Annotated in this window: 434 protein-coding genes, 2 tRNA genes, 1 other RNA gene, 6 pseudogenes and 1 other annotated feature (1 of these 444 cut by a window edge); of the genes and pseudogenes, 228 read left to right on the plus strand and 215 right to left on the minus strand. The window is 51.0% G+C overall.

What is annotated here, in order from left to right; all coding sequences use genetic code 11:
- The 3 genes from OGY17_RS10880 to fabI form a co-directional block, all read right to left on the minus strand.
- On the minus strand, positions 1-1,235 hold the 5' portion of the coding sequence (locus OGY17_RS10880; RefSeq protein ID WP_234103848.1) for an exoribonuclease II. Its footprint begins 700 nt before the window's first position; the window shows 1,235 of its 1,935 coding nt (coding positions 1-1,235); its start codon is at positions 1,233-1,235; the stop codon falls past the left edge of the window.
- A gap of 89 nt (positions 1,236-1,324) precedes the next feature.
- Positions 1,325-2,470, minus strand: coding sequence for a CMD domain-containing protein (locus OGY17_RS10885; protein WP_057067368.1), 1,146 nt, complete (start codon positions 2,468-2,470; stop codon positions 1,325-1,327).
- Positions 2,471-2,684: 214 nt separating this feature from the next.
- Positions 2,685-3,473, minus strand: a complete 789-nt coding sequence (gene fabI, locus OGY17_RS10890; RefSeq protein ID WP_234103847.1) for an enoyl-ACP reductase FabI — start codon at positions 3,471-3,473, stop codon at positions 2,685-2,687.
- Between the two features lie 442 nt (positions 3,474-3,915).
- On the opposite strand from fabI, the gene OGY17_RS10895 reads away from it, so the two are divergent.
- A complete protein-coding gene (locus OGY17_RS10895) occupies positions 3,916-4,608 on the plus strand; it encodes an EAL domain-containing protein (protein WP_234103846.1) in 693 nt (230 codons plus the stop codon).
- A gap of 38 nt (positions 4,609-4,646) precedes the next feature.
- Here the strand turns inward: OGY17_RS10895 and sapF are convergent, their stop codons facing one another.
- The 6 genes from sapF to OGY17_RS10925 form a co-directional block, all read right to left on the minus strand.
- A complete protein-coding gene (sapF, locus tag OGY17_RS10900; protein ID WP_003020558.1) occupies positions 4,647-5,453 on the minus strand; it encodes a peptide ABC transporter ATP-binding protein SapF in 807 nt (268 codons plus the stop codon).
- A gap of 1 nt (position 5,454) precedes the next feature.
- Entirely contained in the window at positions 5,455-6,447 is a 993-nt protein-coding gene (gene sapD / locus OGY17_RS10905) for a peptide ABC transporter ATP-binding protein SapD (protein ID WP_003020556.1), read from the minus strand.
- The gene (sapC, locus tag OGY17_RS10910) at positions 6,447-7,337 is read right to left on the minus strand and encodes a peptide ABC transporter permease SapC (protein ID WP_003833291.1); all 891 of its coding nucleotides are present in this window, start codon (positions 7,335-7,337) and stop codon (positions 6,447-6,449) included. The genes sapD and sapC overlap by 1 nt, the downstream gene beginning before the upstream one ends.
- Positions 7,324-8,289: a peptide ABC transporter permease SapB gene (gene sapB, locus OGY17_RS10915; RefSeq protein ID WP_003020545.1), complete on the minus strand. Its 966-nt coding sequence runs from the start codon at positions 8,287-8,289 to the stop codon at positions 7,324-7,326. The genes sapC and sapB overlap by 14 nt, the downstream gene beginning before the upstream one ends.
- A complete protein-coding gene (sapA, locus tag OGY17_RS10920; protein ID WP_286607211.1) occupies positions 8,286-9,929 on the minus strand; it encodes an ABC transporter substrate-binding protein SapA in 1,644 nt (547 codons plus the stop codon). The genes sapB and sapA overlap by 4 nt, the downstream gene beginning before the upstream one ends.
- 337 nt (positions 9,930-10,266) lie before the next feature.
- Positions 10,267-10,659, minus strand: a complete 393-nt coding sequence (locus OGY17_RS10925; protein WP_008784920.1) for a YdeI family stress tolerance OB fold protein — start codon at positions 10,657-10,659, stop codon at positions 10,267-10,269.
- 247 nt (positions 10,660-10,906) lie between these two features.
- Between OGY17_RS10925 and OGY17_RS10930 the strand changes: the two genes are divergently transcribed.
- Positions 10,907-11,815 (plus strand): SDR family oxidoreductase, encoded by a 909-nt coding sequence (locus tag OGY17_RS10930; RefSeq protein ID WP_008784919.1) that lies wholly within the window; start codon positions 10,907-10,909, stop codon positions 11,813-11,815.
- A gap of 90 nt (positions 11,816-11,905) precedes the next feature.
- On the opposite strand, the gene OGY17_RS10935 is transcribed toward OGY17_RS10930, so the two are convergent.
- Together OGY17_RS10935 and pspF are read right to left on the minus strand one after the other, a co-directional pair.
- The gene (locus OGY17_RS10935) at positions 11,906-12,550 is read right to left on the minus strand and encodes a quinolone resistance pentapeptide repeat protein QnrB18 (protein WP_032941855.1); all 645 of its coding nucleotides are present in this window, start codon (positions 12,548-12,550) and stop codon (positions 11,906-11,908) included.
- Between the two features lie 94 nt (positions 12,551-12,644).
- On the minus strand, positions 12,645-13,634 hold the full coding sequence (gene pspF / locus OGY17_RS10940; protein ID WP_172111135.1) for a phage shock protein operon transcriptional activator: 990 nt from the start codon (positions 13,632-13,634) through the stop codon (positions 12,645-12,647).
- Between the two features lie 155 nt (positions 13,635-13,789).
- On the opposite strand from pspF, the gene pspA reads away from it, so the two are divergent.
- The 4 genes from pspA to pspD are packed head-to-tail and all read left to right on the plus strand — an operon-like array spanning position 13,790 to position 15,335.
- Positions 13,790-14,458 (plus strand): phage shock protein PspA, encoded by a 669-nt coding sequence (gene pspA / locus OGY17_RS10945; protein WP_008784916.1) that lies wholly within the window; start codon positions 13,790-13,792, stop codon positions 14,456-14,458.
- Positions 14,459-14,512: 54 nt separating this feature from the next.
- On the plus strand, positions 14,513-14,737 hold the full coding sequence (gene pspB, locus OGY17_RS10950) for an envelope stress response membrane protein PspB (RefSeq protein ID WP_003020509.1): 225 nt from the start codon (positions 14,513-14,515) through the stop codon (positions 14,735-14,737).
- Positions 14,737-15,096, plus strand: coding sequence for an envelope stress response membrane protein PspC (gene pspC / locus OGY17_RS10955; protein ID WP_008784915.1), 360 nt, complete (start codon positions 14,737-14,739; stop codon positions 15,094-15,096). The genes pspB and pspC overlap by 1 nt, the downstream gene beginning before the upstream one ends.
- 8 nt (positions 15,097-15,104) lie before the next feature.
- The gene (gene pspD, locus OGY17_RS10960) at positions 15,105-15,335 is read left to right on the plus strand and encodes a phage shock protein PspD (protein WP_003833267.1); all 231 of its coding nucleotides are present in this window, start codon (positions 15,105-15,107) and stop codon (positions 15,333-15,335) included.
- Positions 15,336-15,500: 165 nt separating this feature from the next.
- Here pspD and OGY17_RS10965 read toward each other — a convergent pair.
- Positions 15,501-15,626: pseudogene (locus OGY17_RS10965) on the minus strand (LacI family DNA-binding transcriptional regulator); the annotation flags it as partial.
- A 155-nt stretch (positions 15,627-15,781) separates the two neighbouring features.
- Here OGY17_RS10965 and pspE point away from each other — a divergent pair.
- The 4 genes from pspE (at position 15,782) to tyrR (ending at position 20,389) form a co-directional block, all read left to right on the plus strand.
- Positions 15,782-16,099: a thiosulfate sulfurtransferase PspE gene (gene pspE / locus OGY17_RS10970; protein WP_008784913.1), complete on the plus strand. Its 318-nt coding sequence runs from the start codon at positions 15,782-15,784 to the stop codon at positions 16,097-16,099.
- Positions 16,100-16,241: 142 nt separating this feature from the next.
- The gene (locus OGY17_RS10975; RefSeq protein WP_060683721.1) at positions 16,242-17,639 is read left to right on the plus strand and encodes a YcjX family GTP-binding protein; all 1,398 of its coding nucleotides are present in this window, start codon (positions 16,242-16,244) and stop codon (positions 17,637-17,639) included.
- Positions 17,636-18,697: a YcjF family protein gene (locus OGY17_RS10980; RefSeq protein WP_032943592.1), complete on the plus strand. Its 1,062-nt coding sequence runs from the start codon at positions 17,636-17,638 to the stop codon at positions 18,695-18,697. The genes OGY17_RS10975 and OGY17_RS10980 overlap by 4 nt, the downstream gene beginning before the upstream one ends.
- Before the next feature lie 147 nt (positions 18,698-18,844).
- Positions 18,845-20,389 (plus strand): transcriptional regulator TyrR, encoded by a 1,545-nt coding sequence (tyrR, locus tag OGY17_RS10985; RefSeq protein WP_008784910.1) that lies wholly within the window; start codon positions 18,845-18,847, stop codon positions 20,387-20,389.
- A 53-nt stretch (positions 20,390-20,442) separates the two neighbouring features.
- Here tyrR and tpx read toward each other — a convergent pair whose 3' ends face one another.
- Positions 20,443-20,949 (minus strand): thiol peroxidase, encoded by a 507-nt coding sequence (gene tpx, locus OGY17_RS10990; RefSeq protein ID WP_003020437.1) that lies wholly within the window; start codon positions 20,947-20,949, stop codon positions 20,443-20,445.
- Between the two features lie 115 nt (positions 20,950-21,064).
- Here tpx and ycjG point away from each other — a divergent pair, with 115 nt between their 5' ends.
- Positions 21,065-22,030 carry an L-Ala-D/L-Glu epimerase gene (ycjG, locus tag OGY17_RS10995; RefSeq protein WP_008784909.1) on the plus strand — a complete coding sequence of 322 codons (966 nt, stop codon included), beginning with the start codon at positions 21,065-21,067 and terminating at the stop codon, positions 22,028-22,030.
- Here the strand turns inward: ycjG and mpaA are convergent.
- Positions 22,005-22,733, minus strand: a complete 729-nt coding sequence (mpaA, locus tag OGY17_RS11000) for a murein tripeptide amidase MpaA (protein WP_048216283.1) — start codon at positions 22,731-22,733, stop codon at positions 22,005-22,007. The two genes, ycjG and mpaA, sit on opposite strands and share 26 nt — an antisense overlap.
- Positions 22,734-22,917: 184 nt before the next feature.
- Between mpaA and mppA the strand changes: the two genes are divergently transcribed.
- Positions 22,918-24,531 (plus strand): murein tripeptide ABC transporter substrate-binding protein MppA, encoded by a 1,614-nt coding sequence (mppA, locus tag OGY17_RS11005; protein WP_008784907.1) that lies wholly within the window; start codon positions 22,918-22,920, stop codon positions 24,529-24,531.
- A gap of 37 nt (positions 24,532-24,568) precedes the next feature.
- Here the strand turns inward: mppA and OGY17_RS11010 are convergent, their stop codons facing one another.
- Positions 24,569-25,132 carry a MarR family winged helix-turn-helix transcriptional regulator gene (locus OGY17_RS11010; protein WP_286607216.1) on the minus strand — a complete coding sequence of 188 codons (564 nt, stop codon included), beginning with the start codon at positions 25,130-25,132 and terminating at the stop codon, positions 24,569-24,571.
- 114 nt (positions 25,133-25,246) lie between these two features.
- On the opposite strand from OGY17_RS11010, the gene OGY17_RS11015 reads away from it, so the two are divergent.
- Entirely contained in the window at positions 25,247-25,477 is a 231-nt protein-coding gene (locus OGY17_RS11015; RefSeq protein ID WP_008784905.1) for a glutaredoxin family protein, read from the plus strand.
- 66 nt (positions 25,478-25,543) lie between these two features.
- Positions 25,544-25,828 carry a Rho-binding antiterminator gene (locus OGY17_RS11020; RefSeq protein WP_071446297.1) on the plus strand — a complete coding sequence of 95 codons (285 nt, stop codon included), beginning with the start codon at positions 25,544-25,546 and terminating at the stop codon, positions 25,826-25,828.
- Here the strand turns inward: OGY17_RS11020 and OGY17_RS11025 are convergent.
- Positions 25,825-26,595, minus strand: a complete 771-nt coding sequence (locus tag OGY17_RS11025; RefSeq protein ID WP_008784903.1) for a DeoR/GlpR family DNA-binding transcription regulator — start codon at positions 26,593-26,595, stop codon at positions 25,825-25,827. The two genes, OGY17_RS11020 and OGY17_RS11025, sit on opposite strands and share 4 nt — an antisense overlap.
- A 120-nt stretch (positions 26,596-26,715) precedes the next feature.
- On the opposite strand from OGY17_RS11025, the gene OGY17_RS11030 reads away from it, so the two are divergent.
- From OGY17_RS11030 to OGY17_RS11045, 4 genes are all read left to right on the plus strand, one after another.
- The gene (locus tag OGY17_RS11030; RefSeq protein WP_008784902.1) at positions 26,716-27,099 is read left to right on the plus strand and encodes a VOC family protein; all 384 of its coding nucleotides are present in this window, start codon (positions 26,716-26,718) and stop codon (positions 27,097-27,099) included.
- 172 nt (positions 27,100-27,271) lie between these two features.
- Positions 27,272-27,901, plus strand: a complete 630-nt coding sequence (locus tag OGY17_RS11035) for a carboxymuconolactone decarboxylase family protein (RefSeq protein WP_071446299.1) — start codon at positions 27,272-27,274, stop codon at positions 27,899-27,901.
- A 32-nt stretch (positions 27,902-27,933) separates the two neighbouring features.
- Positions 27,934-28,341: a cupin domain-containing protein gene (locus tag OGY17_RS11040; RefSeq protein WP_071446300.1), complete on the plus strand. Its 408-nt coding sequence runs from the start codon at positions 27,934-27,936 to the stop codon at positions 28,339-28,341.
- A gap of 43 nt (positions 28,342-28,384) precedes the next feature.
- Complete coding sequence (locus OGY17_RS11045) at positions 28,385-29,437, plus strand: NAD(P)-dependent alcohol dehydrogenase (protein ID WP_032943579.1); 1,053 nt, start codon at positions 28,385-28,387, stop codon at positions 29,435-29,437.
- A 38-nt stretch (positions 29,438-29,475) separates the two neighbouring features.
- On the opposite strand, the gene OGY17_RS11050 is transcribed toward OGY17_RS11045, so the two are convergent.
- Positions 29,476-30,507 carry a mechanosensitive ion channel family protein gene (locus OGY17_RS11050; protein WP_071446301.1) on the minus strand — a complete coding sequence of 344 codons (1,032 nt, stop codon included), beginning with the start codon at positions 30,505-30,507 and terminating at the stop codon, positions 29,476-29,478.
- Between the two features lie 245 nt (positions 30,508-30,752).
- On the opposite strand from OGY17_RS11050, the gene OGY17_RS11055 reads away from it, so the two are divergent.
- Entirely contained in the window at positions 30,753-31,013 is a 261-nt protein-coding gene (locus OGY17_RS11055) for a DUF2534 family protein (protein ID WP_003020403.1), read from the plus strand.
- A gap of 48 nt (positions 31,014-31,061) precedes the next feature.
- Here OGY17_RS11055 and uspE read toward each other — a convergent pair whose 3' ends face one another.
- The 3 genes from uspE to ogt form a co-directional block, all read right to left on the minus strand.
- On the minus strand, positions 31,062-32,012 hold the full coding sequence (gene uspE, locus OGY17_RS11060; protein WP_003833229.1) for a universal stress protein UspE: 951 nt from the start codon (positions 32,010-32,012) through the stop codon (positions 31,062-31,064).
- Positions 32,013-32,163: 151 nt separating this feature from the next.
- Positions 32,164-32,916 (minus strand): fumarate/nitrate reduction transcriptional regulator Fnr, encoded by a 753-nt coding sequence (fnr, locus tag OGY17_RS11065; RefSeq protein WP_003020397.1) that lies wholly within the window; start codon positions 32,914-32,916, stop codon positions 32,164-32,166.
- Between the two features lie 194 nt (positions 32,917-33,110).
- Positions 33,111-33,626, minus strand: coding sequence for a methylated-DNA--[protein]-cysteine S-methyltransferase (gene ogt / locus OGY17_RS11070; RefSeq protein ID WP_048235291.1), 516 nt, complete (start codon positions 33,624-33,626; stop codon positions 33,111-33,113).
- Positions 33,627-33,851: 225 nt separating this feature from the next.
- Here ogt and smrA point away from each other — a divergent pair, with 225 nt between their 5' ends.
- Positions 33,852-34,415 (plus strand): DNA endonuclease SmrA, encoded by a 564-nt coding sequence (gene smrA / locus OGY17_RS11075; protein ID WP_286607220.1) that lies wholly within the window; start codon positions 33,852-33,854, stop codon positions 34,413-34,415.
- A gap of 12 nt (positions 34,416-34,427) precedes the next feature.
- Here smrA and OGY17_RS11080 read toward each other — a convergent pair whose 3' ends face one another.
- Complete coding sequence (locus OGY17_RS11080) at positions 34,428-35,660, minus strand: GGDEF domain-containing protein (protein WP_008784893.1); 1,233 nt, start codon at positions 35,658-35,660, stop codon at positions 34,428-34,430.
- 67 nt (positions 35,661-35,727) lie between these two features.
- Positions 35,728-37,842, minus strand: a complete 2,115-nt coding sequence (locus OGY17_RS11085; protein ID WP_111465508.1) for a putative bifunctional diguanylate cyclase/phosphodiesterase — start codon at positions 37,840-37,842, stop codon at positions 35,728-35,730.
- A gap of 411 nt (positions 37,843-38,253) precedes the next feature.
- Here OGY17_RS11085 and OGY17_RS11090 point away from each other — a divergent pair, with 411 nt between their 5' ends.
- From OGY17_RS11090 to dbpA, 4 genes are all read left to right on the plus strand, one after another.
- Positions 38,254-39,363: a methyl-accepting chemotaxis protein gene (locus tag OGY17_RS11090; RefSeq protein ID WP_103285283.1), complete on the plus strand. Its 1,110-nt coding sequence runs from the start codon at positions 38,254-38,256 to the stop codon at positions 39,361-39,363.
- 154 nt (positions 39,364-39,517) lie between these two features.
- On the plus strand, positions 39,518-40,501 hold the full coding sequence (gene zntB, locus OGY17_RS11095) for a zinc transporter ZntB (RefSeq protein ID WP_003833215.1): 984 nt from the start codon (positions 39,518-39,520) through the stop codon (positions 40,499-40,501).
- A 275-nt stretch (positions 40,502-40,776) separates the two neighbouring features.
- Complete coding sequence (gene ynaL, locus OGY17_RS11100) at positions 40,777-40,944, plus strand: proline-rich small protein YnaL (RefSeq protein ID WP_095533097.1); 168 nt, start codon at positions 40,777-40,779, stop codon at positions 40,942-40,944.
- A gap of 28 nt (positions 40,945-40,972) precedes the next feature.
- Positions 40,973-42,346: an ATP-dependent RNA helicase DbpA gene (gene dbpA / locus OGY17_RS11105; protein ID WP_234103839.1), complete on the plus strand. Its 1,374-nt coding sequence runs from the start codon at positions 40,973-40,975 to the stop codon at positions 42,344-42,346.
- 78 nt (positions 42,347-42,424) lie between these two features.
- On the opposite strand, the gene ttcA is transcribed toward dbpA, so the two are convergent.
- From ttcA to nifJ, 8 genes and pseudogenes are all read right to left on the minus strand, one after another.
- A complete protein-coding gene (gene ttcA / locus OGY17_RS11110) occupies positions 42,425-43,360 on the minus strand; it encodes a tRNA 2-thiocytidine(32) synthetase TtcA (protein WP_048223931.1) in 936 nt (311 codons plus the stop codon).
- Between the two features lie 49 nt (positions 43,361-43,409).
- A pseudogene (locus OGY17_RS11115) lies at positions 43,410-43,679 on the minus strand (tyrosine-type recombinase/integrase); the annotation flags it as partial.
- Between the two features lie 315 nt (positions 43,680-43,994).
- The gene (locus OGY17_RS11120) at positions 43,995-44,237 is read right to left on the minus strand and encodes a DinI family protein (protein ID WP_100272395.1); all 243 of its coding nucleotides are present in this window, start codon (positions 44,235-44,237) and stop codon (positions 43,995-43,997) included.
- 321 nt (positions 44,238-44,558) lie between these two features.
- Entirely contained in the window at positions 44,559-44,816 is a 258-nt protein-coding gene (locus OGY17_RS11125) for a hypothetical protein (RefSeq protein ID WP_186413346.1), read from the minus strand.
- Positions 44,817-44,979: 163 nt separating this feature from the next.
- Complete coding sequence (gene uspF / locus OGY17_RS11130) at positions 44,980-45,414, minus strand: universal stress protein UspF (RefSeq protein ID WP_003833207.1); 435 nt, start codon at positions 45,412-45,414, stop codon at positions 44,980-44,982.
- 81 nt (positions 45,415-45,495) lie between these two features.
- Positions 45,496-45,708 carry a KTSC domain-containing protein gene (locus OGY17_RS11135; RefSeq protein ID WP_003833205.1) on the minus strand — a complete coding sequence of 71 codons (213 nt, stop codon included), beginning with the start codon at positions 45,706-45,708 and terminating at the stop codon, positions 45,496-45,498.
- A 147-nt stretch (positions 45,709-45,855) separates the two neighbouring features.
- Positions 45,856-46,998: a porin OmpC gene (ompC, locus tag OGY17_RS11140; protein ID WP_118263001.1), complete on the minus strand. Its 1,143-nt coding sequence runs from the start codon at positions 46,996-46,998 to the stop codon at positions 45,856-45,858.
- 367 nt (positions 46,999-47,365) lie between these two features.
- Complete coding sequence (nifJ, locus tag OGY17_RS11145) at positions 47,366-50,890, minus strand: pyruvate:ferredoxin (flavodoxin) oxidoreductase (protein ID WP_235127544.1); 3,525 nt, start codon at positions 50,888-50,890, stop codon at positions 47,366-47,368.
- A gap of 275 nt (positions 50,891-51,165) precedes the next feature.
- On the opposite strand from nifJ, the gene OGY17_RS11150 reads away from it, so the two are divergent.
- Positions 51,166-51,432, plus strand: coding sequence for a putative hemolysin (locus OGY17_RS11150; protein WP_003833199.1), 267 nt, complete (start codon positions 51,166-51,168; stop codon positions 51,430-51,432).
- A gap of 13 nt (positions 51,433-51,445) precedes the next feature.
- On the opposite strand, the gene hslJ is transcribed toward OGY17_RS11150, so the two are convergent.
- Together hslJ and OGY17_RS11160 are read right to left on the minus strand one after the other, a co-directional pair.
- On the minus strand, positions 51,446-51,865 hold the full coding sequence (gene hslJ, locus OGY17_RS11155; RefSeq protein WP_100272398.1) for a heat shock protein HslJ: 420 nt from the start codon (positions 51,863-51,865) through the stop codon (positions 51,446-51,448).
- 112 nt (positions 51,866-51,977) lie between these two features.
- Positions 51,978-52,967 carry a 2-hydroxyacid dehydrogenase gene (locus OGY17_RS11160; RefSeq protein WP_094169345.1) on the minus strand — a complete coding sequence of 330 codons (990 nt, stop codon included), beginning with the start codon at positions 52,965-52,967 and terminating at the stop codon, positions 51,978-51,980.
- A 616-nt stretch (positions 52,968-53,583) separates the two neighbouring features.
- Here OGY17_RS11160 and OGY17_RS11165 point away from each other — a divergent pair.
- From OGY17_RS11165 to OGY17_RS11180, 4 genes are all read left to right on the plus strand, one after another.
- Positions 53,584-56,223, plus strand: a complete 2,640-nt coding sequence (locus tag OGY17_RS11165) for a YdbH family protein (protein WP_286592059.1) — start codon at positions 53,584-53,586, stop codon at positions 56,221-56,223.
- Positions 56,220-56,411, plus strand: coding sequence for a YnbE family lipoprotein (locus tag OGY17_RS11170; RefSeq protein ID WP_008784882.1), 192 nt, complete (start codon positions 56,220-56,222; stop codon positions 56,409-56,411). Before OGY17_RS11165 ends, OGY17_RS11170 begins: the two co-directional genes overlap by 4 nt.
- Positions 56,412-56,418: 7 nt before the next feature.
- The gene (locus OGY17_RS11175) at positions 56,419-56,745 is read left to right on the plus strand and encodes a YdbL family probable chaperone protein (protein WP_032943562.1); all 327 of its coding nucleotides are present in this window, start codon (positions 56,419-56,421) and stop codon (positions 56,743-56,745) included.
- 124 nt (positions 56,746-56,869) lie between these two features.
- Entirely contained in the window at positions 56,870-57,061 is a 192-nt protein-coding gene (locus OGY17_RS11180; protein ID WP_032943560.1) for a hypothetical protein, read from the plus strand.
- A gap of 44 nt (positions 57,062-57,105) precedes the next feature.
- Here OGY17_RS11180 and azoR read toward each other — a convergent pair whose 3' ends face one another.
- Positions 57,106-57,711, minus strand: a complete 606-nt coding sequence (azoR, locus tag OGY17_RS11185; RefSeq protein ID WP_003020341.1) for an FMN-dependent NADH-azoreductase — start codon at positions 57,709-57,711, stop codon at positions 57,106-57,108.
- Between the two features lie 201 nt (positions 57,712-57,912).
- Between azoR and hrpA the strand changes: the two genes are divergently transcribed.
- The 3 genes from hrpA (at position 57,913) to aldA (ending at position 64,331) form a co-directional block, all read left to right on the plus strand.
- Positions 57,913-61,815, plus strand: a complete 3,903-nt coding sequence (gene hrpA, locus OGY17_RS11190) for an ATP-dependent RNA helicase HrpA (RefSeq protein WP_032943558.1) — start codon at positions 57,913-57,915, stop codon at positions 61,813-61,815.
- Between the two features lie 85 nt (positions 61,816-61,900).
- Complete coding sequence (locus OGY17_RS11195) at positions 61,901-62,692, plus strand: YdcF family protein (protein ID WP_071446313.1); 792 nt, start codon at positions 61,901-61,903, stop codon at positions 62,690-62,692.
- 199 nt (positions 62,693-62,891) lie between these two features.
- Positions 62,892-64,331, plus strand: coding sequence for an aldehyde dehydrogenase (gene aldA, locus OGY17_RS11200; protein WP_286607225.1), 1,440 nt, complete (start codon positions 62,892-62,894; stop codon positions 64,329-64,331).
- Positions 64,332-64,372: 41 nt separating this feature from the next.
- On the opposite strand, the gene OGY17_RS11205 is transcribed toward aldA, so the two are convergent.
- Both OGY17_RS11205 and gap read right to left on the minus strand, forming a co-directional pair.
- The gene (locus OGY17_RS11205) at positions 64,373-65,299 is read right to left on the minus strand and encodes an alpha/beta hydrolase (RefSeq protein ID WP_234102894.1); all 927 of its coding nucleotides are present in this window, start codon (positions 65,297-65,299) and stop codon (positions 64,373-64,375) included.
- A gap of 126 nt (positions 65,300-65,425) precedes the next feature.
- Positions 65,426-66,427, minus strand: coding sequence for a type I glyceraldehyde-3-phosphate dehydrogenase (gap, locus tag OGY17_RS11210; RefSeq protein WP_008784871.1), 1,002 nt, complete (start codon positions 66,425-66,427; stop codon positions 65,426-65,428).
- A gap of 189 nt (positions 66,428-66,616) precedes the next feature.
- Here gap and cybB point away from each other — a divergent pair, with 189 nt between their 5' ends.
- Positions 66,617-67,147 (plus strand): cytochrome b561, encoded by a 531-nt coding sequence (cybB, locus tag OGY17_RS11215; protein WP_008784870.1) that lies wholly within the window; start codon positions 66,617-66,619, stop codon positions 67,145-67,147.
- 75 nt (positions 67,148-67,222) lie between these two features.
- Here cybB and OGY17_RS11220 read toward each other — a convergent pair whose 3' ends face one another.
- Positions 67,223-68,149: a DMT family transporter gene (locus tag OGY17_RS11220; protein ID WP_057068151.1), complete on the minus strand. Its 927-nt coding sequence runs from the start codon at positions 68,147-68,149 to the stop codon at positions 67,223-67,225.
- A gap of 260 nt (positions 68,150-68,409) precedes the next feature.
- Between OGY17_RS11220 and OGY17_RS11225 the strand changes: the two genes are divergently transcribed.
- From OGY17_RS11225 to OGY17_RS11240, 4 genes are all read left to right on the plus strand, one after another.
- Positions 68,410-68,829: a translesion error-prone DNA polymerase V autoproteolytic subunit gene (locus OGY17_RS11225; protein ID WP_003833182.1), complete on the plus strand. Its 420-nt coding sequence runs from the start codon at positions 68,410-68,412 to the stop codon at positions 68,827-68,829.
- Positions 68,830-68,831: 2 nt separating this feature from the next.
- On the plus strand, positions 68,832-70,100 hold the full coding sequence (locus tag OGY17_RS11230) for a Y-family DNA polymerase (RefSeq protein ID WP_063940790.1): 1,269 nt from the start codon (positions 68,832-68,834) through the stop codon (positions 70,098-70,100).
- 149 nt (positions 70,101-70,249) lie between these two features.
- On the plus strand, positions 70,250-71,296 hold the full coding sequence (gene ompA, locus OGY17_RS11235; RefSeq protein ID WP_286607227.1) for a porin OmpA: 1,047 nt from the start codon (positions 70,250-70,252) through the stop codon (positions 71,294-71,296).
- Positions 71,297-71,481: 185 nt separating this feature from the next.
- Positions 71,482-72,270: a hypothetical protein gene (locus tag OGY17_RS11240; RefSeq protein ID WP_286607229.1), complete on the plus strand. Its 789-nt coding sequence runs from the start codon at positions 71,482-71,484 to the stop codon at positions 72,268-72,270.
- Between the two features lie 113 nt (positions 72,271-72,383).
- On the opposite strand, the gene OGY17_RS11245 is transcribed toward OGY17_RS11240, so the two are convergent.
- On the minus strand, positions 72,384-72,713 hold the full coding sequence (locus OGY17_RS11245) for an ion channel (RefSeq protein WP_286607231.1): 330 nt from the start codon (positions 72,711-72,713) through the stop codon (positions 72,384-72,386).
- Positions 72,714-73,239: 526 nt separating this feature from the next.
- Between OGY17_RS11245 and OGY17_RS11250 the strand changes: the two genes are divergently transcribed.
- The 3 genes from OGY17_RS11250 to OGY17_RS11260 all read left to right on the plus strand — a co-directional run bounded on the left by OGY17_RS11250 (position 73,240) and on the right by OGY17_RS11260 (position 76,524).
- Positions 73,240-73,515 (plus strand): metal/formaldehyde-sensitive transcriptional repressor, encoded by a 276-nt coding sequence (locus OGY17_RS11250; RefSeq protein ID WP_003833178.1) that lies wholly within the window; start codon positions 73,240-73,242, stop codon positions 73,513-73,515.
- Between the two features lie 32 nt (positions 73,516-73,547).
- Positions 73,548-74,666 carry an S-(hydroxymethyl)glutathione dehydrogenase/class III alcohol dehydrogenase gene (locus tag OGY17_RS11255; RefSeq protein ID WP_286607233.1) on the plus strand — a complete coding sequence of 373 codons (1,119 nt, stop codon included), beginning with the start codon at positions 73,548-73,550 and terminating at the stop codon, positions 74,664-74,666.
- A 169-nt stretch (positions 74,667-74,835) separates the two neighbouring features.
- Positions 74,836-76,524, plus strand: a complete 1,689-nt coding sequence (locus OGY17_RS11260) for a methyl-accepting chemotaxis protein (RefSeq protein WP_286607235.1) — start codon at positions 74,836-74,838, stop codon at positions 76,522-76,524.
- Between the two features lie 40 nt (positions 76,525-76,564).
- Here the strand turns inward: OGY17_RS11260 and pcaQ are convergent, their stop codons facing one another.
- A complete protein-coding gene (gene pcaQ, locus OGY17_RS11265; RefSeq protein ID WP_003020288.1) occupies positions 76,565-77,488 on the minus strand; it encodes a pca operon transcription factor PcaQ in 924 nt (307 codons plus the stop codon).
- A gap of 231 nt (positions 77,489-77,719) precedes the next feature.
- On the opposite strand from pcaQ, the gene OGY17_RS11270 reads away from it, so the two are divergent.
- The 4 genes from OGY17_RS11270 to OGY17_RS11285 all read left to right on the plus strand — a co-directional run bounded on the left by OGY17_RS11270 (position 77,720) and on the right by OGY17_RS11285 (position 82,327).
- Positions 77,720-78,622 carry a manganese-dependent inorganic pyrophosphatase gene (locus tag OGY17_RS11270; protein ID WP_286607239.1) on the plus strand — a complete coding sequence of 301 codons (903 nt, stop codon included), beginning with the start codon at positions 77,720-77,722 and terminating at the stop codon, positions 78,620-78,622.
- Positions 78,623-78,742: 120 nt separating this feature from the next.
- Positions 78,743-80,086 carry a 2-oxoadipate dioxygenase/decarboxylase HglS gene (gene hglS / locus OGY17_RS11275; RefSeq protein ID WP_003020282.1) on the plus strand — a complete coding sequence of 448 codons (1,344 nt, stop codon included), beginning with the start codon at positions 78,743-78,745 and terminating at the stop codon, positions 80,084-80,086.
- A 193-nt stretch (positions 80,087-80,279) separates the two neighbouring features.
- Positions 80,280-81,935, plus strand: coding sequence for a glucan biosynthesis protein D (locus OGY17_RS11280; RefSeq protein ID WP_103015377.1), 1,656 nt, complete (start codon positions 80,280-80,282; stop codon positions 81,933-81,935).
- A 167-nt stretch (positions 81,936-82,102) separates the two neighbouring features.
- A complete protein-coding gene (locus OGY17_RS11285) occupies positions 82,103-82,327 on the plus strand; it encodes an HP1242/YdcH family protein (protein WP_003833168.1) in 225 nt (74 codons plus the stop codon).
- Positions 82,328-82,394: 67 nt separating this feature from the next.
- On the opposite strand, the gene alr is transcribed toward OGY17_RS11285, so the two are convergent.
- Positions 82,395-83,621, minus strand: a complete 1,227-nt coding sequence (alr, locus tag OGY17_RS11290) for an alanine racemase (protein WP_003833167.1) — start codon at positions 83,619-83,621, stop codon at positions 82,395-82,397.
- Between the two features lie 218 nt (positions 83,622-83,839).
- Between alr and rimL the strand changes: the two genes are divergently transcribed.
- A complete protein-coding gene (gene rimL, locus OGY17_RS11295) occupies positions 83,840-84,385 on the plus strand; it encodes a 50S ribosomal protein L7/L12-serine acetyltransferase (RefSeq protein WP_286607241.1) in 546 nt (181 codons plus the stop codon).
- Here the strand turns inward: rimL and ydcK are convergent.
- On the minus strand, positions 84,377-85,357 hold the full coding sequence (gene ydcK, locus OGY17_RS11300) for a YdcK family protein (protein WP_032943537.1): 981 nt from the start codon (positions 85,355-85,357) through the stop codon (positions 84,377-84,379). The two genes, rimL and ydcK, sit on opposite strands and share 9 nt — an antisense overlap.
- A gap of 113 nt (positions 85,358-85,470) precedes the next feature.
- Between ydcK and tehA the strand changes: the two genes are divergently transcribed.
- The 3 genes from tehA to OGY17_RS11315 all read left to right on the plus strand — a co-directional run bounded on the left by tehA (position 85,471) and on the right by OGY17_RS11315 (position 87,898).
- Positions 85,471-86,472 carry a dicarboxylate transporter/tellurite-resistance protein TehA gene (gene tehA, locus OGY17_RS11305; protein WP_008784854.1) on the plus strand — a complete coding sequence of 334 codons (1,002 nt, stop codon included), beginning with the start codon at positions 85,471-85,473 and terminating at the stop codon, positions 86,470-86,472.
- On the plus strand, positions 86,472-87,068 hold the full coding sequence (tehB, locus tag OGY17_RS11310; RefSeq protein ID WP_071446324.1) for a tellurite resistance methyltransferase TehB: 597 nt from the start codon (positions 86,472-86,474) through the stop codon (positions 87,066-87,068). The genes tehA and tehB overlap by 1 nt, the downstream gene beginning before the upstream one ends.
- A 155-nt stretch (positions 87,069-87,223) precedes the next feature.
- A complete protein-coding gene (locus OGY17_RS11315) occupies positions 87,224-87,898 on the plus strand; it encodes a DUF3313 domain-containing protein (RefSeq protein ID WP_008784852.1) in 675 nt (224 codons plus the stop codon).
- 37 nt (positions 87,899-87,935) lie between these two features.
- Here the strand turns inward: OGY17_RS11315 and OGY17_RS11320 are convergent, their stop codons facing one another.
- Positions 87,936-88,844, minus strand: a complete 909-nt coding sequence (locus OGY17_RS11320) for a DMT family transporter (RefSeq protein WP_008784851.1) — start codon at positions 88,842-88,844, stop codon at positions 87,936-87,938.
- Between the two features lie 184 nt (positions 88,845-89,028).
- Here OGY17_RS11320 and OGY17_RS11325 point away from each other — a divergent pair, with 184 nt between their 5' ends.
- Complete coding sequence (locus OGY17_RS11325) at positions 89,029-89,898, plus strand: AraC family transcriptional regulator (protein WP_048214144.1); 870 nt, start codon at positions 89,029-89,031, stop codon at positions 89,896-89,898.
- Here OGY17_RS11325 and OGY17_RS11330 read toward each other — a convergent pair.
- The gene (locus OGY17_RS11330) at positions 89,881-91,047 is read right to left on the minus strand and encodes a benzoate/H(+) symporter BenE family transporter (RefSeq protein ID WP_128316889.1); all 1,167 of its coding nucleotides are present in this window, start codon (positions 91,045-91,047) and stop codon (positions 89,881-89,883) included. The two genes, OGY17_RS11325 and OGY17_RS11330, sit on opposite strands and share 18 nt — an antisense overlap.
- Before the next feature lie 105 nt (positions 91,048-91,152).
- On the opposite strand from OGY17_RS11330, the gene OGY17_RS11335 reads away from it, so the two are divergent.
- Entirely contained in the window at positions 91,153-91,689 is a 537-nt protein-coding gene (locus OGY17_RS11335) for a helix-turn-helix domain-containing protein (RefSeq protein ID WP_032943531.1), read from the plus strand.
- Positions 91,690-91,768: 79 nt separating this feature from the next.
- Positions 91,769-93,730, plus strand: a complete 1,962-nt coding sequence (rlhA, locus tag OGY17_RS11340) for a 23S rRNA 5-hydroxycytidine C2501 synthase (protein WP_032943529.1) — start codon at positions 91,769-91,771, stop codon at positions 93,728-93,730.
- Between the two features lie 3 nt (positions 93,731-93,733).
- On the opposite strand, the gene OGY17_RS11345 is transcribed toward rlhA, so the two are convergent.
- The 4 genes from OGY17_RS11345 to OGY17_RS11360 form a co-directional block, all read right to left on the minus strand.
- Entirely contained in the window at positions 93,734-93,964 is a 231-nt protein-coding gene (locus tag OGY17_RS11345) for a DUF2554 family protein (protein WP_003020233.1), read from the minus strand.
- A 191-nt stretch (positions 93,965-94,155) separates the two neighbouring features.
- On the minus strand, positions 94,156-94,281 hold the full coding sequence (locus OGY17_RS11350; protein WP_003020230.1) for a DUF2474 domain-containing protein: 126 nt from the start codon (positions 94,279-94,281) through the stop codon (positions 94,156-94,158).
- Complete coding sequence (gene cydB / locus OGY17_RS11355) at positions 94,281-95,291, minus strand: cytochrome d ubiquinol oxidase subunit II (RefSeq protein ID WP_048214147.1); 1,011 nt, start codon at positions 95,289-95,291, stop codon at positions 94,281-94,283. The genes OGY17_RS11350 and cydB overlap by 1 nt, the downstream gene beginning before the upstream one ends.
- Entirely contained in the window at positions 95,291-96,694 is a 1,404-nt protein-coding gene (locus OGY17_RS11360; RefSeq protein WP_186413356.1) for a cytochrome ubiquinol oxidase subunit I, read from the minus strand. Before OGY17_RS11360 ends, cydB begins: the two co-directional genes overlap by 1 nt.
- A gap of 310 nt (positions 96,695-97,004) precedes the next feature.
- Here OGY17_RS11360 and OGY17_RS11365 point away from each other — a divergent pair, with 310 nt between their 5' ends.
- The 6 genes from OGY17_RS11365 (at position 97,005) to patD (ending at position 104,110) form a co-directional block, all read left to right on the plus strand.
- On the plus strand, positions 97,005-98,414 hold the full coding sequence (locus OGY17_RS11365; RefSeq protein ID WP_186413357.1) for an aminotransferase-like domain-containing protein: 1,410 nt from the start codon (positions 97,005-97,007) through the stop codon (positions 98,412-98,414).
- A 327-nt stretch (positions 98,415-98,741) separates the two neighbouring features.
- The gene (gene ydcS, locus OGY17_RS11370; RefSeq protein WP_008784842.1) at positions 98,742-99,887 is read left to right on the plus strand and encodes a putative ABC transporter substrate-binding protein YdcS; all 1,146 of its coding nucleotides are present in this window, start codon (positions 98,742-98,744) and stop codon (positions 99,885-99,887) included.
- 16 nt (positions 99,888-99,903) lie between these two features.
- Positions 99,904-100,920 (plus strand): ABC transporter ATP-binding protein, encoded by a 1,017-nt coding sequence (locus tag OGY17_RS11375; RefSeq protein WP_032943523.1) that lies wholly within the window; start codon positions 99,904-99,906, stop codon positions 100,918-100,920.
- Complete coding sequence (locus OGY17_RS11380; protein ID WP_008784840.1) at positions 100,921-101,865, plus strand: ABC transporter permease; 945 nt, start codon at positions 100,921-100,923, stop codon at positions 101,863-101,865.
- Positions 101,855-102,661 carry an ABC transporter permease gene (locus tag OGY17_RS11385; RefSeq protein ID WP_003020204.1) on the plus strand — a complete coding sequence of 269 codons (807 nt, stop codon included), beginning with the start codon at positions 101,855-101,857 and terminating at the stop codon, positions 102,659-102,661. Before OGY17_RS11380 ends, OGY17_RS11385 begins: the two co-directional genes overlap by 11 nt.
- 21 nt (positions 102,662-102,682) lie before the next feature.
- Positions 102,683-104,110, plus strand: a complete 1,428-nt coding sequence (patD, locus tag OGY17_RS11390) for an aminobutyraldehyde dehydrogenase (protein ID WP_003833127.1) — start codon at positions 102,683-102,685, stop codon at positions 104,108-104,110.
- A 193-nt stretch (positions 104,111-104,303) separates the two neighbouring features.
- Here patD and OGY17_RS11395 read toward each other — a convergent pair whose 3' ends face one another.
- Positions 104,304-105,431 carry a multidrug effflux MFS transporter gene (locus OGY17_RS11395; RefSeq protein WP_032943519.1) on the minus strand — a complete coding sequence of 376 codons (1,128 nt, stop codon included), beginning with the start codon at positions 105,429-105,431 and terminating at the stop codon, positions 104,304-104,306.
- Between the two features lie 101 nt (positions 105,432-105,532).
- On the opposite strand from OGY17_RS11395, the gene OGY17_RS11400 reads away from it, so the two are divergent.
- A complete protein-coding gene (locus OGY17_RS11400; RefSeq protein ID WP_032943518.1) occupies positions 105,533-106,312 on the plus strand; it encodes an AraC family transcriptional regulator in 780 nt (259 codons plus the stop codon).
- 119 nt (positions 106,313-106,431) lie between these two features.
- On the opposite strand, the gene yncL is transcribed toward OGY17_RS11400, so the two are convergent.
- On the minus strand, positions 106,432-106,527 hold the full coding sequence (gene yncL, locus OGY17_RS11405) for a stress response membrane protein YncL (RefSeq protein WP_071524268.1): 96 nt from the start codon (positions 106,525-106,527) through the stop codon (positions 106,432-106,434).
- A 192-nt stretch (positions 106,528-106,719) separates the two neighbouring features.
- Here yncL and OGY17_RS11410 point away from each other — a divergent pair, with 192 nt between their 5' ends.
- A complete protein-coding gene (locus OGY17_RS11410; protein ID WP_003020198.1) occupies positions 106,720-106,893 on the plus strand; it encodes a GhoT/OrtT family toxin in 174 nt (57 codons plus the stop codon).
- 19 nt (positions 106,894-106,912) lie between these two features.
- Here OGY17_RS11410 and OGY17_RS11415 read toward each other — a convergent pair whose 3' ends face one another.
- Genes OGY17_RS11415 through OGY17_RS11425 form a run of 3 tightly spaced genes read right to left on the minus strand, consistent with a single transcriptional unit; the run spans position 106,913 to position 113,365 of the window.
- A complete protein-coding gene (locus tag OGY17_RS11415) occupies positions 106,913-109,075 on the minus strand; it encodes a virulence factor SrfC family protein (RefSeq protein WP_032943516.1) in 2,163 nt (720 codons plus the stop codon).
- On the minus strand, positions 109,072-112,053 hold the full coding sequence (locus OGY17_RS11420; RefSeq protein WP_032944414.1) for a virulence factor SrfB: 2,982 nt from the start codon (positions 112,051-112,053) through the stop codon (positions 109,072-109,074). Before OGY17_RS11420 ends, OGY17_RS11415 begins: the two co-directional genes overlap by 4 nt.
- Before the next feature lie 4 nt (positions 112,054-112,057).
- The gene (locus OGY17_RS11425) at positions 112,058-113,365 is read right to left on the minus strand and encodes an SrfA family protein (protein ID WP_286607247.1); all 1,308 of its coding nucleotides are present in this window, start codon (positions 113,363-113,365) and stop codon (positions 112,058-112,060) included.
- Positions 113,366-113,647: 282 nt separating this feature from the next.
- On the opposite strand from OGY17_RS11425, the gene OGY17_RS11430 reads away from it, so the two are divergent.
- On the plus strand, positions 113,648-115,246 hold the full coding sequence (locus tag OGY17_RS11430; RefSeq protein ID WP_032943514.1) for an ABC transporter substrate-binding protein: 1,599 nt from the start codon (positions 113,648-113,650) through the stop codon (positions 115,244-115,246).
- A gap of 17 nt (positions 115,247-115,263) precedes the next feature.
- A complete protein-coding gene (locus tag OGY17_RS11435; protein WP_286607249.1) occupies positions 115,264-115,497 on the plus strand; it encodes a YdcY family protein in 234 nt (77 codons plus the stop codon).
- Between the two features lie 64 nt (positions 115,498-115,561).
- On the opposite strand, the gene OGY17_RS11440 is transcribed toward OGY17_RS11435, so the two are convergent.
- Positions 115,562-116,011 (minus strand): DMT family transporter, encoded by a 450-nt coding sequence (locus OGY17_RS11440; RefSeq protein WP_286607251.1) that lies wholly within the window; start codon positions 116,009-116,011, stop codon positions 115,562-115,564.
- Complete coding sequence (locus tag OGY17_RS11445) at positions 116,008-116,526, minus strand: GNAT family N-acetyltransferase (RefSeq protein WP_032935690.1); 519 nt, start codon at positions 116,524-116,526, stop codon at positions 116,008-116,010. The genes OGY17_RS11440 and OGY17_RS11445 overlap by 4 nt, the downstream gene beginning before the upstream one ends.
- 37 nt (positions 116,527-116,563) lie before the next feature.
- Here OGY17_RS11445 and OGY17_RS11450 point away from each other — a divergent pair, with 37 nt between their 5' ends.
- The 4 genes from OGY17_RS11450 to OGY17_RS11465 all read left to right on the plus strand — a co-directional run bounded on the left by OGY17_RS11450 (position 116,564) and on the right by OGY17_RS11465 (position 119,905).
- The gene (locus OGY17_RS11450) at positions 116,564-117,139 is read left to right on the plus strand and encodes a helix-turn-helix domain-containing protein (RefSeq protein WP_060682179.1); all 576 of its coding nucleotides are present in this window, start codon (positions 116,564-116,566) and stop codon (positions 117,137-117,139) included.
- 58 nt (positions 117,140-117,197) lie between these two features.
- On the plus strand, positions 117,198-118,232 hold the full coding sequence (gene curA / locus OGY17_RS11455) for an NADPH-dependent curcumin/dihydrocurcumin reductase (RefSeq protein ID WP_048214160.1): 1,035 nt from the start codon (positions 117,198-117,200) through the stop codon (positions 118,230-118,232).
- 252 nt (positions 118,233-118,484) lie between these two features.
- Positions 118,485-119,546 (plus strand): 7-bladed beta-propeller protein YncE, encoded by a 1,062-nt coding sequence (gene yncE / locus OGY17_RS11460; protein WP_003833093.1) that lies wholly within the window; start codon positions 118,485-118,487, stop codon positions 119,544-119,546.
- Positions 119,547-119,683: 137 nt separating this feature from the next.
- On the plus strand, positions 119,684-119,905 hold the full coding sequence (locus OGY17_RS11465; RefSeq protein ID WP_003020157.1) for a YgdI/YgdR family lipoprotein: 222 nt from the start codon (positions 119,684-119,686) through the stop codon (positions 119,903-119,905).
- Positions 119,906-119,946: 41 nt separating this feature from the next.
- Here OGY17_RS11465 and ansP read toward each other — a convergent pair whose 3' ends face one another.
- Both ansP and OGY17_RS11475 read right to left on the minus strand, forming a co-directional pair.
- Positions 119,947-121,389, minus strand: a complete 1,443-nt coding sequence (ansP, locus tag OGY17_RS11470; RefSeq protein ID WP_048235338.1) for an L-asparagine permease — start codon at positions 121,387-121,389, stop codon at positions 119,947-119,949.
- A gap of 280 nt (positions 121,390-121,669) precedes the next feature.
- Positions 121,670-123,211 carry a methyl-accepting chemotaxis protein gene (locus tag OGY17_RS11475; protein ID WP_267439399.1) on the minus strand — a complete coding sequence of 514 codons (1,542 nt, stop codon included), beginning with the start codon at positions 123,209-123,211 and terminating at the stop codon, positions 121,670-121,672.
- Positions 123,212-123,726: 515 nt separating this feature from the next.
- On the opposite strand from OGY17_RS11475, the gene OGY17_RS11480 reads away from it, so the two are divergent.
- From OGY17_RS11480 to OGY17_RS11505, 7 genes are read left to right on the plus strand one after another with little or no spacing between them, the layout of a single operon-like run.
- On the plus strand, positions 123,727-124,725 hold the full coding sequence (locus tag OGY17_RS11480) for an LLM class flavin-dependent oxidoreductase (RefSeq protein WP_100272439.1): 999 nt from the start codon (positions 123,727-123,729) through the stop codon (positions 124,723-124,725).
- On the plus strand, positions 124,725-125,846 hold the full coding sequence (locus OGY17_RS11485) for an amidohydrolase (protein ID WP_032943504.1): 1,122 nt from the start codon (positions 124,725-124,727) through the stop codon (positions 125,844-125,846). The genes OGY17_RS11480 and OGY17_RS11485 overlap by 1 nt, the downstream gene beginning before the upstream one ends.
- A gap of 25 nt (positions 125,847-125,871) precedes the next feature.
- Positions 125,872-127,185, plus strand: a complete 1,314-nt coding sequence (locus tag OGY17_RS23340) for an LLM class flavin-dependent oxidoreductase (RefSeq protein ID WP_032943503.1) — start codon at positions 125,872-125,874, stop codon at positions 127,183-127,185.
- A 12-nt stretch (positions 127,186-127,197) separates the two neighbouring features.
- Complete coding sequence (locus OGY17_RS23345) at positions 127,198-128,130, plus strand: ABC transporter substrate-binding protein (protein WP_502872497.1); 933 nt, start codon at positions 127,198-127,200, stop codon at positions 128,128-128,130.
- Between the two features lie 10 nt (positions 128,131-128,140).
- On the plus strand, positions 128,141-128,650 hold the full coding sequence (locus tag OGY17_RS11495; RefSeq protein ID WP_003833076.1) for a GNAT family N-acetyltransferase: 510 nt from the start codon (positions 128,141-128,143) through the stop codon (positions 128,648-128,650).
- Positions 128,651-128,659: 9 nt separating this feature from the next.
- On the plus strand, positions 128,660-129,586 hold the full coding sequence (locus OGY17_RS11500; protein WP_286607254.1) for an amino acid ABC transporter permease: 927 nt from the start codon (positions 128,660-128,662) through the stop codon (positions 129,584-129,586).
- Positions 129,570-130,343, plus strand: a complete 774-nt coding sequence (locus OGY17_RS11505) for an amino acid ABC transporter ATP-binding protein (RefSeq protein ID WP_008784819.1) — start codon at positions 129,570-129,572, stop codon at positions 130,341-130,343. Before OGY17_RS11500 ends, OGY17_RS11505 begins: the two co-directional genes overlap by 17 nt.
- A 35-nt stretch (positions 130,344-130,378) precedes the next feature.
- On the opposite strand, the gene OGY17_RS11510 is transcribed toward OGY17_RS11505, so the two are convergent.
- Positions 130,379-131,368: a zinc-dependent alcohol dehydrogenase family protein gene (locus tag OGY17_RS11510; protein ID WP_198802244.1), complete on the minus strand. Its 990-nt coding sequence runs from the start codon at positions 131,366-131,368 to the stop codon at positions 130,379-130,381.
- An 89-nt stretch (positions 131,369-131,457) separates the two neighbouring features.
- Positions 131,458-132,387 (minus strand): LysR family transcriptional regulator, encoded by a 930-nt coding sequence (locus OGY17_RS11515; RefSeq protein ID WP_020996394.1) that lies wholly within the window; start codon positions 132,385-132,387, stop codon positions 131,458-131,460.
- A gap of 112 nt (positions 132,388-132,499) precedes the next feature.
- Here OGY17_RS11515 and OGY17_RS11520 point away from each other — a divergent pair, with 112 nt between their 5' ends.
- The gene (locus OGY17_RS11520; RefSeq protein WP_008784816.1) at positions 132,500-133,117 is read left to right on the plus strand and encodes a glutathione S-transferase family protein; all 618 of its coding nucleotides are present in this window, start codon (positions 132,500-132,502) and stop codon (positions 133,115-133,117) included.
- A gap of 70 nt (positions 133,118-133,187) precedes the next feature.
- On the opposite strand, the gene OGY17_RS11525 is transcribed toward OGY17_RS11520, so the two are convergent.
- Positions 133,188-134,498: an MFS transporter gene (locus OGY17_RS11525; protein WP_008784815.1), complete on the minus strand. Its 1,311-nt coding sequence runs from the start codon at positions 134,496-134,498 to the stop codon at positions 133,188-133,190.
- 74 nt (positions 134,499-134,572) lie between these two features.
- On the minus strand, positions 134,573-135,769 hold the full coding sequence (locus OGY17_RS11530; protein ID WP_032943493.1) for an L-talarate/galactarate dehydratase: 1,197 nt from the start codon (positions 135,767-135,769) through the stop codon (positions 134,573-134,575).
- Between the two features lie 319 nt (positions 135,770-136,088).
- On the opposite strand from OGY17_RS11530, the gene OGY17_RS11535 reads away from it, so the two are divergent.
- Complete coding sequence (locus OGY17_RS11535; RefSeq protein WP_267439404.1) at positions 136,089-137,093, plus strand: LacI family DNA-binding transcriptional regulator; 1,005 nt, start codon at positions 136,089-136,091, stop codon at positions 137,091-137,093.
- A gap of 34 nt (positions 137,094-137,127) precedes the next feature.
- On the plus strand, positions 137,128-137,355 hold the full coding sequence (pptA, locus tag OGY17_RS11540; RefSeq protein ID WP_100272447.1) for a tautomerase PptA: 228 nt from the start codon (positions 137,128-137,130) through the stop codon (positions 137,353-137,355).
- A 38-nt stretch (positions 137,356-137,393) separates the two neighbouring features.
- Here pptA and OGY17_RS11545 read toward each other — a convergent pair whose 3' ends face one another.
- Both OGY17_RS11545 and OGY17_RS11550 read right to left on the minus strand, forming a co-directional pair.
- On the minus strand, positions 137,394-139,370 hold the full coding sequence (locus OGY17_RS11545; protein ID WP_008784811.1) for an alkyl/aryl-sulfatase: 1,977 nt from the start codon (positions 139,368-139,370) through the stop codon (positions 137,394-137,396).
- Between the two features lie 213 nt (positions 139,371-139,583).
- On the minus strand, positions 139,584-140,156 hold the full coding sequence (locus OGY17_RS11550) for a flavin reductase family protein (RefSeq protein WP_003833054.1): 573 nt from the start codon (positions 140,154-140,156) through the stop codon (positions 139,584-139,586).
- Positions 140,157-140,313: 157 nt separating this feature from the next.
- On the opposite strand from OGY17_RS11550, the gene nhoA reads away from it, so the two are divergent.
- Entirely contained in the window at positions 140,314-141,159 is an 846-nt protein-coding gene (gene nhoA / locus OGY17_RS11555; protein WP_126318064.1) for an N-hydroxyarylamine O-acetyltransferase, read from the plus strand.
- 58 nt (positions 141,160-141,217) lie between these two features.
- Here nhoA and OGY17_RS11560 read toward each other — a convergent pair whose 3' ends face one another.
- From OGY17_RS11560 to OGY17_RS11590, 7 genes are all read right to left on the minus strand, one after another.
- Positions 141,218-142,111 carry a PhzF family isomerase gene (locus OGY17_RS11560; protein WP_267439407.1) on the minus strand — a complete coding sequence of 298 codons (894 nt, stop codon included), beginning with the start codon at positions 142,109-142,111 and terminating at the stop codon, positions 141,218-141,220.
- Between the two features lie 99 nt (positions 142,112-142,210).
- Positions 142,211-142,891 (minus strand): respiratory nitrate reductase subunit gamma, encoded by a 681-nt coding sequence (gene narI / locus OGY17_RS11565; protein WP_003833047.1) that lies wholly within the window; start codon positions 142,889-142,891, stop codon positions 142,211-142,213.
- Positions 142,888-143,583, minus strand: a complete 696-nt coding sequence (gene narW, locus OGY17_RS11570) for a nitrate reductase molybdenum cofactor assembly chaperone (protein WP_079937278.1) — start codon at positions 143,581-143,583, stop codon at positions 142,888-142,890. The genes narI and narW overlap by 4 nt, the downstream gene beginning before the upstream one ends.
- Positions 143,583-145,127, minus strand: coding sequence for a nitrate reductase subunit beta (gene narH / locus OGY17_RS11575; protein WP_008784807.1), 1,545 nt, complete (start codon positions 145,125-145,127; stop codon positions 143,583-143,585). The genes narW and narH overlap by 1 nt, the downstream gene beginning before the upstream one ends.
- On the minus strand, positions 145,124-148,864 hold the full coding sequence (locus OGY17_RS11580) for a nitrate reductase subunit alpha (protein ID WP_060682192.1): 3,741 nt from the start codon (positions 148,862-148,864) through the stop codon (positions 145,124-145,126). The genes narH and OGY17_RS11580 overlap by 4 nt, the downstream gene beginning before the upstream one ends.
- A gap of 96 nt (positions 148,865-148,960) precedes the next feature.
- Entirely contained in the window at positions 148,961-150,346 is a 1,386-nt protein-coding gene (locus OGY17_RS11585; RefSeq protein ID WP_008784805.1) for a NarK family nitrate/nitrite MFS transporter, read from the minus strand.
- 212 nt (positions 150,347-150,558) lie between these two features.
- On the minus strand, positions 150,559-151,137 hold the full coding sequence (locus OGY17_RS11590) for a TetR family transcriptional regulator (RefSeq protein ID WP_057068227.1): 579 nt from the start codon (positions 151,135-151,137) through the stop codon (positions 150,559-150,561).
- 117 nt (positions 151,138-151,254) lie between these two features.
- Here OGY17_RS11590 and OGY17_RS11595 point away from each other — a divergent pair, with 117 nt between their 5' ends.
- Complete coding sequence (locus OGY17_RS11595; protein WP_008784803.1) at positions 151,255-152,739, plus strand: MFS transporter; 1,485 nt, start codon at positions 151,255-151,257, stop codon at positions 152,737-152,739.
- 3 nt (positions 152,740-152,742) lie between these two features.
- Here the strand turns inward: OGY17_RS11595 and OGY17_RS11600 are convergent, their stop codons facing one another.
- The 3 genes from OGY17_RS11600 to yddG form a co-directional block, all read right to left on the minus strand.
- Positions 152,743-153,183 (minus strand): GFA family protein, encoded by a 441-nt coding sequence (locus OGY17_RS11600; RefSeq protein WP_008784802.1) that lies wholly within the window; start codon positions 153,181-153,183, stop codon positions 152,743-152,745.
- Positions 153,184-153,266: 83 nt separating this feature from the next.
- Positions 153,267-154,349 carry a porin OmpD gene (gene ompD / locus OGY17_RS11605; protein WP_286607259.1) on the minus strand — a complete coding sequence of 361 codons (1,083 nt, stop codon included), beginning with the start codon at positions 154,347-154,349 and terminating at the stop codon, positions 153,267-153,269.
- A 461-nt stretch (positions 154,350-154,810) separates the two neighbouring features.
- A complete protein-coding gene (gene yddG, locus OGY17_RS11610) occupies positions 154,811-155,692 on the minus strand; it encodes an aromatic amino acid efflux DMT transporter YddG (protein ID WP_048214181.1) in 882 nt (293 codons plus the stop codon).
- Positions 155,693-155,980: 288 nt separating this feature from the next.
- Between yddG and fdnG the strand changes: the two genes are divergently transcribed.
- The 4 genes and pseudogenes from fdnG to OGY17_RS11630 all read left to right on the plus strand — a co-directional run.
- Positions 155,981-159,028: a formate dehydrogenase-N subunit alpha gene (gene fdnG, locus OGY17_RS11615; protein ID WP_095533095.1), complete on the plus strand. Its 3,048-nt coding sequence runs from the start codon at positions 155,981-155,983 to the stop codon at positions 159,026-159,028.
- Between the two features lie 13 nt (positions 159,029-159,041).
- On the plus strand, positions 159,042-159,926 hold the full coding sequence (gene fdnH / locus OGY17_RS11620; protein ID WP_003833024.1) for a formate dehydrogenase N subunit beta: 885 nt from the start codon (positions 159,042-159,044) through the stop codon (positions 159,924-159,926).
- On the plus strand, positions 159,919-160,575 hold the full coding sequence (fdnI, locus tag OGY17_RS11625) for a formate dehydrogenase-N subunit gamma (RefSeq protein WP_003020054.1): 657 nt from the start codon (positions 159,919-159,921) through the stop codon (positions 160,573-160,575). The genes fdnH and fdnI overlap by 8 nt, the downstream gene beginning before the upstream one ends.
- A gap of 132 nt (positions 160,576-160,707) precedes the next feature.
- Positions 160,708-161,308, plus strand: a pseudogene (locus OGY17_RS11630) (inorganic diphosphatase); the annotation flags it as partial.
- 80 nt (positions 161,309-161,388) lie between these two features.
- Here the strand turns inward: OGY17_RS11630 and OGY17_RS11635 are convergent.
- The 3 genes from OGY17_RS11635 to sra form a co-directional block, all read right to left on the minus strand.
- The gene (locus tag OGY17_RS11635) at positions 161,389-163,104 is read right to left on the minus strand and encodes an ABC-F family ATP-binding cassette domain-containing protein (RefSeq protein ID WP_286607261.1); all 1,716 of its coding nucleotides are present in this window, start codon (positions 163,102-163,104) and stop codon (positions 161,389-161,391) included.
- 309 nt (positions 163,105-163,413) lie between these two features.
- Entirely contained in the window at positions 163,414-165,111 is a 1,698-nt protein-coding gene (gene maeA, locus OGY17_RS11640; RefSeq protein WP_003833011.1) for a malate dehydrogenase, read from the minus strand.
- 179 nt (positions 165,112-165,290) lie between these two features.
- A complete protein-coding gene (gene sra, locus OGY17_RS11645; RefSeq protein ID WP_003833009.1) occupies positions 165,291-165,431 on the minus strand; it encodes a stationary-phase-induced ribosome-associated protein in 141 nt (46 codons plus the stop codon).
- Between the two features lie 227 nt (positions 165,432-165,658).
- On the opposite strand from sra, the gene OGY17_RS11650 reads away from it, so the two are divergent.
- Entirely contained in the window at positions 165,659-166,090 is a 432-nt protein-coding gene (locus OGY17_RS11650; RefSeq protein ID WP_005126807.1) for an OsmC family protein, read from the plus strand.
- An 84-nt stretch (positions 166,091-166,174) separates the two neighbouring features.
- Here OGY17_RS11650 and OGY17_RS11655 read toward each other — a convergent pair whose 3' ends face one another.
- The 6 genes from OGY17_RS11655 to OGY17_RS11680 are packed head-to-tail and all read right to left on the minus strand — an operon-like array spanning position 166,175 to position 171,884.
- Positions 166,175-166,945, minus strand: coding sequence for a 3-hydroxybutyrate dehydrogenase (locus OGY17_RS11655; protein WP_008784792.1), 771 nt, complete (start codon positions 166,943-166,945; stop codon positions 166,175-166,177).
- An 11-nt stretch (positions 166,946-166,956) separates the two neighbouring features.
- Positions 166,957-168,351, minus strand: a complete 1,395-nt coding sequence (locus OGY17_RS11660; RefSeq protein WP_196776256.1) for a GntP family permease — start codon at positions 168,349-168,351, stop codon at positions 166,957-166,959.
- 37 nt (positions 168,352-168,388) lie between these two features.
- Complete coding sequence (locus OGY17_RS11665) at positions 168,389-169,312, minus strand: 3-hydroxyacyl-CoA dehydrogenase family protein (RefSeq protein WP_191214658.1); 924 nt, start codon at positions 169,310-169,312, stop codon at positions 168,389-168,391.
- On the minus strand, positions 169,302-170,507 hold the full coding sequence (locus OGY17_RS11670; RefSeq protein WP_286607265.1) for an acetyl-CoA C-acetyltransferase: 1,206 nt from the start codon (positions 170,505-170,507) through the stop codon (positions 169,302-169,304). The genes OGY17_RS11665 and OGY17_RS11670 overlap by 11 nt, the downstream gene beginning before the upstream one ends.
- A 10-nt stretch (positions 170,508-170,517) precedes the next feature.
- Positions 170,518-171,174, minus strand: coding sequence for a CoA transferase subunit B (locus tag OGY17_RS11675; RefSeq protein ID WP_191214660.1), 657 nt, complete (start codon positions 171,172-171,174; stop codon positions 170,518-170,520).
- A gap of 2 nt (positions 171,175-171,176) precedes the next feature.
- Positions 171,177-171,884, minus strand: a complete 708-nt coding sequence (locus OGY17_RS11680; RefSeq protein ID WP_008784788.1) for a CoA transferase subunit A — start codon at positions 171,882-171,884, stop codon at positions 171,177-171,179.
- 142 nt (positions 171,885-172,026) lie between these two features.
- Between OGY17_RS11680 and OGY17_RS11685 the strand changes: the two genes are divergently transcribed.
- Complete coding sequence (locus tag OGY17_RS11685) at positions 172,027-172,917, plus strand: LysR family transcriptional regulator (protein WP_003020016.1); 891 nt, start codon at positions 172,027-172,029, stop codon at positions 172,915-172,917.
- A gap of 19 nt (positions 172,918-172,936) precedes the next feature.
- On the opposite strand, the gene OGY17_RS11690 is transcribed toward OGY17_RS11685, so the two are convergent.
- From OGY17_RS11690 to OGY17_RS11720, 7 genes are read right to left on the minus strand one after another with little or no spacing between them, the layout of a single operon-like run.
- Positions 172,937-173,872 carry an ABC transporter ATP-binding protein gene (locus OGY17_RS11690; protein ID WP_008784787.1) on the minus strand — a complete coding sequence of 312 codons (936 nt, stop codon included), beginning with the start codon at positions 173,870-173,872 and terminating at the stop codon, positions 172,937-172,939.
- A complete protein-coding gene (locus OGY17_RS11695) occupies positions 173,865-174,851 on the minus strand; it encodes an ABC transporter ATP-binding protein (protein ID WP_191214661.1) in 987 nt (328 codons plus the stop codon). Before OGY17_RS11695 ends, OGY17_RS11690 begins: the two co-directional genes overlap by 8 nt.
- Positions 174,848-175,744, minus strand: coding sequence for a D,D-dipeptide ABC transporter permease (gene ddpC, locus OGY17_RS11700; RefSeq protein WP_286607269.1), 897 nt, complete (start codon positions 175,742-175,744; stop codon positions 174,848-174,850). The genes OGY17_RS11695 and ddpC overlap by 4 nt, the downstream gene beginning before the upstream one ends.
- Positions 175,741-176,763, minus strand: coding sequence for an ABC transporter permease (locus OGY17_RS11705; RefSeq protein ID WP_008784784.1), 1,023 nt, complete (start codon positions 176,761-176,763; stop codon positions 175,741-175,743). The genes ddpC and OGY17_RS11705 overlap by 4 nt, the downstream gene beginning before the upstream one ends.
- A gap of 44 nt (positions 176,764-176,807) precedes the next feature.
- Positions 176,808-178,370, minus strand: a complete 1,563-nt coding sequence (locus tag OGY17_RS11710; RefSeq protein ID WP_057067750.1) for an ABC transporter substrate-binding protein — start codon at positions 178,368-178,370, stop codon at positions 176,808-176,810.
- 15 nt (positions 178,371-178,385) lie between these two features.
- A complete protein-coding gene (gene ddpX / locus OGY17_RS11715) occupies positions 178,386-178,973 on the minus strand; it encodes a D-alanyl-D-alanine dipeptidase (protein ID WP_191214662.1) in 588 nt (195 codons plus the stop codon).
- Positions 178,974-178,987: 14 nt separating this feature from the next.
- Positions 178,988-179,854 carry a MurR/RpiR family transcriptional regulator gene (locus OGY17_RS11720; protein ID WP_003832990.1) on the minus strand — a complete coding sequence of 289 codons (867 nt, stop codon included), beginning with the start codon at positions 179,852-179,854 and terminating at the stop codon, positions 178,988-178,990.
- 401 nt (positions 179,855-180,255) lie between these two features.
- Here OGY17_RS11720 and hdeB point away from each other — a divergent pair, with 401 nt between their 5' ends.
- The 5 genes from hdeB (at position 180,256) to OGY17_RS11745 (ending at position 185,015) form a co-directional block, all read left to right on the plus strand.
- Positions 180,256-180,585, plus strand: coding sequence for an acid-activated periplasmic chaperone HdeB (gene hdeB / locus OGY17_RS11725; protein WP_003019999.1), 330 nt, complete (start codon positions 180,256-180,258; stop codon positions 180,583-180,585).
- A gap of 155 nt (positions 180,586-180,740) precedes the next feature.
- Complete coding sequence (locus tag OGY17_RS11730) at positions 180,741-182,684, plus strand: methyl-accepting chemotaxis protein (protein WP_153687241.1); 1,944 nt, start codon at positions 180,741-180,743, stop codon at positions 182,682-182,684.
- A 179-nt stretch (positions 182,685-182,863) separates the two neighbouring features.
- Positions 182,864-183,178: a helix-turn-helix domain-containing protein gene (locus tag OGY17_RS11735; RefSeq protein ID WP_032943458.1), complete on the plus strand. Its 315-nt coding sequence runs from the start codon at positions 182,864-182,866 to the stop codon at positions 183,176-183,178.
- Positions 183,171-184,442 carry a type II toxin-antitoxin system HipA family toxin gene (locus tag OGY17_RS11740; protein WP_286607275.1) on the plus strand — a complete coding sequence of 424 codons (1,272 nt, stop codon included), beginning with the start codon at positions 183,171-183,173 and terminating at the stop codon, positions 184,440-184,442. The genes OGY17_RS11735 and OGY17_RS11740 overlap by 8 nt, the downstream gene beginning before the upstream one ends.
- A gap of 54 nt (positions 184,443-184,496) precedes the next feature.
- The gene (locus OGY17_RS11745) at positions 184,497-185,015 is read left to right on the plus strand and encodes a hypothetical protein (RefSeq protein ID WP_213752249.1); all 519 of its coding nucleotides are present in this window, start codon (positions 184,497-184,499) and stop codon (positions 185,013-185,015) included.
- Here the strand turns inward: OGY17_RS11745 and OGY17_RS11750 are convergent.
- The 5 genes from OGY17_RS11750 to OGY17_RS11770 form a co-directional block, all read right to left on the minus strand.
- Positions 185,012-186,379, minus strand: coding sequence for a glycoside hydrolase family 10-like protein (locus OGY17_RS11750; protein WP_020996398.1), 1,368 nt, complete (start codon positions 186,377-186,379; stop codon positions 185,012-185,014). The two genes, OGY17_RS11745 and OGY17_RS11750, sit on opposite strands and share 4 nt — an antisense overlap.
- A 12-nt stretch (positions 186,380-186,391) precedes the next feature.
- Complete coding sequence (locus tag OGY17_RS11755) at positions 186,392-186,679, minus strand: VF530 family protein (RefSeq protein ID WP_032943454.1); 288 nt, start codon at positions 186,677-186,679, stop codon at positions 186,392-186,394.
- 134 nt (positions 186,680-186,813) lie between these two features.
- Complete coding sequence (locus OGY17_RS11760; protein ID WP_185757633.1) at positions 186,814-188,142, minus strand: HlyD family type I secretion periplasmic adaptor subunit; 1,329 nt, start codon at positions 188,140-188,142, stop codon at positions 186,814-186,816.
- Entirely contained in the window at positions 188,142-189,881 is a 1,740-nt protein-coding gene (locus OGY17_RS11765) for a type I secretion system permease/ATPase (RefSeq protein WP_286607282.1), read from the minus strand. The genes OGY17_RS11760 and OGY17_RS11765 overlap by 1 nt, the downstream gene beginning before the upstream one ends.
- Before the next feature lie 10 nt (positions 189,882-189,891).
- Positions 189,892-195,225: a peroxidase family protein gene (locus OGY17_RS11770; RefSeq protein ID WP_286607284.1), complete on the minus strand. Its 5,334-nt coding sequence runs from the start codon at positions 195,223-195,225 to the stop codon at positions 189,892-189,894.
- Positions 195,226-195,857: 632 nt separating this feature from the next.
- On the opposite strand from OGY17_RS11770, the gene OGY17_RS11775 reads away from it, so the two are divergent.
- Both OGY17_RS11775 and OGY17_RS11780 read left to right on the plus strand, forming a co-directional pair.
- Complete coding sequence (locus OGY17_RS11775; protein ID WP_286607286.1) at positions 195,858-197,045, plus strand: OmpP1/FadL family transporter; 1,188 nt, start codon at positions 195,858-195,860, stop codon at positions 197,043-197,045.
- Between the two features lie 237 nt (positions 197,046-197,282).
- The gene (locus OGY17_RS11780; RefSeq protein WP_008784772.1) at positions 197,283-197,912 is read left to right on the plus strand and encodes a winged helix-turn-helix transcriptional regulator; all 630 of its coding nucleotides are present in this window, start codon (positions 197,283-197,285) and stop codon (positions 197,910-197,912) included.
- 116 nt (positions 197,913-198,028) lie between these two features.
- On the opposite strand, the gene OGY17_RS11785 is transcribed toward OGY17_RS11780, so the two are convergent.
- A complete protein-coding gene (locus OGY17_RS11785; protein WP_286607288.1) occupies positions 198,029-198,415 on the minus strand; it encodes a KPN_03583 family lipoprotein in 387 nt (128 codons plus the stop codon).
- Positions 198,416-198,658: 243 nt separating this feature from the next.
- Here OGY17_RS11785 and OGY17_RS11790 point away from each other — a divergent pair, with 243 nt between their 5' ends.
- The 3 genes from OGY17_RS11790 (at position 198,659) to OGY17_RS11800 (ending at position 201,531) form a co-directional block, all read left to right on the plus strand.
- Positions 198,659-200,641, plus strand: coding sequence for an alkyl/aryl-sulfatase (locus OGY17_RS11790; protein WP_071692396.1), 1,983 nt, complete (start codon positions 198,659-198,661; stop codon positions 200,639-200,641).
- A 153-nt stretch (positions 200,642-200,794) separates the two neighbouring features.
- Positions 200,795-201,061, plus strand: a complete 267-nt coding sequence (locus OGY17_RS11795) for a type II toxin-antitoxin system TacA family antitoxin (RefSeq protein WP_008784769.1) — start codon at positions 200,795-200,797, stop codon at positions 201,059-201,061.
- The gene (locus OGY17_RS11800) at positions 201,049-201,531 is read left to right on the plus strand and encodes a GNAT family N-acetyltransferase (RefSeq protein ID WP_063941970.1); all 483 of its coding nucleotides are present in this window, start codon (positions 201,049-201,051) and stop codon (positions 201,529-201,531) included. The genes OGY17_RS11795 and OGY17_RS11800 overlap by 13 nt, the downstream gene beginning before the upstream one ends.
- Before the next feature lie 1,362 nt (positions 201,532-202,893).
- On the opposite strand, the gene OGY17_RS11805 is transcribed toward OGY17_RS11800, so the two are convergent.
- The gene (locus OGY17_RS11805; protein ID WP_286607290.1) at positions 202,894-203,343 is read right to left on the minus strand and encodes a hypothetical protein; all 450 of its coding nucleotides are present in this window, start codon (positions 203,341-203,343) and stop codon (positions 202,894-202,896) included.
- 750 nt (positions 203,344-204,093) lie between these two features.
- On the opposite strand from OGY17_RS11805, the gene OGY17_RS11810 reads away from it, so the two are divergent.
- The 4 genes from OGY17_RS11810 to OGY17_RS11825 all read left to right on the plus strand — a co-directional run bounded on the left by OGY17_RS11810 (position 204,094) and on the right by OGY17_RS11825 (position 206,403).
- Positions 204,094-204,498 carry a hypothetical protein gene (locus OGY17_RS11810; protein ID WP_286607293.1) on the plus strand — a complete coding sequence of 135 codons (405 nt, stop codon included), beginning with the start codon at positions 204,094-204,096 and terminating at the stop codon, positions 204,496-204,498.
- Positions 204,495-204,830, plus strand: a complete 336-nt coding sequence (locus tag OGY17_RS11815; protein ID WP_286607295.1) for a hypothetical protein — start codon at positions 204,495-204,497, stop codon at positions 204,828-204,830. The genes OGY17_RS11810 and OGY17_RS11815 overlap by 4 nt, the downstream gene beginning before the upstream one ends.
- Positions 204,831-204,949: 119 nt before the next feature.
- Positions 204,950-205,207 (plus strand): hypothetical protein, encoded by a 258-nt coding sequence (locus OGY17_RS11820; protein ID WP_286607297.1) that lies wholly within the window; start codon positions 204,950-204,952, stop codon positions 205,205-205,207.
- A 266-nt stretch (positions 205,208-205,473) separates the two neighbouring features.
- Positions 205,474-206,403 carry a hypothetical protein gene (locus OGY17_RS11825; RefSeq protein WP_286607300.1) on the plus strand — a complete coding sequence of 310 codons (930 nt, stop codon included), beginning with the start codon at positions 205,474-205,476 and terminating at the stop codon, positions 206,401-206,403.
- Between the two features lie 515 nt (positions 206,404-206,918).
- On the opposite strand, the gene OGY17_RS11830 is transcribed toward OGY17_RS11825, so the two are convergent.
- The 4 genes and pseudogenes from OGY17_RS11830 to OGY17_RS11845 form a co-directional block, all read right to left on the minus strand.
- Positions 206,919-208,106: an OmpP1/FadL family transporter gene (locus tag OGY17_RS11830; RefSeq protein WP_060682211.1), complete on the minus strand. Its 1,188-nt coding sequence runs from the start codon at positions 208,104-208,106 to the stop codon at positions 206,919-206,921.
- Between the two features lie 92 nt (positions 208,107-208,198).
- On the minus strand, positions 208,199-209,299 hold the full coding sequence (locus tag OGY17_RS11835; RefSeq protein WP_286607462.1) for a DUF4056 domain-containing protein: 1,101 nt from the start codon (positions 209,297-209,299) through the stop codon (positions 208,199-208,201).
- Between the two features lie 8 nt (positions 209,300-209,307).
- Positions 209,308-209,583 (minus strand): annotated as a pseudogene (locus OGY17_RS11840) (BamA/TamA family outer membrane protein); the annotation flags it as partial.
- Positions 209,583-211,196 (minus strand): mechanosensitive ion channel family protein, encoded by a 1,614-nt coding sequence (locus tag OGY17_RS11845; protein ID WP_286607304.1) that lies wholly within the window; start codon positions 211,194-211,196, stop codon positions 209,583-209,585. The pseudogene OGY17_RS11840 and the gene OGY17_RS11845, both read right to left, overlap by 1 nt.
- A 369-nt stretch (positions 211,197-211,565) precedes the next feature.
- On the opposite strand from OGY17_RS11845, the gene OGY17_RS11850 reads away from it, so the two are divergent.
- Complete coding sequence (locus tag OGY17_RS11850) at positions 211,566-211,943, plus strand: hypothetical protein (RefSeq protein ID WP_167819934.1); 378 nt, start codon at positions 211,566-211,568, stop codon at positions 211,941-211,943.
- Between the two features lie 52 nt (positions 211,944-211,995).
- Positions 211,996-212,832: a DMT family transporter gene (locus OGY17_RS11855; protein WP_079934022.1), complete on the plus strand. Its 837-nt coding sequence runs from the start codon at positions 211,996-211,998 to the stop codon at positions 212,830-212,832.
- Between the two features lie 9 nt (positions 212,833-212,841).
- Here OGY17_RS11855 and OGY17_RS11860 read toward each other — a convergent pair whose 3' ends face one another.
- Positions 212,842-213,363: a GNAT family N-acetyltransferase gene (locus OGY17_RS11860; RefSeq protein ID WP_286607464.1), complete on the minus strand. Its 522-nt coding sequence runs from the start codon at positions 213,361-213,363 to the stop codon at positions 212,842-212,844.
- A 110-nt stretch (positions 213,364-213,473) separates the two neighbouring features.
- On the opposite strand from OGY17_RS11860, the gene tam reads away from it, so the two are divergent.
- Both tam and OGY17_RS11870 read left to right on the plus strand, forming a co-directional pair.
- Positions 213,474-214,232 carry a trans-aconitate 2-methyltransferase gene (gene tam / locus OGY17_RS11865; protein ID WP_057067518.1) on the plus strand — a complete coding sequence of 253 codons (759 nt, stop codon included), beginning with the start codon at positions 213,474-213,476 and terminating at the stop codon, positions 214,230-214,232.
- 131 nt (positions 214,233-214,363) lie between these two features.
- Positions 214,364-214,741: a GFA family protein gene (locus OGY17_RS11870; RefSeq protein WP_003832953.1), complete on the plus strand. Its 378-nt coding sequence runs from the start codon at positions 214,364-214,366 to the stop codon at positions 214,739-214,741.
- Here the strand turns inward: OGY17_RS11870 and OGY17_RS11875 are convergent.
- The 7 genes from OGY17_RS11875 to sad all read right to left on the minus strand — a co-directional run bounded on the left by OGY17_RS11875 (position 214,738) and on the right by sad (position 222,451).
- The gene (locus tag OGY17_RS11875) at positions 214,738-215,652 is read right to left on the minus strand and encodes a bestrophin family protein (RefSeq protein WP_125363451.1); all 915 of its coding nucleotides are present in this window, start codon (positions 215,650-215,652) and stop codon (positions 214,738-214,740) included. The genes OGY17_RS11870 and OGY17_RS11875 overlap by 4 nt on opposite strands.
- A 215-nt stretch (positions 215,653-215,867) precedes the next feature.
- Positions 215,868-217,319, minus strand: coding sequence for a tagaturonate reductase (locus tag OGY17_RS11880; RefSeq protein WP_204557923.1), 1,452 nt, complete (start codon positions 217,317-217,319; stop codon positions 215,868-215,870).
- A 106-nt stretch (positions 217,320-217,425) separates the two neighbouring features.
- A complete protein-coding gene (locus OGY17_RS11885) occupies positions 217,426-217,953 on the minus strand; it encodes a GNAT family N-acetyltransferase (protein ID WP_286607307.1) in 528 nt (175 codons plus the stop codon).
- 80 nt (positions 217,954-218,033) lie between these two features.
- A complete protein-coding gene (locus OGY17_RS11890) occupies positions 218,034-218,393 on the minus strand; it encodes a DUF4186 domain-containing protein (RefSeq protein WP_008784753.1) in 360 nt (119 codons plus the stop codon).
- Positions 218,393-219,319: a glutaminase B gene (gene glsB / locus OGY17_RS11895; RefSeq protein ID WP_003832944.1), complete on the minus strand. Its 927-nt coding sequence runs from the start codon at positions 219,317-219,319 to the stop codon at positions 218,393-218,395. The genes OGY17_RS11890 and glsB overlap by 1 nt, the downstream gene beginning before the upstream one ends.
- Before the next feature lie 62 nt (positions 219,320-219,381).
- Positions 219,382-220,959 carry a methyl-accepting chemotaxis protein gene (locus OGY17_RS11900; protein WP_286607309.1) on the minus strand — a complete coding sequence of 526 codons (1,578 nt, stop codon included), beginning with the start codon at positions 220,957-220,959 and terminating at the stop codon, positions 219,382-219,384.
- A 103-nt stretch (positions 220,960-221,062) separates the two neighbouring features.
- Complete coding sequence (gene sad, locus OGY17_RS11905; protein WP_286607311.1) at positions 221,063-222,451, minus strand: succinate-semialdehyde dehydrogenase; 1,389 nt, start codon at positions 222,449-222,451, stop codon at positions 221,063-221,065.
- Between the two features lie 102 nt (positions 222,452-222,553).
- Here sad and ptrR point away from each other — a divergent pair, with 102 nt between their 5' ends.
- Both ptrR and OGY17_RS11915 read left to right on the plus strand, forming a co-directional pair.
- The gene (gene ptrR / locus OGY17_RS11910; protein ID WP_048214206.1) at positions 222,554-223,429 is read left to right on the plus strand and encodes a putrescine utilization regulator PtrR; all 876 of its coding nucleotides are present in this window, start codon (positions 222,554-222,556) and stop codon (positions 223,427-223,429) included.
- 222 nt (positions 223,430-223,651) lie between these two features.
- Positions 223,652-224,848: a sugar transporter gene (locus OGY17_RS11915; protein WP_032943422.1), complete on the plus strand. Its 1,197-nt coding sequence runs from the start codon at positions 223,652-223,654 to the stop codon at positions 224,846-224,848.
- 43 nt (positions 224,849-224,891) lie between these two features.
- Here OGY17_RS11915 and OGY17_RS11920 read toward each other — a convergent pair whose 3' ends face one another.
- Complete coding sequence (locus OGY17_RS11920) at positions 224,892-225,557, minus strand: MarC family NAAT transporter (protein WP_003832936.1); 666 nt, start codon at positions 225,555-225,557, stop codon at positions 224,892-224,894.
- 257 nt (positions 225,558-225,814) lie between these two features.
- Here OGY17_RS11920 and marR point away from each other — a divergent pair, with 257 nt between their 5' ends.
- Genes marR through marB form a run of 3 tightly spaced genes read left to right on the plus strand, consistent with a single transcriptional unit; the run spans position 225,815 to position 226,900 of the window.
- The gene (gene marR / locus OGY17_RS11925; RefSeq protein WP_042308445.1) at positions 225,815-226,249 is read left to right on the plus strand and encodes a multiple antibiotic resistance transcriptional regulator MarR; all 435 of its coding nucleotides are present in this window, start codon (positions 225,815-225,817) and stop codon (positions 226,247-226,249) included.
- A gap of 18 nt (positions 226,250-226,267) precedes the next feature.
- Positions 226,268-226,651: an MDR efflux pump AcrAB transcriptional activator MarA gene (gene marA, locus OGY17_RS11930; protein WP_003032424.1), complete on the plus strand. Its 384-nt coding sequence runs from the start codon at positions 226,268-226,270 to the stop codon at positions 226,649-226,651.
- A gap of 30 nt (positions 226,652-226,681) precedes the next feature.
- Entirely contained in the window at positions 226,682-226,900 is a 219-nt protein-coding gene (gene marB / locus OGY17_RS11935) for a multiple antibiotic resistance protein MarB (RefSeq protein WP_003832934.1), read from the plus strand.
- 843 nt (positions 226,901-227,743) lie between these two features.
- On the opposite strand, the gene eamA is transcribed toward marB, so the two are convergent.
- Positions 227,744-228,643, minus strand: coding sequence for an O-acetylserine/cysteine exporter (gene eamA / locus OGY17_RS11940; protein ID WP_100272486.1), 900 nt, complete (start codon positions 228,641-228,643; stop codon positions 227,744-227,746).
- Between the two features lie 198 nt (positions 228,644-228,841).
- Here eamA and ydeE point away from each other — a divergent pair, with 198 nt between their 5' ends.
- On the plus strand, positions 228,842-230,029 hold the full coding sequence (gene ydeE, locus OGY17_RS11945) for an efflux MFS transporter YdeE (RefSeq protein ID WP_286607313.1): 1,188 nt from the start codon (positions 228,842-228,844) through the stop codon (positions 230,027-230,029).
- A gap of 40 nt (positions 230,030-230,069) precedes the next feature.
- Here the strand turns inward: ydeE and urtE are convergent, their stop codons facing one another.
- The 5 genes from urtE to urtA are packed head-to-tail and all read right to left on the minus strand — an operon-like array spanning position 230,070 to position 235,537.
- Complete coding sequence (gene urtE, locus OGY17_RS11950) at positions 230,070-230,768, minus strand: urea ABC transporter ATP-binding subunit UrtE (protein ID WP_286607315.1); 699 nt, start codon at positions 230,766-230,768, stop codon at positions 230,070-230,072.
- A 9-nt stretch (positions 230,769-230,777) separates the two neighbouring features.
- Complete coding sequence (gene urtD, locus OGY17_RS11955; RefSeq protein ID WP_008784743.1) at positions 230,778-231,575, minus strand: urea ABC transporter ATP-binding protein UrtD; 798 nt, start codon at positions 231,573-231,575, stop codon at positions 230,778-230,780.
- Positions 231,575-232,648, minus strand: coding sequence for an urea ABC transporter permease subunit UrtC (gene urtC / locus OGY17_RS11960; RefSeq protein ID WP_286607317.1), 1,074 nt, complete (start codon positions 232,646-232,648; stop codon positions 231,575-231,577). The genes urtD and urtC overlap by 1 nt, the downstream gene beginning before the upstream one ends.
- The gene (urtB, locus tag OGY17_RS11965; protein ID WP_270423423.1) at positions 232,648-234,222 is read right to left on the minus strand and encodes an urea ABC transporter permease subunit UrtB; all 1,575 of its coding nucleotides are present in this window, start codon (positions 234,220-234,222) and stop codon (positions 232,648-232,650) included. Before urtB ends, urtC begins: the two co-directional genes overlap by 1 nt.
- Positions 234,223-234,265: 43 nt before the next feature.
- The gene (urtA, locus tag OGY17_RS11970; RefSeq protein ID WP_003832925.1) at positions 234,266-235,537 is read right to left on the minus strand and encodes an urea ABC transporter substrate-binding protein; all 1,272 of its coding nucleotides are present in this window, start codon (positions 235,535-235,537) and stop codon (positions 234,266-234,268) included.
- A 486-nt stretch (positions 235,538-236,023) separates the two neighbouring features.
- On the opposite strand from urtA, the gene mgtS reads away from it, so the two are divergent.
- A complete protein-coding gene (mgtS, locus tag OGY17_RS11975; protein ID WP_003032406.1) occupies positions 236,024-236,119 on the plus strand; it encodes a protein MgtS in 96 nt (31 codons plus the stop codon).
- Positions 236,120-236,403: 284 nt separating this feature from the next.
- Here mgtS and OGY17_RS11980 read toward each other — a convergent pair whose 3' ends face one another.
- From OGY17_RS11980 to dcp, 3 genes are all read right to left on the minus strand, one after another.
- Complete coding sequence (locus OGY17_RS11980) at positions 236,404-237,330, minus strand: diguanylate cyclase (RefSeq protein WP_008784739.1); 927 nt, start codon at positions 237,328-237,330, stop codon at positions 236,404-236,406.
- Between the two features lie 155 nt (positions 237,331-237,485).
- Complete coding sequence (locus tag OGY17_RS11985; protein ID WP_286607319.1) at positions 237,486-237,746, minus strand: hypothetical protein; 261 nt, start codon at positions 237,744-237,746, stop codon at positions 237,486-237,488.
- Between the two features lie 218 nt (positions 237,747-237,964).
- Positions 237,965-240,010, minus strand: coding sequence for a peptidyl-dipeptidase Dcp (gene dcp, locus OGY17_RS11990; protein WP_286607320.1), 2,046 nt, complete (start codon positions 240,008-240,010; stop codon positions 237,965-237,967).
- Positions 240,011-240,147: 137 nt separating this feature from the next.
- Here dcp and ydfG point away from each other — a divergent pair, with 137 nt between their 5' ends.
- The 3 genes from ydfG (at position 240,148) to ydfZ (ending at position 242,062) form a co-directional block, all read left to right on the plus strand.
- Complete coding sequence (ydfG, locus tag OGY17_RS11995; RefSeq protein WP_020996406.1) at positions 240,148-240,894, plus strand: bifunctional NADP-dependent 3-hydroxy acid dehydrogenase/3-hydroxypropionate dehydrogenase YdfG; 747 nt, start codon at positions 240,148-240,150, stop codon at positions 240,892-240,894.
- Between the two features lie 86 nt (positions 240,895-240,980).
- Entirely contained in the window at positions 240,981-241,667 is a 687-nt protein-coding gene (locus tag OGY17_RS12000) for a GntR family transcriptional regulator (protein WP_003032396.1), read from the plus strand.
- A gap of 191 nt (positions 241,668-241,858) precedes the next feature.
- On the plus strand, positions 241,859-242,062 hold the full coding sequence (ydfZ, locus tag OGY17_RS12005; protein ID WP_003032393.1) for a putative selenium delivery protein YdfZ: 204 nt from the start codon (positions 241,859-241,861) through the stop codon (positions 242,060-242,062).
- Between the two features lie 74 nt (positions 242,063-242,136).
- On the opposite strand, the gene OGY17_RS12010 is transcribed toward ydfZ, so the two are convergent.
- From OGY17_RS12010 to OGY17_RS12025, 4 genes are all read right to left on the minus strand, one after another.
- On the minus strand, positions 242,137-243,603 hold the full coding sequence (locus tag OGY17_RS12010) for a mannitol dehydrogenase family protein (RefSeq protein WP_286607322.1): 1,467 nt from the start codon (positions 243,601-243,603) through the stop codon (positions 242,137-242,139).
- A gap of 161 nt (positions 243,604-243,764) precedes the next feature.
- Positions 243,765-245,099 carry an MFS transporter gene (locus OGY17_RS12015; RefSeq protein ID WP_051642672.1) on the minus strand — a complete coding sequence of 445 codons (1,335 nt, stop codon included), beginning with the start codon at positions 245,097-245,099 and terminating at the stop codon, positions 243,765-243,767.
- Between the two features lie 60 nt (positions 245,100-245,159).
- Positions 245,160-246,374, minus strand: a complete 1,215-nt coding sequence (rspA, locus tag OGY17_RS12020; RefSeq protein ID WP_043016367.1) for a starvation-sensing protein RspA — start codon at positions 246,372-246,374, stop codon at positions 245,160-245,162.
- A 107-nt stretch (positions 246,375-246,481) separates the two neighbouring features.
- Positions 246,482-246,808 carry a YnfA family protein gene (locus tag OGY17_RS12025; protein ID WP_008784733.1) on the minus strand — a complete coding sequence of 109 codons (327 nt, stop codon included), beginning with the start codon at positions 246,806-246,808 and terminating at the stop codon, positions 246,482-246,484.
- 153 nt (positions 246,809-246,961) lie between these two features.
- On the opposite strand from OGY17_RS12025, the gene OGY17_RS12030 reads away from it, so the two are divergent.
- Positions 246,962-247,303 carry a DUF1283 family protein gene (locus tag OGY17_RS12030; RefSeq protein ID WP_003032382.1) on the plus strand — a complete coding sequence of 114 codons (342 nt, stop codon included), beginning with the start codon at positions 246,962-246,964 and terminating at the stop codon, positions 247,301-247,303.
- Positions 247,304-247,338: 35 nt separating this feature from the next.
- The gene (gene speG / locus OGY17_RS12035; RefSeq protein WP_008784731.1) at positions 247,339-247,899 is read left to right on the plus strand and encodes a spermidine N1-acetyltransferase; all 561 of its coding nucleotides are present in this window, start codon (positions 247,339-247,341) and stop codon (positions 247,897-247,899) included.
- A gap of 6 nt (positions 247,900-247,905) precedes the next feature.
- On the opposite strand, the gene OGY17_RS12040 is transcribed toward speG, so the two are convergent.
- Entirely contained in the window at positions 247,906-248,616 is a 711-nt protein-coding gene (locus OGY17_RS12040; protein WP_081003631.1) for a YnfC family lipoprotein, read from the minus strand.
- A 102-nt stretch (positions 248,617-248,718) separates the two neighbouring features.
- Here OGY17_RS12040 and OGY17_RS12045 point away from each other — a divergent pair, with 102 nt between their 5' ends.
- The 6 genes from OGY17_RS12045 to clcB all read left to right on the plus strand — a co-directional run bounded on the left by OGY17_RS12045 (position 248,719) and on the right by clcB (position 255,164).
- Positions 248,719-249,027, plus strand: a complete 309-nt coding sequence (locus OGY17_RS12045; protein ID WP_008784729.1) for a DUF1161 domain-containing protein — start codon at positions 248,719-248,721, stop codon at positions 249,025-249,027.
- Positions 249,028-249,175: 148 nt separating this feature from the next.
- A complete protein-coding gene (gene ynfE / locus OGY17_RS12050; protein WP_071446475.1) occupies positions 249,176-251,614 on the plus strand; it encodes a selenate/tellurate reductase subunit YnfE in 2,439 nt (812 codons plus the stop codon).
- Between the two features lie 10 nt (positions 251,615-251,624).
- Positions 251,625-252,242 carry a dimethylsulfoxide reductase iron-sulfur subunit DmsB gene (gene dmsB / locus OGY17_RS12055; RefSeq protein ID WP_008784727.1) on the plus strand — a complete coding sequence of 206 codons (618 nt, stop codon included), beginning with the start codon at positions 251,625-251,627 and terminating at the stop codon, positions 252,240-252,242.
- 1 nt (position 252,243) lies between these two features.
- The gene (locus OGY17_RS12060) at positions 252,244-253,098 is read left to right on the plus strand and encodes a dimethyl sulfoxide reductase anchor subunit family protein (RefSeq protein ID WP_008784726.1); all 855 of its coding nucleotides are present in this window, start codon (positions 252,244-252,246) and stop codon (positions 253,096-253,098) included.
- 42 nt (positions 253,099-253,140) lie between these two features.
- Complete coding sequence (gene dmsD, locus OGY17_RS12065; RefSeq protein WP_008784725.1) at positions 253,141-253,755, plus strand: Tat proofreading chaperone DmsD; 615 nt, start codon at positions 253,141-253,143, stop codon at positions 253,753-253,755.
- A 119-nt stretch (positions 253,756-253,874) separates the two neighbouring features.
- Positions 253,875-255,164 (plus strand): voltage-gated ClC-type chloride channel ClcB, encoded by a 1,290-nt coding sequence (gene clcB, locus OGY17_RS12070; RefSeq protein ID WP_032944412.1) that lies wholly within the window; start codon positions 253,875-253,877, stop codon positions 255,162-255,164.
- Here clcB and bioD read toward each other — a convergent pair.
- The 3 genes from bioD to ynfL all read right to left on the minus strand — a co-directional run bounded on the left by bioD (position 255,120) and on the right by ynfL (position 258,189).
- A complete protein-coding gene (bioD, locus tag OGY17_RS12075) occupies positions 255,120-255,815 on the minus strand; it encodes a dethiobiotin synthase (RefSeq protein WP_020996409.1) in 696 nt (231 codons plus the stop codon). The two genes, clcB and bioD, sit on opposite strands and share 45 nt — an antisense overlap.
- Positions 255,816-255,940: 125 nt before the next feature.
- Positions 255,941-257,161, minus strand: coding sequence for a sugar metabolism global transcriptional regulator Mlc (mlc, locus tag OGY17_RS12080; protein ID WP_003832888.1), 1,221 nt, complete (start codon positions 257,159-257,161; stop codon positions 255,941-255,943).
- A 128-nt stretch (positions 257,162-257,289) separates the two neighbouring features.
- Positions 257,290-258,189, minus strand: coding sequence for a multidrug efflux transcriptional activator YnfL/SxtR(Kp) (gene ynfL, locus OGY17_RS12085; RefSeq protein WP_032943386.1), 900 nt, complete (start codon positions 258,187-258,189; stop codon positions 257,290-257,292).
- A 107-nt stretch (positions 258,190-258,296) separates the two neighbouring features.
- On the opposite strand from ynfL, the gene ynfM reads away from it, so the two are divergent.
- Positions 258,297-259,550: a multidrug efflux MFS transporter YnfM/SxtP(Kp) gene (gene ynfM, locus OGY17_RS12090; RefSeq protein WP_003832886.1), complete on the plus strand. Its 1,254-nt coding sequence runs from the start codon at positions 258,297-258,299 to the stop codon at positions 259,548-259,550.
- 33 nt (positions 259,551-259,583) lie between these two features.
- Here the strand turns inward: ynfM and OGY17_RS12095 are convergent, their stop codons facing one another.
- From OGY17_RS12095 to OGY17_RS12105, 3 genes are all read right to left on the minus strand, one after another.
- Positions 259,584-260,270: a CPBP family intramembrane glutamic endopeptidase gene (locus tag OGY17_RS12095; RefSeq protein ID WP_071446478.1), complete on the minus strand. Its 687-nt coding sequence runs from the start codon at positions 260,268-260,270 to the stop codon at positions 259,584-259,586.
- A 143-nt stretch (positions 260,271-260,413) separates the two neighbouring features.
- Positions 260,414-261,904, minus strand: coding sequence for a sensor histidine kinase (locus tag OGY17_RS12100; protein ID WP_286607325.1), 1,491 nt, complete (start codon positions 261,902-261,904; stop codon positions 260,414-260,416).
- Positions 261,901-262,623 (minus strand): winged helix-turn-helix domain-containing protein, encoded by a 723-nt coding sequence (locus OGY17_RS12105; protein WP_008784719.1) that lies wholly within the window; start codon positions 262,621-262,623, stop codon positions 261,901-261,903. The genes OGY17_RS12100 and OGY17_RS12105 overlap by 4 nt, the downstream gene beginning before the upstream one ends.
- Before the next feature lie 188 nt (positions 262,624-262,811).
- Between OGY17_RS12105 and msrP the strand changes: the two genes are divergently transcribed.
- The 6 genes from msrP (at position 262,812) to OGY17_RS12130 (ending at position 267,603) form a co-directional block, all read left to right on the plus strand.
- Positions 262,812-263,816, plus strand: a complete 1,005-nt coding sequence (gene msrP, locus OGY17_RS12110; RefSeq protein ID WP_286607327.1) for a protein-methionine-sulfoxide reductase catalytic subunit MsrP — start codon at positions 262,812-262,814, stop codon at positions 263,814-263,816.
- Positions 263,817-264,443, plus strand: a complete 627-nt coding sequence (gene msrQ / locus OGY17_RS12115) for a protein-methionine-sulfoxide reductase heme-binding subunit MsrQ (protein ID WP_286607329.1) — start codon at positions 263,817-263,819, stop codon at positions 264,441-264,443.
- Positions 264,444-264,490: 47 nt separating this feature from the next.
- A complete protein-coding gene (locus OGY17_RS12120; protein ID WP_286607331.1) occupies positions 264,491-265,978 on the plus strand; it encodes a carboxypeptidase M32 in 1,488 nt (495 codons plus the stop codon).
- Between the two features lie 137 nt (positions 265,979-266,115).
- Positions 266,116-266,511 carry an acid resistance repetitive basic protein Asr gene (gene asr, locus OGY17_RS12125; protein WP_048214236.1) on the plus strand — a complete coding sequence of 132 codons (396 nt, stop codon included), beginning with the start codon at positions 266,116-266,118 and terminating at the stop codon, positions 266,509-266,511.
- Between the two features lie 86 nt (positions 266,512-266,597).
- On the plus strand, positions 266,598-266,681 hold the full coding sequence (ydgU, locus tag OGY17_RS23350) for a small membrane protein YdgU (RefSeq protein WP_049259791.1): 84 nt from the start codon (positions 266,598-266,600) through the stop codon (positions 266,679-266,681).
- Between the two features lie 100 nt (positions 266,682-266,781).
- On the plus strand, positions 266,782-267,603 hold the full coding sequence (locus OGY17_RS12130) for a trypsin-like serine peptidase (protein WP_008784714.1): 822 nt from the start codon (positions 266,782-266,784) through the stop codon (positions 267,601-267,603).
- A gap of 34 nt (positions 267,604-267,637) precedes the next feature.
- On the opposite strand, the gene mdtI is transcribed toward OGY17_RS12130, so the two are convergent.
- The 3 genes from mdtI to OGY17_RS23355 form a co-directional block, all read right to left on the minus strand.
- Positions 267,638-267,967: a multidrug/spermidine efflux SMR transporter subunit MdtI gene (gene mdtI / locus OGY17_RS12135; RefSeq protein ID WP_286607333.1), complete on the minus strand. Its 330-nt coding sequence runs from the start codon at positions 267,965-267,967 to the stop codon at positions 267,638-267,640.
- Entirely contained in the window at positions 267,954-268,319 is a 366-nt protein-coding gene (mdtJ, locus tag OGY17_RS12140) for a multidrug/spermidine efflux SMR transporter subunit MdtJ (protein ID WP_162623449.1), read from the minus strand. The genes mdtI and mdtJ overlap by 14 nt, the downstream gene beginning before the upstream one ends.
- Positions 268,320-268,426: 107 nt before the next feature.
- Entirely contained in the window at positions 268,427-268,597 is a 171-nt protein-coding gene (locus OGY17_RS23355) for a protein YdgV (RefSeq protein ID WP_087050578.1), read from the minus strand.
- Between the two features lie 138 nt (positions 268,598-268,735).
- Between OGY17_RS23355 and OGY17_RS12145 the strand changes: the two genes are divergently transcribed.
- A complete protein-coding gene (locus tag OGY17_RS12145; RefSeq protein ID WP_286607335.1) occupies positions 268,736-269,770 on the plus strand; it encodes an AI-2E family transporter in 1,035 nt (344 codons plus the stop codon).
- 31 nt (positions 269,771-269,801) lie between these two features.
- Here the strand turns inward: OGY17_RS12145 and OGY17_RS12150 are convergent, their stop codons facing one another.
- Positions 269,802-270,998 carry a multidrug effflux MFS transporter gene (locus tag OGY17_RS12150; protein WP_048235417.1) on the minus strand — a complete coding sequence of 399 codons (1,197 nt, stop codon included), beginning with the start codon at positions 270,996-270,998 and terminating at the stop codon, positions 269,802-269,804.
- A 262-nt stretch (positions 270,999-271,260) separates the two neighbouring features.
- On the opposite strand from OGY17_RS12150, the gene OGY17_RS12155 reads away from it, so the two are divergent.
- Positions 271,261-272,112, plus strand: a complete 852-nt coding sequence (locus OGY17_RS12155) for an aldo/keto reductase (RefSeq protein WP_286607337.1) — start codon at positions 271,261-271,263, stop codon at positions 272,110-272,112.
- A 41-nt stretch (positions 272,113-272,153) separates the two neighbouring features.
- Here the strand turns inward: OGY17_RS12155 and pntB are convergent, their stop codons facing one another.
- A complete protein-coding gene (pntB, locus tag OGY17_RS12160; RefSeq protein WP_003832859.1) occupies positions 272,154-273,542 on the minus strand; it encodes a Re/Si-specific NAD(P)(+) transhydrogenase subunit beta in 1,389 nt (462 codons plus the stop codon).
- 10 nt (positions 273,543-273,552) lie between these two features.
- Entirely contained in the window at positions 273,553-275,082 is a 1,530-nt protein-coding gene (gene pntA, locus OGY17_RS12165; protein WP_003028945.1) for a Re/Si-specific NAD(P)(+) transhydrogenase subunit alpha, read from the minus strand.
- Between the two features lie 525 nt (positions 275,083-275,607).
- On the opposite strand from pntA, the gene ydgH reads away from it, so the two are divergent.
- The 6 genes from ydgH to folM all read left to right on the plus strand — a co-directional run bounded on the left by ydgH (position 275,608) and on the right by folM (position 282,073).
- Positions 275,608-276,552, plus strand: coding sequence for a DUF1471 family protein YdgH (gene ydgH / locus OGY17_RS12170; protein ID WP_003832856.1), 945 nt, complete (start codon positions 275,608-275,610; stop codon positions 276,550-276,552).
- Between the two features lie 245 nt (positions 276,553-276,797).
- On the plus strand, positions 276,798-278,180 hold the full coding sequence (locus OGY17_RS12175) for an amino acid permease (RefSeq protein WP_103285168.1): 1,383 nt from the start codon (positions 276,798-276,800) through the stop codon (positions 278,178-278,180).
- Positions 278,181-278,833: 653 nt separating this feature from the next.
- A complete protein-coding gene (locus tag OGY17_RS12180) occupies positions 278,834-279,979 on the plus strand; it encodes a hypothetical protein (RefSeq protein WP_286607341.1) in 1,146 nt (381 codons plus the stop codon).
- Positions 279,980-280,024: 45 nt separating this feature from the next.
- Positions 280,025-280,552 carry a hypothetical protein gene (locus OGY17_RS12185; protein ID WP_153687214.1) on the plus strand — a complete coding sequence of 176 codons (528 nt, stop codon included), beginning with the start codon at positions 280,025-280,027 and terminating at the stop codon, positions 280,550-280,552.
- Between the two features lie 53 nt (positions 280,553-280,605).
- A complete protein-coding gene (locus tag OGY17_RS12190; RefSeq protein ID WP_048235422.1) occupies positions 280,606-281,085 on the plus strand; it encodes a hypothetical protein in 480 nt (159 codons plus the stop codon).
- Positions 281,086-281,350: 265 nt separating this feature from the next.
- Positions 281,351-282,073 carry a dihydromonapterin reductase gene (gene folM / locus OGY17_RS12195; RefSeq protein WP_048214244.1) on the plus strand — a complete coding sequence of 241 codons (723 nt, stop codon included), beginning with the start codon at positions 281,351-281,353 and terminating at the stop codon, positions 282,071-282,073.
- On the opposite strand, the gene OGY17_RS12200 is transcribed toward folM, so the two are convergent.
- A complete protein-coding gene (locus tag OGY17_RS12200; RefSeq protein WP_008784705.1) occupies positions 282,070-282,405 on the minus strand; it encodes a GlpM family protein in 336 nt (111 codons plus the stop codon). The two genes, folM and OGY17_RS12200, sit on opposite strands and share 4 nt — an antisense overlap.
- A gap of 117 nt (positions 282,406-282,522) precedes the next feature.
- Between OGY17_RS12200 and rstA the strand changes: the two genes are divergently transcribed.
- Entirely contained in the window at positions 282,523-283,266 is a 744-nt protein-coding gene (gene rstA / locus OGY17_RS12205; protein WP_057095100.1) for a two-component system response regulator RstA, read from the plus strand.
- 246 nt (positions 283,267-283,512) lie between these two features.
- Complete coding sequence (locus tag OGY17_RS12210) at positions 283,513-284,853, plus strand: L-cystine transporter (protein WP_167819909.1); 1,341 nt, start codon at positions 283,513-283,515, stop codon at positions 284,851-284,853.
- A gap of 52 nt (positions 284,854-284,905) precedes the next feature.
- Here the strand turns inward: OGY17_RS12210 and OGY17_RS12215 are convergent, their stop codons facing one another.
- Both OGY17_RS12215 and OGY17_RS12220 read right to left on the minus strand, forming a co-directional pair.
- Entirely contained in the window at positions 284,906-285,934 is a 1,029-nt protein-coding gene (locus OGY17_RS12215; RefSeq protein WP_032943366.1) for a HoxN/HupN/NixA family nickel/cobalt transporter, read from the minus strand.
- A gap of 120 nt (positions 285,935-286,054) precedes the next feature.
- On the minus strand, positions 286,055-286,897 hold the full coding sequence (locus OGY17_RS12220; protein ID WP_234610597.1) for an aminoglycoside phosphotransferase family protein: 843 nt from the start codon (positions 286,895-286,897) through the stop codon (positions 286,055-286,057).
- 189 nt (positions 286,898-287,086) lie between these two features.
- On the opposite strand from OGY17_RS12220, the gene OGY17_RS12225 reads away from it, so the two are divergent.
- The gene (locus OGY17_RS12225) at positions 287,087-287,878 is read left to right on the plus strand and encodes an MBL fold metallo-hydrolase (protein ID WP_250670954.1); all 792 of its coding nucleotides are present in this window, start codon (positions 287,087-287,089) and stop codon (positions 287,876-287,878) included.
- A gap of 13 nt (positions 287,879-287,891) precedes the next feature.
- Here the strand turns inward: OGY17_RS12225 and OGY17_RS12230 are convergent, their stop codons facing one another.
- The gene (locus OGY17_RS12230; protein WP_057068958.1) at positions 287,892-288,248 is read right to left on the minus strand and encodes a DUF1294 domain-containing protein; all 357 of its coding nucleotides are present in this window, start codon (positions 288,246-288,248) and stop codon (positions 287,892-287,894) included.
- Between the two features lie 234 nt (positions 288,249-288,482).
- Between OGY17_RS12230 and OGY17_RS23285 the strand changes: the two genes are divergently transcribed.
- From OGY17_RS23285 to tus, 3 genes are all read left to right on the plus strand, one after another.
- On the plus strand, positions 288,483-289,001 hold the full coding sequence (locus tag OGY17_RS23285) for a hypothetical protein (protein ID WP_111465674.1): 519 nt from the start codon (positions 288,483-288,485) through the stop codon (positions 288,999-289,001).
- A gap of 230 nt (positions 289,002-289,231) precedes the next feature.
- The gene (gene rstB, locus OGY17_RS12240) at positions 289,232-290,533 is read left to right on the plus strand and encodes a two-component system sensor histidine kinase RstB (RefSeq protein WP_060682245.1); all 1,302 of its coding nucleotides are present in this window, start codon (positions 289,232-289,234) and stop codon (positions 290,531-290,533) included.
- Positions 290,534-290,606: 73 nt separating this feature from the next.
- Positions 290,607-291,536 carry a DNA replication terminus site-binding protein gene (gene tus / locus OGY17_RS12245; protein ID WP_048235429.1) on the plus strand — a complete coding sequence of 310 codons (930 nt, stop codon included), beginning with the start codon at positions 290,607-290,609 and terminating at the stop codon, positions 291,534-291,536.
- Here the strand turns inward: tus and fumC are convergent.
- Both fumC and fumB read right to left on the minus strand, forming a co-directional pair.
- Entirely contained in the window at positions 291,533-292,936 is a 1,404-nt protein-coding gene (gene fumC, locus OGY17_RS12250) for a class II fumarate hydratase (RefSeq protein ID WP_048235430.1), read from the minus strand. The genes tus and fumC overlap by 4 nt on opposite strands.
- 141 nt (positions 292,937-293,077) lie before the next feature.
- Entirely contained in the window at positions 293,078-294,724 is a 1,647-nt protein-coding gene (gene fumB, locus OGY17_RS12255) for a class I fumarate hydratase (protein WP_008784695.1), read from the minus strand.
- Positions 294,725-294,986: 262 nt separating this feature from the next.
- Here fumB and manA point away from each other — a divergent pair, with 262 nt between their 5' ends.
- Positions 294,987-296,162: a mannose-6-phosphate isomerase gene (gene manA, locus OGY17_RS12260; protein WP_286607348.1), complete on the plus strand. Its 1,176-nt coding sequence runs from the start codon at positions 294,987-294,989 to the stop codon at positions 296,160-296,162.
- A gap of 106 nt (positions 296,163-296,268) precedes the next feature.
- On the plus strand, positions 296,269-297,777 hold the full coding sequence (locus tag OGY17_RS12265; protein WP_111466340.1) for a YdgA family protein: 1,509 nt from the start codon (positions 296,269-296,271) through the stop codon (positions 297,775-297,777).
- A gap of 47 nt (positions 297,778-297,824) precedes the next feature.
- Here the strand turns inward: OGY17_RS12265 and OGY17_RS12270 are convergent, their stop codons facing one another.
- The gene (locus tag OGY17_RS12270; RefSeq protein WP_048226587.1) at positions 297,825-298,853 is read right to left on the minus strand and encodes a Mal regulon transcriptional regulator MalI; all 1,029 of its coding nucleotides are present in this window, start codon (positions 298,851-298,853) and stop codon (positions 297,825-297,827) included.
- A 169-nt stretch (positions 298,854-299,022) separates the two neighbouring features.
- On the opposite strand from OGY17_RS12270, the gene malX reads away from it, so the two are divergent.
- The 3 genes from malX (at position 299,023) to OGY17_RS12285 (ending at position 303,345) form a co-directional block, all read left to right on the plus strand.
- The gene (gene malX / locus OGY17_RS12275) at positions 299,023-300,615 is read left to right on the plus strand and encodes a maltose/glucose-specific PTS transporter subunit IIBC (protein ID WP_111465678.1); all 1,593 of its coding nucleotides are present in this window, start codon (positions 299,023-299,025) and stop codon (positions 300,613-300,615) included.
- Between the two features lie 10 nt (positions 300,616-300,625).
- Positions 300,626-301,798 (plus strand): MalY/PatB family protein, encoded by a 1,173-nt coding sequence (locus OGY17_RS12280; protein ID WP_286607352.1) that lies wholly within the window; start codon positions 300,626-300,628, stop codon positions 301,796-301,798.
- A gap of 197 nt (positions 301,799-301,995) precedes the next feature.
- A complete protein-coding gene (locus OGY17_RS12285; protein ID WP_008784689.1) occupies positions 301,996-303,345 on the plus strand; it encodes a sensor domain-containing diguanylate cyclase in 1,350 nt (449 codons plus the stop codon).
- Between the two features lie 44 nt (positions 303,346-303,389).
- Here OGY17_RS12285 and OGY17_RS12290 read toward each other — a convergent pair whose 3' ends face one another.
- A complete protein-coding gene (locus tag OGY17_RS12290) occupies positions 303,390-303,806 on the minus strand; it encodes a hypothetical protein (protein WP_020996420.1) in 417 nt (138 codons plus the stop codon).
- A 442-nt stretch (positions 303,807-304,248) separates the two neighbouring features.
- On the opposite strand from OGY17_RS12290, the gene add reads away from it, so the two are divergent.
- Entirely contained in the window at positions 304,249-305,250 is a 1,002-nt protein-coding gene (add, locus tag OGY17_RS12295; RefSeq protein WP_153687206.1) for an adenosine deaminase, read from the plus strand.
- 104 nt (positions 305,251-305,354) lie between these two features.
- Here add and OGY17_RS12300 read toward each other — a convergent pair whose 3' ends face one another.
- Positions 305,355-306,395, minus strand: coding sequence for an oxidoreductase (locus tag OGY17_RS12300; protein ID WP_071446495.1), 1,041 nt, complete (start codon positions 306,393-306,395; stop codon positions 305,355-305,357).
- Positions 306,396-306,636: 241 nt separating this feature from the next.
- Between OGY17_RS12300 and blr the strand changes: the two genes are divergently transcribed.
- The 12 genes from blr (at position 306,637) to gstA (ending at position 316,988) form a co-directional block, all read left to right on the plus strand.
- Positions 306,637-306,762 (plus strand): division septum protein Blr, encoded by a 126-nt coding sequence (blr, locus tag OGY17_RS12305; protein WP_003029134.1) that lies wholly within the window; start codon positions 306,637-306,639, stop codon positions 306,760-306,762.
- Positions 306,763-307,053: 291 nt separating this feature from the next.
- Positions 307,054-307,269 (plus strand): transcription modulator YdgT, encoded by a 216-nt coding sequence (gene ydgT, locus OGY17_RS12310; RefSeq protein ID WP_008784684.1) that lies wholly within the window; start codon positions 307,054-307,056, stop codon positions 307,267-307,269.
- A 91-nt stretch (positions 307,270-307,360) separates the two neighbouring features.
- The gene (locus OGY17_RS12315) at positions 307,361-307,801 is read left to right on the plus strand and encodes a DUF2569 domain-containing protein (protein WP_003832803.1); all 441 of its coding nucleotides are present in this window, start codon (positions 307,361-307,363) and stop codon (positions 307,799-307,801) included.
- A gap of 75 nt (positions 307,802-307,876) precedes the next feature.
- Complete coding sequence (rsxA, locus tag OGY17_RS12320; protein WP_003029144.1) at positions 307,877-308,458, plus strand: electron transport complex subunit RsxA; 582 nt, start codon at positions 307,877-307,879, stop codon at positions 308,456-308,458.
- The gene (rsxB, locus tag OGY17_RS12325; RefSeq protein WP_032943340.1) at positions 308,458-309,036 is read left to right on the plus strand and encodes an electron transport complex subunit RsxB; all 579 of its coding nucleotides are present in this window, start codon (positions 308,458-308,460) and stop codon (positions 309,034-309,036) included. Before rsxA ends, rsxB begins: the two co-directional genes overlap by 1 nt.
- Complete coding sequence (rsxC, locus tag OGY17_RS12330; protein ID WP_286607355.1) at positions 309,029-311,146, plus strand: electron transport complex subunit RsxC; 2,118 nt, start codon at positions 309,029-309,031, stop codon at positions 311,144-311,146. Before rsxB ends, rsxC begins: the two co-directional genes overlap by 8 nt.
- Positions 311,147-312,199 carry an electron transport complex subunit RsxD gene (rsxD, locus tag OGY17_RS12335; RefSeq protein WP_286607358.1) on the plus strand — a complete coding sequence of 351 codons (1,053 nt, stop codon included), beginning with the start codon at positions 311,147-311,149 and terminating at the stop codon, positions 312,197-312,199. It begins immediately after the preceding gene.
- 9 nt (positions 312,200-312,208) lie between these two features.
- Positions 312,209-312,829 carry an electron transport complex subunit RsxG gene (gene rsxG, locus OGY17_RS12340; protein ID WP_286607359.1) on the plus strand — a complete coding sequence of 207 codons (621 nt, stop codon included), beginning with the start codon at positions 312,209-312,211 and terminating at the stop codon, positions 312,827-312,829.
- Between the two features lie 2 nt (positions 312,830-312,831).
- Complete coding sequence (locus OGY17_RS12345) at positions 312,832-313,524, plus strand: electron transport complex subunit E (RefSeq protein ID WP_008784678.1); 693 nt, start codon at positions 312,832-312,834, stop codon at positions 313,522-313,524.
- Positions 313,524-314,159 (plus strand): endonuclease III, encoded by a 636-nt coding sequence (gene nth / locus OGY17_RS12350; RefSeq protein ID WP_003029161.1) that lies wholly within the window; start codon positions 313,524-313,526, stop codon positions 314,157-314,159. Before OGY17_RS12345 ends, nth begins: the two co-directional genes overlap by 1 nt.
- A 613-nt stretch (positions 314,160-314,772) precedes the next feature.
- The gene (gene dtpA, locus OGY17_RS12355) at positions 314,773-316,278 is read left to right on the plus strand and encodes a dipeptide/tripeptide permease DtpA (protein WP_020996425.1); all 1,506 of its coding nucleotides are present in this window, start codon (positions 314,773-314,775) and stop codon (positions 316,276-316,278) included.
- 104 nt (positions 316,279-316,382) lie between these two features.
- The gene (gene gstA / locus OGY17_RS12360; protein WP_003832787.1) at positions 316,383-316,988 is read left to right on the plus strand and encodes a glutathione transferase GstA; all 606 of its coding nucleotides are present in this window, start codon (positions 316,383-316,385) and stop codon (positions 316,986-316,988) included.
- 83 nt (positions 316,989-317,071) lie between these two features.
- Here gstA and pdxY read toward each other — a convergent pair whose 3' ends face one another.
- The 5 genes from pdxY to anmK all read right to left on the minus strand — a co-directional run bounded on the left by pdxY (position 317,072) and on the right by anmK (position 321,652).
- Positions 317,072-317,932, minus strand: coding sequence for a pyridoxal kinase PdxY (pdxY, locus tag OGY17_RS12365; protein ID WP_286607361.1), 861 nt, complete (start codon positions 317,930-317,932; stop codon positions 317,072-317,074).
- 64 nt (positions 317,933-317,996) lie between these two features.
- Positions 317,997-319,271 carry a tyrosine--tRNA ligase gene (tyrS, locus tag OGY17_RS12370; RefSeq protein WP_100272513.1) on the minus strand — a complete coding sequence of 425 codons (1,275 nt, stop codon included), beginning with the start codon at positions 319,269-319,271 and terminating at the stop codon, positions 317,997-317,999.
- Between the two features lie 126 nt (positions 319,272-319,397).
- Positions 319,398-320,054 (minus strand): pyridoxamine 5'-phosphate oxidase, encoded by a 657-nt coding sequence (pdxH, locus tag OGY17_RS12375; protein ID WP_003029169.1) that lies wholly within the window; start codon positions 320,052-320,054, stop codon positions 319,398-319,400.
- A gap of 59 nt (positions 320,055-320,113) precedes the next feature.
- Positions 320,114-320,443 carry a C-type lysozyme inhibitor gene (gene mliC / locus OGY17_RS12380; RefSeq protein ID WP_122984223.1) on the minus strand — a complete coding sequence of 110 codons (330 nt, stop codon included), beginning with the start codon at positions 320,441-320,443 and terminating at the stop codon, positions 320,114-320,116.
- An 87-nt stretch (positions 320,444-320,530) separates the two neighbouring features.
- Entirely contained in the window at positions 320,531-321,652 is a 1,122-nt protein-coding gene (anmK, locus tag OGY17_RS12385) for an anhydro-N-acetylmuramic acid kinase (protein ID WP_008784673.1), read from the minus strand.
- A gap of 274 nt (positions 321,653-321,926) precedes the next feature.
- Between anmK and slyB the strand changes: the two genes are divergently transcribed.
- On the plus strand, positions 321,927-322,394 hold the full coding sequence (gene slyB, locus OGY17_RS12390; RefSeq protein WP_003029175.1) for an outer membrane lipoprotein SlyB: 468 nt from the start codon (positions 321,927-321,929) through the stop codon (positions 322,392-322,394).
- Between the two features lie 46 nt (positions 322,395-322,440).
- Here the strand turns inward: slyB and slyA are convergent, their stop codons facing one another.
- Positions 322,441-322,881: a transcriptional regulator SlyA gene (gene slyA / locus OGY17_RS12395; RefSeq protein ID WP_008784672.1), complete on the minus strand. Its 441-nt coding sequence runs from the start codon at positions 322,879-322,881 to the stop codon at positions 322,441-322,443.
- Between the two features lie 192 nt (positions 322,882-323,073).
- On the opposite strand from slyA, the gene OGY17_RS12400 reads away from it, so the two are divergent.
- From OGY17_RS12400 to OGY17_RS12410, 3 genes and pseudogenes are all read left to right on the plus strand, one after another.
- A complete protein-coding gene (locus tag OGY17_RS12400) occupies positions 323,074-323,310 on the plus strand; it encodes a DUF1656 domain-containing protein (protein ID WP_003029180.1) in 237 nt (78 codons plus the stop codon).
- Between the two features lie 2 nt (positions 323,311-323,312).
- A complete protein-coding gene (locus OGY17_RS12405; RefSeq protein WP_286607364.1) occupies positions 323,313-324,176 on the plus strand; it encodes an efflux RND transporter periplasmic adaptor subunit in 864 nt (287 codons plus the stop codon).
- A pseudogene (locus OGY17_RS12410) lies at positions 324,173-326,213 on the plus strand (FUSC family protein). The gene OGY17_RS12405 and the pseudogene OGY17_RS12410 overlap by 4 nt, the downstream one beginning before the upstream one ends.
- Here OGY17_RS12410 and sodC read toward each other — a convergent pair.
- The 3 genes from sodC to OGY17_RS12425 all read right to left on the minus strand — a co-directional run bounded on the left by sodC (position 326,189) and on the right by OGY17_RS12425 (position 327,980).
- Positions 326,189-326,713, minus strand: coding sequence for a superoxide dismutase [Cu-Zn] SodC (sodC, locus tag OGY17_RS12415; protein ID WP_286607366.1), 525 nt, complete (start codon positions 326,711-326,713; stop codon positions 326,189-326,191). The pseudogene OGY17_RS12410 and the gene sodC overlap by 25 nt on opposite strands.
- An 81-nt stretch (positions 326,714-326,794) precedes the next feature.
- Entirely contained in the window at positions 326,795-327,691 is an 897-nt protein-coding gene (locus OGY17_RS12420; RefSeq protein WP_048214269.1) for an aldo/keto reductase, read from the minus strand.
- Between the two features lie 49 nt (positions 327,692-327,740).
- A complete protein-coding gene (locus OGY17_RS12425; protein ID WP_003832768.1) occupies positions 327,741-327,980 on the minus strand; it encodes a DUF1289 domain-containing protein in 240 nt (79 codons plus the stop codon).
- A gap of 101 nt (positions 327,981-328,081) precedes the next feature.
- On the opposite strand from OGY17_RS12425, the gene OGY17_RS12430 reads away from it, so the two are divergent.
- The 4 genes from OGY17_RS12430 to rnt all read left to right on the plus strand — a co-directional run bounded on the left by OGY17_RS12430 (position 328,082) and on the right by rnt (position 331,081).
- Positions 328,082-328,681 carry a TetR/AcrR family transcriptional regulator gene (locus OGY17_RS12430; RefSeq protein ID WP_003832766.1) on the plus strand — a complete coding sequence of 200 codons (600 nt, stop codon included), beginning with the start codon at positions 328,082-328,084 and terminating at the stop codon, positions 328,679-328,681.
- 54 nt (positions 328,682-328,735) lie between these two features.
- Positions 328,736-329,833, plus strand: a complete 1,098-nt coding sequence (locus tag OGY17_RS12435) for an alkene reductase (protein ID WP_008784667.1) — start codon at positions 328,736-328,738, stop codon at positions 329,831-329,833.
- A gap of 97 nt (positions 329,834-329,930) precedes the next feature.
- Positions 329,931-330,338 (plus strand): lactoylglutathione lyase, encoded by a 408-nt coding sequence (gene gloA / locus OGY17_RS12440; RefSeq protein ID WP_003832762.1) that lies wholly within the window; start codon positions 329,931-329,933, stop codon positions 330,336-330,338.
- Between the two features lie 95 nt (positions 330,339-330,433).
- On the plus strand, positions 330,434-331,081 hold the full coding sequence (rnt, locus tag OGY17_RS12445) for a ribonuclease T (protein WP_003029200.1): 648 nt from the start codon (positions 330,434-330,436) through the stop codon (positions 331,079-331,081).
- Between the two features lie 53 nt (positions 331,082-331,134).
- On the opposite strand, the gene grxD is transcribed toward rnt, so the two are convergent.
- Positions 331,135-331,482: a monothiol glutaredoxin 4 gene (gene grxD / locus OGY17_RS12450; protein ID WP_003832760.1), complete on the minus strand. Its 348-nt coding sequence runs from the start codon at positions 331,480-331,482 to the stop codon at positions 331,135-331,137.
- 334 nt (positions 331,483-331,816) lie between these two features.
- On the opposite strand from grxD, the gene OGY17_RS12455 reads away from it, so the two are divergent.
- Together OGY17_RS12455 and sodB are read left to right on the plus strand one after the other, a co-directional pair.
- Positions 331,817-332,647, plus strand: coding sequence for a C40 family peptidase (locus OGY17_RS12455; protein WP_008784666.1), 831 nt, complete (start codon positions 331,817-331,819; stop codon positions 332,645-332,647).
- 127 nt (positions 332,648-332,774) lie between these two features.
- Positions 332,775-333,356 (plus strand): superoxide dismutase [Fe], encoded by a 582-nt coding sequence (gene sodB, locus OGY17_RS12460; protein WP_003029205.1) that lies wholly within the window; start codon positions 332,775-332,777, stop codon positions 333,354-333,356.
- 39 nt (positions 333,357-333,395) lie between these two features.
- On the opposite strand, the gene OGY17_RS12465 is transcribed toward sodB, so the two are convergent.
- Both OGY17_RS12465 and cydH read right to left on the minus strand, forming a co-directional pair.
- Positions 333,396-334,565, minus strand: a complete 1,170-nt coding sequence (locus OGY17_RS12465; protein ID WP_286607369.1) for an MFS transporter — start codon at positions 334,563-334,565, stop codon at positions 333,396-333,398.
- Between the two features lie 175 nt (positions 334,566-334,740).
- Entirely contained in the window at positions 334,741-334,830 is a 90-nt protein-coding gene (gene cydH, locus OGY17_RS12470; RefSeq protein ID WP_003029209.1) for a cytochrome bd-I accessory subunit CydH, read from the minus strand.
- 297 nt (positions 334,831-335,127) lie between these two features.
- Between cydH and purR the strand changes: the two genes are divergently transcribed.
- On the plus strand, positions 335,128-336,153 hold the full coding sequence (purR, locus tag OGY17_RS12475; protein ID WP_003832757.1) for an HTH-type transcriptional repressor PurR: 1,026 nt from the start codon (positions 335,128-335,130) through the stop codon (positions 336,151-336,153).
- Here the strand turns inward: purR and punR are convergent.
- Complete coding sequence (gene punR / locus OGY17_RS12480) at positions 336,150-337,082, minus strand: DNA-binding transcriptional activator PunR (RefSeq protein ID WP_003029215.1); 933 nt, start codon at positions 337,080-337,082, stop codon at positions 336,150-336,152. The genes purR and punR overlap by 4 nt on opposite strands.
- A gap of 112 nt (positions 337,083-337,194) precedes the next feature.
- On the opposite strand from punR, the gene punC reads away from it, so the two are divergent.
- Positions 337,195-338,400, plus strand: coding sequence for a purine nucleoside transporter PunC (punC, locus tag OGY17_RS12485; protein ID WP_032943314.1), 1,206 nt, complete (start codon positions 337,195-337,197; stop codon positions 338,398-338,400).
- A gap of 290 nt (positions 338,401-338,690) precedes the next feature.
- On the plus strand, positions 338,691-339,839 hold the full coding sequence (gene cfa / locus OGY17_RS12490; protein ID WP_008784662.1) for a cyclopropane fatty acyl phospholipid synthase: 1,149 nt from the start codon (positions 338,691-338,693) through the stop codon (positions 339,837-339,839).
- Positions 339,840-339,880: 41 nt separating this feature from the next.
- Here cfa and OGY17_RS12495 read toward each other — a convergent pair whose 3' ends face one another.
- Positions 339,881-340,528 (minus strand): riboflavin synthase, encoded by a 648-nt coding sequence (locus OGY17_RS12495; RefSeq protein WP_003832752.1) that lies wholly within the window; start codon positions 340,526-340,528, stop codon positions 339,881-339,883.
- Positions 340,529-340,745: 217 nt separating this feature from the next.
- On the opposite strand from OGY17_RS12495, the gene mdtK reads away from it, so the two are divergent.
- Positions 340,746-342,119: a multidrug efflux MATE transporter MdtK gene (mdtK, locus tag OGY17_RS12500; protein ID WP_008784661.1), complete on the plus strand. Its 1,374-nt coding sequence runs from the start codon at positions 340,746-340,748 to the stop codon at positions 342,117-342,119.
- 37 nt (positions 342,120-342,156) lie between these two features.
- On the opposite strand, the gene OGY17_RS12505 is transcribed toward mdtK, so the two are convergent.
- Positions 342,157-342,855, minus strand: coding sequence for an RluA family pseudouridine synthase (locus OGY17_RS12505; protein WP_008784660.1), 699 nt, complete (start codon positions 342,853-342,855; stop codon positions 342,157-342,159).
- Positions 342,856-342,984: 129 nt separating this feature from the next.
- Here OGY17_RS12505 and OGY17_RS12510 point away from each other — a divergent pair, with 129 nt between their 5' ends.
- The 7 genes from OGY17_RS12510 (at position 342,985) to OGY17_RS12540 (ending at position 349,381) form a co-directional block, all read left to right on the plus strand.
- Complete coding sequence (locus OGY17_RS12510) at positions 342,985-343,776, plus strand: PhzF family phenazine biosynthesis protein (RefSeq protein ID WP_191214723.1); 792 nt, start codon at positions 342,985-342,987, stop codon at positions 343,774-343,776.
- A gap of 36 nt (positions 343,777-343,812) precedes the next feature.
- Positions 343,813-344,121, plus strand: coding sequence for a monooxygenase (locus tag OGY17_RS12515; RefSeq protein ID WP_057067232.1), 309 nt, complete (start codon positions 343,813-343,815; stop codon positions 344,119-344,121).
- A 247-nt stretch (positions 344,122-344,368) separates the two neighbouring features.
- The gene (locus OGY17_RS12520) at positions 344,369-344,764 is read left to right on the plus strand and encodes a RidA family protein (RefSeq protein ID WP_003832744.1); all 396 of its coding nucleotides are present in this window, start codon (positions 344,369-344,371) and stop codon (positions 344,762-344,764) included.
- Between the two features lie 27 nt (positions 344,765-344,791).
- Entirely contained in the window at positions 344,792-345,760 is a 969-nt protein-coding gene (locus OGY17_RS12525) for a threo-3-hydroxy-L-aspartate ammonia-lyase (protein WP_191214725.1), read from the plus strand.
- Positions 345,761-345,887: 127 nt separating this feature from the next.
- Positions 345,888-346,529 carry a helix-turn-helix transcriptional regulator gene (locus OGY17_RS12530; RefSeq protein WP_191214726.1) on the plus strand — a complete coding sequence of 214 codons (642 nt, stop codon included), beginning with the start codon at positions 345,888-345,890 and terminating at the stop codon, positions 346,527-346,529.
- Positions 346,530-346,940: 411 nt separating this feature from the next.
- On the plus strand, positions 346,941-347,435 hold the full coding sequence (locus OGY17_RS12535) for a putative pterin-binding protein (protein WP_003832739.1): 495 nt from the start codon (positions 346,941-346,943) through the stop codon (positions 347,433-347,435).
- A gap of 17 nt (positions 347,436-347,452) precedes the next feature.
- A complete protein-coding gene (locus OGY17_RS12540) occupies positions 347,453-349,381 on the plus strand; it encodes a putative bifunctional diguanylate cyclase/phosphodiesterase (protein WP_286607375.1) in 1,929 nt (642 codons plus the stop codon).
- Positions 349,382-349,393: 12 nt separating this feature from the next.
- Here OGY17_RS12540 and OGY17_RS12545 read toward each other — a convergent pair whose 3' ends face one another.
- From OGY17_RS12545 to OGY17_RS12555, 3 genes are all read right to left on the minus strand, one after another.
- The gene (locus OGY17_RS12545) at positions 349,394-350,353 is read right to left on the minus strand and encodes a YbgA family protein (protein WP_234102823.1); all 960 of its coding nucleotides are present in this window, start codon (positions 350,351-350,353) and stop codon (positions 349,394-349,396) included.
- Positions 350,354-350,501: 148 nt separating this feature from the next.
- Positions 350,502-351,452, minus strand: a complete 951-nt coding sequence (locus OGY17_RS12550) for a bifunctional helix-turn-helix transcriptional regulator/GNAT family N-acetyltransferase (RefSeq protein WP_174770311.1) — start codon at positions 351,450-351,452, stop codon at positions 350,502-350,504.
- Between the two features lie 149 nt (positions 351,453-351,601).
- Positions 351,602-352,749 (minus strand): IS3 family transposase gene (locus tag OGY17_RS12555; protein ID WP_234610400.1). Its coding sequence is split into 2 segments (ribosomal slippage): positions 351,602-352,512 and positions 352,512-352,749, totalling 1,149 coding nucleotides; the frame shifts between segments, so codons are not numbered across the junction.
- Between the two features lie 89 nt (positions 352,750-352,838).
- On the opposite strand from OGY17_RS12555, the pseudogene OGY17_RS12560 reads away from it, so the two are divergent.
- From OGY17_RS12560 to trpS, 5 genes and pseudogenes are all read left to right on the plus strand, one after another.
- A pseudogene (locus tag OGY17_RS12560) lies at positions 352,839-353,030 on the plus strand (DsbA family protein); the annotation flags it as partial.
- A gap of 304 nt (positions 353,031-353,334) precedes the next feature.
- Positions 353,335-353,700 carry a VOC family protein gene (locus tag OGY17_RS12565; RefSeq protein ID WP_008784652.1) on the plus strand — a complete coding sequence of 122 codons (366 nt, stop codon included), beginning with the start codon at positions 353,335-353,337 and terminating at the stop codon, positions 353,698-353,700.
- A gap of 299 nt (positions 353,701-353,999) precedes the next feature.
- Entirely contained in the window at positions 354,000-355,109 is a 1,110-nt protein-coding gene (locus OGY17_RS12570) for an AI-2E family transporter (protein ID WP_003832733.1), read from the plus strand.
- A 119-nt stretch (positions 355,110-355,228) separates the two neighbouring features.
- Positions 355,229-357,013, plus strand: coding sequence for a diguanylate cyclase (locus tag OGY17_RS12575; protein WP_286607378.1), 1,785 nt, complete (start codon positions 355,229-355,231; stop codon positions 357,011-357,013).
- Positions 357,014-357,227: 214 nt separating this feature from the next.
- Positions 357,228-358,232 carry a tryptophan--tRNA ligase gene (gene trpS / locus OGY17_RS12580; RefSeq protein ID WP_234102900.1) on the plus strand — a complete coding sequence of 335 codons (1,005 nt, stop codon included), beginning with the start codon at positions 357,228-357,230 and terminating at the stop codon, positions 358,230-358,232.
- A 109-nt stretch (positions 358,233-358,341) separates the two neighbouring features.
- On the opposite strand, the gene OGY17_RS12585 is transcribed toward trpS, so the two are convergent.
- The 4 genes from OGY17_RS12585 to OGY17_RS12600 form a co-directional block, all read right to left on the minus strand.
- Complete coding sequence (locus tag OGY17_RS12585; protein ID WP_286607379.1) at positions 358,342-359,385, minus strand: ParB/Srx family N-terminal domain-containing protein; 1,044 nt, start codon at positions 359,383-359,385, stop codon at positions 358,342-358,344.
- A gap of 155 nt (positions 359,386-359,540) precedes the next feature.
- Entirely contained in the window at positions 359,541-361,235 is a 1,695-nt protein-coding gene (locus tag OGY17_RS12590; RefSeq protein ID WP_286607381.1) for an NAD-dependent malic enzyme, read from the minus strand.
- Between the two features lie 40 nt (positions 361,236-361,275).
- The gene (gene dcuC, locus OGY17_RS12595; protein WP_204191744.1) at positions 361,276-362,658 is read right to left on the minus strand and encodes a C4-dicarboxylate transporter DcuC; all 1,383 of its coding nucleotides are present in this window, start codon (positions 362,656-362,658) and stop codon (positions 361,276-361,278) included.
- 113 nt (positions 362,659-362,771) lie between these two features.
- Positions 362,772-363,914, minus strand: a complete 1,143-nt coding sequence (locus OGY17_RS12600; RefSeq protein ID WP_286607383.1) for a M20 family metallopeptidase — start codon at positions 363,912-363,914, stop codon at positions 362,772-362,774.
- A 114-nt stretch (positions 363,915-364,028) separates the two neighbouring features.
- On the opposite strand from OGY17_RS12600, the gene OGY17_RS12605 reads away from it, so the two are divergent.
- On the plus strand, positions 364,029-364,943 hold the full coding sequence (locus tag OGY17_RS12605; RefSeq protein WP_204191745.1) for a LysR family transcriptional regulator: 915 nt from the start codon (positions 364,029-364,031) through the stop codon (positions 364,941-364,943).
- A gap of 392 nt (positions 364,944-365,335) precedes the next feature.
- Here the strand turns inward: OGY17_RS12605 and OGY17_RS12610 are convergent, their stop codons facing one another.
- Both OGY17_RS12610 and OGY17_RS12615 read right to left on the minus strand, forming a co-directional pair.
- Positions 365,336-365,677 (minus strand): DHCW motif cupin fold protein, encoded by a 342-nt coding sequence (locus OGY17_RS12610; RefSeq protein WP_048226653.1) that lies wholly within the window; start codon positions 365,675-365,677, stop codon positions 365,336-365,338.
- Positions 365,678-365,903: 226 nt separating this feature from the next.
- On the minus strand, positions 365,904-366,494 hold the full coding sequence (locus OGY17_RS12615; protein WP_286607386.1) for a GNAT family N-acetyltransferase: 591 nt from the start codon (positions 366,492-366,494) through the stop codon (positions 365,904-365,906).
- 558 nt (positions 366,495-367,052) lie between these two features.
- Here OGY17_RS12615 and OGY17_RS12620 point away from each other — a divergent pair.
- The 6 genes from OGY17_RS12620 to OGY17_RS12645 all read left to right on the plus strand — a co-directional run bounded on the left by OGY17_RS12620 (position 367,053) and on the right by OGY17_RS12645 (position 369,884).
- Entirely contained in the window at positions 367,053-367,385 is a 333-nt protein-coding gene (locus OGY17_RS12620) for an EmrE family multidrug efflux SMR transporter (RefSeq protein WP_137377854.1), read from the plus strand.
- Between the two features lie 33 nt (positions 367,386-367,418).
- Positions 367,419-367,967 carry a GNAT family N-acetyltransferase gene (locus tag OGY17_RS12625; RefSeq protein ID WP_103285133.1) on the plus strand — a complete coding sequence of 183 codons (549 nt, stop codon included), beginning with the start codon at positions 367,419-367,421 and terminating at the stop codon, positions 367,965-367,967.
- Positions 367,968-368,135: 168 nt separating this feature from the next.
- A complete protein-coding gene (locus OGY17_RS12630; RefSeq protein ID WP_167819880.1) occupies positions 368,136-368,618 on the plus strand; it encodes a glutathione peroxidase in 483 nt (160 codons plus the stop codon).
- Between the two features lie 199 nt (positions 368,619-368,817).
- A tRNA-Val gene (locus OGY17_RS12635) sits at positions 368,818-368,894 on the plus strand.
- Positions 368,895-368,898: 4 nt separating this feature from the next.
- Positions 368,899-368,975: transfer RNA gene (locus OGY17_RS12640), tRNA-Val, on the plus strand.
- A 186-nt stretch (positions 368,976-369,161) separates the two neighbouring features.
- Positions 369,162-369,884, plus strand: a complete 723-nt coding sequence (locus OGY17_RS12645; protein ID WP_234102903.1) for a substrate-binding domain-containing protein — start codon at positions 369,162-369,164, stop codon at positions 369,882-369,884.
- On the opposite strand, the gene OGY17_RS12650 is transcribed toward OGY17_RS12645, so the two are convergent.
- From OGY17_RS12650 to puuE, 6 genes are all read right to left on the minus strand, one after another.
- On the minus strand, positions 369,871-370,623 hold the full coding sequence (locus OGY17_RS12650) for an ABC transporter ATP-binding protein (RefSeq protein WP_071446922.1): 753 nt from the start codon (positions 370,621-370,623) through the stop codon (positions 369,871-369,873). The genes OGY17_RS12645 and OGY17_RS12650 overlap by 14 nt on opposite strands.
- Positions 370,620-371,624: a FecCD family ABC transporter permease gene (locus OGY17_RS12655; RefSeq protein ID WP_286607390.1), complete on the minus strand. Its 1,005-nt coding sequence runs from the start codon at positions 371,622-371,624 to the stop codon at positions 370,620-370,622. Before OGY17_RS12655 ends, OGY17_RS12650 begins: the two co-directional genes overlap by 4 nt.
- Positions 371,611-372,666 (minus strand): ABC transporter substrate-binding protein, encoded by a 1,056-nt coding sequence (locus OGY17_RS12660; RefSeq protein ID WP_286607392.1) that lies wholly within the window; start codon positions 372,664-372,666, stop codon positions 371,611-371,613. The genes OGY17_RS12655 and OGY17_RS12660 overlap by 14 nt, the downstream gene beginning before the upstream one ends.
- Positions 372,667-372,823: 157 nt before the next feature.
- Positions 372,824-373,834 carry an ABC transporter substrate-binding protein gene (locus OGY17_RS12665; protein WP_286607394.1) on the minus strand — a complete coding sequence of 337 codons (1,011 nt, stop codon included), beginning with the start codon at positions 373,832-373,834 and terminating at the stop codon, positions 372,824-372,826.
- A gap of 9 nt (positions 373,835-373,843) precedes the next feature.
- Positions 373,844-375,976 carry a TonB-dependent receptor gene (locus OGY17_RS12670; protein WP_286607396.1) on the minus strand — a complete coding sequence of 711 codons (2,133 nt, stop codon included), beginning with the start codon at positions 375,974-375,976 and terminating at the stop codon, positions 373,844-373,846.
- 213 nt (positions 375,977-376,189) lie between these two features.
- Entirely contained in the window at positions 376,190-377,452 is a 1,263-nt protein-coding gene (puuE, locus tag OGY17_RS12675; RefSeq protein ID WP_008784636.1) for a 4-aminobutyrate transaminase, read from the minus strand.
- A gap of 106 nt (positions 377,453-377,558) precedes the next feature.
- On the opposite strand from puuE, the gene pdxR reads away from it, so the two are divergent.
- The gene (gene pdxR / locus OGY17_RS12680) at positions 377,559-379,034 is read left to right on the plus strand and encodes a MocR-like pyridoxine biosynthesis transcription factor PdxR (RefSeq protein WP_008784635.1); all 1,476 of its coding nucleotides are present in this window, start codon (positions 377,559-377,561) and stop codon (positions 379,032-379,034) included.
- Positions 379,035-379,077: 43 nt separating this feature from the next.
- Here the strand turns inward: pdxR and OGY17_RS12685 are convergent, their stop codons facing one another.
- The 4 genes from OGY17_RS12685 to OGY17_RS12700 all read right to left on the minus strand — a co-directional run bounded on the left by OGY17_RS12685 (position 379,078) and on the right by OGY17_RS12700 (position 384,183).
- Positions 379,078-380,286: a c-type cytochrome gene (locus tag OGY17_RS12685; RefSeq protein WP_008784634.1), complete on the minus strand. Its 1,209-nt coding sequence runs from the start codon at positions 380,284-380,286 to the stop codon at positions 379,078-379,080.
- Between the two features lie 3 nt (positions 380,287-380,289).
- Complete coding sequence (locus OGY17_RS12690; protein WP_008784633.1) at positions 380,290-382,182, minus strand: NAD(P)-binding protein; 1,893 nt, start codon at positions 382,180-382,182, stop codon at positions 380,290-380,292.
- Positions 382,183-382,270: 88 nt separating this feature from the next.
- Entirely contained in the window at positions 382,271-382,744 is a 474-nt protein-coding gene (locus tag OGY17_RS12695; protein ID WP_191214741.1) for an ester cyclase, read from the minus strand.
- 11 nt (positions 382,745-382,755) lie between these two features.
- On the minus strand, positions 382,756-384,183 hold the full coding sequence (locus OGY17_RS12700) for a gamma-aminobutyraldehyde dehydrogenase (protein WP_008784631.1): 1,428 nt from the start codon (positions 384,181-384,183) through the stop codon (positions 382,756-382,758).
- A gap of 315 nt (positions 384,184-384,498) precedes the next feature.
- On the opposite strand from OGY17_RS12700, the gene OGY17_RS12705 reads away from it, so the two are divergent.
- Both OGY17_RS12705 and OGY17_RS12710 read left to right on the plus strand, forming a co-directional pair.
- Entirely contained in the window at positions 384,499-385,224 is a 726-nt protein-coding gene (locus tag OGY17_RS12705; RefSeq protein ID WP_008784630.1) for a FadR/GntR family transcriptional regulator, read from the plus strand.
- Between the two features lie 24 nt (positions 385,225-385,248).
- Complete coding sequence (locus tag OGY17_RS12710) at positions 385,249-385,947, plus strand: cache domain-containing protein (RefSeq protein WP_020996432.1); 699 nt, start codon at positions 385,249-385,251, stop codon at positions 385,945-385,947.
- Positions 385,948-385,968: 21 nt separating this feature from the next.
- Here OGY17_RS12710 and OGY17_RS12715 read toward each other — a convergent pair whose 3' ends face one another.
- A complete protein-coding gene (locus OGY17_RS12715; RefSeq protein WP_003832697.1) occupies positions 385,969-387,450 on the minus strand; it encodes an APC family permease in 1,482 nt (493 codons plus the stop codon).
- Positions 387,451-387,782: 332 nt separating this feature from the next.
- Here OGY17_RS12715 and OGY17_RS12720 point away from each other — a divergent pair, with 332 nt between their 5' ends.
- Positions 387,783-387,923, plus strand: coding sequence for a hypothetical protein (locus OGY17_RS12720; RefSeq protein WP_003832695.1), 141 nt, complete (start codon positions 387,783-387,785; stop codon positions 387,921-387,923).
- A 52-nt stretch (positions 387,924-387,975) separates the two neighbouring features.
- Here OGY17_RS12720 and OGY17_RS12725 read toward each other — a convergent pair whose 3' ends face one another.
- Positions 387,976-388,869 carry a LysR family transcriptional regulator gene (locus OGY17_RS12725; RefSeq protein ID WP_008784627.1) on the minus strand — a complete coding sequence of 298 codons (894 nt, stop codon included), beginning with the start codon at positions 388,867-388,869 and terminating at the stop codon, positions 387,976-387,978.
- Between the two features lie 305 nt (positions 388,870-389,174).
- On the opposite strand from OGY17_RS12725, the gene OGY17_RS12730 reads away from it, so the two are divergent.
- The 4 genes from OGY17_RS12730 to OGY17_RS12745 are packed head-to-tail and all read left to right on the plus strand — an operon-like array spanning position 389,175 to position 392,280.
- Entirely contained in the window at positions 389,175-390,008 is an 834-nt protein-coding gene (locus OGY17_RS12730; protein ID WP_020996433.1) for an ABC transporter substrate-binding protein, read from the plus strand.
- Between the two features lies 1 nt (position 390,009).
- A complete protein-coding gene (locus OGY17_RS12735) occupies positions 390,010-390,828 on the plus strand; it encodes an amino acid ABC transporter ATP-binding protein (RefSeq protein WP_191214747.1) in 819 nt (272 codons plus the stop codon).
- The gene (locus OGY17_RS12740) at positions 390,828-391,613 is read left to right on the plus strand and encodes an amino acid ABC transporter permease (RefSeq protein WP_286607400.1); all 786 of its coding nucleotides are present in this window, start codon (positions 390,828-390,830) and stop codon (positions 391,611-391,613) included. Before OGY17_RS12735 ends, OGY17_RS12740 begins: the two co-directional genes overlap by 1 nt.
- Positions 391,603-392,280 (plus strand): amino acid ABC transporter permease, encoded by a 678-nt coding sequence (locus tag OGY17_RS12745; protein WP_008784623.1) that lies wholly within the window; start codon positions 391,603-391,605, stop codon positions 392,278-392,280. Before OGY17_RS12740 ends, OGY17_RS12745 begins: the two co-directional genes overlap by 11 nt.
- Before the next feature lie 9 nt (positions 392,281-392,289).
- Here the strand turns inward: OGY17_RS12745 and ydhT are convergent, their stop codons facing one another.
- The 9 genes from ydhT to ttrS form a co-directional block, all read right to left on the minus strand.
- Positions 392,290-393,102: a protein YdhT gene (gene ydhT, locus OGY17_RS12750; RefSeq protein WP_079933950.1), complete on the minus strand. Its 813-nt coding sequence runs from the start codon at positions 393,100-393,102 to the stop codon at positions 392,290-392,292.
- A gap of 3 nt (positions 393,103-393,105) precedes the next feature.
- Entirely contained in the window at positions 393,106-393,891 is a 786-nt protein-coding gene (gene phsC / locus OGY17_RS12755; RefSeq protein ID WP_048235471.1) for a thiosulfate reductase cytochrome B subunit, read from the minus strand.
- Positions 393,888-394,556, minus strand: a complete 669-nt coding sequence (locus OGY17_RS12760) for a 4Fe-4S dicluster domain-containing protein (protein ID WP_286607401.1) — start codon at positions 394,554-394,556, stop codon at positions 393,888-393,890. Before OGY17_RS12760 ends, phsC begins: the two co-directional genes overlap by 4 nt.
- A gap of 64 nt (positions 394,557-394,620) precedes the next feature.
- Positions 394,621-395,286 (minus strand): YdhW family putative oxidoreductase system protein, encoded by a 666-nt coding sequence (locus OGY17_RS12765; RefSeq protein WP_286607403.1) that lies wholly within the window; start codon positions 395,284-395,286, stop codon positions 394,621-394,623.
- A 10-nt stretch (positions 395,287-395,296) separates the two neighbouring features.
- Complete coding sequence (locus OGY17_RS12770; RefSeq protein ID WP_003832676.1) at positions 395,297-397,399, minus strand: aldehyde ferredoxin oxidoreductase; 2,103 nt, start codon at positions 397,397-397,399, stop codon at positions 395,297-395,299.
- Positions 397,400-397,518: 119 nt separating this feature from the next.
- Positions 397,519-398,145: a ferredoxin-like protein gene (locus OGY17_RS12775; RefSeq protein WP_003029338.1), complete on the minus strand. Its 627-nt coding sequence runs from the start codon at positions 398,143-398,145 to the stop codon at positions 397,519-397,521.
- A gap of 494 nt (positions 398,146-398,639) precedes the next feature.
- Positions 398,640-398,849, minus strand: coding sequence for a fumarate hydratase FumD (gene fumD, locus OGY17_RS12780; protein WP_003029345.1), 210 nt, complete (start codon positions 398,847-398,849; stop codon positions 398,640-398,642).
- A gap of 92 nt (positions 398,850-398,941) precedes the next feature.
- Positions 398,942-399,526, minus strand: a complete 585-nt coding sequence (ttrR, locus tag OGY17_RS12785) for a tetrathionate respiration response regulator TtrR (RefSeq protein WP_000974596.1) — start codon at positions 399,524-399,526, stop codon at positions 398,942-398,944.
- Complete coding sequence (ttrS, locus tag OGY17_RS12790; protein WP_103014617.1) at positions 399,501-401,234, minus strand: tetrathionate respiration histidine kinase TtrS; 1,734 nt, start codon at positions 401,232-401,234, stop codon at positions 399,501-399,503. The genes ttrR and ttrS overlap by 26 nt, the downstream gene beginning before the upstream one ends.
- 227 nt (positions 401,235-401,461) lie before the next feature.
- Between ttrS and ttrB the strand changes: the two genes are divergently transcribed.
- From ttrB to ttrA, 3 genes are read left to right on the plus strand one after another with little or no spacing between them, the layout of a single operon-like run.
- Positions 401,462-402,196 (plus strand): tetrathionate reductase subunit TtrB, encoded by a 735-nt coding sequence (gene ttrB / locus OGY17_RS12795; protein ID WP_353622324.1) that lies wholly within the window; start codon positions 401,462-401,464, stop codon positions 402,194-402,196.
- Positions 402,197-403,219, plus strand: a complete 1,023-nt coding sequence (ttrC, locus tag OGY17_RS12800; RefSeq protein WP_286607405.1) for a tetrathionate reductase subunit TtrC — start codon at positions 402,197-402,199, stop codon at positions 403,217-403,219.
- Positions 403,212-406,277, plus strand: a complete 3,066-nt coding sequence (gene ttrA / locus OGY17_RS12805) for a tetrathionate reductase subunit TtrA (RefSeq protein WP_191214750.1) — start codon at positions 403,212-403,214, stop codon at positions 406,275-406,277. Before ttrC ends, ttrA begins: the two co-directional genes overlap by 8 nt.
- 94 nt (positions 406,278-406,371) lie before the next feature.
- On the opposite strand, the gene OGY17_RS12810 is transcribed toward ttrA, so the two are convergent.
- Genes OGY17_RS12810 through OGY17_RS12820 form a run of 3 tightly spaced genes read right to left on the minus strand, consistent with a single transcriptional unit; the run spans position 406,372 to position 408,889 of the window.
- Entirely contained in the window at positions 406,372-407,184 is an 813-nt protein-coding gene (locus OGY17_RS12810) for a MetQ/NlpA family ABC transporter substrate-binding protein (RefSeq protein ID WP_191214752.1), read from the minus strand.
- Between the two features lie 21 nt (positions 407,185-407,205).
- The gene (locus OGY17_RS12815) at positions 407,206-407,874 is read right to left on the minus strand and encodes a methionine ABC transporter permease (RefSeq protein ID WP_003029361.1); all 669 of its coding nucleotides are present in this window, start codon (positions 407,872-407,874) and stop codon (positions 407,206-407,208) included.
- Positions 407,867-408,889: a methionine ABC transporter ATP-binding protein gene (locus OGY17_RS12820; protein WP_191214753.1), complete on the minus strand. Its 1,023-nt coding sequence runs from the start codon at positions 408,887-408,889 to the stop codon at positions 407,867-407,869. Before OGY17_RS12820 ends, OGY17_RS12815 begins: the two co-directional genes overlap by 8 nt.
- Positions 408,890-409,264: 375 nt before the next feature.
- On the opposite strand from OGY17_RS12820, the gene ynhH reads away from it, so the two are divergent.
- From ynhH to lpp, 3 genes are all read left to right on the plus strand, one after another.
- A complete protein-coding gene (gene ynhH / locus OGY17_RS12825) occupies positions 409,265-409,459 on the plus strand; it encodes a protein YnhH (protein ID WP_244293978.1) in 195 nt (64 codons plus the stop codon).
- A gap of 7 nt (positions 409,460-409,466) precedes the next feature.
- On the plus strand, positions 409,467-410,879 hold the full coding sequence (gene pykF, locus OGY17_RS12830) for a pyruvate kinase PykF (RefSeq protein ID WP_003029366.1): 1,413 nt from the start codon (positions 409,467-409,469) through the stop codon (positions 410,877-410,879).
- A gap of 309 nt (positions 410,880-411,188) precedes the next feature.
- Complete coding sequence (gene lpp / locus OGY17_RS12835) at positions 411,189-411,425, plus strand: murein lipoprotein Lpp (RefSeq protein WP_003029373.1); 237 nt, start codon at positions 411,189-411,191, stop codon at positions 411,423-411,425.
- Between the two features lie 68 nt (positions 411,426-411,493).
- Here lpp and ldtE read toward each other — a convergent pair whose 3' ends face one another.
- The 8 genes from ldtE to OGY17_RS12875 all read right to left on the minus strand — a co-directional run bounded on the left by ldtE (position 411,494) and on the right by OGY17_RS12875 (position 419,505).
- Positions 411,494-412,498 carry a L,D-transpeptidase LdtE gene (gene ldtE, locus OGY17_RS12840; protein WP_032943210.1) on the minus strand — a complete coding sequence of 335 codons (1,005 nt, stop codon included), beginning with the start codon at positions 412,496-412,498 and terminating at the stop codon, positions 411,494-411,496.
- A 123-nt stretch (positions 412,499-412,621) separates the two neighbouring features.
- On the minus strand, positions 412,622-413,038 hold the full coding sequence (gene sufE / locus OGY17_RS12845) for a cysteine desulfuration protein SufE (protein WP_003832654.1): 417 nt from the start codon (positions 413,036-413,038) through the stop codon (positions 412,622-412,624).
- Positions 413,039-413,050: 12 nt separating this feature from the next.
- Positions 413,051-414,271: a cysteine desulfurase SufS gene (gene sufS / locus OGY17_RS12850; RefSeq protein ID WP_008784609.1), complete on the minus strand. Its 1,221-nt coding sequence runs from the start codon at positions 414,269-414,271 to the stop codon at positions 413,051-413,053.
- Positions 414,268-415,539, minus strand: coding sequence for a Fe-S cluster assembly protein SufD (sufD, locus tag OGY17_RS12855; protein ID WP_032943209.1), 1,272 nt, complete (start codon positions 415,537-415,539; stop codon positions 414,268-414,270). Before sufD ends, sufS begins: the two co-directional genes overlap by 4 nt.
- Positions 415,514-416,260 carry a Fe-S cluster assembly ATPase SufC gene (gene sufC / locus OGY17_RS12860; RefSeq protein ID WP_003832649.1) on the minus strand — a complete coding sequence of 249 codons (747 nt, stop codon included), beginning with the start codon at positions 416,258-416,260 and terminating at the stop codon, positions 415,514-415,516. Before sufC ends, sufD begins: the two co-directional genes overlap by 26 nt.
- Before the next feature lie 16 nt (positions 416,261-416,276).
- A complete protein-coding gene (sufB, locus tag OGY17_RS12865; RefSeq protein WP_286607409.1) occupies positions 416,277-417,764 on the minus strand; it encodes a Fe-S cluster assembly protein SufB in 1,488 nt (495 codons plus the stop codon).
- An 8-nt stretch (positions 417,765-417,772) separates the two neighbouring features.
- Entirely contained in the window at positions 417,773-418,141 is a 369-nt protein-coding gene (gene sufA, locus OGY17_RS12870) for a Fe-S cluster assembly scaffold SufA (protein ID WP_003832645.1), read from the minus strand.
- A 488-nt stretch (positions 418,142-418,629) separates the two neighbouring features.
- Positions 418,630-419,505, minus strand: coding sequence for a LysR family transcriptional regulator (locus tag OGY17_RS12875; RefSeq protein WP_020996441.1), 876 nt, complete (start codon positions 419,503-419,505; stop codon positions 418,630-418,632).
- A 121-nt stretch (positions 419,506-419,626) separates the two neighbouring features.
- On the opposite strand from OGY17_RS12875, the gene OGY17_RS12880 reads away from it, so the two are divergent.
- Positions 419,627-420,478 (plus strand): Vmh family MBL fold metallo-hydrolase, encoded by an 852-nt coding sequence (locus OGY17_RS12880; RefSeq protein WP_153753224.1) that lies wholly within the window; start codon positions 419,627-419,629, stop codon positions 420,476-420,478.
- A gap of 66 nt (positions 420,479-420,544) precedes the next feature.
- On the opposite strand, the gene OGY17_RS12885 is transcribed toward OGY17_RS12880, so the two are convergent.
- The 3 genes from OGY17_RS12885 to ydiJ all read right to left on the minus strand — a co-directional run bounded on the left by OGY17_RS12885 (position 420,545) and on the right by ydiJ (position 424,274).
- Complete coding sequence (locus OGY17_RS12885) at positions 420,545-420,733, minus strand: YdiH family protein (RefSeq protein WP_003030540.1); 189 nt, start codon at positions 420,731-420,733, stop codon at positions 420,545-420,547.
- A 77-nt stretch (positions 420,734-420,810) separates the two neighbouring features.
- Positions 420,811-421,221, minus strand: a complete 411-nt coding sequence (gene menI, locus OGY17_RS12890; protein WP_008784603.1) for a 1,4-dihydroxy-2-naphthoyl-CoA hydrolase — start codon at positions 421,219-421,221, stop codon at positions 420,811-420,813.
- Positions 421,218-424,274, minus strand: a complete 3,057-nt coding sequence (gene ydiJ, locus OGY17_RS12895) for a D-2-hydroxyglutarate dehydrogenase YdiJ (RefSeq protein WP_208744365.1) — start codon at positions 424,272-424,274, stop codon at positions 421,218-421,220. The genes menI and ydiJ overlap by 4 nt, the downstream gene beginning before the upstream one ends.
- A gap of 213 nt (positions 424,275-424,487) precedes the next feature.
- On the opposite strand from ydiJ, the gene ydiK reads away from it, so the two are divergent.
- The 9 genes from ydiK (at position 424,488) to OGY17_RS12940 (ending at position 433,746) form a co-directional block, all read left to right on the plus strand.
- Positions 424,488-425,597, plus strand: coding sequence for an AI-2E family transporter YdiK (gene ydiK, locus OGY17_RS12900; RefSeq protein ID WP_048226713.1), 1,110 nt, complete (start codon positions 424,488-424,490; stop codon positions 425,595-425,597).
- Positions 425,598-425,780: 183 nt separating this feature from the next.
- Positions 425,781-425,888, plus strand: an RNA gene (gene rprA / locus OGY17_RS12905) — antisense sRNA RprA.
- A gap of 157 nt (positions 425,889-426,045) precedes the next feature.
- On the plus strand, positions 426,046-426,402 hold the full coding sequence (locus tag OGY17_RS12910; protein WP_008784601.1) for a YdiL family protein: 357 nt from the start codon (positions 426,046-426,048) through the stop codon (positions 426,400-426,402).
- Between the two features lie 48 nt (positions 426,403-426,450).
- On the plus strand, positions 426,451-427,671 hold the full coding sequence (locus OGY17_RS12915; protein ID WP_286607414.1) for an MFS transporter: 1,221 nt from the start codon (positions 426,451-426,453) through the stop codon (positions 427,669-427,671).
- A 240-nt stretch (positions 427,672-427,911) separates the two neighbouring features.
- The gene (locus OGY17_RS12920) at positions 427,912-429,147 is read left to right on the plus strand and encodes an MFS transporter (RefSeq protein WP_286607416.1); all 1,236 of its coding nucleotides are present in this window, start codon (positions 427,912-427,914) and stop codon (positions 429,145-429,147) included.
- A gap of 21 nt (positions 429,148-429,168) precedes the next feature.
- On the plus strand, positions 429,169-430,035 hold the full coding sequence (gene ydiB, locus OGY17_RS12925; protein ID WP_003836604.1) for a quinate/shikimate dehydrogenase: 867 nt from the start codon (positions 429,169-429,171) through the stop codon (positions 430,033-430,035).
- 36 nt (positions 430,036-430,071) lie between these two features.
- Positions 430,072-430,830: a type I 3-dehydroquinate dehydratase gene (gene aroD, locus OGY17_RS12930; RefSeq protein ID WP_048235496.1), complete on the plus strand. Its 759-nt coding sequence runs from the start codon at positions 430,072-430,074 to the stop codon at positions 430,828-430,830.
- A 155-nt stretch (positions 430,831-430,985) separates the two neighbouring features.
- A complete protein-coding gene (locus OGY17_RS12935; RefSeq protein ID WP_286607418.1) occupies positions 430,986-432,581 on the plus strand; it encodes an acyl CoA:acetate/3-ketoacid CoA transferase in 1,596 nt (531 codons plus the stop codon).
- A 13-nt stretch (positions 432,582-432,594) separates the two neighbouring features.
- On the plus strand, positions 432,595-433,746 hold the full coding sequence (locus tag OGY17_RS12940) for an acyl-CoA dehydrogenase (RefSeq protein WP_003832619.1): 1,152 nt from the start codon (positions 432,595-432,597) through the stop codon (positions 433,744-433,746).
- 54 nt (positions 433,747-433,800) lie between these two features.
- Here OGY17_RS12940 and OGY17_RS12945 read toward each other — a convergent pair whose 3' ends face one another.
- Entirely contained in the window at positions 433,801-434,691 is an 891-nt protein-coding gene (locus tag OGY17_RS12945; RefSeq protein ID WP_008784594.1) for an AraC family transcriptional regulator, read from the minus strand.
- Between the two features lie 506 nt (positions 434,692-435,197).
- Here OGY17_RS12945 and OGY17_RS12950 point away from each other — a divergent pair.
- The 5 genes from OGY17_RS12950 to fadK all read left to right on the plus strand — a co-directional run bounded on the left by OGY17_RS12950 (position 435,198) and on the right by fadK (position 440,276).
- Positions 435,198-435,962, plus strand: a complete 765-nt coding sequence (locus OGY17_RS12950) for an electron transfer flavoprotein (RefSeq protein ID WP_048235498.1) — start codon at positions 435,198-435,200, stop codon at positions 435,960-435,962.
- 21 nt (positions 435,963-435,983) lie between these two features.
- Entirely contained in the window at positions 435,984-436,919 is a 936-nt protein-coding gene (locus OGY17_RS12955; RefSeq protein WP_032943175.1) for an electron transfer flavoprotein subunit alpha, read from the plus strand.
- A 57-nt stretch (positions 436,920-436,976) separates the two neighbouring features.
- Positions 436,977-438,266 (plus strand): FAD-dependent oxidoreductase, encoded by a 1,290-nt coding sequence (locus tag OGY17_RS12960; RefSeq protein ID WP_267456330.1) that lies wholly within the window; start codon positions 436,977-436,979, stop codon positions 438,264-438,266.
- Positions 438,263-438,556 carry a ferredoxin family protein gene (locus OGY17_RS12965; RefSeq protein ID WP_003832609.1) on the plus strand — a complete coding sequence of 98 codons (294 nt, stop codon included), beginning with the start codon at positions 438,263-438,265 and terminating at the stop codon, positions 438,554-438,556. The genes OGY17_RS12960 and OGY17_RS12965 overlap by 4 nt, the downstream gene beginning before the upstream one ends.
- 82 nt (positions 438,557-438,638) lie before the next feature.
- On the plus strand, positions 438,639-440,276 hold the full coding sequence (gene fadK, locus OGY17_RS12970; protein WP_286607423.1) for a medium-chain fatty-acid--CoA ligase: 1,638 nt from the start codon (positions 438,639-438,641) through the stop codon (positions 440,274-440,276).
- Between the two features lie 67 nt (positions 440,277-440,343).
- On the opposite strand, the gene ppsA is transcribed toward fadK, so the two are convergent.
- Positions 440,344-442,722 carry a phosphoenolpyruvate synthase gene (ppsA, locus tag OGY17_RS12975; RefSeq protein ID WP_003832604.1) on the minus strand — a complete coding sequence of 793 codons (2,379 nt, stop codon included), beginning with the start codon at positions 442,720-442,722 and terminating at the stop codon, positions 440,344-440,346.
- A gap of 328 nt (positions 442,723-443,050) precedes the next feature.
- On the opposite strand from ppsA, the gene ppsR reads away from it, so the two are divergent.
- From ppsR to OGY17_RS13015, 8 genes are all read left to right on the plus strand, one after another.
- Positions 443,051-443,884 (plus strand): posphoenolpyruvate synthetase regulatory kinase/phosphorylase PpsR, encoded by an 834-nt coding sequence (ppsR, locus tag OGY17_RS12980; protein WP_003832602.1) that lies wholly within the window; start codon positions 443,051-443,053, stop codon positions 443,882-443,884.
- Between the two features lie 126 nt (positions 443,885-444,010).
- A complete protein-coding gene (aroH, locus tag OGY17_RS12985; protein WP_003030555.1) occupies positions 444,011-445,057 on the plus strand; it encodes a 3-deoxy-7-phosphoheptulonate synthase AroH in 1,047 nt (348 codons plus the stop codon).
- Positions 445,058-445,227: 170 nt separating this feature from the next.
- Positions 445,228-445,416 (plus strand): hemin uptake protein HemP, encoded by a 189-nt coding sequence (hemP, locus tag OGY17_RS12990; RefSeq protein WP_032943171.1) that lies wholly within the window; start codon positions 445,228-445,230, stop codon positions 445,414-445,416.
- A gap of 74 nt (positions 445,417-445,490) precedes the next feature.
- On the plus strand, positions 445,491-447,473 hold the full coding sequence (locus tag OGY17_RS12995) for a TonB-dependent hemoglobin/transferrin/lactoferrin family receptor (protein WP_079933934.1): 1,983 nt from the start codon (positions 445,491-445,493) through the stop codon (positions 447,471-447,473).
- Between the two features lie 47 nt (positions 447,474-447,520).
- Positions 447,521-448,552, plus strand: coding sequence for a hematinate-forming heme oxygenase ChuS (gene chuS, locus OGY17_RS13000; protein ID WP_125363163.1), 1,032 nt, complete (start codon positions 447,521-447,523; stop codon positions 448,550-448,552).
- On the plus strand, positions 448,549-449,370 hold the full coding sequence (locus OGY17_RS13005) for a heme/hemin ABC transporter substrate-binding protein (protein ID WP_191214763.1): 822 nt from the start codon (positions 448,549-448,551) through the stop codon (positions 449,368-449,370). The genes chuS and OGY17_RS13005 overlap by 4 nt, the downstream gene beginning before the upstream one ends.
- A complete protein-coding gene (locus OGY17_RS13010; protein ID WP_008784583.1) occupies positions 449,370-450,362 on the plus strand; it encodes a FecCD family ABC transporter permease in 993 nt (330 codons plus the stop codon). Before OGY17_RS13005 ends, OGY17_RS13010 begins: the two co-directional genes overlap by 1 nt.
- Complete coding sequence (locus OGY17_RS13015; protein ID WP_191214765.1) at positions 450,355-451,134, plus strand: heme ABC transporter ATP-binding protein; 780 nt, start codon at positions 450,355-450,357, stop codon at positions 451,132-451,134. The genes OGY17_RS13010 and OGY17_RS13015 overlap by 8 nt, the downstream gene beginning before the upstream one ends.
- Here OGY17_RS13015 and selO read toward each other — a convergent pair.
- The 12 genes from selO to rpmI all read right to left on the minus strand — a co-directional run bounded on the left by selO (position 451,131) and on the right by rpmI (position 461,341).
- Positions 451,131-452,573, minus strand: coding sequence for a protein adenylyltransferase SelO (gene selO, locus OGY17_RS13020; RefSeq protein ID WP_286607428.1), 1,443 nt, complete (start codon positions 452,571-452,573; stop codon positions 451,131-451,133). The genes OGY17_RS13015 and selO overlap by 4 nt on opposite strands.
- A 61-nt stretch (positions 452,574-452,634) precedes the next feature.
- Positions 452,635-453,348 (minus strand): EAL domain-containing protein, encoded by a 714-nt coding sequence (locus tag OGY17_RS13025; RefSeq protein WP_057066974.1) that lies wholly within the window; start codon positions 453,346-453,348, stop codon positions 452,635-452,637.
- A gap of 318 nt (positions 453,349-453,666) precedes the next feature.
- On the minus strand, positions 453,667-454,131 hold the full coding sequence (locus tag OGY17_RS13030; protein WP_003832591.1) for an NlpC/P60 family protein: 465 nt from the start codon (positions 454,129-454,131) through the stop codon (positions 453,667-453,669).
- 77 nt (positions 454,132-454,208) lie between these two features.
- On the minus strand, positions 454,209-454,958 hold the full coding sequence (gene btuD, locus OGY17_RS13035) for a vitamin B12 ABC transporter ATP-binding protein BtuD (protein WP_008784579.1): 750 nt from the start codon (positions 454,956-454,958) through the stop codon (positions 454,209-454,211).
- Positions 454,958-455,509: a glutathione peroxidase gene (locus OGY17_RS13040; protein ID WP_003832585.1), complete on the minus strand. Its 552-nt coding sequence runs from the start codon at positions 455,507-455,509 to the stop codon at positions 454,958-454,960. Before OGY17_RS13040 ends, btuD begins: the two co-directional genes overlap by 1 nt.
- Positions 455,510-455,569: 60 nt before the next feature.
- Complete coding sequence (gene btuC, locus OGY17_RS13045; RefSeq protein ID WP_003832584.1) at positions 455,570-456,550, minus strand: vitamin B12 ABC transporter permease BtuC; 981 nt, start codon at positions 456,548-456,550, stop codon at positions 455,570-455,572.
- A 121-nt stretch (positions 456,551-456,671) separates the two neighbouring features.
- A complete protein-coding gene (gene ihfA / locus OGY17_RS13050; protein ID WP_003030571.1) occupies positions 456,672-456,971 on the minus strand; it encodes an integration host factor subunit alpha in 300 nt (99 codons plus the stop codon).
- A gap of 4 nt (positions 456,972-456,975) precedes the next feature.
- Positions 456,976-459,363, minus strand: a complete 2,388-nt coding sequence (gene pheT / locus OGY17_RS13055; RefSeq protein WP_032943162.1) for a phenylalanine--tRNA ligase subunit beta — start codon at positions 459,361-459,363, stop codon at positions 456,976-456,978.
- A gap of 15 nt (positions 459,364-459,378) precedes the next feature.
- Positions 459,379-460,362, minus strand: a complete 984-nt coding sequence (pheS, locus tag OGY17_RS13060; protein ID WP_003832580.1) for a phenylalanine--tRNA ligase subunit alpha — start codon at positions 460,360-460,362, stop codon at positions 459,379-459,381.
- 124 nt (positions 460,363-460,486) lie between these two features.
- Positions 460,487-460,611, minus strand: a sequence feature (Phe leader region).
- Positions 460,562-460,606, minus strand: a complete 45-nt coding sequence (pheM, locus tag OGY17_RS13065) for a pheST operon leader peptide PheM (RefSeq protein ID WP_001386830.1) — start codon at positions 460,604-460,606, stop codon at positions 460,562-460,564. It overlaps the preceding feature by 45 nt.
- A gap of 120 nt (positions 460,612-460,731) precedes the next feature.
- Positions 460,732-461,088 carry a 50S ribosomal protein L20 gene (gene rplT, locus OGY17_RS13070; protein WP_003030578.1) on the minus strand — a complete coding sequence of 119 codons (357 nt, stop codon included), beginning with the start codon at positions 461,086-461,088 and terminating at the stop codon, positions 460,732-460,734.
- 55 nt (positions 461,089-461,143) lie between these two features.
- Entirely contained in the window at positions 461,144-461,341 is a 198-nt protein-coding gene (gene rpmI, locus OGY17_RS13075) for a 50S ribosomal protein L35 (protein WP_003030583.1), read from the minus strand.
- Positions 461,342-461,373 lie beyond the last annotated feature (32 nt).

The following is a 461,373-nucleotide window of genomic DNA, read 5'->3' on the forward strand; positions in this document are numbered from 1 at the left end:
ATACCGAAGCCAAGCTTGTCGCGAAGCACACGGGCGGCGCAAATATTTGCCGCAATCATGGATTCTTCCACGATACGGTTTGCGATGCGGCGCGGCTCAGCGACGATGTCCAGTACTTCACCTTTTTCACCGAGAACGAAACGGTAATCCGGGCGATCTTTAAAGACCAGCGCGTGGTTATGACGCCACTCTCCTCGGCTCAGGCAAATACGATGCAGCAGACGGATTTGTTCCGCAATCGCGTCGTTTTCTGGTTGCCACTCGCCAGTACCTTCCAGCCAGTCGGAAACATTGTCATAGGCCAGCTTCGCTTTAGACTCGATGGCTGCGGCGAAGAAGGTGATGTTGTCTTCAATCGTGCCATCGGCGGTAATGCTCATACGACAAGCTAAAACCGGGCGCACTTCGTTCGCGCGCAGAGAGCAGAGATCGTCAGACAATTCACGTGGTAACATCGGGATATTGAACCCCGGTAAATAATTGGTGAACGCGCGAATTCTAGCCGTTTTATCCAGCTTGCTGCCTTCTGCAATCCAGGCTGTTGGGTCGGCAATGGCGACGGTTAATTGTAGCGTGCCGTCAGCTTGTTCTTCAGCATACAGCGCATCGTCCATATCTTCGGTGCTGGCGCTGTCGATGGTGACGAAATTGAGGGCGGTTAAATCTTCACGAACAAGGCCTTCGTCCAGCATTTCGGTTGCTACACCGTCTGGTGCTTCTTTTTCCAGATTATGGCGTGCCAGTGTGACCCACCACGGGACAAAGTGGTCATCAGCAAAAGTGATAAATTGGGTTAACTCGGCGTAGAAGGTGCGATCGCCTTTCAGCGGATGGCGGCGCATTTCTGCAACAGCCCAGTCGCCTTCTTTAAATTCATGTTCAACGCCGCGGGCTGCACGACAAGGAATAGCATCTTTCAGTAACGGATGATCCGGCACAATGGACAGACGGTCATTTTTGCCCTGAACTTTACCCACGAAGCGCGTCAGGAAGGGTTCGATCAGTTCTTCCGGCTCAGCAGACTCACGATCTTTTTCTGTATGGATAACCGCAACAATACGGTCGCCATGCATCACTTTTTTCATCTGCGGCGGTGGAATGAAATAGCTTTTTTGTGCATCGACTTCCAGGAAGCCAAAGCCTTTTTCCGTGGCTTTTACCACCCCTTCAGCACGTGGCGTCTGGGAATGTAGTTGCTGTTTAAGCTGCGCTAGCAGCGGGTTGTCCTGAAGCATAATTGTCTATTTTCGTGGCTAAAAGAGCGGCTGACAGTTTTACGCGATTCTGCCAGTGGCAGCAAGCGCTCTTTCAGTAAGTGGATCGGTTAATCAGTGTCGCCCAGCGCGATTTTCAAGCGATTCAACCATCCGCACAATCCACTCCAGGCTAGCAGGTTAATGGCCTGCTCTGAAGAGATTCCCTGATCGAACAAAGGCGTTAACAGTGCGGTGCTAAAGCGGTCGGGCGCCCGGGTCAGCCATTGTACCGCCTGTAGGGTGACGCGCTCAACCGGATGTCGTTGTTCCCAACGTTGTAATTCACGTTCATCCTGACGAAGAACGGTAATGGCCTCGGTTAATTCATGAGCTGAATACGCATGTTCATTAAAACAGGCCACGCTGCCATTAATCCGCGAAGTCATCAGCGCCGCCAATGAAAATGCCTGTACCGGTATCCCGCTACGTTGCGTGCTGGAAATGAGCGACCCGAGTAAATCCAAAATGACGGGGGAATGTATCAGTAATGGCAGTAACGCTTGCAGTTCCTCGGGATAACGTCTGTCTATCGACTCATCATGATTAAGATGTTTTTCAATCGGAAATGGCGAAGCGTGCCAGGTAGCGTTTGCTGCACTAAATGGTGAAGCGTGAGCGAATTGTTGTATATCGAGACCCGGAATTCGGCGCACCGGATGTCCACACCAGGCCTGAAACAGGGCCACGATACGGGCCTGAAAACCGACGAATCCGATAATTTGATTCATCAGAATGCTATCGCTGGTGGTCAGCCCGACTGCATCCAGATGCTGGCGATCGCGCGCGCCTATCACGGCAGGAGAGCTGGCAAGTTGACGAGCATATTGGGTGATTTGCGCCAGTCGATGGTTACTTTCCCGCGAGGAGTCCGGCCCAGGAAGCGGTGTTAGACGCGCAGCATAGTGATTACATAATCGCTGGACGCCATATACCTGAGCGACGGTTAACGCCGTACTCATCCGTTCATAGGCGCTGAATGTGTGCATCTGACTCAGGTTTACGTGGGTCGGGAAGAGGATCTGTGCAAGTTTACGGGCAGGGATTAACCAGGATTGAAAAGGTAAAAGGGCGTCATCAGATATCGCCAGATCCAGTAAAAAGCAGTCGTCGACATGAGCGGCTTCCGGCACCAGCGGCAGAACATCTTGTGGATACATGCTGGATTGCGTCTCATGATACCAGTGGCTTTTGCCTTCAATTCGGCGTTGTTCCATGGGCGGTCCTTGGTCTAAAAAGTGGCGACCCGGACACGTCGTCATACCACTACGCCGGATCGTTTGCGCTGCAATATCCTGACGTAAGCAGAAGAGGGGATGAAAGATTGTTACGTGATAATAAATATCAGAAAAGCATATATGGGACAGGGTAGAGGGGAATTAAAAACGAGCATCACGGGCGACGGTGGGCCGCCCAGAGAAGAGTGGATGATTATTTCAGTTCTAGTTCATTCATTGCAGCGATGCTGAAACCACCGTCAACGTGTACAACTTCACCTGAGATACCGGCAGAAAGATCGGAACACAGGAATGCCGCAGAGTTGCCCACATCTTCAATGGTAACAGTGCGGCGAATCGGCGTAACAGCTTCGCAATGGGCCAGCATTTTACGGAAATCTTTGATACCGGAAGCGGCGAGGGTGCGGATTGGACCTGCGGAAATTGCGTTTACGCGTACGCCTTCAGGCCCCATTGCGTTAGCCATATAACGGACGTTTGCTTCCAATGAGGCTTTCGCCAGGCCCATCACGTTATAGTTAGGGATTGCACGCTCTGCGCCCAGATAGGACAACGTCAATAGCGCAGAGCCAGGGTTTAGCATAGAACGACATGCTTTTGCCATCGCAACAAAGCTATAAGCGCTAATGTCATGCGCAATTTTAAATCCTTCGCGGGTAACTGCATTCACATAATCACCATCCAGTTGGTCAGCAGGTGCGAAGCCGATGGAGTGTACGAAACCGTCGAATTTCGGCCAGGATTTGCTCAGTTCAGCAAACATGGCGTCAATGCTGGCATCTTCAGCTACATCACACTGCAAAACAATGTTGGAGCCTAATTGCGCTGCAAATTCTTCCACACGACCTTTCAGCTTGTCGTTCTGGTAGGTGAACGCCAGTTCGGCACCTTCGCGATGCATCGCCTGAGCGATTCCCCATGCGATAGACAATTTACTGGCAAGGCCTGTCACCAGAATGCGCTTACCTGATAAAAAACCCATGGCTTTAATCCTTTTGGTTAACACTTATCTTTTATCAATCAATGAGTTATAATTGACGCATTAAGCTTACTCGAAATTGGCCTGAAATTATATCCCACGCTTTTTCCCTGGAGAATGGTTATCCGCCTCACGTGACCTGTCACGTCATTACATGTGAGGAGTATAACATCCCCCTCCGCTTATGCTTCGTTCAGGCATCTAACGTCGGTGAATCAGAGAAAATACGAGGTTTCAAAGGCATTGAAATGGTATTATTTCATTGCTAGCTGATGTTAATAAACATAGCAAGGTAGGAACTTTCTTAAAACAAAAAATATGACAATATTCAGCTTGTTATGATATATTGTTTTTATCGATCAATATCGATTCATTGATCGATATTATTGATTGATTGTGATTAGAAGTGCATTATCAGGATGTTATGATCAATTGGAGTGGTCTTATGCACTATCATTTCATCGCGGAACCGATGAGAGACCCAACAGATAAATTACTGGGTGTAGAGATTAACGTCCGGTTTACTTCAGATACGGTTCACCCGTTGCATCCAGATTTCATCATTTCAGCGTGGGATAGCGAACAAAAGCGTAATTTCATGCTCGAGCAAATTCGACTAATTGCCGAAAAGCGTGACTGGTTTGAGCGCAACAGCCTTATTTGCACCCTGAACCTCATTGACGAAATGGCACTGCTGGCGATTGGTGATCCAGCCATCAAGTCGGCCTTACATGCTCTACCATTTATTGCACTGGAACTTTCAGAACGTTTTCTGTCGAATACCGTGTGCCTGAATAATCTGCTGATTAATTCACTTCGCGACGGCCCAAACGCATTGTGGTTGGGCGATCTTGGCTCCGGCAGCGTAGGGGCCAGTCCGCTGGTTTGCGGTCATTTTGACGTTGTGAAACTGGATCGCGGTTTCTTCCTGGAACAGGTAGAAAAACCGATGTTCCCGGTGCTGATCAAAAATATCAGGGAATATTGCGACCGTGTTGTGGTGAAGGGAGTAGAAACAGTACGACTTATCGACGAGGCCAGTACCGCAGGTGTCTGGGCAATGCAGGGTGGTGCCCTTTACCCGTCAGTCGCGTTTACTGAAGTTGATACGCTGCTCTTACCCACGTTGTGTCACTGATGACAGATTGCCCCCCGGTTGAGGAGGGCTGCCGTTTGCTAACGATCTTTTCGCCAGGCATCAGCGGTAAGCGCTTCGCCGAAATGACCTGCAATCAGGCGGCGGGTAAGCTCATGAAGCGGGGACGCCAGAACATCCGCTGTACTGCCGCGTTCTACCACTTCGCCCTGGTGCATGACTAATACCTGATCGCTGATGTGCTTCATCATGCCAATATGTTGGGTCACATAGATATACGAAATCCCCTGTTTTTCCTGCAATTCCAGCATCAGATTGATGAGCTGCGAACGCATCGACATGTCCAGAGAGGCCAGGGCTTCGTCGGCGATAATGACTTTGGGGCGTAAAATGAGCGCACGGGCAAGGCCCAGACGCTGTTTTTGCCCTGGGGCCAACATATGTGGGTAATAGCTTACGTGATCGGGCAGCAGCCCGACCATGCGCATGGTCTCCACGATCTGTTTACGACGCTGCTCAGGCTCGAGGTCGGTATTCAGACGTAGCGGAAAATCAAGGATCTGCGAGATACGTTGCCGCGGATTAAGCGATGTTGACGGATCCTGGAAAATCATACGGATCCGCTGACTACGAAATGAATAATCGCCATATTTTAACGGATGATCGTCAATCAGCAGCTCACCGCTGGTGGGTTCAATCATACCCGCCAACATTTTAGCCAGCGTAGATTTCCCCGAACCGTTTTCACCAATGACGGCGAGCGTCTGACGTTCACGCAGGGTGAAACTCAGGGGCTTAACGGCCTCAACGGTCTGGCGGCGAAATAAACCTGTCCGGTAGCGAAAGGTTTTGCTCAGATTACGAACTTCGAGCAGGGTTTCTACCATCTCACTCTCTCTCCATGTTCAGCGGGAAATGACAGGCGTAGAGATGATTCTTTGCTCCGGTCAGTCTTGGGGTTTCAATACATTCGCGTTGTGCATAAGGGCAGCGTGGCCCCAGACGACAGCCGATGGGTAATTGTTCCAGCAATGGAATAGCTCCTGGCATGGTATTCAGGCGGCTTTTGTGCGGCATTGCGCTACCAAAATCAGGAATAGCGCGAATCAACGCTTGAGTATAAGGATGATGAGGAATGGTCACCAAATCTTTACTTGGCGCGGTTTCGACCGTTTGCCCGCAGTACATCACGTTGATTTTGTCAGCCCACTGGCTGAGCATTTGCAGGTCATGGCTTATCAACAAAATGGTGGTATTGCTGTTTTGATTCAGACGGGTTAGCAGACGGAAAATTTGCGCCTGGGTGGTTGGCTCCATCGCGTTCGTTGGTTCATCGGCAATCAGCAAACGCGGCTGATTCGCTAATGCGATAGCGATCATGACCTTCTGGCATTCGCCATCGGTCAGCTCATATGGAAAGCTGCGCATGGCGTCTTTATGGTCTTTTATCCCGACGCGGTGCAAGAGTTCAATCGCACGGCGTTTGCGCCAACCGATGCGCTGCCACCAGCGACCTTTGTAGGTCCATGCCGGAATATTTTGCATCAGTTGACGTCCGATACGCTCGGACGGATCGAGACATGACTGCGGCTCCTGAAAGATCATGGAGACGTTATGACCGACCAATTTGCGTCGTTCACGCGCCGAAAGGCGTAGCAGATCGATATCATCAAAACGCATACGGTCTGCGGTTACGCGCCAGTTATCTTTAGCAACCCCGCAAATGGCCTTAGCGATCAGACTTTTGCCGGAGCCAGATTCGCCGACCAGCCCGCGGATTTCACCCTCATTCAAGGTCATGCTGACACGATCAACAGCCTTTACCCAGTCGTCACCGGTCCTGAATTCAATGGTCAGGTTGCGGATATCCAGTAATGGCATTACTCCACCCCCGCAATAATTGCGCGGCGCACGCCGTCACCCAGTAGGTTAACCAGCAACACGCTTATCATAATTGCCGCGCCTGGCAGCATCACCGTCCACGGTGCGACATAAATCAGCTCCAGCGCGTCGCCGAGCATGGCTCCCCATTCCGGGGACGGCAGCTGTGCGCCAAGATCGAGAAAACCCAGCGCGGCGATATCCAGAATCGCCATCGACAGTGCGCGTGTGATTTCAGTAATAAGGCCAGCGGTAATATTGGGCAGAACGGCGAACCACAGAATATTCAGTGTAGTTGCACCGTCCAGGCGAGCAGCAATGACGTACTCTTTCTCCAGCTCGTCATGCACCATGCTGTAAACGGAGCGCACCATGCGCGGCAGCAGTGCCAGCCAGACGGCAAACATGGCGTGTGTCAGATGCGGCCCGGCAAAGGCCACCACAATAATCGCCAGCAGCAGAGAAGGGATCGACAGCAGGGTGTCCAGAATGTGGTTCAGCACCGCAGAGCGCAAGCCGTGCGTCGCACCGGCAACTACGCCCAATACCAGGCCACACAGCGTGGCGGCAAGAGTAACGACAAACGCGCCGCCAACGGTCGGGGCCGCGCCGCTGAGCAGACGACTTAAAACGTCACGTCCCAGATCGTCAGTCCCGAGGAAGAATGAGACTTCGCCATAGCGCGACCATGACGGCGGTAAAAGCTGATAGCCGAGAAATTGCTGATCGATGCCGTAAGGGGCAAACCAACCACCAAAAATACACAGAATAGCCAGTCCCGCACAGCCGTACAGGCCGATCATCGCAGTCGCATCGCCATAGAAATTGCGCCATGCGGTGCGCAACGTACCTGGCGGGCGTTTTTCGCTGTAGACGCTATCGTAAGGCATACCATTCCTTATGTTTCAGAGGGTTAGCCATAGCACCCAAAATATCAGAGATGACGTTAACGATAATAACCAGTGAGCCAATCACCATCACGCCCGCTGAAATCGCCGCGTAATCCTGCTGGCGAATCGCGTTAATCAGCCAACGACCAAGACCTGGCCAGCTAAAGACCATCTCGGTGATCATCGCCAATGTCAGCATGGTGGAAAACTGTAAGCCCAGACGCGGGATCACCGGCGGAAGAGCGTTGTGCAGGACGTGACGACGCAGAATCGTTAATCGTGACAGACCGCGCGTGGCCGCCGCTTTGACGTAGTTCTGGTCAAAGACCTCAATGGTGCTGATACGCATCAGGCGGATAACTTCTGTGGTGGGCGCAACGGAGAGCGTCAGCACCGGGAGCACCATATGACGGATAGCGCTGACCAGCATTTCATCGCGCCAGGGCGAGTCGGAGATCCACGCATCAATAATGGCAAAACCGGTAACAGGTTTCACCTCGTAGAGAAGATCAAAACGCCCGGAAACGGGTAACCAGCCGAGGGTCAGTGAGAAGAGCAATGTCAGCAGCAGCGCCAGCCAAAAAACGGGGATAGAAAACCCCATCAGAGCCAATGCGCTGATGCAGCGGTCCTGCCATTTGTTCCGCGTGATACCGGCCAGCATACCAACGGGGATCCCAACCATTAGTGCAAAACCAAAGGCAAGAATGCACAGTTCCATTGTGGCCGGGAACACCTCTTTCAGCTGCTCTGAGATCAACTGACCGTTGATACTGGATACGCCGAAATCCCAGTGAATGAGACCATTGAACCAGAATACCCATGCGTTCCACAGCGATGCACCCTGTAACGGCGCATGAGGCGTGAAGTAGCTCAGGCTGAAGCCAATAAAGGTCAGGAAGAACAGGGTTACCAGTAGCAATAAAAATCGACGCAAGGTGAAGATAATCATGGTTTTTTCACCTCATCTTTCTTTTCCCTGGACACGCCGGCAAAAGAGGCATTACCGAATGGACTGAGCACCAACCCTTTGATGTCGTAACGATAAGCCTGCAGACGCAGTGAAGAGGCCAGTGGCAGGATCGGTAACTCTTGTGCAAGAATATTTTGCGCTTCGTCATAGGCATCAATTCGCGATGATAGCTGCTGCGAAGAGAGGGCCTTGCGCAGAATGCTGTCAAACTGTGGATTACACCAGTGGGCAAAGTTGGTCTGCGAATTGATGGCGGCACAGCTGAGCAACGGCCGGAAAAAACTGTCAGGATCGTTACTGTCCGTCGCCCAGCCGGATAACGTCAGATCATGGTTCATATCCATTAATCTCGCCTCCTGAAAACGACCTTCTACCGGGATGATCTTCACTTTCACACCCACCTGAGCCATATCTGCCTGAATCAGCTCGGCGGTTTTCAGCGGACTGGGGTTCCAGGCCTGAGAGCTGGTAGGGACCCAAAGTTGTAACGTCAGACTCTCCAGCCCCAGCGCTTTTAGCTGCTCGCGCGATTTTGCCGGGTTGTATTCTGTAATTTTAGCTTCGTTATCATAAGCCCACGAGGCGCGAGGCAAAATAGATGCCGCGGTTTCTGCCGTCCCGTAGTAGATAGACTGCATTAAGCGCTGGTTGTTGATCGCTAGCGCCAGCGCATGCCGCACGGCAGGGTTATTCAACGGCGGTTTATTGGTGTTGAACGCCAGATAGGCAATGTTCATCCCCGGGCGCAGCGTCAAACGCAGGCGAGGGTCATCACGCAATATGCTGAGCTGGCTGGCGGCAGGCCAGGCAAGGACGTCACATTCGCCAGTGAGTAATTTCGATAAGCGTCCGGTTCCACCAGAACCGAGATCCACTACGACCTGCGGCATCAGAGGAGTGCCACGCCAGAATTTTTCATGTCGCTGCAACCGAATATATTGGCCGGCACGATTCTCCGAAAGCTGGTACGGGCCTGTGCCGACGGGTTGTCTGTCGAGCAACTCCTGGCGATCCTGTTTTGCCAGATTAGCGGCATATTCCGCCGACATTACGGAGGCATAGTGTGTGGCAAGGTGCCACATAAAGGAGGCATCCGGTTGCGTTAAGCGGAATTCAACGGTGTTGTTGTCCAGTTTGCGCACGCTTTGGACGTTATCGGCAAACTGCAGGCTGTCGAAGTAGGGGAAACTGCTGCCGTTCACATTATGCCACGGATGGTGGCGATCAAAGATGCGCTCGAAGGTAAACACCACATCGTCTGCATTCAGTTTGCGGGTGGGGGTGAACCAGGCCGTCTTCTGAAACTGAACGTCACGACGCAGATGGAAGCGGTAGGTTGCGCCGTTATCCAGCACCTCCCAGCTTTCAGCAAGCTCAGGCACCAGCCGATAGGTGTAGGGATCTACATCAAGCAGTCGGTCATACAATTGGGCCGCTAACGTATCGACGATGAGACCGCTGCTCGTTTTTTGTGGGTTGAACGTATTGACTTGCCCGCTGACGCAATAGACAAACCCACTGTCACGGATATCAGCGTGCGGAGCTTGCTCAGGCGCAGCAGCAGCCTGACCACTCAGAAATCCAGCCATCACGATCAGAGATGATAAAACCAGGCGCATAATTTTAATGGATTATATAAAGAGGCTATCTTACTAATACTTAATGACATTTGCCATTACCGTTTGTTTTTGGGAGTAACAGGCTCAATAAGCGCGAGTTCAACACCGCGACATGGTCAAAATTCATACCTGCTATCCACTTTGAATCTACTCTGTTAACTATCTTAGCATTTTCATGGCCCATCTGACTTGCTATAAACGTGTGATTCGCGGGTAGAAAGAAAAATGTGAGGGGAAAGAGGGGGAAATGACCATGACGGGCAGAAGAGAGCATTCGCAAAATCGTGGGAATAAAGAAAATCAACCGGGAAGAGCGGCTTTCTTCCCGGTTATTGCGTTACTTCTGGATCTTATTTACGCGTACTACTGGTGGTTGCATTTTAGCGTCGAGGCTACCGTTAATACTGATCATTTGATCGGGTTTAACCGTTCGACCATCGAAAACCGCGTGTGGAATTAAAGTCAGGATACTGCCGGTTTTATCACGAAAGACAAATTTGTCTCCGTCTTGATCCTCGATGAGATTACCTCGCAGAGAAATGGTCGCACCGTCATGCATCGTTTTGGCCTGTTCGACAGTCATGATTCTTGCATCTTCAGTCCCACGATAACCTTCATCCAGAGCGTGGGCTGGCGGTGGAGCTGTATCATTTTTCAACCCGCCGTTATCATCAGCAAGCGCTGGCGACAATAAAAAACAACATAATAATGGCGTTATGGATAATTTCATATGTTCTCCTTTTGCCAAGGTTGAGATGTTAAGTGTGGTTGCTATTTATTAATACTGCGAACTGGATAAGTCTCAAATAATATTGTTTAAATTAAATCTAACGTTGGTGGGGATATAAGCGTAACGGTAGAGGAAAGTAGGGGGGTAATATTCCGAGAAAATTAAGTGCAGCTGGATAATATAGGTCATGCCATTCATTTTGGTCTACGATTATTAGTCTTTGTGATAAATAATGAGAGGTAATTGAATGGCTGGCTTAAACAAGGAAAAAAAGACCATCAATAAAACCAATTCTGCGCGTTTTCCGGCGCCGCCTTTTCAACAGCAGCAGCAGCCCTTTCCCGGGCTGGCGGGGAAAATGCAACCGCGCCCCGATCATGGAGAAGACAGCTATCAGGGAAGCGGTCGCCTGAATGGGCGCAAGGTATTAATTACCGGTGGGGATTCAGGGATTGGTCGTGCTGTTGCTATTGCCTATGCTCGTGAAGGCGCTGATGTTGCGATTAACTATTTACCTGAAGAAGAAGATGATGCGCGTGAAGTGGTCGACCTGATAAAAAAAGCAGGCAGAAATGTTTTGGCCATCCCCGGAGATATCCGTGATGAAACTTTTTGCGGCCATCTGGTAAAACAGGCGGTAAAAGGGCTGGGAGGGTTGGATATCCTCGTCAATAATGCAGGTCGTCAGCAATTTTGTGAGTCAATTGAGGAACTCACCACAGAAGATTTCGACGCAACATTCAAAACCAATGTTTACGCTATGTTTTGGATCACCAAAGCGGCCATACCCCATCTTTCACCAGACAGCGTGATAATTAATACCTCCTCCGTACAGGCTTATGAGCCAAGTGAAATCTTGCTTGATTATGCTCAGACTAAAGCAGCTATCGTGGCATTTACTAAATCGCTGGCGAAACAGCTGGCCCCGAAAGGGATCCGTGTCAATGCCGTCGCGCCGGGTCCATACTGGACTGTACTGCAGTGCTGTGGTGGTCAACCGCAGGAAAAGGTGGAGAAATTTGGGGCAAATGCGCCGCTGGGACGCCCTGGTCAACCGGTGGAAATCGCGCCGCTTTATGTCACCCTGGCCGCTGGGGAGAACAGCTATACGTCTGGTCAGGTTTGGTGTTCTGATGGGGGGACCGGAACCCTCTAACGTTTATGCTCTGTGCGTCGAAAGTGACTTTAAGGCAAGAGCGGACACTATTGTATAAGGGCGGGAGCGGTACTTACCGCTCCGTGAATGCTAACCAATCACCGCGATGCCAAGACGTTCCATGAGCAACGATGCCTGGTAGTTGTCCAACTTAACGCCTTGTAAATCAACGCCCCGAATATCTAAGTCCCCCAACTCCGAATTGGTCAGATCGCAATGTGTGAAGTTTGCTGCTCGCCAGTCGAAAGTCGAAAACTCGCCGCCGGAGAGATCTGAACCACTGAACGTCGCGCCCAGTACCTGGGCACCCATCCAACGGTTTTCCCACAGCTCACACTTTTCCAGCACGACTTTCGAAAAATTGGCGTAGCTTAGATTTGTGTTAGTGATATATGCACTACAAAACCAGGTGCGAGTAGTGATCATATTCATAAAACTTGCGCCGCGGAAATCTGCGCCTTGTGCGCGGCAGTGGCGAATTTCAATGCCCAGCGCACTGGCATTGCGAAAATCCGCCATGGATAAATCACAGCTTTTAAAAATGGCATCTTTCAGCATCGCACGACTAAAATTGCACCCTTTCTGGCTTTCACGATCATAGAACTGACAGCCGATAAATTCAGTGCCGCTCAGGTCGGCACCTGAAAAATCACAGTTAAAAAATGTACTATTATCAATTTTCTCACCGGTGAAACGGTTTCTGTCAATTTTTTCGCCAACGAGTGCCAGAGCCATATTTGTACCTGTTTTTTTATACAGTAATGGCGTCATGGTAAACCCTGATGAGGTTCTGCGTCAAATCCGCCAATATGACATCTGCAAATGTGCGTTAAATCTGGTGTTTTTTCAGCAAAGCGCGAAGCTGATGGTAAGTCAGACCCAGTAATTCAGCGGCTTTTTTCTGGTTAAATTTTGCCTGCTGTAAGCTGGTTTGTAGAAAGTCTTTCTCTTGCTGCTGCTGGAATTCACGCAGATCCAGCGGTAACCCTACAGACATCGGTTTAGTTTCCGGCGCCTGCGGCTGTGTAGTGTGGCGGCGGAAGGGGTCAATGATTATCTCATTCAGCGGGTAATCACTGGTTCCATGCCGGTAAACGGATCGCTCCACGACGTTTTTCAGTTCACGAATATTGCCCGGCCAACGGTAGTGGAGGAGCGTTTCTCTGGCCTCGGCACTAAAACCCGGAAACAGAGGTAATCCGATCTCGCGGCACATCTGAATGGCAAAATGTTCGGCCATTAACATAATGTCACTTTGACGCTCGCGTAACGGTGGGAGTTGCACCACGTCAAAGGCCAGGCGATCCAGCAGGTCCGCGCGGAAAGTGCCTTCGCTAACCATGCGAGGTAAGTCGGCATTGGTCGCGCAAACAAGTCGTACGTTAACCTGTAATGGCTGGCTGCCACCAACGCGCTCCAGCTCGCCATATTCAATAACGCGCAGCAATTTTTCCTGTACCAACATCGGGGCGGTTGCCAGTTCATCGAGAAACAGCGTACCGCCGTCGGCGCGTTCGAAACGTCCCGGATGGCGTTTTTGCGCGCCGGTAAAGGCACCCGCTTCGTGACCAAACAGTTCGGAATCAAGCAAATTTTCGTTTAGCGCCGCGCAGTTAAGCGAAATAAACGGGCCTTGCCAGCGGGTGGAGAGGTAGTGCAGGCGGTTGGCAATAAGTTCTTTCCCGGTCCCGCGCTCACCTATAACCAGTACAGGTTTATCCAGCGGCGCGAGATGAGAAACCTGCTCCAGCACTTCAATAAAGCTGTTCGCTTCACCCAGAAGATTATCTTTGTATCCAGCCATGATGAAATTCACCATTTGTTAGTGTTATTCACCAATTTACGCTAATTAGCCTGGCAGGTAAAATTATATAATTACAATAAAATCAATTATATAAAAAGTTGGCACGCCAAGTGCATTACGAAGACAGCAGGGCATAGCCTGATATCAGAACAGTAAGTGAGGATTACATTATGGGTATTTTTTCTCGTTTTGCCGACATCGTGAACGCCAACATTAATGCGTTGCTGGAAAAGGCTGAAGATCCGCAGAAACTGGTGCGGTTGATGATCCAGGAAATGGAAGACACGCTGGTTGAGGTACGTTCTAACTCAGCGCGTGCGCTGGCTGAAAAGAAACAATTATCTCGCCGTATCGAACAGGCCAGTGCCCAACAGGCAGAGTGGCAGGAAAAAGCAGAACTTGCGCTGCGTAAAGAGAAAGAAGATTTGGCGCGTTCTGCGTTAATTGAAAAGCAGAAACTGACCGATTTAATTGCCTCTCTGGAGCATGAGGTGACGCTGGTTGACGATACGCTGGCGCGTATGAAAAAAGAGATCGCTGAGCTGGAAAATAAACTCAGTGAAACCCGTGCACGTCAGCAGGCGTTGATGCTGCGTCATCAGGCAGCGAGTTCTTCGCGTGATGTTCGTCGTCAACTGGACAGCGGTAAACTCGATGAAGCGATGGCGCGCTTTGAATCTTTCGAGCGTCGTATCGATCAGATGGAAGCCGAGGCTGAAAGCCATAACTTCGGTAAACAGAAGTCTCTGGATCAGCAATTTGCTGACCTGAAAGCAGATGATGAAATCAGCGAGCAGCTGGCGCAACTTAAAGCCAAAATGCAGCAAGACAAGCAATAATAACATCTGGCGGCGTCCGAACGCGCCGCCGCTCATCACCTGTAAGGAGTACTCATGAGCGCGCTATTTCTGGCCATCCCGTTAACCATCTTTGTGTTGTTCGTTTTACCGATTTGGCTCTGGCTACATTACAGCAACCGTTCCAGCCGTGGCGAACTGTCGCAAAGTGAACAGCAACGCCTGGTTGAACTCAACGATGACGCACAGCGGATGCGCGAGCGCATTCAGGCGCTGGAAGACATCCTCGATGCTGAACATCCAAACTGGAGGGACCGCTAATGGGAGGCGTTAACCTGAACAAAAAACTGTGGCGTATTCCGCAGCAGGGCATGGTGAAGGGAGTTTGCGCAGGTATTGCGCATTATCTCGATGTGCCTGTGAAGCTGGTACGGATCCTGGTGGTGTTGTCAGTCTTTTTTGGCCTGGCCTTTTTCACCTTCGCCGCCTACATCGTGCTAACGTTTGTGTTAGACCCGATGCCGGACAATGTGGTTTCCGGCGAGCAGCAGCCATCAAGCGGTGAGCTGTTGGATGCCGTCGATCGCGAGCTGGCGGCAAGTGAAAAGCGTTTACGTGAAATGGAGCGTTATGTGACGTCCGATACTTTTTCCTTACGTAGTCGATTCCGTCAATTGTGAGGACAGAAATGAACAATCGCTGGCAACGTGCCGGGCAAAGGGTTAAGCCGGGCTTTAAAATAGCAGGTAAGCTGGTGCTTCTGACCGCGCTGCGCTACGGCCCGGCGGGTGTAGCAGGGTGGGCGGTGAAGTCCGTCGCCCGACGCCCGCTAAAAATGCTGCTGGCGTTGGTTCTGGAACCGGTGTTGAGTCGGGCTGCGGCAAAATTGTCGAAACGCTATTCAGGTAATCAACCCTGATATTTGAATCAGCAAAAGCAAGCAACAATTAATCAACATTCCCTCAGTTAATTTGCGGCAGCTCACAAATATAATTTTGGGGCTGTCAGAATTCTTTTGGATCGTTACCACGGGTATTGAGGGTGAACTAAAAAATCTATTTCGCAGAGCATTAATACCCAAGTTTTATATCAGGAAGTCGGTCAGCAATATTTGTGTTCCTATCGTGATATTCTGTAATCCTTTCTCACCTGCAATCAGATTAAATAATAAATTACAGCTTTGCTCACCTAATTGTTGGGTAGGAACATCAAATGTGGGTAGAAAAATCAACAGGCTAACTGCAGCATGGGTAACCTGAGGAACAATCGTCCGCGCCTGCAGACGGTGATAATGCGGTCGCAATATTTTCTTAAGAACTGGCGTATAGTGTAGAGGTAAATCCAACTATCAGTCAGGAAGATATTATGTTGAAAAAAGGTGTATTAGCGTTGGCTCTGGTCATCGGCATGCCGGTTTACGCAGCCGAACACTGGATCGATGTTCGCGTTCCTGAACAGTACCAACAGCAGCATATTCAGGGGGCCGTCAATATTCCGTTAAAAGAAATGAAGGCACGTATTGCAGCTGAAGTTCCTGATAAGAACGACACTGTGAAGCTGTACTGCAACTCCGGGCGTCAATCGGGACAAGCGAAGGATATGTTGACTGAAATGGGCTATACGCAGGTGACGAATGAAGGTGGCATCAACCAGATCTCGCTTCCTAAAGTAGAGAATAAATAAGCCGTACGCAGTTCTTCTGCTCCTGGCGGTAAGAATAATGCCGCCAGGTACCGCCCAGGTAGTTGATAAGTAAGAATTGACCCCTATCTTTACTTCCTGTTTGTTATAATTTCTTCGGTTCCTTCAGCAAAACGGGATGGCGATGAAGCGACTTAAAAATGAACTCAATTCGCTGGTTAATCGCGGCGTAGACCGGCATTTACGCCTGGCTGTCACCGGACTTAGCCGCAGCGGTAAGACGGCGTTTATCACCGCGATGGTAAATCAGTTACTCAATGTTCATGCCGGTGCGCGTCTGCCGTTGCTCAGCTGCGTGCGCGAAGAGCGTTTGCTCGGCGTGAAACGGGTTCCTCAACGCGATTTTGGCATTCCGCGCTTTACCTATGATGAGGGACTGGCGCAACTGTACGGCTCTCCGCCAACCTGGCCGACCCCTACGCGCGGCGTGAGTGAAATACGTCTGGCGCTGCGCTATAAATCCAATGACTCTTTACTGCGCCACTTTAAAGACACCTCCACGTTGTACCTGGAGATCGTCGATTATCCGGGGGAGTGGCTGCTCGATTTACCGATGCTTGCCCAGGATTATCTGAGCTGGTCGCGGCAAATGACCGGATTATTGCAGGGGCTGCGGGGCGAATGGTCGGCAAAATGGCGGCAGTTATGCCAGGGGCTGGATCCGTTGGCGCCTGCTGATGAAAACCGTCTGGCGGAAATTGCTGCCGCCTGGACGGAGTATCTGCATCAGTGTAAACAGCAGGGCCTGCATTTTATTCAACCGGGCCGTTTTGTCCTGCCCGGAGATATGGCGGGCGCGCCTGCGCTGCAATTCTTCCCGTGGCCGGATGTCGATGCCTGGGGGGAATCAAAGCTGGCGCAGGCTGACAAACACACCAACGCGGGCATGTTGCGCGAAAGATTCAATTATTACTGCGAAAAGGTCGTCAAAGGGTTTTATAAGAATCACTTCCTGCGCTTTGACCGCCAGATTGTGCTGGTCGATTGCCTGCAGCCGCTCAACAGCGGGCCACAGGCGTTCAACGACATGCGCCTGGCGCTTACCCAGTTGATGCAAAGCTTCCATTACGGGCAGCGTACGCTGTTTCGTCGGCTATTTTCTCCGGTGATCGACAAGCTGCTGTTTGCCGCCACCAAAGCCGACCACGTCACAGTCGATCAGCACGCCAATATGGTGTCGTTATTGCAGCAGCTGATCCAGGACGCATGGCAAAACGCGGCGTTCGAAGGTATCAGCATGGATTGTCTGGGGCTGGCATCGGTGCAGGCAACCACCAGCGGCTTGATCGATGTGAAAGGTGAAAAGATCCCGGCGCTGCGAGGTAATCGTCTGAGCGATGGCGAACCGCTGACAGTTTATCCGGGCGAGGTTCCCGCGCGACTGCCCGGACAGGCATTTTGGGACCGCCAGGGCTTTCAGTTTGAGGCGTTTCGCCCGCAGGTTATGGATGTCGATAAACCCTTACCGCATATCCGCCTTGATGCCGCGCTGGAGTTTTTAATAGGAGATAAATTGCGATGAGCGAGCCGTTAAAACCGCGTATCGATTTCTCAGGTCCGCTGGACGTGGAACAAAACACGGCGTTTAAAGCGCAGCAAATGTTCAACGAAACGGAGGCGCAGACTTTTTCTCCGGCGAAAGTGGATGAACCCCTGGAAGACGAAGGTCAGGCGGAGGCCGTCATTGATGCGGCCTTACGCCCCAAACGCAGTCTGTGGCGCAAGATGGTGATGGGCGGGCTGGCGCTGTTTGGCGTAAGCGTTGTTGCTCAGGGTGTGCAGTGGACCATGAACGCCTGGCAGACTCAGGACTGGGTCGCGCTGGGAGGATGTGCCGCAGGCGCATTGATTATCGGCGCAGGTGTCGGATCGGTGGCGACCGAGTGGCGCAGATTGTGGCGATTGCGTCAGCGCGCGCACGAACGTGATGAAGCGCGAGACTTGCTCCACAGCCATGGAACCGGAAAAGGTCGTGCATTTTGTGAAAAACTGGCGCAGCAGGCGGGTATCGATCAGTCGCATCCGGCGCTACAGCGTTGGTATGCCTCAATTCATGAAACGCAGAACGATCGCGAAGTGGTCAGTCTGTATGCCCATCTTGTGCAGCCGGTACTGGATGCGCAAGCCCGGCGTGAGATTAGCCGTTCAGCGGCAGAGTCCACGCTGATGATTGCCGTCAGCCCGCTGGCGCTGGTGGATATGGCGTTTATTGCCTGGCGAAATCTGCGGCTGATTAATCGCATTGCATCGCTGTATGGCATTGAACTTGGTTATTACAGCCGTCTGCGCCTGTTCCGCCTGGTGTTGTTGAATATCGCTTTTGCCGGGGCCAGTGAGCTGGTGCGGGAAGTAGGGATGGACTGGATGTCGCAGGATTTAGCCGCCCGCTTATCAACGCGTGCCGCACAGGGCATTGGCGCGGGGTTATTAACGGCGCGTCTGGGCATTAAAGCTATGGAGCTTTGCCGACCGCTGCCGTGGATCGATGATGATAAGCCACGACTGGGCGATTTTCGCCGTCAACTGATTGGTCAGGTGAAAGAGACCCTACAAAAGAACAAATCTCCGCGCGAAAGTTAGCTATAAAACAGGCGCCGATCGTATAACTTTACGCCCCGGCGCCTAATTTTCCAGCGCGCTGTCAATATTTGTTGACAGAGTTCTTCCTGCAAACCAAATACTGTCTTATCATTTAACACATAATCCCTTGTCCAGGTGAAGGTTCCTATGCGTTTGGAAGTCTTTTGTGAAGACCGTCTTGGTCTGACCCGCGAATTGCTCGATTTACTGGTGCTGAGAAGCATTGATTTACGCGGTATCGAGATTGACCCCATCGGGCGAATTTACCTTAATTTTGCGGAGCTGGAGTTCACCAACTTCAGCAGTCTGATGGCTGAAATCCGCCGTATTTCAGGGGTTACGGATGTGCGTACCGTACCCTGGATGCCTTCCGAACGTGAACATCTGGCGCTGAGTGCTCTGCTTGAAGCGTTGCCAGAACCGGTCCTTTCTCTTGATATGAAAAGCAAAGTTGAGATGGCGAACCCTGCGAGCTGTCAACTTTTTGCGCACACCCAGGAGCGGATGCGCAATCATACCGCCGCCCAGTTAATTAATGGGTTTAACTTCCAGCGCTGGCTGGAAAGCAATCCGCAGGATTCCCATAGCGAACATGTCGTGATTAACGGGCAGAATTTCCTGATGGAAATTACGCCTGTCCATTTGCAGGGCGAAAATCAGGAGCAGATGCTGACCGGCGCGGTGGTGATGTTGCGCTCCACCATCCGAATGGGACGTCAGCTGCAAAATATGACTACGCAGGATCTCAGCGCGTTTAGCCAGATTATTGCCGTCAGCGCCAAAATGAAACATGTGGTGGAACAGGCGCGCAAGCTGGCGACGCTGAGCGCGCCGCTGCTGATTACTGGTAATACCGGCACCGGCAAAGATCTCTTTGCTCACGCCTGCCATCTGGCAAGCCCGCGTGCGTCGAAACCGTATCTGGCGCTGAACTGTGCGTCAATCCCTGAAGATGCGGTTGAAAGCGAGCTGTTTGGCCATGCGCCGGAAGGCAAAAAAGGGTTCTTTGAGCAGGCGAATGGCGGTTCGGTTCTGTTAGATGAAATTGGCGAAATGTCGCCGCGTATGCAGACCAAATTGCTGCGTTTTCTCAATGACGGCACGTTCCGTCGCGTGGGAGAAGATCACGAAGTTCATGTTGATGTCCGTGTTATTTGCGCGACGCAAAAGAACCTTGTGGAGCTGGTGCAGAAAGGACTTTTCCGTGAGGACCTCTATTATCGTCTGAATGTACTGACGCTAAACCTGCCGCCGCTGCGCGATTGCCCACAAGATATTATGCCGCTTACCGAACTGTTTGTGGCGCGTTTTGCCGATGAACAGGGCGTGCCACGTCCGAAGCTGTCCGCCGATCTCAGCACGGTGTTAACCCGTTACGGTTGGCCGGGCAACGTGCGTCAGCTTAAAAACGCTATCTACCGGGCGCTGACCCAGCTTGAAGGTTATGAGCTGCGGCCGCAGGATATTTTACTGCCGGATTATGATGCGGCAACGGTTGCGGTCGGAGAAGAGGTAATGGAAGGGTCGCTGGATGAAATTACCAGCCGCTTTGAACGCTCCGTGCTGACGCAGCTGTATATGAATTATCCCAGCACACGCAAGCTGGCCAAGCGCCTCGGCGTTTCGCATACCGCGATTGCCAATAAATTGCGCGAGTACGGCCTGAGCCAACAGAAAAAAAGCGAAGAGTAATGCCGTAAATGAAAATGCCTCCATCCGGAGGCATTTTTGTATGCAAACGCAGCTTACGCTTTCAGTACGTCCAGCGCCGCTGTGTAGTCTGGTTCGTTGGTGATTTCATTGACCAGTTGGCTGAAAACAACATTGTCATTTTCATCGATAACAACTACGGCACGTGCGGCCAGACCTTTCAGCGGGCCTTCAGCGATTTCAACACCGTAGTTTTTCAGGAATTCTGCGTTGCGCAGGGTGGACAGCGTGATAACGTTGCTCAGACCTTCCGCGCCGCAAAAACGAGAGTGGGCGAATGGCAGGTCGGCCGAAATACACAGTACGACGGTATTGTCGATTTCTGTCGCCAGTTGGTTAAACTTACGTACCGATGCCGCGCAAACGCCAGTATCGATGCTTGGGAAAATATTCAGCACTTTGCGCTTGCCTGCAAACTGGCCCAGCGTAACGTCAGACAGGTCTTTAGCCACAAGGGTAAAAGCCTGAGCTTTGCTTCCAGCCTGAGGAATGGAGCCGGCAACTGCAACCGGGTTGCCCTGGAAATGAACGGTTTGTGACATGGTTATCTTCCTGTTTACATATAGTTAACGTCGAGGCTAGTTTATGCCATCAACAGTTAACACGGCAAACGCTATTTGCGGATATCCGCTTCAGGGACTGCATTAAGGAAAACAAATGAGAACAGTTAAGGTATATGAGGAAGCCTGGCCGCTGCACACTCCCTTTGTCATCGCCCGTGGGAGCAGGACCGAAGCGCATGTGGTTGTCGTCGAATTGACAGAAAATGGCGTCACAGGTATTGGCGAGTGCACACCGTACCCGCGCTACGGTGAAAGCGATGCCTCTGTCCTGGCGCAAATAATGAGCATTGCGCCACAACTGGAAAACGGGCTGACGCGTGAAGAGCTGCAAAAGCTGCTGCCAGCAGGGGCTGCACGAAATGCCGTAGACTGCGCGTTGTGGGATCTAAGTGCGCGTCAACAGCAGAAGTCGCTGGCGGAATTGGTGGGAAGTGAACTGGCGGAAGTGGTGACGACGGCGCAAACCGTAGTGATTGGCTCGCCGGAACAAATGGCTGCGAGCGCGGCTGCGCTGTGGGGAAATGGCGCAAAACTGCTGAAAGTTAAACTGGATGCTCGCTTGATTAGTGAGCGGATGGTTGCCATTCGTGCGGCTGTTCCTGACGCTACGATTATTGTCGACGCCAATGAATCCTGGCGGGCAGAAGGCCTTGCGGCACGCTGTCAGCTGTTGGCTGATTTAGGGGTGGCAATGCTGGAGCAGCCGCTGCCGGCTCAGGATGATGCCGCGCTGGAGAATTTTGTGCATCCGCTGCCCATCTGCGCAGATGAAAGTTGCCACACTCGCAGCAGCCTGAAAGCGCTGCACGGACGCTATGAAATGGTCAATATCAAACTGGACAAAACAGGCGGTCTGACGGAAGCACTGGCGCTGGCAACGGAAGCCCGCGAGCAGGGATTTGCGCTGATGCTGGGCTGCATGCTGTGTACCTCCCGGGCTATTGGTGCGGCGTTACCGCTTACGCCGCAGGTTAACTTTGCCGATCTTGATGGTCCTACGTGGCTGGCCAGCGATGCGGAGCCAGCCCTACATTTTACGACCGGGCAGCTCCATCTCTAGGGTGCCAGCGCAGCAGATTGGACATGGCCAGCAGGTATTTTTCGCTCGCTTCATCCGATGAAATGGGCGGAAATTCGGCGGTTATGCAGTGTAAATTCAGGTCTGCGCACCAGCTCCCAAAAGAGCCGGGCGTTTCATAACCTACGCTGGTGACCAGAGGCAATTCAAACGACTGTGCCAGCCACGAACCCAGCTCGCTGCTTCTGGGATCTTCAATACAGGCCAGTGGATCGTGAAAAGAGACTACCCAGGCGGGATGAATTCGGTGAATAAGCTGACACAACGCCTGGGTTTCTGGTTCCGAACCCGGACTTTCGCCGGTCAACAACACCACATCACGCTCTTCTGCGCTACTGTTCCAGCGATACACCGTTTCTCCCGCTTTCCAGTTTGCGGCGGGAAAATTACGGTTCAGATCGACGCCGTTCGCATTTGCGCGCAGTCCAAGCTGGCAACCGTCAGGGTTTACGGCCAGCACTACATGGTGGCGACGCAAGGAAGGGTTAAGCGTACGCAATGCGCAAGAAAGGGTAACGATCGAGGAGTTTTCGTCGCCGTGCGTTCCCGCCAGTATCAGGCCGCTTTCACGATCGGCTGCCAGTGCAGGAAACCAGATTAGCGGTGCGCCTAACAATGAACGTCCGTAATGTTCGGTTCCAGGTGGGAATGCGCCGCGCTCGGCACGGGGACGGGTAACGGTCATAGTCATCTCTGAATGCTTGGATTGTTACTCGCAGTGTTGTGCAAAATGTATGGATAATCAAATCGTTTTCACACACTTATCTTTTCAGGTGTAATATCACTTTCTTGTCGGAAGTTAATTGCATTTCCTGCTGGCGATACAAATAATTACACATTCACTTAGTAGCCGGAATTGAGGGTATCTTATGCAGCATTCTGTTTCAGTAACCTGTTGTGCGTTGTTGGTTAGCAGCATTTCTTTATCCTGGGCTGCTGATGTTCCCAGCGGAACGGTACTGGCAGAGAAACAAGAACTGGTGCGTCATATAAAAGACGAACCGGCGTCGCTTGATCCGGCAAAAGCCGTAGGGCTGCCTGAAATACAGGTTATTCGTGATCTATTTGAAGGGCTGGTCAACCAGAATGAGAAGGGTGAGATCGTGCCTGGCGTCGCTACCCAGTGGAAGAGTAACGATAACCGCATCTGGACGTTTACGCTGCGTGACAATGCGCAATGGGCGGATGGTACGCCGGTAACGGCGCAGGATTTTGTCTATAGCTGGCAGCGTCTGGTTGACCCAAAAACGCTGTCGCCGTTTGCCTGGTTTGCTGCGCTGGCGGGTATTAATAATGCTCAGGCTATTATCGATGGCAAAGCCACGCCTGATAAACTTGGCGTTAGTGCTGTCGATGCACGAACATTGAAAGTTCAACTGGATAAACCGCTGCCCTGGTTTGCCAATCTGACAGCGAGTTTTGCATTCTATCCGGTACAAAAAGCTAACGTTGAGAGCGGCAAAGAGTGGACCAAACCAGGCAATCTTATTGGTAACGGCGCCTATGTGCTCAAAGATCGCGTCGTGAACGAAAAACTGGAAGTGGTACCAAACACACATTATTGGGACAACGCCAAAACGGTGCTGCAAAAAGTCACCTTCCTGCCGATCAACCAGGAATCAGCTGCCACCAAGCGCTATCTTGCTGGTGATATTGATATCACGGAATCCTTCCCGAAAAATATGTACCAGAAACTGTTGAAGGATATCCCGGGTCAGGTTTACACCCCGCCGCAGCTTGGTACTTATTATTATGCTTTCAATACCCAGAAGGGACCGACCGCCGATTCACGCGTGCGGCTGGCACTCAGCATGACTATCGATCGTCGTCTGATGGCGGAGAAGGTATTGGGTACAGGTGAGAAGCCGGCATGGCATTTTACGCCGGATGTAACGGCAGGATTTGTGCCGGAACCTTCACCGTTTGAGCAAATGAGTCAGGAAGAACTGAACGCGCAGGCAAAAACGCTGCTGCGTGCGGCGGGCTATGGCCCACAGAAACCGCTTAAACTGACGCTGCTGTACAACACCTCAGAAAATCATCAGAAGATTGCTATCGCAGTGGCTTCTATGTGGAAGAAGAACCTCGGTGTTGACGTAAAACTGCAGAATCAGGAATGGAAAACGTATATCGACAGCCGTAATACCGGTAATTTTGATGTGATCCGCGCCTCATGGGTGGGTGACTACAATGAGCCTTCTACGTTCTTGTCGCTATTAACATCGACCCATACGGGCAATATCTCCCGCTTTAATGATCCGGCGTACGACAAAGTGTTGACCCAGGCAACTCTGGAGAATACAGAGAAAGCGCGCAATGCCGATTATAACGCCGCGGAGAAAATTCTGATGGAACAGGCACCTATTGCACCGATTTATCAGTATACCAACGGGCGTTTAATTAAACCGTGGCTGAAAGGGTATCCGATTACTAACCCTGAAGATGTCGCATACAGCCGCACAATGTATATCGTTAAGCACTAACAGAGATAATGGCTGGTGTGATTTTGCACCAGCCATTTTATGTTTCCGGCGGCTGATGCTCTCGGCAAATCAGCAATGAATCGTCTTCACTCAATCTCTCTTTCGTCAGATTACAAAATCCCTGACCACCCGTTTTTTGGTGGAAGCGACAGCTATGGCAAAGACCAAAGCCAGGTACATTGTTGGTCCTCTGGATCCCACGTAAAAGTTCAAACAGTAGCTCCTTAAGTACAGTCGCGCGTTCACCCATCGCCGTTTCACCCGCCACCAAAAACGTTGGCGGGAGCAGGGCGTCCAGTAACGTACCGGCTGATTCAGTTAACTGTAAATGTACGCTGCGTTTATCGCGGGCATCCTGCTTACGAACAATCAGTCCTTTGCTTTCTAGCAGCTTCAGCGATTGCGATACGGTGCCTTTGGTGAGGCCAAGGTAGTCCGTTACGCCAAGCGGCGTATTGGAATAACGGTTGCAACGGGCCAGATACATTAACGCGCTGAGTTGTACTGGCTGTAGATCCGCCAGTAAAGGGTGCTGGCGAAACCACATCCTTGTCAGGCTGGAAAGCCGGTCAAGTACGTCGAAAAGTGACATGTCGGGCATAACAAATCCTCCTCGGTATATAGTATCGATTAAAAACTATATTGACAAAGGGGAAAAGCAGCGTAGCATGAATTATAGTATCGAATCGATACTATAATTTAAAGGAGATGTATCATGACTAAAGCTCGTTTCTATCATGCAGGTTGCCCGGTTTGTGTTTCCGCAGAACAGACACTTTTGCAGCATTTGTCTGCGGATGTTGAAATCGATGTGGTTCATCTGGGAGAGCAACCTGATCGGGTTGCTGAGGCTGAAGTGGCTGGCGTGAAATCTGTTCCGGCGCTGGTGATTGACGGCAATGTGCTGCATATTAATTTTGGCGCTCCCATTGAAGCGTTGAAATAGCTGGAAAGTTCGGGAAGTTGCGTTGGCGATTTCCCGAATATACAAGACGTTGGGGAAGGTAGCATGATGAAAACGACCGAAGAGTATCACCCGATAGATTGCGATCTTCATGATTATCTGGAAATCGCCTGCATGTACCACTATTGGTTGCGCATTGAACTAACGGATGGCACATGTTTTGATGCTAAAGCGCTGACGACGTGTACCACCGTGGAAAAAGAAGAATTTCTGGTAGTGGAGCAATCTGAAAACCAGCAAAAAATCCGTCTGGATTGTCTGTCAGCGATCACCGCGCTGACGCCCGGAGCGACGTTTAGCACAGTTAGTTTTCAGCGAGCCTACCGCGGTTAGACTGTATAAATTCGAATGTCGTGCGCCTGGAACGCTGTGGCGTACTCTTTGCTGATGTTGTCCTCTACAACAATCACATCGATATTGCTGCTTTCGGTAACGACATATCGGGCGACGGCTGGGATTTTTTCAGCCGTTAGCGCGACGATAGTTTCATTACATTGTTTAATCACCGCTTTTTTGAACTCACAATCCGCATAATCAAATCCCGTTAAGCCGGATTCAGGCGACATCGCGCAGCCGCCAATAAATCCCTGATCGAATAAAATGTCCTGCACTTGCGCGATGGCGGAAGCTCCCACGCACCCACCTGAAGATCTCTGCACCACGCCACCCAGCATAATGACTTCAAACAGCGGTTTTTTTAGCAAAACGGCGGCAATCTCCGGTGAATTTGTCACCACGGTTAACGCCAGTTCGGCGGGCAGAGCTTCTGCCATTGCCAGATTGGTGCTACCCGTGTCGATAAAAATACAGCTTCCAGATTTGACCAGTCGGGCACATCTCTGCGCGATGTTGCTCTTTTTGGCTACATTAATACTCTTGCGTACGTCGATGTCTTCGGATTCAGGGAGTGTAATGACCGCGCCACCATAGACTTTTTTACACACGCCATCTTTGCTCAATTCATGCAAATCACGACGAATTGTATGTTCAGAAACGCCTAATCGGTTAGCGAGTTCAGAACAAATGACCCTGCCGTTTTCTTGCAGGATCTGAAAGATAAGCGCCTGGCGCTGTTCCGGGAATGCGGCGTAATCGAGCATAGATACTCCAGGTGAAATAAACATCGAGCAATAGAGTGCATGATCGTGCATTATGATTAACGATGTCAACATCCCTTACAGGGGCCGTACTATTCTGGATACAACGGGAAGAGGTTCGCTATGAAGATTGCGCATATGGCGTTATGGACACAGGATCTCGAGCAGCAAGCTCGCTTCTGGGTCTCGTTTTTTGACGGCAAGATCAACGAGAAATACCGCAGTAAAACCAATCCTGGGTTTGAATCTTATTTTGTCAAAATTGGCGAGGAAATTGCGATTGAGTTAATGACCAAACCGGGTCTTATCGGGCAGCAACCTGACAATAATCGTTGCGGATGGGTACACCTCGCCATTTCTGTTGGCGGCAATGAAAATGTTGATGCCATTGCAATGCAAGCGCAGGAACAGGGGATATTAGTCTCAGGTCCGCGCACTACTGGCGATGGTTATTACGAAGCGGTGATAAAAGATCCTGACGGCAATTTAATCGAGATTGTGGCGTAAGTCTTCAATCAATTACCTGCAAATAAAGAGTACCTGCTGCTCATTATTGATGAGCACAGCTCATAAGTTTGTCCTTCTTTTCCTCTCTAATCACCGACACGTCGAGTCTCTATAATTTTACTGTTTTCAGCCCCCGGTGGTGCAATGTTGCCACCGTTTTGGAGAGTCGAATATGCAATACCAACTGGATGCCAGACAACAGGCAATCATCCCCATTGCGGCATTCACTGCCACAGGACAGATGGAAAAGCTGGACGTCGCGCTCAACGCCGGACTGGATGCGGGACTCACGCTCAATGAAGTAAAAGAGATCCTGCTACAGCTCTACGCATACTGCGGTTTCCCTCGCAGCCTGAACGGTCTGTCCTGCTTTATGTCGGTGGTGAAAAGTCGAAGCGAGAAAGGGCTTTCAGACGACGAAGGTAGAACGGCCACGCCGCCACCTGCAGACTGGAACAGTGTTCAGGCTGGGAGCCTAACTCAGACGCAACTGGTTGGACATCCTGTAAGCGGTCCGCTGTTTGACTTTGCACCCGCTATTGATGTCTGGCTTAAAGCACATCTGTTTGGCGATATTTTTCAGCGAGATGTACTTGACTGGCAGGACCGTGAATGGGCGACCGTTTCGGCGTTGGCCGTTCTGGGCGGCGTTAACAGCCAGTTGAAAAGCCATTTTGCGATATGCCTTAACATCGGGATCCTCCCTGAGCAACTCAGTGAGTTTATTACGATACTCGAACAGCACTGTGGAGCCGGGATTGGGGAAAATGCCCGTACGGTTCTTGATGAATGTCTGGTATGAACACCGCGGACATTATCCATACTGGAGTCACTATGAACGAACAATTTGAGGGTAACAGCGTCTTTCCACGTGGAGAGAAAAATGAAGCGTATGCGAAGTATTTCACTGGCGACAGCTATCTGACCATGCTCTCCATGGAAGGGGTGGTAATTGGCAATGTCGCATTTGAACCGGGTTGTCGTAACTTCTGGCATGTTCATCATGAGGGTGGACAAATATTGCTGGTGACCGGTGGCAGAGGCTGGTATCAGGAGTGGAATAAACCGGCACGTGAGCTGAAAACCGGCGATGTCGTGCACATTCCGGCGGGAATGAAACACTGGCACGGCGCCGCGCGTGATAGTTGGTTTGCCCATATCGCCGTGGAAATCCCGGCCCCTGGCGCGTCGAACGAATGGCTGGAACCGGTTAGCGACGCTGAGTACAACCTGCTGCCCTGAACTATGCTGGTTCTGGTAACACCTAATCCCTGAGGAGATCTCAATGGTCATGAATGTGAAGGGTTATGCTGCTCTGGCGGTGAAAGAAGATTTAGTCCCCCATAATTTTGTTCGTCGCGATCCGCGTGAAGATGATGTGGTTATCGATATTTTATACAGCGGTGTATGCCACTCGGATATTCACAACGCCTACAACGATTGGGGCGGTGCTAAATATCCGATGGTACCAGGGCATGAGATCATTGGCCGCGTGGTGCATGTTGGTAAGTCGGTAACAAAATTCAAAGTGGGCGATCTCGCAGGGGTCGGCTGCATGGTTGATTCGTGTCAACACTGTAGCGCCTGCGAGCAGGGGCTAGAGCAGTATTGCGAAGAAGGTAACACGCTAACGTATAACGATATCGACCGTCATGACGGTCTGCCTACTTTCGGCGGCTATTCTGACAAAATTGTCGTTACCGAAAAGTTTGTGGTGAAGGTCCCTGAAGGGATCGATTTACGCGGTGCGGCGCCGCTGCTTTGCGCCGGGATCACAACATGGTCGCCTCTGCGCCACTGGCAGGTAGGTGAGGGCAGTAAAGTCGCGGTTGTCGGTCTGGGTGGACTCGGACATATGGCAATCAAACTTGCAAATGCGCTGGGCGCGGAAGTTACGCTGTTTACGCGTTCACCGGGCAAAGAAGCTGATGCCAGACGTTTGGGTGCCAGTCACGTTGTGCTTTCCACAGACAGTGAACAGATGAAAGCGACAGCGAATCAGTTTGATCTGATTATCGATACTGTGCCCTACGTTCATGACCTGAACCCTTATATCCCAACCCTGGCGCTAAGCGGTACGCTGGTGCTGGTTGGTTATCTTGGTGCGTTGGATCCGTTCTTGAATACGGTTCCCCTGATCCTTGGGCGTAGGTCTGTGGCGGGTTCAGTTATCGGCGGCATTGCCGAAACGCAGGAGATGATGGATTTTTGCGGTCAGCATGGTATTACCGCTGATGTCGAAGTGATCGATATTCAGGATATTAATCGTGCCTGGCAGCGGATGTTGAAAAGCGATGTGAAATACCGCTTTGTAATTGATATTTCCTCATTGAAATAAGTACAAAAAAGACGCGGATTTCCGCGTCTTTTCTTTTGTTAGTGTGTCAATGGCGATGATTCAGGATTATCCATATACAGCGTCTGGCTGGGGAATGCAAAGTCGGCGCCGTTTGCCTGGACTATCGTGATAATCTTTAAATAAACGTCTTGCTGTACCGCGAGCCATTCCTTCCAGACGGTGGTTTTCGTGAAGCAATACACCATGATATTCAACGATGAATCGGCAAATTCATTAAAATAGACCAACAGAGTTTGTTTCTGGTCTATTCCAGGATGGTTTTGCAGCATTTCTCTGACCGACTCGACAACGGCACCGACTTTATCGGCATCCTCATATCGTAACCCGATCACCGTTTTAATTCGCCGGTTGGTCATGCGCCCTGGGTTTTCTACGCTGATGGAGGAGAAAATCGAGTTTGGCACATACAACGGACGATGGTCGAAGGTGTTTATTTTAGTCATTCGCCAGCCAATTTCTGCTACCGTGCCTTCAATATTGCGGTCCGGGGAGCGGATCCAATCGCCTATGCTAAACGGTCTGTCGAAATAGAGCATAATGCCTGAGAAAAAGTTGCTCAGAATATCTTTCCCCGCCATACCCACTGCGATACCGCCAATACCGCCAAAGGTTAACAGGCCGGATAAGCTCATACCGAAGTGTTCGCCATACAGTAAAATGATGGCAACCACGATGGTAATCTTGATGATACGCGACAGGATCCTCGCGCTGGTGATATCTCTGCCTTTATTAATCTGCGTCTTTTCAAACTGATTAATCACCAGAAAAAGTTTGATGGTCAGGATCAACGCAATCAACGAGGTGCAGATAAAGTCGACCACGCTGGGGGAGATAAATTTCAGGCTGTAACTTTCGATAACGTTATTAGCAATGCTGCCAAACGTCCCAATGATAATGGCATAGACGAAAAATTGTGCGGCATGAAATATGAATCCTTTGCAGCGACGCTCTCCACGATGATACCAGACGCTCATCAGGACCAGCGCGGCACAGCAGCTAAGAATTACCGTCAAATTAAACGCATTATTCATAAACAGTTCAGCGATCATGATTCTTCCTGGCAACTCCGTGTTAGCTAAATATCATCTGACATCCTAATCCCCAGATATTTTACTCAGTTAAGGCGGTCAGATCATTAATCAAAAGGAGAGATAAATAATGCAATCAGCGCTATTTTCAGCGAAATAACGTTGACGTCAACCCTGCATGCGGTTTATGTAGCAGACAGTCAGTTGATGTCATGGTATTGTTAGCGCAAAGTAACAAGGTTTTTCATTTGCAAAAGGACAGTACTATGATCATGGCTAAGCTGAAAACAGCGAAGGGACGGAAGTTTCTGTTGTGCCTGCTTGGAGTGTTTATTATCGCAGCGTCGGTCGTGACGCGAGCGACGATCGGTGGCGTTATTGAACAATATGACATTCCGCTATCCGACTGGACCGCTTCAATGTACGCCATTCAATCTGCAATGATTTGTGTCTACAGCATGGTGTTTACGATTCTGTTGGCTATCCCGCTTGGTATCTATTTCCTCGGCGGTGAGGAGCAACACTAGGCGTTTAAAATGCCGGATGATATCGCCATCCGGCATTTCATTGTGTGGTTAATCGTCTTCTTCGTCGTCCAGTTCAACTGGCGTTTGATATTCATCCGGCTTGATGACCAGCAGGTCACAGCGTAGATGATCGATAACCTGTTCCGCGGTATTACCAAGAAACGCAGCAGAAATACCGGTACGTCCGACGGTCCCCAATACCACAATACCCGCCTGCAAGTGCTCGGCTAAATCAGGAATGACCTCTTCAGGTAAGCCTTTTTCAACGTGCGTCACTTTCTCATCAATACTGAATTTCTGGCGTAGCGCCTTCATGGCCAGCAGATGCTGTCCACGGATTGCGTCGTTATAAACGCTGGGATCAAATTCAGGCAGTTCAATCGCGATGTTGATTGGTGTGACAGGGTAGGCGCCAACCAGATGCACTTCGGTATGGTTAACCTGTTCTGCAAGCTGTAGCGTCTCTTTGACCAGTTTTTCATTGAGCGCGTTGTGATAAGCCTCTTCACTGGCGAGGTTTACGGCAACCAGTGCTTTACCCCCTTCAGGCCATGGCTGGTCTTTCACCATCCATACCGGACTTGGACATTTACGCAATAAATGCCAGTCGGTTGGCGTAAATATTACGGCTTCGAGGCGGTCGTGTTGGTGCGCCATCTTGAGGACCAGATCATGCCTGGCACTGATGACTTCCTGGATGATGGCTTCAAAGGGTCGGTTATGCCAGACCACTTTAATCTCCAGAGGGATCCCTGCTTCGATGTAGTATTTCGCTTGTTCACGTATCCATGCAGTTCGCTGGCTGATGACCCCCTGACGCATTGCCGTACGCTCATCAGGCGACAGCAGGGTAGTCATCTCATAGGAAAAGTCATAGATCGGCAAAAAGGCTTTAATTTTGCCACCAATCCGTTGATGCAAATAAACAGCTCGCCGTAATGCTGGTTGATCGTCCTGGTTAGGGTCGATGACGACCAGCATATTTTTATACATAGCCATACAGGGTCTCCTTACAACTGTCATCGCAGTTTGTAACTAAAAGAGTAACCCAATAATGTGGTTTGAAACAGGGAATAACCTCCTGCCAGATCAATAAATCGGGAAAATTTAGCGATTTGACAGAAGGATAACAGAGAGGCTTGCGGAAAGATTACGCAACGTTACGCGTGTGGCCGGCAAGAACTGCCAGCGCGTCGCTGTTCTCAATAGTGATATATTTGCCTTTCACCGCCAGCATGCCGCTTTTCTGGAAACGACCCAGCAGGCGGCTGATGGTTTCAACCGTCAGACCGAGGTAGTTACCAATGTCGCCACGGGTCATGGTCAGGCGGAATTCACGAGGCGAGAACCCACGCTGGGCGAAGCGACGAGACAGATTGTAGATAAAGGCCGCCAGGCGCTCTTCAGCGTTTTTCTTCGACAGCAACAGGATCATATCCTGGTCGCCTTTGATTTCGCCACTCATCAGACGCATCATCTGCTGACGCAGGTTCGGCATCTTACCGGACAGGTCATCAAGGGTTTCGAAAGGAATTTCGCATACCATTGAGGTTTCCAACGCCTGAGCAAAGCTCGGGTGATGGCCGCTGCCAATGGCGTCAAAACCTACCAGGTCACCCGCCAGATGGAAACCGGTAATTTGCTCATCGCCTTGTTCGGTAATGGTATAGCTTTTTATCGTTCCGGAGCGGATAGCGTAGAGTGATTTAAGCTCATCACCTGCTTTAAAGAGCGTCTGCCCTTTTTGGATAGGCTTTTTGCGCTCGATGATGTTATCGAGCTGGTCAAGCTCATGCTCGTTAAGTGTGAACGGGATGCAAAGCTGGCTGATGCTGCAATCCTGGCAATGGATAGCACAACCGCCAGACTGAATGCGCCGTATAATTCGCTTTTCCGGGATCATAGGTCTGCTCAAGCCGTAATTGATATTTGTCAATTTTAACATCTTTTTGGTGAGCACGTAAGCCTGAGCTACTCCCAATAGAGAATAATTCAGGCATAACTGGAGCGAATGTTTGTATCTGCTTGATTAACCACACTTAATTTGGGGTCGCATTATGCGGAAGTGTGATGAATAAGGCATTAATTGCCTGGAATCTAGAGTAGCAAATAACCTTCGTGGCGCAATAACCACTCTTTTCGTTGTACACCGCCAGCATATCCGGTCATGGTGCCGTTACGTCCAATGACGCGATGACAGGGGACCACAATGCTTACTGGATTGGAGCCATTAGCTGCGCCGACGGCTCTTGCAGCGCCGGGGCGCCCCAACTGTTCGGCCAACTGACCATAATGCATGATCTGCCCGCAGGGGATAGTGCGTAATGCTTGCCAGACTTCACGCTGGAAAGGCGTCCCAGCGGTTGCCGTTTCCAGCGTGTCAATGATGCTGAGGTTTCCGGCAAAATATTCAGAGAGTTTGTCGCTTAATCCACCAGGATTTTTGGCGGCAATGCGCTGATAACCTTCAGTACGGTAATGAATATCAAGCAATTGTTCCATGCGATCGCTGTGCTGATCCCATTCCACTGCGCGCAGGCGAAATTGCTCATCACAAATAACCCACAGCGGGCCCAGCGGCGTGTCGATGGTGTCTTCCAGTAAGTTAAGCATCCGTTTCTCTCATTACAGCATTCAAGCGAGGCTACACATTATCACGCCAGTGACCGTCGCAGCTATACCCCTAAAAACGGATATCAACTTGTCGTGGGTAGATCGGTTCAGCGCGGAGGATCCGGTTAATTATTGGAAATAATCGTAAACCGTTACCGGTACAGTTGTCGGTATAATAGTGCGCGGTTATGATAATGCCCGTCGCAATACGCTGGAGGATGAAACATGAACCTTGATGATGCATCGCTGTTTCTTGACGCAATGGGGGATGTTCAACCGCTGAAACACCATGCAGATGTGCACTGGCAGCCCATGCGCAATCTTCGCACTCCGGCGCGTATCGATACGCTACAACTGGATAATTATCTCTCGACGGGATTTCTCGATATTGTCCCGTTGAATGTGCCGCTCGAGTTTCGTCGCGAAGGTTTACAGAACGGCGTGACTGACAAGCTGCGAAACGGAAAATACCCGCAGCAGGCGAGCCTTAATCTTATTCGCCAACCTGTTGAAACATGTCGCCAGATGCTCTTTAGCTTTATTCTGCAGGCGCAGCAGGAAGGGTTGCGTAACGTGCTGGTGATACACGGCAAGGGACGTGACGATAACTCCCATGCCAATATTGTTCGCAGCTACGTGGCGCGCTGGTTGATGGAATTTGACGACGTGCAAGCATACTGCGCCGCACTGCCGCATCACGGCGGCAGCGGGGCATGTTATGTGGCATTGCGTAAAACCGCACAGGCAAAACAGGACAACTGGGAGCGTCACGCTAAACGCAGTCGCTGAACGACGTAAACATCAGGCGGCCAGCACTCTGTTCCTGCCTTCGTTCTTGGCTTTGTACAACGCGTCGTCAACGCGTTTGAATAACTCATCGATGCTTTCATTTGTTTCGTGCCGAGCTACGCCAATGCTGACGGTAAAGCGGGGAAGGCCCGGGAGAGTCACTTTGGCCACCGTCGCCCGTATCACTTCTGCGAGATTGAGGGCAATATCTAACGAGGTTCGCGGCAGCAGCAGCACAAATTCTTCACCTCCCCAGCGAAAAATCAGATCATCCTTTCTTGCACAGGATTCAAGTGTGCGTGCCAGAGCGCAAAGTACCTCATCACCTTTTAAATGACCAAAAAGATCGTTAATGCTTTTAAAGCGATCGGTGTCGATCAACAGCAGGCTGTAATCCTGTGTCAATGACATCGCGTGGGTCTGTTCCGGCTCGGTTACCTGATAAAAATGTCGGCGGTTAAGCAATCCCGTTAAGGCGTCACGCAGGGCCGCACGCTCAAGCTCCTGTTCCAGCCGTTTTTGCTCGGTAATATCATGAATAATGCACAGCATGAGCTTATTACCGTAGATTTCGATTGGCCCGGCGTAGGTTTGTACGTGACGGGATGTGCCGTCTGCCAGTTTATGCACAAAATGCAAAGGTTTATGGCCACCGGGAAGATGGGCGATTTCATGCATCACCGGGAGTATATGACGGCCCAGCGTATTGATTTCCCATGTATGTTTCTGACACATCGTATCATGGCTATAGCCATAAAAATTTAGTGCACTGAGATTTGCATCAACGATAAGCCCATCACGGGACGGATCGATAAGCAACATTGGGGCCGAGTTAGTCTGGAAAAAACGCGCGTAAAATCCCTGTTTTTTTCGCTGATAATTCGCTGAACGGCTCGCTTTCAGACCTTGTGAAGTCGGTGTTTCAATGCCTTCGAAAAGAATAACGTCACCTGATTCCGGCAGAGAGCGGATGGACAGGCGGCTGGCCATCGCGACGTCTTCACCTTCGCGGCAAACCGTAAGGATTTCTACAATGTCGTGATGATTTCTCAAATCGCTGAGATACATGGTTAAATCATTTTGGGCATGAGTTGAAAATATGCCCTTGCGGAGTAGAGAAAAGCAGGGGGCCTGCATCAGTTCCCGTGCAACGGTATTAGCGAACACCAGTTCTTCGGTATGCGGCGAAACAATCCACACCGGCAGGGTTAATAAATCCAGTGAATGCAGCTCGGTTGTGCTCATCGATAATCCCGTTATCTTTATCTGCTGTGTTGCCCGTTTAATGGCATCTGTTTTTTATATTACAGTCTCATAATGTTATTGATTGTTGAGGAGACAAAGACTGTACGATTCGCTGCTGCTTAATGTTACTTTCCGTTGGAATCAATTCATGGATCTGATGCGCAGGCAACGGTTTTGCAAACAAGAAACCTTGCAGCACGCCACATCCCATCTGGGTCAGGAGTATTTCCTGCTCCTGGGTCTCTATTCCTTCAGCCACCACTTGCATATTCATGGAGTGGGCTATGTCAATAATAGTAGACACAATCTTTGTATTTTTGCTGTTCTCGCTGATGTCTTTGACAAATACTCTGTCAATTTTTAATTCCCGTGCCGGAAGAGACTTCAACATCAATATATTTGAATAACCGGTACCGAAATCATCAATAGAAACGGTGATCCCTAAAGCTGAAAATGCATTTAAGACTTCAGCGCTACGTTTTAAATTTTTAAGTGCTGTACTTTCAGTCAATTCCAGCGTGAGATATGCAGGTGATAGTTGATATTGTGCAAGGGCGCTGCAAACCACATCAACGATGTCATGTTGTTCAAACTGGGAAGGGGAAAGATTAACGGCGAGGGTCCATTCCGCATGGCCCTGTAACTTCCATTGATGTAACTGCTGGCATGCCTGCTGGATAACCCATTTCCCGACCGGAATGATAAGGCCTGTCTCTTCTAGCGCAGGCAGAAACTCTGCGGGTAACAGCATGCCGCGTTCCGGGTGATGCCAGCGTAATAACGCTTCAAAACCGGTCAGGGAATGATCCCCGGCGGTGTATTTGGGTTGGTACCAAAGCTCAAATTGATCGTGTTCCAGTGCTTGTGACAGTTCCTGTAAAAATGTCGGCGGTGTATCGGCGATAGCTTCCATTTCCGGGCTATAAATAGCCCAACCGTTTCTGCCAGCCTGTTTGACATGATACATCGCCATATCAGCCTTTACTTTTAACTCATGCAACGTGGAACCATGCTCAGGATAAATACTGCTTCCCGCACTTAACGAAACCCGAATGGTGTACCCAAACAGCGTGAAAGGATCACCAATCGCAGCCGCAATCCGGGTCAGCAGAGCGGTGATATCCTCTTTATTACAGTCAGGAACCAGAAGAATAAACTCATCTCCCCCCAGCCTCGCCAGCGTCATGGTGTCATCAAGGCAGCTGTAGATTCGCTGCGTACTGGCGATCAGCAACTGATCGCCGATGTGATGTCCCCAGGTATCGTTAACGACTTTGAAGCGATCGAGATCGATGAATACCAGAGCAAATTGATGCTGATGCAGTTTGGAATGCTGCAGACAGGCCTGTAAGCAGGCATCTATCTGTGTGCGATTGGCAAGTCCGGTAAGTGCGTCGAAGTGGACCTGATGCTCAAGCTGGCAGTTAAGTTGATGTAAGTTGTCTGCCAGTCGGGAGGTACGCAGTTGCGAATCCACCATCGACACCACCAGCATGATACCCAAAATAACCAGCGTGACGGCGCAGACCCAGACAGAGAGTTCCAGTGTGCTGAGTCCATTGTGTACCGTGTGTCCAAAATGGGTGAATGTTGCCGCTCCCATCCCGGTGTAATGCATAGAGGCAATCGCCAGCGCCATAATAAGGGCGGCGACAAGCCGATTGATCAGGGCTCGACGGGTATTTTGGCGTAAATGAAACGCCAGCCACAAACCCACACCAGATGCAACGATGGCAATCATCACTGAGAGCAGTATCAGCGAATGACTCCATAGGATGGCAACATGCTCAATGATGGCATACATGCCAACGTAGTGCATGGTGACGACACCGGCGCTTAATATTCCTGTGGCTACGACTAATCGTTTTGTTGAAAGCGTATTACCGGAAATGGCGATATTAATGGCGAGAGTTGCAGAAATGAGCGCAATAAAGAAAGAAAATGCCGTGAGCGAAAAATGGTAATTGATCGGCATACTCATTTTCATGGCCAGCATACCGATAAAATGCATTGACCAAATACCCATCCCTAGCGTAGCCCCGCCAGACAGGCGCCAGAAGGTTGATTCACGTCGATTGGAGATTGCCACCTTGCCCGCACTATCGAGAGCAATAAAAGAGGCAATAAACGCGACAACAAAGGAAATCCCAATCAATACAGGGTCCCACGACACGTTCAACATCATACTACCTATCGAAAAAAAGCCGTGGTAATAAATCTAGCAGGTTTTGTCCAGTTAACATGATAAAACCGGGAATGTTCTTATGTTTTTACACTGGTATTAGAGGAAACAGGAAGATAGTGAAAATAACGAGCCATTACTTATATAAACATTCACCAAATTTATAGTTCTGTGTGTTTTATGCTCTCCATGTGCTTGTCATCACAATAACCTGATGACTGGCGCCATCACAGCCATTTGATGGAATAAAACACTGAGCTAACAGGAATGAAGGGTGTAATTTCTTGCCTTAAGTAAAAGGATTGCAGGTTCTCATTGAAAGTGCAGCTTTCGTCGCAGAGCAATGGCATTCTGCATTGCAGGTGCTATAAAAAATAATATCTACATGATTTCTTTGTGCACAGGACTAAAATGTTAAATGATATTAGCGTCAGAACCTTTATTATTTTATTTCTGCTCATTTCGGCAGTTGCTCTCAATATTGTTGAGATGATTTTCTCGGCCGCGCCGGAAATTATAATTGGTACAAATGTGGTAAGCGTTATTTCTATATTATGCTTATGGTGGTATATGACGAAATACCTGGTCATGCCGATCAATACGGTAAAAAGGAGCATTGAGGAAGTGACGTCTGGGAATCTGGCGATCAGTATTCCAGAGTTTGGTAATAATTGTGCAGGTAGACTAATACCGGGCATCAATAGTTTATCGAGTAATATTTCAACACTCGTTAATGAGATCCGAACATCCTCACAAACGGCGATGGCGCTCTCTGAACAGCTTGCGGAACGCAGCGCCGAGCTTTCAGTGAAAACGGAACAACAATCCGGAGCATTGATGCAGACGGCTGCTAATATGGATGAAATAGCCGTTAATACGCGAAATAATGCTGACAACACGCAGATCGCCAGCGTCCAGGCAACAGTTGCCACGCAATGTGCCATTCAGGGTGGCGAATTAATGGTGCAGGTTGCGACAAATATGCGTTCAATCACCGAATGTGCACAGCAGATGACGGAAATTATTACGCTAATTGATGGTATCGCATTCCAGACAAATATTCTGGCATTGAATGCTGCCGTGGAAGCGGCGAGGGCCGGTGAACATGGCAAAGGTTTTTCCGTGGTGGCCGGTGAGGTCAGAATGCTTGCACACCGTAGTGCGGATGCTGCTAAGAATATTAAGCAGCTGATTGCGCAAACCCATCAAAATGTTCAGCAAGGTGCAGCTATTGTGCGTGAAGCAGAAAAAAATATGCATGATATTGTCGGTGGTGCCGGTCAATTAAACCAACTGATGGGCGAGATATTAACCACTACACAGGAACAGGAGAAAGGAATTATCAGAATTACTCATGCACTGGCCGAACTGGAGAATGTAACCCAAAGTAATGCCATTATGGTTGATGAGCTTTCTGATTCCTCGGGTATCCTGAAAAACCAGGTGATTGATCTCCAGTCGCGGACACATAAATTTCGCTTAAGTAACACTCTTGAGTCAGCGAGATGGCAGCGGGCTTAACCGGGTATCTCGAAGCAAGCGTCGTATTCGTCAGAGCTTTTCCTGTTATCAGAGACTTTTATGAATCATTTCAGCACAATGGGACAATGAGATATTGCTTAACATATTCTGACAGCTAGACTAACGAAAAAAGCTGAATGTTTGTGGAGGCGCTGTGGAAGCCATTAAGGGAACGGATGTTAATGTGCCGGATGCCGTGTTTGCCTGGCTGCTGGATGGTCGAGGTGGAGTAAAACCGCTGAGCGATAATGATGTAATTGATAGTCAGCATCCCTGCTGGCTACACCTTAATTACACTCATCCTGAAAGTGCCCAATGGTTGGCGACAACACCTCTTCTTCCCAACAATGTGCGTGATGCGCTGGCAGGCGAAAGTACACGCCCACGCGTCAGTAGAGTCGGGGAAGGTACGCTGATTACACTACGCTGTATTAACGGCAGCACCGACGAACGTCCTGACCAACTTGTGGCGATGCGTTTATATATGGATGAACGTCTGATTGTCTCAACCCGCCAGCGCAAAGTGCTGGCGCTGGATGATGTGGTCAGCGATCTCCAGGAAGGGACGGGACCGGCTGATTGTGGCAGTTGGCTGGTGGATGTTTGTGATGCGCTAACCGACCATGCCAGCGAATTTATCGAACAGCTGCACGACAAGATTATTGATCTGGAAGATAACCTGCTCGATCAGCAGATCCCACCGCGTGGTTTTTTGGCTTTACTGCGTAAGCAGCTAATTGTGATGCGCCGTTATATGGCTCCACAGCGTGATGTCTATGCCCGTCTGGCGAGTGAACGTTTACCCTGGATGACCGACGACCATCGGAGACGGATGCAGGATATCGCTGACAGGCTGGGGAGAGGGCTGGATGAAATAGACGCCTGTATTGCCCGGACCGGTATTATGGCGGATGAAATTGCGCAGGTGATGCAGGAGTCTCTGGCTCGCCGAACGTATACAATGTCATTGATGGCAATGGTTTTTCTTCCCAGCACATTTTTAACCGGGCTTTTCGGCGTTAACCTCGGCGGTATCCCCGGCGGTGGTTGGCAGTTTGGTTTCTCACTTTTTTGTATTCTGTTAGTGGTCCTGATTGGTGGTGTTACTTTATGGTTGCACCGTAGTAAATGGTTGTAACAACAACGTTTTTTAGTGGCTTTTGCGCATGAAAACGTCCTGATTTTTGAGCGAAGTCAATAAACCATCTACCTATTCGGGGCAATATCTCTCTCGCAGGTGAATGCAACGTCAAGCGATGGGCGTTGCGCTCCATATTGTCTTACTTCCTTTTTTGAATTACTGCATAGCACAATTGATTCGTACGACGCCGACTTAGATTAGTCGGCTTTTTTTTGCCTGCAGGAAATCAGCGTCTACCCTAAAAGAGTCAACCTGAATGACTGGAGGGGTATATGACCTGTCTGATTGCAACGTCGAACACTGATTCGCTACCGACCGATCCGGTTCCCATTCCCGATCCCATACCTCGTCCGCAGCCCATGCCGGATCCGCCGCCGGATGAAGAACCGATTAAATTGTCGCATCACGGGCACAGATCTGCGAGGATACGCGCCTGCTGAATGTGAGTTTTTACCGCGAGATTAAATTGTGACCGCTTTTTCAACCCTGAATGTTTTACCTGCTGCTCAACTCGAGAATCTTAACGAGCTGGGCTATCTTGAAATGACGCCTGTTCAGGCTGCTGCGTTACCGGCAATCCTGGCGGGTAAAGATGTTCGCGTGCAGGCTAAAACCGGCAGTGGCAAAACGGCTGCTTTTGGTCTTGGGCTATTACAGCATATTGATGCCGCGCTGTTTCAGACGCAGTCTCTGGTGCTGTGCCCAACGCGCGAGCTTGCCGACCAGGTGGCGGGTGAACTGCGTCGTTTAGCGCGCTTCCTGCCAAACACCAAGATCTTAACGCTGTGCGGTGGGCAACCCTTTGGCGCACAGCGTGACTCCCTGCAACATGCACCACATATTATTGTTGCCACACCGGGTCGTTTACTTGACCACCTGCAAAAAGGCACCGTTTCTCTGGATGCCCTGAATACGCTGGTTATGGATGAAGCCGACCGCATGCTGGATATGGGCTTTAGCGATGCGATTGATGATGTCATTCGCTTTGCGCCTGCGTCACGTCAGACTTTGCTGTTTTCCGCAACCTGGCCGGAAGCCATTGCTGCTATCAGTGGCCGGGTACAGCAAAATCCATTAACGATTGAAATTGATACGGTCGATGCGTTACCGGCGATTGAACAGCAGTTTTTCGAAACCTCCAGCCACGGAAAAATTCCGCTGCTGCAAAAGCTACTCAGCCAGCATCAACCCGCATCGTGCGTGGTTTTTTGTAACACCAAAAAAGATTGTCAGGCCGTTTGCGATGCACTGAATGCGGCAGGGCAAAGCGCACTGTCATTACATGGCGACCTGGAACAGCGCGATCGCGATCAGACGCTGGTTCGTTTTGCCAACGGTAGCGCGCGCGTCCTGGTCGCAACCGATGTGGCCGCACGTGGCCTGGATATCAAATCACTTGAGCTGGTAGTTAACTTCGAACTGGCGTGGGATCCGGAAGTCCACGTCCATCGTATCGGACGTACCGCGCGTGCCGGCAACAGCGGTCTGGCGATTAGCTTCTGTGCGCCGGAAGAAGCGCAGCGTGCCAACATCCTTTCTGAAATGCTGCAACTGAAGCTGAATTGGCTAACTGCGCCAGTTAACGGCTCAATCCTGCCGCTGGAAGCAGAGATGGCGACGTTATGCATTGATGGTGGTAAAAAAGCGAAAATGCGTCCTGGTGATGTTCTGGGGGCTCTGACCGGTGATATTGGTCTGGATGGCGCAGATATCGGCAAAATTGCTGTTCATCCGGCACACGTCTATGTCGCCGTCCGCCAGACTGTAGCGCACAAGGCGTGGAAGCAATTACAAAACGGTAAGATTAAAGGCAAGACTTGCCGGGTCCGGTTATTGAAATAACTACCCGTTGGGGCGCCTGATGGCGCTCCGCTTATCAGGCCTACAGGCGCTTATGCACGTTGTAGGCCTGACAGACGCTTACTTCACTTCCACCACGTTCAGGCGTAATTCATCCAGTTGAGCATCATCTTCTTCTGGCTGCCAGCCCGCAGGCTGCAGCGGGATCTCTTCACGATCGAACGCTAAATCACCGCCGTTCACAACCTCTGAGCCGTGCTTAATGCCTTTAAAATCGAACAGATTGATATCGCTCAGATGTGAAGGTACAACGTTTTGCATTGCGCTGAACATGGTTTCAATGCGGCCTGGATAGCGTTTGTCCCAGTCACGCAGCATGTCGGCAATGACCTGACGCTGCAGGTTAGGCTGTGAGCCGCACAGATTGCACGGAATAATCGGGAAACCTTTCGCCTCGGAGAAACGCTCGATATCTTTCTCACGGCAGTATGCCAGCGGGCGGATCACGATGTGCTTACCGTCATCACTCATCAGCTTCGGCGGCATGCCTTTCATTTTCCCGCCGTAGAACATGTTTAAAAACAGCGTTTGCAGGATGTCGTCGCGATGGTGGCCGAGCGCAATCTTGGTGGCACCTAACTCGGTTGCCGTACGGTACAGAATGCCGCGACGCAGGCGAGAGCAGAGCGAGCAGGTCGTTTTGCCTTCAGGGATTTTGTCTTTGACGATCCCGTAGGTGTTTTCTTCAACAATTTTATACTCAACGCCCAGCTGTTCAAGATACTCTGGCAGAATGTGCTCCGGGAAACCGGGTTGTTTTTGATCGAGATTAACCGCAACTAAGGAAAAACTGATCGGGGCGCTTTGCTGCAAATTACGCAGGATCTCCAGCATGGTATAGCTGTCTTTCCCGCCGGAAAGGCACACCATAATGCGATCGCCGTCTTCGATCATATTGAAATCGGCAATGGCCTCGCCCACGTTACGACGCAGACGTTTTTGCAGTTTGTTCAGGTTGTATTGTTCTTTCTTTGTAACTTGTTGATTATCTTGCATTCTTACCGTTCTCAAAAACCAAAAGGGGCATATAATGGGCAAACTTCAATCACAGGGCTAGTTGGTTATTCAACATTGCAACCCGATCGTCATTCATTTCTTCAATCCATGTACTGTAGACGTCGTACACTATTTGCGCGTTTTCATGCCCCATCTGATTAGCTATAAATGATGGGTTCGCTCCAGCCGATTACAGCCAGCAGGCAAAAGTATGCCGCGTATGGTACGGATTACGGCGACGAATACCAGCACGTTTTACAGCTGCGTTCTATCTGGCACCGATGCTACTCATAGAGTAGTAAGATTTTTGCTCTCCGTGACCAGACCAGAATAAACTGTGAACCGAACGATTGAATAAAGGTACATGGTCCCGGACAGGAAGAAATTAATCAGCTGAAAGCAGATATTGAAGCGTTGAAGAAAATTGTGGAGTAGTTCACCGCCAGATAATTCAGTTCTGAACTATCAACGAGCAATGTCAGGGAGCGATAAACGCAGGGTGTGGCGAACTGCCGCAACCATGCCGTATGCAAGAGCATGGCTGCGGCCGACCGGCAAACGTCCGATAGTGCGAGTATTGAATGATTGCCAGTCACAGCGGATGGTACTTAAGCAATATGACGGTTCAAGGTGCTTAATCTGAAACCAGCCACATCTCAGCCTCTTCAAACATTTCTTGAACCGTTCGGCTTATCTGTTCTTTTTCATGCTTGCTGGCGTCAGTGTTGATCGCCGGAAGTGTCATCATCGGTTTAACCCGAACTTCAGCATCGGGGAAGATCCGATGAACCCTCTTGGTCAATTCGCCGAGAATAATATCTTTTGCGCCGGGCAGACCATCAAAATTCCTTTTGTCATAAACGAGTTCCACGAACATTGCTTATCGCTCTTATGCTGGATGTATATACAGTATATATACTCTGTTTTTACCAGGGTTTCAAGAGAGGACGTAATGTTGTCGCGATGTAGCGATACATCAACGCAGGAAAGCGGGAACCTTACCATCGATATTATCTGTGCATCGAACTGTCATTTAGGGTAGTCATGTAGGATAGATGCGTAGAAATATAGGGTCCATTATGTAATATATCTTTTTGCGGGCCGATTTATTCTTTTTGAATGTCCTCATTTAAAAAATAGTAATGATACTCTCATTGCTTAACGGGTTGTTTAAATGGCTCCTTGCCAGGATTCTTCCTTATTGGCTAAATATTCCCCTATCTCTCGCCTGTTGGCAGGAGATATAGCCAAAATGTTTTTTATTCCCATTCTTATCGAATGCCACATAAAAAGGCATTGTCTCTGCATCTTTTCTTAAGGTGTAGTTGATGCAAGTCCCATTAATTTCCGGAATATTTATCTCACTATCTGGTTTTCCACCTGCGGCAAAAACTGTAGATTTTGTCGCATTAGGGGCGTAGGTTGCTTGCACAAGTGGATCATTATCAAATTTCATAAAACTGAAACTACAGGCGCTTGATAAAGGAACAAGTAAGTTTGCCTTTTGCGGCAACGTGCTGAATGTTCTGGCGGGAAAAATGTCAGCACGTTTAAGACAGTAATCGTGGGGGATAAGGCGTAGAAACAAAAAGCCCGCAACGATGTGCGGGCCAGACAGCTTAGCGGACTACCAGTACCGAACACTCCGCGTGACGCACTACAGCCGCGGCGTTAGAGCCCAGCAGGTAGGTGGTGATGTCAGGTCGGTGTGAGGCAATAATGACCATATCAGCCGGTAATTTTTTAGCGATCTCCAGAATCTTGTCTTTCGGCGCACCTTCTGCGACATGAACGTGCACTCTGTCCGTTGGGATATTGAACTTCTTGATAATCTCTTCCAGTTGAGATTTCGCTTCGGCTTTCAGATCGTCCATGGCCGGTAACTCTGCCGAGTAGGCCAGTCCCAGGGAAGCGTAATAGGGCAATGACGGAATGACGGTCAAAAAATGAACCTGTGCATCGTCGATCTTTGCTTCTGCTTCAACATGGGCAATAACGCGTTGAGTTAATTCTGAGTCTGAAATATCGATGGGTACAAGAATCGTTCTGTTCATAAAACCTCCTGTTTAAGTATCCACCTAAAGCTTACCGCGTAATGGCACTTTATGTACAATGACAACGATCACATTTTGGCATCACTTTATTTTGATTTCAGGAAATTTGCCTTTTATTACCCCATCGTAAAATCGGCCTTTAGAGACCACGATCAGGAAATCACGAAAAATACGGGCAGGGACCTGCTGATATTGCAGGGTAGCCAACTGGTGAAAGCGAATTTCTAGCGTGCAAGAGGATTCGTCATAGCCGACGGATGCAATACGGGATGATTTTACAGGATGATGATTCATTGCAGGTATCCTCTACTACAGACCTTAATGCAAGATATCATCTATCAGAGATGTGTTTTAACGCAACAGATATAATGTTTTGAATGAGATAAAACAGAGTTACACAGAAAATAAGGATAGCCCGCCGTTGCCAGCGGGCTGACGAACTTAGAACTGGTAAACCAGGCCTACAGCAACTACGTCATCAGTAGAGATGTTTTTGCTGGTGTAGAAGCTATCGTCTTCATCCAGCAGGTTGATTTTGTAATCAACGTAGGTAGACATGTTTTTGTTGAAGTAGTAAGTCGCACCGATGTCTGCGTATTTAACCAGATCTTTGTCGCCGTCAGATCCGTTAGCGCCCAGGTCCTGACCTTTAGACATCAGGAAGGAAACGGACGGACGCAGACCAAAGTCGAACTGGTACTGTGCAGTTACTTCGAAGTTCTGAGTTTTGTTGGCTACGCCGCTATCACCGTATGGAGTCATGTTGCGAGTTTCTGCATACATGGTTGCCAGGTAGATGTTGTTCGCGTCGTATTTCATACCGACAGTCCAGGAATCAGCTTTGTCACCGCCAGCAACGTCGCCGCCCTTAGTGGTCTGCTCGTTAGTACGGTCAGACGTGGTGTATGCCGCACCGAAGCTTACGCCCATACCCAGGTCGTAGGTAGAGGAGAGACCGAAGCCGTCGCCGTTAGAGTTCTGGACGTTACGAGAGCTATCAGGGGCGGAACCACCATTGCCGGTACCTTCCTGGCCGTACTCGTCGCTTTTCTGCTCGTTCGCACCCTGGTACTGCAGCGCGAAGTTCAGACCGTTCACCATACCGAAGAAGTCGGTGTTGCGGTAAGTTGCCACACCGTTCGCACGACCGGTCATGAAGTTGTCTGCTTTGGTGTAAGAGTCGCCACCGAATTCTGGCAGCATATCGGTCCAACCTTCTACGTCGTACATAACGCCGTAGTTACGACCGTAGTCGAATGAACCGTAGTCGCCGAATTTCAGACCAGCAAAGGCCAGACGAGTAAAGTTGTTGCTGCGGTTGCTTTCAGTAGTGTTGGCATTTACCTGATATTCCCACTGGCCATAGCCGGTGAGCATATCGTTAATCTGAGTTTCGCCTTTGAAGCCGCCACGGAAATAAGTCTGATCGCCATCATTGCTGGCATCGTCAGAGAAGTAACGCAGACCATCAATTTTTCCGTAGAGATCTAATTTGTTACCGTCTTTATTATAAACTTCAGCAGCGTGAGCAGCGCCTGCAGCCAGCAGGGCAGGAATTACGAGAGCCAGTACTTTTCTGTTCATTGAAATAATCCTTTAGTTTTTTTATTAACCTGTGACCACCCATGTAGGGAGTAAAAGCATGCTAAAGGAGAAGTTCCGTAAAGAGATAAATATGAATTGTTACGTCTTAAGTAAAACCTTAAACAAATAATTCTACGGAAATAGTGATAATTGCCGTGAATGAGTTTGTAAAATATATATAAAATAAAAATTATACAATTGAATTTTGTTGGGATATTCTGCGCGTGTTATATGCCTTTATTGTCACGTTTTATTTTTCGTTGGTATATTGATGACACTTATTAATTAGCCAGCGAATAAATTGACAAGCCCGAACAACTGTTCGGGCTTTTTTTTTGGGGTTCCGGCTAATACTGAGAAAAACGTATTATTCGGTACCGTTCTTTTCCGCTTTGCCTGCCAGTTGGGCCAGGAAGTCGTAGCGTTTTTGCAAATCAGCCGTTGCATCCTTCCACAGCTGTTCTGCAACTTCTGGCTGTTGGGCGTTCAGGCGGCGGAAACGCTGCTCGTTAAGCAATGTTTCGGCCAGCGCATCTGACGGTGGGCGCGAGTCGAGCGCCAGCGGCAGCTTACCTTCGTCTGCTCGGCGTGGGTCAAAGCGGTACAGCGGCCAGAATCCGGTAGCCGTGAGCTGACGCATCTGATCGTGGCTTAGCGCGAGGTCATAGCCATGCTCCTCACATGGGCTATACGCGATAATCAGCGACGGGCCGGGGTAGGATTCAGCTTCCTGGATAGCTTTGACCGTCTGATTCAACTGGGCGCCCAGAGAAATCTGTGCGACATAAACATGCCCGTACATCATCATGCTGACGCCAAGATCTTTGCGAGCCTTGCGCTTGCCGTGCTCACCAAACTTGGTAACCGCTCCAAGCGGCGTGGCTTTCGACGCTTGTCCACCCGTGTTGGAGTAACACTGGGTATCCAGCACCAGAATATTGACGTTCTCGGTGAGACTCAGGACGTGATCCAACCCGCCAAAACCAATATCGTAAGCCCAGCCGTCGCCGCCAATCAGCCAGATGGACTTCTCGACCAGCGCGTCGGCATCGGTTAACAGTTGCTGTGCACCTTCGACATCTTTCAGATGCTGGCGCAGCGCAGCAACTTGCTCACGGCGTACTTCTGGCGTCGCTTCAGCATGCAGGGCGTCATTCAGTTCAGCCGGAATATTATCCGCAAACTGCTCCAGCAAACGCATGACGCGCACACGGTGTTGATCCACCGTCAGGCGGAAGCCCAGACCAAACTCAGCGTTATCTTCGAACAGAGAGTTTGCCCACGCAGGTCCACGACCATTGGCATCGGTCGTATACGGCGTTGAAGGGAGGTTACCGCCATAAATCGATGAACAGCCGGTCGCGTTAGCGATCAGCATGCGGTCGCCATACAGCTGCGTAAGCAGTTTGATATACGGCGTTTCACCACAACCAGAACAGGCGCCGGAATATTCAAACAGCGGAGTGATTAACTGCGAGGTACGGATATCAATGCGTTCAAGCTTGCTGCGGTCGATCTCCGGCAGATTGAGGAAGAAGTCATAGTTAACTTTTTCTTCTTCAACATGCTCAAGGCGCGACATCATATTGATGGCCTTGATTTCCGGGTTTTGGCGATCTTTTGCCGGGCAAACTTCGACACACAGATTACAGCCAGTGCAATCTTCTGGTGCAACCTGCAGGACATACTTCTGACCGCGCATATCGCGTGATTTCACATCCAAAGAATGCAGACTGGCAGGGGCGTTTTCCATCGCTTCAGGTGAAACCACTTTGGCGCGGATTGCCGAGTGCGGGCACGCGGCAACGCAGTGGTTACACTGGGTACACAATTCTTCCTTCCAGATGGGGATCTCTTCGGCGATATTACGTTTTTCCCAACGCGTGGTGCCCATTGGCCAGGTGCCGTCTGGTGGCAACGCTGATACGGGGAGGGCATCACCCAGACCGGCGAGCATTGCCGCGGTGACGGTTTTCACGAAATCAGGTGCGGCATCAGAAACCACCGGTGGTCGGTTTGCGCTGTGCGGATCAACCGGCTGGAGTGCTACTTCGGCGACGGATTCGCGCGCCAGGGCCAGAGCCTGCCAGTTACGTTCAACAAGGTCCTGTCCTTTACTGCTGTAACTTTTCGCAATCGCCCCCTGCAATTCAGCCAACGCGCTGTCGCCGGGTAAGATTTGCGTCAAATGGAAGAAGGCCATTTGCATAACGGTGTTAATACGCGCTGCCAGACCGCATTCGCGGGCGATTTTGGCCGCATTAATCACGTAGAAACGGGCTTTCTTCTGATTCAGTACCGCCTGAACTTCCTGTGGCAGACGACCCCAGACTTCATCCACACTGTATGGGGTATTAAGCAGGAAGATACCGCCTGGTTTCAGGCGCTCGGCCATCTGATACTTATCGATAAATTGCAGCTGGTGACAGCCAACAAAATCGGCTTGTGAAACCAGATACGCTGATCGAATAGGCTGCTCGCTAACGCGCAGGTGGGAAACCGTCAGACCGCCTGCTTTTTTCGAGTCGTAGACGAAATAACCCTGCGCATACCATGGCGTCGAGTTACCAATAATTTTGATGTTGTTTTTGGTGGCTGACACGCTACCGTCGCTGCCCAGCCCGTAAAACAGCGCTTCGAGCTTAGCCGTACCGGGCAGGGTGTTTTCCGGTAACGGTAGCGACAAGTTGGTGACATCATCATAGATGCCGACCGTAAAGCGAGGTTTCGGCTTCGCGCTGCTCAGCTCATTAAAGACTGCCATCACGCAGTCTGGACCGAACTCTTTGGAAGAAAGGCCATAACGTCCGCCAATCACGCGCGGTAGCGTTTCTCGCTCGCCACAGTTAAAGGCTTCTGCTAACGCGGTCATTACGTCCAGATACAACGGTTCTGCCTGTGCGCCGGGTTCTTTGGTGCGATCAAGAACGGCGATGCTGCGTACGGTTTCCGGAAGCGCGCGCAGTAAATGTCCGGCAGAGAATGGACGGAACAGACGCACTTTCAGAACGCCGACTTTCTCGCCATGCGCCAGCAGTTCTTCAACGACTTCTTCGCAGGTTCCAATCGCCGAGCCCATTAAGATAATGACGCGCTCAGCCTGAGGATGGCCGTAATATTCAAATGGCTGGTACTGGCGACCTGTCGCCGCGGCGAAATCGTTCATCGCCTGTTCTACATGATCGTAAACCGCGTTGTACCACGGGTTTGTTGCCTCGCGTGACTGGAAATAGGTGTCCGGGTTCGCAGACGTACCGCGAATAACCGGATGCTCAGGATTAAGCGCCCGAGCGCGATGAGCATCGATTTCCGCCTGCGGCATCAGTCCGAGGATCGTGTCGTCGGCCAGTGGCACAATTTTATTGATTTCATGGGATGTACGGAAACCATCAAAGAAATGAATAAACGGAACCCGGCTTTTCAGGGTGGCTATTTGCGAAATCAGCGCAAAGTCCTGTGCCTCCTGAACGCTGCTGGCACACAGCATTGCACATCCTGTCTGGCGCACCGCCATCACGTCGGAATGATCGCCAAAGATTGATAATGCGTGAGTAGCAATTGTGCGAGCCGCAACGTGCAGTACAAACGGGGTCAACTGACCGGCCAGTTTGTACAGCGTTGGGATCATCAGCAACAGGCCCTGCGATGAGGTAAACGACGTAGAGAGCGCACCGGTCTGCAACGCGCCATGAACGGTTGCGATCGCGCCACCTTCTGACTGCATTTCTACGACGCGAGGGGTATCCCCCCACACGTTCTTAAGCCCGTTCCCGGCCCAGGCATCTGCCTGTTCAGCCATCGTCGAACTGGGCGTAATCGGGTAGATGGCGATAACCTCGCTGGTACGAAATGCGACTGAAGCAACCGCACCATTACCGTCAATTGTGATCATACTGACACCCTTACATTGCGCAAAAAGAGGGACACGCGTAACAGCGGCGAGTCCTGGTTGTTATCCTTCTATTTTAGCAAAAGCGCTAAAGACAGATTTTCGCTTTTGTGTCCCTGGAATAAACAGAATGAATGGTTTGATCAAAGGAGCAGGCAAAAAATTGCCAGAAAATGTAAACAGTACGCATAAATGCGTATTTTTCCTCTCGACGGCGGTGTTTCCGCTGCCTATTATTTATGGCTGTGTCGTTTGGTTAATATTCAGAGGGGAGTAAGATGCGCGCAGCGTTTTGGGTAGGATGTGCCGCGTTATTATTATCGGCTTGTAGCAGCGAACCTGTTCAGCAGGCAACCGCCGCGCATGTCGCACCGGGCATGAAGGCAGCAATGTCCAGTTCAGGAGAAGCTAATTGCGCCATGATTGGCGGTTCGCTCTCTGTTGCTCGTCAACTGGATGGTTCTGCTATCGGGATGTGTGCGCTACCCAACGGCAAACGCTGTAGTGAGCAGTCGCTTGCCGCCGGAAGTTGTGGGAGCTATTAAGCCACCACGTTTCCTACATTAAATCCGCGAGTTTATACGTCAGTGTTTGTTCTGCTGTCGCCAGCGTTAACTGGTCAGCAGTTAGATCGACCTGTGCGCCTTGCTTAAACATTTCGCTGACGATCCCGTCGAGCGCGTTAAGCTGTGGATCGGCGCACATCATACGCGTCATCGCCATATCTTTTACCTTCAACTCACCGTCGGACAGCTTGCCCTGGCCGTGGAATTGATTACACATCTTTCCTGATACCGTCATGTTTTCGCCAAAACTTAACTCAGGTGGGTTGTTGGTGGCGGTGACGGCTTTACCATTCACGCTTTGCAAAACGAAGCGGTGATGCTGCAACTGTTCGCGATTGACGGAAACTTTTCCATTGCTCACACAGCCAGCCATCAGCAGGCTGAGCGCAATCAACGTGACAACTTTCTTCATTAAATTTCTCTACGTTTGTGACGGGAATACATTCAATATAATAATGATACTGAATGTTTTATCATCGGTGATTGTCTGAAAATGCTCCCCTGACGCCAGGGGAGCACAGGTATTAGAAGAGGGCGTTTGGACAGGTCTCGCTTTTGGAGATTTGGGCCAGATTCTGTAGCGTAGTCTCAGAAATACTGGTCAACGCTTCAGCTGTCAGGAATGCCTGATGTCCGGTGAACAACACGTTATGACAGGCTGACAGACGACGGAACACATCATCCTGAATGACGTCATTGGATTTATCTTCAAAGAACAGATCGCGTTCGTTCTCGTACACGTCCATACCCAGAGAGCCAATTTTCTGGTTTTTCAGCGCATCGATAGCGGCTTGTGAGTCGATCAATGCACCACGACTGGTATTAATGACCATCACGCCGTTTTTCATTTGCTCAAAGGCTTCGTGATTGAGCAAATGATAATTCTCCGGTGTTAACGGACAGTGCAGAGAGATGACATCGGACTCTGCAAACAGCGTTTTAAGATCGACATATTCAACGCCTAACTCCAGCGCAGCAGCGCTCGGGTAAGGATCGAACGCCAGCAGACGCATACCAAAACCTTTCAGGATCCGCAACGCAGCGATACCGATTTTACCGGTACCGATCACCCCAGCGGTTTTGCCATACATAGTAAAACCGGTCAGCCCCTCAAGAGAGAAGTTGGCATCACGGGTACGCTGATAAGCGCGGTGAATACGGCGATTCAGCGTCATCATCATGCCAATCGCATGCTCAGCGACGGCCTCTGGTGAATAAGCTGGAACACGAACCACCTGCAGACCCAGCTCTTTTGCTGCGTCGAGATCGACGTTATTGAACCCGGCACAACGCAGCGCAATGTATTTCACGCCATGCTTTTTCAGTTCTTCCAGAACGGGGCGGCTGCCATCGTCGTTGACGAAAATGCACACAGCTTCACAGCCATGGGCGGTTTTCGCTGTTTTTTCCGTCAACAGAAAGTCAAAGAATTCAAGTTCAAAACCAAAAGCCTCGTTAACCTGCTGTAGATACTTCTTGTCGTACTGTTTTGTACTATAGATGGCGAGTTTCATAAGACTTTCTCCAGTGATTTTGACGTCACATTAATCCAATTCAAATTATTTTACAAAATCTAAAAAGTTATTGATAGTCATAGGCGTAATGAATAATTTCAGCGTATCTGTTGTTAGTGTGGGCAGGTTACACAATTTCAACAACTGGATATTTTTCTATCCAACTCAACACCCGAATATCGCGGCAGGTAAAAAGCCAGCCGAATCACATCCGGGCAGCTACGCTTATACAGGTAGCAATTATCGGGAGGGGTTATGCTGACTCACTCTGAAGCAAAACGATGGGCCACCCTAATGCTCAAGGCGGCATTATGCGATGGTATGAAACCTGATGAGATTTCCCGGCAGGTACATCTGGTCTGCGATCATCATGGTAGGGAGTGCCTCGAAGAACTCATTGAGGAAATTCTGATAGAAGCAGGTCGTATCGGACCTAAACATAGCGATGGACAACTTAGGCCTCATTGAGTCTGAATCTTAATATCCCAGACGGCACGTGTAACAGCGTGCCTGGAAATCGGTTATCTATCCTTAATGTGGGCATATCCAGTTAAACATGCCACAATACAGGCCTAAACCGGCTTAAATTTTTGCTAAATCAGGATATTAACTACCCATGAAGGGTAAATATAAAGCCGTTCTGGCACTCCTCTTATTATTGATTCTCGTGCCGCTGACGCTAGTGATGACGCTTGGCCTGTGGGTGCCTACGTTGGTGGGTATCTGGTTACCCGTTGGAACACGCATCGCGCTGGATGAGAGCCCGCGGTTGACACGGCATGGGTTGCATATACCTGAACTCCGCTATCTGGTTGAAGATTGCCCGCTAGCACGCATCACTCAGGCGGATCTGTCTCACCCCAGCCGCTGGTCACTGAATGTCGGGACCATTGAGTTGGATTCAGCTTGCCTGGCCAAATTGCCCCAGGCAGAGCCATCGCCGGTAGCGCCTAAAACGCTGGCTGAATGGCAGTCAATGCTGCCCAATACCTGGATTAACATCGACAAACTTATTCTTTCTCCATGGCAGGAATGGCAGGGAAAACTGTCACTCTCGCTCACTCCCTCTAATCAACAGCTGCGTTACCAGGGTGAAAAAGTTAAATTTCAGGGGCGTTTGCACGGGCAAAACCTCACGGTAACGGAGCTGGATGTTGCGGCATTTGAAGGCCAGCCGCCGGTAAAACTGGTCGGTGAATTTACTATGCCACTGGTTCCCGATGGGCTACCGGTAAGCGGTCATGCGGTTGCGACGTTAAGTCTGCCGCAAGAGCCTACGCTTGTGGATGCCGAACTGGAGTGGCAAGAAAACAGCGGACAACTGATCGTCATGGCGCGTGATAATGCCGATCCGCTGCTTGACCTTCCGTGGGAAATAACACGCCAGCAACTGACCATCAGCGACGGACGCTGGAACTGGCCTTATCAGGGATTCCCGTTAAGCGGGCGGTTGGGCATAAAAGTTGAAAACTGGCAGGCCGGACTGGAAAACGCGGTGGTGAGCGGGCGTCTGAACGTTCTGACGCATGGCGACGCCGGTAAAGGAAATGCCGTATTAACGCTGGGGCCGGGTAAGCTTGGCATGGATAGTAGCGAGATGCCGCTACAGTTGACCGGTGAAGCGAAACAGGGCGATCTGATCTTCTACGCGAAATTGCCCGCCAGACTTAGCGGAAGTCTGAACGATCCACAATTGGCTTTTGAGCCAGGAGCGCTGCTGCGCTCACGTGGGCGGGTGATTGATTCGCTGGATATTGACGAGATTCGCTGGCCGCTGGCAGGCGTAAAAGTCACGCAACGTGGTGTGGATGGGCGTCTGCAGGCTATTTTACGTGCGCATGAAAACCAGATGGGGGGCTTTGAACTGCACCTGGATGGCCTGGCAAATGATTTTCTTCCTGATGCCGGTCGTTGGCAGTGGCGATATTGGGGGGAAGGCAGCTTTACGCCGATGCATGCCCGTTGGGACGTAGCGGGTAAGGGAGAATGGCATGACAACACCCTGAAGCTATTTGATCTTTCTACCGGATTTGATCATCTGCAATACGGCACGATGAAGGTGGAAAATCCGCGTCTGGTGATGGACGAACCGATAGTTTGGGTGCGGGATGCAACCAAACCGACATTTAGCGGCGCGCTGTCGCTGGACGCAGGGAACACCACCTTCACCGGGGGAAGCGTGTTACCACCATCGACGCTGAAGTTCAGCGTGGAAGGTAGCGATCCGACAATTTTCCAGTTCAAAGGCCAGCTTCACGCAGGGGCGATTGGGCCCGTACAGCTGAATGGTCGTTGGGACGGTATCCGCCTGCGCGGACAGGCATGGTGGCCAAAACAATCGCTCACCGTATTCCAACCTCTGGTTCCACCTGACTGGAAAATGAAGCTACGTGAAGGTGAACTGTATGCGCAGGTCGCGTTTTCGGCAGCCCCGGAGCAGGGCTTTGAAGCAGGCGGTCATGGGGTGTTAAAAGGCGGTAGCGGCTGGATGCCCGATAACCAAATCAACGGTGTCGATTTTGTATTGCCTTTCCGGTTCAGTGAAGGCGCATGGCAACTGGGTACGCGTGGACCTATTTCACTGCGTATTGCGGAAGTGGTGAATCAGGTGACGGTGAAGAATATCGCCGCCGATTTGCAGGGGGCGTACCCCTGGAGTGAGAACAACCCGTTACTGTTGAGCGATGTCAGTGCCGACCTGCTGGGTGGCAAAATCATCATGCAGCAACTGCGGATGCCGCAGCACGACCCGGCCTTATTGCGGGTGCAGAATATCTCTTCCAGCGAGCTTATCAGTGCGGTTAACCCCAAACAGTTCGCCATGTCTGGCCCGGTCAGTGGCGCGTTGCCATTATGGCTGGATAACGAAAAATGGATCATAAAAGACGGCTGGTTGACTAATCCAGGGCCGATGACGTTGCGTATTGATAAGGACACAGCGGATGCGGTCGTCAAAGATAACATGGCGGCGGGGGCGGCCATTAACTGGCTGCGTTATATGGAAATAAGCCATTCGTGGACGAAAATAAATCTGGATAACCTCGGTGTTTTAACCATGCAGTCAACCGTGACTGGCAATAGTCGGGTAGATGGCAAAGTAGGTACGGTTAATTTGAATTATACCCACGAGGAAAACGTCTTTACGCTATGGCGCAGTTTGCGTTTTGGCGACAATTTACAGGCATGGCTTGAACAAAATGCAGCGCTGCCGGAAACCCATTGCCCGGAAGGCAAGGAATGTGAGGAACAACAATGAAAACGATAGCTGCCATGCTGGGTCTGCTGACTTCATCTCTGCTGGTAGGGTGTACTCCCAGAATCGAAGTGGCTGCGCCAAAAGAGCCCATCACCATTAATATGAACGTCAAAATCGAGCATGAGATCCATATCAAAGTTGATAAAGACGTCGAAAGTTTATTGAAATCGCGCAGCGATTTGTTCTGAGGTCATGATGAGAAAACAGTTTGCAGTGGCGCTGGTCGTCCTAAGTTTACTCAGCAGCAATACGTGGGCATTGACCCTGAATGAAGCCAGAACTCAGGGGCGAGTAGGGGAAACGCTCAATGGCTATCTGGTCGCATTGCAAACCGATGCCGAAACGCAGGCGCTGGTGAGTGAGATTAATAAAGCGCGCAACGCCAGCTATCAGCAACTGGCAGAGAGCAATAATATTCCGCCAGATGAAGTGGCAAAAATGGCCGGGCAAAAGCTGGTTGCTCGCGCTAAACCGGGAGAGTATGTGCAGGGTATAAATGGTAAGTGGTTGAGAAAAGAGTAAATCGCTTTTTCACACTGCCAGAGGGACACGACGCTGGATTATTCATCGACATCGCAATAGTTGCCACACGGCATAAAATGGATGCTGGTATAGTCCAACACCGGTCGCGTCGTAGGGTGAAATCATGTGGCTTCTCAAGTGGTACGTCTGGAATCGTTGGGTATTCAAGCTGTTAAGCCGGGATGTCGCGGAGCCTGAACAGTTTTTGCTTCATTGTTGGGAAGAGAATCTGGCGAAATGCAGGGATTATGCACCTATCTGGCGTGATATTAATCGCATTCACGGCAAACAGATACAGATGCAGGGAAAGAAGTAAGTGTCGGAGAAACCCTCCCACCGGATGGTGAGAGGGGGGAATTATCAGGCAGCTACCACGCTGTCGATAGCGGCTTTCGCGTCGGACTGTGCTTTAGACGCCACTTCCGGGCCGTAAGCAATACCTTCAGCAAAGACAACATTCACGTCGGTGATGCCGATAAAGCCCAGGAATACGTTCAGGTACGGCGTGATCAGGTCGGTTGGTGTGTCTTTATGAATACCACCACGGCTGGTCAGCACCACCGCGCGTTTACCTGTCACCAGACCTTCCGGGCCTTTCTCGGTATAACGGAAAGTCACACCTGCACGGGCAATCAGGTCAAAGTAGTTTTTCAGCTGCGTTGGGATGTTGAAGTTGTACATCGGCGCGGCGATAACAATCACATCATGCGCTTTCAGCTCAGCAATCAGCTCATCGGACAGCGCCAACGCTTCTTGCTGACGCGGCGTCAGCGGTGTATCGCTCGGGCGCATCGCACCCACCAGTTCGCCATCCAGTACCGGTACAGGATTTGCAGCCAGGTCACGGACAGTGATTTCATCAGCAGAGTGCTTTTCACGCCACTGTTCAACAAAATAATCAGACAACTGACCAGACTGAGAGTACCCTGCCAGAATACTGGATTTAAGAACTAATACCTTGCTCATGGGTGTTTCCTTTTATGTGTTTGAAGGGGTAGTGCCCCGTTGCTTGTTGACACTTTATTCACAATCCTGTCGCAGTGATAGCGCAATATATCGAATCCTATGTTCGAAATTATTGAACAACACATGAAAAGCGCCGATGTGGTACTCTATACCCATCATCTAAAAGAGATTTAACCCGGCAGAGCACTGCCTTTTAACGCTATGACAGAACAACAAAAATTAACCTTCAACATGTTGCAGCAACAGCTGGACTCACTGATGCTGCGTGACAGACAGCGTTTTGCCCGCCGCCTGCACGGTGTGAAGAAGGTTAAAAATCCTGATGCACAACAGGCCATTTACCAGGAGATGGCGAAAGAGATTGAGCTGGCAGCCGGTAAAGTTGTGCTGCGTGAAGCTGCGCGTCCGGAAATCCGCTACCCGGAAAACCTGCCCGTCAGCCAGAAAAAACAGGATATTCTGGAGGCTATTCGCGACCATCAGGTGGTGATTGTCGCCGGTGAGACCGGTTCGGGGAAAACCACCCAGTTACCCAAAATATGTATGGAACTGGGGCGCGGGGTAAAAGGGCTGATAGGCCATACCCAGCCGCGTCGTCTGGCGGCGCGCACCGTGGCGAACCGTATTGCGGAAGAGCTGCAGACCGAGCCGGGCGGCTGTATCGGTTATAAGGTACGTTTCAGCGATCATGTCAGTGATAACACCATGGTCAAGCTGATGACGGACGGTATCCTGCTGGCAGAAATCCAACAGGATCGGCTGCTAATGCAGTACGACACCATCATCATCGATGAAGCGCATGAACGCAGTCTGAATATCGATTTTCTGCTCGGCTATCTGAAAGAACTTCTGCCGCGTCGTCCGGATCTAAAGATTATCATCACTTCGGCGACCATTGACCCGGAACGCTTTTCTAAGCATTTCAACAATGCGCCGATTATCGAAGTCTCCGGCCGAACGTATCCGGTGGAAGTGCGCTATCGTCCAATTGTTGAAGATGCAGATGACACTGAGCGTGACCAGCTGCAGGCAATTTTTGATGCCGTAGATGAACTGGGGCGTGAAGGGCCAGGCGACATTCTGATCTTCATGAGCGGCGAACGTGAAATTCGCGATACCGCCGATGCGCTGAATAAGCTGGATTTGCGCCATACCGAAGTGCTACCGCTGTATGCGCGTCTTTCAAACAGCGAACAGAACCGCGTGTTCCAGTCGCACAGCGGTCGCCGTATCGTGCTGGCGACCAACGTGGCGGAAACGTCGCTGACCGTTCCGGGAATCAAATACGTAATTGACCCGGGCACCGCGCGTATCAGCCGTTACAGTTACCGCACCAAAGTTCAGCGCTTGCCGATTGAACCGGTGTCGCAGGCCTCTGCTAACCAGCGTAAAGGTCGCTGCGGTCGTGTTTCAGAGGGGATCTGTATTCGTCTGTATTCTGAGGACGATTTCCTGTCGCGCCCGGAGTTTACCGATCCGGAGATCCTGCGTACCAACCTGGCATCCGTTATTTTGCAGATGACCGCGCTGGGGTTGGGGGATATCGCGGCGTTCCCGTTTGTTGAAGCGCCGGATAAACGCAATATTCAGGACGGGGTGCGCCTGCTCGAAGAGCTGGGGGCGATAACCACCGACGAACAGGCAACCGCTTATAAGTTAACGCCGTTGGGCCGTCAGCTGTCGCAACTTCCGGTGGACCCACGGCTGGCGCGAATGGTGCTGGAAGCACAAAAACATGGTTGTGTGCGCGAAGCGATGATCATTACCTCAGCGCTGTCCATTCAGGATCCGCGCGAGCGTCCAATGGACAAGCAGCAGGCATCCGATGAGAAGCATCGCCGTTTCCACGACAAAGAGTCTGATTTTCTTGCATTTGTGAACCTGTGGAACTATCTCGGCGAGCAGCAAAAAGCGCTGTCGTCAAACCAGTTCCGTCGCCAGTGCAAACTTGATTTTCTGAACTACCTGCGCGTGCGTGAGTGGCAGGATATCTACACGCAACTGCGCCAGGTGGTGAAAGAGTTGGGTATTCCGGTCAACAGCGAACCCGCTGAATATCGGGAGATCCACGTCGCGTTGCTGACCGGTTTACTGTCGCACATCGGGATGAAAGATACCGATAAACAGGAGTTTACCGGGGCGCGTAACGCTCGCTTCTCGATCTTCCCGGGTTCAGGTTTATTCAAAAAACCGCCGAAGTGGACGATGGTCGCCGAGCTGGTGGAAACCAGCCGCCTGTGGGGACGTATTGCCGCGCGTATCGATCCCGAATGGGTGGAACCGGTAGCCCAGCATCTGATCAAACGTTCATACAGTGAACCGCACTGGGAACGCGCGCAGGGTGCTGTGATGGCGACAGAAAAAGTCACTGTCTACGGCTTACCGATTGTTGCGGCCCGTAAGGTAAATTACAGCCAGATCGATCCCGCGTTGTCGCGTGAACTGTTCATTCGTCATGCGCTGGTGGAAGGTGACTGGCAAACGCGCCATGCGTTTTTCCGTGACAATCTGAAGTTACGGGCTGAAGTGGAAGAGTTAGAGCACAAATCACGCCGTCGCGACATTCTGGTCGATGATGAGACGCTGTTTGAGTTTTACGACCAACGCATCAGCCATGACGTGGTTTCTGCTCGTCACTTTGATAGCTGGTGGAAAAAGGTCAGCCGTGAAACACCGGATCTGCTCAACTTTGAAAAGAGCATGCTCATCAAAGAGGGTGCGGAGAAAATCAGTAAGCTGGATTATCCGAACTTCTGGCATCAGGGTAACCTTAAGCTGCGCCTGAGCTACCAGTTCGAACCTGGAGCCGATGCGGACGGTGTGACCGTACATATTCCACTCCCGCTGCTTAATCAGATCGAAGAGAGCGGTTTTGAATGGCAAATCCCGGGGCTGCGCCGCGAATTGGTGATCGCCCTGATTAAGTCGTTGCCAAAACCGGTACGACGCAACTTTGTGCCCGCGCCGAACTATGCGGAAGCGTTTTTAGGCCGCGTCACACCGCTGGAACTGCCGCTGCTGGACTCGCTGGAGCGTGAACTGCGCCGCATGACCGGCGTTACCGTTGACCGTGAAGACTGGCACTGGGATCAGGTGCCCGATCACCTAAAAATCACCTTCCGGGTGGTGGATGATAAAAATAAGAAGCTACAGGAAGGGCGTTCGCTGCAAGATTTGAAGGATGCGCTGAAGGGTAAAGTTCAGGAAACATTGTCTGCGGTGGCCGATGACGGCATCGAACAGAGTGGGTTGCACATTTGGAGCTTCGGTCAACTTCCGGAAAGTTACGAACAAAAACGCGGTAACTATAAGGTGAAAGCGTGGCCGGCGCTGGTCGATGAGCGTGACAGCGTTGCCATCAAACTGTTTGATAATCCGTTGGAACAACAGCAGGCGATGTGGTGCGGTTTACGCCGCCTGTTGCTGCTGAATATTCCTTCGCCAATCAAATATTTGCACGAGAAGCTGCCCAATAAAGCCAAGCTGGGGCTGTACTTTAACCCATACGGTAAAGTTCTGGATTTGATTGACGACTGTATCTCCTGCGGTGTGGATCAGTTAATTGACGCCAACGGTGGCCCGGTGTGGACTGAAGAAGGCTTTACCGCGCTGCATGAAAAAGTGCGGGCTGAACTGAACGATACGGTGGTGGAGATTGCGAAGCAGGTCGAACAGATCCTGACCGCAGTGTTTAATATCAATAAACGTCTGAAAGGGCGCGTGGATATGACCATGGCGCTGGGTCTCGCGGATATCAAATCGCAAATGGGCGGACTGGTGTATCGCGGGTTTGTTACCGGCAATGGTTTCAAACGCTTGGGCGATACGTTGCGTTATTTGCAGGCTATTGAAAAACGTCTGGAAAAACTGGCTATCGACCCGCACCGTGACCGTGCACAGATGCTGAAAGTGGACAGTGTGCAGCAGGCCTGGCAGCAGTGGTTCAATAAACTGCCTCCCGCGCGCCGTCAAGATGCCGATGTCAAAGAGATCCGCTGGATGATAGAAGAGCTGCGCGTCAGCTATTTTGCCCAGCAGCTTGGTACGCCGTATCCGATCTCCGATAAACGTATTCTGCAGGCGATGGAGCAGATTTCGGGATAAATCGGTACAGGGCCGTAGGCCGGATGAAGCGTAGCCGCCATCCGGCATCTGTACCCGGTAAAGATAAACACCAGGAGTCATCAATATGAGTCAGTTTCCGACACTTTCCGCAACCACCCTTGCGGCTATCAATACCGTAGGGCGATGGCTGGCGCAGAATGATTTTACGGGGAATATCACCGTTCAGTCAGATTGCGTGATTCTGGCAGGAAACGCGGTTATTCCTACCATCGACGCCGCCTGTCGGATCGCGAAAGAGCAACAGGTTCCCTTGCTGATTAGCGGTGGTATCGGTCATTCCACGCGCTTTCTGTATGATGCGATTGCCCAGCATCCGCGTTATAGCATCATTCGTACTACCGGACGCGCGGAAGCGGCGATCCTTGCCGATATTGCTCACCAGTTCTGGCAAATTCCGGGTGAGAAAATTTGGGTGGAAGATCAGTCGACAAACTGCGGTGAGAATGCCCGGTTTAGCTGTGCATTACTGAATCAGGCGGCAGAAAGTATTCATACCGTCATTGTGGTGCAGGATCCCACTATGCAACGCCGCACAATGGCCACGTTTCAGCGCGTCACCCGCGATGAGCCGCATGCGCCGCGCTGGTTGAGTTTCCCTGGTTTCATCCCTGAACTGGCCCAACAGCACAACGGCGTGGATTTTGTGCCCGCCGCAGAAGGTCTGTGGCCGGTAGAACGCTATCTTTCTCTCATTACCGGTGAACTTCCGCGCCTGCGTGATGATGCAACCGGCTACGGGCCCTGTGGACACGATTTTATCGTACATGTCGATATTCCTCAGGACGTCGAGCAAGCCTGGCAGCAGCTAAAAAATGATACCGCGCTGACCGACTTACTGGAGAGCCGTTCTCTGTAATTCTTGCTGCCCGTTTGTCGGCGTTTTACGGCAAACGGGCAGAAAGCCCACCCGTTTTTTCTCTTCATCATCACTTTTCCAGACGCTTTTATGAAGCAGTTCACAGAACCGCCACTCCAGCGATAATGCGTCATGCATGATTGATATTAATTAACAATAGTTTTACTTGTTAAAAACAAATCAATCACAGGAGAGCCGCATGTCAGTACCCGTACAACATCCTATGTATATCGATGGGCAGTTTGTGACCTGGCACGATGACGCCTGGATTGATGTCGTCAATCCGGCCACGGAAGAGATTATCTCGCGTATTCCCGATGGGCGTGCCGAAGATGCGCGTAAAGCGATCGATGCCGCGGATCGCGCTCAGCCGCAATGGGAAGCGTTGCCTGCCATTGAACGGGCAAACTGGTTACGCAAAATTTCTGCAGGTATCCGCCAGCGAGCCGATGAAATCAGCGCGTTGATTGTGGCGGAAGGTGGAAAAATTCAACAACTGGCTGACGTTGAAGTCGCGTTTACCGCTGACTATATCGATTACATGGCGGAGTGGGCGCGTCGCTATGAAGGCGAGATCCTGCAAAGCGATCGCCCTGGTGAGAATATATTGCTGTTTAAGCGTGCACTGGGCGTGACGACGGGCATTCTGCCGTGGAACTTCCCGTTTTTCCTGATTGCCCGCAAACTGGCTCCCGCCTTGCTGACGGGAAATACCATCGTCATTAAGCCGAGTGAATTCACACCGAATAACGCCATCGCCTTTGCCAAAATTGTTGATGACATTGGTTTACCGCGCGGAGTCTTTAACCTGGTGCTGGGACGCGGTGAAACGGTCGGGCAGGAGCTGGCCGGAAACCCGAAGGTCGCCATGGTGAGCATGACCGGTAGCGTCGGTGCGGGTGAGAAAATTATGGACGCAGCGGCCAAAAACATCACCAAAGTTTGTCTGGAGTTGGGTGGCAAGGCCCCGGCTATCGTGATGGACGATGCTGACCTTGAGCTGGCGGTGAAGGCTATTGTTGACTCGCGGGTGATCAATACCGGACAGGTATGCAACTGTGCCGAGCGCGTATACGTTCAGAAAGGTATCTATGACCAGTTCGTTAATCGTCTGGGTGAGGCGATGAAAGCCGTGCAGTTTGGCAATCCGGCCGAACGCAATGACATTGCGATGGGGCCGCTGATTAATGCCGCTGCGCTGGCGCGTGTAGAGCAAAAAGTCGAGCGAGCGGTTCAGGAAGGCGCCCGTGTGGTGCTGGGTGGTAAAGCCGTTGCCGGTAAAGGTTATTACTATCCGCCGACGTTACTGTTAGACGTGCGCCAGGATATGGCGATTATGCACGAGGAGACGTTTGGTCCGGTGCTGCCGGTGGTGGCATTTGATACGCTGGAACAGGCGCTGACGATGGCCAATGACAGCGACTACGGACTGACCTCATCGATCTATACGCAGAATCTGAATACGGCAATGAAGGCGATTAAGGGGCTGAAGTTTGGCGAAACCTATATTAATCGCGAAAACTTCGAGGCGATGCAGGGCTTCCACGCTGGCTGGCGCAAGTCCGGGATTGGCGGGGCAGATGGTAAATACGGTCTGAATGAATACCTGCAAACACAGGTAGTGTATTTGCAGTCTTAAGTTTTTCGCCGGGTGAGCCTGTACGCCACCCGGCGCAATTCTCACACTTTGGTGGCGATCCAGTTCATCATCATTTCCGGCCAGATGGCCAGCGGTAACCCTTGCGCATCGCGAATACCAAATCCGTGCTTACCGCGTTCAAACAGATGCATTTCGACCGGAACGCCCAGCCCACGTAGCGCATTAAAGAAAACCAGGCTGTTTTCTACTTTCACCGCCGGATCGTCGATGGCGTGTAGCAGGAATGTCGACGGTGTCGTGTTATCCACTCGCTCTTCCAGAGAATAGTGGCGCAGATCTTCCTTTTCTGGCGTAGCGCCAACCAGCTCAAGACGAGAGCCCGGGTGACCGATGTCTTCGCGCAGAGTAATCACCGGGTAGACCAACGCCATGAACGCAGGACGCGCAGGTTGCTCGTCTATGCTATCAATCGGTGTATAAACCGGTTCGGCAAACCGGGTTCCCAGGCTGGCGGCTACGTGACCACCGGAAGAGAAGCCCAACACACCGATACGGTCAGGGTTAATTTTCCATTCATGGGCGTTGGCGCGAATGTAGCGCATGGCGCGCTGGGCATCGGCCAGCGGCGCGTTTGCACCTTCCTCATGGCCATCACCCGGCATGCGGTAGGTCATCACAAACAGGGTATAACCGCGGGCGTTAAAGAACGGTGCCAGTGCGCTGCCTTCTTTATCCATCACCACGCGACGATAAGAGCCGCCAGGAGTAACAAGGATCCCTGTGCCGTTAGGTTTGGCAGGGGCGTAAACGGTAATTTCCGGGGCGCGAATGCCGGTGACCGCGCGATCGTAATCAGACGTTCCGGTATGTCGGGGTTCAGGCGTAAATACCGCATCGCTGTTTTTTGCTCCGGGGGCTTCACCCTGTGGCCAGATGGTAAACGTGGAAGAAAGGCTAACGGCGTGCGCCATCATGTTTTCTAACGTTTCACGACTCAGTGCTTCCATTACAATGCTCCCTCTGTGGCAAAGGTTAGCTATAGCACAGTTCATATATTGAAAACGGGGAGAGACTCACAACGTATTGAATTCGCGGGAAATGAAAGAGGGCGGAGGGGGACCTCCGCCGGAAGATCAGAGCTTGATAAATTTATCCAGCGTACGAATAAGCTGGGTGACAAAACCGTATTCGTTATCGTACCAGGCGACGGTTTTTACCAGTTGCAGATCGCCCACTTCGGTAATTTCGGTTTGCGTTGCATCAAATACCGAACCGAAATGCGAGCCAATGACATCGGACGAGACGATTTCCTCGTCGGTATAACCAAACGACTCATTATTTTGCGTGGCTTTTTTCAGCGCGTTGTTGACCTCTTCAGCAGTGACTTTTTTCCCCAATATCGATACCAGTTCCGTGACAGATCCTGTTTTCACCGGAACACGCTGGGCATGGCCTTTTAATTTTCCGCTCAACGCCGGAATAACCAGACCAATGGCCTTGGCGGCACCAGTGGTATGGGGAATGATGTTCTCTGCTGCTGCCCGCGAGGCGCGCAGATCTTTCCCGCGTGGACCATCAACCAGCGACTGCGTTCCCGTGTAGGCGTGGATGGTGGTCATAGTGCCAAGCTGAATACCGAAGCTATCGTGCAGCGCTTTCGCCATCGGTGCCAGGCAGTTGGTGGTGCACGATGCGACCGAGATAATCCGATCGTTCGCATCCATTGTGTCGTCGTTGACGTTAAAGACAATGGTCTTCATGTCGCCAGCTGGGGCGGATATCAGTACTTTTTTGGCACCTGCATCCAGGTGCGCGTTGGCTTTTTCTGTCGAGGTATAAAAACCGGTGCATTCGATGATTATCTCAGCGCCAGTGGTTTTCCACGGAATATTTTTGGCCTCTTTTTCTGCGTAAACCGCGATTTTTTTACCGTCGACAATCAGCGCGTCTTCGGTAAAGTCGATGCTCCAGGGAAACGGGCCGTAGTTTGAATCGTGCTTTAACAGATAGGCGAGAATTTTGGGCGAGGTGAGGTCATTTATGGCCACAACCTCCACGTTGCTTTTGACTTCCAGTAGCCGACGCAATACCAGACGACCGATACGACCAAAACCGTTAATGCCAATTTTACTCATGGTTTTCTCCTGTCAGGATGAGGCGGTACGACATATTTTCCTTACCAGGCTTAGTCCAGACAGGCATCCTCGGCAATAGCGGTTCTTGCGGTTAAGCGTAAGCGACTGAAAATGGGTGAACAAAAGTTAATGAATTTTTAACAAAAGCCCGTTATGTTGACGCATTATTGTTTTTATTCAGGAAGTGTTATGGGGAATAAGTATTCTGGCCTGCAAATCGGTATTCACTGGCTGGTCTTTTTGTTAGTTATTGTGGCCTATAGCGCCATGGAGTTTCGCGGATTTTTCCCGCGCAGCTATCGTCCCTTATTCAACATGGTGCACGTATCCTGTGGTATCACGATATTAACGCTGATGGTGGCGCGTCTGCTGGTCAGGCTGAAATATCCGGCACCGCCGATTGTGCCAAAACCAAAGCCAATGATGACCGGCATGGCGCATCTGGGGCATCTGGTTATCTATCTGTTGTTTATTGTGCTGCCTATTATTGGGCTGGTGATGATGTACAACCGGGGTAATCCGTGGATTGCATTCGGCATCGTTATGCCGCATGCGGCAGAGGCTAACTTTGATTTAGTGGATATGCTGAAGTCCTGGCACGTGACGCTGGCAAACCTGGGTTATTTTGTTATTGGTCTGCATGCCGTTGCCGCCCTGATGCATCACTATTTCTGGAAGGATAATACGCTGTTGCGCATGATGCCGCGTAAACGCTCCTGATATAACGCCCCGCAAAATTGGACTGCACCCCAAAAGTTGGACATCCAACTGAGTAAGGTGCATTTTTTTAGCCGATTAATTTTCGCAGGGTGGTGCTTTTCGTACGCTTTGAACCTGGGAGACGCGTTTTTTCAGGCTGACGATAGCCAGCGCAACAACAATCAGCATAATACCGCAGCCTTCAACAACGCCAGGCTCTTCACCCAGCAACCACCAGGAAAACAGAACGCCACAGACAGGTACCGCCAGCGTACTTAAGCTGGCAATACTGGCTGGTAAGTTACGCAACACAAACAGCCATAAACTCCATGCCAGCGCCGTCGCCAGCACGGCGCTATAAGCTAATGCCCAGAAAACGACAGGTTGCCAGTCTGGATCTCGCTGTGGAACCAGCCAGGCCACCAGGCTCATCACCAGCGCGGCATACAGCATCTGCCATGCGGTCAACGCTAACAGATCGATATTCGGATGGCGGGTATACATTCGCTTGGCGACAATCGCGCTGGCCCCCCAACTGATCCCAGAAAGGATCGCCAGTAGCGCGCTCTGCATTGAGGCAAAGTTCAGTTGCCATGGCTGTAAAACCAGCAATAATCCCGCAGCTGCCACGGCAATGGCGAAATACTGTAAACGCCGCATGCGTTCACCGAGGAAAATGGCGGCCATAATCACCACCCAGAATGGCATGGTATAACTCAGTATGGCTACTTTACCTGCACCGCCGCTGACTAGCGCCCATTGTGATAATCCAACCATGCCGCATGTTTGTAGCAAGGCGATCGCTAACGTATAGCCGAAAGGTGTCGGGCGCATTCCTCGGCCACGCAGTAACAGAACGATGAATAACAATAATGCGCCAAAAGAACAGCGTAGTGCGGTGAAGTCGAACGCGCCGATGTAGTGCGTGACCTGTTTCATCGCGATCCAGCTGTAACTCCAGATGAGCGTTAAGGTGATGAGGCCGCCAATGGCCAGCGGATGACTTTTCCCTGCGGTGGTCATAATGTGTCCGTTTTAATGATTTTAGTACGCCACTATACGCGCTTTCAGGGCGCCGTAGTCGTTATCATTCCGGCTGAGTACATGTAGCGAAAATTTGTACTTTCTTCTGTGGAATAAAACCGAAAATTATTTTTCCAGATAGCATAAACGCTTACCGGCAAGATGGTTAAACAACGCTCAGTTCGCCACGTCTGTCACTTGATCACTGTTCTCATTAAAACTACTGTATATAAATACAGTTACATGAGAGGCAGATTATTATGTTGTTTTTCCAGCCAGTTGAACACCCCGAAATCAAACACTTCCCGCTATTTAGCGATCTCGTGCCCTGCGGTTTTCCTTCTCCGGCGCAGGATTACGTTGAGAAACGTATCGATCTTAACGACCTGTTGGTGCAGCATCCCAGCGCAACCTATTTTGTAAAATCGTCTGGCGACTCCATGATGGGGGCAGGGATCGGTGCTGGCGACTTGCTGGTAGTCGACAGTGCCAGAAAAGCGGCCCACGGAGACATTGTGATTGCTGCTATTGAAGGCGAATTCACCGTTAAGCGCCTGCAATTGCATCCGGTGGTGATGCTGAAGCCAGAGAACAGCGCCTACGCGCCGATCATGATCGGCAGCGAGGACACGCTGGATATATTTGGCGTGGTGACATTTATCATTAAATCCGCGGGCTGATTATGTTTGCGCTGGTGGATGTTAATTCGTTTTATGCCAGTTGTGAATCGGCATTCCGACCGGACCTGAAAGGTAAACCCGTTGTTGTTCTTTCAAATAATGATGGTTGTGTCATTGCCAGCAGCGCGGAAGCGAAGGCGCTTGGCGTCAATATGGGAGCACCATACTTCAAACAGAAAGATCTGTTCAGGCGCTGCGGCGTGTTCTGCTTTAGTTCGAACTACGAGCTGTATGCGGATATGAGCAGCAGGGTAATGTCGATTCTGGAGGAGCTGTCTCCGCGCGTGGAAATGTACAGTATCGATGAAGCCTTTTGTGATTTAACTGGCGTGCGAAACTGCAGGGATCTTACAGATTTTGGTCGTGAAATCAGAGAAACCATTTTACAGAAAACGCGCCTCACGGTTGGGGTCGGTATCGCCCAGACCAAAACCCTGGCCAAGCTGGCGAACCATGCTGCCAAAAAGTGGCAGGAACAGACTGGCGGGGTGGTGGATCTCTCGAATATTGAGCGTCAGCGTAAGCTGATGGCTGCGCTCCCGGTTGATGAAGTCTGGGGTGTCGGACGCCGTATCAGTAAAAAACTGGACGCCATGGGTATTAAAACGGTCTGCGACCTGGCGGATACCGATATTCGCTTTATCCGCAAACATTTCAACGTTGTGCTTGAGCGCACTGTGCGGGAATTGCGCGGTGAACCGTGCCTGGCGTTGGAAGAGTTTGCGCCAGTTAAGCAGGAGATCATTTGTTCAAGATCGTTTGGTGAAAAACTCACGGATTACAATGCGATGAGAGAGGCTATTTGTACCTATGCTGCACGTGCTGCGGAAAAATTACGCAGAGAGCACCAGTTCTGCCGGTTTATCTCTACGTTTATCAAAACCAGCCCATTTTCCCTGAATGAACCGTATTACGGTAACAGCGCATCGATAAAACTGCTGACACCAACCCAGGATAGTCGGGAAATTATCAGGGCGGCCACACGTAGTCTGGACGCAATATGGCGGGAGGGGCTGCGTTATCAAAAAGCAGGGGTCATGCTGGGCGATTTTTTTAGTTCTGGCGTTGCGCAGTTGAATCTGTTTGATGACAACGCCCCACGGCATAACAGCGATAAGCTGATGGCCGTTCTGGATACGCTCAATGCTGAAAAAGGTAAAGGAACGCTCTATTTTGCCGGACAAGGTATACAACAACCGTGGGCAATGAAGCGAGATATGCTTTCACCGCGTTATACAACGAGATATAGCGATTTACTGCGGGTTGGGTAGGGTGGTTATCGTAAATAAGTCTTAAGAGCGATTCTAAAACTGTCCAGAAATAAATAAAAAAACGATTATCAGCCTTCATTAAAAATCTTATTGTAGCGCCGACTAACAGATAACTAACTGACAAACGGCAAGTCTATAATAGGAAATTTATGAAAAAGACGCTTATTACACTCATTATTGCAAATGCGCTGACCGCGACTACGGCATTTGCCGCAGCGGATGCGGGAACCTGGTATGCTGGTGGGAAATTTGGTTGGTCGCATTACTTTGATACCAGCGCAAGCCAGCAAACGGGGGCTAATGGTAATAAATATGGTGATGTTGGTTTTGATAGCGATAACGTCGGTGGTGGTGTATTTACAGGCTATCAGATTACTCCATGGCTGGCAGTTGAAGGCGGTTATGACTATTTAGGCAATATGCAATTCAACGGTAAAAATGGTTCTTCTGGTTCTCAAATGAAAAGTCAGGGCCTGCAATTATCTCTGAAGGCAAGTTATGGTCTGACAGATAATTGGGATCTCTACGGCCGTGCAGGGGCAATGGGATATCGCGCGGAGTCAGATATTAAAGGCAATAACCGCTTTGATACCGGTGTGCGTCCGGTTGTGGCTGTTGGTACGGAATATGCCTTTAACAAGAACTGGGCTGGCCGCGTGGAATATCAATGGGTGAGCAATGTGGGTAATGAAAACCAGATTGGCGTATCAAGCGATGTTAGTTCCGTTACCGCTGGGTTGTCATATCGCTTTGGCCAGCATGACGACGCGGAGGTTACGCCTGCACCGGCAGTTGCCGCAACTCCTGCGCCTGAACCTCAGCGTTTTAACTTAAAATCTGATGTGATGTTTGGTTATGATTCAGCAGCATTAACCCCAGAAGGGAAAGCGGCGATTGCGCAGTTATACCGAAATCCCGGTCTGCAACCGGCCAAAGACAAAGCGACCGTTGTTATTGGCTATAGCGATCGCACCGGAGCCGCAGATTATAACCAGCAACTGTCAGCCCAGCGCGCGCAGGCTGTTGCCGATGAATTAGTCGCGTTAGGCATGCCAGCTGCAAATATTACTGCACAAGGACATGGTTCGAGTGATTCTGTCACGGGATCCAGTTGTGATGGGCAGACCGGACAGCAGCTGATTAATTGCCTTGCTCCAGATCGCCATGTCGTTGTTGAGATCACTGATAAGTACTAAATCGGTGTACAAAAGCCCTCCACATTATCGAATGGGGAGGGCTTTTTTATTCGCACAGTGGACTATCATTAACTGTGACAAATTAAAGATGTTAGAGCGTAATTATGTTCATAGAATCCTTAGTTTCGAGAGCTAAAGGTAGATTATGGCGTTATTTTCTGCCACGGTTTACTCTGAAAAATCATGTGGATGATCAAGTATATAATTACTATGGTGTTTATTTTTCGGATGTAAAACAAGAAAAATATCAGCTTGTGAGTCTAAGAGGCAAAAATGTTGTGCTTGAAAAATGGCATGCTGATCAGCACACATATGCGGAAAAAATAAATCTTTCACTCAATGATATTGAAAAAATGAATGTTGAGATTATTCATTGGAGAAAGCAAGGTCCGTTAAGGTTTGATTCGATTTTTCTTTTTGCAATAAATTATTTTACGCGTATTGCTTATGCAAAAAATGCTCTGACGAGAGCAAAAAGCAATCTCTTTTCTTCATTCGCCAGTAACAAGGCGTTGAATGGACTTGATCGTATAATGTTGCTACAGATGCTGGTGAACGAATATGTACATCAATCGCCAGAGAAAACTCACACTGGAGTGACATGTGATGAGGTTATTGATCTATTGTACGGGACGCTTTGGTATAAACATATCAAGAATGAAGATTTCAGGAGGAAGGTCTTTCTGCTGCTCCAGTCACTTGTAATTACAGAAGATGTCAGATTTAGTGATAAAAAATATTATATACAAGGCAAGGCTATTTCAACAATTGTTTCATGGGAATCTGAAGATAAACGGGAAAAGCAGCAGATCAGGATCCAGAAAAATATTAGTCGTTTGATGCTTGTGATTACCGCGTCCACATTGATGATCACCCTGGCAATACTGGCTCAGGCAGGTCTTATTAATCTACATAATCTTTGGGAGCATCTTACACAATTAAAACCCATCCGTGTGTTGTTCAAACTAATATGATAATAATCATCAATAGTCGTTTTGTTTCTGGCGATCCGACAGGGGCTTCACGAGATGCTACGCCACCGTGTTTCTGTCAGATCGCCGAACCGCACATTCAAATTGTCACTTTATTATTTTTTAAACATGAATTTTAATTGCTGAAGAAACACCACCAGTACGGCTACGGACCAGCCTACCATGAGGGCACCGACAAACCCTTCAGCTGCGCCAATCAATCGCCATTCTGCCGGTAATGTCACATCACCATAGCCAAGAGTTGCATAGCTTACGAGAGAGAAGTAACTGGCCGACTCCCAGTTTTCCAGCGCACCAGAAATTATGTAAAAAATTGCAAAAACGCCTGCTTCTGCGAGGTGTGCCATAAGAGCAGTTGCAACAACAATTACATTTCTGAATATGAAGTGAAATGTTGACGTTTTGTTTATACGTAGTTTTTCCATTACCCATAACATCCAAAACGTATGAATTATAACGGTAATAGTTAATAGTGCGAAAACAAATAAAATTATCATACTGGCTCTTTGGACGGTTAAGGGTATAGGGTTGAGTTGATATTTCTGGAATGTACACGGAAGGAAATATAAAGCCAAATACTATTCATGCAGACAATTATTAATGAATATTGTTATTTAATTATTTATTGTATAAAAATTAAATTGGCTAGTTAAACGTGTTAAGAATCTGATAGCGATACTTTCATTGCAGAAAAAATAAAGCAAGGCCATTTTTAAATCCTGTCTCGTCTTGCACATAAGTTGGTATCGGCTTTGAAAATGTTGGAATAAAAAGAGCATTGTATTCATCGAGCAGCACCCTTGAGGGCACGTATGGAGCACCGAAAGGCTGCATATGTTCACACATGACTGAAAGTGACTTAATCTAAGCTACTGATATTAAATAAGTCTTATATTTTACAATGAAATAACAAATCTGATAGTATACCCCCCTATAGTATCCGGAGGGCGTATGCCGCATTCACCTGAAGACAAGAAACGCATTCTCACCCGTGTACGCCGTATTCGCGGTCAAGTTGATGCGCTTGAGCGTGCACTGGAATCTGGCGAACCGTGTCTGGCAATCCTGCAGCAAATTGCCGCTGTGCGCGGCGCATCCAATGGCCTGATGGGCGAAATGGTTGAGATCCATCTGAAAGACGAGCTGGTCAGCGGGGAAACTACGCCAGACCAGCGTGCCGTGCGCATGGCTGAAATCGGCCATCTTCTGCGTGCTTATCTAAAATAACATCATCACCTCGCAATAATGGGAAGAGACAAATGAAATCACGTGCAGCAGTTGCATTCGGCCCCGGCCAACCGTTAAAAATTGTCGAAATCGACGTCGCACCGCCAAAGAAAGGTGAAGTGCTGGTTAAAATTACCCATACCGGCGTGTGCCACACCGACGCCTTTACGCTCTCTGGCGGCGATCCGGAAGGCGTATTCCCGGCGGTACTTGGCCATGAAGGTGGCGGTATTGTGGTTGAAGTAGGCGAAGGCGTCACCAGTCTGAAGCCGGGCGATCATGTGATCCCGCTGTACACCGCAGAGTGCGGCGAGTGTAAGTTCTGTAAATCGGGTAAAACCAACTTGTGTCAGGCCGTACGTGCGACCCAGGGCAAAGGTCTGATGCCGGATGGCACAACGCGCTTCTCGTATAACGGTGAGCCGATTTATCACTATATGGGCACCAGCACCTTCAGCGAATACACCGTTTGCGCGGAGATCTCTCTGGCGAAGGTTAACCCGCAGGCCCCGCTGGACAAAGTGTGTCTGCTGGGTTGTGGCGTGACCACCGGTATCGGAGCAGTCCATAACACCGCAAAAGTGAAAGAAGGCGACACCGTCGCCGTATTTGGTCTGGGCGGTATTGGTCTGGCGGTAATTCAGGGCGCGGTGCAGGCGAAAGCCGGGCGTATTCTGGCCGTTGATACCAATCCGGAAAAATTTAAGCTGGCAGGTGAAATGGGCGCGACTGATTTCATCAACCCGAAGGATTACGACAAACCGATTCAGGATGTGATCGTTGAACTGACCGACGGCGGCGTGGATTTTAGCTTTGAATGTATCGGCAACGTTAACGTGATGCGCGCGGCACTGGAATGTTGCCATAAAGGATGGGGCGAAAGCATCATCATTGGCGTGGCAGGAGCAGGGCAAGAGATCAAAACGCGTCCGTTCCAGCTGGTTACCGGGCGCGTCTGGCGCGGTTCCGCATTTGGCGGCGTGAAAGGGCGTACTCAACTTCCTGGCATGGTTGAAGAAGCAATGAGTGGGAAAATTCAGTTGGATCCCTTTATTACCCACCGTTTACCGCTGGAGCAGATTAACGAAGCGTTCGATTTAATGCATCAGGGTAAGTCCATCCGTACCGTTATCCACTTTGGCGATAACTGATTCATTGGCCAGCGGATTTAACCGCTGGCACTTTCCTGAATTTTTTAGAATTATGTTGTGAAAGTGTGACGAATCCGGCGCTTTTCACGGTAAGTAAACTTCCCGGATTGCCGATGACTATCTAACGGGCGTGTTTTCACGCATAAACCCTACAAGAGAGTCGACGGTCATGGACAACACTACATCGATGCAAGCCCAGCATAAACTGGGCTTTCTGCATCAAATCCGGCTGGTTCCGCTGTTTTCCTCCATTCTCGGTGGCATCCTTCTGCTGTTCGCCTTAAGTTCCGGACTGGCAAGCTATTTTCTTATGCAGGCCGATCGCGATCAGCGCGACGTGACCGATGAGATTCAGGTCAGGATGGGGTTATCTAACAGCTCTAACCACTTACGCACCGCGCGTATCAATATGATCCACGCCGGCGCGGCGAGCCGTATTGCCGAAATGGATGACATGAAGGCCAATATTGCCGAGGCAGAAAAACGCATCAAGCAGTCGCAGGACGGTTTTAACGCTTATATGTCGCGTGCGGTAAAAACGTCTGCTGATGAAGCGCTAGATGCTGAACTGAGCGCCAGCTTCAAAGCCTATACCGACGGTTTACAGCCCATGCTGAAGTACGCTAAAAACGGCATGTTTGAAGCGATCATCAACCATGAAAATGAACAGGCCCGACCGCTGGACTCTGCTTACAATAAGGTATTGTTAAAAGCGATCGACATTCGTACCGCAAGGGCGAACCAGTTAAGCGAACAGGCGCATCAGCGTACACAACTCGGCATGGCTTTTATGCTGGGTGCATTCGTTCTTGCGCTGGTGCTAACCGTGATGACGTTCATTGTTCTGCGTCGTACCGTCATTCACCCTCTGCTACGCGCGGCCCAGCGTATTGAGCGAATTTCATCAGGCGATCTGACGATGCACGATGAACCGACCGGGCGTAGCGAAATTGGCCGTCTGAGCCGTCACCTACAGACAATGCAACGATCGTTGGGGAAAACGGTGGGCACGGTACGTCAGGGCGCGGAAGAAATCTACCGCGGTACCAGCGAGATTTCGGCGGGTAATACCGATCTGTCTTCACGTACTGAACAACAGGCCGCAGCGATTGAACAAACGGCAGCCAGCATGGAAGAGCTGACCGCCACGGTGAAGCAAAACGCCGACAATGCGCATCACGCAAGCAAACTGGCGGAAGATGCGTCCGGTAAGGCCAGTCGGGGCGGTCAGATGGTTTCTGGCGTGGTGAAAACCATGGGTAATATCTCAACGAGTTCGAAGAAAATCTCCGAAATCACAGCCGTGATTAATAGCATTGCTTTCCAGACCAATATCCTGGCACTGAACGCTGCGGTTGAGGCGGCGCGGGCAGGAGAGCAGGGGCGTGGATTTGCCGTGGTCGCCAGTGAAGTCCGTACGTTGGCAAGCCGCAGCGCTCAGGCGGCAAAAGAGATTGAAGGATTGATCAGCGAATCGGTCCGACTGATTGACCAGGGCTCCGGAGAAGTCGTCGCGGCGGGCAATACGATGACGGATATTGTCGATGCGGTAAAACGCGTCACCGATATCATGCTGGAAATCGCGGCGGCCTCTGATGAGCAGAGCCGGGGTATCGTACAGGTGAGCCAGGCTATATCAGAAATGGATAAGGTTACGCAGCAAAATGCCTTGTTGGTTGAAGAAGCATCGGCTGCGGCGGCCTCTCTCGAAGAGCAGGCGGCGCGCTTAACGGAAGCCGTAGGTACATTTCGCTTAACGGGAACGAGTGCAATTAAACGCCCTCCCGTAAGCACTACGCCTGACCAATCGCGTCCGCAGACGGCAACGGCCAGTGGCGATAACTGGGAAACGTTTTAACAATAAATTAAGGGACATGATGGTCCCTTAATATTTGGCATCAAAACGGTACGGTTTTGCGTATTGCGGCGATAAGGATCTGCGCGGCCTGAGAGAGTTGCACATCGACACGGGTAAGAATACCGATGGGTTCACCCGCACCGTGGGTAGGTATCGGCAACGACACCAGCGTCGCCTGGCGTAAATCCTCTCTAACCGCGCCTGAAGGGACAAACCACACATAGTCGTAATCAACCGTCAGCTGGCGGGAAAGCGATGCTGACAGCGTTTCAATGCAGCCTGGCGGCATTTTACAACCCTGACTTTGCAACAATGCTTCTGCGTGCTGGCGAGGCGCGGTTCCTTTTGGCGAAACCACCACCGGCCACTCCATTACCCGACTTAACGTGATGGTTTCCTGCAACAGCGGATGGTTAGGGCGCACGACCAGTTTAAGTGATTCCAGAAACAACAATTCATAGTTCAGACCGACCATTAATTCCGGATCGGCCATGCGACCAATGCCAAGATCGATTTCCCCGGATTTTAAACCTGCCAGAATCATCGGATTGCTCATGGTGGCGACCTGTAGCGTGGTCTCCATTTGCTGCTTGTGGAAAGGACCAATTACCGCAGGCAGAATGCCCAGTGCCGCGGTGGGTAAGGCCCCGATCCGTACGACATCAGTCTGCGATTCTTCGCGCTGATTTAACGCTTGTCCGGCGGTGTTGAGCGCATCCAGCACTCTTACCGCGTGGGTAAGAAACTGTTCTCCGGGCAGCGTTAACTGCGCGCCAAGGCGGCCACGCTCAAAGAGCCGGGTCCCGGTCAGTTGCTCCAGTTCATTTAGCGTTTTGGAGAGAGCCGGTTGGCTCAGGTTAAGGGTCTCAGCCGCGCGCCCCAACGTTCCCTGCTGTGCAACGGCGACAAAAGTATGAAGGTGGCGCAAGCGAATGCGCTGATTGAACAGAACATTTTTTTCCATAAGCGATGTTAAAAACAGAGCCGTATCGGTGACAAGTAAAGTTGTTTGTTTTTGATAACCTGATTGCAAAATATTATTAACATTTATCATGTTTTACTTACAACTGATTTATTTTGCTTATGTTTTGTACAGCATTGCTGGGTGGTGGGATCATGGAAGGGAGTGTGGCCAGTCGTTATACTTTGGTGATTGTTTACTTTTGAACGATTTCTCTTCACAAGGCACTGATGAATGATACATGTAATAGGGCACCTTAATCCCGATAGCGATGCCATCTGCACCGCCGCAATGACGGCGCGTTGGCTTAGTTTACGTGGCCAGCAGGCGACGGCATGGCGTTTGGGCGAGCCTAACCGCGAAACGCAGTTTATCTTTGAGCATGCGGGGCTGACGATGCCTGAACGGTTGACGTTTGAACTGACCGATCGTGATGTCTGGCTGGTCGATTTCACCGAGCCGGCCCAGGGACCGGAATCGTTAACAGAAAGTAACGTGGTGGGAATTATCGATCATCACCGACTTGGTGGGTTAGTCACCCGTCTGCCACCGGAAGTGTGGGTGAAGCCTGTCGGCAGTAGCGCAACCCTGCTGTGGCAACTGATGATGGAGGATGAACGCAATCAATTATCTTCCGCTGAGGCTGTTTTACTGCTCGGCGCCGTATTGAGTGACACTGTCACGCTTCGTTCACCAACGACGACCACTGACGATCGCCTGGCGGTTGATGCGCTGGCCCAAAAAACCGGAGTGGATCTTGACGCTTTCAGTCGCGACCTGCTGTCAGCTAAAACAAGTGTGGAAGGGATGAGTGCCCGGGAACTTTTGCAGAAAGACATTAAAACCTTCACCATCCATGGACATTCAGTCTGTGTCGCGCAGCTCGAACTCTATGCGCTGCAACAGGTGGATGCGGTGCTGGACGATCTCCGTCAGGAAATGGCGCGCTATGCAGAAGAAAAGAACGCTGCGTTAGTCGTGCTGATGCTCACTGACATCAATCTGGGTGACACCAGCCTATGGTTTGCTGGATCAGAACTTTCAGACATCCCGCAGCCTTGCAAGGTCGAAGGTATGCTTAGCCGTAAAAAACAGATGCTGCCCTGGCTGGAAAGTCATTTGAAACCACGCCAGTAAGTACTGTTCATCTTTTGTATGGGTGGGAAGTTTACGCGGGGTCACACTTTGTAAATTCTTCCCACCGGAGTCAGCGGTGTTTTCTACACTCCAGGTAATATTCACTGGAGGCATGACATTATGGCGAACACCATCACGGCAGATGAGATTCGGGAACAATTTTCGCAGGCAATGTCAGCAATGTACCAGCAGGAAGTCCCGCAGTATGGCACGTTGCTGGAACTTGTCGCTGATGTGAATCTGGCGGTACTGGAAAATAATCCGACGCTGCATGAAAAACTGGCGAATGCGGATGAACTGGCCCGGCTAAACGTTGAGCGTCATGGCGCCATTCGAGTGGGTACCGCGCAGGAGCTTTCTACGCTGCGCCGGATGTTTGCCGTTATGGGCATGTATCCGGTGAGTTATTACGATCTCTCCCAGGCGGGCGTCCCCGTACATTCTACAGCCTTTCGTCCCATAGACGATGCCTCGCTATCGCGCAACCCGTTTCGGGTATTCACCTCGTTATTACGGCTCGAACTAATCGAAAACGCCGCGCTGCGGCAAAAGGCCGCTGAGATCCTCGCGAAACGCGATATTTTCACTCGCCGTTGCCACGAACTACTGGATGAATTTGATGCGCAGGGCAGTTTTACATCTGAACAGGCGCAAGAATTTGTGCATGAAGCGCTGGAAACATTCCGCTGGCATCAGCACGCCACGGTCGATGAAGAGACCTATCACGCATTACATAACGAACACCGGCTGATTGCTGATGTAGTGTGCTTCCCCGGTTGTCATATCAACCATCTGACACCGCGAACGCTGGATATTGACCGGGTGCAGTCGATGATGCCGGAATGCGGCATTGAGCCCAAAATACTGATTGAAGGGCCGCCGCGCCGCGAGGTGCCGATTTTATTACGTCAGACCAGTTTCAAAGCGCTGGAAGAGCCGGTGTTGTTTGCCGGTGAAATGCGTGGCACTCACACGGCACGTTTTGGTGAAATCGAACAGCGCGGCGTGGCCCTGACGCCGAAAGGCAGAGCGTTGTACGACGAATTGCTGAATAAAGCGGGAACGGGGAAAGACAATCTGACGCACCAGCTACACCTTCAGGAAGTATTCAAGGCCTTTCCGGACAGCGAATTCCTGCTGCGCCAGCAGGGGCTAGCCTGGTTCCGCTATCGTCTGACGCCATCGGGTGAAGCGCATCGGCAGGCGATTCGCCCGGATGACGATCCACAGCCGCTTATTGAACGGGGCTGGCTGGTTGCGCAACCCATCACCTACGAAGATTTTTTACCGGTGAGCGCCGCAGGAATTTTCCAGTCCAATTTGGGTAATGAAACACAGGCTCGCAGCCACGGAAATTCCAGCCGCGACGCGTTTGAACAGGCGCTGGGTTGCGCGGTTTATGATGAGTTTGCGCTGTATCAGGAGGCTCAAGAGCGAAGTAAACGTCGGTGTGGTTTACTTTAATGGAATTTACATGGGATTCGGTCTGTTCCCATCGACATAAAATATTTTCGATTTTGTACAGATAATCGGCGACCAACAATTGGATTATTAATGAATTTTGTCTAGAGTGAGCGGTCAGAAATGTGCACTCTCTTGCCGCTGATTTTGACCGGCGCGGGACCATTTACACGACCAGAAGGACTCACTTTCAGGCATGAATCGCAGACGATTTATTAAAGGTTCAATGGCAATGGCCGCCGTGTGCGGAACCAGTGGTATTGCATCACTCTTTTCCCGCGCCGCCTTTGCGGCAGAGTCTGACATTGCAGACGGAAAAACCGTACGTTTTGATTTTTCCGTTCTGCAATCGATGGCCCATGACTTAGCACAGAAGCCCTGGGGCGGCGCACCGCGCGCGTTACCGGAAACGCTGGCGAAACTGACGCCGCAGGCCTACAACAGCATTCAATATGACGCAGAGCAGTCTCTGTGGAACAATGTTGAAAATCGTCAGCTTGATGCGCAGTTCTTCCACGTGGGAATGGGCTTCCGTCGCCGTGTACGCATGTTCTCGGTTGATGGTAGTACGCATATGGCGCGTGAAATTCACTTCCGTCCGGAACTGTTTAAATACAACGACGCGGGTGTGGATACCAAACAATTGGAAGGGCAGACTGACCTCGGATTCGCTGGATTCCGCGTGTTTAAAGCGCCAGAACTGGCCCGCCGCGATGTCGTTTCTTTCCTGGGCGCCAGCTATTTCCGCGCCGTGGATGATACCTATCAGTACGGTTTATCGGCCCGTGGTCTGGCGGTAGATACCTACACCGACAGCAAAGAAGAGTTTCCTGATTTCACCTCTTTCTGGTTTGAAACGGTTAAACCGGGCGCAACCTCTTTTACCGTGTATGCGCTTCTCGACAGCCCAAGCGTAACCGGCGCATTCAAGTTCGTGATCCACTGCGAGAAAACGCAGGTGATTATGGATGTACAAAACCACATCTATGCGCGCAAAGACATCAAGCAGCTTGGCATTGCGCCGATGACCAGCATGTTCAGCTGCGGCAACAATGAGCGTCGGATGTGCGACACTATTCACCCGCAAATCCATGACTCCGATCGTCTGGCGATGTGGCGGGGCAATGGCGAGTGGATCTGCCGTCCGCTGAATAACCCGCAAAAGCTGCAGTTCAACGCCTATACCGATAACAACCCGAAAGGGTTTGGCTTACTGCAACTCGATCGCGACTTCTCCCATTATCAGGACATCATGGGCTGGTATAACAAGCGTCCAAGCCTGTGGGTCGAACCGCGCAACCAGTGGGGCAAGGGGACCATCGGTCTGATGGAGATCCCGACGACCGGCGAAACGCTGGATAACGTTGTCTGCTTCTGGCAGCCGGACAAGAAGATCAAAGCTGGCGATGAGCTGGAATTCAAATATCGCCTGTACTGGAGCGCTCAGCCGCCGGTGCGTTCACCGCTGGCTCGCGTGATGGCGACCCGGACAGGCATGGGCGGTTTCCCGGAAGGATGGGCACCGGGCGAGCATTACCCAGAAAAATGGGCGCGTCGTTTTGCCGTTGACTTCGTTGGTGGCGATCTAAAAGCGGCTGCGCCGAAAGGCATTGAACCGGTGATTACGCTCTCCAGCGGTGAAGCGAAACAGATTGAGATCCTCTACGTGGAGCCTATCGACGGTTATCGCATTCAGTTTGACTGGTATCCGACCTCTGACTCAACCGATCCGGTAGATATGCGTATGTTCCTGCGTTGTCAGGGTGACGCCATCAGCGAAACCTGGCTGTATCAGTACTTCCCGCCAGCGCCGGATAAACGTCAGTACGTTGACGACCGCGAGATGCGTTAATCATGCCCTTTACGGCTCTCCTGATGGGGAGCCGTATCTGCAATCATCCTCATAACGACTCTGTACACTATTTACTCGATCCTGTTCGCATTTTTCTGTATGGCAAATGGGTACTCTGTGGGTGTGTATTTCTTATACACGTTCTTGTCCACTAACAGGGAGAAAGTATGTTTCCAGAATACAGAGACCTTATTTCCCGACTGAAATCCGAGAACCCTCGCTTTCTGTCCTTATTCGAAAAACACAACAGCCTTGATCATGAGATCTCCAGACTGGAAGGTTCGGATGGTCGGGGGTATAGTTTGGACATTGTTCGTCTTAAGAAACAGAAACTCCACCTGAAGGAAGATCTGCTCAAAATATTGCAAAAAGAGAGTGTCAGTGAGAGCTAAGTAGAACGGCGCTTGCTGTGTAAAAGGGCTTCCTGCGAGAAACGGAAGCCCTTCCTGTTTTTAGGTGTTAATCGACCATCACGCGTTTGTTCGTCGCCCCCCAGAGGATCGACATTTCAGTGAACAACGCGCCGCTAATTTCTTCGACTTCTTCTGCACTAACCTGCGCATTTCCCTGTTTACCGAACAGCACCACTTCATCACCGGATGCAACCTGCGGCAAATCGGTTACATCGACGATCACGGTATTCATGGATGTTTTACCCAGTACCGGAACCCGCTGGCCGCGGATCAGCACGTGTCCCGCGTTACTGAACACACGGCGATAACCATCGGCATAACCTGTCGGGATATTGGCCAGAACGGAATCACGTTTAAGGGTATAGGTTCTGTCATATCCGACGGTGTTTCCTTTGGGGTAATGGTTTACCGACGCGATGGCAGATTTAAACGTCATGACGCGTTTGTATTCGGTGCTGGCGATGGTATCGCCATAGAAAATACCGCCAACACGCACCATGTCGAGCCAGGATTCTGGAACGGTCAGGGTAGCGAACGTATTCGCGACATGCAGGGTGACATCTTCACGCTTAAGCCCGGTAATTTTCAGTACCTGGGCTGATTGCGTATTGAAACGGGCCAGATCGCGTTTTACCACTGCCGCATCTTCTTCCGGGAAATGCGACATGATGCCGACAATTTTCAGGCCAGGTAATGCGGAAATAGCGCGTGCTTCTTCCAGACCTGCAGCGGTACTGACTTCCAGACCGTTACGCGACATACCGCCAGAGTTCAGCGCCAGATGGATACGAATAGTTTTACCTTTCTCCTGAGCGATTGCACTTAGACGCTTAGCCATATCCAGATTACCGATAAGCTCTTCGGTATCGAAATCCGCCGCCTGGCGCATCTCTTTTTCCGTCGCGTTACGCACGCGCATGAGCTGCGATGTATAGCCTGACTGGCGAACGGTACTAATCTCCTCGTTGCTGGCGATGCCAATACATTGCACGCCGTTTTGCATCATCACTGGCGTTACCAGTGAGAGATCGTGGCCATACGCGTCGCCTTTAAGAATGGCGCACATCCGGGTTTTATCTCCCAGCAGTTGCTGAACTTTATGAATGTTATATTCCAGCGCGCTACGGGAAATTTCCAGCGTGGTATTATCCACGACCTGTTGCTTATTGACGGCAAAGGGAACGGGGCCCGCTTGCGTGGTGGAAACAGGTTGGTGACAGGCGGTAATCAGTAAAAGCGGAATAAGTGCTAAACGACCCAAAGGTGCTGCCATGCTTGCTCCTTAGCAATAGAATGAAAGTGTTATTGTCATCATTACGGTCTATCCATGAGGGGATACCCGGATCACCAGAGTAACGGGTTCCACGCCAGAGATTCTTTCTAAGTGATTGCTGTTACAGCATAAAAATAAGACATCCCCGGCGCTAAACAGAGTAATATCGGCTACTGCCAGTCAGAAATGCCCCGTTTACGATCGCAAAGGAAATAAACATGTCAGAAATAATTATCGTTAGTGACGCGCTGGAACTGCGGGCGGTAGAAGAACAACACGTCACCCCTCTGCATCAGTTGGTGCTTAAAAATAAAACCTGGCTCCAACAGTCACTGAACTGGCCGCAGTTTGTCGAATCTGAGGACGACACGCGTAAGAACGTGCAGGGGAATATGATGTTGCACCAGCGCGGCTACGCCAAAATGTTCCTTATTTTCGAACAAGGGGAGGTGGCTGGCGTTATCTCGTTTAACCAGATAGAGCCGCTGAACAAAGCCGCTTATATTGGTTATTGGCTGGATGAAGAGCACCAGGGCAAAGGCATTCTGTCTCAGGCGCTACAGGCAATGATTCATCATTATGCGCAGCGCCAGGAGATTCGCCGCTTCGTGATTAAATGTCGTGTAGATAACGTTGAGAGCAACCAGGTTGCACTGCGCAATGGTTTCCGACTGGAAGGATGTATGCAACAGGCGGAGTTCCTTAATGACGATTACCATGACGTGAATCTCTACGCCCGCATCATTGATGGCTCTTCAGAATAAACCGGCGATAGGGGTGCGCGTGATACGTTGTTCGCCGTTGATCACTTTTGGCCCGCGCAGATGGATTGCATCGCCATCAAAGGCTTCAACTTGGGCCTGATCGGTTATCTCAATATGATGCTCGATCAGCACTTCACCCAGAATACAGGCATAGCCTTCAATCAGGATGTGACCGTCAAGCTGGAGCGGTCCGCCACGTAATTGCGCATGCCCCCCAACCAACACGTGGTGTTTCAGCACGCAGTTACCTTCAACCACCGCGTGTTCCGCCACCTGCGAGCTGTAGCGCAGGGTAGGAATGGCGTCTTCATCCGTTCCGGCGATGACGCGTGCATGCCCATAGACTTTGGCGCAATCGCAGATCCAGACATTATTCTCTTCGTTGCCTTCTATCCGTGCAAAATCAAAAACTTCAGCCCGATGTTCTATAAAGGCATAATTGATCATCGCATCGCCATAGATTTGCGCCTGATGCACCACGCGTGAATTGCTGACTGCCGCCCGCTCGTAAATTTGCAGGAGCTGGTCGCTTTCACGGGTTAACCCTCTGGCCGCAATGATTTCAGAGTCACACACAATGCGTGCATCACCGCAGATGAGGCACTCACCGCGAACAACAGAATCCTGAATGGTGACGTTGTCACGTATTTGCGCGTTATGGCTGATTTCTGCTCGGTCAATCCAGACGGCATCACCAATCTGCGCTCCATCTCTGACCACGCTTGCCTGTGTAATACGGGCGTCTCCGGTTATCGTCGCGCCGCAAAACGCGAGCGCATTCTCATCGTATATCCAGCAATTACCGCTTTGCGACAGAACGCTTTCATCATCAATCCAGCCACCGAGCGTACCGGATCTAACATCATTAAAATCAATGAGTGCGATGATTTGGCGTAGTAATACACTTTTTTTATTGCCATTATCCAGGTAACTAAAGGAGCGAGATTCATCGCTTAGACGGTATTTGGTCATAGCTCATTTCCATGTTGCGCACCTTATTTAAACGTAGCAAAGTTTTCTGTACTGGCTAAACCGGCAGATATTCCATAAAATGCATTTCAAATATACTTTAAAAAATAAACAAAATGAGTAAGAACAAACAGAGTGAACGGGTCCTCAATCTTCCGGCCGGTTATTTTGGCATGGTACTGGGTACAATTGGGATGGGATTTGCGTGGCGTTACGCCAGCCAGGTGTGGCCGGTGAGCCACTGGATTGGTGATGGCTTAGTCATCCTTGCAATGGTCATCTGGGGATTGCTGACGCTGGCCTTTCTGAGCCGTTTACTGCGTTTTCCGCATAGCGTACTGGCGGAAATTCGTCATCCGGTGATGAGTAGCTTTGTCAGTCTGTTTCCGGCCACCACGATGCTGGTCGCGATTGGATTTGTTCCGTGGTATCGACCGCTGGCGATTGGGTTATTCAGTATTGGCGTGGTCATACAGCTGGCATACGCAGCCTGGCAAACGGCAGGGCTGTGGCGTGGGGAGCATCCGGAAGAGGCCACCACGCCGGGTCTGTATCTGCCAACCGTTGCCAATAACTTTATCAGCGCCATGGCCTGTGGTGCACTTGGGTTCAACGATGCCGGATTGGTGTTTTTGGGCGCCGGGGTATTTTCATGGCTCAGCCTGGAGCCAGTGATTCTGCAGCGTTTACGAAGCTGCGGCGAGCTGCCGACGGTTTTACGGACTTCACTTGGTATTCAGTTGGCACCCGCGCTGGTCGCCTGTAGCGCCTGGCTTAGCGTCAACGGTGGCGAGGGGGATACGTTAGCCAAAATGTTGTTCGGCTATGGTCTGCTGCAACTTCTGTTCATGCTACGCCTTATGCCGTGGTATTTGTCACAGCCATTTAATGCGTCATTCTGGAGCTTCTCGTTTGGCGTGTCTGCGTTGGCGACAACGGGATTGCATCTTGGACACGGCAGTGAATCAGGATTTTTTCATACGCTGTCTATCCCACTGTTTATTTTTACCAATTTTATCATTGCATTATTACTGATACGTACGTTTGCATTGCTGATGCAGGGGAAACTGCTCATCCGCACGGAGCGTGCTGCATTACTGAAATCTGAGGATAAATAATGACCCTTTGCGACGAAAACTACTTTACTGAAAAATATGATTTAACCCGTACGCATTCCGATGTCGTTGAAGCGGCAAAAGTGGTTGCACCAGGTAAAACGTTAGATCTGGGCTGCGGTAACGGCCGAAACAGCCTGTACCTGGCGGCAAACGGCTATGACGTTACCGCATGGGATAAAAACCCCATGAGCATCGCTAACCTTGAGCGCATCAAAGCGGCTGAGGGGCTGACCAACCTGAACGCGAAGGTCGCTGACCTTAATGCGTTACGTTTTGAGGGTGAATACGATTTTATTCTATCTACCGTTGTGCTGATGTTCCTTGAAGCCAAAACAATCCCTGGCCTTATTGAGAATATGCAACGTTGTACTAAACCGGGTGGATACAACTTAATCGTCGCGGCGATGGATACCGAAGATTTTCCGTGCACCGTTGGTTTTCCGTTCGCGTTTAAAACCGGAGAATTACGCAACTATTACAGTGGGTGGGATCTGCTGAAATATAACGAAGACGTAGGTGAACTTCATCGTACAGATGAAAACGGTAATCGAATTAAACTGCGCTTTGCCACCATGCTGGCACGCAAAACTTCCTGAGCCTCCCGTTTGGGTTAACTCTTTCTGCGTTCAGCATTTTTTGTGCTGAGCGCAGAGATAAAATTGTGCGGTGCTTACCATTTTTAGTACATCCAAAATGAAACTGTTTTGCTATCCTTTTTAGGCATCATTGCGAAAACTAAAGGGATCGTTTCATGCGTACTCAAACTTTATTTAAAGTTGCAGTGCTTACTGGCTTGTTGGCATTATCCGGCTGTGCGTCAAAAGTGACCGAGCCGGATAAATATTCTGGGTTTTTAAAAAATTACTCTGATCTGAAGGAAACAAAATCAGCATCGGGACAAACAGTACTCCGTTGGGTTGATCCGAGCTACAACGAATCCAAATATGACAACATCGTGTATAACCCGGTAACGTATTATCCGGTTCCTAAACCTACTACACAGGTAGGGCAGCAGGTTCTTGATCAATTACTGACCTATACCAATACGAAGTTGAAAACGGCGATCGGTCAGCGTAAACCTCTGGTTACAACCCCAGGGCCACGTAGCCTGATTTTCCGCGGAGCGATTACCGGTGTTGCGACCAGCAAAGAAGGACTGCAGTTCTATGAAGTGGTCCCGGTTGCACTGCTGGTTGCGGGAACGCAAATGGCGACGGGTCACCGTACCATGGATACCAACCTCTATTTCGAGGGTGAGTTGATTGATGCAGCGACCAATAAACCGGTGATTAAAGTTGTACGTAAGGGTGAAGGTAAAGACCTGAACAACGAAAGTACGCCGATGGCGTTCGAAACGTTGAAGAAAGTTGTTGATGACATGGCAACCGATGCTTCCATGTTTGATGTGAACCAAAAACCACAATAAAAATGATGAACGCACCATCTCAGGATGGTGCGTTATTTTATGCCACGCGACGACGATAGAATAGTTTACCCATCAGCGCTTCCGGTCGGGCAAACATCACCAGGTTACCCAGTAAAATCAACACGAGTCCAGCAATCGCGTTAACTTGCCAGATGTATCCTTCATACAATGTTGACAGCGTCAGCGCCACCAGCGGGAACAGCAGCGTGCTGTATGCCGCCTTACTGGGACCAATGCGACCTACCAGCGTGAAATAAGCGCCAAAGGCAATCACTGAGCCGAAAATAGCAAGATATAACAGCGCGCTAAGATAGCTGAATGTCCACTGTGGCGTGAAGTTGTCGCCGCGCACCAGAGCAATGGCCGCGATCAGCAATGTGCCGTACAGCATGGCCCAACTGTTGGTGGTCAGTACTTCCAACCCTTTTTTCTGGTGACGCAGACTGATCATATTACCCAGTGAGAAGCCGAAGGTTCCCAGAGCGCTCAAACCGATGCCCAGCAGCAGTGAATGATTAAACCCGCTGTTGAGCAAATCCTGCCAGAACAGAGTCACGATGCCCGTCAGTCCCAGACCCGCTGCAATATAGAAGCGCAGCGGTGGTTTTTGACCAAAAAAGATGAAGCTATTGACTGCATTGAACAGGACGGCCATTGAGAAAATCACCGACTCCAGGCCGGTATTAATCCACGCCGCAGCCGTATAAAAACACCAGAAGTTAAAGCAAAAAACGCATCCGCCCTGTAACAGACAAAACAGATGATCGCGACCAGACAGTTTGCGTAATTTACCGCTTAGCAACAGGATCACTATCATCACCGAGCTGGCAACGGCGAAGCGCCAAAAGATAGAAACCGGTGCAGAAACCGGACCTTGCTGCAAATAAATCGCAATCCATGTCGTTCCCCAAATAACCACCACCAGGCAGTACAACAGTGCGTTCATACGACTCTCTCTTTATGCTTTCAGACTTACACTGTGTCACGACGGAATGCAGGAGACTTTCATCGGCTTGCGGTGGACTTGCAAAATCTTGCGCTTTTTTTAGCGTAATAGTGAAAAGGCAGCTGTTAACGATATGTAGCTGATATAGACTGAAAGCCTGCTAACTTATTTTGAATGTGATGGTATGTCTCAGCCCTACGGTGCCTTTGAAAACTTGCGCAAACATAATGCCGTGCTGCATGAATCGGTTGCGTTACATTCAGGGATCCAACTGGCGGCCTGGTCGAACAAACGCGATACCATCACCCAGTATTGCGATCATCATACGCTCAGTTTATACATCGCAGATGGTTACGAGAGTTACCACAAGACGGCGGGAGGCTGGAAGAATGGCGGGGGACCAGACCGTTTTTGCCTGATGCCGAAGGAGAGTGAGTCCAGTTGGGATATTCGTGACGATCTTTCCTTTGTTCATCTCTATTGTACAGACGCCCATTTGCGCGAAGTGGGTGAAAAAGTTTGGGACAAAAGCCCCTATAGTTTCACGCTGGACGAGCATACGTTTGGCAGTGACCCGGGGATCACGGCGGTTTACCGTCAGTTTTTGCTTGGTAACGACTGGCAGCAACCGGCCAATCACCTCACGCTTAGCGCGGCATCTTCACTACTGTTAACGCATCTGATCCAGCATTACAGCAATGTGCAATGGCGACTTCCCGTTGTCACCGGAGGGCTTGCGCCTGCCACATTGCGCAACGTGCTGGCCTATATTGAGGCACATCTGGCGTATCCCATAACGTTGAGCGATCTGGCAGGTGAAGCAGCGCTAAGTGAATTCCATTTTGCCAGAATGTTTCGCCAGTCGATGAATATGGCGCCTCATCAGTACGTCATGCAACGCCGTATGGCGCTGGCGCAGCAACTGGTCTGTTGTTCATCACGCAGCCTGTCGGATATTGCAATGGCCTGTGGGTTCAGTTCGGCGAGCCATTTCAGTAACCGGTTTAAACAAGTGACGGGTAAAACGCCAACGCAGCTACGCGCGGCGAAATAACGTCAACACTGAGTAGCAGATACCGCCGACGACCAGCCCCCAGAATGCAGACCCAACACCAAATACCGTCAGACCACTGGCCGTAACCAGAAAAGTCACGATGGCCGCATCGCGTTCTGCTTCATTATGTAAGGCTTGATATAAACTACCGCTAATCGTGCCAAGCAATGCCAGACCAGCAAGCATCTGGATCCAGCTTACGGGCAGGGCTGCCATCAGTCCTGTGACCGAACCGCCAAACACCCCAGCCAGAATGTAAAAGACACCCGCTGCCGCTGCGGCGAGCCAGCGTCGATTTGCATCTGGATGGGCTTCGGGGCTTTGGCAAATTGCGGCGGTTATGGCGGCGATGCAGATGGAATAGACGCCAAACGGCGAAAATAGCAGTGCCAGCAGACCCGTAAAAACAATCAAGGGTGAAACGGGTAACGAATATCCCGATGCTTTCATGGTCGCAATACCGGGGGCATTTTGCGAAGCCATAGTGACCAGAAACAGCGGTAGCGCAATACTGATACTGTGGGCTAATGAAAAGTGCGGGGCAATAAACGCTGGCAATACCGGTGACAGATTAACACTATCGGTGACAATGTCACCTTTAACCAGGGCGATGGCTATACCTACCAACATTGCGGCGATTACGGCATACCGTGGGGCAATCACTTTTAGTACTAACCACGCCAGCAGCATGCTGCCGCACAAGATAAGCTCACTGTTCAGGCTATTGAACGCCTGCAAACCAAAACGCAGCAAGATCCCGGCCAGCATGGCCGATGCCAGCGAGTGGGGAATAATTTTCATCAGGCGGGCAAACAGCCCGGTTATACCGCACAGCACAATCAATGCATTAGCTACGATAAAAACACCGATAGCATCCTGAATCGATACCCCGTGCAGGCCCGTCACCAGCAGCGCGGCACCGGGCGTTGACCATGCGGTGAGTACAGGGGCGCGATACCACAATGTCAGCGCCAGCGTACTGACCCCCATTGCTAGCCCCAGTGCGGTCATCCAGCCTGCGATTTGTCCGGTCGTCGCACCTGCGGCGAGCGCCGCTTGCCAGATAATGGCCGCTGAACTGGCGTAGCCGACCAGGACAGCCACAAAACCCGACAAAACTGTAGGCAAGGGGATGGAAAATGTGCGCATAGCAACTCCGCGTGCGTTATAACGGTCAGTTACTGTAACACTGTGCGTTATAGCGTACAAGTGCTAAGCTGTAGCCCCGAGAAAGGAGAGCGACGAAGGAGAAAAATGGACAACTTAACCCACTATCTGGCCACAACGCTCAAGACGCTACGTCACCAGCGTGAATGGAGCCTTTCGCGTCTGGCGGAGGAAACTGGCGTCTCAAAAGCGATGCTGGGGCAGATTGAGCGCAACGAATCCAGTCCAACGGTGGCGACATTGTGGAAAATTGCCACTGGACTGAACGTCCCGTTTTCAACGTTTATTTCACCACCAGAGTCAGAAGGCACGCTAACATTCGATCCCCAGCAGCAGGCGATGGTCGTCACGCCGTTGTTCCCGTGGGATCCGCAATTGTGCTTCGATCATTTTTCGATACTGCTGGCACCCGGCGCGCTCAGTGAATCTACTCCGCATGAAACCGGCGTAATTGAGCACGTGGTGGTGATTAGTGGTCTGCTGGATATGTGTATTGAGGGGCAGTGGCGCACCCTTAAATCCGGTGAAGGTGTCCGTTTCGCCGGAGATACGGCACATAGCTACCGTAACAGTAGCGAGCAAACGGTTCATTTTCACTCGCTGATCCATTACCCACGCGGTTAATCGGGAAAACTATTTCGAAACGCCGCGCTTGTGACTACAATAACCGCCATTTTTACCGCTTGTGGATGGTAACAACTGTATGCGCCAGCAGCCTCATCACCTTGAATTGTTAAGCCCGGCTCGGGATACCGCCATTGCGCGCGAAGCCATTTTGCACGGCGCAGACGCCGTTTACATTGGTGGACCAGGTTTTGGCGCGCGTCATAACGCCAGTAATAGCCTGAAAGATATTGCTGAATTAGTGCCTTTTGCCCATCGTTACGGGGCAAAAATCTTTGTGACGCTAAACACGATCTTGCATGATGATGAGCTGGAGCCCGCACAACGGTTAATTACCGATCTGTATCAGACCGGCGTTGATGCCCTGATCGTGCAGGATATGGGGATTCTTGAACTGGATATTCCCCCGATTGAACTGCACGCCAGCACCCAGTGCGATATTCGCAGCGTTGAGAAGGCGAAATTTCTATCCGATGTGGGATTCACCCAGATTGTGCTGGCGCGTGAACTGAGCCTTGAGCAGATTAACGCTATCCATCAGGCTACCGATGCGACCATTGAGTTTTTCATTCACGGTGCGCTGTGCGTTGCCTATTCAGGGCAGTGTTATATTTCACATGCGCAAACCGGACGCAGCGCTAACCGCGGCGACTGTTCCCAGGCTTGCCGTCTGCCGTATACCCTGAAAGACGATCAGGGGCGCGTGGTATCCTATGAAAAACATCTGCTGTCGATGAAAGATAACGATCAGACCGCCAACCTGGGTGCGTTGATTGACGCAGGTGTGCGTTCCTTCAAAATTGAAGGGCGCTATAAGGACATGAGTTATGTGAAGAATATTACCGCGCATTATCGCCAGATGCTCGACGCCATCATTGAAGAACGCGGCGATCTGGCCCGTTCATCAGCGGGACGTACTGAACATTTCTTTACCCCATCCACAGAGAAAACCTTCCATCGCGGCAGCACCGATTATTTTGTGAATGCCCGTAAAGGGGATATCGGCGCATTCGACTCACCAAAGTTTATCGGTTTGCCGGTCGGCGAAGTCCTGAAGGTGGCGAAAGATCATCTCGATGTTGAGGTGACTGAACCGCTGGCAAACGGGGATGGCCTGAACGTGTTAATCAAACGTGAGGTTGTTGGATTTCGCGCCAACACCGTGGAAAAAACGGGGAACAATCGTTATCGGGTATGGCCGAATGAAATGCCTGCCGACCTGCACAAAGTGCGTCCGCATCATCCGCTGAATCGCAACCTCGATCATAACTGGCAGCAAGCGTTAACAAAAACTTCCAGCGAACGCCGTGTTGCGATCGATATTGAGCTCGGCGGCTGGCAGGAGCAGTTGATTCTGACGCTCACCAGTGAAGAGGGCGTGAGTATCACCCATACGTTGGACGGCCAGTTTGAGGAAGCGAACAATGCGGAAAAAGCGTTGAGTAACCTACAGGACGGACTGGCAAAACTTGGTCAGACGATGTACTACGCCCGCAATATTCAGGTGAATCTGCCGGGCGCGCTGTTCGTGCCAAACGGTCAACTAAATCAGTTCCGGCGTGAAGCCGTTGATATGTTGGATGCAGCGCGCTTGCAAAGCTATCAGCGCGGTAGCCGCAAACCGGTATCTCAGCCAGCGCCGGTTTATCCACAAACGCACTTGAGTTTTCTGGCTAACGTCTACAACCAAAAAGCGCGTGAGTTTTATCACCGTTATGGCGTTCAGTTGATTGATGCAGCCTATGAAGCACATGAAGAAAAGGGCGAAGTGCCTGTGATGATCACCAAACATTGCCTGCGTTTCGCCTTTAATCTGTGTCCGAAACAGGCGAAAGGTAACATCAAAAGCTGGAAAGCAACACCGATGCAACTGGTTAACGGCGATGAAGTCCTGACGCTGAAATTTGATTGCCGACCGTGCGAAATGCACGTAATCGGCAAGATGAAGCATCACATTCTGAAGATGCCGTTGCCGGGCAGCGTCGTGGCTTCGGTCAGTCCAGAAGAACTGATGAAGACACTGCCGAAGCGCAAAGGTTAATCGTTAGCTCAGATGTGTATCGGGTTTGCGTGATTTTTGCCAGTGATGGTGCTCACGAAGATCGGCGGCGGATTCTTCCGCCGTCACTCGAAGTTCATCGCTGTCGGCCGTGTGTCGTAGTAAATGATCGGCATCCTGCACCTGAAGATATTCATGTCCCTGATTAGTAGCGAAAAGTTGACCGGAAAAAAGCGCGCTGGCCAGCAATAACACCGTTAACCCTTTCTTAAACATCATGCACCCTCTGGTACGTTAGCTGCGGAATTGGCGATAATTTCGCCAGGTGACTATTCAATATTTTAATCGGGTTAATGACAATCTCTGTTTTGCCATTTCGATGTTTTTTACATTTTTGTTTAGTCGATGTTGGGATTTGTAACACCCGGGCAGTGCAGCGCGCTGACCGGGTGTTATCAGGGCGAGATTCAGGACTTAAATCCGGCGGCCGTCATCAGGAGACGAAAGAACATACCAACGGCGGCCAGGGCCAGCACGCTGCCGCCCCAGAGGATCACCAGCCACATCAGGCGTTTCCAGATTGTTTGTTGCATCAATGATACCCCTCACCATGTTGAACTTTGCCGCGGAAAACGTAGTAGCTCCAGAAGGTGTACACCAGGATTATCGGGATAATCAGCAGTGCGCCAACCAACATAAAGCCCTGACTTTGTGCCGGAGCCGCCGCCTGCCAGAGCGTAATAGACGGTGGAATGATATGTGGCCAGATACTGATCCCCAGCCCGCTAAACCCGAGAAAAATCAGCCCCAGCGTTAATACAAAAGGCAGCGTATGGCAGTTATGTTGCCCCAGCGAACGCCACAGCCAGAGACTGATAAGCGCAACCAGCAGCGGAACAGGCATCAGGAACCACAGGTTGGGCAGGCTAAACCAACGCTCGGCAATCGCGCTATGTGCCAGTGGTGTCCACAGGCTGATAATGGCAATCACAACCAACATTGCCAGCAGCAGTTGTTTGGCCACACTGCGCATTTTATCCTGCAACGGATTTTCGCTTTTCATCACCAGCCATGTCGCCCCCAGCAGGGCGTAAGCCACGACCAGACCAACACCGCAGAACAACGTGAACGGGGTCAACCAGTCGAAAGGACCGCCGCTGTAGCTGCGTCCGGTAACGGAAAATCCGTTGAGTACGGCACCCACCACGACACCTTGCGTGAATGTCGCGAGGATTGAACCGCCGAGAAAGGCTTTATCCCAGAATGGTCGGTGAGCCGGTGTGGCTTTGAAGCGAAACTCGAACGCGACGCCGCGAAAAATCAGGCCGATTAGCATCAGGGTCAACGGGATCGTCAGCGCATCGACAATCACCGCATAGGCCAGGGGGAAAGCGCCGAATAATCCGGCTCCGCCCAACACCAGCCAGGTTTCATTGCCGTCCCATACCGGGGCGACGCTGTTGACCATAACATCGCGGTCGTCAGCGTCCTGAATCGCTGGGAATAAAATGCCAATCCCGAGATCAAAACCGTCCATCACGATATACATCAGCGTGGCGAAGACGATAATCACAAACCAGATAACTGATAAATCGATACCCATTAGCGATGTACCTCCGGTTGAGAATCGAGGACGGCGGCTGAAAGCGGCCGGGCAGGCGTGCCTGTCGGCGGAATGGTCGGGTCATCTTCCTGCGGCCCTTTACGGATCAGGCGGATCATGTAGCTGTAACCCACGCCAAACACTGAGCTGTACACCACAAAGAAGGACAGCAGGCTGATGCTCATATGTAAATCGCCATGTGCAGAAACCGCATCCGCCGTACGTTGCAGACCGTAAACCACCCACGGCTGACGGCCAACTTCAGTGGTCACCCAACCGGCAAGGATGGCAATCAGACCGGAAGGACCCATCCATAAGGCAAAGCGCAGAAAAGGGCGCGAGGTGTATAAACGCTGCTTATAGCGCAGCCACAGGGCAAACGCGCCCAACAGGATCATCAGCATGCCTAGCCCGGCCATTATGCGAAACGACCAGAACACCATAGTGGAGTTGGGCCTGTCTTCTTTAGGAAACTCTTTTAGGGCCGGGACCTGTTTGTCCAGACTATGGGTCAGGATCAGACTGCCCAGCGCCGGGATTTCCAGCCCATAGCGGGTGCGTTCCTGCTCCATATCCGGCCAGCCGAACAGCAGCAGCGGAGTCGGTTCACCGGGGCGATTTTCCCAGTGTCCTTCAATCGCAGCAATTTTTGCCGGCTGATGCTTCAGCGTATTCAAACCGTGCATATCGCCAATCAAGGCCTGCAGTGGAGCGACGATTAATGTCATCCACAGCGCCATCGAAAACATCGCTCGAATTGCTGGTGTGTTATTCCCGCGCAGCAAATGCCATGCCCCAGAGGCAGCAACAAACAACGCGCTGCTCAGGAAGGCGGCAACCGACATATGCAGCAGACGATAGGGGAATGAGGGATTGAAAATAACGGCGAACCAGTCGACGGGAACGACCTGGCCGTTAACTATGTCATAGCCTTGCGGTGTCTGCATCCAGCTGTTGGAGGCGAGGATCCAGAAGGTTGAAATAATGGTACCCAGTGCGACCATGCAGGTGGCAAAGAAATGAAGTCCTGGACCAACCCGATTCCAGCCAAACAACATCACCCCAAGGAAACCAGCTTCGAGGAAGAAGGCGGTTAATACTTCATAGGTCAGTAACGGCCCAGTGATACTCCCGGCGAACTCGGAAAAACCACTCCAGTTGGTGCCGAACTGATAAGCCATCACCAGTCCGGAAACTACACCCATACCAAAATTTACGGCGAATATTTTCGACCAGAAATGGTAAAGCGATCGCCAGGTGGGATATTTCGTTTTTAGCCATAGCCCTTCCAGCACAGCCAGATAACTGGCGAGCCCGATAGTAATAGCCGGAAAGATGATGTGAAAGGATACCGTAAACGCGAACTGGATCCTTGCCAGGTGAAACGCGTCAAGACCGAACATGCTTAACTCCGCAGGCAAAATTGATTTAGCGCAATTCTAAGTCTGAGGAGCAATGGAAGGCAGAAACAGAACAGTTCTTTTTAACCATAACAGTTGCAGCGCTGTTATAAGTTGCACTCGCTGATATGAAATCCGGAAGCTTGATTCCTGTTATTGAATAGCGTTCTCTTCTTGAAATACGCGCCGTAGGCAAAGAACTGTCATTACCGATGTTGTAAAACTGTTAACTATAACAGTTAAATAAAATACCCTGATTATGTAAACTGATATACACAGTGGTTGTCACCGACACCGGTAATCAGGACGAAAAATGAAAAAGTACCAGCGACTGGCAGAGCAAATTCGCGATCAAATTGCGTCTGGCGTATGGCAGCCAGGCGATCGCTTGCCATCCTTGCGTGAGCAGGTGGTCAGCAGCGGACTGAGTTTTATGACCGTCGGACACGCATACCAGTTGCTGGAAAGCCAGGGGCGGATTATTGCCCGACCGCAGTCTGGCTATTATGTCGCCGCGCGCCCCGAACGTGAATTTGCTGCGCCGCAGGTGCAGGTCATGCGCGATGAAGCGGTGGATATCAATACCTACATTTTTGATATGTTGCAGGCCAGCCGGGATGCGTCAGTGATGCCCTTTGCCTCCGCATTCCCCGACCCGCGGCTGTTTCCACTTCAGCAGTTGAATCGCTCGTTGGCGCAGGTGAGTAAAACTGCCACCGCCATGAGCGTGATTGAAAACCTGCCGCCGGGGAATGCTGAGCTGCGTCATGCCATTGCCCGTCGCTATGCTCAACAGGGGATGACCATTTCACCGGACGAAATCGTCATCACCACCGGCGCGATGGAAGCCCTCAACCTGAGCCTGCAAGCAGTCACCGAACCGGGTGATTGGGTAATTGTCGAAAACCCCTGTTTTTACGGGGCGTTGCAGGCCCTGGAGCGATTACGTCTGAAGGCGCTTTCGATTGCCACCGACGTAAAAGAGGGGATCGATCTCACCGCGCTGGAGCAGGCGTTGCAGGAGTACCCGGTAAAAGCTTGCTGGCTAATGACAAACAGCCAAAATCCACTGGGTTTTACGCTCAGCGCAGAGAAAAAGGCGCGTCTGGTCGCCTTGCTGGAAAAATACCACGTAATACTGATTGAAGATGATGTTTACAGCGAACTGTACTTTGGCCGCGAAAAACCGTTGCCCGCCAAAGCCTGGGATCGCGCCGACAGCGTTCTGCATTGTTCGTCCTTCTCGAAGTGTCTGGTACCAGGATTTCGTATTGGCTGGGTGGCAGCAGGGAAACATGCCCGGCGTATTCAGCGACTCCAGCTAATGAGCACCTTATCTACCAGTTCGCCCATGCAGCTTGCCCTTGTTGATTATCTTTCAACCCGGCGCTATGACGCACATCTGCGGCGCTTGCGTCGGCAACTGGCGGAACGTAAACAACAGGCCTGGCAAACGCTGCTGCGTCATCTTCCGGCGGAGGTCAAAATTCACCACAACGACAGCGGTTATTTTCTGTGGCTGGAGCTGCCGGAACCGCTTGATGCCGGTGTGCTCAGTACCCATGCGCTGGCACACCACATCAGTATTGCGCCGGGGAAAATGTTCTCGACCTCGGGAAGCTGGACACGTTTTTTTCGTTTTAATACGGCATGGCACTGGGGAGATCGCGAAGAGCAGGCCGTAAAACAGCTTGGTAAATTAATTCGTGAAATGATGAAATAAACCATAACGCGCTATTCAATATAAATGAATAGCGTGTTCTTATTTTCGAAATAGTGAATGCTGAACCACGGTATTATTTATATCGGGTGCGTCCATACAAAATATCAATAGTTAATACTATTGCCACCTCTGCGTCTAACTCCTTGTCTATACTCCAGAAGATTACCCCCAGGTCAGAGTCTGTAGCGTAATGAGCGTTAGCTCACAACCTGATTAAATTTCCTTGCGCCAACAGGAACGCTTACAACACCCCGACTATTTTTAGAAAAGGACATATATTTACGGCAAGGCTGCCGCTCAATATTTTTTAGACAGGAGTAAGACGTTATGAGCAAGCAGTTTGCCCTCAGTAGCCTGTGCGCACTCAGTATGACGCTGATGACTGCGCAGGCAGCCGAACCCCCCACATCATTAGATAAACCGGAAGGCCGCCTGGATATTATTGCCTGGCCGGGTTATATCGAACGTGGGCAAACCGATAAACAATATGACTGGGTCTCACAGTTTGAGAAAGATACCGGCTGCGCGGTTAATGTAAAAACGGCAGCCACATCTGATGAAATGGTCAGCCTGATGGCAAAAGGCGGCTACGACCTGGTTACCGCTTCTGGTGATGCCTCACTGCGCCTGATTATGGGAAAACGCGTTCAGCCAATTAATACCGCGCTGATCCCTAACTGGAAAACCATCGATCCACGCGTGGTAAAAGGCGAATGGTTTAACGTTGGCGGAAAAGTTTACGGCACACCGTACCAGTGGGGACCAAACCTGCTGATGTATAACACCAAAATTTTCCCAACGCCGCCGGATAGCTGGAGCGTGGTGTTTGTTGAGCAAAAACTTGAGGATGGGAAAAGCAATAAAGGGCGCGTTCAGGCCTACGATGGCCCGATCTATATTGCCGATGCCGCGTTATTCGTTAAAGCCACTCAGCCGCAGTTGGGTATTACCGATCCCTATCAGCTCACTGAAAAACAGTATCAGGCGGTGATCAAAGTCTTGAGCGATCAGCACGCGCTGATCCATCGCTATTGGCACGATACCACCGTGCAAATGAGCGATTTCAAAAACGAAGGCGTGGTGGCGTCAAGCGCCTGGCCTTATCAGGCTAACGCCTTGAAAGGCGAAGGTCAGCCAATTGCCACGGTTTTCCCAAAAGAAGGGGTTACCGGATGGGCTGATACCACTATGCTGCACAGTGAAGCGAAACACCCGGTTTGTGCTTACAAATGGATGAACTGGTCATTAACCCCGAAAGTACAGGGTGACGTAGCGGCCTGGTTTGGTTCTCTGCCAGTGGTACCTGAAGGTTGTAAAGCCAGCCCTCTGTTGGGTGAAAAGGGTTGTGAAACCAACGGCTATAGCTACTTTGACAAAATTGCCTTCTGGAAAACGCCGATTGCCGAAGGTGGAAAATTCGTTCCTTACAGTCGCTGGACGCAGGATTACATCGCCATTATGGGCGGTCGTTAATTCCGCTGGGGGTTTTATGACGTACGCAGTGGAGTTTCATAACGTCTCGCGTTTGTATGGGGATGTTCGTGCAGTTGATGGGGTAAGTATTGCGATTAACGACGGTGAGTTTTTCTCTATGCTGGGGCCATCCGGCTCCGGCAAGACCACTTGTCTGCGCCTGATTGCCGGGTTTGAGCAGCTGTCAGGCGGCGCAATTACCATTTTTGGTAAGCAGGCCAGCGAATTGCCGCCCTGGGAACGGGACGTCAATACGGTATTTCAGGATTACGCGTTGTTCCCGCACATGTCGATTCTCGACAACGTCGCCTACGGGCTGATGGTCAAAGGCATCGATAAAAAACAGCGCCACGCGAAAGCACGTGAAGCGCTGGATAAGGTTGCACTTGGTTTTGTGCATGAGCGTAAACCGTCGCAGCTTTCCGGTGGGCAACGTCAGCGCGTGGCGATTGCCCGGGCGCTGGTCAATGAGCCGCGCGTCCTGCTGTTGGATGAGCCGCTCGGGGCATTGGATCTTAAATTGCGTGAACAGATGCAGCTGGAACTGAAAAAATTACAGCAATCTCTTGGCATCACGTTCATTTTTGTTACCCACGATCAGGGGGAAGCCCTGTCGATGTCCGATCGTGTGGCGGTGTTTAATAACGGTCGCATTGAACAGGTAGATTCTCCGCGTGAACTGTATATGCGTCCACGTACGCCGTTTGTGGCAAGTTTCGTCGGGACGTCCAATGTCTTCGATGCGACGATGTCGGCGAACGTTTGCGGGTTACAGGGGATGTTCTCCCTGCGCCCGGAACATATTCGTTTGAATGATGCCGGGGGAGAAGTCCAGGCTACGGGAGTTATCCAGGCGGTGCAGTACCAGGGCGCGGCGACGCGGTTTGAGCTAAAACTCGCCGGAGGGGAAAAATTGCTGGTTAGCCAGGCGAACCTGACGGGAGAAATGCTACCGTCAACGTTGTCGCCAGGTCAGCAGGTGATAGCATCCTGGTCACGCGACGTGATGGTACCGCTGGTTGAGGAGAGGTGAATGGCTATGAACGTCTTACATTCGCCTCCACAGTCGACAAGCCTGAACCGGATCTCAGGTTACTTCTGGCGTAATCCGGGGCTGGGGTTGTTTTTGCTGCTCCTCGGACCGCTGATGTGGTTTGGCATCGTCTACTTTGGCTCATTACTGACGCTGTTGTGGCAAGGTTTTTATACCTTCGACGATTTCACCATGTCGGTCACACCAGACCTGACGCTGGCGAATTTGCAGGCGCTGTTTAATCCCGCTAACTACGACATCATTTTGCGCACTCTGACGATGGCGGTAGCAGTCACCATCGCCAGCGCGATTCTGGCGTTTCCGATGGCGTGGTATATGGCTCGCTATACCAGCGGCAAAATGAAGGCTTTTTTTTACATTGCCGTAATGTTGCCAATGTGGGCCAGTTACATCGTTAAAGCCTATGCGTGGACGCTGCTGTTGGCTAAAGACGGCGTGGCGCAGTGGTTTTTAACCCACCTTGGGCTGGAGCCGTTGCTGCTTTCGTTCCTGACATTGCCTGCGGTAGGCGGCAATACGCTGTCAACTTCAGGGTTAGGGCGTTTCCTGGTGTTCGTCTATATCTGGCTGCCGTTTATGATTCTGCCGGTACAGGCCGCCCTGGAGAGACTTCCGCCGTCGCTGTTACAGGCTTCTGCTGATTTGGGCGCGCGTCCGCGTCAAACCTTCCGCTATGTGGTGCTTCCATTGGCGATACCGGGTATTGCAGCGGGTTCGATCTTTACCTTCTCTCTGACGTTGGGTGACTTTATTGTGCCGCAACTGGTGGGACCGCCGGGCTATTTCATCGGCAACATGGTGTATTCGCAACAAGGGGCGATCGGCAATATGCCGATGGCGGCGGCATTTACTCTGGTGCCGATTGTGTTAATCGCACTGTATCTGGCGTTCGTGAAGCGTCTGGGAGCTTTCGATGCACTCTGAACGCGCACCCTGGCTACTCAAACTGGCGGCATGGGGCGGGGTTATTTTCCTGCACTTTCCCATCCTCATCATCGCCACCTATGCTTTTAATACTGAGGAGGCTGCTTTTAGTTTTCCACCCCAGGGATTAACGCTGAAGTGGTTTAGCGTTGCTGCGCAGCGTAGCGATATTCTGGAGTCTGTGACGTTGTCACTTAAAATCGCTGCGTTGTCGACAGCTATTGCCCTTGTTCTGGGGACGCTGGCCGCGGCCGCGCTGTGGCGTAGGGACTTTTTTGGCAAAAGTGCAATATCGCTGTTGCTACTATTGCCGATCGCGCTGCCAGGCATTATTACCGGCCTTGCGCTGTTGACCGCGTTTAAAACCATCAACCTGGAACCGGGTTTTCTCACGATCGTGGTGGGCCATGCGACATTTTGCGTGGTGGTGGTGTTTAACAACGTTGTGGCGCGTTTTCGCCGTACCTCATGGAGTCTGGTCGAAGCGTCTATGGATCTTGGCGCCAATGGCTGGCAAACCTTTCGTTATGTCGTGCTGCCAAACCTGGCATCGGCACTTCTGGCGGGGGGGATGCTGGCGTTTGCCTTGTCGTTTGATGAAATCATCGTGACAACGTTCACCGCCGGACATGAAAGAACACTTCCTCTGTGGCTGCTCAATCAATTGGGCCGTCCACGGGATGTGCCTGTCACCAACGTTGTGGCATTGCTGGTAATGCTGGTGACAACACTGCCAATTTTAGGGGCCTGGTGGCTAACGCGTGAAGGCGACACTCTCGCCGGAAACGGTAAATAAACGACGATATGGGAAATTGCTATGCAACATCAATTACTGATTAATGGCGAGCTGGTCAACGGTGAAGGTGAAAAGCAGCCAGTCTATAACCCTGCCACTGGTGAACTCATTCTGGAGATTGCTGAGGCGTCAGCCATGCAGGTTGATGCCGCTGTACGTGCGGCAGACGCCGCGTTTGCCACCTGGGGGCAAACCACGCCGAAAGTCCGCTCTGAACTGCTGCTGAAACTGGCGGATGCTATTGCTGATAACGCGCAAACCTTCGCTGAGCTGGAATCACTTAACTGCGGTAAACCGCTGCACTGTGTTCTCAACGATGAAATTCCCGCTATTGTCGATGTTTTCCGCTTCTTTGCCGGTGCGGCGCGTACCCTGCAAGGACAGGCGGCCGGTGAATATCTGGAAGGGCATACCTCGATGATTCGCCGTGATCCGCTGGGTGTGGTGGCTTCTATTGCGCCGTGGAACTATCCGCTGATGATGGCTGCGTGGAAGCTGGCTCCAGCGTTGGCGGCGGGGAACTGCGTGGTGATTAAACCGTCAGAAATTACTCCGCTGACAGCGCTTAAATTAGCCGAATTCGCCAAAGACATTTATCCGGCTGGCGTGATTAACGTGCTGTTTGGTCGCGGTAAAACGGTGGGCGATCCGCTGACCGGTCATGAAAAAGTGCGTATGGTTTCGCTGACCGGCTCCATTGCAACCGGTGAACACATTATTCAGCACACCGCGCCGTCAATTAAGCGTACGCATATGGAACTGGGCGGAAAAGCTCCGGTGATCATTTTTGATGATGCCGATCTGGATGCAGTGGTGAGCGGCGTGCGGACCTTTGGTTATTACAACGCCGGGCAAGACTGTACCGCCGCTTGCCGAATTTATGCCCAGAAAGGCATTTATGATGCACTGGTCGAAAAACTTGGCGCCGCCGTTGCCAGCCTGAAAATCGGTCCGCCGAATGATGAATCGACCGAGCTGGGACCAGTGAGCTCGCAGGCACATCTCGATCGCGTGACTAAAGCGGTCGATGAGGCTAAAGCGTTGGGCCATATTAAGGTCATCACCGGCGGTAAAAAAGTGGATGGTTCAGGCTACTATTTTGCCCCGACGCTGCTTGCTGGGGCGAAGCAGGACGATGCCATCGTGCAGCGGGAAGTTTTCGGTCCGGTGGTCAGCGTGACCGTATTTGATGATGAAGATCAGGTGCTGGCATGGGCCAACGATTCGAAATACGGCCTGGCATCCTCCGTCTGGACCCGGGATGTTGGGCGAGCGCATCGCTTTAGCGCTCGCCTGCAATATGGTTGTACCTGGGTCAATACCCATTTCACGCTGGTTAGCGAGATGCCGCACGGTGGGCAAAAACAGTCCGGCTATGGCAAGGATATGTCGGTTTATGGGCTGGAGGATTACACGGTTATTCGCCATGTTATGATCAAGCATGAGTAATATCTTAAGCGCGATCGGCGAATGGGGCACGGATAGCTAAATATTGGCATACGTGTGTCTATACTATTCGCGCCACTGGCCTCGTCGCCATCGGACGGCGGTAAGTTGGAAATATCCGCGAGGTCAGGCTAATTGATACAACAAAGCCCCAGCATATAGCCGGGGCTTTGTGCTTTCAGGATCGCCATCGGGTTTATCTGCGGCCCAGGCTGCAAAGCCAGGCGAGTAGGGCACAGATGCTCAGAACCAGCCCCAGTTGCTGCACCATGCCTGCTAAACCCAGCATCATCCCAAGTAACAGGTAATAGCTTAATCCGAACAAAGCACCTGCGGCACCGGCCTGTTCACGGTAGTGACGCAGCGCCTGACTCAGCACATTGGGAATGGCGATACCATAGGCAATCACCACGCCGAACACCGGAATCAGGATCCACGCAGAGTGCTGTAAACACCACGCGACGAGACCTGACAACGCTGCCAGCACACAGGCATAACGTACAAGTCGCTCCGGCGTCAGACCTGTCGTTAACAGTCCTCGGTTCAGCAGGCTACCTGACAGAGAAGCAAACGCAAGTAGCAACCCCGTCCAGCCAAAGGCTCTGGAGCTCCATCCTAATTGCCCAAAAAGAAACGGCGCCAGGCTGTAATAGCTAAACAACATGGTGTTCAGCAGGGCAACCAGCAAGGCGTTTTTCCGCAACTCACTGTCCCGCATCATGCGGGAAAACAGCGCGACAAGCCTCGGGCTGAGCGTATGTTCGGGCCGGGTTTCTGGCAGCATAGTCGCTGTCAGTATTAGCAGTAGCAACGCCAACAGCACAAGGGCAACAAAGACACCGGTATGGCCATACAGACTCACTAACCAACCTCCGCTTAGCAGGCCAAAAACTGGACTCAATGCCAGCGCGGCCCCCATCACGGAAAAGACGCGGGATAGCGCAGTTGATTCATAACTGTCCCTTAGCATGGTCTGTACTACGACCGACCCCGCAGCCGCACCGACGGCGGAGATCATCCGCGCCAGCAGCAAAACGCTGAAGTCGGTGGCAACAACGGCCAATGCGCAACCTGTTCCATAGCAGATAAGCCCTGCCAGCATCGCCCAACGTCGTCCGATGCAGTCACTTAGCCAACCCCACATCGCTACGCCGACGGCAAAGGCAACAAAATAAACGGAGAGTGTTTGAGCCGCGCGCTCACTGCTTACGTGAAAAGAGGTAGCGATACCCGGCAATGCCGGGCTGTAAATGGTTTCCACCAGTTGTGGAAACATAATCAGTAGCGTAAGAAGCCACAGCGGTGGGCGACGAAGTGTGTTCATAGCAATATCCAGAGAGACAGAAAACAGGCGGGCATTATTGCTGAAAGGAATATGTCGTATTACCATTATCAGGACTTTAAATATCAAATATCAGACAGATAATGAAAATTGCCCCTGATGATGCTTTTGATGCGGATAGTTTTGATAAACCGGTAATCGGTATTGCTGCCGATATGGGCGTACATGATTCCGGGCGGCATAGTCATCTTCGTCATCAGCTACTTTTTTCGGCAGCGGGAAGTATTACGATTGAACTGGAGCAGGCCCTGTGTCTGCTACCGCCACGCCGTGCGGTTTGGATCCCGGCAGGCACGGTACATCGCGCCATAATGCGTGGTGTGATGGCTTATCGCTCTTTGTACTTTTCTACCGCATTGCCGTTATCTGAGTTACCGCTGCAGATAGTCGAAGTTAATCCGCTTTTTTATGAAGTGATAGAACGTATGGCCTTCTGGCCATGGGAAATGCCTGCCGCACAGCAGTCCAGCCTCATTACCGTTTTTTGTGAGGAAATGCGTGCCGCCCGCAGTGAAAACTGGACATTGCAGTATCCCTCAGATCCGCGGCTTTACGTGTGGCTCAAGGGATTACGCATGGGGGAATTGCCACCACGACTGAATCAATTGTCCCGACAGGTTGGGGCATGCGAGAGGACGATCAGCCGAATATTTATCAGGGATACCGGGATGAATTATCAGGACTGGCGGCAGCAATTTAGGTTGTTAAAAGCCATGGAAATGTTGGCTGATGGATGCCATATCAGCCAGGTCGCGCAATATCTGGAGTTTGTCAGCGACAGTGCTTTTATTGCTTTCTTCCATCAACATACCGGCACAACACCAGGCCGTTATTCGGGCAATATAATGCCGCAGAAGGATTAGGGGTATTACATATTAAGGATAATTTACCCAGTGATAGCAGAGTGGGAAGATCGTTTACTGATGGCAGAGAGAAGATCCTCTCTGCCAGCGGACGCTGCAATTAATCAAGAAGCGTTACATCAAGCAAACCAGCCGAACCTTGCGGATATCAGACTGAAAAGTCCTACAGCAGCAAATATATTTATCAGCACCACAGTTTTACTGGAAACATTCATTTTTGCCACCTTTCGTTTTAACCCTTATGGGTATAGTACGGCTTATAACTATCCGCAATAGTACGAATTCTGAACATAATGAAAATGGGTTGTTTTACAGCCGTTTTTCTTAAATTAATTAATAAAACTTGATGTGAGTCATGAAAAAGAGCATATTGCGCGCGATTTTCCCTTCTGGCCAGGATGCCTTAAATGTCCCTATACCAAAAAATGTTGGTTTTTTATGCGGTGATGGCCGTCATCACGGCAATCATCACCTGGTTTCTTTCCCGCGATAAAAAGCGGATCCGCTTTCTTAGCGCGGTATTAGTCGGGGCGACCTGGCCGATGAGTTTTCCCGTTGCGCTGATGTTTTCTCTTTTCTGATGACGGCGTATTCGCCGTTTCAGGAGAAAAGCAGGGCATCTAATCGTTTTTTGTCGGTTTCAGAGACATCCTGTGGGTGCTGATATCCCGCATTCTCATTCGCACGGGTGTACAAGGCAACCAGCCAGTCGTAAACGTAACGGCTTGCACCATGCGAGGGTTGTTCATCCAGCTTCGTCAGGCGTAACATCGGCGATTGCTTCGGCGCGCTAAAAATAGCCGATCCTTTTTGGATCCTGCTGGCAGGGCGCTGTTCCTCAGCAACGTCGGCAAATCCAAGCCAGGTAATAAAATCACCAATATCGGCGTGTAACTGCGCGGCACAGACATTTTCGCGCTGCATAATGCGCTGTAAGCGTTGTGGCATCTCCAGGCGATAGCTGGTGGTGACGAGAATGTCGGCAACCTGCCTTAACGTACGGGAATCGAGTCGTAAACGGCGGGCATTATTTTCATCGCGACACCACTGGCGCACGTGGTTAATCCACATTTTGTGTGCCTGATATCCGGTCTCCTGACTTTCCGGCGAGTGTAGTGTGTCACGCACTTCGGCAAACAGGTCAATCTCTTCATTAAATAAACCGCTTACCTGCTCCTCGCGTGGTTGCTGAATACGCAGCAGCGACTCAAAAATGCGCATCGGCGGGAGCAAACCATCCAGCAGTTCGCCATGTTTTGCCGCTTGCGCCTGTAACTGGCGGATCACCGACTCGTGGCTATCCGATTCAGCTTGAGCGGGATTAATCCAGCTTATCAGCGTTTCGCGGATGCGCTGTTGATGCTGCTCGCGTAGAGAAGTCAACCTGGCCTGGCGCTGCTGTGGTGAGGTTGCCTGAGTCAGCCATTCGACAAGACGTTGTAAGCTATGTTTATCCAGCGCCTGCAACGTACCCCAATGCAGCCCGGGCTTGCCCATCAATTGCTGCACGGATTCATCAAGGTTTTGCTGGGTACTAAAACGCGCATCCTGCGGGGTAATGGCCCAAACCACGCCCGGTAATGCGGCATCATGAACAGGTTGGGTATCGTTGACCCAGCCCAACAGCTTGCGGGTGATGGCGGGCGTCTGGGCGCGGGCAGAGACCGCGTTGCAGATTAAGAGCACATCCGGTTGCAGGTGCTGGCGATAATGTTCCAGCATCCAGCCTAATTTTGCCTGCCACAGTGGGTTAGGATGAGCATCCGGGGCGAGGGGAATATCGAGCAGATCGACATTCTCCAGCACCGAGTCTTCAACCGTCAGGACCAGCTCGCGCGTGAGCAGCGCCAGTGACGACAAAGAAAGACTGACCGCATTGAGCAACTGATGATTTTCAATCGGATGAACCACCACATCGCTTTGCGTCTCATTATTGCTGGTCAATGCCACCTGGGTCAGGAAACTTTCGGCAGGTAAACCAAAATGATCAACCAGCAGGCTCAGCGGGGCCGCTAATTCTTGCGCGTGTCCGGTTTGTTGCAACGTGTGCGCCAGCGCCAGCCACTGCTGCGTCAGCTCTGGTTGTTCTCCCCACAGTAACGCCCAGGCGTTTGCCCGGGTAGTCAGGTCCAGTGCGGGCAGCAACGTGGCAAACTGATACCATAGTGCATCGTCAATTTGCTGCTGGTTTGCCGGTACGCAGGAGCGCCAGAAACGACCAATTGCCGCAACATCATGTGTGGTAATGCCCGGCACCGGGTGACGCTGACGCAGCGTTTGCCATTTTTCCAGGCGCGCCTCAATAATCGATTTCTCGACCTGTCGGTTGCCCGGGAGCGCGCTGAACTGGGCGATAAATAGCTGTACCAGTTCGGCTTCACTGAGTAATCGCAGACGCAACGGCCATTCGCTATCATGCGGATTTTCATCGCGCGTAAAGCGGATCGCCATATTGGTTGGTGCATGGCCCGGATTAATATGCGAGAAATAATCAAAGCTGCGATCCGGGGTAACAATATTCACTTTGCCAGTGGCATTGCAGCACAATGCCGCCAGCAGATGTGCTTTTGCCGATTGTGAGTGTCCGTATAACCCTATACATCCTTGCGATGAAAAGGTCTCCTTCAACGCAGATTCACTCACTGCGGCTAGCGTAAGCTGTGCCAGCAGGGCATCCGCTTCATCATCAAGACGCGCCGCACGTTGACGGGTATCTACCACCCACTCGATGGCGGCCTGCGCGGTATTTAACATCTTACTCATTTCAGGTACACGCTCCCGCTATCAATCCAGTAATGGCTTCCGCTATGGCGACGGTCTGCCAGCGTATTCAGTTTTAACGTTAAGGCATTGGCGGCAACGGGGGTGCCATCCTGTAACCAGGCATCACTCAGGATGAAGAATTCCGGGCCACTTTCTTTGCTGCCGCCGCGTAGCTGCAGCCGAACATTCAACACGCCATCTCCGGCGATAGTTTTTGCCAGTTCGGCAGAGTTTATGCTGAGCGTATACAGCGGCGTGGCAGGCCAGCGGCTGTTTGCCAGTTGCCGAAATCCTAACGTCACGTTGCCACGTAACGGGAAATGCAACCGGGCATCCAGCTTCGCCCCAGGTTTATCCAGATCAATATCGTGATACCAGATGTTCTCATCGCGCAGGGTATTGACCGTATTATCCAGTACACCGAGAAAGCGTACGGTCGAGTAAGCGCCGATATCGGCAGCTTTAAAGTTAAAACGTGGCAAACGCAAATCCAGCGCCAGGCTGCACAGCATAGCGCCTACAGCAGCGGTGGATTTAGGGTTACCAATCCGCCCCTGTTGGCTGAACGGATACCACTCATGCACGCGGTAGTTATCCATCCAGATCATACGGTTAACCGGAACAGGTTGCAGATGGCGGATCAACGCCTGTACACCCGGTAAACAGGCGGGCCTGCCGGTCACTAATAAGATATCGCAGCGATAATGTGAAATGGCCTCACAAACCGCGTGCAGTGGGGAAGTCAGGGTAAATTGCCCCGTCAATAGTGCTTCTTGTAACTGCCTGAACTGTACCTGTAACGGCACGCTCAGAACATCAAACGCTGGCGACCCTGCTGGCAACGCATGATCGATAGCCTGTTGGATGTAGTTCATCACGTTGCGCGTGGGTTGTTGACTCAGGAGTTCCCCAAAGGTGGCATGTAGTCCGGCGACCGGATCGTTAATATCGCTTTGTTCCCAGGCAGAGAGGACCGCATGACCAAGCGGCATAAAGAGCTGCAATGCCGTTTGTTGACGCAGAATTGCTTGAGTATCGATGCGACCAGAATCGCCAAATAGCGTGGCCAGCAATGCGGCGGCGTCGGTCACGCCAGCCTGTTGTAAGCGGGTTTGCAGTGCAGGCAACACGCAGCGCTGAATCACGTCCAGCAGCATGTCATCGCCCGCAACTTTAAAACCTTCACGGAACAGCAGATGCGGGGTAATTTTGACGTTCGCGCCAACGCCGTCATCAAGTTGGTAATGAACGACGGCCATGTCCGTTGTCCCGCCGCCAATGTCGATCGATGCCACGCGCAGTGCACGGCCTTTCGTCTCACCAGGCTCTGGCAAACGGTCCGGGCGGGCAAGGGCGTTAAAGAACGATTCGGTGTGGCCATCGTAGTGAGAGATAGCCTCGTTATACAGCCACACCAGTTGCCCGCAACTGGCTTCATCCCATTCCATCTGAATTTCAGGTACGGGAACCACACTTTTTTCCTGCTGCTTACGGGTGGTGAAGTCTTCATCCTGCGGGTGCCAGCCCATCGCTTTCCAGACCAGGGCAATAGCTTCAAACATGCGCAGGCGGAAAATCTCGCGCTCCTGTTTGGGCATCGCCGACGGTAGGGTCAGGATCAGCGTCCGCAACTGACGAGGAGACGCCGGGAATCCGAGGCGCAAACGCGTTGCTACGCTGTTAATTTGCCCCAGCGCCTGGGCCAGTATTTCGCACAGCATATGCGTCATCAGCGTGCTGCGGCTGTATTGTGGTGAGAACACTGGCAGACGATCGTCCTGCGGCAGGCTGAACAGCGGCTGCCCGTCATCGTTCATCAGGTTCATCAGCGGGAAGGCGGTAGCCAGCGGTTCGCGCTGGGTTTTGCCATTCATCTGGCTAAAGCGCCAGTCATGTAACACCGGCGTTTCATCCCACAGATAGCGGCGCGGGCTTGAGATCCCACTGTTGCCCTCGGTGCCCATACGCTGCATCGCCAGCTTACGGGCTTCATCACCCACACGCACAATCGACGGCCAGATAAAGGCGTCATCACGTCCGCTCTCAACGGAAAAGTGCTGCTTACCAAAGCGCGCTTCGGAAAACTCCAGCCGACTGGTGAATAGCGGATCGTTGAGGAACTGCGGCTCGCTTAACGAACGGACCTGCAATTCAGCGGTCTGACGCAGCCCGTCATTGGCATCCCCGTGATCTTCAATCAGGACACCACAGGTATGGGTATTACCGATATCCAAAATAAGATCGACGGGAATGGCGGGTGTGCTAAGGGTGTGCGTAACCAGTTTCACTTCCGGGACGGAAAGCTGCTCACCTAACAGGGTCAGCACATTCAGCCAGTGCGCCTGGTATTCAAAGTTACGCAGAGCCTGCTGGATCTCTTGTTCTGAGCGGTTCTCATGTTGGGTGACATGGTGCATAAAAGATTCGCGCAACCAGCCGTCAATCCAGGTCTGGTCAAGGAAATCAGCAATTTCGTTGTCATGCCAGGCCAGCCCAAACCGTGTACCGTTAAGCAGATCATTTTCGTTGGGGGTTAACGCCGCAGGGGCATTTTCAGTAAGCTGGCTGTCCAGCGCTACGGTAACACGGTGGGTGTTGCCTGCGCTGTCCGGCTGCGGTAGCTTTCGCACCTGCACGCGTGCCCAGTTATCCGGACCTTCAACAAACGTACGCGGCGGGTTAAAGCGCAAAAACGGCAGCGGCAGCCAGACGCCGTCGAGCACGTCCAGCGAATAGTGCAGCGTCTGAGTACTTTCCGGCTTCACCACTTCGGGTTGCGCGCCGGTGCTGCCCGGTAGGGTATAGCGTCCTGACGTCAGATCGAAGTCTAGTCTCAGTAGCGGACCGTTTGCCGTTTTGCGCACAAAGCGTCCATGGTGCGCAGATTCCTGCGGCGTGAGGCCGAAATCCAGAAATTGCACACCGCTATTGGCGATGAGCGTCACGCTCTGTTTGTAATCACACAGATTCACCAACATAAAATCAGGCACCTATCTTTTTGATCGTCAGAGGGATTTCCGCGTGATCGTCATAACGCGCGGTACAGGCGGCGACGTCATTGATTCCCGCTTTGCAGGTAATTTCAGGCATCGGATAACGTGAACCGTCGGTACAACGGGCATTGCCGCGACTCTTAATCATTAATTCACCCGACTGGTGCAAACCAGAGAAAATCTCGGCACGACAAACAATGTTGTCACCATGAACCACGCGCGCAGTGCCTTTATTGGCCTGGATCTGATAGCGCAGAGACGGCGCTTTGCCGCTCACCGGATCTTTAACATCGACCATGACGCGCCAGTTACCGTTGAGAAAACGCGTCGTTCCTGCCTTCATCTGGTTGGCATCCATCACCAGCGCATCTTTTGGAATCGCGGCGATCACCACCGGTCCTTCGACAGGTTTCTCTTTCTTCGGAGCTGGAGTCACTTCAGCACGATGCAGGGGCAGTACAGATGTCAGTGCTGGCAGCGGTGCCATATCAACCTTAGCGACTTCAATAGCGGCTACTGCGGGTACGGGCTGGGTGGTCTGTTGCTTCCACAGCCGCGGCCCAACGATGGCTGCAATAATCACTGCGGCAACGGGGAGGCTCCACAGCGGTATGCGGCGTATGGGCTTTTCATGTACCGGCGGGGCAGTGACTTCAGGTTCGTTAACAATAACCGGGGGGTGAGGTTCAGGTTCAACCGGTTTTGGCAGATCAACGACCGGCGTCAGTAAGGGGACATCGGCCTCGGCAAAGGTAATTTCCGGTGCGATTTCTTCTTCCTGTTCTGGCTCTGCTACGGTAACCACAGGAGGCACATCGGCAATGCGCAGGCAGTCGAGCACATCGTCGCGGGGATTTTCATTCAGATTGACGAAGCCCCAGAACGTAATAACGGGTTTGCCATCAACCAGAAACACGTGATTTTCACCGGGAAATTGGATGGCTTTTTCGAGCAGTGAGCCAAACAGCTGTAGGGAAGTTTTCCCCGATTGCAGGCTTTTACGGCTCAGGGTCGCCGCATTTTCCAGCGTGCTCCCCAGATAGCGCAGCGCACGAAAACGTGCTTCTTCATCAGCGGCTTTCCACGCCACGGCTTTCCCTTCTATCGGGGAATACCAGTCAACCCGATCGCCGTTGTCGTTAATTTGTGGGATCGCCAGACAATCCACCATCGCCTGCTGTTTACGCAGACGAAGCGTTTCACGAATTTGCAATGCTGAATCAAACACGGCCTGACCACCGCCGCCCACGGCCTGATAGTCATCCAAATTGCCGCTGCGCAAGAGAGTTTTTGCCACGTTGTTACCCCTTAGACTTCTTCACGTATCTACTTTACGTTTTATAAAAACGAGCAAACGGCGAAAGAGAGGCAAAAAGGGGCTAATTTTCATGGCATAGAGTGCCGGGAAAAATCTTGACGTTTTGAAAAAGACTTAAGGGAAATTAATTCGCTTGGAGTGATGAATTATTCAGCGAAATACACCGGATTAGAATAACCTGATAGTGATTTGTTATTGGTCAGTTTTTGTCAGCTATGCTCTGATATCCCTGTTAATAATAAAATAAGAAGGCTTATAACCATGATTGCAAGGAAAACGTTACTCGCGCTGGCTCTCAGCGCCGTCTTACCGTCAGGCGCTGCGTTCGCGGCCAATACTGACACCATCATCTATTGCTCTGAAGCATCTCCGGAGTCATTTAACCCGCAAATCGCCAGTTCAGGTCCTTCATTTGTGGCCAGTTCACAGGTGCTCTACAACCGACTCATCAACTTTGATCCAGTAAAGAATACCCCGATACCGTCTCTGGCAACGGACTGGACGATTTCCCCGGACGGTAAGACTTATACGTTTACCCTGCGTCAGGGCGTGAAATTCAACAGTAATAAATTCTTTAAACCGACCCGCGACTTCAACGCAGATGACGTGATTTTCTCGGTATTACGGCAGAAAGATGCCGATCATCCGTATCACAAGGTTTCTCAGGGAAGCTACGAATACTTTAACGATGTTGGTCTGGATAAACTGATTAAAGAAGTGAAGAAGGTCGATGATTATCATGTTCAGTTTGTCCTCAATGAACCTAATGCTGCGTTTCTTGCCGACTGGGGTATGGATTTTGCCTCTATCCTTTCTGCGGAATATGCCGACGCGATGCTGAAAAAAGGCACCCCGGAAAACGTCGATAACTGGCCGATTGGCACCGGGCCTTACGTGTTGCAACAGTACAAGCAGGACTCGCAAATCCGCTATCTTGCCAACCCGAACTACTGGGATGGCGCCGTTCCAACGAAGCACCTGATCTTCTCAATCACTCCAAACGTCCAGACGCGGCTGGCAAAACTGCAAACCAATGAGTGCCAGATAATCCCGGCACCAGCCCCCGTACAGTTTGACGAAATTAAAAAGAATAAAGATTTGACGCTGCATGCGGTTGAAGCGCTGAACGTCGGATATCTGGCGTTTAATACCGAGAAAAAACCGTTTGATAACGTACTGGTGCGTCAGGCGCTAAACTACGCGACCGATAAAAAGGCCATTATTAACGCCGTCTTTTTAGGTTCCGGTACGGTGGCAAAATCGCCGATTCCGCCGAATATGATGGGCTTCAATAAAGATCTGCAGGATTACGCTTACGACCCGCAAAAGGCAAAAGATCTGCTGAAGCAGGCGGGGCTGGAAAACGGCTTTGAAGCGACGCTGTGGTCAATGCCGGTTCAGCGCCCTTACAACCCGAACTCCCGACGGATTGCTGAGATGATCCAGAGCGACTGGGCAAAGGTGGGCGTGAAGGCGAAAATTGTGTCGTACGAGTGGGGGGAATATCTCTCCGGAATGCGTAAAGGTGAGCATGACACCGCATTGTTTGGCTGGATGTCAGACAACGGCGATCCGGATAACTTCGCCGATGTGCTGCTGGGCTGCGACAGCATAAAAACCGGATCTAACGCCGCGCGCTGGTGCGATAAAGAGTATAATTCGTTGGTTCAAAAGGCGAAGCTGGTGAGTAAACCGGAAGAGCGCGCCGCGCTTTACCAGCAATCGCAAGAGATTTTCTACCAGCAGGCTCCGTGGATAGCTCTGGCAAACGGTAAAACGTTCTACGCTACGCGCAGCAACGTCAGCGGATACAGCGTCAGCCTGATGGGCAGTGATTTTTCAAAAGCAAAATTAAATTAATGAGTTAAGGAGAGGTTATGTCGCATCTGGATGAGGTCAGCGCACGTGTTGATGCCGCCATTAAAGAGAGCGTCATTACGCATATGAATGAATTGCTGATTGAGCTCAGCGATGATGTCGCGTTGAGCCGGGAAGATCGCTATACCCAGCAACAGCGTTTGCGTACGGCTATCGCACATCATGGCCGTCAGCATAAAGAAGATATGGAAGCCCGTCGCGAACAGTTGACCAAAGGCGGCACAATCCTCTGATATTTCACTTATCCGACCTACAGACACGTTCTGTAGGTCTGATAAGCGAAGCGCCGTCAGGCAATTAAAATGAACGTCTCGCCACCAGCCACGCCCCGATGACCAACAGCACCGCGCCACAGATCGGACCTACCAGCGCCCGCAGCGGCACGCCGTGACTACGTAGAATATCCAGCACCAGCCCGCCGATTAACTGGCTAGCCACCAGCACCGCGATAGTGGTAGCGGCCCCCACATTTTGGTACCCACTAATACTGGCGAAAACAAAGAACGATCCCAACAAGCCGGGGATGAGCGTCCACCAGCGCACGCTGGATACCAGTTCACCAAACCCTGCCAAACCTTGCTTAAACCACAATATGCTGACAAACAGCACGATCCCAACCAGCGAGTTAAGCAACATGGCGATGAGGATCGTCGAGGATGTCTGGGTGATGCGTACCATCAAGGTATTTTGCACCACCAGACCAATACCCGCGGCAATCAGAAAGGAGAGGGTCAGCGTCTGGTTCATCTAAGGGCATCCGGTTCGCGGCGATCGTCTAACTGTAACTGCATGAAGGTCAGATCCAGCCACCGCCCAAATTTAGTGCCAACCTGCGGCATTTGCGCGGTGGTTTTAAAGCCCAGCAAGCTGTGCAGATGCAGTGATGCCTGATTTTGAGACTCAATACCTGCCACCATTACATGCTTGCCGCATGCGCGGGCTTCGTCTATCAGTCTGCTGAGCAGTGCCCGTCCTAGCCCTTTTCCCTGATGTTCAGGATGAACATACACCGAATGTTCAACGGTATGACGGAAGCCATCAAAGTTACGCCAGTCGCCAAAGGAGGCGTATCCTGTAACAACGCCATTCTCTTCACTCACCAGCACCGGATACCCCATCAATTGGCGGGCTTCATACCAGGAAATACGGTTTTCGGCATCGACCGTTTGATCGTTCCAGATAGCCGCCGTATGCAGTACCGCATGGTTGTAGATTTCTGCAATGGCGGCGCAGTCTTCTTTGCTGGCAAATCGAATTGACATGTTGAACCTCAGGGCTTGTTCACTATAGTATTACAATATGAATACTATTGAAGACAGCATAAATCAACGGATCAGTGCAAGAATTCGCATCGAGCGGGAATCTCGCGGTTGGTCACTCACGGAACTTGCCGAGCGCGCGGGTGTGTCGCGGGCCATGATCCATAAAATAGAACGCGGCGAGAGTAGTCCAACGGCTACGCTGCTGGGCAGGCTTTCCGGCGCGTTTGGCATTAGCATGTCTACCCTGATTGCGCGGGCTGAAATGCAAGAGGGCAAGCTGCTGCGCTTCGTCGATCAGCCTGTTTGGCACGATCCACAAAGTCACTATCTGCGCCGCCATGTTTCACCGCGCAGCGATCTGCCTATCGATCTGGTGCAGATCGAATTACCCGCCGGAAGTGATATCCCGATGCCAGCCTCTTCCTATGTGCAGGCCAGACAACTTATCTGGTTACAGCAGGGAGAATTAGTCTTTGTCGAAGGGGACGTACGCCATGAAATGCAGGCAGGTGATTGCCTGGAACTTGGCCCGCCGAATGACTGTCGGTTTATCAATGAAGCCGCGCAACCCTGCGTTTACCTGGTTGTGCGGTTAAATCACATCGTCAGCTAAATAGCAGGAACGGGCTGCTACTATTGATGGATTCATGCCAAAAGCAGAGGAGCACATCATGGGTCAACAGACTAATCGTAACCGTCGTTGGGTACTGGCTTCCCGTCCACATGGCGCGCCAGTCCCAGAGAACTTCCGTCTTGAAGAAGATGAAGTCGCAACACCGGGCGAAGGCCAGATGTTGTTGCGCACCGTTTATCTTTCCCTTGATCCCTACATGCGTGGCCGCATGAGCGATGAGCCATCTTACTCACCACCAGTAGAGATTGGTGGTGTTATGGTGGGGGGTACCGTAAGTCGCGTGGTGTCATCCCACCATCCGGACTACCAGCCAGGCGAATGGGTATTGAGCTACAGCGGTTGGCAGGACTATGACATCTCCGACGGTAACGGGCTGGTGAAGCTTGGCGATCATCCCGAGCATCCCTCCTGGGCGCTGGGAGTTATGGGTATGCCGGGGTTTACCGCTTATATGGGCCTGCTGGATATCGGTCAGCCAAAAGCCGGGGAAACGCTGGTGGTAGCTGCCGCAACCGGGCCGGTTGGCGCAACGGTCGGGCAGATCGGTAAGCTTAAGGGTTGTCGGGTGATAGGTGTGGCGGGTGGGGCAGAGAAATGCCGACATGCCACCGAGGTCTTGGGTTTTGATGTCTGTCTCGATCACCACGCACAAGATTTTGCGCAACAACTGGCAAAAGCCTGCCCGCAGGGTATTGATATTTATTACGAAAACGTCGGTGGAAAAGTATTTGATGCCGTTCTGCCATTGCTCAATACCTCAGCGCGGATTCCGCTTTGTGGCCTGGTCAGCGGTTATAACGCAACGTCGCTTCCGGCCGGACCTGACAGATTACCGCTGTTAATGGCAACGCTGCTGAAAAAGCGTATCCGCATGCAGGGTTTTATCATTGGTCAGGATTATGGACACCGTATTCATGAGTTTCAGCGGGAGATGGGGCGCTGGGTTAAAGAGGGCAAAATCCACTACCGCGAGCAGGTGACCGACGGTCTGGAAAATGCGCCACAAACCTTTATCGGTCTGCTGACCGGCAAAAACTTCGGCAAGGTAGTGATTCGTCTTGCTGAGGATTGATGCGTAAAGGTGGAAGACGGTGAATGCCTGTAACCAGGCCTGCTTCGTACAAAATGTAGGCCTGGTAAAATGCCAATGTCGTTATCTGGTATTCATGGAGAAAATAAGAAGGTTACTACCCGAAAGCGAATAAACACTCCACATTGAGATAAATAATGATTACTATTCTCATTCTTAAAAAGGCAAAACCATGATTTTGCTCATTGAAGCTATGTGAAGCAGTAACAAACGAATTTATCAAAGGGAGTCGTCATGTCTTTACGTCATCTGTTTTCGCCGCGTCTGCGTGGTTCTTTACTGTTAGGTTCACTGCTCGTTGCATCATCTTTTACTACGCAGGCTGCAGAAGAACTGCTGCGCAAAGCCGTCGGCAAAGGCGCCTATGAAATGGCGTACAGCCAGCAAGAGAACGCGCTGTGGCTGGCGACCTCACAGAGCCGCAAACTGGATACCGGCGGGGTGGTTTATCGTCTTGACCCGGTCACCCTCGAAGTGACCCAGGTGATTCATAACGATCTCAAACCATTTGGTGCCACCATCAACAACGCCACGCAAACGCTGTGGTTCGGCAACACGGTAAACAGCGCGGTTACGGCGATGGATGCCAAAACCGGTGCGGTGAAAGGACGTCTGGTGCTGGATGCGCGTAAGCGTTCTGAAGACGTTCGCCCGCTGCAGCCGCGTGAGCTGGTCGCCGATGATGCCACCAACACGGTATACATTAGCGGTATTGGTAAAGAGAGCGTGATTTGGGTGGTGGACGGTGAGACGATCAAGCTGAAGGACACCATCCAGAATACCGGCAAAATGAGCACCGCTCTGGCTGTCGACAGCAAGGCTAAACGCCTGTACACCGCCAATGCCGACGGTGAATTCATTACCATTGACACCGCCACTAACAAAATTCTCAGCCGCAAAAAACTGCTGGATGACGGGAAAGAGCATTTCTTTATCAACCTGAGCCTGGACACAGCGGGCAACCGCGCATTTGTCACCGACTCTAAAGCGGCGGAAGTGCTGGTAATCGATACCCGTAATGGCAATGTACTGGCAAAAGTAGCCGCGCCGGAATCCCTGGCCGTGTTGTTCAACCCAACGCGTAATGAAGCCTACGTGACTCATCGCCAGGCCGGTAAAGTGAGTGTGATCGACGCGAAAAGCTATAAAGTCGTCAAAACATTCGAGACCCCAACGTTCCCGAATAGCCTGGCGCTCTCCGCCGATGGTAAAACCCTGTACGTCAGCGTGAAACAGAAATCTACCCGCGAGCAGGAAGCCACCCAGCCGGACGATGTTATTCGTATTGCGCTATAAAACATCCGGAGGGGGAAACCCCTCCTGTCATTTCTCTAAACCCCACGATACGCCTCGTTACACCCCGCCAGTAGCCCGAGCCACTTCAGGGACTTACACTACGCCCTCAACGGCTAACTGAATAACACGGGAATACCATGAAAAAGCCATTTATCTGTCTTTGTGCAGGCGTAATGCTGTTTACCCTTGCAGGATGTACCACCGATTACGTCATGACGACCAAAAGCGGACAAACCATCACCACCCAGGGTAAGCCAAAACTGGATAAAGATACGGGAATGACCAGCTATACCGATCAGGATGGAAATGCGCGGGAAATTAACAGCAACGATGTAGCGCAGTTGATTGAAGCGAACTAAAAATGAAGGCCTGAAGGGTTAACCAGTCAGGCCTTCAGCCATTACGGCGCGGTGCGGTGGATTTCCGCGACGCGTTTACGTACGCCGTACCAGCCTGCAACCAGCAGGATGGCAATCAATGGTAATGACGCGATGGTGTAGGTGCCGTTTGGATAGTCAAACGCCATCAGCACTAGCACGCTCAGCAGGAACAGTAGGGTTAGCCACGAGGTAAACGGAGCGCCCGGCAGTTTAAAGCTGACGTCTGCCGTTTTACCTTCTTTTATGGCCCGGCGCAGACGCATCTGACAGACCATGATAAAGCCCCACGACGCAATAATGCCCAACGACGCGAAGTTCAACACGATCTCAAACACCTGCGACGGTACCAGATAGTTCAGAAATACCCCGACGACATAGACGACCAACGTGGCGAGGATCCCAGCCCAGGGTACTTGTTGACGGCTCATTTTAGCCATGAATTTAGGCGCCGATCCGCCCATCGACATGGAACGTAAAATACGCCCGGTGCAGTACAGCCCAGAGTTAAGGCTGGAAAGCGCCGCGGTGAGCACCACAATATTCATGATACTGCCGATATACGGCACGCCCAGTTTGGAGAAGAAGGTAACAAACGGGCTTTGCCCCGCCTGATAGGCATTCCACGGCAGTAACAGAACCAGCAGAACGACAGAACCCACATAGAACAGACCAATACGCCAGATAACGCTATTGATCGCTTTTGGCACCATGGTTTGCGGATCTTTGCATTCTCCAGCAGCGGTGCCCACCAGTTCAATGGAGGCAAACGCAAAAACTACCCCCTGAACCAGTACCAGCGCTGGAAGCAGACCATGTGGGAAGAATCCACCGTTGTCGGTGATTAGGTGAAAACCGGTGGCGTTACCATCCAGCGGCTTTCCAGTGCCTAAAAAGACGGTACCCACCACCAGGAAAATCACAATCGCCAGCACTTTGACCAGCGCAAACCAAAACTCCATCTCCGCGAACCACTTCACGCCGATCATGTTCATGGTGCCGACAATGGCCAGCGCGCCGAGGGCGAACACCCACTGCGGTACATCACCAAATGCGCCCCAGTAATGCATATACAACGCCACCGCGGTGATATCGACAATGCCGGTCATCGCCCAGTTGATGAAGTACATCCAGCCAGCCACATAGGCGGCTTTCTCACCTAAAAATTCGCGAGCATAGGAGACAAAGCTGCCGCTGGAAGGGCGATGTAAAACCAGTTCACCAAGCGCACGCAGTATAAAGAACGAAAAAATACCGCACACCAGATAAACCAGCGCCAAAGCAGGACCCGCCATTTGCAAGCGTGCGCCAGCCCCTAAAAACAACCCGGTACCGATTGCGCCGCCAATGGCGATCATTTGTACCTGTCGATTACCCATCGCTTTGTGATACCCCTCTTCGTGGGCATTCAACCAGCGTCGTTTCGCCGCATGTTGTTCCGCGGCTTGCGTGTTGTTTGTGTTCATTACTTTTCCTGTTGACCTGACAAAAATACAAAATCCTTTTTGCCGCACCTGCTGCGGCGAAAACAGCCTTACCCTTCATTGTGTTACGGGGGAAAACTGCCGGCCGAGCATCCTACATTCAATTGTTCGGTTCCGCAAAGCCCCGATAACAAGAATTCAGCATTTTTGTACAGCCAGCACTGGCGCGGTGTGGCCTCGATTCAGCCAATAAAAGAGAAGGGCGTAAATACGTGGAGAGGTGTGCGCTTATCGAGACATTCACCCGATAAGCGCCGTAAGGTTATGCTGATACGCCAAAGACCTGAACGGCCTGCTGTAAGCGCGATGAACGTTGAGTCAGATCGGCGGTAGCATCGGTGACACGCTCCACCATCTCGGCGTTATTGTGTGTCATGGTGCCAACGCGTGAAATCGAATCGTTAATCAGATCCAGCGCCTGGGTTTGCTCACGCGTCGCCAGACTAATATCTTTGATCATCATCGACATCTGCAGGACATCGCCAATCATCCCAGTGAGATGCGTTTCCGTTTGCTCCACCATTTTGACGCCGCTATTGACGTTGGCGACGTTCTTCTCAATCAGCTGTTTGATCTCTTTTGCTGCAGACGCCGAGTGCTGCGCCAGATTACGGACCTCTGCCGCCACAACGGCAAAACCACGCCCGGACTCCCCGGCTCGCGCGGCCTCAACCGCGGCATTGAGCGCCAGAATATTAGTCTGGAAAGCAATGCTGTCGATAACGCCAATGATGTCGACTATTTGCCCGTTGTCACGCGATATCGCCTGCATCATGGCGATAGTTTGTTTCATAATATCGCCGCCTTCTGCCGCATTGGCGCTGGTTTTATCGGCCATGGTCATAGTATGAGCCGCAGTCTCAGCAGTTTGCTGTACCGCGCTACCAATTTCTTCAATGGCGGCAGCGGTTTGTTGCAGGTCGGCGGAGGTTTCTTCTGAACGCTTGTGCAGCGCCGTACCTTCTTTTGATACCCGCTGACTGATGGCGCGAATACCGGATATTTGCGTACTGACATCATCGACCAGGGAATTCAGATTAAGCCCGGACTGATTAACCAGACGCATCAGCATTCCGATCTCATCCACCCGATTTAAATGACAGTTATCAGGTTTTCTCCCGGATACCACTTTCTTCATTTGCGTCAGTAGCGTATTAACTGGCTGACAAATTTGATACTTAAGGTAAATAGCAAGCATCAGAAATAAGAACAATAACCCTCCCGCCTGAATAAATGGATTAACAGGAACGAAGAGAAATAGCACAGCGAGCAGGGCGATTACCCCTAAAGAATAATTGACGCGCTGGCTAATACTCAGCCATTTAAACATTGATGCCCATGACAATATTCCGCGACGAATGATAATGCCTTTAAAAAGACGAAACCCTTTAAGCTGCTGATTATTAATTTTTTGATATAAGTTTTCGCTTTGAGTTATTTCATCGCGCGAAGGAACGGTACGCACCGAGATGTAGCCGGTGAGTTTTTCATTGTGCCAGACTGGCGTAACGTTGGCGCGAACCCAGTAATGGTCGCCATTCTGTCGACGGTTTTTCACCATCCCCGTCCAGCTGTCTCCCTGCTGTAGCGTGTACCACATATCGGCGAACGCCGCGGGAGGCATATCGGGATGGCGAATAATATTATGTGGTTCGCCCATTAACTGGTGTTCGTTAAATCCGCTGGCATCAATAAACGCGGAGTTGGCGTAGGTAATATGACTTTCTTTATCCGTCGTAGAAAGCAGCGTCGCTTTATCGTTAAGTGCGTGCTCAATTTGTGTAACGGGTATGTTACTTTTCATAGAGGTCCCATGGTGCTATGTATAATCCATACAAAAATCCCCGCAATAAAATCGGGGGATATTAAAATCTGTTTTAAACCGTTTTAATAAGAAACGTTGCATTCTCTACTAATCATCAATTCTGTGGAAGTAGTTAAAATAAAAATTTCTATGTAAATCATTCATCCTGCGTCATAAAAGTGAAACAATTAATACAAGCGTATAACGTGACAAGTCGTTTAAACTGACTTAACGTAAATCGCGTTAAAAAACCTTTTCGTAAAAAGAAAACTGGCATGAAATGATTTTGATGTTATTACCGTGATGCCAACGACCCTATTATATTTTGTAGGCTATTAATTGCGGGTATTTTTCAGTTGAGCGTTACGACCTGTACTGGGCGATCCAAATTTTAACCCTGGCAGCGACAGGGGTTGTTATCTACTTTTTAGCTGAGCAAATGTGAATTAAATGTTTCAGTTTGGCTATTTGATAAATTAATAATAAAGACATGTTAACAAACATAGGCTCGTAACATGTCATATCGCCTGAGTATTCTGGATAAAAGCCCCATCGGGGAAGGTGAAACTGCCGCGACCGCGCTTTCCCGTACGTTGCGCCTGGCGCAACTGGCAGAAGAGTGGGGGTACCATCGTTTCTGGATCGCGGAACACCATAATACGGCACAGCTGGCCAGCCCATCGCCGGAGCTGGTGATCGCCTGGATCCTCGGGCAAACCCAGCATATCCGCGTAGGTTCCGGCGGCGTAATGCTGCAACATTACAGCCCGTACAAAGTGGCGGAAAACTTCAATCTTCTGGCATCGCTGGCTCCTGGACGTGTCGATCTCGGCGTAGGGAAAGCCCCTGGCGGCTTACCGCTGTCGACCCAGGCGTTACAGCATGGGCTGCATCAGGAAGAAAAAGGCAGTTTTGCCGACCAGCTTTCTTTGCTTAACGATTGGCTGGCGCTGAGCGGAACGGAAAGCGGGGAAACGGTATTCCCGACGCCAATTCCACCGATTTCACCGGAAAAGTTTGTACTGGGAGCCAGTGTGCAAAGCGCGCAGTTAGCAGCGCAATCCGACTGGGATTTCATCTTCGCAGCGCACCTCAATGGTGACAAAGCGTTATTGCATGACGTTTTGTCCTTCTGGCAGACCCACAGTGCACGCCCGACGATAGTCGCCGTGCAGGTAATTGTGGCTGACAGTTACGACACCGCTGCGCAACTGGCGGAAAACGTACAAATCTGGGGCGTGGAGCTGGAAGATGGTCAACGTGTCACGGTAGCCAGCGAAGAACAGGCGCTGGCGTTTGCCGCTCAGTCTGGCAGCCCACCACGCAAAATCGCGCGTCGTGAGCAGGCGTTGCTACACGGCACCGCTCAGGAGGTGATGGCAAAGCTGAATGCTCTGCATACGCAATTTGGCATTGACGAGTTCATTATCGACACGCCAGTGGCGCAAGGGCATGCGCGTCTGACATCGCTGCGTTTGTTAGCGCAAGCCCATAACGCCGTGGAGGTGCTCTGATGACTCTCGGCTCAACGCTTATCGACTGGCGTCGTGAACTACATCAGCATCCGGAGCTTTCCCTGCAGGAGGAAGCAACCACGGCGCGCATTCACGCCTGGTTGCACGCTGCGGACGTCGACATTCTGCCGTTCGAGCTGAAAACCGGTCTGGTCGTGGAAATTGGTCAGGGAGAAGATGTCATCGCGCTGCGGGCGGATATCGACGCGCTACCGATAGAAGAAAGCGCCGATGTTCCGTTTCGTTCACTCACGCCGGGCGTGATGCATGCCTGCGGGCATGACGTCCATACCAGCGTCATGCTTGGTGCAGCACTGCTGCTAAAACAGCAGGAAATAACCTTACCGGGGCGAGTACGTATTTTGTTTCAGCCAGCTGAAGAGAGTTTCGGCGGCGCAAAAACGTTGATCCGCGCCGGTGCGCTGCAAAACGTAGCGGCTATTTTCGGTATGCACAATGAGCCCGGTTTGCCGGTGGGCGAATTTGCCACACGCGGCGGCGCATTTTATGCCAATGTCGATCGCTTCGTGCTACGCATTAATGGCAAGGGCGCACATGCGGCGCGTCCGCATGAAGGTAAGGATGCCATCCTGCTCGCCAGCCAGTTGGTAACGGTGCTGCAAAGCGTTGCCAGCCGCGACATAAACACGCTGGATTCGGTGGTGCTCAGCGTGACCCGTATTCAGGGGGGAAACACATGGAACGTACTGCCGGAGTCCGTTGAGCTGGAAGGGACACTCAGAACGCACCGAACCCAGGTGCAGCAGCAGGTTAAGGCCCGGGTTAATGACATTGCCGCCGGATTTGCCCACGCCTTTGGCGCACAAATCGACGTAATCTGGCATGCGGGACCAACCGCATTGGTAAATGATGATCGTTGGGCCGATATTGCCACCGCGGTGGCGAAACAGTCAGGCTATACCACCCACCATGCCGACCTGCATATGGGCGGGGAGGATTTTGCCGTCTACCTGCAAAATACACCTGGCGCATTTGTCAGTATTGGCAGCGCCAGTGAATACGGATTACATCACCCGGGATTTAATCCGGACGAGCGTTTAATTGAACCTGCCGCGCACTACTTTGCGCAGTTAGCAAAAACGGCATTCGCACACCTTTAAGTTTACCTGTTGGGTAGGGGTTATTATGGCTGAAAATCGGCAACTACGGCTCGGCACTATTCTGCATGGCGCATCGGGAAATATGTCCGCATGGCGCCATCCGGCGGCTCAGGCTGATGCCAGTATTAATTTTGATTTTGTCAAAGAGACGGCGCTTATTGCGGAAAAAGGGAAGCTGGATTTTATTTTTGTCGCCGATGGTCTGTATATTAATGAAAAATCAATCCCGCACTTTTTAAATCGTTTTGAGCCGCTGACAGTATTATCCGCTTTGGCCAGTATCACCCAGAATCTGGGGCTGGTTGGCACGGTGTCCACATCATACAGCGAGCCGTTTACGACCGCACGGCAGTTCGCTAGCCTGGACCATCTCAGCCAGGGGCGCGCCGGATGGAACGTGGTTACGTCGCCTCTGGAAGGATCGGCAAAAAACTACTCTCGCGCTCAGCATCCAGAGCATGCCCAGCGTTATCGTATTGCTGATGAATATTTACAGGTAGTGAAAGGACTGTGGGATTCCTGGGAAGAAGATGCTTTCACCCGTAATAAAACAAGTGGAGAATTTTTTAATCCGCAAAAGCTGCATACGCTTAACCATCATGGAGATTATTTCCAGGTCGCTGGGCCATTAAATATTGGGCGTACACCACAAGGCCGTCCGATTATATTTCAGGCGGGAGCTTCAGCAGATGGCAAGAAATTAGCGGCGCAGCACGCTGATGCCATTTTTACCCATCAGGAGTCGCTGGCAGAGGCTAAAGCGTTCTATCAGGATGTAAAAAGCCAGCTGGAAGTCGCCGGACGACATCCCGATCAACTGCATATATTCCAGGGCGTCAGCGTTATTGTTGGCGACAGCGCAGAGGACGTTGAGCAGCAGTATCAGACTACCGCTGCGCTGGTCTCCGTTACTGACGCGCTGAACTATCTTGGCCGCTACTTTGAACATCATGATTTTGCCCAATATCCGCTGGACGCACCATTCCCGGATCTGGGCTCTCTCGGACAAAACAGCTTTCGCAGTACGACTGATGAGATCAAACGCAACGCACGCGAGCGAGGTTTAACACTTCGTCAGGTTGCTCTGGAAGCGGCCAGTCCACGTCCGCGTTTCAGCGGCACGCCACAACAGGTTGCCGACGGCTTGCAGCAGTGGTTCGACGAAAAAGCCGCAGACGGTTTTATCATCCAGGGCGGAACGCCGGATACCTTCCCGCGTTTTGTCGAACAGGTTGTCCCCGTGCTTCAGGCGCGCGGCCTGTTCCGCCATGAATATCCCGGTACGACCCTGCGCGCAAGCCTGGGATTAGCGACACCTGCAAATCAATTCACACAATAAGAGAAAAACGCTATGCAGAAAAAATCAGTATTTCTCGCGCTGTCACTGGCTTTCAGCGCGACCGTTTGGGCAAATGAGGTGACGATTAACGGCACCGGCGTAAGCCTGGAAGCCAATAAAGCGCCAATCAATACAGCAAAAAACCCGCAGGCGATCGCGCAGTTGCCCGCAAACCTGCACCTGGCCGTACCGGGCAAATTCACCGTGGCGATCGCCGGGCTCAGCCAGCCACCGCTGACCGTTTTTGCCGATGACAATAAGACGTTGATCGGCAGCGAGGCGGACATCGCGCGTCTGGTGGCTGACAGTCTGGGACTGGAACTCAACGTTGTACCTACGTCATGGGAAGACTGGCCGCTGGGCGTCACTTCCGGCAAATACGATGCCGCGATCAGCAATATTACCGTCACCAAAGCACGCAAAGAAAAATTCGATTTCGCGACGTATCGGAAGGACTCTCTTGGCTTTTATGTCAAAACCGGTAGCAAGCTGAAGAAAATCGAGCAGGCGGAAGATATCGCAGGACTACGCATTATTGTCGGTTCGGGGACTAACCAGGAAGCCATTCTGTTGGCCTGGAACGATGAGAACGTGAAGAAAGGGTTACAGCCGTTTACGCCGGTGTATACCAAAGATGATGCCGCGCAAACCCTGGCCCTACAGTCGGGCCGCGCCGATGCGTACTTCGGTCCTAATGTAATCGGCGCGTGGAAAGCTGCACTCAACGGTAAAACGCAATTAGTGGGTAGCGTTGATGGCGGTTGGCCAAAAGCGGCACATATCGCTGTGACGCTGAAAAAAGACAGCGGTCTGGTTCTGCCGGTACAAACCGCCCTCAACGGCGTGATAGGCAACGGCGACTATGACAAGGTGCTGAATCGCTGGGGAGAAGGGGGGGAACGAATTCCACAATCTGAAATCAACCCGGCCGGTTTAGGCGACTAAGGAGGTCATCGTGAGCGATCAATTTCGCGTGCTCTCACCGGAAGCCAGCGAGCTGCAGCCCATTTTGAACGGTCTGTTCGGTGAATATGCCGCCCGCTATGGCGATTACTTTTCTCGCGACGCTGAAGTGGAACTGACCGAATGGTATCTGGCGCCGCAGGGACTTTTTGTGGTACTGGAGCGCCGCGGCGAAATTATCGCCACCGGGGCTTACAAACCTTACGATAAAGATACCGCCGAGATTAAGCGCATCTGGACAAAAAGCAGCCTGCGTCAGCAGGGGCTGGCGGCGCGCGTGGTGCAGGAACTGGAACGTAGAGCGCTGCTCGCAGGCTACAGCCGGATTTATCTGACCACGGGATTTCGCCAGCCGGAGGCCGTCAGACTTTATTTAAGCCAGGGCTACGATCCGCAATTTGATACGACGCGCGATCCCGAAGAGTACAGCCTGCCGCCGTTTGATGGACGGCTGCGCTTTACCAAACTGCTGACTATTGCCGGTCAGGCCAGAATCGCCTGAGGAGAGAAAATGAAAACGACAGATAGCATTAGAGTCGTACCGGCACGTTATCCCATGCGTACCGTAGGCGCGGTCATTGCCTTATTTGCCCTTGCGGTAATTCTCCAGTCCGTGGCGTTTAATCCGCGCTGGGAATGGAGCGTGTTTGCCCGCTGGTTCTTTGATCCGGTTATCTTGTCCGGCCTCGGGCAAACGCTGTTACTGACGCTGATCGGGACGCTGTTGAGTATTGTCATCGGCGGTCTGCTGGCGTTGGCGCGGCTTTCATCTTCCTGGCTGTTGAACGGTCTGGCATGGGGATACATCTGGCTGTTTCGTTCGTTACCGCTGATTGTGGTGCTGATCGTTTTGTACAACTTCTCCTATCTGTACGACACGTTGACGATTGGTATTCCGTTCACTCCCATTCAGTGGGGAAGTTTTGAGACCATCAATGTACTCGGTCAGTTTTCCACTGCGTTGGTTGGCCTGACGCTGGTGCAAAGCGCCTATACCGCTGAAATTATTCGGGGTGGATTTTTAGGGGTCGATCACGGTCAGTACGAGGCAGCGGCAGCACTGGGCTTACCAGCAGGGCGACGTACGCTGCGGATTATTCTGCCGCAGGCGCTGCGCACCATTTTGCCTGCTGGATTCAATGAAATCATCAGCCTGGCGAAAGGGACGGCGATGGTATATGTGCTGGCAATGCCGGAGCTGTTCTACACCATCCAGATGATATATAACCGCACGCAGGAAGTGATCCCGCTGCTGATGGTGGGTGCGGTGTGGTATCTGGTGATCACCAGCGTCCTGTCGTTAATTCAGCACCTGGTTGAACGTGCGTTGGCACGCAGCGAACGACGTTCAGCGATCAACACAGCCCGGGTGAGTCGTGCAGAAAAACGCAGTCGTCAACGTCCACAGCAGGAGGCCGTCCATGTCCCGCTCGCCTGAAGGCCATATTTCTATTACCGGCGTTAGCAAATACTTTGGTCGCCACAAAGCGCTGGATAATGTGTCGCTGGAGATCCCTCCCGGTACGGTAACGGTTATTCTTGGCCCGTCCGGTTCAGGGAAATCCACACTCTTGCGGACCATCAACCATCTGGAACGCGTTGATGAGGGGTTTATTCAAATCGATGGCGATTACATTGGCTATCGTCGGCAGGGAGACAAGCTATATGAGCTGAAAGAGGCGGAAATTTTGCGCCAGCGTGTTAACGTCGGCTATGTGTTCCAGAACTTTAATCTGTTCCCCCACTTAACGGTTCTGGAGAATCTGATTGAAGCGCCCATTGCGCACGGACTGGCAACGCGTAAAACCGCCACCGAGCGGGCATTAACTCTGCTTGATGCGGTAGGGTTACGGAATAAAGCCGATGCCTGGTCGCGTCACTTATCCGGAGGTCAGCAGCAGCGTATCGCTATTGCCCGTGCGCTGGCGTTAAATCCGCGTGTCATGCTGTTTGATGAGCCTACATCTGCACTGGATCCTGAACTGGTCGGTGAAGTACTGGATGTCATTAAAGCGCTGGCGAAGTCGGGAACCACGCTGGTTGTGGTAACGCATGAGATTGGCTTCGCCCGGGAAGTGGCGGATCAGGTGGTGTTTATGGTCGATGGCAAAATCATCGAGCAGGGCAGCAGCGAGCAAGTGCTGAATCATCCACGCCACACGCGCACTCAGCAGTTTTTGTCGAAAGTGCTTTGAGACACATTGCGGCACAAGGCTGTGCCGCACAGAGGTTACAGAGTGACGACGATTTTGCCTACCTGGCCGTTGGCTTCCATGTATTGATGTGCTTCGACGATATCATCAAAGGCAAAGGTTTTATCAATCAGCGGCTTGAGCTGGCCAGACTGCAATCCTTCAAAGATAAACCGTTTCGCCCGCGCAAGTTTTTCTGCGTCCGTGGTGATTTCGAAAATCTCATAGCCGCGGAAGGTCAGATGGCGACCGAGTATCTCAATGACCGGGATAGAAAGGTCACGTGAATCAAGCGAACCATACTGGAAAAAGAGCCCACCGGCTGGCATCACTTGGGCAATTCTTGCCACCGCTGGGCCACCGACCGGATCGAACACCACGCGGGTTCCTTTACCCTCAGTAATCCGCTGAATCTCGGTCACCAGATCCTGCTCCTGGCTTGCAATAACCTCTGCCGCGCCCAGTTGCAGCAGCTGATCACGTTTCTCACTGGTCCGTGTCATCGCAATCGGTTTTGCTCCCCGCATGTTAGCAATCTGAATTGCCGCCAGTCCGACGCTGCTGGAAGCAGCATTGATCAGCACGTTATCACCGGGCTTAATATCCGCATATTCAACCAGCGCACCGAAAGCGGTCACATACATCATCCAGCTGGCAGCAGCCTCGGTAAAGCTCAGGTTTTGTGGATGCTTTACGACCGCGTGAGCGGGGGCATTAACGACTTCACCATACATTCCATATTGATGAAAGCTGAATGCCGGGATGACGCTAACGTAATCGCCAGGTGCAAACTCACGTACGTTGTCTCCCACTGATTCAATGACTCCGGCTGCTTCATAACCCAGTCGCGCCGGGAAATTAGGTTGGTAAATATACTGTCCGGTGCGGTACATAACTTCCGCACGGTTGATACCAATAGCCCGCACGCGGATCTGAACCTCATTTGCATCAGGCGCGGGAACCTGCATCTCCTGAATCTTCAGGACTTCAGCGCCACCAATTTGATTAAAAACTACGACCTTAGACATAGCAGACCTCAGTAAATTGTTCTGTATTGGGTCTGCACAATTTAACGACTCAGATGAGAGTGAAAAACCGCTGTTGCGGAACTTCACTATTACTTATTTTGTAATAATCCCTGAAGTCGCGGTTTTTGTTGGCTAAAAAGTTCGCATAACCAGTCAATGAATACCCGAACCCGAGGGGCGAGATGACGTCTGTCCGGGTAAAGCACCGAAACTGGTTTTGATTCTCCGGTATAATCGGCCAGCACCTCAACAAGCTGGCCTGACTGAAGATAGGGCGCAAGGACAGCATGAACGCCACGTATAATGCCGAGTCCAGATAAGCAGCCGGTCAACAGAATATCGGAGTTATCAACGCTTATCCGCCCTGCGGGGGTGAACGATTCGGTTTTACCTCTATTGACGAAGGTCCATTCCAGCGCTTCGCGATGACGCTCGCTAAAAAAGTTAAGCGCCTGGTGTCGGGATAAATCCTCTGGTACCTGCGGCACCCCCTGTTTTTGCAGATAATCCGGTGAAGCACAGGTCACCATTTTGACCTCACCAAGCCGCCTGGAGATCAAGGTCGAATCTTGTAGCTCGCCAATACGGATCATGCAGTCGATGCCTTCGGCAAGCATATCGATTCTACGGTCGGTGGAGGTGAGTACCATCTCGATGTCAGGATATCGCGACTGGAAATCTTTCAGCGCAGGAACTAACACGGAGTGCGCCAGCGACAGAGGTGCATTAACCCTGAGTTTTCCGCGCGGCGGGCGGGCAGGTGAAAAAGAAGCCATGATGTCATCAACGTCACTGAGCAGGATTTTTGTGCGTTGGTAAAAGGCATCACCTTCTTCTGTCAGACTCACTTTACGAGTCGTGCGGTTAAGCAACTTTGCCCCCAGATCGTCTTCAAGATGTTGGATAGCTTTGGTCACCGCAGGGCGGTGCAGGTGTAACACATCTGCGGCTCTGGCAAATCCACCTTGCTCAACAACCTGTACAAAAATGTTCATGTATTCAAACATACTGGAACGCATTGCTTATTCTCCCCCGGTATTCGACCATTGTTATTATGAAAGTAATAATCATGTCTGCATAGGTTGCCGAATGCTGCTCTACACTTAGGGTTTTAACGTTGGGGGTTGCAGCATGATTAAGGTCTATGGGGTACCGGGCTGGGGATCGGCCATCAGTGAAGTGATGCTCACACTGGCGGAGATCCCTTACAGCTTTATTGATGTGGACGGTTTTGACAGCGATGGTCCTTCGCGGGAGTTGCTTAAAACAATGAATCCACTATGCCAGGTGCCCACGCTGGTACTGGAAAATGGCAGCGTGATGACGGAAACGGCGGCGATCGCGCTGATGATCCTCGATCGTCGCCCCGAACTTTCACCACCCGTTGGACACGCCGAACGCCAGCAGTTTCAGCGTTTGCTGATATGGTTGGTGGCAAATGTCTATCCCACGTTTACCTATGCCGATTATCCTGACCGATGGGTACCGGACGCCCCGGCGCAGTTGAAAAAGAACTGCATTGAGTACCGTAAATCCCTCTATATGTGGCTGAACAACCAGCTAAGCGCCGAGCCGTACGCATTTGGGGATCAGCTAACACTGCTGGACATTTACATTGCCGTTATGCGCTCCTGGGGACCAGGACATGACTGGTTTCAGGACAACACGCCGAATATTAGCGCCATCGCCGATGCGGTTTGTCAGCATCCGAGGCTGCGTACCGTACTGAAAAGCAATAAGATTATTTGAATAAAAAAACGCTGTTCCGCAGGAGTGCAAATCCCGGAACAGCGGGCGAACTATCGCCATAAGTTTTAAATTACGCGACAGAAGGGGTCAGCGTAATACGATCCAATGGACCCACGATAAACAGATAAGAAATCAGGCCAATCAGCCCCATCGAACCGACGTACAGAATGGCGTAATCAAAAGACTGGGTATTCGCCAGAATGATGCCGATCACCAGTGGCGTGATGATACTGGCCATATTGCCGCACATATTGAAAACGCCACCTGCAATACCGAGCACTTCTTTTGGCGAGGTATCGCTAAGTACGCACCATCCCAGATTGCCAAAGCCCTTAGCGAAAAACGCCAGGCTCATCGCCGCGATCACCACAAATTCTGACGAGGTGTAGTTGGCGATAACGATGACGCAGGAAAGTAACATCCCGCAGATAACCGGCAGCTTACGGGCAATCGTCAGGCTGTAGCCGCGCTTTAATAGCCAGTCGGAGAAAACGCCGCCCAGTAACCCACCGATAAAACCGGCAATGGCAGGGATACTGGCGACAAACCCCACTTTGAGGATCGACATGCCTTTCGCCTGATACAGATAAGTAGGGAACCAGGTCAGGAAGAACCAGGTAATGGATGTCACGCAGAACTGTCCGATATATACGCCAATCATCATGCGGTTGACGCAGACGCTTTTAATTTGCGCAAAGGTAATCTTCTGTGGTTCTTTTTTATTACCCAGCGACGGTTCACCACCGCCTTCCCGAATATAGTCAATTTCCTGCTGGTTCACCTTTGGATGATGCATAGGGTCTCTGACTTTGACCAACCAGAAGATGCCAAGAATAACGCCTATTGCCCCAATGTAATAAAACACAAAGTGCCAACTGAGATTATGCAAAATAATCGTCATTAGCGGCGTAATAATCCCTAACGAGATATATTGCGCGGCCTGATAGACAGAGGTAACAAAGCCCCGTTCGTTATTAGGAAACCACTGCACGCTTAATCGGCTATTGGCCGGAAAGGCCGGAGCTTCAATCGCACCCATCAGTAATCGTAAGATAATCAATACGACAAGCGGGCTGGCGTACAGATAAATGGTGCCCTGAAACATAGTGACCAGCGACCAGCCAATCAGTGCGCAGCCGTATACCAGACGCGAGCCATAGCGATCCAGCAGCCAGCCGCCGGGTAGTTGCATAATGACATAAGAAATACCGAAGGCAGAAAAGGCCAGCCCCATTGCTTCAGGATCAAAACCTAATTCTTTGCTCATAATCGGCGCCACGACGGATAACGTCGCGCGATCGGCGTAATTAAATACGGTCGCAAGAAACAGAAATATCAGAATGCCGTAACGCACTTTTGTACGCTTTATTATTGTGTTCATCACCCACTCCTTTCATAAGGTTGAGAGCGTTTTTGTAGGGGAGGAGGGCGGGTATTGCTTACCCGCCAAATTAATTAAGGACGTTTGCCAAACTCGCAGGTTAATTGCGTCCAGCGGCGCGCCTGCTCGCTGATGCTGAAGCCCAGACCGTGACGATCGGAAACCCACATCCGGCCATCGCGCAGCTCAAGTTGTTCGTTAAATAACGGGTTCAGCCATTCAAAATGCTCCAGCCATGGCTCAAGCGGATAAGCGGCGGACAGATGCAGGTGAACTTCCATAGCGAAGTGTGGAGCCAACTTGCGACCATGTTTAGCCGCCAGGTCCATAATTTTCAGGAACGGTGAAATCCCTCCCACACGCGGTGCATCGGGCTGCACAAAATCGCTGGCATTGCCGAGGATCAGCTGTTCATGCTCGCGGAAGCTGGTCAGCATTTCACCGGTGGCAATCGGGGTATCAAGCGCGGCGGCCAGTTGGGCGTGGCCCTCAACATCGTAGGCGTCCAGCGGCTCTTCAATCCAGATTAGATTAAACTGCTCCATTTTACGTCCCATACGGATGGCGGTTTCCCGATCCCACTGCTGATTGGCATCGACCATTAGCGGGAAGTCATCCCCCAGCGCTTCACGCACCGCGGTTAAGCGGCGAATATCCTCGGCGCAGTTTGGCTGACCAACCTTGAGTTTGATACCACCAATGCCGTTTTCACGGGAAATAACCACGTTTTTTAGCACCTGATCCAGCGGCGTATGCAGGAATCCGCCGGAGGTGTTGTAGCACTGCACGGAGTCCCGATGCGCGCCAAGCAGTTTTGCCAGCGGCAATCCTGCACGCTTGGCTTTCATATCCCATAATGCGATATCGATAGGGGAGATGGCTTGTACCGCCATGCCGCTGCGCCCCACGGAAGCGCCAGCCCACAGCAGCTTGGTGTAGATCTTGTCAATATCGTTTGGATCTTCGCCTAACAGGTTATCGGCAATTTCTTTGGCATGCGCATAGATTCCCTGGCCGCCAGCCCGCTTGGAGTAACTAAATCCCACGCCTTCAAACCCGTCGCGGCTGCGGATCTCGGCGATGATTATGGCGACTTCAGTTAGCGGTTTCTGGCGACCGGTGAGCACTTTGGCATCGCTCACGGGTGTTGCCAGAGGAAGGAAAGCCAGAGACAGTTTTACCCATTCAATACGGTCACCGGTTTCTGCTGCGGTTTTAGCGTTAGCCGATTTGGCATAGGTCACGGCATCGGAATTGGCACTTAAAGACATATTGTTCTCTCCTGGTGATAACAAATGATTGCGCTATCATTTTTAATGTTAGCGCAATCACTGTGCCAGCGAATTGACTGCGATTTGAACAATTGCTCACAAATTCAGAGAGAGAAGGGTGGTAAATTATAAACGACGTCACATTCCAGTACTTTATGGAGAAATGCACAAATCATTGTGATTGCGCTATCATTTTGAGTGGCGATAATTAACTAAGCTGCTGTTTTCCCTGCGTTATCACTGAGCAACGCTGGCAATAGCCAAAATCATGATGAATAATGCCAGGATAAATCAGCGATTTTTGACAAGGGCATCGACAGTGAAAAATCCCAAACCACCGCGCGCTCCCACGCTGGAAGATGTTGCCCGTACCGCGGGATTGTCACCCATGACGGTGAGCAGGGCGTTGAATACCCCGCAGCTGGTGCGCCCGAAAACGGTTGAAAAAGTGATGCAGGCGGTGCGCGCCACCGGCTATATTCCCAACGCACTGGCTGGGGGACTGGCGTCGCGTCGCAGCAAGCTTATCGCCGTGGTTATTCCGCAAATTAACAACAATATGTTTGTCGATACCATCCAGTCATTAAGTGATGAACTGGCAGAACGCGGATACCACATTTTGCTTTGCGTGTCGGGTTATACACCGCAAACTGAGGCAGATCTGGTGGCGACGCTGCTTTCTCGTCGCCCGGATGGTGTAGTACTCACCGGTATTCATCATACCGCTGAGCTGAAAAAAGTGATTCTTAATGCGGCCATCCCGGTCGTGGAAATCTGGGATTTAACCCCAACACCCATCGATATGCTGGTCGGTTTTTCGCATGAAAAGGTCGGGCAAGCGGTGGCAGACTATCTGCTGAATAAAGGCTATCGACGTCCGGGGTTGTTATGGACTGCCGATCGCCGGGCAGGCCAGCGTAAACAAGGACTGTGCGATGCGCTGAGACGTCATGGTGTTGCGGCTGACGCACAGGTGGATGTTCCGCTTCCGGCCTCTCTGGCATTGGGACGCTCTGGATTAACGCAGCTATTGGCGGATCGCGAGTTTGATGTCATTGTCTGTAGCTCTGATACGCTAGCCCAGGGGGCGATCATGGAAGCCGAAAGCCGTGGTCTACGCGTGCCGCAGGAGTTAGCGATTATCGGTTTTGGCGATCTCGATTTTGCCGCCAGTAACCGACCTGCGATCACCACCGTCAGCGTCGACCGACGGGCCATTGGACAACGTGCCGCTTCACTGCTTGCCGATCGTATCGAACAAATTCCGCGTGAAGACGATATTATTGATGTCGGCTTTCATCTGGTAGAACGAGAGTCCGCATAAGTTACCTGCATCCCAAAACAATAAGGAATCTGCTATGCCGCACGTTGATATTAAATGTTTTCCTCGCGCTCTTACCGACGAACAGAAAACCGCCCTGGCGGCGGATATTACCGAGGTTATTATTCGTCATTTGCAAAGCAAAGACAGTTCAGTCAGCGTGGCGCTCAATGAAGTTGAGCCAGAGGCGTGGCAGGGCGTGTGGGATGCGGAAATAGCGCCGCAGATGGCAAAGTTGATTAAAAAACCCGGCTACAATATGTAAGAAAAAACGGGCGGAAAATCCGCCCATTTTCGTTGTGCTTACGGCGTAACGATGTTGAACCAGAATTCGAATTTATCCATATAGCCGAGCATGGCATCAAGCTTGGCGCCGTCACCGGTTATCTTCACGTCACCGCTGTCTTGTGCCTGTTTCAGCGTCACTTCCTTGAGGATGATTTTGTTCAGCGTATCGCGATTAAGCGTGATCGTAGCATCGGCATCTTTCGCTTCGGCATTGGCGGTATGGTTCAGGACGCCATTCTCCAGCTCAAGCTTATATTTACCGCCATCACTGCCAAGATCGATGTTAAACACCGACTTCGCATCACCCGCTTTTTGTCCGTTAATATGCACTGCCAGATAATCGAAGAACATTTCCGGCGTCATAGCACGAACGGTATCCGGGCTGGCGGTATTCGGGGTTGGGCCTTTGACCACGCCGTTACGCAGCTCTTGCGCGCCGGTCAGGTAGAAGTTACGCCACGGGCCGGATTCAGCCTGATAACCCAGTTGCTCAAGCGCATCTGCTTCCAGATTACGTGCGGCCTGGTTATTTGGATCGGCAAACACGACTTTGCTTACCACCTGTGCCACCCAGCGGTAGTTGCCCTGGTCATAGTCGGCTTTTGCTTTCTGCAAAATGGCGTCCGCACCACCCATGTAGTCGACAAATTTCTTCGCAGACTCTTCCGGCGGCAGCTCATCCAGCGTTGCCGGGTTGCCGTCAAACCAGCCGAGATAGAGCACATAGGTCGCTTTAACGTCATGGCTCACGGAGCCATAGTAACCGCGGTTAGCCCAGGTATGTGCCAGTGAGTCCGGTAGCTTAAAGTTGGCAGCGATTTCATCGCGGGTCAGACCTTCGTTAGCCATGCGTAGCGTCTGGTCGTTGATGTAGCGATACAGATCGCGCTGACTTTTCAGCAGGCTGACCACCTTGTCATTACCCCAGGTTGGCCAGTGGTGCTGCGCCATCAGCACTTCGGCTTTATCACCCCAGCGCACAATCGCTTCGTTGATGTATTTGGACCACGGCAGCGGCTCACGAATTTTGGCTCCGCGCAGGGAGTAGGTGTTGTGCAGGGTATGGGTAACATCTTCTGCGGATTCAATCAGTTTCTTCTCTTCGATGTACCACAGCATTTCCGATGGTGCTTCGGAACCCGGAGCCAGCATGAAGTCATAGGTCAGGCCGTCGATGACCTCTTTTTGTCCATCTTTCTCAATGATATTTGTTGGCGCAATCAGGGTAACGGTTCCCGCGGAGGTCGTGGTTCCCAGTCCCGCGCCGACCTGGCCTTTGGCATCAGGTTTTAACAGGTTGCCGTACATGTAGCTCGCGCGGCGGCTCATGACGTTACCGGCCATGATATTCTCAGCGACCGCGGCTTCCATAAAGCCGGCTGGCGCATAAACTTTCACTTTGCCCGCTTTAACGTCGGCTTCATCGACAACGCCGCGTACGCCGCCGTAATGGTCAACGTGGCTGTGGGTATAAATCACCGCAACAACCGGTTTTTGACCGCGGTTTTTAAAGTAAAGATCCATCCCGACTTTGGCCGTTTCTGCCGAGACCAGCGGGTCAACAACGGTGATGCCTTCTTTACCTTCAATAATGGTCATGTTTGACAGATCGAGGTTACGAATCTGGTAAACGCCATCCGTTACTTCAAACAGCCCGCTGATGTTGATCAACTGAGATTGACGCCACAGGCTCGGGTTTACCGTATCCGGGGCTTTATCGCCTTCTTTGATGAACGCGTACTGCTGCGGATTCCAGATAACATTTCCCTGCTCGCCCTTGATCACGTCCTGCGGGAGTGGGGCGATAAAGCCTTTGTGGGCGTCGGTAAAGTCGGTGTTATCGGAGAAGGGCAGTTGATTGTAAAGCGCGTTGTTGGCTTGTTGCGTGGCGGCTGTAGCGTCTTTGGGGGCTTCAGCGGCCATAAGGGGAACAGAAAACGATGTGAGTAACCCAGCAAGTATAAAACTTTGTGCGATTCTATTAAGTTGCATCGTAAAACCTCTCTGACACTTCAAAAGTACAGTTGGGGATGCTGCTTTGACGGATAGCGTTTTGATTAGGTATTTGAGTTAGTGCAAGATTAACTATAATTCACATGAATGATTAGGCAAGGAAGGCAGAGTAATTTATCTAACTGGTTTTTCAGAAGTTTTAAGAAAACAGTTGCGGATGACAGAGCAGAACTGCCATCCGTTAGCATACTATCATTCACCTGCGATAATGCGTTTCCCGCTGGAGATAAACGTTCCGGCCCCAAGGTGATGCAGAGTATTGAGCTTGCCATCATCAAACTGCCAGCGTCCTTCCACGAAGGCTCGCTCATCAGCAGCAGCGGAGACTACTTCCCCAAACAGAGTGTCATATTTTTCCTGTGCCGCCGTGGCTGGCAACAGGCGACACTCCATCCAGGCCAGACATTTCGCTTCTATCAGCGGTAAACCTAGCACGGGTCCTTGCACCACGGGAATGCCGTAACAGTTGAATTTATCTTCCACGCGACCGGAAACGCTGCCTACGGCCCAGGTCCAGTTGACGGCGGCGATACCCGGAATAACGATGCCGAATTTACCGCTACGTTCAATGAGATCTCGCGACCAGGCGGTCTTATCAACAACAATTGCTACCCGCGGCGGCTCAAATTCCACGGGCATTGACCACGCCGCAGCCATCACATTTCGCCGCTCAGTATGCTCATCCCGGCTGGTTATCAATATCGTTGGGCCATGATTGAGTAGCCGACTGGCATGTTTTAATTCGATCGGACGAAAATGGCTCATGGATGCTCCTTGGCTGAGAGATAACACACCACAATAAACATAGATATTAACGGTATTAGCGATTTTGTCGCCTCACAGGAATTAACAACGCACAAAATCGACAGCGTAAAACGAAAAATACGTTATAAGTACTGCATTAATCGAACAGGAACTCCGTATGACGCCTTTTTTAACCGCTTACTTTGCCCGTATTGGCTGGTCAGATTCGGCCAACGTCAACATTGAAACCTTGCAAGCGCTGCATTTACTGCATAACGCCGCGATTCCATTTGAAAACCTGGACGTATTACTGCCAAGAGAGATGCAGCTTGACGATTTGTCGCTGGAAGAGAAGCTGGTAACGGCGCGTCGTGGCGGTTATTGCTTTGAACAGAACGGCGTGTTTGAACGCGCGCTACGCGAAATCGGTTTTAACGTACGTAGCCTTCTCGGTCGCGTGGTACTGGCAAATCCGTCAAGCCTGCCGCCGCGCACGCATCGTCTGTTGCTGGTTGAATTGCAGGGAGAGCAGTGGATCGCCGACGTTGGTTTCGGCGGACAAACGCTGACGGCGCCGATTCGTCTGCAGGCTAACACTGAGCAGAAGACGCCACACGGCGAATATCGGCTGATTCAGGAAGGTGAAGATTGGATCCTCCAGTTCCGTCATCACGAACACTGGCAGTCAATGTATCGTTTCGATCTGGTCGTGCAGCATCAGAGCGATTATCTGATGGGCAACTTCTGGTCCGCACACTGGCCGCAATCACATTTTCGCCATCATCTGCTGATGTGCCGTCATCTGCCCGACGGCGGGAAATTAACGTTAACCAATTTTCACTTTACCCATTATCAGGATGGACATGCGGTAGAGCAGATTAATTTGCCTGACGTCGCCAGTTTGTATGCATTGTTGCAAGAACGATTTGGACTGGGTGTGGATGACGTGAAGCATGGATTTACCGAAGATGAGCTGGCGACGGTCATGGCGGCGTTTGATACGCATCCGGAGGCGGGGAAATAGGGGCATCGGAATTAATGCCGGATGCGGCGTCATCGCCTTATCCGGCCTACGGGAACAATTAAAAATCTATCGCCCATTCTGCGTGAAACAGGATCACCGCCGAACCGGTAATGGTGACTTTTTCCGGCTGGTTTTCACGGATAGTCACCGTCACATCAACAATCCCGTCGCGCCCGAGCGCACGGCCCTGATGCCCCTGAACACGTAACGTTTTCCCATCATGCGCCATCAGCCCATGGTGGACCAGCCACGCGCCCATTGGACCGTTGGCATTGCCGGTAACCGGGTCTTCCACAATACCAATAGCAGGTGAAAACATGCGGCCATCAGTGGCGTTTTCGCCCTCGCGGATTTGAAAAGGGAAAAAGCCGTTACAGCCAATTTGCTGGCTGATGGCGGTCAAAGCCGGTAAATCAGGGGAAATGGCGTCAAGGTCCACCTCGGGTTTCAGTGGAATCATCACTTTCGAATGTCCGGTCGTGGCAACCTGAATGGGTAAGCCTGCCAGCTTATCGTCTTCGCTCAGGTGCAGCGCATCGAGAATCGCAGTACGAACAGCGCCCTCCAGCGGAGGTTCAAAACCCGGTTCACCTTGCTCAAGGCTAATGCGATAGTCGTTCCCGGTAGCGTCAATATCCACCCGATGACGTCCGGCCAGCGAGGTTTGCCAGACCGTGCAGTTGCCCAGACCCAGCACCTTGGCCCGCACATAATGCGCGGCGACGGTAGCATGCCCACAGATAGGAACTTCGACCGTCGGGGTGAAATAGCGGATGCGAACATCGCTGTCGTCACTGGTCAGCAGAAATGCGGTTTCTGAATGACGCAGCTCGCGAGCGATGAGCTGCATCTGCGCGTCACTCAGTCCATCAGCATGTAAAACCACACCTGCTGAGTTGCCGCGAAAAGGGACCGAGGTAAAGGCATCGACGTGGTAAACCTGTGGTTTCATTAGCGTTCTCCCTGAAATGGAGAAGCATCATAACGTACAAAAAGCGGGATAGCGATGCAGGCCCGGTAAGCGCAAGCGCTACCGGGCATCAGAGTTCAATTATCGGCGGGAACGCACTATTTGATAGCGGCGAGTGAAGTACTCAAACGGCGCACTCCATACGTGGACCAGACGGGTGAACGGGAATAGCAGGAAGATAGTCATCCCCAGAACCAGGTGCACACGGAAAATCAACGCCACGCCATCCAGATGTGCAGATGCGCCGCCCTGGAAGGTCACCACTGACTGCGCCCAACCAACCAGTTTCAGCATTTCACTGCCGTCAGGATGCTGTGCGGAGAACGGGATGGTGGTTAAGCCGAGGATACACTGAATCAGCAGAACGCAAAGGATCAGAATATCAGCGGTGGAAGACGTTGCACGAATGCGCGGGTTGGTCAGACGCCGCACCAGCAAACCTGCGCCACCAACCAGCGTCAGTACGCCACAAAGCCCACCGGCAATCATCGCCATCTGTTGTTTCACCGCAATCGGCAGGAACCAGGCATACATCCAGTGCGGCGTTAGCATGCCGAACAGGTGACCGAAAAAGATCCCCAGAATGCCGATGTGGAACAGGTTTGACCACAGCACCATGCCGCGTTTGTCCAGCATCTGGCTGGAAGAGGCGCGCCAGGTGTATTGCCCGTAGTCATAGCGTAGCCAACTGCCGAGGATAAACACCGTACCGCACAGGTACGGGTAGATATCGTAAAAAAAGACGTTCAGGTACTGTATCATTTCGGGCCTCCCGCGCTGACGTCGACATACTGCGGCGCCACGTCCTGGCTAAAGCGTCGTTGATAGTTTTGTAACGGTGAACTGTCGCAGGCGGTGGCGTTATCCTCGATAAACTTCACCTGTTCCTCTTCCCACACCGCATCCAACGCCTGACGGGTATCATCGCGGGTTTCAGCACCAACCTGCTTAGTGACACTGTCACTTGAAAGAGGGCTTCCGGCAAGCAGCAGCAGGGCATCAAACAACTGATACCACGGCGTATCGCGCTGTTTTAAACGACCGCCAAGCAGCGCCAGAATGGGGGCAACGTTCTGCAGTCCTTCTTTGGCCTGGGCCTCCGGCAACACGCTCAAATACTCCAGATACAACGGCAGATGATCCGGTAGTTCGCGGCAGTCGAGCTGTAGCCCGACCTTTTCGTACTGCGCCAACAGATCAACCATCGCCTGACCACGGTCACGGGACTCGGCGTGCACATGCTCAAACAGCAGCAGAGAGGTGGCCCGGCCCCGGTCAAAGATTTCGCACCATTCCGCTTGTTTATCCAGCAGTGGCGCATTGAGCAATCCCTGGCTAAATTCGGTAAGCATGGGGGCATCGCTGGCCACAAGCGCCAGCGCGTCGTCTTTACACTCCCACAGTAGTTCGTCGGGATATTCCATCAGCAGGCCGATAACCTTCAGGATTTGCATTATTCACCCTCCGCTTTATCGCGAACTTCGGTGATGTCGATGGCATCAATACGGCTACTGTTAAACAGGTTGAATTTGGTATCTGAGCCATGGCAGCCGTCACCGAAGGTAAATCCGCAGCCGTTTTTCTCCGGGAAGGCATCGCGCGCCATTTCACGGTGGCTGGTCGGGATCACAAAGCGGTCCTCATAGTTGGCGATGGCCAGATAGCGATACATCTCTTCAACCTGCTCAACGGTCAGACCCACTTCCTCAATCGCGCGGGTGTCCGTCACGCCTTCGACGGTTTGCGCACGCATATAGTGGCGCATGGCCATCATCCGTTTGAGCGCGCGCAGCACCGGACCGGTATCGCCTGCGCTTAACATGTTAGCGAGGTACTGAACCGGAATTCGCAGCGACTCAACCGCAGGCAAAATGTTGCCATTGTGCGGCAGTCCGCCCGCGTCGGCGACCGACTGAATCGGTGACAATGGCGGTACATACCAGACCATCGGCAGGGTGCGATATTCCGGGTGCAGCGGCAGCGCCAGCTTCCAGTCCATCGCCATTTTGTAGACTGGCGAACGTTGGGCCGCTTCGATGACGTTGTGCGGAATACCTTGTTTTAACGCCTCTTCAATAACCGCCGGATCGTGCGGATTGAGGAATACATCGCACTGACGCTCATAGAGATCGGTCTCATGCTCGGTGCTGGCCGCTTCTTCGATGCGGTCGGCGTCGTACAGCAATACGCCGAGATAACGGATACGTCCAACGCAGGTTTCCGAACATACCGTCGGCTGGCCAGACTCAATACGCGGATAGCAGAAAATGCACTTCTCTGACTTACCGCTCTTCCAGTTAAAGTAGATTTTTTTGTACGGACAGCCGCTGATGCACAAGCGCCAGCCGCGACATTTGTCCTGGTCGATCAGCACAATGCCGTCTTCTTCACGCTTGTAGATAGCACCGCTTGGGCAGGTGGCGACACAGCTTGGGTTCAGGCAGTGCTCGCACAGGCGCGGTAAATACATCATGAAGGTGTTTTCGAACTGGCCGTACATCTCCTTTTGCATCTTCTCGAAGTTACGGTCGCGGGCACGTTTTGAAAATTCGCCGCCAAGCAGTTCTTCCCAGTTTGGACCCCAGATAATCTTGTCCATCCGCTTACCATCGATCAGCGAACGCGGACGCGCTGTGGGCTGATTCTTGCTTTCCGGCGCGCTATGCAGATGTTGATAATCGTAGGTAAACGGCTCATAGTAATCATCGATTTGCGGGATTACCGGGTTGGCGAAAATTTTGGTGATGACGCCCATCTTACCGCCCAGACGCGGTCTTATCTTGCCGTTAACATCGCGAACCCAGCCGCCTTGCCACTCTTCCTGATCTTCCCAGTTCTTCGGATAACCAATACCCGGTTTGGTCTCGACGTTATTAAACCACGCGTATTCCATCCCTTCACGTCCGGTCCAGACGTTTTTGCAGGTAACGGAGCAGGTGTGGCAGCCGATGCACTTATCCAGATTAAGAACCATGCCTACCTGTGAGCGTATTTTCATTTTTTCGCCTCCTGTACCTGATCGCGACCTTCATCATCCAGCCAGTTAATATTTTTCATTTTTCTAATCATGATGAACTCATCGCGGTTAGAGCCGACCGTACCGTAATAGTTGAAGCTGTATGCCAGCTGCGCATAGCCACCTATCATGTGCGTGGGTTTCGGGCAGACGCGGGTCACCGAGTTATGGATCCCGCCGCGCATCCCGGTCACTTCTGAGCCAGGGATATTCATGATTCGCTCCTGAGCGTGATACATCATGGTCATTCCCGGTGGCACGCGTTGACTCACCACTGCACGCGCGGTGAGCGCACCGTTGGCGTTGAAGGCTTCGATCCAGTCGTTATCCTCAATGCCCAGCTCTTTGGCATCGGTCTCGCTGATCCAGACAATAGGTCCGCCGCGCGACAGCGTCAGCATCAGCAGGTTTTCACTATAGGTGGAGTGGATCCCCCATTTCTGGTGCGGCGTCAGGAAGTTGAGCGCTTTTTCCGGGAAGCCGTTAGGCGGAACCTCGCGCATTTCACTGACGCTGCGGGTATCGATAGGTGGACGATACGCCACCAGACTTTCACCGAACGCACGCATCCACGCATGATCCTGATACAGCTGTTGGCGACCGGACAGGGTACGCCATGGGATCAGCTCGTGGACGTTGGTATAGCCTGCGTTATAGGAAACATGTTCACTTTCCAACCCGGACCAGGTGGGGCTGGAGATGATTTTGCGCGGCTGTGCCTGGATATCGCGAAAACGGATCTTCTCGTCTTCTTTGTTCAACGCCAGGTGCGTATGGTCGCGTCCGGTCATCGCCCCCAGCGCTTCCCAGGCTTTCACCGCCACCTGACCGTTTGTTTCCGGTGCCAGGGCAAGGATCACCTCAGAGGCATCCAGCGCGGTGTCAATCAGCGGGCGGCCTTTTGCCGGGCCTTCGCGCTTGGTGTAGTTCAGCTTGCCGAGGAAATCGACTTCTGCCTGGGTATTCCACGCAATGCCTTTCCCGCCGTTTCCGAGTTTGTCCATGAGCGGGCCAAGTGAAGTAAAGCGTTCGTAGGTGGCGGGGTAGTCACGCTCCACAACGGCGATATTCGGTGCCGTTTTGCCCGGGAGGAGATCGCATTCGCCTTTGCGCCAGTCCTGAATGTCAAACGGCTGCGCCAGCTCTGCCGGAGAGTCGTGTTGCAGCGGTTGCAATACCACATCCGTTTCTTGTCCAAGGTGTCCGACGCAAACCTCAGAAAATACTTTGGCGATGCCTTTATAAATTTCCCAGTCGCTCTTCGATTCCCATGCCGGGTCGACCGCCGCAGACAACGGGTGAATAAACGGATGCATATCCGAGGTATTCATATCGTCTTTTTCATACCAGGTAGCGGTTGGCAGAACGATATCGGAGAACAAACAGGTGCTGGACATACGGAAATCGAGCGTGACCAGCAGATCGAGCTTGCCCTCTATCGCCGCCGACTGCCATTCAACCTCTTCAGGTTTAATACCCTCGCTTGAACCGAGCGCTTCCCCCTGGATCCCGCTTTCGGTACCCAGCAAATATTTGAGCATGTATTCATGCCCTTTACCGGAGGAGCCGAGCAGGTTAGAGCGCCAGACGAAGAGGTTGCGCGGATGGTTTTTGCCGTTATCTGGCTGTTCGCAGGCAAAACGAATATCACCTGACTTCAGCGCCTGTGCGGTGTATTGCGCAGGAGATAGCCCTGCTTGTTCGGCTTTTGCTTTAACGGTCAAAGGGTTGAGGTTAAGCTGCGGCGCAGACGGCAGCCAGCCCATCCTTTCAGCCCGTACGTTAAAGTCAATCAAATGTCCGCTAAACTTCGACGCATCGGCCAGCGGAGAGAGGAGTTCCTGCGCGGTGAGTTTTTCATAACGCCACTGGCTGGAGTGGTTATAGAAAAACGAAGTGCTGTTCATCTGACGCGGTGGTCGGTTCCAGTCCAGCGCAAAGGCCAGCGGCAACCAACCGGTTTGCGGACGCAGTTTCTCCTGACCCACATAGTGCGCCCAGCCGCCGCCGCTTTGTCCCACGCAGCCACAGAACACGAGGATGTTAATCATGCCACGGTAGTTCATATCCATGTGATACCAGTGGTTCACGCCAGCCCCGAGAATGATCATCGAACGGCCATGCGTTTTGTGCGCAGTATCAGCAAACTCACGGGCGATCTGTTCGATATGACGGCGTGGCACCCCCGTAATTTGCTCGCCCCAGGCCGGGGTGTAGGCTTTCACTTCGCTGTAATCTTGCGCGCTATGAACGTCATCCAGACCACGATCGAGGCCATAATTCGCCAGCACCAGATCATAGACGCTCACCACCGGGCAACGGCTACCGTCAGCGAGGGTAAGATGTTTTACCGGCAGTTGACGGATCAGCACCGGTTCTTGTTTTACACTGCGAAAATGTGGGTTTTCGTTGCCGCCAAAATAGGGGAATGCCACGCCGGTCACTTCATCATGCTGACCAAGCAGCGAAAGAGAAAGTTCAGTTTCAGCGCCAGCCGCCAGTGGTTCCAGGTTCCATTTGCCTTTTTCCCCCCAGCGAAAACCGATAGATCCGTTCGGGACAACCAGTTCGCCAGCGCTGTTAAAGGCTACCGTTTTCCACTCTGGATTGTTGCTTTCACCCAGGCCATCGACAAGGTCTGAAGCACGCATCATGCGTCCAGGCACGTAGCTGCCATCTTCGCGGGCATCCAGCAAAACCAGCATCGGCATGTCGGTATAGCGACGACAGTAATTGAGGAAATAATCGCTGGGATTGTCGAGGTGGAACTCTTTCAGGATGACGTGGCCCATCGCCATTGCCAGCGCGCTGTCTGTCCCTTGTTTGGGTGCCAGCCACTGATCGCACAGTTTGGCGACTTCCGAGTAGTCCGGCGTAATGGCAATCGTCTTGGTGCCTTTGTAGCGTACTTCTGTGAAAAAGTGCGCATCCGGGGTACGGGTCTGCGGCACGTTAGAGCCCCAGGCGATGATATAGCTGGAGTTATACCAGTCGGCGGACTCAGGAACGTCGGTCTGCTCGCCCCAGGTCATCGGTGACGCGGGCGGTAAGTCGCAGTACCAGTCATAGAAACTCAGACATGTTCCGCCGATTAGCGAGAGATAGCGAGTGCCGGCGGCATAGGAAACCATCGACATCGCCGGGATCGGGGAGAAGCCGACCACGCGATCCGGGCCGTAGGTTTTCACCGTCCAGACGTTGGCGGCAGCAATCAGCTGATTAAGCTCTTTCCAGTTCGAACGGATAAACCCACCGCGCCCGCGTACCTGCTTGTAGCTCTGGCATTTTTGCGGGTCGTTCATAATGGATTCCCAGGCCAGCACCGGATCGGGCTGGTGGGAGAGGGCGTCGCGCCACAATTCGATTAAGCGTTTACGCACCAGGGGATATTTCAGGCGGTTAGCGCTATAGAGATACCACGAATAACTGGCGCCGCGTGGACAGCCACGGGGCTCATGATTTGGCAGGTCAGGACGGGTACGCGGGTAGTCGGTTTGCTGCGTTTCCCAGGTCACCAACCCGTTTTTAACGTAGATCTTCCAGCTGCATGAGCCGGTACAGTTAACGCCGTGGGTAGAACGCACAATTTTGTCGAACTGCCAGCGCTGACGATAGCTGTCTTCCCAGTCCCGGTTGGTGTGCATCACTTGCCCGTGCCCCTCGGCAAACGTATCACCCTTTTGTTTAAAGTAGCGAAAGCGGTCTAACAGTTTACTCATGACATAACTCCTGCTTCGATAATATTGCCGACGGTGAATCGAACTCCAGGCCTGATCCGACCTACCTGAATGTCCGATCCTGCGGTATCCATTTTGTTATTTTTTTTGTGATTTACGGCCATAGACCAACCAGGTCACCAGCACGCAGACGATGTAAAACACGAGGAATATTTTCATGGCACCCACCGGAGAGCCGGTCAACGCCAGCGATGAGCCGAACGCTTTAGGAATGAAGAAGCCCCCCACTGCGCCAATAGCGGAAATAAATCCCAGGGCGGCTGCGGTATCGGTTACCGCTTCCCGCTGAGCCTGTTCTTCGGTACCACCATGCAGCTTCACCCGATAAATTGTGATTTTGCGAAAGATCACCGCAATCATCTGGAAGGTTGAACCGCTGCCCAGACCCGCGGTCAGGAACAAGCCCATAAACACCAGGTAAAACGCGATAAAGCTACCTTCGCCCGAGCCGGGCAAAGTGAGAAACAGCAGGGCGCTGAACAGTGCCATAAAGATGAAGTTAATTAGGGTGACACGCACACCACCAAACTTGTCAGAGATAACACCACCCGCCGATCGTGCAAGCGCGCCGATGAAGGGGCCGAAGAACGCCAGTTGCAGGATATTCACGTCGGGGAACTGGGTTTTCGCCAGCATGGCAAAGCCTGCCGAAAAACCGATAAATGAACCGAAGGTGGCGAGATACAGCAGACTTAATAACCACAGATGAAAACGCTTGAGGACCGGTAACTGAGAGGCAATTGAGGCCTTCGAGCTGGCAATGTCGTTCATTCCCATGCCCGCTGCCACGGTGGCTATCAGCAGTAACGGCACCCATATCCATGCTGCATTGGCCAGCGACAATAACGAGCCGTCAGCTTGCGGTACGCCCTGTACGCCCAAAAAGGTAAATATGGGCAGAAAGATCACCAGTGGCGCGATCAACTGCATCACGCTGACGCCGAGGTTGCCGAGACCACCGTTAACGCCTAATGCGCTACCTTGCTTCGCTTTGGGGAAGAAAAAGCTGATATTGCCCATGCTGGAGGCAAAGTTAGCGCCAGCAAAACCACACATCAGCGCAATGATTATAAATACTCCAAACGGAGTAGCGGTATTTTGCACGGCAAATCCGAGCCAGACGCAGGGAATAACCAGAATAATCGTGCTAAAAATGGTCCAGCGACGACCACCAAATATAGGTACCATAAAGGAGTAGGGCACGCGTAATATTGCACCAGAAAGAGATGGCAATGCCGTTAATAAAAACAGTTGGTCGGTGGTGAAATTAAAACCAATTTTATTCAGATTGACGGCTACGGCGCTGAACAACATCCAGACACAGAACGCAAGCAGCAGACAACTTACTGATATCCAGAGGTTTCTGCGCGCAATGTGCTTGCCTTTATTTTCCCAAAAGCCGGGGTTCTCTGGTTTCCAGTCAGTCAAAAGATAACGATTATTTTTCTCATTTGATGATGACATATTATTCTCCATGCACATGCCGTTCATGAAAAAGAAATAAACGCATGCAGCGCCGCGCGGCTTCTTTTTAGAAACTATTGAAAAGTTTTAGGAATATTGACTGAAAGAATAGATAAAAAAGCGCAATAACGCGGCGTGATGGGAGAATTACACGTTGCTTAAGTGTTACTAATTGTAAACATAAAAGATGTATTGTTAATCCATCTATTACATCAAATAAATAACTCCTGCGTTATCATACGATCAAGGTGACGATCGAATGCAGGATCGGCCATTTCCTCAATACCTAATATGTACATACCATCCAGGCCGCAGACTAATGCGATTAAGCGCCATGCGACGTCGGCGGCATCAGGCGCGGATGAGAACTCACCGGCTTTCTGTCCTTGTGTAATGATGTTGGCGGTTTCTTCGTGCCACATTCGCATGGTCAACAGGTAGGCGCTTTTAATTTCCGGATCTTTACCCGCAACAACCTGTGCTTCACGCCATAGCTTAATATAGGGTTCCAGACCACCATCTTCACTGCCTAGCATCGCATGCAGTCGCTCACGGAAACTGGCGTCTTCGCTGACCAGTTCGGCATCAAGTAGGGTGCGGATAAGGCGCACAAATGCCTGGGATTTGAGTTCGCCGGCAGAGGCGAAATGGTGATGTACCTGGCCCGTCGCGACGTGAGCTTCTGCAGCAATGCGTCGAACCGTCATGGCGGAAAATCCTTCTTCAAGTGCGACACGCATTGCTGCTTGCAGAATCACTTCCCGACGTTCATCCCGATTTAGATAGCTCATCATTCCTCCTGTACCCGTATAGATCGCAGTCTAACAAAAAGTTGGACATATGTTCAATTTTCCGTAGGATCGCTAAAACTGGACATGTGTCCAGTTTTGGTTTCGTTAGGGAGTTTTATGTTTCGTCAGTGGTTAACGTTAGTCATTATTGTGCTGGTCTACATCCCTGTTGCGATTGATGCAACGGTGCTGCACGTTGCCGCGCCCACGCTGAGTATGACGCTGGGTGCCAGTGGTAACGAGCTGCTGTGGATCATTGATATTTATTCCCTGGTAATGGCCGGAATGGTATTGCCAATGGGTGCGTTGGGGGATCGCATCGGCTTTAAACGTCTGCTGCTGTTAGGCGGTGGATTATTTGGTCTCGCATCGCTGGCGGCCGCTTTTGCTCATAGCGCAAGCTGGCTGATTGCCACCCGGGCGGTATTGGCGATTGGCGCGGCGATGATTGTTCCGGCAACGCTGGCGGGTATTCGCGCCACGTTCTCTGAGCAACGGCATCGAAATATGGCTCTCGGCGTCTGGGCGGCGGTCGGTTCCGGCGGTGCGGCGTTTGGCCCACTGGTTGGCGGGATGCTGCTGGAGCACTTCTACTGGGGGTCCGTATTCTTAATTAATGTGCCGATTGTCCTGGTGGTAATGGCTTTAACCGCACGCTTAGTGCCGCGCCAGGCTGGACGTCGCGATCAATCGTTAAATTTTGGTCATGCGATCATGCTGATTGTTGCCATTCTGCTGTTGGTTTACAGCGCTAAAACCGCGCTGAAAGGGCATACGGCGACCGTTGCCATCGCCCTTACGCTGTTAACCGGCGCTTTGCTGTTGTGGCAGTTTGTCCGCATCCAGCTTGCGGCAGCCCGCCCGATGATTGATATGCGGTTGTTCACGCATCGCATCATTTTAAGCGGCGTAGTGATGGCCATGACCGCGATGATAACGCTGGTGGGTTTTGAGTTGCTGATGGCGCAGGAGCTACAGTTTGTCCACGGCTTAACACCGTATCAGGCAGGGTTGTTCATGCTGCCTGTGATGCTGGCCAGTGGTTTCAGCGGACCGATTGCCGGTATGTTGGTTTCACGTCTGGGATTACGTTGTGTGGCAACGGCGGGCATGGCGCTGAGCGCTGTTAGCTTTTACGGCCTGGCGATGACGGATTTCAGTAGCCAACAGGTACAAGCCTGGATTTTGATGGCTTTGCTCGGCTTCAGCGCCGCCAGTGCGCTTCTGGCTTCAACGGCGGCTATCATGGCAGCAGCGCCGGCAGAAAAAGCCGCCGCCGCGGGTGCCATCGAGACAATGGCTTATGAACTGGGGGCAGGACTTGGGATCGCTATCTTTGGTTTACTGTTGAGCCGCAGCTTTTCTGCATCGATTCTGCCGCCAGCCGGACTTAATCCGCAGGAAGTAGAACGAGCCACATCGTCAATGGGGGAGGCGGTACAACTGGCGCACTCGCTCCCGTCGTCACTGAGTGAGGCATTGCTGACGGCTGCCAGAGAAGCGTTCACCTGGTCACATAGCGTGGCCTTAAGCAGCGCCGGCAGCATGCTTATCATATTAGCGATAGGAATGTGGTTCAGTCTGGCAAAGGTACAACGTTAATAACTAGTGAGCTAAATGACAGGGGTAATCCATCTCTTCGACTTCTTTCCCACTCAGTCGAGCGTATTGCCCCGTCAATCTCCAGAACGCAGGCTGTGTTTCCGTATAGATTTCTGCCGCTAATATCAGGCGGCGGCGATCTACCTCATTAAGTTCCAGAAGTGTCCATGGAATAAAGTAGCGATCGCTGTCCGTCAACGTAAACCACAGTGGGCATCCGCAGCCGGAACAGAAGAACCGTTCACCACGATTTGAAGAAGGAAAGTGCGAAGGTTCTGCCGATTCTGGCGACATCAGCGGGTGAGTGCTGGCTTCCAGATACATGGCGATGCCGCCTGACCATTTCTGACACAGCGTACAGTGGCAGGCATAGACATCCAGCATTTCGACGTCAACGGTAAAATGACTCTGTCCGCAAAGACAACGACCAGTGAATGTCTGCACGGCATACTCCTTATGACCGAGTCTACATTAAGAGAAAAAGCCAGCCCTTGAAGGACTGGCTTTGTATTCAGACTACAACAAAATTAGAACTGGTAGTTCAGACCAACAGCCACGATGTTGTCAGTGCTGATCTGCGCAACATTTTTAGTGAAGTTAGTGTCATCCAGCAGGTTGATTTTGTAATCAACGAAGGTGGACATGTTTTTGTTGAAGTAGTAGGTAGCACCCAAGTCTACGTATTCAACCAGATCCTGGTCGCCGTATGCACCCAGATCTTTACCTTTGGATTTCAGGTAAGCGATGGACGGACGCAGGCCGAAGTCGAACTGGTACTGTGCAACAGCTTCAAAGTTCTGAGTTTTGTTAGCAATACCGTCGATTTTACCGAATGTGGTCATATTGCGGGTTTCGGAGTAGGTGGTCGCCAGGTAGATGTTGTTCGCATCATACTTCAGACCAGCAGCCCACACTTCCGCATTCTGACCTGAAGCGTAAAGACCGTTGGTGCCGTTGCGCACTTGACGATCGGTACGGTCAGATTTCGCATAGGTAGCACCAACGCCGAAACCTTCGTATTCATAGGTAGTAGACAGACCGAAACCATCACCGTTCGCTTCAACTTCATCGGTACGATCGTTTTTGCCCTGGTACTGAGCGGCAAAGTTCAGACCTTCAACCAGACCGAAGAAATCGGTGTTGCGGTAGGTAGCAACGCCGGTAGCACGCTGGGTCATGAATACGTCGGTCTGGGTCCAGGTATCACCACCGAACTCAGGCAGGACGTCGGTCCATGCGCCGATGTCGTAAGCTACGCCGTAGTTACGACCGTAGTCGAAAGAACCGTATTCAGCGAATTTCAGGCCAGCGAATGCCAGACGGGTTTTGTCTGCTTCGGAACCCTGGCTTTCGGAACGGTTGCCTTTGAATTCGTATTCCCACTGACCAAAACCAACCAGCTGGTCATTGATCTGAGTTTCGCCTTTGAAGCCCAGACGCGCGTAGGTTTTGTCGCCATCGCTGCTGGTGTCGTCAGAGAAGTAATGCTGAGCGTGAACTTTACCGTAGATATCCAGTTTGTTTGCGTCTTTGTTATATAGCTCAGCTGCGTTTACCGCACCTGCCGCCAACAGGCTAGTCACTGCCACTGCAACTAATTTAAGTTTCATTCTAAATAATCCTTATAATTTTTTCTTGGTGTGTTTCCTAAACCATTGCTAAACGAAGGGGTTCGTCAATGGCAAACTATTTTTAAATGACGCAGTGGTATAAGTTCAATAATAAGTTTCATAATATTGCGAAATATTTGAATTTGTGTGATCCAGATCTACATAATATAGCTGATTGTATTAATCTTTATATGTGACAAATCTGAATGGGTATATTTACGTAGGGGACTATTGTGCTGTCTATGGTTTAAATGGCGTTAGTCACGCAGGTATAATATATACATACCGAGGAATATAGATAAGCATGCAATATTTTCGGGAGTTGATTAACCACCAATTATTTAACATTAAATTAAACAAAAATAAACATAAACCACAAGTGGAATGAACATTTATTATTCATTAATTTGATTACAGTGTAGCCGGGTTTTAGATTTGCGCGATAAAACCCGGATTTTTTTTCAGGCGCGGCGTGTTGCCAACCAGCAAAGTAGCGAACCCGCACAAACCATCAATGCACCCTGCCAGAAAGATAGCGACAACGGGGCGCTGAGTAACACAGCAGCCAGGGCGGAGGAGAGCACTGGGGTAAAATAGGAACCTACGGCCATGATGGTCACGTTGCCATGCAAAATGCCAATATTCCACGCCGCATAGGCAAATCCTAACGTTAATGCCGCTGAGAACATTTTAATAGTCACCGAAGTGCTGAAATTCATTTCTGGTTGCGGAGTCATAAAATAGTAAACCCACAAACTTGCAGCCGTTAGTAACACGAATACGGTAATACCGTTAAAGCCTTTTGCGTATTTATTGGTCACCGTGCAATACGTTGCCCAGATAAATGCGCCAAGAAAGGCGAGGAAATAGCTCAGCGGGCTGCTGGCAACGTTGTTTATAATTTCACCAGGATTAAGGCCATTTTCGCCACCCAATACCCAACAAACCCCGGTCAATGCGATAATTAATCCTGGGATTACCAGCCAGGTTGTTTTTTGACCATTAAATAAAATAGCAAACAATATCGTCAGACTCGGCCAGAGATAATTAACCATACCGACTTCAATAGCCTGGTGACGAGTAGCCGCATAACCGAGAGCCAGCGCTAAACATATTTCATAAGTAACAAAAAGCACGCTACCCGCGATTAAATAACGCACAGGAATTTTTCTGATATTCGGAAAGCCGACGGTAAAAATCAGCAACAGGCCACTTAACGAAAAAATCATTGCTGCGCCACCTGCAGGACCCAGTCCTTCACTTACCCCACGCATTAGCCCGACCATCGTGCTCCAGAGCACGATGGCAATGAGCCCAATTAACGTCGCTTTTTGTTTTGTCATTCTGATTGTCTGTCCATGGTGCTGGCAAAAATTTAAGCTGAAATTTATAGCACTTTTACACCGTAGCGCGCTAACTAATTACCTTTCACCTACCCCCTTATGGGTACAAAGGTTAAACAAAGTGCACTATTTAGTAGCGGAACCGTTTCGTTATTGATTTGACGCAAAAAAAATATGGATATAGCTGATAGTTTCGTCGCGAAGTTGTACATGTCATCTTTCAATTATGCCGCGCTGGCGCGATCTGAGAGATGTCCTGTACGAATCCCTGCAAAAAAGAGGAAAGCAATGGACGTCAGCCGCAGACAATTTTTTAAAATCTGCGCGGGCGGTATGGCGGGAACAACAGTAGCTGCTCTGGGTTTTGCACCCAAAATGGCACTGGCTCAGGCGCGAAACTATAAGCTGTTACGCGCCAAAGAGATCCGAAACACCTGCACATACTGTTCCGTAGGTTGCGGGCTATTAATGTATAGCCTGGGAGATGGAGCAAAAAACGCCAAAGAGTCGATTTACCATATTGAAGGGGATCCGGATCATCCGGTGAGCCGTGGGGCATTATGTCCTAAGGGCGCAGGATTACTGGATTACGTGCACAGTGAAAACCGTCTGCGTTACCCGGAATACCGTGCACCAGGTTCCGACAAATGGCAGCGTATCAGCTGGGATGAAGCATTCACCCGTATCGCGAAGCTGATGAAAACTGACCGTGACGCCAACTTTATTGAGAAGAATGAGCAGGGCGTAACGGTAAACCGCTGGCTTTCAACCGGGATGCTGTGTGCATCTGCGGCAAGTAATGAAACCGGTATGCTGACGCAAAAATTTGTGCGCTCACTCGGCATGCTGGCAGTAGACAACCAGGCGCGCGTCTGACACGGACCAACGGTAGCAAGTCTTGCTCCAACATTTGGTCGCGGTGCGATGACCAACCACTGGGTTGATATTAAAAACGCTAACGTCGTGATGGTGATGGGCGGTAACGCCGCTGAAGCACATCCAGTGGGATTCCGCTGGGCGATGGAAGCCAAAAACAACAATGATGCCACGCTGATTGTTGTTGACCCTCGTTTTACACGTACAGCTTCGGTGGCGGATATCTATGCGCCAATTCGTTCCGGCACGGACATTACGTTCCTGTCCGGCGTCTTGCTGTACCTGATTGAAAACAACAAAATTAACGCTGAATACGTTAAGCATTACACCAACGCCAGCCTGCTGGTGCGGGATGACTATGCTTTTGAAGACGGTCTGTTCAGCGGGTATGACGCGAAAAAACGCCAATACGATAAATCGTCCTGGAACTACCAGTTCGATGAAAACGGCTACGCGAAACGCGATGAAACGTTAAGCCATCCTCGCTGTGTCTGGAACCTGCTAAAACAGCACGTTTCCCGCTACACGCCGGATGTGGTGGAAAATATTTGTGGTACGCCGAAAGAAGACTTCCTGAAAGTCTGCGAAGTGCTGGCTTCCACCAGCGCAGCCGATCGCACCACCACGTTCCTGTACGCGCTGGGTTGGACTCAGCATACCGTCGGGGCACAGAACATCCGCACCATGGCGATGATCCAGTTGCTGCTCGGCAACATGGGTATGGCAGGTGGCGGTGTCAACGCCTTGCGCGGCCACTCCAACATTCAAGGGTTAACCGACTTAGGTCTGCTCTCTACCAGCCTGCCAGGCTACCTGACGCTGCCGTCAGAGAAACAGACAGACCTGCAAACCTATCTGGCCGCAAACACGCCAAAAGCGACATTGGCCGATCAGGTTAACTACTGGGGCAACTATCCGAAGTTCTTCGTCAGCCTGATGAAATCTTTCTACGGCAATGCAGCGCAGAAAGAAAATGACTGGGGCTTTGAGTGGCTGCCGAAGTGGGATCAGTCCTACGACGTCATTAAATACTTCAACATGATGGATAGCGGGAAAGTCACCGGCTACATCTGTCAGGGCTTTAACCCTGTTGCGTCCTTCCCGGACAAAAACAAAGTGGTGCAGAGCCTCAGCAAACTGAAGTATCTGGTGGTTATCGATCCGCTGGTGACCGAAACTTCAACGTTCTGGCAGAACCACGGTGAATCAAACGACGTTGATCCGGCGTCGATTCAGACCGAAGTTTTCCGTTTGCCTTCTACCTGCTTTGCGGAAGAAGACGGCTCCATCGCCAACTCCGGCCGCTGGCTGCAGTGGCACTGGAAAGGTCAGGACGCACCGGGTGAAGCCCGCAACGACGGCGAGATCCTTGCCGGTATTTACCACCGCCTGCGCGACATGTATCGCACTGAAGGCGGTAAAGCTGTAGAACCCGTTCTGAAAATGAGCTGGAACTATAAGCAGCCGGACGAACCGCACTCCGAAGAAGTGGCGAAAGAGAACAACGGCTATGCGCTGGAAGATCTCTATGATGCCAACGGCGTGCTGGTTGCGAAGAAAGGTCAGTTGCTCAACAGCTTTGCGCTGCTGCGCGATGATGGTTCTACGTCATCATCCTGCTGGATTTATACCGGCAGCTGGACCGAGCAGGGCAACCAGATGGCCAATCGCGATAACGCCGACCCGTCAGGCCTCGGTAATACGTTGGGCTGGGCCTGGGCATGGCCGCTGAACCGTCGCGTGCTGTATAACCGCGCTTCGGCGGATCCGCAGGGTAAACCGTGGGATCCAAAACGCATGCTTATCCAGTGGAACGGTACGAAGTGGACGGGGAACGATATCCCTGACTTCAATACCGCAGCACCGGGCAGTGGCACCAATCCGTTTATCATGCAGCCGGAAGGGCTGGGGCGTCTGTTTGCTATCGATAAGATGGCGGAAGGTCCGTTCCCGGAACACTACGAGCCGATGGAAACGCCGCTTGGCACTAACCCGCTGCACCCGAATGTGATCTCCAACCCGGCAGCGCGTCTGTACGAAGCGGATAAACTCCGTATGGGCACGAAACAGGACTTCCCGTACGTCGGGACGACCTATCGTCTGACCGAACATTTCCATACCTGGACCAAGCACGCATTATTGAATGCGATTGCCCAGCCGGAGCAGTTTGTGGAAATCAGCGAAACGCTGGCGGCAGCGAAGGGGATCAACAACGGCGATCACGTGAAAGTCAGCAGCAAACGTGGATTTATTCGCGCAGTTGCCGTGGTCACTCGTCGTCTGCGTACCCTGAACGTCAACGGTCAGCAGGTAGAAACGGTTGGGATCCCAATCCACTGGGGCTTTGAAGGAGTCGCGCGTAAAGGCTTTATCGCCAACACCCTGACGCCGAACGTCGGTGATGCAAACTCGCAAACGCCGGAATACAAAGCGTTTTTAGTTAACATCGAGAAGGCGTAAGGGAGGCGAACATATGTCTATGGAAACGCAGGACATCATCAAACGGTCCGCAACAAACTCCATCACGCCGCCGCCTCAGGCTCGTGATTACAAAGCAGAGGTCGCGAAGCTGATCGACGTTTCCACCTGCATAGGCTGTAAAGCCTGTCAGGTGGCATGCTCAGAGTGGAACGATATCCGCGATGAGGTAGGCCACTGCGTCGGGGTTTATGACAACCCTGCCGATCTCAGCGCCAAGTCCTGGACGGTGATGCGATTTACCGAAACCGAACAGAACGGCAAGCTGGAGTGGTTGATTCGTAAAGACGGCTGTATGCACTGTGAAGATCCGGGCTGCCTGAAGGCGTGCCCGTCTGCCGGGGCCATCATCCAGTACGCCAACGGGATTGTCGATTTCCAGTCAGAGCACTGCATTGGCTGCGGCTACTGTATTGCCGGGTGTCCATTTAATATTCCGCGCCTCAATAAAGAGGATAACCGGGTGTATAAATGTACGTTGTGTGTGGACCGCGTCAGCGTCGGGCAGGAACCTGCCTGCGTGAAAACGTGTCCTACCGGGGCAATACATTTCGGCACCAAGCAGGAAATGCTGGAAATGGGTGAACAGCGTGTGGCCAAACTGAAGGCACGCGGTTTTGAACATGCCGGTCTTTACAACCCGGAAGGTGTGGGCGGCACGCACGTCATGTACGTTCTGCATCATGCCAACCAGCCTGAACTGTATCACGGCCTGCCAAAAGACCCGCAGATAGATACCTCTATCAATCTGTGGAAAGGGGCGCTGAAGCCGCTGGCCGCTGCCGGATTTATCGCCACTTTCGCCGGACTGATTTACCACTACATTGGTATTGGTCCGAATAAGGAAGTGGACGACGACGAGGAGGATCATCATGAGTAAATCGAAAATGATTGTGCGCACGAAATTTATCGACCGCGCCTGTCACTGGACGGTGGTGATCTGCTTCTTCCTGGTGGCTCTGTCGGGGATTTCATTTTTCTTCCCGACTCTGCAATGGCTGACGCAAACCTTCGGTACGCCGCAGATGGGCCGCATTTTGCACCCGTTCTTCGGCATACTGATCTTCGTGGCGCTGATGTTCATGTTTGTACGCTTTGTGCACCACAATATCCCGGATAAGAAAGATATTCCGTGGCTGAAAAACATTGTGGAAGTACTGAAAGGCAATGAACACAAAGTGGCGGATGTGGGCAAATACAACGCTGGGCAGAAAATGATGTTCTGGTCGATTATGAGCATGATTTTCGTGCTGCTGATTACCGGTATCATTATCTGGCGTCCGTACTTCGCGCAGTTCTTCCCGATGCAGGTCGTGCGCTATAGCCTGCTGATCCATGCGGCGGCGGGGATTATCCTGATGCACGCCATCCTCATCCATATGTATATGGCATTCTGGGTGAAAGGATCGATTAAAGGTATGGTCGAAGGGAAAGTGAGCCGTCGCTGGGCGAAGAAACATCACCCACGTTGGTATCGCGAAGTTGAAAGACAAGAGGCGAAAAAAGAGAGCGAGGAGGGGGTTAACTAATCCCTGATGTTCCCTCTACGCAATGGCGCTACATCGGTAGCGCCATTTTTTTTTTGCCAAAAAAACGTCATGTTTCTGTCATCTGCTGAACGTAAGGTGTTGTCTTTCCGATAATAGAAGAGTTAAAAGACAATGCATCTGGTGAAAAAATTACTCGCAGTCAGCGTGTTTCTTTGTGCTTCAGCACAGGCGCAGAACATCCTCGAATTTCCTCAGCCGGAGAACAACCCGGAAGAGTTTTATGCCGTAACCGAAATTCCGGCAGGTGGAATGATTAAATATGAAACCGACGCCAAAACCGGTTTTATCGTTGCCGATCGCTTCCAGTCAATGCCGGTTGCCTATCCCGCCAACTACGGTTCACTCACCCAGTCTTTAGCCGGTGACGGTGACCCGCTGGATGTCATTTTTTATACCCGTGCGCCGCTGGCTCCGGGAACGTTGATTAAGCTGCGTGCTATTGGCGTACTGAAGATGATCGACGGCGGTGAAAAGGACGACAAAATTGTCGCCGTTCCGGCCAGTAAAATTGACCCCACTTATGACGACATCAAAGAGTTGAGCGATCTGCCCAAGATTGAAGTTCAACGTCTGGAATCTTTCTTCCGCGTGTACAAAGATCTGCCGGAAGGGCGCAAGAAGGTCGAATTAAACGGTTTCAATGACGCCGCTACGGCAAAGCAAGAGATCAAACAGGCCTGGGATGCCTGGAAAGAGAAAAAACCGCAGCAATAACGCATTGCCGGATGGCTGGCCTACACGCGCATTTTGCTGATGTAGGCCGGATAAGCTTGCGCCATCCGGCAATAAAGATTACTCCAGTTGTGCGTTCAGACGTTCAATCTCCTTGCGCCATTGCGCCTGTAACAACGGTTTTTGATGTTTCGGCTTGCGAGCGAGATCGTCGGCCAGACGCTGCTCAAGATCGAGAAGTTGTTCCAGCAATCTATCGCTGTCACCGCTTATTTCAGTTTTCGCTTCAGTCACCGTTTTGGGAACGGTTATCTCCGCGGACGTTTCCCGAATACGCGCATTGACCGCATCAAGATCGTGCCATTCACTGAGTTCGCCATTGTCGATTAACCAGAACCGGTTGCAGCTTTGGCTGATAAGCTGCCGGTCGTGACTGACCAGCAACACGCCGCCGTTATAGCTTTGTAGCGTTTCTGCCAGCGCCTCTTTGCCTTCCATATCCAGATGGTTGGTCGGTTCATCGAGCATCAGCAGACTGTAGCGCGCAAGCGTCAACCCAACAAACAGTAACCGGGAGCGCTCACCGCCGCTTAACGTGCTGACTCGCTGCGCATGACGAACCCACGGAAATCCCGCGCTAATCAACGCCATCTTGCGAATATCAGGCTGCGGGGCAAACGCTTCCAGCGCGTCAAACAATGAATCGTTATCGGCAAGCTGATGCAGCGTCTGGTCGTAATAACCCAGGGTAACGCGCGGGTGTAACACCAGTGAAGGTGATGCCAGCTGTGACTGAAACTGTTGCCAGATAAGCCTTAACAGCGATGATTTCCCGCAACCGTTACGCCCGACAATCGCCACGCGATCGCCGCTTTTTAACCGGATACCGGCAATGGAAAACAGTGTATCTGAACCGGGAGCAGGGGCTACAGACAGATTGGTCATCTCCAGCAAACGATCTGCACGCAGGGCATCACCCTGCAATGTTAGTGTCCACTGACTTCCTGACGTTAGTTCTGTTTGCACCTCTTTCAGGCGCTGTACCTGTTTTTCCATCTGCTTGGCCTTGCGGGAGAGATCTTCGTTGTCGTAGACCTGCCCCCAGGTTGCCAGCCGTTTGGCGCTGGCAGTCACCCGGTCTATCTCTTTTTGCTCAGCCTTGTGGCGCAGAGCATCACTGACATCTCTTTCTGCCAGAGCCTGACGCGCCGCGCTACAGGGTAGATCAAACGCATGGAGAGTGCGATCGCGCAAGATCCAGGTTCCATGAGTCACCGCGTCCAGCAGTTGCGGGTCGTGGGAGACCACCACAAAACTGCCAGACCAGTTCTGTAAGAACTGCTCAAGCCACAGTAATGTAGGCAAATCCAGGTGGTTACCCGGTTCATCCAGCAGCAGCAGGTCAGGATTACGCATCAGTGCCCGCGCTAATAGCAAGCGCGTGTGCTGGCCACCGCTCAATGTTTGCGCAGTCAGAGATAAATTCTCTGGCGTAAAACCCATTTCGGCAAGCAGTGCTTCAACCCGCCACTGCTGAGCTGCGCGTTCATGCTCGGGAAGTTGAGCGAGAACGGCTTCCTGCAGCGTAAGCGGCAGTATATCGTCAGGTAGATGTTGTTCTACACGCGCGAGATGGCAGTGATTCGCCTGCGCGATTGCCCCACTGGTGGGCGAGATCGTGCCATCGAGCAGTTTTAACAGCGTGCTTTTGCCGCAGCCGTTGTAACCGATAAGCCCGATGCGGTCGCCTTTTTTCAGGGTAAAGGAAAGATCGTCGAATAGCGTGCCGAATGCCGTATCAACGTGTAAGGATTGTGCGGTTAGTAATGTGCTCATTGTTGCTTACTCAAGAGTTACAGGCGTGAAAACGCCTCGTCAAACATCGCTGACGATAACCCGGTAAGCCCGAGAGAAGGGGATTTAGAAGTTAGCTTCGCTCAAGCAGAAGTTATCGCAGCACGATACCGATAACGCTTGAGCACTGGCGATCGCCAAAAGCATGTGAAACGATAAAACGTTCACAGTACAGCATAAGTATCCTCCTTTTATTTTTCAGAATGTTAATCGGTGGTGAAAGTGTAATCGTAAGTTACGCAAAAGCGCAAGTGTTGAACGCCCGGCAGCAGTGTGCCGCCGGGCAAACCGTCAAATAGAGGTACGACGGTAGTCGCGATATTCTGCCTGCCAGAAATTATCGTCAATTGCCTGTTGCAGCGCTTCGGCGGAGGTTTTCACTGCCACACCTTGCTGCTGAGCCATTTTACCGACGGCAAAGGCAATGGCGCGAGAAACGGTCTGAATATCTTTCAGTTCCGGTAGCACCAGACCTTCACCGTTGAGCACCAGCGGTGAATACTGCGCCAGCGTTTCACTCGCCGACATCAGCATTTCATCAGTGATGCGCGACGCGCCAGACGCAATCACACCCAGGCCGATACCCGGGAAGATATAGGCGTTGTTACACTGGGCGATTGGGTAAATTTTATCTTTCCACAGTACCGGTGCGAATGGACTACCGGTCGCAACCAGCGCGTTACCTTCGGTCCAGGCGATAATATCCTGTGGTGTAGCTTCAACACGGGAAGTGGGGTTAGACAACGGCATGACGATCGGACGCGGACAATGCTTGTGCATTTCGCGGATGATCTCTTCGGTAAACAGGCCGGTTTGTCCGGAAACGCCGATCAGGATATCCGGCTTAACGTTGCGGACCACATCGAGCAACGACAGCACATCTTCTTGGGTATCCCAATGCTGGAGATTTTCGCGTTTTTGCACCAGTTTGGTCTGGAAGGAGAGCAGGTTCGGCATTTTGTCTGTTAACAGGCCGAAGCGGTCGACCATGAATACGCGTTGACGTGCCGCTTCTTCGCTTAAACCTTCACGCTGGATCTGCGCAATGATCTGCTCGGCGATCCCGCAACCGGCTGAACCCGCACCGAGGAAGACGATGTTCTGTTCGCTCAACTGGCTACCGGCCGCGCGGCTAGCCGCAATCAGCGTACCGACAGTAACCGCCGCGGTGCCCTGAATATCGTCGTTAAACGAGCAAATTTCATCACGATAACGGGTCAGCAGTGGCATAGCGTTTTTCTGGGCGAAATCTTCAAACTGCAACAGCACGTCCGGCCAGCGATGCTTCACGGCCTGGATGAATTCATCAACGAATTCGTAGTATTCATCATCAGTGATACGCGGATTGCGCCAGCCCATATACAGCGGATCGTTCAGCAGTTGCTGGTTGTTGGTCCCCACGTCCAGTACCACCGGAAGAGTATAGGCCGGGCTAATTCCGCCACATGCGGTATATAGCGACAGTTTACCGATTGGAATACCCATCCCGCCGATCCCCTGATCGCCAAGACCTAAAATACGTTCGCCATCGGTGACAACGATGACCTTGATATTGTGGTTAGGGACGTTTTGCAGGATATCGTCCATATTGTGGCGGTTCTGATAAGAGATAAACACGCCGCGCGCACGACGATAAATCTCAGAGAAACGCTCACAGGCCGCGCCGACCGTTGGGGTATAGATAACTGGCATCATCTCATCCAGGTGATTATGCACCAGTCGGTAAAACAGGGTTTCGTTGGTGTCCTGGATGTTGCGCAGGTAAATATGTTTGTCGATTTCGGTTTTGAATCCCTGATATTGGATCCAGGCGCGTTCAGCCTGTTCCTCAATCGTCTCGACCACTTCCGGCAGTAACCCCAGCAGGTTGAAGTTACGGCGTTCTTCCACACTGAAGGCGCTCCCTTTATTCAGTAAAGGGAATTCCAGCAGTACCGGGCCAGCGTAGGGGATGTAAAGGGAACGCAGTTTTTTGGTTTCGTTTTCCATGTCACTCACTCTTTTTTGAATAACCGTCCCTGGCGCTCTTTATGATCGTATGTGGCCTGTCCGCCAGGGAAACGGGCGAAGTATAAAGCATTGTGAATGGGTTAAGGGGTTTTATAAGCAAAAACACCACTGCGGTTGCAATGGTGTTTATCTCGTTACTCAGTCAGACGTGCGAAAGGCTACTTGCCGTCAGTGCGGCGCTTTCTTCCAGTAGGATTATTGACCACGTTGGTTTTGTCACCTTCGGTCACGATTTTACGTTGATTTGAGATTTTGTGGTCCAGTCCGAGAATATGACGGGCCTGACGGTTCGATTTCATTCTAACTCCTTAATCCTGTTACTGGTTTCAAGGGCGAGCCCGTATGAGAACGGACGAAATACAACCTGATATAAAGCCGATGTTCAACATAACGGCTTTCTGGATGGTCGGTCATTTTATCTGAAAGGTCAATGCTTAAGCGGCAAATGAGAACTATCCCGTATGTAACATGCTTTTTCTCAGCCGTCCTATACTAGTAACTCCGACGACAATACAGGAGAGCGGTAATGACTATCCATAAGAAAGGTCAGGCACACTGGGAAGGCGACATTAAGCGCGGCAAAGGCACTGTGTCGACCGAAAGTGGCGTGTTGAATCAGCAACCGTATGGGTTTAATACACGATTTGAAGGTGTGAAAGGCACCAATCCTGAAGAATTGATTGGCGCGGCCCATGCAGCCTGCTTCTCGATGGCACTTTCGCTGATGCTGGGCGAAGCAGGGTTTACACCAGATGCCATTGATACCACTGCCGATGTTTCTCTGGATAAAGTAGATGCCGGGTTTGCGATCACTAAAGTCGCGTTGCATAGCCAGGTGAGCGTGCCGGGGATAGACGCCGCCACGTTTGACGGCATCATCCAGAAAGCAAAAGCCGGATGCCCGGTATCGCAGGTACTGAACGCGGAAATTACGCTGGATTATCAGCTGAAGTCTTAATCGTGGCGTGCCGGATGCGACTGCGTTTTATCCGGCCTACGATTGTGCCGGATGTAAGTCAGTCTTATCCGGCACCTGATGATGTTATTGCGCTACCCAACCGCCATCCATATTCCACGCCACGCCGCGCACCTGCGCCGCACCGTCTGAACACAGAAATAGTGCCAGCTCACCTAACTGTTCCGGCGTGACGAATTCGCGCGACGGCTGCTTTTCCGCCAGCAGGGCGTCACGCGCAGCCTCAGGCTCTGCGCCTTCGGCAATACGCTTATCGATCTGCTGCTGAACCAACGGCGTGAGCACCCAACCGGGACACAGCGCATTGCAGGTGACACCCGTCTGCGCGGTTTCCAGTGCGATGGTCTTGGTGAATCCCACCACGCCGTGCTTCGCCGCTACGTAGGCAGATTTCTCTTTTGAGGCCACCAGGCCGTGAACAGAAGCGATATTAATGATGCGCCCCCAGTTTCGCGCGCGCATACCAGGAAGCGCCAGACGCGTGGTGTGAAAAACGGAAGAGAGATTAATAGCGATAATTGCGTTCCATTTATCAACCGGGAAGGTTTCCACCGGGGATACATGCTGGATCCCCGCATTGTTGACCAGAATATCAACACCGCCGAATTCGCTCTCGGCATAGCGCATCATGTCGGCAATTTGCGCTTCATCGCTCAGATCCGCTCCATGATAACCTGGCGTTTTGCCATATTGCGCAACAGCGTCTTTGGCGGTATCCACATCACCAAACCCGTTGAGGATCAGGGTGGCGCCCGATTGCGCCAGCACCTGTGCGATACCTAATCCGATACCGCTGGTCGAGCCGGTAACCAGGGCGGTTTTTCCCGTTAAGTTCATGATGATTCTCCTTAAACAATTCCGGTGGTGTAGAAGACGCCGATGACAAACAGTACGGCCAGACTTTTAATGACGGTAATAGCAAAAATTCCGCCATACGCCTGACGGTGGCTGAGACCGGTGATAGCTAATAAGGTAATGACTGCGCCGTTATGCGGCAGGGTGTCCATACCGCCGCTGGCCATAGACGCCACGCGGTGAAAGACTTCAAGTGGGATATTGGCAGCGTGAGCGGCCGCGATAAAGGTGTCAGACATGGCGGCAAGGGCAATACTCATCCCGCCAGACGCCGAACCGGTGATCCCGGCGAGCGTAGTGATACTGATAGCTTCATTGAGCAGCGGGTCAGGAATAGCCGCCAGTGCTTTTGACAGTACAAGGAAACCTGGCAGGGCGGCGATCACTGCGCCAAAACCGTACTCTGACGCGGTGTTCATCGCCGCGAGGATCGCGCCGCCAACCGCCGTTCTGCTGCCTTCCGCCAGGCGACCTTTAATGTTGCGATAGCCGAAGAGCACCACCAACAGGATCCCAGAAATCAGCGCCGCTTCCACTGCCCAGATAGCAGTGATTTTACCGACTTCGGTGGTAATCGGTTTGGCGAGACCTGGAAGCTCCAGTTGATGCGTGGCGCCATACCATTGCGGGATCCAGCGGGTAAACAGCAGGTTAAATACCCCAACCAGGATCAGCGGAGAGATCGCGATGATCGGGTTCGGCAGATTAATGTTATCCGGCGTTTCCGGCTCGTTTAACAGTTCAGTCCCATAGCCTTCATTCTTTGCCTGCGCTTTACGACGCTGACGTTCGAGATAAACCAGACCAACAACGATGATAAACACGGAACCTATCAGACCCAGCCACGGCGCGGCCCAGGCGTTGGTACCGAAGAAACTGGTCGGAATAATGTTCTGGATCTGCGGTGTGCCTGGCAGGGCATCCATGGTGAAGGAGAACGCGCCCAGCGCAACGGTTGCCGGGATCAGCCGCTTCGGGATATTGCTCTGACGGAACAGTTCGGCCGCGAACGGATACACCGCAAACGCCACGACGAACAGCGATACGCCGCCGTAGGTCAACAGCGCACATACCAGCACAATAACCGGAATGGCATGGCGACGGCCGAGAATGTTGATAGCGGCGGCAACAATGGAACGTGAAAACCCAGATAACTCGATTAACTTGCCAAACACTGCCCCCAGCAAGAACACCGGGAAGTAAAGCTTCACAAAACCGACCATTTTTTCCATAAACAGGCCGGTGAAAGCAGGGCCGACGGCGCTGGGTTCAGTGAGTAATACAGCACCTAATGCCGCGATGGGGGCAAACAGGATAACGCTGTATCCGCGATAGGCTGCCAGCATCAGCAGGCCCAGCGCTGCCAGGGCGATTAATACACTCATCATGACTCCTTATTATTATATTGGGGTACAGAAAGAGACGTTATGGTTTCAGGGCAAAACGCAGCTGATGCTCCCTGCGTTGCTGGATGTATTCCTTGCGCGAATCATCCCAGTGATAAAAACCCTGACCACTGCGTACACCGGTATTACCGTTGGCGACCTTGCCAGCGACCAGCGTCATCATGTCGCTGCCGGTTGCCAGTTCCGGGAGCAGATGCCGACAAATGTCCTGCACCGTAGAAAGTCCGGTCATATCAGCAGCCTCCAGCGGACCGACCATTGCATAGCGACGTCCGAGCGAGGCGCGCATCACCTGATCAACCACTTCTGCGCTGGCGATGCCGCTTTTAACGATATGTAGCGCTTCACGCAGCAGAGCAAACTGCAGTCGATTGCCAACAAACCCTGGAGCGGCGCGGTCGAGCACCACGGCCTCAAGTTGCATCGCGATCAGTTGTTGTTGCAATTCATGGAGATACTCTGGCTTCGTTGCGGTGCCAGGTACAATTTCGACCAGCGGAATAAAATGTGGCGGGTGCCAGAAATGGGCGATCAGCAACCGTTCAGGATGGGCGAGTTTTTCTGCCAGCGCATCCGGCGGCAGGCCGCTGGTATTACTGGCAATAACGGCCTCCGGCGCGATCAGCTCTTCCAGTTGCGCATACAGTGCGTGTTTGAGTTCGAGCCGCTCCGGGATCGCTTCAATCAGTAACCGGCATGCGGCAATATCCTGTAGTGAGGTTGTGCCGTGCAGGCGAGCCACGACCGACGTTTTTTCACCAATTGCAAATTGATCAGTGACAATCAGCTCATCCAGGATACCGCCAGCAACTCCGCTTATTTCTGCAATTCGGCTGCTATCGGTATCGTATAACCAGACATCGTAACCAAAACGGGCGAAGTGGGTAGCAATGCCGACACCCATTAACCCCGCACCCAGAATGCAGATAGGCTTACTTTGCATGAGCTACCCCCTGCGGACGTTCTACCGCCAGCGCCACACCTTGACCGCCACCTACGCACAGCGTAGCCAATCCTTTGGCTGCGTTGCTACGCGCCATTTCATGCAGCAGAGTCACCAGAATTCGGCAACCTGATGTGCCAATCGGGTGCCCCAGCGCAATCGCACCGCCGTTCACGTTTACTCGGTTGCTGTCCCAGTTCAGGGATTCACCAACCGCCAGCGCTTGCGCGGCAAAGGCTTCGTTGGCTTCGATAAGATCCACGTCATTTAGCGTCCAGCCAGCACGCTTCAGGCACTGGAGTGACGCTTCTACCGGCCCAATCCCCATAATGGCGGGATCGACGCCAGAAATCGCGTAGCCTGCCACCCGGGCAAGCACCGGCAAATTGAGTTCTGCGGCTTTGGCGGCGCTCATCAACATCACCGCGGCGGCACCATCATTGATGGATGATGCATTTCCGGCGGTCACCGTGCCGTTACCCGGACGAAACGCCGGTTTAAGTTGCGCCAGCTTTTCGGCCTGAGTATCCGGACGAGGTTGTTCGTCACGATCCACCACACGTGGCGGCTTTTTGCCCCGCGGGACGTTAACCGGCGTGATTTCCGCGTTAAAACGACCCGCTTCAATGGCGGCGGCGGCTTTTTGCTGGGAGTGCAGGGCAAAAGCATCCTGCTGCTCACGACTGATTACGAACTTATCCGCCAGATTTTCGGCAGTAATACCCATGTGATAGTCGTTGAACGCATCCCACAGGCCGTCCTGCACCACGCTGTCTTTCATACTGGCATGACCCAACCGCAAACCGGCCCGCGCGCCGTCGAGAAAATAGGGCGCATTGCTCATGCTCTCCTGGCCTCCGGCGATCACGATTTGCGCATCGCCACAGCGAATCGCCTGTACAGCCTGATGCACCGCCTTCAAACCTGAGCCACACAGCAGGTTGATGGTTAACGCGGGCGTGGTGACCGGCAGTCCTGCCCGTAACGCCGTTTGTCTGGCTGGATTCTGGCCGCAGCCCGCAGTCAAAACCTGACCTAAGATCACCTCATCGATTTGCTCAGGTGCCACAGCCGTTTTTTCCAGCAGCGAACGGACTACCGCCGTGCCTAACTCCACGGCGGAAAGTGGTGCCAGCACGCCATGAAAACTGCCAATCGGGGTGCGCGTTGCCGCGACAATGACAACATCCTGCATGGTCAGCTCCTCAGCTAAAGTGCATTTCGGGGACAGTTTCGGGAACGATCAGCTTGCCGGCGGTTCTGGCGACAATTTCATCCACGCTGATGCCCGGTGCACGCTCACGCAGAATGAACGCACCGTCGGCAATTTCCAGCAGAGCCAGGTCGGTAAGCACACGTTTGATGCAGGCCACGCCGGTCAGCGGCAAGGTGCAGGCGGGAAGCAGTTTGGACTCACCGTTTTTGGAAGCATGGGTCATTACCACAATGATATTGTCAGCTCCGGCAACCAGGTCCATCGCGCCGCCCATGCCTTTCACCATTTTTCCGGGGATCATCCATGAGGCGATATTGCCGTTAACATCGACTTCAAACGCACCGAGCACCGTCAGATCAACGTGGCCGCCGCGGATCATGGCGAAGGATTGCGCCGAGTCGAAAATCGCCGCGCCTTTGCGCGCCGTCACTGTCTGTTTCCCGGCGTTGATCATGTCGGCATCAATTTCGTCTTCTGTGGGAAACGGGCCCATACCCAGCAAACCGTTTTCTGATTGCAGCATCACGTCCATGCCATCAGGGATGTAATTTGCCACCAGCGTGGGAATGCCGATCCCAAGGTTGACGTAATATCCGTCGCGCAGCTCGCGGGCGACGCGCATCGCCATTTGTTCACGCGTTAACATGGTCAGGCTCCTTTCTGGCGCAGGGTGCGTTGTTCAATACGTTTTTCAAACTGCCCCTGAATGATGCGGTTAACGAAAATTCCGGGAGTGTGAATCGCAGCAGGGTCCAGTTCTCCGGGAGGGACAATCTCTTCGACTTCCACGACGGTAATGCGCCCGGCGGCGGCCATCAGCGGATTAAAATTCTGTGCGGTGTGGCGATAGATGATGTTGCCGTACCAGTCGGCTTTCCAGCCTTTAACCAACGCAAAATCACCGGTTATCGCCTGCTCAAGGATGTAAGGGCGTCCGGCAAACTCGCGAACCTCTTTCCCTTCCGCCACGGGGGTTCCATATCCGGTCGCGGTAAAAAATGCCGGGATCCCCGCGCCGCCCGCGCGCAACTGCTCTGCCAGCGTACCCTGTGGCGTCAGGATGGCTTCCAGTTCGCCGCTAAGCACCTGTTTCTCAAACAGGGCGTTTTCCCCCACATAGGACGCGACCACTTTGCGCACCTGACGCGTTTCCAGCAGCACGCCAAGGCCAAAGCCATCCACGCCGCAGTTGTTTGATACAACGGTAAGTCCCTGAACCTCCCGACGGCGTACTTCGGTAATCAGGTTTTCAGGGATCCCACATAGACCAAAACCACCTGCCAGCAGCGTCATGTTGTCGGTCAGTCCTTCCAGCGCCTCTTGATAAGTGGCAACACGTTTATCCAGTCCAGCCATACACTTGCCTCCCCAGTTGTCCTTGCCGACATCATTGGGGGTGAAAAATGATTTGTTAATTTTAAATTTGTGACTCACTCATTGGGTTTTTTTATCAATTTAATGTTAATTAAAGGTATTCAACAAGTTAAAGGAATGCGAAATGGGAATGAGCATCAAACAGTTACGCGCGTTTTTAGCGGTAGCTCACACTCTGAATTTTGCTCATGCCAGCGAAAGACTGAATATGTCGCAACCCGCGTTAAGCCTAGCGATTAAAGGACTGGAAGATTCGCTGGGCGGGGCGTTACTGTTAAGAACAACTCGCAAAGTGACCCTGACGCAGGAGGGAGAAACGCTGCTGAATATGGGGCGACAGCTGCTGGCGGACTGGGAGAATACGGAAGAAGCCATGCGCCAGCGCTTTACGCTGCAGCGCGGTAAAATATCGATCGCCGCCATGCCCTCATTTGCCGCTAACGTCCTGCCATCGGTACTGAAAACATTTCGTGATTCTTATTCCGGTATCAACGTAACGGTTCACGATGTAATTAATGAACACGTGATTGAAATGGTCAGTGAAGGGCGGGTCGAGATGGGCATAGCCTTCGAGCCGGACTATTCGGGACATCTGCATTTCACGCCGCTCGGCGTGGATCGTTTTATCGCGATTGTGCCGCCAACCTGTCGACTGGCGGACAGGGATCGTATTGCGTGGCGCGAACTGCTGACGCTGGATTTTATCACCCTGCAACGCCCGTCCGCCGTGCGGCTGATGCTGGAAGAACAACTGGTGCAAAGCGGACATACGCTGGAAGTAGCGCTGGAGAGCCACCAGTTGGTGACCGTTGGCCGTCTGGTGGCTAACGGTCTGGGCGGTAGCGCCGTACCTGCACTATGCCGCACGCAAATGACAGAGTTAGGCGCAACCTGTATCGATCTGGATACGCCGGTGATTCAGCGTCGGATCGGGGTTTTGCGTTCGGCGCATCATAAATTATCTACCGCTTCCGAAGTGCTGGTGGACTCACTGAAAAAGGCGTATCGCACCTGACTTTTCTCAACGGCTCAGGTCATGTAACCGCCCGCCAGCAGCGAACGTCACATCCGGTATCACTCTTCAGCAATGCCTGTTTCTTCTCACAACCGTGGGTTGCCAATGGACATCTGTCACGGAAAAAGCAGCCCTGGGGCAACGTTCGGTTTCCCGGTAGCTCAGTCTTACGTAACACCAAATCTTCCGCCAGCGGTGCGCCCGTTTTAGGTACCGAGTCCAGTAATAATCGTGTGTACGGATGGGCGGGATGAGTGAGAACCTGTTGGGCATCACCCAGCTCAACAATTTGCCCGAGGTACATCACCGCCACACGGTCGCTCATATGGCGGACCACCGACACGTTATGCGATATCAATACGTAGGTCAGGTTTCTGCGCGCCTGTAGCGACACCAGCAGGTTGAGAATTTGCGCCTGCACGGAGATATCCAGCGCTGAAGTGGGCTCATCGAGGACGATAACATCCGGCTCTGACGATAGCGCCCGGGCAATAGCAATACGTTGGCGCTGTCCACCGGAAAACGCGTGCGGCAATCGGTCGAGATATTCAGGACGAATGCCTACCTGCCGTGCCAAATCCTCGGCAAGCATGCGTCGTTCACGCTCCGGGCTCCGTTTTTGGATCCACACCGGTTCGGTAATTATCCGCCACACCGGTAAGCGCGGGTCCAGTGATGAAAGAGGGTCCTGAAAGACCATTTGCATACCGTTATGCTGCTTATCACCACGGCGAGAATAGCTTCCCTGACTGGGTTTCAACATGCCCATCAACAGTTGCGCCAGCGTACTTTTTCCACAGCCGGATTCGCCAACAATCCCCAGCGTTTCACCCTGGCGAATATGTAAATCCAGACCGTTGAGCGCATGCACCCGTTCCGTAACCTTGCCAAGCCAGTTTTTACGCGCAGGAAAGTTGACATGAACATCCTGCAGCGCCAGTAAAAAATCAGACATGTGTTGTCTCCAGTTGCGGATACCAGCAGGCAGATTGTTGATCTGCACCTCCCTGACTACTTAACACCGGCGTTTCTTCACAACGAGGACCAGCTGCAAAGCAGCGCTCGCGAAACGTGCATCCGGCAGGTAAGCAGGTTAGGTTCGGCACGGTGCCGGGAATGGCGGGCAGCAATGTGCGCGGTTCGCCGTGTTCCGGCGCACATTTCAGCAAGCCGATGGAATAGGGGTGCGTCGGACGTTGAATAACGGTTTGCGTCGGGCCACTCTCAATCACGCTCCCGGCATACATGACGTACAACCGGTCGCATAACTGTGAAACCACCGCCATATCATGGCTGATAAATAATACGGCTGTTCCGCTGGCGCGTGCTTTTAGCTTCAGTAAACGCAGCACCTGCAGCTGCACCGTGACGTCCAGTGCGGTGGTCGGTTCATCGGCAATGATAAGCTCCGGCTCGCACGAAAAGGCCAGCGCAATCATCACGCGTTGGCGCATACCGCCGGAAAGCTCAAACGGAAATCGTTTCATGACCTCCGGCGCGTCCGGGATTTGCATCTCTTCGAGTAGAGCGACGGCTTTCTGGCGGGCATCCGTGCGGCTTAACGCCTGATGATGGCGGATCACCTCCACCATTTGCTGGCCGATACGGCGGGTCGGATTCAGTGCCGTCATGGGCTCCTGAAAGATCATTGCGACACGTGCGCCGCGCCATTGGCGCATTTGTTTCTCACTGGCGTTGAGCACATCTTCACCCAGCAGCGAAACGCGTCCCTGGTGAATACGATAGCTCCCCTCCGGTAGCAGACGCATGGTGAGCATGGCGGTCACGGACTTACCGGAACCGGATTCACCCACCACACCAACGATTTCTCCGCGGTTGATGTGCAGTGATACATGGTTCAGCGCATGCACGTCAGCTTTATAGCCGGGGAAACTCAGATGCAAATCTTCGATTTCCAGTACGGGTTGTGTCATGACTGTTTTCCTCCGGCTTTCGGATCCAGCAGATCGCGAATACCATCGCCAAAGAGATTAAAGCCCACGGCGGTAATCAGAATGGCGGCGCCGGGAAAAGCACAATACCACCACTGATCAAGCACGTAATTGCGGCCAATTGCGACCATCGCCCCCCATTCAGCGCTGGGCTGCTGGGCGCCCAGACCGATAAACCCGAGCGTGGCAGCCATCAGGATCGCACTGCCGATATCCAGCGACGCCTGAACAATGAGCGGCGGCAGAGAATTGCGTAAAATGTGCCAGCTAATCAGATGCCAGCGTGAAGCGCCGTAGGTCCGGGCAGCCTGTACAAAAGTAAACTGGCGTACCACTAACGTCTGACCACGGGCGAGGCGTACATAGAAAGGGATACGGACGATTGCAATCGCCAGCATGGCGTTAAACAGGCTTGGACCCAGCGCGGCGGCTAACGCCATCGTCAGCACCAGCGAAGGAATGGACAGCATAATGTCCATCATCCGCATAATTATCGCGTCGGCACGCCCGCCCATGACACCCGACAAGCAACCCAGCAGTGAACCCAATCCCCCGGCGATACCCACTACCACCAGACCCGCAACGACAGATTGCTGACTTCCTACCAGAACGCGGCTGAACAGATCGCGACCGACTTCATCGGTTCCAAACCAGTGAGCGGCTGACGGGGGCAGCAGGCGCGCACTCAAATTGATGGCATTCGGATCGTGGGGTGTTATCCACGGCGACAGCACCATCAGCAGCAGTATCAATACGATGATGACCCCGCCAACCAGCGTCAGCGGGCTACTTTTCATCATCCAGAACAGTTTAGCCCAGTCCGTGCGGCGACGTGCTGACTGAGGGTGGGTCGGTGTTTCTTGTGTGAGCATCATTCAGCACCTCCACGTCCAATTCGAGGGTCTACCCACAGATAAAGTAAATCCACCACCAAGTTGACCAGCACATAGGCGAACGAGACCACCACCGCAAATCCCATTACCGCCGGGAAGTCGAGTGCCTGAATTGAGGTCACCACCCAGGCACCCATGCCAGGCCAGGCAAAGACCGTTTCGGTCAAAACCGCACCGTAGAGCAGATCGCCCAGCGCCAGGCCGAGGACGGTGATTGATGGGATAAGTGCGTTAGGCAATGCATAGCACAGCACGATGTACCAGCCCGGGAGCCCGCTGGCGCGGGCGGTACGTATGTAATCTTCACTCAGTTGCTCCAGCATGGCGGAACGAATCTGACGAGCAACGATCCCAAGATGTACAAAAGCCAATGTCAGCGATGGCAAAATCAGGTGCTGAAGCGCATTGAAAAAGACTTCGCCGTTGCCTTCCAGCAGAGCATCAATCAGGTAGAAACCGGTGACGTGAGCAGGTGGATCCAGCCAGTCGTCTAAACGCCCACCGCCGGGTAAAATTTGCAGATGACCGTAAAACAGCACGATAACCCCCAGCCCCAGCCAGAATGCAGGCGTGGAGATACCGGTAATTGCCATTAGCCGAACAAGGTGATCAAGCCAGCGGTTACGCCAGACCGCAGACAAAATACCCAGCGGGATACCTATCACCAGCGCCAGCAACAAAGAGCAGAAAGCCAATTCAAGGGTCGCGGGGAAGAAAATGCGCAGCTCATCCAGTACCGGACGCCCGGTGCGAATGGATATGCCTAAATCGCCGTGAAAAATATCGCTGACATAGCGAAAAAACTGGACATACAGCGGCTGATTCAGCCCCAACTGTTGGCGAATATTTTCGACAATTTCATCACTGGCGCGATCGCCCGCCAGCAGCCGCGCGGGGTCGCCAGGTATCAGGTGTGAAATAATAAAGGTGATTACGCAAACACCGATAACCACCAGAATAAGTCCCCAGCATCGCTGGCGTAAAATACTCCAGAACGTCATTAGCTTCCCCTTGCGGAGCCAGAGCGGCTCCGCATAAACGTGGCTTATTTACTCATGGTGGAGATATTGAAGACCTGTTCCAGCATGGGGTTGAATACAAATCCTTTGACGTCTTTATTCATCGCCAGCTGATAGTTTTTCTGGAATAAATAGACGTAGGCCGCTTCATCAATCACGATGGTTTGCGCCTGCTGGTAGTCATTGGTTCTGGCCACCTGATCGGTTGTGGCCAGCGCGCTGCGCAGCAGCTTATCGACCTCACCGTTTTCATAGAACGAACGGTTACCGGGCAAACCCTTCTTATCTGACTCAAACCAGTAGTTCATAAACATGTACGGGTCGGCAAAATCCGGACTCCAGTTGCCAATGGCAATGTCGTAATCGCCTTTGCCCACGCGGTCGCGCATGGTGGCGTTTGCCAGTTTTTCCAGTTTCACCTTAATACCCAGTTTGCCAAGGCTTGCCTGGGTGGCGAGCGCGATAGGTTCCCAGTTAGGGTCATTATCAGAGTACAGGAAGCTCAGGCTTTCAGGTTTGCTAGCAACTTTGTCCCACGCGGCTTTGGCTTTGGCTTCATCGAAGCTGTACTGCATGGCCTTATCGTCAAAACCCCACATGCCTTCAGGGATCGGGCCACGCATTTGCTTTCCATTGCCGCTCAGGATCCCGTTAACCATGCCTTTATAATCAGTGGCCCACGAGATGGCACGGCGTAAATCCACCTGATTGAGCGGGGCTTTACTGTTGTTGAGATACAGATAGGTCACGCGCAGCGAGGGATAATCCGCCACGTTCACTTTGCCTTCCTGTTTCAAAGCGGCAAGCTGGTCAACAGGCAGCGCATCGGCAATGTCGATATCGCCACGCGACAATTGCAGGCGACGGGAGGCGCTTTCACCAATGATTTTGACTGAGACACGCTTAAATGTCGGTTTTGTACCGGGATAATGCGGGTTAGGCACCAGCACCAGTTGTTGTCCCTTTTGCCAGCTCTTCAGCATGAAGGGACCAGATCCAGCCGTGTTCTGCGCCAGGAATCCGCGGGCATCGTCTGCGGCATGCTCTTTTAAGATGGCCGGGTTAATGATTGAGGCACCGTCATTTGCCAGCGTATACAGAAACGGGGCAAACGGCTGGCTGAGGGTAAATTTCACCGTGTTGTTATCAATGACGTCGACCTTCAGATCTTTTGGGAAAGCCTCCGCAGGTCCCTGACCAATCTTGAGCAAACGTTCAAAGGACTGCTTTACCGCATCTGCCGTTACCGGCGTTCCGTCGGCGAATTTGGCATCGTTTTTCAGGGTAAACGTCCACTCTTTCTGATCGTCAGAGGCTTTCCAGCCGCTGGCTAAATCACCTTCAACTTCCGTGGAGCCTTTGCCTCCGTCGGTTTTGTATTGAACCAACCGCTGGTAGGAGGGATAGGTGACCGTCCAGTCATTGTTATCGATGGTCACGGCGGGGTCGAGCGTCTGCGGATCGGCGGCTTTACCAATCACCAACATATCTTTGGGAACGGCAGCCTGTGCGGCGGGCAGGGCAAACGCTAACGCAACGGCTATCAGAGCGGGGCGGAAAAAAGCGTTTAACGCAGGTGTAGTCTTCATAACCAGGCTCCAGAATTAAAGGGGATGTTGTGTTGTTATGGACGTGACAGTGTAACAACCTATTTGATCGTCAAGCAGCGGATAGCGAGCGGCATCAGGTAATTCAAAATGCCACCATTCACTGTTAATACCGACAAAACCACCGCCAAACATAATGGCATTGAGCAGTAGGCGGTTACGCTGCGCGGCCGGAGGTACAGACGGGTGCCAGGCATGGGAACGGTCGTGCATTTCATCAAAACCGGCTCCCATATCAAGGAGATGGCCGCGATCGTCCATCAACGTAACGTCAATGGCTGTGCCCCGGCTGTGATTGGAACCAATTGCGACATCGACAACATACTGCGGGTCGGGACAGGCATTCCACAGTATCGCCTGCGCCTGCTGGGGGCGATACGCGTCGTACACCACAAGCTGCAGGCCGGCCAGTTGCGCAATGCTGATGCTTTTAGCCAGCGCGGTTACCGCCTCAGTGTGCAACAGACAACGCGCTTCCCGGTAGATAGGTGCGCCGGTAATGTTGTCGGCAGTAGCGTATTTAAGATCGATATGCAGCGACGGAAATATCACCGACAGATCGACCAGTTCTGGGAGTTCTGACATAGCACGTTTCCTGTTTATTGTTCGAATTGACCAAATTGTTGTTGTAACTGGCGATTGGTTTGCAGGCGTCCTGCGAGGGCGTCACCCAGTTGCGCTACCACCGCAGAAAGTAATAAGTTGAACAGACAGCTCACCGGTGCCAGTGAGTCCCAGAAATGCCCGGTGTCAGTTTTTACCTGAAGTAAATCAATGGAATAATCCCTGGCCCATGGGCACCACACATCGGTAATGAGCGCCAGCGGAATACAGCGTTCTGTGGCGACGCGGCAATATTGTCGCGAAATAGCGGAGTAGGCGCGCATATCGGTAATAACCACGTAAGGCTGGCTGAATCCCGAGTTCAGCGACTCTACCCAACTGCCGGAAAGGCCTTCGGAGTAGCTGACTTTAGGTCGCAGGTATTCCAGGTGACTAAAAAAGGCGTTGGCGATCCCGCGGGTGGACTGGATCCCGAGGATGTATACGGCTTCCGCATGCGCCAGCTGCTGCGCAATGCGTTGAAACGTCTCACCCTGGGCAAGTTGATAGACGTGGGTAATGGCGTCGATCTCCAGTAACAGCGACTGCTGTGCCCGATCCGGCAGGCTTTGTTGCTGGTGCCAGGAATCCAGTCGTTCATTCATTCCCCAGGGCTGATACGGAACAACGGGCAGCTCACGCAGACTGGCTTTTGCATCCTCCAGGTTACGAAAACCCAGTTTACGCAGATAACGTCCGACGGTAATGCCGCTGGTTCCGGTTGCTTTGGCGATGCCATCTGCGGTTTCAAATGGGATCTGCACAGCATGGGCTAACAGCCACCCGGCCACGCGCTTTTCGCTGGGCGTCAGCTGGCTAAAGGTTTGCTCTATGCGGGTAAATAACTCTGGTTTGGCTGTCATTACCTTCTCGCTGTTAGTTGCCTGTCAGATACCGTATTTCTGTTAGCGAATTAACAATGCAGGACGCGTGCCATGTGCGTAACAGCGGCACGCCGGCTGTTTTTGTTAAAAACCAACCGATATTCATTAACCAATGATCAACATTTGTGCAGCGTAGTTCAGTTTTGGTGCAACGGTAGAGGAAGAGGGGTATGAATCTGCTGATTTCGTCGGAACGATCACATTGTGGGCAACATTTATCCCTCAGACATAAGAATCAGTAATAGGAAATATAAATTTCAGCCATATCAATAACAGCAATCTTTATTCTTATGACGGTAGGGGTATTATTTTTCGCGAGCTACATTAACGGTGTTAAGCGCAAGTGTAGATATTATTTATATTATAAATGGAGTACTACAATGAATAAATTCTCCCTTTCTACAGCAGGTATTCTGGTCGCAGCGCTGTTAACCAGTGTCAGCGTCAATGCAGCAACAGATAACGCTAAAACTGAAGTGACTCCGAAAGGTATGAACTGCCAGGAGTTTATTGATTTGAACCCACAAACTATGGCTCCGGTGGCCTTCTGGGTGCTCAATGAAGACGAAGACTTCAAAGGTGGTGACTACGTCGACTATAACGAAACCGTTACGACTGCAGTTCCTCTGACCGTTGAACTTTGTAAGAAACATCCGCAGAGTGAATTAAGTAAAATAAAAGACGAAATCAAAAAAGAATTATCTAAATAAGATTAAGATGTTATTAAAACCCAGCCAAAGTGCTGGGTTTTGCTATTTGTGACGCTGTCACTTATTTGTTTTGCAATACTTAAGAAAACTTTATAAAGATATAAACGCCTGTGCCGATACTGGATAAAAGTTAGCCTTTTGCAGAAGGAGTTTGTATGGCCTGGTATCCTACTCGTATTTCAACGCGTTTAACCATCGGCGGCATTCTGCTGCTTGCAGTAACGACCCTTGTTATCGTGGTGATTATGCTCTGGCGCGGTCAGCCGCGCGTCGTTGAAATCAACACCGCCCTGATCGAAGAAACAGGGCAAGGTTTAACCCGTCAGTTGAGTACCGTATTGTCCCGAATTGAAGGTGAGACCGTCAGCCTGTCGCGACTGGCTGAAGTGTTGCCTAACGATGAATCACTGTATCAAAGCGTCGTTCCGCATCTTATTGGTGAAGGTAAAGACTCGATTATTACCGGCGGCGGCATCTGGCCAGAACCAGACGCCTTCACCGCAGGTGTGGAGAAAAGAAGCTTTTTCTGGGCGCGTAATGCTGAAGGAAAGCTGGTGTATTCCAATGATTATAACGTCGAAGGATCGAGTGGATACCACAATGAAAGCTGGTATCAACTGGCCAAAGGCCATTCACAAAACAGCTGTTTATGGTCTGACGTTTACCAGGATGCCAGTTCAGGCGTCAACATGGTGACATGCAGCGTGCCTTATCAACAGGCGGGCAAGTTTGCCGGTGTCGCTACCACTGATATCCGTCTGGATAACGTCGCTACCTTCATGCAGCAGCAGGGAAACAGCACCGGTGGTTACGCATTTGTGGTAGACAAGCAGGGACAAATTCTCTATTTCCCGCAGGCCGACCTGGCAAAATATAAAACCATTAACGATTTGGCGCAAAGCGCGCAGTGGCTTATCCCGGTGCAAAACGGTCTGAAATCTTTGCGCCCGACAGATGGGGTGAAGACTATCACGCTGGCAAACGACAACGTCCTGAATACCGCGTCACAGGTAATGCTGTTCCCGATGCCAGATACCGGCTGGGTCGTAGGACTTGCAACCCCGGAATCTCGTATTGTCGGTCTTGCCAAAGTGATGATGCAGGACGTTCTGGAAGTATTGATCCCTATCATGACGCTGTTGCTGGTGGGATCATGGCTGGTGGTTCGTCGACTGATTTCGCGTCTCGATGATACCCGTCAGGCACTTGATGACATCGCGCAGGGAGAAGGCGATCTTACCCGTCGTCTGGATGTTCGTGGCAAAGACGAGATTTCGGCTATCGCCGAGGCGTTTAACCTGTTCGTCGATAAAATCTCAGCCATCCTGATCACCGTCAGAAGCAGTAGCACAGTGGTAGCGAATAACGCCGTTAGCCTGGCTGACAGTAATATGGAGCTTTCATCTCGCGTAACGCAGCAGGCCGCTGCGCTGGAAGAGAGTTCGGCGGCTATGGAACAGTTAAATGCGACCGTTCATCAAAACGCCAGTAATACACAACTGGCGGATGAGCTATCCGATAGCACCGCGCAAACGGCCAACCGCTGCGGCGATGTGATGCAGGGCGTGATCTCAACAATGGATAACGTCAGCGCCTCATCCGGCAGAATGGTGGAAATTGTCGCGGTCATCGACAGCATTGCGTTCCAGACCAATATTCTCGCCCTGAATGCCGCGGTTGAAGCCGCCAGAGCGGGCGATGCAGGCAGAGGGTTTGCTGTCGTGGCCTCCGAAGTGCGCACGCTGGCTCAGCGCAGTGCCACCGCCGCCCAGGAAATTAAAACGTTGATTGATGAATCCGTTTCTCATGTTGGTAGCGGAAGTCAGCAAATTCACAATGCCGGTGAGCGTCTGGGAGAACTGGTCAACAATGTGCGTCAGGTGCGCCAGTTGATGGGGGAAATACGCGTTGCGGGTGAAGAACAACGTAAGGGCGTTTCCGAAGTTACGCTGGCCGTTACCGAAATGGACAGCACCGTTCAGCAAAACGCCTCATTAATTGATGATGCCGCAGCACGGACGCAGGCGCTGAAAGAGGAGGCGGAACAACTGGCATTGCTGGTCTCATCCTTCAGATTACCTGAACCTTCCGTTGCCTGATAACAACACCATATCCGGGTACAGACAATGCGCCCGGATAACTCCAGTATAATGGCCCTTAAGCAAGATTTTCCGGTTTAACTCCTTTTTATTGTGCCTTATAAGGCTTTGAATCATTCCCCACTTAACTCTATAATATTGGGTGTAAAGTCGTTTTTATCCCAATAAGAGCCAATATTATGGATTTAACGCTAAATACTGCAGCCGATATCGTCAAACTACTTTGCGACAGATTGCGTAAAGAACGACTCGCCCGGCAAATGACGCAGGCTGATGTTGCCGCGCGTTCAGGGGTCGGTGTGAATACCGTGTCGAATCTGGAAGCGGGGAAAAATGTAGGATTTGAGAATCTGGTCAAAGTCGCGATGGTGTTAGGCTATGGCGATGCACTGGAGGGGTTATTCAAACCCAGGATTGATAGTCTCGATGATATTTTGCGTTACGAAAAGAGCGCGGCACGTCAGCGGATCAAAAGGAAAAATTCTGATGCCTGAGCAAGTTGATGTCTTCTATGAAGGCTGGGGTGAGAAATGGCTGTGGGGCAAACTGGTGTCTTCCACAGCCCTGACCGGACGTCCGTTGATCGCCTTTGAATACAGTGAAGAGGCCTTACGTAAGGGGCTGGAACTGTCCCGACTGATGTTACCGCTGAACGGTCCCCGTTTACGCAGGGATTTCCCGGCTCATCAGCTGGGATTACCTGGGCCAGTCTATGATTCGCTACCTGACGGCTGGGGTATGCTGTTGATGGACCGACTATTTAAACGCCGCGGGCTCAACGCAGCACGCATAGGTCCATTGGAGCGCTTAACCTGGGTCGGCAACAACGCGATGGGCGCCATGACATTTCAGCCCGTTCAGTCAGATTCCGAGACGCTGTCAAAAGAGGATGTTCCTCTCGCACAACTGGCCGCTGAGGTTCAGGAAGTCCTGAGCGGCGAAGGCGGGGAATTCTTGCAAAAATTACTCCAGATGGGCGGTTCGCCACAGGGAGCAAGGCCTAAGGCGTTACTTTATCGTGACACTGTCACGTCTAAATTCACCACGGCGCCGCTACCCGGGAGCGAAAGCTGGCTGATTAAATTTCCCGCCAGGCATGAGCATGCTGAGGTATGTGCCATCGAAGCGGTTTATGCTGAATGCTTGCGCCAATGTGGGATCACCACGCCCGATACTGCGTATTTCAATCTGCCCGGCGGACAGGCGGCATTTGCCACTCGCCGTTTCGACCGTGACCAGTCGATACGTATTCCTATGCAGAGCCTGGCGGCACTTACCGGGGCAAATTACCAGATACCCGGCGCTTTAGACTACCGGGATTTTCTGCGCGCCACGCAGATTTGTACCAATGATGTCAGAGAAAAGGGAAAAGCGTTCGAACGCGTGGTTTTCAACGTGGCATTTAACAACCGCGACGATCATCCGAAGAATTTTGCCTATTTAATGTCAGCCGATGGAGACTGGACTCTGGCTCCGGCTTACGATGTCACCTGGTGCGAAGGGCCTGGCGGGTATCACCAAATGGACGTGCTGGGAGAGGCGCTGGATATCGAAAGAAAGCACCTTCAGTCGCTTGGCGTTCAGGAAGCTGAGTTATCTGCTGACCATGTGAACGGCATAATCGAAAAAGTCTGTCACTTTGCCACGGCATTGAGCGCCATCGCCAGGGACAAATACCCCGATCAGATAACGCAATCCACGCTGAAGACGATTCAGAAACAAATTGATGATAATGTCCGTCGGTTAATGTCCCGGTAACGCAGATACAGCCGCTACACTTAGCGAAGAATTAAATCTGAGCGGGGCAATGTTATGGCTGAATTTGTCTTGGGTATGCTGGAACACACGCCAGTTTGGGTGTATCTGCTGTTTGCCTTTCTACTTTACAGAGGGATTAAAGCCAGAACACCCGCCACCGTCACGCTGGAAAAGCTGGCGCTGATCCCGGCTATTTTTCTGTTCTGGGATATCTACGATTTAATCACTTATCGCGACCCGACCCTCATTACCTATATCCAGTGGGCGATAGGTATTATCAGCGGCGCGATAATTGGCTACATATTAATTAACCCAGACCGTTTGAGCCGCAGTAGCGCACCGCGGAGTATTCATCGTCCGGCAGATTATTCCGCATTGCCATTTATGTTGCTGGCATTTGGCGTTAAGTACGTTCTTGGCGTACTTAACGCCACTGCTCCCGACGTTTTACGTCAACCCGCAATGAGCGCTCTGGCTATCATTACAGGCGGCATGTTCGCCGGCGTTTTTGTGGGGAAATTTACCCGCTACGTGAGCGTCTGGCTCAGACTTCCCACTCAGGACAACTATTAACGTCCCCAACGATTACGAATATAGGTCACGGCTTCCTGCGTTTGCGGTTGATTAAGATAATCTTCGCGAAACAGGATCGTGCCGTTGATGTACGGTTCGGATTCGTTTAAATCGAGCTGCTTTTTCAGTTCCGGCACACCGCCTTTTACCGTCCAGTCTGGCTCTTTTCTCGATGGTTCACCAACTTTATACAGCGCTACACCAATGTAGAGGCGGGTGTTGGTTGATTTCACGACATCTGCCCACCATTTTGCCAGTACATCGTAACGCGCTGCGTCGCGGGCAAAAGGCCAGTAGAGTTGCGGTGCAATGTAATCCAGCAAACCTAGTTGCACCCAACGGCGGGTGTCTGCATACGACTCATCATACGCTGCCGCGCCGCGCGTGTCGGAGCCCGCTGGATCGTGCGAACGGTTGCGCCACACGCCCGCAGGACTGACGCCGAATTCAACCTCAGGCTTGAGTTTCTTGATGGTCCGCGAAACCTGGGCAATCAGCCGTTGCGTGTTATCGCGACGCCAGTCAGCCTTGGAAGCGAATCCCTGGCCGTATCTTCTGAAGGTCTGGCTGTCGTTGAGCGCAGAGCCGGGAGATTCGGTATAGAAGTAATCATCAAACTGCACGCCATCAACCGGGTAATTCTCAACCACTTCCGCCACGATGCTGGTGATCCAGTCGCGCACGTCGGGAATACCGGGGTCTAACACAAAACGCTCGCCCGCAGTGCGGATCCAGTCCCGATGCAGGACGTATACGCTGGACGGCGTCTGTGAAAGCGTGCTGTTTAATTCAGAGACCGTCGAAGGTTTGGTGTTTACGGACACGCGGTAGGGGTTAAGCCAGGCATGAACTTTCATTCCGCGTTTATGCGCTTCATCGAGCATAAACTGCAGCGGATCGTAACCCGGATCCTGGCCAATCGTACCGGTCAGGGTATCTGACCACGGTAGGATCTTTGACTTCCACAATGCGGTCCCATCGGGTTTAACCTGGAAAAAAACGGTGTTAATACCAAGCCGTTTCAGGTTGTCCAGCTTATCCGTCAGCGCTTTTTGCTGCTGGCTGATGCGTACGGCAGGCGAACTGATGTTCACGGATGAGATCGGCGGCCAGTCAAGACGAGAAACCGTGGCCAGCCAGATCCCGCGCACTGGCTCCTTGCTCTGCTGTGGTTTGCTCACCGGAGGTAGCGGAGTGGTTTTGGGGCCGGGCGGTTGTGAAGAACAGCTGCCCAGTAACAACATACTGCCCACAAGTACAGCAAACCATTTCATGTTGGTCAGCGGTAGTCTGGCACGAGAACGGGCGAGAATCTTCGCCAGTTTTTTCTGATAATTTCCTGAAAAGAAACCGGATGCTGCCATCTGATTTTGCTCTTATTTCTTTTTATTGCGGCTGTTAGCCCAGGGATCGAAGGCCGGTTCGGGGGTGTTGTTTGAGGCCAGGTCATGCAGCGAATCAAGGTACAGCGCTTCAACTTCTGCCCGCGCCCACGGCGTGCGGCGCAGAAACTTCAGACTGGATTTAACGCTCGGTTCATTTTTAAAGCAGTTGATATTAATGCGTTGCGCCAGTTCAGCCCAACCATAACGTTCAACCAGGGCATTGACCTGCATTTCAAGCGTTACGCCATGTAAAGGGTCTTTAGAAATATGAGCATTCATATGAAGTCCAGTTCAGTGGTTCCAGATTTTGTCAGTAGTGAGACGGAAAGAAGGTTACAAGAAAGCAAAGCTGCCAGCAACGGCAGAAAGCGGTATGGCGCGACAAGCCGTACGCCATACCGGCAATGGATGGCTCAATACTCTTTAAAAGCCAGTTCCAGACGGGCAATCAACGGTTTAAACAGGTAACTCATCAGGGTTCGTTCACCGGTCTTGATCGTCACGCTGGCAGGCATTCCCGCTTTAATTTTGTAATCGCCCAGCAAACGCGCGCCCTCTGCTGAAACCTGTACTTCCGCAAGGTAGTAAGGCTGCTGAGTGGTTTCATCAATTAAGCGGTCCGCCGAGATAGTCAGAACCCGGGCCGGAACCGACGGCAACAGGGCATGGTTAAGGGCAGGGAAAAGCACATCAACGGTTAAGCCGGGGACCAGTTTATCAATGGCATGCACCGGTATTTTGGCATCGATTTGCATCGGTTGTCCGGCGGCAACGATATCCATTAAATGTTCTCCAGGCTGAATGACGCCGCCCACGGTACTGACTTTAACATCCAGCACGATACCGTTAATCGGTGAGCGGATCTCGGTGTTATCCAGCTCGTGACGGGTGGACACCAGTTCATCCTCCAGCATTGCCACTTCTTTTTGGTTTTCCGTCAGTTCAGACTCAACTTCACGTAAATATTGATGACGCACCTGGTAGGCTTTAATTTTTAATTCGTTTTGCTGCGATTTCAGTTTGGCAATGTTAAGAATATCTTCTGAAACGCTGCCAGATATTTCAGCCGCTTCGCGCTCCAGCACCAGTAATTGCGCTTTGGGGTAATAGTTCTTTTCGCTCAGCGCGCGAATAGCCCCCAACTCCCGGTTAATCAGGGAAAACTGGTGGTCGCGATAGCCTTTTATTTTATTGAGATTATCCGTTTGCCCAACCAGACCATCGAGCGTCTCCTCAATCATCGACAGTTCGTCCTGAATCGTTTTGCGACGCGTATCGAAAAGCTTGGCCTGCAGATTTCTGACTTCTGTCAGCCGTTTATTGCCAGAGAATTGCTGCGTCAGCGTCGTATTAAAGACGATCGCTTCCAGGCCATCGCGTTCTGCCAACAGGCGATCTTCGATACTTTTTGCAGAAATATACTGGGCATTTAACGCGCTGAAACGCATTTCGAGCTGCATTTTATCCAACCGGACGAGAACCTGATTTTTCTTCACGAAGTCGCCTTCTTTGATAAAGATATCCGTTACCCGACCGCCGCTCAGATGCTGAATAGTTTTGCGGTTACTCGATACGGTTACCGTACCATCAGCGACCACGCCCGCATCTAATGGAGCTTGCACTGCCCAGAATATAAAACTACCGACACCAAGCACAATGACGATCACGCCCCGGATAATCGGCGACCAGATATTGGTATCTACGCCAGCAGATGCCGTATTGTGGGGATTCTTTTTCATCATCAGGCCTCACGTTGCTGTTCAGTAGTGGATGGAGAAGGCGTAGCCACCGGTTTCAGTACGTTGGCCTGACGCAAATGGGCAAAAACCTGATCGCGGGTACCAAACTCCTGTATGGCGCCATCGTTAAGCAGCAAAACCTTATTGACCACGCCGAGCAGCGTCGGGCGGTGTGAGATAATGACGGTAGTTTGTCCCTGTGTACGCAGGGTATTGATGGCTTTAACGAGTGCAAATTCGCCCGCGTCGTCAAGATTGGCATTCGGTTCATCAAGCACGATGAACGCAGGATTGTTATACACGGCGCGTGCCAGCCCGATACGCTGCCGCTGCCCGCCGGAGAGCTGGTATCCGCCTGCGCCCAACAGCGTGTCATAACCTTGTGGCAAGCGCAGGATCATCTCATGAACGCCTGCCAGTAATGCGGCGGCGACGATAAGCTCACTGTCATTCTGCGAGAAGCGGGCAATGTTTTGCGCGATGGTACCGTCAAACAGTTCTACATCCTGCGGCAGATAGCCAATAGACGGACCTAGCAGCGCTTTATCCCACTGACAAATATCTGCGCCGTCTAATCTGACTTTCCCTGATAACGGTTTCCAGACACCAACCAGAACCTTTGCCAGCGAGGTTTTCCCTGAGGCTGAGGGGCCGATAATCCCCAGGACTTCACCTTGCTCCAGCTGGAATGCGATATTACGCAGTAGCGGGGAAGGCTGGCCGGGGGCAGCGGCGAAGACGCTTTCGACGCTGATGTTGCCGTTAGGACGCGGCAGGGTCAGTACCTCTTTCGGTGCCGGATACTCCTTCAGCAAGGTTGAGAGCTGATGCCACGCGCTACGAAACTGCACGAACTGCTTCCAGCTGCCAATAACTTGTTCTACCGGGTTGAGGACGCGGCCAAGAATAATCGAGGCGGCGATCATCAAGCCCGGAGTAATATGGCCGCCGATCACCAGTAAAGCCCCGGCGCCCAGCGCAATAGATTGCAGCAACACCCGCACAAAGCGGCTGAGGCTGCTTAACCCGGCCGTTTTGTCGGCAATCTGCGTTTGTAGTGCCAGCACTTTGTTATGTTGCTCCTGCCAGTTGGACTTCAGGGTCGAAAGCATCCCCATCGCCTCAATGGCATCGGCGTTTTGCAGCTGTTTATTCAGTTTGCTGGCATTGTTAATGGTTAAGGCGTGCGCTTGCTGAATCGGGCGTTTGGTAGAGATTTCGGATACCAGCGTCAGAATAAATAATAACGTTATTCCGCCGAGAGAAAGGTATCCCAGCAGGGGATGGACCAAAAAGGCGATGAACAGATATATCGGCGTCCAGGGAATATCCAGTAAGGCGAATAGACTATTCCCGGAAAGAAACTGACGAACCTGATCCAGTTCGGCTAAAGATTGCGCCGGGTTGTTATCGCCGGTAACCATCTTTCTTTTAAAGGCTGCGTTAAAAACCAACTGGCTTAGCTTTATATCCAGCCTGTTGCCAAGCCTGACCATAACCTGCGCGCGGGCAGATTCAATCATGGCTATAACGATGTACAAGCCGACAATCAATAAGGTCAACATTAACAGCGTGGTGGTATTTTTACTGACCAGCACACGGTCGTAAACCTGTAGCATATAAATTGCCGGCGCCAGCATAAGCATATTAATCACACAACTAAAAAACAACAGCATCAGAAAAGTGGGTTTCGTTCCCTTTAATGCATCATTCAGTTCTGTTGGCGTATGCTGGCGCGACATAGTCTTCTCCTTATACGATCAATGAACTATTGCCGTTGTTGCTGGCAAGGGTAGTGGGCATTTCCAGATAAAAGTCACCAATATTCACGGTGGTTGAGTTGACGCCCACCAATGTGATGGTATCTGTACCGATAGTCACAATGGTGTTACCATTGTTTCCGGTGATAGACACGCTGCTGGCAAAATTACCCGCGTTGATACCTAACAAGACGAGATCAAGGAAGTCCTGCCCGCCGTTGGGGTTACTGTCAAAACCGGTAATTCGGTCCTGCCCAAAGTTGGCGCCAAAGGCAAAGATATCGCTACCGGCACCACCGTCCAGAATGTCGTTACCTTCCTGACCATTAAGAATATCGTCCCCGCTACCGCCAGAAAGGGTATCCGCGCCCGCACCGCCAATCATGACGTCGTTGCCAACTCCACCTTGCAGGTTATCAGCGCCATCTCCGCCATCGAGGAAGTCATTCCCGATACCACCAAACAACTGGTCGTTACCGCCCATGCCGAACAGATAGTCGTTACCGGTCCCTCCCGTAATGGTGTTCGCAATGGCATTACCGGTACCGATAAAACTACCACTGCCGGTAAATACCAGCTCTTCCACGTTATCGGTGAGGTCGTAGCTGCTGAGGTTGGTTCGGACAACGTCCGTGCCACCATTCACACCTTCAATAACTACATCACCGAAATCATCAACGATGTAGGTATCATCGCCCGTGCCGCCGGTCATACTGTCGGCACCAAGCCCGCCATCAAGCGTGTCATTACCGGCATCACCTTGCAGAATATCTTGCCCCGCCTGACCAGAGAGGTTGTCGTTTCCCGCACCGCCAATGAGCAGATCGTCACCTGCACCGCCGAGTAAGGTGTCATTACCGCCTTCACCGCGTAGGATATCGCTCCAGGCAGTACCGACGAGGGTGTTAGCCCCGTTGGTACCCACAATCAGATCGCCCACGGGCTGGGTGGTGGTCGACGTCAGGACAACAGGGGGGTTGCCTTCATCGTCGACGACGGTAACGACCACCTGCAACGTTCTGCCGACCATAGCCTGACCCGGCGTATAGGTGGCGGAAGTCGCACCGTTGATGTTGACGAATCCGGTTGGCGAACTCATTCTCCATTGATAAGTGAAATTACCGCCGCTCAGACCATCGGCGTCAGCAATGCCTGAAACCACTGCGGTCAGCGTCAGGCTTTCAGTTGGGGTGAGGTCGTTAATTACCGGCACACCGGTCGTGGCCTGATTTCGCGGTAGGATCGCCTGAGTTTGTGCCGACACCAGGGTTTCAGCGTCACCCATGCGGTCGTTAAAGCTGGCTACCACACGCAGCGGTGCGCCCTGAATAGTGCCAGGCACTCTGAACTCAACGCCGGTTGCCTGATCTCGCCATTGGCCGTTGACGAATGCCTGCCAGGTCATGGTGATGGCCACATCCGCCGCCAGCCCGTTACCATCCAGCAAGTTCGCCACGTTGACGCGCAGCAGGTCGCCCACCGAAGGGTTAGGGTTACTGATGGTAAGATCGCCCGTCGCTTGTTGCCCCGTCACCCACAGCTGCTTCCCATCGCCAAACTCGAGCTTTTCGATGTTCAACAGGCGATCGATGCCATCATTCAGGTTCAGCGCGGCATCCGGCGTGGCGTGATCGACGCGCAGGCTACCGTCCGCCATACGGGTAAAGACATAGTTGCTGCTGACATCACGGTACACCGCGACGTCAGTTTCCGTGCCGTTACCTTCATGCAGGATTTCTCGCACAATCGACAGCTGATTCGGTTTCAGCGTGCCGGCCAGCATGTACGATTTCAGTTCGGCCATTCCTTCGGCGCTGGTGAGTCCTGCCATACCCGTAACGGCAATACGCACGTTGAGCCATGCATCACCATCAATGATATCGTTACCGGCTTTACCCATAATGCGGTCGCTACCGCCACCGCCGAGTAAAATATCGCTACCATCATCAGGATTCAGGAGCACCGCGTCCGGATTTGTAGAACGCTCTACGCCGAGAATAGCCTGTAAACCGGTGATCCGATCCGCACCTTCCTGGGTCAGGTTGTTAGAGAGGGGAACGCCCTGAACAGGCGCAGTACCTATCGGCTGTTCTGTCCCGGTCAGGATATCGTCGTATTTCCAGCCCGACAGCCCTTCAACAAGATCAAAACGGTCGCGTAGAATAAACTCCTGCTGGTTGACGAAAATAGGGATCCCAAGGTCAGAGTTAGCGCCATTTGGGTCGCCTTTATGGATAGCCCAGTCGAAACCGGCCATGCCATTATTGCGCTGGATCCCCGCGCCCTGAACCATGATGTCGTCACCGGCTTCGCCATCGTAGTCGGTGTCGTTACCCTGACCGTTGAGGACATCGTGACCGATAATGGTACTGTTGAAGAACAACTCGGAGTTGTCACCCGCCAGCGTGTCAAACCCGTCGCCGCCTTCCAGCCAGTCATCGCCTTCGTTGCCCATCAGGAAATCACCACCCGAGCCGCCAAGCGCAAAGTCGTTATCCTGACCCGAGAAGACCTCCTGCGCATCTTCGCCGACCACCACGAAGTCGCTACCGCTGCCACCAAAGACCAGATCGTTTCCGTTACCGGAGAAGATAACGTCATGTCCGGCATCACCGTGCAGGAAGTCCGCATCACCAACGGGCGTACCGGTATCGGTAATAATGTCATCACCATCACCGCCATGGACCACGTCTGCTTCGTCGCCGCCATCCAGTCGGTCATCTCCGCCATCACCCCACAGACTGTCGATCCCTTTACCGCCGATTAACGTATCATTGCCTGCCGTCCCTCCAAGCACCACATGCCCATCGCCGGTATATTTCAGATACCCGCCATCGGCAAAACTATCGCCGTCAACATCCACACCTGGGTCGCGACGCACCAACAACGGCGAGAGCAGATCCTTCAGCGGATTACCCCATTTCGGGTCGATTTCCGTTTGCAGCACGCGGTTCACTTCAAAAATATGGTCCGGTGTCTGGAACAGATTTGCGGGCAGGTGGGAGGATCCCTCATCACCAAGATCGCTGTTACGCATTACTAGTGCGGAAAACGAGTTGGCCTCCAGTTCATTGAGTAAGTTCAATCCCTGAACGCGGCTCAGATAGTAGAAACGATCGCCGTCCTGAAGCATTTCCATTTGTGTTTCAAAGACGAAGTTGAAGGTTGAGCCGAGCATGCCGCCAAATTCATTTTTGCGCTCTGCCAGCCCGCCAATCCAGAAATCGACCATATTCAGGCCGGTCTCTTTGGTTGCCCACGCTCCGGTACTGTTAAAGAAATCCATCGCATCCGCAGGCGGGGCATTGTTAGCATCACCAAACAATAGGAAGTTTACCGCTGCACGCTTACCTTCAAGGCTGGTGGCATTGAGGATCAGCTCATGCTGACCATAGGCGGCCATAAAGTTAATGATTGAAGCGGGATTTTTCAGGTAGGTAGTGAAGTCAGCCCAACTGGTATAAGGCTTCAGTTGACTATCACCGCTTAATGCAAAAAACTGCTCGCGGGCCTGGTTCAGCGTCGGCATTGCGGTGTCACGGCCACGGGCTATATTAAGCGCGCCTAAATCGAGGGGCAGGCCGATGAGATTATTACGCAGAGCATTGGTAATAAATTCATCAATTTCGTTACCCACCTGACGCGTCATACCACGCACAATTGCGCCAATAGCCTGATCGTCCGTGACGGTGGCCCCGTTGATTTGATTAAATGCTACCGGATTCAGGAATGCTGAAATCAGGTCAATATCACCGCTTTGCATATCAATGTCGGTGCGCGCCACGGTTTCTGTCAGCATTGAATGCCCGAAACGGTAAACCACATGCGCAAACTCGGCAAAGATCATCGGGTTTATATCCGCCGTGTTGGAGAAAACAAACGGATCGACGGCGGGTTGTACGGTACGGGCAAACTCCTCGAAGACGAGGTGCTGATATTGCATTTCCGTGGAGAAACGACCTGCCTGGAATAGGTACTCACCGTTCCATACCAGCGTACTGGTATCGGCAGGTAATTCCGTGATTTGATGATTGGGCATCAACCACTGATTAATGAGGTCGATATCACCGGTTTCCAGCAGTGTTGTTTTATATTGCTCAACCAGACGGTTATGCTCGCTGTGAAAAACGGCGTGCACCGCGGTTAAACCTATATTTTCGTTCCCACGCCCGTCACCGGTAATAAAGTGACGATCGAGCAGTTCGTTATCATAGGTTCCTGCCGGTTGCGCTCCTTCGCCCCCAATCGCAGTGTCATCATCTGCCAGCAGACCCGCTTTTGGCGCGGCAGCATGCGCAATATCATCAAGAAACGCATGGCCGGTGCGGAATGTTCCCTCAGGCAACAGACCGCCGTTGGCTTCAACCAGTCCCCCGGTGGTAACAATCTGTACCTTTCCATTTTCACTTAAAATCAAATTACCATAGCGATCCGTAGCCAGCAGGGGAACATTAAACACATCCTGATCGGTGAGTTTAATGCCAAGCAGGGTTTCAGCCTGGTTTTTAACGTCGGCCCAGGTCGCCAGTCCACCGTTCGCACCGCCTAATAAATTCCCGGTAGGCTCAGGTTTCCCATCAATAATGACGTATTCGCGGATGAAAATCTGATGTGAAGGATGGGAGGTGTAGGTTTGGTTTTGGTCGATGAAGGGGGTCGTCAGGTTTACTGTCTCTCGATTTTCATCCACCGTTGCCCGGGTTAATAGCATAAAGTTTGTTGACGACCCTTCCACATATAAAGGGTCATCCGGCTGTAGCGGAATGAAAACGATACCGTTGCCTCCTTTGGGAATCAAATCCAGACCGTGGTCAAAAAACTGGCCAAAGAAGGTCATCCAACCGTTAAAAGCAGGGGAGAGACCGATATCGGGAGACTGGTTAGGAATGGATAACGTTTCTCCGTCTCCTGTAATAGTCCCCCCGCCGGGAGCATCTTTTAATGCGTTAAATACCTCCAGTGCGGCTGGGTTAGATGCCGTTTGATCGGAAATTAAGTTACTAATAATACGTGGGTCGGCATCAATAACGGTGCCACCAATTTGGATATAACTGGTCATTTGGTCCGCATCTTGCCAGTTTAACGCGGTTAATCTCGGCATTGTCTGGTCGGCAGAGCCATATAACTCCTGACCCGGTAGAAGATTATTCCATGAACCATCTACCGTGCGAAGTCCATAAGGTAATAGCGGGCTGGAAACTAATTCTCTAAGCAATTCAGCATTAACGCTACCATCTGGGTTAGTTGCCGCTTCGGATATTTTGATCTGCTTAAGAATAAAAGCAAGATCGTGCAGGGTGACAGTAAAGTCATATTGTGAGGCCATAAGTCATTACCCCTATCTTTACCTGTATTAGCTATCATCACTCTTTTCTTCCGCTTACAAAAAATGACAGAAGAATGAGTCGTATCAGATACCTGATTGTTATTGCATGATTAAAAGTCCATATTTTAAAAATGATGTATCCATGACCAGATTAGCGTTATTCTCCTGAAGATTAGTTAGCACAATAAGATATTCACCTCACTTATATATTAGGTTTTAGAGGTTAATAATCATCGTGCCCCATTGAAATCACAGACATATTTGAGGCGCGAAGTTTTGAGAAGACAAGGTCTCCTCAAGGCTGTAAAGGTTTTACTTTTTAAAACGCATATTACAGTTATGTGATGATCATAACTATGGTTTTTCCGTTGACGACTTCACTCATACTTTTTTATGAAAAGATTAAATTTTCATTTCTTTACATTAGAATTTATGTCAAATCACTTATTAAGAAGAGTTCTCATTAAGTCGACTTTTAAGATGTCATTGTGTTGAATTATAAAATTTAATATTGGATGAAATTTAACACGACATCATTCCTGATGCCTGATTATGCTATTAGCATAAATCAATACCGTGTGATAGCTGACCCTACGTTTAGTAAAGAACGCCCCCTCCAAACAGGTAATACAATGAAAAAAAATATAATTTTTCTCTCCGGGATGATCTTTTCATCGGTCGGTCACGCCAGTGCGCTCTATTTCTATGAAATCGGAACGGAAGATACCGCACTGGCTGGTGCAGGGCAGGCCGCTCGTGCTCAGGATGCCTCTACGCTGTTAACGAACCCTGCGGGGATGACTCGTTTACCTGACCATATGGTCACCGGAGGATTACAGGCGATGGGCGGAGATATTCCCTATACGCTGAATAATACGACAGATGGCAGACAAAGCCCCGGTAATGTAATGACGCTTTTCCCTAATGCCAGCATGTTTTATACGCAACGGCTGAGTGATACCGTTTCTGCCGGTTTGGGTTTGTACGGCAACTATGGGTTAGGTATCGACTTCGGCAACTGGGCAGGGGATCGGTTAATTAAACAAAGTACCATGGTTGCGATGACGCTGAGTCCCGCTGTTGCATGGAAACTAAGTGATAAGGTGTCGGTTGGCGCAGCTGCAGGGCTAAACTATGGTTTTCTGTCGCTAAGCAGAGATGTCGATGGCCACGATGAGAAACAAAGCGATCATGACTGGGCGATGAATTACCACCTTGGGTTATTAATGGACTTAACTGACAATACACGGGCGGGTGTAACCTGGACCAGCAAGACCGATTATCATTTCAATATTGACGGGACAGCGCGTTTTCCCAATATACCTAATATTGGATATGATCTGCCGATCTCCACACAGGTCCGTGCTCCGCAGCAGGTGATGTTTAGTCTGGTTCACGATATCAACAGGCAGTGGTCAGTGATGGGCGATCTTGGCTGGCAGGACTGGAGTCAGTTTGGCAGCCCGCAGATTACAATAAATGGTCAGCAAAGCGATCGTGATATTCGTCTGAAAGATACATGGCATACAGCGCTTGGCGTGCAATATCATCCCGATGAGCAGTGGCGCATTAATGCCGGTATTGCATATGACAGTTCACCGTACAAATCGCAAAGTGATGTAGCGCTTTCGATGCCAACCGGCGAGGAATGGCGACTTGCCACCGGTGCACAGTACCAGATTACGCCAGCCAGCAATATTGGCGTTGCCGTTGAGTATTTGCACATGCAGTCGTCCAACGTCAAATCTGATATCTTTGCAGGCCAGTATAAGAACCCGTGGCTATGGTTTGCCAGTGTCAACTACAGCTATCAATTCTAGCGCCGTTATTCCCGATTAAATATCTCACGCATTGTTAATAGTCACCATGGCGGATTATCTATCCGGCGGTGTCTGGTGACCATCTGCTGGTGGTCTTATCACTCACGCTTGTTTAAATAAAAATAAATTTGTACTTTTATTATTGAGCAATTTATGGTTTTAATATGAATCTGTACTACCTTCATGGAATATAGGTAAAAGCATATTGTTTTCAATATAAATAATACAGGTTTGATTATGCAAATTTCACCTCCGGTACGCCCAGAACAAAGCATACAACGTTTAATGCAAGCACTTGAACCGATTGCAGAAAAGATGAAGGTTGTGCCGCGGCGGCGTATCATGTGGAAATACAAGAATAAGCCTCAACTCTACCTTTTTTTGCAAGGGGAGCTGTCCATTTTACGTTCTTCTGATGGTCTGTTAATCGTGACCGTCTATGAACCCCATCTGTTCGGTATTGCCGAAATGATCCAACCGGTACACGGCCATTTATTGCGCGCTGAAGCTGAATCAACCTTATTACGCGTCGATGCTGATAAAGCACGAGAACTCTTTCATCAACAAGGCTTGTGGGAAGATGCGGCGGCAGTGCTTTCATATCATACGGGTTATCTCTTTTATCGTGATGATTTAGTCGTACAGCAGCGTACTTATTCAGTGATACGTAACCACCTCGAAGAGATGATTTTGTTGCCGGAAGAGACGCGCAAGCGAGTTTCTATTTTGGATTATATTCAGGATCGGACCCACTTATCGCGCAGCAGTGTTTTAAATGTTGTATCTGCGTTAAAAAAAGGAGGGTATATTGATTTTGAACGCGGAGGGTATCTTACTTCCATCAATAAATTACCTGAGCGCTTTTAAATAAACCCACAAACAAGTTACAAATCGATTTTCTAAATTTAATATTCTATTGTAGTGGCATGCTATATATCAATCGCAAAAAATCCTCCTCATCATTCTCTGAGGAGGGTTTCTTGTTATTCAATAAGAGAGTTCACGGACTGATTAATGCTTAACAGTCCTGTTTGATCATGCTCCTTATAATAAAAATTGTTCATTTGCTGCATTTGTTCGAGCTTGGTTAAAGAAGCATAAACCTGGTATGCCTGGCTATGAACGTCAAACATCTCTCTTGGCTTAACCTCATGAAGATACTCATTTTTTAACGAACTCACGACGTTTTCAATTTGCTGTTTATTATCCTGGTATAAGGACAGGGATGCCGAGTCACTACTTGATTTTGACTCGGGTTGTGCCTGAACAACAGGGATCACCATTTTATTGATTTTAACAACTTTCTCTGGGGGAGAAGTATTACAGCCAGAAAGTATCCCAGTGATGAGAAGTAGATAGAGAGTGCGCATATATAGTGTTCTAAAGACAATGGATGCCAGCCATTATCTTTTTATACAGTCAGGTGTCTACAGCTATTTTGTTTAAATAAAAACAAAATGAAATTTAAAATTAAATGTCATTGCATTATATTGTTTCATAAGATCATGTTAGCCTACGAGCATTAGATCATAGAAACCTGATGAACACAGTATTACGGAAGCTTCTCAACAATCAGAGCAGCAGGGTTTCTAATATATTATTAGTGAGGATTTATGAAACTTAATAAACTAGTGAGTTATCTGGCATTAGCTGGCGTGTGTTCAACATCATTAATATCACTACCTGTATTGGCACAGGAAGGGGCAAAAGATGCGACTGCTCAGACCAAAAGTGCGAATGACGCCTTATATGGTCAATTGCCATTCACTGATAAAACCGATTTTATGAACGCTCATAAAGGTTTTATTGCTCCGCTTCCCAGTGAATTGATTAAAGGTAAGCAGGGAAATGTTGTTTGGGACCCTCAGCAATATGCCTTTATCAAAGAGGGTGAAAAAGCCCCCGACACGGTTAATCCAAGCCTGTGGCGTCAGTCGCAGTTGATCAATATTGGCGGCTTGTTCCAGGTCACTGATGGCGTGTATCAAATCCGTAATCTTGATCTCTCGAATATGACAATTATGGAAGGGAAAGAGGGCATTACGGTCATTGATCCGCTTGTCTCGGCAGAAACCGCGAAAGTAGGAATGGACCTTTATTATAAGAATCGCGGTAAAAGACCCGTTGTTGCCGTCATTTATACACACAGCCATGTTGATCACTACGGTGGCGTCCGCGGCGTGATTGATGACGCTGATGTGAAATCCGGGAAAGTGAAGGTATATGCACCGGCTGGTTTTATGAAGGAAGCTGTATCTGAAAATATTATGGCAGGTAACGCCATGAGTCGCCGAGCCAGTTACATGTACGGCAATCTGCTGAAACCGGATGCAAAAGGTCAGGTCGGTGCGGGTCTGGGGACGACAACCTCCGCCGGTACGGTGACGCTGATTGAACCCACTAACTATATTACCCACACCGGGCAGAAAGAAGTTATCGACGGTCTAACCTATGACTTCATGATGGCACCGGGATCGGAAGCACCTTCTGAAATGCTGTGGTATGTAGAAGAGAAGGGAATGATCGAAGCTGCAGAGGATGTCACCCATACGCTACATAACACTTATTCATTACGTGGCGCGAAGATCCGCGATCCGCTGGCATGGTCAAAATATATCAATGACGTTATTGGCCGCTGGGGTGGAAAGGCAAACATTATTATTGCTCAGCATCACTGGCCGACCTGGGGTAATGAAAATGTGGTGAAGTTAATGAAAAGTCAGCGTGATATGTACCGTTACATCAACGATCAGACGCTGCGTATGGCTAACCAGGGGCTGACCCGTGACGAAATCGCCGCTAACTTCAAACTGCCGTCTGGTCTGGAAAAATCATGGGCCAGCCGTGGATACTATGGTTCTGTCAGCCATGATGTGAAAGCAACGTATGTCTTTTACCTCGGCTGGTTCAACGGTAATCCGGCAACACTGAATGAATTACCGCCCGTTGATGCCGCGAAGAAATATGTCGATTATATGGGCGGCGCTGATGCAATCATGCAAAAAGCGAAAACGGATTACGCCCAGGGCAATTACCGTTGGGTGGCGCAAGTCACTAACAATATCGTCTTTGCTGATCCGAGCAATAAAGAAGCCCGTAATCTGGAAGCCGATGCCCTTGAACAAATGGGTTACCAGGCTGAGTCCGGTCCATGGCGTAATTTTTATCTGACAGGTGCACAAGAATTACGCAACGGTGTGGTAAAAGGCGCGACGCCAAATACCGCCAGCCCGGATACCGTTAAGGCCATGTCGCCGGAGATGTTCTTTGATTATCTCGCGGTACATATTAACGGAGAAAAAGCGGCAAATGCGCAGGCAGTCTTCAACGTCGATTTAGGTGCTGACGGCGGTAAATACAAACTGGAACTGGAAAACGGTGTTCTTAACCATAGCGCTGATGCACAGGCCAGCAACGCTGATGCCTCCATTACACTTAACCGTGCAACATTGAACAAAATCATTCTCAAGGAAGAATCGCTGAAACAGGCAGAAGAGAAGGGTGATGTACAAATTTCCGGCAATCATGCCAAGCTTGATGAGTTCCTCGGGTATTTAGATAGCTTTGATTTCTGGTTTAACATGGTAACGCCTTAACTTCAGAGACAAACTATGCCATAACCCGCCAGCACTGGCGGGTTTTTTATTGTTGCTTATCAGAGTATTGAGTTGTACGAGACTGTATAGCAGTTGCTATACATAAGCTTTATGATATGCTTGTAAAGCAATTGCTATACAAGAGGCTTAATAATGAAATCAGATGTCCAGCTCAACCTTAGAGCTAAAGAATCCCAACGCGCGCTTATTGATGCGGCCGCAGAGATTCTACATAAATCGCGTACAGACTTTATTCTGGAAATGGCCTGCCAGGCGGCAGAGAACGTCATTCTCGATCGCCGAGTGTTTAATTTTAATGATGAACAATACGCTGAGTTTATCGAGATGCTTGATGCTCCGGTTGCCGAAGATCCCGCTATCAGGAAGCTACTGGCAAGGAAACCACAGTGGGATTTGTAACCGCACCAGAACCGCTAACTCACATTCATCAATTGGCGGAATTTGTCAGCGGAGAAATTGTTCTCGATGATTGGTTAAAGCAAAAAGGGCTAAAAAATCAGGCTCTCGGCGCAGCCAGGACGTTTGTTGTCTGCAAAACAGACACGCGACAAGTCGCTGGCTTTTATTCACTGGCCACTGGTAGCGTCAACCACACAGAAGCAACAGGCAATCTTCGGCGTAACATGCCAGATCCAATCCCCGTAATTATCCTTGCCAGATTGGCCGTAGATCTTTCTGTTCGTGGAAAAGGGTTAGGGGCCGATCTGCTTCACGATGCGGTACTGCGGTGTTACAAAGTGGCAGAAAATATTGGCGTGCGTGCCGTTATGGTGCATGCGCTCACAGACGAAGCTAAACGTTTTTATCTTCACCACGGATTCAAAGCATCTCAACTGCAAGAACGAACTCTGTTTCTCAGGCTTTCATGATTGTAATGAGCAGAGGAGGTCAATGGCCAAACGTGGGCCACATGGGGACTTAACTGAGTACGTATCAAATCGCATTTAACATAATATACATTATGCGCACTAACGTCAGGTAACAAGAATTGTAGCTAGATTGGTGCAGTAGTTAGTTCGCATAACAGTTGGATTGTCTTGCGCCCTCTGGTTCGGATTGTGGACTTCTATGGCCAAGCTCTCACTACGTTCGAGGGATTGTGCTCGTTGTGATGTCTTCATTCACCTGACCGACATCATCAAAACCTGTTTCGTCTTTTAGCTTGTGCAAGCCTCTGCATTAGCTGGATGTGATTCTGGTTACTGCAAACTGGAACGCTTCTTCTCTGTTTCGGCTATGTGCTTCTCTGAGGCATTAGCTGTTTTTGAATTCTTCTGATGTGTCAGTCTGAATTTATCATCTTGGGTAAATGATGGATTCCTTCAAGGACTAATGCACAGAGAATGCGTTGTACTGCCCAACGTTAAACTTCGTAGTGCTGGTGAGATTCCAGCAAATCTTGTTTACAATTCGAGGATTCTAGATACTGACAATTGTTATACAATTCCTCTCGTCTTAGACCAGACGCTAAATCTGTCCATGAAAGTGAAAAGCTTTAATGAGTTATGTGCGGAGGATTCCATACCTCGTGTTGACCGACACTTGCAGCTTGTCTGCATTTGCATAACCAACAATGTAGCACCAGACATTCATACAGGGACTCCATACCTTGTGCTTACCGCGTTTGTTATTCGATGAATACACACTCGTGAATGCTGTCGAACTTGAAATAGCTTCTTCGAAGCAGGTGGCGAAATGCCATTATTAATTGTTTTAACTGGCGTGGAACACGCTAGCTTTATCCCATTGATTCAGAATCTGTCAGCCTTAAGCAAGCCGATGGATGATGAGTGTTAGCAATCACCAGTGCACTGGACATGGTTGCTGACTTGCTCCGCTTAAAGCAGATGGGATGGAAGATAAGGGATTAGCTACCCTACTCTTTCATGGCTCCAAAGCAATTATCATGACATTTTCTTGTTATGAGAAATAGTTATGTGACTTAATCGTGAAATGTATCGTGCCCAAAATCGTGCCTTAATCTAGTAACAAGACACTTACCTTTGTATATGTGAAAGCTATTGGGACAACCGAACCTCCAGTCTTGTGCTGGGTGGCAGAGGCCAATAGTATTCATGCCCAAGAAAGCAGATATCAGTTAATCGCAGTACCCTATGCCGAAAATGGGTTGCTGATATCTGGCGTATGAAACAGAATGAGGTGGTCAGTACCCTATGCCGAAAACGCATCTCTGCCTGATTCATGTATACAAAATTAATGTGCCTTATCGCTTAGAACTGCCTTACTTCATACACATCGTTGTTGAAGTTTCCTTGAAGAATTATTGTCACTGGTGCATTAGCTCCATAAGATTGCGGAGCTAAGTATTGAATGGTACAAACCACAAGCTGCTTATTGCCGTGAACTGAAAGAAGCTTTGGATGATTCACATCATACTTACTTTGAAAATCCCTCATGAGCACAGCACACCTCTTGTCTGCCCGTTGTTTTAGTTGCTCAATTTCTTTCTTTTGTTCTGGAGTTAATTCTTTCGGTGCTGGAACTGGTACAGGCTTTGGTTGGGTATTTGTATGGGAAGTAACTTCGGGTGTTTTCTTTTCAATCTTATTACTACTGTCTGGACAATAAAAAATTCCACCTGAAATGTATTTACAACCAGTACACCCTGTAAGCGAGAGGATTGCCAAAGCAACAACTCCTCTGTTAATGACAGATTTCATTAATTGCAAGTTCCTTGTTAAATTGAAGTTCAACTCATATCGACTAAGGAGTTATGTGCATACACTCAACAACTGAGCTGTTCTGAGACATTAGTTGTTTATGAGATAAAAGAACAACTGCATTATACAAAATCACCTTTTTCGGTGTAAGTAGTAAGAAGTGCTATCTTATTGTTTGTTCATTCTTCTAATCTTATCTGCCTTCCGGCAAGGACTCCTGCGGAGGGCTATGATACTTCATGAAGAAATTCAGTCTATCCTAAGTCCTCCTTACTGTTTCTTTATTATTCTTTTATTAATCTTGTAGCTCTTCATTAAGTAATTCAGTCTTCATAAGTACAGATTACGGATAATAGATAAGATAATAACAATAGAGATAATCCTAATACTATTCGCTCGCTGGCAGCAGAGCGAGCCTAAGGCATAAATCGAATTCTGTCAAACGATATAATAAGCAATTAGTGCTATGATCATTTATTGAACTCATTGTACCAGCTAGATAGTACGTGCGTTATTTAGCCAAAATCGGGAGCGGTGGATAATACAGAATACAATCCCTTCACTTCCAACTAATGCCCCATTTAGCACGCCTGCATGGCAATCTCAGGGCTTTCTCTGCCCTACCCTCATAATCACCTTATTTCATTCCAGAGCCTCTCCTTGTGGCATTGAGAGGCATTGCTATCTGGTCTAACCACTAATAATGTCACATTTCTTTAAACCTTAATAATCATCTAATAAGGAATACACATGAACAATTTCATGCCTTCATCTCCTGCTTCACAAGCAACCTCTTCTGTCCCTTCCACTGCATTCACTCCACCTGATGAAATAATTAATGAGACACTTATCTCGTTATTCTATCTCACCAGTGAAGGTGGCTTTATGGGTAAAGATACTCGTATCGTTAATCATCGCGAACAAGATGGGAAAGTTCAGATTGAATTAGTTATTAATGGCTATTCATTTTGGATGGATGCGAAGGAAATCTCACTCCGACTTAATCAAATGCAGCAGCGTCGCCTTATGTCTGACCGCACTATTTATTTCATTTCTGATTCTAATGGGAAATTCCGTTGTAATCATCGAATTAAATCATGGTCTGACATGCGACTTGAACAGTATCAGGAAATGTCCGGGAGATATGCCCAATGAAAACACTCCACAGTTTTTCAGCTAAAGGCTTGAATGATGAAATCTTTGCTCGTCTTTTAAAAGATGATGACAGATGCAAAATCAGCAAGTGCTTTAGCGGTGATAATCATTGTGGCTGGAATGTAAGTGCCCCTCGTTATCTATGGATAAAAGCTGGAGTTCATCCTATATGGCTAAGCCATACAAAAGGGTATTCCTTGCAGACGCGAGTTGGCACTAAGCGAATGAAACGCTCAAGAGAACTACTTCTTGCATCCTTAGAAGCGAATGAATCTATTTCATTTACTCAGCCAATTCCTGTCCAGGTGTTCCACTCCACTCTACGCGCATAAGAAGATATCCATGAATAAGAAACTATCCAAAATAGTTAGAATACAGAATACAACTATTCGTAGACTGGCAAAGAAGAACAGACTGTATTCAAAACAACTTTCACACAAGGAGGCTGACAATGGCATTATCCAGAGCGCAGCATGAAGCAAACAAAGCTAATGGTGCATATCACATTGACCGTCATGGGAATCGTGTTACTCCTGCATTAGCTCGTTCTGCACGTTCCACAGATGTAGTAACAGGCGTTCGTCATACTGCTGCAAATTCAGCTATTGATAAAGATGTATTCAATGACCCATTAAAGCTACAGATTATGTCTCTGCGGGCTTGTGGCCGTCATGCAGAGGCTGACCGTTTAGAGGGTGTGAAACGTTAAAAATAATGCGCTATATAGGGCTACAGCACGTCGTGAGACGTTAAGCCCTGTCATTGCATTGTCCATTATTAAAAGCTCTCAAAATGGCATACAGAGCGTTTAATAATGGCTGATTGTTATTTGATCATTATTGCCACAATTTTATTTATGAATTTTTTTTTAGCTCCATGCAGTGAATGCCTGAATTGAAGGTGTTGATGAAAGTAGGACCCATTCCAACTTCATTCTTCCTTCTGTTGATTCTCATTCATTCTATGGAGCATCCGATGAAATACAATTACACTACAGATTACAATCATCCTCATTATTATTCAGGCAATGTCTTCACCTCTAATCGTTACGGTCGATATCGCATTCTTGGCAAGCTTCTCAATCATAACCGCCGTGGTTATTATGTCGTTCAGTTTGAAGAAACTGGGCACACAACCAAAGCTTATTGCTCAGCTATCAAATCTGGAAAGGTTGCCGACCGTTCATATGACTTCGGCAATGAAGAAGAAAGACGAGAAGCGTTAATGCGTCCCGTTATTCATGGTGTTGGCTATATCGGAATTGGACAGTATCGGACATATGTCCCCTACACTCCCGATACATATGGACAGAGAACAAAGGAGTATGTGCTCTGGCAAAATATGATTGCTCGTTGCTACTACACCAGAAATGGAAAGCAGGTTCACAAGGGATACAAAGGTGTGGTTGTGTGTGAACGCTGGCATTGCTTCCAGAACTTCTGTTCAGACCTTCCAGCAATTCCCGGATATAGCAACTGGAAGGATAATCCAGTGAGATATGAGTTTGACAAAGACTATTCCCATCGTCGTCATTACTCACCAGATACAATGTGTTTCATTCCAACCAGTGATAATGCAAAAGAAGCTGGCTTGAGAAATCAGGCGATGAAGATAGCCAAGTCAGATTATTACTCCATAAACAAGAATCGAGAATCCATTGTTGATGAAGCCAAAGAGGCTTTGATAATTGATTATGAGATTGTGATGAATGGAAACACTCACACCATTATCACTGATACACCCTATGGAACAACAGTCTTCTTCCCATTAACAAAGAAGATAATGCGTCATTGCTTCCTCATTGATGGTGACGTTCATGTCTTCATTCAGTATCTCGACTGGCTGAAACAACGGTGGATAGATAGAAATCCATCCATTGATATGCATTGCTATGAAGTGATGTGATTGAACAAAGGGCATTGTTAATTCAGTGTCCTTGATTGAATCACAAACGATTAATTATAAAGATTCAGCATTCTCTAACTGACGAGTTATGGAATACAACTTGTGGGGGTAGTCTTGTTACTACGTGAACGGGCAAATCAACAACAACGCATTCACTCATGTCATGCCAATTGCAAAAGACAATTGTCACGCCATTCGTTCAGCTCTCTATCGCTCAAGCTTCCAGCTTGTCGCTTATTGGTGCAGCCATCTAGTTATGAGTCTTGAGGGGAAATAGCGTGTTCCACGCCATTTCACAATCCAATACATTATGCGCACTAACGTAGATAAAGGCTGAATCTGATGTTTTATGGTCATCCTTGTGCTGCTCAATAATGACGCCTCAAAACCCTTTCAAGCACAGTTGCCTCAACAGCGCTAACAGTTCTGGATGATGGCTCTCGACTACAGCTGGTTATGCAAATAGCTGTTTTATGTCTTCTACAATTCCACCGCGACTCTCACTTCACTGAACATTAAAACTGATAACTGTAGTTCACACTGGCAAACCACAGATACGGATTATCGTAACTCCCCTGATAAATTGATGGTGACTGTACGTGGGACGACTGCATATGCAGATACGACACAGCAGCACCGATATTGCTTTGTGGTGTAATTTGATATTGCGCTCCGGTAGCAAATCGCCATTCATCACCGGTCGGCAACGTCAGCGCCACATCGCTTTGCGAATTATAGACCGTACTATCAAAAGCTACGCCCGCATTCAAACGCCATTGTTCCGTAGGTCGAAATTGCACACCTAAAGCCGTATGCCACGAATCCTTAAGACGACTGGACTTATCAACTTCTTGCCCGACCACCGTTATTTGCGGCGCGCCGAACTGACTCCAGTCCTGCCAGCCAAGATCGCCCATCACTGACCACTGTTTATTAATGTCATGAACCAGACTTAACATAATCTGCTGTGGAGCACGTACCTGCGCAGAAATAGGTAAATCGTATTCCACGTTCGGTAAGTTCGGGAAACGCGCTTTGCCGTCAATATCAAAATCGTACTCAGTTTTGCTGGTCCAGGCGATACCGGCCCGGGTTTGATCGGTCAGTTCCATCAATAATCCCAGACGATAGCTCATCGCCCAGTCATGATCCTTTTCTTTTTCATCGTTGCCATCAACATTTCGAGTAAGTGACAGAAAACCGTAATTGACGTTAACAGAGCCCCCAACGGAAACCCTGTCACTAAGCTTATAAGCCAGCGATGGACTGAGCGTCATCGCAACCATGGTGCTTTTCTTAATCAGCCGGTCGCCGGACCAATTGCCAAAATCGATCCCCAGACCGTAATTTCCGTATAGCCCAATACCAGCATAAAGATCGTCATTCACCTTCTGGGCATAGAATGCGCTGGCATTTGGAAAGAAGCGCATGATGTCACCGGGGCTTTTACGCCCCGTCTCGTCTTCAAGGGTGTAGGACACATCACCATCCATTGCCTGTAATCCACCGGTGAACATATGATCCGGAAGTCGCGTCATTCCTGCGGGGTTAGTCACGATGGTGGAGGCATCCTGCGCACGCGCTGCCTGCCCCGCCCCTGCCAAAGCCGTATCTTCGGTGCCTATTTCATAAAAATAGAGTGCGCTAGCTTGTGCTAACGGCGAACAAAAAAGACTAAGATAAATCAAGGTCAATTTTTTCATATGCCACCTGCAGAATTTCTTCATTATTGAAGTAGTTAGCGTCTGTAAAAGCGTAGCTCGCAGCATTTAAATTGTCAGGCAAAAGCACCGGATTAAAAGCGTGACTTGTGCATACGTTCGAGCTGAATTTTGTCTGCTTCACTCGCTGTGTCAGCCAGGGACTGAAAACTATCTGGTGCGTAATAAGTTTTCGGTCGCGGAAGCGATTGCATGGAAGTGCCCGGGTAAATTTGTAACTCGCCCAGGCGCGCAAGCCGATATCCTTCGATCACGGCGGGAAAAGTCAGTTGCAGTGGTGTGGCGTTCTCGTACGAAACTGGGGTTGGTAACCGGTTATGCTCAAGATTATAGTTACGCTTTAACACCAGGAATTTATCTGGAACCCTACGTTTACTGTTCCACCAGTCACCGTCCAATTCGCGAAACTTACGCTCAGTTTCAGTCCGGGTTGCGACGCCAAGTTGCAGTAAAACCCGCTGCAGTTCGCGATCCACCGCCGCGTTGTAGGCCGCAATGGATTCCACCCTGCCCTGTAAAATCACGTTGATGGCGATACGAGCACCCAGTAGATTTGAATAGAGATCTTCCGGGGAAAATGCAGAAATCTGCTCAGAAAAACCGGGAACAGACTCGAATCCATACCACTGTGCAATTTCGTGCCATTGAGCCAGTTCAAAGGCCAGATTCCCCGCCAACCAGGCGGCCAATGTGTAACGCTGCGCCATTGCTGCAGGAGGTGTGAAACCGTGTAGCTGTATCCGTCTGACGCCCAATTCTTCGCTGTAAAAAAAACGCCACTGTTGACCAAGTTTTGGATAAATACGAGAAAAGAGGTAAAAGGTGTTATCCGCCGTATCGCGAACGTGCGCTATGTCGATAAAACCCCCACGGTGGGTATAAAGCAGTCCGTCTTTTTCCTCACTCAGTCCAACGATATTTTTCACGGCCCCCAACGCACTATCGTTATAGTGATGACGCCCCAGTGAATCTAACGTTAATACATTGCCAATCTGGTAGACAGGGATCGGCACACCTATCGCCCTGACATGAAGATCATAGCCAAACGCGCAGCATGGGCGTAGTGACTCCGGCGGTGCTAAATGGCCGACAACGGGATATGCCTTATGCGCTTGTTTAAGAGTGAGGCCAGGAACTTCCGCGCAGGCAAATCCGGCTACCAGCAGTAAAAACAGAAATCCTTGGTACCGTTTTGCGTTCCGCCACCGCCAAACGCGCTCATGGCCGGAGGAATAAACTGCCCATCAACCTGTCGTCCCTTGCCATGCAGAAACAGACCGAACAGGCCGCCGCCATAACCAACGGCCGGCTCGGTAATAACCAGCGGAATCGGTAGAAAACCGTACGGGTTTTCTTGTAAATAACGGCTCATGTCCACCATGCCGTCTTCAGGATCAATAAGCCCTGTCGCCATAGCGCGCCAGCACAGCAGAGGAATTAGCAGAAAAAGCCAACGCATTATTTCCCGCCTTCTGGCGGTGTTGCGGGTGCGGTATACCAATTCTCTTTGGCCACCATCACGCTGTTTTCTGGCTGTAGCACAAAATTCGGAGACATAATCTGCACGTTAAATTCGTTGAAGACGTCCTGAATATTGCTATGCAGTTCATTACGGGCATCTGCCAGAGATACATCCGGCAGCAGGCGCACCTGCAATTCATAGGAAATATACCAGTCCATCAGACTCAGCTGACGCACCAACGGCGGCTGTGAAAGATCGATTCCTTTGGCACGCTTGGCTGCCAACTCCAGCATTGCGTGGACCTGGCGCCAGGGCGTGTCGTAGCCAATGGTAACGCCGACCGTCAGGTTGACGCCGCCGTTGGTGCTTTGCGCGCTAAGGTTAGTAATTTTTCCACTAACCACTACCGCATTTGGCACGGTGACCACGTAATTTTCACGAGTGATAATTTTGGTCGCGAGCATACCAATTTCGCTTACCAATCCCTCGTTGTCCGCTACCCGAATCATGTCGCCTTTGCGTAGCGCGCGCGAATAGATCAAAACCAGTCCACTCATTGCGTGGTTCATCACCCCGGCCGACCCCAGCGTGAGCATCAGGCCAAAGAAAACGCTGATACCTTTAAACGCCAGTGAATTGGCACCAGGCAAAAAGGGATAGGCTGCAGATAGCGCAAAGAGCCACACCACCACAGAGATCAACTTCCGGGTTGCGCCCACGGTTTCAGGATGAATTCCAGGCAACTGCAAACGCCCTGCCTCCACCTGGTTGAGAACCACTTTAAGCAACTTCAGGATGAAGGCCGTGATGAGAAAAATGATCAGGACGATCATCAAGCCAGGTAACGCTGAGACAATCGACAATGCAATATCACGCACTACGCGTACAGACCAGTCACCAAGGGACTCTCCCCAGACGCGCGTCCAGGGAAACAGGCTAAAGACCCAACTCAGCCAAACGTAAAGTGCAACGATACCCAGCAGGATCATCAACAGTGCGTACAGGCGTGTCTCGATAGCGCCGATAAAATGCCGCCAACTCTGGGGGATCCAGCTTTTGTTCTCAAAAATGCGACGACGATAAACGCGTCTGACCCAACGCCAGGAACGGTATGCACCGAACCAAAACAGCACCAGTCCCACCAGACCAGCCACCGTTTTCACCGCCGACAGCGCCAGCCAGGCGCTGTTATACTGATCGCTCAATGCAGACCGCTGCGCCTCCATGCGCGCCAGTACGCGCTGCGCCGCCTGGTCGAGCGTAAGATCGTCTCCTTCGTCGAGATCGCCTTGTGTCAGCAACATCACCGGTTTACCGTTCATCACGATAAGCCTTCCCGGCTGGTTATAACGCGTGACCGATACAACCTGTAGCGGTTCGCGAACATCGGCTTCAGTGAAATTTCGTAGCGTATTGCGGATGCGCAGCACCCGCTCTTCTGGCGTGGTAAGGCCGAATTTCGCCTGGAGCATGACAATCGGTTGATGAAAAATATAAACCGTTCGCGCGCGTTCCTTTTCGGTGGGCTCCTGACGAGGTTCCGCCGCATATGTGTTAACAACCAAAGAGGAAAGAAAGCACATTAAAAAAGCGATCACAATCCTGTTCATATTCGCCACCGAAAACACGATAATTATCGTTATTATTCAAAAAGCCAACGCAAATTTGATTGCTTTTTTTAGCATAGACCAGCCTTTCACTTACGCAATGTTAGTCAGAATGAGATCTTCATTTGATGTGAACTCTGGGAAGGCTCTTATCTTTATCGTCGCTAATTTGAAACGCATACCTCTGACCCAAAGTACATAGTCTCAATTATTACGTCATGAGATTCTGGCTTTGGTAGCTTTCATTTAAAAATATAAAACCGCACATCTTTGATTTTTAAGCAATGGTATGTAATCGTTCGTTATATACTGAACTAGGTGACTTCACTTACTTTCAGAAATACGATAATAAAATTGAGTACATATCGGACAATGCGAAACAAAAAAAGCAAAACCATCCTACGCTTCATGCTCTTGCTGCTATTTACCTCTACGCTGTCGAGCTGCACATTAACCCGTGTTTCCGACAGCACACATGCCAAAGAGGTCGATGAGCTGAATGTTATTGGTCTGAGCCTGGAGGCAGCAAGGCAAAGAGCAACTGAAAAAGGTTTTGTGTGCAGCGAATACGGAAACGTGAACACGGTTGTAACCGAACAGGGTGAGCATCGATGGCTACAAACTGAATGCAGCAAGAAAAGTGCAGAGCTGTTCTGCCCGCAAATGCGTTTTGTCGTTCTTAATGTCGATCCCAACACGAATAGAGTCGTTGATGTTGGCAATTATGTTAATCAACACACCTGTTTTTAAAGACAACACCTGCATCTTGTGCTAATTATCGTATCGACTAAAGGACGTTATCTTGCTCATCAGAATCATCATCGCAATGGTCGCATTTGCCGGCAACTCCGTACTTTGCCGACTCGCGTTGAAGGGGATGCATGCTGATGCTATTTCATTCAGCAGCCTCCGGTTGATAAGTGGCGCAATTGCCCTTTTTTTATTTATTGCGATAACATCTGACAGCAGAAAATTTGAGTTCAAGTGGTTAAATGCCCTGCTCCTTTGCATCTATGTTTTTTCATTCTCCATTGCCTATGTTTCTCTCAGCACCGGCGCTGGTGCCCTGCTGCTCTTTGGTACCGTTCAGCTCGTCATGACAGTATGGGGGATAGCTCAGGGAGAAAAGCTCGTAATTTTAAAAATAACAGGAATACTCGGAGCATTGGCTGGAATAGCCATATTGCTGCTTCCTGGTGCAGAACGCCCTTCCTTGTATGCTGCAATAATGATGGTTATTGCTGGGTTAGCCTGGGCGTTCTACAGTATCACAGGGAAAAAAATCACGGATGCTGCTGCTTCTACCGGGGGGAATTTCATCCTGTCAATCCCGGTCGCATTGATTATTCCTCTGTTCTTCCATTCTCATCTTCATATCGATATATATGGATTAGTTCTGGGCGTGCTTTCTGGTGCAATTACATCGGGAGGTGCATATCTGCTGTGGTATTCATTGCTCCCCTTACTCAGGTCCACAACGGCCAGTACTATTCAACTCAGCGTACCTTGTCTGGCCACTCTCGGTGGGATCATATTTTTGGGCGAAACGCTCACCGTCAGAATCCTTCTCGCAAGCGTCATTATTTTGGCTGGAATTGGCTTAGTTATTTTCTCTGATATGAGAAAAGGAGCAAAATAGACTGATTAATTATCGGCAAAGACGATACAGAACATGTTGTGCCAATCGATGATCTGGCGGCAACGCGGGATGCGTAAACTCTTCTGTTTTATTCATACCAAGTCGTATCATCAGATTCTCTGACGGTTTATTCAGCACAGAAGTAAATGAAACGACTTCATTTAGCGCCAGTACGTCAAAAGCAAATGCAAGACTCGCTTGTGCGGCTTCTAACGCCAGACCCTGGCGCCAGTATGCTTTAGCAAGCCGCCAGCCAATTTCGGTACAGGGTGAAAAATGAAATTTATCAGGTTGTGGATGCAACCCCACACAGCCCACAAACTGGTGTGTTTCTTTTAGCTCTACGGCCCAAAATCCCCAGCCGCGTTCTGCAATACCTTCACTAAATCTATCGGCCAGGTTATCGCTTTCAGCTTTCTGTAGCGGCGCGGGGAAAAAACGCATCACGTCAGAATCGGCATTGAGTGCAGCAAAAGGGGCTCGGTCTTTAGCCTCCCACTGTCGTAATATCAACCTTGATGTTTCCAGCATATTCCTGCCCTTATCATTCATTTTCATATAATCTTCTAAAATAAGTGGCTCATCGGCAAGGTCTTATACCGTCCTTTTCCGACTTTTCCTCTCATACTGGAGATTTATACATGGCCGACTGGAACCCTTCGCTTTATCTGCAATATGCAACTGAACGTTCAAGACCCGCAGCAGAATTACTCAGCCGTGTGGCGTTAGAAAATGTCCGCTCAGTTGTTGATCTTGGTTGTGGTCCGGGAAACAGTACGGCATTGCTGCATCAGCGCTGGCCCACGGCAAAGACAACAGGTGTCGATTCTTCACCTGCTATGCTGAATGAAGCACGCAACGCATTACCTGACTGCCATTTTATCGAAGCGGATATTAGCCAGTTTAAGCCCGAGCATCCCGTGGATCTGCTTTATGCAAATGCGTCGTTACAGTGGGTGCCCGATCACTATGAATTATTCCCACATTTGGTCTCACAGCTGAGTCACAACGGCGTTCTGGCCGTGCAAATGCCGGATAACTGGCTGGAGCCCACGCATGTACTGATGCGCGAAGTGGCTTATGAACAAGATTACCCCGACCGGGGGCGTGCTCCGCTTCCTGGCGTTCACGCCTACTATGATATTTTGACCGAAGCGGGTTGTGATGTAGATATCTGGCGTACAACGTATTATCACATTATGGATTCGCATCAGGCGATTATCGACTGGGTAAGCTCAACGGGACTACGCCCCTGGTTGCAGGATTTGAGCGAAAGCGAGCAGCGTCATTACCTGGCTCGCTACCATGAACTGCTTCAGGATCAATATCCGTTGCAGGAAAACGGCAATATTTTGCTGGCATTTCCGCGGTTGTTTATTGTTGCCAGACGCAATAGTTAAGCGTTTATCACCAGACAGATCACAGGACTGGGCTACCGAGTATGCGCGCCCTCGCCTTTTTATCATAAGGATCTAGTGGCTATGTCTGGCATCTGCTAGTGTCTTGCCACATGTTTCTGACGGGAGTTGTTATGTCTAAAGTCTACATTGGTGGGTGTCTGTGTGGCTCGATCCGCTTCACTGCCAGCAGTCCTAATAATTCCCATACCTGCTCATGCGATATATGCCGGAAACATACGGGGGCCCCGACCGTCGTCTGGATTGAGTTTGATGCAGAAAATGTAGAATGGACGGGAAAAGCCGGAAAACCGACAACCTGGCGCTCATCTGAAACCACCAGTCGGGCTTTTTGCCCTCAGTGCGGTAGTTCCGTGGGCGCCATCGATGACGCTCCGGTCATTGCGCTTTTAGCCGGCGCTTTTGACGATCCTAATGATGAAGATCTGGCGCCGGAGTTTCATTCGTTTTCTGATATGCGGCCAGCATGGTGGGAAACAGAACGAAACTAAGTTAGTTGGTAATGTTTATCCGGCATATGTTTTGCTGGCACATTGGTTTCATCGTTCATTTGCAGTAAATCGATTTCGATTGCATTGCAAATCGCATCCAGCGGCAGGTCATTGTTCTCAGTACCAAACGGATCTTCGAGCTCTTCCGCAAGCGCATCAAGCGAGATAAAAGTATAGGAAATCAGCACCGAAATAAACGGCGTCATGTAGTGAAGATCCACCACCAACGCGAATGGCAGCATGATACAAAACAGATAAACAGTGCGATGAAGGATCAAAGTATAAGCAAACGGAACGGGTGTATTCGCGATTCGCTCACAACCTGCCAGTACTGCCGACATATCATTTAATCTGTTGTTTAAACTATGAAATAATATATCGGACAGCTGCCTATCACGTCTGCGCACGGCCAACCACTCCCCCATCAGCAACAAAATTCGGTTTGCTGGCGATTGTGCGGCAAATACCGTCTGCAGATCTTTCTCGCTGAGATATTTCGCCAACGGCTCTGCCTGTGGGTTTCGACGTAATGTCATGCGTAAACAGTGGGCAAATGCGATTTGCAGACGAACAAACTGCCCCAGTTCGGCGTCATCCGGTAAGGTGGTTTTCACCTCGCGAAGTAGTGACCGGGAAGCAATCATCAACTGCCCCCACAGGTGTCGGGCTTCGACATAACGTGAATAGCAGGCGTTATTGCGAAAACCTAAAAAGATAGCAATCGCCACGCCCAGAATACTGAACGGTGCCAGGGTAAATTTGATACCCAACATCGTATACCAGGGCAACATGATGATAACGGCGATGGAGAGCAGGAAGTTCAGCAGCAGTCGTGAAAATATTTTAGATAATACGGAACCATGCCAGACGAATATCAGGCGCAGCCAGTGTTGTTGGGGACGAACGATCATGGTTATCTTCGGGAAAATGTGAAATCCGTCACATTAGACGCGATAGCGATCAATGTTGCAAGTTAATCGCAACATTATCCCAACAACTTTGGCCCTGCTTAAAATGAAGCCGCACCTAAGTCACAGACCGGGTTTATGATATAAACCACATAGTATGTTGTAACTAATGTATATCCAGAAAAAACCCGGCCTGAGCCGGGTTATCGGTAGTCGTCTTAGCACAGTGGCTTAACGGCTTCACGCATACCTTTTGCCAGAATGGTATCCAGATCGGCAGAGACCTGTTCCACCAGTCCAGAAACCTGCGTCAGATCTTGTTCCCAGTGTTCTTTGACACCCAGTACAGATTTGACCAACGCTTCGGTACTTATCTGGCGATCGCGATGCTGGGACCACAGCTGTTGAAAACGTTCTATCCAGTGCGCATCATCCTGAACCGGATAAGACTCACCGTTGCGCTCTCCACGATAAAAAGCAATTAACGCGGCAAGTGCAAACGTCAAACGCGCCGGCAGCTTACCGCTGGCCTGTTGCCCTGCCAGCAGTTGCGGCAATATACGGGTGCGGAACTTGGTCATGCCATTCAGGGCAATCGACAGCAGCTGATGTTTTATATACGGGTTGCAGAATCGACCGGTTACCGCGCTGGCGAAAGAAGCTAACTCATCACGTGGTAAATCCAGTACCGGAATGATCTCTTCATAGATCGCTTTCTCCACGAAAGCACAAATCTCAGCGTCATTCATCGCCTCGCCCACGGTGTCCAACCCTGCCTGCCAGGCAACAGGGACCAGCGCGGTGTGAGCACCGTTGAGAATCGCCACTTTGCGCTCTTTGTACGGTTTGATGTCATCCACGATCAGGACATTCAGCGGATACTTATCCAGACCTAGTTCGGCGGCTAATGACTTTGGCCCCTGAATGACAAACAGATAGAAATGTTCTGCGGTATCGAGGAAAGCATCATGATAGCCCAGTTCAGCTTCGAGCTTAGCTACCTCATCACGCGGATATCCGGTAACAATACGGTCCACCAGCGTGGAGCAAAATGCATTGGCCTGATCCAGCCACTGGATAAACGCTTCCGGCAGCGCCCATTCCTGAGCGTAGCGCAGAACCAGTTCACGCAGTGCATCACCGTTATAATCAATCAGTTCGCAAGGGATGATAATCCAGCCTTTATCTAATGCGCCGTTAAAATAGCTGAAGCGTTCGAACAGCAGACGCGTCAGTTTAGCCGGATAACTAACCGCAGGCGCGTCGTCAAACTTATCGCCTGCGTGGTAACTGATCCCTGCTTCCGTGGTGTTAGAGAACACAAAACGCATATCAGGATTATGCGCCAGCTTCAGGAACTCATCGTATTCGCTATAGACGCTGATTTCACGGTTAACTGAACGAATTAGACGGGCATCACTGACGGCCTCGCCCTTCTCATTCAAACCACGAATGATAGTGGTATAGAGGCCATCCTGCGTACTCAGCGATGGCGGGAAGGAACTTTCGATAGGACGAACAATGACCACACCAGCGTTCAGATCGGTATGTTCGTTCAGCAGATCTACCTGCCAGTCTACAAAGGCGCGCAGGAAGTTTCCTTCACCAAACTGAATAATGCGTTCAGGATACTGAGCACCGGGGAAATCGCGACGATTTAGTGTTTGCACAATGGGTTCCCTTTATGATTAGTCATACAACCTGATTGAATTGGTCCAATAGGTTAGCAAACTTTAATACATTGAAACCCTGTTTTGATCAATCCCCGGCGACAAATTAGAGCGTTTTATAGAAAAGTGTGGTTCCGGTCAGCGTCCCGTCGGGCATTTGGGCATAGTCAGGTATCACCCCTACCTTTTTCCACCCACAATTGTGGTAGAACAACTCCGCACCACTGCCCGTCGCCGTATCAAGCACCAGCAGCGTTTTACCTTGTTGACGCGCGCAACTTTCCAGTTCATTCATCAATTCACGGGCCAGGCCACCGCGTTGCGCTGAAGGGTGAACCAGCAGTTTGGCGACATCAGCACGATGAGGTTGATTTTCGGGTTGCTCGATAATGAGTTGGACGGTACCGACAAGAACCCCCTGCGCATTCTGAGTACCAAGAACGATCCGTTCACCGCAAGAAACACTTTGCGCGACCTTCATCCAGAAAGGCTCTGATTTTTCGCGATTAAAGGGCAGCATAAAACTGATGGAGGCGCCGTCATTGACGCACTGTTCAAGAACATCGCTGAGCTCGTCGATTCTCGACAGAATCTGTGCCGCGCTCAGCACAAAGCAGGGTTTGCCGGAAGCCATGGTTTCTCCTTAGATTGACCCCTTCATACTGCTTTTAACAATTACACAACACAAGGGGGCATATCATAGGATAATGTTATCTATGGCTTGTTCATTTGGAGCACTAACCAGTGGTAAATAACCGTGACAACGTAACGTTGCTGTTCATCGTTTAGCGCTACACCCTGAGGTATATCATGCCATTTCGCCAGACACCCTCGACAGCACGTCGCCGTAGCATGTTGAGCAATAAATACCGGGTGACCACGCATAGGAGTCTGTTTTCCATCATTTGCGGGAAACGCAGGTGCCAGTCGTTTAGCTATAAAATCCGCAGCATGTTGTTCGATAACTGGCGCCCCTTTATCCAGACAATACTGCCTTTCTTTCTGACCAAGACGAAACCGCGAGCGAAACGTTGATTTCGCCAGCCGGGCAAAAAGAGGATCGAGCGTTTTCATCAGTAAACCGAGCGCCCCAGCTGTTGTGTTAATTGCTCCAGCACGGCGATACCGGCCAGTGAGTTTCCCGCCGGATCCAGTTCCGGACTCCAGACAGCAATCGCCATCTCGTGTGGCACGATCGCCACGATGCCGCCACCCACGCCAGATTTCGCCGGAAGCCCGACCCGCCAGGCAAATTCCCCTGCGTTCTGATACATGCCGCTGGTCGCCATCAGCGCATTGATCTGCCGGGCCTGCATCGGAGTGACCACAGGCTCAGCAAGATGAAAGGCATGCCCTTGATTTGCCAAAAAGACAAAAGTCCGCGCCAGTTCCACACAGCTCATTTTCAGCGCGCAGTAGTGAAAATAGTTCTGCAAAACGGTGGGCACGTCATGGTGAAAATTGCCGAAGGATTTCATCAGCCAGGCAATAGCGGCGTTACGCGCCGAGTGCTCAAACTCCGATCGCGCGACCGTCGCATCATAGGCGATATCCGAAACGCCGCTTAATGCCCGCACCACTTCCAGCATCCGTTGACGCGGTGCGCTTAGACGCCCTTGCAGCATATCGCAAACCACCAGCGCCCCGGCATTAATAAAGGGGTTGCGAGGGATACCCTGCTCCATTTCCAGCTGCACCAGGGAGTTAAAAGGATGACCGGAAGGATCTTTGCCGACGCGCTGCCAGATCTCCTCTTCCTGATAGTGACGCATCGCCACGACCAGACTGAGCACCTTTGAAATCGACTGAATAGAAAAACGTTCTTGCGCATCTCCCGCCTGATAGTGCTGTCCATCAACGGTACAGATAGCAATACCCAGTTTTGAACCGTCGACGGATGCTAATGCCGGAATGTAATCAGCGACTTTACCCTGACCAATCAGCGGACGAACCTGCTGCACAATGGTCTCTAAAATTGAATTGTCCATGGCCCTGGCCACAACATGCTCCTTGCTCGCAGGTATGAAAGGCCTGCGAGTATAACAGAGCTGAATACGCAGCGTCAGGCCGGAAGGCGGAATCTGGCCACGGCCTGCATAAGCTGGTTAGATTCATGGTGAAGCTGTAAGGAAGAATCAGATGCAGCATTCACCAGATCACTGGTTTGTCGGGCTTCGCCGTTCAGGACATGGAGCTGACGGGTTAACTGGTGAATACTGTTCCCCTGATTTAACGTTGCAGTCGAAATGTCGTTCAGTAACGCACCGAGGTTTTCCACCAGTGCGATAACCTGCTGCAAATTCTTATCCAGTCCGTTAACCGCGTGAAAGCCCTCTTCAATGCCCTGTAACGAGTGTTTAATCAGTGTCTGAATGTTTTGCGTAGACTGACCACTTTTTCGCGCCAGCAGCCCAACTTCTTTCGCAACCACGGCAAACCCGCGCCCTTGCTCCCCGGCATGTGCTGCCTCGATTGCCGCGTTAAGAGCCAGGATATTTGTCTGAAATGCAATGTTGTCGATAAGCGTTGTAATCCCTCGCATTTCAGACGAGCGAGTCACAATCGCCTGCATTGACGCATTTACCGTCGCCATCATTCGGTCTCCACCTGCCGCAATATCACGCGCCTGCACTGCGCGTTGATTCGCCAGTTCAGCAAAGCCACTGTTATCCTCAACATGCGTTTCAAGAACCGAAATATGCGATGTCACAGTGCTCAACTCTTCACTTTGTTTTGCCGACTGCTGGTATAGCTGTTTATTGTTCTGCGCAAGTTCGTTGATATTTCCTACCATTGCGGTGGTGGCATCATTCACCTGCCGCACCAGCGCGCAGAGCCCCTGCTGCATTGCAGCAATACGCGAACTTAATTGCGTCACTTCCCGATTAAACTGACTCACCTGCGGGGCTGGCCGAGAAAGATCACCCGCCGCTAAAATATCGATATGATCGATCAGCCGTCGCAGCGGCATAATCACCCAACGGAACATACTACGCCAGACCAGAAAGGCGATAACCACCAGCACCAGAGGAATAAACAAAAATAGATTCTGTAAACGCTCAAGACTGGTCAACAGCTGCTGACGCCCAGCTTCCACATGTCGCCCACTGTCCTGCTGAAAGCGCGCGTAATTACCGTTAAAGTCTGTCTGAAAGGCCTGTACGGGTACGGCAAAAAACGCATCAATGGAACCTGACTGCATCAGCCCGTCCGCCTGCTCCAGAATACCGCTATAAAAACGCTGATAGCTCTCCGTTAGACCCGGGTCCGACTGCGGTTTCATATCCCGCCATGCATCCCATGCACTTTTTGACTGCGCCAGCGCCCGGTACGCCTCTTCCATTAACGGCCGCCAACTCCCGTCCGAACCGGTGGCGGCATCCTGCATAAAATAAATCCCCGCACGGTTAAGTAAATCGCTGGCAGATAATAACGCCACCCGCGCTTCATCGACCTTTTCCTGCTGCAAAAGCGCGAGTTGATTACGCCCTTCATTATGCTGTGCGTCGCTGACTGAGGCCGAGAGCATCAAGGAGGACACGACCTGCAAAACAGAGAACAGCGCAATAATGCAAAAAATGCCGGTTAACAGACCGAACTGACGGGGTATTAGACGATGGAAAATTTGCGTTATGTTCATATTACTCTTCTGTATCAAAGCGTTAGCCGCGAGTGTACGGAGAGTAAATGACAGAAAAATTGCAGAAATAAGACAGGTGCCCCCAGCGGAGGCACCCACACCATCAAAGGCGGTTTTTCCAGACGGTCTGCACGTTACAAAACTCATGCAGGCCAAAGTGCGAAAGTTCGCGGCCAAAGCCACTTTTCTTCACACCACCAAACGCAACGCGGGCATCGCTGGCGCTGTAGCCATTGATAAATACGCCACCACACTCCAGGCGTGACGCCATCTCCTGCGCCAGCGCTTCATCCGCAGTAAACACCGTGGCGGATAAGCCGAAATCACTGTCATTCGCCAGCGCTAAGGCATGCTCAGCATTCTTCGCCACGGTAATTGCCGCAACCGGACCAAACAGCTCCTGGCGGAACGCCGTCATCTCTGGAGTGACATCGCCCAGTACCGTCACGGCATAGTAATTGCCCTGACCAGCAATTTTTTCCCCGCCGAGAAGTAACCGTGCCCCTTCGGCAAGGGTAGCTTCTACCTGCTGGTGCAGCTCATCACGCAGATCAAATCGCGCCATCGGCCCCAGATCGTTTTCTTCGTTCAGCGGATCACCCATTTTGAGCGCGCTCGCAGCGGCCACAAAGCGTGAAGTAAACTCTGCCGCAATCCCTTCTTCGATAATAAAGCGCTTGGCTGCCGCACAAACCTGCCCGGTGTTCTGATAACGCCCAGCGACCGCCGCCTTAACGGCCAGATCGAGGTCAGCATCATTGAGGACAATAAACGGATCGGAGCCGCCCAGTTCAAGCACACATTTTTTCAGAGCGGCCCCAGCCTGAGCGCCAATCGCCGCACCGGCACGTACACTGCCTGTCACCGTTACCGCCGTAATACGCGGGTCATTGATCATCTGACTGACCCCGGCGTTATCGGCATTCACCCAACCGTAAACCCCCGCGGGTACACCAGCATCAGCGAAAACCTGCGCAATAATTGCAGCACAGCCTGTTACGTTAGGCGCATGCTTTAACAGGTAGCCATTTCCGGCCAACAGAATCGGGACGGCACCTCGCATTACCTGCCAGAGCGGGAAGTTCCACGGCATGATCGCCAGAATGGTTCCTACCGGACGATATTCAATCACTGCCTGGTTATTCTCCACCAGCGTAGGTTCCGGATTGAGCATCGCCGGTCCATGCTCGGCGTACCAGTCACACAATGCAGCCGACTTGGCGACTTCAGCACGCGCCTGCTTAATGGGTTTACCCATTTCACGTGAGATACACTGCGCCATCTCTTCCGCACGATGGCGCAGAGATTGCCCGATCTGGCGCAGCGTTTGCGCACGGTGCTCAACGGAAGTATGTTTCCATTCGCTATAGCCATTCGCGGCAAGGTTCAGCGCATGATCAATCTCTTCCGCGCTGGCCCACGGCGTCGCCGTCAGCCTTTCACCGCTGGCAGGGTCAATGGAAATCGCATGTGTTGCTGCTGTTATAGTCATAAGTGCCTCTCTTTATCGCAGGGTATGGTTGTATCATGAGCATATTTACTCTTTCTGAAAAATGAATAATATTAACCATGCCATTCACGAATAGAGAAGATTATGGATCTGACGCAGCTGGAAATGTTCAATGCCGTCGCGGAGACTGGCAGTATTACACAGGCCGCCGCGAAAGTGCATCGCGTGCCATCCAATCTCACCACCCGTATACGTCAGCTTGAAGCCGACCTGGGCGTTGATCTGTTTATTCGTGAAAACCAGCGCCTGCGGCTTTCCCCATCCGGGCACAACTTTTTGCGCTACAGCCAGCGGATCCTGGCACTGGTTGAGGAAGCCAGGATGGTCGTCGCCGGGGATGAGCCACAAGGACTCTTCTCTCTCGGCTCGCTTGAAAGTACAGCAGCAGTACGCATCCCCGCCACGCTGGCTGAATATAACCAGCGTTACCCCAAAATTCAGTTCGCGCTGGCGACAGGTCCTTCAGGCACAATGCTGGACGGCGTACTCGACGGTACATTAAACGCGGCCTTTGTCGATGGCCCAATTACCCATCCGGGACTTGAAGGAATGCCGGTCTACCGTGAAGAGATGATGATCGTGACGCCGCACGGCCATCCCCCCATTCAGCGGGCCAGCGACGTCAACGGTTGCAGTATTTACGCCTTTCGCGCCAACTGTTCCTATCGCCGCCATTTTGAAAGCTGGTTTCATGCCGATCGCGCCATGCCCGGCACCATTCATGAAATGGAGTCATATCATGGCATGCTGGCCTGCGTCATTGCCGGCGCGGGTATCGCACTGATCCCGCGATCGATGCTGGAGAGCATGCCAGGGCATCATCAGGTCAACGCCTGGCCGCTAAGCGAGAACTGGCGCTGGCTGAATACATGGCTGGTCTGGCGCAGAGGTGCAATGACACGTCAGCTGGAAGCGTTTATTGAGGTGTTGAACCCTCAGTTATCACAGAGCCCGGAGTAACTGGCAATCCTCAAAGAACATGAATACCTGTAAATCCGGGTGAAGTCATACGCCCGGAATTTCATTATTATTGAAATACTTAAAAATACGAGGAATGTTCGGCAGCATATTGTGGCCCCCTGCCAATGAAATGAGATCCACATCACAAAATGATTGTATTTTCGCCAGCAAACGTTTTAAGATCGTGGCCTTACCTTTTCGCAGCTAATCCTCTTATTTGATATGACAACAGACACTGTTTCCCGCAAGGTCGCGTGGCTACGGGTAGTTACGCTTGCCATTGCCGGTTTTATTTTCAATACCACCGAGTTTGTTCCTGTCGGCTTGCTGTCCGACATCGCACAAAGCTTCAATATGCAGACCGCTCAGGTCGGGATCATGCTGACGATCTACGCCTGGGTTGTCGCACTGATGTCGCTCCCTTTTATGTTACTTACCAGTCAGGTGGAGCGCCGAAAACTGCTGATCTGTCTGTTTGTTGTGTTTATCGCCAGCCATGTGCTCTCTTTCCTGGCATGGAATTTTACCGTGCTGGTAATTAGCCGTATTGGTATTGCTTTTGCGCACGCTATTTTCTGGTCGATTACCGCATCGCTGGCGATCCGCCTGGCCCCTGCCGGTAAACGTGCACAGGCTCTCAGCCTGATTGCCACTGGCACCGCACTGGCGATGGTGTTGGGGCTGCCAATCGGGCGTATCGTCGGTCAGTATTTTGGCTGGCGCACGACCTTCTTCGCCATCGGTATGGGGGCGTTAGTTACCTTGCTTTGCCTGATAAAGCTCCTGCCCAAACTACCCAGTGAGCACTCCGGCTCTTTAAAAAGCCTGCCGGTGTTATTCCATCGTCCGGCATTGATGAGTCTGTATCTACTGACGGTGATTGTGGTCACCGCACATTACACGGCCTACAGCTATATCGAGCCGTTTGTGCAGACCGTCGCGGGCCTGAGCGCAAACTTTGCTACCGTGCTATTGCTGGTTCTGGGTGGCGCGGGAATTGTCGGTAGCGTCATTTTCGGTAAGCTGGGGAATCTGCATGCGTCAGTGCTGATTAGCAGTGCCATCGCCCTGTTGACGGTATGCCTGGTGTTGTTACTTCCGGCTGCTGACAGCGAAATGCACCTTGCTGTCCTGAGTATTTTCTGGGGCGTCGCCATCATGCTGATAGGTCTCGGAATGCAGGTAAAAGTGCTGGCGCTTGCTCCGGATGCGACTGACGTCGCAATGGCGCTGTTCTCAGGCATCTTTAATATCGGTATTGGCGCTGGTGCGCTGGTAGGCAATCAGGTGAGTTTGCACTGGTCGATGTCTACGATTGGTTACGTCGGCGCAGTGCCTGCCGTTGCCGCGTTGATATGGTCGGTGATTATCTTTCGTAAATGGCCGGTATCGCTGGAAGAACAGCCTCAGCATTCGTAAAAAATGTGCCCGGTAAACATTAACGATTACCGGGCACAGCGTTCTAAGCGTAGGTTTTAATAATTTCCAGCACGCCGTTAATAATAAACTGCACGCCCATACACACCAGTAAGAAGCCCATCAAACGAGAAATCGCTTCGATACCACCTTTGCCGACGAGGCGCATGATCCCCCCGGAACTGCGCAAACAGCCCCACAGGATAATCCCAACAACCGCAAAAATAATCGGCGGTGCAACCATGATCACCCAGTCCGGAAATTCGGAACCATGACGCACGGTTGACGCGGAACTGATGATCATCGCAATCGTTCCCGGACCGGCAGTGCTTGGCATAGCCAGCGGTACAAAGGCGATATTGGCAGTCGGCTCGTCTTCCAGCTCTTCTGACTTGCTTCTCGCTTCCGGAGAATCATGCGCCTTCTGCTGCGGAAACAGCATCCGGAAGCCGATAAACGCAACGATTAACCCACCCGCAATACGTAGTCCGGGAATCGAAATCCCGAAGGTATTCATCACAAGTTGCCCGGCATAGTACGCCACCATCATGATGGCAAACACGTAAACGGACGCCATGAGTGACTGACGGTTACGCTCTGCGCTGTTCATATTGCCGGCAAGGCCAAGGAACAACGCTACGGTGGTTAACGGGTTTGCCAACGGTAACAGGACTACCAGCCCAAGTCCTATCGCTTTAAACAAGTCCATCATAATGTCATCTTTCCTGTGCGTTAATCGTCAACGGCAAGTATACGGTGAAATCCGCGAGATAAGCCATTTTCGCGATGTAAGGATTCATTTTTCATCCACGCGTATAAACCATAATTATCAGATCGTTAAAATTTCACTCATCGGATGTTGAGTCTGATGATTTAACAAAACGTGGCATTTGCTGACTCATTCATTTGACTTATATTTGCCTAAGCAATAATATCAGCCGTGACTAACTACTTGCCAGGGCAACCATTGTGAAAAGCACCAGTGATCTGTTTAACGAAATCATCCCACTGGGTCGTTTGATCTATATGGTTAATCAGAAAAAAGATCGTTTGCTAAACGACTATCTGTCACCGCTGGATATCACGGCATCGCAGTTCAAGGTGCTCTGCTCCATCCGTTGCGCGGTGTGCATCACCCCTGTCGAATTGAAAAAAGTGCTGTCTGTCGACCTTGGCGCCCTGACGCGAATGCTGGACAGACTGGCCTGTAAAGGCTGGATCGAAAGGCTTCCGAATCCACATGACAAGCGTGGCGTGCTGGTGAAACTCACTGAGCATGGCGCAGCAATTTGCGAGCAGTGTCATCAATTAGTAGGGCAAGACCTGCACCAGGAACTAACAAAAAACTTAACGGCGGATGAAGTAGCCACACTTGAGCACTTGCTTAAGAGAATCCTGCCGTAAACAGAAAGAGGTATGACGATGTCCAGACGCAATACTGACACAATCACTATTCATAGCATTTTGGACTGGATCGAAAATAACCTTGAATCGCCGCTCTCGCTGGAAAAAGTGTCTGAGCGTTCAGGTTACTCCAAATGGCACCTGCAACGGATGTTTAAAAAAGAAACCGGTCATTCACTGGGTCAATACATTCGCAGCCGTAAAATGACTGAAATAGCGCAAAAATTAAAAGAGAGTAACGAGCCCATTCTTTATCTGGCAGAGCGTTACGGTTTTGAGTCTCAGCAGACGCTGACCCGGACATTCAAAAACTATTTTGATGTTCCGCCGCATAAGTACCGTATGACGAATATGCACGGCGAATCACGCTATTTGCTTCCACTCAATCAATGTAATTGCTAATCGCCAGTTAACGACGTAACCGAGGAAATCATGAAACTTCTGTCTTATGCAATGCTGGCCCTGCTGTTTGTTGTTTCGGGCCAGAGCATGGCGGAACAGACCGCGCAACCTGCCACCCAGAACAGTCGCGACGCGATGATTATGCCCCCTGCGCACGATCAGTCCCCGTTCGATTTTAATCATATGGGTGCAGGCAGCGACAAGTCCGACGAATTAGGTGTGCCTTATTACAATATGCGCAACCTGTAATTATATTGCCCAGCAACTGCGGTAATGCCTGTCAGTTAGCGCCTCAGTTTAAGTAAGCATCAACCTGTGCTGGCGGAGGTAAATAACATGCTATCTAGGAGAAAGAGTTCCGTTCACCTCATGTGCATTGCTTCTCTAAAACACTGACTCCTGTGAACGTGTAAAGGGCGTTCTCCGCCACGCCCTTTACAATCCCGGCTCCCGGCAGGAAAATTGTTGCTGCGCAATACCCTCCGCTTATTCCTCCAGGCTACCGGGCCGGGCGCGAGGAAGCGTCCTTGCAAAGCGCGCCCTGAGCCAGCATCCATGCTGGCTCTCCCGGCCTTACGGAAACACGTCGGCAATTTTCAGCCGGACCAGTCCACACCTCACCACCTACGCTTTTATTTGAATATCTCTGAACAGCAATACGGATATAACTGGAAGTCAGTGCGTTGAAGCGATGACCCCGGTCCGGCTGAAATCGATGAGTGTTGACGGCTGACCGGGTCTGTCCGCAGGGATGCGGACAGAGGGGACGGCCCGCAGGGACGCAGGCTCGGCCCCGACCCGACAGGCAGACGACATAAGACGAATAACAAAATTGCCGGGAGCAATTTTGAACAGCGCTTGTGCTGGCCCCGAAGGGGTAAGCCCCAGGGATGGGGCGAATAATCGCGCAGCGACGATTTTCCCGCCGGGAGCCTGGGATGCAAGGGAGACGGCGGTGAGTCTCCCTTGCACGTTCACGGGTATCTACGCTTCAGAGAAATGACACCGCTGAGGTGAACGGAACCATGAGCAATAATCACATGTTCACCATACATGCTTAACTGACGAGCATTACTCCACTGCGGGGCTTTTTTAGCCCCTCACCGACGCAACCTTACGCAACCGAAAGCCAAACACATTGATATACAACCCTGCCATGATCAGTAGCGCACCGAGCAGTTGCAATCCGGTCAGCGTTTCATCCAGCAGCACGACCGCACTCGCCAGTCCAACGACCGGCACCAGCAGCGACAACGGCGCGACACGCCAGGTTTCATAACGTCCGAGTAACGAACCCCAGATACCGTAACCCACAATGGTCGCCACAAACGCCAGATAAACCAGTGAAAGAATGGTGGTCATATCTATCTCCACCAGACTGTGGGTCATTTGCGTTGGACCATCCAGAAGCCATGATGCCAGGAAGAACGGAACAATGGGAATTAACGCGCTCCATACCACCAACGACATAACGGCCGGACGCGATGTATGCTGCATGATTTTTTTGTTAAAGATATTGCCGCAGGCCCAGCTTAGCGCCGCCGCCAGCGTCAGCATAAAACCGAGCATGCCAACATGCTGACCATTCAGACTGGCCTCAATCAGTACCAGCACGCCAAATACCGCCAGCGCAATCCCAACCAATTGTTTACCCTGCAGACGCTCACCGAAAGCAAATGCGCCCAGAACAATGGTAAAAAACGCCTGAGCCTGCAATACCAGAGAAGCTAACCCTGCAGGCATACCGAATTTGATAGCGCTAAAGAGAAATGCGAACTGCCCAAAACTGATGGTCAGGCCATAGCCGAGCAATAACGAAAGTGGGATTTTCGGCCTGGCAACAAAGAGTATTGCCGGAAACGCCACCAGTAAAAAACGTAATCCCGCCAACATTAGCGGTGGCATATTGTGCAGACCCACTTTAATAACGACAAAGTTCAGTCCCCAAACCACGACAACCAGTAACGCTAACAACCCGTCTTTACGCGACATACCACCGCCCCTGCAAATATTAAATTTTTGTAAACAAGTTAAAGTAACGGAAATCGTTGTGCCGTAACAGATCATTATTTCAGGTAGGCCACGCAAGGCATTTTCGGACAACTTATTGAGTGTACATCACAGTTTTGACATGCTATTTGTTTCTTATATCTAAAAAAAACATAACAACATGCATTGTCGGGCAGGCAAATGAATATCTCCTTGAGAAGGTCCACTCTCGCGTTACTCGCGTCATCTTTGTTATTAACAATTGGCCGTGGCGCCACTCTGCCATTTATGACGATTTACCTCAGTCGGCAGTATCATCTGAGCGTTGACCTGATCGGCTATGCGATGACGGTCGCGCTGACCATTGGCGTGGTGTTCAGCCTTGGCTTTGGTATTCTGGCCGACAAGTTCGATAAAAAACGCTATATGCTGCTGGCAATTTGTGGCTTTGCTTCCGGCTTTATTGCAATCCCACTGGTGCATAACGTGGTGGTAGTGGTTTTGCTTTTTGCCCTGATCAACTGTGCCTACTCCGTCTTCGCCACGGTGCTGAAGGCCTGGTTTGCCGATAATCTGTCTGCCACCAACAAGACTAAAATTTTCTCGCTCAACTATACCGTGCTGAATATTGGCTGGACCGTTGGTCCACCGCTGGGCACGCTGCTGGTGATGCAAAGCATTAACCTGCCTTTCTGGCTGGCTGCCACCTGTTCAGCATTACCACTGGTGTTTATCCAGACCTGGGTAAAATGTTCGACTGCACCATCAGAAGGTTTAAACGCCGCGGTATGGTCCCCTTCGGTACTCCTGCGCGACCGGGCATTATTTTGGTTTACGTTATCGGCCTTTCTGGCATCGTTTGTTGGCGGTGCTTTTGCGTCCTGTATTTCGCAATACGTTATGGTGGTCGCCGATGGCGATTTTGCCGAGAAAGTGGTAGCAGTCGTCCTGCCCGTTAACGCCGCCATCGTAGTATCACTGCAATACGCGCTTGGCCGCAGGCTCACCGCCACGAATATCCGCCCGCTGATGACAGTGGGTACAGTCTTCTTTGTCGTTGGCCTGGTCGGTTTCGCTTTCTCCGGCAACAGCTTGTTGTTATGGGGAATTTCTGCTGCCTTTTTCACTATCGGCGAAGTCATTTACGCGCCGGGTGAATACATGCTTATCGACAACATCGCGCCAGCAGGCATGAAAGCCAGCTATTTTTCCGCCCAGTCGTTGGGCTGGCTTGGCGCAGCGGTTAACCCATTAGTCAGCGGCGTCATTTTAACCACATTGCCGCCATGGTCGCTGTTTGTCGCGCTGATAGTGGCGATCGTTCTTGCCTGGGCGCTCATGATAAAAGGCATGCGCGCCAGGCCCTGGGGGCAGACGGTGGTCTGCTGATGAGTATAGCGACAGAGCCGAAGCCGCTCTGTCGCATACCTCAGATTGCAACCAGTCCCCGAACGCCCTCGGCCTCCATATTTTTACCATCGCCGCTTTGAATAATGCTGCCCCGCGACATGAGCAGGTATTTGTCGGCCAGCTGCTGCGCAAAATCGTAGAACTGCTCCACCAGCAAAATAGCCATATCCCCCCGGTGCGCCAGTTGAGAAATCACCTGACCAATCTCTTTAATCACCGACGGCTGGATCCCTTCCGTTGGCTCATCAAGAATCAACAACTGTGGGCGACTTGCCAGCGCTCGTCCAATGGCCAGTTGCTGCTGTTGCCCGCCGGACAAATCTCCGCCACGCCGATGCTTCATCTCCTGTAAAACCGGAAAGAGCGCGTAAATATCATCCGGCACATGCCTGGCCTCCGGTGCTGAAAAACGGGAAAGACCGAGCAGCAGATTCTCTTCGACCGTCAAACGCGGAAAAATATCACGCCCCTGTGGGACATATGCCACACCGGCCCTGACCCGCTGATGCGGCTTCCAGTGAGTGACATTTTTATCCTGCCAGAGCACGCTTCCGCTACGGGCCGGAATAAGTCCCATCAGACAGTTTAGTAGTGTTGTTTTCCCCACGCCGTTACGCCCCAGCAGGCATGTCACCTCACCGATACGCGCTTCAAAGCTCACCCCGCGCAGAATATGGCTGCCACCATAATATTGATTCAGTTCTTTCACCTGCAGCATATGAACTCCTTAACGCCCGAGATAGACTTCAATAACCTGCTCGTTGGCCTGCACATCGCGAAGACTCCCCTGAGCGAGAACACGTCCCTGATGTAATACTGTGACACGATCGGCAATGGTTTCAACAAATCCCATATCGTGCTCAACAACCATCAGAGAGTGCTTTCCGGCAAGCTGGCGAAACAGCTCCGCCGTGTATTCCGTTTCCGCATCCGTCATCCCCGCCGCGGGTTCATCCAGTAGCAGTAAATGCGGCTCCTGCACCAGCAGCATGCCAATTTCGAGAAACTGTTTTTGCCCATGCGAAAGCAGACCGGCGCGGCGGGCCCGCTCATTACCCAGCCGCAACAGCGCCAATACTTCATCAATACGATCCCGTTGTTCGCCTGAGAGTCGTGCCCGTAGAGCCCCCCAGACAGATTTATCATTTTTCAGCGCCAGCTCCAGGTTCTCTTCCACCGTTAATGCTTCAAATACCGTGGGCTTTTGAAATTTCCGTCCAATCCCCTGACGCGCGATGGCAATGGGATCGAGCGTTGTTAAATCGGTCGACTGATCGTATATCGCACGACCACTTTGCGGTCTGGTTTTACCGGTTATGACATCCATTAACGTCGTCTTCCCGGCGCCGTTGGGGCCAATAATACAGCGCAGCTCCCCGACGCCAATATTGAGCGAGAGATCCGTTAACGCCTGGAATCCGTCGAAATTAACGTTAATTTTTTCCAGTTGGAGTACCGGGTCCGTTTGTTCGCGAAACCGATCGCCAGGCATCTGGCGAGTAAAAAGTCCTTCATCCGGCTGCATTATTTGTCTCCTTTGCGAAACAGGCCAATCACACCACGGGGTAAAAAAAGCGTAACGCCAATAAAGATCAGGCCAAGAAACAGCTGCCAGTATTCCGGCATAATGACGGTAAACAGGCTTTTAGCACCGTTCACCAGTACAGCGCCAAATACCGGGCCGATCAGGGTTCCACGTCCGCCGAGAGCAACCCAAATCGCCGCTTCAATCGAGTTGGTCGGCGACATTTCGCTGGGGTTGATAATCCCTACCTGCGGGACATAAAGCGCCCCGGCCAGGCCGCACAGTACAGCGGAAAGCGTCCACACCAGTAACTTGAAACCTTTCGGATCGTAACCACAGAACATCAAACGGTTCTCGGCATCGCGTACGGCGGTCAGAATACGCCCAAACTTACTGCGTGCCAGCGCAAATCCCAGCCATATTGCCAGCACCAGCAGCATAACCGTCGCCAGAAACAGCGCGATCCTGGTGGACGTCGCGGTCACCGGAAACCCCAGAATGGTGGTAAAACCGGTAAAACCGTTATTTCCACCAAAGCCGGTTTCATTGCGGAAAAACAGCAGCATTCCGGCGAAAGTCAGGGCCTGGGTCATGATGGAGAAATAGACCCCTTTGATTTTTGAACGGAAGGCAAACCAACCAAATACCAGCGCCAGCAGGCCCGGCACCAGAACAACCAGCAGCATCGCCCAGAGAAAATGTTGCGTCCCCCACCAAAACCAGGGCAGCTCGCTCCACGACAGGAACGACATAAAGGCCGGTAATCCTTCGCCGGAAGCCTGGCGCATCAGGTACATTCCCATCGCATAGCCCCCCAGCGCGAAGAAGATACCGTGTCCCAGCGAGAGCATTCCGGCATAACCCCACACCAGATCCAGCGCAACGGCCACAATGGCATAGCAGAGAATTTTCCCGGCCAGCGTCAACGTCCACACCGATATGGCCAGCGGATGCTCCGCAGGTAACAGCGCAAGAAACGGCAGAATAATCAACGCCAGCAGTAAGCCCAGACCCAGCACGCGTGTTGTACGCGGCGCTTTACGCGCCAGCGTTATTGTCATTGGCATCGTCATCAGTCAATAACCCTCCCTTTCAGCGCGAACAGTCCCTGAGGTCGTTTCTGAATAAACAGAATGATCAACACCAGGATCATGATTTTGCCAAGAACCGCCCCCACCTGAGGCTCCAGAATTTTATTGAATATCCCCAGCCCAAATGCCGCAGCCACGCTCCCGGCAAGCTGTCCAACGCCGCCCAGTACCACCACCAAAAACGAATCGATAATGTAGCTTTGCCCCAGCTCCGGTCCTACGTTACCTAGTTGCGAGAGCGCCACGCCTCCCAGTCCGGCAATTCCTGAACCAAGGCCAAAGGCCAGCATATCGACTCGTCCGGTAGGTACGCCGCAGCAGGCCGCCATATTGCGATTTTGCGTCACGGCACGCACGCGCAGCCCGAGGCGCGTTTTATTCAACAGCAGCCAGGTGAAGAACAGCACCAGCATGGCAAAGCCAAGCACCACTATTCGGTTCCACGGCAATATCAGATTGGCATAAACCTGAATGCCGCCGGAAAGCCATGCCGGATTGGCGACTTCCAGGTTTTGCGCGCCAAAAGTCATACGCACCAACTGGATGAGCATCAGGCTGATACCCCAGGTCGCCAGTAGCGTTTCAAGCGGACGGCCATATAAATGGCGTATCACCCCACGCTCGAGCAGCATTCCTACTGCCGCAGTCAGCAAAAAGGCGACCGGAAGTGCAATAACCGGATACCAGGCTAACCCGTGCGGGAAAAACTGCCCCATCAACTGTTGCACCATCCAGGTACAGTACGCCCCGAGCATCAACATCTCGCCATGCGCCATATTGATGACGCCGAGTAATCCATAGGTTATCGCCAGACCCAATGCCGCAAGCAGCAAAATAGAACCCAGTGACAGTCCCATGAAAGCCTGCCCAAGAAGATCCCCAACCTTCATGCGATGCGAGATGGAATTCAGACTTTCGTCAGCGGCAGCACGCACTCGGGCATCGGGTTCATGTTCAGCCCTGGTGAATGGCTGCAGGCGCGCCTGAGTTTCAGGATCATTTGACGCCCCTAATAGTTCGATTGCCTGAAGCCTGACTTCCGGCGAGGTGCTACCCAATTGCAGATTTGCCAGTACAATAGCGAGTGCGGATTTCACATCACCATCTGACTCCTGAGCCAGTCGTTGTTGTAAAAACGGCAGCATGTCCGGCTGCGCCTCACGCTGTAATGTACGAGCTGCCTCCTCCCTTACCGTGACACTGTCACTTAAAAGCTGATGGACAGCCAACGCTCCGGCTACCAGATTACGCAGGCGGTTAGTCAGGCGAATTTTTTTTAGCTCGCCGTTTGGGGCTATCGCTGTTCCTAACGGCTGTACGTGCGAGCCGTTCATGATGAAGGCATTTTTCGTGTTATCGGTCAGCAGGTTCTCATCTCGCAGTGCGCTGAGCAGCGGGATGCGCTGAACGTCGGGATTCACCGCCCATTGTTCAAGCAAGGCGGCCTGCTGAGCACGGTTGGCGGCGGTAAAGGTATCAGCATCTGCGGCCTGGGCTATCCACGGCAAAAACCACATCAGCAACAACACACCACGAATAAAGCGCATAGCTTTCATGAGCGTTCTCCAAAGCATTACCCTCCCGCAGGAGGGCGTTAGATCAGTTGCTGGCGGTTTTCACAGGCTGTTCAGATTTTTTATCATTACCAGCGATGTACGGACTCCACGGCTGGGCGCGGACCGGCTCATCGGTTTGCCACACCACGTTAAACTGGCCGTTGCCTTCAATCTCGCCAATCATGACGGGTTTATGCAGGTGATGGTTGGTCGCATCCATGGTCAGGGTAAAACCTGATGGCGCAGCGAAGGATTGCCCCGCCATAGCAGCACGAACTTTATCCACATCGGTAGTTCCGGCTTTTTCTACCGCCTGCGCCCACATATGCAGGCCAACATATGTGGCTTCCATTGGGTCGTTCGTCACCACCGAATCAGCATTCGGTAATTTGTGCGCTTTGGCATACGCCCGGTAATCAGCGACAAACTTTTTGTTGGCCGCATTATCGACGGACTCAAAGTAGTTCCAGGCGGCAAGGTTGCCCACCAGCGGTTTGGTATCAATACCGCGTAGCTCCTCCTCACCCACGGAAAAAGCCACCACCGGCACATCGGTGGCTTTCAGCCCCTGATTCGCTAACTCTTTATAGAACGGTACGTTAGAATCCCCATTGATGGTTGATACCACCGCCGTTTTTCCCCCTGCGGCGAATTTTTTAATGCTGGCGACAATGGTCTGGTAATCGCTGTGTCCGAATGGGGTGTACACCTCTTCGATGTCTTTATCGGCGACCCCTTTTGAGTGCAAAAAGGCGCGTAAAATTTTGTTGGTCGTGCGCGGATAAACATAATCTGTGCCCAGCAGGAAGAAGCGTTTCGCGCTACCGCCGTCCTCACTCATCAGATACTCAACCGCAGGGATCGCCTGCTGATTGGGGGCTGCGCCGGTATAGAAGACGTTAGGCGACATCTCCTCTCCTTCATATTGCACCGGGTAAAACAGCAGACCGTTTAACTCTTCAAATACCGGTAGAACCGATTTACGCGAAACCGATGTCCAGCAGCCGAAAACTGCCGCCACCTTGTCCTGACTCAGCAGTTGTCTTGCTTTTTCAGCAAATAACGGCCAGTTCGAGGCCGGGTCAACCACCACCGGTTCCAGCTTTTTACCCAACACACCGCCCTGAGCATTTATTTCATCGATGGTCATCAACGCCACATCTTTTAGCGGCGTTTCGGATATGGCCATCGTGCCGGACAACGAATGCATGATGCCAACCTTAATGGTGTCGGCTGCCTGAACGCTAAAACTCACGCCCATTGCGACAACAGAGGCAGAAAGTGCAAAAGCTTTTAAAAATGTACGACGCTGCATAGTTTCACTCCTGAAATTAGACTTGCTGAAAGCTCCGGTGCAGCCGGGCAGACAAAACGGTGCAAATTAAGGGTGTTCAGAAGTGATAAGGCAAAAACGATGCCAGATATTAAAACCTCATATAAAATCAATAAATTAGCATCTCACGCACATAAATCAGTATTACATTTTCCCGCCAAAAGGATTAATCAAACGAAAAATTGAACCACCATGAGACAACTCTGCATTATAAACGTGCAACAATCTGTATCAGCAGCACACCGTCATAACAGCGTCTCAGGGTTTAAAAACAGGGTTATTTGTGCGCAGATAAATGTGTCTCGTCACTATTATTTATTTTATTCGACGTGATCATGTCAAAAATTTACTTTTCAGTCGAAATAATCACACAGTTCAGCCTTTGTTTAAGATTGAATAGCTACTATAGTCATAAGCGAGGTGAACTTAAGGTAAGAGAGGAAACTCACAGATAAAGGAGCATTTACTATGCTGGGTAATATGAATATTTTTATGGCTGTTCTGGGAATTATTTTATTTTCCGGTTTCCTGGCCGCGTATTTTAGCCACAGATGGGATGATTGATGAACGGAGATAGTCCTGCACCGACCCGGCCCCTTGTAGCGTAACTGCACAAGGGGCCATTTTTTTACCTGAATCGCACCCGCTGTGCCTTTTTCCTGATTTACAGATAAAAAAAACCGCCGGATAAACCAGCGGTAAATGCTTGCATGGATAGATTTGTGTTTTGCTTTTATACGCTATCTGGCAATTCCCTGCGAAGATAACGGATAGTCAGCTAACCTATCATCGACAACCCCAATGAAAGTTAAACGAAACGCAACTACCTCAAAGCGTTTTTCGAAAACTCACGCACTGAGGGGATACGAGGTTCCGTCATTGGTGTCCACCAACGCAATTTGCTCATTTTCATCCATAAACATGCAGCGATTCCTGCCGGTCTGTTTCCCCTGATACATCGCCCTGTCGGCCCGACCAAGCGCGGTATCCAGCGTTTCACCCTGTTGAACCCGGGTTATGCCTGCCGTCACCGTGATACCGATCTCTCCCTCAGCGTAGGGAATTTTTTTCTGACCAATCAGACGACAAAGTCGCAAACCCGCCTGGCATGCCTGCTCGTCTGTTTTTGTTCTGATGATGATAATGAACTCTTCTCCACCGTAGCGGTACGCCGCCTCATCATATCGCGTCCATGACAATAAATTTGATGCCAGAGCCCGCAATACCACGTCACCAACCAAATGGCCGTAGGTATCGTTAACGTATTTAAAACGATCGATATCTAACAACAATATATAAAGATTAAGCGGTTCGGCATCGAGCAACTGCCGATCAAAAGACTCATCAAGCATTCTTCTGCCAGGTAAACCTGTTAATGCGTCGATATTACTGCGGATACTCAATAAATATATTTTGTAGTCCATTACAGATGAGGTAAATGCCAGCAGCGCATCCTGGAAGCTGTCGAAATGCCATGAATGGCTACGATTCTCCACGATAGCCATTAGCAATTTCTTGCCTGATAAATGCATCTTTTCGTGGGTGGCGCTTATCTTGCTTACGTAACTACAATCATCCTCATTGTACCGTGATTGATTATTAAGCCACTGTCCAAATCGACAAGCAAAATGCGAGTTTTCACCCATAATATCTGGCTGCGTAACATCTGAAGACACCACGCAGCGGAACATGGTCACTAACCATTTGTAGTGGGCATCAATGGACTTGTTCAACTCAATCAAAATTGCATCTATTTCCTTCGTATTTCTCATCATCACGTTCTCCCTCCCTGTTCGAGCGTTTCTGATGGAATTATCTTAACGATAAAAAAGAAAATTTATGTAAATTTTTTAATAGTAATTAATAAATCATAATTAACAGGATATTACGCTATACCATCTGTTGTGGCATAGCGTTGTCACTAAAGTGGTCAAACCAATAACGGTTCATTCAGCATTTCATTAAGCCCAATCACCTCTAATTGATCGGATCTGTATGTTTTGTCGCCTCTGGCATATTGATACGCAGAACCATGGGAAAACCCGGATTCACGCGCTTCTTTATACCGTGCGATGATTTCAGCATTTGAGCGTGAAACATGTGGCGTAAACGGAGTGACGCTGGATTGTACAATTGTACTATCTGCACATCCGGACATAACAAGCACAGCTATTAGAACCCCTATTTTCATTAACAATTACCTGAGAAACCTGCCCGTACATGAACGCTAATCTTATCAAACATCCAAAGGCATCATCATTATTAAACCAGCATTCCTGAATATATTTCATCATCATTTGTTGATAACCATTATTGTCAACTTTCATATAAAACCCTAAAAATTGCCATCTTTAAAAATAATAAAAAACCGGGCATCACGCCCGGCTCAATATTCTGGCTAATAATCTCTTAGACGCTCAAACCACGATGTTCCAGCATTGGCTCCATTTTTGGATCTCGCCCGCTCCATTGGCGATAAAGTTCAGTTAAATCAGTACCGTTACCGCGGGACAAAATCGCTTCACGGAACTTTTGCCCGTTTTCACGAGTTAATCCGCCCTGCTCTACAAACCACTGATAGCCGTCATCGGCCAGCATTTGCGTCCACAAATAGGCGTAATAACCTGCGGCATAACCGCCGCCGAAGATATGGGCAAAATAGCTGCTGCGATAACGAGGCGGCACAGCCTTGAGATCCAAACCTTCAGCCGCCAGCGCCTGCTGTTCAAATTGTTCGACCGAAAGAGATAACGCGCTCTTTTCCAGACTGTGCCAACGCATATCCAACAATGCGGCACTGAGCAGTTCGGTCATGTCGTAACCTTTGTTAAACAGGCTGGCCCGCTGCATCTTATTCCGCAACGCCTGCGGCATTTGCTCCCCGGTATCAACATGACGAGCAAAACGAGCAAAGACCTGCGGATGACTCGCCCAGTGTTCGTTGATCTGCGAAGGAAACTCAACAAAATCACGCGGAGTGTTGGTCCCTGAAAGCGTGGCATAACGCTGAGTGGCGAACAGGCCATGCAACGTGTGCCCAAACTCATGAAATAACGTAATAACATCATCCCACAATAACAATGCAGGCTGACCTTTTGCCGGTTTTTGATAATTACACACGTTGTAAATAACCGGCCGGGTTTCATTGAGTTGCGATTGCTCAACAAAATTGCCCATCCAGGCACCACCGCTTTTCGATTCCCGGGCAAAGAAATCGCCGTAAAATAACGCCAGCCCTACGCCATCGTGATCGAATATTTCCCATACCCGAACATCCGGGTGATAAACAGGAATGTCGAACCGTTCTATAAATTTTATGCCAAAGAGTTGATTAGCTGTCCAGAAAACGCCCTCGTTCAGCACCGTATCAAGGGCAAAGTAAGGTTTGAGCTGCGCCTCATCAAGAGCATATTTCTCACGACGAACCTGCTCGGCATAAAATGCCCAGTCCCAGGCCTCGACGTTAAATTGCCCCTGTTCGTGATTGATAACATTCTGGATTTCGGCCTGTTCATCCCATGCCCTGGCTCGCGCAGCGGGAACAATCGCCCGCATGAAATTGAGTGCCGCTTCCGGTGTTTTTGCCATCTGATCGGCAATTTTCCATGCAGCGTAATTGGCAAAACCGAGTAGTTTCGCCTGCTGCATCCGGATCTCGACCAGTCGCTGAATAATCGCCCGAGTATCGTTAGCGTCATTGTTTTCTGCTCTCGTCCATGCGCGGTTGAACAGATTCTCACGGGTCTGGCGATCGCGTAACGCCGCAAGCGCCGGTTGCTGAGTCGTGTTCAATAGCGGGATAACCCAACGCGCTTCAAGCCCTTTCTCCTTTGCAGCTTCGGCGGCAACAGCAATTTCCTCTGCGCTGAGTCCGTCCAGGTAACGTGCATCATCCACCACCAGAGCACCGGACTTGTTCGCCGCCAGCAGACGTTGATTAAACTGGCTGGTCAACGTGGCGGACTCTGTATTGAGCGCTTTAAGGTTCGCTTTATCGACCTCATTTAAACGCGCGCCGGCTAATACAAAACGCTGGTGGATGACTTCCAGCAAGCGTAATGATTCGCTATCCAGCCCCAGCGAACCTCGCTGTTGCCAGACCGCTTCAACGCGCGAAAAAAGCGCGCCATTGAGATAAATATCATTGGCAAGGCTCGCCAGTTCTGCGGAAAACTCTTCGTCAAGGCGCTGTAGTTCATCGTTTGTGTGCGCCGCCGTCATCGCGAAGAAAACGCTGGTTACGCGTGTCAGCAAAGCGCCGCTTTGTTCAAGCGCCAGCAACGTATTGGCAAAATCAGGGGCCTGCGGGTTTTGCACAATCGCCTCGATCTCTGCACGTTTTTGCCGCACGCCTTCATCGAACGCTGGGCGATAGTGCTGCACCTCTATCTGATCAAACTGCGGTGCCTGGTACGGCAACGTGCTGTGACGTAAAAAAGGATTCGTTAACGACATCTTTCACTCCTGAAAACGATTTGTTTACCAGAGTAGACTTCCCAGGAATCAACCGCAATCGCGTTACGCAGGAATAGCTCTGAACGGAAATGACGTGCTATGGTAGTACGACATAAAAAGCGTTGAGGAACAGTGAGATGATCGTTTTAGTAACCGGAGCAACCGCAGGTTTTGGTGAGTGCATTACGCGTCGTTTTATTGAGAATGGGCATAAAGTTATTGCCACCGGACGCCGCCAGGAGCGCCTGCAGGAACTGAAAGAGGAATTGGGTGACCGCCTCTATACCGCGCAACTGGACGTACGTAATCGTGCATCAATTGAAGAGATGATGGACGCCCTTCCTGCTGAATGGCGCAATATTGATGTTCTGGTCAACAACGCGGGTCTGGCGCTGGGCCTTGAGCCTGCTCACAAGGCCAGCATTGAAGACTGGGAGAATATGATCGACACCAACAACAAGGGGCTGGTTTATATGACCCGTGCCGTTCTGCCTGGCATGGTTGAACGCAACCGCGGTCATATTATCAATATCGGTTCTACCGCGGGCAGTTGGCCATACGCTGGCGGTAACGTCTACGGTGCGACCAAAGCGTTTGTTCGCCAGTTTAGCCTGAATTTACGTACTGATTTACACGGCACTGCAATTCGCGTTACCGACATCGAGCCGGGTCTGGTTGGCGGTACGGAGTTCTCTAATGTCCGTTTTAAAGGTGATGACGCCAAAGCTGAAAAAGCCTACGAAAATACCACGGCGCTGACTCCGCAAGATGTTACAGAAGCGGTATGGTGGGTGGCTTCTTTACCGGCTCATGTCAATATCAACACCCTTGAAATGATGCCTGTCACACAGTCTTTTGCCGGGCTGAGTATCCACCGGAGCTAATTTCTCTGCCCGGCCTTGCGCCGGGTATAGATAGCCTGAAAGAAGTGATAAAATATCCGGGTTAACTCTCTAAAAAGTAAGAATGAATGACCGTAGAAACGCAGCTCAACCCTACACAGCCAGTAAATCAACAGATTTACCGTATTCTTCGCCGTGATATCGTGCATTGTCTGATTGCACCCGGTACACCGCTGTCGGAGAAAGAGGTTTCCGTACGTTTTAATGTGTCACGCCAGCCGGTACGAGAAGCATTCATCAAACTGGCCGAGAACGGTCTGATTCAGATCCGCCCGCAGCGTGGCAGCTACGTGAATAAAATTTCGCTGTCGCAGGTGCAAAACGGCTGTTTTGTTCGCCAGGCAATTGAATGTGCCGTGGTACGCCGCGCCGCATCGCTGATCAACGATCAACAGTGCTATCAGCTTGAACAGAATTTGCATCAGCAGCGCATCGCAATTGACCGAAAACAGATTAATGATTTCTTCCAGCTTGATGATGAGTTTCATCAGAAACTGGCTTTAATCGCCGAGTGCCAACTCGCCTGGGATACCGTTGAGAATATAAAGGCTACAATTGACCGCGTTCGTTATATGAGCCTGGATCATATTTCCCCGCCTGAAATGCTGCTACGCCAGCATCACGATATCTTTGCCGCCCTTGAGAAGCATGACGGCGATGCGGTCGAGCGCGCAATGATGCTCCATCTTCAGGAAATTGGTGAGTCCGTTCAGCTTATTCGTCAGGAAAATAGCGACTGGTTCAGCGAAGATTAATACTACGCTCACCTCACTCCGGGGTGAGTTTCTCCTGCATTTTCCCCTCTCCTGCATAACTGCATAAAAAAAGCTGTGATTTTGATCGAAAACAAAAAAAATCATTAACGAGAAGCGTATTTATATTGCGCCCGTTACGTGGGACTAAAAGCCCACGGGCTTTGACGGTAAGTTGGAAAGGAGAAAACACCATGAAAACATACGATCGTAACCGTAACGCAATCACCACTGGCAGCCGCGTCATGATCAGCGACACCGGACTCACAGGCCGCATTACAGCAATAGATACCGATGGCCTGACCGCTGAGCAGATTCGCCGCGGGAAAACAGTGGAAATCGAAGGATGTGAAGGCAAATACGCCCCCCTCGAGCTGATTCGTTTAGGCATGAACTAATTGGTGTGAATGCCAGAAAACACAGCGCCATCTGGCCGTTGCAAGCCAGATGGCGGCATAAAGCATAATCTTCGTTACTTCAGTTTTGCTGCATACTTCGCAACCGTCGCCTTCGCCCCTTCAGCCAGTAAAGTAAGATACGCTTGTGTGACCTGACGGTTGAACAGTTCAACCTGTGGCAGTTCACGGCCAAAAATAGCATCGATTGCCAGTAGCGCCTGAACGCGCTCTTCGCCTTCGTTGCTGCTACGCACCGCATTCTGGATCACCGGCAACAGTGGATCGCTAATTTCAATCGCCTGGCCCTGTTCATCCACACCACCTACGTAACGCATCCAACCAGCGACACCCAGTGCCAGCAGCGCAAAGTCACTACCGTGCACAATGTGCCAACGAATGGAATCAAGCATACGCTGCGGCAGTTTTTGGCTACCGTCCATGGCGATCTGCCAGGTACGATGACGCAGCGCCGGATTGCTGTAGCGTTCAATTAACAGATCGGCGTAGCGCTGTAGGTCAACACCTTTTACTTTCAGCGTAGGTGCTTGTTCCTGCAACATCAGCGCACGTGCAGCAAGACGATAGTTTTCATCGCCCATGCAATCGTTAATATGTTGATATCCCGCCAGATACCCAAGATACGCAAGGAAAGAGTGGCTGCCGTTGAGCATACGCAGTTTCATCTCTTCAAACGGAATGACATCGGCTACCAGTTCCGCCCCGGCCTTTTCCCATTCAGGACGGCCGGCAACAAAGTTATCTTCAATTACCCACTGGCGGAACGGTTCGCATGCCACGCCTGCCGGGTCGCGTACACCGGTGATATGTTCAATTTTGTCCAGCGTCTCCTGCGTAACTGCAGGGACAATGCGGTCAACCATTGTTGATGGGAATGTCACATGTTGTTCGATCCACGCGGCCAGTTCCATATCTACCGCTCGGGCATATGCAATGACAACATTGCGCATCACATGACCGTTTTCTGGCATGTTATCGCAGGACATCACGGTAAAGGCGGCTAAACCGGCAGCTTTGCGACGCGCCAGGGCTTCAACCACCACGCCCGGCGCAGTTTTTGGTTGTTTAGGGTTTTGCAGATCGGCTGCAATCATCGGGTTGTCTAACATCAGTTGGCCGGTCGCCGGTGAATGGCAGTATCCTTTCTCGGTGATGGTCAGTGAAACGATCGCGACCTGCGGTTCACACATCGCTGACAGTACGCTTTCCAGACCATCAACCTGCGCATGCAATGCATTTTTCACCACGCCCACGACTCTCGCAGTCCAGGCATCAGCAGACATCTCTGCAACGGTATACAGATTATCTTGCTGTTTCAGATCGAAAATCTGCTGCTCGCCGCCAATCAGGTTCACCTCGTAGTAGCCCCAGTCACTGCCGTGATCGGCGGCCAGAATGTCAGCGTAAACACCCTGATGTGCGCGGTGAAACGCGCCAAACCCCAGATGAACAATACGCGGAACCAGTTTTGTACGATCGTAGTCAGGAAGTGCAGCCTTTGCCGCTAAGAGCTTGTTTTGCATGGTATGGCCTACTTATAAATGAAATCAGGACTGTTCCAGAGTAACGCCTGTATGGTTGTATGTTTTGATTTGCATTAAGCTTTTTATGATTGGTATGACATCATTTGTTGAGTTATATACCAAAGTCAGTGAATTTGGCGGCATACTGCCGCCAAAGGATATTAATGTTTCTGCCACTGCTGGTATTCACGCTTAAGTCTTTGCGGAGCGGTTTCCGGCATCATCAACAAACCAATAATTGAGATAACTCCAAGTACAATCACATAGGTTGCAAGTCCATAGTAATGTCCACCTGTTACTTGCAGAATTTTTACTGCTACCAGTCCAAGAATGCCACTGCCTATTAGCGACCCCAGTTGCCAAATTAAAGCTATTCCGCTACAGCGAATATGAGTTGGGAAAAGCTCCGGAAAATAAGAAGCCTGAGGTGCATAACACATACTATGCCCAACACTCAGTACCAGGATCATTACTATTTGTGTAAGCCAAAAACTATCCTGATTAATCGCAAGAAAGAAAGGAATAATCATAACGACCTGCAGCAGCGCACCGATAATATAGACTGGTTTACGTCCAATTTTATCGCATAGCGACCCCATCAACGGTATTGCAATTATTTCTATTATGACCGCAACGATCATTGTCTCCATCAAAATATTAGCATCAAGATTGTTTGCCTTACCGTAAGCCAAAACAATCACTGTGAACATTGCAAATGTGCAAGCTTCAATCAGTTTCGCGCAGACCCCCTTGACAACAATGCCAGGAAAATCGCGGATAACTTCAACTAATGGACGTGATTCTTCTGCTTTTGTCTCCCTAATCTGAGCAAAGACAGGTGATTCATCAATTTTTAAGCGGATAAACAGTCCAACAATAACCAGTAACAGACTCAACAGAAACGGTATACGCCACCCGTAATCCATCATTGCCTCTGGAGAAAGTGTGGCATTTAACAGCGCAAAGAGCGCTAACGGCAGGAGGAAACCAACCGGCGCACCGATTTGAACCCAACTGGAAAAAAATCCACGATGTTTGGGTTCAGAATATTCAGCCGTCATCAGTACTGCACCGGCTTGCTCACCTCCAACACCAAATCCCTGTAATACACGAATAAAAATAAGTAAAGCTGGAGCCCAGACACCTATTTTCTCATATGTAGGTAATAACCCTATACAGAACGTCCCCAAACCAACAATTAATATAGTAATAACCAGTGCTTTTTTACGCCCAACCTTATCGCCAATATGCCCAAAGACGATTCCTCCTAATGGTCTTGCGAGGAAACCAACAGCATAGGTTGCAAAAGCAGCGAGAGTACTTATTAACGGATCGTCACTCGGGAAAAATAGATGACCAAAAAAGAGTACAGCTGCTGTCCCGTATGCAAAAAAATCATAATACTCAGCAGCAGTACCAATTGCGGATGCTGAAGCCACTCGACGAATAATAGGCTTATTATCTACGTTATTTTTAATATCGACTGAACTAACCATAAGTTTAACCTTCTGTAGGGTATTGGGTTAATCAACATCTTTCGTACGTAAAATTTATATTTACCAGTTCCACAGCGTGCCATCTTCCAGGCGAGCAACGGGCAGATATGCAGGGTCATACGGATATTTCGCTGCCAGTTTTTCGTCAAACTCGATCCCAAGACCAGGTTTGTCTCCTGGGTGCATATAGCCGTTATCAAAGGTCCAGTTATGTGGGAACACTTCCAGCATTTGCTCGGAATAGCCCATATATTCCTGTACGCCGAAGTTCGGCACCCACAGATCAAAATGCAGCGCTGCGGCCATGCACACAGGCGACAGATCGGAAGGTCCATGTGAACCGGTACGAACCTGATACAGCGACGCGAAATCAGCAATCCGGCGCATACCGGTGATACCACCCGCATGGGTGATGGTGGTGCGGATATAGTCGATCAGTTGTTCTTCAATAAGCTGTTTACAGTCCCAGATGCTGTTGAACACTTCCCCTACCGCAATCGGCGTGACTGTATGCTGGCGGATCAGGCGGAAGCACTCCTGGTTTTCAGCTGGTGTTGGATCTTCCATCCAGAACAAACGGTACTGTTCAATGCTTTTGCCGAAACGGGCGGCTTCAATGGGCGTCAGGCGATGGTGCATGTCATGTAGCAGATGTTCGTTAAAACCAAACTTGTCACGCACGGCGGCAAACAATTTTGGTGTGAAATCCAGGTATTTCTCCGTTGACCACAACTGCTCTTCCGGCCATTGCCCTTTGGTGGCGGGTTCGTAGGCCTGTCCTTTGCCTTTAGACATACCGTAAGTGGTTTTCATCCCCGGCACGCCGCACTGTACGCGAATCGCTTTAAAGCCCATTTCTTTATGACGCGCATAATCTTCGAGTACGTCATCAACGGTATGGCCTGTGGTGTGGCAGTAGACCATAACCCCTTCACGAGAAGCACCGCCGAGCAACTGGTACAACGGCATATTCGCCGCTTTCGCTTTGATATCCCAGAGAGCCATATCCACCGCAGAAATCGCCGACATGGTGACCGGACCACGACGCCAGTACGCGCCTTTGTAGAAAAACTGCCAGATGTCCTCAATACGATGCGCATCGCGACCAATAAGCTGCGGACACACGTGATCTTTCAGATAGGACGCCACGGACAGCTCGCGTCCATTTAACGTGGCATCTCCCAGCCCGGTGATCCCATCTTCTGTCGTAATTTTCAACGTTACAAAATTACGCCCAGGACAGGTGACAAACACTTCAGCCCCAACAATCTTCATTTCTTATTCCCTACATCTGTTCTTGTGATGCAGGAAATTTACTCAACTGAGCTACTACCATACAAGTATAAAGATCAAAAAAACGCTGTTTGATCACAAAAAAGGCGCTATGCGCGCCCCCATCCAGCCACAATAATCAGCATGCCGCACAACGCCACCAGCGCGCCAGACCAGTCATATAAACTGAGTTTTACACCATCGACAATACGTAGCCATAGCAGCGCGGTCACCACGTAAACACCGCCATAGGCTGCGTATACACGCCCGCTGGCTGCCGGATGCAGTGTCAGCAACCAGACGAATAAAGCCAGTGACACCCCGGCGGGTATCAGCAACCAGGCTGTAGCTCCTCGCTTAAGCCAAAGCCAGGGTAAAAAGCAGCCAATGATTTCGCATAACGCGGTGATGAAAAAAAGAAATGTGGTCTTAAGCATTGATGTTATTCAGTTACCTTCGGTTTAACCATGATACGACAGAATCTCGTTAGCGTATCCATATCCACCGGGTGGGTATGCCCGCAAACTGGAATAGTGTAGAATTTAACCCTGTTTTATCGTTTTTACCCTTTCCCATAAAAGGAATTCACCATGAAAATTACACTGACCAAACGCCTGTGCCTGACGGCTATGCTGACGCTGGCTGCGGCTGTGTACACCTCTTCGGCATTTGCTGAAACCAGTAAACTGGTCATTGAATCCGGAGACAGTGCGCAAAGTCGTCAACAAGCCGCAATGGAAAAGGAACAATGGAACGATACGCGTCAGCTTCGCCAGAAAGTCAATAAACGTGCAGAGAAAGAGTGGGACAAAGCCGATACGGCCTTTGATAGCCGTGATAAGTGCGAGCAGAGCGCTAATATTAATGCATACTGGGAACCTAACACCCTGCGCTGCCTCGACCGCCGTACTGGCCGCACCGTTGCCCCATAATCATTGCACTTTGAAGGATATTGAAAGGATACGATATGACTAGCGCCCTCAGTGTTAAGTTGCGCCCGCTGGAGCGTGAAGATTTACGATTCGTCCATCAGCTTGATAATAATGCCAGCGTAATGCGCTACTGGTTCGAAGAGCCTTACGAAGCGTTTGTTGAGCTGTCAGACCTGTATGACAAACACATCCACGACCAAAGCGAACGTCGCTTCGTGGTGGAGTGCGACGGTGAAAAAGCCGGGCTGGTGGAATTGGTTGAAATTAACCATGTACACCGCCGGGCCGAATTCCAGATTATTATTTCGCCGGAATATCAGGGGAAGGGTCTGGCCTCACGGGCAGCAAAGCTGGCAATGGACTATGGCTTTACCGTGCTCAACCTCTATAAGCTGTATCTGATCGTCGATAAAGAGAACGAAAAGGCTATCCACATTTACCGTAAACTCGGTTTTATGGTGGAAGGCGAGCTGATCCATGAGTTCTTTATCAACGGCCAATACCGCAACACGATTCGTATGTGTATCTTCCAGCAGCAGTATCTGGCAGAGCACAAAACGGCAGGCCCTAATCTGCTGCCGCCTACCGCTCAGTAAACACGACTAGTAGTAGTCGATCGTGTTTTCAATCGAGTAATGATGTTCAACTGCCGGCTTCACGCTCTCATCAACGATAACAAGCTGGCAGTTGATCGGATTTGCGTATTCATCGTATTTGCACGTTTGTTTGACATTGCCTAACGGATGATTGTTGAGCATGCTCACCGCGGTGTAATCTAACTTCTTCAATGGGTCAACCGACGGTTTAGCATCAACCTGCAAAGTGCTGTCCTTACTGACGGTTGTTTTGCCCAGCGGGTAGCCTTCGGCATCATATCGATACTGCACCTTCATCTCTTTCCCCGTGGCGGAAACGACAAAGCCGTTATCGTCGGTATCCCACACCACACCGGCAGCAGGCAGTTCCGCCAGTTGGCATTTGCCCTGTAAACGGATCCGTTTTTCCAGCGTTTCGGCATCCCGATAGTAGTTAGCATCCAGGACCAGCGCCATACCGGTATTGTTTTCGATATCGTGCAGTTCAAGTGTATCGAAACACCCTTCCTGTGACAGGGTACCAGCAACGCGCTTAGTGACCTCACCTTTGTCGTTGAGCAGCGTCTGACTGAAATCTTTCACCGGCCCGCGCAGCGGATCGAAATCAAACTCATTGGAAAAACTGGCCATTTCCGGCGTAAAGGAAACCAGCCCTTTGGCGTTATCACACCCGACCAGCACGACACACAGGAAACCTAACAGGGTCTGTTTCTTCACATTTTTCACCGGGATAAGAAGATAATTCTCAATCATATTAGCAAATACAGTTATTTACACCAGAAATGCTAATCTTAGTCTATGTCGATCATAAAGGAGCTGATGATGAAATACGTAACAGGAATTGCCGCGATCTTACTGGCAGTTGCATCCCCACAGGTTCTGGCCGCACCTGCGTCATGTGAACGCGTGAAAAGCGATATCGAGCAGCGCATCATCAATAATGGCGTCGCAGAGTCCAGTTTTACGCTGAACATTGTCCCCAACGATCAGGCCGATCAACCTGATTCGCTGGTGGTAGGACATTGTGCAAACGATACGCACAAAATTCTCTACACCCGGACTAACAGTGGAAACGCCCCTGCCAACAGCTCGCCTGCACAGGACGGGCACGTCGCCGAACCGCAATAAATCATACCCTCCGTACGCGGAGGGTTACTCCAGTTTGATATGCATTAAGATGCCATACTCATAAATGGGTAAACTCACTCCATTATTAGCATGCTATTAATTTCTCTGTAGAGATTAATATATAGCGATAACTATAATGGAGTGAGTTATGTCTGATACTGAGCAATATGGAGGCATTAGCCGCAGGATGTTAGTGAAATCCTCGGCTATAGGTTCGTTGGCGCTTGCCGCTGGCGGGTTATCGTTACCTTTTGGGATGCGCACCGCTGCTGCTGCGGTACAACAGGCGATACAACCGGCTGAAGAGAAAGTGGTTTGGGGCGCTTGTTCCGTGAACTGCGGCAGTCGTTGTGCCCTGCAACTCCACGTCAAAGATGACGAGGTCGTATGGGTAGAGTCTGATACGACCGGAGACGATATTTATGGTCAGCACCAGGTGCGTGCCTGTTTACGTGGACGCTCAATCCGTCGACGGATCAATCATCCGGATCGCCTCAATTATCCTATGAAGCGCGTGGGCAAACGCGGTGAGGGTAAATTCGAACGCATAACCTGGCAGGAAGCGCTGGATACCATCAGCACCAGTTTAAAAAATACCGTACAGAAATACGGTAATGAGGCCGTGTATATCAACTACACCTCTGGCATTGTCGGCGGCAATATTACTCGCTCCTCCCCTTATGCCTCGCTGGTCGCTCGATTGATGAACTGCTATGGCGGATTCCTGAGCCATTACGGCACATACAGTACCGCACAAATCGCGGCGGCAATGCCTTACACCTACGGCTCAAATGACGGCAACAGTACCTCCGACATTGAAAACACGAAGCTGGTGGTGATGTTCGGCAATAACCCTGCCGAAACGCGTATGAGCGGCGGTGGCATAACATACTTCCTTGAGCAGGCCCGGGAGCGTTCTAACGCCCGCATGATCGTCATCGACCCGCGTTATACCGATACCGCTGCGGGTCGTGAAGATGAGTGGATCCCTATCCGTCCGGGAACCGATGCCGCACTGGTGGCGGGAATCGCCTGGGTCCTGATTAACGAAGATCTCGTCGACCAGGCATTCCTTGACACATATTGCGTCGGTTATGACGAGAAAACCCTACCCGCTGACGCCCCCGCTAACGGACATTACAAGGCCTATATACTTGGCAATGGCGATGACGGTGTCGCTAAAACGCCCCAATGGGCCTCGCATGTCACAGGGATCCCGGCCGAGCGCATCATTAAACTGGCACGAGAAATCGGTAGTACAAAACCGGCGTATATTTGTCAGGGTTGGGGTCCACAACGTCAGGCTAACGGCGAACTGACTTCGCGCGCGATCGCAATGCTGCCAATCCTGACTGGCAACGTTGGCATCAACGGCGGCAATAGCGGTGCACGAGAATCAACCTACACCATCACGATTGAACGCATGCCGCTGCCGGATAATCCCATCAAAACCCAAATATCCTGCTTTAGCTGGACCGACGCCATCGCCCGGGGTCCGGAAATGACCGCAACCCGCGATGGCGTGCGCGGTAAAGATAAGCTCGATGTACCGATTAAATTTATCTGGAACTACGCGGGTAACACCATTACTAATCAGCACTCAGATATCAATAAAACACATGAGATCCTTCAGGATGATACGAAATGCGAAATGATAGTGGTCATCGAAAATTTCATGACATCTTCGGCGAAATACGCCGATATCCTGCTGCCGGACCTAATGACCGTCGAACAGGAAGACATCATTCCTAACGACTATGCGGGCAACATGGGATACCTCATTTTTATTCAACCCGCGACGTCACCGAAGTTCGAGCGCAAACCGATCTACTGGATAATGAGCGAAGTCGCCAAACGCCTTGGCAATGATATCTATCAACGGTTTACGGAAGGCCGTACTCAGGAACAATGGCTCCAGTATCTGTATGCAAAAATGCTGGCCAAGGACCCCGCGCTCCCTTCTTATGACGAGCTGAAAAAAATGGGGATCTATAAACGCAAAGATCCTAACGGGCATTTTGTCGCTTATAAAAAATTCCGCGACGATCCGCAGGCCAATCCGCTCAAAACACCGTCTGGAAAGATTGAAATTTACTCCAGCCGGCTGGCGAAAATTGCCAACACATGGGAGTTGCAGAAGGATGAAGTAATTAGCCCGCTTCCCGTCTACGCCTCCACGTTTGAAGGGTGGGACGATCCCAAACGCAGCGCATTTCCGCTGCAGTTGTTTGGCTTCCATTACAAATCCCGTACGCACTCCAGCTACGGCAATATCGATGTTCTGCAGGCGTCCTGTCGTCAGGAAGTGTGGATCAATCCCGTCGATGCCCAAAAGCGTGGTATTGCAAATGGCGATATGGTGCGGGTCTTTAACGACCGCGGGGAAGTACGTATTCCGGCCAAAGTGACGCCACGGATCCTGCCTGGCGTCAGCGCAATGGGCCAGGGTGCATGGCACGATGCGGATATGGCCGGCGACAAAATTGACCATGGCGCCTGCGTCAATACGCTGACAACACAGCGCCCTTCACCGCTGGCAAAAGGCAACCCACAGCACACTAATCTGGTCGAGATCGAGAAGGTTTAAGGACTAACCCATGACAACTCAGTATGGATTTTTTATTGATTCCAGTCGTTGCACCGGGTGCAAAACCTGCGAGCTGGCCTGCAAAGACTACAAAGACCTCACCCCTGACGTCAGTTTCCGGCGGATTTACGAATACGCAGGTGGTGACTGGCAGGAAGACAACGGCGTCTGGCACCAGAACGTTTTTGCCTACTATCTTTCAATCTCCTGTAACCACTGCGAGGATCCGGCCTGCACCAAGGTTTGTCCAAGTGGTGCGATGCATAAGCGTGAGGATGGTTTTGTGGTGGTCGATGAAGACGTGTGCATTGGCTGTCGCTATTGTCATATGGCCTGCCCGTACGGTGCGCCACAGTACAATGCTGCAAAAGGACATATGACCAAGTGTGATGGCTGCCATGATCGTGTTGCAGACGGCAAAAAGCCCATCTGCGTCGAGTCCTGTCCGCTGCGTGCGCTGGATTTTGGCCCCATCGACGAACTGCGCAAAAAACATGGTGAACTGGCTGCCGTCGCCCCGCTGCCGGGTGCGCACTTCACCAAACCAAATATTGTGATCAAACCAAACGCCAATTGCCGCCCGACCGGGGATACCACGGGTTTTCTGGCTAATCCAAAGGAGGTGTAAAATGGGAAATGGATGGCATGAATGGCCGCTGGTACTGTTTACGGTGCTGGGCCAGTGCGTAGCCGGGGCGCTGATCGTCAGTGGTTACGGCTGGCTGACCGCTAAAGACGAGCTGGTAAAACAACGTATCCTTCGCAGTATGTTTTTTCTCTGGCTGGTAATGGGCATCGCCTTTCTCGCCTCGATCATGCATTTAGGTTCGCCGCTGCGCGCGTTTAACTCGCTGAACAGAATTGGCGCATCGGCGCTAAGTAACGAAATCGCCAGCGGTTCGCTGTTTTTCGCCGTCGGTGGCCTGTGGTGGCTGGTGGCGTTTCTCGGTAAAATGCCCGCAGCGTTAGGTAAAATCTGGATGCTGTTGAGCATGTTGCTGGGCCTGGTATTTGTCTTTGCGATGACCAACGTCTACCAGATAGACACCGTCCCAACCTGGTATAACGGTTATACTACACTGGCGTTTTTCATGACGATGCTGCTCAGTGGACCGCTATTTGCCGCTCTGCTGCTGCGTGCTGCAGGTGTTTCTTTTAACACCGCCAGATTCGCCGGTATCAGCGTATTGGCTCTGCTGGTTACGGTGGCCGTTATTGTGCTGCAGGGACTGTCACTCGGCGAGATCCACAGTTCGGTACAATCCGCCAGCGCACTGGTTCCCGACTACGGCAGTTTACAGGTCTGGCGAGTCCTGCTGCTGGCCGCGGGTCTGGGTTGCTGGATATGTCCGTTGATCCGTCGCAAAGGACCGTCAGTTGGCGGGTTGGCGCTCGGGTTAATTCTGGTGCTTGTCGGTGAAATCATTGGCCGCGGTTTGTTTTACGGTTTACATATGACAGTCGGAATGGCTGTCGCAGGTTAACTTTCGGGTGCGGGGCAACCCGCACTGTTCAGGATTGTTTGCATGACCCATTTTTCACAACGTGACAACTTTTCTACCGCAGCGCGCGTGCTTGGCGCGCTGTTTTACTATGCCCCAGACAGTGCGGAAGCTTCGGCATTGGTCAGTGCGTTAAGAACCGATGGCTGGCAGGCGCAGTGGCCGCTTGAAAAGACAACGCTTTCGCCGTTAGTCGCTCAGTTTCAGGCTGAGGCCGATGAGTCTCTCCCGCAGGCCTGGCAACGTCTGTTTGTTGGCCCCTATGCGCTCCCTTCTCCGCCATGGGGATCCGTCTGGCTGGATCGTGAAAACGTGTTGTTTGGCGACTCCACGCTGGCATTACGCCAGTGGATGCGGGACAACGGCATCCAGTTTGCCATGCAGCAAAATGAGCCAGAAGATCACTTTGGTTCGCTGCTGTTGCTGACGGCCTGGCTTGCCGAGAACGAACGCCACACCGAGTGCGAGCAACTGCTGGCCTGGCATCTGTTCCCATGGTCATCACGCTTTCTTAATGTGTTTATCGAAAAAGCCGATCACCCGTTCTACCAGGCGCTTGGTGAGCTGGCGCGCCTGACGCTGGCACAGTGGCAATCACAGTTACTGATCCCGGTAGCCGATAAGCCTTTGTTCCGTTAATTTCGTCACAGGCAGGAATTGTCCTGCCTGTGGTGCATCCTGTTGCGCACGCTGAGCTTTTGCTTCTGTTGCCTAATAGCCGCAAAATAGAGCGTCTGAATTTTCCAGTCTGGCCACTCATGCATCATTTACATGCTTACCCTGACCTGCGTGCCATGTTCCGCCGCCTGCTGATCGCCGCGTTGATTGGCGTCCTTGCTGCGCTGGCCGTCGCAGGATTTCGTCATGCCATGCTGCTTCTCGAATGGTTGTTTCTGAGCAACAACACGGGAAGTCTGGTCAACGCAGCGACAAACCTTTCGCCCTTAAGGCGTATGCTGACACCTGCACTCGGCGGTCTGGCGGCTGGATTACTACTGTGGGGCTGGCAAAAATTTAACCGTTTACGTCCGCAGGCTCCCACTGATTATATGGAAGCCCTGCAAACCGACGGACAATTTGACGTCAGTGCAAGCCTGGTGAAATCGCTGGCATCGTTACTGGTCGTTGCCAGCGGGAGCGCCATCGGACGTGAAGGTGCCATGATTTTACTGGCGGCGCTGGCGGCCTCCTGCTTTGCTCAACGCTTTACCCCGCGTACAGAATGGAAGTTATGGATTGCCTGCGGCGCCGCTGCAGGTATGGCTGGAGCCTATCATGCCCCGCTAGCGGGCAGTTTATTTATTGCCGAAGTATTGTTTGGCACGCTGATCCTCGCCTCACTGGGGCCGGTAGTGGTGTCCGCCGTAGTCGCATTACTCACCACCAATCTGCTTAGCGGCAGCAATGCGCTGCTGTATACCGTGCACCTGTCGCGGGAATTACATGCTCTGGAATACGTTATGATTGTCAGCACCGGTCTGGCTGCTGGCATCTGCGGACCGCTCTTCATGTGGTTGATGACCGCCAGCCATAATGTATTTTTGCGCTTAAAACTCTCGCCACCGTGGCAACTGGCGCTTGGCGGGTTGATCGTTGGCCTGCTTTCATTGCTCACGCCTACGGTCTGGGGTAATGGCTACAGCGTGGTGCAGTCATATTTACTTTCACCACCGCTGCTGGCCGTGGTTAGCGGGATTTTTATCTGCAAATTACTGGCGGTGCTTGCCAGCAGTGGATCCGGTGCTCCGGGTGGCGTGTTTACGCCAACGCTGTTTGTCGGCTTGTCGGTGGGCATGTTGCTGGGTCAGGTATGGGGATTATGGCTTCCGGGCTCGGATGAAATTGCCATTTTGCTGGGATTAACGGGGATGGCCACGCTGCTGGCGGCTACCACGCATGCACCAATAATGTCGACGTTGATGGTTTGTGAAATGACCGGGGAGTATCGCCTGCTCCCCGGATTACTGATTGCCTGTGTCCTGGCGTCGGTACTGTCGCGTACGTTACGCCACGACTCTATCTACCGACAGCACGCTGCCGAGCATTGACAGGCGGATGTACTGCGACAACTCACGCTGCTCTGCACGTGGCAGATAAGGCAGTTCACCGATCAGCGGTGCAGGTAATTTTTTACCCAGCACATCAATGATTTCCGCATAATGCGCCAGCCCCGGGTTAATGCGATTCGCAACCCAGCCAATCAACGGCAGTCCGTCGCTGGCTATCGCCTGCGCGGTGAGGATCGCATGATTAATACAGCCTTCCTGGATACCCACTACCATCAGCACCGGCAGTTGTTCCTGCACCACCCACTCCGATAACGGACGCAGATCGTTCATCAAGCTCCGCCAGCCTCCGGTGCCTTCCACGACGACGTGATCGACTTTTTCGCTAAGGCTTGCGAGACCGTTGGATAACAGGGTGTAATTGACCGGACCACTATGCGCCACGCTACTTTCATCTTCGCTTAACGCAATTGGGTTAATTGCCTCATAGGGCAGCTCGATAGATGACACACTTTGCAGCACCAGTGCATCTTTGTTGCGCAGACCTTCGGGCGTCTCTTTGCTGCCTTTGGCTACTGGTTTGTAACCTGCTACGCTTTTACCCCCTGACGCTAACGCTTGTAGTAATGCGCGGGAAACCACGGTCTTCCCAACAGAAGTGTCTGTACCTGTAATAAAGAAACGCTTCAGCATCACTAACTCCACCGTTATGCTTTGAAAATATAAGTCAGGAAAATAAAACAGTGGAGAAAGTCTAAGGTATGACGACCAGGATCAGCTTGAGATAGCGCAATTTTTCGTACAACAGTTAAAAAATGTTAACCCTGTAATAGACGAATCAACAAAGAACCGTTATACATCGCGTCCTTCACGAGTGCCGCCCCCGCCATCGTCCCCTGATTGGTAAACTGGGTACTTTCAACGACTATATGCTGACTGTAAGCCGGAAGCGCCTGCTGACGAATGCTGTCAGCGATGGTTGGGAACAAGATATCTGCCGCTTTACTGAGCGGAGAGCCAATCAATATCTTTTGCGGGTTGAACAAATTCACCATGATGGCAAGAATTCGACCGACGTGGGTCCCAACGCCGCTAATGATATCTTTCGCCAATAAATCACCCTGCATGGCCGCCAGACACAGCGCGTCTACCGTTAACGGTTGCCCATGTAGAGAAGAACTCATTGACTGCTTCAGGCGCACCTGCGCCAATTCGAGCACGCTATCGACGCTGGCGATTGTTTCCAGACAACCATGGTTGCCGCAATAGCAGCGTTTACCGTAGGGATCGACCTGCGTATGACCAATCTCCACCAGGCTACTGCTGCCTGCATGCAGCAAATGGCCGTCAGTGATCACCCCTGCACCCACGTTATGATCGATCACCACCTGAATGACGTCGCGCGCACCGCGCGATGCGCCAAAAAGCGCCTCGGCCATCGTCCAGGCGCTGATATCGTGCTGAATATACACCGGCACGCCGGTATGGTTCTCAAGCGCTTCGCCCAACGGCATCTCTTTGACATCTTCGTAAAATGGCATGCGATGAACGATACCGTTTTCAGTATCAATAATGCCGGGTAAGGTGATGGCGATGGAGGTTAAGCGCTCCAGCTTTTGCTGGTGGCGGATGAAAAACTGATCGACCTGGGTTATCACGCGATCCAGCAACGGTGTTTCGCTGACCAGCGCCATTTCAAGACAATCTTCAACCACCAGCTTGCTGCTCAGATCGCGTAGCGCCAGAAAAATCTCGCCACGACTGATACGAATGGATAAGTAGTGCCAGGCCTCCGTTTCGACAACCAGCCCAACGGCCGGACGACCACGGCTACCCGCTTCCTTGATTTCCAGCTCTTGCACCAGATGCGCTTCGAGCATTTCGCGGACAATTTTGGTAATGCTGGCAGGCGCCAATTGTGCCAGGCGGGAGAGATCAATACGCGATACCGGACCCAGCTGATCAATCAGGCGATAAACCGCACCCGCATTGGTCTGCTTAATTTGATCGATATGCCCAGGCTGACTATCAGCAACCACCACTTACTCCCTTTATTTTCGCGCTCCGAAATAATCTGCGGGCTATGGTGAAGCACTTCAATGGCTTCCGTCAACTTTTTACTTAGCCTTGTGATTTACTGCACATTTTCGCCCATTTTTAAACTAAATTAACCGCTCTGAACGGCCGCCAGAAGCTGCTCGCGAAAGCGTTGCGCGGCGTGACTTTGCTCATGATGCTTTGGCCACACTAACCACATTTCCGAGACAGCATCTTCTTCCGCTATCGGGATCCAACACATTTCATACAGTTGCACCCGTTTAAAAGAAGCAGGAAGTATAGAAACCCCTAATCCTGCGGCCACCAGCCCAATGATAGTCATCGCCTCGCCAACCTCCTGCGCAATCGTCGGTTTCAGTCCATAGCGACGCATCAGGCCCAGAATATCGTCATACAACCCTGTCCCCACATGGGGGTCAAAAAAGACAAATGGCTCATTCGCCAGTTCGGCCAACGTGACCACGGGTTTTTGCGCCAACGGATGCGCACGTGGGATCATTGCCATCAGTGGTTCATGCAGAATGATTTCACGCTCCAGCGTTTCCGGAAGCTGCGTATTACGCAGAAGTCCCAAATCCAGCGTTCCTTCATTGAGCGGGGCAATTTGCTCACGCGTGTTCATTTCACGGGTTTGCATATGCACTGCCGGGTAGCTTTGGCGAAACAGCGATAACGTATCTGAAACCGCTTTGATAAACGGCGCGGACGACGTAAAGCCGATACGTAATTCCCCTGCTTCTCCCAGATGCAAACGCTCAGCCCTGGCGGCGGCTTCATTAACCAGCCCGAGGATCTGTCGACTGTCCGCCAGAAACTGCTTTCCGGCAGAGGTCAGCGCCACGCTACGGTTAGTTCGGGCAAGTAACCGGGCGCCAACCTGCTGTTCAAGGATCTGGATCTGCTGACTTAGCGGCGGTTGCGAAATGTTTAACCGCGCCGCCGCCCGACCAAAATGCAACTCTTCGGCAACGGCCACAAAGTAACGTAAATGACGCAGTTCGATATTCATATTTTTAACATATTATTTGAGATTATTAATATATTAGACAGAATATTGTGATTTTCATACTCTTAAGGCTGGTCCTGTAGACGTAATTGAATGAGCAAGGATTTCAAGTGAGCCGTACAACAACTGTCGATACCGCGCCAACAAGCGATGTTGATGAACAGATAGTTACCCCGCCGGATGGATTTATCAAACGCGGAACATCCCCATTTATGCGCGTCACGCTGGCGCTGTTTTCCGCCGGACTGGCGACTTTTGCCCTCCTCTATTGCGTTCAACCCATACTGCCAGTGCTCTCGCACGAGTTTGGGGTTTCTCCCGCAAGCAGCAGTATCTCGCTTTCCATCTCGACGGCGATGCTGGCGATAGGGTTACTGTTTACCGGCCCACTTTCAGATGCTATTGGCCGCAAGCCGGTGATGGTTACCGCGCTGCTGCTCGCCTCTTGTTGTACGCTGCTTTCAACAATGATGACCAGCTGGCACGGTATTTTAATCATGCGTGCTCTGATAGGACTTTCACTGAGCGGCGTCGCGGCGGTAGGGATGACCTATCTGAGTGAAGAAATTCATCCCAGTTTCGTCGCCTTCTCAATGGGCCTGTATATCAGCGGTAACTCAATTGGCGGAATGAGTGGTCGCTTGATCAGCGGCGTGTTTACCGACTTTTTTAACTGGCGTATCGCGCTGGCGGCGATCGGCTGTTTTGCCCTTGCCTCTGCGCTGATGTTCTGGAAAATCTTACCGGAATCCCGTCATTTCAGACCCACATCGCTGCGCCCGAAAACGTTGTTTATCAACTTCCGTTTGCACTGGCGCGACAAAGGTTTGCCGCTGCTGTTTGCGGAAGGTTTTTTACTGATGGGATCGTTTGTCACGCTGTTTAATTATATCGGCTACCGCCTGATGCTCTCCCCGTGGGAGCTCAGCCAGGCGGTTGTAGGTTTGTTATCTGTGGCGTATCTGACCGGGACATGGAGTTCGCCAAAGGCGGGTTCTATGACCACTCGTTATGGTCGTGGCCCGGTAATGCTCTTTTCAACAGGCGTGATGCTGGTTGGACTTTTGATGACCCTGTTCACATCGCTATGGCTGATCTTCGCCGGGATGCTGCTCTTTTCAGCCGGGTTCTTTGCCGCGCACTCCGTAGCAAGCAGTTGGATTGGACCACGAGCAAAACGCGCTAAAGGCCAGGCTTCTTCCCTGTATCTGTTCAGCTATTATCTGGGATCCAGTATTGCCGGTACGCTGGGCGGTGTGTTCTGGCACAGCTATGGCTGGAACGGCGTGGGCGGATTTATCGCCCTGATGCTGGTGTTGGCGTTGCTGGTCGGTGCGCGTTTGCACCATCGTCTGCACGTATAATCCGCGATGCCCGGGTTCCGGGCATCACCTTCATCACCCTGGCTGTAACGTCTGAGCCGCCATCTGCAGAGCAACAACTGTCCCGTTCATCACTATATGCAGCAAAATTGGCATCAACAGACCGTTGCTTTTCAGTCTGGCCAGGATCAACACCTGCGACACAAGAAACAACATCAGCAACGTGCGTAGATCCACATACTGCGTATGCATGATGGCAAAAATGACCGATACCACCACTGACGACAGCCAGGTTTTATTATTGAACCAGTACTGGAACGCGTTGAATAAACAGCCTCTGAAAACAATTTCTTCATAAACTGGCGCGATAAATATCAGGGTCAACGTAGATAACCACAACGCATAACTACTTAAGGATATTTGGCTGGTCACCCACGCTTCGGTTTGTCTGAGCCCCAAAATCAATGGCAGGATAAGCTGAATAAACAGCAGCCCCGCGAACAAAATGGCAAACCACCTGGCGTTGAAAATGCCTTTGCCCAGTCCCTCTCTTTTTCTAAAGAAGAAATAATACAGCGGAACCAGCACAACAAATTCCAACGCAAACAGCAGCGGAAAAAGTAATCCTTTAGCAAGCAGGTCCTGACTCGCGGGGAAAAACAACGGGGTAAACGTGAGGCCAAACATCAGTAAAAACATTGAAAAGCAGCCAGCAACTGCTTTAGTCCTGGCGATATACAGGTTGTCGGCATCCTGTGACATACGATCTCCTTGCGCTCATCGAAGATAAGTTGATGAATTACCTATGCATGATAAAAATTCTCATTATCACTGACAACCTACCAACTTTTACGCAATGCCCATGAGTACAATGCCAAAACCCTCTTTACTCCGGAACTTCACCGTCAACTACTCAGAGGAGAATCCGCCAGCGGCAACGAGAAACGGAAGCAGGCCCCTGCAGTTGAGCTAACCAGATGTATATCTCCTCCATGCAGTTCGAGCATTCTACGCACGATCAGTAAGCCCAGACCGCCGCGCTCGGCCCGCTGCTCACGGGGAATTAACGCGGTCGGGCGCTGAAACAATACTTCTCGCACAGCTTCTTCTACCCCTGGCCCGCTGTCCTGCACTTCGGCTAACAAACGGTCTTCATCACGCCAGACTTTTAGCCGCACTTCGCCTCCGTCAGGCGTATGACGGATAGCGTTATCCAGCAAATTCGTCACGACTCTTTCTATCATCGATAAATCGGCATTCACCAGCGGTAACGGCCCCGTTACGTCAAGGTGCAACTGCAAATGACGCGTGGCAACAGGGAGATCAAATTTCTGTGCCACGTCCTGGATCAATTCACCAATAGCAAAACGTTCACGCTGCGGTTTTATACCGCCATGCTCCAGCCTTGCCAGCTCAAACAGCTGTTGTGACAGATGGCGAACTTTATGCCCCTGGCGCAGCGCGATGCTAAGATAATGCCGGTTTTCCTCCGGCGTCATCGTATCGGCTTTCAGCGACAGCATTTCCAGATACCCCAACAGTGAAGTCAACGGTGTGCGTAAATCGTGCGAAATATTGGCAATAAACTCTCTGCGCTGACGATCGCTGTCTGCTAATAAATCCCACTGCTGGGCAATTTTCTGCGCTAACTCGATAAACGCATTGTTCAGCAGCGCTATTTCATTCTCCGGTACCGGTTCGGGATTTTTTTGTGCCAATTGTTTGATGACGGTAATGCTGTCCTTCTCCAGTTTTACCACCTGTCCGGTTAGCCTTTTCACTGGATTCGTCACCCATCGCCACACCAGAAAACCTGCAATTCCACCGGCGAATAAAACCAGTATTAACGTCCAGGCCACGGTATTCCAGAGCGTTTTTTGCCAGGCGGTATTCGCCAGCATATTCAGATCTTCGCCCTGCAGAATAATGTACAAATAGCCATGTAGCTCACCGTTATATAAAACTGGCGCGGCGCTGAATACCTTTTGCTGGCTGCTGCGCGGATCGTTGCCATAGACGGGCAACGCATCTGAGTTAAGGAAATCCTGTATCGGCTGTACGCTAATTTTCTGCCGCTGGATATGCCCCGGCGGTGCGGCATCAGCAAGTATTTCACCTGACGGTGAAATCAGATACAGCTCCACGCTGGGGTTGAGCGTCATCAGGTGATTAAACAATCCTTTTAAGGTCTGGCGATTAATCTGCCCGCTGGTATCAATAAGCGACTCACTTTTGACAATCTTGCTCGCCAGCTCCAGCGAGAGCCTTTGCACCATGGCGTCGCCATACTGTTTACTGCTGCGGATCTGGACAACACTGACGGTAACCGCACAAATCAGCATAATGGCGGTAAAGACGAGGGTCAGACGCTGGCTCAGCGACAGGCGATAAATCATGGCTGATGCTCCGCGTTAACCGCAGCAAGCTTATAGCCTCGTCCCCAAACCGTGAGAATAATTTCCGGCTCGGCAGCATCCTTTTCAATTTTGGTCCGCAGGCGATTAATATGACTGTTCACCGTATGCTCATACCCTTCATGCTGGTAGCCCCACACCTGATCTAACAGCGCCTGACGCGAAAAGACCTCGCCTGGATGACGGGCGAAAAAATAGAGCAGATCGAATTCGCGCGGCGTTAAATCGAGGGATTTACCATGCAGCCGGACTTCCCGGGCTAATGGGTCAATCTCTACGCCATGAACGGTGATAATCCCCGCCTCCATACGCAGGTTCTGACTCATCGCTTCCTGACGACGAAACAATGCCTTTACCCGGGCCATCAACTCCAGCACCGAGAAAGGTTTGGCCAGATAATCATCGGCACCCATTTCCAGCCCCAATACACGGTGCGTTTCACTGGTGCGGGCGCTGATGATAATGACGGGCAAATAAAAACTCATTTGGCGAATGCGACGACAAATCTCCAGCCCGTCGACACCCGGCAGCATCAGATCGAGGATAACGGCATCCCAGACGTGTTTCTCCAGTTGTTCAAGCGCACGAGCTCCGTCTGCCTCATGAACAATCTCGTAACCCTCATCCTTCAGGCTAAGCTGCAAAAGTGAGGCAATATCGCTGTCATCTTCCACCAAAAATATCTTTTTCGCGCCTGCCATCAGTGTCATCCCCCTCTCGTCGTGCTGAAAGCTTACCTCAGGCAAGGGGCGGAAGTTATCACAAAATTTTTAACTTTTCGTGAGGATCCAGGGATACGCATGCGAGCAGTATGTCGTTATAGACACGTCAGACATCAACAGGGAAACGTCGCTTGTTTTCCTTAACATGAAAATAAGAAGGAAAAGTCATGCTAAAAAAACGTCCACTTCGGGAAGCAGATGTTACAGCCGAGTCAGTATTTTTTATGCAACGACGACAGATCCTCAAAGCACTTGGGATAGGTGCTGCTGCGGCCACGCTGTCCTCTCCTACACAGGCTAATTTGCTGGATTGGTTTAAAGGCAACGATCGTCCACCCGCCCCCGCAGGCAAAGCGCTTGAGTTCACAAAGCCCGAACGCTGGCAAAACAGCCTGTCTCTGACGCCAGAAGACAAGGTGACAGGCTACAACAATTTCTACGAATTTGGTCTGGATAAAGCCGATCCTGCCGCCAATGCCGGTAGCCTGAAAACCGATCCCTGGACGTTAACCATCAGCGGTGAGGTCAACAAACCTTTAACCTTGGATCATGATGCGCTGACCACACGCTTTCCATTAGAAGAACGTATTTATCGGATGCGTTGCGTTGAGGCCTGGTCGATGGTTGTGCCGTGGGTGGGTTTTCCGTTGCATAAATTACTGGCGCTGGTTGAGCCAACCAGTCACGCCAAATATGTTGCCTTTGAAACACGCTACGCCCCTGATGAAATGCCGGGTCAGAAAGACCGTTTTATTGGCGGTGGGTTGAAATATCCCTATGTCGAAGGTCTTCGTTTGGATGAGGCTATGCACCCGCTCACATTTCTCACCGTAGGCGTATATGGCAAAGCATTGCCGCCGCAAAACGGGGCGCCGATACGCCTGACCGTACCCTGGAAATACGGCTTCAAGGGCATTAAATCGATTGTCAGTATCAAGCTGACGCGTGAGCAGCCACCGACGACCTGGAATATGTCTGCACCGAATGAATACGGTTTTTACGCCAACGTAAATCCGCAGGTTGATCACCCTCGCTGGTCTCAGGCTACTGAGCGTTTTATCGGTTCGGGTGGCATTCTCGATGTACAGCGACAGCCCACGTTACCTTTTAATGGTTATGCCGATGAGGTGGCATCGTTATATCAGGGCATGGATCTTCGGGAGTATTTTTAAGTGAGGTTGACTGCAAAACAGATAACCGGCCTGAAAGTGCTGCTGCATTTCGCCGGTTTTTTACCCCTGCTATGGCTCTTCTGGGCCGCGCAGCATGGCGGGTTGGGTGCCGCCCCGGGAAAAGATATCCAGCACTTTACGGGCATTACCGCGCTGAAGTTTTTGCTGGTTACCCTGCTGGTATCGCCGCTTGCGCGCTATGCAAAGCAGCCTTTGTTGTTTCGTACCCGGCGGTTGTTAGGTTTATGGTGCTTTGCATGGGCCACACTGCATATAACCAGCTATGCTCTGCTGGAACTGGGTATACAAAACTTGGGATTGTTGGGTCGTGAACTGGTTTCACGCCCATGGCTAATGCTGGGTATGGCCGGTTGGATTATCTTATTCCTGTTGACGTTGACCTCGACACAAGCCGCTCAGCGTAAAATGGGCAAACGCTGGCAAACATTGCACAACTACGTCTACCTGGCCGCCATTTTGCTACCGCTGCATTATCTGTGGTCGGTAAAAGTGTTATCACCGCTCCCTATTATCTACGCCATCTGTTTTGTGGTTCTGCTGGCTTTTCGCTATAAAAAGCTGTTACGGAAAACCGGGTACAAAGGTGTGTTTATGAAAAGTGAGTGAATCACGGTAAACTTCTTAACCACACCTAAACAGAACGAGAACAAAAAATGAGTAACAATGATAATTACCATCAGCTCACCCGCACGTTCCAGCGGCTCTCTCGCTTCTCCCACCTCTCGGCAATCGCCAGTTGGGACATGTTTACCATGATGCCGCCAGGAGGCAGTAAAGCCCGAGGCGAAGCGTTGGCCGAGCTGAGCGTGCTTGAACACCAACTGTTAACTGACCCGAAAGTGGCAACGTGGATTGCCGCAGCGCAACAGGAAGATCTCAACGATGTAGAACAGGCGAATCTGCGCGAAATGTCGCGATTGCATCACCAGGCATCCTTGTTGCCCGAATCGTTGGTAGAAGCAAAATCACTTGCGGGAAGCCGCTGTGAGCATGCCTGGCGTAGCCAGCGACCAGCTAATGACTGGGAAGGATTTTCCGAAAACCTGAAAGAGGTTGTGAAGTATAGCCGCGAAGAAGCCCGACTGCGCGCAGAAGCAAAAGGTTGTTCGCCGTATGACGCGCTACTGGACATCTTTGAACCAGGAATGACCAGCGCTCAGTTGGATGTCCTTTTCGCAGACGTTAAAAGTTGGCTGCCCGATCTGCTAAACAAGGTGGTGGCAAAGCAGTCTCAGCAGTCGCTCATCGCCCCGGTAGGTCCCTTCCCAACAGCTGTACAGCGAGAGCTGGGTCTTGAAACAATGGCACAGCTAGGTTTCGACTTTACCGCTGGTCGGCTGGATATCAGTGCACATCCTTTCTGTGGCGGCGTACCAGAAGATGTTCGCATTACCACCCGCTATGATGAAAACGAATTACTCAGCGCGCTGTTTGGCGTGATCCATGAAACCGGTCATGCGCGCTATGAGCAAAACCTGCCACGCAGCTGGTCTGGGCAACCTATTGCTCTGGCACGCTCAACCGCCATTCATGAGTCCCAGAGTCTGTTCTTTGAGATGCAACTGGGACGCAGTAAAGCCTTTCTGATGCGGTTGATTCCGGCTGTAACGCGCCACTTTGGCGATCAGGCAGCGTTTGAAGAAAGCAATTTCATCGCCTGGAACCAGCAGGTCAAACCCGGGTTTATCCGTGTTGATGCCGACGAGGTAAGCTATCCCGCTCACGTGATCCTGCGTTATGAAATCGAACGTGCGCTTATTAATGGCGATATTGAAGTGGATGATATCCCGGCATTGTGGAACGAGAAAATGCAGGCCTGGCTGGGGCTGTCAACGATCGGAAACTACCGTAACGGTTGTATGCAGGATATTCACTGGACTGACGGCGGCTTTGGCTACTTCCCTTCCTATACCTTAGGCGCCATGTATGCAGCGCAGTTGTTCAGTGCCGCTAACCGCGCATTGCCTGATTTGAATCAGTCTATTGCCCAAGGTGAGTTTGGTGCCCTGTTTGACTGGTTACGTCAGAACATCTGGCAGCATGGCAGCCGCTTTACTACTGAACAGCTTATTACCCAGGCGACCGGAGAGCCGCTCAGCAGCCGTTATTTCCGTTCTCATCTGGAAGCCCGCTATTTGTAATCTCATACCGTGAGTCATTGTACATATCGTTACACGCCGAAACCAATGACTCACGGAAGCCCTGTGTTTACAGCGATATAGTTATTTCAACGGCCCCGCAGTGGGGTTGAATGAAAAACCAAATCGAGGGTATGAGAATGAAAAAAGTATTAGCTCTGGTTGTTGCCGCTGCTATGGGTCTGTCTTCTGCTGCTTTTGCCGCTGAAACAACTGCTACTACCGCTCCGACTGCTGCTGCAACCACCAAAGCAGCGCCGGCAAAAACCACGCATCATAAAAAACAGCACAAAGCAGCGCCGCAGAAAGCGCAGGCTGCCAAGAAACACGCTAAAAAATCCACCACTAAACCGGCTGTAGAACAAAAAGCGCCAGAGCAGAAAGCTCAGGCTGCTAAAAAACACACCAAAAAAGCAGCAACCAAGCCAGCAGCAGAACAAAAAGCACCAGAGCAGAAAGCTCAGGCCGCTAAAAAACACACTAAAAAAGCCGTAAAACACGACACCGCTAAACCAGCAGCTCAACCTGCAGCATAACGCATTTGTAGTCACTATGGCGTCCCCCACGCCATAGCATACGGCGCTAAATCAACCTGATGTAGCGCCGCCTTTCGGAGGGTAAAATGGTGTCACATTACCGCTTTGAGTTCATTCTTATTACTCTGATAATTTGCGCCCTCATTGCCATGCATTTTTATCTTTCCTGAGTGTAGTTATCTGATTTTACTCCCACTTTCTCGCCGTCCCGTCTATAGTATTAACTGAGGGTTTGCTGTTTATAATCATAATTCCCCACCAGAGTGTGATATGCATAAAACCATTGCTGTATTACTGGGCTCAATTTGTTTTTTTCCTGTTGTTGCGCATGCAGATCAGCCAGCAACGACCACCGCTGAAGCAGAAAGCATAAAAACGCTGTTTTTTGGTCATGACGATCGCACGAAAGTAACGGATCCAACGCAATCACCGTGGGATGCTATCGGACAACTGGAAACCGCCAGTGGTAATCTGTGTACCGCCACGCTCATTTCACCGCATCTGGCCCTGACTGCCGGACACTGCTTGCTCGCCCCACCGAAAGGCAAACCGGATAAAGCCGTCGCGTTACGCTTTGTGTCGAAAAAGGGTGTCTGGCGCTATGAAATCCATGGAATCGAAGGACGGGTTGATCCCTCACTCGGTAAGCGTTTGAAAGCAGATGGCGATGGCTGGATTGTGCCGCCATCCGCAGCCCCGTGGGATTTTGGTCTGGTGGTGCTGCGTTACCCGCCTTCCGGAATCACGCCCCTACCATTATTTGAAGGTGATAAAGCGGCGTTAACCGCGGCGTTGAAAACCGCCGATCGCAAAGTCACACAGTCGGGCTATCCGGAAGATCATCTGGACGATTTGTACACCCATCAGGATTGCGTGGTGACCGGCTGGGCGCAGAATACCGTCTTGTCGCACCAGTGCGACACGCTCCCGGGCGACAGCGGTTCACCGTTGATGCTGAAGACAGATTCAGGCTGGCAGTTGATTGGCGTACAAAGCTCCGCTCCGGCGGCGAAAGATCGCTGGCGAGCCGATAATCGCGCCATATCCGTGACCGGTTTTCGCGATAAGCTGGAAGAGTTGGCGCAGGAGTAACATATGCTGCCCGCATTAATGGGCAGCACGGATATCAGGCAAGTTTAATCATCACCATTCCGGCCAGCAGCAGCGCCACACCGATCCAGCCTTTATTATTCAGGCGCTGACCAAACAACACCCAACCAGCCGCTAACGTCGCGGCAATCCCAAACCCGCCCCACAAAGCGTAGGCAACAGAAAGGTCAATACCTTTTACCGCCTGCGACAGCGCGCTAAAGGCCGCTAACACGGCAGCCAGCGACAGCACGCCATAAACCTTGCGGTGAAATCCATCAGAAAATTTCAAAAAGACGTTAGCGACTATTTCCAGCACGATGGCCATGCCAAGCCAGGCACCATGAACCCACTCAAACTGCTGCATGGGTCACCTCTTTGCTCGTTTTGGCAGGTTTTCGAGTACCAGACTTGATCAGCACAATGCCTAATACCAGCGAGACCAGTCCAGCCACTTTCATCGTGGACAAGGTTTCATCAAATAACAACACACTAAACAGCGTAATAAATAAAATACCGATACCTTCCCACAAGGCATAGGCCACACCAAGGGCAATTTTTTTAACAGCGAAACTAAGAAAAATATATGATAAGGCGATCATTACCAGCATTAAAATAAAGCCTGAATTACCATGGCCAACGCTTGCCCATTTCATTGACAGCGTACCAGTAATTTCAGCCGCGATGGCCAGACCTAATAATATCCAGTAAAACATGATGCTTCTCCTGCTTGAGAATATAGTCCTTTAGGCCTACTGCATGCAGTAAACCAAAAAATAAAATTAGTTAGCTCAGCGCACAGCGCCAGCTCAGGCAGAAGAAGGGACTAAAGCGCGTTGCGCCAGTGTTGCTCACCCGCAAGCAAGAAAGTGGAGGAGGTACGAAGAAGTGTAGGTAAACGCAAAAACATCCTGAACATATTGTCCATAATATTACAATTATCCGCAGTGTTGCTTCTCATCATCGCGGATGATAATTGTCCTCGGTAGTTAAACACAGATGATTTGTATCATAGCTTCAAGACGAACTCAAAGTCTTTTCACTTCTTTACCTGCCCCGTTTGATTTTTGTTATAACGGCTCGACGCAAATCACATTATTATGCAGATTCAAAAATGAAAAATGCGGGAATACACATGGCGAAACCGATCATCACGCTTAACGGTCTAAAAATAGTCATTATGCTGGGCATGCTGGTTATCATCCTGAGCGGTATTCGCTTTGCCGCAGATATCATCGTCCCCTTTATTCTGGCGTTATTTATAGCCGTTGTGCTCAATCCCGTGGTGCAGCGGATGGTCAAGCTTCGCATACCGCGCGTAATTGCGGTGTCATTGCTTATCGTTATTATTGTAATGTTAATGGTGCTGCTGTTGGCGTATTTAGGTACATCCTTAAATGAACTTGCGCGAACGCTACCGCAATATCGCTCTTCACTGGTTATCCCACTGAAAAATCTTGAACCATGGTTACAACGCGCAGGGATCGGCGTTTCCGTGGACGAGCTCGTCAAATATATCGATCCGAACGCGGCAATGACGCTGGTGACCAATTTACTGGCGCAGCTTTCAAATGCTATGTCATCGATATTTTTACTGCTACTGACGGTAGTTTTTATGCTGCTGGAAGTACCGCAACTGCCCAACAAACTCAAACAAATGATGAGTCGCCCCATTGAAGGTATGGCGGCGATTCAACGTGCCATCGACAGCGTCTCCCACTACCTGGTGCTTAAAACGGCAATCAGCATTGTGACCGGGTTGGTCGCCTGGGGCATGCTTGCTGCATTGGATGTGCGCTTTGCCTTTGTCTGGGGATTACTGGCCTTCGCCCTGAACTACATCCCTAATATCGGTTCTGTATTGGCGGCCATTCCCCCTATTGCTCAGGTGCTGGCATTCAGCGGTCTTTACGATGCGCTGGTGGTTCTGGCAGGCTATCTGGTCATCAACCTGGTATTCGGGAATATCCTCGAGCCGCGGATCATGGGCCGCGGGCTGGGGCTGTCTACGCTGGTGGTATTTCTGTCGTTAATCTTCTGGGGCTGGTTGCTCGGTCCCGTGGGGATGCTGCTTTCTGTGCCGCTGACCATCATCGTGAAAATCGCGCTTGAGCAAACCAACGGCGGTCAAAGCATTGCCGTGATGCTTAGCGATCTGAACAAAGAATGAGTTTTCGCCCCGCCATTACGGGGCATTTCCTTTATCGTTTCACGCGGAAAGCCAAAACGGCGCTTAACAGCGTAAATAGCGCTATTATCCACGCCATGGTCCAGGGCGTGCCATCACTGAAGGCGGCCAGCAGCAACGATGAGATAATACCGCTGCCATATTGCAACGCGCCAATCAGCGCCGAAGCTGAACCCGCAATGTTCGGTACCGCGTCCAACGCCGCGGCAGTCGACGTCGCGGCAATAATGCCATTCATCGAGAACAGCAGAAAAATGGAAACGATAATGGCAACAATTCCGCCTGACTCCAGCTTAACCAGCAGTGCAAGCGCCACTGCGGCCAGCGCCGCCAGCATCGTCGCATATTTCAGCAGTTGTTCCAGAGCATGTCGTTGAACCAGACGACGGTTGACCACGCTCATCGCCATAACACCGATAATGTTTAGCGCAAACAACCAGCCGTAATGCTGTGGATCAACATGGTAATAGCTAATATAAACAAACGGTGACCCGGTAATAAACGCGTACGCACCGACGTAATAAAACGTCAGGCTCAGGGTATAGCGCATGAAACGCCCATTGGTTAACAACGAGCGGTAATTACGAAATGCGCCAGCCAAAGAGGCTTTCACCCGTTTATCTTCCGGCAATGTTTCGGGCAGCCAGTTTAGGGAGATAAACATCAGCGCACCAATCACCACCAGCAGCCAAAAAATAGAGTGCCAGGTGCTCAGGCGAATAATTTGCCCGCCAATCAACGGTCCGGCGATTGGCGCAATCGCCATCACCAACACCAGGGTCGAGAGCATTTGCGCCGCACGAGTACGTGCAAAGAGATCGCGGATCATCGCTCGCGCCAGCATAGGTCCGGTACAGGCTCCAAGCGCCTGAAATACCCGCCAGAAAACAATTTGCGTGATACTTGTAGACAGCGCACACCCTGCGGAACCAATGATAAATAGCACCATGCCGATAAACAGCGGCTTGCGCCTCCCCATATGATCGCTAATCGGCCCCCAAATCAACTGTGCGATAGTAAAACCAATTAAGAAACCAGTAATCGTCAGCTCAACATTGCCATGTAAATCCTCGGCCATCGTCGGCATTGCTGGAAGATAAATATCGGTAGAAAGCGATGTAAAGGCCATCAGGCCACTGAGGATCAGAATAAAAGTAAGACCGGTCTGGCTTGCGGTAGTTACCGGTGAGGCATGTTCACGTGTACGCATAGTGCCCTGTCATGTTCTAAAAAGTCAGGTCGCAGTATATAGACAACGTATTGCCGTGATTATACGGTTAAAACCGCATGAGTTTATGAACTGAAATCATGAATGGTGAAATCATAGGCGTCATATTTTGTGACTGACTTCCAATAATTACCTTTCAGAAATGAATTCTACTCATAGGTCCATGCGAATTTCACAGACTAATCGTATCAACACAGATTTGCTAATCTGCAGCCAATGCAACGATGATGCTCAGGAGAACCCAATGAATACAACAGTTCTGAATAACGGTGTTGAGATGCCCCTGCTCGGATTTGGCGTTTATCAAATGACCGATGCCAGCGAATGTGAGCAAGCCGTACGGGATGCCATTGATACAGGATATCGCCTGATTGATACCGCTGCCTCCTACCAGAATGAAACTCAGGTCGGCAATGCACTTAAGCAAAGCGGAGTCCCCCGCGAGGCGCTTTTTGTGACTACCAAACTGTGGTTACAAGATACCAACTATGCAGGCGCAAAGGCGCAATTCGCACGTTCTCTGCAACGGCTTCAACTGGATTATATTGACCTTTATTTGATTCATCAGCCCTATGGCGATGTGCACGGTGCCTGGCGCGCGATGGAAGAATTATATGAAGAAGGGAAAATCCGCGCGATTGGCGTGAGTAACTTTCATCCGGATCGTCTGGCGGATTTAATCGCTTTCAATCGCGTAATCCCGGCCGTTAACCAGATTGAGGTGAATCCTTTTCATCAGCAACCGCATGCCGTAGCCTGGATGCAGAGCCGGAATATTCAACCGCAAGCCTGGGCGCCGTTCGCTGAAGGACGCAATGACCTGTTTCAGAACCCAGTCTTAGCGGCTATTGGTGAAAAATATGGCAAAAGCGTTGGTCAAGTCGTGCTGCGTTGGATTTATCAACGTGGGATAATTTCGCTGGCGAAAACCGTGCGTAAAACGCGGATGGCCGAGAATATTCAGGTGCTGGACTTTGCCCTAACGGCGGAAGAGATGACGCAAATTGCCGCGATGGACAGCGGAACCAGCGCGTTCTTCTCGCATCGCGATCCTGCTCGTGTGGAATGGATCACCCAGCGTAAACTGGATGTTTAAAAAAACGGCCTCCGCAGAGGCCGTCTAACTTTTACTGGCAATTACAGCGCTTTCAGGATCGCATCCACGCTGGCTTTGGCATCGCCAAACAGCATATGGGTGTTATCTTTAAAGAACAGCGGGTTCTGCACACCTGCATAGCCGGTGTTCATTGAACGTTTGAACACAATTACGTTCTGCGCTTTCCACACTTCCAGCACCGGCATGCCGGCGATCGGGCTGCGCGGGTCATCCTGCGCCGCCGGGTTTACCGTGTCGTTGGCACCAATGACCAGCACGGTATCGGTATCGGCGAAATCATCGTTGATCTCATCCATTTCCAGCACGATGTCATAAGGTACTTTGGCTTCCGCCAGCAGCACGTTCATATGACCTGGCAAGCGCCCTGCTACCGGGTGAATACCAAAACGCACTTTGATGCCGCGCGCGCGCAGTTTCTCAGTAATTTCCGCGACCGGATACTGTGCCTGAGCCACTGCCATGCCGTAGCCCGGGGTGATGATCACGGAGTGCGAGTTCTTCAGCATTTCTGCTGTGTCTTCCGCAGTAATCTCGCGATGTTCACCAACTTCTTCATCAGACCCGGTAGAAGAACCGTCAGAACCAAAGCCGCCCGCAATAACGCTGAAAAATGAACGGTTCATCGCCTTACACATAATGTAAGACAGGATCGCACCAGAAGAACCGACCAGCGCACCGGTAACGATCAGCAGATCGTTGCTCAGCATAAAGCCCGCCGCCGCTGCCGCCCATCCTGAATAGGAGTTAAGCATTGAAACAACAACCGGCATATCCGCACCGCCGATGGAGGCCACCAGATGCCAGCCAAAGGCCAGTGCAATAATGGTCATCACCAGCAGTGCCAGAACCTGCAGGCCCACGCTTTCGGTACGAACAAACACCACCAGCAGCAGGAAAGAAACAACCAGCGCCGCCAGGTTCATTTTGTGACGATTCGGCAGCATCAGCGGTTTAGAGGAGATCTTGCCGCGCAGTTTGCCAAAGGCCACCACAGAACCGGTAAAGGTCACCGCACCGATGAAGATACCCAGGAACACTTCCGTCAGGTGAATGTTCACCAGAATCGGCTCCAGGCCCGTATCGTGATACAGGTAGCTGTTGAAACCCACCAGTACCGCAGCCAGACCGACGAAGCTGTGCAGAATTGCCACCAGCTCCGGCATCTCGGTCATTTCGACTTTCTTCGCCAGACGAATACCAATCGCGCCGCCGATGATCATCGCTACCAGGATCCACGCAACGTTGCCGGTATCCGGACCAAAAATCGTGGCAATCAGCGCAATCGCCATCCCGGCGATGCCGTAGTTGTTACCCTGCTGAGAGGTTTCGTGTTTCGAAAGCCCCGCCAGACTAAAAATAAACAGGATCGCGGCAACAATGTATGCAGCTGTAACTAATCCTCCAGACATATGTTACCCCTTAGTTTTTCCGGAACATTTTCAGCATGCGCTGAGTCACGGTGAAGCCACCGAAAATATTAATGCTGGCAATAAGCACCGCGATAAAGCTCAGGAAACTCACCCAGCCACCCTGGCCAATTTGCAATAACGCCCCAACCACGATAATCCCCGAGATGGCGTTAGTCACAGACATCAGCGGAGTATGCAACGCATGTGACACATTCCAGACCACGTAGTAACCCACCACGCAGGAAAGCGCGAACACCGTAAAGTGACCAAGGAACTCTTTCGGCGCGACGTCGGCGAGCCAGCCAAACAAAATCACTACCAGCGCCATCAGCGCATATTTGCGCCACGGAGAGACAGGCTTTTTCTCTTCTTTCGGCGCTGGTGCGGCTTTTGGCGCAGCCTGCGGCTGAGCAGAAACCTGGATCGGCGGCGCAGGCCAGGTGATTTCACCCTCGCGAACCACCGTGACACCACGTACAACCACGTCGTCAAAATCGACAGTGATATTGCCGTCTTTCTCTTTGCACAACAGTTTGAGCAGGTTGACGAGGTTCGTGCCGTACAATTGGGAAGACTGCGTTGGCAAACGGCCAGGCAGATCGGTATAGCCGATAACCTTCACCCCGTTCTCGGTGGTGGTCACCTGATTAGGCACGGTATATTCGCAGTTACCGCCGTTTTGCGCGGCAAGATCGACAATTACGCTGCCCGCTTTCATCGAATCGACCATTTCACGAGTGATCAGTTTCGGGGCCGGTTTGCCCGGAATCAGCGCTGTGGTAACGATAATGTCGACGTCTTTCGCCTGCGCAGCGAAGAGTTCCATTTCAGCTTTGATGAACGCTTCGGACATCACTTTGGCATAGCCATCGCCGCTGCCCGCTTCTTCTTTAAAGTCCAGTTCAAGGAACTCTGCGCCCATACTCTGCACTTGTTCCTTCACTTCCGGACGGGTATCAAAAGCACGCACAATAGCACCCAGGCTGTTTGCCGCACCGATCGCCGCAAGACCTGCCACACCCGCACCAATCACCATGACCTTGGCAGGTGGAACCTTGCCTGCGGCGGTGATCTGGCCGGTGAAGAAGCGACCGAATTCATGTGCAGCTTCAACAATAGCGCGATACCCGGCGATGTTCGCCATCGAGCTTAAGGCATCCAGCGACTGTGCGCGCGAAATACGCGGCACGGAGTCCATCGCCATGACCGTCACGTTGCGCTCTGCAAGTTTTTGCAGCAGCTCAGGGTTTTGCGCGGGCCAAAGAAAACTCACCAGCGTCGTGCCCGGATTGAGTAACGGAATTTCCGCCTCCTCCGGCGCATTGACCTTCAGGATGATCTCTGACTGCCAGACTGCATTTCCATCAACAATTTCTGCGCCTGCTTGTACAAACGCCTTATCGTCAAAACTCGCCAGTTGACCTGCACCGCTTTCAACCGCGACGCTGAAACCCAGTTTAAGCAGCTGCTCAACCGTCTTCGGCGTGGCTGCAACGCGGGTTTCATTGGTTAACCGTTCTCTTGGTATGCCAATTCGCATAATGTTCCCTTCCATCTGTAATTATGATGATGGTTTATCAATGTTCGCACGAGGCATGCGCGCACTCTCGAGAGAGGTCAGTGTTACCTCAATAAAATAAAACAGTAACAAACTCTGTATAACCTACTGAAAATGACGCCTGTGATCTAGCGCCAAAAAACAGTATTTATTATGAAATTCGCAAAATAGAGATGAATCGAACCTCAGACAGATAAAATGCCCTAAAAATAGCCCACAAAGGCTGATAATTCGCTCAAGCGAAGCGGCAAAACATGATTACGTACCTGCCAAAAACAATTAATTAACATTAAATTAACTTATGAAATTCAACTGCTTTATCAGTTTTGGTCACCAAACGCCGAAATTTTCGGCATATCACAAAATGTTATCGCTGTTGTTACCTAACGTGACACGATGAGTGAAAAATGACGCAGACACTGACACAATTTAAATGCAATAATCAGCGACGTTTCTAGTCAATAACAATACCAGTACCTGGTTTGCGCAAGGCGAAGGATTATTTTTATGAAGCTTAAGAACACTCTCCTGGCGTCCGCACTAATTTCTGCGACTGCTTTTTCTGTAAATGCAGCGACAGAATTGACGCCGGAGCAAGCGGCTGCCCTGAAACCCTATGACCGCATTGTGGTCACCGGTCGTTTTAATGCTATCGGTGATGCGGTTGCTGCCGTTTCACGCCGTGCAGATAAAGACGGTGCAGCCTCCTTTTATGTTGTTGATACCTCAGATTTTGGCAGCGGCGGTAACTGGCGCGTTGTTGCCGACGTCTATAAAGCCGACGCTGAAAAAGCGGAAGCGTCAAAAAACCGTGTCATTAACGGCGTAATGGAATTGCCAAAAGATCAGGCCGTTCTGATAGAACCTTACGACACCGTTACAGTGCAAGGTTTCTACCGTAGCCAGCCTGAAGTAAACGATGCCATCACCAAAGCAGCGAAAGAGAAAGGTGCTTACTCCTTCTATATCGTGCGTCAGGTCGATGCTAACCAGGGCGGCAACCAGCGTATTACTGCATTCATCTATAAAGCTGATGCGAAAAAACGCATTGTACAAAGCCCTGATGCGATCCCAGCAGATTCAGATGCTGGTCGTGCCGCATTAGCAGCAGGTGGCGAAGCCGCGAAGAAAGTTGAGATCCCGGGCGTAGCAACTACCGCTTCTCCGAGTGCTGAAGTCGGCCGCTTCTTCGAAACGCAATCCACCAAAGGCGGACGTTACACTGTCACGCTACCGGATGGAACCAAAGTTGAGGAGCTGAACAAAGCGACCGCCGCCATGATGGTACCGTTCGACAGCATCAAGTTCACCGGTAACTACGGCAACATGACGGAAGTCTCTTATCAGGTAGCAAAACGCGCAGCGAAGAAAGGCGCGAAGTACTATCACATTACCCGCCAGTGGTCAGAACGTGGTAACAACGTGACGATCAGCGCCGATCTGTATAAGTAATACCCAATGCCTTATCAGGTCTACAGTCCTTGTAGACCTGATAATTTCGCGCAGTTCTGTTTCCAGATAAAACAAAAACAGCAGTATTAAGACAACTTTTCACACTATTAGTCACAAATCTCTCTATCCCCATTGCATGCGTTCTCTTCTCTCCGTAAAATCCCGCGCCTTAGTGGCTTTCACCATTTTTATGCGGTTTGCCAAAATAATTATTCTCTCACTCTCGTTTTTGTAACTGGATACAAATGGAAAAGAAATTGGGTCTGAGCGCACTGACCGCGCTGGTTTTAAGCTCAATGCTCGGCGCTGGCGTTTTCAGCCTGCCACAAAATATGGCGGCAGTAGCCAGCCCGGCTGCATTACTAATTGGTTGGGCGATTACCGGTGCGGGTATTCTTTTGCTCGCCTTTGCCATGCTGATCCTGACGCGTATCCGTCCTGAACTGGACGGCGGTATCTTCACCTATGCACGTGAAGGTTTCGGCGAGTTGATTGGCTTCTGCTCTGCGTGGGGATACTGGCTGTGCGCTGTTATCGCTAACGTTTCGTATCTGGTCATCGTCTTCTCTGCGCTCAGTTTCTTTACCGACACACCGGAATTACGTCTGTTCGGCGACGGTAATACCTGGCAGTCGATTGTCGGCGCATCGGTACTGTTATGGATAGTCCATTTTCTGGTGTTGCGGGGAGTACAAACCGCAGCCAGCATTAACCTTGCCGCGACTCTGGCAAAACTACTGCCGCTAGGCCTCTTTATCGTGCTGGCATTCATGCTGTTTAAGCTCGACACCTTTACTCTCGATTTTACCGGCGTCGCGTTGGGCGTGCCTGTCTGGGAGCAGGTCAAAAACACCATGCTCATCACCCTGTGGGTTTTCATTGGTGTGGAAGGCGCGGTGGTGGTATCTGCCCGCGCCAGAAATAAACGCGATGTTGGTCGCGCCACGCTGTTAGCTGTACTCGCCGCATTGGGCGTTTACCTGTTAGTCACCCTGCTATCTCTAGGCGTTGTCGCGCGGCCAGAACTGGCAGAGATCCGCAATCCATCAATGGCCGGTCTGATGGTTAAAATGATGGGGCCATGGGGCGAAATTATTATTGCCGCGGGTCTGATTGTTTCCGTGTGCGGTGCCTATTTAAGCTGGACGATTATGGCGGCGGAAGTGCCGTTCCTCGCCTCCACGCACAAAGCGTTTCCGCGTATTTTTGCGCGACAGAATGCACAGGGTGCGCCATCGGCATCGCTGTGGCTAACCAACATCTGTGTACAAATCTGTCTTGTGCTAATCTGGCTCACAGGCTCCGACTACAATACGTTACTGACAATCGCCTCAGAGATGATTCTGGTGCCCTATTTGCTGGTCGGCGCATTTCTGTTAAAAATTGCCACCCGTCCGATTCATAAGGCTGTCGGTATCGGCGCGAGTATTTATGGCATCTGGTTATTGTATGCGTCAGGTCCGATGCATCTGCTGCTGTCTGTAGTGTTGTATGCGCCAGGGCTGTTGGTTTTCCTTTATGCCCGTAAAACGCACACGCATGAAAACGTATTAAAACGCCAGGAGATGGCGCTGATCGGCCTGCTGCTTGTTGCTGCTGTGCCAGCTACCTGGATGCTGATAGGCTAACGTTATACCCATCGCTGGCTTCGGAAAATATCAGACTATGAATATCCTGATAAAGGATTATCGGGATATCATGGTTAACGCTGATTAATCGAAAATAATCGCTCTCGCTCTCCCTTCATGCTTGCCCCCCACACTATTTGTTGCTGCGTGTGAAGCGCTTATCACGGCTCTCCAGATGATGACTCATCACAAGGTGTGATCCCCCTATTGAGTTCGAGTTACTCTTTCTACACTTCACAATCGCAAACTGCTTTACGGCGCAACAGTCAGTCACGATCACCTGCTTTATCTTCTTATGAATCACAACATAACATACAGAAACACATCATAACCTTCTCAATTCTTTGTTCACTTTTCATATTGATAAAAGATAAAAAAGAAACACTTAACGAACACATACACATCATAATATATGGATAAATAAAAGAACAATTAATCATCACACAATTAACTATTTGTGCTTTATCTTGTGTTGAGTTTATCATGCAGTTGTGTTGGTATTTGTGTTTGATGATAATGCAACCCGTGCGCTGGTCCCACCAGCTACACTCCCCTCGTCAATTATGTCGGAAATAAAAAAGGTTTATTAATAGCTGCTACTGCATCGATTAATTATGTAATCGGCAGTATTTAGTCATTGAGGGACAAACAAAATGAGAAATAAAGAATTAATGATGACACCCCCTATTAATCCTAAATGGAGTATTAAAATGTTTAAGAAATCAGTGGTTGCAGTATTAATAGTTCTTCCAATGTCTGCTTTTGCTCATGGTCACGGTGGCCATGGAGGTATGGGCGGTCACAATTTTGGTGGCCATGGCCATGGTGGTAACATTGGTCATGCTTTTAGTGGTCATTCGTTTGGTGGTCACATTGCGGAGCGCATGAATGCAGGTGGTGGCTTCACAGGATTCTCTAAAGGCTCCATCAATATGAGCGATCACCCCATTGCAGATAACACGACACGTTCCATCAGTGTGAAAGATGGTGTCGTTACTAAAAACATTGCCTACAACGGTGTTAATGAACAATATTCTGCGACAACCACAATCAGTCAAGAAACAGGTGTGGTTCGTACCTCAACAGTTACTCGTGATGGTGTGACCAAAACAGCATCAACTGTTGTGTCGCCTGAAATGCGTTCCCACACCGTTGACGTGACGAACGGTGATGTAACGCATTTCTCCGACCATAGCTATGTTGAAGGCGTTGGCGGCCTGTCGATTCACGGCACTAAAGAAGGTGATGAAGCTATTGGTACAGTCACTGCATACAACGATGTATCCAACGCAGTGAAAACTACCCACGCGCTCAAAAACGCTGACCTGACTCGTGTAGCATCAACAGTGATTGCACCAACCATGCGTACTCATAATGTTATGGTGAAAGAAGGTGATCTCACAATCACTCACCTTCGTGGTTATGTTGGAAATGAGACTGTTGGGTATGGTTTCTCTAAGGGCGTAGCTAAAGAAGATGGTTATGCAATCGAAACTTCAGTCAACTCACTTGGCATAGCAACTGTTGGGGCATATGGCCCTAGTCACTATGCAGAGAAGGCAGAAAATCTGAAAACGGGTGAAGTGAAAACAATCACCGATATCACTCCGCCACAACCACAACCAACTCCAGTTGTCGTACACGTTGTACCCGTAACTCCTCTGACTCCTGCGACGCCTGTGAATCCTCCTGTCGTGGTTCACGTTGTTCCAGCATCAACGATTACCCCAGCCACACCAGCGACTACCGTGTATAACGATAAACTCGGTGATAGTGTCATCTTGTATTGGAATATCTAAACTAAATGAGGCTGGAGCAATCCAGCCTTTTTAGAGGAAATAATTATGTCAGTTTTAACAGCAGCAGATTTTCTAAAACTTATTGATCTTGAACCATTCAAGAAGCTAAACAATGAAGCAGGTGTCTCTGTTCAGCGTGGTATTGAATTAGAAAAGCTACGCCTTGCTGTAAAAGAAGGTCATGTAAATCTCCGCTTTTTCCTCAAATGGTTAAATGCATCTGCTGGTTGCCGTTTACAAGAACGATGGTTAAACAAGTTTTTCGCCGATGATCTCGGAGAAATTCCCGCACGATTTCAGCAGTCCCCCAGTAAGAGCACAGAAGAAAAGCTAAAGGAAGAAGTTGCCCGTCTCACAGCGGAACTGAGAGCGTCACAACAACAAAATCAGGTTATTGCTTCTATCGCTTCTGAGGACAATCAGAAAGCCATTTTTGCGGGTATCGTCGAACGTATCGAAGAAGAATCACAAGCTGAACTAAAAGCTTTTGCAGAGAAGGCAGCAACACGGGCAAAACAGAAAGCAATAGAGATGATGATAGCTATCTTTCCTAATTGGAAGCCATCAGATTGAACACAAGAGGCTGTGTGTATTATCATGCTCCCTTAATCATTTAAGGGTAGACAATGAAGAACGTAAATCTGATCTTACTCGGAGACAGCACACAGCCACAAGAACGCCGAATGAAAGAAGCGTTAAAGATAAGCAAGGACGTAAAACCTGCCGCTGTGTTAGATGCTGTGAAAGAGGCGTATGAAGGCACAGGCAAGAAACCTAAGCTGAACTATGCACAACTATCACGATGGAGAAAAGGTTTAACCTTCTATCGTTCACCACCGCCAGAAGACGCTGTAGATCAGTATTCAGATTTATTTTCCCCACTCTACCAACTCTTAGAGAATCCGGTGATTGTTGCTTCTATCGACATATCAGAATTTGAACAGAGATTGAAGATTCAGATTAAAGAACGAGAACAAAGATTGATTGAAGCAAGAAGGCTTGAAGCCGCTCGTATTATGCAAGAAGCAGAAGAAAGAGATCACAGAAAGTTCACAGAAGAATTCAATAAAATAATGGATAAACTGAGAGAGCTTAGGAAAACATAGCTACAATGGGGAGCCTGTTTTCTGGTTCCCTTTTTTAATGACTAATCATTCTATTACGTTAATCCCCCTCTCTCTATTACTCCTTCGACTATAGCCCGACTAAAATGTGCTCGCCGCTAAATCAGGATGCTGTAACAAACCCCAACAACTTTATTCCTGTGTGCTACTGTGTACACATGAGTTTGTACTGATCACCAATGTTTCATACACCACTTACACCCTTTCTCTTGTAAGATGCTGTTTTTAACGGAGCCTGAGTATAACAATGGGTAAAAAACCTCCTTTGCCAATTCTTATCACCGGAGGTGGTCGTCGTATCGGCCTCGCCGTCGCATGGCACTTTCTGAACCAAAAACAGCCAGTTATCGTCAGCTACCGAACTCACTATCCTGCCATTGACGGCCTGCGAGAAGCGGGCGCGATTTGTATCCCGGCTGACTTTTCCACGGATGAAGGCGTACTGGCCTTTGCTGATGAGGTCAAAGCGCAGACGGATGGCTTGCGCGCCATTGTGCATAATGCCAGCGCCTGGGTCGCCGAAAAACCCGGCACACCGCTTAGCGAAGTACTGTCACGTATGATGCAGATCCACGTCAATACGCCCTACCTGCTCAACCACGCGCTGGAAGGATTGCTACGCGGTCATGGGCACGCAGCCAGCGACATCATTCATTTTACGGATTATGTTGTGGAGCGTGGCAGCGACAAACACATTGCTTATGCTGCCAGCAAAGCGGCGCTGGATAATATGACCCGCTCGTTCGCGCGCAAACTGGCACCGGAAGTGAAAGTGAACGCGATTGCCCCCTCACTTATCCTGTTTAACGAGGGCGACGATGCAGAGTATCGCCAGCAGGCACTAAACAAATCACTGATGAAAACCGCGCCTGGTGAAAAAGAGGTCATTGATTTAATTGACTACCTACTAACCAGTTGTTTTGTCACCGGACGTAGTTTTGCCCTTGATGGCGGGCGCCATCTGCGTTAGTGCAGTTTGATCCAACAAAAGATCAGCAACCACGCGCTCAGGCTCCAGCACACTACTGCACCGCCGAGCGCGATAGGTAAGCGCATAAACCCGGTGAAATACCACAGTGAAACAAGGTAGACAAAATAGGGAATAATCGACCACATACTGAATACAATGGTTGTACGTAACGCCTCGATCCCACGCTCACTGGCCACGATGTAGTGGGCAATCAACGCAAACGTCGGGAACAGTGGAATTAATCCAGCAATATAGTAATTCTTTGTTTTCGCCAGCAAACCTATCAACACCACCACCAGCGCACCGAGCGCCGCTTTTATAACGAGTCCCATCACTCTGCCTTAACACATCAATAACATCAGCCTCTAGCATAACGGAAGCGTTCTTGTTTAGAAAAGATTAATGGAAGGAAAAACCGGGGCGGTGTATGTTGGCGTTTTATATTCAAAATGAATGATATGAACACCATCGTATTTGTTGAAGATGATCCCGAAGTTGGCTCACTGATTGCAGCCTATCTGGCCCGGCATGATATTGAGGTTATCCTTGAACCTCGTGGTGATTTGGCTGAGGAGAAAATCCTGCACGTTCAACCCGATCTGGTGTTATTAGATATCATGCTGCCGGGCAAAGACGGGATGACTATCTGCCGCGATTTACGCGGACGCTGGCAAGGCCCGATTGTTCTGCTCACCTCGCTGGACAGCGACATGAACCATATCCTGGCGCTGGAAATGGGCGCCTGTGACTATATCCTGAAGACAACGCCGCCAGCTGTGCTGCTGGCTCGCCTGCGCCTGCACCTGCGCCAGAATGAACACTCAGCACAGTCTAAAGGCATTCAAGCGGCAACCATCACACCGCACACAACGCTGCGCTTTGGCACACTCACTATCGATCCCACCAACCGCTCCGTGCTGCTCGGCGGCGAGCAAATCTCTCTTTCCACCGCTGATTTTGAATTACTGTGGGAGTTGGCAACCCATGCCGGGCAGATTATGGACCGTGATGCGTTGCTAAAAAACCTGCGTGGCGTAAGTTATGACGGCATGGATCGCAGCGTCGATGTCGCGATTTCCCGCTTACGCAAAAAACTGCTCGATAACGCGACTGAACCCTATCGAATCAAAACGGTACGCAACAAAGGTTATCTGTTCGCACCGCACGCCTGGGACGACGAGCCTCATAAGTAATCCAACCGGGCCGATCTCATTGGTCGGCGGGATTGCTCACAATACGTTACACTGTCACGTAAAATCGTCTACAGAACAGGCATATAAACGCCATCCGACGCCGTTCCACACTTTTTGTGTGGCTGTTACCCTCCCCCCTCCCTATAATCCGTCGCGGTCCTGAACCCTTATGGTTCATAGGTTTTTTTCGCACTAACAAATCTCTTTCCGGCATTTCAGGTGCTGAATGAGGCAAGAGGCTACAATATGTTCGTAACGCTCGCGTATATCGCGTTCTTTTTGGTTTGTTCATGGGCAATTTTTAGAATCAACCAAAAAAGTCACTCTCTTTCAAAAAGCGTCTTCATCGCTATTTTTATGGGGGCCGTTATCGGCTTATCCCTGCATCTCATTGCTGCTGACGAAAGTAAAACAGTTATCGACTGGTATAATGTTATCGGCAACGGTTATGTTAATTTACTGAAGCTGGTTGCGGTTCCGCTGATTTTCATCTCTATTCTCTCAGCCATTAATAAGCTCGAAAACAGCGCTGGCATTGGGAAAATGTCGTTAACCATTGTCGGATGCATGCTCTGTCTGGTAATGATTGCCGGTTTTATTGGGCTGTTGACTGCACATGTATTAGGTCTGGACGCCAGTGCGTTTGTTCATATGCAGTCCACACTGACGGCAGACGATGTGAGTAAAACTGCCGCTATTTCACTGCCTAAACTGGTTACATCTCTGATCCCAACGAATATCTTCCTTGATCTAACAGGAGCCAGAAGCGTTTCCGTCATTGGCATTGTTATCTTCACCCTGCTTGCCGGCGTGGCATTATTAAAGGTCAAACAAGACGCCCCGCAAGAAGGTAAAAAATTAAGTGCTGGCATTAACGCTATCCAGATTTGGGTGATGAAAATGGTGCGTATCGTTATTGCCCTCACCCCTTATGGTGTGATGGCATTAATGGCAGGCGTATTTTCCGCGTATCGATTTGAACAATTTGCCAGTCTGTTAGGCTTTATTGCTGCCTGTTACCTTGCGATTCTGATGATGTTTATCGTCCACGCACTGATACTGGTTCTGAGCGGTAATAATCCCGTTCACTATTTTAAAACTGTCTGGCCAGTTTTAACCTTTGCATTTGTTTCACGCAGCAGTGCAGCATCTATTCCACTGGCTATTTCCGCACAAGAAAAATTTGGCGTGCAAAACACCATAGCTAATATTGCAGCTTCATTCGGCTCCAGCATGGGTCAAAACGGCTGTGCCGGGATCTATCCGGCTATTATGGTGGCGATGATTGCTCCAACAATTGGGATTGATCCGCTATCAGTACATTTTTTGCTCGCCATGCTGCCTGCGATTGCGCTGGGTTCTATTGGGGTGGCGGGTGTCGGCGGTGGCGGAACATTTGCTGCGCTGATCGTCCTTTCAACGCTGAACTTCCCGGTCGCGCTGGTGGGGATTTTCATTGCTATCGAGCCTGTCGTCGATATGGCCAGAACGGCATTAAACGTGAACGGTTCGATGATGTCTGGCGTGCTGGCTAACAGGCTCCTGAAAAAGAGTGCTGAAAAACCACAACCCGAGAACGCGAATTAGTCAGTCCTAAAAAGATCAAAGCCTTCCTGTTCCTGGAAGGCTTTCTTTTGTGTCAACTAAACGTCAGTCCGTCGTATTTTTTCCAACGGTAGTTTACGGCGGAGATAATCCAGCAGCCGATAAAGACGCCAATAATCGCAAAACCGACATTCCCCATATGGTCACTCAAATTGCTGACGGTATCCCACAAACCACCCTGAAGCGAAAACGCGTCAGAGAGAAGTCCCAGCGCCTCCAGCCCGCCAATAAATAGCGCAACAATCACGGAAGTCCCGGTAATGGTCATATTGTAATAGAGCTTACGTTGCGGCTTATTGAACGCCCATCCATAGGCCTCAACCATCAGAATACTGTCGAGACAATCAATTAACGCCATACCGCAGGTAAACAGCGCCGGGAACACGAGAATTGACCAAATCGACATGCCGCTGGACGCGCTTGAAGCAGAAATTCCCAGCAGAGAAATTTCAGTGGCGGTATCAAAACCCAGACCAAACAGAAAGCCGACAAAATACATATGCCAGTCTTTACCTACCAGCCGAAACGCTGAGCGGAAAAGCCAGTTCAGAGGGCCTGAAACTGTAATGTCTTCCGTAGTGCCATCGTAAGTACCGGTGCGTTTAAGATGGCGGAATGCCTTCCAGACCTGGCAGAAAATAATGAGATTGATGGTAGCCAGAATCAGCAAAAATACGGCAGAAACCGTAGTTCCTATCAGACCACCGACATTCTGAAACCATGCCATATGTTGCTTAAACACGCTGGTAGTTAACGCAATGCCAATGCTGGCCAGCACCACAATGGTAGAGTGTCCCAGAGAAAACCAGGCCCCCGTTGTCAGGGCACGTTTTTTCTGCTGCATGAGTTTACGCGTCGCGCTGTCTATCGCGGCGATATGATCGGCATCAACGGCATGGCGCAAACCATAGCACCACGCAATCAGACTCAGTGCCAGTAAGGAAGTATTGTTGCTAAACGCGGTGAAAGCCCACAGCCACGCTACGATGTTTGCCCCGATGAGTAAGACCATCAACAAAAGAATATTCGGGCGTTTTTTTAATAATGAAAACAATGCGTTCATTGTTTCCGGCCTGTCAAATTTTCGCTCAACAACACACCACACCGCCGTTCATTAATTGATTAATACAACGTTTACCAGGCTAATGATAACTCTTAAGAATTACTAACCCAGTGTCGTAGATCAAAATTGATTACCACCTGAAGCAAGTTCTGCCATCGCTAGCTCCGCAATACGCAGAGGTACCGTTGCGCTGTCACCCTCTTGCAGAAACCAGACGGACGACAACCCACACCAGGCAACAATCCACATCAGTAAACGCTGCCGTTCAATTCTGGCGATTTCAGACACAATGTTGACTCGTTGCGTGAATCTTTCCGGCTCAATGGCGACAGGTCCGGTAGGTTCGGCAAGATCGGGGTTAGTAAAGATATTGGCATAATCAAAGCCACGCTCGCCCACCAGCCCTTTGGGATCGATAGCCAGCCATCCTCTCGTTCCGAAATCAAGAATATTGCCGTGGTGTAGATCGCCATGTAATACGACTGCATCATGGGGTGAAGATAGCAGTACGTTTGCCACCGCAGCACAACACGTCAGGATACCGCCATGCTTTTTCGCGGCAGGAGCCAGATCGCGAAACCAATGGTGCAGAGGTGTTAACGCAGGCGTAGACGCATTTCGGGAGAGATGGAGTCTACTGGCAGCATGGCAAATAATGCGACAGGCCTGCGCATCGTTGCCAGTCCAGGACATGTCCGCTAAAGACTCTGTCCCTGTCGCACGTTCCAGCAGAATCGCCCCTGCTGCATGAGCAAGTACTTTCGCTGCGCCATTTCCGTTCCACCAGACCATGAGTTCACAGCCGATCCGTTCACTGTCATCATCGGTGATCTTTAGTATGGCTTTCTGCCCGTCCTTGACCACCACCACAGGCAAAAGCTGCGATGTGTGCGTTTCAAACGGTTCACCATCTGGAGTGAGCCCCCAACGGTTGAGCCAGGTGTTGAACAGACGATTTTCCAAACAATATCCTCATTTTTCTCTGGAAGATGGTAATCAAAAGGATCCGTGTCGGCATTATTCCTGTTTTCTTTTGGTTGAGCCACAACCCCCACTTCCATCATCACTGACTTATCGGGTAGAGCACTAACAGGCACATCCTTGTGTATCTGTGTGCCATGCTGACTGTGTTCGGTATATGAGGAGGGCACGATGATCACGTTATGCAAAACCTGTGGAACATCCTATGAGGTAACTGGCGCCCATCCGGAACATTGCGATATCTGCCTGGATGAACGTCAATATGTCCCCACAAGCGGGCAGAAATGGATCGATTTTGACACCCTGTGTGCATCGCATACAAATAAGTGGAAGCAACACGACAGTACCCTCCTCAGCATCCGCACCGTTCCTGATTTTGCAATTGATCAGCGCGCGTTTCTTGTGCGTACCCCAGAAGGAAATATTCTGTGGGACTGCATTGCCACGCTCGACGATGCCACAAAAACGCTAATAACGTCCCTTGGCGGCCTTAAGGCTATCGCGATTTCGCATCCTCATTACTACACCACCATGCAGGACTGGGCTGCGGAATTTAACGCGCCGATTTACCTTCATACCAGCGACAGAAGGTGGGTAATGCGTGACAGCCCGTGGATTAGATTCTGGGATGGCGACACCATTGAGTTAACCCGTGACGTCACGATGATACGTCTCGGCGGGCACTTTGCTGGCGGCTGCGTCCTGCACTGGGCGCGTGACGAAGGCGTGGTGCTTTCTGGCGACATCGTTCAAGTTACACCAGGTGCCCATGCAGTCTCATTTATGTGGAGCTACCCCAATATGCTACCGTTGCCAGCCGCCACCGTCAGCGACATCATCCAACGCCTGAGAACAGTGAAATTTAAGCAACTTTACGGCGCATTTGAAGGTAAAGATATTACGCAAAATGCCGATGAAATTGTGCGCCGTTCAGGTGAAAAATATATTTCCTGCCTCAAATAAACCGGCAGTTTATTCACCAACCATGCTCAGGAAGGAAAAATGGATAGAACTTATAAATCATGCCCATCACAGAAACACTCACTATCACACTGATAATAAAGTAGGTTTTGAAAGGTTGCTTTTGTGTTTTATGGCGAAAGATTTGTTGACCCGCTATCGCGCCGCCCCACCCGCCCACAACGCCAAACACCAGCAATGTGGATTCCGGCACTCTGCGCCAGTCCTTGCGTGCCGCCATTTTGTCCACGCCGTATAACAGCAGCGTCAAAACGTTGGCGAGTAGAAACCATATAACAAGAGGATAAGCGGTGAAAATGCAGCCGACCGCTGCGAAAATGAGAAGCGAATAACAACAGCGATTGAGATTCATATTTTCAGTCACAGCACTTTTCAGGAAGTATCGGCACACATTATACGCAAGGTCAGTCATCCCTGCCACGGGTGAGAATATCCCTTTTATTATTATGCCTATATCCCCAAAGATAGCGCAAATTCTCTGGTCTGCGGCGTACCTAACAATTCAAACAAGAGAGCCGTTTTCATTATTCAAAACAAATGGTAATTTATTAAACCCAAATGGAGAAATTGTTCTGGAGTCACAAGGATGAGAAAATACTCATATCCATATTTGTTTTTTGTTACCGTCTCATCTCTCGGCGCAATATTTCTCTTTTACTGGTGGAAGGTAACGATATACAGAGCGACATTTCTCTACCCGCTCACATCCAAATACCTCATGCTTATTTCTCTGGCAGTGTCATTGTTAATTACCTTATTTCTGGTAGGTAATGGGATAATGAAAAAAAGTCCCTTCCAAACCTATCTGAAATTATTTGGTGGCATCAGCATTGCCATAGTGCTGTTTTCAGTGATCATGGTTATGGCGATAACCTGGTTCATTCCGGGTGTCCCCTCGTCCTATACCGCCACATACGTCTATGCTACAGGAAGTTCTAAAAGCTGTTCGGGGGCTGATGTTGACGATCCGGATCTCGGGACTAACATCAGAATTTGCTATCCCGAAGGTAACTACGAATATAACAACACCATCTACGTTGAGAAACGAAGTAACCTTTTAGGTGCGGTCGTGACATACGCCAGAACAACCCCATCCCGATTTTGATTAACTTACAGCGTAGAAAGCAATGCGTGATCCAGCGAAAGGTCATTCCGCGCCCGTAGGAGCCATAAGAATGCAGAAAAGAGATATACAGTGTACTCTGCGTGGACAAGCACGCCGGATGGTGATCGGAGAACCTTTCTGAACCCACGCATCGGCGGATACCGCTGTGCCCACTTTTCCCTTGAGGGACACGTGCACTCGCTAACTTATTGAGCGTTCGGTGATTTTTTATGAAGAAACTGTTTGTGCAGTTTTACCTCCTGCTGTTTGTCTGCTTTTTGGTGATGACCCTGTTGGTCGGTCTGGTATACAAATTCACCGCAGAACGCGCAGGCAGACAGTCGCTCGACGATTTGATGAAAAGCTCGTTGTACCTGATGCGCAGTGAACTACGCGAAATCCCGCCACGTGACTGGGGTAAGACGCTGAAGGAGATGGATTTAAACCTCTCATTTGACCTGCGCGTTGAACCGCTGAATAAGTACACACTGGATGCCCCAACCATGCAGCGTTTGCGCGAAGGCGATATTGTGGCACTTGACGATCAATACACCTTCATTCAACGCATTCCTCGCAGCCATTATGTGCTGGCCGTCGGTCCGGTTCCCTACCTCTATTTTCTCCATCAAATGCGCTTGCTGGACATCGCGCTGATGGCGTTTATTGCTATCTCACTGGCCTTCCCGGTACTGATCTGGATGCGCCCGCACTGGCAGGAAATGCTCAGACTCGAATCCGCCGCACAACGTTTTGGTGAAGGACATCTGAGTGAACGCCTTCATTTTGACAGCGGTTCCAGCTTTGAGCGCCTGGGCGTAGCGTTTAACCAAATGGCCGACAATATCAATGCGCTGATCGCCAGTAAAAAACAGCTCATCGATGGTATTGCCCATGAGCTTCGTACCCCGCTGGTACGTTTACGTTACCGGCTGGAAATGAGTGATAACCTCACCGAGCAGGAATCTCAGGCGCTGAATCGTGATATCGGCCAACTGGAAGCGTTGATCGAAGAGTTACTGACCTACGCCCGCCTGGATCGCCCGCAAAATGAACTGAAACTCAGCGTACCGGACCTGCCTGCTTGGTTGACAACCCATCTGGAGGATGTGCAAAGCGTAAATCCGGACCGTGCGGTGCAATTACGTCATCTCGAAACTGGCGACTACGGCGCGTTGGATATGCGCCTGATGGAGCGGGTCCTGGATAATTTGCTGAATAATGCCCTGCGCTATTGCCAGTCAACGGTGCAAGCCAGTCTGCTGCTGAACGGCAATCAAGCCACGCTGGTAGTGGAAGACGACGGTCCCGGTATTGCACCAGACGCTCGCGAACAGGTTTTTGAACCGTTTGTACGCCTTGACCCCAGCCGTGACCGGGCGACCGGGGGTTGTGGGCTTGGGTTAGCCATCGTCCACTCAATAGCGTTGGCTATGGGAGGGACGGTCGTCTGTGATGAAAGTGAACTTGGCGGCGCCCGGTTTACTTTCCGTTGGCCCGTCTGGCATAACATTCCTGAAATTTCGGCTGCCTGACCTATTCTGCTCGGTGGCCAGGCGGTGGATGTTGTGCTATAAAAAGGTATGTTGTAACTAAAATGGTAAATCTATGGCCCGTTACGATCTCGTTGACCGCCTGAACGGCACCTTTCGCCAGATGGAACAAGAACTGGCGCTTCTGAACGAAAACCTGTTGCAGCAGACGCTGCTTATTGCCCGCGTGTTCTCGTTACCGGAAGTGGTCAAAGAGGCAGAGCATGCCCCTCTGCAGAGCATTGATGTTAAGCAGCATTTAGGCAAAGAGGCTGAAGCGCTGGCACTGCGCCATTACCGTCACCTGTTTATTCAGCAGCAGTCCGAAAACCGCAGCAGCAAAGCGGCCGTCCGCCTACCGGGTGTATTGTGCTACCAGGTTGATAATGCGGGGCAATGTGCTCTGGAAGAACAAATCCAGCGTATAAACCAGTTGAAAACCACCTTCGAGCGCATTGTTACAGTAGAATCAGGGCTGGCGCCGGCAGCACGTTTCGAATGGGTGCATCGCCACCTGCCGGGGCTGATTACACTGAATGCCTATCGCACGCTCACCGTTGTCAGAGATCCTGCCACCCTGCGATTCGGCTGGGCTAACAAGCACATTATTAAAAACCTGAAACGCGATGAAGTACTGCAGCAACTGGAAAAAAGCCTGACCTCACCGCGCAGCGTACATCCCTGGACACGTGAAGAATGGCAGGCGAAGCTTGAACGCGAATATCAGGATATCGCCGACTTACCGCAGCAGGCCCGCCTGAAAATTAAAAGGCCGGTAAAAGTGCAGCCTATTGCCCGAGTCTGGTACAAAGGAGAGCAAAAACAGGTGCAATATGCCTGCCCGACGCCACTGATTGCTTTGCTTAATAACGACAACGGTATGACCGTACCGGATATTGGCGAGTTACTGAATTACGATGCCGATAACGTTCAGCATCGCTTTAAACCTCAGGCGCAGCCGTTGAGATTGATTATTCCCCGGCTGCACCTGTACGTTGCGGATTAACTGCCTGGCCGCATGCTGCCAACCATCAGCTCCGGACGTACCCAGCTGTCGAACTCCGCTTCGGTTAGATATCCCAGCGCCAGAGCGGAGGCTTTTAGCGTCAGCCCTTCTTTATGCGCTTTTTTGGCAATTTCAGCCGCTTTATCGTAACCGATATGGGTGTTGAGCGCGGTCACCAGCATCAGCGACTCATTGAGCAGTTGATCTATTCGTTCACGGTTGGGCTCGATTCCCGTCGCGCAATGTTCATTGAAGCTTTCCATACCGTCCGCCAGCAGGCGTACCGACTGCAGGAAGTTGTGGATGACCATCGGTCGATAGACGTTGAGCTCAAAGTTACCTGACGCCCCGCCCATATTGATGGCGACATCGTTACCCATCACCTGGCAGCACAACATGGTCAGCGCTTCACACTGGGTAGGATTGACTTTACCCGGCATGATCGAGCTGCCCGGTTCGTTTTCCGGAATTGAAATTTCGCCAATACCACAGCGCGGGCCAGATGCCAGCCAGCGTACATCGTTGGCGATTTTCATCAGCGCCGCTGCCAGCCCTTTTAGCGCTCCGTGGGCATGAACCAGGGCATCGCAGGTGGCCAGCGCTTCAAATTTATTCGGAGCGGTAACGAACGGCGCGCAGGTAATGACCCGCAGTTCATCCGCGACCCGGCGGGCGTATTCGGGATGAGTGTTCAGTCCGGTACCTACCGCGGTTCCCCCCAACGCCAGTTCTGCTACATGCGGTAAACTGTTTTCAATGTGTCTGAGGTTATGTTCAAGCATTGCTACCCAGCCGGAAATCTCCTGGCCAAGCGTAAGTGGAGTTGCATCTTGCAGATGTGTACGACCAATTTTAACGATATCGGCGAAAGCGTGGGACTTATCACTGAGCGTTTTGGTCAACACATTTAATTGTGGGATCAAAGATTTACGCAGTGCCAGCAGTGCGGCAACGTGCATTGCGGTCGGGAAGACATCGTTCGAGCTTTGGCTTTTATTGACATCATCGTTGGGGTGTACTTTTCGCTCCATCCCCCGCACGCCGCCCAGCAATTCGCTTGCCCGGTTTGCCAGCACCTCGTTCATGTTCATATTGCTTTGCGTGCCTGAGCCGGTTTGCCAGATGGCCAGCGGAAACTCATCGCGGTGTTTATCTGCCAACACCTCATCTGCAGCCTGCATAATAGCCCTGGCTTTATCCTCCGCCAGCAGCCCCAGATCCTGGTTAACCTTTGCCGCGGCGCGTTTCGTCAGCGCCAGCGCATGGATCAGCGAGACCGGCATTTTCTCCGTAGAGATACGAAAATGCTCCAGCGAACGTTGGGTTTGCGCGCCCCAAAGCTTATCGGCAGGAACATCAATCGCCCCCATTGAATCATTCTCGCGGCGTACCGTTACCATTACCTGCTCCTTACATTAACAGTTGATTAGGTTATGTTTCGACATTGCCCATTTGCATTGGTCTTATGAGTATTAACGAGGATAAAGCTGTCGTTTGGTGGTTCGTGCGGTAAAAAAAACCGCCCCGAAGGGCGGCTGACGTTACTTAACGCAGCGTGCGCACTGCGACGTCTGAATTTGCTTGAAGAAATCGTTGCCTTTGTCATCTACCAGGATAAATGCCGGGAAATCTTCTACTTCAATTTTCCAGATGGCTTCCATCCCGAGTTCCGGGTATTCCACGCACTCCAGGCTCTTGATACTGCCCTGAGCCAGCACCGCGGCGGGGCCGCCAATACTGCCCAAATAGAAGCCGCCATGTTTATGGCAAGCATCGGTCACCTGCTGGCTGCGATTGCCTTTCGCCAGCATAATCATGCTCCCACCAGCGGCCTGAAGCTGGTCAACATACGAGTCCATACGTCCGGCAGTGGTTGGCCCCAGCGAACCAGAGGCATAGCCTTCCGGCGTTTTTGCCGGACCTGCGTAATAGATCGGGTGATCTTTAACATACTGCGGCAAACTTTCGCCGTTATCCAGACGTTCTTTCAGTTTCGCATGCGCAATATCACGGCCAACGATAATTGTACCGTTGAGCGACAGACGCGTGGAAACCGGATACTGGGAAAGCTGAGCCAGAATCTCTTTCATCGGACGATTGAGGTCAACGCGCACCGCTTCCCCCTCTCCCGCCTGGCGCAGTTCTTCCGGTATAAATTTCCCAGGATTATGTTCCAGTTTTTCGATCCAGATACCTTCGCGGTTGATCTTGGCTTTGATATTTCGATCGGCTGAGCAAGAAACGCCCATACCAACCGGACACGACGCGCCGTGACGCGGCAGGCGGATCACGCGGATATCATGCGCGAAGTACTTCCCGCCAAACTGCGCGCCAAGCCCCAAATTCTGCGCCTCAATCAGCAGCTCTTTTTCCAGCTCAACATCGCGGAATGCCTGACCATGTTCGTTACCTTCTGTCGGCAATTCGTCGTAGTATTTTGCAGAAGCCAGTTTGACCGTTTTCAGCGTGGCTTCTGCCGATGTTCCACCGATTACGAACGCGATGTGATACGGCGGACAAGCCGCAGTGCCCAACGTACGCATTTTCTCAACCAGGTAATCTTTTAATTTGCCCGGCGTTAGCAGCGCTTTGGTTTCCTGGTACAGATAGGTTTTGTTCGCCGAACCACCACCTTTGGCAATACACAGGAATTTGTATTCATCTCCGTCGACGGTATACAAATCGATTTGTGCTGGCAGGTTGGTACCGGTGTTCACCTCTTTATACATATCCAGCGCTGCGTTTTGTGAATAGCGCAGGTTGTCTTCGATGTAGGTGTTATAGACGCCTCGTGCCAGCGCCTCCTCATCGCCCCCACCGGTCCAGACACGCTGACCTTTTTTACCCACGATAATCGCAGTTCCGGTGTCCTGACAGGTCGGCAAAATGCCTTTTGCCGCGATGTCAGAGTTACGCAGGAATTGCAGGGCCACATATTTGTCGTTTTCGCTGGCCTCCGGGTCGCGCAGAATATCAGCTACCTGCTGTTGATGTGCGGGACGCAGCATAAACGACGCATCATGAAAGGCCTGACGAGCCAGCAGGGTTAAGGCTTGCGGTGCAACTTTAACAATCTCCTGCCCTTCAAATTCGGCAACAGAGACATAGTCGCTGGTCAGCAGATAGTATTCGGTATCATCCTTTTTGAGGGGGAAAGGATGCTGATAATGAAAGGGTTTGTTTGACATTGTGCTCTCACTTACTGCTCGGTCTGGTTATTCTCTGGGCAGATGTTCCATTGCCCTGCTTCCCTGCCGCAGATCCGGTTGTAGAAGGAAGAGCTTTCTGCAACCGGAATTACTCAGGGTATTAAAAGCGAGTCACCATATCCTACACATTTTTTTAACAAAAACTGAGACAAGTACGACTTTTTACATGTGCAGGTTACTTCCCTCAGGGTTTCTTGGTTTAATAGCCGTAGAAAATTCAACATTGAAACAGGGCTTGATAATGCAAAAACTCATCAACTCAGTGCAGAACTACGCCTGGGGAAGTAAAACGGCGTTAACGGAACTCTATGGCATTTCCAACCCCACTCAGCAACCGATGGCTGAGTTGTGGATGGGCGCGCATCCGAAAAGCAGTTCGCAGGTTCTGGGCGCTGACGGTCAGACGGTTGCTCTGCGCGACGTTATCGAGCACGATAAATCCGCACTGCTAGGCGAAGCCGTAGCGCAACGTTTTGGTGAACTGCCCTTCCTGTTTAAAGTACTCTGCGCTGCTCAACCGCTTTCGATTCAGGTTCATCCTAACAAACACAATTCTGAAATTGGATTCGCCAAAGAAAACGCCGCGGGGATCCCGATGGATGCCGCCGAGCGCAACTACAAAGATCCTAACCACAAACCAGAACTGGTATTTGCTTTGACGCCTTTCCTGGCGATGAACGCATTCCGCGAGTTCTCTGACATTGTTGCATTGTTACAACCCGTTTCCGCCGCACATCCAGCTATTGCACATTTCCTGGAAGAACCGAGTGCGGAACGTCTGAGCTATCTTTTCGCCAGCTTGCTGAATATGCAGGATGAGGAGAAATCCCATGCGTTGGCGATCCTGAAATCAGCGCTGAACAGCCAGCAGGGTGAACCCTGGCAAACCATCCGTCTGATCGCTGACGTCTACCCGAACGACAGTGGGCTTTTCTCCCCGCTGCTGCTCAATGTGGTGAAACTCAATCCAGGCGAGGCTATGTTCTTATTTGCCGAAACCCCGCACGCTTACCTGCAAGGTGTGGCGCTTGAGGTGATGGCTAACTCGGACAACGTGCTGCGTGCCGGACTGACGCCAAAATATATTGATATCCCGGAACTGGTCGCCAACGTGAAGTTTGTCGCCAAGCCAGCAAACCAGTTACTGACCACGCCGGTTGAATCTGATGGTGAACTGGACTTCCCAATCCCGGTTGATGATTTTGCGTTCTCCCTGCATGAGCTTACTACCAGTGGCGCAGATATCAGCCAGCAAAGTGCGGCTATTTTGTTCTGCATCGAGGGTGAAGCCGTGCTGAGCAAAGGCGAGCAACGTCTGGTTCTGCGACCGGGTGAATCGGCCTTTATTGGCGCGAATGAATCGCCGGTTAACATCAGTGGCGCAGGTCGTTTAGCCCGGGTTTATAACAAGCTATAGCAAGATACTGATATTTTTAACAACTCTTGCTAAGCTGTAGTGTGTTAAAGACATGTCACTCCTCCAGGCGTCTTCAAACGCCTGGTTTTATTTTATGGATATCGAAATGAAAAAATCGCTGGTAGCTGCGGGTGTGGTGGTTGCGCTGGGTATCGTCTGGACGGGCGGCGCCTGGTACACAGGTAAGAAACTTGAAACGCATCTCGCCGAGATGGTGACACAGGCAAACGATCAGTTAAAACGTTTCTCCCCTGAGGCGGGCATTGAACTGAGTTATCAAAACTACCAGCGCGGGGTGTTCAATAGCCAACTGCAATTGGTGGTGAAACCAATCGCCGGGCAGGCAGATTCCTGGCTAAAACCGGGGCAAAGTATCGTCCTGAATGAAACCGTCGATCACGGTCCATTCCCGCTGGCGCAACTGAAGTCATTGAATCTGGTCCCGGCTATGGCCTCCGTGAAAACGACGCTGGTCAATAACGACGTTACCAAACCGCTGTTTGATATTGCCAAAGGTGAGTCGCCATTTGTCATTAACTCCCGTATCAGCTACAGCGGCGATACCCGTTCCGATCTCTCCCTCAAACCACTGAACTATGAGAAAGGCGACGAAAAAGTAGCCTTCAGCGGCGGGGAATTCCAGTTTACAGCAGACAAAGAAGGTAATGCTGTCTCGCTGACAGGCAATGCGCAAAGCGGTGTGGTCAATGCGGTCAACGAGTATGACCAGAAAGTACAAATGACTTTCAATAACCTGAAAACTGAGGGTTCCAGCAGTATTGCCAGCTTTGGTGAGCGCATCGGCGACCAGAAATTGTCACTCGATAAACTGTCGATTTCCGTCGAAGGTAAAGAGTTGGCGGTTCTGGAAGGCATGGGTATTGATGGTAAATCCGATCTGATCAACGACGGTAAAACTGTCAACAGCCAGCTGGATTACACGCTGAACAGTCTGAAATTACAGGGTCAGGATATGGGTAGCGGTAAACTGACGCTGAAAGTTGGCCAGATTGACGGTGAAGCACTACACCAGTTCAGTCAGCAATATAGTGCCCAAACCAAGGCACTGATGGCGCAGATTGATGTGGTACAAAATCCTGAGCTTTATCAGCAAAAAGTCACTGAAGCCTTCTTCAATGCGCTGCCGATTCTGATGAAAGGCGAGCCGGCTATCACCATTGCCCCGCTGAGCTGGAAAAATGCAAAAGGTGAAACTGCATTTAATCTGTCACTGCTGCTAAAAGATCCGACAGCAAATACTGAGGAACCACAAACGCTGGCTCAGGAAGTGGATCGTTCGGTCAAATCACTGGATGCTAAGCTGACGATTCCGGTTGATATGGCGACTGAGTTCATGACGCAGATTGCCAAAATTGAAGGCTATCAGCAGGAGCAAGCGGCCGATCTGGCGAAGCAACAGGTGAATGGCCTGGCGGCAATGGGTCAGATGTTCCGTATTACAACGATGCAGGACAACGTCATCGGCTCCAGCCTGCAATACGCAAACGGCCAGGTTACGTTAAACGGACAAAAAATGCCGCTGGATGAGTTTGTTGGCATGTTCGGTATGCCTTCTCTCGGCGAACCGGATGCCCCGGCTATTCCGCAACAGTAAATACACGTGACAACAGGCCCGATAACCGTGTGTTTATCGGGCCTTTTTTATTTTGCCACCACCAGACGGGCGGAAAGCGTTAAGTTACGCGAATGACCATCATCGTGCCCAATGCGCTGTAGCATGCGCTCAGCAAGGGTATAACCCATTTCACGCGCGGGCGTGCAGGCCCAAATAATGGGGATATCGTCCAGTGCATTTTCCGCTACATCGGCAAATCCGGCTAACGAGATCTGCTGTTCGAAGTAGCGATCTACGCCAATTTCACCACTCTGACGCCCTGCTCTCATCAGGCCAAACCAGGCGCCAACGGCTATGGTTTCGTTGTAGCACACCACTGCGCTGATCGTTGGGTTACGACGTAACAGCGCGGTCACCTCCTCTGCGGCCTGCTTTTGGCTGGATGAGCACTCCAGCACCCAGTCGCTATGAAACGGTAAACCATACTTTAGCAACGTCGTACAATAGCCGCCGACACGCTCTGCGCGGGTCAATGAAGAACTCTGCCCCCCCAACCACGCGATGCGCTGATGCCCATGGCGTATCAGATGTTCAACCAGCAATTGCGCTGCCTGCATGTTGTCAGGTCTGACGGTGTCAACGTCATCCAGGTAGCTGGCCCGAGACGCAAACACTACCGGAATCCCCTTATCGGCGGCCAGTTGTTGTAGGTCGTCGCTACTGCCGGCAGCCCCGGCGATCACCACACCATCAACCCCTTGATTAAGCAGCATAGCGAAACGCTGCGCCAGCTGTTCGCCATCTCTGCCACCATGTAATAAAAAAACCATGCGCCCCTGCGCTTCTAATGCTTCCGTCAGACCCGCTGTCAACTCGGCGTAAAACGGGGTGGAAAGGTCGCGCACGATCAAACCAATTACCCCGCTCTGGCCGCCACGCAGTGCTGATGCCTGGCGATTACGCACAAACCCCAGTTGCTCAATAGCGGCATTCACCCGTTCGCCGGTCGCGGATGAAATACGGCCTTTTCCACTGAGCACCAATGAGACGGTACTAACCGAAACGCCCGCGGCCAGCGCAACATCATGGATGGTTATTTTTTTGGCTATAGCCATAAAAACGGAAAACTCCCTGATAACGTGACGGATAAAACGTTTTATCAATCACTTATATTTATACGCCCTATTATCGTTCGATAATGTGATTTATACCGCACTAAAATTAGGTAAAACGTTTTATCTTCTCGCCATCATTAGTCAGCTAGCTTTTACGAGGAGTCGTTTGATGACGACGAGAACCACACCAAAAATTACGTTATGGGAATTTTTCCAGCAGTTGGGCAAAACCTTTATGCTGCCCGTGGCTCTGCTCTCATTCTGCGGGATCATGTTAGGGATCGGCAGCTCGTTAAGTAGTCATGATGTCTTAACGCTGATTCCAGCATTGGGTAATCCGGTACTGCAGGCTATTTTTACCTGGATGAGCAAAGTAGGCTCATTTGCGTTTAGCTTCTTACCGGTGATGTTCTGTATTGCCATACCTCTCGGCCTGGCCCGCGAGAACAAAGGCGTAGCGGCATTTGCCGGTTTTGTTGGTTATGCGGTGATGAACCTTGCCGTCAACTTCTGGTTAACCGCGAAAGGTATCTTGCCTACCACCGATGCCGCGATCCTGAAGGCCAACAACGTGCAGAATATCCTGGGGATCCAGTCGATCGACACCGGGATCCTCGGCGCTGTTATTGCCGGGATCATCGTCTGGATGCTGCATGAACGTTTCCACAACATTCGCCTGCCGGATGCACTGGCCTTCTTCGGCGGTACCCGTTTTGTACCAATTATCTCTTCGGTGGTGATGGGACTGGTCGGCCTGGTCATTCCCCTGGTTTGGCCGGTTTTCGCCATGGGCATTAATGGGCTCGGCCACATCATCAACAGCGCGGGCGAATTTGGTCCAATGCTGTTTGGTACCGGTGAACGTCTGCTGCTACCGTTTGGTCTGCATCATATTCTGGTGGCGCTCATTCGCTTCACCGAAGCTGGCGGCACGCAGGAAGTCTGCGGTCACAGCGTGAGCGGCGCACTAACTATTTTCCAGGCTCAACTGAGCTGCCCGACAACACAAGGTTTCTCTGAAAGCGCAACCCGCTTCCTGTCGCAGGGTAAAATGCCGGCGTTCCTCGGTGGTTTGCCGGGGGCAGCGCTCGCTATGTACCACTGTGCTCGCCCTGAAAATCGTCATAAAATTAAAGGGCTGTTAATTTCTGGTCTCATTGCCTGCGTGATCGGCGGTACAACCGAACCACTCGAGTTCTTATTCCTGTTCGTTGCCCCTGTTTTGTATGTAATCCACGCCCTGCTGACCGGTCTTGGTTTCACCGTGATGGCGGTGTTAGGCGTCACCATCGGCAACACGGACGGTAACCTGATTGACTTTGTTGTATTCGGCATCCTGCACGGACTCTCTACCAAGTGGTATTTGGTTCCTGTCGTGGCTGCGATCTGGTTCGCGGTGTACTACGTGATCTTCCGTTTCGCCATCACACGCTTCAATCTGAAGACCCCGGGTCGGGACGTCGAAATTGCCAGCAATATCGATAAAGTCATGGCGGGAGCACCGGGTAAATCCGGTTACAACGTCCCTGCCATTCTGGCGGCGCTGGGCGGTGCGGAAAACATTGTCAGCCTTGATAACTGCATTACCCGTCTGCGCTTGTCAGTAAAGGATATGTCGCTTGTGAACGTACAGGCACTGAAGGACAATCGCGCCATTGGCGTAGTGCAACTCAATCAGCATAATCTTCAGGTTGTTATTGGTCCGCAGGTCCAGTCAGTGAAAGATGAGATCGCAGTTCTGATGAACACCGTACAGGCTTAAGGACAACAATATGTTTGATTTTTCAAAGGTTGTGGACAGGCATGGTACCTGGTGTACTCAGTGGGATTACGTTGCCGACCGTTTTGGTTCAGCCGACCTTCTGCCGTTCACCATCTCCGATATGGATTTTGCCACCGCCCCCTGCATTCTGGAGGCGCTGACTCAGCGCCTGTCACATGGCGTGTTGGGTTACAGTCGCTGGAAAAATGATGAATTTCTGGCGGCGATTAGCCACTGGTTTCTATCGCGTCATAATACCCAAATCGATCCTGAGTCGCTGGTTTATGGCCCCTCGGTCATCTATATGGTATCGGAGCTAATCCGCCAGTGGTCTTCTGCGGGTGATGCGGTGGTTATTCATACGCCGGCTTACGACGCGTTTTACAAAGCGATTGAAGGTAATCAGCGCCAGGTATGCGCTGTCGGACTTGAAAAACGCGCTGACGGCTGGTTTTGCGACATGGTTGCACTAGAGAAAGCCCTGTCCCGGCCTGAAAGCAAAATTCTCCTGCTTTGCAGCCCGCACAACCCAACCGGTAAGGTGTGGACGCGCGATGAACTGGAAACCATGGCGGAGCTGTGTCAGCGCCACGGTGTAAAAGTCATCTCTGATGAGATCCATATGGATATGGTATGGGCAGACCAGCCACACATCCCGTGGAGTAACGTCGCGCGCGACAGTTGGGCGCTGTTCACCTCCGGTTCAAAGAGCTTCAATATTCCGGCATTAACCGGGGCTTACGGGATTATTGAGGATGAGCAGAGTCGCAACGATTACCTCAGTGCGTTAAAGGGTCGGGATGGTCTTTCCTCACCTGCAGTGCTCGCGCTTAGCGCACATATCGCAGCCTACCAACAGGGCGCTAGCTGGCTTGATGCGCTGCGGGATTATCTTGCCAGTAACCTGGATTACATCGCGCACGAGCTGAATAACGCATTCCCCGAACTGAACTGGCAGGTTCCGCAATCCACCTATCTGGCATGGATTGACTTGCGTCCACTCAACCTTGATGACCACGCACTGCAGGAAGCACTCATCCATCAGCAGAAAGTCGCCATCATGCCCGGATACACATACGGAGAAGAAGGACGCGGTTTTGTGCGCCTCAATGCCGGATGTCCACGTTCCAAACTTGAAAAAGGCGTTAAGGGGTTGATTAACGCCATCCGCACAATACGTTAAATAGTCTTGCGCAATGAAGAACTCATTGCGCAACTCCTTATATAAAAAAACAAATCTGTTTTTTATCGTTTTTTTAATACCAATTCCTCCCTGACTTTTCCTGCCAGTCAAAATCAACAGCAATAAAAATCAAAAAGACAAAATACAAAGCTGAGAAGATAGCCGAAATATAGCGCTGTTTTATATACATAAAAATCATGAATACAACACAAATAAACATTCACAAAAAGAATTTAACTTTTTTTTTACTCCTGTCCCTAACGACATCCATTTTTCTTTGGTATATCCCTTTTAGTAATCAGCGTTATAGCCTCTCTTTTTACCCGGTTATTGCAACCTTTGCTGGTGTATTGCACATTCAGACGGGGTGCTTTATGACGATGAATTACATGAGTTATCGGCGCAAAAAATATCTTTTACCCCTGGCCTGCGCGTTTTATTTCTCGGGGGTTTTCTTATTTCTTGCGCTCTATATTTATTTTTATAAAAACGGCCTTCCTGGTGTCATCTACAATGACATTGCTGTTTTATACTTTATGAGGAACATGTTAATTACGGGGTTGTTTTTTGCAACATACTATTTATATACGTTTAAAAATAAAAAAGAAAAACATGGTAAAACAGTTATTTACGCCACTTATTTATGGTGCATGTTGCATCTGGTAATGGCTATCCTCTACTCCATCCGTATTACGCCAATATCGTTTCAGTTGGTTGACACAGAAACGTTTGAATGGCTTAGACCCTGGCGTGGTAGCTTTATTTATGTCCTCATTATCTTGTGGACCTGTATTGTTTTATTAGGGGCAAAATTAACCCGGCTAAAAACACAGTTTTGGGTAAGTATGTCACTGGTTGCTCTGAGCAATCTGTTAAGTGTCATCATTATGCTGAAGTACACACATATAGACTCCGCTGGATGGTATCTCGCCAGAGGCCTGGAGTGCCTTAGCGCAATGGCCGTGATGATCGTGCTCATGTCTGATATTTTCAAGCGCTACAAAGCCTCACGTCAGGCCTATGAATTATCCTATGAAAATTCAGTCCGCGACCCGATGACCCGACTTTTCAACCGTGGCTATTTTTATAACGCACTCAGCAATGAGATTAAAATGACAGCGCCCCATAAACCCCTGAGCATTGTCTTTTGCGACATTGATTTCTTTAAGTCGGTCAATGACACCTGGGGACATTTACAGGGTGACAGAGTGATAATTAAACTGTCAGAAATTATGCAGCGACTGAGTCGGCGTAACGACATCGTAGCACGCATTGGCGGAGAAGAGTTTGCTATTTTGCTACCTGAAACTAACGCTGATGCAGCATTTGACATCGCAGAGCGAATCAGAAAACACGTAGAACAACAAACTCAGGCGACGACTAAAGGTGATTTTCCACGCATCATCACCATCAGCCTGGGTATCGTAACCTCGGTTGATAACCGTTCAGCCCCCGAACAACTTGCTGATTGCGCAGACCGCGCCCTGTATATGGCAAAAAACCGAGGCCGTAATTGCGTTGTGGCTTATTCTGGCGAAGAAGTTTAATAGCAAAGGAAAAGATCACCACCAGGGCGATCTTTTCCTCATGATCAGTTGGTAATTTTCATGTGCAGCTGGAATGCGTTGGTTTTCCCCTCATCCTTCGCCGCGCCTTTTTGATATATTTTGATGGTATACTTACCGCTGGCAGGCAGCGTATTTTTATAAGTGTCACCACTCATCATGCCATCAAAAATGAATTGTTCGCCCGGTGCAATAATACTCATGAAAGGATGAGGCCAGGCGCTTTTCAGAACTGCTTGCATGGTCTGCCCTTTTTTGGCGACAAACGTATAATCTTTTGTTTTATCACCCGTAATTGTCCCCTTGATATCTGCGCCACTGGTACCTTTCTTAAACTGGATTACATGCGTTTCATCCGCTTTATACGCCGCATGCGCAGGCACAGTTGCCAGCAGCAAACTTCCACAGAACATTGTACTGACAATTAACTTTACACTTTTCACTTTATTAATACCCTCAGTCGTTATTGTGTTTTTATAACATACCTTGCAGCACATTCATAAACTGGAAAGTGTCCATTTTTCGCTATTAGCAATGTTATTCAATAAATATCCGAATGAAATAACACTGACAGACAGTAATTAAATAAAAACGAGGTAAATAATCTTAAATTAAAATCATTTTATTACACACATGCTGCAGGAAATGCGTTATTGCTTACTTTACGCCCGTCTTACCACCGCAAGGCAAAAGCATCGTGATACGGTCTCAAGGATCAGGGAGTCGGAACACCACTCTGTTGGTACGCTAACAGCATGGTCAACAATTTGGCGATGCTTGCTTCCCCATAACCCCGAACTCTGCACTGCTTTTTTTAAAGTTTTTAGAGGAACATTTTTCTGTTGTATAATGGCCTGCACTTTACCTAAATACACGAGTGCGACCATGATTGATACTTCCCTCCCCCTGACCGACGTCCATCGCCACCTTGATGGTAACATCCGTGCACAAACGATCCTGGATCTGGGCCGTCAGTTCAACTTAACGCTTCCGGCACAAACGTTGGAAACGCTGATCCCTCATGTGCAAGTCACATCAACTGAGCCAGATTTAGTGAGTTTTTTATCCAAGCTCGACTGGGGCGTGAAGGTACTGGCCTCGCTGGATGCGTGTCGTCGCGTGGCATTTGAAAATATTGAGGATGCAGCACGTAACGGCCTGCACTATGTTGAACTGCGTTTTTCCCCAGGTTACATGGCGATGGCGCATCAGCTCCCGGTTGCAGGTGTGGTTGAAGCCGTCATCGCAGGCGTACGCGAGGGCTGCAAGACCTTTGGCGTCGAAGCACGCTTAATTGGCATTATGAGCCGTACTTTCGGCGAAGCCGCCTGTCTGCAGGAACTGGATGCGCTGTTAGCCCACCGAGACCATATTACGGCGCTGGATCTGGCCGGTGACGAACTGGGGTTCCCGGGCAGCCTGTTCCTGTCTCACTTCAACCAGGCACGCGATGCCGGCTGGCATATCACCGTACATGCGGGCGAAGCCGCGGGACCAGAAAGCATCTGGCAGGCCATTAAAGAGCTAGGCGCTGAGCGTATTGGTCACGGCGTTAAAGCCATTGAAGATCGTGCGTTGATGGATTACCTCGCCGAGCACCGTATCGGCATCGAATCCTGCCTGACATCAAACATACAGACCAGCACCGTTGCCTCACTAGCGAACCATCCGCTGAAAACGTTCCTTGAGCATGGCGTTATCGCCAGTTTGAATACGGACGACCCGGCTGTTCAGGGTGTGGATATTATTCACGAGTACACCATTGCCGCACCAGCTGCAGGCCTAACGCGCGAACAGATCCGTCAGGCCCAAATCAACGGTCTGGAAATGGCATTCCTGAGTAACGAGGAAAAACGAGCCTTGCGCGAGAAAGTCGCCGCAGCGTAACAGGTAAAGTGCCGGATGGCGCTAACGCTTGTCCGGCCTACGTTGGTTTTCATTGTAGGCCGGATACGATGCCAGGAAAGTATCGCCTTGCGCCATTTACCTAATCAGGCAAGGCACAGCGTCGAACGATGTTTCGCAGATTCTATACCCAGCTCAATCAGCTCCATAATTTGGATAGCCTGTCTCGCCGGTACCGGGTTTTCACCGTTGCCGTTTAGCGCATCCCGAATGCCAGCATAGTACGCCGGATAGTTGCCCGGTACGGTCAGCCAGGTTTCTTCAACCTGCTCTTCGCCTTCGACTCGCGTCAATACGCCATCGCGCATATCATAACCCCAGTCTTCCTGAGGCAGGCGCTCGCCATTTTTCAGGCGCTCTTCCTGCGGGTCAAGACCATACTTCACATAGCTGCCACGCGATCCATGCACAATATAACGGGCCGATTCTGCGGCAGCAAGCATGGTGCCATGCAGGATCACACGACGCTGCGGATACGTCAGGATGGCATGGAAGTAATCCGTCGCCTGCGCGCCCGGACGCAGCTGGGCCAGGTCTACCGTCAGGCTGACGGGCAAACCAAACAGATTAATCGCCTGATCCAAAAGATGCGGTGCTAAATCGTACCAGATACCGCTTCCCGGACCGCCCTGTTCACGCCAACGGTCACGAACCTGTGGGCGGAAACGATCGAAATGGGATTCGAAATACGCTACCTCACCTAAAACACCATCCGCCAGCAGAGCTTTCAGCGTCAGAAAATCACTGTCCCAGCGACGGTTATGGAATACAGACAACACACGCCCCAGGCTACGTGCCAGCGCATCCAACTCACGAGCTTGTGACAGTGTCACGGTAAAGGGCTTATCAACAACCACATGTTTGCCCGCTTCCAACGCTGCTTTCGCTAACGGAAAGTGCGTGTCGTTTGGCGTGGGGATCACAATCAGGTCGATATTTGGATCGTTAAAAAGATGCTTAGGCTCAGCAACAACCGCCACCGTCGGCCAGTCTGCTTTCACTTTTGCTTCATCACTACTGGACACTGCAGCCAGTTCCAGACCCGGCGTGCCCACAATCAGTGGGGCATGGAAGGTTTTGCTGGCATAACCGTAGCCAATTAGCCCAACGCGGATGTTGTCACTCATGTTATTGCCTCTCAATTCAGGACTGACCTATTTCACACCATACCTTGCAACGTCTCAATAGTTTAATAACCTTTGCGCTACAAAGGTTGTTTTTTAACTTAAGTCAAACATATGCCACTTATGCTTAACTTGCAGCGAAAAAGAGGTAGAAATCGTTCCCAATCATCTTGCTGTATTAATGAGAGATTAGTAACATTTGCAGCCTGTGTTTATGGATAAATCAAAGCAAATGTCATCAGTAATGAATCGTCTTATTGAATTAACAGGTTGGATTGTTCTCGCCGTCTCCGTGATCCTGCTGGGTGTTGCCAATCATATTGACAATTACCAGCCACCAGAGCCCGTTGCGGCAGTGCAGAAGAAATAAGCATCCGCAGCCTTTTATTGCCCGGCAATTAACATTGGTAGTTGCAGGGTCTGCCGGTAAAAGATCGCTTTCTGTCAAAAAAAGCGAATTATGCCGCGTCCCGCTCCGCTGCATATTGCCAGCGATCGCTAAGCGCGTTACCCTTGCTCAAGACGCGCATAGCGCCTGATTTTTCACAGGTATGAACACTCTTCTTACATTTGCACGTAAATGCGCTTTTACCTGTGCTCGTTGTTTATTTTTATATTTTCTACTCCGTTGGTATTATTTTATTAATATGGATCTGCATTTATGACCGTTCAGGATTACTTATTAAAATTCCGCAAAATCAGTTCGCTCGAAAGTCTGGAAAAACTGTTCGACCATCTTAACTACACGCTCACCGATGATAACGACATTATCAATATGTACCGTGCCGCAGACCATCGCCGTGCGGAGCTTATCTCCGGAGGTCGTCTGTTTGATGTTGGTCAGGTACCTAAATCAGTCTGGCATTACGTGCAATAAAGAAGAAAGTAGCGCTCAACGTTAAAAGCTTTATAATAATTGCCCCAAAATGAATGGCATGATTGATTGCGCGCGTAAACCTGGAGAAGAGATGACTACGACACCGGCACAACGTATCGGAGGCTGGCTACTTGGGCCACTGGCCTGGCTGTTAGTCGCGTTGTTGAGCGCTTCGCTGGCGTTATTACTTTATGTCACTGCGCTGGCTACACCGCAAACCTTCAAAACGCTGGGTGAGCAAAGTACGGCAAATTTGCTGTTATGGGGTGTCTCCTTTGTTACCGCGATCGCCATGTGGTATTACACACTGTGGCTGACGATTGCGTTTTTCAAACGCAGAGCCTGTGTACCTAAGCATTATATTCTGTGGCTGCTGATCTCCGTGTTGCTGGCGATTAAAGCGTTTGCGTTTTCACCCGTCCCAGACGCTTTTGCCGTGCGCCAACTGCTGTTCCCATTACTGGCTGCAGCACTGTTGGTGCCCTACTTCAAACGATCGCAGCGCGTTAAATCAACGTTTGTGAACCCGTAATAACCCTACAGTTAACCTGTTGTCGCCTGTTGAAGATTGTCAGATAATAGGCGGCTTTTTATTTCAGGCCGAAAAATGACTGATTACCTGCTGCTGTTTGTCGGAACTGTACTGGTCAATAACTTTGTACTGGTGAAGTTTCTGGGCCTTTGCCCGTTTATGGGCGTTTCCAAAAAACTGGAAACCGCAATGGGTATGGGCCTTGCCACGACGTTTGTCATGACACTGGCATCCATCTGCGCTTGGCTGATTGATACCTGGATCCTAATTCCGCTCAATCTCATCTATCTGCGCACGCTGGCTTTTATTCTGGTTATCGCCGTCGTCGTGCAGTTTACCGAAATGGTTGTGCGCAAAACCAGCCCTGCGCTGTACCGCCTGCTGGGGATCTTTCTACCGCTGATCACCACTAACTGCGCAGTGTTAGGTGTGGCGCTACTGAACATCAACCTCGGCCATAACTTTTTACAGTCGGCGCTATACGGTTTTTCCGCCGCCGTCGGCTTCTCGCTGGTGATGGTACTGTTCGCCGCGATCCGCGAACGCCTCGCCGTGGCGGACGTCCCAGCGCCGTTTCGCGGCAATGCAATTGCGCTGATTACCGCTGGTTTAATGTCATTGGCCTTTATGGGCTTTAGTGGTTTGGTGAAGTTGTAATGAATGCTATCTGGATTGCCGTTGCCGCAGTGAGTCTACTGGGTCTGGCGTTCGGCGCTATTTTGGGGTACGCCTCACGACGTTTTGCCGTTGAAGATGATCCGGTCGTGGAGAAAATTGATGAAATTCTCCCGCAAAGCCAGTGTGGCCAGTGCGGCTATCCGGGCTGTCATCCTTATGCTGAAGCGATCGGGTCTCAGGGTGAAAAAATTAACCGTTGCGCCCCCGGCGGCGAAGCGGTGATGTTAAAAATTGCCGCCCTGCTGAATGTCGATCCGCAGCCTATTGATGGCGATGAACAAGACGTTACGCCGGTGCGAATGCTGGCGGTCATTGATGAAAATAACTGTATTGGGTGCACTAAGTGTATTCAGGCCTGCCCGGTCGATGCCATCGTGGGCGCGACCCGCGCCATGCACACGGTAATGAGCGATCTCTGCACCGGGTGCAACCTGTGCGTTGACCCGTGCCCGACGCAATGTATTGAATTACGCCCGGTAGCCGAGACACCCGATAGCTGGAAATGGGATTTAAACACCATCCCTGTGCGCATCATTCCCGTGGAACAACATGTTTAAGTTATTCTCTGCATTCAGAAAAAATAAAATCTGGGACTTTGATGGCGGCATTCATCCACCAGAAATGAAAACCCAGTCAAACGGAACGCCGTTGCGACAGGTTCCGCTGGCGCCGCGTTTCGTTATTCCGCTGAAACAACATATTGGTGCGGAGGGTGAGCTGTGCGTAAACGTGGGTGACACCGTGCTGCGTGGTCAGGCCTTAACCCGCGGACGTGGCAAAATGCTTCCAGTCCATGCGCCAACATCAGGCACCGTTGTTGCCATTGCCCCGCACTCCACCGCGCATCCTTCAGCACTGGCTGAGTTGAGCGTCATCATAGACGCCGATGGCGAAGATCGCTGGATTGAGCGAGACGGCTGGACCGATTATCGCTCCCACAGCCGGGAAGAGCTGATTGCGCGTATTCATCAGTACGGCGTCGCCGGGCTGGGTGGCGCAGGTTTTCCCACCGGCGTTAAACTGCAGGGCGGCGGAGATAAAATTGAAACGCTGATCATTAACGCCGCCGAATGCGAGCCGTACATTACGGCAGATGACCGCCTGATGCAGGACTGTGCCGCTCAGGTCGTCGAAGGTATCCGCATCCTGGCGCACATTCTTCAGCCACGCGAGATCCTCCTTGGTATCGAAGATAACAAACCGCAGGCAATATCTATGCTGCGCGCGGTGCTGGCTGATTCACACGACATTAGCCTACGCGTGATCCCCACCAAGTACCCGTCCGGCGGGGCCAAGCAGTTAACACAAATCCTGACCGGCAAGCAGGTTCCCCACGGTGGACGCTCCTCTGATATCGGCGTATTGATGCAAAACGTCGGAACCGCCTATGCAATTAAACGTGCAGTAATCGACGGAGAGCCGATCACCGAGCGTGTCGTGACGCTAACCGGTGAAGCAGTCAGTCGTCCGGGCAACGTTTGGGCGCGTTTAGGTACGCCTGTTCGTCATCTGCTCAACGACGCGGGTTTCTGCCCTTCCGCCGACCAGATGGTGATTATGGGCGGGCCGCTTATGGGCTTTACGCTGCCGTGGCTGGATGTCCCGGTGGTGAAGATAACCAACTGTCTTCTGGCCCCCTCTGCCAGTGAAATGGGTGAAACGCCAGAAGAGAAAGGCTGCATTCGCTGTAGCGCATGCGCCGATGCCTGTCCGGCCGATCTCCTGCCACAACAGCTTTACTGGTTCAGTAAAGGGCAACAGCACGACAAAGCGACGGCCCACAATATCGCCGACTGTATTGAATGCGGTGCCTGCGCCTGGGTATGCCCAAGCAATATTCCACTGGTACAGTATTTCCGTCAGGAAAAAGCCGAGATTTACGCCATTAGTCAGGAAGAAAAGCGCGCCGCAGAAGCAAAAGCTCGGTTTGAAGCCCGACAGGCGCGCCTTGAACGTGAAAAAGCGGCACGTCTTGAACGCCATAAGAGCGCCGCTGCTCAGCCGGCGGCCAAAGATCATGATGCCATTGCCGCCGCGCTGGCTCGCGTAAAAGAAAAGCAGGCTCAGGCGCTGCAACCGGTGGTCATTCAGGCAGGTGAAAAACCTGACAATAGCGCCGTGATTGCCGCACGCGAGGCGCGTAAGGCGCAAGCTCGTGCTTCCCGTAAGGAAAATCCGCCGCAAAGTGAAGGCAGCAGCACGGGTACAGACCCGCGTAAAGCTGCCGTGGAAGCGGCAATTGCCCGCGCCAAAGCCCGCAAGCTTGAGCAAGAAGCGGTAACGGAAACGGCCGAACCGGTTGATCCGCGTAAAGCTGCCGTGGAAGCGGCAATCGCCCGCGCCAAGGCCCGCAAGCTTGAGCAAGAAGCGGTAACGGAAACGGCCGAACCAGTTGATCCGCGCAAAGCTGCCGTGGAAGCGGCAATCGCCCGCGCCAAAGCCCGCAAGCTCGAGCAGCAGGCGGTAACAGAAACAACCGAACCGGTTGATCCGCGTAAAGCTGCCGTGGAAGCGGCAATCGCCCGCGCCAAAGCCCGCAAGCTAGAGCAGCAGGCGGTAGCCGAAACAGCCGAGCCGGTTGATCCACGTAAAGCCGCCGTCGCGGCCGCCATCGCACGCGCTCAGGCAAAGAAAGCCGCACAGCAGCAGGTTGTAAACGAGGAATAAATGGTATTCAGAATAGCAAGCTCCCCTTATACCCATAACCAGCGCCAGACATCGCGTATCATGATGCTGGTGTTACTTGCTGCATTGCCGGGGATCGCCGCTCAGCTGTGGTTCTTCGGCTGGGGCACGTTGTTCCAGATCGTTCTCGCTGCCATCAGCGCTATTGCTGCCGAAGCGGGTGTGCTTAAACTGCGTAAACAACCCATTGTTGCAATTTTAAAAGACAACTCGGCGTTACTTACCGGGTTGCTTTTGGCCGTCAGTATTCCGCCCCTCGCCCCCTGGTGGATGGTGGTATTAGGCACGGTATTTGCGGTTATCATTGCGAAACAGCTGTATGGCGGGCTCGGGCAGAACCCGTTTAACCCTGCCATGATTGGCTATGTCGTGCTGCTCATCTCATTTCCGGTACAGATGACCAGTTGGCTGCCGCCGCATGAAATTGCGGCCACGGTGCCTGGTTTCTTTGACGCCCTTAACGTTATCTTTAGCGGGCATACCGCCAGCGGCGGGGATATGAATTCGCTGCGTATGGGTATCGATGGTATCAGTCAGGCAACGCCTCTTGATACCTTTAAGACATCCCTGCATGCCGGACGTACCATTGAGCAGGTGATGCAATACCCGATCTACAGCGGCATGCTGGCAGGCGCTGGCTGGCAGTGGGTGAACCTTGCCTGGCTTGTTGGTGGTATCGTGCTGTTATGGCAAAAAGCGATTCGCTGGCATATCCCGGTTAGCTTCCTGCTGTCGCTCGCTGTTTGCGCCACTTTAGGTTGGATTTTTTCGCCAGACTCACTGGCATCGCCTCAGTTGCACTTGCTTTCCGGCGCGACGATGTTAGGTGCGTTCTTTATTCTTACCGATCCCGTTACGGCATCAACAACCAACCGTGGTCGTCTGATTTTTGGCGCACTTGCGGGCCTGTTAGTGTGGTTAATACGCAGTTTTGGTGGTTATCCTGATGGCGTGGCTTTTGCCGTGTTGCTGGCAAATATCACGGTTCCCCTGATTGATTATTACACCCGCCCTCGCGTGTACGGACATCGCTAAGGACTAGATATGCTGAAAACGATTCGTAAACACGGTATTACACTGGCGCTGTTTGCTGCGGGCTCAACGGGGTTAACCGCAGCAATCAATCAATTAACCAAGTCAACCATTGATGAACAGGCCGCGATACAGCAAAAAACGCTGTTCGATCAGGTTCTGCCTGGCGATCGCTACAATAATAACTTGTCTGAAAGTTGTTATCTGGTCAATGCGCCAGCGTTAGGCAAAGGTACGCACCGTGTATATATTGCCCGCCAGGACGATCGTCCTGTTGCTGCGATTCTTGAAGCTACGGCGCCAGATGGTTATTCCGGGGCGATTCAACTGCTGGTGGGTGTCGATTTCACGGGTACCGTGTTGGGTACGCGGGTTACCGAACACCATGAAACGCCTGGGCTGGGCGATAAAATCGAACTGCGACTGTCCGACTGGATCACCCATTTTAGCGGTAAAACAATTTCTGCGGATAACACCTCTCACTGGGCAGTGAAAAAAGATGGCGGCGACTTTGACCAGTTTACTGGCGCAACCATTACACCACGTGCGGTGGTTAACGCGGTTAAACGTGCCGGCCTGTATGCGCAGACGCTGCCTGCGCAACCCCCTCAACTTAGCGCCTGTGGAGAATAACCATGAGCGAAATTAAAGACGTGATTGTCCAGGGGTTATGGAAAAATAACTCCGCGCTTGTGCAACTACTCGGGATGTGTCCGCTGTTGGCCGTCACTTCTACCGCCACTAACGCGCTGGGTCTTGGACTTGCGACTACGCTCGTCCTGACGCTGACCAACCTGACGATTTCAGCCCTTCGCCGCTGGACACCGCCAGAAATTCGTATTCCGATTTATGTCATGATTATCGCCTCCGTGGTGAGTGCGGTACAGATGTTGATCAATGCCTACGCCTTCGGCCTGTATCAGTCTCTGGGCATCTTCATCCCGCTGATTGTAACCAACTGCATTGTTGTTGGTCGTGCAGAAGCCTTCGCCGCCAAAAAGGGCCCTGCGTTATCCGCACTTGATGGTTTCTCCATCGGCATGGGCGCAACAGGTGCCATGTTTGTTCTGGGCTCGCTGCGTGAAATAATTGGTAACGGTACACTGTTTGATGGTGCAGACGGTTTGTTGGGTAGCTGGGCCAAAGTCTTGCGCGTTGAGATCTTCCATACTGATACGCCGTTTCTGCTGGCCATGCTGCCACCGGGCGCGTTTATTGGCCTGGGTCTGATGCTGGCAGTGAAGTATCTGATTGATGAGAAAATGAAGAAACGTCGTGCCGAGGCGGCTGTCGTGGACAGTCCCGCGGGTGAAACAGGGAATGCGTAATGAACAAAGCAAAACGTCTGGAAATACTGACGCGTCTGCGGGATAACAACCCGCATCCGACAACCGAGCTCAATTTTACATCGCCGTTTGAACTGTTGATTTCGGTCTTGCTCTCCGCACAAGCGACCGATGTCAGCGTCAATAAAGCGACAGCTAAGCTATACCCCGTCGCCAATACGCCGGCTGCGATGCTGGAGCTCGGTGTTGAAGGTGTTAAGTCCTACATCAAGACAATCGGATTGTTTAACAGCAAAGCAGAAAACGTAATTAAAACCTGCCGCATTCTGCTGGAACAACATAATGGTGAAGTGCCAGAAGACCGTGCGGCGTTAGAAGCTCTCCCCGGCGTTGGGCGAAAGACGGCTAATGTGGTGTTAAATACCGCCTTTGGTTGGCCCACTATCGCTGTAGATACCCACATTTTTCGTGTCTGTAATCGCACGCAATTCGCCCCGGGTAAAAACGTCGAGCAGGTTGAAGAGAAGCTGCTGAAAGTCGTACCCAGTGAATTTAAAGTCGATTGCCATCACTGGTTAATTCTTCATGGCCGCTACACCTGCATCGCCAGAAAGCCGCGCTGTGGTTCCTGTATTATTGAAGATCTCTGCGAATTCAAAGAGAAAGTCGATATCTAATGCTGCCGGGGCATCCTCCTCGCCCCTTACATACATAACGATTAGTTATGCACTCCCCAGCGTTTATTTTCCCGACAATGATGCCATCCAATTGCTCATATCTAATGCAATATTCTTGTTAATTAACACCTGAGCAGGTTAATCGTTTTTTTAGCAAAAGAAATTTCTATCTATACGTGATCCAGATCATCCAGCCAACACAATGTTAATAAATTTTTATTTTTTAGTTAAGGTGACAATTAGATGACCCAACCGCACAGTTTCTAAACAAAACATTACACTGCCTATTTTTCAGATAATGGCCTATATCACTGGATTCAACCTTAAATAGCAGAACATATCGCCACATTGCGGTTCTGGCAGTGATTAAACAGTGTAAAAATCTGCCATTTTAGAAATGAAGAAATTTAACGCTAGATAACATTTCACAGCCCCGACGATTTCACCAGTCATGATATATGTAACAGATTATTACAAACCACTTGTCTGAAGGGTCAAGATAGTGAACATTACTTGCCGTTTCCCCTCCCACTATAACAATCGGACGGATGAACTTGACTCATCACGTACCTGAACACCCCCGTTGATATGGGATGTAAAAAAAGAGGTAAAAGTGTCTACTGCAAACAATAAACCAACAGAAAGCGTAAGTTTAAACGCCTTCAAACAACCAAAAGCGTTCTATCTCATTTTCTCTATTGAGCTGTGGGAACGTTTTGGTTATTACGGCCTGCAAGGGATTATGGCCGTCTACCTGGTTAAACAGCTGGGTATGTCAGAAGCGGATTCCATCACCCTTTTCTCGTCCTTTAGCGCCCTGGTGTACGGTCTGGTTGCCATTGGCGGCTGGTTAGGTGATAAAGTTCTGGGAACAAAACGTGTCATTATGCTGGGTGCCGTTGTGCTGGCCATCGGTTATGCGTTGGTAGCATGGTCCGGTCACGATGCGGGTATCGTTTATATGGGCATGGCGGCCATCGCGGTCGGTAACGGCCTGTTTAAAGCAAACCCATCCTCCCTGCTCTCTACCTGCTATGCCAAAGATGACCCGCGTCTTGATGGTGCATTTACCATGTACTACATGTCCGTCAACATCGGTTCATTCTTCTCTATGCTGGCAACGCCATGGTTAGCTGCGCGTTACGGCTGGAGCACCGCGTTCGCTCTGAGCGTCGTGGGTATGCTGATTACCGTTGTTAACTTCGCATTCTGCCAGCGTTGGGTTAAACAGTACGGTTCTAAACCGGACTTTGAACCGATCAACTTCCGTAACCTGCTGCTGACCATTGCTGGCGTTGTAGTACTGATCGCGATTGCAACCTGGTTGCTGCACAACCAGCAGATCGCACGTATGGTTCTGGGCGTCATTGCGCTGGGTATCGTGTTCATCTTCGGTAAAGAAGCCTTCACCATGCACGGTGCTGCGCGTCGTAAAATGATCGTCGCCTTCATCCTGATGCTGGAAGCGATTATCTTCTTCGTGCTGTACAGCCAGATGCCGACTTCGCTGAACTTCTTTGCGATTCGTAACGTTGAGCACTCTATTCTTGGCATTGCTTTTGAACCTGAACAGTACCAGGCGCTGAACCCGTTCTGGATCATCATTGGTAGCCCAATCCTCGCTGCTATCTATAACAAGATGGGCGATACCCTGCCAATGCCGACCAAGTTTGCGATTGGTATGGTGCTGTGTTCCGGTGCGTTCCTGATCCTGCCACTGGGCGCGAAATTCGCTACCGATGCGGGCATCGTTTCCGTTAACTGGCTGATTATCTGCTACGGTCTGCAAAGTATCGGTGAGCTGATGATCTCCGGTCTGGGTCTGGCAATGGTGGCACAGTTAGTTCCACAACGCCTGATGGGCTTCATCATGGGTAGCTGGTTCCTGACCACTGCCGGTGCAAACATCATCGGTGGCTACGTCGCTAACATGATGGCTGTACCAGAGAACGTGACTGACCCGCTGATGTCCCTTGAAGTCTACGGTCGTGTGTTCCTGCAGATTGGTGTCGCAACGGCTGTTATCGCTGTTCTGATGCTGCTGACGGCTCCGAAACTGAACCGTATGACTCAGGACGATGACGTCAATGAGAAAGCCTCTAAGGCCGCGACAGCGTAATTCTCAGGGAAACTCATTTTCAGGCCGCTAACTGTTGTTAGCGGCTTTTTTTTTGCCTGAGGTAGCACTACCATACGATATACCTCAGCCAAAAGGAGTTACCGATGAAACTGTTCTACAAACCGGGCGCTTGTTCTCTCGCTTCCCACATCACACTTCGTGAGAGCGGTAAAGATTTCACGCTGGATGGTGTTGATCTGATGAAGAAACGTCTGGAAAATGGCGATGATTTTTTCGCGGTAAACCCAAAAGGGCAAGTTCCTGCACTGCTGCTGGATGACGGTACGCTACTTACCGAAGGTGTCGCCATCATGCAATACCTGGCGGACAGCGTGCCAGACCGCCAGCTCCTTGCCCCTACCAGCAGCCTCTCCCGTTACAAAACCATCGAATGGCTTAACTACATTGCGACTGAACTGCATAAAGGCTTTACGCCACTGTTCCGTCCCGATACGCCGGAAGACTTTAAGCCAACCGTTCGTGCGCTGCTGGAGAAAAAAATGCAGTATGTGAACGACTCGCTGAAAGATAACCAATGGATCTGCGGCCCGCGCTTCAGCATCGCCGATGCCTATCTGTTTACCGTACTGCGTTGGGCCTATGCGGTTAAGCTGAATATGGCAGGATTAAGTAATATTGATGCCTATATGGCGCGAATGGCTGAACGCCCGGCGGTTGCCGCCGCGCTGAAAGCAGAAGGCTTAAATTAATTGTTGTTGCCGGGTGGCACTTGCACATACCCGGCCTACAGCTAAAAATATGCCCGATAAGCGTGAGCGCCATCGGGCATCGATTACAGCTGAGTTGCGCTAAAGTAGTGTTCAGGCTTGGCGATACGGTCCTGCGCGGCCACGACCTGCAGCTCATACTCGTGCATCTCTTTGGTAGTGATCATCACTTCGTACACCGCCGCAGTCACATGCTCAAGCGCCTGTTGTAAAGATGCGCCCTGCAGCAGTTTCACCAGCAACAAGCCACTCGTCACATCACCCACACCAACCGGTTGACGTGCGCCAAAATCGACTAACGGACGACTGATATGCCACGCCTGTTCAGCGGTGACCAGCAGCATTTCGAAACGGTCGGTGCTGATGCCTGCGCGTGCCAGATGCTTCACCAGTACAATTTCAGGTCCCTGAGCGATCAGTTCACGCGCTGCTGCAACGGCCTCGTCGACATTGTTCACCTCATGCTCGCACAGAATTTCGAGTTCAACCAGATTCGGGGCAATAATGTCACTAGCCGGGAGCGCATGGCGTACATGAAATTCCGCCACTCCGGGTGCGACAATACACCCCTTTTCAGGGTGTCCCATCACCGGATCGCAAAAGTATTTTGCCTGCGGGTTTGCCGCTTTTACCTTGCGAACAATACCCAGAATATGCTCGCCCTGTTCTGCTGAACCAAGATAGCCGCTCAGTACTGCGTCACAGGTCTGGAGTTTATCAATATCAGCAATGCCCTGAACAATTTCAGTCAGGTGGCTCGGCGGCATAACGCAACCGGTCCATTTGCCATACTGCGTGTGGTTTGAAAACTGAACGGTATTCAGCGGCCAGACATTTGCGCCAAGACGACGCATCGGAAATTCTGCTGCACTGTTGCCCGCATGACCAAAAACAACGTGGGACTGGATGGCGAGGATATTCTTCATTTTACTTACCACAACCCTGAAAAAATAAAGGGGCGTAGTTTCCCACGCCCCTGCTAACTCAATCTTACTTCCAGCAAATCAGACAATAGTTCTTCTTGCCACGACGCAGTAAGGTATAGCGCCCGAACAGGATATCATTATCCTGGAAGAAATATTCCGGATCGGACTGCTTCTCACCGTTGATGGTTACCGCGTTTGACGCAATAGTCTTACGTGCCTGACCGCGAGAAGGTTGCAGCTCGGAGTCCACCAGCGCCTGCATCAAATCGGCACCTTTGTCCATCTCGATCATCGGCACGCCATCCTGCGCCAGCTGTTCGAAATCTGCTTCACTCAAATCGCTGAGATTGCCGTTGAACAAGCTTTCGGTAATGCGTTTTGCCGCGACCAGACCTTCTTCACCGTGAACCAGACGCGTAACCTGTTCGGCCAGAACATACTGGGCACGCGGCGCTTTACCGCTGTTTTTATCTTCTTCTTCCAGCGCATTGATTTCTTCAATGTCCATGAAAGTGAAGAATTTCAGGAAGCGATAAACGTCCGCATCGGCGGTGTTGATCCAGAACTGGTAGAATTTGTACGGACTGGTTTTCTTCGGATCCAGCCACACTGCGCCGCCTTCCGTCTTACCGAATTTGGTGCCATCAGCTTTAGTGATCAGCGGAACGGTCAGACCAAACACCTGATTCTGGTGCAAACGACGGGTTAAATCGATACCCGAAGTAATGTTACCCCACTGGTCAGAACCACCAATCTGCAGTGCCACGCCGTGCAGTTTGTTCAGGCAGGCAAAGTCATAACCCTGCAGCAGGTTGTAAGAAAACTCGGTAAAGGAGATCCCCTGATCGTCACGGTTCAGACGCTGCTTAACCGCTTCTTTGTTGATCATCTGGTTAACGGAGAAGTGTTTGCCGATATCACGCAGGAAAGTCAGTACGTTCATACCGCCAAACCAGTCGTAGTTGTTCGCAGCAATCGCCGAGTTGTCGCCACAGTCGAAATCGAGGAACGGTGCAACCTGTTTGCGGATTTTATCCACCCACTCCTGCACGGTGTCCTCGGTATTCAGTTTACGCTCGGCGGCTTTAAAGCTCGGGTCACCAATCAGACCGGTTGCGCCACCTACCAGTGCAACAGGCTTATGGCCTGCCTGCTGGAAGCGTTTCAGGCATAACAATGGAACCAGATGCCCCAAATGCAAGCTGTCAGCGGTAGGATCGAAGCCGCAATAGAGCGCGATCGGGCCTTGCGCCAGTCGCTCTGCTAACGCTTCCTCGTCCGTCACCTGGGCCACCAGCCCCCGCTCTTGCAATTGTTTAATCAAGTTACTGCTTGCCATCAAAATCTCCATGTATAAAACGACTGCACCTTTGCCGGTACACGACTTTTCGCCTGATGCGAAAGAAACATAGAATAAAGCGCCGGATTGATCAGCACCAGCGCTTAAAACAAGAAATTTGCATCTTTAGGGGGCCAGGCGATCAATTTTCCACGCGTTATCTTCGCGTTGGTATAAAAAACGATCGTGCAGACGGTTTTCACCGCCCTGCCAGAACTCCATTTGTTCAATACTCACGCGAAAGCCGCCCCAGAAACTGGGCAGAGGAACTTCCCCTTGCTGAAACTTCTGCTTCAGTTCGAGGAATTTGCTTTCGAGAATACCGCGCGCGGAGATTCGACTGGATTGTTTTGAGACCCAGGCGCCAATCTGACTGTCGCGCGGGCGACTGTGGAAGTATTTAACCACTTCGAGTGTGGAAAGACGCTCTGCCTTGCCGATCACCATCACCTGCCGTTCCAGCGTATGCCAGGGAAATAAAAGGCTGATGCGTGGATTTTTCTCGATCTGATGCGCCTTACGGCTACCAAGGTTAGTATAGAACACCAGCCCTTTGTCATCATAATGTTTGAGTAACACGATGCGCTGATACGGCTGGCCATTTTCATCAACAGTCGCAACGACCATTGCGGTGGGATCGGCCAGTTTGGCATCACAGGCTTGCCCCAGCCAGCGCTCAAACAGCGCAAGGGGTTCGGCGGGAAGATCGCGGCGGCGAAGACCGCCTTTCGTGTATTCACGGCGCAGATGCGCGATTTGCTGCAATTCGTCGTTATCAGACATGATGTTGGGCTACGGATTGTCAGTGGGTGACGCTATTGTGCGCCGCCCAGGTGAAAATCTCAACGCTTCGGGTTCTGTAACTGACAGTTATTTAGCACAATTCTGTCTCGTTTATAGACCGTTGCCTCTTCGCCTTTAGACCAAAATACGTAGATACCATCGGTATAACGAGCACCTGATGCCGACACGCCCTGTTTGAGGTTCAATAGCTGATTATCATAAACAAAGCTTGCCGTCTGGCGGGTATTGTTCAGCTTCACGGTCAGCGGTTTTTCGTCGCAGCGGTATTCAAGCGTATCCGTTTGCATACGCTCGACAAATTGGTTGTACACACTACAACCGCTAAGCAGTACGGGCAGACACACTAACAACAGTTTTTTCATAGCCATATCCTGAAGACTTTCCTGGTCCTGGAGGGTAATGGCACCCTCCCTAATATCCTTAGTTTACCGGCACACCGCGCTGAATAATTTCAGTTAACTCTGAGTTCGTGGATTGGCAGGATAAATTGCCCCTAAAACACTCGGCTCTGACGCCCCCGTCACAGAAGGTAAATTTCCCGGTAATCCGGCCAGCGTTCGCCACGCCAACCAGGCAAAGGCTAACGCTTCCATATCATCACCGCTGATCCCGGCTTCATCGGTAGAGGTAACCTCTGTACCCGGTAATAATGCCGCCAGACGCATCATCAGCAGCGGATTACGACTGCCACCACCACATACCATGAGTCGATCACAGCCGCCGCTTAATAAGACCTGCTCTGAAATGGTTACTGCCGTCAGTTCGGCAAGCGTCGCCTGTACATCTCGTGGGCTAATTCCCGGAAACTGCGCCAGATGACGCTCTATCCAGCCGTAATTAAAATACTCACGGCCGGTGCTTTTCGGCGCAGGCGCGGAAAAATAAGGGTCGTTAAGCATATTCTGCAGCAACGGCAGGATCACCGTTCCTGAAATGGCCCACTGCGCATCTTTGTCGTAGGGCTGGCCACATTGCCGCCAGATCCATGCATCCATCAGCATATTGCCCGGCCCGGTGTCGTATCCGCGAACGGGTTGTTGCGGAATAAGCAGAGACAGATTGGCAATCCCGCCGATGTTTAACACCATTCGCCGTTCCGTTGGATGTGCCAGCAGTGCCTGATGAAATGCGGGAACGAGCGGTGCACCCTGCCCGCCGAGGGCGATATCACGTCGACGAAAATCGCCGACTACGGTTATCCCGGTACGCGCGACAATCTGGTTATTATCACCAATTTGCAGCGTGTGCGGCGCAGCACCGTTCGGTTCATGCCACACGGTTTGCCCGTGGCAACCAATCGCAACGATATCCTGCGGTTTCAATTTTTCTTGCGCCAACAGCGCATTCACCGCCTCAGCAAATAGATAACCGAGCTGTGCATCTAACTGACCAAACTGAGAAAGTGTAAGCTGCTGCCCCTGGCAGATATCCAGAATCGCTTGTTTAACATGAATGGGGATGGGCCAGGTCAGACTCGCCTGCTGCGCAACCATCGTTTCATCTATTGTCGCCAGCACAACATCGACGCCATCAAGGCTGGTTCCAGACATTACACCGATAAAACGGCCCGATTTCATAGGTCATCCTTTTAAGCAAATTAGCCTTGACACTCAACCATAAAGTGTCGACTAATGCCATGCTTCCTTAATGATTTTTGGTGGCTAATCATTACAATGGTCGTTTAATTACATCAATTACATGAATGATTCGTTTATACTCGGTTGATCCGATTTCGGTTAAGATTTTCATATTGTTCCAGTAGAACATGTGACCTTAGGCTCACAAATGCCATATAATTTAGCCATGAAGGGTGCTTTATTAGCGTTTCGTGGTGACAAAGGAGATTTGTAAATGATTAAACGTGTGCTGATTGTTTCATTAATGGGCGTATCTTTAGCGGGTTGCGTTAACAATGACAGCCTTTCAGGCGACGTATATACCGCATCCGAAGCGAAACAAGTTCAGAACGTTACCTACGGTACGATTGTTCATGTTCGTCCGGTGCAAATCCAGGGTGGCGATGACGCAAACGTGATTGGTGCTATTGGTGGTGCGGTACTTGGCGGGTTCCTTGGTAACACCGTCGGCGGCGGTACGGGTCGTTCATTAGCGACGGCTGCAGGTGCAGTTGCCGGTGGCGTAGCGGGTCAAGGCGTACAAGGTGCGATGAATAAAACCCAGGGTGTGGAACTGGAAATCCGTAAGGATGATGGTAATACCATCATGGTGGTTCAGAAACAGGGTGCGACCAAGTTTTCAGCCGGCCAGCGCGTTGTTATGGCTAACAACGGCAGCCAGGTTACCGTATCTCCACGCTAATCGAATTCACGTGTGGTCAGGCTCTGGCCACACGTAACTTATCGTTTCAACCTTGTGACTGCAGTTCAATAATATTGTGTTCGAGTTTGGCAACCAGCTTAATCAGCAGATCAATTTCCTCAGCTGAAATCCCTTCCAGAATTTCTCCACGTGTTTTGTTGATCACCGCTTCCATATCAGCGATCAGCGGCTCAGCCTTCTCTGTCAGTTTAATTCTCTTAGCTCGACGATCGCTGGCGCAAGTCTGTCGTGAAATGAGTCCCTTTTCTTCCAACTGGTCAAGCGTACGTACCAACGAAGGCTGCTCGATGCCAATCGCTTTAGCCAACTGAATCTGCGATTGATCCGGCGGCAACTGATGAATGTTGTGCAGCGTAACCCAATGCGTCTGCGTCAACTCCAGAGGTTTCAGGCGATGGTCAATCAGAGCACGCCAAATGCGCACCAACCGTGCCAGATCAGAACCTAATGGCGATTCCAATTTCATCTCCTTATAATTAGCTTGCTAAGTTATTGTGCTGATTTTAGAATAGTGTGCAGCATTTGTATTCCCAAAACAAATGTATTGCCAAATTTGCTTACCGGCTGACATTTTTTCAGACATTATGCGTTACGGAGACTCATTGTCTCTTTTTTGCTAAACCTATAGCAATGCTCTCTTCCGTCAAGGATTTTGCCCGTGAAGTTTATGTTTAATGCAACAGGATTGCCCCTACAAGATTTAATGATCGGCGCATCTGTCTACTTCCCTCCTGTTTTCAAGGCGATTGTAGCAGGATTTATTCTCTGGCTGGTTGTTCATCGCCTGCTGCGCGACTGGATTTACTCCGGCGAAATCTGGCATCCCCTGCTAATGGATCTGTCACTCTTTACGCTTTGCGTATGTCTGGCCTTTGTTATGCTGATAGCGTGGTGATTATGTCGCTTAAAACCATTAAATACTTCTCAACTATTATAGTCGCTGCAATCGCAGTTTTCGCCGGATGGTGGATGTGGAATTACTATATGCAATCGCCCTGGACACGTGATGGCAAAGTACGTGCTGAGCAGGTCAGCATCACGCCGCAGGTGTCAGGTAGCATTAGCGAACTCTATATAAAAGATAACCAGTTTGTGAATAAAGGCGATGTCCTTTTTATTATCGACAAGACGCCATTTCACATTGCTGAACTGAATGCGCAAGCGCAACTGGCAAAAGCGCAGTCTGACCTGGCGAAAGCCAACAACGAAGCCAACCGCCGCCGTCATTTATCGCAAAATTACATCTCAGCCGAGGATCTGGATACCGCAAATCTCAACGTGAAAGCCATGCAGGCAAGCGTTGAAGCGGCTGAGGCCAGTTTGCGCCAGGCCCAGTGGCAACTGACGCAAACGGTGGTCAAATCCCCCGTGGCGGGCTGGGTCACAAACCTGTCTACCCGTACCGGTGATTACGCCTTAACCGGTAAGCCCCTGTTTGCCCTTGTCGACAGTCACTCTTTTTATGTGATGGGATATTTTGAAGAAACCAAATTGCGCCATATTCGAGAAGGCGCACCTGCGACGATTACACTCTACAGCGGCAATGTAAAGTTACAGGGTCACGTTTCCAGTATTGGCCGTGCCATCTACGATCAAAGTGTGGAAAGTGATTCCGGCCTGATTCCCGACATCAAACCCAACGTGCCGTGGGTGCGTCTGGCGCAGCGTGTCCCGGTACGCATCGAATTCGACGCCCTGCCGCGGGAGGTCACGCTGGTGTCAGGTACAACCTGCAGCGTATCCATCGGCCAGCGTAAATGAAACTGCCCCGCCTGACACCAGGCAATTTGCCGTGGTTTAAAGCCACGGCGGCACAGTGGCGTTATGCGCTGCGTAACACCATTGCGATGTGCCTGGCGTTAACTTTTGCTTATTATCTGAATCTGGATGAGCCCTACTGGGCGATGACCTCGGCGGCGGTGGTTAGTTTTCCCACCGTTGGCGGGGTTATCAGCAAAAGTCTGGGTCGCGTGGCGGGTAGCCTACTGGGAGCCACCGCCGCACTGATTATTGCCGGTCATACTCTCAATGAGCCGTGGCTGTTTTTGCTGAGCATGTCAGTGTGGATCGGATTTTGTACCTGGGCATGCGCGCACTTCACCAATAACGTTGCCTACGCCTTTCAACTGGCGGGTTATACGGCGGCGATCATTGCGTTTCCCATGGTCAATACCGTGGAAATTACGCAATTATGGGATATCGCGCAGGCACGCGTGTGTGAAGTCATCGTCGGTATCCTGTGTGGCGGCGTGATGATGATGATCCTGCCCAGCACCTCCGATGGCACCACGTTACTGACTGCATTGAAAAACATGCATTCACGTTTACTGGAACATGCCAGCCTACTCTGGCAACCAGAAACCACGGATGCCATTCGCACAGCCCATGAAGGTGTTATCGGGCAGATTCTGACCATGAACCTGCTGCGTATTCAGGCTTTCTGGAGTCATTACCGCTTTCGTCGCCAGAATGCTTTGCTCAATTCGCTGTTGCACCAGCAGTTACGGATGACCAGCGTGATTTCCAGTCTGCGCAGGATGCTGCTGAACTGGCCTAATCCCCCGTCCAACACCCGGGAAATCATCGAGCAGTTGCTCAGCGAACTAATAAAATCCAATGCGAATAGCTACACCGTCGCACGTATAATTGCCCCACTGCGGCCCGTCGATGCCCGCGACTATCGACACGTCGCCTTCTGGCAACGACTGCGTTATTTTTGTCGGCTCTACCTGCGCAGCAGTCATTATCTGCATTTACTGGAAAATGGTGTTACCGCCGAGCGTATTAATATCGCCCGCACGCCGGGACTTGCCCGTCATACCGATAATGCGGAAGCTATCTGGAGCGGGTTGCGTACGTTCTGCACTTTGATGCTTATCGGCGCATGGAGCATTGGTGCACAATGGGAATCAGGCTCTGGCGCACTCACGCTCGCCGCGATCAGCAGTGTGCTGTATTCCGCCGTTGCCACACCGTTCAAGTCGCTTTCTTTGCTGATGCGTACGCTGGTTCTACTGTCGCTATTTAGCTTTGTGGTTAAGTTTGGCCTGATGGTGCAAATTTCCGACCTCTGGCAGTTTATTCTCTTTCTCTTCCCACTACTCGCCACCATGCAACTGTTGAAGCTACAAATGCCTGCCCTGGCAGGTCTTTGGGGGCAGCTGATTGTATTTATGGGTTCGTTTATCGCGGTGACCAATCCGCCGGTATATGATTTTGCTGATTTCCTGAATGACAATATGGCGAAAATCACCGGCGTGGCGCTGTCATGGCTGGCCTTCGCCATTCTGCGCCCCGGATCGGATGCACGGAAAAGTCGCCGCCATATTCGCGCCCTGCGCCGGGATTTTGTCGATCAGCTCAGCCGACATCCATCGCTCAGTGAAAACGAATTTGAATCGCTGACCTATCATCACGTCAGCCAGCTCAGCAACAGTCAGGATGCGCTGGCGCGACGCTGGTTATTACGTTGGGGGGTCGTTTTACTGAACTGCTCGCATGTGGTGTGGCAACTGCGCACCTGGGAGGCGCGTTCCGATCCGCTGGCCCGCGTCAGGGACGTGTGTATCTCGCTGCTACGCGATGTAATGAGCGAACGTGGCGTCCAGCAACGACCACTTAATGCCACGCTGAATGAGCTACAGCGCATCTGCGATACGCTTGCCCACCATCATCAACCCGCTGCGCAGGAACTGTCGGCACTGGTCTGGCGGCTACACTGCTCGCTTTCACAACTCGAACAGGCGCCGCCGCCGGGCACTCTCAGTCGTTGATTATTTGATAACACCACAGGCGTAGCGCGCTCCGCCACCGCCAAGCGGTTTCGGTTGATCGGACATATTATCGCCGCCCACATGGATCATCAGCGCTTTGCCTTTGACCTCATCGATCGTTTTCAGCCGCGGTGCAACGACCGACGTTGTGGCGTTACCGTCGTTATTCACCACCAATAGCGGCAGGTCGCCCATATGACCTGCGCCTTCCGGGCCTTCATGTTTACCGGTTTGATGCGGATCGTAATGGCCACCAGCCGATTCTGCGGCTGAGGCTTTCCCTTCTTTAATCGCGGGTTGGCAACTGCCGTTCATATGCACATGGAAGCCATGTTCACCTGGCGGCAACGCTTTCAGATCGGGCGTAAACTCCAGCCCCTTTGCGGTTTCAGCAATAGTGACCGTACCAATCGCCTGGCCGACGCCTTGCGACGTGACCAGATTCATCGTCACTTTTTCTTCACTGGCAGCCTGCGCACCTGCACAGACAAGTAGAGTGATAATGGCCAAACTCAAACGCTTCATAAGACCTCCGTCCAAAAGGTGTCTGATTGTTAAGTGTAAACCAGTGACACAATTTTGAACGGAGATGCGCCAAAAACGAGATTAGGGTACGTCGTAACCCAGCGCCGCTTTACGAATGCGGAACCATTGCTGGCGAGACATGTTCAGCGACTCAGACTCAATGGCAGCACGTACACGCTCTATTTTTCCTGAGCCAATAATCGGCAGCGGCTGAGACGGCAGACGTAAAATCCAGGCGTATACCACCTGTTCAATAGACTGCGCATTCAACTCTTCTGCGATCACGGCAAGCTCATTACGTAAAGGCTGGAAAGCATCATCATTAAACAGGCGACCACCGCCGAGACAGGACCAGGCCATCGGGCGAATGCGCAGCTGTTGCAGTTGATCTAAAGTACCATCCAACAGGAGCGGCTGATGTACTGGTGAAATTTCTACCTGGTTGGTCGCCAGAGTAAACGGCAGACGCGATTGCAGCAATGAGAACTGTGCCGGGGTGAAGTTGGAGACGCCAAAGTGACGCACTTTGCCACTATGGTGCAATTTTTTAAAAGCGTCGGCGACATCGTCAGCATCCATAAGCGGATCGGGACGGTGGATCAGCAGCAGATCAATATGATCGGTCGCCAGCAGCTTCAGCGACTCTTCCGCACTGGCAATAATATGTGCACTGTCGGTGATGTAGTGGCCCAGCGCATTTTCCGCGCGCGCCGTCGTCGCGATCCCGCATTTGGTCACAATCTGCATTTTTTCACGCAAATGCGGAGCCAGTTTCATTGCCTCACCAAACGCCGCTTCACACTGGTAGCCACCGTAAATATCGGCGTGATCGACGGTGGTCACGCCAAGATCCAGATGCTCTTCAATAAAGCTGACTAGCTGGCGCGCGGACATATTCCAGTCCATCAGGCGCCAGTACCCCATCACAAAGCGAGAAAATTCCGGGCCTTGCGGCGCAATAGTAATACGCTGAACCATAGCAGCTTCCTTTTAAGTGAATGTGCCTCGAGTATACGCAATTACGCTTTTAAAAGAGTGAAGGTTGTTGCGGTTCTTCCGAAGGGTTGGCTTTGTTTGCACGTAATTTACGCATCAGGCGCTGACGACAAAGCCGCAGCACTTCCTGCTTTTGGGTATCGCTCATCTTTTGCCAGTTAAAACGCTCATCCCGACTGCGAAAACAGCCACGGCAAAAGCCGCGTTCGTCAGACTGACATATTCCACGGCATGGGCTCTGGACGGGGAAAAACTCCAGCTGTTCGGCCACATCCCCTCCTTTAATAAGATTGATATACCTATTGAAGACGTTAACTGAATTTCTCGCAAGCGCTATTGCATTAGACCGACTGGTCTATTACACTCCTTCCCATGAACAAAATCACTGAACACGATACACGCGAACATCTGCTGGCGACTGGCGAACTGCTGTGTATGCAGCGCGGCTTCACCGGCATGGGGTTAAGCGAACTACTGAAAACCGCTGAAGTACCCAAAGGTTCGTTTTATCATTACTTTCGCTCTAAAGAAGCGTTCGGTGTCGCGATGCTGGAACGCCACTATGCGGCCTATCATCGGCGACTGGCTACGCACTTTGATACGGGAGCGGGAAACTACCGCGATCGCATTCTGGCCTACTATCAGGAAACCCTGAACCAGTTTAGCCAGCACGGCATTATTAGCGGCTGTTTAACTGTAAAACTGTCTGCCGAAGTGTGCGATCTGTCAGAAGATATGCGCACAGCGATGGATAAAGGCGCGCGGCACATTATTGTGCTGTTAGCGCAGGCGCTGGAGAAAGGTCAGGCCAGCCATTGTCTGTCTTTTGTTGGCGAGCCGTTACAGCAGGCGCAGGTACTGTATGCGCTGTGGCTTGGCGCCAACCTGCAGGCCAAGATTTCTCGTAGCGCCACTCCGCTGGAAAATGCGCTGGCGCACGTTAAAAACATCATCACAACGCCTGCCGTTTAACAGGCGTTTTTATTTCCTTCATTACTAGACGACCGGTCTATTCAGGAGTGCCACATGTCATCTGAAAAACTGTTTTCCCCACTGAAAGTGGGTGCCATTACGGCAGCAAACCGCGTATTTATGGCGCCACTGACGCGTCTGCGCAGTATTGAGCCTGGCGACATCCCTACTCCGCTGATGGCCGAGTATTACCGTCAACGCGCCAGCGCGGGTCTTATCATCAGCGAAGCGACGCAGATTTCCGCACAGGCGAAAGGCTATGCCGGAGCACCCGGCTTACACAGCGAAGCGCAAATTGCCGCATGGAAGAAAATCACTACTGCCGTACACGCTGAGCAAGGTCATATTGCTGTCCAGTTGTGGCACACTGGACGCATCTCTCACGCCAGTCTGCAGCCAAACGGTCAAGCTCCAGTTGCACCTTCCGCGATTAGCGCTGGAACCCGCACCTCGCTGCGCGATGAAAACGGCCTGGCAACGCGTGCCGATACCTCAATGCCGCGTGCGCTGGAAACCGAAGAGATTCCGGGTATCGTTAATGACTTCCGTCAGGCGATAGCCAATGCGCGCGAAGCGGGTTTCGATATGGTTGAACTGCACTCTGCCCACGGCTACCTGCTGCACCAGTTCCTGTCGCCAACGTCTAACCAGCGTACCGATCAATACGGTGGCAGCGTCGAAAATCGTGCGCGTCTGGTACTGGAAGTGGTTGATGCCGGAATTAAAGAATGGGGTGCCGATCGCATTGGTATTCGCGTCTCCCCGATTGGCACTTTCCAGAACGTAGACAATGGTCCAAACGAAGAAGCCGATGCGCTGTATCTGATTGAACAATTGGGCAAGCGCGGAATCGCTTACCTGCACATGTCTGAGCCGGACTGGGCCGGTGGCGAGCCGTATTCCGATGCGTTCCGCGAAAAAGTTCGCGCGCGCTTCCACGGCCCTATCATTGGTGCTGGTGCTTACACCCCAGAAAAAGCAGAAGCGCTGATCGAGAAAGGTCTGATCGACGCCGTTGCTTTTGGTCGCGCCTATATTGCTAACCCGGATCTGGTGGCGCGTCTGCAACGAAAAGCAGAACTGAATCCGCAACGTGCCGAGAGTTTCTACGGCGGCGGCGCGGAAGGTTACACCGACTATCCTACCCTCTAACGTCACAATCTCCGTTCTGCCATTGATAGCGGCGTAACAACGCCGCTATACTAAAACAACATTTTGAATGTATTAGCCATTTTCGAAGGGGAAAAAGATGCGTTTACTCCATACCATGCTGCGCGTGGGTGACCTGCAGCGTTCCATCGAGTTTTATACCAACGTGCTGGGCATGAAGCTGCTGCGTACCAGCGAAAACCCTGAATACAAGTACTCTCTGGCTTTTGTCGGCTACGGTCCTGAAACCAGTGAAGCAGTAATCGAACTGACCTATAACTGGGGTGTCGACAAGTATGATCTGGGTACTGCCTATGGCCATATCGCCCTGAGCGTAGACAACGCGGCTGAAGCCTGTGAACGTATTCGCCAGAATGGCGGTAACGTAACGCGTGAAGCAGGTCCAGTAAAAGGCGGCACCACAGTGATTGCGTTCGTTGAAGATCCGGACGGCTACAAAATTGAGCTGATCGAAGAGAAAGACGCCGGGCGCGGCCTGGGCGATTAATCTCACCCTCGGGCGCAGATCGTCTGTGCCCATAGTTTTATACTCATCATTTTGCCATAATACGCGCTGCAATTTTCCCGTATTAAGAGACCCAGATGTCCGATAACGCTCAACTTTCCGGTCTGTGTGACCGTTTTCGTGGTTTTTATCCTGTCGTCATTGATGTCGAAACCGCAGGGTTCAATGCCAAAACCGATGCGCTGCTTGAGATTGCCGCCATCACACTGAAAATGGATGAACAAGGCTGGCTGATGCCGGACACGACGTTACATTTCCACGTAGAGCCGTTTGAAGGTGCCAATTTGCAACCGGAAGCGCTCGCCTTTAACGGTATTGACCCTAACAACCCGCTACGCGGTGCGGTCAGCGAATATGATGCTCTGCATGCCATCTTCAAAATGGTGCGTAAAGGCATTAAAGACAGCGGCTGCAATCGGGCAATCATGGTGGCGCATAACGCTACGTTCGACCACAGTTTCATGATGGCTGCAGCAGAACGCGCCTCGCTCAAACGTAATCCGTTCCACCCATTTGTAACCTTTGATACGGCGGCATTAAGCGGTCTGTCTCTGGGGCAGACTGTGTTATCAAAAGCGTGCCTGGCGGCGGGAATGGAGTTTGACGGGAATCAGGCGCACTCGGCGTTGTATGACACCGAACGTACGGCCGTGCTGTTTTGCGAAATCGTTAACCGCTGGAAACGTCTCGGCGGTTGGCCTCTTCCCGTGCCTGAAGAAGCGTAACGGCGACATAAAAAAAGCGACCATTTCAGGTCGCTTTTTTACTTCTGCTGGTATTACTCAGCGTCCGGCTCTTCGGTTTTGTATTTCGCTGCTGTTTCTTTAATCAGCTGCTGCAACTCACCGCGCTGGTACATTTCGATCAGAATGTCACAACCGCCAACCAGCTCACCATCAACCCACAGCTGTGGGAAAGTTGGCCAGTTTGCGTATTTCGGCAGTTCGGCGCGAATATCCGGGTTCTGCAGAATATCAACATAAGCAAAGCGTTCACCACAGGCTGACAGCGCCTGCACAGCCTGTGCGGAGAAACCGCAGCTTGGCAGTTTAGGGGAACCTTTCATGTACAGGAGAATCGGGTTTTCAGCGATCTGGCGCTGGATTTTTTCGATAGTGGTGCTCATTATCTTGCTTCCTTAAACTTCTTTTACGGCAGTAGTCTGACATTGTAACGGGTCAGACAGGCAACGGAAAATAACATTTTCATTACGCGTTATTATTTTATCCCCTGACGCTAAAAGTTGCATTCACAATCTCACTTATCCCCTTCAAACATGTGGATTTGATTATCTGTTCACCAATTCTATCTCTATTTGCTGTTTTTTTTTGCGGTCGGTTACGAAACGCAGTTTTAAACTAAAAAAGCTATTAACTTTCCCTCTTTCTATAGATTAGAATCGTCAAGTTTTGAAAATCACACGCAGGCACGATAGACCTGCCTTACCAGAGGACTGCTCAGTGGCGCGGATAAACCGAATCTCGATCACGCTCTGTGCTTTGCTTTTTACTACACTGCCTTTTACGCCTATGGCTCATGCTTCCAAGCAGGCCAGGACGACACCTACCAGTACTCACCCACTCAAGACGGTAGATAAAAAGAAAAGCGCAACAACCAGCCAAAAAACAACAAAGACCAGCAAGAAAACGGCGACAAAGACCACCAGCAAAACCAGCACCAAAACCGCTTCCTCTTCTAAAAAACGCACAGCCACTCCGGCAAAGTCGACTAAAACTGCAAATCGCCGTGGTAAAACTGCCGCAGCACAAACCGCAGCCGTTACCTGGACGGAAAAATGCACACCGCGCAAAGGTCATAAACCACGCTGCGTGAAGGTGAAAACCACTGCACCGACTACGCTTGCTGATGCACATAAAGTGAAAGTGCAGAAAGCGACTAAAACCGCTATGTCCACCTTGATGAACCAAATCGGCAAACCTTATCGTTGGGGCGGCTCCTCGCCAAGAACCGGGTTTGACTGCAGCGGTCTGGTTTATTACGCCTATAAAGATCTGGTGAAGTTCCGCATTCCGCGTACCGCGAATGAAATGTACCATCTGCGTGATGCCGCACCAATTGAACGTGGCGAACTGAAAAATGGTGATCTGGTATTCTTTCGTACCCAGGGTCGCGGAACAGCCGATCACGTCGGCGTCTACGTCGGCAACGGTAAGTTTATTCAGTCACCGCGCAGCGGGCAGGAAATTCAAATCACCTCTCTGAGCGAAGATTACTGGCAGCGCCACTATGTGGGCGCTCGTCGGGTAATGACGCCAAAAACAATTCGCTAAAAACTTACCCTACAGAACATGCTGTAGGGTAAGTTCTTCTTTTGCATAACCTTTCAATTTGCTACCCTATCCTTACTCACAATGAGGCTATTGTGTGTACTCAATATAAATAATAAGGAGAGAAGCAATGTCGTTTGAATTACCTGCATTACCGTATGCCAAAGATGCTCTGGCACCGCACATTTCTGCCGAAACGCTGGAATATCACTATGGCAAACACCATCAAACCTACGTGACCAATCTGAACAATCTGATTAAAGGCACGGCGTTTGAAGGCAAATCACTGGAAGAGATCGTTCGTAGCTCTGAAGGCGGTGTATTCAATAACGCAGCACAAGTATGGAACCACACGTTCTACTGGAACTGCCTGGCACCGAACGCAGGTGGCGAACCGACCGGTAAACTGGCTGATGCAATTGCCGCCTCCTTTGGCAGCTTTGCAGATTTCAAAGCGCAATTCACCGATGCCGCTATCAAAAACTTCGGTTCTGGCTGGACCTGGCTGGTTAAAGGAACGGATGGCAAACTGGCTATCGTCTCCACCTCCAACGCAGGTACTCCGCTGACCACCGACGCGACGCCGCTGATGACCGTTGACGTATGGGAACACGCCTACTACATCGATTATCGCAATGCCCGTCCTGGCTACCTGGAACATTTCTGGGCACTGGTGAACTGGGAATTTGTTGCGAAGAACTTCGCAGCATAAAAAAGATAACGCAGAAGGACTTCCTTCTGCGTTTTTGCATTAATTCGCGGTAGTGAAAGCCTCTTCAGGCTGTCTTCTTGCGGAAATGAACACCAGTAGCAGCGCAAGACCCGCCACAATCGCCCCCATCACCGGTACAAAACTGTAGCCCAGGCCGCCAGATATCACCGCCCCACCGGCCGCAGCCCCCAGAGCGTTCCCCAGATTAAACGCGCCAATATTGACTGACGATGATAATCCAGGCGCTTCGCTGGCAACGCGCATCACACGCATCTGCAACGGTGGAACGACCGCAAACGTCGCCGCGCCCCAGACCACCATACTGACCGCCGCTCCCAGCTCATTACGCGCAAAGAAAGGAATGGCCAGCATAATAACCATCAGCAGCAGTAAAAAGCCTTTCAGCGTACCGTTGACTGAACGGTCAGCCAGTTTGCCGCCAAAATAGTTACCGATCGAGAAGCCAACGCCTATCAACACCAGCATCCCGGTAACAAATGCCGGTGTAGCATGAGTGATAGTATGCAGAACCGGCGAGATGTAGGTATACAGCGTGAACATCGCCCCTGCACCCAGTACGGTAGTCAGTAACGCCGACAGCACCTGTGGGCGCATCAACACCGCCAGTTCGCTGCGGACATCCGGGCGCTCTCCTGCTCCACCCTTGGGTAATGAGAAGAACAGGCTGACCATCGCAATGACACCCAGCCCCGCAGTGGCCATAAACGACATGCGCCAGCCGATGGTTTCACCAAGCCAGGTCGCCGCCGGAACGCCGCCAATATTGGCGATGGTTAACCCCATAAACATCGTTGCCACGGCGCTGGCCTGCTTATGTTTGGGTACCACACTGGCTGCAACCACAGAACCGAGACCAAAAAAGGCTCCATGGTTAAGACTGGTCAAAATACGCGATAGCATCAGCGTGGTGTAATCCGGCGAGATAGCTGAAAGCACATTACCCAGCGTGAAAATCGCCATCAGGAATATCAAAGCATTACGTCGCGCACGATGAGACAGCAGCAATGTCATCAGCGGTGCACCTACCATCACACCTACTGCATAAGCGCTGATCAGCATGCCAGCCGCCGGAATCGAGACGTCCACACCTTTGGCAATGACGGGCAACAACCCCATTGGCGAAAACTCGGTGGTGCCAATACCAAACGCCCCGATTGCCAGCGCCAGTAAAGGGTAATTGATTTTCATATTTCGACTCCATATCGTCGAGCCGTGGCACGACATAAAATAAGAGTCAAAAGCATGACATTGATCGCAAAATTAATAAAGTTAACAAAACTGCAAAAGACTTTTGCTTATTCGCAAACAATAGAGGGGAAAAACGAGTCGAAGGGATGAGGGAGAGCTAACTCCCTCGGGGAAATCAATGCAGCGCTGCGGTCAGACCACCCGCGACGATCAAACCCAGAACAATAATGGTAGTCACTAACGAAAATTTCAGATCGGTGCTCATCAAGTTTTCTCCTTTTTATTCCCACACAAAAAGTGATATTGCGCATTTTTACACACTTGAAAGCAAAAATCTCTCACGATTTATATTGATAACTGCTTTTAACTCTTCCCCTTTTCGTTAAGATCAGACAAAATTCCACGCTTACTTGATTAGCGTACCGGCCATTGACCCCTTCCTGACGTTCCGTGTCGTTTTCCCGGCGTGCCGCAACCCTTACGTTGCGATAAGGGTGTGTAAAGGCAAACGTTTACCTGGAGTATTCTCAGGAGCTTAGGATATGGTCTGGAGTGAGATGTAATGGCAACAATTAAAGATGTAGCGAAGCGAGCAAACGTTTCCACTACAACCGTATCACACGTAATTAACAAGACGCGCTTTGTCGCGGAAGAAACACGTAATGCTGTCTGGGCAGCAATCAAAGAACTGCACTATTCTCCGAGCGCAGTTGCCCGCAGCCTGAAGGTAAATCACACCAAGTCTATCGGCTTGCTGGCGACCAGCAGCGAAGCGGCCTATTTCGCCGAAATTATCGAAGCCGTTGAGAAAAACTGTTTCCAGAAAGGCTATACCCTGATCCTGGGTAACGCATGGAACAGTCTCGAAAAACAGCAGGCTTATCTGTCGATGATGGCGCAAAAGCGCGTTGATGGTCTGCTGGTGATGTGTTCTGAGTATCCGGAGTCGCTGCTTTCGATGCTCGAAGAGTATCGCCATATCCCGATGGTCGTCATGGACTGGGGCGAAGCAAAAGCCGACTTTACCGATACGGTCATTGATAACGCCTTCGAAGGCGGTTACATGGCGGGCCGGTATCTGGTAGAACGCGGTCATCGTGAGATTGGCGTGATCCCTGGTCCAATGGAACGTAACACCGGGGCCGGGCGTCTGGCTGGCTTTATGAAAGCGATGGAAGAAGCGCTGATTAAAGTGCCTGAAAACTGGATTGTTCAGGGCGATTTCGAGCCTGAATCCGGCTATCGCGCCATGCAGCAAATTCTGTCGCAGTCACATCGTCCGACCGCTGTCTTCTGCGGTGGCGATATTATGGCAATGGGTGCGCTGTGCGCCGCTGACGAAATGGGGCTGCGCGTACCGCAGGATGTCTCACTCATCGGCTACGACAACGTGCGCAACGCCCGCTTCTTCACGCCGGCCTTGACGACCATTCACCAGCCGAAGGATTCACTGGGTGAAACGGCCTTCAACATGCTGTTAGACCGTATCGTGAATAAACGTGAAGAGTCACAGTCTATCGAGGTGCATCCGCGCCTGGTTGAGCGTCGCTCCGTTGCCGACGGTCCGTTCCGCGATTACCGCCGTTAAGCCTGTTGTGCGGGAGTCTCATCTGGCTCCCGCAGCCATTCCTTGTTCAACGTTTCACTATCCCCTAAATAGTCCAGCAGCCAACTCAATGCTGGTGACGTATCGTTCTGCTGCCATGTCAGACAACATGCGGCATCAGGAAAGGGGTTCTCCAGTTGCAGCGCAACCCATTTACCGCTATCGATCCACGGCTTGGCAAAATGCGTCGGTACCATGCCCACGCACAATCCCGCGGACAAACAGGTCGCAGAGGATTCCCAATCCGGCACGACGACGCGCTTTTGGTTGTCCAGCAGCCAGGTAATACGCTTCGGCAATGTTCGGGAGGTATCTTCGCGCACCAGTGACGGCCAGTTGCGCAACGTGTCATCACTTAACGGTCCGGGCATTGACGCCAGTGGGTGATGACTGGCTACCACGCAGCTCCAGCTCAACATTCCCATATCGCGGAAGGTATAGCGCCCCCCGACCGGAATGGCCTGTGTGGCCCCGATGGCCAGCTCCACACGCCCATCAGACAGTGCGTCCCACACGCCGTTAAACACTTCCTGAAAAACTAACAACTCCACATCATCAAAGTGACGGTAGAAATCCACGATCATCTGTCGGGTACGATCCGGGCGGACAATGTTATCGACGGCGATCGCCAGCTGTCCGCGCCAGCCGTTGGCAATTTGCTGACATTGCTGGCGCGTGATCTGCATTTTTTTGATAACAGAGCGGCCTTCTTTTAAAAACCATGCCCCGGCAGGCGTTAATTCCACATCCCGATGGCGTCGCTCAAAAAGTGGCACCGCTAGCCATTCTTCCAGCTGGCGTACGGTGTAGCTTACTGCCGAAGGTACACGGTGCAGCTCCTGCGCGGCCGAACTAAAACTGCCGTTACGCGCAACCGCATCAACCACTTCAAGTGAATATTCCGACCACATATTCTGCCTGCAAAAAATTTGAAATCAGTAAGCAAATATTAGCGTTTCACAGCGAGAATTACACTCACTACACTCAGCGGCATTGTTCTACTGCTAAAAAAGAGAAATGATGATGCAACCTGGGAAAGGGTTTTTAGTCTGGCTGGCAGGTCTTAGCGTGCTCGGTTTTCTGGCAACGGATATGTATCTACCCGCCTTTGCTGCTATTCAGTCCGATCTGCAAACACCTGCATCTGCCGTCAGCGCCAGCCTGAGCTTGTTCTTAGCGGGGTTTGCCGTCGCGCAACTGCTGTGGGGGCCGCTTTCTGACCACTATGGCCGCAAGCCTATTTTGCTGCTGGGTTTATCTATCTTCGCACTGGGCAGTCTGGGCATGCTATGGGTTGAAAACGCCACTGGTCTGCTGGTACTGCGATTTGTTCAGGCCGTTGGCGTCTGTGCGGCATCGGTTATCTGGCAAGCGCTGGTTACCGATTATTATCCTTCACAAAAAGTAAACCGCATCTTTGCCACTATTATGCCGCTGGTCGGGTTATCTCCTGCACTCGCCCCGCTATTAGGTAGTTGGATCCTGGTACATTTTTCCTGGCAGGCCATTTTTGCCACTCTGTTTGCCATTACTCTGATTCTGATGCTTCCGGCTCTGCGTCTAAAGCCAACGGCTAAAGCGCGCGATGACAGCCAGGATAAACTGACTTTCGCCACCTTGCTGCGCTCGAAAACTTACCGTGGAAACGTGCTGATTTATGCCGCCTGTTCCGCGAGCTTTTTCGCATGGCTGACGGGTTCCCCGTTCATCCTCAGCGAAATGGGTTATAGCCCAGCGGTAATTGGTCTGAGCTATGTTCCGCAAACTATCGCCTTCTTAATTGGTGGTTACGGCTGTCGTGCAGCGCTGCAAAAATGGCAGGGTCGTCAGCTGCTGCCCTGGTTACTCATTCTGTATGCCTTCAGCGTTGTAGGCACCTGGGCGACCGGCTTTATTCATCATGTTGCATTGGCTGAAATCCTGATCCCATTCTGCGTTATGGCGATTGCGAACGGCGCGATCTACCCTATCGTTGTCGCGCAGGCATTACGCCCTTTCCCACAGGCCACGGGACGCGCAGCCGCATTGCAGAATACGCTGCAACTGGGTTTATGCTTCCTGGCAAGCCTTGTCGTTTCCTGGTTGATTGCCACCCCGCTGCTCACCACCACCAGCGTTATGCTGACAACAGTATTGCTGGCTGCTGTGGGTTACAAAATGCAATCGCAGAAAACTGACGCCCCGCAAACAGACGATCGTGCGCAAGTTGCCCACGGAGAGTCGCACTAATAATGGTTGCGGGCATTTAGTTAGCCCGCTAACAATTATCGGTTGAATCGTCAAAAATTCAGGCATATACTGATTTTCAGTTGTTAAAAAAACGATAATTTTAATGCGTTAACGGGGACAAGAACGTTCCCGTATTACCACGGATGGCCTTTTCGGTAAGGGTTTCTCCCTTCCTCTGTTCTACGTCGGATTATAGATTCGCGGATTAATTCCGTGAGATTTCTCACAAAGCCCAAAAAAGCGTCTACGCTGTTTTAAGGTTCTGATCACCGACCAGTGATGGAGAAGCTATGAGTTCATCATGTATAGAAGACGTCAGCGTACCGGATGATGACTGGTACCGCATTACTAATGAATTATTGAGCCGTGCAGGCATTGCCATTAATGGCAATGCACCGGCTGATATTCGAGTAAAGAACCCCGATTTTTTCAAACGAGTATTGCAGGAAGGATCGTTAGGGTTGGGTGAAAGTTATATGGATGGCTGGTGGGAATGTGACCGGCTGGACATGTTTTTTAGTAAAGTCTTGCGCGCCGGTCTTGAAAACCAACTCCCCCGCCACTTTAAAGATACGCTACGTATCGCCACGGCTCGCCTGTTCAATTTACAGACCAAAAAACGTGCGTGGATGGTCGGCAAAGAACATTACGATTTGGGCAACGATCTCTTTACCCGCATGCTTGACCCCTATATGCAGTATTCCTGCGCCTACTGGAAAGATGCCAACACTCTGGAATCTGCCCAGCAGGCGAAGCTCAAAATGATTGCTGAAAAATTGCAACTGAAGCCAGGAATGCGGGTGCTTGATATTGGCTGTGGCTGGGGTGGTTTATCCCAGTTTATGGCATCGCAATATGGCGTGAGCGTGGTGGGTGTGACCATTTCGGCAGAACAGCAGAAAATGGCACAGGAACGTTGCGCTGGGCTGGATGTCACCATTTTGCTGCAGGATTATCGCGACCTGAACGACAAATTCGACCGCATTGTCTCCGTCGGCATGTTTGAACATGTTGGACCGAAGAACTACGCCACCTATTTTGAGGTGGTCGATCGTAATTTAAAACCGGATGGTCTCTTTTTACTGCATAGCATCGGCTCCAAAAAGACCGACAATAACGTTGATCCGTGGATCAATAAGTATATCTTCCCAAACGGGTGTTTGCCGTCAGTTCGCCAGATTGCCAACGCCAGCGAACCACATTTTGTGATGGAGGACTGGCATAATTTTGGCGCGGATTACGACACGACGCTGATGGCATGGCACGAGCGTTTCATGAGCTCCTGGCCTGAAATCGCCGATAACTACACCGAACGTTTCAAGCGGATGTTCAGCTATTATCTGAACGCCTGCGCCGGGGCGTTTCGTGCTCGAGATATTCAGCTATGGCAGGTGGTCTTTTCCCGCGGTGTTGAACACGGTCTGCGCGTTCCCCGCTAATCGTTTTCGCCCCCGTAGCAACGGGGGCTTTACTCTCAGGCTTAGGCTCCCGCTTCGCCCGTTATGTTGCTGATGGCGCTTTCACGCGCCGCCAGGACACGCTCAACGGTATCAACCACCGCCTGCGTTTGGGGATCGATTTCGATATTAACCCGTGCGCCCAGCTTTTTCTTGCCAAGCGTCGTACGCTCCAGCGTTTCCGGGATCAAATGTACACAGAAACGCGTCGGCGTCACTTCACCGACCGTCAGACTGATACCGTCAATACCAATAAATCCTTTGTACAGGATATATTTCATCAGCGACGGATCCTGGACTTTAAACCACACCTGACGGTTATTCTCCGAGGTCAGAATTTTCGACACTTCGGCAGTGGTCATAATATGGCCCGACATTAAATGTCCGCCAATCTCATCACTGAATTTTGCCGCACGTTCAACGTTAACCAAATCTCCAACCTTCAGATCGCCCAGGTTGGTGATACGCAGCGTTTCTTTCATCAGGTCGAAGCTTATCTGGTTACCGTTAATTTCGGTGACCGTCAGGCAGCATCCATTGTGGGCAACCGATGCGCCGGTCTCCAGCGCATCCAGCATATATTCAGGCAACTCCACAACATGCGTACGAAAATTCGGTTTTTCATCAATGGACACCAATTTTGCGGTGCCCTGCACAATACCCGTAAACATACTTCCTACTCCTGAACTCAATTAAGACATCTCTGCACAGCACAATAGCAGGTGGAAATTCAGGTTGCCAGCAATGCACCACCAGCGCCTGTTTTTTCACTGGAGAATTACGTATTCCTCGCTACAATAGACTGAAATTTCCCCTGCTTTTTCTCCTTGCTGCCATATAAGGCGGCTTTTTTAGTCTCTCAAATAACAACAATATAGTGGTGTACACGTGCAAAAGTATGTAAGTGAAGCGCGTCAGTTATTAGCTCTGGCAATTCCGGTGATTCTTGCGCAAATCGCTCAAACCGCAATGGGATTCGTTGATACCGTCATGGCGGGCGGATACAGCGCGACGGATATGGCGGCAGTCGCCATTGGTACGTCCATCTGGCTACCGGCCATTCTGTTTGGTCACGGACTACTGCTGGCGTTGACGCCGGTAATTGCGCAACTCAATGGTTCCGGACGCCGCGACCGTATCGCCCATCAAATACGTCAGGGATTCTGGCTGGCGGGCAGCGTCTCCGTGCTGATTATGGTTGTGCTATGGAATGCGGGGTACATTATTCGCTCCATGCATAACATCGACCCGGCACTGGCGGATAAAGCCGTTGGCTACCTGCGTGCCCTGCTGTGGGGCGCACCGGGTTATCTGTTCTTCCAGGTAGCCCGTAACCAGTGCGAAGGATTAGCCAAGACTAAACCGGCGATGGTGATGGGATTTCTCGGCCTGCTGGTGAACATTCCGGTTAACTATGTTTTCATCTATGGGCATTTAGGCATGCCGGAACTGGGTGGCGTGGGTTGTGGTGTGGCAACAGCAGCGGTTTACTGGGTGATGTTTATCGCCATGCTCTCTTACATCAAACGTGCGCGTTCAATGCGCGATATCCGTAATGAGCGTGGTTTCCAGAAACCTGACACCGCAGTAATGAAGCGTCTGGTACAGCTGGGTTTACCTATCGCGCTGGCGTTATTTTTCGAAGTGACGTTGTTTGCGGTGGTCGCGCTGCTGGTTTCTCCACTGGGGATTGTCGACGTCGCCGGACACCAAATCGCACTGAACTTCAGCTCGTTAATGTTCGTCCTGCCAATGTCTCTGGCTGCCGCCGTCACCATTCGTGTCGGCTATCGTCTGGGCCAGGGTTCCACGCTGGATGCGCAAACAGCAGCCAGAACGGGTCTGGGGGTTGGTGTGTGCATGGCGGTCGTAACGGCGATTTTCACCGTGACATTCCGCGAGCATATTGCCCTGCTCTATAACAATAATCCGGAAGTTGTCGCCCTGGCGGCTCAGCTCATGTTACTGGCCGCGGTGTATCAAATTTCGGACTCTATCCAGGTTATTGGCAGCGGGATCCTGCGTGGTTATAAAGATACGCGTTCCATTTTCTTTATTACCTTTACGGCATACTGGGTGCTGGGTCTGCCGAGCGGTTATATTCTGGCGCTTACCGATCTGGTAGTTGACCGGATGGGACCGGCGGGATTCTGGATGGGCTTTATTATCGGCCTGACCTCTGCGGCGATACTGATGATGCTGCGGATGCGGTTTCTACAACGCCAGCCGTCAGCGGTTATTTTACAACGCGCTGCGCGATAACCTCATAAAAGCCGCCACCAGGCGGCTTTTTTTCGCCTCAAAACGGGCTGGCGTTTTTGGCGTTCATCCACGCTTCACTAATGGGATGTCTGAAATGCAGTTCACTGGCATGTAGCATCAGCCGTGACGTTTGTTCAGTCCCCGGCAGCAGACGTCCACCGTATAGATCGCACCCCAAAATAGGATGTCCCAACTGCTGACAATGGATCCGTAGTTGATGGGTGCGCCCGGTTTCAGGGGTCAGTTGCACCCGCGTCAAGGGGAGCAACGTTCCCTCTTCCTGACGATGATAAAAACGCTCGACAACCTGATAGCGCGAGCGCGCGGGTTTGCCGTTGAGAGCACAAATCGACATCAATGGAAACAGCGCCGGGTCTTTGGCAATCGCGGCGTCGATAACCCCTTCGTCGTTCTCCAGATGCCCGCATAACAGCGCACTGTACACCTTAGTTACCGTCCGCTGGCTGAACTGCTGGCAAAGCGCGGCGTTGATAGCCTTGTTACGAGCGACCACCATCAGCCCAGAGGTGCCGAAATCAAGCCGATGTACCAGCGTGCAGCCAGGGTAAATCTGTACCAGCCGGTGATGTACCGAATCGAGATTCTGCGGATTTTTGCCCGACAGGCTAAGCAACCCGCTGGGTTTATTGATGAGCACCAGATGCTCGTCCTGATAGAGGGTCTCTATCTCGTCATGGCAAGGCGGGGCAATAAAGGTATCGAAGATCGTAGACATCAGGCGGCCAGAATGAGGTGTGGGAACGGATGATAACGAATTTTCACCACAGTGGCGAATCTGAGCATTGACCCAATGGCTGGCATGATAGAGTGTGATTTATCCTGAGTGCGATGAGAGGGTTACTCTGTGCAACAAATCGATTTTTACATGGTGGATGCCTTTACCACCACGACATTTGGCGGTAATGCCGCAGCAGTCTGTCCGCTCACGGACTGGTTGCCCGATGAAACATTATTAAAGATGGCGCAGCAGCATAACCAGTCAGAAACCGCTTTTTTTGTCGCCAATGAGAATGGCTTTGAGCTGCGTTGGTTTACCACTCAGGGTGAAATTAATCTGTGTGGGCATGCCACGCTTGCCGCCGCGCATGTCATCTTTGAACATCTGGATTACCCGGATACCAAAATCCAATTTGCTACCCGCTTTGTGGGACCGCTGACGGTCACGCGCTGCGGTGAATGGCTGACGCTTGATTTTCCAGCCTGGCAAAGCGAATCTGCCGTGCCGCCCGCTTTACTGCTGGAAACATTAGGCATCACCGAATACAAAGAGGTGCGTGTGGCACGCGATTACATGGTGGTGCTGGAAAATCAACAGCAGGTTGAGGCTGTGCGCCCAAACATCCACGCCATGATTCCGCTGGGGAAAATGGTATGCATCACCGCGCCGGGTGACGGGGAATACGATTTTGTCAGCCGTTTCTTCTGCCCGGGCGAAGCCGTCGCGGAAGACCCGGTCACAGGCTCGGCACATAGCATGCTGATCCCTTACTGGGCTGGAAAACTGAATAAAATACAGATGCTGGCACGCCAGGTCTCTGAACGCGGCGGGGATTTACGCTGTCAGTTAGCAGGAACGCGTGTATATATCAGTGGGCAGGCGATAACTTATCTGACCGGTAAAGTGCTGTTGCGCTAGCAGCCTTACCCAAAATAACCAATCCATGGAGGATTTATGTCGAACAAACTCGTGCAGATACACTTTGATTTTCATGGTCCGTTTGGGGCTGAGATGTCGAATCAGCTCGTTGAACTGGCCGAATCAATCAACCAGGAGCCGGGGTTCATCTGGAAAATCTGGACCGAGAACGAAGCAAATCACGAAGCGGGAGGCATCTACCTGTTCCAGGACGAAGACACCGCTCAGGCCTATATCAAAAAGCATACCGCCCGCCTGAAGCACCTGGGTGTGGAGGAAGTAACGTTCAAAATCTTCGATATCAATGAACCGCTAAGTAAAATTAACCACGGTCATATCAGCTAAACTTTTGGCTTAGACGCCCCCTCCCGGGGCGTTTCTTCATTTCCCCCCGGCTTTCCCCATTTCAACAGCGATATCCCCGTCACCACTCCAGGACAGTGATTTAGCCTGGGCCACGTTTGCAGTAGTTCACAAAATCAGCGTTAGCGAAAACTATCGCTGGCCGAACGCACTATGAAGGAGTATAAAATAATACAAACAGTATTATTTTATACAAAATGAATCACAAACTGCGACTGGAGATTCTCATATGACCGCGGACATTACACTGAACTCATCTGCTGGAAGCTTCCCGCCAGCAGGTCATTACTCGCACAGTACAACGGCTGGCGGATTCGTCTTCATTTCCGGGCAATTGCCGGTCACTTTCGACGGTGAGAAAAAAGCGGATGCCTCTTTTGAAGATCAAACCCGGCTGGTACTCAAGAATATTGATGCTTGTCTGGCTGGTGCTGGGGCATCACGTCAGCATCTGGTGTCTGTTCGCGTCTATGTGACGGATATGAACCAGTGGCCGACGTTTAACAAAATCTATGGAGAGTGGATCGGCGATTTCCGTCCATCCCGTGCAGTAGCAGGTGTTGCGGAACTTCATTATGGTTTTGCGCTGGAAGTTGAAGCTATTGCGTTGGCCCCGCAAGCGTGACGTTTAACAACATACAGGTGAACAACAATGACTGAAATGACACTGCCTGATTATTACGATGTTGCCGCTGCGGCAGAGCGCATCGCAGATTATGCTAACAAAACGCCGGTGATGACCTCCCGAACGGTTAACGAAGAATTTGGCGCGGAAGTCTTCTTTAAGTGCGAAAACTTCCAGAGAATGGGCGCCTTCAAATTTCGCGGCGCTATGAATGCGCTACGCCAGTTCACCCCACAACAACGCGCTGCGGGCGTCGTGACGTTTTCTTCCGGCAACCATGCACAGGCCATTGCCCTGTCGGCAAAGTTGTTGGGTATTCCAGCAACAATTATCATGCCGCATGATGCCCCGGCGGCCAAAGTTGCGGCGACGAAAGGCTATGGCGGAAAAGTGGTAACTTACGATCGCTATACTGAAGATCGTGAAAAAATTGGTCGGGACCTGGCAGAGAAACAGGGGTTAACGCTAATCCCCCCTTACGACCATCCGCATGTGATAGCAGGCCAGGGCACCGCCACAAAAGAGCTAATTGAAGAAGTGGGTCAGTTAGACGCTCTTTTCGTGTGTCTGGGCGGTGGCGGCCTGCTCTCAGGATCCGCCCTGGCGGCCAGACATCTGTCTCCTGACTGCATCATCTATGGTGTCGAACCTGAGGCGGGTAACGATGGTCAACAGTCGTTCCGAAGTGGAAAAATAGTTCATATCGATACGCCCAAAACCATTGCTGACGGTGCTCAGACTCAACATCTCGGGAACTATACATTTCAGATTATCCAGCAAAATGTGAACGATATTCTGACTGTTTCAGACGCTGAGTTAGTTGCCTCAATGAAATTTATCGCTGAACGCATGAAAATCGTCGTAGAGCCAACCGGGTGTCTGGGTTTTGCTGCCGCCAGAGCGCGTAAAGCTGAGCTTCGCGGCAAGAAAATCGGCATTATCATCAGCGGCGGAAATGTGGATATCAGTCGCTACAGTGAATTTCTGGCCGGATGATAAACAGGGTATCTGCCATGCAGATACCCTACTTTTACTGTCTGTACACTCCCGTCTGGAAAAACGCTCCCAGGTCACTGTAAACTGCTCGCAATCATGGCAACAGACATCACCGCAGGAGACTGGCATGCCAAAAAACGACAATAACTCGCTTCTCAGCCAAATTGATACTATCGCCAGGGGATTGAGTGAGACCTTCTCTCCGTTTTGCGAAGTGGTGGTTCATGACCTCAAAAATCCTGAACATGCCATTTTGTCCATCCATAATAATCTTTCCGGACGTCAACCCGGCCAGCCAGCAACCGAGCTTGGCCTGGCGAGAATCGCGTCACCTGACTTTCCCAGCATCATTGCGAACTACAGCAATCAGTTTGCCGATGGCCGCCCGGTGAAAAGTACCTCCATTGGCATCAAGGACGAAGACGGCAAATACGTAGCGGCACTTTGCCTGAATGTCGATATGACGCTGTTCCGTGGTATGCAGAGTGCTCTTGCGCGTTTTACTGAAACTGAAAATTCCCCCATTAAGGAACATATCGATCCCGGCAGTAATGAAGTCATCCGCCAGCGTATTGATGACTTTGCCGCTAAACGCGCGACGACGGCCCGAGCCCTTAAACCTCAAGACCGTAAGCTGCTGATTCAACAATTACGCCAGGACGGTTTGCTGAACGTACGCAAATCTATGGATACGGTTGCACAGCATCTGGGCGTATCGAGGGCCACCGCCTATCTGTATGCCCGCCAGTCAGCTCAGGCGGGTGAATAAACGGGTTCAGATAGACCACACTTGCCGCGTATAGAATTTTTGTCCTTGATTACCGACACGAAGCGCTCCCGCTACACTAAAGGCGGCTTCGTGCCCGATATAGTTACCCACCAGTAAACAACCAAATCCAGCTGCAGTGAAAAAAATAAACCTTTATTTTCGTGCGTATTTATTGGCACTGAGTAAATAGATGATTTATTTTTGTACATACATAGTGAAATTTAGCTTTACTCAAATAACACACTAGCATTTTTAATGCACCACAGCAGAACAGGTAACAACTAACTCACTGATTTAAAAGAATTAAAAAGCTATTGGAGTTATTACACCAATAATACCCATGCAATATATATAAATAGCGTGATATCTAAATTATAATTCTTTAACATCCGGCTGATTGGTGAGGTAAGAATGCGATTAATGGTCATGTTGGTAAGCTTTGTACTCTCCACCCAGCTATGGGCAGGTGAACTTTCCAGGCCCACCGGTAAAGTGCTTTTAACGCTGTCGGGTAATATTGAAAATACAAATGCAGACGGGAAAGCCGTTTTTGATACCGCCAGCCTTGAGAAGCTGGGCATGGTCAGTTTCCAGACCACCTCCCCCTGGTATAATGGGCGCACTACCTTTACGGGTATTCCGCTACAAAAGCTCATGGATTATGTCGGGGCGAACGGCTCTGTTGTTAAGGTCACTGCACTCAATGACTACACCACTGTTATCCCTCTTAGTGATTTCAAAAAATACAATGCTATCCTTGCGTTAAAAATCAACGGAAAATATATGCGCATCCGTGACAAAGGCCCGTTATTCATTGTGTACCCCTATGACAGCATGCCAGAATTGAATAATCAGATTTATTATTCAAGGTCTGCATGGCAGGTCAGTAGTATGGATATTGAGTAAGCGTTCAGAGGAACATCATGAACAGAATACTGGCTGGCATCATCTTTTTTCTTTTTATATCTACCGGGTATATCTCTTTCCTCGTGCATGAACGGCAACAAGAGTTACAGAAACTGACTCACTACACCGATTCCTGGTCTGCTGCTCAGCTGGTATCACAATATTACCGATTTGAATCGTTGCTTGGTCTTTACACTATCGATGATACGATGAATCTCGATGATGTACGCATGCGCCTCGACATTATGCTTAGCCAGAGTGATTTGATAAAAGAAGGTGACTTGGGGCGCTACATCGAAAGCAATATAGCCCACCGCGAGCTGGCGGTAAAACTTGAAAATACCCTTAGTTTTCTGGATGTTAATCTAGAAAAAATGAACCGTTCAGCACTCCAGGCTTATCTGAAAAAAATGCATACTCTGGATGCGCCACTGGGTCGTCTTTCATCTGGTGCGTTAAACAAAGATGTTAACTCGATCAATAACGCCAACCAAAAAATCCAGACGCTGTACTATATTTATTCTGCAACCTCTGTGCTGCTGATAATACTGAGTGCGATTCTGGGCGTGCTCATTTTCTATCAAAACAGAAATATTCTGCGGGCGCACCTGCAGGTCAAGAGCCTTGCCGAAGAACTGCAGAAATCTAAAGAAAAACTGCAAATTCAGAATGCTAAACTGGAATATGACGTCTACCATGACTCTCTTACCGAGATGAATAACCGTCAGCTATTCTGGAGCGATTTAAATAAAACAATTGAGAGAGCAGAAAAAAATCACGATTCTGTGACTGTGATGTTGTTTGATTTAGATCGATTCAAAGAAGTAAATGATACGTATGGTCATGATGCCGGTGATATGTTGCTACGCCAGATATCTGACCGACTGGTTTCGATGAGCCTTACTTCGGATACGCTGTATCGCCTGGGTGGAGATGAATTTGCGTTTCTCTCAAGTGGCCTGACAGAAAGCCACGCTGTTTCGCGCGCCCAGAAAATATGTGAATTTATCAGCCAGCCCTACACTATTTATAACACGATTATCAACATAACCACCTGTGTTGGCATTGTTATCTCAGACACTGAACGTCGTTCCGACTATCTTTATAAATTTGCCGATCTGGCCCTTTATGAAGCCAAAGGTGAAGGCTCTGGTAAGATAAAAGTCTTCCGACAACGAATGTTAGAAAAGCTACAAGAAAGCAGAACGCTTGAGCATGATATGGCATTGGCAATAGTGAACAAAGAATTCGTGGTTTATTATCAGCCCATTGTTGACTCCTTCAGCCAGGAAATTTATAGCTATGAAGCCCTAATTCGTTGGCTCCATCCTCTAAAGGGCCTCCTGTCGCCGGATAACTTTATTCCTGTTGCTGAAAAAACCGGAATGATTAATGAGATGGGGAAAGCTGTGCTTGAAATTGCCTGCCGGGAAGCGACTTGTTGGGCGGTTCCGGCTAAAATTTCAGTGAATGTCTCTCCTGTCCAGCTAAGCAGCAAAGCCTTTGTCGGTATCGTACTGTCTATTCTGAAAGAAACTGGACTCCCAGCCGATCGTCTTGAACTGGAAGTAACAGAATCCTCTCTCTTCATTGAGAGTACGACGCCGATGAACACACTTAACAAACTCAGAGCCATGGGTGTAAAAATCTCGATCGATGATTTTGGCACCGGATATTCTTCCCTTTCGCGCCTGAGCAGGCTTGCCTTCGATAAAATTAAAATAGACAAGTCGTTTGTCCATTCAATATCCACACAGGAAGATGCGCTTAATATCATCAAACTGATCACCGGCATGGCGAAATCCCTCAATATGAAGGCTGTTGCTGAAGGTGTTGAAACGCAGGAACAACTAAAAAGCCTTCAGGCGCTGGGCTGCGATTTCGCCCAAGGATATCTGTTTGGTAAACCTCAGCCTTGTATCGATGAGAAAATCAGAAACGGTTGAATCGCTCTCAGACTATTTGATCATCAACCGTAGCGCTAAATCATTCGGATAAGGATCAAAATAGTTCTGGGTAAGCAGATAGCTGTCTGGGTATTCAGCCAGATAGTGCTTGAGTAGCGTCAGAGGCGCCAATATTGGCAGCAGCCCACCGCTATAGTTGAGGATAACGTCACGTAACTCTCCGCGCTGGCGGGAGTTCAACCGTTCGCGGAAGTAGCCCTGGATATGCATCAGTACGTTGGTGTGATTTTTTCGTGAGGCGGGCTTTTTGAGGATCGTCATGAGCTTTTCACGATAGACAACGAAAAAAGCGTCCAAATCATCCCACTGGTGAAGCGAGGCAACGAATGGGCCGATTTCCCGGTAACCGGCCTGGTGATGAGCCAGAAGCTGTAGCTTATAGCGACTGTGAAAGTTGAGTAAGCCATGGCGAGTAAGACCATTGGCCCGCAGCCAATTAAGCTCATGCAATGCGAACACGCGTTCGACAAAGTTCTCCCTCAGCACTGGATCGTGCAAGCGGCCATCTTCTTCGACTGGCAACCACGGGTAGGTTTCCATTAACGCGCCAGTAAACAGACCAGTCCCTTCTTTTCGCCCACGATTTCCCTTCTCGTCATACAGTCTCACTCTTTCCATACCGCAACTCGGTGATTTAGCACAGACGATAAAACCCGAGAGGCCACCAAGTCCCTGAAGATATGAGTTGGTGAAATCGGACATTTTATCGGTTACATCCTCACCAGGCGCATGGCTAAAACAGATGCGGACATTCCCTTGGGCGGTTTGAACCAGACGCAACGCTGGACGTGGTACAGGCAAACCGATGGACATCTCTGGGCAGACAGGTTTGAAAGTCACCCACTGAGCCAGGTCGTCCATCACAAACCCCATCCGTTTATGCCCACCGTCGAATCGCACGGCTGAACCAGTTAAACATCCACTAATCCCGATGACAGGCTGAGTGTTCATAGCGACCCCCTCGTTAATTGACGACCCTTTTCGGGAAAAAATGACGGTTTCACTATTAAATCATAGCGTAAGTTATCTGCTGTGAGTTCAACTGATAGATGCAAGTATTCAAAAATATCCTGGCCGCCAGGGTAAGTGGTTAGCGGTTTTAAGATGACTTTCGAGTGAACTGTTGCTCAGTAATAGTATTCCCCCATTGATCGCCTTCCCATTCTTTCGATAATTCAAATCCAAATGATTCGTACAATCGTCTTGCAGCAGTAAGTTTATTAAATGTCCACAATTGTACCGATGAGAATCTCTGCTCATCACAAAATCTCATCGCTTCTCCAACAAGCTTTCTACCCAATCCGCTGCCACGACACCCATCTTCAAGGATGAACCAGCGCAGATGCGCCTCATTATTCCCAAGGTCCTCACCGTCAATTGCAACTGAGCCGACTATGCGTTCATTCACCATTGCCAGCCAGATCTGATTACATGGCTTGTCCAGACGGTCAGAAAAATCAGCAAGACCTGCGGCAACCTTCCCTTCAAAAAAACTGCCGAAGTTATGTTCTCTTGCGTAATAGCTACCATGCATTTCAGTAATACGACCTATCATACCGGGATGATAACCCGTTACTATTTTGAAACTGTTACACACTTTGCCTTCAATTCTTTCACGACAGGCTTTCAACGCGCTGGCATAGGAAGAAAGACCTTGTAATACAGTTTGTTGTGTAAACGGATCGAGCTTACCAAGTGCCGCTCCGACACGTTGGTCAGCATAAGTATTGATGTTATGTACGGTCTCCATGCCCTTCCCGGTAAGGCTTAATCGTTTTGTCCTCGCATCTTCAGCAGAAGGACTTTCTTTAAGCTCTCCGGCTTCGACAAGTTTAGCGAGCATGCGGCTAACGCTGGATTTCTCTAGCCCCAAGACCTGGACCAGTTGAGCGGCTGTCAATGATCCATGAGTTTCAATTTCAAGCATGGCGTGAACTGCTGAAGGAGGATAGTCAGTTGCAGCCAGGTTTTGGTTCATGAACCCCAGCTCTCGCACCATTAAGCGTGATGCCGCACGTATGTTTTGTATATTACTTAGTTCAGAAATCATGAGCATTATCCTGCAACAATAGTTGTACCATGCAACCATTGATGTAAGGATTTTGTCAATCTCTTATTCTTTATCCGCTTCGTGCCAGGAGCGGAAGCTGTGGTGCCAGAGGTCCTCTAAACATTGATGGTTGAATCGCCACGGATAATCTAGACACTTCCGAGCCGTTGATAATACTGGTTTTCATATTCTGTCGGTGACATCTGATTGCTCGAACCATGCCGACGCTTACTGTTATAAAACATTTCGATGTAATCAAAAATATCGCTGCGGGCTTCTTCCCGCGTTCCGTAGATCTTTTTCTTTATCCGTTCGCGTTTCAGCAACTGGAAAAAGCTTTCTGCAACCGCATTATCGTGACAGTTACCGCGACGGCTCATGCTCCCCTCCAGGCCGTGTGATTTCAGGAACGACTGCCACTCATGGCTTGTGTACTGACTGCCCTGGTCCGAATGAACCAGCACCTGTTTTTGGGGATTACGCCGCCATACAGCCATCAGCAGTGCGTTCAGGACAATGTCCTTTGTCATCCGGGATTGCATTGACCAGCCGATAATTTTGCGTGAGAACAGATCAACAACCACAGCAAGATACAGCCAGCCTTCGTAGGTCCTGATGTAGGTTATGTCCGTTACCCAACGCTTATCCGGAGCATCCGGATTGAACTGTCGCTGGAGCCTGTTGGGCGATACGATACTGGCCTCGCCTTTGCGTGCCCGCGGGCTCCGGTACCCGACCTGAGCCTTTATCCCGGCACGATTCATCAGTCGCCAGACTCTGTTCACTCCGCACTGTTGACCGCTATCCCGCAAGTCCAGATGGATCTTGCGATAACCATAAACGCAACCGGACTCCAGCCAGAACTGTTTGATCTGTCCCGTCAGTCTCAGATCTACCTGGTGGCGCTGAGAATACGGTTGCTTAAACCAGGCGTAAAAGCCACTGGGATGAACATCCAGCACCCTGCAGAGCAGACGAACAGGCCAGCAACGGGAGTTGTCACGAATAAAGTCGTACCTCAGTCGGACAGCTTTGCGAAGTACGCCGCGGCTTTTTTTAATATGTCTCGTTCGTCAGTAACCCGCTTCAACTCCTTCTGGAGTCGGCGGATCTCGGCCTGAGCATCTGACTGTTCTTTATTAGTGGATGAGTCCGGACCGTACTTCTTTATCCAGGCGTAAAGGCTGTGGGTGGTGATATCGAGACGTGTTGCAACGCTGGAAACAGAATGACCGCGATCAATAACCTGTTTGACTGCTTCAATTTTAAACTCTTCGGGATAACGTTTACCGCTCATGGGCACCTCTCTTTAAGTCATCTTAAATGACTCCGAGGTGTCTGTTAAACCCGTGGCGATTCAAAATCATTTTGCAGGGATACTTACAGAACAGCTTTGCTGTGAAAGCCTTAGTGGCTAAGCAGGAGAAAGCGGCCATGGATGTTGAACTTAGAGGGGTTCCGGCGATGTTCGTCAAAGGAAAATATCAGCTGAATCCGCAGGGGATGGACACAAGCTCGCTTGATATTTTTGTTCATCAGTACGCGGCGACAGTTAGCTATCTAATTGAAAATAAATAACCTCAACCTTTCAACAATGAAACCTGGCGGCAGTAATGACGCCAGGAACGATCTACTCAATTCCTTAAATCCATTCTTGTTGTAAGAGTAAAAAATTAACAAAACTGATGTGCCATTCCTAATGAGGATTTAGGCGGGATACAAACCAAGCAATCAAAGAATCCAATTAAAACAGCAAAGGCAGGTACTGTAGATATATAGATCTCTAAATTGATGTTCATCACATTGACAGGTTCTTACGTGAATTCGACTTCAATCTCTTTATATACTCTTTATTTGTTCATATCTTCATGAGGAATAAAGAATGTTCGATCATGTGAAAATCGGTGTAAGTGATTACGAAAAAAGTAAAATTTTCTTTCTCAACGCGCTTCAGCCGCTTGGCGTAGAACTCATCGATGAAGGCACACCAAGCTACGGTGTTGAAATGGGCTCCGAGAATGTTTCACTTTGTCTGTTCCACACGAATGACAAGCCGGCTCCTCTGCATCTGGCGTTTGTCGCAAAAACCCGGCAGCAAGTTGATGAATTTTACAATGCAGCTTTGCGCACGGGAGCCCAGGATAACGGAGCACCTGGCTTACGTTCCTATAGCGAAAACTACTATGCCGCATTTGTCATTGCACCTGATGGCCATAATATTGAGGCTGTCTGCCATGCGCCGGACTGATTAAGGTGCAGTTTGGATATCGAAAAATTATTCGATGTTGATTTTGAATCTGCCTGAAGAGCTGTAATAACGCTGCTTATTTGAACTCATAGCATAAGAGTATCGTTGAAAAGAAGGAATTCGTATATGTCTAAGATTAAGTTTGAACTGAGGCGAGGATAGCTCTCCCGCCAGTGAAGCAAGGACAATAAGAATGTAGCCTTAGTGCAACATCTTTATTCTAAATATCTGCAGCTAAAGTTGGTAAATCCCCTGAACGGTTCTATAGTCGGGACTGCTTCTCATTACAGGGTTCACTAATGCGATTTAACGGACTGACTAAAGGCTTCTTCATTTTCATACTTGCCCTCGTGACCTGGGCGTTCTTCGATGTATTGTCCCCCTACTTTTCCGCCATTTTGTGGGCCGCGATATTAACGACTATCTTTAACCCGGTAAAAAACAGACTGCGTAGCGCGCTTGGCGAACGCAACGGGCTGGCATCGTTGATTACCATCGTCATTATCTGTCTGATTGTCTTTATCCCGCTGATGGTAATCCTGTCATCGCTGGCCATTGAACTGAACGTGGTGTACACCAAACTGCAACAGAATGACACGCAGTTCCCGGAAGTCGTCACTTCTATTCTTTCGTACCTTCCTGACTGGGCCAGAGGGTTTCTGGCAGAACACAATCTGGATGATGTCGCGCAGATCCAGAAAAAACTGTCCGATGTCGTGCTGCAAGGCGGGCAGTACCTTGCTGGCAGTGCATTTCTGATTGGGAAAGGGACATTCGGCTTTGCTATCAGTTTTGGCATCATGCTGTATCTGCTGTTCTTCTTACTGAAGGATGGACCGTATCTGGTGCGCCAGATTCTGGACTCATTACCCCTTTCTGACTTTGCCAAACAGCACCTGTTTGCCAAATTCGTCGGCGTGACGCGGGCAACCGTCAAGGGCACGGCGGTCGTCGCTTTGGTTCAGGGTATTCTTGGCGGCATCGCGTTTGCAATTGTGGATATCGACGGCAGCGTTCTGTGGGGGGCGTTGATGGCGTTTCTCTCGCTCGTGCCTGCAGTGGGCTCAGCGATCGTCTGGGTACCTGCAGCAATATTCCTGTTCGCCACCCACCAGCTATGGCAAGGGCTGTTTATCGTTGGCTTCTTCGTGATTATCGTTGGGCTGGTGGACAATATCCTGCGCCCGCTGCTGGTAGGTAAAGACACCAAAATGCCGGACTATCTGATTTTGATTACCACTCTCGGCGGCATGGAGATCTACGGCATTAACGGCTTTGTGATTGGCCCCCTGATTGCTGCACTATTCATAACCTGCTGGAACCTGTTTTCCGGGCGTGACCATGAAGGTAACGTGGAAGGAATCGACGAAGCCTTTATGGAAGAAGGAAAAAATCCTCCAGATTTATGATTGCAGGACGATAACAGAAGGCGGTTTCTGGACCGCCTTTTTTATTTTCACGCAAAATCATGCGTTTCCTATAATTGCAATCATGCGTATTCATTAATCGTCGCAGAAGGAACTAATCAGTGCGAATTGCCACAATCACCAACTGGGCCTATAGCGCGACGGTATGCCTGACCATCGCTTCAGGCGTTGTCATGCTGATGGCATCCAGCGCCGATAACACAGAACGCCAGGTGGTAGAACAGCGTTATCAGTTCGATCAACTTACCGAAGAAGTCGAACTCGATGCCTGGTCGCTGTCCGACCTGGCACGCGACTATGTTATTGCAAAAGATCCTGAGGTGCTTGACGCCTACCGTCAGAAAGAAACGTCGCTGAAAGCTGTTGAGCATCGTCTGTCGAAGCTCAAGGACCTTGGAGCAACGGATGAAGAGCTGGCGCTATTGCACGAAGGGCTGCAGATTGTTGATGCCCTGCAGGACGAGCAAGCTGCGGCGTTTGCCAGCATCGCGCGCGCAGAAGAGTCGCAGGCTATTGCCCTGCTCTATGGGAAAAGCTATGAACAGGAACTGGAACGCGCCCAGGACCGGATAGATCATTTCCGCCAACTGCTCGATAACCGCGTACGCAATACAATTGAAGATGCAACCCAGTCATCCCGCATGCTGCGGACGGCCTCTGAAGTGATGGTCGGTCTGACGGCGCTGCTGTTTTTATTCGTTCTCGGTTTCATTTTAAAGCGTCGCGTCCTGCGCCCCGTCGTGCGTTTGAGCGATGTCGTAAACCGTCTCGCATCGCAGGATTATGCCGTTGAGACGCCCAGTTTTAACCAGATAGATGAAATAGGCGACATGGCACAGGCGATCCGGATATTTCGCGAGAACGGTCTGGCGCGTCAGAGACTGGAGAAAGAGCGAGATGCAGACTGGGCAATCCGCGATCTGCTGGCGCGCATGACGCAACGTCTGCAGGGTTGCGAGAGTTTTGCCGATATCATCAATGTGGCAGAGCTGTTTGCACCGAATATTGCTCCAGGTATCGCCGGGCGGCTTTACATACTGGACCAGGAACCCTGGCAAATGCGCTGCGTTGCGCAATGGCTTTCTCCGCAGGGTAAAGCGGATGCGTTCCACCCGGACGAATGCTGGGCTGTGCGCCGCGGCCAGAGTCATCCTCCGGTACAAGGTGAACCCGATATCGCCTGCTACCATCTGCCAGAGTCATGCCAGCACCACACCCTGTGTGTTCCGCTGATTGCCCAGGGCGAAGCTATCGGTCTGCTCTCATTCCAGAACCTTAGCGATGATTCCGCCCCCTCCCGTGCATATCTGGAGCTGATGGCAGAAGCACTCGGCCTCGCATTAGCCAACCAGCGACTGCGTGACGCCCTGCTGGAGAAAGCGCTCTACGACCCGCTAACCGGACTGCGCAACCGTCATCATCTTGAAGATACACTGCGTACCCAGATGAGCCAGGCAGTGCGTAACAAAGAACCAATCAGTTGCCTGATGATCGATATCGATCATTTTAAAAGTATTAATGACCGCTTTGGCCATGAGGCTGGCGATAGTGTGATTAAAAGTATCGCTGCGACTATTCAGCGCGTTGTCCACGACAGCGGCATGGCCTTCCGCTACGGCGGTGAAGAGTTTCTGGTACTGCTGGCCAATACGGATGAACAGGCCGCTAACCGCTTTGCTACGGAAATCTACAACGGCGTACGCGAACTGTCGCTGCGCTTTGGCGTTTCCGATATTGGACACGTGGATGTCTCTATAGGTGTCGCCAGTTACCCGCAGCATGCCCAGAGCGACAACCTGTTACGCGCCGCAGATGTTGCACTGTACCGTGCGAAAGAGTTAGGTCGTTCGCGCATTGTGAGCTTTGGCATGCTGGAAGCGAGCTGATATGCGCCAGCACTTCGGGCATTGCTTTACCTCTACGCCAGGTGGTATGTTAATTGGATGAACACAAAACACGATATCAACGGTTTTAATCACAACCTGTGGTGGCTGCCTTCTTAAAGGCGGTCAGAATGTGTTTTCCTCATTTTAAATAACCGCCGAAAGGCGGTTATTTGCATTTAGAGACCCCTTTCGGTTTATGACTAAGGAGTCTGACATGAACAATAAAACCATCATCCTCACAGGCGATCGTCCCACCGGCCCGCTGCATCTTGGCCATTATGTGGGGTCATTGCGCCAGCGCGCCACGCTGCAACACGATTATCAGCAGTTTATATTGGTGGCTGACCTACAAGGGTTAACCGATAACGGCAGCACACCGCAAAAGATCCGCAACAATATTCCCGAAGTACTTGCCGACTATCTTGCCGCAGGAATAGACCCGTCAGTTACCACCATCTGTCTGCAATCTGCACTGCCTGCTCTCGCAGAGTTAACCGCGCTTTATATGAACATCGTCACCGTGGCTCGCGTGGAGCGTAATCCTACGGTCAAAAACGAAATTGCGCAGAAAGGGTTCGCCCGCTCGTTACCGGTTGGTTTTCTGGTTTATCCCATCAGTCAGGCGGCAGATATTACGGCCTTCAAAGCCGAAGTTGTTCCCGTCGGCGACGATCAGTTGCCAATGATTGAACAGACTAATGAGATAGTGCATAAGATGAATAGCCTGTTACCGGCCCCCGTCCTATCGCACTGCAAAGCGCTGCTGAGTGAAACCAGCCGCCTTCCAGGGATCGACGGAAATGCCAAAATGTCAAAATCGCTTGGTAACACATTGCTCCTGTCAGCCAGCGAAGAAACCATTCACCGCGCGGTTAGCGCAATGTACACCGACCCTAATCATCTGAAAGTGTCCGACCCAGGGCAAATAGACGGCAATATGGTATTCACTTACCTCGATGCTTTTCATCCGGATAAAGCAAAAGTGGCGGAAATGAAAACGCATTACCAACGGGGTGGACTGGGTGACCGGACATGCAAAAACGAGCTGGAAGCGTGCTTGCAAGAACTCATCGCGCCAATGCGCGAGCGGCGTGCAACCTACATTCAGGATAAAGGCATGCTGATGGCGATGCTCAAAAAAGGAAGCGAGCAGGCGCACGAGATTACGCAGCAGACATTAAGAGAAGTGAAGCAAGGACTGGGTTTGCCGGTGTTCTGATATCGAGTTGCAACAGGAGCGATAAGTAACGATGACTCCCGTCTGAATGCCACCGCCGGGAGTTATCAGAAGCTGGCTCGCGTTTTATCGAAAAAATTTAGGGTAAAAATCAATCTCCTTTAACCCGCTGAAAAATCTTGTCCCGATACGCATCAAGATGATGTTTTTGCAGATAACGTTCCACCTCCGTAGCCCATTGGGTTCCCTCACCGAGAGTAGCGCGGCTATGCGTTGACGCGTAAAGATATCGTCTGTCATAGAGACTAATCAGCGTCTGATTTACCGCATTGACACTGTAATTGGGGTTGTTAGCCAACTGCTTTTCCAGCGACTGAACGATACGCGCCTGATGGGCAGCATCGGCAGGATATTCCGTTTCATTAAGCTCGCTCAACACCAGAAATAAAGGGGGGATCTGCTCTTCAATCGCCGCCTGTAATCGATAATGCCCATCAAGGATCACATAAGATCCTAATCCGGCGATATACCAGACCAGTATCGGCGGCAACGTCCCCTCTCGGCATTTTTTACGCCACCATTTTAATCTCCCCGTATTGGGTTGAATGGCATAACGCCCCCGCAGCAAATAACCGCCCCACCACCAGTCAACCAATCTGACGTTTTCCGGCTGCGTCAGATCTGGGAAATCTTCACCGTACAGCGTCCACTGGCAGTTAATATTTTCAGTGCTTTCTGGCGCTGAGAAACGCCAGTTTTCTAACGCAACGGGTTGGGGACTGGAATAGCGCGATGAACATTGAATCGGTAACATCGGTCTTATCAACCAACGCTGCGGTGAGAGTAATGGTGTTGGCGCATTCATTAACTGACGAACAAAATACCGGCACCATTCGCCGATCCACATCTGCTCGCCTTTGGCTTTTATCCGTTCAATATCTTCAGAAGTTACCGCAGGTAACATCTCCTGGCTCCGTGGATGATCTGCATTAAAAACCAGCCAAACGCCGGAATGATCTTCAAGCATTGAAGCCCAGAATAACGGCTCTCCGGCGAGCTGCAATACCATGCGTCCAAAATGGCCACTGAGCATTTCCATCGCTGGCTCAGTTCTTTGATTTTCTTTGACGGTCAGTTCCAACCCTTGCCACTGGTTATTACGATCAACCAGGTCTTTCCACCAATAATCTGTCATTGCCGCCTTCCCTGAGTTACGGGTTAATATCCCATGACCTTCGCCATCGGTCAGCAAGGGTGTCTTGCGTTGAGAATAAGATGCATTGTGCCAAAATCCAACCTCCCTATCGATGAGTGGCGTCAATCCCCCTCCAGAGAGGGGGTTGATTAGCGTCAGTATGAGGTCCGTCTGTATTGACGATACTGCGGATGCCAAAAAATCTCGTCAATTTTGCCGAGTAATGATTCCTCCGGTATACGAATGGCTACGCCATCGCGTTGCGCTGCAATACCAACACTAAAGGCAATAGCTTTTGTTACTTCCTGAATATTATTTATATCCGGTAATAATGGAGAATCTTTATTGCTTTTCATTGGCGAAAAAGAGGCTAACGTTCGGCTTGCCGTTATTAACATATTTTCTGTAATTCGTGTGGCGCGGCTTGCCAGACACCCTAGACCAATACCAGGGAAGATGTAAACATTATTACATTGTGCAACGGGATACTCCTTTCCTTTGTAAGTTACGGGATTAAATGGACTTCCCGTTGCAACAATGGCGTTTCCCTCTGTCCATTCAATAATATCTTCCGGCCTCGCCTCAACCCGTGAAGTTGGGTTGGATAACGGCATGATTATTGGGAGCTTACAGTACTTGTACATTTCCCTAATAATAGCTTCGCTAAACAAGCCTGGTTGGCCGGTAACACCTATCAACACCGTAGGATGCGCGTGACAAACAACATCCATCAGCGTCATTTTTTCGCTTTCCACACCCCAGCTTTCGACGATCGTTCGAGGCTGTGACAGTTGTCGCTGAAAAGGTGGAAGGTTTGCCTGGTCATCAATCAACAATCCGAACCGATCCACCATAAAAATTCTGGCGCGAGCTTCCACTTCAGACAAGCCTTCAGCGATCATCTGCTGAATAATATGCTCCGCAATACCGCAACCAGCCGATCCGGCCCCCAGAAATACAACTGTTTGCTCGCATAATGAACGACCGGAGACTGAGCTTGCCGCCATTAAACATCCTAGCGCGACGGCAGCAGTTCCCTGGATGTCGTCATTAAAACAGCACATCTCATCTCTGTATCGCTCCAGAAGAGGAAGTGCCGTTTGCTGAGCAAAATCCTCGAATTGCAGTAGGACCTCAGGCCATCGACGTTTAACCGCGTTTATGAACATATCCACAAACTCAATATATTCTTCCCCGGTAATTCTTGGGTGACGCCATCCCATATAAAGAGGATCATTTAGCAGTTGAGAATTATTGGTTCCAACATCCAGCAGAATGGGTAATGTATTTGCCGGATTTATACCACCGCAGACGGTATACAAAGACAGTTTGCCGATTGGAATCCCCATGCCGCCAATACCTTGATCCCCAAGTCCCAGGATCCGTTCACCATCGGTGACGACGATGACACGAATATGCTGTTTCGTGGCATTGTGCAATATATCATCGATTTTATGGCGATCCGGCCATGCGATAAATAACCCTCTGGCCCTACGGTAAATATCAGAAAAATGTTCGCATGCATGGCCAACAACAGGTGTATAAATAATAGGTAGCATTTCTGCTAAATGTTTATTCACCAGATAATAGAATAGTGTTTCGTTAGTGTCCTGAATGTTCCTAAGGTAGATATGCTGTGCAATAGCAGACTTAAAATCGCTAAACTGGCGATATGCTCGATGGGATTGCTCTTCAATTGTTTCAACTGCATTGGGTAGCAACCCTTCCAGATTGAATATCACTCGTTCCTCTACGCTAAAACCACTTCCTTTATTAAGAAGAGGAGATTCGAGTAGAACAGAACCTGAGTAAGGAATATAGAGCAAATTATCTACATTTTCATTTAACATAGTGTTCATCCAGATAAAAACCTTCCGTATTCAGTTACTCTTACATACTGGAAATTAGCGTATTAGCGATTAGCATAGTTATGATTCCACCAAGTGCCGGAATGACCGTTCTGCGCACGATCATAAATGGGGAACACTCACCCGATTTACTGACGGCAATAATAATACCGGCAACAGGCGACATTGCGCGTCCCATCCCAGCCATCAGTTGCATTGGCAGAAGCATATGTACGGCGTTCATACCAAACTTTGTTGCAATAGACTGCGCCATACCGGCAAATGAAAAGAAGGCTGCAACCCCCGATCCTGTCAGTACGGCCGTTACCCCGACCAAACATGCCATTACAATCGTCATGCTGGTGAAACCAAAGCCAGCGTTATGTGTCGCATCGAGTAAATAATCCACTGCACCAATTTTTTGTAATCCCTGTGCGAAAATTTCGGCGCATACCAGTAATGAAACGATACTGGTAAACATACTCCCCATACCTTTAAAGAAGACTTGTACTCCCTTGCAGCACTCTTTAAAGTTTCGTTTTACACATAGCTCAAAAATAAAGGCGACAATAGTTCCGATAACCATTGCAGTCACGACATCTACTTTAATGGTATCAACAACCAACGGACTGAACACCAATACCAGAACGACAGGAAAAATGGGCAATAACCCGTAGAACTTAGGTGCTGGCACGTCATCTTTTTCAGCAATCTCGGGTTGCACAGCACATTGTGACGCAACAACATGTCCATCTTTTTTGTCAAAATATTTCGCCGTAAAATAGATTAATATAGAAACGACAACCATCACCGCCGCAGCTACCGGCATCTGATAATGAGCAAAATACAGTGCTGTTTCCATGCCAGCATATTCAGCAGCTAAGTTCGCGGTGCCAACGGCCGGCCCAAGATCCATAAAGGCACACATGCCAATCATAGCCGCGGCAGCAGCCTTACTTACCCCAAGTCGAACCAAGACCGGGAAAAATGTCACCAGCAATAACATTGCAAGGCCCGCAGCACTGGAGATGGCAACATGGAGCAATTGCGCAAAAATGTAGCCGATGGCAAGGATCAGGTAAGGTGCTTTTAAAGCCTCCAGCGGCCTAATGCAGACGTCAACCATGGCCTTTGAAGCTTTAATATGATCCATATAGCTGGCGAAACCACCGGCCGCCATAATAATCAAACCGATCCCTGCTACCTGCGTTGATAATGAACCTTTTACAAAAGCAAATATATCAATCCAGACAGACCCTGTGGATTTTGCATTTCCATATAAGATACTTTTTTCAGGGTAGAAAATGGCTGTAATTGTTAACAAGGAAAGCCCTGCTAACAGCAAAATAGTTTGCGGCTGGTAATTCTTGATAATTAACCAAGCCGCAACGACAGTAATAACTATCGCAATAATAAAAGCACTCATGGATATGTCCTGTTATTTATTCGTCAAGATATTAATAATCCATATAGCCACAGTGGTTACATGAGGATAACAAACAATATGTCGTTGAGTGTGTATGATGTATTTAGCTAAAATTATGCTCCATCATCAGAATTAATATCGTTAAGCATCATTCCAGCAACCAGTGCGGTTCTGGTAACGATATTTTCGGGTAATATATGCTCATGGAGCGCATGGATACCGGCTCCTGTCGCACCAAGGCCATCTAATGTAGGAATACCTAACGCCGCGGTGAAGTTGCCATCACTACCACCTCCAGCCGATTTCGCGGTAATCGTAATGCCCAGTATTTCCGCAATCTTTTGCGCTTTTTCAAATAGCTGTTCGGAAGCTGAAGAACGTTCCATCGGTGGGCGAGTTTGCCCTCCTTCAATCCTGAGTTGGCTACCCTGCAAATGAGGTGTCAAACGGGTGATAGCATCATGGATCCGTGCAGCTTCTGACTGATTTTCCACTCTGGTATCAATTTCTAATTCGGCATAATCCGCGACGACATTGACCCTACTGCCACCCCGTACAATACCAACGTTAACAGTGGTACCGCGCTCAGGATCATTCAACTCTCGCAATTTGAGGATCTGAAAAGCCATTTCCTCAATAGCACTAACCCCCTCACCAGGATTATTGCCTGCATGCGCAGCAAGACCTGTGATAGCAATGCGGTAGCGACCAGTGCCTTTACGGGCAATTTTTAAATCACCATGAGTTGTCGCCGGTTCAACAACCAAAACTTGCTCAGATCCTGTAGCATTACGGATAATCCATTCCTTCGAACTTGGACTTCCGAGTTCTTCATCACTATTGCACAGGAAAACAATGCGCTTACCGCCGAGCTGCCCGCTCTCTTTTAACGCACGAACTGCCCAGATAGACTGAATCATCCCGGCTTTCATATCGAGGATCCCCGGGCCATACCATTTCCCCTCTTCTTCGCGAAGTGAGAGTACCCCTTTATCCCAGACCGTATCAAAATGCCCCAAAATTGTGGTTTGCGGGCCCTCTTTTCCCAGAACAAATTTTAACTGGTTACCGTAATGTGTCTGTTTTTCAGTTTCAGCCTGTATACCCAGACGCTTTTCGAAAATAGCTTTTAAAACCTCACCACAGTGGTCAACAGCAGCTTTATCCGTTGAAGGAGACTCAGCCAGTACCAAATCGCTGATATCTTCCATGATAAGGTCAGTATGTTTCTGTAAGTAATTAACAACGCTCTTCATTGCCACACTCTCCGTATAGGTATTTAGCATTAGTATGTAATGAATCCCGGTTGAAAAAGAATCAGGCTCCTATGCTATTATTGTTGCCTTCAGGTCAACAATAATGGCAAAAACATGACATTGAGCACCTATCCAGAAAAAGCGATCCGTTATCTATATATGGTCGGATTGTACGGTGGGATCCGCAGAGCCGCCGACATCCTTGGCTTTAACCCTTCGGTTGTCAGTCGCCAAATCTCTCTTCTGGAAAGAACAATACAGCTGCCATTGTTGGAGAAAAGAGGACGTAACGTTGTCCTCACCGAGGCGGGAAGATTACTGGCTGATGACTACGCCATTACTCAACAAAAACGCAATGAACTTGAGCGGCAACTCAGCGATATGCGCCATATGCGTGGAGGGACAGTTACGCTGCGCGTTGGGCAAGGGATGGTCCATGAAATCATTACCCACGTCGTGAGCGATTTTGCCCAAATCTACCCGAATGTGTTTGTCGATATCACCTCTGGCAACATGGAAACATCGATGGAACTCATTGCAAGAGGTGAAGTGGATATGGCCGTAGGATTTGGTCCAGTTGGGCAACCGGCACTTAAACGGTATAGCTATAACCGGGGAGCCATTTGTGCCATTGTCAGGAAGGATCATGTTATTTCTGATTTAAAGAAAGTAACGCTTCAGGAACTTTCCCGGCATCGCCTGATTGCTATGCATGACAATTTTGGGCTTCAGCGATATCTCACTGCGATGTTTCGCGATGAAGCGATTATGTTCAGGCCATCCTACTGCTGTAATTTGTTTACCAGCGCAATAGCCCTGTGCCGTGCGGGACTGGGGATTGCTTTTATGACAGAACAAACTGCTAATGCTAATTCTTATCCTGGGGAATTGACGGCAATACCGATTGATCATCATATTGCCAGAGAGTGTCAGTGGCATGTATTGCGTAGCTCCGATCATCGTTTTACACCGGCTGCTCATTACTTATGGAAGTTGCTGTGTAATTATTTAAGTGACTCCAGCACGTAGGAATGCAAAACATCACGCAGTTTAACAATCAGGTGCGACTCGCCCGGCGCACAGCCTGAGTAAATAGCATTCTGCAAAATTAACAAAATACAATCATTTCAAAACTCAAAAAAAACATATAAATCATTATGATAAACAATTACTGGGACAGTTAATAGCGGGTTATAGCAGCTATTAATGTGTCCCTTTTTATGTCCCTGCTCCTAAAGATGCCCCCAAAATCACGCCTCAAGTGGGGTAAAACTACTCCAAAACCACAAAGGTTATTCAAGCCTCTCATCATCTGTACTTATGGCCTTCAACTATTCAAATTTCACGTGAAAAACAGTACCTCCTCATACGACTGCTCAGTGCCAGGAGCGGACATCGCAAACGCAACAACGACGAATCCGTCAGTCCACAATAAAGAGTTTTGCTCCTGTCTCCGTTCTGGACTGATGTGGTTCTGCGTTATCACCAACCTGATAACTCATCCCCGCAGTTAAAGTGAATTTGCGGCCATCTGCGAGCAGTGTTTCGAGTTCTCCCTCCAGGCATAAAAGGACATGACCTTTACTGCACCAATGATCCGCAAGGTAGCCTGGGGTATATTCAACCATTCGCACACGGATTTGGTTCGGCTTGTGGCCAAAAAATTGTGTGCGCCAGTAGGCTATGCCTGTTTCCCCAGGATGTTCTGTTTTTTCGACTTCACCCCAGTTGGTGGTGCCAAAAGCAAATGCTTCGATATTCATTGTATGGCCTTTCGTCGTTAAGAATGATTTCTGGAGCTCAGGTTAGAATGAATTAACATAAGAAAAAATAATTATACATCAACACTTTATTTTCCATATGTAGTGACGAAGTCGAACCTGGTTCAAGTTATCTACCAATTTGAAGTGCTACATTAATGAAAATCGGCTGGTGTCGGTAACGACCGCTCCTCGCTCACAGCAGACCTTCTGTCCGCAAAACCTCGAGTTATTTCTCTTTCCTGTAACTGGAAAGGCGGTGCTCAAGGTTGGTCCGAACCTGCGGCCACTCATCATCAATTATGCTGTACCGTATGGAAGTACGTTTTCGACCATCAGGCATAATTCGTTCATTTCTGATGATGCTTTCCTGGATCGCACCAATACGGAGAATGGCAGCCTGCGAGCGCTCATTCAATACATCAGTCGTAAACTGAACGCGAACACACTTCAGTTTCTCAAAGGCGTACCGCAGCAATAACAGTTTACTCTCGGTATTTGCAGCTGTTTTTTGCCAGCTTTGTGAATACCAGGTGTGACCAATTTCGAGCTTTCGGTTTTCTCTATCAATCTTCCAGAAACGTGTTGATCCAATGACACGTTGATCGGACGAAAGCGTTACAGCAAACGGCATGACTGTGCCTTCGATCTGCCCCTTGAGGGCTTTCTGAATATACAAATCTGCGGTATCAGCAGACGGAATCACCGTAAATGGCAGGGACCAGAGTTCCCCATCCGCTGCCGCATCAATCAATAGCTGAGCATCTGTCTCAAGCAGAGGACGGAGCGTGACAAGAGATCCTTGCAATGTAGGCGTCATATTTGTGACCTCACAATTATTTTGTGTCGATTGATTGAGCTGCATAATCCTGTACTGAATGAATTACTATGCCCCGTTTGCATTGAATAATCGACTCATCAAGAGTCGATTATCTGCTCACTGCTCATAATGGTAACTTGTCAACTCCGTGCCAGTAATGGACTTCCCTCTTTTGTAAAACAACGATGTTGAAATGAAACCGTTTCATGATAAATCTATAAATGTAATGAGGCGATTAAAAGAGGGCTGAAACAGTTAACCTTGACCTCAACACCAAACGCGCAAACTTTCTACGAAAAGCATGGTTTTATGTTTATCAAGGATAACGACATCCCCATCAAGACTTGCCCAAACAGATCTGCGTTGTATGGATATGTCCATCGCATTATCAGCCGGAGTTTTCTTTTGCTCTTGGCAGGAGAACTCACCAACGGAAATCTAATTGCTATGAGTTCAGTACGGCAGCTTCGAGGTCTTGCGCGGATAACTCCTGTGTTCAAACTCACCCACCCCTTTGTGATACGATATTAGCTTTAAATTGTCACATGAGGTCAGATTTTGAATTCATACATTTTCCTTGCCGGGGCCATCATAGCTGAAGTCATAGGTACAACCCTGATGAAGTTCTCTGACGGATTCACACGCCTATGGCCATCTGTAGCGACTATTGTGTGCTACTGCACAGCCTTTTATCTTCTCTCCCAAACTCTGTCGACCATTCCAACGGGTATTGCATACGCAATTTGGTCAGGTGCTGGAATCGTATTAATCAGTCTTTTGGGCTGGTTGGTAAGTGGGCAAAAGCTAGATTTTCCGGCGATCGCAGGTATGCTTCTTATTTGTGCTGGGGTTCTGGTTATTAATATTTTTTCAAAATCCTCCCCACATTGATCCTCTTATCTTGATCGAGTAGGAAAAGTGCATATGAAAATACCAATACTCCATACGGAACGCTTGCTGTTAAAACCATTAGAAGCCAAAGATGCCTCGCAGATTCAGGTGCTTTATCCCCGCTGGGAGATAGTTCGTTATATGGTCTCCTCAGTACCCTGGCCCTATCCTGATAACGGTGCGGAGAATTACGTCAATAACGTTGCCCTGCCTGATATGGATAAAGGGATTGCGTGGATCTGGACTATCAGACTCCGTGAGGCCCCTGACGCTCTCATAGGTTTAATTTGCCTTTATGACGTTGAGGATAATAACCGTGGATTTTGGTTAGCTCCGGAATATCAGGGGCAGGGTTTTATGCGTGAGGCCAGTAATGTCGCTACGGATTACTGGTTTAATACGTTAAATAAGACGGTATTGCGTGCGCCGAAAGCCTCTCTCAATATCCGTTCCAAACGTATTTCAGACAGTAGCGGCATGCGGCTTATCAAGACGGAAAAGAAAGAGTATGTCAGCGGTTTGCTGGATTCTGAACTTTGGGAAATCACGCGCGACGAATGGAACGCTCGTCAGGTTGGTTAATATAAATTATGGAATGTCCATAACCGAACCGCAGAGAATTTCTATTTTTGCCCTGCACCAATGGCAAGTTTATTAATCCTGCAGTTGCGATCATAATAAATAGATACGCAGCTAAGCCTGTCACTCGCGGGCAACATGAGTAATGCTATCTTATTTGAGGATTCTGGCATGGCCCCCTTTCATCAACTGACTGCCACCAGTTTGCATGGCCAGCCCATCTGTATGACTGACTACGCTGGCAAACTGGTTCTGGTGGTTAATACCGCCAGCCATTGTGGTTTCACTCCACAATATGCAGGCCTCGAAGCGCTCTACAAGAAGTACGCCGCGCAGGGTCTGGTGGTGCTTGGTTTTCCCTGCAACCAGTTCGGTAGCCAGGAGCCCGGTGGAGCCGACGAAATCGCGCAAACCTGTCACATCAACTACGGTGTGAGCTTCCCGATGTTTGAGAAAGTGGAAGTCAACGGTGCCGCTACGCACCCGGTATTTCGTTACCTGAAAGACGAATTACCTGGCGTGCTGGGTAGTCGGATCAAGTGGAATTTTACTAAGTTCCTGATCGGGCGTGACGGCAAGCCGCTCAAGCGATTTGCCCCCTTCACTACCCCAGAGAAAATAGAAACCACTATCCTTACAGCGCTTAAAGTCTGAGCGCCTCTGTAATTCGAACCGACCCTGGTATGCCCCAGTTCGCTGCCTGAATAAAAAACACGCTGCAAAATCAACAAAATATAATCAACTTGCTTAATTACTCTGCAATCGCGTGAGATCAGGAAGAAAAATGCTATTTCCCTCTTGCCTCATTCGGTCTGTGCCGCTAATATTCGTCCCCGTTGTCACCTACAACGTTGCGTTCATAGCTCAGTTGGTTAGAGCACCACCTTGACATGGTGGGGGTCGTTGGTTCGAGTCCAATTGAACGCACCATTTTGCGTCCGTAGCTCAGTTGGTTAGAGCACCACCTTGACATGGTGGGGGTCGGTGGTTCGAGTCCACTCGGACGCACCAAATCATATCCCTTTGATTTGGTGCTATTTCACTTCAAAACTATTTTTTTATCTTCAGTTTGTATACGTCAGTTTTATCATTTCCTTTGATGATTCAATAGCACTGCGCTAAATCATTCTAAATTCCATGCTCAACGCGTATCATTCATCTTCTTCGCATAATGTCATTCGCCAGAGATCGGATACCATGCCCTCTTCCATCTTCCTGTTAGCCGCAGGCAGTTTGCGCCCTGCATTTACGCCACTGATAAGCCAGTTCACGCGCATGAGTGGAATAGACGTTAAGGTTGAATATGGTCCGGCCGGTTTATTGCGTGAACGTATTGAAGCGGGAGAACCGTGTGCGCTCTTTGCCTCGGCCAACAGGGAACATCCGCAAAACCTGTTAGCACGTAATATAGCCGTCTCTACGCACACTTTTTGCTGGAACAAACTGAGCCTTGTCAGCAACCGAACCGGTGTCTGGCTGGATTTACTCCGCGACCCAACGCTGCGACCTGGTACATCAACGCCCGGCTGCGACCCTTCCGGAGACTATACCTGGGCATTTTTCGACAATATGGATGTACTGGAACCAGGACTCGGGCAACAGCTTCGGACGCGCGCAATCCCGCTGGTGGGTGGTCGTGATACGGTAAAAATCCCGCAAGGAGAACTGGCGAGCGCCTGGATCCTGCGCCAGGGACTGGCCGATCTGTTTATCGGTTACGCGCATTACGCACACGCGCTGCGCGCAATGCCCGACGTACATTACGTGGCTATTCCCGATGAGCACAATATTCGCTGCGAATACCAACTGGCGGTGCTTGATGCTTCCAATGAAGTCATGGCGCTGGTTGAATTCATACTCACCCGCAGCGGGCAGGAATTTCTTAGCGCCGCAGGATTCTTAACGCTTAACGACGAATAGAAAACAACGGTGCGATAAACGGCGTCTGGTAGTTCTCCACGCTGAGTTTTCTCAGCGTTAAGCCATAGGCCAGGAATAAATTCTCCTCCGTCACAATGCTGTTCGTGGGCCCTGCCCGCCATTTTCCTTCAGGGAGTAGCAGCAAAGTATGGGAAGCAACCTGTAACGCATGAAGCGGATCGTGAGTCGAAAAGAGAATACTGCATCCCTGTTGATGGGCCAGATCGCTGATGAGCTGCAGCACCACCTGCTGATTGGCGAGATCCAGCGCGGAACACGGTTCATCCAGTAACAGCGTTTGACACTCCGTCACCAGAGCCCGGGCAATCATCACCAACTGTTGCTGCCCGCCGGAAAGTGAGCCAAATGAGCTGGAGGCGAGATGCGCGATATTCAACTGCTCTAACGCCTGCATTGCTCTTTTTTGATCCTGCGGACTGGGTTGCGCAAACAGCTTCACGTGCTGTGCTCGCCCCATCAACACCACGTCGCTGACCGTGTACGGAAACGGCAGATGGCTATGCTGTGCCACAATCCCTATCCCACCGTTATTTTCAATATTCCCGCCTAAAGCAGGCAGCGTGCCGGTTAACGTATCGAGCAGTGTACTTTTACCCAGGCCGTTGCGTCCCAGCACGGCCCAGATCTCACCTTTCTGGCAACAGAACGTTAGCGGCTCAAATAGCGGCGTACGATACCCATAAGTAAGCTGATTTACACGCAGTGCGGCAGGTATCATGATTTCTCCCGACGACTGGTACGAATGAGTAAGAAAGCAAACAACGGCGCGCCGAACAATGCGGTAATAATCCCCAACGGGATCTCCGCGTGCATCAGGGTGCGAGCAATATCGTCCACCACAATCATAAATCCGCCCCCCAACCAGAAGGCGCACGGTAGTAAACGACGATGATCAACCCCCACCAGCAAACGCGCCAGATGCGGAATCACTAATCCAACCCAGGCAATACTGCCGCTGACCGCCACCTGAGCAGCGACCAAAAATGCGCAGCACACCAAAACGCTGCGTCGCAGAGGAACCACCGCCACACCCAGTGCTCTGGCATCTTTGTCATTGAGCGACAACAGGTTTATCCTCCAGCGTAGCTGGTACAAAATCGTCGCGGCGATACCGACCGGGACCGTCAACAGCAGCACTTTATGCCAGTTGGCCGTCGCGAAGCTGCCCAGTAGCCAGAACACAATATTAGGTAACGTCTCTTCGGTATCAGCCTGATACTGGATCAGGCTCACCAGCGCGGCAAAAAAACCGCTCAAAATGATGCCCGACAGGATCAATACCAGCGTATTCTCCAGCCCCTGTAACGCAGCAATGGCATACACCAGGATCAACGCTGTCAGACCAAAGAAAAACGTTGATCCCATCATCAGCCAGGGCGAAAGACCGAGCAGGATGGCCAGTGTTCCACCAAAGGCCGCCCCCGACGTCACGCCGATAATATGCGGGTCGACCAGAGGGTTATGAAATACCCCTTGCAGCGTCGCGCCGCATAACCCAAGCGCGCCCCCCGCCAGCAGTGCCATCAGAATACGCGGTAGCCTGACCGTCCAGATAACCTGGCTGCCTATTCCCTCAGCGTCGCTATAGTGCGTCAGGTGGTAAAACACTTCGCTTAACGACAGCGGATACTGTCCGAGGCATAGCGAACTGACGCCCAGCAACAGGACCACAACGATTAAGAGCGGTTGCTGGGGCAAAATACAGTTACTTAGCTGCATCAGGCTGCCAGTTCACACGATAAAAACGTTGATAGTAGTCCTGGGCCTGCGCATCAACGTCTACGTTTTTATAGGCATCCGGATACAGTTTTTTGGCCATCCAAAGTTCACCGATCGCCAACGCTTCCGGCATCGGATAGCCCCAGGCTTTGGCATATTCAGGCATCAACCAGACGCGATGATTTTTCACCGCATCAATCCCCTGCCAGTTCGGATCGTTTTGGATCTCAGTTACCACCTGCGGATAGCGATCCTGGACAAAAATCACCTGCGGGTTCCACGCTAATACCTGCTCCAGCGCAACCTGACGGGCACCTTTCACACTGGCAGCCGCCACATTTAATCCCCCCGCGTGCTGCATCATCAGTCCCGTGTACTTCCCGGAGCCGTAAGTCATCAGGTCGGGGTTAGCCATATAAATACGGACTTTTTGCGCATCCGGGATTTTTGCAACCGGCGCATTGAATTTTGACCGCGCGGCAAAAACGTAGTCGATTAACGTTTCGGCCTGCGGTTTGCGCCCAACCACGTCCGCAATCAGGCGAATACCCTGCTTCAACCCTTCGTTGTAGACCTGCTCTTCATCGGCCATGGTCGGGTTCATTTTATTCTGTTGCCCGGTGGCATCCTTGCGTAATGAGATAGCCACGACCGGAATACCGGCGTTCTGAATCTGCTGGATCATTTCCGCGGGCGCATAGTTGGCGACAAAAACCACCTGCGGATGAATCGCCAACAGGCTTTCGATGTTCACACTGGTGAGATCGCCCGGCGTCGGCAATGTAGTAATCGTCGGCATAAAGCGCGCAAATTCAGGCCCGAGCTGCTTTTTCCAGCTCGACATCACACCAACAATGTCCTGCCGGGCATTGAGCTGGACCAGAATATTCAACGTCTGGTGTTGCAGCACGACCACTTTGTCCACATGGTCAGGAATCGTGACCTGTCGACCAAGCTGATCGGTGATCGTTCGGTCGGCCTGAGCAGAAAACGCAAACAACATGCTGGCGCAAACCAGCACAAAAGAGCGGAAAGTTAACATGGGATACCATCTGAATAGAGGAGTAAAAACGATATGCATTAAATTATATAACGAGAGGCCTGGCAAACCATTTTCATCATGAGCGCACCAAACCCCACATTTCAGAGGGGTAAAAATGGCGTGCAATCCTTATCACGCCTGTCTTTATACGCGAGCGCTACTCCTGTGGGGGTAACGCGTTTAAAACTCGCATCGCCTGCTCCTGAGTGAGCGAATAATCGAAGAACTGGCGATAAAAATCTCGCGTTACGCTGACCATATCCAGGCCGCTAAACAATGCCGGATGCAGTTTCGATGCAGCCCACTGTAGCTGCAACGCGCTTTCAGTGCCGTAGCGATCCCAGGGGAACACGCCCGCCGGATTGCGCCAGACGTCACCCTGTTTCACTGCGTTAAGTTCTTTGAACAATGCTGCGTATGGCGAACTGGCAATATCACCACACCCCGCACCTAGAATAATGACCTGCGGTTGCCAGTAGAGCACCCTCTCGGGCGACACCTCTTTCATGTTGCCGTCAACTTCACCTGCCGCATTCCGTCCACCCGCCAGCGTAATCCAGGTATCGATCAACGTGTTCCTGCCGTCGACTTTAAGCGGATTTAGCGATTGAATATGAAGTACCCGAGGGCGCTGATTTTCCGCCAGCTCCGCAGTTTTAGCCTGCACATCCGCGAGTACACGGTTGAGATACTGATTGTAAGCCGTTGCACGGACGCGAGCCTGCTCGGTACCCAGAACCTCTGCGGTCGTAGTGACCGATTTTTCCATCGAAGCATAGTCAGTAAATGCCATTTCAAGGGCCGGAATACCCGCCTGACTGTAGCTTTGAGCATCCCCTTTTCCTTTTGCCACAAACACCACGTCGACGTGCCGGGCCAACAAATCCTCACTATTAAATGATGTTCCTCGTATATGTAAGGCTTGTCTCAGAGAAGGATTGATTTTGAACATCCATGGCTGGTTTTCCTCATGGTTGACCGTCGCAACAATGTTACGACCAGCACCCAGCGTCATCAGCACCGAATGATGGGCAAACCAGCCATCCGCGATACGTTCAACATGCGCGGGAACGGTAACTGTGTGACCAGCATCATCCACAACCTGGCGTGTTGCCAGGGCAGGAAACGCCAGCCACACACAAAGCAGCCATGTGTGGCACGTTTTCATAAGCAACCCCTAAAAATCAACCTGAACAGAAAACTGAGCCTGGCGCGGTGCGCCAAGTTGAGCGCTGGCAGCCCCTGCGCCCGTGTAACCAGTCAATGCGCCCGGAACAATATTGGTCCAATAGTGACGGTCGGTGAGATTGGTGATATCAAACCGGAAAGTGGTTGGTGTGTTCCACAGTCTGGTGGCATAACGCGTACCGATGTCCACCGTGGTGTAACTCCCGACCCAGCTGTCGTTGGCATTATCGGTAGCCCGACGTCCGACGTAATGCACGTTCGTGTCGATATCCAGTCCCGGAACCCGTTCGATGGTGTAGATTGCGAGGATATTCGAGGCGAAGCGCGGCAAACCAACAACTTGCTTACCATCCGCATTGCTGGCCGCGGTATTATGAAGCGTTGGATCAAGCCAGGCTCCGCCGCCTAACACGCGCAAATTACGGGTGATATGCCCATCAGCCATCAGTTCCAGCCCACGGTTTTTCTGCGTACCATCCTGAGCAAAATCGCCATTGTCGTTGGTATAGGCAAAGGGGCGTTTGGCTTCAAAAAGCGCAGCGGTAAGCAGCAGATCTTTTACTGGCGCATATTTTGCGCCCACCTCCAGTTGATGGCTACGGTAGGGATCTAACACCTGCCCGGCATTGCGCGCCCCGGCGGGCGCGGTATCGCCCTGCTGCAAACTGTCCGCCCAGGTGGTATACAGCGTGACGTTCTCCACCGGTTTATACATCAGGCTGGTAGAACCGCTCATGCCATTGTCCTGCTGATGGCTGCTTTCATGTCCAGCTTTGTTGTAGTTACTGACGGTAAACAGGTTCTCACTGCCGGAAAGCAGCAAACTCCACTGCGGGGAAAAATGCAGCGTATCGCTGAGCAAAAATGCATGTTGAGTGGTGGTCGCTGAATGATAGCGATCGTTAAAATCTGGATACGGTGGTCGTGGATAGTCGGGATGTTGATCGAGGGAAGAATGCCCCAGAGTGAAAGTGCCGCCGTTTCTTGGATTATAGTTTTTCCACACAAATCCACGCATTCCGGTAGCAATATCCTGGGTCAGCCAGCCGGTATCAATGCTACCGGTCAGGTTCGCTAAATAACTGTTGATGGTAAACCGACTGGCCGCCGAATTAGAGGTTGTAGTGGTGTAATCGCCCCGGTTATCCGTCAGGGTGTTGGTCACGGCCGTCGACTCGCGGTCTGCAACCTGGTGCAGCGCCCCCAGGTCCAGCATCCAGTTGCCGTCAAAATCATGCTTAATATGCATATCGACGGTAGTCGTTTCGTCATCATGACCTGCATAAGATTGACCATATTTACTGTCCATAGGATCAAATGCCGCGGGAAAGTGAACGCCTTTCGCCAGGGCAAAGCTACCCGGCATGCCTTTTTCGTAATAATGGTAATAGCTGAAATTACTCTCCAGCACCGTTTGATCTGTCAGTTGAAAGTCCAGCCCCAAGCCAGCGTACTGTCGACGGACATGGCTATCGGTGGTGTAGCTATGGCCCTCATCGTTCAGCAAGTTGAGGCGATATTTCACCCGGTCTCCCGCATCGATTGGGCCGCTGAAATCCATCGATGCCAACGTTCCCGACCCTGTACCTTGCCCTACTGTGACACGATGCAACGGTGTATCGACAGGTCGTTTAGACACCAAATTAAACATCCCTGCTGGATTAGCAGGGCCATACAGCGATCCAGCGATGCCGCTCAACACCTCAATGTTCTGGAACTGTTCGGTCGAATATTCCGTCGTGGAGACGGCGTTCAGGCCATCAATCATATGGTTTTGTACCACGCTCCCCTGCATGCCGCGGGTTTGTGGGCGGACGCCGTCACCCTGAACGGACGGTAGGTAGCGATAGGCGTCTTTCACATCTTTGATTTGTTGCTGATCCAGCACTTTTTTCGACAACGTCTGCACCGACCAGGGAACGTCTATCAACTCTCGCTCGCCGAGGCTACCTAACGTGACTTTTTTTTCGCTCGCCGGAGGTTCATGTTCCGATAACGAGGATTGTGACGTGGCTGGCGCCGAAACGATGACGGTATCTTCAGCATGAGCCGTGACGGCGGTGGAAAAACAGGCAAAGGTTAACAACCCAGAGGCCACTGGGGTAAATTTGTTATTTAACATTCGTTAATTCAATTCGTTAGATAGAAAGACTGGAGGCCGCTAACGCAAGCGCCTTCTCTTGAAGAGTACAGTTATTATATTTGTATGATGAATAGAATAGATCCAATCGATATATATGTAAATATATAACGGCATGTGGTTGGTAAATCCACGGCAACAAAAAAGCCGACGGTGATGACGACCGTCGGCTTTGGGTAAATGACAACTAACGAATTACTTGGTTGCTGCTTTGATAATATCGAGCGCTTTGGCGAACTGATCCTGCGGAATTGTCAGCGGGTAAAGAAAACGAATAACGTTGCCATACTGACCGCAGGTCAGCAGCAGTAATCCTTGCTCAAGGGCTTTCTTCTGCACGCGTTGTGCGGCAGCAGCGTTGGGTTCTCCTGTCGCTGCATCACAGAATTCGGCGGCGATCATAGAGCCTAAACCTCGCACTTCGGCCAGTTCAGGACACCCTGCTTGCGCGTCTGTCAGAGCGGCGCGCAGCTGTTCGCCGAGAGCCGCCGCACGCTGGCATAGCTGCTCATCACGAATGATATCCAGCACCGCATGGGCCGCTGCAATCGACAGCGGGTTTCCGGCGTAGGTTCCCCCCAGACCACCCGGCGCAGGCGCATCCATAATTTCGGCTTTGCCCACGACGCCTGACAGCGGCATGCCGCCTGCAAGGCTTTTCGCCATGGTCATCAGGTCCGCTTTATCGGCGTAATGATCCATCGCAAACAGCTGACCCGTACGGGCAAACCCGCTTTGTACTTCATCAGCGATCATCACGATGCCATGCTCGTCGCAAATACGGCGGATGGCAGCCACAAATTCTGGCGGTGCCACCACGAAGCCCCCTTCGCCCTGGACGGGTTCGAAGATAATCGCCGCAACCTGGGTTGGATCGATATCGGCTTTAAACAGACGCTCAATCGCTTTTAGGGAATCCGCCGTGGAAATGCCCTGCAATTCAGAAGGATACGGCGCATGGTAAACAGAGCCAGGGAACGGGCCGAAACCTTTTTTATAGGGTGCCACCTTGCCGGTTAACGCCATCGTCATGTAAGTACGCCCGTGAAAACCACCGCCAAATGCGATAACGCCAGGACGGCCGGTATGCGCGCGCGCAATTTTCACCGCGTTTTCTACCGCTTCAGCCCCGGTAGTGAAGAATGTGGTTTTACGCTTGCCGTCGATTGGCGCAACGACGTTGATTTTCTCAGCCAAAGACACATAGCTTTCGTACGGGACAATCTGATAAGCCGTATGGGTAAAAGCCTGAAGTTGCGCTTCGACTGCCTGCACCAGGCGAGGATGGCGGTGTCCGGTGTTCAGCACGGCGATCCCGGCGGCAAAATCGATGTACTGATTGCCTTCGATATCGGTAATCGTGCTGTTTTCTGCCGACTGGGCATAAAAATCACACATCACACCCACGCCACGCGGGGTGGCATCCAGACGACGTTGTTGCAGGTTTTTATTTTTCATTCTCTACACCTTGTCCATTAATACATTTCGGTTGAATTACCCTTTAAATTTAGACGCCGTCTGGTACTTTAATCGAGAGCCAAATCGTTTTATTTTAAGGATCCAAATGCGTTCACTTGCCGGAGATGTGATCAAGCATGCATTTAATCAGCAGACTGACGAAAAACTACATCGCCGCCTGTATGCCGCCATTTGTAGTTGCATCCTCGAAGGTAGCCTGAAACCGGCTACCCGAATGCCTCCGTCGCGTGACCTGGCAGGAGAGCTGACGCTATCGCGCAATACCGTCCTGCGGGTGTACGAACAGTTGCAAGCTGAAGGGTATATTTCCGCGCGCACCAGCAGCGGCACATTTGTGACCGACAGCGTGCTGGACAATCTCGACCTGCGTCCTGACAAAGAGCCTGTTGCTGCCGCTCTGGAAGATCACACCCGCTTATCCGCCCGCTGCCTTGAGCTGCTGGGTCATGCCAGCGCCAGTCCCCGTCAGTGGGGGGCATTTATTCCAGGCGTACCTGATGTAGAGCATTTCCCGCACCGGGTGCTCAAGAAAATTCAGGACAGGCTGGCAAGACGACTGCGCCCGGAGTATCTCACTTACGATGCCACAGGCGGCGTGAATGAGCTAAAAGAAGCACTGGCAGACTATCTGCGCACCGCTCGCGGCGTACGGTGCTCACCGGAGCAAATTCTGATTACTGAAGGTATTCACCAGGCCCTGGATCTGGTGACCCGGACTTTATGCAACCCCGGCGATCACGCCTGGATTGAGGAACCGGGCTACTGGGGAATCAAAAATATTCTGCGCATCAATGCCGTTAATTTTTCGGCTATCCCGGTTGATGAACAAGGCATGGTCCCGCCGGATGCAGGTGAAACACCGCCAAAACTTATTTTTGTGACACCGTCACATCAATACCCGCTCGGTTCGGTAATGAGTCTGAGCCGCCGCCGGCAACTTCTCTTTCGCGCACGTGAAACGCGAAGTTGGATAGTGGAAGATGATTACGACAGTGAGTTCCGCTTTTCCGGCCAGCCGATTCCCTCTTTGCAGGGGCTGGAAGAAGAGACACCGGTCATTTACATCGGGACATTCAGTAAGACACTCTATCCCGCACTGCGACTCGGGTATGTCGTGCTACCTAAATCGTTAGCCGCTCCGCTGAAAAAGGTTCATAACGACCTCTATCGTGGTGGGCATCTGTTGATTCAGGCCGCACTGGCGGAGTTTATTCGCGAGGGTTATTACGCGGCACACATTCGGAAAATGCGTCAGCTATACAGTCGTCGTCGCCAGATGCTGGTAGAGCTTATCAGCCGCCAACTTGGTGAACATTTTCTTGGTTCTTTCAGCAGCAACGCCGGGCTGCATATGATCTTACAGTTACCCTCAGGGAGCGATGATGCGGTCATTGCCCAACAGGCGAATGCGCAAGGGTTGTTGGTGCGCCCACTGTCACGCTACTACGTGAATGAAGAGAAACGCAGCGGCCTGTTGCTGGGATTTGCCAGTATAGAAGAAAATGAAATGACGTCGGCGTTTACCCGACTCGCGGATATTATCAGGGTAAACACCGTGTAAGCACTGCCGGATAACGGTGCAAGCACCTTCTCCGGCAAACTGTTTAATGTGACGCTTTTTTAACGCCAGCCAGGTCTTCCTGGCTTACTTCGCCATTCCCTTCACCCCAGCTTTTACGCACGTAGTTGATCACGTCGCGCATTTCGTTGTCGCTTAACAAGCCACCGTAGGCAGGCATCTTAAAGGAGACGCTGCCACGCGTTGTCGGTGTTTCTGCGCCGTGGGCAATCACTCTGAACAGCGGTGTCGGGTCATCAACCATCACTAGTGGATTGTTAACTAAAGAAGGCGCGTTATCATCCGTACCTTTCCCTTCCAGACCGTGACAAGTTGAACAGTAGCGGTTATAGGTCACTTTGCCCGCCTCAGGTGAATTCGACCAGGATGCTGTAGTCGCCGCAGCACGTACCGTTTCAGGCTTCGCACTTTTCAGGCTCAACAGATATTGGGCGATCGCCGTGGCATCTTCGTCGGTCAGATACTGTGTACTCTGCGTGACGACTTCAGCCATCGAACCTGAAACCGCGGCATGCTTGCTTTTACCGGTCAGCAACAGCGATTTTAACTCCTGCTCAGACATACCGGTGCCGCGCAGCGACGGTGCATACCAGCCGTCAATCATCGCGCCGCTCAGGTATTCGGCATCAGCATTAGTATACGCTTTTTCGTTCATCGCCATGCCTCTCGGGGTATGGCATGAACCGCAGTGTCCGGGGCCTTCCACCAGATAAGCACCCCGTTTTACCAGGGCAGCATTATCATCCGTTTTCGCGCCCTCTACAGCCGTCACTGGCGCGTCGGTAAACAGCCAGTTCCAGATATGCAGCGGCCAGCGGGCGGAGAGTAGCCACGGAATGGCATTCTCTTTATTGGGCTGTGCTGACGGCGTGACGTCATGCATAAAATAGCTATACAGCGCCTTAACATCCTCGTCAGAAAGTTTCGCATAGGAGGGATAAGGCATAGCCGGATAGAGCGGATGACCATCTTTGGCGATCCCCTGCCGTACGGCCTTTTCAAAATCCTCGTAAGAATAATTTCCAATACCCTGCGTTTTGTCCGGGGTAATGTTGGTCGAATAAATATCCCCCACCGGAGTAGGAAACTTTTTTCCCCCCGCCATCGCCGCACCACCTTCTGCTGTGTGACAGGCGACGCAGTCTGAAATTCGCGCGATGTATTCACCGTTAGATTCAGCAGCGGAAACCGAAGCGGTAAATAAACAGGCGGCGAGAATGGTTACATTACGCATAGATCACCCCATATCCTTGAGTTCATTAACCGCACGCCATGCCTGATCGATTGCCGTGTGGGCATAAGCACTCCAGTCAGAATCGGAGTTAGCGATGGCAATGCGACCGACTGGCTTACGCGCCCGTTCGATAATTTCTGGCATCTTATCCATATCATCGAACAGCGAGTTGGCGTAGTACGCATAGCCATGCGCCCAGCGGTTAACCGTAATGGCGGAAATATCGCGTTGATTATCAAATCCAGTTGAGCCAAACATCTCCTGCAACTGGGAGCGAATCATCTCCTCATGCGCGGCAAAAGTGGTCCCCAGCAAATAGGCTCGTCCCAGACGGAACTGCTCTCTGGCCGACAAGTTACTGCCCGGATAGGTCGGCACATAGACCATATGAATGACCATCGGATCGTCCGGGGAGGCCGGATGTTGATACCCACCAATACTGACCGGGTAGTCGAGCTTGACCCTGCTATAAGGTGCCGCCGGAGAATAAAACTCATGTACGCCAAGCTGTTTGAACGCCTGCCAGTTTTTGACCACCACGTTGGTGTACACCAGCGGTGCCTTCACGTTCAGTTTAAGATCCGCCTGCTGCTGTTCCGGCATCTCAGGCACCAGATACGGGATCATCATGTTATAGCCTGCCATGATGGTGTTCTTACCGCGCACACGGTGCATTTTACCGTCACGCAGATAGGTCACCGCCACGCCATCCTGCACGTTGGCCGCATTAATCACCGTGCTGTTCAGGCGAAGGCGCGTGGTGTTTTCCGGCAGATCCAGCTTTTCGTAATGTAGTCTGGCGAGGACAGAGTCTTCCATCGTGTTGCCCGGTAGCGCATCCGGCAGCATATATCTGACTAACAGGCGGGCTAACCCGGCGTTACCGTCCGGGAAGTGGTAAACATACGGCTCTTCGAGGTCGGCCAGCGACTCTCCGTCCAACGGCGGTAACCCCATCCCTTCCATGCCGGGTAAGGCGCACGCACGGGCATCGCTACAGGAAATACCTTCAATACCAATAGCAAAGAAGTCGTTGGAACGCTGCTGGAAATAGAGCAGCGCCATTTTGCTCAAACCAACTTTTGTTGCCAAAAATTCACTGTAGCTGTGGGTATCCAGCCATTCCATTTTCTCATCGACCGTCATCCCCGGCAGGTAATCACCGGGCCGGACGTGCAGGTCGATCAGCGCTTTTCTGTCGTTCTCACTTAGCGGAAAATCATTGATAAAGTCTTCAATTTTCCGCCCATTGAGCCTGTCCGGCGGAATATCATCAGATACCGCGCGGCCCGGATCGCCGCTGACGATTTTTGTTTCGCCAAAATTCTTCTTGTCGAAGAAAACGCCGCGACTGAGCTGCCAGTCGGGGTAGAAGTTTACGTCAAAACTCTCTTTTAACCGCGTGACGCTGACGCCCACGGTTTCCATCAACTTTTGTACTTCAGGGCTGAAATTATGCGCAGGTGACTGGAATGCTTCGCTGCCACCATAACCGAGTAATTTCTTACCCGAGCTGGTAAATTCATTACGTTTGGCATGTCCACCAAAGTCGTCATGGTTATCGAGGATCAGGATCCGGCTATTTTGCCCGGCAACTTGACGCCAAAAACAACCGGCAGCTAACCCGCTAATCCCGCCACCCACAATCACCAGATCGTACTCTTCCTCAACGGGCAGAGCGTTTAAATCAAAATGTTTATGCTCGCGGCCTAGCGCATGCGCCATTTCAAACGATCCAGGATGATTACCCCGCAGCCCCGTCAGCGCAGGAGGATAATAATTTCCATCTATAAATGCGTTTCCCTTTCCTGCCGCCCTGACCCACTCCAGCGGGGTAAGCCCCGCTGCAATAGTCACCGCGACGCCGTTGAGAAAATCACGTCTGGTAATTGCCATTAACTTTTTTCCTTATTGCTACACACTGCCTTTAATACGACACAAATAAGAGAGATACCCCTTCTTATTTATAAAGGGGTACAACCGACTACTTCACTGGCTTTAACTCTTCATCCAGTTTTTTAGAATCATAATAATCACCCTGCCAGGTGATTTTTCCTGCTTTAACATGAATATAGCTGACGCCTTCAAATTTGATCGGATTATTTGTCGGCGGACTCCCTGCCCATTCACCACTATTTTTGCCTGAAAATTCCCAACGAAAGGCCACGGTATCTTCGTCGTAGACGGGTTTTCCAACCATTTTCCAGCTAAGATCTGGAACCGCCTTAATAAAAGCGCCGATAACCTCTTTTTCTGCTCTTTCCCTGCCGTTTATCGGTTCTCCTGCGGCGGCATCATAATAGACCGCATCATCAGCAAGAAATTGAGCGGCTCGCGAAGCATCATGCGCATTCCACGCCGCCATATACTCTTTTACGGTATTCAGCGATGTACTTTCTGCCAGGCTATAGCCCGAGAACATCATTAATGAAAGCACCGCGATTTTTAATGTTTTCATCGTAACCCTCTCTATTCAGAAATGTCGCACATGATATGTTTCACCCGAGTGTATTCCTCGAGTGAATAAGATGAGAGATCTTTGCCGTACCCCGATTTTTTGAACCCGCCGTGCGGCATCTCGGCACACAGAGGAATGTGATTGTTAATCCACACCGTGCCAAAATCGAGGTCAATGCTGAAGCGTTGGGCGCGACCATGGTTACTGGTCCAGACGCTGGCGGCAAGACCATACTCCACATCATTCGCTTTGTGTAGTACCTCTTCGTCAGTAGAAAACGACTGAATAGTCATTACCGGGCCAAATACTTCATGCTGAATAGCTTCATCATTTTGATGCAAACCGGAGACGATCGTCGGCTCAAAATAGAAGCCTGGACCAGATCCTGCGCGCCCACCGGTTTCAATTTTTGCATGTGCCGGTAAACGCTCAATAAAGCCTTTCACCTGCTCCAGTTGATTCCGGCTATTCAATGCGCCGTACAGTGCATTTTGATCTTCTGGCGGCCCATATTTGATACTTTTTGTTTTCTGGATCAGTTTTTCCAGAAACTCAGCGTAGATAGATTGCTCTACCAGAATCCGCGTTGCCGCTGTGCAATCCTGCCCGGCATTGAAAAAGCCTGCTGTGGTAATCGTCGCAATCGCCTTGTCCATATCCGCATCGGCGAACACGATTGCGGGCGCTTTCCCGCCCAATTCCAGGTGTGCTCGGGTCAGATTTGCCGCCGCCGAAGCCGCAACCTGCAAACCCGCACGGACAGAACCGGTAATCGAGACCAGTGAGGCTTTCGGGTTTGAAACCACCAGCGAACCAGTGCTGGCTTTGCCCAATACAACGTTAAATGCCCCTCTCGGGAACAACGGTGCGGCCAGTTCAGCCAACAGCAGCGTACTGACTGGCGTGGTGTCGCTTGGTTTTAGCACCACCGTGTTGCCTGCCGCCAGCGCTGGTGCAATCTTCCACACCGCCATCATGAACGGGTAGTTCCACGGCGTCACTTGCCCAACAATACCCAGCGGTTCACGACGAATGGTTGAAGTAAATCCTGAGGAATATTCTCCGGCCGCCTTTCCTTCAAGACAGCGCGCCGCTCCGGCAAAAAAGCGGATGGCATCGCAAGATGCCGCGATCTCCTCTTTCTCAATAAAATGGCGAAGCTGACCGGTTTCCTGACTCTGCGCGGTTACCAGTCGCTCAACGTTACGTTCAATCTCATCGGCCAGCCGCAATAACGCCTTTTGCCGCTGTGCCGGCGTCGATTTTCTCCAGATGCTAAACGCCGCCTCCGCCGCTGAGTAAGCCTGCTCTACCTCCGCCTCGTTAGCGTTGGGAGATATTGCGTACGTTTCACCGTCAACCGGACTCACCAGTTCGAAGCTATCTTCGCTACTGCCTGCTACATAGTGCCCATTAATAAAATGCTTCAGGGTTTTCATGTTTGTCTCCTGCCAATTAATACATAAAGAATCTTATGTAATATATATATTGTAAAATTTTTTCAAATGCGCAACATTGACACTATGATAAGCCTCGCATTTTTAACTTAATTTTCACATTTGCAGGATGAGGCTTTTTATTGCCAGCTGACGCGTTACGCCCAGCTCATCATAAGGTTATCGGGACACACATCCGCTTGTGCAGTGACGTTGCGCCCAGGCATGTAAAATAACTCAGCCATTCTTACCTTCCTTGCCCGACGGGCATGTGTTAAAAATGGTCGTTGTTTCAGGGAATTGAGTACAGAAAAGATTATGATTACTCACGCGGTCATATTTGCGCCTATCGGGCAGGTCAGTCGTTCAGACCAGATAGTCCAACGCCTTTCAAATGCCATTATCACGGGGTTGCTGGAGCCAAAAGAACAGCTCCCCAACGAAACTGATTTGGCAAAGATGATGGGTGTCTCACATATCACTATCAGAGAAGCGCTAAACACGCTTCGGGCTAATAATCTTATCCATACGGTTCGTGGTCGTAATGGTGGGAGTTTCGTTTGCGAAAATATTGATGGCAAAAATAGCGCCCTGCATCCGTTCAAGGCGATCAGTACGGATTATCTGTCTGATCTGGGTGAAATGCATTGCGCCATTATTAGCCATAGCGCGCGGCTGGCTTCCCGACGGATGACCGGTGCGGATATCGCCAAATTTCGCGAGTTTGTCGAGGTGCTCAGAAAGGCAAACTCACCTGAGCTGATGACTCAGGCCGATATGCGTTGTCTGCTGGCGATTGCCGCCAGTTCGCATTCAGCGCGACTGGCCAATCAGGAGCTGCAGGTTCAGGCTGAATGGGCATCGCTGGTGGCGATACTTTATCGCACAGACAGTATTCATGCAGAAATTATCGCGCTTTATTCGGCGCTGGCCGATGCGCTGGCTGCTCACAACGAGGCAGAGTCAGTACAGTTTGCCACGCAGATCATCGACACGTTTACCTACTACCTTATTGAAAAAAAGCTGAAATATAACTCGAACTGACAATCAGTGAAGGCAGGACAGACAATGAGCTCTTCGACATCCCTAAGCGCATTAATTCGTAAAATTGATGATATTACTGTTTCTACCGTAGATTCTACCGTTGCGCTGGCGAGGAGCATCCATGAGGCGATTTCAGGGGTACAAAAGGCCTCAGCCGAGATCGTTCTCGACCCCTCAGTCAGATCCACCGTTCAACAGCACATCAAGCGCACGCTCAATAACAACCATTACTGCTCAGGGGCGGGATTCGCCAGCCATATTGAGAGCACCGCAACCACAAAAGAGTACTGGTTGCTGGAGTGGTGGTATAAGAAAGATAATGGTTTAAGCCAGGCGCATCTGGATTTGGATCAGGCCACTCAACAACGACTGGATTTCAGAACCTTTGAGTGGTTTAAGCATTCTCCTCCGGCAGGCAAAGCCTATATCCACGGTCCCTACGTCGACTATATTTGCAATATCTCCTATACCTTAACGTCAGCCGTCCCGGTCTACTACAACGATCAGTTTCTCGGTGTTGCCGCGGTCGATCTGCTGGTCAGTCAGATAGAAGCCGAACTGCTTTCCTGTGCCCATCCTGACTATGTGATTCTGACTAATCTGGAAAACAGGATCATTTTCTCCAGTTGGCCACGTTTTCGCGTGGGTGAATTGCTGTCACCTGCAAACAGTACCGTGGTGTATCAGAGCGACTACTTTATCCTTTATCACTATCAAAACTAAGGGCCCGAAGGCCCTTAGTTTTTAGTTATCCTGCCCCATATTGAGCTTATTGGCGTACGCAATGGCGTCGTTTTCCGGCGCCGCTGAACGACCAAACGGACGGGTCAGGAACATATAAATAAGCCCCGAGCCAACAACAATCGCCAGGCCGAACAGGACCGTCCAACGGTCGATGAAGTCGCTGCTGTCTGCCGGTTGCGCCAGTAACCAGATCCCGCACAATCCGTAAGCTAACGCCAGCACATTCACGATTACGCCCCAACCGCCAATGGTCCACTCCCCCGCCGGTTTCCAGCCTTTCAGACGCTGACGCAGCGCGGCCAGCACAACCATCTGGAACGAGATGTATATCCCGATAACAGCAAACGCGGTGATACGCGACAGGTTATCTGGCTGGAAATAAACCCAAACGCAGATGATCACTGGCAGCAGGCAACTGACGACCATGGCATTATCCGGAACACCATTTTTAGAGATTTTGGCCATCCATTCACTTCCCGGCAGCATTCTGTCGCGGGAGAAAGAAAAGATAAGACGACTTAACGCAGCCTGCAGAGACAAAATGCACGACAACATAGCGATAATTGCGACGACGATAAAGACAGTCGCGCCAGTTTCGCCCAGAGCTTCATTAAGGATTGCCGGGATCGGATCGGACGTTTTGCCATTCACGATGCTGACCAGATTCGGTGAAGCCAGCAAATAACCCATAACAGAAATAATGGCGGAAATCGCGCCGAATACGATGCTTAAAATCATCGCCACCGGGATCTTTTTACTCGGATTCTGCACCTCTTCCGCAACGTTACCGCAGGCCTCAAAGCCAAAGAACATAAACAGCCCCATCAGCGCAGCAGACATAAATGCGGTGGAGTAGCTGCCGTCATGAGCCAGCACGCCCATCGAGTCAAAAATCACAGAGAACGGCTGTGAACGGTGGAAAATCAGCAGATAAATCCCCAGCGCGATCACGCTGACAATTTCACACCAGAAGCCAATTTTTGCCACCCGGGCCAGATTTTTAGTCCCGGACATATTAACGGCCATCATCAACAGCAGCAGCAGGACGGAAGTCACCAACATCGTGGCCGGCGTCTGACCATAGTGGAAGAGTGATTCAACAAACGTTGATGTATATTCCGCGATCGACGTAATGGTGACCACCAGCGCCCACAGGTAGATCCAGGCGGCGATCCACGCATACTTCTTGCCCCACAACCTTCTGGCCCAGGGGTAAAGCCCGCCGGTTATCGGATACTGGGAAGCGACCTCACCAAACACCAATGCCACCAAAAGTTGCCCACATGCGACGATTAAAATCCACCATACTGCGGGCGGCCCCGCCAGCGTTACGGCCAGTGCAAACAGCGAATAGACGGCAGTAAGCGGCGACAGGTAGGTAAAACCCAACGCAAAGTTTGAAATAAGACCGATCGAGCGATTGAACTGTTCTTTGCCATCTTTTTGAAAATTATCATTTTTCTTATCAGGTGTCTGTTCCATATTGCTTTCTCTTTTGTGGAATAGTCGCAGGGTTGAACAATTAATGTATAAAAGATATTAAGTTATATGTATAGTGATTTTGTCGCAGATTTGTTAAAAATGATCGCGCATCACGTTAATGAAAAAGTGGAGATAAAACGGTAGAGAGAGCGAGGATTTTGCGGTATTTACAACCAACGATTCTTTAGCAATTGCGAACCATAGGCTATTTTGGCGGATAAATACGCACAGCGGATTGCGTTCGATGCTAAGTAGCAAGAATCGCTGCTGTTAAGCAACATTTTTGCAATATAATAACGTGATGTTAAACGCTGAACCTGAGCAGGTGAATGATGGAAATTGATCTCGATAATCTGGTCTTTGATGGACTGGAAGAAGCGCAAGAGCGTAACGCTGAACGTCTGGAAGATGCAGACAAGAAAGCGCAGGAAATTATTGCTGATAATGACTGCGGCGACGCCTGCAAAATCTGATTTCCAAACCGGCGCAATGCCGGTTTTTTATCGCCTGTTAACCCCACTCACTTCAGCCCGTATACCGTAAGGCCTCAATCAGTTGCGCAAAGGCGGCGGTATGTTGTTTTCGGCTGGGGTAGTACAAATAATAGCCAGGGAAAGGTTCGCACCAGTCCTCCAACACTTTTTCCAATGCCCCCTCTGCAACAGCCTGCTCGACGGTGTCTTCCGGCACAAAAGCCAGCCCCATTCCCGCCATCGCTGCGCTAATTCGCGGGGGTAGATTGTTAAAAATAAGCTGCCCTTCCACCCGTACGCGCAAATCTTGCCCGTCCTTAGCAAACTCCCAGGCGTATAATCCGCCCAACGTCGGCATGCGCATGTTAATACAGCTATGATTTTGCAGGTCGTGAGGGGTTTTCGGTTTGCCATGACGAGCAAAATACACCGGTGACCCCACCACTACCATACGCCAGTCCGGGCCAATTCTGACGGCGACCATGTCTTTTGCCACCTGCTCACCGAGCCGAATACCCGCGTCATAACGGCCAGTCACAATATCCGTCAGACTATTGTCGATGGTCATTTCCACATTAACATCAGGGTAAGCCTGCAAAAACGGCTCCAGCGCGGGCCAGACGGTAGATTGCAATGCATGTTCGCCCAGCGTCAGGCGGATGTTACCGGCCACGCGCTGACGGACATCGGTTAATGCCAGCAGCTCTGTTTCAATATCATCAAAACGCGGGCTGATACTGTTGATAAGCCGTTCTCCGGCTTCGGTCGGCGCAACGCTGCGCGTGGTGCGGGTCAGAAGCCGTACATCCAGCCGCTCTTCAAGCCCACGAATCGCATGGCTTAGCGCGGATTGCGAAACCCCAAGTTTTGCCGCTGCCCGGGTAAAACTACGCTCGCGGGCAACGATAATGAGATAATAGAGATCGTTAAAATTATCACGCAGCATGCTTATCCCCACTCCAGACCTGTTGTGATATATGGTACAGGTCCGGAGGGTATTCCAGTAGCATTTCTGGACATTAGCACAGCTCAATCTTATTCAAGCGTGCTCTCACACAAAAACAAAATGCGAATTATTACCAGGCTTATGCACGATTTTACCTTTCACTCATGCATTATTTTCACCCGCTATTAACACATCCTTCACTAATAACATTTTGTATATAGATAAGAATTTTTTCTTATTTTGTCCCAACCGTAAGTTATGGGAGCGTAAAAAGCACAAACCAAAAACTACAGGGATTTCATACAATGATGGCAACGAAAACTAACCGCGCTAAAAAAACACTGCTGGCATTGGGCGTGCTGCTGGCCTCAGGACTTACCGTCTCGCAGGTTCAGGCTGACCAACTGGCCGATATCAAAGCCGCAGGCGTCGTAAAAGTCGCGACATTTGACGCGAATCCTCCGTTTGGCTCCGTCGATGCCAAAACCCATAAGATTGTCGGCTACGACGTTGATTTTGCCGAAGCGCTGGCCAAATCCCTTGGTGTAAAACTGGAACTGGTAGCGACCAATCCGGCAAACCGCATTCCGTTATTACAATCCGGTAAAGCTGATTTAATCGTCGCGGATATCACGATTACACCTGAACGGGCGCAGGTAATAGATTTCTCCGTCCCTTATTTTGTTACCGGCCAGCAGTTCCTTGTGCCAGCAAAATCTCCGGATAAGCTCGATGAATACAGCAAAGCACGCATCGGCGCGGTAAAAGGCACTACTGGTGAACAGGCACTGCATCAGCGCTTCCCGCAGTCGCGCGTGTTGGCCTACGACGATATCCCGCTGGCGTTAACCGCGCTACGCAACGGCAATGTTCAGGCCATTACCCAGGACAGTACGATTCTGGCCGGGTTATTAGGCGCTGCGCCGGATAAAGCTGATTTCAAAATTCTGCCGGACCTGCTGAGCAAAGAAGAGATCGGCGTGGGGGTGAAAAAAGGTGAGCCAGCGTTGTTAAAAGCCGTCAACGATGAACTTTTGAAGCTGGAATCTACCGGGCAGGCAGCCAAAATTTATGATGTCTGGTTTGGTCCTGAAACCAAAAATCCGCAAGCCCGCGCCTTTAAAATAGAAGCCAAGTAATATGCTCTCAGCCCTTTTTCATCGATCCGCAGCTTCGGCTGCGGATTTTACCCATTTGCGCCAGGCGAGCGTCGAACTACGCAATGTGATTAAACAGTATGACGCTCATACCGTCCTTAACGGCGTTAGCCTGGCGGTTGAACCCGGTGAGGTAGTGACCATTCTGGGGCCTTCCGGCTCAGGAAAATCCACTCTTATACGTCTTATCAACCAGCTTGAGTCGCTCAGCGGTGGCGAAATCTTCATTGATGGTAAACCGATTAGCCAGTTGCGCGGGGCGGCGTTACGCCAGCTACGTAGCCGTATCGGTTTCGTATTTCAGCAATTCAATCTCTATTCGCATCTGACTGCGCTGCAGAACATCGCACTGGCGCTGGAATATGTTCACGGCTGGAACAAGACGGAAGCGGATCGTCGGGCACTCGAGTTGCTGGAAAAGGTAGGACTGGCGGAAAAAGCCAACGCCTATGCCGCGCAGTTGTCCGGTGGGCAGCAGCAGCGCGTGGCCATCGCCCGCGCACTGGCTTCATCGCCACAAATTATTCTGTTTGATGAGCCCACTTCCGCGCTGGATCCGGAAATGATCGGCGAGGTATTACAGGTAATGAAAAATTTGGCCCACAGCGGTATCACCATGATCGTCGTGACCCACGAAATGCATTTTGCCCGCGAAATTGCCGATCGGGTGGTTTTCATCGATGGTGGCGATATTCTGGAAGTGGCCGCGCCGGAGGATTTTTTCGTCCGACCACAGCACCCGAGAACCCAGCGTTTCCTGAAAAAAGTGCTCGACCCGTTACACCAGGAGTCATCGTCATAATGCATGCAATGGACTGGCAGGGAGTGCTGAGCGGGCAACCCCTGCAATGGATAATTTCCGGTTTTCTCACCACGCTCTGGGTGACGCTGGCAGGTATCGTGCTCGCCACGCTCATTGCCATCTCACTGCTCGGCCTGCGCCTGACGGGCAATCGTCTCGCTAAAGCGATGGTCGGGGTGTGGGTCTCGGTGTTTCGCAACACGCCTTTACTGGTGCAACTGATGTTCTGGTATTTTGCCGCCTGGAACTGGCTACCCCGTGACGTCATTAGCTTTATCAATGCCGATCATCCATGGTCAATTTTGCCGGGTGATGTCTGGTGGTTAACGCCGGAATTTATCTGTTCAGCATGGGGGTTGGGGGTATTTACCTCAGCATTTTTGGTTGAAGAGATCGCTTCGGGTTTACAGGCTGTTTCTGCCGGACAACGCGAGGCTGCCGTGGCGCAGGGGTTTTCATCTTGGGCGATATTTCGTCACATTCTGCTGCCTCAGGGGCTGGCAAACGCCTGGCAACCGATTGTTGGGCAATATCTCAACCTGATGAAGCTTTCCTCGCTTGCCAGCGGTATTGGATTTGCTGAGCTCATCTACCAGGTACGGCAAATTGAGAGCTACAACGCGCACGCGCTGGAAGCCTTTGCCGTTGGCACCGTGCTCTATCTGTTTACCGGCATCATTCTGGGTATGTTGCTTACCCGTCTTGGCCCGCAGTCTGCGTCGGGTAAATCGTCAAAGATAAGAATGCGCATCTTCAGCGTCAGGAGCATACTGCATGATCGCTAATATTTCGGTCATTACCGACAATCTTGACTATCTCCTGTGGGGACGTGTAGCTGAGGGGCAACCCGGCGGTGTACTGCTCACTTTGCTGATGGCTATTGGTGCGGCATTGCTGGCGCTGCCTGGCGGGATCGTTCTTGCCTGCTGCGCCTGGCGATTTCCGGGCGCGGTTCGCAACGGGTTGTTTATCTGGGCGGAATTTATTCGCGGCATTCCGCTCATCTTTGTGATTTTCTGGATGTGGTATTTGCTACCCATGCTGACCGGAAGCGATCTGCCCGGTGCCGTTACCGTGACGCTGGCGCTGGCATGGTTCACCGCCGCCTCGGTGATGCACTCGGTGTATGCTGGAATTAGCGCACTGCCTGGCGGGCAGTATGAAGCGGCAATTGTTCAGGGTTTTCGCCCGGAACAGGCCCTGTGGCTTATCTTGCTGCCGCAGGTGCTGCGTAACGTACTGCCGTCGCTGACAGGGATTTTTATTGGGCTACTGAAGGACACGTCACTGGCGTTTATCGTTAACGTGCCGGAACTCACGACGGTTGCCGGTCAGGTTAACAGCCGGGTGCAAATTTACCCCGCAGCCATTTTTATCTTTACCGGGCTGGTTTATTACCTGCTGTGCTTTAGCCTTGAAAAAATCACCCAGCGCCGATTCGCACTAAAATGACCTCTCGGCTCAACATTCCACGAACTGATGGTCTTCGTTGAGCCGATATTTCACGCCCGCCCGAATGTTATTTTCCCCTTCAACGGCAAGCGCAAAACGCATTCTTTCGCCATCGTGATAAGCCAGCGCCGCACATCCGCCGGGACCAAGAATTATCGAGTCGACAGCACCGGTACTGGCAACAACGGCGTTCTCTCCGCTGGCAATAATGTGGATATTGTCCGCGCAGTTAGCGATTTTCGCCTCTGCGCCAAAACAGGCCAGTTGGGTTAAATCACCGCTACTGGCAATCCGATTTCGGTCGCCGAGCGAACTGATACGTACGCGCATGCCGGTACTGGCAATACGCGTTCCGTCGCCCACACTGCTGATACGCGCCGAATTTCCCGCAATCGCTATTCGCCCGCGATCGCCTGAACTGCCGATATGCGTGTTATAGCCTACACTGCCAATCCGTGCGCTGTAACCGGCACAGGCGATCTGCGCAGCATACCCGGCGCTGGCAATTTTTACGTTATCACCCGCACTGCTAAATCGGGCATAATCTTCCGCACTCGCCAACGGACGGCTGGTTTCCCCCGCGGCTTGCTCACGGGAAATATTCCCCATCGCGTCAATATCCTGCTGAGCAAAACTCGCCTCTTCCCGCCATTTTGACCAGCCGTATTCCACCAGGCTATTTGCCCAATCGGTATACCCTTCCCGTTGGAGCGCGCGATGAACATCGGCATAGCTTCCTCCTGCGGGAAACGCGCGTAGAAACCAACGATACATGACGGGCCCAACGCGCCAGGCCCGTAAGTCACTTCGCGTAATCATCATCGCTTAATGCCGGTGGTAGCCATCCACCATACACTTAAAGGTTTCGCCCGGCGTGCGCCCCGTAGTGCAGAGATAAAGATGCCCAAAAATGAAAAACAGACTGACTATTGCCAGCGCAAAGTGCGCCTGAAGCAGCCAGTAACGCACTCCGGGGAACAGATCGCCGACAGCTACCGGGTAAAGCGATAACAATCCAGTGATCAGTAGCAGTGGCAACAAACCATACATCACGCCAACATAGGCCGCCTGCTGTAACGGATTAAATTTAGAGCGAGGTGAGGCCGGAAATGGGTGTGACTCGCCCTGCATAATGCCAAACAGGTAAAAACGAGTTTGTCTTTGCGCACGAGCGATCCAGCCCTGACGTTGAATAATATAGTGATGTCCGTTGCCGCCAATCAGGTTGATCAGCACAAAACCAATCCAGCAGGCAAGTAGCAAAAAGCCACAAACCTCATGAACGGTGAGCAGGCTTTTCATTACCGGTGCGCTAACGGCAGAGAAGTGATTGACCAGGCCACTAACCAGAAGCAACAGAAATAACAGCGCATTCGACCAGTGCCACAGGCGGACAGCCTTCGAATATAAATAGACCTTCTCACCATGCCCTGCCGACGCTTTATGCGCCGCCCGAAAGCGCAGCATGGCGTGAAGCGCCAGCACCAGCCACATTCCCACCAGCATTAACCCGGCAACGACTAACCACACAGGCCAGTAGTCCGGTGAAAACAGTGGAACATACTGTGCAAGCTGGGCGTGAAACTGTTCGGCATTCTGCGACGCGTTCATACATTTTCCTTTTTAATCAAATGTTGACCGAACCGACGATACAGATGGGGCTTCCCGGCGCCTGCAAGTTGATATTCGTAATACTTGTTTTCTCGCAACCAGGTCTGAATTTCCGGGCTATCTTCACGACCGAAAATCAGCGCATGTTCCGGGCAAGCGTTAACACAGATCGGAGGGAAACCTTTCGCCAGCCGAGATTCAGCGCAGAAGTCGCATTTATCCGCCACTTTGGTTTGCGAGTTGAGATAGCGCACCTGATAAGGACACGCGCCAATACAGTAACTGCAACCAATACAGCAAGACGTATCTACTCGCACAATACCGTTCTCATCTCGCCAGGAGGCACCGGTCGGACACACCTCAATACAAGGTGCATCATCACAATGCTGGCAGGACTGACGGAAGTAGTGATACAGCGTTTCGTTGTCGTTATCGGTTACAGGAATATGAGCGATCGACAAACGGCTGCCCTGGTCAGGTACATGGTTGGTTTTCCGGCATGCACGAGCGCAAATATTGCATCCGTTACACAGTGATTCGTCGTGAATCATGACGTAACGAACGGCTTTAGGGCTCCTGGTACTCGCTAACAGATTTTGACCTGGGCCGGTAAAAAAAATCACCGTCCCCATGCCAATGACAAATTTTCGTCGGGTGAAGGACATCGGGTTATCCTCTAATGCTGTGACAGTGGTCGTCCACACATTCCATGACATCAACCTGAAGAATTCAGGGGTTCTGATACTGCTCAACCTCAAGCCATTCACACAGGCCGTACGCTTTGCCATAACTCATAAAACGTTCGCTGAACAAATAAGGCTCCGCATTTGACGATTCCACAGTACGTATATCTGCGTAATCAGGGTGCGTTTCCATGGCCGTTAGCGCCGCTGTAATTTGTTGGGACTCGAAGCTGTACGGCGGCTGCGTCAACATGGCGACCTTATAGGGGCGAGGATACGTTCGACAGTCGAAGCGTACCGCCTCGGCAATCGCACGGCAGATGTCGTTTTCAACCACCTGCACGCACATGTTGGCGTAGTTTGCCGTCATGGTTTGCGTTGAGTAGAAATAGACATCTTCCGCACCCTGCACACGGGTGATATCCGCGTTAATTGCGTCCTGACATAGCGTATCCAGCAGCGCGGAGAGAGCGGCTTCAGGGACCGAATAAGGTGGCTGCAGAAATACGCTGCGCGCCATCAGGTGCCCCGATGCCGAATGCTGGCGGATAAAATCTGCCACAATCGACTCCGGGCTGGCGGCTTCCTGAACCTGCGGCGCAGTCACCTGCTCGACCGACGGGTGAAACGCCTGTAGCCAGTGTCTCTTTTGGCTATCAACCTCGTCAGGAAGCGCCCCAACGGGTGCCTGAACGTTGCTCACGTTAGTCATCTCGCGTTCCTTACGCTGGCAACAGATCCTGCGCAGCCAAATCGGCTGCCACGTCTTCAAGTCCGAGTCGATTCAGGGTTTCACGCGTTGGGCAACCCAACTCGGGATCCCAGCCCATTTCCTGATAGAACATCGTCAGTGACTGACGCATATCCTCCCTGTCCATCTTGTCGGTGCCTTCGGTGAAGACCGGAATTTTCGGGTCTTTATCAAACACCCAGGAGCAGATGAGATCGTGTTCATTACGCATATCTTTGGTTTGCATCAGTTTGACCGTATAGGCACGATGCAGGGTAAAGATGCGTTCAGCGGCCAGGTCCAGACTCGCCTGCGTGGTTTCATCACCGGTGACAGCCTGGAAGAATTTCGCTTCCAGATCCAAATCTCCGCGATAGTTACGGCTCTTGAGTGGTGATACCGTCATCGGCCAAACCCAGTTACACAGCGTAACCGCGTTATGCAGGCAGACTTTCAGCAGCGTCCACTTGGCATATTTGATCTTGGCGGCATTGATCGGGGTGTAATTCTTGGTCTCGTCGTAGGCGTCCTGCGACCCAAATAACTCGCCCGCCACTTCGCGCTGTAATTTCAGCGGTAAGCCGGAACCAATGAAGTTGATATGGGTGTGCGCCATACAGTCACGGTTAAACATACAGTTGGTGATCGCCCCCACCTGCGCCGAGGCTTCGTTTGCATGATGGACCGGAAAACCAAACGGCGACCACAGTTTATTTTTGGCATAACCCCAGTACTCTTCGCCCAAATCCCAGCGTTCAGCAATGGCATACGAACCGTCCGCAAGATGACTGAGTTCCCCCACGCGATGCGCCAGTCGATAGTAGAAATCTTTGATAAAGTTAGGATCGCCCGCCTCCAGTTGATCCCAACGGATCTCCGCGTACTCTTCGGCTGGCAGCACGCGTTTAAAGACGCCTTTCGAATAACAGTAGGTAAAGTCACGGTGCAGCTGGCCGTAGTTACACCAGATACCGTAATCGTCAAACAGGTTCAGTCCGATCAGGTTCCCTACGACTCGCCCATCGTCTTTATCGTCAAAATCTTTCGGGCCATTGGGGAAAATGGTGGTGTGAACAAAGTTCGCCACGCAGGTGTTGCCGCCGGTACTCGGCACGCCAAAATCCTTCACCCGCGGGACATTGAGCTGCGACATACAACGAATAGGGCATGAATGGCAGCCGCTCATTTTGACCGTGTATTTTTCTGCAGCTGGACCCAGATCGAACACCGATTTATAGGTACGGAAACCCACCGTATTTTGGTTGCCCGGCGGGATTTCACCGGTTTCGATTGGCCCCCCTTCTGCCGCGCCCCAGAAAAGTCCCTTACGGGCTGTCCAGCGCGAGTTTGGCGAAGAGTATTCTGCCCAGGCCTGCGGGGTGCTTGGCACAACGTGGTTGTTGTTGGCGCCGATAAGCTCGGTCATCATGTAGTCATTGAGCCGCTTCATCTCTTTACGATCGGCAATGTTGACGCCTTTAGTCCCTTCTACCGCAATGGCTTTCAGGTTTTTCGAACCCATCACCGCACCTGTACCGGCGCCTCCGCTGTGGTTGCGGCTGTTGATCATGCAGGACAGTGGCACCAGATTCTCACCCGCCTGCCCAATAGCGGCAACGCAGGTTTCCGGGCTGGTAATCCGACAAATCTCTTCGGTTGTGGCGCGAGTCCCCTTGCCCCACAAGAAATCGGCTTTTTCGATGCTGACTTTATCGTCTTTGATGTTGATCCAGACCGGTGATGCGGACTTGCCTTCAATAATAATGGCGTCGTAACCGGCGAATTTCATTTGTGCAGCAAAGAAACCGCCCATATGGGCATCTACGACTAAGTTACCTTTGGTAAACGTCGATAAGGAGGTGATATTGACGCGGGAGCTACAGGGAGCGCCAGACCCCGTTAATGGTCCGGTGGCAAAAACTAGCTTATTCCCTTCATCAAAAGGCATGGTGCCTGGCGGGACTTCGTCGTACATAATTTTATAACCAAAGCCCATCCCACCGACAAATTTTTTAAATTTACTGGAATCTTCAAGGGTGATATTACCCGTGGTGAGATTGACCCGTAAAATATTACCTGTCCAACCATTAGCCATCATGTTTTCCTTTGCAAGAAGGTTTAATAGATATACCCGCCATTCTTCAGGCAGTTTTTTATCCAAAACTGCAGTATTTTTGGCAATTAATGGCGCGAATCAGGTATGCCTGTTATCTATCAAACAGTAATATCTTTCCACTCGATAATTTTTAATGCTCCAGTCGGACAAGCATTGGCGCATTCCCCGCATAACACACATTTTGAGGACTTTTTCGTTTCGGTATTTACGGTCGCCATCATCCACGGGCAGGCTGTGGTACACGCGCTACAGCCAATACAGCGTTTGTGGTCCACCGCAATACAACCGTCTTCCTGTTTCCAGGTAATTGCACCAATTGGGCAGACCTTCATGCACTGCGGATCTTTACATTGTCGGCAGGTATCAGCGGTATAGTTTAAATCGCCATACAGCCCACCACCGGACCCGACGCCATCATCGCCAAAGAAGAAATTGCGATGGATTTTTATCCGGGAAAAGAAGGTCCCTACGGCACCATCGTTATAATTGGTACAGGAAATTTCACAGCGGTGACAGCCCGTACAGCGGGCTCGCTGGGTCACCAGAACCCCTTTCGGCGTATTGATAAGCCCCACGGTCCCACTATCGACATCTTCCTGCTTACAACCAAATAGGGATAACAGCGCGGGGGCAATCGTTAATCCCGCCAGTCCTTTCCCTGATATCCGCAGGAATTCTAGTCGCGTTAAACCACAATCTAAAAATGGACGATCAACCTGGTTCATTTATTTCGCATCCTCTTCGCAAATGCTGTGGTAGCAACACATCCAGGCTAATTTAAACCAGCGCAGCTCAAGCCATATCGGGCGGTTAATGTTGCCAACAACACGTAAATTTTTGCCCTAACCTGATCGCGTAAATGACGGTGGTTAAACTGAATGAATCTAATCCTTTAGGGTTAGGCACAGAAATAATGTGGTTATTCAGCATGCATAGTCTTGATCGTCATCAATTAAAAAACGGAAGGGATATAATTAATGCGGAGTGAGATTTATTATCATTAACAAATAGAGTGAAATAGCAGCCTATTTAAATTACAAATATTTGTGAACCCTCTCCCAAATATAATACTGCACGGCCACCGATATATAAATAAATACATATCGATTTATAGTTCTCTACAACTAATTATTAACGGAGATAAATTATATAGATTGATAGATTAACGTATCGAGAATAAGAGGACGGCAAAAAATTTCTGCGGTCCTCTTTTTATGAATTAACCGGCCAATGCTTTAATTACGGTCTCAATAGCCTGTTTTTCTAACTCACTGCGCTTCACGCGCTGGTTAGCAAGGGTGGTTCTCAGCACTCCCGCAATGACGATATGCTTAGGTTCTTGTCCCAGATCGCGCATTTCCAGCACTACTTTACCGACTACTCTGCACATTTCACGGTACAACTCGTCGTCTTTCGTCTGATTTCCCATTTTTGCCCGCTCGTCATTAACTCAAACCAACAGCATATATCACTCTGAGGATTTAGACAAAATTCAATGAAAATCAAATAAATGTCATCATTCTACTGAATTCTCTGAAGTCGATTAACGAGCTCAGCAAGACTTCCTGCCTGCATTTTTTCCATCACCCGCGCCCGGTGCACTTCAACCGTACGCACGGCAATATTCATGGCATCAGCAATTTCCCGATTCATTAACCCTTTTGCTACCAGATGCGCCAGTTCCCGTTCTTTTGGCGTAAGTTGTTGGTAGCATGAGATGATCTCTTGTCGCGAGAACGCCGCTGCCGAGACCTGCAAGGCATGTTCTAATGCTGCCTGAAGCGGCACGGCTGACACGGGTTTTTGCAAAAAATCGACCGCGCCACGTTTCATTTGCTCAACCGCCATCGGCACGTCGCCGTGCCCGGTGAGAAAGACCACCGCCAGCGTACTTGCTTTCTGACGCATGATTTCATGCACAGCGTGCCCATCCAGTACCGGCATACGCATATCCAGCAGTAGTACGCCCACCTGGTGCAGATTTGCCTCGGCGAGGAATTTCTCGCCTTGCTCCCAGCAAGACACTTCATATCCCAGACTTTCCAATAAAAACGCACAGGCCTGGGTAACGGCAATGTCGTCATCCAGCAGATGAATTATCGCCACTACGGCCTCCTTCCTGATTTGGTTTAAAATACAATGTCACTCTCGCCCCCGCTTTGCCGTCCGGGGCCTGCTGATTTTTGATCTCAATATCTCCGTTTGCGTAGCGTACCAGTCGCTGACAAATGGCCAGTCCTAGTCCCATACCTTCTTTGCGGGTGGTCATAAACGGCTGAAACGCCTGATACAACTGAGCCTCGTCAATGCCTCCGGCATTATCCTGCACCTGAATACGCACGCCACCATCCTTGTGCAGGGCGCTAAACCATACTGTCGTAGCGCCTGCCTGGGCGGCATTGAGTACCAGATTAGCCAGCACCTGCTCAAGAAGAACGCTTGGCAGCATCAACGTTAACGCCTTGCTAACCTGCGTGTGCAGCGTTACCGCCGGGAATTGCTGGGGCATGCGCAGTAATTGCCAGACGTGATGGATAGCATCGTGAACGTTGATGGCTTGCCAGTCATCGGAGAGTACCGGATTGCCCTGTGCCTGGCTGACCCACTGCCGGAGATTGCGCAGCGTATCGGCTCCTCGTTGTGCCTGGGCGTCTATGTGCTCAAGCGCGGGCAGCAACGGATGCTGCTCATCCTGACCACGCAGGCGAATTAGACAGCCTTGGGCATAATGACGGATAGCAGACAACGGCTGATTGAGTTCATGGGCAAAACCGGAGGTCATCTCCCCCAGCACGCTCATTTGGCGGGCAGTCTCCAGCGCCTGTTCCTGTTTGTGCAACAACACGTTGTTCCGCTCCAGCTGCCTGCCACGTCGGCGAACCAACAGCATCACCCAGATGTAATTGAGCGTAAGCAACAGCAATACGATGACCACGCCCCCCATCGCCAGTCGGTGTTGAATAAACCAGCTTTTGACATCCAGCCACAGCTGACGCTGCTGCGGATGCTGTCGGACGTCGCGCAGCAACGCTTCTACTTCACGGGTCGAGGCGGGCGCGCCCCAGCGAAACGTCGCGTTTTGCGGTGCATTGAACAGTACCCGCGTAACGCGATCGGCCAGCTCGTCACTCACTGCAGGTAGTGCGGCAAATGACCAGTCCGGATAGAGCGGCGTACTGGTTAAACAGGGAATTGAAGTCGGATGATTCAACACGGTCATAAAATCGGTTTTACGGATGAGGCCTTCTTCATCCATTTTTTCCAGCAGGCACACCGGCACGATCACCGCCTGCACGGCTTTTTCACGTAATAAATAGAGTAAGGCATCGGCGGGAAATCCGGTAAACGTCAGACGTAAATCACGTTCAGGGCGCAGACCGGCATCACTGAGCGCTTTATATCCCAGCAAATAGCCGCCAAACGCCTGAGCATCAATGGCGCCAACCGTTTTGCCGATCAGATCGTGTGCGGAGGTTAACCCACTGTCGCGCCTGACGAGAATGGCGCTGCCAATCACGTTACTGGTGGCTTTCCCACCACGGGTGGAGCGTAACGACGCCAGCCAGCGTAGCGCTGAGCGGCTGTTAAGCTGGACAAACTGCGCCGGATTGGTGACCACAAAGTGTACCGTTCCACGATTCACTGCCTCCTGCATCTGCCGCAGGTCCAGCGGTTGAATATGAAACTGCTCACCGGGGATTTGCTGATTCAACAAGGTTTCCAGCGGCTGCCAGTGATTACGTGTAGAAACCTCCCCGCGCATCGCCAAAACGCCAATGTTCCATGTCTGCGCCCTGACCGCGCCGCTTAGCATCCACAGCGACGCCAGCACCGTCAGACATCTTACTACGTTGCGTCCCACTCAATTATCCCTGTCAATTATGTTGTTTTAGATCAACAACAAGCCGGGTATGTGGTTAACCACAATAGAGTATACCCCGTCACGATTTTTACACTGTAAATCATTGAGATTCTTTATTCATCACACGCAAATCAACGGCGTGACCAATGTTTCGTTGTTGCATCGTGACGGGAGAAAATATGGACAGCAGTAAACGGCAGTTTCTCCAGCAACTGGGCGTCCTGACCGCTGGCGCATCACTGGTTCCGCTGGCTCAGGCGCAATTTCCCTTTTCGCCTGAACGCCACGAAGGCTCACAACAGCATCGCTACGCCATGCTGGTTGACCTGCGACGATGTATCGGCTGCCAGGCCTGTACCGTCAGTTGCGCCATTGAAAACCAGACGCCACAGGGCGAATTTCGTACCCTCGTCAACCAGTATCAAGTGCAGATTGAAGATCAGCAAAGCGTTACCAACGTCCTGCTGCCGCGACTGTGCAACCATTGTGATAATCCCCCTTGCGTGCCCGTTTGCCCGGTACAGGCCACTTTCCAACGCGAAGACGGCATTGTGGTGGTCGACAACACACGCTGCGTGGGCTGCGCCTATTGCGTGCAGGCCTGCCCTTATGATGCGCGATTCATCAACCATGAAACGCAAACCGCCGATAAATGTACCTTTTGCGTTCACCGCCTAGAAGCGGGGCTGCTCCCGGCCTGTGTGGAATCCTGCGTCGGCGGCGCGCGCATCATTGGCGATATTAAAGATCCGCACAGCCGCATTTCACAAATGCTGCATGAACACCATGACGCCATCAAAGTCCTGAAGCCGGAAAGCGGTACGTCTCCTCACGTGTTCTATCTGGGACTGGATGAGGCGTTTGTCACCCCATTGATAGGACGAGCTCAACCCGCTCTCTGGCAGGAGGTTTAAATGAACCATTCACTGATTATCGACGAGGTTCTGGCCCATCCTCAAGACGTAAGCTGGTTACCCTGGGCCGTACAATATTTCTTTTTCATCGGCATTGCCGCCTGCGCCGCGCTATTCGCCTGCGTTCTTCACTGGCGCAAAAAAGAAACGGCAGACCTGGAGAATCTGACGCTGTTAATCGCCCTGACCTGCGCGATTACCGCGCCACTGGCGCTGACCGCTGATCTACACCAAACCGCCCGCGTCTGGCATTTCTATGCGTATCCGACGCCATGGTCCTGGATGCCGTGGGGCGCGCTGTTTTTACCACTGTTTACCGGTTTTTTAGGTCTGTGGTTTCTGGCGCAGCATGTGAAACGGCTAACGCTAAAAAGTTACAGCGTCACAAAATGGTTAGCACTTGGTAGCGCGCTGTCCGCCATCGGATTGCTGGTTTACACCGGCCGTGAAGTGTCGGTGGTACAAGCGCGTCCCATTTGGTTCAGTTACGCCTTTCCGGTTGCGATGTTCCTCAGCGCGCTGCAAACATTTCTTGCCCTGCTTATTGCCACGACAAATAGCAAGGACGCACTACCGCGTAAGCTAGCGTGGGGGCAAATGGTCACGTTGATTGCGCTTGCTATCGTGGTGGCGATCTGGGTGAGTGGTAATACGCTTTCCGGTTCGGCTATCCGTCAGTGGCTGGATGTTGCTTCTTCAGCACAACACTACGCTATCGGTTGGGTTGCGCTATGGCTTGTTTCGCTTGCTCTTTGCGGGTTGGTTGTACGTTACCCCTTGTCGCTACCGCTGCGCATATTACTCGCTTTTAGCGCTATGGCGCTGTGCTGGCTAATGCGCTGGACGTTACTCATCCAGGTGCAGACCGTACCGAAATTTAACGCGCAGTTTAATCCCTATACCCTGCCCGGCGGCACCGATGGCTGGCTGGCTATTGTGGGTACCTTCGGCCTGTGGATAGCACTGATTATTATTTTTCGTGAAGCCCTGAACGCGATCGCAAGGAGAATGCAACATGGCTAATTTAACCCGTCGTCAGTGGCTTAAAGTGGGCCTTGCCATAGGTGGCATGGTGACTTTTGGCCTGAGTTATCGGGATGTGGCAAAGCGCGCGATAGACGGTATGTTGGACGGAACCTCGGGCAAAATTACCCGTGACCGCATTTTTGCCAACGCGCTCATCCCAGAAGCCAACGCCCGGCCTCACTGGCAGCAAAACCCGCAGCAGGTGATCTCGATGACGCAGTGCTTTGGTTGCTGGACGCAGTGTGGTGTACGGGTTCGCGTTGACACTGAGCAAGGCAAAGTGCTGCGCATTGCTGGCAACCCTTATCATCCGTTGTCGCACGAGCACCATATAGACGCCTCTGTCCCCTTTGCCACGGCAATGGAACAGTTGACCGGGGAGTCAGGTCTTGACGCACGTTCTACCGCCTGCGCCCGTGGTGCAACCTTACTCGAAGGTCTGTACAGCCCGCTACGTATTCTGGAGCCTATGAAGCGCGTCGGTAAACGCGGTGAAGGAAAATGGCAGCGCATCAGCTTCGAACAGCTGATCAAAGAGGTGGTGGAAGGTGGCGATTTGTTTGGTGAAGGCCACGTTGATGGTCTGAGAGCCATCCACGATCCCACTACACCGCTTGATGCGAAACATCCCGGCTTTGGCCCAAAATCCAATCAACTGCTGGTCACCAATACCAGCGATGAAGGACGTGATACCTTTTTACGTCGCTTCGCACTGAACAGTTTCGGCAGTAAAAACTTCGGCGCTCATGGCGCTTACTGTGGTCTGGCCTATCGGGCCGGTTCCGGCGCGTTAATGGGCGATCTGGATAAAAATACCCACGTGAAACCCGACTGGGATAACGTCGAATTCGCGCTGTTTATGGGCACCTCTCCGGCGCAATCCGGCAACCCGTTTAAGCGCCAGGCCCGCCAGCTGGCCAGCGCCCGTTTACGTGACGACTTCCGCTATGTTGTGGTGGCGCCAGCCCTGCCATTAACCACGGTGCTGGCTGACGATCGCGGTCACTGGCAACCCGTACGACCGGGAAGCGACTCCGCGCTGGCAATGGGGATGATAAGCTGGATTATCGATAAACAACGCTATAACGCTGATTATCTCGCCATTCCCGGCGTGCAGGCCATGCAGCAGGCTGGAGAAAAAAGCTGGACTAACGCTACGCATCTGGTGATTACCGATGAAATTCCAACGCTTGCCGGACAACACCTGACCCTCGCCCATCTGAGTGCAAACGCAGCCCAGGAGCCGGTGGTCGTCAACGAGGCCGGTGAGATTGTCGCCGCCAGCAGTTGCCCGCGCGCTCAGCTGTTTGTTACCCGTGAAGTGACGCTGGCCGACGGGCAGACAGTAACGGTAAAAAGCAGCTTCCAGTGTCTGCGTGAGTCCGCAGAAAAACTATCGCTAACGCAGTACAGCCAGCAGTGTGGGGTGTCAGAAGCAGACATTGCCGCTCTGGCCGACGCATTCACCCGCCACGGGCGTAAAGCGGCAGTGATCACACACGGCGGTATGATGGCAGGTAATGGATTTTATAACGCCTGGTCGGTGATGATGCTCAATGCGCTGATTGGCAACCTTAGTCTTGAAGGCGGCGTGTTCGTCGGCGGCGGCAAATTTAATGGCGCCACCGACGGTCCGCGCTACAACATGGACAGCTTCGCCGGGAAGGTAAAACCGAAAGGGTTAAGCATCGCGCGCAGTAAAACCGCTTATGAGTCTTCGGAAGAGTACCGCAATAAGGTGGCTGCCGGGCAATCGCCCTTCCCGGCTAAAGCGCCGTGGTATCCGTTTGTCGCCGGTCAGCTTACCGAACTCCTCGTCTCGGCGCTTGAAGGTTACCCTTATCCGCTGAAAGCCTGGATCTCCAACATGACCAACCCGTTTTACGGCATTGCGGGGTTACGCGGCGTGGCGGAAGAAAAGCTCAAGGATCCTGCTCGTCTGCCGCTGTTTATTGCCATTGACGCCTTTATGAACGAAACCACGGCGCTGGCAGATTACATCGTGCCGGATACCCACAACTTCGAAAGCTGGGGATTCAGCGCTCCGTGGGCGGGCGTGGCCAGCAAAGCCACCACCGCGCGTTGGCCAGTTGTCAGATCGGCGACCAGCCTCACGGCTGACGGCCAACCGGCCTCGATGGAGTCTTTCTGTATTGCAGTGGCAAAGCGCATCGGGCTACCTGGATTCGGCGACAATGCAATTACCGATCCGCAAGGTAATCACTATCCGTTAAACCGTGCGGAAGATTACTACCTGCGTCTCGCGGCCAATATTGCGTTTATGGGCAAAGCTCCGGTTGCTGAGGCACAGCCGGAAGACATAGCGCTGACCGGGGTCCAGCGGATCATGCCTGTGATGACCCAAACGTTGAAAACCGATGAAATCAGCCGAGTGGCGTTTATCTACTCCCGCGGCGGGCGCTTTGCGCCGGACAACAGCGGGCGAGTTGATAACCGCGTCGGCAATGCCTGGGAAAAACCGCTCCAAATCTGGAATGCGAACGTCGCCGCGCACCGCCATGCGATTACCGGCGAGCGCTACAGCGGCTGCCCGGCCTGGTATCCTTCACGTCTGTCAGATGGACGTGCGGTCGAGGAGTTGTTCCCGGAACAAGAGTGGCCGTTGAAACTGATTTCCTTTAAATCCAATACCATGTCCAGCGCCACGGCGGTTATCCCACGCCTTCATCATCTGAAGCCGGTTAATCTGGTGGCGCTCAATCCACAGGATGGTCAGCGGTATGGTTTAGCACACGGCGATATCGTGCGTATCACCACCCCCGGTGGTCAGGCGCAAGCGCAGATAAGCCTGCTGCATGGCGTCATGCCGGGTGTTATCGCCATCGAGCATGGTTACGGGCATAAAGAAATGGGCGCGGCACGGCATACCCTCGACGGTGAGCCGATGGCGTTTGATGAGCAGATTAAGTCGGGGATTAATCTCAACGAGTTGGGTTTTGCGGACCCAACCCGACAGGTAGCCAATACCTGGCTTGACTGGGTGTCGGGTGCGTCGGTGCGTCAGGGGTTGCCAGCGAGAATTGAGCGAGTGTAGCTCTGGTGCCACATGGCAACGCGAACGCGTTTTACCCGGCCTACAGGACGTCGTAGGCCGGATAAAGCACTGCCGCCACCCGGCAAAAAGCAGATTAGTTGTTTACCGGGATCACCGCACCTTTATATTTAGTACTGATCCAGTCCTGGATCTCTTTTGAATGCAGGACATCAACCAGCGCTACGATATCCTTTTTCTTCTCGTCGCCACGATGCACGGTAATGATGTTGGCATACGGGTTGTTTTCACCACTTTCAACAGCAATAGGATCTTTCACTGGATCCAGCCCAGCGTCGATGGCGTAGTTGGCGTTAATCACCACCGCATCGCCTTCGTCGTTGTTATACATCTGCGGTAACAGCGCGGCTTCCACGTTTGGCAGGAACTTCAGCTTTTTCGGGTTTTCGACGATATCGCTAATGCGCGCAGTTACTTTATCCACGCCCGGCTTCAGCTTGATCACCCCCTCTTTTTCGAAAATCGACAGAATACGGCCTTCCTCAGATACCGCGTCACGCATGATGACTTTGCCGCCTTCCGGCAGATCTTTAAGTGATTTCACTTTTTTCGAATAGATACCAATCGGCTCAATGTGAATCGCTCCGGCGCTGACGAAGTCATACGTTTTATCGCCTGCATGGTCTTTAATCACGCTGTTCAGGTACGGAATATGCTGGAAGTAGTTGGCGTCAATCTCACGGCCAGCCAGCGCAGTGTTCGGCAGAATGTAATCCTGGAACGGTTTAATCTCCAGATCGATCCCCTGCTTCGCCAAAATCGGTTTGGCCTGTTCAAGGATCTCCGCATGCGGCACGTTAGACGCGCCAACGGTCAGAGTATCAGCCCAGGAGGCAAAGCTCAGGGCGCTTAAGGTTGCTGCGGCGAGTAACGTCAGTGATTTTTTCATGATAATGGTTTCCGTATTTTATTAGCGTTTATCTAACAGAGAGGTGATCACATCGCCGCAAAGCTGGATGATGAAGACAATGAGCAAAATCGTCACCGTCGCCACCAGCGTGACGTCGCTGTGGTTGCGCTGGAATCCTTCCAGATAGGCCAAATTCCCTAAACCACCGGCACCAATTACCCCTGCCATCGCGCTGTAGCTCACCAGCGCAATTAGCGTCACGGTGATCCCGGACACCAGAGCAGGAGATGATTCCGGCAGTAAAACTCGAAAAATAAGTGTGCTCAGTCGTGCGCCCATTGAACGCGTCGCTTCAATAACGCCTTTATCCACTTCACGCAGAGCGATTTCGACCAGACGCGCATAAAACGGCGCGGCCCCCACGATCAGCGCAGGCAACGCGGCATTGGCGCCGAGAATGGTGCCTACCATCGCTTTGGTAAACGGGATCAGCAGCACGATCAAAATGATGAATGGGATCGAACGAAAGATATTCACCACCAGCGAAATAGCACTATATACCGCACGATTAGGGAACAATCCGCCGCGCGCGGTCAGGAACAATGCCAGGCCAAGCGCGATGCCCAAGATAAAGGTCGCCGCCCCCGAAAGAGCTGTCATATACAGCGTTTCCTGGGTTGCCGCTAACAGTTGTTCCCACTTCAGATGGGGAAACAGTTCTTCAGCCATGTTGAATCACCTCGCCTTCAATGTCGCTCTGGCGCAGGTCGGCCAAAATATTGTTCAATTGTTCCTCAGAGGCCACCACGTGCACCCAGAGTTGCCCAAACACGCCATGTGCGGTTTGCGTCATCTTGCCGTGCAAGATGTTGAACGGCAGGCCATAGCGCAGGGTCAATTCCCCAACCACAGGGCGGTGGGTACGTTGCCCGGTAAAGGTTAATTTGATAACCAACCCACCCAACTCGCTTGCCAGTTGCGGATTAAACTCGTCTTCTTCGGTGTACTGGCTCACCTGACGAACAAATTGTCGGGTAATAGGCTGCTGAGGATGGGTAAAGACGCTGAGCACATCACCTTCCTCAACGACCTTGCCGTTTTCCATTACCGCGACGCGGTCGCAGATTTTGCGTACCACGTGCATTTCATGAGTGATCAGCACAATGGTCAATTTGAAACGACGGTTAATATCGAGGAGTAAATCGAGGATCTGATCGGTAGTTTGCGGATCCAGCGCCGAGGTGGCTTCGTCACACAGCAGGACATCTGGATTGTTCGCCAGCGCACGAGCAATTCCTACACGCTGTTTTTGCCCACCGCTGAGCTGGGAAGGATACGCATTTTCACGACCGCTCAGCCCAACCAGCGTAATCAGTTCAGCAACCCGCGTTTTGATGGACGCTTTGGACGCACCGGCGATTTGCATAGAGAACGCAATGTTTTCGCTAACGGTCCGCGACCACAGCAAATTGAAGTGTTGAAACACCATGCTGATTTTCAGTCGCGCCTGGCGTAACGATTCCCCACTGGCGGCCGAGATATCGTGGCCGTTAATCGTCACGCTGCCGGAGGTCGGTTTTTCGAGACCATTGAGCAAACGAATTAAGGTGCTTTTACCTGCCCCGCTGTAACCAATAATGCCGTAAATCTGCCCCTGTTCAACCGTCAGGTTGACGTTATCGACAGCGGTGATGGCAAGCCTGCCTGGCGTAAACACTTTCGAAATATTTTTCAGGACAATCATGTCGTTTGGGTATCCGCTGCTGCTTATTGTTCTTCTGCTAGCGCTTTTGGCTGTTTAGCAGTATGGATGTCCAAACGAGTGTAATCAGTGGAATTGGCTTTTAAAATGAATTAAAACGCATTTGATATAACTTTTAGAAATATAGTACTGCATCGACGTCAACGGCATAAAACGTAGTCATCGAGATGTTAAATGCAGTTTGTTGCGCAACAAATCGCAACGCCGGATAACCTCTTTATCCATACCGATGAACAAATTAATGAATAATTTTTGTAAAACTGCACAGAAGTGTTTTGAAACGCTGTTTCCATTTTCCTTTTTGATAATTTTCAGCGTATAATGCGCGCCAATTGTCTCTTGAATGGTTTCAGCACATTGACCTGTAAAACTCAACGACTACAGAACTCACCATCCCGTTGGGCTGAAACACAAGCACACATTCCTCTGCACGCTTTTTCGATGTCACCTATCCTTAGAGCGAGGCATCACAACTTTCGTAACTCAGGTTTAGCTTCCCATCCGTGCGCGATGGGAGCCAGATTTCCATATCCTTCTCAACTTAAAGACTAAGACTGTCATGAAAAAGACGAAAATTGTTTGCACCATCGGTCCGAAAACCGAATCCGAAGAGATGTTAACCAAAATGCTGGACGCGGGCATGAACGTCATGCGTCTGAACTTCTCCCACGGCGACTACGCAGAACACGGTCAGCGCATCAAGAATTTGCGCAACGTTATGAGCAAAACCGGCAAGAAAGCCGCAATCCTGCTCGACACCAAAGGTCCGGAAATCCGTACCATCAAACTGGAAGGCGGTAACGACGTTTCCCTGAAAGCGGGCCAGACCTTCACCTTCACCACCGACAAATCTGTCGTAGGTAACAACGAAATCGTTGCTGTAACTTACGAAGGCTTCACTAAAGATCTGTCTGTCGGCAACACCGTTCTGGTTGACGATGGTCTGATCGGCATGGAAGTTACCGCCATCGAAGGTAACAAAGTTATCTGTAAAGTGCTGAACAACGGCGACCTGGGCGAAAACAAAGGCGTTAACCTGCCGGGCGTTTCCATCGCGCTGCCAGCACTGGCTGAAAAAGACAAACAAGACCTGATCTTCGGTTGCGAGCAAGGCGTTGACTTCGTTGCAGCGTCCTTTATCCGTAAACGTTCTGACGTCGTTGAAATCCGTGAGCACCTGAAAGCGCACGGCGGCGAAAACATCCAGATCATCTCCAAAATCGAAAACCAGGAAGGCCTGAACAACTTCGACGAAATCCTCGAAGCGTCTGACGGCATCATGGTTGCGCGTGGCGATATGGGCGTTGAGATCCCGGTTGAAGAAGTTATCTTCGCGCAGAAGATGATCATCGAAAAATGTATCCGTGCACGTAAAGTCGTTATCACTGCAACCCAGATGCTGGACTCCATGATCAAAAACCCGCGTCCGACCCGCGCTGAAGCCGGTGACGTAGCGAACGCCATCCTCGACGGTACCGACGCAGTAATGCTGTCTGGCGAGTCTGCAAAAGGTAAATACCCGCTGGAAGCCGTTACCATCATGGCGACCATCTGTGAGCGTACTGACCGTGTGATGACTAGCCGTCTGGACTTCAACAACGACAGCCGCAAACTGCGCATCACCGAAGCCGTTTGCCGTGGCGCGGTTGAAACTGCTGAAAAACTGGACGCGCCGCTGATCGTCGTCGCAACCCAGGGTGGTAAATCCGCTCGCGCAGTACGTAAATACTTCCCGGATGCCACCATCCTGGCGCTGACCACCAACGAAACTACCGCGCGTCAGCTGGTGCTGAGCAAAGGCGTTGTTGCACAGGTGGTTAAAGAAATCAGCTCTACCGATGATTTCTATCGTCTGGGTAAAGAAGTCGCTCTGGAAAGCGGTCTGGCTCAAAAAGGTGACGTTGTGGTTATGGTTTCTGGTGCACTGGTTCCGAGCGGCACCACCAACACCGCATCCGTTCACGTGCTGTAATAATTCCATCGCGAATTAATTTGCTTAAAAAAGCGCCCTGGTGGCGCTTTTTTTATTTTATCGATAGCCACAATTAATAAAAAATCAAATCGGATTTCACTATCTAATCCGTGATTATCTAAGATGAATCCGATGGAAGCTTTCTGTTTTCACTCGGGTTTTTAGCCGTTTTTGCACAATTCGATGCTTCTTTGAGCGAACGATCAAAAATAAGTGCATTCCCATCAAAAAAATATTCTCAACATAAAAAAGTTTGTGTAATACTTGTAACGCTACATGGAGATTAACTCAATCTAGAGGGTATTAATAATGAATCGTACTAAACTGGTACTGGGCGCGGTAATCCTGGGTTCTACTCTGCTGGCAGGTTGCTCCAGCAACGCTAAAATCGATCAGCTGTCTTCTGACGTTCAGACTCTGAACGCTAAAGTTGACCAGCTGAGCAACGACGTGAACGCAATGCGTTCCGACGTTCAGGCTGCTAAAGATGACGCAGCTCGCGCTAACCAGCGTCTGGACAACGCAGCTACTAAATACCGCAAGTAATAGTATCTGTGTAATAAAAATGGCGCACATTGTGCGCCATTTTTTTTGCTCTGAATTCCCCTTCCCTGTTATTGCGTAGCGCGCACCTCAGCATCTCCTCCCGGCACGCCATTTTGCGCAGACTTCACTTCTGGCCCATTGCTCGCGACCGATGCTTGCCCGGCAGTGACGGTGACTGGATAACCTGCGCGACGATACAACGCCCTTTCCACCAGACTGTTATCCACCGCTTTATTATCTTTAAACTGGGTAAAACCGGCTGGCAGCACATACGGCATGGTCTGGACGTTTTGCTCCTCTTCCGGCGACAGCGGTCGATGCACTTCGACATACCTCATGCCGTTCGGCTCAATCGAATATTTTATCGGCTCATTAATCACCCTGACCGGCGTGCCTGTGCGGACCTGAGCAAACAGTGCTTTAATGTCCGGCGCGTTCATGCGAATACAACCAGAACTCACACGCAGGCCCACGCTGTCCGGCGCGCTGGTGCCATGGATCAGATACTCACCGTTTCCATGCGCCAGACGCAGTGCAAAGCGTCCTAACGGGTTATTTGGCCCGGCAGGTACAACAGGCGGTAATGTGATGCCGCGCTCCAGAGAGCGTTTACGGATGCCTGGTGTAGGGGTCCAGGTAGGATTCGGGATTTTCTGCCCAACCCGGGTTTCCATTACCGGCGTTTCCAGCCCCTGCAAACCGATACCAATTGGGAATACCTGAACAATATTCTCTCCCGGCGGGAAGTAATACAGACGCAGTTCCGCCAGATTCACAATAATGCCTTCGCGTGGAGCATCCGGCAGCAGTAATTGTGAGGGAATAGTAATCAGGGTTCCGGGTTTAGGTACGGGGGCAATAGTGTTGTTGGCTTCAAGGATCAGCATGGCAGCGGTATCAAACTTACGGGCTATCGCCTGTAGGTTTTTATCGCCTTCCTGCACAGTGTAGGTTTGGTTTTGCCCAACAAGGCGGCTGTTCGCCTGGGGCAAAGGATAATCGACCGCCCATGCGGCCTGAATAGCGCTGTAAGCGCCGATTAGCATTAACGTAATAACAGACGCGCGTTTCATACTCACTCACCCCCCTGGCGTTCTTGCCGGACGGCGGCGAGCGCCCAATCCGGCTTACGAGTCACTGCGTTGCCTTACACGAACGCTTTCAAGTCGGTCTGAAAGTTAACGTGTTTTATCAGTTTAGCTAAGAGTTGCGGCTTTGGCGCGAATAGCCCGAATCATCGCCTCCAGCCCTTGTGAACGAGACGGTGTGAGGTGCTGTGCGAGCGCCATTTTTTCAAACCACGGGCGCACATCAAAATTCACAATATCCTGGGCCGTCATGCGATCATACAAAATGAATACCACGGCAATAAGTCCTTTCACAATTGCCGCATCACTGTCGCCCTGTAATTCAATAATCCCTTCGCCATTCTGGTTCATAACAATCCATACCTGACTTTGACATCCCTGGATGCTATTTTCCGGGCAGCGTAAGTCGTCGTTTAATTCCGGCAAACGCTGACCCAGTTCAATAATGTACAGGTATTTCTCTTCCCAATTAGCGCAACGCAGAAAATTACGCAACAACTTTTCTTTATCCGGTAGCGCAGCCATAACGCCTCCCTGTTAGCCCAGTAAATGATGAATACGCTTGAGGCCCGTTACCAGGCGATCCACTTCTTCATGGGTGTTGTACATTGCAATCGACGCCCGACACATAGCAGGAACGTTATAGTAGGCCATCAGCGGCATAGCGCAGTGATGCCCCGTCCGCACGGCTATTCCATAGTTATCAAGAAAACTGCCGACGTCAAAGGCGTGATGTTTACCAAGGTTAAATGCAATCACACCCAGGCGGTTATCCGGTCCGTAGAGTGTCAAATCCGGCACATCCGCCAGCTGCTCCAACGCATAGCGCATCATGAACTGTTCATATTCACTGATTTCAGTAAGCCCCAGTGCTGAAACATACTCAATAGCCGCGCCGAGTCCGATAATACCTCCGGTGTTTGGCGTTCCGGCTTCAAAACGCCAGGGGGCTTTGGCCCACGTTGTTCCCTGACTCAAACTCACCGTCGCAATCATTGAACCACCGCCTTCCCAGGGTGGCATCTCCTGCAACAGCGACTCTCTGGCATACAGAACGCCAATACCGGTTGGTCCATAAAGTTTATGCCCGGAGAAAACATAAAAATCGCAATCCAGTGCCTGGACATCCACCTGATGATGCATCACCGCCTGTGCGCCATCCACCAACACTTTTGCGCCGTATTGATGCGCCAGCTCAATCATTTCCGATAACGGGTTCTCGGTACCCAACACGTTAGAAACGTGGGTAATCGCCAGCAGTTGCGTACGATCGTCAAACAGCGTCGGCAGCGTCTCCAGCTGCAACGTACCATCGGCATTGAGCGGAATAACGCGCAGCTCTGCCCCTACGCGGGCACACAGCATCTGCCAGGGCACAATATTGGCGTGGTGCTCCATTTCGCTGATGATAATGTTATCGCCCGCTCGCACATTGCTGCTGCCCCAGCTGTTCGCCACCAGATTGATGCCTTCCGTCGTACCACGAACAAACACCAGCTCTTCCGCTGAGCGGGCGTTAATAAACAACGAGGCAAGCTTGCGCACATTTTCCATTTTTTCCGTGGCCTGGGCGCTCAGCGTATGAATACCGCGGTGGACCGCCGCATAGCCGTGACGATAAAACTCGGCCTCGGCATCAATCACCTGATTGGGTTTTTGCGCGCTGGCAGCGCTGTCCAGATACGCCAACGGTAAACCGTTCACTTCACGCGTCAGGACCGGAAAGTCAGCCCGTACTTTTTCAATGGGAAATGTCATGCTGCGCCTCCCGGCAAGCGTTGGGCGATCCGCGCCAGTACCTGTTGTTTCAGCGTTTCATCGCCCAGGGCTTCCGTCAGCTCAGCGGCAAACGCATAGAGAATCATGTGTTGAGCATCCTGCTGGCCGATCCCTCGCGAACGCAGATAGAACATCTGTTCGTCGTCGATCCGTCCTACCGTCGCCCCGTGGCTGCATTTCACATCGTCGGCGTAAATTTCGAGCTGTGGCTTGGTATCCACCTCCGCCAGCTTTCCGAGCAACAAATTATTGTTGGTCATCTGACCGTCGGTTTTGATGGCGTGCTGGGCGACGTTGATCAGACCATTGAAGACCGCTCGTCCCTTATCGCTGACAATCGTTTTATGCAGCTGGCGACTGTTGCAATACCCTTTGTTGTGCTCAAGCCAGGTCCGTGTATCACAGACTTCATTTTTCACCGGCATCGCCAGACTGTTCAGCCGAAGCGTGGTGTTTTCACCGTTAAGCTGCGTACTGGTGTTATGGCGCAATACCGCATCACCAAGCAAGAAGCTGTGGCTAACGGCAGTAGCATCCGCGCCCAATTGAATGTCATTATGCGCGAAGTGGTGACTAAACGGATTTTCGAACGCCAGTTTGATATGGCGCAAATGGGCGTTTGCCGCGACGTTCATCGTTAAGCGTGCGCCGGTGAAATGGCGACGCTCGCTGAGGCTGGCATAGTGTTCAATGACGGTGGCTTCTGCGCCTTCCGCTAGCTCCAGATGGTGGCGATAGTGCGCCGTATTCACCTCATCACCCGCCAGCCCCTGGGTTATGTGCAGCAGCAGCAGCGGTTTCGCGGGGCGCTGGTTACGCTTCACCTGAATGTGCGTTACGCTACGGGACAGGCTTTCGGTAAGGTGCAAAAACACTTCCGGTTGGATAGCCGCTGGCAGCGCCTGGCGCGCATCGTCAATGGTAATGTCAAAACCGCTACCGTCTGTGCTGTCGCTGAGCGTCGGAGAGAATTGCCCGTCAACAAACACCAGTCGTACAGCATCAATTGTCGGCGACAACGCTGCACATTGGGCTGACGTTATCTCAGCGACATGACTGACAAACTGGCTGTTGGTTAATCCCTCCAGCGGCGTGTATTTCCAGTCCTCATGCTTCCGCGTTGGCAGCCCCAGACGCAGCATCTGTTGCAAGTGCTGCTGCGCATGGTGTGAGCGTGTCTCCCCTTGCGTCTCAAACAGATGGTGCCACTGTTGCAGCACATTACTGCTGTTCGCTAAGCCAGCCATAACCTTGCTCCTCCAGTTGTTTGACCAGCGTAAAATCACCGGACTTCACAATTCGCCCCTGGTAGAGAACGTGAACAAAATCGGGTTTGATATAGTCCAGGATGCGCTGATAGTGAGTGACGATAATGAATGAGCGTTTCCCGTCACGCAGCGAGTTCACGCCATCCGCAACGATTTTCAGCGCATCAATATCCAGCCCGGAGTCTGACTCATCAAGAATGCACAACTGAGGCTCCAGCACGGCCATTTGCAGAATGTCATTACGTTTTTTCTCACCGCCGGAGAAACCGACGTTTACCGAGCGCGTGAGCAAATCTTCCGGCATCTTCAGCAGCGCTATTTTCTCTTCCATCAGATCCTGGAAGTCGAATCGATCCAGCGACTCTTCGCCACGGTAACTTCGCACCGCATTCAGCGCCGTTTGCAGGAAAAACTGGTTACTGACGCCAGGGATTTCCACCGGATACTGGAATGCCATGAAGATCCCTTCACCGGCCCGGTCTTCCGGCGACAGTTCCAGTAAATCTTTGCCGTTGAACTCTACCGTCCCGCCAGTGACGTCGTAGTCTTCCCGCCCAGCAAGAGTTGCAGAAAGCGTACTTTTCCCCGAACCGTTTGGTCCCATAATGGCGTGAACTTCTCCGGGGCGAACCTCAAGGCTCAACCCACGCAGGATCGCCTTATCTTCCACACTGACCTGTAAATCTTTGATGCTTAACATGTGCTTTCCTTAAAATTTAACCGACGCTGTGCTCAAGACTTATGGCGAGAAGTTTTTGCGCTTCCACGGCAAACTCCAGCGGCAGTTCAGAGAACACGTCTTTACAGAAACCATTCACGATCATCGAAATGGCATCCTCTTCACTGATGCCGCGCTGCAGGCAGTAAAACAACTGGTCTTCACCAATACGCGACGCGGTGGCTTCATGTTCAAGCTGGGCGCTATTGTTACGACACTCCACATACGGGAAGGTGTGTGCCCCACAATCCGCACCGATCAACATCGAGTCGCATTGGGTATAGTTGCGGGCGTTAGTAGCGGTCGGCATGATTTTCACTAAGCCGCGATAACTGTTCTGGCTGTGTCCGGCGGAGATCCCTTTCGAGATAATGGTCGATTTGGTGTTTTTGCCAATGTGGATCATTTTGGTGCCGGTATCGGCCTGCTGATGTCCACTGGTCAGCGCGACGGAGTAGAATTCGCCGATCGAGTTGTCGCCACGCAAAATGCAGCTTGGGTATTTCCAGGTAATGGCCGAGCCGGTTTCCGACTGCGTCCACGACATTTTGCTGTTTTCGCCTTCGCAGAGTGCGCGCTTGGTGACGAAATTCAAAATACCGCCCGTATTGCCATCGCCGGGAAACCAGTTTTGCACCGTGGAGTATTTCACTTCGGCATCTTTGTGGATGATGACTTCCACCACCGCCGCGTGTAGTTGGTAACTGTCGCGCACCGGGGCTGAACAGCCTTCGATATAGCTGACGTAGCTGCCCTCATCCGCAACCAGAATGGTGCGTTCAAACTGCCCGGTTTTTTCCGCATTGATACGGAAATAGGTCGACAGCTCCATTGGGCAACGTACGCCTTTCGGTACATAAATAAACGTGCCGTCAGATGCCACCGCCGCATTCAGCGCGGCAAAGAAATTGTCATTGCCGGGGACAACCGTGCCCAGGTACTGTTTTACCAGCTCAGGATGATCGTGAATGGCCTCACCGAACGAACAGAAAATAATGCCCTGTTCCGCCAGTTTGTCGCGATAGGTGGTCGCTACCGATACCGAGTCGAAAATGGCATCAACCGCAACTTCTTTGCCTTCACGTACCGGCACGCCAAGCTGTTCGAATGCGTCCTCAACCTCTTTGCTTAAAAATGCATTCGCGCCCGTTTGCTGTACCGCTCCCGGTTCAGACGCACAGGTTTCATCGCAGTTACCGCAGGAAGGTGCGGAGTAATAGCTGTACTCCTGATAATTCAGTTTGTCGTAATGTGCTTTAAGCCAGTGTGGTTCTTCCATGGTCAGCCACGCTTTAAAGGCATTCAGGCGAAATTCCAGCATCCAGTCGGGTTCATTTCGTTTTGCCGAAATCGCGCGCACGACATCTTCATTGATCCCTTTTGCCAGCTCATCGGTTTGCAGTTGGGTGAAGAAGCCCTCTTTGTAATTAAGGTGCCCGCCAGCCCAGGTGTTGACATCGTCAGTTGCTTCAGTATTACGAGACATAGTACCGCCTATACCCCAAAACTTTCGCCACAGCCGCATTCGTTCTGGGCTTTCGGGTTATGAAATTTAAATAACTGGTTTAATCCTTCGCGAACGAAATCGACTTCTGTGCCGTCAATGAACGGCATCGCCTGCAACGGCACATAAAGTCTGGCGCCCTCCGTTTCAAACAGCAGATCGTCTTTTTCGGGTTGGCGGACGGTATCCAGCACGTAACCGAATCCCGCGCACCCTGTTTGCTTCACGCCTAAACGCACACCCAACATGTCAGGTTGCTTTGCCACCAGTTCACGGATATGCGCCGCAGCCGCTGGCGTTAACGTCAGCCCACGCCAGGCAAAATCGTCCGGGTTAAATGTTCCTGAATGCAATTCCATAGAGTTACCTCGAGTCACTAGCTTTTAAGCTATAACACCATGTTAGTGATAATGATTATCACTTCAACCCCTCAACAGCAGGGGCATTCGGGTTAATCGCCCTTTTTGGCTACTTTTAATAAGCATAGACCCTGCAGCGAGGGTTTACAGGGATGGATTATTTTGTTCAATGCATTGATTAATAATGGATTATGAAAATCCAATCGTTCAGTCAGGTCAAATGACAAAAGATGTATAGAAAATGTCTATTTAAGGGATAGGTGGGGATGAAGGTAGGGAAAAACAATTCAAATAATAAACAAACAACAAAAAACCCTTAAGTCTGCTTGTTGGCAGGCTTAAGGGTTCCGGCCCCATCCGGCGCTTATCTCCGGCACTCATATTGGCTTAGCTCTTGAAGGGGCGATAAGAAGAATCTCATACACCGATTAGTTTTTTTTAACACTAATTGCGGTTTGACTCTTTTATAAACGCGTTCAATCACATATTTAACGCTGTGCCTCACTGAGCGTGTCCAGCAGCAGGCGTAGCCCTGCGGGTTGATGCTCACGTGAAAGGTATAAACCATAAATCGGCAGGCACTTAGGTTGAAGTTCTGGCAGTAATCGAATTAGCTTTCCCTGCTCCAGCCCTTCCTGCGCCTCCAGCTCTGGCACCAACGCGATCCCCATTCCGGCCACTGCCGACTCGCAGAGCAGCGAAGAGATCCCTGCACTCAAATTCCCTTTGATTGCAACGGAGACAGGCTGCCCCTGAGGATCCAAAAAGTGCCAGGATTGTCCGGCAAAACCGCTGTAGTACAGGCAATTGTGCCGTGTGAGATCGTCGATTGTCTCAGGCGTGCCATGTTGATGCAGATAATCTGCAGACGCGCAAAGCACCGATTTACAGTCGCCCAACCGACGGGCAATAGTCCCTGGCTCTGGATTATCCGTTATGCGGATCGCCACATCGATGCGTTCCCCCACAAGGCTTACCGGTTGATTATTGATCTCCACCTCAATACGTAATTGCGGATATTGCGCCATAAACGTCGGCAGAACCGGAGCAAGAATATGCATCGCGGTAAAATGGGCGCAGGCTACACGTAGCGTGCCGGAGGGAATTTGCGCGGCACTGGCGGCACCAATATCCAGCGAAAGTTGCGCCAGAGAACGTGTTTTCACTAATGCATCTTCACCCGCTGGCGTGATCGTCAAGCGACGCGATGAGCGATGGATAAGCCTTGCGCCTGCCCATTTTTCCATCTCGTCGAGATAACGACTGACCATCGGACGGGAAAGCCCCAACGCACGCGCGGCTGCGCTCAGGCTACCCAAATCACAGATATGGTTGAATACCGTTGCCGCCATCACTCTGTCCATTGTTCCCATCCGATCGTTTTATGAAACTCAGCATGTCCTAATGAGGGAATTCTAACAGATCCGAATATCCTTAAAATACGGGAACTATCAAAAGACAATTTCCTGCACAAGGTTACCTGGTATGAAAGTTAAAACTCTGGCCCTGCTGTTACCTCTGTTTGCGTCTTCAGCTTTCGCCGCTCCGCTACAGCTGGACGTCTATAATCCACAGGATAAGGCTATTTTCCCGGTTTCTTCGACGCTGGTGTCTGGCCCAAAAGAGGCGATTTTGTTTGACGCCCAGTTCAGTACCAAAGATGGCGAACAACTGGTGCAAATGATTCGCGCCAGCGGTAAAACGCTGAAGGCTATTGTGATCACCTCCGGCGATCCAGATTTCTATTTTGGTCTGGAGCCCATCGTTAAGGCCTTCCCACAGGTAAAAGTCCTGGCAACGCCGCAGGTGGTAGACCATATCCGCGCCACCAAAGAGGCCAAGCTGCAGTTCTGGGGCCCGCAAATGAAGGACGGCGCACCAACATCGCTCACCGTTCCGCAGGCGACTACGCAAACGCAGTTCACGGTTGATGACGAAACGCTGGAACTGCGTCACGCCAACGATTATGCAGCGTATATCTGGATCCCGGCGAATCGAGCCATTATTGGCGGCACAGGCGTGGCTTCAGGTATTCACGTCTGGACGGCGGATACACAGTCTGAACAACAACGTAGTGCATGGCGTAGCGTACTGAGCGAAATGCAGAGCTTACAGCCCACTCAGGTGGTCCCGGGTCATTACATTGGCGACCGCCCAACCGGTGATAAAGCTATTCGCTTCACCCAGGACTATTTGCAGTCGTTTGAGCAGGCGCTAGGGGCGAAAAAAGGATCGGATTATGTGATTAAAACCATGACGGCAGCATGGCCAGGCCTTGCAGACGTAAGCTCGCTGGAGCTAAGTGCAAAAGTTAACAGCGGCGAGATGAAGTGGTAATGAAGATTTAAGGCAAAAATAACCCCGAACGCGTGTCGGGGTTTCGTTACGATAAGCATACCGGAATCAATGAACGCCCATGCGCCAGGCAAAATAGATCTCTTCTTTCAGTTCAGTGGAAGAGAGCGCCAACAGATCTGCAAACTCCAGCTCAAGCTGTTTCAGCCTTTTCAGGTACTGAGCCGGTGAAAGATCGGTTTTATCACGACGTAAAAATTCTATTGCCAGTTGGGCAGGGTCTAATTGGGTAGACATATCATCCTCGCTTGTGTTCAAAACCTGCACAGTATAACACCATTCCCTGTGCAGATAATGACCAAAAGCAATATGCATCACAAAATTGCGGTCGTCAGACGCGACGTGCAGCACAATCGACCCTGCTCATCGAAGATTTCTATTTGCCACACCTGGTGACGAGAACCTGTATGTAACGCGCGACATACGCCCCTGACGAGCCCTTCCCGTGCAGAACGGATATGGTTGGCGTTGATCTCCAGGCCCACCACTTTCTGCTCACCCTGAGTACACAAGTAGCCAGCTACCGAACCAATGCTTTCCGCCAGCACCACGGATGCGCCGCCGTGTAACAACCCAAAGGGTTGTTTGGTGCGATGGTCCACTGGCATCGTAGCTTCCAGCGTATCGTCGCCAATGTGCACAAAACGAATATCGAGCAACCCAACCATATTTCCTTCACCCATGGCATTGAGCGCCTCGAGTGTGACTTCACGTTTCCAGATCATCCTATAATCTCCAGCAGTGCCTGTAATGGGTGGCGAACGCCCGTACCTTCAACGCGTTTAACCTGGCTGCGACAGGAGTACCCTGTAGCCAGACAACGGTTACGTGGCAATCGTTGCATTGCCTGGTGCCATGATAACTCATAGATACCCAATGAGTTTTGGTGATTCTTCACTTCGTGACCGTAGGTGCCCGCCATACCACAGCACCCCACGCTGACGTTCTCCAGCTTTGCGCCAAAGCGAGCAAAAATAGCCGCCCATTGTGCAGGCGCGCCCGGTAAAGCCGTCACTTCGGTACAGTGGCCAAAGAAGTACCACGGTTCACCGCCAACAGCGACTGACTGCTGTGTTTCCACAGCTTTTGATAACCATTCGTTGGCCAGCAGCACATGGAAATCACCCCGCAGTTCTCCCAGCACCAGCTTGTATTCATCGCGATAACAAAGCACCAGCGCCGGATCAACACCCACCATCGGAATATTCAGCTTCGCTACCCGGTTAAGAAACTCGGATGTCTTTTTCGCCGTTTTGGCAAAACGGTTTAAAAAGCCTTTAATGTGCTGCGCCTTGCCATTTGGCGAAAACGGCAGCAGTACCGGCTGCATACCCAGTTTTTCTACCAGACGTATAAAATCAGCGACCACCTGCGCATCGTAATAGCTGGTGAAAGGGTCCTGCACCACCAGCACCGTACGGGCTTTTTGCTCGAGGCTGAGTAATTCGAGCTGTTCCAGCGTCATATTGGCGGAACGATGCCCCACCAGTTGGCGTTGCAGCGACGGCGCAGACAATAGCGGTAAATCAACCATTCCAATGTGCTTTTTAGCCAGATTTCGCACCAGCGGCTGATTGATGAAGAAGTTAAACGTTTTAGGCGCCCGCGCCATTAGCGGTGCATAGCTCTCAACGGTCGCCACCATATGATCGCGCAACGGGCGCAGATAACGCGTGTGGTACAGTTGCAGGAAGCGTGAGCGGAACTCCGGCACATCAATTTTAATCGGACACTGTGTGGAACAGGCTTTACACGCCAGGCACCCTGACATCGCCTCTTTTACTTCGTGCGAGAAATCGTATTCGCCCTTTCGTGCATGCCAGCTGTTGCGGGTACGGGTAATCAGCGTGCGTAAACTGGCGCGTTTCTCCGGTAGCTCTTTTTCCAGTTGCACAGGATCGATCCCGCGATCGGCCAACAGACGCAGCCACTCACGTACCAGCGTAGCTCGCCCTTTCGGAGAATGGATACGGTTAAGGCTGATTTTCATCGACGGACACATGGGGCTTTTCGCATCGAAGTTAAAGCATAACCCGTTGCCATTACACTCCATTGCCCCACGCCACTCCTGGCGTACGGCCAGCGGGATTTGACGGTCATACGTTCCGCGTTTCACCGCGTCCACTTTCATCATCGGCGCATCAACGTCTTCCGGTGGACAGATTTTGCCGGGGTTGAGCCGGTTTTGCGGATCAAACACCGATTTCACTTTGCGCAGTTCACGATACAGTTCATCACCGAAAAACGCCGGACTGTATTCCGCACGGAAACCTTTCCCGTGCTCACCCCACAACAAACCGCCATATTTTGCCGTCAGCGCGACGACATCATCAGAAATGCGTTTCATCAGCACTTCCTGCTGCGGGTCGCACATATCCAAAGCCGGCCTGACGTGCAGCACGCCAGCATCCACGTGGCCGAACATGCCGTAACTCAGACCATGGCTGTCGAGCAGCGCGCGAAACTCGGCAATATAGTCAGCCAGATGCTCCGGAGGAACGCAGGTATCCTCGGCGAACGGAATTGGCTTCGCGGAACCTTTTGCATTGCCCAGCAGACCGACAGCCTTTTTGCGCATGGCGTAAATTCGTTCGACGCCCGCCAGTTCGGTACATAGCTGCCAGCCAATAACGCCCGCTTCCTGGCGAGCGATTAACCCATCCAGGCGTTCGCAGAGTGCGCTGACTTGCGAATTAATCAAGGTTTCGTCGTCACCGGCAAACTCGACAATATTCAGGCCCAGCATCTCTTTATCCGCGACATCGGTAATCAGTTCGCTTACCGAGTGCCAGACGATGTCTTCACGCGCCAGATTGAGTACTTTGGAGTCGACGGTTTCTACCGACAATGCGCGCGCTTCCACCATCACCGGCGCGTTACGCAACGCCGAATCAAACGAATCGTACTTAACGTTAACCAACTGTCTGACTTTGGGCAGTGGCGTGATATCAAGGCGGGCTTCGGTGATAAACGCCAGCGTACCTTCAGAGCCGGTAAGAATGCGGGTTAAATCAAATTCGGTCATCTCATCGTTAAAGACGTGCCGCAGATCGTAACCCGTCAGGAAGCGATTAAGTTTCGGGAATTTATCCATAATCAGCTGTCGGTTATCACGACAACGCTCATAAACGGTCTTATAGATACGGCCAATCGTGGTATTGCTTTTACCCAGCATTTCGGCAAGCTCGACCGGCATGGGCTGGGTATCCAGAATATCACCGCCCATCAGCACCGCACGGATGCCCAACACATGATCGGAAGTTTTACCGTAAACCAACGATCCTTGCCCGGACGCATCGGTGTTGATCATCCCGCCGAGCGTTGCCCGGTTACTGGTGGATAATTCCGGGGCAAAGAAATAGCCATATGGCTTCAGAAACTGGTTGAGCTGGTCTTTTATTACCCCGGCTTCTACCCGCACCCAACCTTCTTGCGGGTTGATTTCAATAATCCGGCTCATATAGCGGGACATATCAACAATAATGCCCTGGTTCAGCGCCTGACCGTTGGTCCCGGTGCCGCCGCCGCGCGGGGTAAAAATCAACGACGAGAATAGCGGTTCTGCCGCCAGACGGGCGATTAACGCCACATCTGCGGTTGAACGAGGGAAAACGACAGCATCAGGAAGCAGCTGATAAATACTGTTATCCGTCGACATTGTCAGACGATCGGCATAGCTCGTTGCCGTATCACCCGTGAATCCTTGCTGCTCCAGCGCCTGCAAAAAATTGAGCACCAGCTGAACGACACCTGGCGCCTGAGAAATTTGTGGAATCATTATAGTGACCCTTTCCTGCGGTCTGTGTTGTGAATTTAATCGTTTGCGTGTTGCTTTGTTTGTTGTATCACATTTTTTTCTAATACGCTCAGCAGATTTACAGGCAGAATCCGCCTGTTCAAAACCGCTGAAATTGCTCATCATTATAGAGTGTGATTAACGTGTTCACGTCGCGTCAACGTTCTGGCGCAAAGACAAAGGTGAAAAGTATTTATGGTAAATTTCCGTCAGCCCAGGGATATTGCACAAGTGCTGCTATCGGTGCTGTTTTTAGCCATCCTGATTGTGGCCTGTCTCTGGATTGTTCAGCCCTTTATCCTCGGTTTTGCCTGGGCAGGTACGATTGTCATTGCGACCTGGCCTATCCTGCTACGCTTACAAAAATTGCTCTGGGGACGTCGTTCACTTGCCGTACTGGTGATGACACTGTTGTTAGTGCTGTTGTTCATCATCCCTATCGCGCTGCTGGTTAACAGTATCGTCGATGGCAGCGGGCCGCTGATCCATGCCGTAACCGCAGGTGATATGACGCTACCGGATCTGGCTTGGTTGAACAGCATTCCACTGGTGGGTGCAAAAATGTATGGCGCATGGCACAGTTTACTGGATATGGGTGGTTCGGCCATTATGGCCAAGGTTCGTCCTTATATCGGTACCACCACCACCTGGTTTGTCGGTCAGGCCGCGCATATCGGCCGCTTTATGATGCACTGTGGTCTGATGCTGCTGTTCAGCGCCCTGTTGTACTGGCGCGGTGAACAGGTCGCATTAGGTATTCGTCACTTCGCTTGCCGTCTTGCCTCAAAACGTGGCGATGCTGCCATTCTGCTGGCCGCGCAAGCCATTCGCGCCGTCGCATTGGGCGTTGTGGTCACCGCTCTGGTGCAGGCAGTGCTCGGGGGAATTGGTCTGGCGGTAACCGGCGTGCCTTACGCCACGCTGCTGGCGGTATTGATGATCCTGTCTTGTCTGGTGCAACTGGGGCCGTTGCCGGTGCTGGTTCCGGCCATTATCTGGCTATACTGGACGGGGGATTCCACCTGGGGCACCGTGCTGCTGGTGTGGAGCGGCGTGGTCGGAACGCTGGATAACGTTATTCGACCGATGCTGATTCGTATGGGTGCCGATTTGCCACTGATCCTGATCCTCTCCGGGGTCATCGGCGGACTGATTGCCTTCGGCATGATTGGTCTATTTATCGGTCCAGTAGTGCTGGCCGTTTCCTGGCGTCTGTTCTCCGCCTGGGTAAACGAAGCCCCTGCGCCAGGTACCAATCCGGATGAAATCCTCGAAGAAATTGCTGAAATCGAACGCAATAAGTAATCCAACATCAGGCGGCAGCGCCGCCTGATTGTTTAACAATACTAATCAATCCTCCCTCTTGCGGGATTAGACCCAACCTCGCCCTTCTTTAAATAATCATTTGTGTCGCAAATTCTTTACAGTTTTTAAACTATTGAGATGAATCTGATCGACGTAAAAAATCACTATGCCTACTATTAGCTCATGGCTTTAGATCAACACATTGATTTATAAGCATGGAAATCCCCTGAGTGAAACAACGAATTGCTGTGTGTAGTCTTTGCCCATCTCCCACGATGGGCTTTTTTTTGTCCTTCGCGCGCCACTCCACCAACCTTAACGCACCAACACATTATCTTCCCCGTCAAGGAACAAATAATATTGCACAAAATACTGTGACTCTCTTCAAGCCGAAATATCCACAGCAATGTTATTACTATTCCACCGTCTTTTATGAAGTGACCAAATAATGAACGCATTAGAACTACAGGCGATCCGCCATATTTTTGCTATGACGGTGGAAGAAAGCGCCAGGTATATCGCGCGCGATAACAATGTTGCCGCCTGGCAGCAATGGGAAAAGGGTGAAAGAGAAATTCCAGAAGACATCATCCGCATTTGTTCAGAAATGAAAGCAAGGAGGAAGTTAAGAATTAATGCAATTATCGACAAAATAAATAATCGTATCGGTAATAACACCATGCGTTTTTTCCCCGATCTGAACGCTTTTCAGGCGGTTTATCACCACGATGGTTTTCTCGACTGGAAAATCTATCAGTCGGCTGCTGTTGAACTCTATGCTCACGATCTCGAGCGTATGTGTTAAGAGATTGCAACGCCATACCTATTTAGCCTCTTCGCTGAGTAACTCATTATGAAAAACACCTATTTCTCCACTGCGATAGGGCTGTACCTAAATTACCTGGTGCACGGCATGGGGGTCATTCTGATGAGCCTCAATATGTCTTCGCTGGAACAACAGTGGCAAACCAATGCTGCGGGCGTCTCGATTGTTATTTCCTCACTCGGTATCGGCCGCTTAAGCGTTTTATTAGTGGCAGGGATGCTTTCCGATCGCTACGGTCGCAGACCATTTATTATCCTTGGTATGACCTGCTACATGATTTTCTTTATTGGCATCATCAATACTCACAGTATTTTTCTTGCCTATGCTTTTGGTTTTTTAGCAGGAATGGCAAATAGTTTTCTCGATGCCGGAACCTATCCCAGCCTGATGGAGGCATTCCCCCGCTCCCCCAGCACGGCCAATATTTTGATAAAAGCCTTCGTCTCCAGCGGTCAGTTCCTGCTGCCAATGATCATCAGCCTGCTGGTGTGGGCCGAACTTTGGTTTGGCTGGTCCTTCCTGCTGGCGGCTGCCGTTATGATACTCAACGGCGTGTTTTTGTTTCGCTGTCGGTTTCCTCCACACCCCGGGCCTCATATCGTCATCCGGGCACAACCTGCTGAACGAGAAACCGCACAACCTGAACATCGTTGCTCCCTGCTCGACCTTGCCAGTTACACCCTGTACGGCTACATCGCAATGGCAACATTTTACCTGGTAAGCCAGTGGCTGGCGCAATACGGACAGTTTGTCGCAGGAATGTCCTATACGTTATCTATCAAACTGTTAAGCATTTATACCTGCGGCTCTCTACTGTGCGTGCTGATCACCGCCCCGCTGGCGCGAAAAGCAGAACGCGCGACATCGATGCTGATGCTGTATACGTTTATCTCATTTGTCGCACTGCTGATGGTTTGTCTGCATCCGACACCCTACGTGGTCATTATCTTTGCGTTTGTCATCGGTTTTTCTTCCGCAGGGGGCGTTGTGCAAATCGGTTTAACGCTCATGGCCGCACGCTTTCCGCATGCGAAGGGTAAAGCGACCGGTATTTACTACAGTGCGGGCAGCATTGCGACCTTCACTATTCCATTGATAACAGCAAAACTCTCAGAAACCAGTATTGCTCACATCATGTGGCTTGATACTGGCATAGCTGCTGTTGGGTTCCTGTTGGCGTTATTTATTGGTTATCGCAGCCACATCGCGTCAAAGCATCAGCTAAAAATGATACAAGCCGTAGAATAGCGTGGATGCAATATTGTTCCCCCCTTCTGCAAAATAATTGGCATATGTTTTAAAACATCAACAAAACACCAGCTGGCAGAGTTCAATTTCACAGTGTGTTATGCAATATACCTGGTAACTTAAACGCCATGCTATGTAGGTTCTGTGGCTTCCGCCCGGTATATTAATTACAAGGTCGCCGCAATTTAAACAATATCGACGAGCACAGAACAATTTTAAAATCCGCAAGGAGTTGTGAAAATGTCTCAAAGCAAGACCTTTAATACGCCATTTCTTTTGGCGATAACCTGTATTTATTTAAGTTATTTCCTACACGGCATTAGCGTCATTACACTGGCGCAAAATATGACCTCTCTTGCAGAAAAGTTTTCCACCGACAATGCAGGAATTGCCTATTTAATTTCAGGCATTGGTCTGGGACGACTGGTGAGCATCTTATTCTTTGGTGTGCTCTCAGATAAATTTGGTCGTCGGGCTATCATTCTGTTAGGGGCTATTCTTTATATACTGTTCTTCTTCGGTATTCCCGCCAGCCCTAATCTGATGATTGCCTTTATTCTGGCCGTTTGCGTTGGCGTGGCAAACTCGGCACTGGATACCGGTGGGTACCCGGCGTTAATGGAATGCTTCCCTAAAGCCTCTGGCTCAGCCGTTATCCTGGTGAAAGCTATGGTCTCGTTTGGGCAGATGATCTACCCCATCGTCGTCAGCACCATGCTGCTCAACCATATCTGGTACGGTTATGCGGTCATTATCCCAGGTGCGTTGTTTGTAGTCATTACCCTGATGCTGCTAAAAAGTCGTTTCCCCAGCCAGATGGTGGATGCCGGCATCGCGAAAGATCTGCCACAGATGAACAGTAAACCGTTGGTCTGGCTGGAAGGTGTGGCATCCGTCATGTTTGGTGTTGCTGCCTTTTCGACTTTTTACGTCATCGTGGTCTGGATGCCGAAATATGCGATGGCCTTTGCCGGTATGGCAGAATCCGACGCACTGAAAACAATCTCTTACTACAGTATGGGGTCGTTGGTCTGCGTATTTATCTTTGCCGCACTGTTGAAAAAATGGGTACGACCTATTTGGGCAAACGTATTTAACGCCGGACTGGCAACCATCACCGCAGCCGTGATCTATTTATACCCATCTCCGCTGGTATGTAACGCCGGTTCATTTCTCATTGGATTCTCTGCCGCTGGCGGTATTTTACAGCTCGGTGTCTCGGTGATGTCAGAGTTCTTTCCCAAGAGCAAGGCCAAAGTCACCAGTATTTATATGATGATGGGTGGCGTAGCCAACTTTATTATCCCATTAATCACCGGATACCTCTCTAACACTGGTCTGCAATACATTATTTTGCTGGACCTTGCATTTGCTCTGTTGGCTTTTGTCACCGCCATCATCGTCTTTATTCGTTACTACCGCGTATTTGATATCCCCAAAAATGATGTGCGGTTGGGCGAGCGTTATTTTCAATAAATTGTTTAGAAGGAGTATCAAATGGACGTAACTGCTAAATATGAACTGATTGGTTTGATGGCTTACCCTATCAGACACAGTCTGTCGCCTGAAATGCAAAATAAGGCATTAGAAAAAGCGGGATTGCCATTCACTTATATGGCATTTGAAGTTGATAACTCAACGTTTGCTAATGCAATTGCCGGGCTGAAGGCCTTAAAGATGCGGGGTACCGGGGTCTCAATGCCCAACAAGCAGCTGGCATGTGAGTATGTTGATGAATTAACACCCGCAGCCAAGCTGGTCGGCGCAATTAACACTATCGTCAATGATGATGGTTACCTGCGCGGTTACAATACCGATGGCACGGGCCATATTCGTGCAATTAAGGAAAGTGGTTTCGATATCAAAGGTAAAACCATGGTACTGTTGGGCGCAGGCGGTGCGTCGACGGCTATTGGTGCACAGGCAGCGATTGAAGGCATCAAAGAAATTAAACTCTTTAACCGCCAGGATGAGTTTTTTGCCAAAGCGCAGGAGTTTGCCAAACGTGTCAATGAAAACACCGACTGCGTGGTCACCGTTATCGATCTCGCCGATCGCCAGGCTTTTGCTGACGCACTTGCCAGCGCAGATATTTTGACCAACGGCACTAAAGTCGGCATGAAGCCGCTGGAAAATGAATCTCTCGTGACCGACGCGTCCCTGCTGCGTCCGGAACTGCTGGTAACCGAATGCGTCTACAACCCGCATATGACCAAATTATTGCAGCAGGCACAAAGTGCTGGTTGCAAAACAATTGATGGTTACGGCATGTTGTTGTGGCAAGGGGCTGAACAGTTCAAGCTCTGGACCGGGAAAGATTTCCCACTGGAGTATGTGAAACAGGTTATGGGTTTTGCCGCCTGACGGGCAAGCATTTGTACAATAGTTAAAGGGTAATCAATGAAAACCGTAACCGTAAAAAACCTCGTTATTGGCGAGGGTGCGCCGAAGATCATTGTCTCGCTGATGGGTAAAGACATCGCAACGGTAAAAAGCGAAGCGCTGGCCTATCGCGAAGCGGATTTCGACATTCTGGAATGGCGCGTAGACCATTTCGCCGATGTCTCTTCCATTGAGGCGGTGTTGGAAGCTGCGCGCACCATCCGCGATGTGATGGCTGACAAACCACTGCTTTTCACCTTCCGTAGCGCCAAAGAAGGCGGTGAACAGGCTCTGTCTGTCGAGCACTATATTGCACTTAACCGCGCGGCGGTAGACAGCAGTCTGGTGGATATGATCGATCTGGAACTGTTTACCGGTGACGAACTGGTCAAAGCGACCGTCGAGCATGCGCATGCGAAAAATGTCTTTGTGATTATGTCCAATCACGATTTTCATAAGACACCAGCCGCGGAAGAGATTGTCCAGCGCCTGCGTAAAATGCAGGAGCTGGGCGCAGATATTCCGAAGATTGCCTTGATGCCGCAAAATAAAACGGATGTTCTGACGCTGCTTAGTGCCACGCTGGAAATGCAAGAACGCTATGCCGATCGCCCGATAATCACCATGTCGATGGCTAAAACAGGGGTGATTTCACGTCTGTCTGGTGAGGTTTTCGGTTCAGCGGCAACCTTTGGGGCAGTAAAAAAAGCCTCCGCACCAGGACAAATTTCGGTCACCGACCTGCGTACTGTATTGACAATATTGCATCAGGCTTAATTACAGATATATCCATATAAATATCAGTAATGCCCTACCCCAGATATTCGTCTAACCACGGATATCTGGCCGGTAATTAAGCGTTATTAAATAACTCACAATATTATTGTCGAATATAGCGACAGGTAGTCGCACGCATATAATCTGGAGTTCACATGAAATTTTCAAGGCCAAATCGTATAGATGGTCGGGTACCCGTATTATCCGCTGCAGATGCAGTCAATTATATTCCTGATGAAGCAACGCTTTGTGTATTAGGTGCTGGAGGGGGTATTCTCGAAGCAACAACATTAATTAATGCACTGGCTGAAAAATATAAAAACTCACAGTCACCGCGAAATTTAGCGTTGATTAGTCCTACAGGTTTGGGTGACCGTGCCGACCGGGGAATTAGCCCACTGGCACAGGAAGGTTTAGTCAAATGGGCATTATGCGGACACTGGGGACAATCACCGCGAATCTCCGATCTGGCTGAACAAAATAAAATTGCCGCCTATAACTATCCTCAGGGCGTATTAACCCAAACCCTGCGTGCATCGGCGGCTCACCAGCCGGGGATCCTGAGTGATATCGGCATCGGTACATTTGTTGACCCTCGCCAACAGGGCGGTAAGCTGAATGAAGTGACCACCGAAGATCTGATCAAATTGGTGGAAATTGATAACAAAGAGTACCTGTATTACAAAGCCATTGCGCCAAACATCGCCTTTATTCGCGCCACCACTTGCGACAGTGAAGGCTACGCCACCTTTGAAGATGAAGTGATGTATCTTGATGCGCTGGTGATTGCCCAGGCCGTACACAATAACGGTGGCATCGTTATGATGCAGGTGCAAAAGATGGTGAAGAAAGCCACGTTGCATCCGAAATCGGTGCGTATTCCCGGCTATCTGGTCGATATTGTGGTCATCGACCCCGACCAAACGCAACTGTATGGTGGCGCGACGGTTAACCGCTTTATCTCTGGCGATTTTGTTCTCGATGACAGCCAACAGACTGCCCTGCCGCTCAATCAGCGTAAACTGGTGGCCAGACGCGCCCTGTTTGAAATGCGCAAAGGTGCGGTCGGCAACGTTGGCGTAGGCATTGCCGATGGCATTGGCCTCGTCGCGCGCGAAGAAGGCTGTGCTGACGATTTTATTCTGACAGTCGAAACGGGTCCGATTGGCGGCATCACCTCTCAAGGTATTGCTTTCGGCGCCAACGTCAACACCCGCGCCATTCTGGATATGACCTCCCAGTTTGACTTCTATCACGGTGGTGGACTGGACGTGTGCTATTTAAGTTTTGCCGAAGTCGATCGCCATGGCAACGTCGGCGTACACAAATTCAATGGCAAAATCATGGGTACCGGCGGTTTTATCGATATTAGCGCCACCTCCAAAAAAATTATTTTCTGCGGCACGTTAACTGCCGGAAGTCTGAAAACGGAAGTTGCCGAGGGCAAGTTAAATATCGTGCAGGAAGGTCGGGTGAAAAAATTCGTCAACGAATTACCTGAAGTGACTTTCAGCGGAAAAATTGCTCTCGAACGTGGACTTGATGTGCGTTACATCACTGAACGCGCTGTCTTTACGTTAAAAGCAGATGGTCTTCATTTAATCGAAATTGCACCGGGAGTCTCTTTACAGGAAGACATTCTGGACAAGATGGATTTCACGCCAATTATTTCGCCAAATCTGAAGCTGATGGACGAAAGATTATTTATCGATGCCTCGATGGGTTTTGTATTACCCGACGCCGCCAATTAAAAGGAGTACCCTGATGGACTTTTCTTTAACTGAAGAACAAGAACTGCTGCTTGCCAGTATTCGAGAACTGATTACCAGCAATTTCCCGGAAGAATATTTCCGTACCTGCGATCAGACGGCGACCTACCCGAAAGAGTTTATGCGTGCCCTGGCGGACAACGGTATTTCGATGCTGGGCGTTCCGGAAGAGTTTGGTGGCATCCCGGCAGATTACGTCACACAGATGCTGGCGCTGATGGAAGTTTCAAAATGCGGCGCACCCGCTTTTTTGATCACTAACGGTCAGTGCATTCACAGTATGCGTCGTTTTGGATCCGCTGAACAGCTGCGTAAGACCGCAGAAAGCACCATGGAAACGGGCGATCCAGCGTATGCGCTGGCATTAACCGAACCGGGAGCTGGCTCCGACAACAACAGCGCGACCACCAGCTACACTCGCAAAAACGGTAAGGTCTATCTCAACGGGCAGAAAACCTTTATCACCGGCGCGAAAGAGTATCCCTATATGCTGGTACTGGCCCGCGATCCGGAGCCAAAAGATCCGAAAAAAGCCTTTACGCTGTGGTGGGTCGATTCGAAAAAACCCGGCATTAAGGTTAATCCGCTGCATAAAATCGGCTGGCATATGCTCAGCACCTGCGAAGTTTATCTTGATGACGTCGAAGTGGACGAAAGCGATATGGTCGGAGAGGAAGGCATGGGTTTCCTCAACGTCATGTACAACTTCGAAATGGAACGTTTGATCAACGCTGCGCGCAGTACCGGTTTTGCTGAATGCGCCTTCGAAGATGCCGCCCGTTACGCCAACCAGCGCATCGCATTCGGTAAGCCAATTGGTCACAATCAGATGATCCAGGAAAAACTGGCGCTGATGGCGATTAAAATCGATAACATGCGCAATATGGTGTTAAAAGTCGCCTGGCAGGCCGATCAGGAACAGTCTCTGCGCACCAGTGCAGCGCTGGCAAAACTGTATTGTGCACGTACTGCAATGGAAGTGATTGATGACGCCATTCAGATTATGGGTGGGCTGGGTTACACCGACGAAGCACGCGTTTCCCGCTTCTGGCGTGATGTCCGCTGTGAACGCATTGGCGGTGGTACAGATGAAATCATGATTTACGTCGCGGGTCGCCAAATCCTGAAAGATTATCAGAATAAGTAAGCAGTAATGCTTGCCGGATAGCGCAAATGCGTTATCCGGCACGTGCCAGGTGAATCATATTTCTGGCATCAAACATTCCTGTTCTACAAGGTTATTTTTAAACTGCTTACGATAATCGCTGGGGGTACAACCCACATGCCGCTGAAAGAGTTTGGCAAAGTGATCGACATTTTCATACCCTACCCGCCAGGAAATTTCTGCCAACGAGGACTCCGTATTCGTCAGGGCAAATTTTGCCTCTGTCATTCGCCGCTGAATCACATAATTAATCGGCGAAATACGATACTCCTTAGTAAACTCGTGACAGATATAGCTCACGCTGGCACGAAATTTCTTAGACAACTGTTCCAGCGTAATTTTCTCACGAAAGTTGTTATTTAAATAAACCAACACATCTTTAATTAAGATATCTTTTTTAATATATCCCTGCTCAGAACGATAAGCATTTTTAAAGTTTTCGTAATATAAAACGGTTAATGCATAAGCGAAGGCGTCATAAGCGGAAGACGTCAGGTTATTCTTGCTCTGCGGGATCATAACACTCAGTTCATTAAAGATACTTTTAATAACCTCTTTGCCCTGGCTGACGTTAATAACCGGACACGAGTGCATCTGCAAGAGTTGGTTCTCCTGCCAGTCGTTAAAACGAAAGCCGTAGAGCGCACAGGTGTAAGTGGTTGCAGGTGCGCTGCTATCGGAAGCAACCGCATGTAACCGCCCTTGTTCTATCACTACGATGTCACCCGCATGTGCGACATACAGCGAAGAGTCGATAATTAGTCTTGCGACACCCTTTTTTACATAGATAAGCTCTGTTTCATTGTCATGAACATGATGACCCGACTCCCAGTTAGGATCATCACTGATGACGAATCGCGAAAATCTCGGGGTTTTTCCCTGTTCAAAAAGGGTCTCCATGGCATTATCAAAACAGCGTTGATACATGACAACCTCCACCGAAAGGCAGTAATTTTGCGGATAATTAATATCGAAAAGTAAAAACGATGAAGACGTTATACAACGTTATTCTGTCCAGGCGAAACAAAATTATTTGCGTCGTCTGCAAGATGACACCTCCAACTTCAGCACGCTGCTCACGCAAATTGTTTTTATTTTAAAATAACAGGAAAGTGTAAATGTTATTAAGTCAGCAATAATAATTTACACACCAGAAACAAAGTGCATGCAGAAACGGATAAAAATATGATCCATTTCTCAAAAAAACGTCTCGATTTTATTTCCATATTTATCACTTTAACACCCGACGTCGTCTTTACGTTCATAAACTCAGCATTCCTAAAGTCCTTTTTTTTGCAAGATTGTTGGGAATGAAAACAGATTGCCCCGTCGAAAACAGTCTCCCTCTGCCGCACACTATTTTCAGTCAATTTTCCCTACTGTTGATGATGGCGCTCCCCGTCATCATCCACACGAGAATCACTGGAGATGCCATGAAACTAATAACCTGCTTTAAGTTGGTGCCTGAAGAACAGGACATTGTTGTTACCCCAGAACGTTCGCTTAACTTTGACCGGGCCGATGCCAAAATCAGTCAGTTTGATTTGAATGCAATAGAGGCCGCGACGCAACTTAGTGCGGAAGGTGATGAAATTGTCGCCTTAACGGTTGGCGGCTCGCTACTGCAAAACTCCAAAGTGCGTAAAGACGTACTGTCCCGCGGGCCGGACAGTTTGTTTATGGTGCAGGATCCCCAACTGGAGCATTCATTACCGCGAGACACGGCTCAGGCGCTGGCCTGCGCGGCCAAAAACATTGAATTCGACCTGATGCTGTTCGGCGAAGGGTCTGGAGACATCTACGCCCAGCAGGTTGGCTTACTGGTTGGCGAACTCTTACAACTTCCGGTGATTAACGCCGTCAGCAACATCCAACGTAACGGCGATCGCATTGTGGTTGAACGTACGCTGGAAGACGAAGTTGAAGTGATTGAACTGCCGCTCCCCGCCGTGCTGTGCGTAACCTCGGATATCAACACGCCGCGTATTCCCTCGATGAAAGCCATTCTGGGCGCAGGTAAAAAACCAGTCACACCGTGGCAAGCCAGCGATATTGGCTGGACACCTGCCTCACCGTTAGCAGAACTGGTGAGCCTCACCGTTCCGCCACAAACAGAACGTAAGCACATCATTCTGGAAAATGACTCAGCAGAAGCCATCGCCGAGCTGGCTGAGCATCTGAAAAAAGCCCTGAACTAAGCCCAACGGAGAGAAATTATCATGAGTAAATTAGCTAACGTATGGGTGTTCAGCGATAACGTAGAACGCTATGCAGAATTAATGGCTGGCGCACGCCTGTGGGGTGAACAGGTACACCTTATTGTACAAGGCAACGAACAGGCCAATCAGGTTAAACCTCTGGGTGCCGATGAGATTGTCGTGCTTGAAACAACGTCTGGTTTACAGCGTGTTGAAAATTTTGCCGAGACCATCGCCGCCCTGATACAAGAACATACCGGGCTATTGCTGATGCCAGCTACAAAACGCGCTAAATCCCTTGGTGCGCGGTTAAGTATTCAGCTCAATGCAGCGATGGTAAATGACGCCACGTCGGTAACGCTTGATGATGGCTCACTGTTCGCAGAACACCGTATGTACGGTGGCCTGGCATTCGGCAAAGAAAAAATCAAAACAACTCAGGCAATTATCACCCTTGCCCCAGGCGTACTTGAACCGGTAGAGGCTAATGCTTCACATACCTGCCCTGTTGTCTCTGCACCTTACATAGCACCACACCATGAAATTATGTGCCAGGAACGTCGCGCCAAATCCGTGAGCAGCGTGGATCTCAGCAAAGCCAAACGTGTGGTGGGTGTGGGCCGCGGCCTGGTTGCGCAAAACGATCTGGAGATGGTGCGCCAGTTGGCATCTGTACTGGGTGCAGAAGTGGGTTGTTCACGACCGATTGCCGAAGGCGAAAACTGGATGGAACGCGAACGCTACATCGGCGTTTCTGGCGTGTTACTGAAATCGGACCTTTACCTCACCCTCGGCATTTCAGGACAAATTCAGCATATGGTTGGCGGTAACGGCGCGAAAGTCATTGTTGCCATCAACAAAGATAAGAAAGCCCCTATTTTCAATTACGCCGATTACGGACTGGTCGGCGACATCTACAAAGTCGTTCCGGCTCTTATCGAGCATCTCAGCCGCTAACCCCCACATTTAACGCACATATCCCGCTGCCCTCGCAGCGGGAAGGGAGCATAAAGCATGTCAGATGAAAAATTTGATGCCATTGTGGTCGGTGCTGGCGTGGCGGGTACGGTTGCAGGCTACGTGATGGCTCAGGCCGGACTGGACGTACTGGTCATCGAGCGCGGTAACAGTGCTGGTAGTAAAAATATGACCGGCGGAAGACTCTATGCACATAGTCTTGAGCGCATCATGCCGGGGTTCGCGCAGGAAGCGCCGCTCGAGCGTAAAGTCACCCGCGAAAAAATCTCCTTTCTGACCGAAGAAAGCGCCGTCACTCTCGATTTCCATCGTGAAAAAGCTGACGCACCAACGCAGGATTCGTATACCGTTTTGCGCAACAGACTTGACCCATGGCTAATAGAAAAAGCGGAACAAGCTGGCGTGCAGTTCATCCCCGGCGTGCGCGTCGATGCCCTGATCCGCGAAGGTAATAAGGTTACCGGAGTTCAGGCCGGTGACGATATCCTGGAAGCCAATATTGTCATCCTTGCCGATGGCGTCAACTCTATGCTGGGGCGTTCCCTGGGGATGGTTCCGCCCTCTTCTGCACATCACTATGCCGTTGGCGTAAAAGAGCTGATCGGCTTACCTCCAACGGCCATTGCAGATCGCTTCAATCTTTCAGGTAATGAAGGCGCGGCCTGGCTGTTTGCAGGCTCACCGTCTGATGGGTTGATGGGCGGCGGATTTTTGTATACCAACCAGGACTCCATCTCTCTGGGTCTGGTGTGTGGTCTGGGGGATATTGCCCATGCCACAAAAAGCATTCCACAAATGCTGGAAGACTTTAAGCAACATCCAACTATTCGGCCATTGATTGCCGGTGGAGAACTACTGGAATATTCCGCGCATATGGTGCCGGAAGGCGGTCTGGCAATGGTTCCAAAGCTGGTCGATGACGGTGTGATGATCGTGGGCGATGCCGCCGGTTTCTGTTTGAACCTGGGTTTCACGGTGCGAGGTATGGATTTGGCCATCGCTTCCGCAGAAGCCGCTGCCCAAACAGCTATTGCAGCAAAAGAACGCCAGGATTTCTCTGCCAGCAGCCTGATGGACTACAAGCGCGCGCTCGAACAGGGCTGTGTGATGCGTGATTTACAGCATTTTCGCAAGATCCCGGCGTTAATGGAAAACCCACGGCTGTTCACTCAGTATCCGCGTATGGTGGCCGACATCATGAGCGATATGTTCACCGTTGACGGACGTCCAAATCAACCGGTTCGCAAGATGATTATGTCCCACGCAAAACAAATCGGGCTGATGAACTTACTGAAAGACGGTATCAAGGGGGCAACTGCACTATGAATCAGGACAATACCGTTAACGTTGACGTCAAACTGGGCGTCAATAAATTCAATGTCGATGAAGGCCACCCGCACATTATCCTGGCCGAACATCCAGACCTTAATGAATTTCGCAAGCTGCTGAAAGCCTGCCCCGCCGGGCTGTATAAGCAGGATGAGAGTGGAAACATTCATTTTGATTCTGCTGGTTGCCTGGAGTGCGGAACGTGTCGAGTACTGTGCGGCGACACGATCCTCGACCAATGGGAATATCCGGTCGGAACATTTGGCGTTGATTTTCGCTACGGCTAATGGATTTTGCCTGTAGTACACCGGATCGGCCACGCCGGCCATCCGGTCAGATGTATGCCGAAATCATCCTGGGAATAACTTCATGAGTATCACACTAACGTTTAACGCCGAACGCCGCGAAGTCTGGCGGCAACAGGGTTTATGGGGAGATGCTTCGCTTGGCGATTACTGGAACCAAACTGCCAGAGCCATGCCAGATAAAATCGCCGTGGTTGATAACCATGGCGCTTCATACACCTATGCTGCACTCGACAGCGCGGCCAGCAGTCTGGCAACCTGGTTTTTAGCCTGCGGTATTCAACCCGGCGATCGCATTGCCTTCCAGTTACCGGGCTGGTGCGAGTTTACGATTATCTACCTGGCCTGCCTGAAAACCGGGGCCGTTTCCGTACCGCTGCTGCCAGCGTGGCGTGAAGCAGAGCTGGTATGGGTGCTAAATAAGTGTAAAGCGAAGATTTTTTTCGCACCGACGCTGTTTAAACAGACCCGACCGGTCGATCTGATCCTCCCCTTACAAAACCAGTTGCCGCATCTGCAACAGATCGTTGCCGTGGATAAACTGGCTCCGGCAACTACCTCGCTGGCGCTCAGTCAACTGCTTTTAGCTCCGCCTTTAACCCAGACGATTAATGTTCACGCCGATGAACTGGCGGCTGTGTTGTTTACCTCCGGTACCGAGGGAATGCCAAAAGGCGTAATGCTGACCCACAACAACATCCTTGCCAGCGAGCGCGCCTACTGTGCCCGCCTCAATCTCACCTGGCAGGATGTGTTTTTGATGCCCGCACCACTGGGACACGCTACCGGTTTTCTGCATGGCGTTACTGCACCGTTTTTAATCGGCGCACGCAGCGTATTGTTAGATATTTTCACCCCAACCGCCTGTCTTGAACTGCTGAAGCAACAACGCTGTACCTGTGTGCTCGGCGCAACGCCCTTCGTCTACGACATGTTGTGTAGCATGGAAAAACGACCACGCGATCTCTCATCGCTACGCTTTTTCTTATGTGGGGGCACAACCATTCCACAGAAGATTGCCCGTGACTGCCAGCAGCTCGGCATAAAATTATTAAGCATTTATGGCTCGACAGAGAGTTCACCGCATGCGCTGGTCAATCTCGATGATTCGCTTTCTCGCATGATGAATACCGACGGATATGCTGCTGCAGGCGTCGAAATTAAAGTGGTCGACGAAGCACGCAATACGTTGCCCGCGGGGGTAGAAGGTGAAGAAGCTTCGCGTGGTCCCAATGTGTTTATGGGCTACCTCGATGAACCCGAACTCACCGCCCGCGCGCTGGATCAAGACGGCTGGTATTACAGCGGCGACTTATGCCGAATGGACGATGCGGGGTACATCAAAATCACCGGACGGAAAAAAGATATCATTGTCCGCGGTGGAGAAAACATCAGCAGCCGCGAAGTTGAGGATATTTTATTGCAGCATCCTCGCATTCACGATGCCTGTGTTGTCGCGATGCCGGACGAACGGTTAGGTGAAAGGTCGTGTGCTTACGTGGTTCTAAAACCTCCGCATCATTCGTTGTCGCTGGAATCAGTGGTGGCATTTTTTAGCCGCAAGCGGGTGGCAAAGTACAAATACCCTGAGCACATTGTGATCGTGGAGAAATTACCGCGCACGGCGTCAGGTAAAGTACAAAAATACCAGCTTCGTCAGGATATTATTCAGCGTTTGAGCGTGGAGAGTATTACAGGATAAAGCGCCGGATGGCGATGCTCACGCATCTTATCCGGCCTACGTTGAATAGGCCGGATAAGGCATGATATTACTTGTTCAGTTCAGCCAGACTCAGCCAGGTTTGTACGACGGTGTCCGGGTTCAGCGACAGGCTGTCGATCCCCTCTTCCATCAGCCAGGCTGCGAAGTCTTCGTGGTCAGAAGGTCCCTGGCCGCAAATACCCACGTATTTACCCTGTTTCTTGGCTGCACGAATCGCCATCGACAGCAGTGCTTTCACCGCGTCGTTACGTTCATCAAACAGTTCAGAAACCACACCAGAGTCACGATCCAGACCCAGCGCCAGCTGCGTCATGTCGTTTGAGCCGATGGAGAAGCCGTCGAAGTATTCGAGGAACTGCTCGGCCAGCAAGGCGTTAGACGGGATCTCACACATCATGATGATCTTCAGTCCGTTCTCGCCGCGTTTCAGCCCCTGGCGTGCCAGCTCTTCCACCACCGCTTTCGCCTGGGCAACGGTACGTACAAACGGTACCATCACTTCAACGTTAGTCAGGCCCATGTCGTTACGGACACGTTTTACCGCGTCGCATTCCAGCGCGAAGCAGTCGCGGAAGCTGTCGGCAACATAACGGCCCGCCCCACGGAAGCCCAGCATCGGGTTCTCTTCATGCGGTTCATAACGCTCACCGCCGACCAGGTTGGCATATTCGTTGGACTTAAAGTCCGACATACGCACGATGACGCGTTTTGGATAAAACGCCGCACCCAGCGTTGCGATCCCTTCCGTCAGACGACCGACATAGAATTCACGCGGAGAATCGAAACCTTTCATCATGGCGCGGATTTCATTTTGCAGTTCAGGCGTCTGGTCATCGAACTCCAGCAGCGCACGCGGGTGTACGCCAATCATGCGGTTGATGATAAATTCCAGACGCGCCAGGCCGACGCCTTCGTTTGGCAGACAGGCAAAGTCGAAAGCCCGGTCCGGGTTACCGACGTTCATCATCACCTTCAACGGCAGATCCGGCATGGTCTCCACGCTGGAACTCTTCACGCTAAAGTCGAGCATGTCAGCGTAAACATAACCGGTATCGCCTTCGGCACAGGAGACAGTTACCTTCTCACCATCTTTCATGCGCTCGGTCGCATCGCCACAGCCCACCACGGCCGGGATCCCCAGTTCACGGGCAATGATTGCCGCGTGACAGGTACGACCGCCACGGTTAGTGACAATTGCTGCCGCTTTCTTCATGATCGGTTCCCAGTCCGGGTCGGTCATGTCGGTAACCAGTACGTCGCCTGGTTCGATGCGGTTCATTTCGCTGATGTCATGAATGACTTTGACCGGACCCGCGCCAATGCGGTGGCCGATGGCGCGACCTTCAGCAATAATTTTACCCTGAGCATGCAGCGTATAACGCTCCATCACCTGACCGCGAGAGCGCACGGTTTCTGGACGCGCCTGAACAATGAACAGCTTGCCGGTATGACCGTCTTTCGCCCATTCGATGTCCATTGGACGACCGTAGTGCTTCTCGATCTGCACCGCCTGCTTAGCCAGTTCCTGCACTTCTTCGTTAGTCAGGGAGAAAATGTCGCGTTGTTCCTGCGGGACATCTTCAATGGTCACCTGCTTACCGTGTTCCTGGGTCGGCGCGTAAATCATGCGGATTTTTTTCGATCCCATTGTGCGACGGACGATCGCCGGACGGTTAGCCGCCAGGGTCGGTTTGTGCACGTAGAATTCATCCGGGTTAACGGCGCCCTGCACGACCATTTCGCCCAGGCCCCAGGCGGACGTGATAAAGACAACCTGGTCGAAACCGGATTCGGTATCGATGGAGAACATTACGCCTGAGGACGCGAGGTCAGAACGCACCATCCGCTGAACGCCAGCAGAAAGTGCGACGCCACGGTGGTCATAGCCCTGGTGAACACGATAAGAGATCGCGCGGTCGTTAAACAGCGAGGCAAATACGTGTTTGATGGCAACCAGTACGGCATCAAATCCCTGGACGTTGAGGAAGGTTTCCTGCTGACCGGCAAATGACGCATCTGGCATATCTTCTGCGGTAGCGGAAGAACGCACGGCAAAAGAGGCATTGGCATCGTCCGCTGACAGCTGCGCGTAGGCATCGCGGACGGCATTTTCCAGTTCGGGCTGGAAAGGAGTGTCGATAATCCACTGGCGGATCTGTGCCCCGGCTTTCGCAAGCTCAGTGACATCGTCGATATCCGTTTTATCCAGCAGCTCATAAATGCGCTGGTTTACACCGCTCTGGTCCAGAAACTGGTTAAACGCATCGGCGGTCGTTGCAAAACCATTCGGTACGGAAACACCCATACCTGAAAGGTTAGTAATCATTTCACCCAGGGAGGCATTTTTGCCTCCAACTCTGTCTACATCATTCATGCCGAGTTGGTTATACCAAAGCACCAGCGGTGACGAGCCATTGTTGGACATCGAACAATCCTTATATATGAACGAGGTTAGGAAACTCAATTTTGCGTAATTATCTTGGCATATTTACTCCGGCGAAAAAAACGGTGAATCGTTCAAGCAACTTTATTTTTTATTTTTTCAGATTGTTTCCGCATTTGCGCAAACCCGCGAGCCACACGGGATCACCACAAAAACGATCGGTATAAACATTTGTTCCGAAAAATGAAATCCACTTTTCATTAAATATAAAAATACCGTTTCATTTTATAAAATAGATGCCGCAATATTCGCTTCTGGCGAATTTTAATTTATGCTTTCAGAGAATTATATCTGCCCCAGGATGAGCAAAATGGATAATGCTGTTGATCGTCACGTATTTTATATTTCTGATGGTACGGCCATCACCGCCGAGGTATTGGGTCACGCGGTGATGTCGCAATTTCCTGTCACGATCAGCAGCATTACGCTGCCGTTTGTGGAAAATGAGAGTCGTGCGCGCGCGGTTAAAGACCAGATTGACGCTATCTACCAACAAACTGGCGTGCGCCCTTTAGTGTTTTACTCCATCGTCCTGCCGGAAATTCGCTCGATCATTCTGCAAAGCGAAGGGTTTTGTCAGGATATCGTGCAGGCGTTGGTTGCCCCACTGCAACACGAGATGAAACTCGACCCTACGCCTATCGCCCATCGCACTCACGGTCTGAATCCCGGTAACCTCAACAAGTACGACGCGCGCATTGCTGCCATTGACTACACCCTCGCCCACGACGACGGTATTTCGTTGCGCAACCTCGATCAGGCGCAGGTGATCCTGCTCGGCGTTTCCCGTTGCGGCAAAACCCCGACCAGTTTGTATCTGGCCATGCAGTTTGGTATCCGCGCGGCCAACTACCCCTTTATTGCCGATGATATGGATAATCTGGTGCTGCCCACCTCCCTGAAGCCGTTGCAGCATAAGCTGTTCGGTCTGACTATCGACCCTGAGCGCCTGGCGGCCATCCGCGAAGAACGCCGTGAGAACAGCCGTTACGCCTCGCTGCGTCAGTGCCGTATGGAAGTTGCTGAGGTGGAAGCGCTTTATCGGAAAAACCAGATCCCCTGGCTGAACAGTACCAATTATTCGGTAGAAGAGATTGCTACCAAGATCCTCGATATCATGGGACTGAATCGCCGCATGTACTAGAATGCTAGTGCATTGGTTCGATTTTTTGTTATTATGCTCGCCACCAGGCAGGATGAGTGTGATATTGTGATGTACATCACTTCCCGGTAGTCCTGCCGTTGAAGCAACAAATTTCTGAGACAAGTAATGAACAGAACCGATGAACTCCGTACTGCGCGTATTGACAACCTGGTCACTCCAGCAGAGCTTGCGCAACGGCATCCTGTTTCGTCCTCCGTCGCCCGTCATGTTACGGACTCCCGACGTCGGATAGAAAAAATTTTAAATGGTGAAGACCCCCGTTTACTGGTGATCGTAGGTCCCTGCTCGATTCACGATCTTGATGCCGCGATGGAATACGCGACACGGTTACAGGCGCTGCGCACTAAGCACCAGGCGCGTCTGGAAATCGTGATGCGTACCTATTTTGAAAAACCACGCACCGTCGTAGGCTGGAAAGGCCTGATTTCCGACCCGGATTTGAATGGCAGTTATCGTGTGAACCACGGTATTGAACTGGCGCGAAAACTGCTGTTGCAGGTCAACGAACTGGGCGTCCCCACGGCGACTGAATTCCTCGACATGGTGACCGGCCAGTTTATTGCTGATTTAATCAGTTGGGGAGCTATTGGCGCGCGCACCACCGAAAGTCAGATCCATCGTGAAATGGCCTCCGCGCTCTCCTGCCCGGTTGGCTTTAAGAACGGAACGGATGGCAACACGCGCATCGCCGTCGATGCGATTCGCGCCTCCCGCGCCAGTCACATGTTCCTCTCGCCGGATAAAACCGGTCAGATGACCATTTACCAGACCAGCGGTAACCCTTACGGGCATATCATCATGCGTGGCGGTAAAAAGCCGAATTATTATGCTGAAGATATTGCTGCCGCCTGCGATACCCTGCACGAATTTTCCCTGCCTGAGCATCTGGTGGTCGATTTTAGCCACGGCAATTGCCAGAAGCAGCATCGCCGTCAGTTGGACGTTTGTGATGATGTATGCCAGCAAATTCGCAATGGTTCGACGGCGATTGCCGGGATTATGGCGGAGAGTTTCTTGCGTGAAGGTACGCAAAAAATCGTTAGCGGCCAGCCGCTGGTTTACGGTCAGTCCATTACCGACCCGTGCCTGAACTGGGAAGATACTGAACTGTTGGTTGAAAAACTCGCCTCTGCGGTTGATAGCCGTTTTTAATGCTGTTCGCCGGGCAATATCACCTTGCCCGGCGCTAATCCCTTGTTTTCCCCTTGCTTATTGCGCAAAAAACGTTCTCGTCACAATTATTTCACAAAAACGCTTGCCGCAAATTTGTAGTTTGATGATAATGATTATCATTGTTACATTGATTGTTATTTTTAAACACTATGTCACGTATGGATAACACAACGGCAACGCCTGCAAAAGACAAAACACCGCCTTCCGTCGCGCCCAACGAGCGACGAATTGACAGTAAAACCCTGCTTGGTAACGAAGGACGCGTGATCATAGAACATGATGGTCAGCACTACCTGCTGCGCCAGACACAAGCCGGAAAACTCATTCTGACTAAATAAACAACACATTTCGCCAGCCACCCAGGTCATACCCAGGCAGCCAGCGCTTTTCGATTTCCTAATGGAGAGTTGCTATGCCTTACCTGCACACCGCTTCCCTGCGCCCATCGCTGTTGGCGCTGGCGATTATCAGTAACCTGCCCGCCGTCGCCTATGCGGCGGTCGAGGATATGACCGTTACCGCCACCGGCAATGCCCGTAGCGCCTTTGAAGCGCCAATGATGGTTAGCGTCATTGACGCCACCGCCCCAGAAAACCAAACCGCCAGCTCCGCTGCCGACCTGTTACGTAAGGTTCCAGGCCTGACCCTTGACGGTACGGGCCGTACCAACGGCCAGGACGTGAATCTGCGCGGCTATGATCGACGCGGAGTTCTGGTACTGGTTGACGGCGTTCGTCAGGGAACCGACACCGGACACCTGAACAGTACCTTCCTCGACCCGGCGCTTATCAAACGCATCGAAGTCGTGCGTGGCCCTTCCGCACTACTGTACGGTAGCGGCGCGCTAGGCGGCGTGATCGCCTATGACACTGCAGATGCCAAAGATCTACTGGACGTCGGGCAAAACAGCGGTTATCGCGTGTTCGGTACCGCGGCAACCGGCGATCACAGTCTCGGCATGGGTGCCAGCACGTATGGCCGTACCGATACGCTGGACGGACTGCTTGCCTGGTCCAGCCGCGATCGCGGTGATTTACGCCAGAGTGACGGTACTACTGCGCCGAATGACGAAGCAATTAACAATATGCTGGCGAAAGGTAGCTGGAAAATTGACAGCGCCCAGACGCTGGCCGGTTCGCTGCGTTACTACAATAATGACGCCCGGGAACCTAAAAACCCGCAGACCAGCGCGGCGGATGCCAGCAATCCGATGACCAACCGTTCAACGATCCAGCGTGATGCGCAACTAACCTACTCGCTCGCTCCGGCGGACAATGACTGGCTGAACGCTGACGCCCGTATCTACTGGTCCGAAGCGCGCATTAATGCTCAGAATGCAGATAACACTGGCGAATTTCGCAAGCAAACCACCAAAGGCGGGAAGATCGACAACCGCAGCCGTCTGTTTACCGACTCTTTTGCATCTCACCTGTTGACCTACGGCGGTGAATACTATCGTCAGGAACAACAACCGGGAGGAGCAACAACTGGTTTCCCGGAGGCTAAGATCGATTTCAGCTCCGGCTGGCTCCAGGATGAAATCACCCTGCGCGACCTGCCGGTTACGCTGCTGGGCGGTACCCGTTATGACTCTTATCGCGGCAGCAGCGACGGTTATGAAGATGTCGATGCCGATAAATGGTCGTCCCGCGCCGGATTAACGGTTGCGCCAACTGACTGGCTGATGCTGTTCGGTTCATACGCTCAGGCTTTTCGTGCCCCTACTATGGGGGAGATGTATAACGATGCGAAACACTTCTCGATTGGTCGTTTTTACACCAACTACTGGGTGCCGAACCCTAACCTGCGCCCGGAAACCAACGAAACACAGGAATACGGATTTGGCCTGCGCTTTGACGATCTTCTGATGGCGAGCGACGCGCTCGAATTTAAAGCCAGCTATTTCGACACCAAAGCGAAAGATTACATCTCCACCAGCGTCGATTTCGCCGCTGCGACAACCATGTCCTATAACGTACCCAACGCCAAAATCTGGGGCTGGGATGTGATGGCGAAATATTCCGCCGATCTGTTCAGCCTCGACATGGCCTATAACCGCACACGCGGAAAAGATACTGACACCGGCGAATACATTTCAAGCATTAACCCGGACACCGTCACCAGCAAACTGAATGTGCCAGTTGCGCACAGCGGTTTCTCTGTCGGCTGGATAGGGACATTTGCTGACCGTTCAACGCATATCAGCAGCACCTACGCTAAACAGCCCGGCTATGCGGTAAACGATTTCTACGTCAGCTATCAGGGCCAACAAGCGCTGAAAGGCATGACCACCACGCTGGTACTGGGCAACGCCTTCGACAAAGAGTACTGGTCGCCGCAAGGCATTCCGCAGGATGGTCGTAATGGCAAAATTTTCGTGAGTTATCAGTGGTAATCACTTTTCCCCGGTTCGCCGGGGCCGCAATCTGGAAGGAAGAGACAATGAATCATTACACACGCTGGCTGGAACTGAAGAAAGAAAATCCTGGCAAATACGCACGTGATATTGCGGGGTTGATGAATATTAGCGAAGCCGAACTGACCTTTGCACGCGTCGGTCACGATGCCTGGCGCTTACGTGGCGAAGTGCGTGAAATTCTCAGCGCACTGGAAGCAGTTGGCGAAACCAAATGTATTTGCCGCAATGAATACGCAGTACATGAGCAGGTGGGTGCTTTTACCAATCAGCACCTCAACGGTCATGCCGGACTGGTTCTCAATCCGCGCGCCCTCGATCTGCGTCTGTTCCTGAATCAGTGGGCCAGTACCTTTCATATCAGCGAAACAACCGCCCATGGTGAGCGTCAGAGCATTCAGTTCTTCGACCATCAGGGAGATGCGCTGCTGAAGGTCTATACCACGCAAAATACCCTCGTTGAGGAATGGGCAGCGTTGCTGACCCGTTTCATCTTTGCAGAAAACCCGCCGCTGGCACTGCAACCCGCCAACAATTCCGCGCCTGCCGCCGTCACGGTCGATGCGCAGACCGTTGATCAAGAGTGGCGAGCGATGACCGATGTCCACCAGTTCTTCGGTCTGCTGAAACGCCATGAACTCACCCGCCAACAGGCGTTTAATCTGGTGGGCGACGATCTGGCCTGTAAGGTTTCTAATAGTGCACTGGCGCAGTTACTCGACACCGCGCGTCAGGATGGCAACGAAATTATGGTTTTTGTGGGTAATCGCGGCTGTGTACAGATTTTTACCGGCGTGATTGAAAAACTGGTACCGATGAAAGGCTGGCTAAACATCTTCAACCCAACCTTTACCCTGCATCTGCTGGAAGAGAGCGTGGCCGAAACGTGGGTGACGCGCAAACCGACCGTCGATGGCCACGTCACCAGTCTGGAACTGTTTGCTGCCGACGGTACGCAAATCGCACAATTGTATGGTCAACGTACGGAAGGCGAGCCGGAACAGACGCAATGGCGCACACAGATTGACGCGCTAACGCCGAAAGGACTGGCCGCATGAAAAAACTGCTGGCCCTGATCGCGCTGCTGCCCTTCGCCGCACTGGCTGCGCCCGAGGAGCGAGTTGTTGCCCTCGGTGGCGATGTCACCGAGATCGTATACGCACTGGGAGCACAACCCTCCCTTGTGGCGAGAGACAGCACCAGCCAATGGCCTGCTGCGGCAACCGCGTTACCTGATGTTGGTTATTTGCGCCAGCTCAACGCCGAAGGGATCCTTGCCACACGCCCTACGCTGGTCCTTGCCAGCGCGCAGGCGCAGCCTTCTCTGGTGTTAAAACAGCTCGAGCAGAGCAACGTCAGGGTTGTCACGATCCCAGCAAGCAACGATCTTAACGCGATTGATGAAAAAGTTCGGGTTATCGCCGAGGCTACTCATCGGGAGGCCGACGGCGAAACGCTGCGCGCAACGTTACGTCAGGAACTGGCGACGCTCCCGTCATCTGAACTTAATAAACGTGTGCTGTTTATTCTCAATCATGGCGGGATGACCGCGATGGCGGCGGGCCAGCAAACCGGAGCCGATGCGGCGATTCGTGCCGCAGGTCTACGCAACGCGATGCAGGGCGTTAATCGCTATCAGCCGCTGTCACAAGAAGGCGTCATTGCCAGCCAGCCCGATCTGGTAGTGATTTCACAAGAAGGTGTTAAGGCGATGGGTGGCGAGGCAAACCTGTGGGCGCTACCGGGACTTGCGCAAACACCTGCCGGAAGGAATAAACAGGTATTGCAGGTTGACGATATGGCGCTGTTGGGCTTCAGCGTTCGCACGCCACAGGCTATTTTGCAGCTTCGTGCTAAAGCGGAGCAATTGCCCTGATGTCCCGGCGGATCACCTGTTCGTTGTGGATGTTGGCATTGATGCTGGTTGTAATGACGGTTCTGGCTACCGGTTTTGGCGCGTTGCGCCTGCCGGTAAGTCTGCTCTGGCGTGATGGCGATGAGGCACTGCGTCAAATCTGGCTCACGATTCGTCTGCCCCGCGTCCTGCTGGCGCTGGTGATTGGCGGCTCTCTGGCGCTCGCGGGCTGCGTGATGCAGGGGCTGTTTCGCAATCCACTTGCAGACCCTGGATTACTGGGAATAAGCAGCGGCGCCGCCTGCGCTGTGGCCCTGTGGGTGGTGCTGCCTGTCTCCTTGCCCGCGCTGCTGATGTTGTATGCTCCAATGCTGGCCGCTTTTTTCGGCGCGCTGGCGGCAACCATAGTGATTTTTATCCTTAGCCAACAGCGCGACGGTTCACTCTCACGCCTGCTGCTGGTCGGCATTGCCATTAACGCGCTCTGTGGGGCGGCGGTTGGCGTTTTGTCGTGGGTCAGTAATGATGCGCAACTGCGCCAGCTGTCGCTATGGGGAATGGGAAGTCTGGGGGCCGCGCAGTGGTCCACACTGTTGGCTGTCACTTCACTGACAATCCCGACAGTGCTGATCATCTGGCGACTTGCTCCGGCGCTGAATCTTCTACAACTGGGTGAGGAAGAGGCGCATTATCTCGGCGTTGATGTGCGTACAATCCAGCGTATTTTGCTGCTTTGTAGCGCACTACTGGTTGCCTCAGCCGTGGCGGTAAGCGGCGTGATTGGCTTTATCGGGTTGGTCATCCCACATTTAATACGTATGTGGCTCGGCTCAGACCATCGGGCAGTTATTCCGGGTTCCGTGCTGGCGGGCGCATTTTTATTGCTGATTGCCGACACACTAGCCCGTACGGCGGTTGCGCCTGCGGAGATGCCGGTCGGTCTGTTGACCAGTCTTCTCGGCGCACCGTGGTTTTTATGGCTTATTTTTCGTCAGCGAGGACCGCATGGCTGAACATTTCATCGCTGAAGGGCTTCACTATCACGTAGCTGGCAGAGCGGTAATTGACAATGTATCACTCGCCCTTACAAAAGGTGAACTGGTGGCGCTCATCGGCCCAAACGGTGCGGGGAAATCCACTCTGCTACGCTTGCTGACCGGTTTTCTGAAACCGGCTACCGGGCGCTGCGTGCTGGCGGGCAAACCGCTGGAAGAGTGGCCTACCCAAATGCTGTCGCGACACCGGGCGGTAATGCGTCAGCAAACACAGTTGGGGTTTGACTGGCCGGTAGAGGCCGTCATCGCGATGGGTCGCGCGCCCTGGACCCAACGACCGGAACCTGGGCTTATTGCACAGGTAATGGAGATGACCGGATGTACGCCTCTGGCAGGCCGGCAATACGCCGCGCTTTCCGGCGGCGAGCAACAGCGAGTGCAGTTAGCCCGCGCGCTGGCGCAACTCTGGTGCCACGGCGCTCCTCGCGGTTGGTTATTCCTTGATGAACCCACCTCCGCGCTGGATCTTTACCACCAGCAGCATCTGTTGCGCATGCTAAAAACGCTAACCGCTTCGGGTGAGCTGCATGTGTGCATTGTGCTTCACGATCTGAACCTCGCCGCACTGTGGGCAGACAGAATAGTGCTGCTGCACAACGGCAGGCTGGTGTCGCAGGGAACACCGGAAACTGTGTTACAGGCCGATGATCTGAAGCGCTGGTACGGTGCTCAGGTACACGTTGGCCAGCATCCGGCCAGCGCCTCCCCGCAGGTATTTCTGGCCCCTTAGCTTGAACAACTCACTTCCAGCCGTTTGCCCCAGTCAGGTGGACGGCTGGCATAGTCGTCATCGCGGTCGGCAAACGGGGTACGCAACGCCTGGTGCAACCGATGCAGTTCGGCGTAATCCCCCTGCTCTGCCTGACTAATCGCCCGTTGCGCCAGCCAGTTACGTAATACCATCGCCGGATTAGCCGCCTTCATCTGCGTTTGTCTGACTGCGTCAGCAATGTTGTCTTGCTGCAGACGCGAGCGATACCGCGTGAACCAGTCGTCAAACGCCGCGCGGTCGATAAACTCATCGCGCAGTGGGGATTGCGCACTGTGTTGTTCCGTTTGGCTGAGCATACGAAACGTTCGCGTATAATCACTTCTTTCCCTCGCCATCAGACTAAACAGTTCGCTAAGCAGTTCGTTATCGTCTTTCTGCTCGCTAAAGAAGCCGAGCTTTTGCCGCATCCGCTGACCGTAGCGAGTTAACAGCGCCAGTTGGTAACCGTCCAGCGCATCATTGAGCGTCTCGACCGGGATAAATGGCGACAGGGTTTGCGCCAGACGTTGCAAGTTCCACAACGCGGCAGCCGGTTGGTTATCGAAACTGTATCGCCCCTGGTTGTCAGAGTGGTTGCAGATATAATCGGGCACGTAATCATCAAGAAAACCGAATGGACCGTAATCCATCGTCAGACCCAGAATCGACATGTTGTCCGTGTTCATAACACCATGCGCAAATCCTACCGCCTGCCAGTCAGCGATTAACGTCGCAGTACGCGTGACAACATCGTTAAACCACAGCTGATACTTATCGGCTTCTTCCTGCCATTGCGGCCAGTAATGGCGAATCGCAAAGTCAGCCAACTCACGCACTTTTTCCGGCTCTCGGCGATAGTAAAAATGCTCAAAGTGGCCAAACCGCATATGGCTTTGCGCCACGCGAATGAGCATCGCCCCTGCTTCGACCGTTTCGCGATAAACCGGCGTGTCACTGGTGACAATCGACAATGCCCGCGTGGTCGGTATTCCCAGGTAGTACATCGCTTCACTGGCCAGGCTTTCACGAATGGTCGAGCGCAACACGGCACGCCCATCACCCATGCGGGAATACGGCGTGAGTCCGGCGCCTTTCAGGTGCCAGTCAAACGTTGAACCATCCGCGAGCTGTTGTTCGCCCAGCAGGATCCCACGTCCGTCGCCAAGCTGACCAGCCCAGACGCCGAACTGATGCCCACTATAAACCTGGGCTAAAGGCGACATCCCGGGAAGCAACGATTCGCCGCCCCAAACGCCTGCACCAGTCGGAATATCAAATAGCTCCGCACGAATGGCTAATTGCTCCGCCAGCGCATCGTTATGCCAGATAAGGCGCGCGTTTTTCAGAGGGGTGGGTGAAAGCGCGGTATAGGTTGCTGGTAGTTCATCACGCCAGCGAGTGGTAAAAGACAGGGTCATAGGGCCTCCTGCCTCTAGTGTAGACTGTTAATAGCCTGTTAAACACCAGCAAAAAAAAGGGTTATATCTTAGCGAGCGAAATTATCTGCGCAGGTGGCACCGCAGGCCACAATCCTCCCTGCATGGCACTGAATCCCACAGGCAAGACGCGCTCCAGCATCTCTTGTGTATCAATTCCGCTAATGATTATTGACTCACAGCTGGGCGATAGTTGCGCAAGAATAGCCCGCATAAACGGTTCAAACGAAATATGTGCAATCCTTTGTTGAACAAAGTTTTTATCCAGCACGACGCGTTTGAACAGGCCGTCAAAAATTGCCCGGGTTGATATACCGCCAGAACCATAGTTTGTCAGGACTAATGGAAATCGCGCAGCAAGTGCGGCCAATATTGGATTATCTTTACCTTTGTTTAACTCCGGATAGCTTTCATGAATAGTCAGCTCCAGAAATGAAAATCGTTCAACTTGTGAAGCAAGTTCAGTATCTGATAATAAAGTATTAGCAACTGCTGGCGTTAAATTAATCCAGGCGGATACTTTTCGCTGAATAAAAAAATGTTGGCACGTTTCGATTAATTCTAGTTTTTCTACAAATAAACGACATTGTTCGTCGTCTGACATCCGAGGTAGGACCAGCTCGGTGGGTATACGCACATCCCCATGCGCACTGGCGAAACTGGTGATGATATCGACGAATTCAAGATCGCCTTTTTCGCTTCTCGCAGGAAGAAAAGAGAACTCAGAATGGTAAAGATTATCCAGTGAAACAATCATCGTGCCAGCCCCGCTGCATGGGTGTTATCCGGCATCCTGTAGCAAAGGATGGAGAAATACGTTACTGCTGATGCAAGTAGAGGCCCTTTCATTTTTCCCTTTTTAGCCGGTAAATCGAATCCTTTTTTTTAGCTTATCCTGATTATAAGCGAATATCCAGCTTTGCACTTTTTAATATCTCGGAATAAATCATATTTTTAGCAAGATACGCTCTTAATGTTCAGGGGTATTGTCTAACCAAAAGCAGAAATAAAAGTTAACTTTCAAATGGTGATGTTGAGGCTGCGCACTCGATGGCAGCCTCGGAGTTGCGGGGGATTAAATACGTCGCGCCTGCCAAAAGTTTTTACGCCAGTAAACGTTATCCAGAGACGAACGCATCACGCCACGACTGGTTGAGGCATGAATAAATTGATTATTGGTATCGTAAATACCAACATGTAGACCGCTTTCCCCAGACCCGGTTTTAAAGAAAACCAGATCGCCGGGCAGCAAATCGTCTTTATCAATTTCGGTACCAATCTTTGATTGCGTACGCGTATCGCGCGGGAGTTGCAGGTCGAATTTATCGCGCATCGTCATCAAAACAAATCCAGAACAATCCACCCCACTACGACTCATACCGCCATAACGATAGGGTGTGCCATGCCAGGTTTGTAGCTGATCATTAAGACCGGCGATAACGGCAATAGAATCCGACAGTCGGGCATTTGGCGCAGGCGCACGATGGCTGCTGCAGCCCGCCAAAAACAATGCTGTAATGAAAAGGAGCCAAAAGCGCATTCAGTACGAATCCTCTGAATTTTATTTTTATGCCAATTTAGCGTGGAAATTATATGATTTTCAAGAACCCATTTCACTTAAGTGGTTGATATGAGCATTCTGTGCCCTTCAATATCCAAACGTCGGAAGTTGACGCCATAGGCCGCAGACAGATTGGCCGGCGTCAGTACCGCATCTCGTGAACCACTGGCAAGCAGTTTCCCGCGCTTGAGTAGCCAGGCTTTATGCGCATGGCGTAAGGTGTGATTAAGGTCGTGGCTACTCATCACAATCGCTATGCCCTGCAAACACAGCTGACTCAACAGTCGGTCCAGTGCGTTTTGTTGCGCGACGTCCAGACTGTTCATCGGCTCATCCAGCAGTAAAAGCTGACCTAATGGATTCGCTTGTGGGCAAATCTGCAGGATAACCGCAGCCAGGCGCACACGCTGCCACTCACCGCCGGAAAGTTGGTTCACGCCGCGCCCCAGTTTATCTCCCAGGCCGAGCGCATCGGCGATCTCCTGTAACAGATCGGTGCGTGCTTTGTCGGGTTGATGCAGCGTTAGAAAATGCCAGACCGGCATGGCAAACGGCGGATTTTGCTGTTGCGCAAGATAGGCGCGATATTGCGCCAGCCTGGCGGCGGGCCATTCCTCCAACGGCATATCACCAAAAGTGATACTGCCCTCTCCGTTTGTCAGACCCGCCATACGCGCCAACAGCGTACTTTTTCCGGCACCGTTTGGTCCCACTAAATGCAAGATCTCTCCTGCTTTGATCTCACCAGAAAGCGGGCCGAGACGGGTCGATTCCGCGACGTCCTGTAGCTGCATCAATCGAGACATTAGTTTGCCAGCGCCTGCTTGATGGTTTGCACCAGGATGGGATCCTCAGGCGTCATATCCGGTGAGAATCGTTGCAGCACTTTTCCATCGCGACCCACTAAAAACTTCTCGAAATTCCACAGGATATCGTCCGGGTAGAGCGGCGCACGACCTTTGCTCGCCATTCGCTCGTAGAACCCACTATCCGCAGGCGCAACGGCCGTTGGCGCGGCATCAATCAGCTTCTGATACAGCGGATGGCGTCCCTCGCCGTTGACGTCAATTTTGCTGAACATCGGGAAAGTTACGCCCCATGTGGTACTGCAGTACGTTTTTATTTCCTCTTCGCTGCCCGGCTCCTGGCCCAGAAACTGATTGCAAGGGAAACCAAGAACGCTGAAGCCCTGTTGGTGCCAGGCTTTCTGCAGATTTTCCAGTTGCTCGTACTGCGGCGTCAGTCCACATTTTGAAGCAACGTTGACGATTAACAGCACATTCCCGGAATACGGCTGCAGTGAGGTAACTTCGCCGTCGATGGTCGTCACTTCTGTATCGAGGATAGTGTTTTGCATAGCATCTCCAGAACAACAGGTGGATTTTCAGTTTTTAATCATAGACCGAACCAACGCGTTCTAGCGCGCGGCTTTTAACAATAGCCAGATAAATACCGGTGCACCCATGGTGGCCGTTACCACGCCGATAGGTAACTCAGCCGAGGCCAGCACCAAACGCGCGACAACATCAGCAAACAATAATGCGATTGCGCCAGCCAACGCACAACCTGGCAGTAAAACACGGTGATCGGTGAGGCCGCACAGTCGCAAAATATGCGGGATCACAAGCCCAATAAAACCAATCGCCCCTGCCAGAGCCACGCTCACGCCAACCATCCAGCCTGTGGCAACCACCAGCAGGTTGCGCCAGAACCATAATGGCAGTCCCAACTGACGTGCAGAAGTCTCTCCTAACGCCAGCATATTCATCGGCTGCGACTGACAGCAAATCCACACCAACACCGGAATCAACGCCACCATGAGCCAGGCCTGATGCCAGTCTACGCCACCGAAGCCCCCCATCATCCAGTACATCAGCTGTCGTAAGTCAAACGAGGTAGAGAAGTAGATAGCCCATGTCATCAGCGCGCTGCAGATAATCCCCAGCGCCACCCCCGCCAGCAGCAGACGGCTGGTAGACAGATGTCGACGGGCGAAACGTAGCAGAATAAGCGTGATAATCAGCGCCCCGGCAATCGCGCAAAGGCCCAACGCCCAGCCGGGGAGTTGCCCCTGCCCCAGCAGCACCGCCGCGATAAGCCCGACTCCCGCGCCGTTAGATACGCCCAGTAATCCAGGCTCTGCGAGCGGGTTTTCAAACAGAGCTTGCATCACTGCGCCAGATAAGGCCAATGCAGCGCCTACCAGCAAAACGGCAAGGGTACGGGGAAGTCGAATTTGCCAGACGAACAGATCGCCGCGGGCGCTGAACCAGTCGCCGGGAGCGATCCATTGTTCTCCTGCGCACAAGCTTAGAATCGTTGCCAGTAGCATCAGTACTGACAGTGACAGTATCCAGCGCACATTTCGGCGCTGTTGTTGATGGGCGAAAGTCAGCATGTTTTCCATTCTGCTGAAAAGAGATGGAGGTGATTCTACGGTGCTGATTCGGTAGTGAAAAGGAAAAAGGCCGCATAGCGGCCTTTTTAGTTATACGCGTCATACTCTGCGTATCGTTAAATCACTCTTCTTTGGGCGTTGCGTTTTCAACCCGGCTTTTTAACTTCTGTCCGGGTCTGAAGGTCACCACGCGCCGTGCTGTAATGGGAATATCTTCGCCCGTTTTCGGGTTACGGCCCGGACGTTGATTCTTATCACGCAGATCGAAGTTACCAAAACCAGAGAGTTTTACCTGCTCACCATTTTCCAGAGCACGACGGATCTCTTCGAAAAACAGCTCGACCAGTTCTTTGGCATCCCGCTTGCTAAGCCCAAGCTTATCAAACAGATATTCTGACATTTCAGCTTTTGTAAGCGCCATAGGTTCAATCCCTCAATGATGCCTGGAATCGCTCTTTTAATGCCTCTACACATTTGGCGACGGTAGCGGCAATCTCCTCTTCTTCAAGTGTACGGCTGGTATCCTGAAGGATCAGGCTGATAGCGAGGCTCTTATAGCCCTCCGCAACACCCTTACCGCGGTACACGTCAAATAAGTTTACGCCAACTACCTGATTTACGCCAACTTTCTTACACTCGGATAAAATATCCGCAGCGGGAACGTTTTCTGCGACAACGACTGCGATATCGCGACGGTTCGCTGGGAAGCGAGAAACTTCACGCGCCTGAGGCACCACGCGGTCTGCGAGCTTATTCCACTCCAGTTCAAACACCAGAGTGCGACCGTTCAGATCCAGTTTACGTTCCAGTTCAGGATGAACAACCCCAATGAAACCAATACGTTCACCTTTCAGATAAATCGCCGCAGACTGACCCGGATGAAGTGCTGGATTCGCTTCAGCTTTGAACTGAATGTCTGCCAGTTTGCCTGTCAGGTCGAGAACCGCTTCCAGATCGCCTTTCAGATCATAGAAATCAACGGTCTCTTTTGCCAGATTCCAGTGTTCATCATGACGGTTACCGCAGATCACGCCAGCCAGCATCAGATCCTGACGGATCCCGAGGTTGGCCTGCGTATCTGGCACGAAACGTAAACCCGTTTCGAAAATACGTACGCGGTTCTGCTGACGATTCTGGTTATACACTACCGTAGACAGCAAGCCGGTCCACAGGGACAAACGCATTGCCGACATATCAATAGAGATTGGGCTTGGCAGCAGCAGCGCTTCTTCACCCGGGTGCAGCAGCGACTGGACTTTCGGGTCGACGAAGCTATAGGTAATGACTTCCTGGTAGCCTTTGTCATTCAGCATGGTTTTTACACGTTTCAGCGACAAATCCGCTTCGCGATGCGTACCCATGATAAGACCCGCCTGAATCGGCGTGTTCGGGATATTGTCATACCCGTATACGCGGGCGACTTCTTCGACCAGGTCTTCTTCGATTTCCATATCGAAACGCCAGCTCGGCGCGACCGCTTTCCACTCATCCTGCCCTTCCGTCACGTCACAACCCAGACGACGCAGAATGTCACTCACCTGCTCATCGGCAATATGGTGTCCGATCAGACGATCCAGTTTGCTACGACGAAGCGTAATGGTTGCGCGTTTTGGCAGCGTGGCTTCATTCGTCACGTCAATGACTGGGCCCGCTTCACCGCCGCAGATATCAATCAGCAGGCGCGTTGCACGTTCCATGGCCTTATGTTGCAGCGCAGGATCGACACCACGCTCATAGCGGTGAGATGCATCGGTGTGCAGGCCGTGACGACGCGCGCGACCGGTAATAGACAACGGGCTGAAGAATGCACATTCCAGCAGGACGTTTTGTGTTTCATCATTCACGCCGGAATGTTCGCCACCAAAGATGCCGCCCATCGCCAGCGCTTTGTTGTGGTCCGCAATCACCAGCGTATCTGCATTCAGCTTCGCTTCGCTGCCGTCCAGCAATACCAGGGTCTCACCCTCTTTTGCCATACGGACAACAATTCCGCCTTCAATGCGGTCTTTGTCGAATGCGTGCATTGGCTGACCCAGTTCGAGCAGCACATAGTTAGTCACGTCAACCACGGCATCGATAGAACGAATACCGCAACGGCGCAGTTTTTCTTTCATCCACAGCGGGGTCGGCGCTTTAACATTGATGCCTTTCACCACGCGGCCCAGATAGCGTGGGCAGGCTTCCACGGCTTCGACCTGAATCGGCAGGACGTCGCTAATGGTCGCGGCAACTGGCGCGATTTCCGGCTCAACCAGCGGGGCTTTGTTCAGTACAGCAACGTCACGCGCTACACCGATGATGCCTAAGCAGTCGGCGCGGTTCGGCGTGACGCTGATTTCGATGGTGTTGTCGTCAAGCTTCAGGTATTCACGGATATCGGTGCCAATTGGCGCATCGGCAGGCAGTTCGATAATCCCGTTATGATCGTCGGAAATACCCAGCTCGGAGAACGAGCACAGCATACCTTCAGACGGTTCACCGCGCAGTTTCGCGGCTTTAATTTTGAAATCGCCCGGCAGAACGGCACCAACGGTTGCCACAGCCACTTTCAGCCCCTGACGGCAGTTTGGCGCGCCGCAGACGATATCCAGCAGGCGGTCGCCGCCTACATTCACTTTGGTGACACGCAGTTTGTCAGCGTTCGGGTGTTGGCCGCATTCAACCACTTCACCTACCACAACGCCATTGAACGCGCCGGAAACAGGTTCCACACCGTCAACTTCAAGACCCGCCATCGTAATTTGGTTTGACAGCGCATCGCTATCAATCGCCGGATTTACCCATTCGCGTAACCACAGTTCACTGAATTTCATTGTTTTATCCTGCCTTTATTTAAACTGTTTGAGGAAACGCAGATCGTTTTCGAAGAAAGAACGCAGATCGGTAACGCCATAACGCAGCATAGTAAGACGCTCCATACCCATACCGAATGCAAAGCCGGAATAGATTTCCGGATCGATGCCAACATTACGCAACACGTTCGGGTGAACCATCCCGCAGCCCAGCACTTCCAGCCATTTGCCGTTTTTGCCCATCACGTCAACTTCCGCAGATGGTTCAGTGAACGGGAAGTAGGAAGGACGGAAACGAACCTGCAGGTCTTCTTCAAAGAAGTTGCGCAGGAAATCGTGCAGCGTGCCTTTCAGGTTGGTGAAGTTGATGTTGGTATCAACAATTAGCCCTTCCATCTGGTGGAACATTGGGGTGTGTGTCTGGTCGTAATCGTTACGATATACACGGCCCGGGGCGATAATACGGATCGGCGGCTGTTTTTCTTTCATGGTGCGGATCTGCACGCCGGAAGTCTGTGTGCGCAGCAGACGCGTCGCGTCAAACCAGAAAGTGTCGTGGTCAGCGCGCGCCGGGTGATGGCCAGGAATGTTGAGCGCATCGAAGTTATGATAGTCATCTTCGATTTCCGGACCGGTCGCCACGGTAAAGCCCAGCTCACCGAAGAAACTTTCAATCCTGTCGATTGTACGCGTCACCGGGTGCAGACCGCCGTTTTCGATACGACGCCCAGGGAGGGAGATATCGATCGTTTCTTCAGCCAGACGAGCATTCAGCGCAGCACTTTCTAATTCGGCCTTACGCGCGTTCAGCGCTTGCTGTACCTGCTCTTTGGCTTCGTTAATCACCGCACCTGCTGCCGGGCGCTCTTCTGGCGGCAGTTCGCGCAGGGTTGTCATCTGAAGGGTCAGGTGCCCTTTCTTGCCCAAATATTCGACGCGGACATTGTCTAACGCGGCAACATCTGAAGCCTGGTTAATGGCGGCCGTTGCACTGGCAACCAGCTCTGCGAGATGTGACATGGTTTTCCTCGTTATGTTGCGATATTCACTAGTCGCTCGTATATACGCAAAATCATTCAAGTTGTATCAACGCGGCCAAAGAGCGGATGCAGCCAATACAGAGACAACTTGAAGGATGACGCGTATAAAAAAAGCCTCCACCAGGGAGGCTTTTAGGCGCTGTTTTCCGTTTCTTCTTTCACGCGCAAGCCTCCTGAGTTCAGGTGCTAAAATAAAAGAAGAAGCGGAAAATAGCAGCATTCATGCTTGCGTTACCTTGTGTGGTAAAAACCGGACAACCTTTATTGAAAAGGCTTACGGATAAATTGTCAACTAATTGATTGCACTACAAATAAAAGAGAGGGAGCCAGGCTCCCTCTTTTCACCGGCTTATGCCAGAGCTGCTTTCGCTTTTTCGACCAGAGCGGTGAACGCTACTTTGTCGAATACTGCGATGTCAGCCAGGATCTTACGGTCGATTTCAACAGAGGCTTTTTTCAGGCCGTTGATGAATTTGCTGTAAGAAATACCGTTCTGACGTGCTGCTGCGTTGATACGCGCAATCCACAGTTGACGGAACTGACGCTTTTTCTGACGACGGTCACGATAAGCGTACTGACCAGCTTTGATAACAGCCTGGAAGGCAACGCGGTATACGCGAGAACGCGCACCGTAGTAGCCTTTAGCTTGTTTCAAAATTTTCTTGTGACGTGCACGGGCAACTACACCACGTTTTACGCGAGCCATATGTGCTCTCCTGTATCTATATTCTTAGTAAAAAAATGAATTAAACGTTAACGGCTTATGCGTACGGCAGGCACGCGATAACCAGACCCAGATCGCCTTTAGACACGAGGCCTTTTGGACGCAGGTGACGTTTACGCTTAGTAGATTTTTTGGTCAGAATATGACGCAGGTTTGCGTGCTTACGCTTAAATCCACCACCACCGGTTTTTTTGAAACGCTTAGCAGCACCGCGTACGGTCTTAATTTTTGGCATTTTAATAACTTCCACTTCGCATTGTTAATAAA

The organism is Citrobacter sp. Cpo126 (assembly GCF_030332445.1).
Classification (GTDB): domain Bacteria; phylum Pseudomonadota; class Gammaproteobacteria; order Enterobacterales; family Enterobacteriaceae; genus Citrobacter; species Citrobacter portucalensis.

Bases quoted from the DNA above. Each gene is read 5' to 3' on its own strand.
- OGY17_RS10885 (WP_057067368.1), bottom strand. From the start codon at position 2,470: ATGGAACAACGCCGAATTGAAGGCAAAAGCCACTGGTATCATGAGACG.
- fabI (WP_234103847.1), bottom strand. From the start codon at position 3,473: ATGGGTTTTTTATCAGGTAAGCGCATTCTGGTGACAGGCCTTGCCAGT.
- OGY17_RS10895 (WP_234103846.1), top strand. From the start codon at position 3,916: ATGCACTATCATTTCATCGCGGAACCGATGAGAGACCCAACAGATAAA.
- sapF (WP_003020558.1), bottom strand. From the start codon at position 5,453: ATGGTAGAAACCCTGCTCGAAGTTCGTAATCTGAGCAAAACCTTTCGC.
- sapD (WP_003020556.1), bottom strand. From the start codon at position 6,447: ATGCCATTACTGGATATCCGCAACCTGACCATTGAATTCAGGACCGGT.
- sapC (WP_003833291.1), bottom strand. From the start codon at position 7,337: ATGCCTTACGATAGCGTCTACAGCGAAAAACGCCCGCCAGGTACGTTG.
- sapB (WP_003020545.1), bottom strand. From the start codon at position 8,289: ATGATTATCTTCACCTTGCGTCGATTTTTATTGCTACTGGTAACCCTG.
- sapA (WP_286607211.1), bottom strand. From the start codon at position 9,929: ATGCGCCTGGTTTTATCATCTCTGATCGTGATGGCTGGATTTCTGAGT.
- OGY17_RS10925 (WP_008784920.1), bottom strand. From the start codon at position 10,659: ATGAAATTATCCATAACGCCATTATTATGTTGTTTTTTATTGTCGCCA.
- OGY17_RS10930 (WP_008784919.1), top strand. From the start codon at position 10,907: ATGGCTGGCTTAAACAAGGAAAAAAAGACCATCAATAAAACCAATTCT.
- OGY17_RS10935 (WP_032941855.1), bottom strand. From the start codon at position 12,550: ATGGCTCTGGCACTCGTTGGCGAAAAAATTGACAGAAACCGTTTCACC.
- pspF (WP_172111135.1), bottom strand. From the start codon at position 13,634: ATGGTGAATTTCATCATGGCTGGATACAAAGATAATCTTCTGGGTGAA.
- pspA (WP_008784916.1), top strand. From the start codon at position 13,790: ATGGGTATTTTTTCTCGTTTTGCCGACATCGTGAACGCCAACATTAAT.
- pspB (WP_003020509.1), top strand. From the start codon at position 14,513: ATGAGCGCGCTATTTCTGGCCATCCCGTTAACCATCTTTGTGTTGTTC.
- pspC (WP_008784915.1), top strand. From the start codon at position 14,737: ATGGGAGGCGTTAACCTGAACAAAAAACTGTGGCGTATTCCGCAGCAG.
- pspD (WP_003833267.1), top strand. From the start codon at position 15,105: ATGAACAATCGCTGGCAACGTGCCGGGCAAAGGGTTAAGCCGGGCTTT.
- pspE (WP_008784913.1), top strand. From the start codon at position 15,782: ATGTTGAAAAAAGGTGTATTAGCGTTGGCTCTGGTCATCGGCATGCCG.
- OGY17_RS10975 (WP_060683721.1), top strand. From the start codon at position 16,242: ATGAAGCGACTTAAAAATGAACTCAATTCGCTGGTTAATCGCGGCGTA.
- OGY17_RS10980 (WP_032943592.1), top strand. From the start codon at position 17,636: ATGAGCGAGCCGTTAAAACCGCGTATCGATTTCTCAGGTCCGCTGGAC.
- tyrR (WP_008784910.1), top strand. From the start codon at position 18,845: ATGCGTTTGGAAGTCTTTTGTGAAGACCGTCTTGGTCTGACCCGCGAA.
- tpx (WP_003020437.1), bottom strand. From the start codon at position 20,949: ATGTCACAAACCGTTCATTTCCAGGGCAACCCGGTTGCAGTTGCCGGC.
- ycjG (WP_008784909.1), top strand. From the start codon at position 21,065: ATGAGAACAGTTAAGGTATATGAGGAAGCCTGGCCGCTGCACACTCCC.
- mpaA (WP_048216283.1), bottom strand. From the start codon at position 22,733: ATGACCGTTACCCGTCCCCGTGCCGAGCGCGGCGCATTCCCACCTGGA.
- mppA (WP_008784907.1), top strand. From the start codon at position 22,918: ATGCAGCATTCTGTTTCAGTAACCTGTTGTGCGTTGTTGGTTAGCAGC.
- OGY17_RS11010 (WP_286607216.1), bottom strand. From the start codon at position 25,132: ATGCCCGACATGTCACTTTTCGACGTACTTGACCGGCTTTCCAGCCTG.
- OGY17_RS11015 (WP_008784905.1), top strand. From the start codon at position 25,247: ATGACTAAAGCTCGTTTCTATCATGCAGGTTGCCCGGTTTGTGTTTCC.
- OGY17_RS11020 (WP_071446297.1), top strand. From the start codon at position 25,544: ATGAAAACGACCGAAGAGTATCACCCGATAGATTGCGATCTTCATGAT.
- OGY17_RS11025 (WP_008784903.1), bottom strand. From the start codon at position 26,595: ATGCTCGATTACGCCGCATTCCCGGAACAGCGCCAGGCGCTTATCTTT.
- OGY17_RS11030 (WP_008784902.1), top strand. From the start codon at position 26,716: ATGAAGATTGCGCATATGGCGTTATGGACACAGGATCTCGAGCAGCAA.
- OGY17_RS11035 (WP_071446299.1), top strand. From the start codon at position 27,272: ATGCAATACCAACTGGATGCCAGACAACAGGCAATCATCCCCATTGCG.
- OGY17_RS11040 (WP_071446300.1), top strand. From the start codon at position 27,934: ATGAACGAACAATTTGAGGGTAACAGCGTCTTTCCACGTGGAGAGAAA.
- OGY17_RS11045 (WP_032943579.1), top strand. From the start codon at position 28,385: ATGGTCATGAATGTGAAGGGTTATGCTGCTCTGGCGGTGAAAGAAGAT.
- OGY17_RS11050 (WP_071446301.1), bottom strand. From the start codon at position 30,507: ATGATCGCTGAACTGTTTATGAATAATGCGTTTAATTTGACGGTAATT.
- OGY17_RS11055 (WP_003020403.1), top strand. From the start codon at position 30,753: ATGATCATGGCTAAGCTGAAAACAGCGAAGGGACGGAAGTTTCTGTTG.
- uspE (WP_003833229.1), bottom strand. From the start codon at position 32,012: ATGGCTATGTATAAAAATATGCTGGTCGTCATCGACCCTAACCAGGAC.
- fnr (WP_003020397.1), bottom strand. From the start codon at position 32,916: ATGATCCCGGAAAAGCGAATTATACGGCGCATTCAGTCTGGCGGTTGT.
- ogt (WP_048235291.1), bottom strand. From the start codon at position 33,626: ATGCTTAACTTACTGGAAGACACCATCGACACGCCGCTGGGCCCGCTG.
- smrA (WP_286607220.1), top strand. From the start codon at position 33,852: ATGAACCTTGATGATGCATCGCTGTTTCTTGACGCAATGGGGGATGTT.
- OGY17_RS11080 (WP_008784893.1), bottom strand. From the start codon at position 35,660: ATGAGCACAACCGAGCTGCATTCACTGGATTTATTAACCCTGCCGGTG.
- OGY17_RS11085 (WP_111465508.1), bottom strand. From the start codon at position 37,842: ATGTTGAACGTGTCGTGGGACCCTGTATTGATTGGGATTTCCTTTGTT.
- OGY17_RS11090 (WP_103285283.1), top strand. From the start codon at position 38,254: ATGTTAAATGATATTAGCGTCAGAACCTTTATTATTTTATTTCTGCTC.
- ynaL (WP_095533097.1), top strand. From the start codon at position 40,777: ATGACCTGTCTGATTGCAACGTCGAACACTGATTCGCTACCGACCGAT.
- ttcA (WP_048223931.1), bottom strand. From the start codon at position 43,360: ATGCAAGATAATCAACAAGTTACAAAGAAAGAACAATACAACCTGAAC.
- OGY17_RS11120 (WP_100272395.1), bottom strand. From the start codon at position 44,237: ATGTTCGTGGAACTCGTTTATGACAAAAGGAATTTTGATGGTCTGCCC.
- OGY17_RS11125 (WP_186413346.1), bottom strand. From the start codon at position 44,816: ATGAAATTTGATAATGATCCACTTGTGCAAGCAACCTACGCCCCTAAT.
- uspF (WP_003833207.1), bottom strand. From the start codon at position 45,414: ATGAACAGAACGATTCTTGTACCCATCGATATTTCAGACTCAGAATTA.
- OGY17_RS11135 (WP_003833205.1), bottom strand. From the start codon at position 45,708: ATGAATCATCATCCTGTAAAATCATCCCGTATTGCATCCGTCGGCTAT.
- ompC (WP_118263001.1), bottom strand. From the start codon at position 46,998: ATGAACAGAAAAGTACTGGCTCTCGTAATTCCTGCCCTGCTGGCTGCA.
- nifJ (WP_235127544.1), bottom strand. From the start codon at position 50,890: ATGATCACAATTGACGGTAATGGTGCGGTTGCTTCAGTCGCATTTCGT.
- OGY17_RS11150 (WP_003833199.1), top strand. From the start codon at position 51,166: ATGCGCGCAGCGTTTTGGGTAGGATGTGCCGCGTTATTATTATCGGCT.
- hslJ (WP_100272398.1), bottom strand. From the start codon at position 51,865: ATGAAGAAAGTTGTCACGTTGATTGCGCTCAGCCTGCTGATGGCTGGC.
- OGY17_RS11160 (WP_094169345.1), bottom strand. From the start codon at position 52,967: ATGAAACTCGCCATCTATAGTACAAAACAGTACGACAAGAAGTATCTA.
- OGY17_RS11165 (WP_286592059.1), top strand. From the start codon at position 53,584: ATGAAGGGTAAATATAAAGCCGTTCTGGCACTCCTCTTATTATTGATT.
- OGY17_RS11170 (WP_008784882.1), top strand. From the start codon at position 56,220: ATGAAAACGATAGCTGCCATGCTGGGTCTGCTGACTTCATCTCTGCTG.
- OGY17_RS11175 (WP_032943562.1), top strand. From the start codon at position 56,419: ATGAGAAAACAGTTTGCAGTGGCGCTGGTCGTCCTAAGTTTACTCAGC.
- OGY17_RS11180 (WP_032943560.1), top strand. From the start codon at position 56,870: ATGTGGCTTCTCAAGTGGTACGTCTGGAATCGTTGGGTATTCAAGCTG.
- azoR (WP_003020341.1), bottom strand. From the start codon at position 57,711: ATGAGCAAGGTATTAGTTCTTAAATCCAGTATTCTGGCAGGGTACTCT.
- hrpA (WP_032943558.1), top strand. From the start codon at position 57,913: ATGACAGAACAACAAAAATTAACCTTCAACATGTTGCAGCAACAGCTG.
- OGY17_RS11195 (WP_071446313.1), top strand. From the start codon at position 61,901: ATGAGTCAGTTTCCGACACTTTCCGCAACCACCCTTGCGGCTATCAAT.
- aldA (WP_286607225.1), top strand. From the start codon at position 62,892: ATGTCAGTACCCGTACAACATCCTATGTATATCGATGGGCAGTTTGTG.
- OGY17_RS11205 (WP_234102894.1), bottom strand. From the start codon at position 65,299: ATGGAAGCACTGAGTCGTGAAACGTTAGAAAACATGATGGCGCACGCC.
- gap (WP_008784871.1), bottom strand. From the start codon at position 66,427: ATGAGTAAAATTGGCATTAACGGTTTTGGTCGTATCGGTCGTCTGGTA.
- cybB (WP_008784870.1), top strand. From the start codon at position 66,617: ATGGGGAATAAGTATTCTGGCCTGCAAATCGGTATTCACTGGCTGGTC.
- OGY17_RS11220 (WP_057068151.1), bottom strand. From the start codon at position 68,149: ATGACCACCGCAGGGAAAAGTCATCCGCTGGCCATTGGCGGCCTCATC.
- OGY17_RS11225 (WP_003833182.1), top strand. From the start codon at position 68,410: ATGTTGTTTTTCCAGCCAGTTGAACACCCCGAAATCAAACACTTCCCG.
- OGY17_RS11230 (WP_063940790.1), top strand. From the start codon at position 68,832: ATGTTTGCGCTGGTGGATGTTAATTCGTTTTATGCCAGTTGTGAATCG.
- ompA (WP_286607227.1), top strand. From the start codon at position 70,250: ATGAAAAAGACGCTTATTACACTCATTATTGCAAATGCGCTGACCGCG.
- OGY17_RS11245 (WP_286607231.1), bottom strand. From the start codon at position 72,713: ATGGAAAAACTACGTATAAACAAAACGTCAACATTTCACTTCATATTC.
- OGY17_RS11250 (WP_003833178.1), top strand. From the start codon at position 73,240: ATGCCGCATTCACCTGAAGACAAGAAACGCATTCTCACCCGTGTACGC.
- OGY17_RS11255 (WP_286607233.1), top strand. From the start codon at position 73,548: ATGAAATCACGTGCAGCAGTTGCATTCGGCCCCGGCCAACCGTTAAAA.
- OGY17_RS11260 (WP_286607235.1), top strand. From the start codon at position 74,836: ATGGACAACACTACATCGATGCAAGCCCAGCATAAACTGGGCTTTCTG.
- pcaQ (WP_003020288.1), bottom strand. From the start codon at position 77,488: ATGGAAAAAAATGTTCTGTTCAATCAGCGCATTCGCTTGCGCCACCTT.
- OGY17_RS11270 (WP_286607239.1), top strand. From the start codon at position 77,720: ATGATACATGTAATAGGGCACCTTAATCCCGATAGCGATGCCATCTGC.
- hglS (WP_003020282.1), top strand. From the start codon at position 78,743: ATGGCGAACACCATCACGGCAGATGAGATTCGGGAACAATTTTCGCAG.
- OGY17_RS11280 (WP_103015377.1), top strand. From the start codon at position 80,280: ATGAATCGCAGACGATTTATTAAAGGTTCAATGGCAATGGCCGCCGTG.
- OGY17_RS11285 (WP_003833168.1), top strand. From the start codon at position 82,103: ATGTTTCCAGAATACAGAGACCTTATTTCCCGACTGAAATCCGAGAAC.
- alr (WP_003833167.1), bottom strand. From the start codon at position 83,621: ATGGCAGCACCTTTGGGTCGTTTAGCACTTATTCCGCTTTTACTGATT.
- rimL (WP_286607241.1), top strand. From the start codon at position 83,840: ATGTCAGAAATAATTATCGTTAGTGACGCGCTGGAACTGCGGGCGGTA.
- ydcK (WP_032943537.1), bottom strand. From the start codon at position 85,357: ATGACCAAATACCGTCTAAGCGATGAATCTCGCTCCTTTAGTTACCTG.
- tehA (WP_008784854.1), top strand. From the start codon at position 85,471: ATGAGTAAGAACAAACAGAGTGAACGGGTCCTCAATCTTCCGGCCGGT.
- tehB (WP_071446324.1), top strand. From the start codon at position 86,472: ATGACCCTTTGCGACGAAAACTACTTTACTGAAAAATATGATTTAACC.
- OGY17_RS11315 (WP_008784852.1), top strand. From the start codon at position 87,224: ATGCGTACTCAAACTTTATTTAAAGTTGCAGTGCTTACTGGCTTGTTG.
- OGY17_RS11320 (WP_008784851.1), bottom strand. From the start codon at position 88,844: ATGAACGCACTGTTGTACTGCCTGGTGGTGGTTATTTGGGGAACGACA.
- OGY17_RS11325 (WP_048214144.1), top strand. From the start codon at position 89,029: ATGTCTCAGCCCTACGGTGCCTTTGAAAACTTGCGCAAACATAATGCC.
- OGY17_RS11330 (WP_128316889.1), bottom strand. From the start codon at position 91,047: ATGCGCACATTTTCCATCCCCTTGCCTACAGTTTTGTCGGGTTTTGTG.
- OGY17_RS11335 (WP_032943531.1), top strand. From the start codon at position 91,153: ATGGACAACTTAACCCACTATCTGGCCACAACGCTCAAGACGCTACGT.
- rlhA (WP_032943529.1), top strand. From the start codon at position 91,769: ATGCGCCAGCAGCCTCATCACCTTGAATTGTTAAGCCCGGCTCGGGAT.
- OGY17_RS11345 (WP_003020233.1), bottom strand. From the start codon at position 93,964: ATGTTTAAGAAAGGGTTAACGGTGTTATTGCTGGCCAGCGCGCTTTTT.
- OGY17_RS11350 (WP_003020230.1), bottom strand. From the start codon at position 94,281: ATGCAACAAACAATCTGGAAACGCCTGATGTGGCTGGTGATCCTCTGG.
- cydB (WP_048214147.1), bottom strand. From the start codon at position 95,291: ATGGGTATCGATTTATCAGTTATCTGGTTTGTGATTATCGTCTTCGCC.
- OGY17_RS11360 (WP_186413356.1), bottom strand. From the start codon at position 96,694: ATGTTCGGTCTTGACGCGTTTCACCTGGCAAGGATCCAGTTCGCGTTT.
- OGY17_RS11365 (WP_186413357.1), top strand. From the start codon at position 97,005: ATGAAAAAGTACCAGCGACTGGCAGAGCAAATTCGCGATCAAATTGCG.
- ydcS (WP_008784842.1), top strand. From the start codon at position 98,742: ATGAGCAAGCAGTTTGCCCTCAGTAGCCTGTGCGCACTCAGTATGACG.
- OGY17_RS11375 (WP_032943523.1), top strand. From the start codon at position 99,904: ATGACGTACGCAGTGGAGTTTCATAACGTCTCGCGTTTGTATGGGGAT.
- OGY17_RS11380 (WP_008784840.1), top strand. From the start codon at position 100,921: ATGGCTATGAACGTCTTACATTCGCCTCCACAGTCGACAAGCCTGAAC.
- OGY17_RS11385 (WP_003020204.1), top strand. From the start codon at position 101,855: ATGCACTCTGAACGCGCACCCTGGCTACTCAAACTGGCGGCATGGGGC.
- patD (WP_003833127.1), top strand. From the start codon at position 102,683: ATGCAACATCAATTACTGATTAATGGCGAGCTGGTCAACGGTGAAGGT.
- OGY17_RS11395 (WP_032943519.1), bottom strand. From the start codon at position 105,431: ATGAACACACTTCGTCGCCCACCGCTGTGGCTTCTTACGCTACTGATT.
- OGY17_RS11400 (WP_032943518.1), top strand. From the start codon at position 105,533: ATGAAAATTGCCCCTGATGATGCTTTTGATGCGGATAGTTTTGATAAA.
- yncL (WP_071524268.1), bottom strand. From the start codon at position 106,527: ATGAATGTTTCCAGTAAAACTGTGGTGCTGATAAATATATTTGCTGCT.
- OGY17_RS11410 (WP_003020198.1), top strand. From the start codon at position 106,720: ATGTCCCTATACCAAAAAATGTTGGTTTTTTATGCGGTGATGGCCGTC.
- OGY17_RS11415 (WP_032943516.1), bottom strand. From the start codon at position 109,075: ATGAGTAAGATGTTAAATACCGCGCAGGCCGCCATCGAGTGGGTGGTA.
- OGY17_RS11420 (WP_032944414.1), bottom strand. From the start codon at position 112,053: ATGTTGGTGAATCTGTGTGATTACAAACAGAGCGTGACGCTCATCGCC.
- OGY17_RS11430 (WP_032943514.1), top strand. From the start codon at position 113,648: ATGATTGCAAGGAAAACGTTACTCGCGCTGGCTCTCAGCGCCGTCTTA.
- OGY17_RS11435 (WP_286607249.1), top strand. From the start codon at position 115,264: ATGTCGCATCTGGATGAGGTCAGCGCACGTGTTGATGCCGCCATTAAA.
- OGY17_RS11440 (WP_286607251.1), bottom strand. From the start codon at position 116,011: ATGAACCAGACGCTGACCCTCTCCTTTCTGATTGCCGCGGGTATTGGT.
- OGY17_RS11445 (WP_032935690.1), bottom strand. From the start codon at position 116,526: ATGTCAATTCGATTTGCCAGCAAAGAAGACTGCGCCGCCATTGCAGAA.
- OGY17_RS11450 (WP_060682179.1), top strand. From the start codon at position 116,564: ATGAATACTATTGAAGACAGCATAAATCAACGGATCAGTGCAAGAATT.
- curA (WP_048214160.1), top strand. From the start codon at position 117,198: ATGGGTCAACAGACTAATCGTAACCGTCGTTGGGTACTGGCTTCCCGT.
- yncE (WP_003833093.1), top strand. From the start codon at position 118,485: ATGTCTTTACGTCATCTGTTTTCGCCGCGTCTGCGTGGTTCTTTACTG.
- OGY17_RS11465 (WP_003020157.1), top strand. From the start codon at position 119,684: ATGAAAAAGCCATTTATCTGTCTTTGTGCAGGCGTAATGCTGTTTACC.
- ansP (WP_048235338.1), bottom strand. From the start codon at position 121,389: ATGAACACAAACAACACGCAAGCCGCGGAACAACATGCGGCGAAACGA.
- OGY17_RS11475 (WP_267439399.1), bottom strand. From the start codon at position 123,211: ATGAAAAGTAACATACCCGTTACACAAATTGAGCACGCACTTAACGAT.
- OGY17_RS11480 (WP_100272439.1), top strand. From the start codon at position 123,727: ATGTCATATCGCCTGAGTATTCTGGATAAAAGCCCCATCGGGGAAGGT.
- OGY17_RS11485 (WP_032943504.1), top strand. From the start codon at position 124,725: ATGACTCTCGGCTCAACGCTTATCGACTGGCGTCGTGAACTACATCAG.
- OGY17_RS23340 (WP_032943503.1), top strand. From the start codon at position 125,872: ATGGCTGAAAATCGGCAACTACGGCTCGGCACTATTCTGCATGGCGCA.
- OGY17_RS23345 (WP_502872497.1), top strand. From the start codon at position 127,198: ATGCAGAAAAAATCAGTATTTCTCGCGCTGTCACTGGCTTTCAGCGCG.
- OGY17_RS11500 (WP_286607254.1), top strand. From the start codon at position 128,660: ATGAAAACGACAGATAGCATTAGAGTCGTACCGGCACGTTATCCCATG.
- OGY17_RS11505 (WP_008784819.1), top strand. From the start codon at position 129,570: ATGTCCCGCTCGCCTGAAGGCCATATTTCTATTACCGGCGTTAGCAAA.
- OGY17_RS11510 (WP_198802244.1), bottom strand. From the start codon at position 131,368: ATGTCTAAGGTCGTAGTTTTTAATCAAATTGGTGGCGCTGAAGTCCTG.
- OGY17_RS11515 (WP_020996394.1), bottom strand. From the start codon at position 132,387: ATGCGTTCCAGTATGTTTGAATACATGAACATTTTTGTACAGGTTGTT.
- OGY17_RS11520 (WP_008784816.1), top strand. From the start codon at position 132,500: ATGATTAAGGTCTATGGGGTACCGGGCTGGGGATCGGCCATCAGTGAA.
- OGY17_RS11525 (WP_008784815.1), bottom strand. From the start codon at position 134,498: ATGAACACAATAATAAAGCGTACAAAAGTGCGTTACGGCATTCTGATA.
- OGY17_RS11530 (WP_032943493.1), bottom strand. From the start codon at position 135,769: ATGTCTTTAAGTGCCAATTCCGATGCCGTGACCTATGCCAAATCGGCT.
- pptA (WP_100272447.1), top strand. From the start codon at position 137,128: ATGCCGCACGTTGATATTAAATGTTTTCCTCGCGCTCTTACCGACGAA.
- OGY17_RS11545 (WP_008784811.1), bottom strand. From the start codon at position 139,370: ATGCAACTTAATAGAATCGCACAAAGTTTTATACTTGCTGGGTTACTC.
- OGY17_RS11550 (WP_003833054.1), bottom strand. From the start codon at position 140,156: ATGAGCCATTTTCGTCCGATCGAATTAAAACATGCCAGTCGGCTACTC.
- nhoA (WP_126318064.1), top strand. From the start codon at position 140,314: ATGACGCCTTTTTTAACCGCTTACTTTGCCCGTATTGGCTGGTCAGAT.
- OGY17_RS11560 (WP_267439407.1), bottom strand. From the start codon at position 142,111: ATGAAACCACAGGTTTACCACGTCGATGCCTTTACCTCGGTCCCTTTT.
- narI (WP_003833047.1), bottom strand. From the start codon at position 142,891: ATGATACAGTACCTGAACGTCTTTTTTTACGATATCTACCCGTACCTG.
- narW (WP_079937278.1), bottom strand. From the start codon at position 143,583: ATGCAAATCCTGAAGGTTATCGGCCTGCTGATGGAATATCCCGACGAA.
- narH (WP_008784807.1), bottom strand. From the start codon at position 145,127: ATGAAAATACGCTCACAGGTAGGCATGGTTCTTAATCTGGATAAGTGC.
- OGY17_RS11580 (WP_060682192.1), bottom strand. From the start codon at position 148,864: ATGAGTAAACTGTTAGACCGCTTTCGCTACTTTAAACAAAAGGGTGAT.
- OGY17_RS11585 (WP_008784805.1), bottom strand. From the start codon at position 150,346: ATGTCATCATCAAATGAGAAAAATAATCGTTATCTTTTGACTGACTGG.
- OGY17_RS11590 (WP_057068227.1), bottom strand. From the start codon at position 151,137: ATGAGCTATCTAAATCGGGATGAACGTCGGGAAGTGATTCTGCAAGCA.
- OGY17_RS11595 (WP_008784803.1), top strand. From the start codon at position 151,255: ATGTTTCGTCAGTGGTTAACGTTAGTCATTATTGTGCTGGTCTACATC.
- ompD (WP_286607259.1), bottom strand. From the start codon at position 154,349: ATGAAACTTAAATTAGTTGCAGTGGCAGTGACTAGCCTGTTGGCGGCA.
- yddG (WP_048214181.1), bottom strand. From the start codon at position 155,692: ATGACAAAACAAAAAGCGACGTTAATTGGGCTCATTGCCATCGTGCTC.
- fdnH (WP_003833024.1), top strand. From the start codon at position 159,042: ATGTCTATGGAAACGCAGGACATCATCAAACGGTCCGCAACAAACTCC.
- fdnI (WP_003020054.1), top strand. From the start codon at position 159,919: ATGAGTAAATCGAAAATGATTGTGCGCACGAAATTTATCGACCGCGCC.
- OGY17_RS11635 (WP_286607261.1), bottom strand. From the start codon at position 163,104: ATGAGCACATTACTAACCGCACAATCCTTACACGTTGATACGGCATTC.
- maeA (WP_003833011.1), bottom strand. From the start codon at position 165,111: ATGGAAAACGAAACCAAAAAACTGCGTTCCCTTTACATCCCCTACGCT.
- sra (WP_003833009.1), bottom strand. From the start codon at position 165,431: ATGAAATCGAACCGTCAGGCCCGTCATATTCTCGGACTGGACCACAAA.
- OGY17_RS11650 (WP_005126807.1), top strand. From the start codon at position 165,659: ATGACTATCCATAAGAAAGGTCAGGCACACTGGGAAGGCGACATTAAG.
- OGY17_RS11655 (WP_008784792.1), bottom strand. From the start codon at position 166,945: ATGAACTTAACGGGAAAAACCGCCCTGGTTACCGGCTCGACCAGCGGT.
- OGY17_RS11660 (WP_196776256.1), bottom strand. From the start codon at position 168,351: ATGATGAGTGTATTAATCGCCCTGGCAGCGCTGGGCCTGCTGATGCTG.
- OGY17_RS11665 (WP_191214658.1), bottom strand. From the start codon at position 169,312: ATGCAAAGTAAGCCTATCTGCATTCTGGGTGCGGGGTTAATGGGTGTC.
- OGY17_RS11670 (WP_286607265.1), bottom strand. From the start codon at position 170,507: ATGCAGGATGTTGTCATTGTCGCGGCAACGCGCACCCCGATTGGCAGT.
- OGY17_RS11675 (WP_191214660.1), bottom strand. From the start codon at position 171,174: ATGTTAACGCGTGAACAAATGGCGATGCGCGTCGCCCGCGAGCTGCGC.
- OGY17_RS11680 (WP_008784788.1), bottom strand. From the start codon at position 171,884: ATGGCTGGACTGGATAAACGTGTTGCCACTTATCAAGAGGCGCTGGAA.
- OGY17_RS11685 (WP_003020016.1), top strand. From the start codon at position 172,027: ATGGGAATGAGCATCAAACAGTTACGCGCGTTTTTAGCGGTAGCTCAC.
- OGY17_RS11690 (WP_008784787.1), bottom strand. From the start codon at position 173,872: ATGTCTGATTTTTTACTGGCGCTGCAGGATGTTCATGTCAACTTTCCT.
- OGY17_RS11695 (WP_191214661.1), bottom strand. From the start codon at position 174,851: ATGACACAACCCGTACTGGAAATCGAAGATTTGCATCTGAGTTTCCCC.
- ddpC (WP_286607269.1), bottom strand. From the start codon at position 175,744: ATGATGCTCACACAAGAAACACCGACCCACCCTCAGTCAGCACGTCGC.
- OGY17_RS11705 (WP_008784784.1), bottom strand. From the start codon at position 176,763: ATGACGTTCTGGAGTATTTTACGCCAGCGATGCTGGGGACTTATTCTG.
- OGY17_RS11710 (WP_057067750.1), bottom strand. From the start codon at position 178,370: ATGAAGACTACACCTGCGTTAAACGCTTTTTTCCGCCCCGCTCTGATA.
- ddpX (WP_191214662.1), bottom strand. From the start codon at position 178,973: ATGTCAGAACTCCCAGAACTGGTCGATCTGTCGGTGATATTTCCGTCG.
- OGY17_RS11720 (WP_003832990.1), bottom strand. From the start codon at position 179,854: ATGACAGCCAAACCAGAGTTATTTACCCGCATAGAGCAAACCTTTAGC.
- hdeB (WP_003019999.1), top strand. From the start codon at position 180,256: ATGAATAAATTCTCCCTTTCTACAGCAGGTATTCTGGTCGCAGCGCTG.
- OGY17_RS11730 (WP_153687241.1), top strand. From the start codon at position 180,741: ATGGCCTGGTATCCTACTCGTATTTCAACGCGTTTAACCATCGGCGGC.
- OGY17_RS11735 (WP_032943458.1), top strand. From the start codon at position 182,864: ATGGATTTAACGCTAAATACTGCAGCCGATATCGTCAAACTACTTTGC.
- OGY17_RS11740 (WP_286607275.1), top strand. From the start codon at position 183,171: ATGCCTGAGCAAGTTGATGTCTTCTATGAAGGCTGGGGTGAGAAATGG.
- OGY17_RS11745 (WP_213752249.1), top strand. From the start codon at position 184,497: ATGGCTGAATTTGTCTTGGGTATGCTGGAACACACGCCAGTTTGGGTG.
- OGY17_RS11750 (WP_020996398.1), bottom strand. From the start codon at position 186,379: ATGGCAGCATCCGGTTTCTTTTCAGGAAATTATCAGAAAAAACTGGCG.
- OGY17_RS11755 (WP_032943454.1), bottom strand. From the start codon at position 186,679: ATGAATGCTCATATTTCTAAAGACCCTTTACATGGCGTAACGCTTGAA.
- OGY17_RS11760 (WP_185757633.1), bottom strand. From the start codon at position 188,142: ATGATGAAAAAGAATCCCCACAATACGGCATCTGCTGGCGTAGATACC.
- OGY17_RS11765 (WP_286607282.1), bottom strand. From the start codon at position 189,881: ATGTCGCGCCAGCATACGCCAACAGAACTGAATGATGCATTAAAGGGA.
- OGY17_RS11770 (WP_286607284.1), bottom strand. From the start codon at position 195,225: ATGGCCTCACAATATGACTTTACTGTCACCCTGCACGATCTTGCTTTT.
- OGY17_RS11775 (WP_286607286.1), top strand. From the start codon at position 195,858: ATGAAAAAAAATATAATTTTTCTCTCCGGGATGATCTTTTCATCGGTC.
- OGY17_RS11780 (WP_008784772.1), top strand. From the start codon at position 197,283: ATGCAAATTTCACCTCCGGTACGCCCAGAACAAAGCATACAACGTTTA.
- OGY17_RS11785 (WP_286607288.1), bottom strand. From the start codon at position 198,415: ATGCGCACTCTCTATCTACTTCTCATCACTGGGATACTTTCTGGCTGT.
- OGY17_RS11790 (WP_071692396.1), top strand. From the start codon at position 198,659: ATGAAACTTAATAAACTAGTGAGTTATCTGGCATTAGCTGGCGTGTGT.
- OGY17_RS11795 (WP_008784769.1), top strand. From the start codon at position 200,795: ATGAAATCAGATGTCCAGCTCAACCTTAGAGCTAAAGAATCCCAACGC.
- OGY17_RS11805 (WP_286607290.1), bottom strand. From the start codon at position 203,343: ATGAAATCTGTCATTAACAGAGGAGTTGTTGCTTTGGCAATCCTCTCG.
- OGY17_RS11810 (WP_286607293.1), top strand. From the start codon at position 204,094: ATGAACAATTTCATGCCTTCATCTCCTGCTTCACAAGCAACCTCTTCT.
- OGY17_RS11815 (WP_286607295.1), top strand. From the start codon at position 204,495: ATGAAAACACTCCACAGTTTTTCAGCTAAAGGCTTGAATGATGAAATC.
- OGY17_RS11820 (WP_286607297.1), top strand. From the start codon at position 204,950: ATGGCATTATCCAGAGCGCAGCATGAAGCAAACAAAGCTAATGGTGCA.
- OGY17_RS11825 (WP_286607300.1), top strand. From the start codon at position 205,474: ATGAAATACAATTACACTACAGATTACAATCATCCTCATTATTATTCA.
- OGY17_RS11830 (WP_060682211.1), bottom strand. From the start codon at position 208,106: ATGAAAAAATTGACCTTGATTTATCTTAGTCTTTTTTGTTCGCCGTTA.
- OGY17_RS11845 (WP_286607304.1), bottom strand. From the start codon at position 211,196: ATGAACAGGATTGTGATCGCTTTTTTAATGTGCTTTCTTTCCTCTTTG.
- OGY17_RS11850 (WP_167819934.1), top strand. From the start codon at position 211,566: ATGCGAAACAAAAAAAGCAAAACCATCCTACGCTTCATGCTCTTGCTG.
- OGY17_RS11860 (WP_286607464.1), bottom strand. From the start codon at position 213,363: ATGCTGGAAACATCAAGGTTGATATTACGACAGTGGGAGGCTAAAGAC.
- tam (WP_057067518.1), top strand. From the start codon at position 213,474: ATGGCCGACTGGAACCCTTCGCTTTATCTGCAATATGCAACTGAACGT.
- OGY17_RS11870 (WP_003832953.1), top strand. From the start codon at position 214,364: ATGTCTAAAGTCTACATTGGTGGGTGTCTGTGTGGCTCGATCCGCTTC.
- OGY17_RS11875 (WP_125363451.1), bottom strand. From the start codon at position 215,652: ATGATCGTTCGTCCCCAACAACACTGGCTGCGCCTGATATTCGTCTGG.
- OGY17_RS11885 (WP_286607307.1), bottom strand. From the start codon at position 217,953: ATGGCTTCCGGCAAACCCTGCTTTGTGCTGAGCGCGGCACAGATTCTG.
- OGY17_RS11890 (WP_008784753.1), bottom strand. From the start codon at position 218,393: ATGAAAACGCTCGATCCTCTTTTTGCCCGGCTGGCGAAATCAACGTTT.
- OGY17_RS11900 (WP_286607309.1), bottom strand. From the start codon at position 220,959: ATGAACATAACGCAAATTTTCCATCGTCTAATACCCCGTCAGTTCGGT.
- sad (WP_286607311.1), bottom strand. From the start codon at position 222,451: ATGACTATAACAGCAGCAACACATGCGATTTCCATTGACCCTGCCAGC.
- ptrR (WP_048214206.1), top strand. From the start codon at position 222,554: ATGGATCTGACGCAGCTGGAAATGTTCAATGCCGTCGCGGAGACTGGC.
- OGY17_RS11915 (WP_032943422.1), top strand. From the start codon at position 223,652: ATGACAACAGACACTGTTTCCCGCAAGGTCGCGTGGCTACGGGTAGTT.
- OGY17_RS11920 (WP_003832936.1), bottom strand. From the start codon at position 225,557: ATGATGGACTTGTTTAAAGCGATAGGACTTGGGCTGGTAGTCCTGTTA.
- marA (WP_003032424.1), top strand. From the start codon at position 226,268: ATGTCCAGACGCAATACTGACACAATCACTATTCATAGCATTTTGGAC.
- marB (WP_003832934.1), top strand. From the start codon at position 226,682: ATGAAACTTCTGTCTTATGCAATGCTGGCCCTGCTGTTTGTTGTTTCG.
- eamA (WP_100272486.1), bottom strand. From the start codon at position 228,643: ATGTCGCGTAAAGACGGGTTGTTAGCGTTACTGGTTGTCGTGGTTTGG.
- ydeE (WP_286607313.1), top strand. From the start codon at position 228,842: ATGAATATCTCCTTGAGAAGGTCCACTCTCGCGTTACTCGCGTCATCT.
- urtE (WP_286607315.1), bottom strand. From the start codon at position 230,768: ATGCTGCAGGTGAAAGAACTGAATCAATATTATGGTGGCAGCCATATT.
- urtD (WP_008784743.1), bottom strand. From the start codon at position 231,575: ATGCAGCCGGATGAAGGACTTTTTACTCGCCAGATGCCTGGCGATCGG.
- urtC (WP_286607317.1), bottom strand. From the start codon at position 232,648: ATGACGATGCCAATGACAATAACGCTGGCGCGTAAAGCGCCGCGTACA.
- urtB (WP_270423423.1), bottom strand. From the start codon at position 234,222: ATGAAAGCTATGCGCTTTATTCGTGGTGTGTTGTTGCTGATGTGGTTT.
- urtA (WP_003832925.1), bottom strand. From the start codon at position 235,537: ATGCAGCGTCGTACATTTTTAAAAGCTTTTGCACTTTCTGCCTCTGTT.
- mgtS (WP_003032406.1), top strand. From the start codon at position 236,024: ATGCTGGGTAATATGAATATTTTTATGGCTGTTCTGGGAATTATTTTA.
- OGY17_RS11980 (WP_008784739.1), bottom strand. From the start codon at position 237,330: ATGATGAGAAATACGAAGGAAATAGATGCAATTTTGATTGAGTTGAAC.
- OGY17_RS11985 (WP_286607319.1), bottom strand. From the start codon at position 237,746: ATGAAAATAGGGGTTCTAATAGCTGTGCTTGTTATGTCCGGATGTGCA.
- dcp (WP_286607320.1), bottom strand. From the start codon at position 240,010: ATGTCGTTAACGAATCCTTTTTTACGTCACAGCACGTTGCCGTACCAG.
- ydfG (WP_020996406.1), top strand. From the start codon at position 240,148: ATGATCGTTTTAGTAACCGGAGCAACCGCAGGTTTTGGTGAGTGCATT.
- OGY17_RS12000 (WP_003032396.1), top strand. From the start codon at position 240,981: ATGACCGTAGAAACGCAGCTCAACCCTACACAGCCAGTAAATCAACAG.
- ydfZ (WP_003032393.1), top strand. From the start codon at position 241,859: ATGAAAACATACGATCGTAACCGTAACGCAATCACCACTGGCAGCCGC.
- OGY17_RS12010 (WP_286607322.1), bottom strand. From the start codon at position 243,603: ATGCAAAACAAGCTCTTAGCGGCAAAGGCTGCACTTCCTGACTACGAT.
- OGY17_RS12015 (WP_051642672.1), bottom strand. From the start codon at position 245,099: ATGGTTAGTTCAGTCGATATTAAAAATAACGTAGATAATAAGCCTATT.
- rspA (WP_043016367.1), bottom strand. From the start codon at position 246,374: ATGAAGATTGTTGGGGCTGAAGTGTTTGTCACCTGTCCTGGGCGTAAT.
- OGY17_RS12025 (WP_008784733.1), bottom strand. From the start codon at position 246,808: ATGCTTAAGACCACATTTCTTTTTTTCATCACCGCGTTATGCGAAATC.
- OGY17_RS12030 (WP_003032382.1), top strand. From the start codon at position 246,962: ATGAAAATTACACTGACCAAACGCCTGTGCCTGACGGCTATGCTGACG.
- speG (WP_008784731.1), top strand. From the start codon at position 247,339: ATGACTAGCGCCCTCAGTGTTAAGTTGCGCCCGCTGGAGCGTGAAGAT.
- OGY17_RS12045 (WP_008784729.1), top strand. From the start codon at position 248,719: ATGATGAAATACGTAACAGGAATTGCCGCGATCTTACTGGCAGTTGCA.
- ynfE (WP_071446475.1), top strand. From the start codon at position 249,176: ATGTCTGATACTGAGCAATATGGAGGCATTAGCCGCAGGATGTTAGTG.
- dmsB (WP_008784727.1), top strand. From the start codon at position 251,625: ATGACAACTCAGTATGGATTTTTTATTGATTCCAGTCGTTGCACCGGG.
- OGY17_RS12060 (WP_008784726.1), top strand. From the start codon at position 252,244: ATGGGAAATGGATGGCATGAATGGCCGCTGGTACTGTTTACGGTGCTG.
- dmsD (WP_008784725.1), top strand. From the start codon at position 253,141: ATGACCCATTTTTCACAACGTGACAACTTTTCTACCGCAGCGCGCGTG.
- clcB (WP_032944412.1), top strand. From the start codon at position 253,875: ATGCATCATTTACATGCTTACCCTGACCTGCGTGCCATGTTCCGCCGC.
- bioD (WP_020996409.1), bottom strand. From the start codon at position 255,815: ATGCTGAAGCGTTTCTTTATTACAGGTACAGACACTTCTGTTGGGAAG.
- ynfL (WP_032943386.1), bottom strand. From the start codon at position 258,189: ATGAATATCGAACTGCGTCATTTACGTTACTTTGTGGCCGTTGCCGAA.
- OGY17_RS12095 (WP_071446478.1), bottom strand. From the start codon at position 260,270: ATGTCACAGGATGCCGACAACCTGTATATCGCCAGGACTAAAGCAGTT.
- OGY17_RS12100 (WP_286607325.1), bottom strand. From the start codon at position 261,904: ATGATTTATCGCCTGTCGCTGAGCCAGCGTCTGACCCTCGTCTTTACC.
- OGY17_RS12105 (WP_008784719.1), bottom strand. From the start codon at position 262,623: ATGGCAGGCGCGAAAAAGATATTTTTGGTGGAAGATGACAGCGATATT.
- msrP (WP_286607327.1), top strand. From the start codon at position 262,812: ATGCTAAAAAAACGTCCACTTCGGGAAGCAGATGTTACAGCCGAGTCA.
- OGY17_RS12120 (WP_286607331.1), top strand. From the start codon at position 264,491: ATGAGTAACAATGATAATTACCATCAGCTCACCCGCACGTTCCAGCGG.
- asr (WP_048214236.1), top strand. From the start codon at position 266,116: ATGAAAAAAGTATTAGCTCTGGTTGTTGCCGCTGCTATGGGTCTGTCT.
- ydgU (WP_049259791.1), top strand. From the start codon at position 266,598: ATGGTGTCACATTACCGCTTTGAGTTCATTCTTATTACTCTGATAATT.
- OGY17_RS12130 (WP_008784714.1), top strand. From the start codon at position 266,782: ATGCATAAAACCATTGCTGTATTACTGGGCTCAATTTGTTTTTTTCCT.
- mdtI (WP_286607333.1), bottom strand. From the start codon at position 267,967: ATGCAGCAGTTTGAGTGGGTTCATGGTGCCTGGCTTGGCATGGCCATC.
- OGY17_RS12145 (WP_286607335.1), top strand. From the start codon at position 268,736: ATGGCGAAACCGATCATCACGCTTAACGGTCTAAAAATAGTCATTATG.
- OGY17_RS12150 (WP_048235417.1), bottom strand. From the start codon at position 270,998: ATGCGTACACGTGAACATGCCTCACCGGTAACTACCGCAAGCCAGACC.
- OGY17_RS12155 (WP_286607337.1), top strand. From the start codon at position 271,261: ATGAATACAACAGTTCTGAATAACGGTGTTGAGATGCCCCTGCTCGGA.
- pntB (WP_003832859.1), bottom strand. From the start codon at position 273,542: ATGTCTGGAGGATTAGTTACAGCTGCATACATTGTTGCCGCGATCCTG.
- pntA (WP_003028945.1), bottom strand. From the start codon at position 275,082: ATGCGAATTGGCATACCAAGAGAACGGTTAACCAATGAAACCCGCGTT.
- ydgH (WP_003832856.1), top strand. From the start codon at position 275,608: ATGAAGCTTAAGAACACTCTCCTGGCGTCCGCACTAATTTCTGCGACT.
- OGY17_RS12175 (WP_103285168.1), top strand. From the start codon at position 276,798: ATGGAAAAGAAATTGGGTCTGAGCGCACTGACCGCGCTGGTTTTAAGC.
- OGY17_RS12180 (WP_286607341.1), top strand. From the start codon at position 278,834: ATGAGAAATAAAGAATTAATGATGACACCCCCTATTAATCCTAAATGG.
- OGY17_RS12185 (WP_153687214.1), top strand. From the start codon at position 280,025: ATGTCAGTTTTAACAGCAGCAGATTTTCTAAAACTTATTGATCTTGAA.
- OGY17_RS12190 (WP_048235422.1), top strand. From the start codon at position 280,606: ATGAAGAACGTAAATCTGATCTTACTCGGAGACAGCACACAGCCACAA.
- folM (WP_048214244.1), top strand. From the start codon at position 281,351: ATGGGTAAAAAACCTCCTTTGCCAATTCTTATCACCGGAGGTGGTCGT.
- OGY17_RS12200 (WP_008784705.1), bottom strand. From the start codon at position 282,405: ATGGGACTCGTTATAAAAGCGGCGCTCGGTGCGCTGGTGGTGGTGTTG.
- rstA (WP_057095100.1), top strand. From the start codon at position 282,523: ATGAATGATATGAACACCATCGTATTTGTTGAAGATGATCCCGAAGTT.
- OGY17_RS12210 (WP_167819909.1), top strand. From the start codon at position 283,513: ATGTTCGTAACGCTCGCGTATATCGCGTTCTTTTTGGTTTGTTCATGG.
- OGY17_RS12215 (WP_032943366.1), bottom strand. From the start codon at position 285,934: ATGAACGCATTGTTTTCATTATTAAAAAAACGCCCGAATATTCTTTTG.
- OGY17_RS12225 (WP_250670954.1), top strand. From the start codon at position 287,087: ATGATCACGTTATGCAAAACCTGTGGAACATCCTATGAGGTAACTGGC.
- OGY17_RS12230 (WP_057068958.1), bottom strand. From the start codon at position 288,248: ATGAATCTCAATCGCTGTTGTTATTCGCTTCTCATTTTCGCAGCGGTC.
- OGY17_RS23285 (WP_111465674.1), top strand. From the start codon at position 288,483: ATGAGAAAATACTCATATCCATATTTGTTTTTTGTTACCGTCTCATCT.
- rstB (WP_060682245.1), top strand. From the start codon at position 289,232: ATGAAGAAACTGTTTGTGCAGTTTTACCTCCTGCTGTTTGTCTGCTTT.
- tus (WP_048235429.1), top strand. From the start codon at position 290,607: ATGGCCCGTTACGATCTCGTTGACCGCCTGAACGGCACCTTTCGCCAG.
- fumC (WP_048235430.1), bottom strand. From the start codon at position 292,936: ATGGTAACGGTACGCCGCGAGAATGATTCAATGGGGGCGATTGATGTT.
- fumB (WP_008784695.1), bottom strand. From the start codon at position 294,724: ATGTCAAACAAACCCTTTCATTATCAGCATCCTTTCCCCCTCAAAAAG.
- manA (WP_286607348.1), top strand. From the start codon at position 294,987: ATGCAAAAACTCATCAACTCAGTGCAGAACTACGCCTGGGGAAGTAAA.
- OGY17_RS12265 (WP_111466340.1), top strand. From the start codon at position 296,269: ATGAAAAAATCGCTGGTAGCTGCGGGTGTGGTGGTTGCGCTGGGTATC.
- OGY17_RS12270 (WP_048226587.1), bottom strand. From the start codon at position 298,853: ATGGCTATAGCCAAAAAAATAACCATCCATGATGTTGCGCTGGCCGCG.
- malX (WP_111465678.1), top strand. From the start codon at position 299,023: ATGACGACGAGAACCACACCAAAAATTACGTTATGGGAATTTTTCCAG.
- OGY17_RS12280 (WP_286607352.1), top strand. From the start codon at position 300,626: ATGTTTGATTTTTCAAAGGTTGTGGACAGGCATGGTACCTGGTGTACT.
- OGY17_RS12285 (WP_008784689.1), top strand. From the start codon at position 301,996: ATGAATACAACACAAATAAACATTCACAAAAAGAATTTAACTTTTTTT.
- add (WP_153687206.1), top strand. From the start codon at position 304,249: ATGATTGATACTTCCCTCCCCCTGACCGACGTCCATCGCCACCTTGAT.
- OGY17_RS12300 (WP_071446495.1), bottom strand. From the start codon at position 306,395: ATGAGTGACAACATCCGCGTTGGGCTAATTGGCTACGGTTATGCCAGC.
- blr (WP_003029134.1), top strand. From the start codon at position 306,637: ATGAATCGTCTTATTGAATTAACAGGTTGGATTGTTCTCGCCGTCTCC.
- ydgT (WP_008784684.1), top strand. From the start codon at position 307,054: ATGACCGTTCAGGATTACTTATTAAAATTCCGCAAAATCAGTTCGCTC.
- OGY17_RS12315 (WP_003832803.1), top strand. From the start codon at position 307,361: ATGACTACGACACCGGCACAACGTATCGGAGGCTGGCTACTTGGGCCA.
- rsxA (WP_003029144.1), top strand. From the start codon at position 307,877: ATGACTGATTACCTGCTGCTGTTTGTCGGAACTGTACTGGTCAATAAC.
- rsxB (WP_032943340.1), top strand. From the start codon at position 308,458: ATGAATGCTATCTGGATTGCCGTTGCCGCAGTGAGTCTACTGGGTCTG.
- rsxC (WP_286607355.1), top strand. From the start codon at position 309,029: ATGTTTAAGTTATTCTCTGCATTCAGAAAAAATAAAATCTGGGACTTT.
- rsxD (WP_286607358.1), top strand. From the start codon at position 311,147: ATGGTATTCAGAATAGCAAGCTCCCCTTATACCCATAACCAGCGCCAG.
- rsxG (WP_286607359.1), top strand. From the start codon at position 312,209: ATGCTGAAAACGATTCGTAAACACGGTATTACACTGGCGCTGTTTGCT.
- OGY17_RS12345 (WP_008784678.1), top strand. From the start codon at position 312,832: ATGAGCGAAATTAAAGACGTGATTGTCCAGGGGTTATGGAAAAATAAC.
- nth (WP_003029161.1), top strand. From the start codon at position 313,524: ATGAACAAAGCAAAACGTCTGGAAATACTGACGCGTCTGCGGGATAAC.
- gstA (WP_003832787.1), top strand. From the start codon at position 316,383: ATGAAACTGTTCTACAAACCGGGCGCTTGTTCTCTCGCTTCCCACATC.
- pdxY (WP_286607361.1), bottom strand. From the start codon at position 317,932: ATGAAGAATATCCTCGCCATCCAGTCCCACGTTGTTTTTGGTCATGCG.
- tyrS (WP_100272513.1), bottom strand. From the start codon at position 319,271: ATGGCAAGCAGTAACTTGATTAAACAATTGCAAGAGCGGGGGCTGGTG.
- pdxH (WP_003029169.1), bottom strand. From the start codon at position 320,054: ATGTCTGATAACGACGAATTGCAGCAAATCGCGCATCTGCGCCGTGAA.
- mliC (WP_122984223.1), bottom strand. From the start codon at position 320,443: ATGGCTATGAAAAAACTGTTGTTAGTGTGTCTGCCCGTACTGCTTAGC.
- anmK (WP_008784673.1), bottom strand. From the start codon at position 321,652: ATGAAATCGGGCCGTTTTATCGGTGTAATGTCTGGAACCAGCCTTGAT.
- slyB (WP_003029175.1), top strand. From the start codon at position 321,927: ATGATTAAACGTGTGCTGATTGTTTCATTAATGGGCGTATCTTTAGCG.
- slyA (WP_008784672.1), bottom strand. From the start codon at position 322,881: ATGAAATTGGAATCGCCATTAGGTTCTGATCTGGCACGGTTGGTGCGC.
- OGY17_RS12405 (WP_286607364.1), top strand. From the start codon at position 323,313: ATGTCGCTTAAAACCATTAAATACTTCTCAACTATTATAGTCGCTGCA.
- sodC (WP_286607366.1), bottom strand. From the start codon at position 326,713: ATGAAGCGTTTGAGTTTGGCCATTATCACTCTACTTGTCTGTGCAGGT.
- OGY17_RS12420 (WP_048214269.1), bottom strand. From the start codon at position 327,691: ATGGTTCAGCGTATTACTATTGCGCCGCAAGGCCCGGAATTTTCTCGC.
- OGY17_RS12430 (WP_003832766.1), top strand. From the start codon at position 328,082: ATGAACAAAATCACTGAACACGATACACGCGAACATCTGCTGGCGACT.
- OGY17_RS12435 (WP_008784667.1), top strand. From the start codon at position 328,736: ATGTCATCTGAAAAACTGTTTTCCCCACTGAAAGTGGGTGCCATTACG.
- gloA (WP_003832762.1), top strand. From the start codon at position 329,931: ATGCGTTTACTCCATACCATGCTGCGCGTGGGTGACCTGCAGCGTTCC.
- rnt (WP_003029200.1), top strand. From the start codon at position 330,434: ATGTCCGATAACGCTCAACTTTCCGGTCTGTGTGACCGTTTTCGTGGT.
- grxD (WP_003832760.1), bottom strand. From the start codon at position 331,482: ATGAGCACCACTATCGAAAAAATCCAGCGCCAGATCGCTGAAAACCCG.
- sodB (WP_003029205.1), top strand. From the start codon at position 332,775: ATGTCGTTTGAATTACCTGCATTACCGTATGCCAAAGATGCTCTGGCA.
- OGY17_RS12465 (WP_286607369.1), bottom strand. From the start codon at position 334,565: ATGAAAATCAATTACCCTTTACTGGCGCTGGCAATCGGGGCGTTTGGT.
- cydH (WP_003029209.1), bottom strand. From the start codon at position 334,830: ATGAGCACCGATCTGAAATTTTCGTTAGTGACTACCATTATTGTTCTG.
- purR (WP_003832757.1), top strand. From the start codon at position 335,128: ATGGCAACAATTAAAGATGTAGCGAAGCGAGCAAACGTTTCCACTACA.
- punR (WP_003029215.1), bottom strand. From the start codon at position 337,082: ATGTGGTCGGAATATTCACTTGAAGTGGTTGATGCGGTTGCGCGTAAC.
- punC (WP_032943314.1), top strand. From the start codon at position 337,195: ATGCAACCTGGGAAAGGGTTTTTAGTCTGGCTGGCAGGTCTTAGCGTG.
- cfa (WP_008784662.1), top strand. From the start codon at position 338,691: ATGAGTTCATCATGTATAGAAGACGTCAGCGTACCGGATGATGACTGG.
- OGY17_RS12495 (WP_003832752.1), bottom strand. From the start codon at position 340,528: ATGTTTACGGGTATTGTGCAGGGCACCGCAAAATTGGTGTCCATTGAT.
- OGY17_RS12505 (WP_008784660.1), bottom strand. From the start codon at position 342,855: ATGTCTACGATCTTCGATACCTTTATTGCCCCGCCTTGCCATGACGAG.
- OGY17_RS12515 (WP_057067232.1), top strand. From the start codon at position 343,813: ATGTCGAACAAACTCGTGCAGATACACTTTGATTTTCATGGTCCGTTT.
- OGY17_RS12520 (WP_003832744.1), top strand. From the start codon at position 344,369: ATGACCGCGGACATTACACTGAACTCATCTGCTGGAAGCTTCCCGCCA.
- OGY17_RS12525 (WP_191214725.1), top strand. From the start codon at position 344,792: ATGACTGAAATGACACTGCCTGATTATTACGATGTTGCCGCTGCGGCA.
- OGY17_RS12530 (WP_191214726.1), top strand. From the start codon at position 345,888: ATGCCAAAAAACGACAATAACTCGCTTCTCAGCCAAATTGATACTATC.
- OGY17_RS12535 (WP_003832739.1), top strand. From the start codon at position 346,941: ATGCGATTAATGGTCATGTTGGTAAGCTTTGTACTCTCCACCCAGCTA.
- OGY17_RS12540 (WP_286607375.1), top strand. From the start codon at position 347,453: ATGAACAGAATACTGGCTGGCATCATCTTTTTTCTTTTTATATCTACC.
- OGY17_RS12545 (WP_234102823.1), bottom strand. From the start codon at position 350,353: ATGAACACTCAGCCTGTCATCGGGATTAGTGGATGTTTAACTGGTTCA.
- OGY17_RS12550 (WP_174770311.1), bottom strand. From the start codon at position 351,452: ATGATTTCTGAACTAAGTAATATACAAAACATACGTGCGGCATCACGC.
- OGY17_RS12565 (WP_008784652.1), top strand. From the start codon at position 353,335: ATGTTCGATCATGTGAAAATCGGTGTAAGTGATTACGAAAAAAGTAAA.
- OGY17_RS12570 (WP_003832733.1), top strand. From the start codon at position 354,000: ATGCGATTTAACGGACTGACTAAAGGCTTCTTCATTTTCATACTTGCC.
- trpS (WP_234102900.1), top strand. From the start codon at position 357,228: ATGAACAATAAAACCATCATCCTCACAGGCGATCGTCCCACCGGCCCG.
- OGY17_RS12585 (WP_286607379.1), bottom strand. From the start codon at position 359,385: ATGACAGATTATTGGTGGAAAGACCTGGTTGATCGTAATAACCAGTGG.
- OGY17_RS12590 (WP_286607381.1), bottom strand. From the start codon at position 361,235: ATGTTAAATGAAAATGTAGATAATTTGCTCTATATTCCTTACTCAGGT.
- dcuC (WP_204191744.1), bottom strand. From the start codon at position 362,658: ATGAGTGCTTTTATTATTGCGATAGTTATTACTGTCGTTGCGGCTTGG.
- OGY17_RS12600 (WP_286607383.1), bottom strand. From the start codon at position 363,914: ATGAAGAGCGTTGTTAATTACTTACAGAAACATACTGACCTTATCATG.
- OGY17_RS12605 (WP_204191745.1), top strand. From the start codon at position 364,029: ATGACATTGAGCACCTATCCAGAAAAAGCGATCCGTTATCTATATATG.
- OGY17_RS12610 (WP_048226653.1), bottom strand. From the start codon at position 365,677: ATGAATATCGAAGCATTTGCTTTTGGCACCACCAACTGGGGTGAAGTC.
- OGY17_RS12615 (WP_286607386.1), bottom strand. From the start codon at position 366,494: ATGACGCCTACATTGCAAGGATCTCTTGTCACGCTCCGTCCTCTGCTT.
- OGY17_RS12625 (WP_103285133.1), top strand. From the start codon at position 367,419: ATGAAAATACCAATACTCCATACGGAACGCTTGCTGTTAAAACCATTA.
- OGY17_RS12630 (WP_167819880.1), top strand. From the start codon at position 368,136: ATGGCCCCCTTTCATCAACTGACTGCCACCAGTTTGCATGGCCAGCCC.
- OGY17_RS12645 (WP_234102903.1), top strand. From the start codon at position 369,162: ATGCCCTCTTCCATCTTCCTGTTAGCCGCAGGCAGTTTGCGCCCTGCA.
- OGY17_RS12650 (WP_071446922.1), bottom strand. From the start codon at position 370,623: ATGATACCTGCCGCACTGCGTGTAAATCAGCTTACTTATGGGTATCGT.
- OGY17_RS12655 (WP_286607390.1), bottom strand. From the start codon at position 371,624: ATGCAGCTAAGTAACTGTATTTTGCCCCAGCAACCGCTCTTAATCGTT.
- OGY17_RS12660 (WP_286607392.1), bottom strand. From the start codon at position 372,666: ATGTTAACTTTCCGCTCTTTTGTGCTGGTTTGCGCCAGCATGTTGTTT.
- OGY17_RS12665 (WP_286607394.1), bottom strand. From the start codon at position 373,834: ATGAAAACGTGCCACACATGGCTGCTTTGTGTGTGGCTGGCGTTTCCT.
- OGY17_RS12670 (WP_286607396.1), bottom strand. From the start codon at position 375,976: ATGTTAAATAACAAATTTACCCCAGTGGCCTCTGGGTTGTTAACCTTT.
- puuE (WP_008784636.1), bottom strand. From the start codon at position 377,452: ATGAAAAATAAAAACCTGCAACAACGTCGTCTGGATGCCACCCCGCGT.
- pdxR (WP_008784635.1), top strand. From the start codon at position 377,559: ATGCGTTCACTTGCCGGAGATGTGATCAAGCATGCATTTAATCAGCAG.
- OGY17_RS12685 (WP_008784634.1), bottom strand. From the start codon at position 380,286: ATGCGTAATGTAACCATTCTCGCCGCCTGTTTATTTACCGCTTCGGTT.
- OGY17_RS12690 (WP_008784633.1), bottom strand. From the start codon at position 382,182: ATGGCAATTACCAGACGTGATTTTCTCAACGGCGTCGCGGTGACTATT.
- OGY17_RS12695 (WP_191214741.1), bottom strand. From the start codon at position 382,744: ATGAAAACATTAAAAATCGCGGTGCTTTCATTAATGATGTTCTCGGGC.
- OGY17_RS12700 (WP_008784631.1), bottom strand. From the start codon at position 384,183: ATGAAAACCCTGAAGCATTTTATTAATGGGCACTATGTAGCAGGCAGT.
- OGY17_RS12705 (WP_008784630.1), top strand. From the start codon at position 384,499: ATGATTACTCACGCGGTCATATTTGCGCCTATCGGGCAGGTCAGTCGT.
- OGY17_RS12710 (WP_020996432.1), top strand. From the start codon at position 385,249: ATGAGCTCTTCGACATCCCTAAGCGCATTAATTCGTAAAATTGATGAT.
- OGY17_RS12715 (WP_003832697.1), bottom strand. From the start codon at position 387,450: ATGGAACAGACACCTGATAAGAAAAATGATAATTTTCAAAAAGATGGC.
- OGY17_RS12720 (WP_003832695.1), top strand. From the start codon at position 387,783: ATGGAAATTGATCTCGATAATCTGGTCTTTGATGGACTGGAAGAAGCG.
- OGY17_RS12725 (WP_008784627.1), bottom strand. From the start codon at position 388,869: ATGCTGCGTGATAATTTTAACGATCTCTATTATCTCATTATCGTTGCC.
- OGY17_RS12730 (WP_020996433.1), top strand. From the start codon at position 389,175: ATGATGGCAACGAAAACTAACCGCGCTAAAAAAACACTGCTGGCATTG.
- OGY17_RS12735 (WP_191214747.1), top strand. From the start codon at position 390,010: ATGCTCTCAGCCCTTTTTCATCGATCCGCAGCTTCGGCTGCGGATTTT.
- OGY17_RS12740 (WP_286607400.1), top strand. From the start codon at position 390,828: ATGCATGCAATGGACTGGCAGGGAGTGCTGAGCGGGCAACCCCTGCAA.
- OGY17_RS12745 (WP_008784623.1), top strand. From the start codon at position 391,603: ATGATCGCTAATATTTCGGTCATTACCGACAATCTTGACTATCTCCTG.
- ydhT (WP_079933950.1), bottom strand. From the start codon at position 393,102: ATGATGATTACGCGAAGTGACTTACGGGCCTGGCGCGTTGGGCCCGTC.
- phsC (WP_048235471.1), bottom strand. From the start codon at position 393,891: ATGAACGCGTCGCAGAATGCCGAACAGTTTCACGCCCAGCTTGCACAG.
- OGY17_RS12760 (WP_286607401.1), bottom strand. From the start codon at position 394,556: ATGTCCTTCACCCGACGAAAATTTGTCATTGGCATGGGGACGGTGATT.
- OGY17_RS12765 (WP_286607403.1), bottom strand. From the start codon at position 395,286: ATGACTAACGTGAGCAACGTTCAGGCACCCGTTGGGGCGCTTCCTGAC.
- OGY17_RS12770 (WP_003832676.1), bottom strand. From the start codon at position 397,399: ATGGCTAATGGTTGGACAGGTAATATTTTACGGGTCAATCTCACCACG.
- OGY17_RS12775 (WP_003029338.1), bottom strand. From the start codon at position 398,145: ATGAACCAGGTTGATCGTCCATTTTTAGATTGTGGTTTAACGCGACTA.
- fumD (WP_003029345.1), bottom strand. From the start codon at position 398,849: ATGGGAAATCAGACGAAAGACGACGAGTTGTACCGTGAAATGTGCAGA.
- ttrS (WP_103014617.1), bottom strand. From the start codon at position 401,234: ATGCTAAGCGGCGCGGTCAGGGCGCAGACATGGAACATTGGCGTTTTG.
- ttrB (WP_353622324.1), top strand. From the start codon at position 401,462: ATGGACAGCAGTAAACGGCAGTTTCTCCAGCAACTGGGCGTCCTGACC.
- ttrC (WP_286607405.1), top strand. From the start codon at position 402,197: ATGAACCATTCACTGATTATCGACGAGGTTCTGGCCCATCCTCAAGAC.
- ttrA (WP_191214750.1), top strand. From the start codon at position 403,212: ATGGCTAATTTAACCCGTCGTCAGTGGCTTAAAGTGGGCCTTGCCATA.
- OGY17_RS12810 (WP_191214752.1), bottom strand. From the start codon at position 407,184: ATGAAAAAATCACTGACGTTACTCGCCGCAGCAACCTTAAGCGCCCTG.
- OGY17_RS12815 (WP_003029361.1), bottom strand. From the start codon at position 407,874: ATGGCTGAAGAACTGTTTCCCCATCTGAAGTGGGAACAACTGTTAGCG.
- OGY17_RS12820 (WP_191214753.1), bottom strand. From the start codon at position 408,889: ATGATTGTCCTGAAAAATATTTCGAAAGTGTTTACGCCAGGCAGGCTT.
- pykF (WP_003029366.1), top strand. From the start codon at position 409,467: ATGAAAAAGACGAAAATTGTTTGCACCATCGGTCCGAAAACCGAATCC.
- lpp (WP_003029373.1), top strand. From the start codon at position 411,189: ATGAATCGTACTAAACTGGTACTGGGCGCGGTAATCCTGGGTTCTACT.
- ldtE (WP_032943210.1), bottom strand. From the start codon at position 412,498: ATGAAACGCGCGTCTGTTATTACGTTAATGCTAATCGGCGCTTACAGC.
- sufE (WP_003832654.1), bottom strand. From the start codon at position 413,038: ATGGCTGCGCTACCGGATAAAGAAAAGTTGTTGCGTAATTTTCTGCGT.
- sufS (WP_008784609.1), bottom strand. From the start codon at position 414,271: ATGACATTTCCCATTGAAAAAGTACGGGCTGACTTTCCGGTCCTGACG.
- sufD (WP_032943209.1), bottom strand. From the start codon at position 415,539: ATGGCTGGCTTAGCGAACAGCAGTAATGTGCTGCAACAGTGGCACCAT.
- sufC (WP_003832649.1), bottom strand. From the start codon at position 416,260: ATGTTAAGCATCAAAGATTTACAGGTCAGTGTGGAAGATAAGGCGATC.
- sufB (WP_286607409.1), bottom strand. From the start codon at position 417,764: ATGTCTCGTAATACTGAAGCAACTGACGATGTCAACACCTGGGCTGGC.
- sufA (WP_003832645.1), bottom strand. From the start codon at position 418,141: ATGGAATTGCATTCAGGAACATTTAACCCGGACGATTTTGCCTGGCGT.
- OGY17_RS12875 (WP_020996441.1), bottom strand. From the start codon at position 419,505: ATGGACAGAGTGATGGCGGCAACGGTATTCAACCATATCTGTGATTTG.
- OGY17_RS12880 (WP_153753224.1), top strand. From the start codon at position 419,627: ATGAAAGTTAAAACTCTGGCCCTGCTGTTACCTCTGTTTGCGTCTTCA.
- OGY17_RS12885 (WP_003030540.1), bottom strand. From the start codon at position 420,733: ATGTCTACCCAATTAGACCCTGCCCAACTGGCAATAGAATTTTTACGT.
- menI (WP_008784603.1), bottom strand. From the start codon at position 421,221: ATGATCTGGAAACGTGAAGTCACACTCGAGGCGCTCAATGCCATGGGT.
- ydiJ (WP_208744365.1), bottom strand. From the start codon at position 424,274: ATGATTCCACAAATTTCTCAGGCGCCAGGTGTCGTTCAGCTGGTGCTC.
- ydiK (WP_048226713.1), top strand. From the start codon at position 424,488: ATGGTAAATTTCCGTCAGCCCAGGGATATTGCACAAGTGCTGCTATCG.
- OGY17_RS12910 (WP_008784601.1), top strand. From the start codon at position 426,046: ATGAACGCATTAGAACTACAGGCGATCCGCCATATTTTTGCTATGACG.
- OGY17_RS12915 (WP_286607414.1), top strand. From the start codon at position 426,451: ATGAAAAACACCTATTTCTCCACTGCGATAGGGCTGTACCTAAATTAC.
- OGY17_RS12920 (WP_286607416.1), top strand. From the start codon at position 427,912: ATGTCTCAAAGCAAGACCTTTAATACGCCATTTCTTTTGGCGATAACC.
- ydiB (WP_003836604.1), top strand. From the start codon at position 429,169: ATGGACGTAACTGCTAAATATGAACTGATTGGTTTGATGGCTTACCCT.
- aroD (WP_048235496.1), top strand. From the start codon at position 430,072: ATGAAAACCGTAACCGTAAAAAACCTCGTTATTGGCGAGGGTGCGCCG.
- OGY17_RS12935 (WP_286607418.1), top strand. From the start codon at position 430,986: ATGAAATTTTCAAGGCCAAATCGTATAGATGGTCGGGTACCCGTATTA.
- OGY17_RS12940 (WP_003832619.1), top strand. From the start codon at position 432,595: ATGGACTTTTCTTTAACTGAAGAACAAGAACTGCTGCTTGCCAGTATT.
- OGY17_RS12945 (WP_008784594.1), bottom strand. From the start codon at position 434,691: ATGTATCAACGCTGTTTTGATAATGCCATGGAGACCCTTTTTGAACAG.
- OGY17_RS12950 (WP_048235498.1), top strand. From the start codon at position 435,198: ATGAAACTAATAACCTGCTTTAAGTTGGTGCCTGAAGAACAGGACATT.
- OGY17_RS12955 (WP_032943175.1), top strand. From the start codon at position 435,984: ATGAGTAAATTAGCTAACGTATGGGTGTTCAGCGATAACGTAGAACGC.
- OGY17_RS12960 (WP_267456330.1), top strand. From the start codon at position 436,977: ATGTCAGATGAAAAATTTGATGCCATTGTGGTCGGTGCTGGCGTGGCG.
- OGY17_RS12965 (WP_003832609.1), top strand. From the start codon at position 438,263: ATGAATCAGGACAATACCGTTAACGTTGACGTCAAACTGGGCGTCAAT.
- fadK (WP_286607423.1), top strand. From the start codon at position 438,639: ATGAGTATCACACTAACGTTTAACGCCGAACGCCGCGAAGTCTGGCGG.
- ppsA (WP_003832604.1), bottom strand. From the start codon at position 442,722: ATGTCCAACAATGGCTCGTCACCGCTGGTGCTTTGGTATAACCAACTC.
- ppsR (WP_003832602.1), top strand. From the start codon at position 443,051: ATGGATAATGCTGTTGATCGTCACGTATTTTATATTTCTGATGGTACG.
- aroH (WP_003030555.1), top strand. From the start codon at position 444,011: ATGAACAGAACCGATGAACTCCGTACTGCGCGTATTGACAACCTGGTC.
- hemP (WP_032943171.1), top strand. From the start codon at position 445,228: ATGTCACGTATGGATAACACAACGGCAACGCCTGCAAAAGACAAAACA.
- OGY17_RS12995 (WP_079933934.1), top strand. From the start codon at position 445,491: ATGCCTTACCTGCACACCGCTTCCCTGCGCCCATCGCTGTTGGCGCTG.
- chuS (WP_125363163.1), top strand. From the start codon at position 447,521: ATGAATCATTACACACGCTGGCTGGAACTGAAGAAAGAAAATCCTGGC.
- OGY17_RS13005 (WP_191214763.1), top strand. From the start codon at position 448,549: ATGAAAAAACTGCTGGCCCTGATCGCGCTGCTGCCCTTCGCCGCACTG.
- OGY17_RS13010 (WP_008784583.1), top strand. From the start codon at position 449,370: ATGTCCCGGCGGATCACCTGTTCGTTGTGGATGTTGGCATTGATGCTG.
- OGY17_RS13015 (WP_191214765.1), top strand. From the start codon at position 450,355: ATGGCTGAACATTTCATCGCTGAAGGGCTTCACTATCACGTAGCTGGC.
- selO (WP_286607428.1), bottom strand. From the start codon at position 452,573: ATGACCCTGTCTTTTACCACTCGCTGGCGTGATGAACTACCAGCAACC.
- OGY17_RS13025 (WP_057066974.1), bottom strand. From the start codon at position 453,348: ATGATTGTTTCACTGGATAATCTTTACCATTCTGAGTTCTCTTTTCTT.
- OGY17_RS13030 (WP_003832591.1), bottom strand. From the start codon at position 454,131: ATGCGCTTTTGGCTCCTTTTCATTACAGCATTGTTTTTGGCGGGCTGC.
- btuD (WP_008784579.1), bottom strand. From the start codon at position 454,958: ATGTCTCGATTGATGCAGCTACAGGACGTCGCGGAATCGACCCGTCTC.
- OGY17_RS13040 (WP_003832585.1), bottom strand. From the start codon at position 455,509: ATGCAAAACACTATCCTCGATACAGAAGTGACGACCATCGACGGCGAA.
- btuC (WP_003832584.1), bottom strand. From the start codon at position 456,550: ATGCTGACTTTCGCCCATCAACAACAGCGCCGAAATGTGCGCTGGATA.
- ihfA (WP_003030571.1), bottom strand. From the start codon at position 456,971: ATGGCGCTTACAAAAGCTGAAATGTCAGAATATCTGTTTGATAAGCTT.
- pheT (WP_032943162.1), bottom strand. From the start codon at position 459,363: ATGAAATTCAGTGAACTGTGGTTACGCGAATGGGTAAATCCGGCGATT.
- pheS (WP_003832580.1), bottom strand. From the start codon at position 460,362: ATGTCACATCTCGCAGAGCTGGTTGCCAGTGCAACGGCCGCCATTAAC.
- rplT (WP_003030578.1), bottom strand. From the start codon at position 461,088: ATGGCTCGCGTAAAACGTGGTGTAGTTGCCCGTGCACGTCACAAGAAA.
- rpmI (WP_003030583.1), bottom strand. From the start codon at position 461,341: ATGCCAAAAATTAAGACCGTACGCGGTGCTGCTAAGCGTTTCAAAAAA.